Source organism: Pseudomonas sp. TE3899, assembly GCF_056279105.1.
The window spans coordinates 3,353,828-3,803,961 of the sequence record NZ_JBWBQR010000001.1 but is presented as its reverse complement, the minus strand read 5'-3'; the positions used below and the strand labels follow the sequence as shown (position 1 = coordinate 3,803,961).

The following is a 450,134-nucleotide window of genomic DNA, read 5'->3' as shown; positions in this document are numbered from 1 at the left end:
GGGTGAAGCCCAGGACTTGCGCCTGGATCGGCGTGCAATATGGAAAGCCCAGGTCCTGGATGGCGTGCATCAGTTCCGGGGCGAGCTTGAAATCGTGGAAACGGGTCTTGCCTTCCATGGGCTCGACGGCGAAGTCTTCGAGTTTCCAGGGAATGACCGGGGCTTTTGGCTTGGGTTCGCGACGCGGTTTTGCAGGTTTCGGGGTTTCGCTGAGCGGTTGTTCGGCAGCGATTGCCTCGACAGGTGGGGCGGCCGGTGTGGTCACGGGCTCTTGTTTCGGTGCCGCTGCGGCTGCGGTCCGGCCAGGCTGACGACCGTCGGTGCGGTGGCTGGTGGTGTGAGACGGAGCGCTGGCGACTGGCGCGAGCTGCTCAGTCTCGCTTTTACCGAACATTTTTTTGAGTGCTTTGAGCACGGTCATCTCATCAATTGGTTAAGGAATGTACGCCGGCCAGTGTAATGCAAGAAACGGGCGCGGCGTAGCGGGATGATCAAAGGAAGCTAAAGGACGTTCTGTTCATATAAAGAGTTAACGCAAGCGCTCGGCGAGCCAGACACCGATATCGCTAATTTCTTCGGGTAACACTTCGTGGCCCATTGGGTATTCCTGCCATGTCACGGTGACACCACGCTGCTTTAAATGCTCATAAGCGCTACGGCCCATGGCGTTTTGCACAACGTCATCGTACTGGCCGTGCAGGCTTAGCACCGGAATGCGTTGCTGGCTGGCGGACAGCTCCAGTTCATCGCTGAAGGTCGGTGCATAAGTCGACAGGGCAAGTACGCCGCCCAGCGGGCCCTGCCATTTCAGGAAAGCGCTGTGCAACACCACCGCGCCACCCTGGGAAAACCCGGCGAGAAAGATGCGCGAGGCGTCTATTCCGCTGGCTTTCTGCTCTTCGATCAACGCGATGACCATGTCCGCGGACTCATCCAGTTGCTCGCGGCTGATCGCGCGCGCCGGGTTCATGGCCAATATGTCGTACCAGCTCGGCATCTCGTAGCCACCATTAATGGTGACAGCCCGGGTCGGCGCCTGGGGCAGAACGAAACGGGTGGTCAGCAAGCTTTCTTGAAGCGTTTCGGCCACCGGGAGAAAGTCGTAGCGGTCGGCGCCCAGGCCGTGCAGCCAGATAACGCAGGCGTCTACTGGCTTGCCGGGCTGAAGAATCAAGGGCTGGGTCATGTCTGCTCCAATTTTGTGCGTGCGCTCTCATTGAGTGCGAGATGTGAGTGCGCGTCTGGTTGATCAGTTAAGAAGATGTCGCAAGGCTACAAGTTTTGCTATTGACCTGTCGCTGAATCGCTTGAGCGAGCGGTGTGGTACGGGCTTTGCTATGGGGAAACCTGTGCAACCAATCTCGCGCCTGGCGGTAACACTATCAGTGTACTGCCGAGGACGGGATAGCAAAGAATCCGGTGATGGATGTTCGCCAGCGGCCGTTACGGGCTTAGCGAACGTGAAAGGGCTACAGCCCGTTCGGCCGATTGGTGAGAAGCGAGTGATCCATGATGTGGATTTTCTCCTAATAGACTCATAGCGACGGTCCTGACGTCGGTTGACCCCAAAAAAAGCCAACACGGGTCAACAACGCCTCAAAAGGGTGCGACGGGACTCAGCTCCGACACAACAAGAGCAAAACTGGAGGTTTGAATGAAAATGTTGAAATCCACCCTGGCTATCGTGACTGCAGCCGCAGTGCTCGGTGTCAGCGGGTTCGCTCAGGCGGGTGCAACCCTGGATGCAGTGCAGAAGAAAGGTTTTGTACAGTGCGGCGTGAGTGACGGCCTGCCGGGTTTCTCGGTTCCGGACTCCACCGGCAAGATCCTCGGGATCGACGCTGACGTCTGCCGTGCTGTGGCCGCTGCCGTATTCGGCGACGCCAACAAGGTCAAGTTCAGCCAGTTGAACGCCAAGGAGCGCTTCACCGCGTTGCAGTCCGGCGAGATCGACATTCTCTCCCGTAACACCACCATGACCAGTTCCCGCGATGCGGGCATGGGCCTGAAATTCCCTGGCTTCATCACTTATTACGACGGCGTGGGCTTCCTGGCCAACAGCAAGCTGGGCGTGAAAAGTGCCAAGGAACTGGACGGTGCAACCATCTGCATCCAGGCCGGTACCACCACCGAGCTGAACGTTTCCGACTACTTCCGTGCCAACAACCTGAAGTACACCCCGATCACCTTCGATACCTCCGATGAAAGCGCCAAGTCGCTGGAATCCGGTCGTTGCGACGTGCTGACCTCCGACAAGTCGCAGCTCTACGCACAGCGCAGCAAACTGGCTTCGCCAAAAGACTACGTGGTACTGCCGGAAACCATCTCCAAAGAACCACTGGGTCCAGTCGTGCGTAACGGCGACGACGAGTGGCTGGCGATCGTTCGCTGGGTTGGCTACGCGCTGTTGAACACCGAAGAAGCCGGTGTTACCTCGAAAAACGTACTGGAACAAGCCAAGTCCACCAAGAACCCTGACGTTGCCCGTATGTTGGGTGCCGACGGTGAATACGGTAAGGACCTGAAACTGCCGAAGGACTGGGTCGTCAAGATCGTTTCCCAAGTCGGTAACTACGGCGAAATCTTTGAGAAAAACCTCGGCAAGAGCACCCCGCTGGAAATCGACCGTGGCCTGAACGCCCTGTGGACCAACGGCGGCATTCAATACGCACCACCAGTGCGCTGATGGTTCTATCACCCGGTGGGCCAACCACCGGGTGATGTTCTGTTCCATTATTTCCGGGGCACTCCATGCAAAAATCAATCGGCGCACCAAAGCAGAGGCTCAGCCTCAGCGATCCAAAAGTGCGTGCGTGGCTATTTCAGATCATCACCATCGTCGCGGTTGTCGCGATGGGCTGGTATCTGTTCGACAATACGCAAACCAACCTGCAACACCGGGGCATTACCTCCGGCTTCAGTTTTCTGGATCGCAGTGCCGGGTTCGGCATCGCTCAACACCTGATCGACTACACCGAATCGGACACGTATGCCCGGGTGTTTGTCATCGGCCTGCTCAACACCTTGCTGGTGACGGTCATCGGCGTGGTCCTGGCGACCCTGCTCGGTTTCATCGTCGGCGTGGCACGGCTGTCGCCGAACTGGATCATCAGCAAACTGGCGACGGTTTACGTGGAAGTCTTCCGTAACATTCCGCCGTTGCTGCAAATCCTGTTCTGGTACTTCGCGGTGTTCCTGACCATGCCGGGCCCGCGGGCCAGTCATAACTTCGGCGACACCTTCTTCGTCAGCAGCCGTGGCCTGAACATGCCGGCCGCGCAAATGGCGGACGGGTTCTGGGCGTTCTTCGTCAGTGTCGTTATCGCTATCGTCGCCATCGTGCTGATGTGCCGTTGGGCCAACAAGCGCTTTGAAGCCACCGGCGTACCGTTCCACAAGTTCTGGGTCGGCCTGGCGCTGTTCCTGGTGATCCCGGCGCTGTGCGCGCTGATCTTCGGCGCCCCGTTGCACTGGGAACTGCCGAAGCTGCAAGGCTTCAACTTTGTCGGTGGCTGGGTCCTGATCCCGGAACTGCTGGCCTTGACCCTGGCCCTGACCGTGTACACCGCGGCGTTTATCGCCGAGATCGTGCGTTCGGGCATCAAGTCGGTCAGCCACGGCCAGACCGAAGCCGCGCGTTCCCTGGGGCTGCGCAACGGTCCGACCCTGCGCAAGGTGATCATCCCGCAAGCCCTGCGCGTGATCATCCCGCCGCTGACCAGCCAATACCTGAACCTGGCGAAGAACTCCTCGCTGGCGGCCGGTATCGGTTATCCGGAGATGGTGTCGTTGTTTGCCGGTACGGTGCTGAACCAGACCGGACAGGCGATCGAGGTGATTGCGATCACCATGAGCGTGTACCTGGCGATCAGTATCAGCATTTCCCTGCTGATGAACTGGTACAACAAGCGCATTGCGCTGATCGAGCGGTAAGGAAAAGCGCATGAGTACTCATACTTTCAAGCCTGACATGCCACCACCGAGCAGCAGCATCGGCGTGGTGGCGTGGATGCGCGCCAACATGTTCTCCAGCTGGATCAACACCCTGCTGACCCTGTTCGCGTTCTACCTGATCTACCTGATCGTCCCACCGATCCTGGACTGGGCCATCCTCGACGCCAACTGGGTCGGCACCACTCGCGCCGACTGCACCAAGGAAGGCGCCTGCTGGGTGTTCATCCAACAGCGTTTCGGCCAGTTCATGTACGGCTACTACCCGGTGGACCTGCGCTGGCGCGTGGACCTGACCGTGTGGCTGGCGGTCATCGGCGTGGCACCGTTGTTCATCTCGCGCTTTCACCGTAAAGCGGTGTACGGGCTGAGCTTCCTGGTGGCGTACCCGATCATTGCCTTCTTCCTGTTGCATGGCGGCCTGTTCGGCATGACCAACGTGGCGACCAGCCAGTGGGGCGGCCTGATGCTGACCCTGGTGATTGCTACCGTCGGTATCGCCGGTGCGTTGCCGCTGGGGATCGTCCTGGCGCTGGGTCGACGTTCGAACATGCCGGCGATTCGGGTGGTCTGCGTGACCTTCATCGAATTCTGGCGCGGCGTGCCGTTGATCACGGTGCTGTTCATGTCTTCGGTGATGCTGCCGCTGTTCCTGCCCGAAGGCATGAACTTCGACAAACTGCTGCGGGCCCTGATCGGCGTGATCCTGTTCCAGTCGGCCTACGTGGCCGAAGTGGTGCGCGGCGGTCTGCAAGCGATCCCCAAAGGTCAGTACGAAGCGGCCGCAGCGATGGGCCTCGGTTACTGGCGCAGCATGGGCCTGGTGATTCTGCCGCAAGCCTTGAAGCTGGTAATCCCTGGCATCGTCAACACCTTCATTGCGCTGTTCAAGGACACAAGCCTGGTGATCATCATTGGCCTGTTCGACCTGCTCAACAGCGTCAAGCAAGCCGCCGCCGACCCGAAATGGTTGGGCATGGCCACTGAAGGCTACGTGTTCGCGGCCCTGGTGTTCTGGATTTTCTGTTTTGGTATGTCCCGCTACTCCATGCATTTGGAACGTAAGCTGGACACTGGCCACAAGCGTTAGGAGTTTTGTCATGAGTGAAGCGATCAAACAGCCTGTGAGCCCTGAAGGCATTATTCAGATGCAGGGCGTGAACAAGTGGTACGGCCAGTTCCACGTGTTGAAAGACATCAACCTGAACGTCAAGCAGGGCGAGCGTATCGTCCTGTGCGGCCCGTCGGGTTCCGGCAAATCCACCACCATCCGTTGCCTCAATCGCCTGGAAGAACACCAGCAGGGCCGCATCGTGGTCGATGGCGTGGAACTGACCAACGACCTCAAGCAGATCGAAGCGATCCGCCGTGAAGTCGGCATGGTGTTCCAGCACTTCAACCTGTTCCCGCACCTGACCATCCTGCAGAACTGCACCCTGGCCCCGATGTGGGTGCGCAAGATGCCGAAACGCAAGGCCGAAGAAATCGCCATGCATTATCTGGAGCGCGTACGCATTCCAGAGCAGGCGCATAAATTCCCGGGTCAACTGTCCGGCGGTCAGCAACAGCGTGTGGCGATTGCCCGTGCCCTGTGCATGAAACCGAAAATCATGCTGTTCGATGAACCGACTTCGGCACTCGACCCCGAGATGGTGAAAGAGGTTCTGGACACCATGATCGGCCTGGCTGAAGACGGCATGACCATGCTCTGCGTAACCCACGAAATGGGCTTCGCCCGCACCGTGGCCAACCGCGTGATCTTCATGGACAAGGGCGAGATCGTTGAACAGGCGGCGCCGAATGACTTCTTCGATAATCCGCAGAATGATCGGACCAAGTTGTTCCTGAGTCAGATTCTGCATTGATCGATGTCAGGCATTGAAATAAACCCGGACCTGTTCCGGGTTTATTTTTGTCTGGCGTTCACGTTCAGGAAACGGTGATCGTCTCGTGCTCTTTGTGCACGATTTCTCTGAAGCCCCGTAAATCCGCGCCCTCACCCAAGGCATGCGCATCGGCGAGCAGATAGGGATACCGGTCCAGCAAGCGCATCAACAGTACCAACGCTTTTGGCGGAAGTACCTCGCCACGCTCATACCGGGAAAACGCGTTGTGCCCGCCACCGGACAACAGCAGCACCGCGTCTTTTTGTGAGAGGTGCAGCTTGCGGCGGATGCGCTTCATCTCCGCGCCGATCATTTGCCTGCCAGCAATGACCAGTTCGTCACCTGCGTTTGAATGACGCTCCGCGCAGTTGGGGTCAAATTCGACTTCGCCGCACATCTGGCATTCCCAACCGGATAAATCATCAATCCGGCGCTCCATGCCTTTGACACTCAAGGTTTCGCCGCGACCTTGGAAATGGGTCATTCCTTCAGGGGAGCCACAGCTGAAACACTGCTGGGTTTTCATAGGTTTTTCTCCTTGAAGGAGATTGCCGGAGGGCCACCGCCGGGGCGGTAAGTCACCTTGATGTAAATCTCCAGGTCATGTGAATTGATGTGGTAAACGTCTTGCCAGACTCGGTGGTTGGCATAGGTGGTCATCGATTTGTACAACATATTGCGCTGCAGCTTGAGGATGACCTCCTGCATCTCTGTAAAGCTCAAGCCCAACCTCCTGGCGCTTGTTTTTGCCGCGCTCGTAAAGGCAGATACCCTAAGCCGCAGCACGTCCGACTTGATCACCGCCAAGTCGTAATGGGGTGTGTTCTTCTCCATAAGAAACCGTAAACCCTATCCCTGAAATTACCCTTAAAGGGTAATTTTGACTAATCGAAAATCCCGCTCCATTTCCCTCCCTCTGACCGTAGGCGGTTGCCGTCCTACACGGAGCTGACTAACATGTCGGAAAATTCATCCTATGATTGGATGAAAGGGCGAATCTTATGTCAGACATTTCTCCACTCGTTAAGCGATCCCTGGTCGATCAGGCCCTGGATCAATTACGCCTGCGCATTACCCAAGGTATCTGGACCGTCGGCCAGCGTCTGCCCACTGAACCTGAGCTATCCGCCGAGCTGGGCATCAGCCGCAACACCGTGCGCGAAGCCATGCGCGTGTTGGCGTTTTCCGGGTTGATCGAGATCCGCCAGGGTGACGGCAGTTACCTGCGAGCGGTGATCGATCCGATGGACACCATGAAGGCGTTGTCGCAATGCACCCACGAACAGGCGCGGGAAACCCGGCACATTCTGGAAGTCGAGGCCATTGGCCTGGCGGCGTTGCGCCGCACTGACGAAGATCTGGCGGCACTGCACGAAGCATTGGGCGTCAGCGGCAGTCACTACCACGGCGATCTCGACAGCTACATCGCCTGCGACCTGGTGTTCCACCGCCGCTTGGTGGACGCCGCGCACAACCCCACCCTCAGCGAGTTGTATCGCTACTTCTCCAGCATCGTCGGCGACCAACTGCGCAAGACCCTGAACATTTCCCCGCGACGCCAAGAGGTGTTCGATCTGCATATCGAACTGCTGGAGGCCGTCGAACAACGTGACCCGGAGCGGGCCAAAGCCCTGTCGAGGCAGTTGATCAATGAACCTTGAAACCGAGAACCCCATGTCTGCCAATCACAGCAACATCCCGCAACCCAAGCGCACGGCGGAGCTCGAAGAGCTGTTGATCGATGCCGAGGCCGATGACGAGCAGGTCCAGCAAAGCCACCCGATCCTGCGACGGCCGTGGCTGTTGCTGCTGGGGCTGATCCTGGTGGCGCTGAACTTGCGTCCGGCGCTGTCGAGCATGGCGCCGATGCTCAGCGAGGTGTCGAAGACCCTCGGCTTATCCGCGGCCGAAGCCGGTTTGCTGACCACGTTGCCGGTGCTTTGCCTGGGCCTGTTCGCACCGCTGGCGCCGATCCTGGCCCGGCGTTTCGGTGCCGAGCGCGTGGTGCTGGGGATTCTGTTGGTGCTGGCTGGCGGGATCATCCTGCGCAGCTCCTTCGGTGAAATCGGCCTGTTCGCCGGCAGTGTGCTGGCCGGGGCCAGCATTGGCGTGATTGGCGTGTTGCTGCCGGGGATCGTCAAGCGCGACTTCCCGAAACAAGCCGGCACCATGACCGGCGTCTACACCATGGCCCTGTGCCTGGGCGCGGCGATGGCGGCGGGGGCGACCGTGCCGTTGAGCGAGCATTTCGACAAGAGCTGGGCCCTGGGCCTGGGCTTCTGGGTGGTGCCGGCGCTGGTGGCGGCGATTTTCTGGTTGCCGCAAGTGGGGCAGAAGCACGGTTCGCATAACGTCGCCTATCGCGTTCGCGGTCTGCTGCGCGACCCGTTGGCCTGGCAAGTGACGTTGTACATGGGGCTGCAATCGTCCCTGGCCTACATCGTGTTCGGCTGGTTGCCGTCGATCCTGATCGGCCGTGGGCTGACGCCGACCCAGGCCGGTCTCGTGCTTTCAGGGTCGGTGATTGTCCAATTGGCCAGCTCCCTGGCCGCGCCTTGGCTGGCCACGCGCGGCAAGGATCAGCGCCTGGCGATCGTCATCGTTATGCTGCTGACCCTCGGCGGCTTGTTCGGCTGCCTGTATGCGCCGATCGAAGGCCTGTGGGGCTGGGCGATCCTGCTCGGCCTGGGGCAGGGCGGGACGTTCAGCCTGGCGCTGACCCTGATCGTGCTGCGCTCGCGGGATTCCCACGTGGCTGCCAACCTGTCGAGCATGGCCCAAGGGATCGGTTACACCCTGGCGTCCATGGGGCCATTCGTGGTCGGCATCGTCCACGACTGGACCGGTGGCTGGAATGCGTTGGGCTGGATCTTCGGCATCATTGGCCTGGGCGCGATCATCGCCGGCCTCGGTGCCGGGCGTTCGCTGTACGTTCAGGTGAACAGCGAAAAAGTGTGAATCCCCGCACTACTGGCATTCGGCCCACGAATGCCGGTGGTCTTGCGGGCATTTGCAGACTATCGTGCTGGCAATCTTTCGACGGTTCGGAGCCAGCCCATGAGTGACGCCCATAACGCCCTGATCACCCGCTTCTACCAGGCCTTCCAGCGGCTGGATGCCGAAGCCATGGCGGCCTGCTACACCGACGACGTGGTGTTCAGCGATCCAGCGTTCGGCGAGTTGCGCGGCCGCGATGCCGGCGACATGTGGCGCATGCTCACGACCCGGGCCAAGGACTTTTCCCTGACCTTCGACAACGTGCGCAGCGACGAGCGCTCCGGCGGCGCCCATTGGGTCGCGACCTACCTGTTCAGCCAGACCGGCAACGTTGTGATCAACGACATCCAGGCGCGTTTCGTGTTTCGCGACGACAAGATCTGCGAACATCACGACAGCTTCGATCTGTGGCGTTGGTCCCGCCAGGCGCTGGGCACCAAAGGCCTGTTGCTGGGCTGGACGCCGCTGGTGCGCAACGCCGTGCGCGCCCAGGCGTTGAAGGGGCTGAAGGCATTCCAGGCCAGTCGCTGATAAGATCGCGGCTTGTTTCCCTGCAAGCCATGATCGCCACGTGAACACCCTCAGCGAATCCCCCGTCATTGCCGTCGAACCGGTGCCCGCCAGCAAGCCCTGGTTCGTTTACCTCGTGCGCGCGGCCAATGGTTCGTTGTATTGCGGGATCAGCGACGACCCGGTGCGCCGCTTTGCCAAGCACCAGAGCGGCAAGGGCGCGCGGTTCTTCCTGTCCAGCCCGGCCATGGCGTTGGTTTATACCGAAATCTGCCGCGACAAAAGCGAAGCGCTGCGTCAGGAACGGTTGATCAAAAAACTCAAGAAAAGCGCCAAGGAATGCCTGGTGCTGACTTATCAATCTGACTGATAAGTGCCCATCAGGCGGATCTGTAGGCCGCTTCCCGATTGCGCGCTAAGCTGCGAGCTCCTTATCCGAGCGGCGGAGCCGAGCATGTCAGAGTTGATCCTTCACAATTACCCGACGTCCCCCTTCGCCGAAAAGGCCCGTCTTCTGCTGGGCTTCAAAGGGTTGTCGTGGCGTTCGGTGAAGATCTCGCCGGTGATGCCAAAACCTGAATTGACCGCGCTGACGGGCGGCTACCGCAAGACCCCGGTGTTGCAGATCGGCGCCGATATTTATTGCGACACCGCTCTGATCGCCCGTCGCCTGGAGCAGGAAAAAGCCCTGCCGGCGTTTTTCCCGGAAGGTCAGGAAATGATCGTCGCGAGCTTCGCGGCCTGGGTCGATTCGGTGGTGTTCCAGCACGCGGTGAGCCTGGTGTTCCAGCCGGAATCGGTGGCGGTGCGCTTTGGCAAGTTGCCGCCGGAAGCGATCAAGGCGTTCCTGGCCGATCGCGCCGGGTTGTTCAGCGGCGGCAGCTCGACGAAATTGTCGGCGGAACAGGCGCGGCATCAGTGGCCGACGATTATGGGGCGTCTCGAATTGCAGCTTCAGCGCGAGGAGGGCGACTTCCTGTTCGGCGAGCCTTCGATCGCCGATTTTTCCCTGGCTCATTGCCTGTGGTTCCTCAAGGCAACGCCGGTCACTTCACCGTTGGTCGATGCTTATCCGGCGGTTTTGGCGTGGTTTGGTCGGGTGATGGGGTTCGGTCATGGTGCGTTCAGCGAGATGACGGCCGAGGAGGCGCTGGAGGTGTCGCGCAATGCCACGCCCGCTGCGTTGCCGGATGAGGCGTTCGAGGAGCCTAACGGCTTTGAGGCGGGCCAGCAGGTGGTGATTGCCGCCACGGACTACGGTTGTGATCCGGTGACGGGTGAGCTGGTGTTTGCGGGGCGTGAGGAATTGATTGTGCGTCGGGAAGACGAGCGGGCGGGTGTGGTGCATGTGCACTTTCCGCGGTTTGGCTTCCGCATCGAAAAACCCTGAACCCTGAACCCTGAACCCTGTAGGAGCGAGGCTTGCCCGCGAAGCTTTTAGCGTCAGTGAGGACGCCTTCGCGGGCAAGCCTCGCTCCTACACGGGTTTTGTGTGAGGCAATCGGTTATTTCAATGCAGCGAGGATCTCATCCGGGTCATACCCGCGAATCAACGTCCCGTTCACATCGATCAACGGTATCCCGCGCCCACCCAACGCTTCATACGCCTTGCGCGCCTCGGCGTCCTTCTCGATATCGAATTCCTTGTACGGAATGCCTTTCTGATCCAGAAAGCGTCGAGTCAGTTTGCAGTAGCCGCACCAGTCGGTGGCGTAGAGCACGACGTTGGCCTTGGCCTGGGTCTGCTCGGACACCACCTGCGCCGGGTGGATATAGCGCTCGATCTTGCCCCAGTTCTGGTAAACCACGACCACCAGCAGGATCAGCAGGAATTTCTTCAGGATGCCGTTGAGCATCAGTTGCGTCGCTTCAACTGATCAGTCAGCTGGGTCGGCAAGCCCTTGATGATCAGCGTGCCGGCTTCTTCGTCGTATTCGATCTTCGAGCCCAGCAGGTGTGCTTCGAAGCTGATGGACAAGCCTTCAGCGCGCCCGGTGAAGCGGCGGAACTGGTTCAGGGTACGTTTATCCGCCGGAATCTCCGGGGACAAACCGTAGTCCTTGTTGCGGATGTGATCGTAGAAGGCTTTCGGGCGTTCTTCGTCGATCAGCTCCGAGAGTTCTTCCAGGCCCATCGGCTCGCCGAGCTTGGCCTGGCTGCTGGCGTAATCCACCAGGGTTTTGGTTTTCTCGCGGGCGGATTCTTCCGGCAGATCTTCGCTTTCAACGAAGTCGCTGAAGGCTTTGAGCAGGGTACGGGTTTCGCCCGGGCCGTCGACGCCTTCCTGGCAGCCGATAAAGTCGCGGAAATACTCCGAAACCTTTTTCCCGTTCTTGCCTTTGATGAACGAAATGTATTGCTTGGACTGCTTGTTGTTCTGCCACTCGGAGATGTTGATTCGCGCCGCGAGGTGCAACTGGCCCAGGTCCAGGTGACGAGACGCGGTCACGTCCAGCTCTTCCGTCACCGCCACGCCTTCACTGTGGTGCAGCAGGGCGATGGCCAGGTAGTCGGTCATGCCTTGCTGGTAGTGCGCAAACAGCACGTGGCCGCCCACTGACAGGTTCGATTCTTCCATCAGCTTTTGCAGGTGTTCCACCGCCACCCGGCTGAACGCCGTGAAATCCTTGCCGCCGTCGAGGTATTCCTTCAGCCAGCCGCTGAACGGATGCGCCCCGGACTCGGCATGGAAGAAGCCCCAGGCCTTGCCTTGTTTGGCGTTGTAGCTCTCGTTGAGGTCGGCGAGCATGTTCTCGATGGCCGTGGACTCCGCCAGTTCGGAGTCGCGAGCGTGAAGAACTGCGGGGGTGCCGTCGGGTTTTTTGTCGATCAGGTGGACGATGCAATGGCGGATCGGCATGGGCTTCTCGGCTGATTGAAGAGAGGAGGGCGTGCTCCCCCAAAAAGTGCCAAGTGTACCGCAACCACTGGTTTTGGCGCGGCTCGAAGGGGAAATCCCGAACGTAGAGCGGCCCTTATGCGTTTTTTTAACGGTTTAGAGCAATAAAGCTGACCAAATGGGTAGCTAGAGGCGGATATTTCCCCGTCTCTGTGCTAGTTTTGCCCGGTCTTACGCGAAGTCACTGCGTTAAGCGTGCATTCAGCATTTGTCAGGTCGAACCAAACCCTGATTTCGGTATCTATTACCCCGACTCGTCGCGGTTATGGCCGAGGGTGCCAGATCCAGAAGATCGGGCTCGATGGCTGACACTGCACTCTGCAATCCATATGAATTTGATAGGGAAGGAACACTACATGGCTCTTACTAAAGACCAACTGATCGCCGACATCGCTGAAGCTATCGACGCGCCAAAAACCACCGCGCGTAACGCTCTGGACCAACTGGGCCAAATCGTTGCCGATCAGCTGGAAAACGGCGGCGAAATCACTCTGCCAGGTATCGGCAAACTGAAAGTGACCGAGCGTCCTGCCCGTACCGGCCGTAACCCTTCGACTGGCGCTGCCATCGAAATCGCTGCCAAGAAAGTTATCAAGCTGGTTGTGGCCAAAGGCCTGACCGACGCTGTTAACAAGTAAGACGCAGTAAAAAAAGCCGCGCTCCGGAGTGATCCGGGCGCGGCTTTTTTGTGCCTGCGATTCAGCGATTGACCCCAGGCCAATCGCTGTTTCAGGTGTTTACTTGCGGGCCCAGCGCTCGCGCCAGACCTGTTGCTCGGACTGGGTCTGGAAGGTCCAGGCCACAAAGCGGCTTTGCTTCTGGCCCTGGGACATTTCCACGACCTGGCTTTCCAGCACGCCAGCTTTTTTCAGAGCGGTCTGGATGGCGGGCAGGTTCGAGGCTTTCGATACCAGGGTGCTGAACCACAGCACTTTGTGCTGGAAGCTCGCGCTCTCGGCGATCAGTTGCGTCACAAAACGTGCCTCGCCCCCTTCACACCACAATTCCGCCGATTGCCCGCCGAAGTTCAGCACCGGCAGTTTGCGTTTCGGGTCGGCACGGCCCAGGGCGCGCCATTTGCGTTCGCTGCCCTTGGTCGCTTCGTCCATCGAGGCGTGGAACGGCGGGTTGCACATGGTCAGGTCAAAACGTTCGCCCGGCTCCAGCAAGCCGAGCAGGATGTGCTTGGGATTGCTTTGCAAACGCAGTTGAATGGCTTTGTTCAGCCCGTTGGACTGGACGATGGCTTTGGCGGCGGCCACGGCAGTCGGGTCGATTTCGGAGCCGAGGAAGTGCCAGCGGTAGTCGCTGTAGCCGATCAGCGGGTAGACGCAGTTGGCACCCATGCCGATATCGAGCACTTTGACCGGCGCGCCGCGCGGGATTTCACCGTCGTTGACGCTGGCCAGCAGGTCGGCCAGGAAGTGCACGTAGTCGGCACGCCCCGGAACCGGCGGGCACAGGTAATCGGCCGGGATGTCCCAGTGGGCCACGCCGTAGAACGACTTGAGCAGTGCCCGGTTGAACACCCGCACCGCGTCGGGGCTGGCGAAGTCGATGCTTTCCTTGCCGTACGGGTTGAGGATCACGAACTTCGCCAGTTCCGGCGTGCTCTTGATCAGCTCCGGGAAGTCATAGCGACCCTGGTGGCGATTGCGCGGGTGCAGGCTGGCCTTCGGACGGGGTTCCACGGCGTTGGCCGGGGTGGCGGAGTCAGGCTTTTTGCGCGCAGGGCGGGGTGTGCGGGGGGCGTTCATGGGTGTGATCGATTCGGGTATGGCTGAAAGTGGGGGGCATTGTCCCACAGACGATGGTCGCGCGGGGATCCTGTAGGAGCAAGGCTTGCCCGCGATGGCCGCGACACGGTTTAACAGGCACACCGCGTTACCGTTCCTGTAGGAGCGAGGCTTGCCCGCGAAGAGGCCGTCACATCCGACATCAATGGCGACAGGCAGATCGCTTTCGCGGGCAAGCCTCGCTCCTACAGATAGCAAAAAAGTCGGGAGCACAAAAAAGGGAGGCCGTTGCGGGCCTCCCTCTTTCATTGCGAGTTGCCGTTACAGGCTGGCAATCCGCGCATGTTGCTCGGCCAATTTGCCCAAAGCCTGTTCAGCTTCGGCCAGTTTGGCCCGTTCTTTCTCGATGACTTCGGCCGGGGCCTTGTCAACGAAACCGGCGTTGGACAGTTTGCCACCGACGCGCTGGACTTCGCCCTGCAAACGCAGGATTTCTTTATCCAGGCGTGCCAGTTCGGCGTCCTTGTCGATCAGGCCGGCCATCGGCACCAGCACTTCCATCTCGCCCACCAGTGCGGTGGCGGACAGCGGTGCTTCTTCGCCGGCAGCCAACACCGTGATCGATTCGAGGCGGGCCAGCTTCTTCAGCAAGGCTTCGTTCTCGGTGAGACGACGCTGGTCTTCGGCGCTGACGTTCTTCAGGAACAGGTTCAGCGGCTTGCCCGGCCCGATGTTCATCTCGGCGCGAATGTTGCGCGTGCCGAGCATCAGCGTTTTCAGCCACTCGATATCGTCTTCGGCGCCCTGATCGATGCGCGCTTCATTGGCCACGGGCCAAGGTTGCAGCATGATCGTCTTGCCTTCGATACCGGCCAGCGGCGCAATGCGCTGCCAGATTTCTTCGGTGATGAACGGCATGAACGGGTGCGCCAGGCGCAACGCGACTTCCAGCACCCGAACCAGGGTGCGACGGGTGCCGCGCTGGCGTTCAATCGGAGCGTTTTCGTCCCACAGCACAGGCTTGGACAGTTCCAGGTACCAGTCGCAATACTGGTTCCAGATGAACTCGTACAAGGCTTGTGCCGCCAGGTCGAAGCGGAACTGGTCGAGTTGACGGGTCACTTCGGCTTCGGTGCGTTGCAGCTGCGAGATGATCCAGCGATCCGCCAGGGACAGTTCGTAGGCCTCGCCGTTCTGGCCGCAGTCTTCGCCCTTGTCCAGAACATAACGCGCGGCGTTCCAGATCTTGTTGCAGAAGTTGCGATAGCCTTCGACGCGGCCCATGTCGAACTTGATGTCGCGACCGGTGGACGCCAGCGAGCAGAAGGTAAAGCGCAGGGCGTCGGTGCCGTAGCTGGCGATGCCATCGGCGAACTCGTCGCGGGTCTGCTTCTCGATCTTCTTCGCCAGTTTCGGCTGCATCATGCCGGAGGTGCGTTTCTGCACCAGCTCTTCCAGCTCGATACCGTCGATGATGTCCAGCGGGTCCAGGACGTTGCCCTTGGACTTGGACATTTTCTGTCCCTGGCCATCGCGCACCAGGCCGTGCACGTACACGGTCTTGAACGGTACTTGCGGCGTGCCGTCTTCGTTCTTCACCAAATGCATGGTGAGCATGATCATCCGGGCAACCCAGAAGAAAATGATGTCGAAACCGGTGACCAGCACGTCGGTGGAGTGGAATTTCTTCAGGAATTCGGTCTGCTCAGGCCAGCCCAGCGTGGAGAAGGTCCACAGGCCGGAACTGAACCAGGTGTCCAGAACATCGTTGTCCTGTTGCAGCGCAACGTCCGGGCCGAGGTTGTGCTTGGCACGCACTTCGGCTTCGTCGCGACCGACGTAGACTTTGCCCGACTCGTCGTACCAGGCCGGAATCCGGTGACCCCACCACAGCTGACGGCTGATGCACCAATCCTGGATGTCGCGCATCCACGAGAAGTACATGTTTTCGTATTGCTTGGGCACGAACTGGATGCGACCGTCTTCAACGGCAGCAATCGCAGGCTCGGCCAATGGTTTGGTCGACACGTACCACTGGTCGGTCAGCCACGGCTCGATGATGGTGCCGGAGCGGTCTCCTTTCGGCACTTTCAGGCCGTGGTCGTCAACGCTGACCAGCAGGCCGGCGGCGTTGAAGGCGGCAACGATCTGCTTACGGGCTTCGAAACGGTCGAGACCGGCGTATTCGGCCGGGATCTTGCCGTCGATGCTTTCGTTCAGCGTGCCGTCGAGGTTGAACACCTGGCAGGCCGGCAGGACGGCGGCGTTCTTGTCGAAGATGTTCAGCAGCGGCAGGTTGTGGCGCTTGCCGACTTCGTAGTCGTTGAAATCGTGGGCCGGGGTGATTTTCACGCAACCGGTGCCGAATTCAGGGTCGCAGTAATCGTCGGCGATGATCGGGATGCGGCGGCCGACCAGCGGCAGCTCGACAAATTTGCCGATCAGGGCTTTGTAGCGTTCATCGTTCGGGTTCACCGCGACGGCGGCGTCGCCGAGCATGGTTTCCGGGCGAGTGGTCGCGACGATCAGGTAATCATTGCCTTCAGCGGTCTTGGCGCCATCGGCCAGCGGGTATTTCAGGTTCCACAGGAAACCTTTCTCGTCGTGGTTTTCCACTTCAAGGTCGGAAATCGCCGTGTGCAACTTGGTGTCCCAGTTGACCAGACGCTTGCCGCGATAGATCAGGCCGTCTTCATGCAGGCGCACGAAGGCTTCTTTTACGGACTCGGAGAGACCGTCGTCCATCGTGAAGCGCTCGCGGCTCCAGTCCACGGACGAACCGAGACGGCGGATCTGACGGCTGATGTTGCCGCCGGACTGATCCTTCCATTCCCAGATCTTCTCGAGGAATTTCTCGCGACCGAGGTCGTGACGGCTCTGGCCCTGGGCTTCGAGTTGGCGTTCCACCAGCATTTGCGTGGCGATACCGGCGTGGTCGGTGCCCGGCTGCCACAGGGTGTTGCGACCCTGCATGCGACGGAAACGGATCAGGGCGTCCATGATCGCGTTGTTGAAGCCGTGACCCATGTGCAGGCTGCCGGTGACGTTCGGCGGCGGGATCATGATGGTGTAGGACTCGCCCGCGCCTTGCGGGGCGAAGTAGTTCTCGGACTCCCAGGTGTTGTACCAGGAAGTTTCAATGGCGTGCGGCTGGTAGGTCTTATCCATGCGCGGCGGGACCCTATTGGCATCAATTCAGGAAAAGCCGACGAGTATAGCCTCGGGGACAGCGGCAAGCTACAAGCCACAAGCTGCAAGAAGGGTGTGCCGGCTTGGCTTTTGCTTTGCTTGCAGCTTAAAGCTTGCCGCTTGTAGCTGCGGCGAGCAGCCGCTCCATCCGCGCATCCAGCCGACGCTTGATCTCGGTTTCGATATGCGGGGCGAAGTCGTCGATCACGTCTTGCATGATCAATTGCGCGGCGGCGCGCAGTTCGCTGTCCAGGTGCAGCAGGGCGTCAGGGCCTTTGCTCGCAGCGGCTGCCGGTTGGACGGCAGCGGGGGGCGGTTCGACGGCTTCAGGCGTGGCGCCTACGGCCTCGAACAGCATCGGAATCTGTTCCTGTTCGTCTTCATTGACCGTGTCGGTCAGCAAGGGCGGTTGCAGGTTGTCATCGCCGAGCAGTTGGCGGATCGACTCAAGGTCATCCAGCAGGTGCACGGACTTTTGCTGCGGTTTTGGAGTGTCCATCGGAATGCTCAGAGTCGCTGTAAACGGTGATCTTGCAGAGGATAGCCCTGTTCGCGGTAGAAACGGAAACTCTCCCGCGCAGCCGCGCGAATCGTCGGATCTTCCACCACCACTTCCGCCACCCGGGCGAATTTTTTGGCGAAGGCCGGGACTTTCAGGTCGAGATTGACCAGCAAATCCTGATGCGCACCGCAGTCATCACCAAGGCCGAGGACAATCAAACTGTCCGGTTCGCTTTCGGCGGGGCCGTGGGGCACGAAGGCTTCACCTTTGAACGCCCACAGACGCGCATCGAGATCTTCACGTTGGGCGGCATCGCTGCAATGCAGGTAGATGCGGTGACCCATGCGCCAGGCTTTTTCGGTGAGCTTGCAGGCAAAGTCCAGCCGCGCTGAAGGATCGGCGCTGGGCAGGATATAGAAGTCGACTTTGGTCATTGCGGTTCCTGAGCCATGAGCGGCGTTGTCCGAAAACAACGCCGCCCAGGGTCATCGGTTTCAGGCTTTGGCGCGGTCCAGCAGGTATTGGGTCAGCAATGGAACCGGACGGCCAGTGGCGCCCTTGTCCTTGCCGCCGCTGGTCCATGCGGTGCCGGCGATGTCCAGGTGCGCCCAGTTCAGATTCTTGGTGAAGCGCGACAGGAAGCAGGCAGCGGTGATGGTGCCGGCTTTCGGACCACCGATGTTGGCGATGTCGGCGAAAGGGCTGTCCAGCTGTTCTTGGTACTCATCGAACAACGGCAGTTGCCAGGCGCGATCATCAGCAGTCTTGCCCGCGCTCAGCAATTGGCCGATCAGCTCGTCGTTGTTGCCCAGCAGGCCCGAAGTGTGGGCGCCCAGTGCAACCACGCAAGCGCCGGTCAGGGTCGCGATGTCGATCACGGCCTGCGGCTTGAAGCGCTCGGAGTAGGTCAGGGCATCGCACAGCACCAGACGGCCTTCGGCGTCGGTGTTGAGGATTTCCACGGTCTGGCCGCTCATGGTGGTGACGATGTCGCCCGGGCGCGAAGCATTGCCGCTTGGCATGTTCTCGGCGCACGCCAGGATGCACACCAGGTTGATAGGCAGTTTCAGTTCGAGCACGGCACGCAGGGTGCCGAACACGCTGGCCGCGCCGCCCATGTCGTATTTCATCTCATCCATGCCCAAGCCAGGCTTGAGGCTGATGCCGCCGGTGTCGAACGTGATGCCTTTGCCGACCAGGGCGTACGGCTTCTCGGATTTCTTGCCGCCGTTGTATTGCATCACGATCAGGCGCGGCGGCTGGGCGCTGCCCTGGCCGACGGCGTAGAACGAGCCCATGCCCAGGTCCTTGATCTTCTTCTCATCGAGGACTTCGACTTTCAGGCTCTTGAATTCTTTGCCCAGGTTCTTGGCTTGTTCGCCGAGGAACGTCGGGTGGCAGATGTTCGGCGGCAAGTTGCCCAGGGTGCGGGTGAACGCCATGCCGTTGGCGATCGCGGTGGCGTGGGCCACGGCGCGCTCGACTTCAGCCTGGGCGGCCTTGATGGTCACCAGGGTGATTTTTTTCAGGGCGCGGGGTTCGGCTTTCTGGCTCTTGAACTGGTCGAAGGTGTATTCGCCGTCCACCAGGGTTTCCGCCAGCAGGCGCGTCTTGCCGTAGCTGTCGCGGCCCTTGACCACGACTTCGTCCAGTGCCAGCACGGCATCGCTGCCGCCCAGGCCTTTGAGGGTGTTGAGGATGTCGGCGATGGTTTTGCGGAACGGGCGATCGCCCAGTTCTTCGTCCTTGCCTACGCCCACCAGCAAAACACGCTCGGCCTTGAGGTTCGGCAGGCTGTGCAGCAACAGGCTCTGGCCGACTTTACCGGCCAGGTCGCCGCGCTTGAGTACGGCGCTGATGGCGCCACCGCTCAGTTCGTCGAGCTGCTTGGCGACGGCACCGAGTTTACGGCCTTCGCCGACGGCGACCACCAGAGTGGCGGTTTTCAACGTTTCTGGGCTAACGCTTTTTACAACCAGTTCCATGTCCGGGTCCCTGAATTAATGGTCAACACGCAGCGTTCGACGGTGTGCGCAAACGCCTGCTTATATAAATAGAAAGACGCAGGTCACGGCCCGCGACAAAGGCCGCAGTTTGAACCTCGCTACCGGCGCCTGACAACCCTCGGTTGTACGATCTTCGGTGCTTTGCGCACGTGCTTGAGTATGCGCAGTGACAGGCGCACCCAATCACAGGATAATGCGCCATCTTTTTTCGGCGGCTCTGCCCTGCGGGCCGTCTGATACGTTTGCTTGTTTGGCCGCCTTAGCCTGACAACCCTGGAGTGTCTGGTTTGATCGTCTTCCGTTATCTATCCCGCGAAGTCCTGTTGACCTTGAGCGCCGTCAGCGCTGTGCTGCTGGTCATCATCATGAGCGGTCGCTTCATCAAATACCTCGCGCAGGCGGCTTCGGGCCAACTGGACCCGGGTTCACTGTTCCTGATCATGGGCTTTCGTCTGCCGGGCTTCCTGCAGCTGATCCTGCCATTGGGGCTGTTCCTCGGGATCCTGTTGTCGTATGGCCGGCTGTATCTGGAAAGCGAAATGACCGTGCTGTCGGCCACCGGCATGAGTCAGCAGCGCTTGTTTCGTATCACCCTGTTTCCGGCGACCCTGGTGGCACTGGTGGTTGCATGGCTGAGCCTGAGCCTGGCGCCGCAAGGGGCCAACCAGTTCCAGTTGCTGCTGAACAAGCAGGACGCGCTGACCGAGTTCGATACGCTGGAACCGGGTCGCTTCCAGGCGCTGCGTGACGGTACGCGGGTGACCTACACCGAAACGCTGACCGACGATCGTATCCACCTGGGAGGCGTATTCATTTCCCAGAAGAACGTTTCTTCGGATCAGAAAGATCGCGGGATTTCCGTACTGGTGGCCGAAAAGGGCCGTCAGGAAATCCGCCCTGACGGCAACCGCTACCTGATTCTCGACAACGGCTACCGCTACGACGGTAACCCGGGGCAGGCCGACTACCGCAAGATCAAGTACGACGAGTACGGTGTTTTGCTGCCCAAGCCGGACGTCAGCGACGAGGTGACCGACCGTGACGCCATGACCACCAGTTCCTTGCTGGGCAGCGAAGACATTCGCTCTCGCACCGAACTTCAATGGCGCCTGTCCCTGCCGTTGCTGGTCTTCATCGTGACCCTGATGGCGGTGCCGCTGTCGCGCGTCAACCCGCGCCAGGGCCGTTTCCTCAAGCTGCTGCCGGCGATTCTTCTTTATATGGCTTACCTGACCATCCTGATTGCCGCTCGCGGCGCCCTTGAAAAGGGCAAAATTGCGCCGGCGCTGGGCTTGTGGTGGGTGCACGGGATCTTCCTGACCATCGGCCTGGTCTTGCTCTACTGGGAGCCGATGCGCTTGAAACTGGCGAGTCGCCGCGATGCGCTGGAGGTGGCTCGTGGTTAAGCTCGATCGCTACATTGGTAGCAGCGTTTTCGTGGCGATCCTGGCCGTGCTGGGGATCATTCTCGGCCTGGCGACCCTGTTCGCCTTCATCGATGAAATGAGCGACGCCACCGACACCTACACCTTGTTGGACGTCCTGAGCTACGTGCTGCTTACCGCGCCGCGACGTCTGTACGACATGTTGCCGATGGCGGCGCTGATCGGTTGCCTGATCGGCCTCGGCAGTCTGGCCAGCAACAGCGAACTGACCATTATGCGCGCCGCTGGCGTGTCGATCGGGCGGATCGTGTGGGCGGTCATGAAGCCGATGCTGGTCCTGATGGTGGTGGGCGTGTTGATTGGCGAATACGTCGCGCCGGCCACCGAGGTCACCGCCCAGGCCAACCGTTCCCTGGCCCAGGGCAGTGGTGATGCGCAAAGCGCCAAGCACGGCCTGTGGCATCGCCAGGGTGACGAGTTCATTCATGTCAACTCCGTGCAGCCCAATGGCCTGCTGTATGGCGTGACCCGTTATCACTTCGACAAAGAGCGCCACATGTTGTCGGCGAGCTTCGCCAAGCGTGCGGAGTTCGACAAGGACCATTGGCAACTGAGCGAAGTGACGACCACGCTGTTCCATGAAAAGAATACTGAAGTGGTCAGCACGCCGGTCGAGCGCTGGGAAGTGGCCCTGAGCCCGCAATTGCTCAGCACCGTGGTCATGGCGCCCGAGTCGCTGTCGATCAGCGGTTTGTGGGGTTACATCCACTACCTGGCTGACCAGGGCCTGGCCAACGGTCGTTACTGGCTGGCATTTTGGGTCAAGGTGTTGCAGCCGCTGGTCACCGCCGCGCTGGTGCTGATGGCGATTTCCTTCATCTTCGGTCCGCTGCGTTCGGTGACCCTCGGCCAGCGGGTGTTTACCGGTGTGCTGGTGGGCTTCACCTTCCGTATCGTCCAGGACCTGCTCGGGCCGTCGAGCCTGGTGTTCGGTTTCTCGCCGCTGTTTGCGGTGCTGGTGCCGGCCGGAGTCTGTGGTTTGGCCGGGGTCTGGTTGTTGCGTCGGGCCGGTTGATTCAGGGGGTTTCCTGATTTTGCCGTTCACTGAAAACGCCCCTGTCGCAAGACCGGGGCGTTTTTGTATTCGCCGTCTGACCTGCGAACGTGACGCTTGCGCCGTGGATCAGGTACAATTCCCGGCTATTTTTCGGCGGGCTATGCCTGCAGCCTTTTTGAGTGTTGATCCGTGAGTGATTTGAGTCATATCCGCAATTTCTCCATCATCGCCCACATTGACCATGGCAAGTCGACGCTGGCCGACCGCTTCATCCAGATGTGCGGCGGCCTTGCCGAGCGCGAAATGGAAGCCCAGGTCCTGGACTCCATGGACCTGGAACGTGAACGCGGGATCACCATCAAGGCCCATAGCGTCACCCTGTATTACACCGCCAAAGATGGTATCAAGTACCAGCTGAACTTCATTGACACCCCGGGCCACGTCGACTTCACCTATGAAGTCAGCCGGTCGCTGGCGGCCTGTGAAGGTGCGTTGCTGGTGGTCGATGCCGGTCAGGGCGTTGAAGCGCAGTCGGTTGCCAACTGCTACACGGCGATCGAGCAGGGCCTGGAGGTGATGCCGGTCCTGAACAAGATCGACCTGCCACAGGCTGATCCGGACCGCGTCAAAGAAGAAATCGAAAAAATCATCGGCATCGATGCTACCGATGCAGTCGAGTGCAGCGCCAAGACTGGCCTGGGCGTCGACGAGGTGCTCGAGCGTCTGGTCAAGACCATTCCTGCGCCGACCGGCAACTACGAAGATCCGCTGCAAGCGTTGATCATCGATTCCTGGTTCGACAACTACCTGGGCGTTGTTTCCCTGGTTCGCGTGCGCCACGGTCGTGTGAAGAAGGGCGACAAGATCCTGGTCAAGTCCACCGGCAAGATCCACCTGGTGGACAGCGTCGGTGTCTTCAACCCGAAACACACCGCCACCGTTGACCTTAAGGCCGGCGAAGTGGGCTTCATCATCGCCGGTATCAAGGACATTCACGGTGCACCGGTCGGTGACACCCTGACCTTGAGTTCGACCCCCGACGTTGACGTGCTGCCCGGCTTCAAGCGCATTCAGCCGCAGGTTTACGCCGGCCTGTTCCCGGTCAGCTCCGACGACTTTGAAGATTTCCGTGAAGCCCTGCAAAAGCTCACGCTCAACGACTCGTCCCTGCAGTACACCCCGGAAAGTTCCGACGCCCTGGGCTTCGGCTTCCGTTGCGGGTTCCTCGGCATGCTGCACATGGAAATCATCCAGGAGCGCCTCGAGCGCGAGTACGACCTGGACCTGATCACCACGGCGCCGACGGTAATTTTCGAGCTGTTGCTGAAAACCGGTGAAACGATTTACGTCGACAACCCGTCCAAGCTTCCAGACCTGTCCTCGATCGAAGACATGCGTGAGCCGATCGTGCGGGCCAATATTCTTGTGCCGCAAGAGCACCTGGGCAACGTCATTACCCTGTGTATCGAAAAGCGTGGCGTCCAGCACGACATGCTGTTCCTCGGCACCCAGGTCCAGGTGACCTACGATTTGCCGATGAACGAAGTGGTCCTGGACTTCTTCGACCGTCTGAAATCCACCAGTCGCGGCTATGCTTCGCTGGATTACCATTTCGATCGTTATCAATCAGCTAATCTGGTGAAACTGGATGTGCTGATCAACGGTGACAAGGTCGACGCCCTGGCGCTGATCGTGCACAAGGATAACGCGCACTACAAAGGTCGCCAGTTGACCGAGAAGATGAAAGAACTGATTCCGCGCCAGATGTTCGACGTCGCGATCCAGGCCGCCATTGGCGGGCAGATCATTGCGCGGACTTCCGTCAAGGCACTCAGAAAGAACGTATTGGCCAAATGCTACGGCGGTGACGTTAGCCGTAAGAAAAAACTGCTTGAAAAGCAAAAGGCCGGTAAGAAACGCATGAAGCAAGTAGGCAACGTGGAAATTCCACAAGAAGCCTTCCTTGCAGTGCTCAGGTTGGATAGTTAGGTCCTATGTCACTAAATTTCCCGCTGTTGCTGGTCATCGCCGTGTTCGTCTGCGGCCTGTTGGCGTTGCTCGATCTGGTTTTCCTGGCACCGCGTCGGCGTGCTGCCATCACCTCCTACCAGGGCAGCGTCAGCCAGCCTGACGGGGTGGTGATCGAGAAGCTGAACAAAGAGCCGCTGCTGGTCGAATACGGCAAGTCGTTCTTCCCGGTGTTGTTCATCGTGCTGGTGCTGCGTTCGTTCCTGGTGGAACCGTTCCAGATTCCTTCCGGCTCGATGAAACCGACCCTGGACGTGGGTGACTTCATCCTGGTGAGCAAGTTTTCCTACGGGATCCGCTTGCCGGTGGTCGACCAGAAAGTCATCGATGTCGGTGATCCACAGCGTGGCGATGTGATGGTGTTCCGCTATCCGAGCGATCCGAACGTCAACTACATCAAGCGTGTAGTCGGCCTGCCGGGCGACCAGATTCGGTACACCGCCGACAAGCGCTTGTTCGTCAACGGTGAGTCGATCGCCGAGCAACTGGTCGGCTCCGAGCCGGGCACGCTGGGCAGTGCCGAGCTCTATAAGGAAAAACTCGGCGAAGCCGAGCACCTGATCCGCAAGGAAATGAGCCGCTACCGCGCAACGCCGGACCATACCTGGACCGTGCCTGCCGGGCACTACTTCATGATGGGCGACAACCGCGACAACTCCAACGACAGTCGCTACTGGGATGATCCGAACATTCCCAAGGATCTGCTGGGCATGGTTCCCGACAAGAATATCGTCGGCAAGGCCTTCGCAGTCTGGATGAGCTGGCCGGAACCCAAACTCAGTCACCTGCCGAATTTCTCGCGGGTTGGCCTGATCAAGTAATCACACACGGCGCTGTTGAACACAGCGCCGAATGCATTTCTGGAACCGCCACAATCGGCGCCAGAAGCATGAAAACAATGATATTCAGGACGTAATTTTTGAACACAGCGTTAAGTGTCCCAAGCCTGCGCCGCATCATGGCGATGGCGGTGGAATCCAACCACGAACTCAGCGTGGGTAAACCGTGAGCGTCTCCTTAAGCCGTCTAGAGCGTCAGCTCGGCTATACCTTCAAGGATCAGGAACTGATGGTCCTGGCCCTGACTCACCGCAGTTTTGCCGGGCGTAACAACGAACGCCTGGAATTCCTCGGTGATGCCATCCTCAACTTCGTCGCTGGCGAGGCGCTGTTCGATCGCTTCCCGCTGGCCCGCGAAGGCCAGTTGTCGCGTTTGCGCGCACGCCTGGTGAAAGGTGAGACCCTGGCCGTACTGGCCCGTGGTTTCGATCTGGGCGATTACCTGCGCCTGGGCTCCGGTGAGTTGAAGAGCGGCGGTTTCCGTCGCGAGTCGATTCTGGCCGATGCCCTGGAAGCGCTGATTGGTGCGATCTACCTGGACGCCGGCATGGACATGGCGCGCGAACGCGTGCTGGCCTGGCTGACCGGTGAGTTCGAGGGCTTGACCCTGGTCGACACCAACAAGGATCCGAAAACCCGCCTGCAGGAATTCCTGCAATCGCGGGGCTGTGAGCTGCCACGTTACGAAGTGGTGGATATCCAGGGTGAGCCGCATTGCCGAGTCTTCTTCGTCGAATGCGAAATCACCTTACTGAATGAAAAAAGCCGAGGTCAGGGTGTGAGTCGTCGTATTGCCGAACAGGTAGCGGCCGCCGCAGCACTGATTGCCCTGGGTGTGGAGAATGGCAATGACTGATACAACCGCAACACGCTGTGGCTATGTTGCCATCGTCGGCCGTCCCAACGTGGGCAAGTCCACGCTGCTGAACCACATCCTGGGTCAGAAACTGGCGATCACCTCGCGCAAGCCGCAGACCACCCGTCATAACATGCTGGGCATCAAGACCGAAGGCGCGATCCAGGCTGTCTACGTCGACACCCCGGGCATGCACAAGGGCGGCGAAAAGGCCCTGAACCGCTACATGAACAAGACCGCTTCGGCGGCGTTGAAAGACGTCGACGTGGTGATCTTCGTGGTTGACCGCACCAAGTGGACCGACGAAGACCAGATGGTCCTCGAGCGCGTCCAATACGTGACCGGCCCGCTGATCGTGGCGCTGAACAAGACTGACCGCATCGAAGACAAAGCCGAGCTGATGCCGCACCTGAGCTGGTTGCAGGAACAGCTGCCGAACGCGCAGATCATGCCGATCTCGGCCCAGCACGGGCACAACCTCGAAGCGCTGGAGCGTGTGATCGCCGGCTACCTGCCGGAAAACGAGCACTTCTTCCCGGAAGACCAGATCACCGACCGCAGCAGCCGCTTCCTCGCTGCCGAACTGGTACGCGAAAAAATCATGCGCCAGATGGGCGCCGAACTGCCGTACCAGATCACCGTCGAAATCGAAGAGTTCAAGCAGCAGGGCAAGACCCTGCACATCCATGCCTTGATCCTCGTTGAACGTGACGGCCAGAAGAAGATCATCATTGGCGACAAGGGCGAGCGCATCAAACGCATCGGCACCGAGGCGCGCAAGGACATGGAGCTGCTGTTCGACTCCAAGATCATGCTCAACCTCTGGGTGAAAGTGAAAGGTGGCTGGTCCGACGACGAGCGCGCCTTGCGTTCGCTGGGTTACGGCGACCTGTAACACGCTTCAACGATCAAAAGATCGCAGCCTTCGGCAACTCCTTGTAGGAGCTGCCGAAGTCTGCGATCTTTTTTTGCAATCCCTGACCGGGACACAAGACCACCATGTCGACCACCGCGCCCATCGGCCAACTCGCCTACGTGCTCCACAGCCGCGCCTACCGCGAAAGCAGTGCGCTGGTGGACTTCCTCACGCCGCAAGGTCGGCTGAGGGCGGTGTTGCGCAGTGCGCGGGGCAAGGCCGGGACGTTGGCGCGGCCGTTTGTACCGCTCGAAGTCGAGTTCCGTGGTCGGGGCGAGCTGAAGAATGTCGGGCGCATGGAAAGTGCGGGGACTTCGACCTGGCTCATCGGCGAGGCGCTGTTCAGTGGCCTCTACCTGAATGAACTGCTGATTCGCCTGCTGCCGGCCGAAGACCCGCATCCCGGTGTGTTCGATCACTACGCTGCGACGTTGCTTGCTCTGGCCGAAGGTCGACCGCTGGAACCGTTGCTGCGTTCGTTTGAATGGCGATTGCTGGATGATCTTGGCTACGGTTTTGCGCTGAATACCGACATCCACGGTGATCCCGTCGCGGCGGATGGTCTCTATCGTTTGCAGGTGGATGCAGGGTTGGAGCGGGTGTACCTGTTGCAACCCGGTCTGTTCAACGGCACCGAGCTGCTGGCCATGGCCGAAGCCGACTGGACCGCGCCCGGTGCGTTGTCCGCCGCCAAGCGTCTGATGCGTCAGGCGCTGGCTGTTCACTTGGGCGGTCGTCCGCTGGTCAGTCGCGAACTGTTTCGCAAGCCCTGATCACCCCGTATGCTGTGCGCCGAATCTTTCAATTCAGGAGCGCTTCCGTGACCACCAGCAATCGCATTCTTCTTGGCGTGAACATCGACCACGTTGCCACTTTGCGTCAGGCCCGGGGCACGCGCTACCCGGATCCGGTCAAGGCCGCACTGGACGCGGAAGAGGCGGGCGCCGATGGCATCACCGTGCACTTGCGCGAAGACCGCCGGCACATCCAGGAGCGCGACGTGCTGCTGCTCAAGGACGTGCTGCAAACCCGCATGAACTTTGAAATGGGCGTCACCGAAGAAATGATGGCGTTCGCCGAACGCATCCGCCCGGCGCACATTTGCCTGGTGCCGGAAACCCGCCAGGAACTGACCACCGAAGGTGGCCTGGACGTGGCCGGGCAGGAAGCGCGGATCAAGGCTGCGGTGGATCGCTTGTCGAAGATCGGTTGCGAAGTGTCGTTGTTCATCGACGCTGATGAGCGGCAGATCGCGGCGTCCAAGCGTGTTGGCGCCCCCGCCATCGAGCTGCATACCGGCCGTTATGCCGATGCCGAGACGCCGACTGATGTGGCACAAGAACTCAAGCGTGTGGCCGATGGCGTGGCGTTTGGTTTGACCCAGGGTTTGATCGTGAATGCCGGCCATGGCCTGCACTATCACAACGTTGAAGCGGTGGCGGCGATCAAGGGCATCAACGAACTGAACATCGGTCACGCGTTGGTGGCCCATGCGCTGTTTGTCGGGTTCAAGTCGGCGGTTTCGGAGATGAAGGCGCTGATTCTGGCAGCTGCGCTCAAGGGTTGAGACAGGCGGCGCTACCTTCGCGGGCAAGCCTCGCTCCTACAGGTCGGTGAGCCTGATCGTTCCCACGCTCCGCGTTCCGCTTCACCAACTGACGCAGAGCGTCAGGAGATGCATTCCCACGCTCCGCGTGGGAACGATCAAAGATCTAAAGCGGCGGCGTTTCCTGATTCGGCTTGGACTTGTCGATCCCCGGCACGTGCAGGTTGCCCTCAGCCACTTGATCACCTTCAAGCTGTGGCTGCGTGACCCAGGTCAGGATGTCGTAGTAGCGACGGATGTTCGCCACGAAGTGCACCGGCTCGCCGCCCCGGGCGTAGCCGTAACGGGTTTTGCTGAACCATTTCTTCTCTGAAAGCCGCGGCAGGATCTTCTTCACATCCAGCCACTTGTCCGGGTTCAACCCTTCCTTGGCCGCCAGTTTGCGCGCGTCATCCAGGTGACCGCTGCCGACGTTGTAGGCCGCCAATGCAAACCAGGTGCGATCCGGCTCCTGGATCGACTCGTCCAGCTGATCCTTCATGTAGGCCAGGTACTTGGCGCCGCCCATGATGCTCTGCTTGGGGTCGAGGCGATTGGACACGCCCATGGCCTGTGCGGTGTTCTGGGTCAACATCATCAGGCCGCGCACGCCGGTTTTGGACGTGACCGCCGGTTGCCACAGCGATTCCTGATAGCCCACGGCCGCCAGCAGGCGCCAGTCGACTTTCTCTTTCTTCGCGTAATTCTTGAAGTGCTGTTCGTACTTGGGCAGGCGCTGCTGCAAGTGCTGGGCGAAGGTGGTGGCGCCCATGTAGCCGAGGACATCGACGTGGCCGTAATAACGGTCTTTCAGGCGTTGCAGCGTGCCGTTCTTCTTCACCTTGTCGAGGTAGGCGTTGATCTCGTTGAGCAGGCTGTTGTCTTCGCCGGCGGCCACCGCCCAGCTCTGGTTGCTGGCATCGCCAAGGTCGAAGGCGACCTGGATGTTGGGGAAGTAGACCTGGTTCATCGCCACTTCATTGGAGTCGACCAGGGTCAGGTCGATTTGCCCCTCATCCACCATCCGCAACAGGTCGACGACTTCAACCGCGTCGGACTCTTCGTATTCAATGCCGGGGTATTTCTTTTTTAGCTCCGCCAGTTGCTCGGCGTGGGTGCTGCCCTTGAGCACCATGATCTTCTTGCCGACCAGGTCGCCAGCGTCGGTAGGCCGGGACTGGCCATTGCGGTAGATGATCTGTGGGGTGACTTCCAGGTAGGAATGGGAAAACCGTACCTGCTTCTTGCGTTGCTCGCTGCTGACCAGACCGGCAGCAGCCAGCACCGGGCCGTTAGGCTTGCCCACCTGGTTGAACAGGTCGTCGAGGTTGTCAGCCGTCTCGATTTTGAGCTCGACCCCCAGATCTTCGGCAAAGCGCTTCACCAGCTCGTATTCGAAGCCGGTCTCGCCGTTACGATCCTGAAAGTAGGTGGCGGGGCTGTTCCGGGTGATCACCCGCAGCACACCATCCTCCTTTACGCGCTCCAGCGTGTTGGGTTTATCAACACAGCCACTGAGCATCAGGAAGAGTCCGGTTGCGATCAGCCATTTGGCGTACCGCGGACGCAAAGCCGTTGGGGAAAACATCTGCGCAGTATACGCAAAGGACCACGACCGCCATATCTCGACAGCGAAGGCCTTGTCTGCTAGGCAGCGAAAAACTGCCCGGGAGCCCGCAGGAATGGGCCCGAACAGCAATTTGTGACAGAAAAAATAACCCGCCAAATGCAACGATTTTCGGTACGGATGCCCGGCCCGACGTTCGGGTACGGCCGCGCGCACCGTTTCGGGTGATGTCGCGGGCGGTTTAGGCTAGAATGCACGGCCTCAAAGCACACCCCTTCCCGAGGCTGTCCCGAAGATGTTGATCCTGCGCGGCGCTCCTGCCCTTTCTGCCTTTCGCCACAGCAAACTCCTTGAGCAACTGAGCCAGAAGGTCCCGGCTGTCAGCGGCTTGTATGCTGAATTCGCTCACTTCGCCGAAGTTACCGGCGTCCTGACCGGCGACGAACAGCAGGTGCTCGCGCGCCTTCTGAAGTACGGCCCAAGTGTCCCGGTGCAAGAACCGACCGGTCGTCTGTTCCTGGTGTTGCCGCGTTTCGGCACCATTTCGCCGTGGTCCAGTAAAGCCAGCGACATCGCTCGCAACTGCGGCCTGAGCAAAATCCAGCGCCTGGAACGCGGTATCGCGTTCTACGTGGCCGGCCAGTTCAGCGACGCCGAAGCGCAGCTGATTGCTGACGTACTGCACGACCGCATGACGCAAATCGTGTTGGGCAACCTCGAACAGGCCGCCGGCCTGTTCAGCCACGCCGAACCCAAGCCCCTGACCGCGATCGACGTGTTGGGTGGCGGCCGCGCCGCGCTGGAAAAAGCCAACACCGAGCTGGGCCTGGCCCTGGCCGAAGACGAGATCGACTATCTGGTCAACGCCTTCATCGGCTTGAAGCGCAACCCGCACGACATCGAACTGATGATGTTCGCCCAGGCGAACTCCGAGCACTGCCGTCACAAGATCTTCAACGCCAGTTGGGACATCGACGGCCAGAGCCAGGAAAAAAGCCTGTTCGGCATGATCAAGAACACCTACGTGATGCACAGCGAAGGCGTTCTGTCGGCTTATAAGGACAACGCTTCGGTGATCGTCGGCAACGTCGCCGGTCGTTTCTTCCCGGACCCTGAAACCCGCCAGTACGGCGCGGTGCAGGAGCCGGTGCACATCCTGATGAAAGTCGAGACCCACAACCACCCGACCGCGATTGCCCCGTTCCCGGGCGCGTCCACCGGTAGCGGCGGCGAGATTCGCGACGAAGGCGCCACCGGTCGTGGTGCCAAGCCCAAGGCTGGCCTGACCGGTTTCACCGTGTCCAACCTGCAAATCCCGGGCTTCGAACAGCCGTGGGAAGTGCCGTACGGCAAGCCTGAGCGCATTGTTACCGCGCTGGACATCATGATCGAAGGCCCACTGGGTGGCGCCGCGTTCAACAACGAATTCGGCCGTCCAGCCCTGACCGGTTACTTCCGTACCTTCGAACAGTCGATCACCACCCCCCGTGGCGACGAAGTTCGCGGTTACCACAAGCCGATCATGCTGGCCGGCGGCATGGGTAACATCCGTGCCGAACACGTACAGAAAGCCGAAATCACCGTCGGCTCCAAGCTGATCGTCCTCGGCGGCCCGGCGATGCTGATCGGTCTGGGTGGCGGCGCGGCTTCCTCCATGGCCACCGGCACCAGCTCGGCGGACCTGGACTTCGCTTCGGTACAGCGCGAAAACCCTGAGATGGAACGCCGCTGCCAGGAAGTCATCGACCGTTGCTGGCAACTGGGCGACAAAAACCCGATCAGCTTCATCCACGACGTGGGCGCGGGCGGCCTGTCCAACGCCTTCCCGGAACTGGTCAACGACGGCAACCGCGGTGGCCGCTTCGAACTGCGCAACATTCCAAACGACGAGCCGGGCATGGCCCCGCACGAAATCTGGAGTAACGAATCCCAGGAACGCTACGTTCTGGCGGTCGGCCCGGCGGACTTCGAACGCTTCCAGGCGATTTGCGAACGTGAGCGCTGCCCGTTTGCCGTGGTCGGCGAAGCCACTGCCGAGCCGCAACTGACGGTCACCGACAGCCACTTCGGCAACAGCCCGGTGGACATGCCACTCGAAGTGCTGCTGGGCAAAGCCCCACGCATGCACCGTTCGGCCGTGCGTGAAAACGAGCTGGGCGACGACTTCGATCCGTCGACGCTCGAGATTGCCGACTGCGTCGAACGCGTTCTGCATCACCCGGCCGTCGCGAGCAAAAGCTTCCTGATCACCATCGGCGACCGCACCATCACCGGCCTCGTGGCCCGTGACCAAATGGTCGGCCCGTGGCAGGTTCCGGTGGCCGACGTTGCCGTCACCGCCACCAGCTTCGACGTCTACACCGGTGAAGCCATGGCCATGGGCGAGCGTACTCCGCTGGCACTGCTGGACGCTCCGGCGTCGGGCCGCATGGCCATCGGCGAAACCCTGACCAACATCGCGGCTTCGCGCATCAACAAGATCTCCGACATCAAGTTGTCGGCGAACTGGATGTCCGCCGCCGGTCACCCGGGTGAAGACGCGCGTCTGTACGACACCGTGAAAGCAGTCGGCATGGAATTGTGCCCGGACCTGGGCATTACCATTCCGGTGGGCAAGGACTCCATGTCCATGGCCACGCGCTGGAACGACGAAGGCGTCGACAAGACCGTCACTTCGCCAATGTCCCTGATCGTGACCGGTTTCGCGCCAGTGGCTGACATCCGTCAGACCCTGACGCCGGAGCTGCGCATGGACAAGGGCACCACCGACCTGATCCTGATCGATCTGGGCCGTGGCCAGAACCGCATGGGCGCCTCGATCCTGGCCCAGGTGCACGGCAAGCTCGGCTCGCAAGCGCCGGACGTCGATGATGCCGAAGACCTCAAAGCCTTCTTCGCCGTGATCCAGGGCCTCAACGCCGACGGGCACCTGCTGGCGTACCACGACCGTTCCGACGGTGGTCTGCTGACCAGCGTCGTGGAAATGGCCTTCGCCGGTCACTGCGGTTTGAGCCTGAACCTCGACGGTCTGGCGGAAACGTCCGCCGACATCGCCGCGATCCTGTTCAACGAAGAACTGGGCGCTGTGATCCAGGTTCGCCAGGACGCGACGCCAGACATCCTCGCGCAGTTCAGCGCTGCTGGCCTGGGTGACTGCGTGTCGGTAATCGGTCAGCCGATGAACAACGGCCAGATCAACATCACCTTCAACGGCGAAACCGTGTTCGAAGGCCAGCGTCGTCTGCTGCAACGTACCTGGGCTGAAACCAGCTACCAGATCCAGCGTCTGCGTGACAACGCCGACTGCGCCGAGCAAGAGTTCGACGTGTTGCTGGAGGAAGACAATCCGGGCCTGAGCGTCAAGCTGAGCTACGACGTCAACCAGGACGTCGCCGCGCCTTACATCAAGAAAAACATTCGCCCACAAGTTGCCGTACTGCGTGAGCAGGGCGTCAACGGTCAGGTGGAAATGGCCGCAGCCTTCGACCGCGCCGGTTTCAACGCGATCGACGTGCACATGAGCGATATCCTGGCTGGCCGTGTTGACCTGAACGAGTTCAAAGGTCTGGTCGCTTGCGGCGGTTTCTCCTACGGCGACGTATTGGGTGCCGGCGAAGGCTGGGCCAAGTCCGCGCTGTTCAACAGCCGTGCTCGCGATGCGTTCCAGGGTTTCTTCGAACGTAACGACAGCTTCACCCTCGGCGTGTGCAACGGTTGCCAGATGATGTCCAACCTGCACGAACTGATCCCGGGCAGCGAGTTCTGGCCGCACTTTGTGCGTAACCGTTCCGAGCAGTTCGAAGCCCGCGTGGCGATGGTCCAGGTCCAGGAGTCGAACTCGATCTTCCTGCAAGGCATGGCCGGTTCGCGCATGCCGATCGCCATCGCTCACGGTGAAGGTCATGCCGAATTCGAAAACGAAGAAGCCCTGCTGGAAGCCGATCTGTCCGGTTGCGTGGCGATGCGTTTCGTCGACAACCACGGCAAGGTCACCGAGAAATACCCGGCCAACCCGAACGGCTCGCCGCGCGGGATCACCGGGCTGACCAGCCGCGACGGTCGCGTCACGATCATGATGCCGCACCCGGAACGCGTGTTCCGCGCCGTGCAGAACTCGTGGCGTTCGGAAGACTGGAACGAAGACGCACCTTGGATGCGTATGTTCCGTAATGCGCGCGTCTGGGTGAACTAAGAGCGGGTGAACCAAGCGCTGTGTACAAGCTCAGTTTTTTTGTTCCAACCAGTCACGTCGAAGACGTGAAAAGCGCCGTATTCGCCGCCGGTGGCGGGCGGATCGGTGCTTATGATCACTGCGCGTGGCAGGTGCTCGGTCTGGGCCAGTTTCGTCCACTGGACGGCAGTCAGCCGTTTATTGGCGAAGCGGGGCAGGTCGAACAGGTTGAGGAATGGAAAGTAGAGCTGGTGGTGGCGGATGAGTTGATCGTGGCCGTGGTGGCCGCGTTGAAACTCAGCCATCCCTACGAGACGCCAGCTTACGAAGTGTGGCGGCTGGAAGATTTCTGATCTTCCGGGGTGCTGAAATGAGAAACCCGCTGATGCAAATCAGCGGGTTTTTTTATTGGGTGGGATCTTTACGACGTGTTCACTGCTTCATGGCGCAGGTGTCAGGTGCACCTCTTGCCGGAGCATGTTGAGCAGTTCGAGCAGGGATTTGAAACGTCGCGTCTGCTTGACCCAGCGATTGATAAAAAACAGCCCGTTATCGTCGATCTGGATCGGGGTGGAAACGATGTCCCCGTTGCCGGATTTGTGCAGCAAATTGATCTCTGCCGTGGACGGGCGTTCGATCAGGTAGTGCCCGGCCACGGTCAATCTTGATCGGTCGACAGGAACGATGGCCGCCGGTCTTGGCATGCCGGCAATGCCGACGTCCAGTATGAAGTCGCTGCGCAAGGCCCGCGTCGTCAGTGACGTGGGGTCGGTTTCCCAGAAACCACGGTGGATGCTCCTGGCCCGCGCCGGTGCGGTATCCCTGACATGCAGGCTGACGGCGCCGAGCATTTCCGCCAGCCCCGGCACCCCAAGGTTATTGTTGGTGTGGGCGCTGCCGACGAAGGCGATCCATTTGTGCGGGCCCTGTGTCGCCTGATCGGCGCGGATGACCTGGGCGGCGAAGTAGCTGAACATCTGGTTTCGCGTAAGGTCCCCGTCCTCCATTCCTTTGATGTGATAGCTGGCGGTGCAGTCGATGGCCCTGACGCGGATGCCGTACTTGCCAGCAGCCTGGATCACTTCCGAGTAGGTATCGGCGCCGGTGTAGAAGGGCCCCATGTGGCCGACGTCCTGGTTTCTGAGGTAGGTCTTGAGGCGGTTGGGCATTCGCTGGGTCAAGTGGAAGGCATCCAGGTGGGCCTGGTGCAGGTCGGTCAGCAGGTGCTCGACGTAGAGGGTCTTGAATCCCAGCTTCTTGATGTTTTTCATCTGCTTTCTGAGCAACGCCTTGCTCGACTCGTGGGTATGGCCCTCACCGATCACCAGCCCCGCCAGTGGGCTGTCGGCCACCTGTTTCAGAAACGATTCCGGCGTCGTGCTTGCGGTGATCTCAGGCAGTGACCGGCCTGCCGGGGGGCACGTAGTCGGCAAAAAACTGCTTGGCGGTGGTGTTCAGGCTGGAGCGCCGTTCGAGAAAGGCCATGAACGGGCCTTGCCTGCTCTGACTCGCTGGTGCGTAGCGGCTGTCCAGACCATGGGGCTGACGGGATAGGCGGGCAACGTCCTCGCGCAAGGCCGGGGCGATGTCGAAAGCGCTGAAATGCTGAGCGCCGGGTTCGGGGGCAATCGCTGCCGCCGGTGTGCTCGGCGCGGGTGCCTTGTAGGCAGTGGGCACTGCCATTCGGTAGTCGGCTTTGGCCAGTGCATCCCCGGGCATGGCGCCTGCGGTATCGGCCCAGATGCCCGCCGGTTGATCCAGCCCGACGTCTTCGACGCGCAGCGCCACGGCATTTTGCAGGTCCGCCAGGCCGGGGGTGTCGTTGAATGTCCGCAGGCGTGACTGTTCGACCAGGGCGATCCAGCGCTCGTGCGGGGCGTCGGCGACATCGCCGGCAATGACTTTGTGGGAATAGAAATTCCTCACGGCGTTATCCCGTGGCGTGGTCGGCGAGGTCTCGCCCATGAGCAGGGCATCCTCCAGTTGATAACAGGTCGAGGCATCCAGGGCGCGTATTTGCAGACCCTTGTCCCTGGCTTTGCGCACCAGGGCGAGGTAGCAATACTCCGCGTCCGGCGCGTGACCGAGGGCTGTGTCCATGGCCTTGAGGTGCTTCTCGATGTGCCGCCAGGATTTGCCCGTGTTGAGCTTTTCCAGTTTGATCGGGAAGACGTCACCCGGCAGGTATTCCACGTACAGGCGCTTGAAGCCTTTTTCAATCAGCTCATCCATATGAGCGATCAACAGTTGTTTGCTGGCGAGGGAGCCCGGTACGGCACCGATGATCAGGCTCTTGTTTGCGGCAAAGGTATCGCTGGCGAGCCACTGCGCCATGGACAGGTCGGTCTGGACCGGAAGGATCCGGGGCGCGGCGGGCAGCGGGCCCAGCTCCCTGAAAAAGGCCTGCGCGTCCGTGGTCAGCCGCCCGACCTGTTGCAGGTAGGCGGTGCGCGCATTGCCCAACTGCTTGACGGCTTTGTCCAGCACCGGCTGCGCGGAGTTGAACATCAATTCGCCCATGTTGACCATTTCGGTCCTGCATTGCGGGTCCAGGATGCCTTCGAGCCGATCCCGGTGTTTCGCCGGTATCCCGTAGTCTTTGTGCGGCCCGGGGGTTTCCTGCACCGGTTGATATTTTGGTCCGCCGCCGGACACACCGCTGCGTACCAGGACGCCGTCGGCATCTGGCGTGACCAGGCGTCCGGTCGAGGCCCATTGGCCGTGCGGGTCCAGGCGATACAGCAAGTAGCGGCCGATCGCATCCGGGGTGTTCGTCGTCCAAAGGGTCCGCCCTTCGAACACCACCGCGCGCATGTCCGTCGGGGGCAGCGCGGCGGGTTCCAGTTGCCGGATCAGTTGCATCGCGCGGCTTTGCTCGGCACCGGCGCTGCTCAGGCGCAACGAACGCCCCACGGGTTTGAGTGCGCGCAGGGCGGGGCGCAAGTCGGTGAACAAGGCGCCGGCACTGTTGAGCAGGTAACCGGCGAAATGCTCAAGCGCCGCCGTGGTATCGCCCTGGTTGTAGGCGTGCAGCGCGAGCATGGCGTCCTTGAACGCCAGCAGCAGGCCGGCGCTCAGGCTCAGGATCGGGTACGGCGCGGTGGCGATCGCGGCCACCCATTCGACGCAGGTCCAGACGAGGTCGCTGATCATCCGGGTGCGGTTGACCGTGGTGGCGTTGACGTCGTCGATCTTGCGCTGCAACTGCATGTTGTACAGGGCATGGCGCACGTCGGACGTGGCCGCCACGGAACGGGTCGCGTCGTAGCGCGCCGGGCTGACGCTGGTGGTGTCCAGTTGATCGGGCAGTTGTTGCCTGACCTCTTCGAGGAAGGCGCGGACGCGGGTGCGGGATGGAACGCCGACCCGTTGGGTCAGGTAAGCGATCATGCCGGGCTGTTTTTTCAGCAGGTAATTGAACAACCGCGCTTCGCGAAAGCTGATGCCGTCGGGGGCTTGCGGGGTGTAGAGCAGAACCGGGCGGTCGCCGTGGCTGAACAGCCAGGCGCCGATCACCCAGTCGCCGTCGATCATCAAAGGGTGCAAGGCGTATTGGCTGCGCGTCGACGCCGAGCTGTCGCCCAGGCTGGCAATGCTCGCTTCCAGCCATTGCAGATCGACGCCGGTGAGGTGCCCTTGCAGGTGGCACTCAAGCGCGGCGCATTGCATCTGCCGCTGGGTGATGGCCAGGGTGGTGTTGCGCCGCAGCGCATAGCCGAGGCTCTCGGGGCTTTGCAGTTCGGTCCTGACCTTGTCGATGTAACGCTGGCCGATCCACACCCCGGTGACCGAGCGTGCGACGTTTTGCGCCGTCAGGCGGCTCAGGTCCACACCTTGCGGGCCTTTGAAGCGCGCCGAATGGGAGAACTTTTCATCGAGAAAACCCACGCCGTCGGCATAGCCGTCGCGGTACAGCTGGGTATAGCTCAGCGGTGGCGGTGTGGTGCCGGCAAGGACAGGGGGCGAATACGCCCAGACGGTGTCCGGATCGACGTCGTTGGCGCTGCGGCCCAGCAGTTCGTTCAAGCGTGCCTGGGCCTGCTCATGCAGGTAGGTATCGAAGTCCGGAAACCGGCTTTCCGAGGCCGGATGATCGTTGAAAGTGCGCAAGGCGCCTTCGGCGTCTTCGGCCAGGGACGAGAGCTTTTGCCTGTCTTGGGCGCTGGCTGAGCGATACCAGCCCGGCGTGGTGAACTCATAGTCGTCGACCCGCGTGGCCAGCACATGCTCGGCCATCGACCTCAGGCAATCGCGATGGCTAACGGCGACCGTGAACCGGACTTCCTGGTATTCCCGGTCCTGGGGTTTGAAGCTCAGGCCGGCCAGCACCTGGCGCAGGCTGGGGCGAAAACGCAGGGGCGCCCGGCTGATCAAGTACTCGGTCATGCGGGCGGCAGCGGCGTCACCGTTGTTCAGGGCCCAGCCGAGGATGTGTTGTTGGCAAGCGGCCTCGCTGTCGAACGCCTGGAATTGCTGGTCTCGCGGCGCTTCGGGGGTGCAGAGCAGCAAGCGTTTGATCGTTCCGTGGTCGTCCGCCTGGCGCAGCACCCACACATCCTGCAGTTGCGCACCATGCAACGACAGGGTGCCGGCCCCCAGGGTTGCGGCGCTCAGTCGCGTATCGCTGCCGGCGCGCAGGCGCTGGATCAATTGCAGGTCGTCGTCGCGCAGATGACCTTGCAGATACGCGGTGTAGGCCAGTGCGTCGATCCGCTGATCGAGCATCTGCTCGATGGCCCGCCTGATTTCGGGGCGGGCATGCATCCAGGTTTGCACCTCGGCAAAATCGACACGCGGGTGCAGGGTGTCCAGTTGCTGAATCAGCCACGCTGGGGTCAGGTCCATGTGCGATTCGTGCAGGGGCGCGCCGTGGTAGGTGAGGGTGGTTTTTTCCAGGAAGTCCGAGCCGGGCAACGCGTCCCCGGTATGGGCGCCGCGCAAGGCCAGCTCGATCAGGTCTCGCGAATGTTCATAGACACCAAAACCGGCGACGTAACGGCGGGTGCGCAGGTGCAGGTGTTGTGGTTCCAGGTCATGGATTTCCAGCTCATCGCCGAGCCGTTCAAGCCAGGCGTCACGGGCCAGGGCTTGCGGACTGGCGGCGGGGCCCAGCAGGTCCAGCAAACGTTGCCGCGCCTGGTTGTAATGACGCAGACGCAACGCCAGTTCTGCCCGGTGGTCTTCACTGGCGCTGCGATACCAGTCCGGTGCGCTGTAACGCAGGCTGCGTTCAAGCAGGGCTTGGGCGTGAAGTTCGAGGCGGGAGGTGAGGGCCGGCAGGGCGGCGTCGATGGCGCGGTCGAGGGCGCGGAGCAATTGGCCGCTGTCGTGCTCGGGGTTGTCGGCAAAACTCAAGGCCCGCTCGATATCTCGGGTGCGTTTGTCGATCAGCGCGTCGTAGAGGTGTTCAAACAAGGGGGTGCTGTCGATGGGCGACAACTGCAATGGCCAGATGCCGGATTCGCTCAAGGCGTGATAGCGCGTCGGCAGCATCTGCATGAAGTCACTGCGCCCGGCGACGTGCTGCATGTGCTGCGACAAATGACTATTGAGCGCGGCCAGCGAGTCGAAGGACTCGACCCCTCGCGAGGGCGTGAACAGCAGGACCTGGCCGACGTTTTGCGGCGTCAGTAAATCGTTGGCCACGGGGCTGTTTTTTTCCGTGGCGACAAAAGCCCCGGCCAGTTCGACAGTGTGTTCCTGATAGCTGAACTGCAAGGCATACAGGCCCGGACGCAGGGCCGGCCCCAGCGCCAGGCTTTCCAGCATCTTGCCGGCCTGCGGATGCAGCAAGCGATTCTGGACCGCCCACCGGGCTTCGTGCTCGATGGCGGTGAACCCGGCCTCAAAGGTCATGAAGGACTTGGCAGGCTTGCCGTCGATCAAGTCCCGCAGGTCCATGTCCGCCAAATGCGCGATGAGCGTGGCCCTGAGTGTCGCGAGCAGCGTCTGCCCGGCCTGGCTGTGCAAATCACTGTCCGCCAGCGCCTGGTAGTGCGTACGGCAGCGGCGCAGAAACGGCTCGCGGTAGTTTTTCAGAAGGCCGTTCAGGCGTGTCAGGTAGACCTGTTCGGCCGAGGGTTTTTGTTCGGGTAGCAAAGGGGTTTGGGTCTTGAACAGATGATGACCGATCTGGTTGAGATAGCCTTTGATCTCTTCAAAGGACGGCGCGGCGTTGGGTGTGCTCATCGGCACGGTCTCCAGGCTGATGGGAATAACCTTCAGCTTGGAGTGGGGCGCGTGGGCGTTGGCGGTACATAGTTAACACCCTTCGCCGCGTGGGATGTGCGTGTCAGGCGTTTAAACACGGCTTGTTTAAAACCACTTCTGAGTTACTTCCCGAGACCTACAAAATCTTGCGCCGTTGCCTACGGCTACGCCAGAATCCGCCGGCTTGTGTGCCCTTGGGGCTGCTCGGTAACTTGATTCCCGTCACTGCCCATCAGTGATCGGGTTTAGCAGCCCGGGAGATTTATCTAACAAGTTGCACAAGCTCTGTCAGTCAGGCCCCCCCCGCCGGTACTCGATGGTGGCTGTGCGCAGGGCGCCTTCGGGCGCGCCGGCTTTGTTAGATTCCCCGGTCTGCTAACCTGCGCACAGCTGCCTCCCTCTCGTTAGCAGCAGGAGGGTTGGCACCCAATCCGAGAATCTGACCTATGTCCAACGTTACGCCCGATCCGCCAGAAACCGATCCAACCGCCCCGCAACAACCCGAATCAACACCACGCGACATCCCCTCATTCGCCGACATCAAAGCCACACCGCGTACACCGAGTACCCTGTTTGCCGTAAGCCCCGAGGCCAGCAGCGAAACCCTGATGACATACCTGGTCGAGACCCTGGCCTCGGTCGACGTGCTGGTCCACAACCTGGTGGACCTGCTGGACGGCAGCTCACGCAACGCCCTGCTGGGCATCTCCAACAGCGTGATGCTGGCGGAAATCACAGCGAACCGGGTGCTGGATCAGATCGACCCGCGTGAATAGACCCGGCCCCTTCGCGGGCAAGCCTCGCTCCTACAGGGGAATGCAATCAACCTGTAGGAGCGTGGCTTGCCCGCGAAGACGGAAGGTCAGGCGCCAAAGATCTAAACCTTGGCACTCACCTCACTGCGATTAACCAACGCCTCCAACGCCCCACTCAAACTCGGCGCCTTGTCGCCAATCAGCAGGTGCCAAATGCCACCTTCAAGTTGGCTGACACCCTGGCAGCCCAATTCCTTCAACTGACACTCCGACAACGCCTTGCCATCCGCCAGTTGCAGGCGAATCCGGGTCATGGCGATGCAGTCCATTTGCAGCACATTGTCGCCACCGCCCAAGGCATTCAGCCACTGCTGCGCTTCCGGTGTCGCTACGGGTTTCACCACGTCGACCACAGGGGCAGGGGCAGCGATAACCCCACGACCCAGAGCGGGCATCGCCAGGCGAATCTCATCGGCGATGCTGTCGGCCATCGGCCCGACCACCACCTGCAAACTCCCGCCCTTGCCCGGACGCACCACCGCCATCGCGCCCAGGGCTTTGAGCTCGACATCGTTGGCCTTGTTGCGATCCACCATGTCCAGTCGCAGGCGCGTGGTGCAGGCGCCGACGGTGATCAGGTTGTCCGCGCCGCCCAACGCCTTGATATAGGCCCCGGCACGCTCGTTCGCCGCGACCACCACTTTCTCGCCTGAAAAAACATCTTCACGCCCCGGCGTCTTCAGGTTGAAGCGGCGAATGCAGAAATCAAACACCAGGTAGTAGATCGCCGCGTAGGCCAAACCGACCGGGATCACCAGCCAGCCGTTGGTGGATTTGCCCCAGCCCAGGACCATGTCGATGAAGCCGCCGGAGAAGGTAAACCCGAGGTGGATGTTCAGCATGTTGGTGATGGCCATCGACAGGCCCGTCAGCACGGCGTGCACCAGATACAGCATCGGCGCGAGGAACATGAAGGCGAATTCGATCGGTTCGGTCACGCCGGTCAAAAACGACGTCAGCGCCATCGACAGGAAGATCCCGCCCATGACCTTGCGCCGCTCCGGCAAGGCGTTGCGGTACATCGCCAGGCACGCGGCGGGCAGGCCGAAGATCATCATCGGGAACATGCCGGTCATGAACTGGCCGCCCTTCGGGTCGCCAGCGAAGTAGCGCGACAGATCGCCGGTGATGATGGCGCCGGTGGTCGGGTCGGTGAAGTTGCCGAACACAAACCACGCCATGTTGTTGAGGATGTGGTGCAGGCCCGTGACGATCAGCAAGCGGTTGAACACGCCGAAAACGAACGCGCCGAAGCTGCCGCTTTCCATCATCAACGCGCCGAAACTGTTGATGCCTTGCTGGATCGGCGGCCAGACCAGGCCGAAGATCAACCCCAGGCCGACGGCGGCGAAACCGGTGACGATGGGCACGAAACGCCGGCCGCCGAAGAACGCCAGGTACTCCGGCAACTTGATGTCCTTGAAGCGGTTGTACAGCGCGCCGGCCATCAAGCCACTGACGATCCCGGCGAGCATGCCCATGTTGATGCTGGCGTCGAGCACCTTGAGGGTCGACACCATCACCAGGTACCCAATGACCCCGGCCAGCCCGGCAGTACCGTTGTTGTCCTTGGCGAAACCGACCGCGATGCCGATGGCGAAGATCATCGCCAGGTTGGCGAAGATCACCTGGCCCGCATCGTGGATGATCGCGATGTTCAGCAGATCGGTGTCGCCCAGGCGCAGCAACAGGCCGGCGATGGGCAGGATCGCGATCGGCAGCATCAGCGCGCGGCCGAGGCGCTGCAAGCCTTCGATGAAGTATTGGTACATGGCGTATCTCCCTGGATTCTTGTTTTAGTTGTTCAGCTCAGAGGCCAATGTTGGTGACAGGCGTGACGCACCGCGCCGGCGCTGCTCAACTTGAGCAAGCCCTGGCTGAGGCGCCGGCATTCGCTGGCGTCGAGATGGCGGATGCGATCCTTGATTTCACCGATCTGCACCGGGCTCACCGACAACTCGCTGACCCCCAGGCCAATCAGGACTGGCGTGGCCAACGGATCCGACGCGAGCGCCCCACAAACCCCGACCCAACGGTTATGCACCGCCGCACCGGCGCAGGTTTGCGCGATCAAACGCAGCAGCGCCGGGTGCAACGCATCGACCCGGGAGGCGAGGCCGGCATGGTCGCGGTCCATGGCCAGGGTGTATTGGGACAAGTCGTTGGTGCCGATGGACAGGAAGTCCGCGTGCTCGGCCAGTTGCTCGGCCAACAGCGCGGCGGCCGGGACTTCGATCATCACGCCAAGCTCCGGGCGTTGAGTCAGCTCCAGCTCGGTGCACAAGGCGTCGAGGCGCTGGCGGATGTGCAGCAGCTCGTCGACTTCAGTGACCATCGGCAACAGGATCCGGCAGCGCGATAACGGGCTGACGTGCAGCAGCGCGCGCAGTTGTTGATCGAGCAGTTCCGGGCGCACCTGAGCCAGGCGAATCCCGCGCAGGCCGAGCACCGGGTTGGCTTCGGCGGGCAGTGGCAGGTAGTCGAGTTGTTTGTCGCCGCCGACATCGATGGTGCGGATGATCACCGACTTGTCGCCCATGGCATCGAGCACGGCTTGGTAGGCGAGGCGTTGTTCCTGTTCGTCCGGCGCGGTGTTGCGATCGACGAACAGAAACTCGGTACGCAGCAGGCCGACGCCGTCGGCGCCATTGGCCAAGGCATCCGCCGCTTCGGCACTGGACGCGACATTGGCCGCGACTTCAATGTGCGAGCCATCGAGGGTCAACGCCGGGGTGTGCGCTTGCGCCTGTTGCTGGGCGCGACGTTGCTGATGATCGATTTGCGCCTGACGCACCTCGGCCAGGCGTTCGGCGCTCGGCGTCAATTCGAGGCGACCGCCATCGGCATCCAGTACCACCGCTTGGCCTTGCGCCTGATCCAGCAATGTCGAACCCAACGCCACCAGGCACGGCAGGCCTTTGCCCCGGGCGAGAATCGCCACATGTGAGGTCGCACCACCCGCCGCCATGCACAGGCCCGCAACGCCATGCTGACTCAGTTGCAGCAGATCGGACGGCGTCAGTTCATGGGCCGCCACGATGGCGCCAGCGGGAATGTCGTAATGCCAGGTTTCCCCCAGCAGGGCGCGCAGCACCCGTTGCTTGAGGTCACGCAAATCATTGGCGCGTTCGGCCAGCAACGGGCTGCCGAGTTGCTGCAGGACCTCGCACTGCACGTCGATGGCCTGGCTCCAGGCGTGAGTCGCGGCGCTGCCGTTGTCGATGGAGTGCGCCGCTGCGTCCAGCAACGCCGGGTCTTCCAGCAGCGCGAGGTGCGCGGCGAAGATCGCTTCCTCGTCGGTGTGCTTGTGCTTGCGGGCCTGGGTCAGCGTGTGATCGATTTCGCTGCGCACCACGAGCAACGCGGCATCGAGGGCTTGCCGTTGTTGCTCGGGATCGTGGCTGCCGGCGTCCACTGGCAGGCTGATTGCGTTCAAGCGAAACAACGGCCCTGCTACCAGACCGGGCGCGGCGCAAACGCCATGCAACACACCCGCTTCGGCCGGGCGATTGCGTTGAGCAATCGGCGCTGGCGCAGCGGTGTGACTGTCTTGCGCCAACGCGGTGGATAACGCAGTCAACAACGCCTGCAACGCCGCTTCAGCGTCCGGGCCCTGACTGCTGACCTGAACGTCTTCCTGCTCGCCGATGGCCAGGCTCATCAGCCCGATCAAGCTGTCACAGGGCGCCGATTTGCCGGCGAAATGCAGCCGCGACTGGCTCTTGAAGCCTTGCGCCGTCTGCCGAATCAGCGCCGCCGGCCGAGCGTGCAAACCACCGCGATGGGCGATGCGGACATGACCGTGAACTTCGATGCCGCAAAGGTCGACTTCGACCGGCACGCCATTGGCCAACCGCCGCACGATATGCAGCAGCGGATCGCCGACCTTCACCGGTTTCAGGGTGATCGGGCGCGCTTGAAAGTCCTGGCTGTTGGTCAGGATCATCAGGCTGACCAGGCTTTTGCACTGCTGCGCGACCTTGTCCAGGTCATAGCGCAACAGCGGCTGGCCGTTCGCGACGCGTGCGCCTTCCTTGACCAGCATCGAAAAGCCTTCGCCCTGCAACTCGACCGTGTCGAGGCCCAGGTGCAGCAGCAACTCGGCACCGTTGTCGGCGCGCAAGGTCACGGCGTGGCCGGTACGGGCGACATGCACCACCACGCCGGCGCAAGGCGCGTGAAGGGTGTCGTTCAATGGATCGATAGCAATCCCGTCCCCCATGGCGCCACTGGCGAACACCGGGTCCGGGACTCTGGCGAGCGTGAGCACCGGGCCGCTGAGCGGGGCGCTGAGGGTCAGCTCTTTATTATTGTTGTGCATGGCTCGGTACTCATCAGTAAACAATTCGGTTCGGGTCGATCGCGCCCTTCGACTCAATGGGTGCGCGTTACTTTGCTCAAGTGCCGTGGCTGGTCCGGGTCCATGCCGCGGGCGACGGCCAAACCAGCCGCCATCACATAGAAACTCTGGATCGCCAGAATCGGATCAAGGGCCGGGTGTTCGGCGCGGGTCAGGGTCAGGTCGCGTTCACTGACGTCATCCGGTGCGGCCAGCAATACACGGGCGCCGCGCTGGCGCATGTCGGCGGCCAGGCTCAGCAAACCGGCCTGCTCGGCACCGCGCGGAGCGAACACCAGCAACGGGTATTGCTCGCCGATCAAGGCCATCGGGCCGTGCCGGACTTCGGCACTGCTGAAGGCTTCGGCCTGGATCGCCGAGGTTTCCTTGAACTTCAGTGCGGCTTCCTGGGCGATGGCGAAACCGGCGCCACGGCCGATCACCATCAGGCGTTCGCAATCGCGCAGGGCGTCAATGGCCAGGCTCCAGTCCTGTTGCGCCGCCTCGCGCAGGCCTTCCGGCAGCGCGTTGCCGGCCTCCAGCAATTCCACATCTTCTTTCCAGTGGGCGATCAAGCGTGCGCTGGCGCTGAGGGTGGCGATAAAACTCTTGGTGGCCGCGACGCTGCTTTCGGTGCCGGCCAACAGTGGCAGGCTGAATTCACACGCGGCTTCCAGTGGCGAGTCCGCCGCGTTGACCATCGAAATGCTCAGAGCGCCACGCTTGCGCAACAGACGCAGGCTGTTCACCAAATCCGGACTTTGCCCCGATTGCGAGAAGGCGAACGCCACCTGGCCGCTGACCTTCAATGGCGCTTGCTGCATGGTCACCACCGACATTGGCAACGACGCCACCGGAATCCCCAGTTGCTGCATGGTCAGGTAGGCGAAGTAACTGGCGGCATGGTCGGAGCTGCCCCGAGCGACGGTCATCGCCACTTGCGGCGGCTGACGGCGCAGGCGCCCGGCGATCTCGATCATCTGCGGGTCCAGTTGCTGCAATTGGGCTTGCACGGCCTCGAACGAGGACAGCGCCTCTTCAAGCATTTTTGAAGTCAATGTCTTCTCCTTCGACCATGACGGCGGTCAGTGTGAGTGAGCGATCCAGCCGCACGCAGTCGGCCCAGGCACCGGGTTCGAGGCGTCCGCGTTCGGTGATTCCGAGGTAGTCGGCGGGGAATTGCGAAAGGCGTTGCGAGGCTTCGGCAATCGGCAAACCGATCTTCACCAGGTTGCGCAGGGCCTGATCCATGGTCAGGGTGCTGCCTGCCAAAGTGCCGTCGGCCAGGCGCACGCCGCCCAGGCACTTGGTCACGGTGTGGCTGCCGAGCTTGTATTCACCGTCGGGCATGCCGGCGGCGGCGGTCGAATCGGTGACGCAATACAGGCACGGGATCGAGCGCAGGGCCACGCGCATGGCGCCGGGGTGTACGTGCAGCAGATCCGGAATCAGCTCGGCGTATTTGGCGTGTGCCAGGGCTGCGCCGACGATGCCGGGCTCGCGGTGATGCAGCGGGCTCATGGCGTTATAGAGGTGGGTGAAACTGCTGGCGCCAGCCTCCAGCGCCGCCACGCCTTCCTCGTAACTGCCCAGGGTGTGGCCGATTTGCATGCGCACGCCACGGGCGCTGAGGGCGCGGATCAAGGCGTCGTGGCCGGCGATTTCCGGGGCGATGGTGATGACGCGGATCGGCGCCAGGGCCAGGTACGCCTCGACTTCGGCCATCAACGCGGTGTGGGCGAAATTCGGTTGGGCCCCGAGTTTGCCGGGGTTGATGTACGGGCCTTCGAGGTGTACGCCGAGGACCCGGGCGCTGCCAGTCGGCCGCTGCTCGCAGAACTCGCCGACAGCTTTGAGCACGCTGGAAATCTCTTCGCTCGGCGCGGTCATGGTGGTGGCCAGCAGCGAGGTGGTGCCGAAACGCACGTGGGTTTTGGTGATGGTTTCGAAGGCGCTCGCGCCTTCCATGATGTCTTTGCCACCGCCGCCGTGAACGTGCAGGTCGATGAAACCCGGCAGCAGGTAAGGCAGGTCGTTGTCGGCCGGGTCGCAAGGCACGCCTTCGATGGACACGACTTTGCCGTGTTGGTGAATCAGCCGGCCGCGAACCCAGCCGTGGGCGGTGAGGATGTTGTCTTCGGACATTTCGGTTCTCGCTGTTTGGCGACTTCGCCCGGTTTAACGGCGAAGCTCTGCGACAAAGTCGTAGTAGTCGTTGCGGCAATAGGTGTCGGTGACTTCGATGGGCGTGTTGTCTTCCAGGTAGCCAACCCGGGTCATCAGCAACATGGCGGTGCCGGGGGCGATGCCCACCAGCGCGGCGAATTCGTCCGAGGCGTTGATCGCCTGGATGTGTTGCAAGGCGCGGACAATCGGTTTGCCGATACCGTCGAGGTATTCGTAGAGGGAATCGCCCACCGCTTGCGGCTTGGGGATGATCGAAGCGGGCAGGGTGCTCATCTCGATGGCCATCACCGTGTCGTCGGCTTTGCGCAGGCGTTTGAGCCGCGCGACCTTGTCGTTGGGCGAGAGGCCGAGGCGGATCAGTTCTTCGTGGGTCGGCGGAGTTATTTCACGCTCCAGCCATTGCGACCCGGGGACGAAGCCTTTGAGGCGGAGCATTTCGCTGAAACCGGAGAGACGCGACAGCGGTTGTTCCAGGCGCGGGGTGATGAAGGTGCCGGAACCCTGATTGCGCCGGATCAGGCCTTGTTCGAACAACACCTCCAGTGCCTTGCGTGCGGTGACGCGGGAAATGCCCAGCAATTCGCTGAGACTGCGCTCCGACGGCATGGCCTGCTCGGCTTTCCACTGGCCGGCGTGGATCGCCGCTTCCAGATTGCGCGCCAGTTGCAGGTACAGCGGCGTCGGCTGGGTGTCGTCAGGACGTAGGGCCTGGATGTCATTCATGTAGGTCTTTTCCGATGCGGATATTGGATTGTTGTCGCCCGGTTGTAGGACGGAAGCTAATACCACTTAAATACCATGTCAATCAGACCACTTTGCTTGAGACGCAGCAAAACCGGGGATTATGGGCTTGTTTGGAGGGGGATGGTTTGAAGTGGTATTAGCGGTGGGGGTTTTGGAAGCAAAGATCGCAGCCTTCGGCAGCGCCTACAAAGAGAATTGGTATCAACCCTGTAGGCGCTGCCGCAGGCTGCGATCTTTTGATTTATTTTTTCGATGGGCGACGGAAGGTAGCGGGCAGACCACGATTTAACTGGCGCCGCAGCCCACTGTGGCGAGGGTGCTCGCCCCCGTTCGGCTGCGCAGCAGCCGTAAAATCAGCAGACGCGGTATGCCAGTTGAAACCCGGTAGCAGGTTCTGGCACTGCTTCGCAGCGCAACGGGGGCAAGCCCCCTCGCCACAAAAGCCCCGCGCAGTTGCACAAACCTTACGGCCGAATCTCAATCATCGTGCCATCCGGCACCAAACCCCACACCTCGCGCATGTCCATGTTGCGCATGGCGATGCAGCCGTCGGTCCAGTCCAGGGTGTGGAACAGGTTTTCCGGGTAGTCATAGGTGTCGGGGGTGCCGTGGATCATGATCATGCCGCCCGGGTTGACCCCTTCGCGCCGGGAGCGGTCGGCATCGTCACGGTTGGGATAAGAGATGTGCATCGCCAGGTTGAAACGGTCGCTGACCTTGCGCCAGTCCACCCAGTAAAAACCCTCGGGTGTGCGCTTGTCGCCTTCCATCAGCTTCGTGCCCCGTGGGTTTTTGCCCAGGGAGATGCGGTAGGTGCGCAGCGGTTTGCCGTCGGCGATCAATTGCAGTTGATGGGCGGATTTGAGCACCAGCACTTTTTCGATGGGTTTGCCGTCCAGAGTGACCACGGTGGAGGCCTGGGACACCACGACGAACGACAGGCAAAACAAGGCAAGCAACCAGCGCATTGAAACGATATCCCTAGAGGTGTCGCGACTATTTATAAGTTGGAATTCAGTAAGAGCTTAGATGATGGCGGGTTGCGCAAGCGGTGGAATCGACTCGGAACGCACCGGGTAGACCTCCGTCTGCCGGTCAGCGAAGAAGCATTCTAAGGTACGGCCCACCGTGCGGAAAGCCAGCTCTGACCAAGGGATGTCGGCTTCATCGAACAGCATGACTTCCAGGCTCTCGGGGCCGGCAGCAAAGTCCAGGTCCACCAGTTCGGCGCGGAAGAATACGTGCACCTGACTGATGTGCGGCACGTCGATCAGCGTATAGATGCTCAGGTTACGCACTCGGGCGCAGGCTTCTTCGGCGGTCTCGCGCACGGCCGCCTGCTCGATGGTCTCGCCGTTTTCCATGAAACCGGCGGGCAGGGTCCAGTAACCGAGGCGCGGCTCGATGGCGCGGCGGCACAACAACACCTTCGAGCCCCAGGTCGCCACGCAACCGGCGACGATATTGGGGTTCTGGTAGTGAATGGTCTGACAGCTGTCACAGACAAAACGCAGGCGCGAATCGCCTTCGGGAATGCGCTGGGTGACCGGGTTACCGCACTGACTGCAAAATTTCATGCTTGGGTTCCTGGAGGCTGCGCCTATCTTGGCGTGCGGCGGTGTCAGTCGGCAAGTTGTCGTTTCGCGACATGGCGCAGTTCGGGGGTTGGGCGGTCGGTTCTATTGGTGCATGATGCGAGGTAGCCAACAGATCGAGAGCACTCATGCTGGACGAGCTACTTCACCGGGTAAGCAACCACACGCCGAAAACGCTGGAAACCGATAAACGTTTCCCCGAAGCCGCGGTACTGGTGCCGATCACTCGCAGCGATGAACCGGAACTGGTGCTGACCCTGCGCGCCAGCGGGCTCTCGACCCATGGCGGCGAAGTCGCCTTTCCCGGCGGGCGGCGCGACCCCGAAGACCCCGACCTGATCTTCACCGCCCTGCGCGAAGCCGAAGAAGAAATCGGCCTGCCGCCGGGCCTGGTCGAAGTGATCGGCCCGCTCAGTCCACTGATTTCCCTGCACGGCATCAAGGTCACGCCTTATGTCGGTGTCATTCCTGATTACGTCGAATACCTGGCCAACGATGCCGAAATCGCGGCGGTGTTCAGCGTGCCCCTGGAGTTCTTCCGCAAGGACCCGCGGGAACACACGCACCGCATCGATTACCAGGGCCGCAGTTGGTACGTGCCGAGCTATCGCTATGGCGAGTACAAGATCTGGGGTTTGACGGCGATCATGATCGTCGAGTTGATCAACCTGCTGTATGACGCCGACATCAGCCTGCACCGCCCCCCGAAAAGCTTTATCAATACCTGAATCCGAACCCGCGGCTGCCTGAGCCTTGAGGACAACACGATGAAATATCGCCTGGGCGATGCCCGCGTCGAAACCCATCCGCAGAGTTGGGTCGCCCCCAACGCCGTGCTGGTGGGCAAGGTCAAACTGGAAGAGGGCGCCAACGTCTGGTTCAACGCCGTGCTGCGCGGCGACAACGAACTGATCCTGATCGGCAAGAACAGCAACGTCCAGGACGGCACCGTGATGCACACCGACATGGGCTACCCACTGACCATCGGCACCGGCGTGACCATCGGCCACAACGCCATGCTCCATGGCTGCACCGTCGGTGACTACAGCCTGATTGGTATCAACGCCGTGATCCTCAACGGCGCGAAAATCGGCAAGAACTGCATCATCGGCGCCAACTCGCTGATCGGCGAAGGCAAGGAGATCCCGGACGGTTCGCTGGTCATGGGCTCGCCGGGCAAGGTGGTGCGCGAACTCACCGAGCCGCAGAAGAAAATGCTCGAAGCCAGCGCCGCCCACTACGTGCACAACTCGCAGCGCTATGCCCGCGACCTGGCCGAGCAGGAAGAATGAACGCCCCCGAACGACCGGTGCTATCGCCCTGCGTGAACATCTGCGCACTGGACGACGACGATATCTGCACCGGATGCCAGCGCACGGTGGAAGAGATCACCCGTTGGAGCCGGATGGACAACGAAGAGCGGCGCAAGGTGTTGGGGTTGTGTCATGAACGGGCCAAATCCAGTGGGCTGCTTTGGATGATCGGGGCCAAATCGGATAAATGAGGTGCGGCCTTCGCGGGCAAGCCTCGCTCCTGCAGAACCGGGGCGTTCCGCAAGTGACCGCCACAATACCGTAGGAGCGAGGCTTGCCCGCGAAAAGGCCCTCACGACCACCCCATCTCTTGGCCCAACCTCATTCCCTGAAGTACCCTGTGCGCCAAACTGACAGGTATTCCCAAGCCCCCATGCTCTTCCTGATTTCTTACATCAGCAGCGTCGTGCTGATCAACTACGCCTTTTCCACCGCCCCGCACCTGGACATCATCTGGTCGGCCTGGGGCGGGTTGGTGTTTGTGCTGCGTGACATGGTGCAAACCCGCTTCGGCCATGGCGCCATCGCCGCGATGCTGGCGGCGCTGGTGCTGTCCTACGTCACCTCCGATCCGTCCATCGCCCTGGCCAGCGCCACGGCGTTCGCGGTGTCCGAGTGCATCGACTGGCTGGTGTTCAGCATCACCAAGCGCCCGTTGCACGATCGCCTGTGGATAAGTTCGGCCCTGAGCATTCCCCTCGACACCTTCATCTTCTTCGGCATGATCGACGCCTTCACCCCGGCCGTGATCCTCACCGCCATGGGCTCGAAGTTCGCCGGTGTGACGGTCGTGTGGCTGATCATGGCCTGGCGCTTGCGCAAACAGGCCGTCGCCGGCTGAAGCCAAACCTCGCAGTTCATGTAAAATGCCGCGCTTTCTCCCCATGGGAAGCGCGCCTGGCGCTGCGACCCTCGATGATCCGCTTCTTTGAGGACCTTCAGATGACCCGTATCGGAACTCCATTGTCGCCAACCGCGACCCGCGTATTGCTGTGTGGCTGTGGCGAGTTGGGCAAGGAAGTGGTGATCGAGCTGCAACGCCTGGGTGTTGAAGTGATTGCCGTGGACCGCTACGCCAACGCGCCGGCCATGCAAGTCGCCCATCGCAGCCATGTGATCAACATGCTCGATGGCGCCGCCCTGCGGGCCGTGATCGAAGCCGAGAAGCCGCACTTCATCGTGCCGGAAATCGAAGCCATCGCCACCGCGACCCTGGTCGAACTGGAAGCCGAAGGTTTCACCGTGATCCCGACCGCGCGCGCCGCGCAGTTGACCATGAACCGCGAAGGCATCCGTCGCCTGGCCGCCGAAGAGCTGGACCTGCCGACTTCGCCGTACCACTTCGCCGACACTTTCGAGGACTACAGCAAGGCCGTTGAAGACCTGGGCTTCCCCTGCGTCGTCAAACCCGTGATGAGTTCGTCGGGCAAAGGCCAGAGCCTGCTGCGCAGCACCGCAGACGTGAAAACCGCCTGGGATTACGCCCAGGAAGGCGGCCGCGCCGGCAAAGGTCGGGTAATCGTCGAGGGCTTTATCGATTTTGACTACGAAATCACCCTGCTGACCGTGCGTCACATCGGTGGCACCACGTTCTGCGCACCGGTCGGCCACCGTCAGGAGAAGGGCGACTACCAGGAATCCTGGCAGCCACAAGCCATGAGCCCGATTGCCCTGGCCGAATCCGAGCGCGTCGCCAAAGCCGTGACCGAGGCCTTGGGTGGCCGTGGTCTGTTTGGCGTCGAGCTGTTCATCAAAGGTGATCAGGTGTGGTTCAGTGAAGTGTCGCCGCGCCCGCATGACACTGGGCTGGTGACCCTGATTTCCCAGGACCTGTCGCAATTTGCGCTGCACGCACGGGCGATTCTGGGCCTGCCGATCCCATTGATCCGGCAGTTCGGTCCATCGGCGTCGGCGGTGATCCTGGTGGAAGGGCAGTCGACCCAGACCGCTTTCTCCAATCTGGGTGCTGCCCTGAGCGAGCCGGATACGGCGTTGCGTCTGTTCGGCAAGCCTGAAGTGAACGGCCAGCGTCGCATGGGCGTGGCGTTGGCGCGGGATGAGTCGATTGAAGCGGCGCGCGCCAAGGCAACTCGTGCTTCGCAGGCTGTTGTAGTCGAGTTGTAAGGCTACAAAGATCGTTCCCACGTTCTGCGTGGGAATGCCTCAACGGACGCTCCGAGTCCGCTTTTGGGACGCAGAGCGTCCCTGGCTGCATTCCCACGCGGAGCGTGGGGAACGATCCTTATGAGACCCGATTCAAATCGTTATGCCGCGTTTCTTTCAGGCACAACACCGCGATCAAACTCAGCACCGCCGCCCCCGATACATACCCGCCGACATAACTCAAACCGCCCATCGCCACCAGTTTCTGCGCAAAGAACGGCGCCGCCGAGGCCCCGACAATGCCGCCCAGGTTGTACGCCGCTGACGCTCCGGTGTATCGCACGTGGGTCGGAAACAGCTCCGGCAACAACGCGCCCATCGGCGCAAATGTCACGCCCATCAAAAACAGCTCAATGCACAGGAACAGTGCCACGCCCCAGGTCGTGCCGTGGGTCAGCAGCGGTTCCATCAGAAAACCGGACAAAATCGCCAGCACGCCACCAATGATCAGCACCGGTTTGCGCCCGTAACGGTCACTGGCCCAGGCGGACAATGGCGTCGCGGCGGCCATGAACAGCACCGCAAAACACAGCAGCGCGAGGAAGGTTTCCCGGGTGTAGCCGAGGGTCGACACCCCGTAGCTCAGGGAAAACACGGTCGAGATGTAGAACAGCGCGTAGCAGACCACCATCGACCCGGCACCCAGCAACATCGGCGCCCAGTACTGGCTGAACAGCTCGACCAGCGGAATCTTCACCCGCTCCTGGCGCGCCATCGCGTTGGCGAACACTGGGGTTTCGTGGAGTTTGAGGCGCACATACAGGCCGACCATCACCAGCACCGCGCTCAACAGAAACGGAATCCGCCAGCCCCACGAGCGGAACTGATCGTCGCTCAGCGTCATCGCAAGCGTCAGGAACAGACCATTAGCCGCGAGGAAACCGATCGAAGGGCCCAACTGCGGGAACATGCCGAACCAGGCGCGTTTGCCCTTGGGGGCGTTCTCCGTCGCCAGCAGCGCCGCGCCGCCCCATTCGCCACCCAACCCCAGCCCTTGGCCGAAGCGCAACACGCACAGCATAATCGGCGCCCAGGCTCCGATGCTGTCGTAGCCCGGCAGCACGCCGATCAACGTCGTGCAGACACCCATCAACAGCAGGGAAGCGACCAACGTCGACTTACGCCCGATACGGTCACCGAAGTGGCCAAACAGCGCCGAACCCAGTGGCCGCGCCAGGAACGCGATGCCAAAGGTGAGAAACGCCGAAAGCATCTGCGCGGTGCCGGAGGTCTGCGGAAAGAACACCGGCCCGATCACCAGCGCGGCGGCGGTGGCATAGACGTAGAAATCGTAGAACTCGATGGCGGTGCCGATGAAACTCGCCGTGGCCACGCGGGTGGCGGAGTTCGTCGGCTGGGCAGGCGTGGTATCGCTATAAGCGGTGCTGGTCGTCATGCGGTGATCCCTGACAGTCATGCTCCAGTGGAGCGAATTATTATGGTCGAACACCCAGGGATGTGGGTTTAACGCGGCGTGCGGGTAGCACGGGGGTAGGGCGGCGCTTGGGTAAGCGGCTCGATTATAGGAAGGCGGCTAACGATCAAACAAGGGGGCAAGGGGTGGTGGTGGCTTTTGTGGCGAGGGGTTTTGCCCCCATTAGGCTGCGAAGCAGTCGTAAAGTCGACGGACGCGGTGCATCAGATTAAACACGGTTGCAGGTTTTGGTACTGCTTCGCAGCGCAACGGGGGTAAACCCCCTCGCCACAAAAGCTCCTTTCCACAAGGGGCCGTGTCAGGTTTTGGAGAGCACCGGCACCGAACTGGTATGCCAGACCAACACCCGTGTCACCCGATTATCCTCAGTCTCGAGAATCTCCAGTCGATAGCGCCCGATCTTCAGGCACACCGCGCTCTCCGGGATAGTCTCCAGCGCCTCGGTGACCAAGCCGTTAAGGGTTTTCGGGCCATCGCTGGGCAGGTGCCAGCCCAGGCTCTTGTTCAGTTCGCGAATCGATGCCGCGCCCTCGATCACCAGTCGGCCATCGGCCTGTGGATGAATATGCGGGTTGTCCAGGCTGTGCTCGCTTTCGAACTCGCCGACGATTTCTTCGAGGATGTCTTCCAGGGTCACGATGCCGAGCACTTCGCCGTACTCGTCCACCACCATGCCCAGACGCCGCTGTTGCTTGTGGAAGTTCAGCAACTGCAACTGCAGCGGCGTGCTTTCCGGCACGAAGTAGGGTTCGTGGCAGGCCGCGAGCAGCGCTTCCAGGGTCAAGGTGGCGTCCGGCAACAGATGACGGATCTGTCGGGTGTTGAGCACCGCTTCGACCTGGTTGATGTCGCTGTGGAACACCGGCAGGCGTGTGCGCCGGTTGTTGCGCAACTGCTCGATGATCTCTTCGAGCGAATCGTCGAGGTTGATCCCGTCGACGTCACTGCGTGGCACCAGGATGTCATTGACCGTGATGTTGTCCAGCGCGTGGATGCCCGACAGCGCATGGGGGCGGATGGGCGCGTGTTCGTGTTCGTCGTGGCGATCCACCGGCGCCTCGTCTTCGCTCTGTTGCACCACTTTGACCTTGCGGGCGAAGGGGCGCGTCAGCAACTGGCTGATGCCATTGAGCAGCCAGGCGGCGGGGTAGATGATTTTCAGCGGCACGCCGAGCAGGGTGTTGCCCAGGCTCAGGATCGTGTCCGGATAGCGCACGGCGAGGGTGCGCGGCAGGTAGTCGGCGAACACCAGCAGGATCACACCGGCGCCGATGCCAGCGACCCACGGACCGTTCTCTGCCCAGGTGAAAATCGCCAGCAAGGTGCTGATGACCATCGCCAGCGCACGGCACAGGGTGTTGCAGAGAATCAGGCTGTTGAGCGGGAAGCTCAGCTTCGCCACCGGCTTATCGCTGGAGCGCGACGCGGTGCGTTGGGCCAACAAATGTTGTTGCGCGACTTCGATGGCGGTAAACAGCCCCGACCACAAAATCAGCAGGGCGATCACTGCAAGCATCGGCCCTATGGGCAAGTCGTCCATTTTTGCCGCCCGTCAGATGTGCAGAATGTATTCACGAACCAGCTTGCTGCCGAAATAGGCCAGCATTAGCAGGCAGAAACCGGCGAGGGTCCAGCGGATCGCCTTGTGCCCACGCCAGCCGAGGCGATTACGGCCCCACAGCAACACGCTGAACACGATCCAGGCCAGGCAGGCCAGCAGGGTCTTGTGCACCAGGTGCTGGGCAAACAGGTTCTCGACGAACAGCCAGCCAGAAATCAGCGACAGCGACAGCAGGGTCCAGCCGGCCCAGAGAAAGCCGAACAGCAGGCTTTCCATGGTTTGCAGCGGCGGGAAGTTCTTGATCAGCCCGGACGGGTGCTTGTGCTTGAGCTGGTGATCCTGCACCAACAGCAGCAACGCCTGGAACACCGCAATGGTGAACATGCCGTAGGCCAGGATCGACAAGAGAATGTGGGCGAGAATGCCCGGTTCTTCGTCGATGATCTGCACGGTGCCGGCGGGAGCGAACTGCGCCAGCAGCACCGTTGCCAGCCCCAGCGGGAACAGCAGGATCAGCAGGTTCTCCACCGGGATCCGAGAGCAGGCGATCAGGGTCAGGGCGATGACCGCCGCAGCAATCAGACTGGCAGCACTGAAGAAGTCCAGGCCCAGGCCGATCGGCGTCAGCAAGTGGGTAAACAGGCTGGCGCTGTGAGCCAGCACGGCCAGTACGCCGAGCGTGACCAGCAGGCGTTTGTTCGCCTTGGCACCGGAAGCCAGGCGAGTGCCCTGATAGAGAGTCGCAGCGGCATATAAGCAGGCGGCGGCGAGAGTGGTAAGCAAACTGGGTGACAAGGGGAGCATAAATCCTGTTAGGCAAGCCCGAAAGGCGCTGAGTTTGGCATAGAACCCACATCACACGAAAGTGCGAGGTGTCCGCCAGACGCAGTCTTCGCTATAATCCGCGACCTGCCCACGCCGCAGGCTCGCCGAGCACATGTTTATTCCGGTCTGGGCCGCCATTATCCCGGTCTACACAGGGCCTGAAAGGATCGCGCAATGTTTGAAAACTTAACCGACCGTCTCTCGCAGACGCTGCGCCATGTCACCGGCAAGGCCAAGCTGACCGAAGACAACATCAAAGACACCCTGCGCGAAGTGCGCATGGCGTTGCTCGAAGCCGACGTCGCCCTGCCGGTGGTCAAGGACTTCGTCAATTCGGTCAAGGAACGCGCCGTCGGCACCGAGGTGTCGCGCAGCCTGACGCCGGGCCAGGCCTTCGTGAAGATCGTCCAGGCCGAACTCGAAAGCCTGATGGGCGCGGCCAACGAAGACTTGAACCTGAGCGCCGTTCCGCCAGCCGTCGTACTGATGGCCGGTTTGCAGGGCGCTGGTAAAACCACCACCGCCGGTAAACTTGCGCGCTTCCTTAAAGAGCGCAAGAAGAAGACCGTCATGGTCGTGTCTGCGGACGTATACCGTCCGGCGGCGATCAAGCAGCTGGAAATGCTCGCCGGTGAAGTGGGCGTTACTTTCTTCCCGTCCGACCTGAGCCAGAAGCCGGTCGACATCGCGCAAGCCGCTATTAAAGAAGCGCGGCTGTAAATTCATCGACGTGGTCATCGTCGATACCGCCGGTCGTCTGCACATCGACGAAGAGATGATGGGCGAGATCAAGGCGCTGCATGCCGCGATCAACCCGGTCGAAACCCTGTTCGTGGTCGATGCCATGACCGGTCAGGATGCCGCCAACACGGCCAAGGCCTTCGGCGACGCTCTGCCGCTGACCGGCGTGATCCTGACCAAGGTCGACGGCGACGCCCGTGGCGGTGCCGCGCTGTCGGTGCGTGCCATCACCGGCAAGCCGATCAAGTTCATCGGTATGGGCGAGAAGAGCGAAGCGCTCGAACCGTTCCACCCTGAGCGTATTGCTTCGCGCATCCTCGGCATGGGCGACGTACTCAGCCTGATCGAACAGGCCGAGCAGACCCTCGACAAGGACAAGGCCGACAAACTGGCCAAGAAGCTGAAGAAGGGCAAGGGCTTCGACCTCGAAGACTTCCGCGATCAGCTGCAACAGATGAAGAACATGGGCGGCCTCGGCGGCCTCATGGACAAACTGCCGAACATCGGCGGTGTGAACCTGGCGCAAATGGGCAATGCCCAGGGCGCGGCAGAGAAACAATTCAAGCAGATGGAAGCCATCATCAATTCCATGACCCCGGCCGAGCGCCGCGACCCTGAGCTGATCAGCGGTTCGCGCAAACGTCGGATCGCCATGGGGTCCGGCACCCAGGTGCAGGACATCGGTCGCTTGATCAAGCAGCACAAGCAGATGCAGAAGATGATGAAGAAATTCTCCGCAAAAGGCGGAATGGCCAAAATGATGCGCGGCATGGGCGGTATGTTGCCCGGCGGCGGCATGCCCAAGATGTAAAGATTCCGCGCCGGCAGTCATGTCGGCGCAGACCCGCAGCGATGCGGGAACTCCAGCAAACCCGCACTTGGCGGGAGCTGACTGGCCGTTTTCAACGACGGCTCTATAGCAAATCTTGATGGCGACCGGAAGGCCGCCGGAAAAAGACATTTGCAAAAGTCCGGATATTCCTTAGAATATGCGGCCTTTCGGGCACCTATGCCCGCTGTGCCTTTAGATTTGCAGCACCGACTACAGGAACGATGTTCACATGCTAACAATCCGTCTTGCCCTTGGCGGCTCCAAAAAGCGCCCGTTTTACCACTTGACCGTAACCGACAGCCGCAACCCGCGCGACGGTTCGCACAAGGAACAGGTTGGTTTCTTCAACCCTGTTGCTCGTGGTCAAGAAGTCCGTCTGTCCGTGAACCAAGAGCGCGTAGCCTACTGGCTGAGCGTTGGTGCACAACCTTCTGAGCGTGTTGCTCAGTTGTTGAAGGACGCTGCTAAGGCTGCGGCCTGAGCAATATGAACGCGACGCCTGCTGTTGCTGATGATTTGATCGTTATCGGCAAAATCTATTCTGTTCATGGCGTTCGCGGCGAAGTGAAGGTGTATTCCTTTACTGATCCAACAGAAAACCTCTTGCAATACAAAACCTGGACGCTCAAGCGCGAAGGCAGCGTAAAGCAGGTTGAGCTGGTCAGCGGACGCGGGAACGACAAGTTCCTGGTCGCAAAGCTCAAGGGTCTCGATGATCGTGAAGAAGCTCGTCTTCTGGCCGGTTATGAGATCTGCGTGCCGCGCAACCTGTTCCCTGATTTGACCGACGGCGAGTACTACTGGTACCAGCTGGAAGGTCTGAAGGTCATTGACCAACTCGGGCAATTGCTCGGGAAGATCGATCATCTTCTGGAAACCGGCGCCAATGATGTAATGGTGGTCAAGCCTTGCGCTGGCAGCCTGGACGATCGAGAACGCCTGTTGCCCTATACGGAGCAATGCGTGTTGGTAGTCGACCTTGCCGCAGGCGAGATGAAGGTGGAATGGGATGCGGACTTCTAAGCGTGGCTAACTTGCGCGTAGAAGTGATCAGTTTGTTTCCCGAGATGTTCTCCGCCATCAGCGAGTACGGCATCACCAGTCGTGCGGTGAAACAGGGGCTGTTGCAGCTCACCTGTTGGAATCCGCGAGACTACACGACGGATCGACATCACACTGTGGACGATCGCCCATTTGGCGGTGGCCCGGGCATGGTGATGAAGATCAAGCCCCTGGAAGATGCTCTGGTTCAGGCCAAGGCAGCAGCCGGGGAGGCGGCGAAGGTTATTTACCTGTCCCCCCAAGGCCGTCAACTGACTCAGTCGGCGGTGCGCGAGTTGGCGAATCTGGATGCATTGATCCTGATTGCCGGCCGCTATGAAGGCATTGACGAGCGTTTTATTGAAGCTCATGTCGATGAAGAGTGGTCGATTGGCGACTATGTACTGTCTGGCGGCGAGCTGCCGGCGATGGTCCTGATCGATGCGGTTACACGACTGCTGCCTGGAGCTTTAGGGCATGCGGACTCCGCCGAGGAAGATTCCTTTACGGATGGTCTGCTGGATTGCCCGCACTACACCCGACCGGAGGTGTATGCGGATCAGCGTGTTCCCGACGTGTTGCTTAGTGGCAATCACGCGCATATCCGGCGTTGGCGTTTACAGCAGTCCCTTGGTAGGACCTTTGAACGACGCGCCGATCTTCTGGAAAGCCGCTCGCTTTCTGGAGAAGAGAAGAAGCTGCTCGAGGAATACATCCGCGAGCGGGACGATAGTTAACAACGTATCGATGGTAAATCCGACGATTTACCTTAGGAGCACAGCATGACTAACAAAATCATTCTTGCACTCGAAGCAGAGCAGATGACCAAAGAGATCCCTACCTTTGCCCCGGGCGACACTGTTGTCGTTCAGGTGAAAGTAAAGGAAGGCGACCGTTCGCGTCTGCAAGCGTTCGAAGGTGTTGTTATCGCCAAGCGTAACCGCGGCGTAAACAGTGCATTCACCGTTCGCAAAATCTCCAACGGTGTTGGCGTAGAGCGTACTTTCCAGACCTACAGCCCGCAAATCGACAGCATGGCCGTTAAACGTCGCGGTGACGTACGTAAAGCCAAGCTGTACTACCTGCGTGACCTGTCCGGTAAAGCAGCTCGCATCAAGGAAAAACTGGCTTAAGTCCAGCTTCCGATGCAGAAAAAAGCAGCCTTCGGGCTGCTTTTTTGTTGCCTGCGATTTACCCGATACAACCCTTACCCGTAGGAGCGAGGCTTGCCCGCGAAGGCGTCATATCAGCCAACATCAATGTTGAATGTAAGTCCGTCTTCGCGGGCAAGCCTCGCTCCTACAGGTGATCATGCCGTCACCGCAATTGCATCTGGCACTGTGAAGGCCTGTCCGGCTATGAAAGACTTGCCCCCAGTTTTCCCGTGACCTGAGCCTCTATGCCCGCCATCGACCACCCCCTGATAGACCAATTCCTCGACGCCCTGTGGCTGGAAAAAGGCCTCTCCGATAACACTCGTGATGCCTATCGCAGCGACCTGGCCCTGTTCAACGGCTGGCTACAGGAAAAGAATCTGGAGCTGATCAACGCCGGACGCGAATTGATCCTCGATCACCTGGCCTGGCGCCTCGAGCAAAACTACAAACCCCGCTCCACCGCCCGATTTCTCTCCGGCGTGCGTGGCTTTTATCGCTATTTGCTGCGGGAAAAGCTGATCGCCGTCGATCCGACGTTGCGCGTCGATATGCCGCAACTCGGCAGGCCGTTGCCCAAATCCCTGTCGGAAGCTGACGTCGAGGCCTTGTTGAATGCCCCGGACCTGAGCGAAGCCATCGGCCAGCGTGACCGCGCCATGCTGGAAGTGCTTTACGCCTGCGGCTTGCGGGTCACCGAGCTGATCAGCCTGACCCTGGAACAGGTCAACCTGCGCCAAGGCGTGTTGCGCGTGATGGGCAAGGGCAGCAAGGAACGGCTGGTGCCGATGGGCGAGGAGGCGATTGTCTGGGTCGAGCGCTACCTGCGTGACGGCCGTGGCGAACTGCTCGGCGGGCGGCCCAGTGACGTGATGTTCCCGAGCCAGCGCGGCGAGCAAATGACTCGTCAGACCTTCTGGCACCGCATCAAGCACCAGGCCAAGGTCGCCGGGATCGGCAAGTCACTGTCGCCGCACACCCTGCGCCACGCCTTCGCCACGCACCTGCTCAACCACGGCGCCGACCTGCGGGTGGTGCAAATGCTGCTCGGCCACAGCGACCTGTCGACCACCCAGATCTACACCCACGTCGCCCGAGCCCGTTTGCAGGATTTGCACGCCAAACACCACCCGCGCGGCTAGCGGATCCTTTTTTGATCGACTGTGGCTCCCTCGCCACAATGAATGTTGCCAGCCGTATGTTGCCTGGTATCAGGTGCATTCGGCCCCACCAGCCTTATGTGGTAGGCTTTGCCGGTTTGCACGATGGGCGATTGTGACCCGGTGTTTCGGCACGGGCGTTCTGATCGTCCCATTTGTCCGCCTTCAGGAGTTCTCATGCGTCTGACCCCTATTTTCGCCGCCGCAGCCATTGCGTTGGTCAGCACCTTTGCCGTCGCCGATGATGCGGCCGACAAAGCCATTCGTAAAAGCCTGGAAAGCCTCCAGCTGGAAACCCCGATCGACAGCATCAGCGCCAGCCCGCTGGCCGGCCTGTACGAAGTCAAACTCAAGGGCAGTCGCGTGCTCTACGCCAGCGCCGACGGTCAGTACGTGATGCAGGGCTACATGTTCCAGCTCAAGGACGGCAAGCCAGTCAACCTGACCGAGAAAACCGAGCGCCTGGGCGTTTCCAAACTGGTCAACGACATCCCGGTCGCAGAAACCGTGGTCTACCCGGCGATCGGCGAAACCAAGTCGCACATCACCGTGTTCACCGACACCACCTGCCCGTACTGCCACAAGCTGCACGCCGAAGTGCCGGAGCTGAACAAGCGCGGCATCGAAGTGCGTTACGTCGCGTTCCCGCGCCAGGGCCTGGGTTCGCCGGGTGACGAACAGCTGCAAGCGGTCTGGTGCTCCAAGGACAAGAAAGCGGCCATGGACAAGATGGTCGATGGCAAGGAAATCAAGGCCGCCAAGTGCGATAACCCGGTTTCCAAGCAGTTCGCCCTCGGTCAGTCGATCGGCGTGAACGGCACGCCGGCCATCGTTTTGGCCGACGGCCAGGTCATTCCGGGCTACCAGCCTGCGCCACAAGTCGCCAAACTGGCGCTGGGCGCGAAATAATTCGCATCGTCACGGTCAGCCTTTGACGATCATGGTCTGGCGGCACTGTCTGCCGGGCCATTAATAGAGAACCGCGAGCATGCGGTTGTTTTCACGGCCGGCCTTGCGTCGGCCGTTTTATGGGGAGTTCACAGTGAAACCGGTCAAAGTAGGCATCTGTGGGTTAGGGACCGTCGGTGGCGGTACCTTCAACGTACTTCAGCGCAACGCCGAGGAAATTGCTCGTCGTGCCGGGCGTGGAATCGAAGTGGCACAAATTGCCACGCGCACGCCAAAGCCTCAGTTCCAGACGACCGGTATTGCGATTACCAACGATGTGTTCGAAGTGGCCACGAACCCTGAGATCGACATCGTTATAGAGCTGGTGGGCGGCTACACCGTTGCCCGTGAGCTGGTACTCAAGGCCATCGAGAATGGCAAGCATGTGGTCACCGCGAACAAGGCACTGATCGCCGTTCACGGTAATGAGATTTTCGCCAAGGCTCGCGAGAAGGGCGTGATCGTGGCGTTCGAAGCGGCCGTGGCCGGTGGCATTCCGGTGATCAAGGCGATCCGTGAAGGCTTGTCCGCCAACCGTATCAACTGGGTCGCCGGCATCATCAACGGCACCGGCAACTTCATCCTCACCGAAATGCGTGAGAAGGGGCGCACCTTCGAAGACGTACTCGCCGAGGCGCAAGCCCTGGGTTACGCCGAAGCCGATCCGACCTTCGACGTCGAAGGCATCGACGCCGCCCACAAGCTGACGATCCTGGCGTCCATCGCGTTCGGCATCCCGCTGCAATTCGACAAGGCCTACACCGAAGGCATCACTAAGCTGACTACCGCTGACGTGAACTACGCCGAAGCGCTGGGCTACCGCATCAAGCACCTGGGCGTGGCACGCAGCACCGCCGCCGGTATTGAATTGCGCGTACACCCGACGCTGATTCCGGCCGATCGTCTGATCGCCAACGTCAACGGCGTGATGAACGCGGTGATGGTCAACGGTGATGCGGCCGGTTCGACCCTGTTCTACGGCGCTGGCGCCGGCATGGAGCCGACCGCTTCGTCGGTGATCGCCGACCTGGTCGACGTGGTTCGCGCCATGACCTCCGACCCGGAAAACCGCGTACCGCACCTGGCCTTCCAGCCGGATTCGCTGTCGGCCCACCCGATCCTGCCGATCGAAGCCTGCGAAAGCGCGTACTACCTGCGGATCCAGGCCAAGGACCATCCAGGCGTGCTGGCCCAGGTGGCGAGCATCCTGTCGGAGCGCGGCATCAACATCGAATCGATCATGCAGAAGGAAGTCGAAGAACACGACGGCCTGGTGCCGATGATCCTGCTGACCCACCGTGTGCTGGAACAGCACATGAACGATGCGATCACCGCCCTGGAAGCCCTGGCGGGTGTCGTCGGTCCGGTTGTACGGATCCGTGTCGAACACCTGAATTGAATTGAAGCAGCGGCAAGTGGCAAGCTTCAAGCTGTAAGTAAAAGCCAATCTGCTTTTGTCTTGCCGCTTGTAGCTTGCAACTTGTCGCTCAAACCGAAGGTTTGCCCCTATGCGCTATATCAGTACCCGCGGCCAGGCACCGGCCCTGAATTTCGAAGACGTTCTGCTGGCCGGTCTGGCCACGGACGGCGGCCTGTATGTGCCGGAATGCCTGCCACGTTTCACCCAGGAAGAAATCGCCTCCTGGGCCGGCCTGCCGTATCACGAACTGGCCTTCCGGGTGATGCGCCCGTTCGTGGCCGGCAGCATTCCCGATGCCGATTTCAAAAAGATCCTTGAAGAGACTTACGGCGTGTTCGCCCACAGCGCCGTGGCCCCGTTGCGTCAGTTGAACGGCAACGAATGGGTGCTGGAGCTGTTCCACGGCCCGACCCTGGCGTTCAAGGACTTCGCTCTGCAGCTGCTCGGTCGCCTGCTCGACTACACGCTGGAAAAACGCGGCGAGCGCGTGGTGATCGTTGGCGCAACGTCCGGTGATACCGGTTCGGCCGCCATCGAAGGCTGCAAGCACTGCGAAAACGTCGACATCTTCATCCTGCACCCGCACAACCGCGTGTCCGAAGTGCAGCGTCGCCAGATGACCACCATCTTCGGCGAGAACATCCACAACATCGCCATCGAAGGCAACTTCGATGACTGCCAGGAAATGGTCAAGAACAGCTTCGCCGACCAGAGCTTCCTCAAGGGCACGCGCCTGGTGGCGGTGAACTCGATCAACTGGGCGCGGATCATGGCCCAGATCGTTTACTACTTCCACGCCGCGCTGCAACTGGGTGGCCCGGCGCGTTCGGTGTCGTTCTCGGTGCCCACCGGCAACTTCGGCGACATCTTCGCCGGTTACCTGGCGCGCAACATGGGCCTGCCGATCAACCAGTTGATCGTCGCCACCAACCGCAACGACATCCTGCACCGCTTCATGAGCGGCAATCAGTACGTCAAGGAAACCCTGCACGCCACGCTGTCGCCGTCGATGGACATCATGGTGTCGTCGAACTTCGAACGCCTGCTGTTCGACCTGCACGGTCGCAACGGCGCGGCGATTGCCGGCCTGATGGACAACTTCAAGCAGGGCGGTGGCTTCAGCGTCGAGCAAGAACGCTGGACCGAAGCGCGCAAGCTGTTCGATTCCCTGGCCGTGGATGACGCACAAACCTGCGAAACCATCGCCGAGGTCTACGAGCAGACCGGCGAGGTGCTGGACCCGCACACCGCCATCGGCGTCAAGGCTGCCCGCGAATGCCGTCGTAGCCTGGACATCCCGATGGTGATCCTCGGCACGGCCCATCCGGTCAAATTCCCGGACGCCGTGGAAAAAGCCGGTGTAGGAAAAGCTCTCGAACTACCTGCACATCTTTCTGATTTGTTTGAGAGAGATGAGCGTTGCACCGTATTGCCAAATGACCTGAAGGCCGTGCAAGCCTTTGTCAGTCAGCATGGCAACCGCGGCAAGCCGCTTTAAGCCCGCAAAACTGTCACATTTTGAAGCCCGTCTCCTGACGGGCTTTTTTGTTTCTGCGTGCACACTTGTCGTGTTTTCGCCCCCGAAGGACGGGCGAGTTGATCACGAAGGAAGTGGCAATGTTGTTTTCAATAGGGTTGAAACCAGCCGCGTGCTGGGTTTTTTTGTTGAGCGTTATGGGCTTTGGCTCGTGCACGCTGGCCGCACAGTTGGTGGCCTATGAGGCCACCGAGTCAGTGAGTGTCAACGCCATTGAGCTGGATGCCCAGGAGCGACAATGGCTACGCGCGCATCCAAAGGTCATCGTCGCGTCGACGCAGTACCCGCTGTACCTGTTCAAGGACGAACACGGTCATTGGAGCGGCCTGAACAATGACGTGCTTAACCGCATCAGTGCGATGACGGGGCTGCATTTTGTCCATGAAGAATCGTTTTCCACCGATCAGTTGCTCGGGCGTCTGGAGAGCGGTGCGGCGGACATGAGCACGACGCTGGCGTTCAATGACGAGCGCAAGCAGTTCCTGGATTTCAGCCATGCCTTCGGCGGGTCCGCCTGGGTGTTGGTCGGGCGGGCCGGGGCGCCGTTGTTGCAGTCGCTGGAACAGCTGTCGAAAAGGGTCTTGGTGCTGCCGGCCAGGCACGCCATGGAGGAAACCATTCGGCGTGACTATCCGGCCATCGAGCTGCGCACGGTCAAGACCTACGCCGAGGCTCGGGCGCTGGTGGAAAGCGGGGAGGCCTACGCCACCATCGAGAACGAAACCGGCGCGCAGCTCTATCCGATCGGACAGTTGAAGGTAGGCCATACCGTGGAAGGGTCGTGGGAAGCGGACCACTTGGCTGTACGCAAAGGGCAGCCGCAGTTGCTGAGTATTCTCAACAAGGCCCTTGAAGCCTTTCCACCGGCCGAGCTACGGGCCATTCGCCTGAAGTGGCTGGACGGCATTGCCCCCAAACCGGCGCTCACCTTCTGGCAGCGCGTGGCTCAGTTGGGCTGCTGGGGCATGTTTTTCGTCGGCCTGTTCGGTTTGCTTTCCTTGCTCTGGAACCGGCGACTGGCCGCGCTGGTCAAGCAACGCCGGGACGCCGAAAAAGACCTCAGTGATCAACTCGCCTTCCAGCATGCGTTGATCGACGCGATGCCCGACCCGGTGTTCGTGCGTGATCTGCAGGGGCGGCTGATCATGTGCAACAAAAGTTATGAGGAAGGTTTATCGACCCGCTTCGACCAGGTTCAGGGGCGACAGCTGATCGACGTCGACATCCTGCCCCCGGAGACTGCGCAGATGTTGCATGCCGAGTTCATGGCCCAGCTCAATACGCATAAAACCCGGTTCAGTCAGCGCCAGTTACGGTTCAACAACGGTGTGAGGGATGTCTACCAGTGGACGGTGCCGTTTTACAGTGCCGACGGGCAGCTGCGGGGGCTGGTGGGAGGGTGGACTGATATCGATCAGCGCAGGGGGTCGTGTCACTGCCGGGGGGCTTCGCAAGTTTAGGAATTGTCCTATGGGGCGCGACTCCTTTTCCGATGGGACGCTGAAGGAAGCTCTTCTAGAGTGTTCGACAACTGCGGTGAGAGTCCGCGAGTGTCGTTCCAGAGGTCGCCCATGCGCACGCTCAAAATCCTGATTCTTGAACACAATCCTTTCCAGATGATGGCGCTGCACCAAATGCTCAACGCCATCGGGGTCTATGACGTGCTCACGGCGCCGTCCATGTCGGCGGCGCTGCGTTCCCTGGGGCGCCGGGGCGCGGTGGACATCGCGTTCTGCGACCCGCAACTCAAGGGGGGCGACGGGCTGGCACTGGTGCAGCATCTGGCGCAGCACCGCGAGGCGCGGGCGCTGATCCTGCTCGGCAACGTGGCGTCGAGCGTCATGTCGGACGTGACGGCCATGCTGGCGGACAACGAGGTGAAACTCCTGGGGCAGCTGCACACCCCCGTGTCCGCGGTGTTGATGCGCAGGCTGCTGGATGTCTATCTCCTGGAGTCGATGCTGCAAGCCAGGGCCTGAAACCGGCTGTTTTTTCCTTGTCATCTTTGCGGTGCATGCTCAATTTCCCCAGAGACGCAGGTACCGCTGCCATGCGGTATTCAGAACTTTCTTCTCGGGCCAGGGGTCATTAACTGTAGACACGCCCTCCCAGGCACTTTGTTTTCGGACTATTGAGTGGTGATCGCGAGATGGAAAGTATCAGCCTATTGCTCGGTGAGGCTCTGAGCCCGTATCAAGTTTCGTTGACCCCATCGGGCGCCCATGGCGAATGCCTGGTGACCTTGAAGAATGCGGCCGGCGCCATTGTCGTGGAACGTGCGTTCAACCAGGCGCAGTTGCGCGACAAGTGGCAACTGACGGATGTCGTCGACGGATTGCACCGCGATGTGCTGATTGCCGAAGGTCGTCTGGAGCCCTGTGTCATCGCGGCGTTGCGCAATGCGGCACAGGACAAGATCCTGGCCAATCGAAATTGAATTGCCTTGGCGTGGGAACCTTCCTGCGCCAAGGTCGTCAGACCATGTAACAGCAGGATCAAGCATTGTGCTCCGGTGCTTGTAGCTTGCTGCCACTGGTCTTTATGTAGGCCACGTTTAACCCCGAGTCGTCTCCCCACTTCTCGGGGTTTCTTTTTGCCCGGAATTTGTCATTGGCCGGCCTGCTGTTCGAAAAAGACCTTGGCTTGCTCCAGGTAATCGCGGCGCCGTTCCGGGTCGAGCCAGTCGGCATAAGCCTGGGCCAGGCGCTCGTGGGGCAGGGTGCGCAACAGCTGATTGATCTCGCTGATAGCCTGTCGGCCCTGGGGCGTATTCGAGCAGCCGATGTAGGTGGAAAGGTACCTGCCGGTGCCCTTGACCGGATAAAACACCAGCTCCTTGTCAGCAATATGTTCTTGCCGGGCCAGGTAACGGATCTCCGGCCAGTAACCCAACACGCCCAGCAAACGCCCCAGGCGCTGCATCTGCAACAGGCTGCCGAGTGCGTCGTTTCCATAATGGAATGTCAGGGTATTGGTCGGCGCCTGCTTCAACTGAGCATCGAGGAGTTGACCGTAGCTACGCTCGGCCACGGCTCCGAGTTTCTTGCTGCCGTCGGCCAGCAGCGCCGCCAGATCGATTTCGCCGTTCACCAGGAACGGCTCCAGCTCCGATTGATCTTCCTGGCGCACGGCAAGGCCATTGCTCACGACCCGGAACACAGGAATGGAAAACGCGATCCACTGTTCCCGCTCCTTGCTCCAGATCAGCGAGGGATCGCAGGTGAACGATTCTTCACGCAGCATCTGCATGCCACGGGCGCGATTGACCCGCATCAGTGTGTGATCGTATTGCGGCATCCCGGCGATTAGCAGCGGCATCAGTTGATCGACCACCCCCTGGCCTTTTTCCGGGCCTTCGAAGATCGTCAGTGGCGGCAAGTCGCGCAGCAGCCAGATCAACGTGTCTTTCGGTTGTGCCCAGGCAGATGAGCTCAAACCGAGCAACAACACCAACGTAATCCGGCCGCTGGCGCGATGGATGAAGACTGAAAGCAGGCGCTTCAGCTTAGATGGCTCCGTCTTCACGCAGCTTTGCGATCCGTTCCTTGTCATAGCCAAGATCGTGAAGTACCTGCGCATTGTGTTCACCCAGCTGCGGTCCGACCCATTCGGATGTGCCGGGTGTCTCAGAGAGTTTCGGCACGATCCCCGGCATCTTGAAGTCCTTGCCGTCCGGCAGCTTGGCGTGCAGGAACATTTCCCGGGCCAGGTACTGCGGATCGCTGAACATGTCTTCGGCGCTGAAGATCCGGCTGGCCGGGACGTCGGCCTGGTTCAATTGCGCAATCACGCTGTCGAGCGGCAGCGAGTTGACCCAGCGATCGATCACCCCGTAAATCTCGTCGCGACGGCTGTCGCGGCCATCGTTGCTAGCGAGCACCGGGTCGTTGGCCAGGTCTTCGCGACCGATGATCAGCATGAAACGCTTGAAGATCGCATCGCCGTTAGCGCCGATCTGCACGTGCTTGCCGTCGGCGCTGGTGTGGATGGAGGAGGGCGTGATGCCGGGCATGATGTTGCCGGTGCGTTCGCGGATAAAACCGAACACATCGAACTCCGGGACCATGCTTTCCATCATCGCGAAGATTGCTTCGTACAGCGCCACGTCCACCACTTGGCCCAGGCCGCCGTTGACTTCGCGATGACGCAGGGCCATCAATGCGCCGATCACGCCCCACAGCGCGGCAATCGAGTCACCGATGGAAATCCCGGTGCGCACCGGTGGCCGATCCTCGAAACCCGTGATGTAACGCAGGCCGCCCATGGATTCACCGACGGCGCCAAACCCCGGCTGATCTTTCATCGGCCCGGTCTGGCCGAAGCCCGAGAGCCGCACCATCACCAGTTTCGGGTTGAGCGCATGTAAAACGTCCCACCCCAGGCCGAGCTTTTCCAACACACCAGGGCGAAAATTCTCGATCAGGATGTCGGCTTCGCTGAGCAGTTTTTTCAGGATCTCCAGGCCATCCGGGTGCTTGAGGTTCAGGGTCAGGGACTTTTTGTTGCGCGCCTGGACGAACCACCACAGGGAGGTGCCTTCATACAACTTGCGCCATTTGCGCAACGGGTCCCCGCCGTCCGGGGATTCGATCTTGATCACTTCAGCGCCGAACTCGCCGCAAATGCGCGAGGCAAACGGCCCGGCAATCAACGTACCCAATTCGATGACTTTCAGACCTGAGAGCGGTTTTCCGGTGAATGGCATGCGCGATCCTGTAGGACAAAGTCGTGTGAGTAGTGCGTTTTAACATAGCCGCGTGTCAGTCGCCCAAAGTTGATGGCCGTCAATTGGTTGATTGCCTACCGCATCGGTTAGACTTGCCGCCTTTCCTCGTATCAAGAAGCCCGTTCATGGCCCAGCCGTCCACGACCTACAAGTTTGAACTGAACCTCACCGACCTCGACCGCAGCGTGTACGAGAGCGTGAAGCAGACCATCGCCCGTCACCCTTCGGAAACCGAAGAGCGCATGACCGTGCGACTGCTGGCCTACGCCTTCTGGTACAACGAGCAGCTGTCGTTCGGTCGCGGTCTGTCAGACGTGGATGAACCGGCCCTGTGGGAAAAGAGCCTGGATGATCGGGTCCTGCACTGGATTGAAGTCGGCCAGCCGGATGCCGATCGCCTGACCTGGTGCTCGCGCCGTACCGAGCGCACCAGCCTGCTGGCCTATGGCAGCCTGCGTGTCTGGGAAACCAAAGTGATCCCGGCAATCAAGAACCTGAAAAACGTGCACATCGCCGCCGTACCTCAGGACATTCTGGAAACCCTCGCCAAAGACATGCCCCGCGTTATCAAGTGGGACGTGATGATCAGCGAAGGGACGATTTTCGTCACCGACGACCGTGGTCAGCATGAAGTGCAGTTGCAGTGGCTGAGCGGCGAACGCGGCTGATTTTTCGCCGCTTTCCCGTTTCACCCGGTTTTATCCTACGTATTCAAGAGAAGCACCTGTCACCCCATGCGCATCGAACCTCGCCTGTTGCCCGACACCCTGCCATTCCTCGGTGATCTGCCGCCGCTGTTGACCCGTCTGTACGCGGCGCGGGGCGTGCTGAACGAGGCTGAACTGGATAAGAGCCTCAAACGCTTGATTCCATTCGAGCAGCTCAAGGGCATCGATGCGGCGGTGGACCTGCTGGTGACGGCGCTGGAGCAGCGCCAGCGGATCCTGATCGTCGGCGACTTCGATGCCGATGGCGCGACCGCCAGCACCGTCGGTGTGCTCGGGTTGCGCTTGCTGGGCGCGGCCCACGTCGATTATCTGGTGCCGAACCGTTTCGAGTATGGCTACGGCCTGACCCCGGAAATCGTCGAAGTCGCGCTGACCCGCACCCCGCAACTGCTGATCACCGTGGACAACGGCATCTCCAGCGTTGAAGGCGTGGCGGCGGCGAAAAAGGCCGGGCTCAAGGTGTTGGTCACCGACCACCACTTGCCCGGTGATGAACTGCCGCTGGCCGACGCCATCGTCAATCCAAACCAGCCAGGGTGCGAGTTCCCGAGCAAGGCGCTGGCCGGCGTCGGCGTAATCTTCTATGTGCTGATGGCCCTGCGCGCTCGCCTGCGCAGCCTCGGTTGGTATGAAAGCAAGCCGCAGCCGAACATCGGCGAATTGCTGGATCTGGTGGCGCTCGGCAGCGTGGCCGACGTGGTGCCGCTGGATGCCAACAACCGCATCCTCGTGCACCAGGGCCTGGAACGGATTCGCGCCGGTCGCGCCCGGCCGGGTATCAAGGCCATCCTTGAAGTCGCCAAGCGCGAGCCGGCGCGCATCACCTCGACCGACCTGGGTTTTATCGTCGGCCCACGCCTGAACGCGGCGGGGCGCCTGGATGACATGAGCCTGGGCATCGAATGCCTGCTGACTGAAGATGCCGGGCTCGCCCGGGAAATGGCCGGCCAGCTCGACGGCATGAACCAGGACCGCAAATCCATCGAACAGGGCATGCAGCGTGAAGCGCTGGCCCAGCTCAAGGATCTGCCGGTGGAATCGATGCCGTTCGGCTTGTGTCTGTTCGATCCCGAGTGGCACCAGGGCGTGATCGGCATTCTCGCCTCGCGGATGAAAGAGCGCTACTTCCGCCCGACCATTGCCTTTGCCGACGCCGGCGATGGCATGCTCAAGGGCTCGGGACGTTCGGTGCAAGGCTTCCACATTCGTGATGCCCTGAGCGTGGTGGCGGCGCAGCATACGAACCTGATCAGCAAGTACGGCGGCCACGCCATGGCGGCCGGCTTGACCTTGCCGGAAGCGAATTTTCCGCTGTTTGCCGAAGCCTTTGACGCCGAAGTGCGTCGGCAATTGCGCGAAGAAGACCTGACCGGGCGCCTGCTGTCGGACGGCACGTTGGCGGTCGAGGAATTTCACCTGGAACTGGCCCGCGCCCTGCGCCACGCCGGGCCTTGGGGCCAGCACTTCCCGGAGCCGCTGTTCCACGGGGTGTTCCAGTTGGTCGAGCAGCGGGTGGTCGGCGAGCGGCACCTGAAAGTGGTGCTGAAAAGTGAGTGCGGTTCGGTGAAACTCGATGGCATCGCGTTCGGGATTGACCGCGATATCTGGCCGAATCCAACCATCAAATGGGTGGAATTGGCCTACAAACTCGACCTCAACGAGTTTCGCGGGAATGAGACGGTGCAGTTGATGATTGCCCACATCGAACCGCGTTGACCCCTTCGCGGGCAAGCCTCGCTCCTACAGGACTTGTGGCGTCGCCAATCATTCGGACGCCGCCAAACCCGAGCGAGGCTTGCCCGCGAAAGCGATCTTTCTGACACCGAATCCCTCTGAACCCTCCCTCATCCGCCGTTGTCGACTAGGCTCTAAGCACTGCTTGATTGGCCTTGTGACGTCTTGTCGAATTTTTTACCCGCGGGGGCGGGTGTTGCGCCTTTTTCCTGTCACTCGTCGACTTTTCAAACAGAACCCTGGAGCCTGCCCACTGATTCGAGAGGTGCCCCATGAGTCTGCTGCTTGAACCCTATACCCTTCGCCAATTGACCCTGCTCAACCGCATTGCCGTATCGCCCATGTGCCAATACTCCAGCGTCGATGGGCTGGCCAATGACTGGCACCTGGTCCACCTCGGCAGCCGCGCGGTCGGCGGGGCCGGTCTGATTTTTACTGAAGCCACGGCGGTCACCGCCGATGGCCGCATCACCGCCGAAGACCTCGGCCTGTGGAATGACGAACAGATTGAACCGCTGCAACGCATCACCCGGTTTATCGCCGCCCAAGGCGCGGTGGCCGGTATTCAACTGGCCCACGCCGGGCGCAAGGCCAGCACCCATCGGCCGTGGATCGGCAAGCACGGCAGCGTCAAACCCGAAGACGGCGGCTGGACCCCGGTCGGGCCTTCGCCGATTGCTTTCGATCCACAGCACACGCCGCCCAAGCAACTCGATGACGGGCAGATTGCCGAAGTGATCCAGGCCTTTGTCGAGTCGGCCAAACGCGCGCTGACCGCCGGTTTCAAAGTGGTTGAGATTCACGCTGCTCACGGTTATCTGCTGCACCAGTTCCTGTCGCCCCTGAGCAATCAGCGGCGCGACCAATATGGTGGCTCGTTCGAAAATCGCATTCGTCTGGTGTTGCAAGTCACCGAAGCGGTGCGGGCGGTCTGGCCTGAAGAGTTGCCGCTGTTCGTGCGGGTATCGGCGACGGACTGGGTGGAAGATGGCTGGAACCCGGATGAAACCGTGGAACTGGCGCGCCGTCTCAAGGACCTGGGCGTGGATTTGATCGACGTCTCGTCGGGCGGCACGGCGGCCAATGCGGAAATTCCTACAGGACCGGGTTATCAAACCCGCTTCGCTGAGCGCGTGCGTAAGGAGTCCGGCATTGCCACGGGCACCGTGGGCATGATTACCGAGCCGGCGCAGGCTGAGCACATTCTGCGGACCTGCCAGGCGGACATCATCTTCCTGGCCCGGGAGTTGTTGCGCGATCCGTACTGGCCGTTGCATGCCGATGATGACCTGGGCGGGCGCAAAGCGGTGTGGCCGGCGCAGTATCAGCGGGCGACCCATCGGGACCAGCCGATTCATGAGTCTGATTTGCGGGATTGAATAACGCTGTAAAACAAAAAGCCCCGGCCGGGTTGGTCGGGGCTTTTGCGTTTCTGTGCCGGGGTTTTTTGTTGTCTGTCAGGCCGTCTTCGCGGGCAAGCCTTGCTCCTACAGGGATTGCATTGCCACCTGTAGGAGCAAGGCTTGCCCGCGAAGGGGCCCGCGCAAACAACCACCTGATATCAGGTGTACTTACGCTTCTCCGGCGCCGGCGGGAAATACTGGTACAACCAGGTTTCACTCAGCGTCCGGTCATTGGTGCGGATAAACAATCGCAGCTCCACCGGGGCCACGCTGTCATTGGTCGGGAACCAGTCAAACGTAATCCGGTAACCCTTGATGTCATCCAGCACCAGCACGTTGAAGTCCTTCACCTCGCCATTCGAGCAGGTGACCACCGGCTCGATCGCCGCGCCTGGCGGTAAACGGTCCAGACCACCGCCGGTGAAGTCCACCGCAAAGCGTCGCGCCCAGACCTCCGGGTAATGCTCACCCGGCGCCCAGCCTTCGATAAAGCCGCCCATGCCCGAACGGGTCGCATTGACCCGCGCCAGCGGCGTGCTGACCGGCGGCAATGCGCTCCAGTACAGCTTGTAGCCGTAGTTCAGCGAATCACCGGCGGCCACCGGTTTTTTCGGCGTCCAGAACGCGACGATGTTATCCAGGGTTTCGCCGGTCGTAGGAATTTCCAACAGATCGATAGAGCCTTCGCCCCACGCGGTTGTCGGTTCTACCCACAGGCTCGGGCGCTTGCTGTACCAGTCGACGGTGTCCTGATAACTGGCGAATTCGTGATCGGTCTGCACCAGGCCGAAACCTTTCGGGTCGGTGTCGGCGAAGGCGTTGAATTGCAACGTCGCCGGGTTGTTCAGCGGCCGGCAGATCCACTCGCCATTGCCGCGCCACATGGCCAGGCGATCGGAGTCGTGGATTTGCGGGTGAATGGTGTCGCACATGCGCCGCTCGTGGGTGCCGCAGCTGAACATGCTGGTCATCGGCGAAATGCCCAGTTGTTCAATGGCGGTGCGCGCATTGATGTGGGCGTCGATGGCCATCACCACCTGGCTGGCCTGGCAGTCGATGTCGAAGCGGTAGGCACCGGTGGCGCTCGGCGAATCGAGCAGGGCGTAGACCACGAAACGGGTGCTGTCCTTGTCCGGCGTCTCGAACCAGAACTTGGTGAAGTCCGGGAATTCCTCACGCTTCTTGGCGTAAGTGTCGATCGCCAGCCCTCGGGCGGACAGGCCATATTGGCCAGAGGCATCGACTGCGCGGAAGTAACTCGCGCCGAGGAAAGACAGCACATCGTGCTTGTCCAGTTCCGGGGCCTTGAACAACTTGAACCCGGAAAACCCCAGGTCGCCGGTGAGCTGCTTGGTGTCGACCGTGGTTTTTTCGTAGTTGAACAGCGACGGGCGGAAATGCACTTCCCGGGCCTGACGGGTCTTGGGATCGACGCTGTACATGCGCACGGGCTGCTTGAAACCCATGCCGACGTGGAAAAACTGCACGTCCAGCTGACCGTTCAAGTCGTTCCACAGCGAGTGCTTGCCGTCGTACTGGATCGCGTTGAAGTTCTGCGGCGTCATCGTCCCGAGGGTGGGTGGCAACACCTGCTTGGTGTCCTGATAGCGGCTGGCGGCAAGCTGCTTGGCCTGGATCTTCAGCGCTTCGAAGTCGAAGGCCTGGGCGTCACCATCAGCGGCGCCATTCCCGGCCCAGGCCCGTGTGGCCAACAGGCCAGTGGCGGACAGACCGGTGTAGGCGGCGATAGCCATGGACGCTTTGAGCAAATTCCTGCGGTGCATAAGTACAACCTGTCGTGAACAATCCCGCGCCGTTCCTGGCACTGCTGGGATCAAAAATAGAGGTTCGGACATGCCTTCGGCCAAACGCAACGGACTCTAAACAGATGCCAAATAGCTTAAACCGTTCGGTCATCGAGAAAAAATGATTGATAGCACAACGATGTTGCGGCAATGAAACAAGACATGTCCGGTAACGTTTCCCACAGTACTTTCTGTTTTATAGGGCATTTGTGCCTTTCTCGACTAATTACTCTAAAAACCACTTTTCAGCGCCGATTTAATTCCTATCCTATGGGCATAGCCGGTTTCGGCCCTTCAGGCCGGCGGGTTCAGTGCGCACCCAGCGACTGCTGAAAAAAGGAGTAGGGCGATGCGGTTTTCTGAAGTTTTCTTTGACGTATTAAAAGGACATCGTCCATGTCGAAAGTACAAGGCATCACCGAACTGTTAGGAATATTTCCGTGCCTGTCGACCGGAAGGCGTAGGCGTCGGCTCAATTCAGAGGAGATGAAGTTGGTGGAGAGGTACAGGGAACTGTCCGAGAGTGATCGGATTGCGATGCGGTATCTGGTGGATGCGATGAGGAGTGTTTCGAGGTTTTGAGGAGGAGGGGATTGGCCGTGACGCTGGTGTTGCGGTCATATCCTACGAAGCAGTGGGAAGGAGCCTACGATGAGCGGCGGTTGCAGGTTCACACGCTTAGTATTACGTTTCTCTTCAGAGTAATACTTCAGGAGAACAACATGACGACAACTATGACCAGTAAAGGGCAGGTCACTATTCCCAAGCCTATTCGTGACGCGCTGCATCTGATGCCGGGTTCGGCCATCGAATTCAGCGTCAATGCGCAAGGTGAGGTCGTGCTACACGGCCATAAGGCAAAAACCAAAAAAACAGCCACACCAGATCGGTTCGAAGCTGCGCGTGGTAAAGCGGATATCAAGTGGCGCACTGATGATTTGATGGCGTTGCTGCGAGGTGAGGACTGATGATATTGGTCGACACGAACGTGTTGATTGATGTTCTGGAGGACGATCCCGTCTGGGCCGATTGGTCCATACAACAGCTTCGTGCTCAATCCCAGATTCATGAGTTGGCCATTAATCCGATCATCTACGCCGAGCTTTCTCATACATTTACCACCTTTGAAGCGCTGGATGATGCGGTCATTCAGCTCGGTTTGGAGATGCGGGAACTCCCGCGTCCCGCTTTGTTTTTGGCCGGCAAGGCTTTTGTTCGCTACCGGAAAGTAGGGGGCGGAAAAAGCAACGTATTGGCGGATTTTTTCATCGGCGCGCATGCCGCTGTGAAAAAGCTGCCGTTGCTGACTCGGGATGCCAAGCGTTATCGCAGCTATTTTCCGTCGGTTGAATTGATAGTGCCGACGTGAGCTCCTCGTCCTGCTACGGATAGACTTCCCAAAAGGCAATTCATGGAGGTTTTAAGGAGATGACTAACAAAAGGGGCAGACTGAGAAGTCTGCCCCTTTTGTATTTCTTCACCCTGTCTTCAACTGCAAGTACCCATGATCTTGAACGGCCTCTGTACCTGCATCAGCTCAGGCATGTCCCGCCACTTGATCCAGGCCTGATGCTGCCAGTGCAGCAGCGGTACCGAGATGCCGGCCCATTGCAACGAACTCAGGCTCGGAATGTTATCCACAGATGCCGCGCTCGACTCGCGCAGCATCGGGATGACTTCGTTGCTCAGCCATTGGCGCAGGTTGCGGTTTTCCGGGATGAAATGGTGGATCAGGAGGGCGTACATCCCTGATTCGCTGACCATCAGAGATTCGACGGTATTACCGCTTTTCAGCAGCCGGACGTTTCGGCGCTGATCGGGATCGAGTTTAAGGGTGAGGCGTTCGTCCATGGGGCGGCCCATCAGACGACCGAGGTCGTGGACGCAGAACCAGGCTTGGTTGTCTTGCATGAGCGTGTGGAGGAAGCGGTTGTGGCGGGTGAAGACGGTTGGGGTGAAGTACGGATGGATTTCACGCTGATGTAATTTGGGATCAATCATTTTGCGACTCCATGTTGAGAAAGGAGCCGCCACTAATCCTTCGACAGATTTGGGTGGCGGACCGTGCGGCGTTCGAAGTCGGAACATTCTCGATCAACATGTAAGCCGAGAGGCCCGCGCCACACGGCCCACCATATAAGCGAAGCTGAAAGGCAAAAATTGCCTCAGTTCGTATGGGGGCGTGAATGCGCCATGTTGATAGTGCTCCGGCTTCGACCCCGGGTCGCTGATTTGGCAGCGACGAGGTAAAGCCTATCGTCCAGGCGCTCGCGGTGCCAAGTCTACTCTGGCGTCACGTGTTGTAGGAATTGGAGCTTTTAGCGGAAGGCTCGGTCTGTAGGAATTTCCTGTTTTTGCATGAGGCTCAGCGCCAATCGATGGTCGTCTGGTATCTCTGTTTTTCATTGCCTAGGGTCAGAGAGCGCCAATGAATTTTGGTGCTTAACGGACAGGCTTCAAAAATGGAGAATGCCTTGAAAGTATGTTTGAAACAGATAAACGGCCCTTGGGACCAGGGATGGGTGCTGGACAAGCACATGATAAGTAGTACCTTTCTAGGAGATGACGAGCGAGGAAACCCGCGATTCGATAATCTCCGTACAGAGGTAGGACAAGCGACCTACCAGCTCAAATATCAGAAGGATTGGAGTCAGGTGAGCCCTCTTGCCCAAGCTGTAGCGACCAATGTCTTGCCTAAGCTTGCTCAGGTGGGATTCGTTGTTCCTATGCCGGCCTCAAACGTTCGTGCTAGGCAACCAGTCACTGAGGTGGCCGTGGAGTTAGGGCGAATAATAGGACTGCCTGTGTTCTCGGATTTACTCCGGAAGTCTGGTATGGGGCAATCGCTTAAAGATTTGCATACCAAAGCTGAAAAGGTTGCTGCTATTGGAGCAAGCTTTAGCGTCAATGATGAAATTACTAGTACTGGCTGTTGGAATGTTTTGGTCGTTGATGATTTGTTTGACAGTGGGGCATCAATGGATGCTGCTTGCGCTGCTCTGCGTAAGTATCCAAAAGTTGGAAAAATCTACGTTGCCGCATTAACTTGGAAGTGAAATAGATGACAACTGTATTTATTGCGGGCTCTATTAATATCAAACACCTTGATCCGAAGGTTAAAGAGCGTATCAATAATATCGTTGATTCTGAGTTTGATGTCGTGGTTGGCGATGCAGGCGGAGCCGATACATCTATTCAAGAATATCTGTTAAGCCTGGTTCGATCTAAAACGACCATTTATTGCAGCGGTGCTACCCCGAGAAACAATCTTGGAGAGTGGCCGGCGAGGACAGTGGAAACCAAGCATTCTAAAGGGTCACGAGCATTTTTCACCGCGAAGGACGTTGTCATGGCTGAGGCCGCTGATTACGGCTTGATGATATGGGATGCAAAAAGCACCGGGACGCTCAGTAACGTAATAGAACTGTTGTCTCGAAAGAAGAAGTCGCTCGTTTTTGTCAATAAAGAGAAAGCTTTTAAAGTGGTAGGGAGTGTAAAGCAGCTCGAGGAGCTGATTACATTTATGTCTGATTTTGCTAAGAAAAAAGCGGATGAAAAAATAAAGCTTTTCGATCGCATATCCTTACTGAAGCACGATCAAACTGAGCTGCTGCTTTGATGGGTTTCTTTCCAGTCGATATCGTTATTAACTCCCCTTTTCTCAACGCGTGAGAGAAAAGGGGAGTATTTCATCTCGGCACTTTCAACGGGGTCGGAGGCAAAATTCTTACCGACTAACCCTCCAAGCATCCCCCGCAGGCGCAGTCCCGTGGTCATACGGCTTCGCAATCCACATGTAGATCAACCCCAGCCCAATCACAATGGCCGTACTCAACACCATCGCATAGTTGATGTACCAAGCCGCATCCGGCGTACGCGGCCACGCCATGTTGATGATCGCGCCAACGCCATAAACCAGCGCCCCGATGTTTACCGGCAAACCCCATGCGCCGAGGGTGAATTTGCCGCTCGGTTTCCAGCCTTTCATCCGTGCATACAACGCGGCCAACACGATCATCTGAAACGCCAGGTAAATCCCGATGGCTGCGAAGCTGACGATGGTCGCCACCGCGTCTTGCAGGAAAAATCCGAGCACGATGATCAACGCCGGCAGGACACTGGACACAAACAACGCCGCCACCGGCACTTGAGTGGTAGGCGAAATCTTCTTCAACAGCTTACTGCCGATGACCATTTCATCCCGGGCGTAGGAGTACAGCAGACGACTCGCCGCCGCTTGCAGGCTGATGACGCAGGAGATGAAGGAAATCATGACCACGCCCATCACCACTTTCGAGCCCACTGGGCCGAAGGCGTTGTTGAGGATGGTGGTGACCGGGTCTTTGTCGGTGCCGTTGATCACGGCTTGCATGTCCGGTACGGCGAGGATCAGGGCCAGGCAGGCGAACATGGCGGAGATGCCGCCGATGTAGATGGTCATGCGCATCGCAATCGGGATTTGCTTGCTCGGGTTCGGGGTTTCTTCGGCGACGTCGCCGCAGGCTTCGAAGCCGTAGTAGAGGAACATCCCGGCCAGGGAGGCGGTGAGGAAGGCCGGCAGGTAGGAGCCGTCGATGCGGATGTCGAAGGTGTTGAACAGCACGCTGATCGGTTGGTGGCGTTCGAAGATCAGCAGGTACACGCCAACGATGACGGCGCCAATCAGCTCGCAAAGGAAGCCGAACATGGCGATCCGCGCCAGCACTTTGGTGCCGCTGAGGTTGACCAGGGTGGCGAACAGCGTCAGGAACAGGGCAATGACGATGTTGGTGTTGTTGCTCGGCTCAAAACCCATCATCGCGGCGAGGTACGGGCCGGCGCCGACGGCCACGGCGGCGATGGTCACGCACAGGGCGATGGAGTAGATCCAGCCGACCATCCACGCCCATTTTTTGCCCACCAGGCGCCGGGCCCATGGGTAGACGCCGCCGGAAATCGGGAATTGCGACACCACTTCACCGAAGATCAGGCACACCAGCAACTGGCCGCAACCGACCAGCAAATAGGCCCAGAACATCGGTGGCCCGCCGGCGGCGAGGCACAGGCCGAACAGGGTATAAACCCCGACGACCGGCGAGAGGTAAGTGAAGCCCAGGGCGAAGTTTTCCCACAGGCTCATGCTGCGATTGAAGTTCGAGGTGTAGCCCAGTTTGCGCAGTTGCTCGGCATCGCTGTCGGCTGCGGCGGGGGAGAGTTCGGGTAGTGCACTCATGGTCTGTCAGCTCCGGAAAATCGGCAGATTTCGGATGTCCGAAACCGTGGCGGGGCCGTTAAGGCGCTGCCCGGGTCGGTGGTTATTGTTTTGGTTTGTCTGGGGTGGAACCTGGTGGTGCAGGGTGCCGGTTTCTTCCTTGGGATTTGCGGTGAGGCCGCTCCTACAGGTTTTGTGTCGTTCGCCAAACATGTGAACGACATCAACCCTGTTGGAGCAAGGCTTGCCCGCGAAGCTTTTAATGCTTGAACATCACATGCCGAACAACGGTGTAGTCCTCCAGCCCATACATCGACATGTCCTTCCCGTAACCGGACGATTTCTGACCGCCATGGGGCATTTCGCTGACGAGCATGAAGTGGGTATTCACCCAGGTGCAGCCGTACTGCAAACGCGCGGCCAGGCGATGGGCGCGGCCGACGTCCGAGGTCCAGACCGATGACGCCAGGCCATAATCCGAATCATTGGCCCAGCCCAGCACCTGCGCTTCATCGTTGAACTGGGTCACCGACACCACCGGCCCGAACACTTCGCGGCGAACGATCTCGTCGTCCTGCTGCGCGTCGGCCAACACCGTCGGTTCGAAGAAGAAACCATTGCCTTCCACAGCCTTGCCACCGGTGATCAGTCGAATGTGCGATTGCGCCACAGCGCGCTCGACAAACCCGGCCACGCGGTCGCGGTGCTGCGCGGTAATCAGCGGCCCCAGCTCGGTCGCCGGGTCATCCTGCAAACCGTACTTGATGCTGCTGACCGCCGCGCCGAGCTTCTCGACGAACTTTTCGTAGATGCCTGCTTGCGCATAGATGCGGCACGCAGCGGTGCAGTCTTGCCCGGCGTTGTAGAAACCAAAGGTACGAATACCTTCCACGGCGGCGTCGATGTCAGCGTCGTCGAAGATGATCACCGGGGCCTTGCCGCCCAGTTCCATGTGCATGCGTTTGACGCTGTCGGCGGTGCTGGAAATGATGTTCGCGCCAGTGGCGATGGAACCTGTCAGCGACACCATGCGCACTTTCGGGTGCGTGACCAATGGACTGCCAACCGTAGGACCACGGCCGAATACCAGATTGAGTACACCCGCCGGGAAGATTTCCGACGCCAGCTCCACCAGACGCAACGCGGTCAGCGGGGTTTGTTCCGACGGCTTGAGCACCACGGTATTACCGGCGGCCAGGGCCGGGGCGATTTTCCAGGCGACCATCATCAGCGGGTAGTTCCATGGAGCAATGGAGGCGATCACACCCACCGGGTCGCGGCGAATCATCGAGGTGTGACCGGCCAGGTATTCACCACCGGCCGAACCGCTCATGCAGCGGCTGGCGCCGGCGAAGAAACGGAACACGTCGGCAATCGCCGGGATCTCGTCGTTCAGCGCGGCGCTGTAGGGTTTGCCGCAGTTGTCCGACTCCAGTTTCGCCAGTTCTTCGCCGTGGGCTTCGATGGCATCGGCGAGTTTGAGCAGCAGCAGCGAGCGTTCCTTGGGCGGGGTTTGCGACCAGGCTTCGAAGGCGTTGTCGGCGGCCCGCACGGCGGCATCGACCTGTGCTTCGCTGGCTTCGTTGATTTCCACCAGCACACGGCCGAGCGCCGGGTTGAACACCGGTTGGGCGGGGCCTTCGCCGTCGATCAGTTGGCCGTTGATCAAGAGTTTGGTTTGCATGGTTCTGTCCTCATCGAAACTATTATTTTTCTGTCGGAACCGGATCTCTTGTAGGAGCGAGGCTTGCCCGCGAAGAGGCCATCACATTCAACATTGATGTTGGCTGACACACCGCCTTCGCGGGCCAGCCTCGCTCCTACAGGATTCGGTTTGCACATTGGGTTATTTCCCGCCACTACCCGCCACGCTTTCACCACCCCGTGTCAGGTAATACGCCCCCAGGATCGGCAACATGGTCACCATCATCACCAGCATCGCGACGACGTTAGTTACCGGCACGTCCCGAGGGCGGCTGAGCTGGTTGAGCAGCCATAACGGCAAGGTGCGTTCATGCCCGGCGGTGAAGGTGGTGACGATGATCTCGTCGAACGACAGGGCAAAGGCGAGCATGCCGCCGGCCAGCAACGCCGAGCCGAGGTTCGGCAGGAGGATGTAGCGGAAGGTCTGCCAGCCGTCGGCGCCGAGGTCCATCGACGCCTCGATCAAACTGTGGGAAGTGCGGCGCAAACGGGCGATGACGTTGTTGTAGACGATCACCACGCAGAAGGTCGCGTGGCCGACGATGATGGTGAACATCCCCGGTTCGATGCCAAACGTCTTGAAGGTCGCCAGCAGCGCGATCCCGGTGATGATCCCCGGCAGCGCAATCGGCAGGATCAGCATCAGCGAGATGCCCTGTTTGCCGAAGAACTCCCGCCGGTACAACGCCGCCGACGCGAGGGTGCCGAGGACCATGGCGATCAAGGTGGCGATGGCGGCAATTTCCGCCGAGAGCTTGATTGCTTCCAGCACGTCGGGCCGCGAAAACGCCACGCTGAACCACTTCAGGGTGAAGCCCTTGGGCGGAAAGCTGAACGCCGCGTCTTCGGTGTTGAAGGCGTACAAAAAGATGATCAGGATCGGGAAGTGCAAAAACACCAACCCGCCCCAGGCTGCGATGCGCAGACCTATAGAAGCTTTCTCAGAGTGCATCGAAGGCCCCCAGTCGTTTGACGATGGTCAGGTAAATGGCGATCAACACAATCGGCACCAGGGTGAACGCGGCGGCCATCGGCATATTGCCGATCGCGCCTTGTTGGGCGTACACCATGCTGCCCACGAAGTACCCCGGCGGGCCCACCAATTGCGGCACGATGAAGTCGCCCAGGGTCAGGGAAAACGTAAAGATCGAACCCGCCGCAATGCCCGGAATCGACAGCGGCAGAATCACTTGCATAAAGGTCTGGCGCGGCTTGGCTCCAAGGTCCGCCGAGGCTTGCAGCAATGAGGGCGGCAGGCGTTCCAGTGAAGCCTGGATCGGCAGGATCATGAACGGCAGCCAGATGTAGACGAATACCATGAACCGTCCCAAATGCGAGGTCGACAAGGTGCTGCCACCCACTCCGGGAATGCCAAGGATGAATTGCAAAACCGGCTCCAGCCCCAAGTGCTGAACAAACCACTGCGCCACGCCACCCTTGGCCAGCAGCAACGTCCAGGCGTAGGCCTTGACGATGTAACTGGCCCACATCGGCAGCATCACCGCGATGTAGAAAAACGCCTTGGTCTTGCCGGTGGTGTAGCGCGCCATGTAGTAGGCGATCGGGAACGCGACGATGGCGCTGGCGATCGACACCACAATCGCCATGCTCAGGGTGCGCAGGATGATGTCGAAGTTCGATGGCTGGAACAGTGCGGCGAAGTTGGCCAGGGTCAGGTCAGGCGTGACCGCCATGGTGAAGTCGTCGAAGGTGTAGAAGCCTTGCCACAACAGCACCAGTAGCGAGCCGAGGTAGATCGCGCCAAACCACAGCAGCGGCGGCACCAGCAGCAGCGCCAGGTAAAAATTCGGCCGTCGATACAGCAGGTTGGAAAACCGCCGCAACGGCGAACCGTTGGCCGGGGTGTGCGAGATTGCCAAGGTGTTCATCTCACACCCCGCCAGCAACGTTGTCGTGCAGCGGGATCATGGCCTCGCGAGCCCAACGGGCGCTGATGCGTTGCCCGGTCTGGTGCTGGGCGCTGGTGTCCAGCCATTGCACGTTGGCCTGGCTGATGTTCAGGACCTGGCCGTTTTCCAGCTTCACTTCATAGCGGGTGGCGCTGCCCTGGTACTGGATGTCGTGGAGCAAACCGCTGACTTCGATTTCATGGCTGGCCAGAGGACCTTCGGCGAAGCGCACGTGCTCTGGGCGGATCGAGAATGGCTGCGGATTGCCGCTCAACTGTCGGGCCAGATCGCCGCGAATCACGTTGGAGGTGCCGACGAATTCCGCGACGAAGGTGGTCGCCGGTTTCATGTACAGATTGCGCGGGGTATCGACCTGTTCGATGCGTCCCTTGTTGAACACCGCCACGCGATCCGACATCGACAGCGCTTCAGTCTGGTCGTGGGTGACGAAGATAAACGTGATGCCGAGCTGGCGTTGCAGCTTCTTCAATTCGCCCTGCATTTGTTCGCGCAGCTTGAGATCGAGAGCGCCCAGCGGCTCATCCAGTAACAGGACGCGAGGGCGATTGACCAACGCGCGGGCCAACGCCACACGCTGGCGCTGGCCGCCGGACAGTTGCACCGGTTTGCGCTCGCCGTAGCCGCCGAGGGCGACCATGTCGAGGGCTTCTTCGGCGCGCTTCAGGCGTTCGGCCTTGCCGACACCTTTGACCTTCAAACCGTAGGCGACGTTGTCGCGAACGTTCATGTGCGGGAACAGCGCGTAATCCTGGAACACGGTGTTGACGTCACGCTGATACGGCGGCAGCCCGGCGGCTTCCTCGCCGTGAATGCGGATCGAGCCGGTGCTCGGTTGTTCGAACCCGGCGATCAGGCGCAGGCACGTGGTTTTGCCCGAGCCGGAAGGGCCGAGCATGGAAAAGAACTCGCCGTCCTGGATATCGATGGAAACCCGGTCAACGGCCTTCACTTCGCCGAACTGCCGGGAAACGTTGGTGAACTGGACTGCAAGCGTCATGGTGCGGTGCTCCAAAAAGGCGAGGGTCGTCGCAGCGGCCCTGCCTGACTTTCTGAGTTCTTCAGTGATGATCGTTCCCACGCTCTGCGTGGGAATGCAGCCGGTGACGCTCTGCGTCACGACTGCGCGAATGGACGCGGAGCGTCCAGTGATGCATTCCCACGCGGAGCGTGGGAACGATCAGTTGGTGTTACCTGCCGCCCATAATCGCGATGTAGTCCTGAGTCCAGCGGCTGTACGGCACGAACTTGCCGCCTTCAGCCTGTGGGGTTTTCCAGAAGGCCAGGTTGGCGAATTGGGCGTAACCATTGGCCGCACACCCTTCGGCACCGAGCAGCTCACTGGCCTTGCAGCCTTCAGGGACTGCCGGCAGTGCGCCGAACCACGCCGATACGTCGCCTTGCACTTTCGGTTGCAGCGACCAGTCCATCCACTTGTAGGCGCAGTTGGGGTGCTTGGCATCGACATGCATCATCGTGGTGTCGACCCAGCCTGTGGCCCCTTCTTTGGGAATCACCGAGGCCACCGGCTGCTTGTCGGCCACCAGGCCATTGACCATGTAACCCCAGGTGCTGGATGCCACTACGCCTTCGTTCTTGACGTCGCTCATCTGCACGGTCGCGTCATGCCAGTAACGGTGGATCAACGGTTGTTGCTTGCGCAGCAGGTCGAGCGCGGCTTTGTACTGCGTTTCGTTGAGTTCGTAGGGGTTCTTGATCCCCAGTTCCGGACGGGTCGATTTGAGGTACAGCGCTGCATCGGCGATGTAGATCGGGCCGTCGTACGCCTGGACCCGGCCCTTGTTGGACTTGCCGTCCGGCAAGGTCTGTTCTTCGAACACCACGCTCCAGCTGTCCGGCGCGGTCTTGAATACATTGGTGTTGTACATCAGCACGTTGGGGCCCCATTGGTAGGGCGTGCCGTAGGTTTGTTTATTAACGACGTACCAGGGACCGTCCTTGAGGCGCGGGTCAATGTTCTTCCAGTTCGGAATCAACGCCGTGTTGATCGGCTGCACCCGCTTGCCGACGATCAAGCGCAACGAGGCATCGCCCGACGCGGTGACCAGGTCGTATCCGCCCTTGGCCATCAGGCTGACCATTTCATCGGAAGTGGCGGCGGTTTTCACACTGACCTTGCAGCCGGTTTCCTTCTCGAAACCGGTCACCCAGTCGTAGGCCTTGTCGCTCTCGCCACGTTCGATGTAGCCCGGCCAGGCCACGATATCCAGTTGACCTTCGCCGGCACCGACGGCTTTCAGCGGTTCGGCGGCCTGGATACTGGCACTGGCGAGCAATGCAGTGGTGATTGCACTAAGCAGTGCGGTCTTGTGCGCGAACATGGGACACACCTCTTTGTTTTTTAGGTTTTTGTTAAGAGTAAAGAGTAGCTGCAAGGGGCAAGCGTCAAGCTGCAAGAAACAGCGATCTGCTTTGACTTGTAGCTTGTAGCTTGCCGCTTAAAGCTCCCGGCCATGCCGGGCCATGATGTGCCGCACCACGCTGTAGTCCTGCAGCGAATCGCTGGATAAGTCTTTGCCGTAGCCCGAACGCTTCAGGCCGCCGTGGGGCATTTCGCTGACCAGCATGAAATGGCTGTTGATCCAGGTGCAGCCGTACTGCAAGCGCGCCGCCACCTGCATGGCTTTGTCGAGGTTCTGGGTCCAGATCGATGAGGCGAGGCCGTATTCCGAATCGTTGGCCCAGTCCACCGCTTGCGCGAGTTCATCGAAACGGGTGACGGTGACCACCGGTCCGAACACTTCGCGCTGCACGATTTCATCGCTCTGTTTGCAGCCGGCGAGCAAGGTCGGCTGGTAATAGAAGCCGGCACCGGAATGCACCGCCGCGCCAGTGACCCGCTCGATGTGCGGCTGGCCGAGGGCGCGTTCGACGAAACTGGCCACGCGGTCACGCTGACGGGTGCTGATCAGCGGACCGATTTCATTGTCGGCATCCCGCTTACCGGCGAAGCGCAGGCTGCTGACCGCCGCGCCCAATTCGGCCACCAAACGGTCATGAATCCCGGCCTGTGCATAAATCCGGCACGCCGCCGTGCAGTCCTGGCCGGCGTTGTAATAGCCGTAGGTGCGCACGCCTTCGACCACCGCTTGAATGTCCGCGTCGTTACACACGATCACCGGGGCTTTGCCGCCGAGTTCGAGGTGCGTGCGCTTGAGGGTTTTTGCGGCGGCTTGCAGGATTTTTTGCCCGGTGACGATATCGCCGGTCAGCGAGACCATGCGCACCTTCGGGTGGCTGACCAAATGGCTGCCAACCCCTTCACCGCCGCCGCAGATGATGTTGATCACCCCGCGCGGCAGGATCTCGGCCAGGGCTGGCGCCAGGGCCAGGATCGACAGCGGCGTATGTTCGGAAGGCTTGAACACCAGGGTGTTGCCGGCGGCCAGGGCCGGGGCGATTTTCCAGGCGGCCATCATGATCGGGTAGTTCCACGGCGCAATGGACGCGACGACGCCAATCGGATCGCGCCGCACCATGCTGGTGTAGCCCGGCAGGTATTCGCCGCTGAGCTGGCCGGTCTGGCAGCGCACGGCCCCGGCGAAGAAGCGGAATACATCCACCGTCGCGCTCAAGTCGTCCTGGCGGGCCAGGTGCAACGGCTTGCCACAGTTCAGGGATTCGAGGCGGGCGAGGAGGTCGGCGTTTTTTTCGATGGCGTTGGCGATGTCCAGCAACAGGTTCGAACGTTGCTGCGGGGTGGTGCGGGACCAACTGGCGAAGGCGTGGTGGGCGGCGAGGATCGCGGCTTCGACTTGCTCGGTGCTGGCTTCGGCAATGTGCGTCAGTACTTCGCCGGTGGCGGGGTTGAGGATCGGCTCGACAAAGCCCTGGCCCGCGACCAACTCGCCATCGATCAACAACGCGGTGAACAACGGGGTCTGCGCGCCAGCCATTTTTCGGGTTCTCTTTTCTTGTGTGGCCATGGTGCTCCCAGTGACTGGGGCCCGGCCGTCTTATAAAGATGTAACAAGACTAGTGCGCGAGCCCGAGGTCGACAAATTCTAAATACTGAAGGTGGCGTTCGATTAAATAGATGGCTTGCGCCCGCCATGGGGCTGCTCGCGGGCGACGGTCAGGAACGGATCGACCAGCGCCGGCCGCGCAGTGCCACGGCGCCACGCCAGGCCAACGTCGAGGGTCTGGCTGAGGTCGGCGATGGGTCGGGCTTCGATGATGTCGCCCTCAAGAGACCACGGGCGATAGGTCATGTCGGGCTGAATCGACACGCCCAGACCGGCCGCCACCAGACTTCGTACGGCTTCCGTGGAGGCGGTTCGCAAGGTGATGCGCGGTTGCAGCGACGCCGCCGACCACATGCGCTGGGCGTTGCGGTCCATTTCGTCGACATTGAGCTGGATCAGCGGCTCGCGCGTGACATCGGCGAGGTTGATGCTGTCGTGTTCCAGCAACGGGTGCTGGGCCGGCAGCCACAGGCGGTGGGGCGAATGGGTCAGGACCTCGGTTTGCAAGGCGTGGCGGTCTTCGAGGTTGGAAAGGATCAACACCCCGACATCGATCTCGCCGCTGACCAGCAAATGCTCGATGTAGGGGCGTTCGTCCTCCATCACGCGAATTTCGACGTTGGGGTAGGCGCGCTGGAATCGCGTGAGCAGATCCGCGAGGTAGTAACCGGCGACCAGGCTGGTCACGCCGACGATCAACTGCCCGGCGACCTGATCGGTGCTCTGTTGCAGGCTGCGTTTGGCGTTATCGACGGTCGCCAGAATCAAGTGCGCCTGGCGTAGGAATTGATGCCCTTGGTGCGTCAGGGTCATGCCCTTCGCGTGTCGGTTGAACAGGATGACGCCGATTTCCTGCTCCAGTTGCTGGATCGCCAGGGTCAGGGTGGATTGGGAAATGAACGCGGTTTGCGCGGCGGCGGAGATTGAGCCGGTCTCGGCCACGGCGATGAAATGTCGGATCTGACGCAGGGTCATCATCGGAAAGGTACCCGGTGGGCGGCTTTTATAGATTTGTTCGAGTGTATATCTATTTTTTTGAGGTGCTGGCGCAAGTGGTGAGCTTCAAGCGGCAAGTTGAAAAGCGCGGGCAACATCTGGAAGCACTCTCGTCGCCGGTCGCTGGGCACTTTCGATCTAGGCTGATGGCCTTATTGATCCAGTTACCCCGAATTCGTGGAGGCAGCAAATGAACACCCGTGGATTGCTCGATCAGTTACTCAAATCCGGCCAGGACCTGTTGCAGAAAAAGTCTGGCGGTCATCAAAACAAGCCTTCTGCCGGCGGCCTGGGCGGCTTGCTAGGCGGCAGCGGTGGCTCGGGCGGCCTCGGTGGCTTGCTCTCGGGGGCGGGTGGTGGTGCGTTGGCGGCGGGGGCGATGGGGCTGCTGATGGGGAACAAGAAGGTGCGCAAGGTGGGCGGCAAAGTCGCCATCTACGGCGGTCTCGCCGCGCTGGGCGTGATTGCCTACAAGGCCTACGGTAATTGGCAGGCCCAGCAGGGCACGGCACCGAAGACCGAGCCGCAAACGGTCGACCGCTTGCCGCCAGCGCAGGTCGAGTTGCACAGCCAGGCGATTCTCAAGGCCCTGGTCGCAGCGGCCAAGGCGGACGGTCATGTCGATGAACGTGAACGGGCGCTGATTGAAGGTGAATTCACCAAGCTCGATAACGACCAGGAACTGCAACACTGGCTGCACGCCGAACTCAACAAACCCCTCGACCCGAGCGACGTCGCCCGCGCCGCCAGCACCCCGGAAATGGCCGCCGAGATGTACATCGCCAGCGTGATGCTGGTGGATGAGGAGAACTTCATGGAGAAGTCCTACCTCGATGAACTGGCGCGGCAATTGAAGCTTGAACCGGGTTTGAAGGCGGAGCTGGAGAAACAGGTGCGCCAGGCTGCAATGTAAGCGATGCCCGTAACGCCTATGATCTGATCGTTCCCACGCTCCCGCGTGTGAATGCCTCTTTGAACGCTCCGCGTCCATTTGGGACGCAGAGCGTCCCTGGCTGCATTCCCACGCGGAGCGTGGGAACGATCAATTTCGCGCCTTTCAGCTAAGCCCATCCCCCCCCATGACCATTCCACGGCCCCTTTCTGCCAAATCACCACTGGCAACCTTCCCCCCATCTAGCGGAAAGTCCCATTCCAGAGCCCGTCCCGGCTATTTACCCCCGGGGCGGAGGGCGACGCGCATCCGTCTTATAAATGAAACACCGCCCTCAGCTATACTCCGCAGCATTTGAAAATGGCCCCGAGGACATACTGTGAAGAACTGGACGTTGCGCCAACGCATCTTGGCGAGCTTTGCGGTCATTATTGCCATCATGCTGTTGATGGTCGTCGTCTCGTATTCCCGGTTGCTGAAGATCGAGGCCAGTGAAGAAAGCGTGCGTGAAGACGCAGTGCCCGGGGTGTATTACAGCTCGACCATCCGTGGCGCCTGGGTCGACAGTTTTCTCCAGACCCAGGAAATGCTCGGCTTGAAGGAAGGGCAGGGCATCAGTGCCGAAGACGCCGCCGACTTCAAAAGCTTCGAAGCACGCGTGGTCGATGCGATGGACAGCTATCGCAAAACCGTCACCACGGCGGAAGACAAGGTCGAATTCGCCGCCTTCGAAAAACTCCATGAGGAGTACAACAAGACCCTCGTCGCAGTACTTGATTTGCATAAGCGCAATCAGGAAGCCGAGGCCATCAAGATGTTCAACGAGCAACTGACCCCGACCTGGACGGCCGGGCGCATGAAGCTCAACGATATCCTGCGTGAAAACAAAGCCGTGGCCGACCAGGACATGGCCAACATCGATGACGCCGTGCTCACTGCGAAGATCATCATGGGCGTGTCCCTGCTGATCGCGGTGCTGGCCGCCGGCCTCTGCGGCCTGCTGCTGATGCGCGCCATCATGGCGCCGATGAACCGCATCGTGCAGATCCTCGAAATCATGCGCACTGGCGACCTCAGCAGTCGTCTGAACCTGGAGCGTAAAGACGAATTCAACGCGGTGGAAACCGGCTTCAACGACATGATGACCGAGCTTACGGCCCTGGTGTCCCAGGCCCAGCGCTCGTCGGTGCAGGTCACCACGTCGGTGACGGAAATCGCCGCCACCTCCAAGCAACAACAAGCCACCGCCACCGAAACCGCCGCCACCACCACTGAAATCGGCGCGACGTCCCGAGAAATTGCTGCCACGTCCCGTGACCTGGTGCGCACCATGACCGAAGTCTCCACCGCCGCCGATCAGGCCTCGGTGCTGGCCGGTTCCGGGCAGCAAGGCCTGGCGCGCATGGAAGACACCATGCATTCGGTGATGGGCGCGGCGGATCTGGTCAACGCCAAACTGGCGATCCTCAACGAGAAGGCCGGCAACATCAATCAAGTGGTGGTGACCATCGTCAAAGTCGCCGACCAGACCAACCTGTTGTCGCTCAACGCCGCCATCGAGGCCGAGAAGGCCGGTGAATATGGTCGCGGTTTTGCCGTGGTTGCCACCGAAGTGCGACGTCTGGCGGACCAGACCGCCGTGGCCACTTACGACATCGAACAAATGGTGCGTGAGATCCAGTCGGCGGTGTCCGCCGGGGTGATGGGCATGGACAAGTTCTCCGAGGAAGTGCGCCGCGGCATGTCCGAAGTGCAGCAGGTCGGCGAGCAGCTGTCGCAGATCATCCACCAAGTCCAGGCGCTGGCGCCGCGGGTGTTGATGGTCAACGAAGGCATGCAGGCCCAGGCCACCGGCGCCGAACAGATCAACCACGCGCTGGTGCAGTTGGGCGATGCCAGCAGCCAGACCGTCGAGTCCTTGCGCCAGGCCAGTTTCGCCATCGACGAACTGAGTCAGGTGGCGGTCGGGCTGCGCAGCGGCGTCTCGCGATTTAAAGTCTGATGAGCGAACTCGCGGCCAAACGCCCTGCCGTGGTGTCGGCGAAGCAGGCGTTGTTCCTGGTGTTCCGCGTCGGTAACGAGCGCTACGCCCTGCAAGCCATCGAGGTGGCGGAAGTGCTGCCGCGCCTGCCGTTGAAGCCGATTGCCCGGGCCCCCGATTGGGTCGCCGGGGTGTTCGCCTATCGCGGTGCGGTGGTGCCGGTGATTGACCTCAGCGCCCTGACGTTCGGCCAACCGGCCCAGGCCCGCACCAGTACGCGCCTGGTGCTGGTGCACTATCGGCCGGACGAGTCGACGCCGGCGCAATTGCTCGGGCTGATCCTCGAACAGGCCACCGACACCCTGCGCTGCAACCCGGCGGATTTTCAGCCCTATGGCCTGGACAATCCCCAGGCGCCGTACCTCGGCCCGGTGCGCAAGGATGCCCAGGGTTTACTGCAATGGGTGCGGGTTGCCGACCTGCTGGACGATCAGGTGCGCGGGTTGCTGTTTCCATCGCCGCCGCTTGACCTGGCATCGCTTGGGGAGCAGCCATGAGCAGCGACCAGCGCTTTTTCGATTTCCTCAAGGATCGCATCGGCCTCGACGTCGCGTCGGTCGGCCCGGCGATCATCGAGCGCGCCGTGCGCCAGCGCACCACGGCGTCCCAGGCGCTGACCGCCGACGAGTACTGGCACACCTTGCAGGGCTCGCGGGATGAGCAGCAGGCGTTGATCGAAGCCGTGATCGTCCCGGAAACCTGGTTTTTCCGTTACCCGGAATCCTTCGCCACCCTGGCGAAACTGGCAATCAAACGCCTGGCCGACATCAACAACATGCGCGCCCTGCGGATTCTCAGCCTGCCGTGTTCCACCGGCGAAGAGCCGTACTCCATCGCCATGGCCTTGCTCGATGCCGGGCTCAAGCCCCATCAGTTCAAGGTCGAAGGCATGGATGTGAGCCCGCTTTCGGTAGAGAAAGCCAAGCGCGCGCTGTACACCAAAAACTCCTTTCGCGGGCAGGACATCGCCTTTCGCGAGCGGCATTTCAGCGCCGAAGAGGACGGTTATCGACTCAGCGAACGGGTGCTGGAACAGGTGCGTTTGCAGGTCGGCAACCTGCTGGATCCGGCCTTGCTGGCGAGTGAGCCGCCCTATGACTTCGTGTTCTGTCGCAACTTGCTGATCTATTTCGACCAGCCGACCCAGCAACGAGTGTTCGAAGTGCTCAAACGCCTGACCCACGTCGATGGCGTGCTGTTTATCGGCCCGGCGGAGGGCAGTTTGCTCGGGCGTCTGGGCATGCGTTCGATTGGTATCCCGCAATCCTTCGCGTTCAGTCGCCAAAGTGCGCCGGAGCCCGAGCCTTATCCGTCTTCATTCGTGCCGACGCCGCTGCCGGTGCGCCAACCGGTGCGCAGCGTGACCCCGCCGCCAGTGCGCAGCCGTCCGTTCGCAACGGTGGTGCCGCTGCCCGCGACGGTGAAAACCGCTAACCCCGACGCCGCCTCACTGCTGGCGAACATTGCCGCGCTGGCCAACGAAGGCAAAAGTGCCGATGCCCGCGCCGCCTGCGAAAGTTACCTGCGCAGCCACGAACCGGTGGCTCAGGTGTTTTATTGGCTGGGATTGCTCAGCGATGTTGCCGGCCGCGCACTCGAAGCCCAAGGGTTTTATCGCAAGGCGTTGTACCTCGAACCACAGCACCCCGACGCGTTGATGCACCTGGCGGCCTTGCTGCAATCCCAGGGCGACACGGCGGGCGCCAAACGATTGCAGGACCGCGCCGCCCGCAGTGAGCGCGCCGCTGACAGTGAGCGTAAACGATGAGCATCTCCGACACCTTGAGCGTCACCCATGAAGATGCCCAGGCCATCGACGACTGCTGGAACCGCATCGGCATCCACGGCGACAAGTCCTGCCCGTTGCTGACCGAGCACATTCATTGCCGCAATTGTGCGGTGTACTCCGCCGCCGCCACCCGCTTGCTCGACCGCTACGCCTTGCAGCAGGAAGATCACGAGCAAGTGGCGACCGCGGTCGAAACCGACGTCAAAACCCGCTCGCTGCTGATGTTCCGCCTCGGCGAAGAATGGCTGGGCCTGGCCACGCGCAGCCTGGTGGAAGTGGCACCGCTGCAAACCATTCACTCCTTACCGCACCAGCGTTCTCGGGCCTTGCTCGGTGTGGCGAATGTGCGCGGTGCGTTGGTCGCGTGTTTGTCTTTGGTGGAGTTGCTCGGTCTCGATGCAACCAACAACGCACCGGCCGGTGGGCGGGTGATGCCGCGCATGCTGATCATCGCCGCTCGCGGTGGCCCGGTGGTGGTGCCGGTGGATGAAGTGGACGGGATTCACGCCATCGACGAACGCATCCTCGATGCCGCGTCCCAGTCCGGCGTCCAGGCCAGTGCGAAATACACCCGTGGCGTGTTGCAATTCAAAGGTCGCAGCCTGCGTTGGCTGGATGAAGAACAGTTGCTGTCCGCCGTGACCCGGAGCCTCACATGACCCCCGAGCAAATGCGCGACGCCTCTTTGCTGGAACTGTTCAGCCTTGAAGCCGAGGCCCAGACCCAGGTGCTGAGCGCCGGGTTGTTGGCCCTGGAGCGCGATCCGACCCAGGCCGATCACCTGGAATCGTGCATGCGCGCGGCGCACTCGCTCAAGGGCGCGGCGCGGATTGTCGGTGTGGATGCCGGGGTCAGCGTGGCCCATGTGATGGAGGATTGCCTGGTCAGCGCCCAGGAAGGGCGGCTGTATCTGCGGCCCGAGCACATCGATGCGTTGCTGCAGGGCACCGACCTGTTGATGCGCATCGCCACCCCACACAACGCGCCGTCGGCGGTGGAAATCGACGCCTATGTGGCGCTGATGGGACGCTTGCTCGACCCGATGGCGCTGGCGCCGCCGATCAGCACACCGATTGCACCGTTCATGGACGAGCAACAGGTGCAGCCGCCCGTGGTCGAAGTGCCGATTCCGGTGGTCGAGTCGCTGCCGGTCGCCCCCGCCGAGCCGCCGCGCAAGACCAAACGCACCACCGAAAACGGTGAGCGGGTGTTGCGGGTCACCGCCGAACGCCTGAACAGCCTGCTCGACCTGTCGAGCAAATCCCTGGTGGAAACCCTGCGCCTCAAACCGCACCTCGCCACCATGCAGCGCCTCAAACGCACGCAAAGCAACGGCTTGCGGGCGCTGGAAAACCTCAACGTCCACCTCAAGGACCAGAACCTGAGCCTGGAAGCCCAGGAAGCGCTGGACGATGCCCGTCGCTTATTGGCCGAATCCCAGCAGTTGCTGGTGGAAAAGAACGCTGAACTGGATGAATTCGCCTGGCACGCCAGTCAGCGTGCCCAGGTGTTGTACGACACGGCGCTGGCCTGTCGCATGCGCCCGTTTGCCGACGTGCTGACCGGGCAGGTGCGGATGGTCCGTGACCTCGGTCGCGATCTGGGCAAACAGGTGCGGCTGGAAATCGAAGGCGAAAAGACCCAGGTCGACCGCGATGTGCTGGAAAAACTCGAAGCACCGCTGACCCATCTGCTGCGCAACGCCGTGGACCACGGCATCGAAACCCCGGAACAACGGTTATTGGCCGGCAAGCCGGCTGAAGGTTTGATCCGTCTGCGCGCCTCGCACCAGGCCGGTCTGCTGTTGCTGGAACTGAGCGATGACGGCAATGGCGTTGATCTGGAAAAGGTCCGCCGCAGCATCATCGAGCGGCAACTGTCCCCGGCGGAAACCGCCGCGCAGTTGAGCGAAGAAGAGCTGCTGACCTTCCTGTTCCTGCCGGGTTTCAGCCTGCGGGACAAAGTCACCGAAGTTTCCGGGCGCGGCGTCGGTCTGGATGCGGTTCAGCACATGGTCCGGCAGTTGCGCGGGGCGGTGGTGCTGGAGCAGACGGCGGGCGAGGGCAGTCGTTTCCACCTGGAAGTGCCGCTGACCCTGTCGGTGGTGCGCAGTCTGGTGGTGGAAGTCGGCGACGAGGCCTACGCCTTTCCGCTGGCGCACATCGAACGCATGTGCGACCTGGAGCCGGAAGACATCGTCCAGCTCGAAGGCCGCCAGCACTTCTGGTACGAAGGCCGGCACGTCGGATTAGTGGCGGCCAGTCAGTTGTTGCAGCGCCCGGCGAGCCAGAACAGCCAGCAAACCCTCAAGGTCGTGGTGATTCGCGAGCGCGATGCGATCTACGGCGTGGCGGTTGAACGCTTTATTGGCGAGCGGACCTTGGTCGTGTTGCCGCTGGATGAGCGTCTGGGCAAGATTCAGGATATTTCCGCCGGGGCCTTGCTCGACGACGGTTCGGTGGTGTTGATCGTCGATGTCGAAGACATGCTGCGGTCGGTGGACAAACTGCTCAACACCGGGCGTCTGGAGCGCATTGCCCGCCACAGTAACCAGGCGGCGGAAGCGGCGCGCAAGCGGATTCTGGTGGTGGACGACTCCCTGACCGTGCGCGAGTTGCAGCGCAAGTTGCTGCTCAATCGCGGTTACGACGTGGCTGTGGCCGTGGACGGTATGGATGGCTGGAACGCCCTGCGTTCGGAGGATTTTGATCTGCTGATCACTGACATTGACATGCCGCGCATGGACGGCATCGAACTGGTGTCTTTATTGCGCCGGGACAACCGCCTGCAATCGCTGCCGGTGATGGTGGTGTCCTATAAAGATCGCGAAGAAGACCGTCGTCGTGGACTGGACGCCGGAGCCGACTATTATCTAGCCAAAGCCAGTTTTCATGACGACGCCCTGCTCGATGCAGTGGTCGAGCTCATCGGAGGAGCGCGGGCATGAAAATCGCTATCGTCAACGACATGCCCATGGCGGTAGAGGCCCTGCGCCGCGCCTTGGCATTCGAACCGGCGCACCAGGTGATCTGGGTGGCCAGCAATGGCGCCGAGGCCGTACAACGCTGTGCCGAACAGACGCCGGACCTGATCCTGATGGACTTGATCATGCCGGTGATGGACGGCGTGGAAGCGACCCGACGCATCATGGCCGATACGCCCTGCGCCATTGTGATTGTCACGGTGGACCGCCAGCAGAACGTGCACCGGGTGTTCGAAGCCATGGGCCACGGTGCGCTGGATGTGGTCGACACGCCGGCCATCGGCGCCGGCAACCCGGCGGAAGCGGCGGCGCCGTTGCTGCGCAAGATCATGAACATCGGCTGGCTGATCGGCGACAAGGGCAATCGGGTTCGCTCGGCGCCGAGTCCGCTGCGCAGTTCGGGCTCCCGGCAAAAACTGGTGGCCATCGGCTCTTCTGCGGGCGGACCGGCGGCACTGGAATTATTGCTCAAGGGCCTGCCACGGGATTTTTCGGCAGCCATCGTGCTGGTGCAGCACGTGGACCAGGTATTCGCCGCCGGCATGGCCGAGTGGCTCAGCAGCGCCAGCGGCCTCAACGTGCGCCTGGCCCTGGAAGGCGAACCGCCCCAGGCCGGCACGGTGTTACTGGCCGGCACCAACCACCATATTCGCTTGTTGAAAAACGGGATGCTGGCCTACACCGCCGAACCGGTCAACGAGATTTACCGGCCCTCGATCGATGTGTTTTTCGAGAGCGTGGCCAGTTACTGGAACGGCGACGCCGTGGGCGTTTTGCTGACCGGCATGGGTCGCGATGGTGCGCAGGGGCTTAAACTCATGCGCCAACAGGGCTACCTGACCATCGCTCAGGACCAGAACAGCAGTGCGGTGTACGGCATGCCGAAAGCGGCTGCGGCCATCGACGCCGCCGTGGAAATTCGCCCACTGGACAAGATAGCGCCACGATTGCTGGAGATTTTCCCCAAATGAAGACTTTTCACAGCAATCCTGGCCCAAGTAGTACTCAGGTGACCGCACATGAATGACTTACAGCTCGACGACTTCAAGACCGATGAAAACGCCGCCATGGTGTTGTTGGTGGACGATCAGGCGATGATCGGCGAGGCGGTTCGGCGCGGTCTGGCGAATCAAGAGAACATCGACTTCCACTTCTGCGCCGATCCGCACCAGGCCATTGCCCAGGCGATCCGGATCAAGCCGACGGTGATCCTGCAGGACCTGGTGATGCCCGGTCTCGACGGTTTGAGCCTGGTGCGTGAATACCGCAACCACCCGGCGACCAAGGACATCCCGATCATCGTGCTCTCGACCAAGGAGGACCCGCTGATCAAAAGCGCGGCGTTCGCCGCCGGGGCCAACGATTACCTGGTCAAACTGCCGGACAACATCGAACTGGTGGCGCGCATCCGCTACCACTCGCGCTCCTACATGACCTTGCTCCAGCGTGACGCCGCTTACCGGGCGTTGCGGGTCAGCCAGCAGCAGTTGCTCGACACCAACCTCGTTCTGCAACGCCTGATGAACTCCGACGGCCTGACCGGCCTGTCGAACCGCCGGCACTTCGACGAATACCTGGAACTGGAGTGGCGACGTTCATTGCGGGACCAGACTCAACTGTCACTGCTGATGATCGACGTGGACTACTTCAAGTCCTACAACGACAGCTTCGGCCACCTGGAAGGTGACGAAGCCCTGCGCAAGGTCGCCACGGCCATCCGCGACGCCAGCGCCCGACCGTCGGACCTGCCGGCGCGGTACGGCGGTGAAGAGTTTGCGCTGGTCTTGCCCAACACTTCGCCGGGCGGCGCGCGGCTGGTGGCGGAGAAACTGCGCCAGACCGTGGCGGCGTTGAAGATTCCCCATGTGTTCCCGGCGGAGGGGGCGAATTTGACGATCAGTATTGGCCTGTCGACGATTACCCCGCAGGCGGGCAGTGATTGCCGGCAGTTGATCTCGGCGGCGGATAAGGGGCTGTATCTGGCGAAGAACAATGGGCGCAATCAGGTGGGGATTGAGTAGCGGGTCGGCCGGTGTAGAAGTTCTCCAGGCTCGCGCGCACCCTGTGGCGAGGGGGCTTGCCCCCGTTGGGTCGCGAAGCGGCCCCCTGCATTCACACAGTCATACCCGGCAAGCAGGTTTCACGACTGCTTCGCAGCCGAACGAGGTGGTGCGGCATTCCGACAAACTCCCTCGCCACTGTTCATTCATCGTTCGCCGATGTAGCGACCGTCCGCAGCAATTCAGCGTGGAGTTTTTCGCCACCTCGATGACGAAAGGCTCGATGCTCAATAGTCGCTAACTGCTCCTTCCTCGCCTCGATAGCCTTGTGTTTCGCCTGTGCCTCCCCGAACGTTGCCACGTTGAATGACCGGGACAGTTTTTTGCCTTGGCGAGTCGTCGTTTGCGCAATCCAATAGGTGTTCTTGCCGTTCGTTTGTCGTGAAACACCCGCCAGGCCACTGGTGTTAGTGACACGCAACTTTTGCCGGACCATGCAGCTCAGTGGTGGTGGGAAACGCAGCATCTGCTCATTGCGAAACCGCTCGGCAGCGCAACGCGCCTCACGCTCACCGCCATGGCGGATGAACGTAAATTCCTTGTGTACCTTCAAGACGCCATCCCGGTACAACGACACCCGCCAAGCCATGGCGCCCGACTTTTTGTGGCGGACTTTGATGATGGCGTAGTCGTTGGTGCTTTCGGGTGCATCCGGGTTATCTGTGAGCGGAAGGGCCCCGTTATCGGGTGGTGTCTTATCAGTCGACATAGGTCACATACCTGGCCATCAAGTTCGGCCGTTGAAACGTGTTGATGCTGGCGACGCGTTGATGCATCTCCTTGACCACTTGCTTGAACGTCGCATCATCCATGTCGATCCAGAAACGCGGGTTACGGCCGGTGAGGCGGTCGTATTCGGCGGTGGTGGGGTCGAGGTGGCGGTATTCCTCGTATTGCGGCAGGTCCGGCAAGGGACGGCTGACGTCCATGTAGTTCTGGATGAAATCCCACAGGGCGCACGCGGGTTGCACCTCGGGGCCGGGGCAGAGCAGTGCGCCGAAGTTGATCATGATGTTGCGGTAGCGATGGGCGAGGTAAAGCACATTCATCGGCATGCCCTGACTGTCCGGGGACGTGGCGATGTAGGCGTCGAACTCGTAGAACGGCGCGGTGAGTTCACCGATGGTGCCGTTCTTTTTATATTCACCGTTGTTTTTATAGTCGAAGACAGTGACCAGACCGGTGCGGCGGTTGAGTTCCCAGATGGGGCCTCGGGAGGGTTTTATCCAGAGGCGGGGGAAGTGTTTTATGACGATTGAGCCGATGGCCCAGGATAGGAGTGGTAGGCCGAGAAGCCAGGAAAATAGTTGGATAAAGATAGTTTTGGTTGACTCCAAAATAGGCTCGTGCCCTGCGCTAACAACTGCGAAATAGGAAGGTATGCTGACAATGAAAAGTAGAAAAAACATGAATCGTCCCCCTCCTGACATATACATCCAGAAGTGAGAGCTTGCGGGAAGAAGAGCATATCTGAACCGTTCGTTATCATCCCTTATATGAAAATCAATATGTCCGTATGGGGTCGGATCATAGATGTTTTCGGCTATTTGCTTTTCACGCTCTTTCTTGAAGCCTTCATGGAGACGAAGTTCTTTTGGTGGGAATTTTTCGAAAAGATTTGTAGCCGTGACTTCATCCGTATTGCCCCACGGCAGTCTGACCTTGGCGAAGCGCATAATCCATGGGCGTTCAGCCGAGCGTTCTTGTTGGGGTACCTCATTCCATCCATAGGCAGTCTGGGCGTACCACGATTCGTCAGTCATCAGTTACTGTTCCGGGATTTGTTTGTAAATTCGTCAGCCCAATAAAGTTCGCCTACGCTGTCGAAGTTCGGTTTTTTGTGGGGGGCATCAAATGGCGTTGCATCCTTTGGCGGTGGCGCAGGAAAGTGCCAGCGCTGATTTTTTTGCTCCAGTACACATTGCGCTCTAACTTGCCATTGCTGCTCAATGCCAGGTGAGCGTGTCGCTAAGTCAAAGGCATAGCTCGGTGGGGTTGCGAAAAAAAGTTCCAAGCCCTGCGGAAGCAGTCTTTGTGCTTTAGGCGGAGCAAGTTGACTGTTAATCAGTTTTTTGAACGTTACGGTTTCACTTTTGATGCGTCCACCTCTGACTTCGAATGTATTGAGTCGGCAGTGAGCATTGACATTGAGCGTGCCCAAATTTGAAACCAGGCCCGCTAAGTTGCTTTCAATGCGAATGCAAGTGTTGGACGAGATAACCTGAAAAGGCGTCTTTGCGTGAATGTCGTGTTTAGCATTGGGGACGAATTCGGGGTTGGGCCCCACATTGATGCGAATGTCGGCAAACAAACTGATCAGGTAGTAAAAGCTACTCTGCGGATCTAGCAGATGCACATTGTCTGAATGAACTTGCGTGCCGAAAGGGCCATTAACCAACCATTCTTCAATAGGCTTGTCGCTTAGCCACCAAGCCATTCCGGCGCCAATTACAATCAATATCAGCGCTACCCAACCTGCCGGACCAAGACCAAGAAAGGTGACTGTGGGAACAATCAGGCTACTAATAGCACTAACTGCTCCACCCACGGCCATCATCAGATATCCCCATCCGGCATCATCGCCCCATGTCCACGCATACCAGGCGTCTGCAAGGCAAATAGCTGAAAGAATTAACCCAGAGCCAATTTGGGCAAGTATCCGGCCGGTGAACTCCTTTGCTAAATACGTTGCTGCTCGAGTTCCTAAAGTTTTTTTCACAGCCTCCTCTGAAAAAGTAAAAAGAACCTTACGGCCAACCGCCCAAACAGACTTGGTACCGGCAATTTTTACCGTCAACATCTCTAGCGCAATAACCAGATCAATGCTGGCCCCCGCGAAAGATAAACCTACGCGTAATGAACCTTTCTCTCGTTTTAACTGCTCCCTACCTTCCCACTCCGTCCTAACATTCCAAACCTCCAACATCAAAACCCCCGCCGCAAACGGCAACGAGTTCAACACCCGATAAACCCGGCTATTCGCCAAATCCGCATGCCCATCCACACCCTGCTGCAACGCGCCTTTCACTTTCGCGTTGTCCATCCCCCGAACCTCCACATCCTCTTTATGCACCGCATTAATCCGCTGATTCAGCGCACTCAGGCTGCGCACTGTCGGGTGATCCACCGGCATCACCACCAGCTTGTAATGACCCATGCGTTGAGCGCTCGGTGTCTCGAAAGCATCAGCGGCACTCCCGACCTTCAAAGGTCGCCCCTGAGCATCCAGATACTCCCACATCACCCGCCGAGGCCGCTGATCCCCAGTCGGTACATCGGACAAACCAAAGAGGTGATAGCGCTGCGGATCCGCATCCCGGCGATTGATGAAGTGCATTTCACCAAAGGTCTTGGGCATCAAACTGCGTAACAGTCCCACGCCCAGTCCATGCAGGTAAGCGCTGGTGGGGGCGTGTGCGACCTGTGCCATCACCGCGCTGCTGGCGGCTTCTAAAGAGCCAGCGAGGTTTTCGTAGATGCTGACCAACGTGCTGGCCGCCGCTTTCGATTGCCCGGTGAGGGTGCTGTTCAGGCTGCCGCTGGCCAGTAACCCTTCCAGCAAATGCCCGTCGAGGTGTTCGACTTGCGGGTAGTAAGGGCCGGGCTCGCTTTCGAATACGGCGAGGTGTTGGGCGCGTAGACATCCGTCGCCCTCGTTGACCGTTTTCTCGGTGGGCGGCACATAAGGTGTAGCCAACGCGGCTTCATCAACGGCCGGCCAAAGCATCCGGTGCAGTGGGTGCGCCGAGTCGTGGGCGATGGCATTGAGCAGCGTCTGGCCGACACTGGCCTGCGGGCTGTAGAGGCTCAAACCGGTCAGCGCATTGGTGACATCGCCATTGCGGGCCAGTGGATCAAGTTGCGCGGGCACGGTGGCGAGGCTGGCGAACACCTGACTCACGGCAAACAACGCCGCCAGGTAATCAAAGCCCTCAAGGCTCAAATGATCGGCGAGGGTTTGCTGGGTCACCGGTTGTTGCAGGCACTCGGCAAGCAGGGCCTGCGCCATGTTCAGTTGCTGCCAGAGCAAGGCGCGTTCGGCGGTGGCGGTGAAACGATTGATGTCGCGACGGCCGGCCTCTTTCACTTTGTCGAAACAGGCATGCAACGGGTTTTTCTGCCCGCTGATCGTCGCCGGCACGATCAGTTGCTGGACCATGACCGCGCTGGCGTGATGCGGGTGCAGGCTGGCGCGCTCGGCATACAACGTCAGCAATTGTTGTTGCTGCTGGACCTGTGAAACGAGATGGCGCACGCGGTAGCGCGGGTCTTCCAGCAACACGCCGCACACGCGCCGTTGGCGAGCGGTTTCCAGCACATCGGTGACGGTGGGTTGAGGTTGCCAGAGGTCGGCTTCATCGGTGGCGGGCGTTTCTCCTCGCAATTGAGCCAGCAACGTGGCGAGGCCATCCGCCCAGGCGCTGCTTTCAAACGTTGCAGGTAACGCGGGTGTGGCGCCTTGTTCCCACTGATCAAGACAGGCCCTGGCTTCGGTTTTGCGTTGCGCCGCGAATTGCCCCGAGAGGTCGCAGACGTAACGCCCCGGATGCTCCAGCACGTATTCGAAACCGCTTTGGCGTGCCCGTTGCGGGGCGATCAGGCTGACCGGAAAGGCTCGCGAAGCCAGGTTGCGCCAGGTAACGCCGGCTTTCGTCGCGGCATCGGACGCTTGTGCATCCCATAGGTTGAAACCACTGAATGCTTCCAGCATCGCCGGCCCATCGGGCTGCTGGTGGAAAAGCCGTTCTAGCGTCCGGCGCTCGCATTTCAACGCCGGGCTCTGACAGCGCTGGGCGCGCAACGCCGGGTCTTCCTCAAGTCGTTTAATGCGTGCGGCGCTGAGCTGGATTTCGCTGAAGCACAGTTGCACGGCTTCGGCGGGTTGGTTGTTCCAGGTCGCGGGCAGCCAGATGTCGCTGAGATCGACACCGTTGGCCTGTCGGTAGTCGAGGCTGAGTGCCGGGTCTTGGCGATACGCCTGCAGATCGATGTCGCGGTAAGTCGTCAATTCGCCGTCCTGCCGCACCTCGAGCTCACGCCAGAGACGATCGCGGTAAAACACATAGACATAGCCACTGCGGCACAGGACCGGCGTGCCGAGGTCATGGCGGCTGCGAGTCCCGGGCAGCGCGACGAAAGGCAGGATCGGTACGATCTGGTTCCACTGGGTTTCCAGTTGCCGCGGGGTGACACGCACGTCCTCCAGCAACGGCAGGCGAATCGGCGGTCCTTGGGTGGTAGCAATTTCGAGCCACAACTGATGCTTGAACTGCGCCGACCAATCCCACACAAAAAGCTCGCTGTGGACGCTGGTCGAACGCTCTGTTTCACACACGGCCTCATCGGTCAGGGCCTGAAGCGGTTCGACGCCGGACTGATCGACGATCAGCAGTCGCTGGTTTTTTGAATGCCCGGTGCCAATGACCTGGACAATCAGTTTGTCGCGCTCGCAGATGGGGCCATTGGTCATCTTCCCGAGGCGCGTCATAACTGAACCTGCGCGCAGTGGGTGCTCAGGTAATCGCTGATGGCGTCGCTGTCGTCGATGCCTTGAGTCAGGGCTTGCTCCAGCAGTTCATGGGCATGCGCGAATGAATGCCGGGGATGCTGCTGCCACCAGTGGAAAAGAAACTGCTCGTTGCGCTGGCGCGTCAAGGCTTCTTCCTGGGCGACGCTCAGCACCATTACCCGGTGTGTCCGTTCAATGCGCCAGTCGTTCGCATGGAGGTTGTTCAACTGCTGCCAGCCAGCTTCGCCTGTCGCTTGAGTGGCCCACGTCGCACCGAACCAGCGCAGACTCTTGATCGGGCCGAGCCACAGGCTGAGGTCTTGCGCGGTACATGCGGCAAAAAAATAACTGGCGACGGTCGGGTTGCTGTAGCGCAGCACGCCTTTGCGTTGCTGGTCGAAGTTGACGAACAGCATCTGGCGCAAGTGCGCGAGTACCGAGGGCGTGTCACAGGTGCTTTCGATCAGCAGGCCGGGCCACTGCGCCGGGGTTTGCTCGATGGCCTGAGTGAGCGTCGGTTGGTTGTTCAGCCTGACCAGCAGCGGGCTGTGTTCGGCGAAACCGCCGAGTGACGTGCCGGTGAACAGCTTTTGGGTGTCGGCATGTGTCGCCAGACGATAGAGCGTTTCGAGCTGCGCGGCGGGGCGCTCCAGCAAAATCCATGTATTCATGAGCGATTTCCATAGCCCAGGGCCTTGCGGCATTGGCAGTCGCTCAGCGGGCAGTCCATCGGCGTACCGCCGCTGGGCATCTGGCAGAGTTCAATCAATGCTTCGTTGCCGAGTAGTTGTTTGAGTAGAGCGGTTGAAACCGTTTCGGGGAGGGGCGGTTCGCTTGGCTCGAGTACCACCGGGGCCGCTGCCATGAGCGGCATTGGTGCACCGCCCACCTGAATGGGCACACTGCTGAAAACCCCTGTGGAATTGATCGTGATCCACGCGCCCCCCACCTGGATCGTGGCGCTGGCGCCGCCATCGATGACGATGTTTTGATCGGCGCTGAGGTGGACCTGCTGTTGAGCACTCAGCCGATGGCTGGTGGCGTGAACATGGCGCTCGCCATGCACCGTGAGGCGATCGTCCTGGCGGATTTCCGTGCGCCGGTCACCGTGAGCGATGTGCTGTTCTTCGTCGCGCAGCTCATGTCGAGCGTTTCCCCCGACCACGATGCTGCGCTGGTTGTCGACTTGAATCCGCTCATCGTTCAACACGTGTTGCCGGTAATCACGCTGGGCGCGGACGGAAATTTCCTCGGCTCCCTTGCGATCTTCGATGCGCAGTTCGTTGAACCCTTCGCCGCCCGGGCTGCTTTGGGTCTTGAAGGTGCTGCGGGTGTTCTCGGCGGGGAGGTCGAGCGGGGGGCGATTGGCGCCGTTGGACAGACAGGCAACGACCAACGGCTGGTCCGGGTCGCCCTGATAGAAACCGATGATCACTTCCATGCCCACGCGCGGGATCAGCACGCTGCCATAACGGTCGTGGGCCCAGTTGCTGGCCACGCGCACCCAGCAACTGGAATGGTCATCGTGGTCACCGTCGCGATCCCAGGGAAACTGAATGCGCACTCGACCGTATTCGTCGCAGTGGATTTCTTCGCCGGGCGGGCCGCAGACCACGGCGTGCTGATAGCCGTTGATCGTGGTTTTGGGGTGGACAAGCGCAGGCCTGAACGGCGTGTGACACGGTATGGCGAGAAAGGTGTTGCGGTAGCCTTGAGCAAAGTCGCCGCTTGGGGGGCTGGTGCCTGACTCTTCAAGCACTTGCGGTTGTTGGCCGACATGGATGACTTCGGTCAGCAGCCACAAGTCATTCCATTCCTGGCGCGGGTGGCCGGTCAGGGGGAGGAAGTGGCCACTGAGCAACATGGGCTGATCGCTACGCCCGGTGGCTTGCCGATAATCGCTGCGATGCCGTTCAAGGGCTCGCCTTGCACGGTGTTTGCCCTGTTCACGGTCGGTGAAGCGGCCGGGAAAGCCGTAGTCTTCGAGGTGTGGCGGCGAAGGATCTTTCGCCGCGCTCTCCAGTTGCAGCAAGGGCTTTTCGAAGTCGTAGTCGCGACGGGTCACTGCAGTGGGGCGGGTTTCCATCGCCAGGGTGAAGGCCTTGATCACCGGGTCATCGGCGACCAGTCCGCTGTCCTGCAGGTATGAGGTAGGGCGATGCAGCCTGGGGAATACCGTTTGATCATCCCCGAACACCAGCACATGCCCCTCGCGACTGTGCTCGAAGTGGTAATGCAGGCCTTCTTCTTCGCAGAGTCGCTGGATGAAATGCAGGCAACTCTCGCCGTACTGGACGCAATAATCCCTTGGGCGGTAATCCGTGCCGAGGGCAAAGCGGTAGGCATCGCCGAGGATGCCCTGGGCCTCCAGGACTTGGGCGATGATCTGCGGCACGCTGCGTTTCTGGAATATTTTCTGGTCGAAACGGTGGCCCAGGTAGGCGAGGCTGGGCATCAAGGAGATTTGGTATTGAGTCAGACGCTTGCCAGCGTCGCCCTGGCCGATGCTGTACACGTGACCATGAATGCCGGCGCCATGGCGATCAAAACCCAGGAATGCCGGGCGATGCAGGAGGCTTTCCAGATCCAGGCCGGGGTGTTCGCTAACCAGTTTCAGATCAAAGCGAAAGGGTTGGCTGATGGCTTCCTTGCCGTTGAACTCAAGGACGTGCAGGTCGTGGGTAAAACCCTCGATGTCCAGGAGGAAAGAGGCTTGATGGGCAGGGCCGAACATCACACATCCCTTGTGCTGATTTAGAAGGGCGGGACTGTGAATGAGTGAATGCGGGGTTGATGCAGGGGGATTCTGTTACTGGTGTGGGAAGAATTTTTTTATCGGGTAGGATTTTTCCTCAGGATTTTTTGCTTGGCAGGAAGTCGTCAAAAAGAACCGGCGCGTATTCAGTCCGTCAGGCGGGCTGCCGTGACAGCTTGATTACGTTATACTCGCCGGCTTTCAAAAGTTCGCCAATGAGTGCTGCCCGCCATGGAAATCAACCCGATCCTTAACAGTATCAAGGACCTGTCCGAGCGCTCCGAAACTATTCGGGGGTATCTTTGACTACGATCAAAAGCATGAGCGTCTGACTGAAGTCAATCGCGAGCTTGAAGATCCGGCAGTCTGGAACAACCCGTCGTACGCCCAGGAACTGGGGCGCGAGCGTTCGCTGCTGGCGCAGATCGTCGAAACCCTCGACGAAATGCACACCGGCCTGGCCGATGCCAAAGAACTGCTGCTGATGTCCGCCGAAGAAGAAGACCAGGGCGCCGTCGATGACGTCGCGACCGAAGTCGAGCGTCTGCGCGAAGCCCTGGAAAAACTCGAATTCCGTCGCATGTTCAGCGGTGAGATGGACGCCAACAATGCCTACCTGGATATCCAGGCCGGCTCTGGCGGTACCGAAGCCCAGGACTGGGCCAACATCCTGCTGCGCATGTACCTGCGCTGGGCTGACAAACGCGGTTTCGACGCGACCATCATGGAACTGTCCGCCGGTGAAGTCGCCGGGATCAAGGGCGCCACGGTCCACATCAAGGGCGAGTACGCCTTTGGCTGGTTGCGTACCGAGATCGGCGTGCACCGTTTGGTGCGCAAGAGCCCGTACGACTCCGGCAACCGCCGCCACACCTCGTTCTCGGCCGTGTTCGTGTCGCCGGAAATCGATGACAACATCGAAATCGACATCAACCCGTCGGACCTGCGCATCGACACCTACCGCTCCTCCGGTGCCGGTGGCCAGCACGTTAACACCACCGACTCGGCCGTACGGATCACCCACGTACCGTCCAACACCGTGGTCAGCTGCCAGAACGAACGCTCCCAGCACGCCAACAAAGACACCGCGATGAAAATGTTGCGGGCGCGCTTGTACGAGCAGGAAGTGCAGAAACGCAACGCCGCCTCCCAGGCCCTGGAAGACACCAAGTCGGACATCGGCTGGGGTCACCAGATTCGCTCCTACGTGCTCGATGCGTCGCGGATCAAGGATTTGCGCACTAACATCGAACGCAGTGACTGCGACAAGGTGCTCGACGGCGATATCGACGAATACCTGGTAGCCAGCTTGAAACAAGGGCTTTAAGGCACGCTCTGCAGGATCATCCTGCAGGCGCGAGGCTTGCCCGCGAACCCCGGCGAACGCCGGGGGCAACGAACCTGATGGAATATCTAAAGACATGAGCGACCTAGAACTCGACCCGCAAGCCCTGCAACAGGAAGAAAACTCCCTGATCGCCCTGCGCAAGGAAAAGCTGGCTGCCGAGCGCGCCAAGGGCAATGCCTTCCCGAACGACTTCCGCCGCGAAAACTACTGCGAAGAACTGCAGAAGAAATACGCGGACAAGACCAAGGAAGAGCTGGCAGAGGCTGCAATCCCGGTCAAGGTTGCCGGTCGCATCATGCTCAACCGTGGCTCGTTCATGGTGATCCAGGACATGACCGGTCGCATCCAGGTTTACGTCAACCGTAAAACCCTGTCTGAAGAAACCCTGGCCTCGGTGAAAACCTGGGACATGGGCGACATCATTGCAGCCGTTGGCACCCTGGCGCGTTCCGGCAAGGGCGACCTGTACGTCGAAATGACCGAAGTGCGCCTGCTGACCAAGTCCCTGCGTCCGCTGCCGGACAAGCACCATGGCCTGACCGACACCGAACAGCGCTATCGCCAGCGTTACGTTGACCTGATCGTCAACGAAGAAGTACGCAATACCTTCCGCGTGCGTTCGCAAGTGATTGCGCACATCCGCAGCTTCCTGATGCAACGTGACTTCCTGGAAGTCGAAACGCCGATGCTGCAAACCATCCCCGGTGGTGCAGCGGCCAAGCCGTTCGAAACGCACCACAACGCGCTGGACCTGGAAATGTTCCTGCGCATCGCGCCTGAGCTTTACCTCAAGCGTCTGGTGGTGGGGTGGTTTCGAGAAAGTCTTCGAGATCAACCGCAACTTCCGTAACGAAGGCGTCTCGACCCGTCACAACCCTGAATTCACCATGTTGGAGTTCTACCAGGCGTACGCCGACTACGAAGACAACATGGACCTGACCGAAGAACTGTTCCGCGAACTGGCGCAGCTGGTCCTGGGCAGCACCGACGTGCCTTACGGCGACAAAGTGTTCCACTTCGGCGAGCCGTTCGTGCGTCTGTCGGTGTTCGACTCGATCCTCAAGTACAACCCTGAGCTGACCGCCGACGACCTGACCGACATCGACAAGGCCCGCGCCATCGCCAAGAAGGCCGGCGCCAAGGTGCTGGGCTTCGAAGGCCTGGGCAAGTTGCAGGTGATGATTTTCGAAGAGCTGGTCGAGCACAAGCTGGAACAGCCGCACTTCATTACCCAGTACCCGTTCGAAGTGTCGCCGCTGGCCCGTCGCAACGATGACAACCCGAACGTCACCGACCGTTTTGAACTGTTCATCGGTGGCCGCGAAATCGCCAACGCCTACTCCGAGTTGAACGACGCGGAAGACCAGGCCGAGCGCTTCATGGCCCAGGTGGCCGACAAGGACGCTGGCGACGACGAAGCCATGCACTACGACGCCGACTTCGTTCGCGCGCTGGAGTACGGCATGCCGCCAACGGCTGGTGAAGGGATCGGCATCGACCGACTGGTGATGTTGCTGACCAACTCACCGTCGATCCGCGACGTGATCCTGTTCCCGCACATGCGGCCGCAAGCGTAAACGTTTCAGTTAAAAAGCCGCCTAAAACAGGCGGCTTTTTATTGCCTGTCTGGTACAAACGTATCAATTGGTTACTTTTGGCGTGAGAGAGGAAGACCTGTCGTGAATCGTGCAATGGCTCAAGAAGGTGCAGCGGGTATCGCCACTGCGGTCGCTGAAAGTGTTCAGTACCAGGGCCGCAAGGCCAGCCGACAGGGCAGCGAACAGCGTCGACAGGACATTCTCGATGCGGCCATGCGCATTGTCGTGCGCGATGGCGTACGGGCGGTGCGCCACCGCGCCGTGGCGGCCGAAGCCGGTGTGCCGTTGTCGGCCACCACTTACTACTTCAAGGATATCGATGACCTGCTCACCGATACCTTCGCCCAATACGTGGAACGCAGCGCGGCTTACATGGGCAAGCTGTGGGCCAGCAACGAAGGCCTGTTGCGCGAAATGGTGGTCAGCGGCGACGGTACGCCGGAGTCGCGCTCACAGTTGGCGGACGATATTGCGCGGTTGATGGCGGACTATGTTCATCGGCAATTGATCAACCGTCGTGAGCATTTGATGGCCGAACAGGCGTTCCGCCAGGAGGCGCTGCTGAACCCGCGACTGGCGGTGTTGGTGCGTTCCCATCAACAGATTCTGTTGCAGGGCACCTGCCAGCTTTTCGAGGTATTGGGTTCGCGCGAGCCACAACAGGATGCCAAAGTGTTGACGGCGATTATCGGACGGATGGAATATCAGGGCCTGCTCAACGACACCGAGCCTGCGGCCGAAGCCGAAATGCTCGGCATCCTCACGCGCTACATGCATTTGGTCTTGGCGTCGGTGTAACCCCTGATCGTTCCCACGCTCTGCGTGGGAATGCATCCTGTGACGCTCTGCGTCACGCCGGTAAGGGACGCAGAGCGTCCCGGGCGGCATTCCCACGCGGGAGCGTGGGAACGATCATCGTGCTGTATCGATAGGGAGTGTTGAATGAAAGCCTGGCGCGTCGTTGTGATCGCCTTGTCGTTCCTGCTGCTCAGTGGCTGTCTGGTGACCTTCAAGGACCCGCTGCCTTCGAGCGAACCCGCGCCCAAAGGCTTGCTTGGCAAATGGACCAGCACCAACGCCTGGGGAGAGCCGATGAACCTGGAACTGACGCGCCTCGGCGACAACCGCTATCAGGCTGTCAGCTACTTCAAGGCCAAGCCCCGCGAGCGCGAGGCCTATCCCTTCACGGTGTCGCGCCACGGCAGTCGCTGGTACTTGTCGGCGCCAGTACCGGCCAGGTTTGGCGGCCACTTCACAATCGCCGGGTTCGAACTCAACGAAAAGCACGAGCTGGTGGTCTACAACCTCGACCTCGAACAGATCAACCAGGCCCTGGGGCAAAAAGTCCTCAGTGGCGAAGGCTTCCAGACTGACGACGGCGATGGCGTGCTGATCAACACCGACATGAACCAAGTCTTCGCTTACCTCGACGACCCGGCCAATTCCGATGTGTTCGTCGAAGCCGTGCGCTACCAGCGCCTGGCCAAAGCCAAAGCCAAATAAATCCAGCACCTCACGGTTTTTCTACAGGAGTTTCGGGTGGACGATTACCAGCAGACGATACGCATTTTGTCCGATCGCATAGTGCTGGCGCAGACGCCGATTCGCGTCCTCGATGCGGTCAAGTGGGACGACAACATCCGCAAGGGCTTCCTCAAGGCCAAGGGCAAGGAAATGCCCGCCGTGGACCGCGACTATTACTTGAACCGGCCGCTGGCCTTTGACTCGAGCAAGGTGAAACTGGAATTCCAGAACATCGAGCGCGACATCACCCGCCAGCTCGGCCAGTTCAACCCGGTCGGCCAGATCATGCGCCGCATGTGCAAGGAATACCGGATGGTGGTGCGCATGCTCGAAGCGCGCGGCACCGAGGATTTCGGGCTGATTTCCCAGGAACTGTACGGCGCCGCGTCCGACGCGTTCCACGCCGGCGACCCGACCCTGGCCGACCTCGGCCTGATGATGTCCGACTACCTGAACAATATCGACGGTCGTGGCGATCTGAAGGATGAACCGAAAATCCTCACCGCCAAGGACGCTGTCAGCCTGCTGCAACATCGACTCAACAAAGTGTTCGGTGAAGCCGAGGAAACCATCCGGGTGTTCGAGTCTGACGGGATCGTCGCCGATGCGGCGGCGGGTGCCGACTACATCAAGATCCGCGCCGACGCGATGTTCAACGACCGTGACGTGCGCGCCCTGGAAGTCCATGAAGGCCTGGTGCACGTGGGCACCACGCTGAACGGCTTGAACCAGCCGATCTGCACCTTCCTGTCCAAAGGCCCGCCATCGTCGACCGTGACCCAGGAAGGCCTGGCGATTCTGATGGAAATCATCACCTTCGCCTCCTACCCGAGTCGCCTGCGCAAACTGACCAACCGTACTCGCGCCATTCATATGGTGGAGGAGGGCGCGGACTTTTTGCAGGTGTTCGAGTTCTTCCGCGAGCAGGGCTTCGAAATGGCCGAAAGCTACGGCAACGCCAGTCGGGTTTTCCGTGGTTCAGTACCGAATGGTCTGCCATTTACCAAAGACTTGTCCTACCTCAAGGGCTTTATCATGGTTTACAACTACATTCAGTTGGCCGTGCGTAAAGGCAAGCTGGAGCAGATACCGCTGCTGTTTTGCGGCAAGACCACGCTGGAAGACATGCGGACCTTGCGCCAATTGGTGGACGAAGGCCTGGTAGTGCCGCCCAAGTATTTGCCGGACCAGTTCCGCGACTTGAACGCACTGTCGGCGTGGATGTGCTTCTCCAACTTCCTCAATCACCTGAGCCTGGACCGGATCGAAGCCGACTACTCCAACATTTTGTGAGAACCACGCTGATCGTTCCTACGCTCTGCGTGGGAATGCATCCCGTGACGCTCTGCGTCACAGAGGACGCGGAGCGTCCAAAGCGGCATTCCCACGCGGAGCGTAGGAACGATCAGACTTACCAACCATCACTGCGAGGTTTCAACGGATGAGAATCCTCGGCATCCTCTGCCTTCTTCTGACCTTGAGCGGCTGCAGCTCGCTGCTGTTCTACCCCGAACCCGGCCAGCCGTTCACCCCGGACAAGGCCAAACTCGAATTCCGCGACCTCACCCTGACCACCGCCGACGGCCTGAAACTGCACGGTTGGTGGTTGCCGGTACCCAAAGGCGTAGAGGTCAAAGGCACGGTGCTGCACCTGCACGGCAATGGCGGCAACTTGTCTTATCACCTCGGTGGGAGCTGGTGGTTGCCGAAAGAGGGTTACCAGGTGTTGCTGGTGGATTACCGCGGTTATGGCTTGTCCGAAGGCAAACCGAGCCTGCCGGCGATCTACCAGGACATCGACGCCGCGTTCAAATGGCTCGACCAGGCGCCCGAGGTCAAAGGCAAACCGTTGGTCATTCTCGGCCAAAGCCTCGGCGGCTCGATGGCCGTGCATTACCTAGTCCAGCACCCGGAACGCCAGCCTCAGATCAAGGCGCTGGTCCTCGACGGCGCCCCCGCCAGCTACCGCGATGTCGGCCGATTTGCCCTGACCACTTCGTGGCTGACCTGGCCATTCCAGGTGCCGTTGTCGTGGCTGGTGCCGGACGGCGACAGCGCGATCAACTCCATGGCGCAGCTCAAAGGCGTGCCGAAACTGATCTACCACAGCATCGACGACAACCTCGTGCCCCTTTCCAACGGCATCCGTCTGTATCAAGCTGCGCCGCCGCCGCGGGTGCTGCAACTGACCCGTGGCGGTCACGTGCAGACCTTTGCCGACCCGGTCTGGCGCCAGGTGATGCTGCGCTATCTCGAAGACCCGCAGCATTTCAACGGTCTGCGCCGCCTGGGCGAAATCCCGAATTACCCGGTGCCCCTGAATTCAAAAGATGAACCACCAGAGAGTCCGCAATGAGTGAAGAACGTAACGCCATCCCGCTGATCATCACCGGTATCTGTACCATCCTCGGCACCGTCGGGGTGCTGTGGTACTACGGCTACCTGCACTTCGCCAAACCCGAGGATGCGTTGCTGCTCAACGAATTCACCATGCTCAAGACCGTGCCCGGCGAAGACTACAAAGTCGCCCTGGAACCGGCCCCGCAAGTCGCCCAGTGCATCGACGGTGTACTGGTGCTGTTCGACACCGAGCAAAAAGGCCTGACCGGCGTGTTGATCAACGGCCAGAAAAAAGCCGTGCGCTGCATGGGCCAGGAAACCCCGCAGAAGCTCGAACAATGATGATTTTGTAGGAGCAAGGCTTGCCCGCGAAGGCGGTTCAACATTCAACAAATGGGTTGACCGACACAACGCCTTCGCGGGCAAGCCTCGCTCCTACAGAAAGCCAAACAAAAAGCCCCGCCTGATCAGATCAGGCGGGGCTTTTGTGTTTCAGCGTGACGCTTAGTTCGAGCTAACCGCCGAACGTGGAATCACTGGCTGGTTGTCGTTGGAAATGGTCACTTCCACCCGACGGTTCATGGCACGGCCCGAAACGCTGGTGTTTTCAGCAACCGGGTATTCCTTGCCATAACCCTGGGCAACGATGCGTGCTGGATCAACACCCATCTTCACCAGCGCCATGCGCACGGAACCAGCGCGACGCTCGGACAGCGACTGGTTATGACCCGCGCTACCGGTGCTGTCGGTATAGCCTTCGACAATCACTTTACGGTCCGGGTTTTCCTGAAGGAACTGCGCCAGTTTGTTGATGTTCACCAGACCGCTGGATTTCAGGTCGGCACGGTCGGTGGCGAACAGCACGTCACCGAAGGTCACCAGCGTACCGCGATCGGTCTGCTTGGCGTTCAGGCTGTCTTGCAGCTGTTTGATCTGCTGGTCGCGAGCGTCCAGACGGGCCTGGGCACGTTGGGCGGCAGCGTTTTTCAGATTGGCTTCAGCGGTGCGCAGGGCGATGGTCTGCTTGGCCACTTCCACACGCTGGTTGGTCAGGTAAGCCAGTTGATCGACCTTGGCCTGGTCCTGTTTGTCCTGGTAAGCCTTGTCGGCCTTGTCCAGGTAATCACTGGCGTCTTTGGTCTCAAGGGCCGCGACTTTGCTGGCTTGCGGGTTGGCTTGCAGGCCGGAGTAGTTCACGCGGGCCTGTTCCAGGTTCGCGTTCGGCTGGGTGGAGCAGGCAGCCAGGGCGACGCTTGCGGCCAGGAGAGCGGGGATCATCAATTGTTTACGCATAATGGTTCGTCCTTTCTATCGATAAGAGCTTCAGGCGTGTGGTCCGGATGCGCGCTTACTGCACAGTGCGCTGGCTTTCCTGACGCAGTTCCTGAACACCTTTCTGGGAATCCTTCACAGCTTGTTCGGCTTTGATCGCCTGGGCCTTGCGTTCAGCGACGCGAGCGTCCCATTCGGCTTGTTCGGCCAGGGTGCGGGCTTCGTCATACTTCTTGTCGTGCATGGCGATTTCAGCTTGTTTGAGCTTGTCCTGGGCGGACTTCATTTCCACGGCTGCGAATTCAGTACCACCGGCGCTGACGGCGCTGTTCACGGCGGATTGGGTCACGGCGTATTGCTCGCTCGGCGGGTTGCCAGCGCAACCGGCGAGGACGAAAGTGCTGCCGATCGCCAGTGCAGCCAGTTTCAGACCGCGCAGGTGGGTGAACGAGGATTTGGCAGTGCTGGTCTTCATGGTCTTCAACTCCATTGGGTATCTCCTGAAAAACATCTAAATCCCTCCTGGTGTGAGGAGCCGTAACCGAATGTTCAAAACGTTTAATGAAACGGCCGTACCAGGTGTGGTTACTGGGTACGACCCGAGCTGTTTTTCAAAAGTTCAGAGAAGATGGCTCATTGCCTAAAAAAACTTTGACCGGGCGGACAAGGCTCTAGGACGGGAACTTTCGCGATGCGCAGGGGTATCGACGGGTTTGGGCGGGGTTGGAAACAGGCATGTTTGGGGAGGCGAGAGGAGGGAGCGGTATTGAGATTTTTGTTGTTTTGACTGACGCCTTCGCGGGCAAGCCTCGCTCCTACAGGTCGGTGTGATCCGTAGGAGCGAGGCTTGCCCGCGAAGGCGTTTGACCTGATTCGCCTCAATGTTTTTGCTTGTCGCCATCCGCCGACAAATCATGCAAATGCCGCCGGGACAACGCGAGAAAGCGTGGGGTCGGGCCGACGTCTTCGTACAGCGGATCGCCTTCTTCATCGGTGGCAACCACGGTCTGTCCTTTCACATACGGGAAGCTCGCTTCGAGTTCTTCCAGCGCGGCGCCGATCAGTTCGCCCAGCAGTTCTTCGGGATGCCGTTTGGGGTACATCTCGGTGATCGCTGCCAGCCGGGCGGCGGCTTCCACGTCCAGGTGAATGGTGTAGCCAGTGTCGGTCAGGCGACCCTTGGCGTTTTCTTCCCAATGCTGGGCTAGCTCACGGATTTTCATAGTGACCTCATGACGCTCCTGCTCTTGGCAGGCGGTGTGAGTGTCCGGCGGTGTTCGCCGGTAAGCCGTTGTGCGGCTTACTGTTGAGACTAGCTTTAAGCCACAAGGTTTAAAGTCCCTTTGTCGTGTGGCTTGTAAGAACCGGTCTGGAGCGGCACTCTTGAAGTTCGTAGCCGCCCGGATTTTTTGCTGGAGAACTGCTGATGACCGATATTGATGCACGCTTGCGCGAGGACGTTCACCTGTTGGGTGAGCTGTTGGGCAACACCATTCGTGAACAGTACGGGGACGGTTTTCTCGACAAGATCGAGCAGATCCGCAAAGGCGCCAAGGCTGACCGTCGCGGTTCGATGGACGCCGAGCTGAGCGCCAGCCTCAACCAGTTGAGCGAAGACGAGTTGCTGCCGGTGGCGCGGGCGTTCAATCAGTTTCTCAACCTGGCCAATATCGCCGAGCAATATCAGCTGATTCACCGCCGCGAAGAGTCGCAACCGGCACCGTTCGAGTCTCGCGTTCTACCCGAAATACTGGCCCGCCTGCGCGCCGAAGGCCACAGCGCCGAATCCCTGGCCAGGCAACTCGGACGCCTGGAAATCGAACTGGTGCTGACTGCGCACCCCACCGAAGTCGCGCGCCGTACTCTGATCCAGAAATACGACGCCATCGCCGCGCAACTGGCGGCCCAGGATCACCGCGACCTGACCAGCGCCGAGCGCGAGCAGATCCAGGCCAAATTGCAGCGCCTGATCGCCGAAGCCTGGCACACCGAAGAAATCCGCCGCACCCGCCCCACGCCCGTGGACGAAGCCAAATGGGGTTTTGCGGTGATCGAGCATTCCCTGTGGCAAGCCATCCCCAACTACCTGCGCAAGGCCGATCAAGCGCTACACGCCGCCACCGGTTTGCGTTTACCGCTGGAGGCCGCACCGATCCGCTTCGCCTCATGGATGGGCGGCGACCGCGATGGCAACCCGAATGTCACGGCGGCGGTCACCCGCGAAGTGCTGTTGCTGGCGCGCTGGATGGCAGCGGATTTGTACCTGCGCGATGTCGATCACCTGGCTGCCGAGTTGTCGATGCAGCAGGCCAGCGAAGCCTTGAAAGCCAAGGCCGGCGACAGCGCCGAGCCGTATCGCGCGGTGCTCAAGCAATTGCGTGAACGCCTGCGGGCAACGCGTAACTGGGCGCAAGCCTCGTTGACGAAGACCACGCCGGCCCCGGCCGATGTGCTGCAAAACAATCGAGACCTGCTCGATCCGCTGGAGCTGTGCTTCAACTCGCTGCACGAGTGCGGCATGGGCGTGATCGCTGACGGCCCGCTGCTCGATTGCCTGCGTCGGGCGGTGACCTTCGGGCTGTTTTTGGTGCGCCTCGATGTGCGTCAGGATTCGTCCCGGCACACCGCGGCCATGACCGAAATCACTGAATACCTGGGCTTGGGTCGCTACGAAGACTGGAGCGAGGAAGAGCGCATCGCCTTCCTGATGCGCGAACAGAACAACCGTCGGCCGCTGCTGCCGGCGTACTTCAAGCCGTCCGCCGATACCGCCGAAGTGCTGGCGACCTGTCGGGAAATCGCCGCCGCACCCGGCGCGTCCCTCGGCTCTTATGTGATTTCCATGGCCGGCGCCGCTTCCGACGTGCTTGCCGTGCAACTGCTGCTCAAAGAGGCTGGCGTATTGCGGCCGATGCGTGTGGTGCCGCTGTTTGAAACCCTCGCCGACCTCGACAACGCCGGCCCGGTGATTGAAAAACTGTTGCTGCTGCCGGGCTATCGCGCGCGCCTGCAAGGGCCGCAGGAAGTGATGATCGGCTATTCCGACTCGGCCAAGGACGCCGGCACCACGGCAGCGGCCTGGGCGCAGTATCGGGCGCAGGAACGCTTGGTGGATATCTGCCGCGAGCAACAAGTGGAACTGCTGTTGTTCCACGGTCGCGGCGGCACTGTGGGCCGTGGCGGCGGTCCGGCGCACGCGGCGATTCTGTCGCAGCCGCCGGGGTCGGTGGCGGGGCGTTTCCGTACCACTGAGCAGGGGGAAATGATTCGTTTCAAATTCGGCCTGCCGGACATCGCCGAACAGAATCTCAATCTGTACCTGGCCGCCGTGCTCGAAGCGACGCTGCTGCCGCCGCCACCGCCGGAGCCGGCGTGGCGCCACTTGATGGACGAATTGGCCGCCGACGGCGTCAAGGCTTACCGCGCCGTGGTGCGGGAAAATCCGCAGTTCGTCGAGTACTTCCGCCAGTCGACCCCGGAACAGGAACTCGGCCGTTTACCGTTGGGCAGCCGCCCAGCCAAGCGCCGCGCGGGCGGGATAGAAAGCCTGCGCGCGATTCCATGGATCTTCGGTTGGACTCAGACGCGCCTGATGCTACCGGCCTGGCTCGGTTGGGAAGCAGCCCTGAGCAAGGCATTGGAGCGTGGTGAAGGTGAACTGCTGGGGCAGATGCGCGAGCAGTGGCCGTTCTTCCGCACCCGCATCGATATGCTGGAAATGGTGCTGGCCAAGGCCGACGCAGACATCGCCCTGTCTTACGATCAGCGCCTGGTCGAGCCCGATCTGCTTCCTTTGGGTGCGCATTTACGCGACCTATTGTCGCAGGCTTGCGCGGTGGTCCTTGGGCTGACCGGGCAGTCTCAGCTACTGGCACATAGCCCAGACACCCTGGAATTCATTCGCCTGCGTAACACCTACCTCGACCCGCTTCATCTATTGCAGGCCGAGCTGTTGGCCCGTTCGCGACAACAGGAAGTGGCGCAGGGCAGCCCGGTAGAGCAAGCGCTGCTGGTGTCTGTGGCGGGGATTGCCGCCGGTTTGCGAAATACCGGCTAAGGTTTTCCTCTTGGGGCCGGGCACTTTGCGCTCGGGCCCGTTGCCTCTGGGCGAAGGGCGCAAAAGGTCTGGCAGGCGACAGTTAATGACGGGGTTGCGACTAGGGATACCTCGTCCAAAGGTCACGACAGGCGCGGGTTTCTCCGACTTTCGGCGGCTTGTGTGGTCAGGGCCTGCTGTGTATCTTGATCAGCCTTTGGCCGTTTGGGCGGCCACGACCCTATTTTTGAGATTGGCCCCACGAGGCGAATCTGACGTTATCTATATAAAAAATTGAGGAGCACATCGATGCGCGTCATTCTGCTGGGAGCTCCCGGGGCCGGTAAAGGTACTCAGGCTAAGTTCATCACCGAGAAATTCGGCATTCCGCAAATCTCCACTGGCGACATGCTGCGTGCAGCGGTCAAGGCCGGCACCGAGCTGGGCCTGGTCGCCAAGAGCGTCATGGACAGCGGTGGTCTGGTCTCCGATGACCTGATCATCAATCTGGTCAAGGAACGTATCAGCCAGGCCGATTGTGCCAACGGTTTCCTGTTCGACGGTTTCCCGCGCACCATTCCCCAGGCTGAAGCCCTGGTGAAAGCCGGCGTCGAGCTGGACCACGTGGTCGAAATCGACGTCAAGGACGAAGACATCGTCCAGCGTATCGCCGGTCGTCGTGTCCACGAGGCCAGCGGCCGCGTGTACCACATCGTCTACAACCCGCCGAAAATTGCCGGTAAAGACGACATCACCGGTGAAGAGCTGGTGCAGCGCAAGGACGACACCGAAGAAACCGTGCGTCATCGCCTGTCGGTCTACCATGCCCAGACCGAGCCACTGGTGAAGTTCTACCAGGAGCTGTCCACTGCTCAAGGCAAGCCGAAGTACAGCCACATCGAAGGTGTTGGCTCGGTTGAAGCGATCACCGGCAAGGTGCTTGAAGCGCTGAACTGAAAAGTCTGAATCGCTTCATCTTCTACGGCCCGCTTGCGGGCCGTAGTTGTTTATACTGGCGCACTTTTACTGACCTCTCTTACGGAAACATCGATGAGCACCTTGCTGGCCCTGGACACCGCGACTGAAGCTTGCTCCGTTGCCTTGCTGCATGACGGCAAGGTGACGAGCCATTACGAGGTGATCCCGCGCCTTCATGCGCAAAAATTGTTGCCGATGATCCAGCAGTTGTTGGCCGACGCCGGCACGACCCTGCAAGCGGTGGACGCCATCGCCTTCGGCCGTGGGCCGGGCGCGTTCACGGGCGTGCGGATCGCCATCGGCGTGGTTCAAGGTTTGGCCTTTGCCCTGGAGCGCCCGGTGTTGCCGGTGTCGAACCTGGCCGTGCTGGCCCAGCGCGCTTATCGCGAACACGGTGTGAGCCAGGTCGCGGCGGCCATCGATGCGCGGATGGATGAAGTGTATTGGGGCTGCTACCGCGAAACGGCGGGGGAGATGCGGCTGGTGGGCAACGAAGCCGTACTGCCGCCGGAAGTGGCGGCGTTGCCGGCGGATGCCAGCGGCGAATGGTTCGGCGCAGGCACCGGTTGGGGTTATGCCGAGCGCATCGGCGTCAGCCTGACCGGGCAGGACGCGGGCATGTTGCCCCATGCCGAAGACCTGCTGACCCTGGCGCGGTTTGCCTGGGAGCGCGGTGAGGCGATTGTGGCGGATTTGGCGCAGCCGGTTTATTTGCGCGACAAAGTCGCCACCCCGAAAGCGCGGTGACGTACACGCTTTTGTGGCGAGGGGGCTTGCCCCCGTTGGGCTGCGAAGCGGCCCCAAATCCAGCACCCGGTTATGCCTGATGCACCACATTGACTGGTTCTACGACTGCTGCGCAGCCGAACGGGGGCAAGCCCCCTCGCCACAATGAGTATTCCAGATGCGGCCAATCGTCAGTTTCTAACCCCGGGCTTTAAACCTTTTTCCTTTTATGTGTTCTAGTTATCACTCGACAGTTTGCGAAGTGGCTTGCGCGCCACTAAACTGCCATCACTGATACCGAGCATGCACTTATGCGTATAGACGGCTTTTCTTCTCAGTCCTACCCCATCAAGCGCAAGCCTCGCAAAGGCAATGTCGCGCTGGATGAATCCGTCGATGATATCGACGGCGAGCTGGAAATCCCGTCCGAAGAACAAATGGCCGCCCGCGCCGCCAAAGCTTCCGCGCAACGCTTGAGCAATCTCCCCGCCCGTCAGCAAGACATGATCTACCACCGCGCCATGAGCAAGAGCGTCGCGATGGCCCTGGCCAGCTACTTGAGCACCGCCGGTTTTGTCGATTGGGACGCTGATGTGCTGGGCCTCGATCTCTACATCTGATGTTGCTGCCTTACTACCTCGGTTGCCCGTCCTGGAGTGAAAACGCCTGGCGCGACTATCTCTACCCGCAAGACGCCAAACCCGCCGAATTCCTCAATCTGTATTCCCAAGTGTTCAACGCCGTTGAAGGCAATACCACCTTCTACGCGAGCCCGGCTGCCTCCACTGTGCAGCGCTGGGCCGACACCATGCCCGAACACTTTCGCTTCACCGCCAAATTCCCCGGCGACATCAGCCACAGTGGCGACCTGCGTGAACAACTGACCGCCGTCGATACCTTCCTGCAATTGCTCAGCCCGCTGGGCGAACGTGTGTCGCCGCTCTGGTTGCAACTCTCCAAAAGCTTCACCCCGCAACGACTGTCGGAACTGGCCGGTTTTATCGATGCGGTGGACCGACCGCTGGCGGTGGAAGTGCGGCATGACGAATTCTTCGCCAAGGGCGATGCCGAGCGCATGCTCAATCGCCTGTTGCTGGATCGCGGCGTCGAGCGGATCTGCCTCGATCCGCGGGCGCTGTTCAGTTGCATCTCGACCGATCCGTCGGTGCTCCACGCCCAATCGAAAAAGCCCAAGGTGCCGCCGCGCCCCGCAGCGTTCACCCAATTTCCCCAGGTGCGATTCATCGGCCATCCGCAATTGGAAGCCAACGATCCGTTCCTCGTGCCCTGGGTCGAGAAAATCGCCACGTGGATCGAAGAGGGCCGCACGCCCTATATCTTCCTGCACACCGCCGACAACCTGCTGGCGGCGAAACTGGCGCAACGTTTCCACGGGCAACTGATGCTGCGTTTGCCTGGCTTGCCGCCGCTGCCTGAGCTATACAGAGAGCCCGCCGCCGAGCAACTTGGTTTGCTCTGAGGCGGATTTCTTCCTCTTCTCAGGAGCCTGCCAATGGATGCGCAAACCCTTCGAGCCCAGGCGTTCAAAGCGCTGCATGAACGCGCGGGGGCTTTTGTCATTCCCAATCCGTGGGACGCCGGCTCGGCGAAGATGCTCGCCAGCCTGGGTTTCGAGGCGCTGGCGACCACCAGCGCCGGTTACGCTTTTTCCAATGCGCGCCCCGATGGCGGCTTGTCGCTGGACGACACCCTGGCCAATGTTCGGGCGATTGTCGCGGCGACGGATCTGCCGGTGGCGGTGGATCTGGAAAACGGCTTCGCCGACGACCCGGCCGAATGCGCCCAGAGCATCTTGCGCGCAGCCGAGGCGGGGGCGGTCGGCGGTTCGATTGAAGACGCGACTGGTCGTGAAGACGCGCCGATCTACTGCTTCGAACATGCCGTGGCACGAGTCGAAGCGGCGGTAAAAGCGGCGCGCAGCCTGCCGTTCCCTTTCATGTTGACGGCCCGCGCCGAGAACTTCCTGCACGGCAATCCTGATCTGGATGACACCATTCGCCGCTTGCAGGCATTCGCCGAGGCGGGCGCCGACGTGTTGTATGCGCCGGGCCTGCGCAGCGCCGAAGACGTGTTGGCGGTGGTCCGTGCCGTGGCGCCGAAACCGGTGAATGTGTTGATGTCCGGTGGCCTCAAATTGACGGTCGAGCAGTTGAGCGAGATGGGCGTCAAACGCATCAGCGTCGGTTCGGCCCTGGCCCTGGCGGCGTATGGCGAATTCTTCCGCGCGGCGCAAGAGATCAAAACCTCGGGCACCTTCAGTTTTACCTCGCGCTCCATGCCGTACGCGAAGGCCAATCAGTTCTTCAAGGACTGACGATGCGGTTTGCCAAGGGATTGCTGCTGGTGTTGTTGGTGATGGGGGCGGCGGGGATCAGTGTCTGGCGTGGCTGGATTCCCGTGCCCGCGCCTTGGAATCCCTGGGCGCCGCTGGACGTGAACGCCGCGCCGAATTTTCTGACCCGCTACAAACTGATGCGCCTGCGCAACGACCCGCAATTGTGCGACCAGGCGTTGAGCAGTTCCGGTTTGCGCGTTTCGCGCCAGGCCGACAGCCCGGACGCGACATGCCCGTTGACCAATACCTTGCGCGTTCAGGGCGGCGAGGTGGCCCTGAGCAGCAGTTTCCTCGCCAGTTGTCCGTTGGCGGTGGCGTTCGCCCTGTTCGAGCGCCACGCCTTGCAGCCGGCGTCACAGGCGGTTTACGGCCAGGCGGTGACGCGGGTCGATCACCTCGGCAGTTTCGCCTGCCGCAACATGTACAACCGCGAGAATGGTGCCCGCAGCCAGCATGCCGGCGCCAACGCGTTGGACATCGCCGGTTTCCGCCTGGCCGATGGCCGAACCATCAGCGTGCTCAAGGATTGGCCAAAAGATAACCGCGACGCACAATTTCTACGCCAGGTGCGCGACGGCGCCTGCGACATGTTCAGTGTGGTGTTGAGCCCGGACTACAACGCCGCCCATCGCAATCACTTTCATGTGGATGTGGGGCCGTGGTGGGTGTGTCGCTGAAGGGATGCTGAGGGATCAGGCGGCGATGCGCAGGTTTTGCAGGACGATTGGGCGAGCCCAGCCGTTATCGAAATCGAGTTGTTTCTGCTGTTCAACCAGTTCTTCTGGCGAGAACGGCGGGAACGGTTTGTCCAGCAGGTGCAGTTCGAATTCGGCAATCGGCAGATGCAGCGGACGCGGCTGCGGTGCCGGGCCTGCGGCTGGCACCGGTTGGCCGGCGGTGAGGACGATTGGGCGGACCCAGCCACTTTCAAAGTTCTGCTGTTGCTGCTGGGCGACGATTTCTTCCGGCGGGAACGGCGGGAAAGGTTTGTCGGCCAGGTCCATTTCGAACTCGGCAATCGGCAGGAACAGCGGCTCTGGCGGCTTGACCTGGGTTTCTGTCACATCGCATTCGCGCTGGGAAATGATGTGCGCGTAGAGCTCGCTGCCAACGGTCGGCTCCACCGGGCTTTCCAGATCCACCGGTGGAAACGTCCCGCACGCCGGCGCCACATCGCTCGACTGTTCGGCCAGGGCCTGGGCAAAAAAATCTTGCCACAGGTGACTGACGCCGCTCAGTGCTTGGGAGTTTCGCAGGCCATAATCGCCATGACGCGATAAGTAGCCTACGGATGTGGTTTGAATGTCTGACATTTTTCTCGGTCGACGCTCAGCTCTGGCAAAATGCTCGATAGTTTTGTTATCGGACGTTTTTGGCCGATCATTAATTTTTTGAGCACCTTTTCCCATGATTGAACAACCCGCGGCCTGCCGCATCCATGTCGAGGCCTCGGCCCCGGCGTTTCAGCCACAGGCCGAGCAATGGGCCGAGCGCCTGGGCTTGCCCCTGCAGGTGGATGACGGCGAGTTTGCCTTGCAGGTGGGCGAGCAGGGTTTGCAGCTGCAACAGCTGGGCCCCGATGCGCCGGGGCCGGTGCGGGTGGACTTCGTCGAGGGTGGCGCGGCCCATCGCCGGTTGTTCGGCGGCGGCACCGGGCAGATGATCGCCAAAGCGGTCGGCATCGCCCAAGGCGTGCGCCCACGGGTGCTGGATGCCACGGCGGGGCTGGGCAAGGATGCGTTCGTGCTGGCGAGCCTGGGTTGCGAGATGAGCCTGATCGAACGTCAGCCGCTGATCGGCGCGTTGCTCGAAGATGGCCTGGCCCGTGGCGCGGAAGATTTCGACGTGGCGCCCATCGTGGCGCGGATGCGCTTGCTCAAGGGCAATTCGATTGAAGTGATGCGCAATTGGGAAGGCGAGCCGCCGCAGGTGATTTACCTCGACCCGATGTTCCCGCACCGTGAGAAAACCGCGCTGGTGAAGAAGGAAATGCGCCTGTTCCGCCCGCTGGTAGGGGATGACCCGGATGCGCCGGCGTTGCTTGAAGCGGCGTTGGCCCTGGCCAGCCATCGGGTGGTGGTCAAGCGCCCGCGCAAGGCGCCATGTATTGAAGGGCCGAAGCCGAGTCATGCGCTGGACGGGAAATCCAGCCGGTATGACATTTATCCGAAGAAGGCGTTGAAGCCCTGATACCGAGTCGCTCCATTCGCGGGCAAGCCTCGCTCCTACAGGATCTGCGCGAACCCTGTAGGAGCGAGGCTTGCCCGCGAAGGCGCCCGACTAGGCGCCAACAATCTCAGGCCTGTAAGCCCGCATAAACAACCCCACCACTTCCCGCACATGACTTTCCGCCGCGTCGCCAATCAACGGCTCACCGCAGCCATACAACAACCGGAAATTCCCCGCCCCCTTGAGCAGGCAAAAGAAATGCTCGGCGGCATTGCGCGGTTTATCGATGCTCAGCGCACCCGTCTGATCGATCCGGCTCAGCAAGCGCTCCATGCCATTCAACATGCGCTCCGGCCCGGCTTCGAAGAAGATCAGCGACAGTTTCGGGTCCTGGCTGCCCAGGCTGATCATCAAGCGATGCAAGTTCACGGATTCATCACTGTTGATCAGCTGATGAAAGCCCCGGGCGATGTTCAGCAGCACCGATTCCACCGAAATGCCTTCCGGCAATTCGAAGAACAGCGGTGGCAATTGCTCTTCGCACTTGGCCACCACGGCGGCGGAGAACAGGGTCTCCTTGTCGTTGAAATGGCTGTAGACCGTCAGCTTTGACACCCCGGCCTCGGCCGCCACGGCGTCCATGCTGGTGCTGGCATAACCATTACTCAGGAACAGAATTTTCGCCGCATCGAGGATGGCCTGGCGCTTGGCCAGATCCTTGGGGCGGCCCGGACCACTGGATGCTGAAGGATTGTTCGACATTCTTCGCTTTTAATACTGGACTGGTGAGTTTGCTATTAATAACATACCGGCCAGTATAATTATTCCAAGCACCATTAGCGAAAGGTCCTTCACCATGTTCCGCTATGCCTTGCCCCTCGCGTTGCCAGTCAGTCTGGCTTTTTTATTGTCGGCGTGTGGTCACGACGAGGCACCGCAAGTCAGCGTGCGACCGGCCATGGTGGTGCAGCCCGAGCCTTCGGCCCAGGCGATGGAAAGCTTTCCCGGTGAAGTGCGCGCCCGTTATGAGCCGGACCTCGCATTCCGCATTGGCGGCAAAGTCAGCCGACGACTGGTCGAGGAAGGCCAGCGGGTCAAGGCTGATCAGCCTCTCGCCGAGCTCGATCCCCAGGACGTGCGCCTGCAACTGGAAGCCACCCGCGCCCAGGTCACTGCCGCCGAAGCCAATCTGAACCTGGTCCGCGCCGAGCGGGATCGCTACAAGACCCTGATGGACCGTCAGATGGTCAGCAAATCCGCGTACGACAATTCCGAAAACCTTTACCGATCCGGTGAAGCGCGCCTCAAGCAAATCAAAGCCGAATTCAACGTCTCGACCAATCAGGCCAGCTACGCCGTGCTGCGTGCGCCCCAGGACGGGGTGGTGGCCAAGCGTGCGGTGGAAGTCGGCCAAGTGGTCGCCGCCGGACAAACCGTGTTCACCCTCGCCACCGATGGTGAGCGCGAAGTGTTGATCAGCCTGCCGGAACAAAGCTTCGGCCGTTTCAAGGTTGATCAACCGGTGTCGGTGGAGCTTTGGACTCAGCCCGGTCAACGTTTTACCGGACGCATCCGCGAGCTGTCGCCGGCAGCCGATCCCAAGTCCCGAACCTTCGCCGCGCGCATTGCCTTCAACTCCGGCAAAGTCCCGGCCGAACTCGGCCAGAGTGCCCGGGTGTTTATCCAGACCGCTGCCGTAGTCTCACTGGCCGTGCCGCTGTCGGCGGTCACCGCGGAAAACGGTGCGACCTACGTGTGGGTGGTCGGCGCCAACAATAGGTTGAAGAAAGTCCCGGTGCGGGTCGGTGCCTTCGGTGAGAAAACCGTGCCGGTACTGGAAGGCTTGAACGCCAGCGACTGGGTGGTGGCCGCCGGTGTCCATGTGCTTCTCGACGGGCAGCAAGTGCGCCCGGTGGATCGCTCCAACCGCGTGGTCAATCTGGCGGACAAGGAGTAATTCCCGATGGGTTTCAATCTTTCTGAATGGGCGCTGCGTAACCGCCAGATCGTACTGTTCCTGATGCTTTTGCTGGCGATCGTCGGCGCACTTTCCTACACCAAGCTCGGCCAGAGTGAAGACCCGCCGTTCACTTTCAAGGCCATGGTGATTCGCACCAATTGGCCGGGGGCCACGGCCCAGGAAGTCTCGCGCCAGGTTACCGAGCGTATTGAAAAGAAGCTGATGGAAACCGGCGAGTACGAGCGCATCGTCTCGTTCTCCCGTCCGGGTGAGTCTCAGGTGACGTTTATCGCCCGGGATTCGATGCACTCGGCGCAGATTCCGGACCTGTGGTATCAGGTCCGCAAGAAAGATCAGCGATATCCGCCAGACCCTGCCGCCGGGCATTCAAGGCCCGTTTTTCAACGATGAGTTCGGCACCACCTTCGGCAATATCTACGCCCTGACCGGCGACGGTTTTGACTACGCGGTGCTCAAGGACTACGCCGACCGCATCCAGATTCAGCTGCAACGGGTCAAGGATGTGGGCAAGGTCGACTTGCTCGGCTTGCAGGACGAGAAGATCTGGATCGAACTGTCCAACGTCAAACTGGCGACCCTTGGGCTGCCATTGGCGGCGGTGCAGCAGGCCCTTGAGGAACAGAACGCGGTGTCTACTGCCGGGTTCTTCGAAACCAGCAGCGAGCGATTGCAGCTACGGGTCACGGGGAGTTTTCAGACGGTCGATCAGATAAAAAGCTTCCCGATCCGGGTCGGTGATCGCACGTTCCGCATCGCCGATGTCGCCGACGTGCGTCGCGGTTTCAACGATCCACCGGCGCCGCGCATGCGTTTCATGGCCGAAGACGCTATAGGCCTGGCCGTGGCGATGAAGGACGGCGGCGACATTCTGGTGCTGGGCAAGGCCCTGGAAGTCGAGTTCGACCGTATCCAGAAAAACCTCCCGGCCGGCATGCAACTGCGCAAAGTGTCGGACCAGCCTGCTGCGGTGAAAACCGGGGTCGGCGAGTTCGTCCAGGTGCTGGTGGAAGCCTTGGCCATCGTGTTGCTGGTGAGCTTCTTCTCCCTCGGTGTGCGCACCGGCATGGTCGTCGCGTTGGCCATTCCGCTGGTATTGGCGATGACCTTCGCCTGCATGTATTACCTGGGCATCGGCCTGCACAAGATTTCTCTCGGTGCACTGGTACTGGCCCTGGGGTTGCTGGTGGACGACGCGATCATCGCCGTGGAAATGATGGCGATCAAAATGGAGCAGGGCTTCGACCGCATCAAGGCCGCCAGCTATGCCTGGACCAGCACCGCGTTCCCGATGCTCACCGGCACCTTGATCACGGCCGCCGGGTTTCTGCCGATTGCCACCGCGCAATCGGGCACCGGCGAATACACTCGCTCGATTTTCCAGGTGGTGACCATCGCGCTGCTGGCCTCGTGGATTGCCGCCGTGGTGTTTGTGCCGTACCTGGGGGAAAAACTCCTGCCGGACCTGGCGAAAATTCACGCCGCCAAACACGGCACGGCTGACGGCCAAGCCGACCCTTACGGCACACCGTTCTATCAACGGGTCCGGCGCCTGGTGGAGTGGTGCGTGCGCTGGCGCAAGACCGTGATCACGCTGACGGTCATCTTGTTCATCGCTTCCATTGTGCTGTTTCGCTACGTGCCGCAGCAGTTCTTCCCGGCCTCGGGGCGTCTGGAACTGATGATTGATCTGAAACTGGCCGAAGGCGCGTCCCTGAGCAACACTGCCGACGAGGTTAAACGCCTTGAAGGCCTGTTGAAGGATCACGCCGGCATCGACAATTACGTGGCCTACGTCGGCACCGGCTCGCCGCGCTTTTACCTGCCACTGGATCAGCAGTTGCCTGCGGCGAGCTTCGCCCAGTTTGTCGTCCTGGCCAAGACCATCGAGGAGCGCGAAATCCTGCGCACCTGGCTGATCGAAACCCTCAACGAACAATTCCCGGCCCTGCGTTCACGGGTCACGCGCCTGGAAAATGGCCCGCCGGTTGGCTATCCAGTGCAGTTCCGCGTCACCGGCGAGCACATCGAAGAAGTCCGCGCCCTGGCCCGTAAAGTGGCGGAGAAGGTTCGCGAGAATCCCCATGTGGTCAACGTCCATCTGGACTGGGAAGAACCGAGCAAAGTCGTGTACCTGAACGTCGATCAGGACCGCGCCCGGGCCCTTGGCGTGAGCACCGCCAACCTGTCGAAGTTCTTGCAAAGCTCCCTGACCGGTTCCAGCGTCAGCCAGTACCGCGAAGACAACGAGTTGATCGAAATCCTGCTGCGCGGCACCGTGCATGAGCGTACCGAACTGTCGTTGCTGCCGAGCCTGGCGGTGCCCACCGACAACGGCAAAAGCGTCGCGCTGTCGCAGATCGCGACCCTGGAATACGGCTTCGAAGAAGGCATCATCTGGCACCGCAATCGCCTGCCCAACGTGACCATTCGTGCCGACATCTACGGTAAGGAGCAACCGGCGACCCTGGTGCAACAGATCATGCCGACCCTCGACCCGATCCGCGCGGAATTGCCTGACGGCTACCTGCTGGAAGTCGGCGGCACCGTCGAGGACTCGGCCCGCGGGCAGAACTCGGTGAAGGCGGGTGTGCCACTTTTCATCGTGGTCGTGCTGACATTGCTGATGCTGCAACTGCGCAGTTTCTCACGCACCGCGATGGTGTTTTTGACAGCGCCATTGGGACTGATCGGCGTGACCCTGTTCCTGATGGTGTTCCGTCAACCGTTCGGCTTCGTCGCCATGCTCGGGACCATCGCGCTGTCCGGGATGATCATGCGCAACTCGGTGATCCTGGTGGACCAGATCGAACAGGACATCGCCGCCGGGCTCAAACCGTGGCAAGCGATCATCGAGGCGACGGTGCGCCGGTTCCGGCCGATTGTGCTGACGGCACTCGCCGCGGTCCTGGCGATGATTCCGCTGTCGCGCAGCGTGTTCTTCGGGCCGATGGCAGTGGCGATCATGGGCGGGTTGATCGTCGCGACGGCACTGACGTTGCTGTTCCTGCCGGCGCTGTATGCGGCGTGGTTCAGAATCAAGAAAGACCCGGCCTGATTCCCCACGCAGGAGCAGCCTTCGGCAGTTCCTACAGGTATTGATCGTTCCCATGCTCTGCGTGGGAATGCCGCCATTGACGCTCCGCGTCAGCCTTTGATGTGAAGCGGAGCGTCACGGGATGCATTCCTTTGCTGCGCGTGGGAACGATCAAGATCGCGGCCTGCGGTAGCTCCTACAGGAATTTCAGAAGTCTCTGATATTGAGTCGCAGAGGGCTCAATGCTGTACTCCAGGCTCGGTTTGACGAGTTCTTGAGACAGTCGCAATGAAAAAGCCCCCCGCGCTGAAGGGCCGGACCGACCCGGTGTTCGACCTGTTGGCGCAATCACCTCACAAGGAACGCCTGTCGGATTACCTGGCGTTGCTAAAACCCCTGGATGACCAAGGGCGCTACTTGCCGTTTGATGATCTACGCTACCGCTGGGCACCAGGACTGGATAGCCATCTCTGTTGGGCACTGGTCAAGAAGGCCCGAACCGCCCAGTACGCCAGCCTGTTGCCATTGGGTGAACCGATCCAGTGGGGCAGTTTCGTGCTGACACCCGTCGCGCAGAAAGCCATTTCGGCGGTCGATCGGCAAGCCACCACTGCGGCGCTGGCGTACATGAGCAGCCAGATCGGCGAGCACGCGCATTTCAGTTATCTGCTCAATGATCTGATCGAAGACGAGGCCATCAGCAGCAGCCAACTGGAAGGTGCGGCCACCACCACGCGGGTGGCCAAGGACATGCTCAAGCGCAAACGCCTGCCGCGCACGCCGGACGAGCGAATGGTCATTGGTAATTACAAAATGATGAATTTCGCCTGGGACAAGCGTTACGAACCCCTGAGCGTCGAGCTGATCGCAGCGATTCATCGGGTGGGTGTCGAAGGTATCGATGACCCGCAATATGCGCCGGGGACCTTCAGGCTCAACGACAACGTCGTGGTGCAGGACGGTGAGGGCAACACCGTCCACACACCGCCTCCCGCAGCGGGGCTTGAGTCACGCTTGCAGGCACTGTCGACGTGGATCAACCAGTCCCACGACGCCTCTGATCAGGTTGATTACCTTCATCCGTTGATCAAGGCCATCGCGCTGCATTTTGCCCTGGGCTATGAGCATCCTTTTCGCGATGGCAACGGCCGTGTCGCACGGGCGCTGTTCTATTGGTTTATGTTCAAGAATGACTTTTCGGCCTTTCGCTACATAGCCATCAGCGTTTTGCTGCGTAACGCGCCGGTGAAGTACGGGCACTCGTATTTGCATACCGAGTCCGATGAGCTGGACCTGACTTACTTCATCGATTTCCAGTGTTCGGTCATCTTGCGGGCCGTCACCGGTTTTACAGAGGTCTATCGCAAAAGCCTGGCATACACCGAGCATTTTGACCGATGGCTGATGGCCTCCGGATTTTTTGACCAGCTCACCGAAAAACAGCGGGCTATTTATCAAGTGGCCAAGAGTGGGGTGGCGAAGGAGTTTACGGCGGCCAATGTGATGGACAATCTGAATTGCTCGTACAAAACAGCAGCGGCCACCCTGAACGGGTTGGTCGATCTGCAGGTGTTCGAGAAACGCAAGATGGGGCAGGAGTGGGTCTTCTTCTTGCGAACAGACCCGTAGGAACTGCCGAAGGCTGCGATCTTGATCGTTCCCACGCTCTGCGTGGGAATGCCGCCATGGACGCTCTGCGTCCGCTTAAAAAGTGACGCGGAGCGTCACGAGATGCATTCCTTTGCTGCGCGAGGGAACGATCAAACGACCTGCAGCGGGTTTACAGCGTACCAAACACTTTCTTGGCCAAACTGGTCGCCGCAGCAGCCGGGTTCTGGCGAATGGTTTCTTCCTGTTTGCCGATCATCTCGAACAAGCCGTTCAACGCCTGCTCCGTCACGTAGCTTTCGATGTTGGCGCTCTTCGCATCCACCACGCCCAACGTCGCCGCCTGGCCGGCGAACGAGTTGTATTGTTTGGCCAGGCCGACCTGGTCGGTGGCTTGCTTGACGATCGGCAGGAACTTGGCGCGGATCTGTTCGCGGCTGGATTTGTCCAGGTACTGGGTGGCGGAGTCTTTGCCGCCGCTGAGGATGCCCTTGGCGTCGGACACACTCATTTTTTTCACCGCATCGATGAGGATAGGCTGGGCCTGGGTCACGGCGGTTTCGGCCGCTTTGTTCATGCTGGTTTCCAGTTGATCAACCTGAGCGCCCATGCCGAAGGCTTTCATCTTGCTGGCGACTTTGCCCAGTTTGCCCGGCAGTTCGATCTTCACGTCCGGGTTGTTGCTGAAACCGCCCGGCGTGCCGAGTTGTTTGACGGCCAGTTGCGCGCCTTGGGTCAGGGCGTCTTTCAAACCACCCGTGGCGTCGTTTTGCGACAGGTCATTGAGGGACAGCGCCAGGGCGCTGGCGGAAATCATCAAGCCTGCGCACAGGCCGGCGAAGCGAAGGGTAGGGCGGAGCATGGCGGCTTCCTTGTACGAATAAGGGAAATTAGCGGACGGCGTCGACGCGGATTTTCAGTGGTTGCGGATCGTTGCCGTCGAGTTGCACGGCATGGTGCTCGGTGGTGATGAACATCAGTTCACCGTTCACCTCAATGCGCGCACTGACCGAATAACGATGACCGGGTTTGACCTGCGCCGGGTCGTAGCTCAGGTGAAACGGCAGCGGGACCTGGCCTTTGACCGGGCCTTTCTGCTCATCGAGCACCACGGCGGGGGCGTCGGCCAGGGACACGTCCTGCAGGCTGACGCTCAAGGTGGCGCTCGGCGGCAAGGCGATGCGTTGCAGATAGAACACTTCGCCATCGAGGCTGGTTTTGGCGCCAGGGTGCAGGGTTTGGCAGGCACCGAGCAGAGTGGTCAGGCAAACAAGCATCAGTTTTTTCATCGAGGGCCTCTAAGACATTGGCGCCAGCAGGAACCTGGCGCCCGGGGAATTTAGCGGATTTTGCGGTGCACGTCGAAATTCAAACAATCGGCTGGCCGATAAATGCAGATCAGCGGGCCGAAACTTCTTTAAATCCAAACGGCACGAGTACGGCGAGATCGGGGTAGACAGAGATATCCTGGCCAAATCGGTTTTCCATGCCTTTCAATGTGTAACGTTTGCCGGGGACTACTTGTGCCGGATCGTAATTCAGATAAAACGCCGTGGCTGTTTCTTCATCGCACTGTATACGCACCAGTTCCGCGCCCGGTTCATTATGTTCATGGGCGCGGATGGTAATCGCTTGATCGCGCTCGACAAGTTTTGGCTGTTGCGCCTCAACATAAAGTTGCCCGATCGGACTCAGGTGAAGTGTCTGGTAATGGGGCGCCTTGTCGACAGTAATAAAGTAGTCAAGGTCCAGTAACAAGGGCTGGCGATTATGGCTGAGTTGAACATTGACCTGATATTTGACGCTCACATCTTCATAGTTGTGCGGGAATGAAAAATTCCACTGCCCGTCCGCGATGTCGGGATGAATCCGGTTCATGACAGTGATGGGGCGGGAGGCATTAATGATTTGAATGTTGATGCGTGTCTCACGCTCGCCCTCCGTCGGCACGGAATAAAAAGGCGGGAGCTTGAATGTCAGGGTGATAGTCGAGTTGTTATTCATCGCGATGTCCTTATCGTGATAATGAAAAAACTCAATTTATCCGTTAATTAACTAATAAGGAAACGTCCGTGTTTCCTTGTTAGTTGTCGGGAAGTTACAACGGGCTGGCGTCCGCCGCATCTTCACTGCGATGCAACGCCACCTGACGGATCGACAAGCGAATCTCCGCCGGCAATACGCGCTTGGCCGCGCCTTCTGCCAACTCGCCGAGCAACTCGTGATAGCTCAGCTTGCCAGCCTCATCGCGCTTGAGTACGTCGAGGTCAAGCAGGGTCTGGATAAAGTGACGGAACAGGCTCTTATCGAAGAACTCCGGGGCATTCAGGCCATGCAGGATCGACAGGCGCTGGGCCATGACTGTGCACAGGTCTTCCAGCTCTTCGGCGCTGATGCTGTTCTGGCCGCTGTTGAGCAGCAGGGACACCGTCATGTAGAAGCGTTGCAGGGTCTGGGCGATGCTTTTCGACAGCAGGGTCAGCAGCACGAAATGCCGCGAGCTAGGCGCCGGACGCAGGAACACATCGTTCTCGAACCGCAGCAGGCCTTGCTCGACAAAGGCTTCAAGCCATTGATCGACCACCGCCTCCAGTTCATCCATGGACCAGCGAATGAACAGTTCCGATTGCAGGTACGGATACAGCGCGCGGGTGTAGCGCAGGATCTGTTCGCGGCTCATGCGCGACGCGCTCTGGAAGAAGCTCGCCAGCAACGCCGGCAGCGCGAAGATGTGCAACACGTTGTTGCGGTAGTAGGTCATCAGGACGGCGTTCTGCTCGTCCAGGTACAGAATCTTGCCCAAGGCATCGCTCTGCTCGGACAGCAGATCCATGTCCTTCACGTGCTCGATCAGCGCGCGACCGTCACCTTCCGGCAACGTGGTGTGCGGCGAGTATGGGACCTTGCGCAACAGCGCCAGATACAAATCAAGCACCCGCGCCATCGCACGATCATCCAGTGCCAGACGGCTGGTGGACAGCAGCGCCAGCGCCACCAGGTTCACCGGGTTGATCGCCGCTGCTTCGTTCAGATGCTGTGCGACTTTCTCGCCGAGGCGGTTAGTGGTTTCGTTGAGCCAGGCCGGTTTGTACTGCAGGCCCAGTTCCTGTTGGCGCCAGTCCGGCTGTTCGCTGTCGAGGAATTCCGCGAGTTTGATCGGCTCACCGAAGTTCACCGCCACCTGGCCGAAGCGCTGCTTGAGGGCGCCGATGACTTTGAAGATGTCGAAGATCGACTCTTTCTTCTTGCTCGCGCCACGCAGTTCGCCGAGGTAGGTCCGGCCTTCCAGGACACGCTCATAACCGATGTACACCGGGATGAACACGATGGGCATGCGCGACGAACGCAGGAAACTGCGCAGGGTGATCGCCAGCATCCCGGTTTTGGGTTGCAGCATGCGCCCGGTGCGCGAACGACCGCCCTCGACGAAGTACTCGACCGGGAAGCCCTTGGTGAACAGGGTGTGCAGGTATTCGTTGAACACCGAGGTGTAGAGCGGGTTGCCCTTGAAGGTGCGGCGCATGAAGAACGCGCCGCCGCGACGCAGCAGGCTGCCGATCACCGGCATGTTCAGGTTGATGCCCGCCGCAATGTGCGGCGGGGTCAGGCCGTTGCGGAACAGCAAGTAGGACAGCAGCAGATAGTCGATGTGGCTGCGATGGCAGGGCACATAAATGACTTCGTGACCCTGGGCGACTTTCTGCACGCCTTCGATGTGGTTGACCTTGACCCCGTCGTAGATCTTGTTCCAGAACCAGCTCAGCACCACTTCCAGGAAACGGATGGCGGTGTAGGTGTAGTCCGAGGCGATCTCGTTGCCGTAGCGCAGGGCCTGGGCCTTGGCTTTCTCCGGGGAGATGTTCTCGCGCTCGGCTTCGTCGAGGATCGCTTGCTTGACCAAAGGCTGGTTGAGCAGGCCTTTGACCAGGTTGCGGCGGTGGGAAATGTCCGGGCCGATCACCGCAGCCTTCAGGTTGCGGAAGTGCACCCGCAGGATGCGCTGGGCCATGCGCACGGTGCGCTCGTGGCCCTTGTTGTGCTCGATCAGCTCGCGCAGATGGATCGGCGCCGAGAACTGCACCCGAGTCTTGCGCCCCAGCACGATGATGCTGAGCAAGCGGCGCAAACGCCCGGTGACCGCCCAGCTGTCGGCGAACAACAGCTTCCACGGGCTCGACTCGCTGTCCGGTGACTGGCCCCAGAACACGCTGACCGGAATGATCTGCGCATCTTCGGCAGCGTTCTGGCTCAGGGCGCTGACCAGGCGGGTCAGGGTCGGCGGCGCGCCGCGTTTGTCCTGGCGGCCGAGCCAGTCGGGCTCCGGCGTCAGGTAGAAGAACGCGGCAGGTTCCAGCAGATTACCCACCGACACCGGCAGCACCGGGCGCGGCAAGCCGGCCTTGGTGCACTCGGCGTCGACCACGGCCAGGTCGGTCAGCGAAGGGTTTTGCAGGACGTAGAACACCGGACGGCTGCGGTCGAGGTTGAGGGTAAGGGACGACTGGTTGATCGTCTCCGAGCGAACCCAGAGGTACAACAGTCGGCGCAGGGTGCCAAACACAAGACGACGGAACGGGGAGCGGGTCATACGGCTTCTGCGTGAGTGAATAAAACCGAGCAGTTGCTCGGGGGGCGGACAGTGTGCCGTATTCGCCGAAAATCGGCAAAAAAGCACTCATCCAATCTGTAGTTGAGAGTTTTCGCGCCTGTCATATACTCGACCGCTCAAAATAAAAAGAAGAGGGACTGATACATGGCAACGCGCGAAACCGGCAATGTGAAGTGGTTCAACGACGCCAAGGGCTACGGCTTTATTCAACGCGAGGACGGGGTGGACGTGTTCGTGCACTACCGCGCGATCCGTGGCGAAGGCCACCGTTCGTTGGCTGAAGGACAGCAGGTTGAATACGCCGTGGTGACGGGGGAGAAGGGGTTGCAGGCTGAGGATGTGGTGGGGTTGTAGACCCGATTCCCGGATTACGCATGACCTGACCGATCGTTCCCACGCTCTGCGTGGGAATGCATCCCGGGACGCTCCGGGTCCCTTCAACGGCCGAACGCGGAGCGTGGGAACGATCAAAATCACCTGTAGGAGCGAGGCTTGCCCGCGAAGCTTTTAGCGCCAGTGATGACGCCTTCGCGGGCAAGCCTCGCTCCTGCAGGTTTGTGGTGATGCTGCTTTTACGCGGTTTTCCAGGTGATCTCTTCTTCACCATCAACGCTGATACGCATCCAGCGATCCGCCGCTTCTTCACCTTCTTCCTCGACCCACGTACCCGGCGCGCAACGCACTTCGACGTTCAACGCGGCAAAGGCTGCACGGGCGCAGGCGATGTCGTCGTCCCACGGGGTCTGGTCGCTTTCCAGGTACAGGCTGTTCCATTTGCCCACGGCTTTCGGCAGCCAGGTCACGGGTACGTCGCCGGCCTTGCACTTGTAGGTCTGGCCTTTCTTTACCCACTCGGTGCAGGTGCCGAGCGCGGTGTTCAGCCACTCTGCGACGGCTTTGTAGTCGACGTCGGCGTCTTTCAGGTAAATCTCGATATCGGGTTGGCGCATGGATGTCCTCACTGCGGTCTTGAAAAATCCATTCGCGGATTTAGCCGGCCTCAAGCTGTTGCTCAAGACCAAAAATTATTGAAGTACGAAGTAATCGTAACGCATCGACACGGTGACCTCGAACGGCTCGACCTGCTCGATGACGGCGGCGCGGCGTTCGGCACTGGCGCGCCAGCCGTGGGGCGTCATGGCTAACAGGTTGGCACGATCCTGACCACTTTCCAGTATCAGTTTGAATTCCAGGGTTTCGCTGTGCGCCAAAGCCATGCCTTCCGGCACCAGGGCCAGGTGCTTGTCGTCGGTGTACTCGCGCACTTCGTCGTACAGGCTTTCGCGCAATTCCATCAGGTGGCCGCTGGTCGGGCCGACTTTCATCAAACCGCCGCCGGGGCTGAGCAAGCGCTTGGCTTCTTCCCAGTCCAACGGGCTGAAGACACTGGCGAGAAACTGGCAACTGCCGGACGCCAACGGCACCCGCGCCATGCTGGCGATCAACCAGGTCAGCTCGGGGTTACGTTTGCAGGCACGTTTGACCGCTTCCTTGGAGATGTCGAGGGCGTAGCCGTCAGCATTCGGCAAGGCCTCGGCGATTTGCGCGGTGTAGTAACCCTCGCCACAACCGATGTCGAGCCAGCGCTGGGGCGCGTATTGCGCCGCCAGTTCCGCCAGGCGCTTGGCCACCGGCGCGTAATGCCCGGCGTTCAAGAAATCGCGGCGGGCCTCGACCATCGCCAGGTTATCCCCAGGGTCGCGGCTGTTCTTGTGCTGCACCGGCAACAGGTTCAGGTAACCCTGGCGCGCGCGGTCGAATCGATGCCCGGCGGGGCAGGCCACGCCGTTGTCCACCGCGTTCAGCGGTTCGCTGCAGATCGGGCAGGCAAGCATCAGGCGAGCAACTTGATCAGGGTCTGGTAGTAGATTTCGGTCAGCACGTCGAGGTCAGCGGCCAACACCCGCTCGTTGACCTGATGGATCGTCGCGTTGACCGGCCCCAGCTCAACCACTTGGGTGCCCATGGTCGCGATAAAGCGCCCGTCAGAGGTGCCGCCGCTGGTGGACGCCTTGGTTTCGCGACCGGTGATGTCCTTGATGCTCGACGCCACGGCATCCAGCAACGCGCCCGGTTCGGTGAGGAACGGCAGGCCCGACAGCGCCCAATCCACGTGCCAGTCCAGGCCATGCTTGTCGAGGATGTCAGCGACGCGCTTTTGCAGGCCTTCGACGGTGGATTCGGTGGAGAAGCGGAAGTTGAACACCGCCACCAGGTCACCCGGAATCACGTTGGTCGCGCCGGTGCCGGAGTTGACGTTGGAAATCTGGAAGCTGGTCGGCGGGAAGAAATCGTTGCCGTGGTCCCAATGCTCGGCGGCCAGCTCGGCCAGGGCCGGGGCAGCGAGGTGGATCGGGTTCTTTGCCAGGTGCGGATAGGCCACGTGGCCCTGAATCCCGCGCACGGTCAGCTTGGCGCCGAGGGAGCCGCGACGGCCGTTCTTGACCACATCACCGACCAGCGTCGTGCTCGACGGCTCGCCGACGATGCACCAGTCCAGACGTTCCTTGCGCGCGGCGAGGCGTTCGATCACGGCTTTGGTGCCGTGGTGCGCCGGGCCTTCTTCATCGCTGGTGATCAGGAACGCGACCTTGCCCTTGTGGTCCGGGTAGTCGGCGACGAAACGCTCGGCGGCCACGGTCATGGAGGCCAGGCTGCCTTTCATGTCCGCCGCGCCACGCCCGCAGAGCATGCCGTGTTCGTCGATCAGCGCGTTGAACGGATCGATCTGCCAGGCCGTCACCGGACCGGTCGGGACCACGTCGGTGTGACCGGCGAAGCACAGCACCGGACCGTCGTGTTTGCCGTGGGTGGCCCAGAAGTTATCCACATCTTCGATGCGCATTGGCTCAAGCATGAAACCGGCATCGCCCAGGCGCTGCATCATCTGCTTCTGGCAATCGGCGTCGACCGGCGTCACGGACGGACGGCGGATCAGGTCGATGGCGAGTTGAAGGGTCGGCGAAAGGTCGGCGTGGGCCGTCATGGAAAACTCCGGAAGCTCGATTTGTAGGAGCGAGGCTTGCCCGCGAAGAACGATAATGCGGTGTATCTGTTACACCGAGTCGCTTCATTCGCGGGCAAGCCTCGCTCCTACGGGGGTTAGGCTGGGCGCGCAAAATGGCGGTTATCTTAAAGCAAAACGGCGGCCATTGGCCGCCGTTTAGTGCATCTGGACTGATTTAGACGGCTGGTAGCGGCTCAGCCTCGGCGGCCGGTTTCGGCAGCGAAGACAGGAACGCCATGATCAGCGCCGCCAGGTACGGCAGCGACTGCACCAGCAACATGATCACCCAGAAGCGGATGTCGTTGCTCGGCAGGCCCTGCACCAGGAAGATCCCCAGCGCAGCGCCCCACAACAGCAGCATGATGAACACCTCTTCCCGCGCCTCCGAAATCGCCACCCAGAAGCCGTGGTTGTCGGCGTTTTTCGGCGTACGGAAGAACGGAATGCTGCTGGTGAAGAAGCCGTACAGCACCGCTTTGGCGATGGTGTGCGACAACGCCAGCCCGGCCAATGCCGCGCAGAACGCATCTTTCAGGTTGACCCCAACTGCACGGCGGTACAGGAAGATGATCTTGGCCACCTTGAACACGAACAGCGCCAACGGCGGGATCGCGAAGATCAGCAGCGGTGGATCGACCCGTTGCGGCACGATAATCATCGCCGCCGACCACAACAGCGCGCCGACGGTGAAGAAGATGTTCATGCCATCCGCGACCCACGGCAACCAGCCCGCGAGGAAGTGGTAACGCTGGCCACGGGTCAGCTCGGTGTCCTTGCCGCGCAGCAGGCTGGCGGTGTGACGCTTGATGATCTGAATCGCGCCATAGGCCCAGCGGAAACGCTGTTTCTTGAAGTCGATAAAGGTATCCGGCATCAGGCCCTTGCCGTAGCTGGTGTGGTAATACGCCGCCGACAAGCCTTTCTCGAACACGCGCAGACCCAACTCGGCGTCCTCACAGATGCACCAGTCAGCCCAGCCAAGCTCCTCGAGCACCGAACGCCGGGTCATGGTCATGGTGCCGTGCTGGATGATCGCGTCACGGTCGTTACGGGTGACCATGCCGATGTGGAAGAAACCTTTGTATTCCGCGTAGCACAGCTTTTTGAAGGTGCTTTCGTTCTGGTCGCGATAATCCTGTGGCGATTGCACCACGGCGATTTTCGGATCGGCGAAGTGCGGCACCATGTGCTTGAGCCAGTTCGGGTCGACGCAGTAGTCCGAGTCGATCACCGCAATCACTTCGGCATCCTTGGCGGTGTGCGGGATCAGGTAATTCAGCGCGCCACCCTTGAAACCGGCCAACGGGGCGACGTGGAAGAACTTGAAACGCGGACCGAGGGTTTCGCAGTAATCGCGCACCGGTTCCCAGACCGCCGGGTCCTTGGTGTTGTTGTCGATGATCAGGACTTCGAAGTCTGGATAATCGAGGTTGGCCAGGGCGTTGAGGGTCTGTTTGACCATCTCCGGCGGTTCGTTGTAGCACGGTACGTGAATCGAGACTTTCGGTCGGTAGTCCGAATCCCCCACGACCGGCAGGAATTCTCGCCGGCGCTTGTGGGTCCAGACCGCTTCGGCCAGTTCATGGGCTTCGGTCAGCAATACGATAAACACCCCGAGCGCACCGAGGGCGAGCAAGAAGCCCACCGTCAGGCTGAACCAGGTGCTGTATTGCTGGCTGTAGTCGTAGCCGATCCACACCAGAACCGAACCGCACAAAAACGCGATAAAGGTCAGGAAGGTGCGGCCCCGTTGACGCAGGGCCGAGCCGTCGATCATCAGCAAGGTCAGGGACAACAGCGCCAACACGGCCGAGCCGATCGCCAGTACCCGCCACTGCGGGATCGCCACGACCGGGCCTTCGAAGTTGAATTTCTGCTGACGCGCGGCGTTGAACACGCCCCAGTAAGCGCCCACCGAACCTTCGTCCGTGGCCTTCCACGGCTGGTCAAACGCTTCGATCACGAAGTAGTTGAAGCCTTGGCGATTGAGCTTGTTAACCAGTGTGCGCAGGTAGATCGCCTGATCCGCCGGGCTCGAATCGGTGCCGCCACGCATGCGGCCGTTGCTCGGCCAGCCAACCTCCGACAGCAGCAGCGGTTTTTTCGGGAACATCTTTTTCAGGTCCCGGGCGCGGTCGAGGACGAACTGGCCGGCCTTGTCCACCGGAACGAATTCCCAGTAAGGCAGAACGTGCGCGGCGATCAGGTCGACGTGCTTGGCCAGTTCCGGGTGTTCTTCCCAGACGTGCCATTGCTCGGACGTGGTCACCGGCACTTTCACGGCGGCGCGCACGCGGTCGAGGATGACGCTGAGTTCCGCTGCGGTAATTTCCTTACGGAAGATCGCCTCGTTACCAACCACCACGCGAACCACGCTGCGGGAAGTGTTGGCCAGTTCGATGGCGCGCAGGATCTCGCGTTCGTTGCGTTCCTGGTCCGGGCTGATCCAGATCCCCAGGGTCACCCGCAGGCCGAACTCTTCCGCCAGTTTGGGGATGTCCTGCAGCGTGCCATCGACCGAGTAGGTGCGGATGTTGTCCGTCAGCTTGCTCATGATCTCCAGGTCGCGACGCATTTCATCGTCGGACGGGTATTGGTCTTTCTGCGGGTACTGGCCTTGTTGGAACGGCGAGTAGGAAAAACCGGAGATCTGTTCAGGCCAATTGGGGGCGGTGACCGGGCGGTTGATCAACGCCCAGAAGCCGGTAAACAAGGCTGCGATGGCAAGCACCACGACCAGGTTGAGTCCAAATTTACGCGATGACATAGCTTTTTCGGGTTCCAGAGGCTGTGGAACGAAGGAACGGTCGGCATGCTGCCAAGGGGCGCGCATCCTACACCGTGCTTCCGCTTACCGTACAGGCGGCAGCGAAAAGTCTGACGTTGGGCAATCCGCTTTCACATAAGTTCTTACACTTGTCGCTTGTAGCTTAGAACTTGTCGCTGCGTGGCCCTATAATGCGCGCCGGTTTTTGGGGTAATGGTCATGAGTACAGAAGATCCGCGGTTTGCCGGCATCGCTCGGTTGTATGGCATTGAAGGCCTGGAGCGCTTGCGCGCGGCCCATGTGGCGATTGTCGGCGTCGGTGGCGTCGGTTCCTGGGCGGCGGAAGCCGTGGCCCGCTGTGGTGTGGGCGAGATTTCGCTGTTCGACCTGGACGACGTCTGCGTCAGCAACGCCAACCGTCAGTTGCACGCGCTGGACAGCACTGTCGGCAAACCCAAGGTCGAGGTGATGGCCGAGCGCCTGCGAGGGATCAACCCGGATTGCACGGTGCACGCGGTGGCGGATTTCGTGACCCGCGAGACCATGGCCGAGTACATCACGCCGAACATCGATTGCGTGATCGACTGCATCGACAGCGTGAATGCCAAGGCTGCGCTGATCGCCTGGTGCAAGCGGCGCAAGATCCAGATCATCACCACCGGTGGCGCGGGCGGGCAGATTGACCCGACGCTGATCCAAGTCTGCGACTTGAACCGCACTTTCAACGACCCGTTGGCCTCGAAAGTGCGCTCAACCCTGCGCCGGGACTACAACTTCTCCCGCACCGTGACCCGCCATTACAGCGTGCCGTGCGTGTTCTCCACCGAGCAACTGCGCTACCCGAAACCGGATGGCAGCATTTGCTTGCAGAAGAGTTTTGTCGGCGATGGCGTGAAACTGGACTGCGCCGGTGGGTTCGGCGCGGTGATGATGGTGACAGCGACGTTCGGCATGGTCGCGGCGACCAAGGCTGTGGATAAGATTGTGGCGGGTGTGCGGCGCCCGGCGGATCGCATCAAACCTGCCTGACCTCCATGACCTGACAAAACCTGTAGGAGCGAGGCTTGCCCGCGAAGGCGTCGTACCTGACACACCGCTTTCGCGGGCAAGCCTCGCTCCTACAAGGGCGCAGCCAACTCATTCATCCGCTGTAACACGGCATTGAGGCCGTTACTGCGCGAAGGCGACAACTGCCGGCTCAATCCAAGCTGATTGAACCAATCCGGCAAATCCACCTGCTGCAACTCAACCGCCGACAACCCATTGACCCGGGCCAGCAGCAACGCCACCAACCCGCGAATCAACCGCGCATCGCTGCTCGCAGCGAACTGCCAATGTCCATCCTGCAATGCCCCAACCAGCCACACCTGGCTTTCACAGCCATGCACCCGGTTAGCCTCGACTTTATCCACATCGCTCAACGCCGGCAGGCGCTCGCCCCATTGCATCAGCAGGCGCGCCCGTTGTTCCCAGCTCCCGGCCTGCTGAAAGGCTTCCAGTGCCGTAACGGCATCGGCCGGCATACTCATCGCAACAGCTCCAGCGCCTGATCCAGCGCTTCAAAGAACCGCTCCAGATCCTCGGAATCGTTGTACAACGCCAACGACACCCGAATCGCCCCGGCCAATTCGAAGCTTTTAAGCAACGGCATGGCGCAGTGGTGACCGGCGCGCACGGCGATCCCTTGTTCGGTCAGCAGATGCGCCAGATCCGAGTTATGCACACCTTCGACGACAAAGCTGGCCAGTGCCAATTGCGGTTTGCCCAGCAGGCGAATGCCGTTGCGCGCCTCTAGGCCTTTCAACAGATAGTCGTGCAGCGCCGCTTCGTGGGCAGACACAGCGTCTTGATCCAAGCCGGAGAGGTAATCCAGGGTCGCCCCAAGGCCGATCACGCTGGCAATCGGCGGCGTACCGGCCTCGAAACCCAACGGCGCCGGGCGGAAGCGGGCGTCGTGGTAGTTGGCGTCCAGCACCATTTCGCCGCCGAATTGCCACGGTCGCAGCTGTTCAAGGGCTGTATTGCGCCCGAACAGCACGCCCAGGCCATCGGGGCCGTAGAGCTTGTGGCTGGAAAATACATAGAAGTCGCAACCCAACGCCTGCACGTCATGACGACCATGGACCACGCCTTGGGCGCCATCGATCACGGTCAGGGCGTTGTGCGACTTGGCCATTGCCAGCAACTCAGGCAATGGCTGCCAGACGCCGAGCACGTTGGACAGCTGACTGACCGCCAGCAAACGGGTGCGCGGGCCGATCAGTTGCGCGGCGGCTGCGAGGTCGATCACGCCGTTGGCATCCAGCGGCAATACCACCAGTTTCAAGTCGCGACGCAGGGCCAGTTGCTGCCAGGGCAGCAGGTTGGCGTGATGCTCCAGAGCGCTGATGACAATTTCATCGCCCGGGTTGAATAGGTGTTCCAGGCCATACGCCAGGAGGTTCAGCGCGGAGGTCGCGCCGTGAGTAAAAATGATCTGCCCGCAATCGCCCGCGTTGAGCCATTGCGCGACTTTGTTGCGGCTGTCCTCGAACGCCTGGGTGGCGTGGGCGCCGGGCAAGTGTTGCGCCCGATGCACGTTGGCTGCGCCATTGGCGTAGTAATGCGCCAGGGCATCCAGAAGGGCTTGAGGCTTTTGTGTGGTGGCGGCGTTGTCCAGGTAGGTCTGGTCTTGCCGTTGCAGAGCGGCGATGGCCGGAAAATCGGCGCGCCAGGGAGAAGGAATCATCATGCTATCGGGCCCTGGTAAACATGGGCGGGGGGAACGCCTGACCTTGCCCTTGACCTTGATGTTGATCTTGATCTTGATCTTGATCTTGTAGGAGCGAGGCTTGCCCGCGAAGCTTTTGGCGGCCTCAAAGGCCCCTTCGCGGGCAAGCCTTGCTCCTACAAGGGCAGGGCGCAGGTATCGTCGAACGCTCTGCTTAGTTGTGAGCGTGCAGCGCTTCGTTCAGTTCGATGGCCGATTTGTGGGTTTTGCATTCCACGGCACCGGTTTCCGAATTGCGACGGAACAGCAGGTCAGGTTGACCGGCCAGTTCACGGGCCTTCACCACCTTGACCAGTTTGTTGTGCTCGTCCAGCAGCGCAACCTTGGTGCCGGCGGTCACGTACAGGCCCGACTCAACGGTGTTGCGGTCGCCCAACGGGATACCGATACCGGCGTTGGCGCCGATCAGGCAGCCTTCGCCCACCTTGATCACGATGTTGCCGCCGCCCGACAGGGTGCCCATGGTCGAGCAACCGCCGCCCAGGTCCGAACCCTTGCCGACGAACACGCCAGCCGAGACGCGACCTTCAATCATGCCCGGGCCTTCGGTGCCGGCGTTGAAGTTGACGAAACCTTCGTGCATCACGGTGGTGCCTTCGCCCACGTAGGCGCCCAGGCGGATACGCGCCGCGTCAGCGATACGCACGCCGGCCGGGACCACGTAGTCGGTCATTTTCGGGAACTTGTCCACCGAGAACACTTCCAGCAACTCGCCACGCAGGCGGGCTTCGAGTTGATGCTCGGCCAGTTCGGCCAGATCGATGGCGCCCTGGCTGGTCCAGGCGACGTTCGGCAGCAGCGGGAACACACCGGCCAGGTTCAGGCCGTGGGGCTTGACCAGACGGTGGGACAGCAGGTGCAGCTTGAGGTAAGCCTCAGGCGTGGAGGTCAGTTGAGCGTCGTCGGCCAGAATGGTCGCGACCAGCGGCTTGTGGCTTTCGGCCAGACGGGTCAGCAATGCAGCCTGGCCGGCATCGACGCTTTTCAGTGCTTCAGCCAGTTGCGAAGCCTGGGCGGTGGTGAACGCGATGGCCTGGTTGCCTTCGGTGTAACCCAGCACTGGCGCGATGGCCGCGACCAAATCGGCCGACGGGTTGAGCAGTGGCTGTGCGTAAAACACTTCCAGCCAGGCGCCTTGACGGTTTTGAGTGCCGACGCCGAAGGCCAGGCTGAACAGGGAATTGGACATGTTGAGACCTCTAACAAAAAGGAACGGGCTGCCTTACTTGAGTGCGGCCGCGTAGATATCTGGCTTGAAGCCAATCAGGGTTCGGTCACCGAGATCAAGCACCGGGCGCTTGATCATCGAGGGTTGTGCCAGCATCAGTTCGATGGCTTTCGCTTGGTCGAGATCGGCTTTGCGTTCGTCGTCGAGTTTGCGAAAGGTCGTGCCTGCACGGTTCAACACCACTTGCCAGCCGTGCTCGTCGCACCATTGGCTCAGGTGTTCACGGTCGATTCCGGCCGTCTTGTAATCATGAAAGTCATAGCTGACAGCGTGTTCATCGAGCCAGGTGCGCGCCTTTTTCATGGTGTCGCAGGCTTTGATGCCGAAAAGGTGCAACGTTTTACTTGAAACGGTCAAGGAATTGCCCCCTTTACAGGTGCTGGAAAAAAATGGTGACGGATTATGCCATGGCCTTCCGGTTAAAGCGCAAAACCTGATGTGGGGTTGCGGGCTGCACGGGCCTGCCAGCAGTCTAGGCGGCAAATATGGCACTTCAAGGATACCTGTCTGATCCCGCTGATGCGGGTCGGCGGGTCACGCCCGATCGGAGGAGAGCCCGTGCCATTGGTGCAAACCGGCGCGGGCGTATTGTGCGAGGTGTTGGGTGAGGTGGAGCTGAGTGAAGCCAGGCCAGGACAGTTCAAGTAGCAACTTAATTAGGCTCGTAGGGGTACATGGAACTGATCAATTCTTTATCCAGTTCGCTGAGCGTTGTGTTCTGGACAATTTCAAACTCACCGTCGGTAAATTCCTTTTGGACCATGTAGTGCATGATTGACGTGGTGTCGTAAGGCGTTCGACGTACGGACGCTGGAGGATATGTCGCAAAGAAATTCTGATGGATTTCATCTCTCGATACATTGAGTGCCCGGCCGTAATCTTCGTAAACCTTTTCTTTATTCCAAGGGATCTTTGATTCTGGATGTAAATGTTCATGCAGCAGTCCCAAGGCATGTCCGAATTCATGCAGCACCATGGCCTCAAACCCCTCGTCCGCAGGTTTGACGGCGATGTACATGGTCGGCTTGGACATCGTTCTGAAAAGCAGCGCATCAGTGCCGATGCTTGAAGCGTTTCGAGAGGTGTTGGTGGAGATTCTGATGTCCCCGTCATTCACGGGGCTGAACTCGATAAGCAGGTTGACGTATTGATCCCATTGCCAAATTACATGTTCGATGGCATTGCGCAGTTCGGCGGTTGGGTTGTCGGTAAAAGATATTCTCAATAACCGGTGCGACGCCCAGTGTTTGTGAAAAGTGGCGGTCGCACGTCTGCCGCGTTCCCCGGATGACTTTTTTCCGGCATTGTCCGGGTTTTCAGCAATGGCAGTGTCGTAGGCTTCTTGTTTGTCGACGTGTCGTATCACTGTACAGAGGAGAGGCAGGGTCATATTAACCTCCATGTTTCGTTGGTTGTTGTCTCAATGGGCGAGATTGAAATCAAATCCTCTCCATATAAGAGGACTTGATTGTGGGTCGGGCCAGCCTGGGCAGGTCAAGTAAGTCCAGGTTCGATGATAAAACCTGTGTTCTTTGCGTCCGGGCAAGGATAAGCCTCGGCCATGAACGCCTTGTCCTTTTCACTGAGCATCAGATTCAGGTCAATCTGAAGTGTCGTGGTCCTGGATTAAATCTTGATTGTCTGGACTGCGTATCAAAGCGTTTTAGTCGGGTGCGGGTGAAGTTTGTTATTAATCGATCGGCTGTTCGGCTTTTGGGTAAGCCTTGCGCATGTTTCGCCTGTCAAGTTTGCTGATGCGAGTGTTGTAGCCTACTTCCCAATCTCCCAGCGTGATTTCGTTGGGAATTGAATAGTGCATGATCGACTCCTTGTCGTAGGCACCGCTAAGAAGTCCGTTAGTGGGCAGAGTGCGGAACAAGTTGAAATCGACGTCATCCTCGGTCCATTTATCGAGTGTTTTATAAAACTCGTAAACCTTGGGTTTGTCCCAAGGGATATTCGCCTTGGGGTGCTGATGCTCGTGTTCGAGTCCCAAGGCATGTCCGAACTCGTGCAGCACGGTGGCTTCGAAATCGGTGCCGTCTGAAGGCGTGGCCAGGGTCAGGGTAGGCTGGTCTATCGGAATGCCTAAAGCATCGCTTCCAACAGCAGACGAGTTGTGCTCGGTGCCTGTCTGAATGCGGATGTCGCCGGGCAGGCTCGCGTCAAATGTGAATGTCAGGTTTGTGCTGGGCTGCCATTGCCGAATGATGCTTTCAATAGAATCTTGCAGGCATTGGGGCACCTCATTGAGAAAAGTGATGTTCAGGGTCCGGTAGTTTCCCCAGAACTTGCTCCAAGCACCAACGGAACGTTTACGTCTCCCGCCCGGGGCGGACTTTTTCTCGTTGGCCGGGTTTTCTGTAATAGCGGCCAGATAAGATGCTTCATCACTGATCGGCTTTATTACTTTGCAAGGGTTACGGTTCATGACTAACTTCCATGTGAGTTAAAAAGAATGCCTGAGTTGTTTTGGGTGTTCAGGTCCACGGAAGATTAAGCGAGAAAGACTGACTTGTTAAGTTTGAATAAGGTTGGAGCTGTTACTTGATGTTGGCAAGTTCCCGCACGGCATTGCACCGTGCAGGAAATCAATAACTTGTTACTTGCGGGTAATGAACGCGCGAATGCGTTCCGCCGCTTCAACGCACTCTGCCAGCGGTGCAACCAGGGCCATGCGGATGCGCCCGGCACCGGGGTTGAAACCCTCGACATCGCGGGACAAGTACGAACCCGGCACCACCGTCACATGCTCTTTGACAAACAAGTCACGGCAAAACGCTTCGTCATCGCCTTCAATATTCGGCCACAAGTAGAAACCGCCGTCGGGACGTTGCACGTCCATCACCGGGCTGAGGATTTCCAGCACCGCATCGTACTTTTCGCGGTACAGCGCACGGTTGGCGCGCACGTGCACTTCGTCATTCCAGGCGGCGACGCTGGCCAGTTGCGTCTGAACCGGCATCGCGCAGCCGTGATAGGTGCGATACAGCAGGAAGCCTTTCAGGATGTCGGCATCGCCAGCGACGAAGCCCGAGCGCAGCCCCGGCAGGTTGGAACGCTTGGACAGGCTGTGGAACACGACGCAACGCTTGAAGTCCTTGCGACCCAGTTCTACACAAGCGCTGAGCAGGCCTGGCGGCGGGGTTTGTTCGTCGAAATACAGTTCGCTGTAGCACTCGTCGGCGGCGATCACGAAGTCGTGTTCGTCGGCCAGGGCGATCAGCTTTTTCAGGGTTTCAACCGGGATCAACGCGCCGGTCGGGTTACCTGGGGAGCACAGGAACAGGATCTGGCAGCGTTTCCAGATGTCGGGCGAAACGGCGTCGAAATCCGGGTTAAAACCGTTTTCGTCCAGGCAGGGCAGGTAATGCGGCTTGGCCCCGGCGAGGAACGCGGCGCCTTCGTAGATTTGATAGAACGGGTTCGGGCTGACCACCAGCGCATCTTCGCCACGGTTGACCACGGTCTGGGTGAAGGCGAACAGCGCTTCTCGGGTGCCGTTGACCGGCAGCACATTGCGCGCCGGGTCGAGCCAGCCGTTCGGCACGTTGAAACGACGTTCACACCAGGCCGCAATTGCCTCACGCAGGGCCGGGATGCCGAGGGTGGTCGGGTACACGGCCATCTGATCCAGATTACTGGCCAGGGCTTCGGCGACAAAACTTGGCGAGCGGTGCTTCGGCTCGCCGATGGACAGCGCGATCGGGCGCTTGTCCGGGTTGGGCGTGACGCTGCCGAGCAGGGCTCGGAGCTTCTCGAACGGGTAAGGCTGCAACTGGTTCAGAGCGTTGTTCATGCGGGGCCTCTTCTAATGTGGGAGCGGGCTTGTGTGGCGAGGGGGCTTGCCCCCGTTCGGCTGCGCAGCAGTCGCAAAGCCATTGCATGCGGTGTGTCTGAGACACTACGGATGCAGGTTTTGGGGCCGCTTCGCGACCCAACGGGGGCAAGCCCCCTCGCCGCAGTAAAACCACCCCCACAGGGGAAATATGTTGGTTCAGATGCTGATGCGCGACAGTTTGATCTCGGGTTCGTGGCTGACGCTAAGCTGCTCGACGATCGCATCCTGCAAACGGCTGCACAGCAACGGGTCGGACAAAGGCTGGTTGTTGGCGTCGGTGATGAAGAACACGTCTTCCACGCGCTCGCCCAGCGTGGCGATCTTGGCGTTCTGCAGCGACAGGTCGAACTCCAGGAAAATCGTGCCGATCCTCGCCAGCAGGCCCGGGCGATCGGGGGCGCTGAGTTCCAGCACGGTCACCGGACGCTGGGCGTCGTTGTGGATCGTCACCTGGGGCGCAAAGGCGAAATGCTTGAGCTGGCGCGGCACCCGGCGCTGGATGATCGTCGGGTAGTCGTCCGGATTGCGCAGGGCCTCGGTCAGGCCGTCGCGGATCTGCTTGACCCGCGCCGGGTTGTCGCCGATCGAGTCGCCGTCGGTGTCGAGCACGATGTAGGTGTCGAGGGTGAACTGGCTGCTGGAGGTGATGACCCGGGCGTCGTGAATGTTCAGGTTGAGCTGGTCCATTGCGGCCACGGTCACGGCGAAGAAATCGTGCTGGTCCGGCGCATAGATGAAGATCTGCGTGCCGCCCTCGAATTCGCGCTGGGTGGTCTCCTTGATCAGCACCAGCGGCCCGCCATCGGCCGGCTGTTGCAGGATCGCGTCGCTGTGCCAGGCCACGTCGCCGGCGGTGTGGCGCAGGAAATAGTCATCACCCAGCTGCGCCCACAATTGCTCGACATCGTCCGGATCGGTGCCGCCGCGCACCAGGATATCCAGGGCGGCGCTCTGGGTCTGGCGGATCTGTTCTTCGCGGTCCACCGGATTTTCCAGACCGCGGCGCAAGGCACGCTTGGTCTCGGTGTAGAGCTGGCGCAACAGGCTGGCGCGCCAGGAATTCCACAGCGTCGGGTTGGTGGCGTTGATGTCGGCGACGGTCAGCACGTACAGGTAGTCGAGATGGGTTTCATCGCCGACGATCTGTGCGAAATCGTGGATCACCTGCGGGTCGGACAAGTCCTTGCGCTGGGCGGTGGTCGACATCACGAGGTGGTTTTGCACCAGCCAGACAATCAGGCGGCTGTCCCATGTCGGCAATTGATGGCGTTGGCAGAAGGCTTCGGCATCCACGGCGCCGATGTCCGAATGGTCGCCGTGGCGGCCCTTGCCGATGTCGTGGTACAGGCCGGCGAGGTAGATCAACTCGGGCTTGGGCAACTTGGCCATGAGCTTGCTGGCCAGCGGGAATTTTTCCGATACCTGGGTGTACTGCAACTTACGCAGATGCTTGATCAGGTTCAGGGTGTGGGCATCGACCGTATAGATGTGGAACAGGTCGTGCTGCATTTGCCCGACGATAAAGCCGAACTCCGGCAAATAGCGCCCGAGGATGCCGTAACGGTTCATCCGTCGCAGGTTGCGGTGGATGCCGATCTTGCATTTGAACAGTTCGATGAACAGGCTGGTGTTGCGGATATCGTTGCGGAAATCGTCGTCGATCAGGTGCCGGTTTTCCCGCAGCAGACGAATGGTATCGGCGCGCACGCCCTTGATTTCCGGCTGTTGGGCCATCAGCACGAAGATTTCGAGCATGGCGAACGGCGTGCGGCGGAACACGTTGTTGTTGCGTGCCTCGATGTAACCATCGTGCAGTTGGAACCGCGAATTGATCGGCTGCGGCGGCGCTTCATCTTCCGGCGCGAGGATGACTTCCTCGAAGTGCTGGATGATCAGGTCGCTGAGCTGGGCAATGCTCATGACCACCCGGTAATACTGCTGCATGAAGTTTTCGATGGCTTGCTTGGCGTCATCGCCTTCGAAACCCAGCAGCCCGGCAATGGAGCGCTGGTGGTCGAACAGCAAGCGGTCCTCGGAACGCCCGGCGAGCATGTGCAGGGCGTAGCGGACCTTCCACAGGAATTCCTGGGACGAGGCCAGCAGGGCGTTTTCGCTCTCCACCAGGAAACCTTCGCCGGCCAGGGCCCGCAGGTTCAGGGTGCCGTACTCACGGCGGGCGACCCAGAGAATCGTCTGGATATCCCGCAGGCCGCCGGGCGAGCCTTTGACGTTGGGTTCCAGGTTGTACTCGGTGTCGTTGTACTTGTGGTGACGGGCCTTCTGCTCGGCGCGCTTGGCCAGGAAGAAGTCCTTGCTCGGCCACATGTGCGCGGTGCTGGTGACGTCGAGCATGCGCTGGCGCAGGCGCTCGGGGCCGCAGATGGTGCGGCTCTCCATCAGGTTGGTGACGACAGTAAGGTCGGCGCGGGCCTCGACGGCGCATTCGTCCACCGAACGAACGCTCTGACCGACCTCGAGGCCGATGTCCCACAACAACGTGAGAAAACGTTCGATGGAATCGCGGAAAACTTCGTGGTCGGCGCTGTCCAGCAGGATCAGCAAATCAATGTCGGAGTAGGGGTGCAACTCGCCGCGACCGTAGCCGCCGACCGCGACCAGCGCGATGTCGGCGTCTTCGCTCCAGTTGAACTGCTCCCAGGCCTTTTGCAGGATGTTATCGACGAACCAGGCGCGATCCTCGATCAGCCGGCGAATGTCCCGGCCGCTGCGAAAGCGCCCGTCGAGCACCTCGCGGGCCTGGCGAATCGCCTTCTTGAAGGCCGCGATCGGGCTGGCCTTCAGGGCCAGTTCAGCCTGGAACTGGCCACGGTCGAAGAGTTCGGGATCCACCTGCGGCATCGATTGGCTTTCCTTTCTATAAGGCTAGGGGCAGAACGGGTCGATCAGGCCGAAACGCGCGGGATGGTGTCATCGGCGCGCAGGGTGAAGATCTCGTAGCCGGTGTCGGTCACCAGCAGGGTGTGTTCCCACTGGGCGGACAATTTGCGGTCCTTGGTGATCGCGGTCCAGCCGTCGCCCAGGACCTTGGTGTCGGCCTTGCCCTGGTTGATCATCGGCTCGATGGTGAACGTCATGCCCGCTTTCAGCTCCATGCCGGTGCCGGCGCGGCCGTAGTGCAGGATCTGCGGCTCTTCGTGGAACACCTTGCCGATGCCGTGGCCGCAGAACTCGCGAACCACCGAGAAACCGTTCTTTTCCGCGTGCTTCTGGATCACTTCACCGATGTCGCCCAGGCGGCAGCCGGGTTTAACGATTTCGATGGCCTTGTACATGCATTCCTGGGTGACCTGGGACAGGCGCTCGGCCCAGACCGGCACGGTGCCGACGTGGAACATGCGGCTGGTGTCGCCGTGGTAGCCGTCCTTGATCACGGTCACGTCGATGTTCACGGTGTCGCCATTCTTCAGCGGCTTCTCGTTCGGAATGCCGTGGCAGACCACGTGGTTGATCGAGGTGCAGATCGACTTCGGGAAGCCCTTATAGTTGAGCGGGGCGGGGATGGCTTGCTGCTCGTTGACGATGTAGTCGTGGCAGATGCGGTCCAGCTCTTCGGTGGTGACGCCCGGTTTGACATGTTCGGCAATCATTTCCAGCACATCGGCGGCCAGTTTGCCGGCGATCCGCATTTTTGCGATGTCCTCGGGGGTTTTGAGGGTGACGGTCATACAGGCTCTCTCTGCGCTCAACGGCGCTTACTAATTCGAAATGGGCATTGTGCGATCAAGCTTCGCGGCCCTGAAAAACGCGATTCTAACAGACGATCAGCGCAAATCTGAGCCTCTGTGCATCGCTTCTCTCTATAGATAGGCGCATTCTTGAGCGATTCCAAGGGCGTTTATAAAGGCGCGCGCCAGGAATCGAGAATCCGGGTTCCGTTTTTTGCAGCCCTGTGATATAAAATGCGCCGCTTTCCGGGGATACCCCGAGAAGCTTAAATCCACACACGTGTCGACACGATGACCTGGGTGCCTTCAGCTGATGCTGCTGGTTGGTCATTGGGATACGTGGAGGCCAAACCCGACTTATTAAGGAACTATCATGTCCCAAGTCAACATGCGCGATATGCTGAAGGCCGGTGTGCACTTCGGTCACCAAACCCGTTACTGGAACCCGAAAATGGGTAAATACATTTTCGGCGCGCGTAACAAGATCCACATCATCAACCTTGAAAAAACCCTGCCAATGTTCAACGAAGCTCTGACTTTCGTAGAGCGCCTGGCCCAGGGCAAAAACAAGATTCTGTTCGTCGGCACCAAGCGTTCCGCTGGCAAGATCGTTGCTGAAGAAGCAGCACGTTGCGGTTCGCCGTACGTCGATCACCGCTGGTTGGGCGGCATGCTGACCAACTTCAAAACCATCCGTGCTTCCATCAAGCGTCTGCGTGACCTTGAAGTGCAAGCCGAAGACGGTACTTTCGCCAAGCTGACCAAGAAAGAAGCGCTGATGCGCACTCGCGATCTTGAGAAGCTCGATCGTTCCCTGGGTGGTATCAAGGACATGGGCGGTCTGCCAGACGCACTGTTCGTTATCGACGTTGATCACGAGCGCATCGCGATCACCGAAGCCAACAAGCTGGGCATCCCGGTTATCGGCGTAGTCGATACCAACAGCAGCCCGGAAGGCGTTGACTACATCATCCCAGGCAACGATGACGCAATCCGCGCTATCCAGTTGTACATGGGTTCGATGGCTGACGCTGTAATCCGCGGTCGCAACCACGTTGCTGGCGGCACCGAGCAGTTCGTTGAAGAAGCTCCGGTAGCAGCAGCTGAGTAATTGACGCCTTGGCGTTGACTCAGTAAGCAAAAAGGGGGCTTGGCCCCCTTTTTGCCACCTCGAAAACCATTTGTCGGCAGCGCAGCTACAAGTTCTGTAACGTGCAGCGGCCTACAAGGGTGATTCGGGAAGAATTGAACGCCCGTTCGATCGGGTGGAATGGTTGATAACCTATCCAAGAGGATTTTTGAAATGGCAGAGATTACTGCAGCGTTGGTTAAAGAACTGCGTGAGCGTACTGGCGAAGGCATGATGGATTGCAAAAAGGCCTTGACCAAGGCCGGCGGCGACATCGAAAAAGCCATTGATGACATGCGTGCTTCGGGCGCCATCAAGGCTGCCAAGAAAGCTGGCAACGTTGCCGCTGAAGGCGCGATCGCTCTGAAAGAAGACGGTAAAACCGCCGTTCTGCTGGAAGTGAACTCGCAGACCGACTTCCTGGCTTTGCAGGATGACTTCAAGGCATTCGTTGCTTCCAGCGTTGAAAAAGCATTCGCTGACAAGCTGACTGATGTGGCTCCGCTGATCGAAGTTCAAGAAGCTGATCGCCTGGTTCTGGTCGGCAAGGTTGGCGAAAACGTCAACATCCGTCGCCTGGCACGCGTTGAAGGTGACGTTGTTGGTGGTTACCTGCACGGCAACAAGATCGGCGTAGCCGTTGTCCTGAAAGGCGGCACTGTTGAGCTGGCCAAGGACATCGCCATGCACGTAGCGGCGACCAACCCTGAATTCCTGCTGCCATCGGAAGTTTCCGCTGAAGCGGTTGAGCGTGAGAAGGGCGTGTTCCTGACCCTCAACGCCGACAAGATCGCTGGCAAGCCAGAAAACATCGTTGAAAACATGGTCAAAGGCCGTATCAGCAAGTTCCTGGCTGAGGCTTCCCTGGTTGAGCAGGCGTTCGTCAAGAACCCTGAAATCAAGGTTGGCGAACTGGCCAAGAAAGCCGGTGCTGAAATCGTTTCCTTCACCTACTTCAAAGTAGGCGACGGCATCGAGAAGCCGGTCGACAACTTCGCTGAAGAAGTTGCTGCCCAGCTGGCTGCCGCCAAGCAATAAGACGGTTTTTTAACTGTCGCCCTGAAGAGGCTGCCCGCTTACGCGCGCAGCCTCTTTTCAGATGGGCTACCAATTTTTATTGGTTTCCCTTTGGAACTGGCTTACAAAGCCATGTTCCGATGGCGCTGAAGCAGCGCCAAGCTAGAGTGAACGCCAGCTGTAAACAGCTCGCAAAGAATTTTTTAAAATACGCCGCAGGAGAGATTCGCAATGGCTCAGCAGGGCAGTGGTTATCAGGCTCGCTATAAACGCATTCTACTCAAGCTTAGCGGCGAGGCCCTGATGGGCTCGGAAGAGTTCGGGATCGATCCGAAAGTTCTGGATCGCATGGCGCTGGAAGTCGGCCAACTGGTCGGCATCGGTGTACAGGTCGGTCTGGTGATCGGTGGCGGCAACCTGTTCCGTGGGGCAGCGCTGAGCGCGGCCGGCATGGATCGGGTCACCGGCGACCACATGGGCATGCTGGCCACTGTGATGAACGCCCTGGCCATGCGCGACGCGCTGGAACGTGCCAATATCTCGGCCATCGTGATGTCGGCCATTTCCATGGTTGGCGTGACCGATCACTACGATCGCCGCAAGGCCATGCGTCACCTGAACGCCAAGGAAGTCGTGATTTTCGCGGCCGGTACGGGCAATCCGTTTTTCACCACGGATTCGGCAGCTTGCCTGCGTGCAATCGAAATCGATGCCGATGTCGTGCTCAAGGCGACCAAGGTCGATGGCGTCTACACCGCTGACCCATTCAAAGACCCGCATGCCGAGAAGTTCGATCATCTGACTTACGATGAAGTGCTGGATCGCAAGCTGGGCGTGATGGATCTGACGGCCATTTGCCTGTGCCGCGACCACAAGATGCCATTGCGCGTATTTAACATGAACAAGCCCGGCGCCCTGCTGAACATCGTACATGGCGGCGCTGAAGGGACCCTGATCGAGGAAGGCCAACAATGATCAACGAAATCAAGAAAGACGCTCAAGAGCGCATGCAGAAATCCCTGGACTCTCTGAACCATGCATTTGGTCAGATTCGTACCGGCAAGGCTCACCCAAGCATTCTGGGCAGCGTGATGGTGCCGTACTACGGCACAGACACGTCCATCACCCAAGTGGCCAACATCACCGTAAAAGACTCCCGGACCCTTCAGGTCGTGGCGTTTGAGCGCAACATGCTCGCGGCAGTCGACAAAGCGATCCAAAGTGCCGGTTTGAACCTCAACCCGACCAACCTGGGCGAGTTGCTGCTGATCTCCATGCCTGCCCTGACTGAAGAAACCCGCAAGGGCTTCACCAAGCAGGCGCGTAGCGCAGCTGAAGATGCCCGTGTTGCCGTGCGCAATATTCGTCGTGATGCACTTGGCGACCTGAAGAAACTGGTCAAGGACAAGGAAATCAGCGAAGACGAAGAGCGTCGTGCCGCTGCTGATATCCAGAAGCTGACCGACAAGGCTGAGGCCGATATCGACGCAGCGACCAAGCAAAAAGAAGCGGACCTGATGGCCGTATAAGGGTCGCGTTTTCATGGATAAGACCAAGCAGACTGCGCCGTCCGCGGTGCCGCGCCATGTCGCGATCATCATGGATGGTAACAATCGCTGGGCGAAAAAACGCTTTATGCCGGGTGTCGCCGGGCATAAAGCGGGTGTGGATGCGGTTCGTGCGGTTATCGAGGTGTGCGCCGAGGCCAAGGTCGAGGTGCTGACCCTGTTCGCCTTCTCCAGTGAAAACTGGCAGCGCCCGGCCGATGAGGTCAGCGCCTTGATGGACCTGTTCTTCAAGGCGTTGCGTCGCGAGGCCAAGCGCCTCAACGACAACAACATCAGCCTGCGCATCATTGGCGACCGTTCGCGTTTTCACCCCGAGCTTCAGGCAGCGATGCGCGAAGCCGAGGCGATTACCGCCGGCACCAATCGCTTTATCCTGCAGATCGCCGCCAACTACGGCGGTCAGTGGGATATCGCGCAAGCTGCGCAGCGTCTGGCCCGGGAAGTCCAGGCCGGGCATTTGCGCCCGGAAGACATCACCCCGGAACTGCTGCAAACCTGTCTGGTCACCGGCGATCTGCCGTTGCCGGACTTGTGCATCCGTACCGGCGGTGAGCACCGCATCAGCAATTTCCTGCTGTGGCAGCTGGCGTACACCGAGCTGTACTTCTCCGACCTGTTCTGGCCGGACTTCAAACACGAAGCCATGCGCACCGCGCTGGCCGATTTCGCTTCTCGTCAGCGCCGCTTCGGTAAAACGAGCGAGCAGATCGAGTCTGGAGCCCGGGTTTAATGCTTAAACAACGAATCATTACTGCGCTGATCCTGCTGCCGATCGCCTTGTGCGGGTTTTTCCTGCTCGAAGGCTCCGGTTTTGCGCTGTTCATCGGGCTGGTCGTGACCCTGGGTGCATGGGAGTGGGCTCGCCTGGCAGGTTTCACTGCCCAGCCGATTCGCGTTGCCTATGCGGCTGTGGTCGCGCTGATGCTGTTTGTCATGCATGTCCTTCCCGGGCTCGCGCCTTGGGTGTTGGGCGCCTCGGTGCTCTGGTGGGCAGTGGCGACGTACCTGGTGCTGACCTATCCACGCTCCAGCGAACACTGGGCCAGCGCCGCCTGCAAACTGGTGATCGGTCTGTTGATCCTGCTGCCCGCGTGGCAAGGTCTGGTCCAGATCAAGCAAGAGCCCTTGGGCAACTGGCTGATCATGGCGGTCATGGTGCTGGTTTGGGGTGCTGACATCGGTGCGTACTTCTCCGGGCGCAAGTTCGGCAAGCGCAAGTTGGCGCCGCAAGTCAGTCCGGGCAAGAGCTGGGAAGGCGTGTATGGCGGTCTGGCGCTTAGCCTGGTGATCACGCTGGTGGTCGGCCTGGTTCGCGACTGGACGGTGGCGGAGTTGCTTAAAGGTCTGGTCGGCGCCGCATTGATCGTGTTCATTTCGGTGGTGGGCGACCTCACCGAAAGCATGTTCAAGCGTCAGTCCGGGATCAAGGACAGCAGTAATCTGCTGCCCGGTCACGGCGGTGTGCTGGACCGTATCGACAGCCTGACCGCCGCGATACCGGTGTTCGCGGTGTTGTTGTGGATGGCTGCACCGTGAGCCGTCCACAGCAGATTACCGTCCTGGGGGCGACAGGCTCGATTGGCCTGAGCACCCTGGATGTCATTGCGCGTCATCCCGAGCGCTATCAGGTGTTCGCATTGAGCGGCTTTACTCGATTGAGTGAGCTGCTGGCCTTGTGCGTGCGGCATGTACCGCGCTTTGCGGTCGTGCCTGAAGCGGGTGTTGCCCGGGTCCTGCAGGACGACTTGCGCGCTGCCGGCCTGTCGACGCGCGTTCTGGTGGGGGAGGAGGGCCTGTGTCAGGTCGCTGCCGACCCTGAAGTCGATGCGGTCATGGCGGCCATCGTTGGTGCTGCGGGCTTGCGTCCGACCCTGGCGGCGGTCGAGGCGGGCAAGAAGATCTTGCTGGCCAACAAGGAAGCGCTGGTGATGTCCGGCGCCTTGTTCATGCAGGCCGTGCGCCAAAGCGGTTCGGTGCTGCTGCCGATCGACAGCGAACACAATGCGATTTTCCAGTGCATGCCCAACGATTTCGCCCGCGGTCTGGGTGCGGTTGGTGTGCGTCGGATTTTACTGACGGCCTCTGGCGGTCCGTTCCGGCAGACGCCGATGGCGGAATTGGCGCACGTGACCCCCGATCAAGCCTGCGCTCACCCGAACTGGTCGATGGGGCGCAAGATATCGGTCGATTCGGCCAGCATGATGAACAAAGGCCTTGAGTTGATCGAAGCCTGCTGGCTGTTCGATGCCAAGCCATCCCAGGTTGAAGTGGTGATTCATCCCCAGAGCGTTATCCATTCGCTGGTCGACTATATCGATGGTTCGGTATTGGCGCAGTTGGGTAACCCGGATATGCGTACGCCGATTGCCAACGCCCTGGCCTGGCCAGAGCGGATCGACTCGGGTGTCGCCCCGCTGGATCTGTTTGCCATTGCGCGCCTGGATTTCCAGGCGCCCGATGAACAGCGTTTCCCGTGCCTGCGCCTGGCGCGGCAAGCGGCAGAGGCGGGCAACAGCGCGCCGGCCATGCTTAATGCGGCAAATGAAGTGGCGGTCGCGGCCTTTCTCGACGGGCGGGTTCGTTACCCGGAAATCGCGAGTATCATCGAGGAAGTCTTGAATCTCGAGCCTGTGGTTGCGGTGAATGATCTCGAGGCGGTGTTCACCGCAGACGCCAAGGCGCGTGTGCTGGCCGAACAGTGGTTGAGTCGTCACGGGCGATAAGTGCTGCAGTACGTTTGCCCCCATGCAGCACTGGATAGGAATGCGGAGAAAGTAGATGAGCGCGCTCTATATGATTGTCGGCACCCTGGTAGCCCTGGGCGTGCTGGTCACCTTCCACGAATTCGGCCATTTCTGGGTCGCACGTCGCTGTGGGGTCAAAGTGCTGCGTTTCTCCGTGGGCTTCGGCATGCCGTTGCTGCGCTGGCACGACAAGCAAGGCACTGAATTCGTGCTGGCCGCCATTCCGTTGGGTGGCTACGTGAAGATGCTCGACGAGCGCGAAGGCGAAGTGCCGGTCGATCAGCTCGATCAATCCTTCAATCGCAAGTCCGTGCGCCAGCGCATTGCCATCGTTGCGGCGGGCCCGATCGCCAATTTTCTGCTGGCGATGGTGTTTTTCTGGGTGTTGGCCATGCTCGGCAGCGAGCAAGTGCGCCCGGTTATCGGCGCAGTCGAGTCCGGCAGTATCGCCGCCAAGGCGGGTTTGAGCGCGAATCAGGAAATTGTGGCCATTGATGGCGAGCCGACTTCCGGGTGGGCGGCCGTGAACTTGCAACTGGTCCGTCGCCTTGGCGAGAGCGGTACGTTGCAATTGTTGGTGCGTGAGCAGGGCTCGACGGCCGATTCGCCGCGTGAGCTGGCGCTGGATCACTGGCTCAAGGGCGCCGATGAGCCGGATCCTATTCGCTCGCTGGGTATTCGCCCGTGGCGTCCAGCCTTGCCGCCAATCCTGGCGGAACTCGATTCAAAAGGGCCGGCGCAAGCCGCGGGCCTGAAGACCGGTGACCGGTTGTTGGCGCTTGATGGCAAGTCTCTGGATGACTGGCAGCAAGTGGTCGATACCGTGCGTATGCATCCAGATACCAAAATCATGCTGCGCGTCGAGCGCGATGGTGCTCAAATCGACGTCCCTGTGACGCTGGCAGCCCGCGGCGGGAGCAAAGCGCCTACGGGTTACCTGGGCGCCGGGGTTAAAGCAGTCGATTGGCCACCGGAGATGATTCGCGAGGTCAGCTACGGTCCGATAGCCGCAATTGGGGAGGGTGCCCGACGCACCTGGACCATGAGTGTACTGACCCTCGATTCGCTCAAGAAAATGTTGTTCGGCGAGCTCTCGGTAAAAAACTTGAGTGGACCGATAACCATTGCTAAAGTGGCGGGCGCTTCTGCCCAGTCGGGTGTCGCTGATTTCCTGAATTTCCTTGCTTATCTGAGTATTAGCTTGGGTGTTCTGAATTTGTTGCCCATTCCAGTACTGGATGGGGGGCATTTGTTGTTTTATCTGATCGAGTGGGTGCGTGGTCGCCCCTTGTCAGATCGGGTGCAGGGTTGGGGGATACAGATCGGTATCAGTTTGGTGGTCGGGGTGATGTTGCTTGCTCTGGTCAATGATCTGGGTCGACTGTAACGCTTCGCTGAATTGCGAATCTGCCGCATTTTGCGGCAGTTTGTTTATTGCCAGTTGGAATAAGAAAGGACTTCATGAAACGTCTGCTGCTAACTGCGGTTCTCACCGTATTGATGATCGCCGAAGTTCACGCCGAGTCCTTCACTATCTCTGATATTCGCGTCAATGGCCTCCAGCGGGTCTCCGCGGGTAGTGTCTTTGGTGCCTTGCCGTTGAACGTCGGTGAACAGGCGGATGATCGTCGCCTGGTGGAATCCACTCGTGCGTTGTTCAAAACCGGTTTCTTTCAAGATATCCAGCTGGGTCGCGAAGGCAATGTCCTCGTTATCACGGTAGTCGAGCGTCCGTCGGTCGCGAGTATCGAGATCGAGGGTAACAAGGCTATCTCCACTGAAGACCTGATGAAGGGCCTCAAGCAATCCGGCCTGTCCGAAGGCGAGATCTTCCAGCGTGCCACCCTCGAAGGTGTGCGTAACGAACTGCAGCGCCAGTATGTCGCGCAGGGTCGTTACTCGGCGACCGTCGACACCGAAGTGGTGGCGCAACCGCGTAACCGCGTGGCGTTGAAGGTCAATATCAACGAAGGCACCGTTGCCGCTATCCAGCACATCAACGTGGTGGGTAACACGGTCTTCCCCGATGACGACCTGATCGACCTGTTCGAACTCAAGACCACCAACTGGTTGTCGTTCTTCAAGAACGATGACAAGTACGCTCGCGAGAAACTCTCCGGTGACCTGGAGCGTCTGCGCTCCTACTACCTGGACCGCGGCTATATCAACATGGATATCGCTTCGACCCAGGTCTCCATCACCCCGGACAAAAAACACGTCTACATCACGGTCAACGTCAACGAAGGCGAGAAATACACCGTTCGTGACGTGAAACTCAGTGGTGACCTGAAAGTGCCTGAAGACCAGGTCAAGTCCCTGCTGCTGGTCCAGAAAGGCCAGGTGTTCTCGCGCAAGCTGATGACCACGACTTCGGAACTGATCACCCGTCGTCTGGGTAACGAGGGTTACACCTTCGCCAACGTCAACGGCGTGCCTCAGCCTCACGATGACGATCACACGGTAGACATCACGTTCGCTGTTGATCCGGGCAAGCGTGCCTACGTGAACCGCATCAACTTCCGTGGCAACACCAAGTCCGAAGACGAAGTACTGCGTCGTGAAATGCGCCAGATGGAAGGTGGCTGGGCTTCGACCTACCTGATCGACCAATCCAAGACCCGTCTTGAGCGTCTGGGCTTCTTCAAGGAAGTGAACGTCGAAACCCCGGCCGTGCCGGGCGTGGACGATCAGGTGGACGTGAACTACAGCGTTGAAGAACAGGCTTCCGGTTCGATTACCGCCAGTGTCGGTTTCGCCCAGAGCGCCGGTCTGATCCTTGGTGGTTCGATCACCCAGAACAACTTCCTGGGTACGGGTAACAAGGTCAGCATCGGACTGACCCGAAGCCAATACCAGAGCCGCTATAACTTCGGTTATGTCGACCCGTACTGGACCGCTGACGGTGTGAGCCTGGGCTACAACGCGTTCTATCGCACCACTGACTACAAAGACCTCGATGTCGATGTTGCAAGCTATGCGGTAGACAGCCTGGGTGCTGGCGTCAGCGTCGGTTACCCGATCAGCGAGACTTCGCGTCTGACCTTTGGCCTGACTGCACAGCAGGACAAGATCAAGACCGGTCAATACACCGTCGACGAGATTTTCGACTTCGTAAACCGTGAAGGCGACAGCTACCTGAACTTCAAGGCGTCCGCCGGTTGGTCCGAGTCCACGTTGAACAAAGGCGTACTGGCGACCCGTGGCCATTCCCAGAGCCTGACTCTGGAAACCACGACCCCTGGCAGCGACCTGTCGTTCTTCAAACTCGATTACCGTGGTCAGTTGTTCCAGCCAATCACCGAGAACTACACCGTACGCCTGCACACCGAACTCGGTTACGGCGACGGCTACGGTTCAACCGACGGCTTGCCGTTCTATGAAAACTACTATGCTGGTGGTTTCAACTCGGTTCGTGGCTTCAAGGACAGTACCCTTGGTCCGCGCAGTACGCCGAGCCGTGGTCAGGGTGTAACGGGTAACGCCGGTACGCTAGCCGACCCGGACCAGGATCCGCTGCCGTTCGGTGGTAACGTCCTGATCCAGGGTGGCGTCGAAGTGTTGTTCCCGCTGCCATTCGTCAAGGATCAGCGTTCCCTGCGTACTTCGGTATTCTGGGATGTGGGTAACGTATTCGACTCCAAGTGCGACAAGACGACGAACGCCAATGTCGGTTCGACCTCTCAAACAGAGTGCAACGACATCAGCCTGAGCAACGTAGCCAGTTCCGTCGGTGTCGGCGTGACATGGGTTACCGCACTGGGTCCTCTGAGCTTCGCGTTGGCCATGCCGGTCAAGAAACCGGATAACGCTGAAACCCAAGTGTTCCAATTCTCCCTCGGCCAGACGTTCTAAGCGTCTGACCCATAACGACAATGGATTTTGTAGGAGTGCATCGTGCGTAAGTTGACTCAATTGGTTCTCCTGGCGACCGTACTGGTAGCAGGTCCGGCTTTTGCCGACATGAAAATCGCCGTCCTGAACTATCAGATGGCCCTGCTTGAATCCGACGCGGCGAAAAAATACGCCGTGGACGCGGAGAAGAAGTTCGGCCCGCAGCTGAGCAAACTCAAGACGCTGGAAAGCAGTGCCAAAGGTATCCAGGATCGTCTGGTAGCCGGTGGTGACAAGATGCAGCAAGGCGAACGCGAACGCCTGGAGCTTGAGTTCAAGCAAAAGGCCCGTGACTTCCAGTTCCAGTCCAAGGAATTGAACGAAGCCAAAGCCGTTGCCGACCGTGAAATGCTGAAGCAGCTCAAGCCGAAACTGGACAGCGCTGTGGAAGAAGTCATCAAGAAAGGTGCTTTTGACCTGGTCTTCGAGCGTGGCGCAGTGATTGATGTCAAACCTCAGTACGACATCACTCGCCAGGTTATCGAGCGCATGAATCAGCTGAAGTAATCCATGACAGCGACTATAAAGCTCGGCCAATTGGCCGAGTTCCTCGGCGCCACCCTACGTGGCGACCCGGAGAAAGAAATTACTGGGCTAGCCACTTTGCAAGAGGCTGGCCCAGCTCAGTTGAGCTTTCTGGCAAACCCGCAATACCGCAAATACCTGCCGGACAGTAAAGCCGCAGCCCTGTTGCTCAAGGCCGCCGACGCTGAAGGTTTTGCCGGTAATGCGCTGGTCGTGCCTGATCCTTACCTGGCTTACGCCCGCATTTCCCATCTGTTCGATCCCAAGCCGAAAGCGGCTGCCGGTATTCATCCGACAGCGGTCGTGGCGCCGGACGCGGTGGTCGATCCGGCGGCAAGCATCGGAGCCTTTGCGGTGATCGAAAGCGCCGCGCGTATTGCCGCGGGTGTGACCGTCGGGGCGCATTGCTTCATCGGTGCGCGATGCGAGATTGGTGAGGGCGGCTGGCTGGCTCCGCGGGTCACGCTGTACCACGACGTGCGCATTGGCAAACGCGTGGTGATTCAGTCGGGTGCTGTGCTCGGTGGTGAAGGTTTCGGTTTTGCCAATGAAAAAGGTGTCTGGCAGAAGATCGCCCAGATTGGTGGCGTGCTGGTCGGCGACGATGTGGAGATTGGCGTGAACACCGCCATCGACCGTGGTGCGTTGGCCGATACCATTCTTGGTAACGGTGTGAAGCTCGACAATCAGATCCAGATCGCCCACAACGTCCAGGTCGGTGATCACACTGCCATGGCCGCGTGCGTGGGGATCTCCGGCAGCACCAAGATCGGCAAGCACTGCATGCTCGCCGGCGGTGTAGGGCTGGTGGGGCATATCGAGATTTGCGACAACGTTTTCCTGACCGGGATGACCATGGTGACCCACTCGATTACCGAGCCGGGTTCCTACTCTTCCGGTACAGCCATGCAACCGGCTGCCGAGTGGCGCAAAAGCGCGGCACGCATCCGTCAGCTCGATGACATCGCGCGGCGTCTGCGACAGCTGGAAAAGCGAGTAGGGGAAGTGACCCCTGGCGGTAATGCTTCATCAGATGGCTGATACCATTTCCATATCAAGTGTGCACAGCCGCTAGACTGCCTCCTTGATTTGCTAGAGGGGTGCGCGTCAGTCGCGCTCTCCCAATCTTTACATAGGCTTCCCCCCGAAATGATGGACATCAACGAGATTCGCGAATACCTGCCTCACCGTTACCCGTTCCTGCTGGTGGACCGGGTCGTGGAACTGGATGTGGAAGGCAAGCGCATTCGCGCCTACAAGAATGTCAGCATCAACGAACCGTTCTTCAATGGTCACTTCCCTGCGCATCCAATCATGCCGGGCGTACTGATCATCGAAGCAATGGCTCAGGCTGCCGGTATCCTTGGTTTCAAAATGCTCGACGTGAAGCCTGCTGACGGCACGCTTTACTACTTCGTCGGCTCCGACAAGCTGCGTTTTCGCCAGCCTGTCACCCCAGGCGATCAGTTGATCCTCGAAGCCCGCTTCATCAGCTGCAAGCGCCAGATCTGGAAGTTCGAATGCCAGGCTTCGGTCGACGGCAAGCCAGTCTGCTCCGCTGAAATCATCTGCGCGGAACGCAAACTATGAGTTTGGTTGACCCTCGCGCAATCATCGATCCGACAGCCATCCTGGCTGACGACGTCGAGGTCGGCCCATGGTCGATCATCGGCGCTGGTGTGGAAATCGGCGAGGGGACAGTGATCGGGCCGCATGTGATTCTCAAGGGCCCGACCCGTATCGGTAAGCACAACCGCATCTACCAGTTTTCCTCGGTAGGTGAGGACACGCCCGATCTGAAATACAAAGGCGAAGAAACCCGCCTGGTCATCGGTGACCACAACGTTATCCGCGAAGGCGTAACGATTCACCGTGGCACCGTGCAGGACCGTTCGGAAACCACGCTGGGTGATCACAACCTGATCATGGCGTATGCCCATATCGGTCACGATAGCGTGATCGGCAACCACTGCATTCTGGTCAACAACACCGCGTTGGCCGGCCATGTGCACGTTGAAGATTGGGCGATCCTGTCCGGCTTTACCCTGGTTCACCAGTATTGCCACATCGGCGCCCATAGTTTCTCCGGCATGGGCACCGCTATTGGCAAGGACGTGCCCGCGTACGTCACGGTATTCGGCAATCCGGCCGAAGCCCGCAGCATGAACTTCGAAGGCATGCGCCGTCGTGGTTTCAGCGAAGACGCGATCCACGCGCTGCGTCGTGCCTACAAGGTGGTTTACCGCCAGGGCCTGACGGTCGAACAGGCGCTCGCCGAACTGGCCGAACCTTCGGCACAGTTTCCGGAAGTCGCGGTGTTCCGTGATTCCATCCAGTCTTCGACCCGCGGCATCACTCGCTAATCATGGCTAATCTGCGTATTGCGCTGGTAGCGGGTGAGGCTTCCGGTGACATTCTGGGCGCCGGTCTGATGCGCGCGCTCAAGGCCCGGCATCCGGCGGTGGAATTCATCGGTGTCGGTGGTCCGCTGATGCAGGCCGAAGGCCTGACGTCGTACTTCCCGATGGAACGTCTTTCGGTCATGGGCCTGGTGGAAGTGCTGGGCCGCTTGCGCGAACTGCTGGCCCGACGCAAGAAGCTGATTGCGGACCTGATCGCCGAAAAGCCGGACGTGTTCATCGGCATCGATGCCCCGGATTTCACCCTCAATATCGAACTCAAGCTGCGTCAGGCCGGGATCAAGACCGTGCATTACGTCAGCCCGTCGGTCTGGGCCTGGCGGCAAAAGCGGGTGTTGAAGATTCGCGAAGGCTGCGACCTGATGCTGACGCTGTTCCCGTTCGAAGCGAAGTTCTACGAAGAGAAAGGCGTGCCGGTGCGGTTTGTCGGGCACTCCCTGGCCGATGCGATTCCGCTGCAAGCCGATCGCGCAGCAGCGCGGGCTGAGCTGGGCTTGCCCGACGGTCCCTTGGTGGCGTTGATGCCCGGTAGCCGTGGCGGTGAAGTCGGCCGTCTCGGCGCGTTGTTCCTCGACACCGCCCAGCGCCTGCGCGCCCTGCGCCCCGGCGTGCGCTTCGTCATGCCGTGCGCCAGCCCGCAGCGCCGGGCCCAGCTCGAAGAGCTGCTGGCCGGTCGCGATCTGCCGCTGACCTTGCTCGATGGTAAATCCCATCTGGCCCTGGCCGCCTGCGACGCAGTGTTGATCGCCTCTGGTACGGCGACGCTCGAAGCGTTGTTGTACAAACGGCCGATGGTGGTTGCCTATCGCCTGGCACCGCTGACGTTCTGGATTCTCAAGCGCATGGTGAAAAGTCCCTACGTTTCGTTGCCGAACTTGCTGGCCCAGCGCCTGCTGGTGCCCGAGTTGCTGCAGGACGATGCGACGGTCGAAGCCCTGGCCCAGACCCTGTCCCCGCTGATCGACGGCGGCGAAGAACAGACCCGCGGCTTTGATGAAATCCACCGCACCTTGCGTCTGGACGCCTCCAACCAGGCGGCAGACGCCGTGCTGAATCTGATCGGCCACGTACAATGAGTAAGACAAGCATGCAAATGGGGCTGGATTTCACCTTGGTCGCTGAAGTGGAAGATTTGGTTGCCGGTGTCGACGAAGTCGGTCGCGGTCCGCTCTGCGGCGCGGTGGTCACGGCTGCGGTGATTCTCGACCCGAATCGGCCGATCCTCGGCCTGAACGATTCGAAAAAACTCACCGAAGCCCGCCGCGAAAAGCTCTACGACGAAATCTGCGAGAAGGCCCTGAGCTGGCACATCGCCCGGGCCGAAGTCGAAGAAATCGACGAGCTGAACATTCTGCACGCCACCATGCTGGCCATGCAGCGCGCCATCGAAGGCCTGCACATCCAGCCGAAACTGGCGATGATCGACGGCAACCGTTGCCCGAAATTGTCCATGCGCGCCGAAGCGGTGGTGCAGGGCGACGGCAAGGTGCCGGCCATCGCCGCCGCATCGATTCTCGCCAAGGTCAGTCGCGACCGTGAAATGGCTGCTTTCGAATTGATTTACCCGGGTTACGGCATTGGCGGCCACAAAGGCTACCCGACGCCCGTTCATCTGGAAGCCCTGGCCCGTTTGGGGCCGACCCCCATCCATCGCCGTTCGTTCGCCCCGGTCCGCCTGGCTTACGAGGCGCGGGAAAACCTGATCGAGAGTTAGTCGCAAGGCTGATGTTTTTCCCAAGGCCCGGTACAATCCGGGCCTTGTTGTCTTCACGTTTACAGACAGGATCACTATGCCGGCTTCATTCGTTCACCTACGCCTGCACACTGAATATTCCCTGGTCGACGGTCTGGTGCGGATCAAACCGCTGGTCAAGACCCTGGTCGGCATGAACATGCCTGCCGTGGCGGTCACTGACCAGAACAACATGTGTTCCCTGGTCAAATTCTATAAAGCCTCGATGGGCGCGGGCATCAAGCCAATCTGCGGCGCCGACCTGTGGCTGTCGAACAAGGATCCGGATAACGCCCTGAGCCGGATCAGCCTGCTGGCGATGAACGCCGTCGGCTATCGCAACCTCACCGAACTGATCTCCCGTGGCTTCATCGACGGCCAGCGTAATGGCTCGATCATCATCGAGCGCGAATGGGTGGCCGAAGCCAGCGAAGGCTTGATCATGCTGTCGGCGGCGAAAGAGGGCGAAATCGGCCTGGCCCTGCTCGGCGGCAACCCCGCCGAAGCCGAAACCCTGGCGCGTGAATGGATGACGGTGTTCCCGGATCGTTTCTATCTGGAGATCCAGCGCACCAACCGTCCCAACGACGAAGAACAACTGCACGGTGCCGTGGCCCTGGCCGAGAAGATCGGCGCGCCGCTGGTGGCGACCAACGACGTGCGCTTCATCAAGCAGGAAGACTTCGAAGCTCACGAAACCCGCGTTTGCATCGGTGAGGGCCGCGCCCTCGACGATCCGCGGCGTTCGAAAAACTACAGCGACCAGCAATACCTCAAAAGCGCCGAGGAAATGGCCGAGCTGTTCAGCGACATTCCCGAAGCGCTGGAAAACACCGTCGAGATCGCCAAGCGCTGCAACATCGAAGTGAAGCTGGGCAAGCACTTCCTGCCCAACTTCCCGATTCCCGATGGCATGACCATCGACGAGTATTTCCGCAAGGTGTCCTTCGACGGCCTGGAGGAGCGCCTGACCGTCCTGCTGCCCAAGGACACCACCGAAGACTACGAAGCCAAGCGCCAGGTCTACGTCGACCGGTTGAATTTTGAGCTGGATATCATCATCCAGATGGGGTTCCCCGGTTACTTCCTGATCGTGATGGACTTTATCCAGTGGGCCAAGAGCAACGGTGTGCCGGTAGGTCCGGGCCGGGGGTCGGGTGCCGGGTCGCTGGTGGCCTATGTGCAGAAGATCACCGACCTCGACCCGCTGGAATATGACCTGCTGTTCGAACGTTTCCTTAACCCGGAACGGGTATCGATGCCCGACTTCGACGTCGACTTCTGCATGGATGGCCGCGACCGGGTAATCGAATACGTGGCCGAGAAATACGGCCGTAACGCGGTCAGCCAGATCATCACCTTTGGTTCCATGGCCGCCAAGGCTGTGGTCCGCGACGTGGCGCGGGTGCAGGGCAAGTCCTACGGGCTGGCGGATCGTCTGTCTAAGATGATTCCGTTCGAAGTCGGCATGACCCTGGAAAAAGCCTACGAACAGGAAGAAATCCTGCGCGACTTCATCAAGGTCGATGAAGAAGCCGCGGAAATCTGGGAAATGGCGCGCAAGCTCGAAGGCGTAGTGCGTAACGTCGGCAAGCACGCCGGTGGTGTGGTTATCGCCCCGACCAAGTTGACTGACTTCTCGCCGATCTATTGCGATGAGGCCGGTGATGGTCTGGTCACCCAGTTCGACAAGGACGACGTCGAGGCTGCCGGTCTGGTGAAGTTCGACTTCCTCGGCCTGCGGACCCTGACCGTTATCGACTGGGCGCTGAAAACCATCAACCGCGACCGCGCCAAGGTCGATCAGCCGCCGCTGGACATCGCCTTCATCCCGCTGGATGACAAGCCGACGTACCAGTTGCTGCAAAAAGCTGAAACCACCGCGGTGTTCCAGCTTGAATCCCGCGGCATGAAAGAGCTGATCAAAAAGCTCAAGCCCGACTGCCTGGAAGACTTGATCGCACTGGTGGCCCTGTTCCGTCCGGGTCCGTTGCAGTCAGGCATGGTTGACGACTTTATCAACCGTAAGCACGGTCGCGCCGAACTGGCGTACCCGCACTCGGACTACCAGTACGAAGGCCTCAAGCCGGTATTGGCGCCGACGTACGGCATCATCCTGTACCAGGAACAGGTGATGCAGATCGCCCAGGTCATGGCCGGTTACACCCTCGGTGGTGCGGACATGCTGCGTCGGGCCATGGGTAAGAAAAAACCCGAAGAAATGGCCAAGCAACGCGGCGGTTTCATTGAGGGATGCGCCACCAACAATATCGACGCCGACCTGGCCGGTAACATTTTCGACCTGGTAGAGAAATTCGCCGGTTACGGCTTCAACAAGTCTCACTCGGCCGCCTACGGTCTGGTGTCGTACCAGACGGCGTGGCTGAAAACCCATTACCCGGCGCCGTTCATGGCCGCGGTACTGTCGGCGGATATGCACAACACCGACAAGGTCGTGACCTTGATCGAAGAAATTCGCACCATGAAGCTGCGTCTCGACGCGCCGGATGTGAATACGTCGGAGTTCAAGTTCACGGTGAACGAGGAAGGCCGGATCATCTACGGTCTCGGCGCGATCAAGGGTGTGGGCGAAGGTCCGGTGGAAGCGATCACCGAGGCGCGTCAGGCCGGTCCGTTCAAGGATTTGTTCGACTTCTGCGCCCGGGTTGACCTCAAGCGCATCAACAAGCGGACCCTCGACGGTCTGATCCGCAGCGGTGCGCTGGATCGTCTCGGTCCTTACTTTCATGACGAGCAGAAAGCCTACCAGGCCAATATCGACCGTAACCGGGCGGTGTTGCTCAATGCCATGGAGGGAGCGATCAAGGCCGCGGAACAAACCCTGCGTACCAAAGACAGCGGTCACGTTGACCTGTTTGGCGGCCTGTTCGTTGAAGAAGACGCCGACGTCTACGCCAATAACCGCAAGGCCAAGGAACTGACCCTCAAGGAACGCCTGAAAGGGGAGAAAGACACCCTGGGCCTGTACCTGACCGGTCACCCGATTGATGAATACGAAGGCGAGATCCGCCGTTTCGCTCGCCAGCGCATCATCGACCTGAAACCGGCGCGCGATACCCAAACCGTCGCCGGCATGATCATCGCCCTGCGGGTGATGAAGAACAAAAAGGGCGACAAGATGGGGTTCATCACCCTTGACGACCGCTCGGGCCGGATCGAAGCGTCGCTGTTTGCCGAGGCGTTCCACTCCGCGCAGTCGCTGTTGCAGACCGACGCGATGGTGGTGGTCGAAGGCGAAGTCAGTAACGACGACTTCTCCGGTGGCTTGCGCCTGCGAGTCAAGCGGGTGATGAGCATGGAAGATGCGCGCACCAACCTGGCCGAAAGCCTGCGCCTGAAGCTGCACACCCAGGATTTGAAAGGCGATCAGCTACGCTGGCTGGGTGAGCTGTTCAAGCGTCACCGCGGTGCGTGCCCGATCACCATGGAGTACACCAGTCCTGATGCGAAGGCCTTGCTGCAGTTCGGCGAGACCTGGCGGATCGACCCGGCGGATGCCTTGATTCAAGCCCTGCGTGACCAGTTCGGGCGAGACAACGTCTTCCTCCAATACCGTTGACGGTCAGGCTCTATTGATAGGGCCTGATCTCGACCTGAATTTTTAATCTCGACCTGAACGCGCCTCTCCCTTAAGGTAGGGCGCGAATAGACAACCGGCCGGCCCAAGCTCCCTTGGAAGTCGACCCAAGACGGACGCCTATGAACCCGAATTTTCTAGATTTCGAACAGCCGATCGCCGACCTGCAAGCCAAGATCGAAGAGTTGCGCTTGGTCGGTAATGACAATTCGCTGAATATCGGCGATGAGATCTCCCGCCTGCAGGACAAAAGCAGCACGCTGACCGAAGACATCTTCGGCAAGCTGACCAGCTGGCAGATCGCGCGTCTGGCGCGTCACCCGAAACGTCCATACACCCTGGACTACATCGAACATATCTTCACCGAGTTCGACGAACTGCACGGCGACCGTCACTTCTCCGACGACGCAGCCATCGTTGGCGGCATTGCCCGTCTGGACGACCAGCCGGTGATGATCATCGGTCACCAGAAAGGCCGTGAAGTGCGCGAGAAGGTTCGCCGCAACTTCGGCATGCCGCGTCCGGAGGGCTACCGCAAGGCGTGCCGCCTGATGGAAATGGCCGAACGCTTCAAGATGCCAATCCTGACCTTCATCGACACCCCGGGTGCTTACCCTGGCATCGACGCTGAAGAGCGCAACCAGAGCGAAGCGATTGCCTGGAACCTGCGTGTCATGGCGCGCCTGAAAACCCCGATCATCGCCACCGTCATCGGTGAAGGTGGTTCCGGCGGTGCGTTGGCGATTGGTGTTTGTGACCAACTGAACATGCTGCAGTACTCGACCTACGCGGTAATTTCGCCGGAAGGTTGCGCCTCGATCCTGTGGAAAACCGCCGAGAAAGCCCCGGATGCCGCTGAAGCCATGGGCATCACCGCCGAGCGCCTGAAAGGCCTGGGCATCGTGGACAAGGTGATCGGCGAGCCGTTGGGCGGCGCCCACCGCGACCCGGCTGCCGCCGCTGCCTCGATCCGTGCCGAGCTGAGCTCGCAACTGGCGATGCTGAAGAAGTTTGATAATGAAGCGCTGCTCAAGCGTCGTTACGAACGTCTGATGAGCTACGGTCTCTGATCGAACGCTCCTGCATCACCCTGTACGAGCGGGGCTTGCTGTGGCGAGGGGCTTGCCCCCGTTGGACGACGAAGTAGTCCCAAATGAAGTCGATGCGTTCGGTTGGAATGCATCGACTTTTTGCGACGGCTTTGCCGTCGAACGGGGCAAGCCCCCTCGCCACAAGTCATCGCGGGCAAGCTTTGCTCCTACACGGTTTTGGTGCGTCCATGTCACTTCACGCGCAATTGCTCAAGCAACTTGATCCTTGGCGCAATGCCAATACCTGGCGCATCGCCTTCTCCGGCGGCCTCGACTCCACCGTCCTGCTGCACCTTCTAGCCCACCTCGCCAAAATCCAATACCTGCCGGCGCTCAGCGCGATCCATGTCCATCACGGCCTCCAGGCTGCCGCGGATGCGTGGCCGGAACATTGCCAATCAGTCTGTGATGCCCTCGGTGTGCCGCTAGAGGTTGTTCGCGTGCAGGTTCAACCCGGCGCCAGCCTGGAGCGTGCCGCCCGGGATGCGCGCTATGGCGCCTTCATCGCGGCGACACACATCAACGATGTACTGCTGACCGCCCAGCACCGCGACGATCAGGCCGAAACCCTGTTGTTTCGACTGTTGCGCGGGGCCGGGGTAAGGGGGCTGTCGGGAATGCCGGTCGAACGTGGCTTGGGTCAGGGGCATTTGCTTCGGCCGTTGCTGGAGGTCACTCGGGCGGAACTCGAGGCTTATGCCGTCGAGCATCAATTGAGCTGGATCGAAGATCCTTCGAATGAGGATCGGCAGTTCTCGCGCAATTACCTGCGTCATCAAGTGTTCCCGGTGCTGACCCAGCGTTGGCCGCAAGCGCAGGCGACCATGGCCCGCAGTGCGGCGCATCTGCGCGAAGCCCAAGGGTTACTGGATGAGTTGGCGGTGATCGATTTGGCCGAGGCAGGCAGTCGCAGTGATTTCGATTGGCTGGGATTGCCGTCTCTGGCACTGGCTTCATTGGAAAAACTGTCCGGTGCACGTCAACGCAATGCCTTGAGTTGCTGGTTAAAGACGCGGACACGCCTGCCGGACAGTGACCATTGGTCGGGTTGGCAGGATCTGCGCGATGCCACCGGTGATGCTCGTCCGATCTGGCGTCTGGCGGACGGTGAATTGCACCGGGCGAGCGGGCGTATCTGGTGGCTGTCCGGTGCCTGGCTACGTACGCCACCGGAGGCCGGACGCTGGGCCGATCCTACATTGCCGCTGGCGTTGCCGGACAATGGCTTGCTCACGCTGAGCGGGCAAATCCCCGCTGGCCCGCTGCAGATCCGCTATCGTGAAGGAGGCGAGATCATGAATTTGCCCGACCGCGGTCACCGCGACCTTAAGCGTTTGCTTAACGAAAGGGCTGTCCCGGCATTCGCCCGTGGCAGATTGCCGCTGCTCTATCGCGGCGAGCAACTGCTGGCTGTAGCGGGGTTGCAGGGGGTGAATGGCTGCACAGCGGACGGCTGGAATTTACAGTGGCAGCCGCCAACCGAAGATCAAGGTTTGAGCTGAAAGGGGCTTTCCGGTAGACTACGCTCCCTTCTTGATACAACTTCTGTGGATTCGCCTGAATTGCAGGAGTTGCCGATTACCAAGCAGTCTTTGCTGGGCGATTCCAAAAAATGTGTAGCGAGCAACGCACCGGTGTTTCATCTCCCGGTCTGTCCCAACGCGGCGGTTTTTTTGAAAGATGCACTGTGATTAATGCAGGTGATCGGGGGCTTCGGCCTTCCTTCGCTTTCCCCGGCGGCTCGGACCGCTTTAACGCAGACTTCTAGGGTTTTTCATGACGCGCTACATATTCGTCACGGGCGGTGTTGTTTCTTCATTGGGGAAAGGCATTGCCTCGGCTTCATTGGCGGCCATCCTGGAGGCGCGGGGACTTAAGGTCACCATGCTGAAGCTGGACCCGTACATCAACGTTGACCCGGGCACCATGAGCCCGTTCCAGCACGGTGAAGTGTTCGTCACCCACGACGGCGCCGAGACCGACCTGGACCTGGGCCACTACGAGCGGTTCATCCGCACGACCATGACCCAGAACAACAACTTCACCACTGGCCGTGTCTACGAACACGTGCTGCGCAAAGAGCGCCGTGGTGATTACCTGGGCGCCACCATCCAGGTGATCCCGCACATCACCGACGAAATCAAGCGCCGGATCATCAAGGGCGCCGGCGATGCCGACGTGGCCATGGTCGAGATCGGTGGCACCGTGGGTGACATCGAGTCGCAACCGTTCCTCGAAGCGATCCGTCAATTGCGTTTTGAAGTCGGCGCCAAGCGCGCGATGCTGATGCACCTGACACTGGTGCCGTACATCGCCACTGCCGGCGAAACCAAAACCAAGCCAACCCAGCACTCGGTCAAGGAACTGCGTTCCATCGGCCTGCAACCTGACGTGCTGGTGTGCCGCTCCGATCACCCGATCGACATCTCGTCCCGTCGCAAGATCGCGCAATTCACCAACGTTGAAGAACGTGCGGTGATCGCCCTGGAAGACGCCGACACCATCTACAAGATCCCGGGCATCCTGCATTCCCAGGGCCTGGATGATTTCGTTGTCGAGCGTTTCGGCCTGCAATGTGGCGGCGCCGATCTGTCCGAGTGGGAAGCCGTGGTCGACGCCAAGCTCAACCCTGAGCACGAAGTCACCATCGCCATGGTCGGCAAGTACATGGAGCTGCTGGATGCGTACAAGTCGCTGATCGAAGCGATGAGTCACGCCGGCATCAGCAACCGCACCAAGGTCAACCTGCGCTACATCGATTCCGAAGACATCGAAAACCAGGGCACTGCGCTGCTCGAAGGTGTCGACGCGATCCTCGTACCGGGCGGCTTCGGTCTGCGTGGCGTGGAAGGCAAGATCACTGCCGTTCAATTCGCTCGCGAAAACAAGGTTCCGTATCTGGGCATCTGCCTGGGCATGCAAGTGGCCGTGATCGAGTTCGCTCGTAACGTGCTGGGCTGGAAAGACGCCAACTCCACCGAGTTCGATCGCACCAGCGGTCACCCGGTCGTGGGCCTGATCACCGAATGGGAAGATGCCACCGGCGCGGTCGAAACCCGTACCGAATCGTCCGACCTGGGCGGCACCATGCGCCTCGGCGCACAGGATTGCCTGCTGGAGCCGGGTTCGCTGGTTCACGATTGCTATGCCAAGGACGTGATTGTCGAGCGTCACCGCCATCGCTACGAAGTGAACAACAACCTGCTGCCGCAAATCATGGAAGCCGGGCTGAAAATCTCCGGTCGCTCCGGTGATGGCGCGCTGGTTGAAGTGGTTGAAGCACCGGATCATCCTTGGTTCGTCGCTTGCCAGTTCCACCCTGAGTTCACCTCGACCCCGCGTGACGGCCACCCGCTGTTCACTGGCTTCGTCAAAGCAGCGTTGACTCAACACCAGAAGAAGGCATAAATCCGATGGCGCAGAAGATCATCCGTGTAGGCGATATCGAGATTGCCAACGACAAGCCAATGGTGCTTTTCGGTGGCATGAACGTGCTGGAAAGCCGCGACATGGCGATGCAGGTCTGCGAAGAATACGTAAAGGTCACCGGGAAACTCGGTATCCCTTACGTGTTCAAGGCCAGTTTCGACAAGGCTAACCGTTCCTCCGTGACCTCTTACCGTGGCCCCGGCCTGGAAGAGGGCATGCGGATCTTCCAGGACATCAAGCAAGCCTTCGGCGTGCCGATCATCACCGACGTCCACGAGCCTGAACAGGCCGCGGTCGTCGCTGAAGTCTGCGACATCATCCAGTTGCCGGCCTTCCTGTCGCGCCAGACCGACCTCGTGGTCGCGATGGCCAAGACCGGCGCGGTGATCAACATCAAGAAAGCCCAGTTCCTCGCTCCGCATGAGATGAAACACATCCTGAGCAAGTGCGTGGAAGCGGGTAACGATCAGTTGATCCTCTGCGAGCGCGGTTCGAGCTTCGGCTACAACAACCTGGTCGTCGACATGCTCGGCTTCGGCATCATGAAGCAGTTCGAATACCCGGTGTTCTTCGACGTAACCCACTCGCTGCAAATGCCTGGCGGTCGTTCCGATTCCGCTGGCGGTCGCCGCGCCCAGGTCACCGATCTGGCCAAGGCCGGCATCAGCCAGTCCCTGGCGGGCCTGTTCCTCGAAGCCCACCCGGATCCGGACAACGCCAAATGCGACGGCCCTTGCGCCTTGCCCCTGGACAAACTGGAGCCATTCCTGGCCCAGCTCAAAGCGTTGGACGAACTGGTGAAGAGTTTTCCGACGGTAGAAACCGCGTAAACCTCTTTTCTCCGTGTAGGAGCTGAGCTTGCTCGCGAAGGCGCCCGAGAGAGCGCCGCTAGCCAACCAGTCTTATGTAACAATGCGACCCACAAGTTATAAATCGATCAGTACGAGCGTTTCGTCAACTTTGGAGTGTTTACAACAATGGCAAAAATCGTCGACATCAAAGGTCGTGAAGTTCTCGACTCCCGTGGCAATCCCACCGTCGAAGCGGACGTGCTTCTCGATAACGGCATCATCGGTAGCGCCTGCGCGCCGTCCGGTGCTTCCACTGGCTCGCGTGAAGCACTCGAGCTGCGTGATGGCGACAAGAGCCGTTACCTGGGCAAGGGCGTACTCAAAGCCGTAGGCAACATCAACGGTCCGATTCGCGACCTGCTGTTGGGTAAAGACCCAAGCGACCAGAAAGCCCTCGATCACGCGATGATCAAGCTCGACGGTACTGAAAACAAAGGTTCCCTGGGCGCCAACGCGATCCTCGCCGTTTCCCTGGCTGCCGCCAAGGCCGCAGCACAGGACCAGGACCTGCCGCTGTACGCTCACATTGCCAACTTGAACGGCACCCCGGGTGTCTACTCGATGCCGGTTCCGATGATGAACATCATCAACGGTGGCGAGCACGCCGATAACAACGTCGACATCCAGGAATTCATGGTTCAGCCGGTTGGCGCCAAGTCTTTCTCGGAAGGCCTGCGCATGGGCACCGAGATTTTCCATCACCTCAAAGCTGTGCTGAAGGCCCGTGGCCTGAGCACTGCCGTCGGTGACGAAGGTGGTTTTGCGCCGAACCTGGCGTCCAACGAAGATGCGTTGAAAGTGATCTCCGAAGCCGTGGCCAACGCCGGTTACAAGCTGGGCACCGACGTGACCCTGGCTCTGGACTGCGCGGCCAGCGAATTCTACGAAGACGGTAAATACAACCTGGCCGGCGAAGGCCATGTCTTCACCTCCGAAGGTTTCGCTGATTACCTCAAAGGCCTGACCGAGCGCTACCCGATCATCTCCATCGAAGATGGCCTGGATGAGTCCGACTGGGCTGGCTGGAAAGTCCTCACCGACAAGATCGGCGAGAAAATCCAGCTGGTGGGCGACGATCTGTTCGTGACCAACACCAAGATCCTGAAAGAAGGCATCGACAAAAAGATCGCCAACTCGATCCTGATCAAGTTCAACCAGATCGGCACCCTGACCGAAACCCTGGCAGCCATCCAGATGGCCAAGGCCGCAGGTTACACTGCCGTGATCTCGCACCGCTCCGGCGAAACCGAAGATTCGACCATTGCCGATCTGGCCGTGGGCACGTCGGCTGGCCAGATCAAGACCGGCTCCCTGTGCCGTTCCGATCGCGTTTCCAAGTACAACCAACTGCTGCGTATCGAAGAGCAGTTGAATGGCAAAGCCAAGTACAACGGCCGCAGCGAGTTCCGCGGCTAAGCTGTACGTGGTAAAAAAAGACACCGGATTGTGTCGGAAAAATCGCGACAGCGACGTTTTTGCCACTAATCTGATGCCTTAAGAGCACAAGCCTGGGTCTTCCAGGCTTCGTGCTATCAGAAGCTTCATAGTTTTGGCATGGCTGTCTTTTTTCACTGGATACCTGATATTCGATGCGCAGTCCCAATTGGTTGTTCCTCGTCTTGCTCCTGCTGCTGGCTGGCCTGCAGTACCGCCTGTGGGTGGGAAATGGCAGTCTGGCGCAAGTGGCCGAGCTGACTCAGCAGATCGCGGATCAACATGCTGAGAATGAAGGCTTGCTGGAACGCAATCGGGTGATGGACGCCGAAGTCAGCGAGTTGAAAAAGGGCATGGAGACCGTTGAAGAGCGGGCTCGTCATGAGCTGGGCATGGTCAAGGACGGTGAAACCCTTTACCAGTTGGCTCAATGATCCAGACGTTACCGGCCTTCTGGGCCGTGATTCCTGCCGCGGGCGTCGGTGCCCGTATGGCCGCGGACCGTCCCAAGCAATATTTGCAACTGGGCGGGCGCACTATTCTCGAACACAGCCTCGGCTGTTTCCTTGATCATCCGTCCCTGAAGGGGTTGGTGGTCAGTCTTGCTATCGATGATCCTTATTGGCCGAACCTGGCCTGCGCTTCCGATGCTCGCATTCAGCGAGTCGAGGGCGGCGCGGAGCGGTCCGGGTCGGTGCTCAATGCGTTGCTGCATTTGCATGCGTTGGGGGCTGGCGATGAGGATTGGGTGCTGGTGCACGATGCCGCACGGCCGAACCTGGCCCGGGACGATCTCGACAAGTTGTTGAGTGAACTGGCGGACGATCCGGTCGGTGGGTTGTTGGCGGTGCCTGCGCGGGACACCCTCAAGCGCGTCGACAAAAACGGGCGTGTGCTGGAAACCGTGGATCGCAGCGTGATCTGGCAGGCTTACACGCCGCAGATGTTTCGCCTCGGTGCGCTGCATCGGGCGTTGGCGGACAGTCTGGTCGCGGATGTTGTCATCACCGATGAAGCGTCGGCGATGGAATGGTCGGGGCTCGCGCCGCGCTTGATCGAGGGGCGCTCCGACAATATCAAGGTCACTCGGCCTGAAGATCTTGAATGGTTGCGCCAGCGTTGGGCTAACCGCCGCTAAAAGATCGCAGCCTGCGGCCGCTCCTGCAGGGTGTACACAAGTCCCGCGGAGCTGCCGAAGGCTGCGATCTTTAGATCTTCAAACCCTCAATTCCGATACTCCGGCCGCTCAGCCAACCCTTCCTTCAAATAATCCACCAACTTGCGCACCTTCGGCGACAAGTGCCGTTGCTGTGGATACAGCGCCCACACCGCTGTGTTCGGCGGTTGATGCGCCTCCAGTAATGAAATCAACGCGCCGCTGTGCAGATGCTCCAGCACGTAATAATCCGGCAACTGACACAGCCCGACCCCCTGCAGCGCCGCATCCAACACCGCTTGCCCACTGTTGCAGCGCCAGTTTCCCTGCACCCGTTGCGAAAATTCCCGCCCGTTCTGCTCCAGTTGCCACAGGTCCGAACTGCCGATGAGGCAATTGTGCCGGTTCAATTCCGACAAGCTGTGTGGGCGACCGTACCGTTCCAGGTAGGACGGGGACGCGCACAAATACATGCGTCGCGGTGCCAGGCGTGTCGCGACCAGTCGTGAGTCTTGCAGGCGACCGAGGCGGATCGCCAGATCCAGGCCTTCGTGCACCAGATCGAGCTGACGGTTGCTCAGTTCAATGTCGATACGCAATTGTGGATAGAGGCCCATGAATCGGGTCACCAGCGGCACAATGAAGCGTTCGCCATACGCCACGGCGCAGGTCATGCGCAGCATGCCCTTGGGTTCGCTGGTCAGGTCACCGACCGCACGCAACGCTTCTTCTCGTCCGTCCTGCAAACGCTGGCAATGTTGCAGGAAGGTTTGCCCGGCCTCGGTCAGGGTGACTCGACGGGTGCTGCGATACAGCAGTCGCGTCTGAAGGCGTTCTTCCAGGCGTACGATTTGTCGACTGACATGGGAGGACGAAACCCCAAGACGCTCCGCCGCCGCGGTGAATTGGCTGCACTCGGCGACGGCGACGAACTCGTCGATCCCTTCCCAGCGGTTTTCGGACATTTAGGATTATCCCTGTACGGCAATAATATTTTGCATTTGCCCCGATTATTCATCGTACGGCGGTGTATTACACTCCTTGTCTCGTTTTTATTCACTGGAGAGTCAGCATGATCAAGTCGCGCGCCGCCGTTGCCTTCGAGGCCAAGAAACCCCTCGAGATCGTTGAAGTCGATGTCGCCATGCCGAAGGCCGGTGAAGTCCTGCTGCGCGTCGTCGCTTCCGGTGTTTGCCACACCGATGCCTATACCTTGTCCGGTGCTGACCCGGAAGGCATCTTCCCGTCGATCCTCGGCCATGAAGGCGGTGCCGTGGTTGAAGCCATTGGCGAAGGCGTGACCTCGGTCGCCGTCGGCGATCACGTGATTCCGCTGTACACCCCGGAATGCCGCCAGTGCAAATTCTGCCTGTCGGGCAAAACCAACCTCTGCCAGGCGATTCGCGCCACCCAGGGCAAAGGCCTGATGCCAGATGGCACTTCGCGCTTTTCCTACAAGGGCCAGCCGATTTTCCACTACATGGGCACCTCGACGTTTTCCGAGTACACCGTGTTGCCGGAAATCTCCGTGGCCAAGATCGCCAAAGAAGCGCCCCTGGAAAAAGTCTGCCTGCTGGGCTGCGGTGTCACCACCGGCATCGGCGCGGTGCTCAATACTGCCAAGGTAAAACCGGGCGATACCGTGGCCATTTTCGGCCTCGGCGGCATCGGTCTGTCGGCGGTGATCGGTGCGGTCAAAGCCAAGGCTGCACGCATCATCGCCATCGACATCAATCCTGCCAAATTCGAGATCGCCAAGCAGTTGGGTGCAACCGATTGCGTGAACCCGAAAGACTTCGACCGTCCGATCCAGGAAGTGATCGTCGACATGACCGATGGCGGTGTCGACTTTTCCTTCGAGTGCATCGGCAACGTGCAATTGATGCGTGCGGCCCTTGAGTGCTGCCACAAGGGTTGGGGCGAGTCGGTGATTATCGGCGTGGCCGGTGCCGGCCAGGAGATTTCCACCCGTCCGTTCCAACTGGTCACCGGTCGCGTCTGGCGCGGTTCGGCGTTCGGCGGCGTGCGCGGTCGTACCGAGTTGCCAAGCTACGTCGAAATGGCCGAAACCGGCGAGATCCCGCTGGATACCTTCATCACCCACACCATGGGCCTGGAAGATATCAACAAGGCGTTTGACTTGATGCATGAAGGCAAGAGCATCCGTTCCGTCATTCATTTTTAAGAGCAGCGCCAAGTTGGAAGTTTCAAGCTGCAAGAGCGTGGGCCTCTGCCTCCTCTAGCAGCTTGAAGCTTGGGGCTTGAAGCTGGGAGCATTCCCATGACTTTGGAAAACATCTCGTGCCAGAAAAGCTTCGGCGGCTGGCACAAACGCTACCGTCACCGTTCCGATGTGCTCGGCTGCGACATGGTGTTCGCCGTGTACCTGCCGCCGCAAGCGGAGCAGGGTGGCAAGCTGCCGGTGCTGTATTGGTTGTCCGGCCTGACCTGCACCGACGAGAACTTTATGCACAAGGCCGGCGCCCTGCGCATGGCCGCCGAGCTTGGGCTGATCATCGTTGCGCCGGACACCAGTCCGCGTGGTGCCGATGTGCCGGGTGATCCGGACGGCGCCTGGGACTTCGGTCTCGGCGCCGGCTTCTATCTGAATGCCACGCAGGAACCGTGGTCCCGGCACTATCGGATGCATGACTATGTCGTGCAGGAATTGCCGGCATTGGTCGAGGCGCATTTCCCGGCGTCGGACAAGCGCGGCATCAGCGGCCACTCCATGGGCGGTCATGGGGCCTTGGTCTGCGCGCTGCGCAATCCGGGGCGTTATCAGTCGGTGTCGGCATTTTCGCCGATCAACAACCCGATGGATTGCCCGTGGGGACAGAAGGCGTTCTCCCGTTATCTCGGGGAGGACCGCTCGAAGTGGCGCGAATGGGATGCCTGCGCCCTGATCGCCGAGGCCGATGAGCAACTGCCGCTGCTGATCGATCAAGGCGATCGCGACGATTTCCTCGCCACCCAGCTCAAGCCTGAAGCCCTGCAACAAGCGGCCAAACTGGCTGGTCATCCGCTGACGTTGCGCCTGCAACCGGGCTACGACCACAGCTATTTCTTCATCGCCAGCTTCATTGACGACCACTTGCAGCATCACGCACGCGCCCTAGGCGCCTAATGCAGGTAGAATCACGCCCTGACAAAAATCGGGGCGTTTTTTTATGCGTATTGGCCACGGCTATGATGTGCACCGTTTCGCTGAAGGCGATTTCATTACTCTGGGCGGCGTGCGCATTGCACACGGCTTCGGGCTGCTCGCTCACTCCGACGGTGACGTCCTGCTGCACGCCTTGAGCGATGCCTTGCTCGGCGCCGCGGCGCTGGGTGATATAGGCAAGCACTTCCCGGACACCGACCCGACATTCAAGGGCGCCGACAGCCGTGTGCTGTTGCGTCACGTCGTCGCACTGATCCATGCCAAGGGCTGGAAAATCGGCAACGTCGATAACACCATCGTCGCCCAGGCGCCGAAAATGGCCCCGCATATCGAATCGATGCGCGCGCTGATTGCCGCGGATCTTCAAGTTGAGTTGGATCAAGTGAACGTGAAAGCTACCACCACCGAGAAGCTTGGCTTTGTCGGTCGCGAAGAAGGCATTGCCGTGCATTCCGTTGCCTTGTTGCTGCGCGCATGAACGAACTGCAACTGCTCGGCCCGCGCGCCTATGGCGACGCGCTCGGCACCGCGATACTGAAAGCCACGGCGGAAGATTTTCAGGTCGACGAAGTCCTCAACATTCCCTTGAGTGGCGACGGCGAACACCTGTGGATCTGGGTGGAAAAACGCGGTCTGAATACCGAAGAAGCCGCACGCCGGATTGCAAAAGCGGCCGGCGTGCCGTTGCGCACCGTCAGTTACGCGGGCCTCAAGGACCGTCAGGCGCTGACCCGCCAGTGGTTCAGCGTACAACTGCCGGGCAAGGCCGATCCTGATCTGTCGGCGGCGGAAAACGACACACTGAAAATCCTCAAGACCGGCCGACACAAACGCAAGCTGCAACGCGGTGCCCATTCGGCCAACGGCTTCACCTTGCGCCTGACCCAATTTGCCGGTGACAAGGCGGCAATCGAAGAGCGTCTGCAACTGATCGCCCAAAAAGGTATTCCGAATTATTTCGGTGCCCAGCGTTTCGGGTTTGATGGCGGCAACGTGGTCGATGCCCGGGCCTGGGCGGCGCGCAAGGCGTTGCCGGAACAGCGCAACGTGCGTTCGCGCCTGCTCTCTACCGCCCGCAGTTTTCTGTTCAACCAGGTGCTGGCGGCGCGTGTCGCCGATGGCAGTTGGCAGCGCGCCCAGGTTGGCGATCTGTTGGCTTTCACCGACAGTCGCAGTTTCTTTCCGGCCGGTGAGGCTGAGTGCAGCGATCCGCGCCTGGCGATTCTTGACCTGCATCCGACCGGCCCGCAGTGGGGCGAAGGTGACTCGCCGACCACGGGCGCTGTCCATGAACTGGAGCAGGCAATCGCCAGCCGCGAAGCAGACTTGCGCGATTGGTTGATTAACGCCGGTATGAGCCACGAACGTCGCATCCTGCGGCTGCCCATTGGTGGGTTGACGTGGCATTATCCCGAGCCTGACATTCTGCAACTGGAATTCGTCCTCCCGGCCGGATGCTTCGCCACCGTATTGGTGCGTGAACTTGTCGATCTGGTGCCGGTGGGGCAGACGGACAGCCCATGCGTATTCTGATTTCTAACGACGATGGGGTAACCGCACCCGGTCTCGCCGCGCTTTATGCTGCGCTGGCGGATTTCACCGAGTGCGTGGTTATCGCCCCGGACCAGGACAAAAGCGGCGCCAGCAGTTCGCTGACGCTCGACCGTCCGTTGCACCCGCAAACCCTGGCCAACGGCTTTATCAGCCTCAACGGCACACCCACTGATTGCGTGCACCTGGGCCTCAACGGCTTGCTGGAGCGCGAACCGGACATGGTGGTTTCCGGGATCAACCTGGGCGCTAACCTGGGGGACGACGTGCTGTATTCCGGTACCGTGGCGGCGGCCCTTGAAGGGCGCTTCCTGGAGCGACCTTCGTTTGCCTTTTCGTTGGTCTCACGGCAAATAGAGAACCTTCCCACAGCCGCCTACTTTGCGCGCAAACTGGTCGAAGCCCATGCTGACCTCCAGCTGCCACCGCGCACGGTGCTGAACGTGAATATTCCGAACCTGCCGCTGGACCACATCCGCGGTATTCAGTTGACCCGCCTCGGGCATCGCGCCCGCGCGGCGGCGCCAATAAAAGTCGTCGATCCACGGGGCAAGTCCGGCTACTGGATTGCCGCCTCAGGGGATGCGGAAGACGGCGGTCCGGGTACCGATTTTCATGCGGTGATGCAGGGCTATGTCTCAATCACTCCACTACAACTGGATCGCACCTTCAATGATGCCTTCAGAAGTCTCGATGGCTGGCTGGAGGGGCTGCGTTAATGTCTCGTGAACAAGACGATATGCTGCGTCGCGGCATCGGGATGACCTCCCAACGGACCCGCGAGCGCCTGATTCAGCGGCTGTATGAAGAGGGGATCTCCAACGCCAAGGTGCTGGAAGTCATCCGCCGTACACCGCGTCACCTGTTCGTCGACGAGGCGCTGGCGCACCGCGCCTATGAAGACACCGCGCTGCCGATCGGCAACAACCAGACCATCTCCCAGCCTTATATGGTGGCGCGCATGAGCGAGCTGCTGCTGGAAGCCGGTCCACTGGACAAGGTGATGGAAATCGGCACCGGTTCGGGTTACCAGACCGCCGTGCTGTCGCAACTGGTGGAGCGGGTGTTTTCCGTGGAGCGCATCAAGGTGTTGCAAGATCGGGCCAAGGAACGCCTGGTCGAGCTGAACCTGCGCAACGTGGTGTTTCGTTGGGGCGATGGCTGGGAAGGCTGGCCGGCACTGGCACCGTATAACGGCATTATTGTGACGGCCGTTGCCACCGATGTGCCCCAGGCGCTGCTCGATCAGTTGGCACCGGGCGGACGCCTGGTGATCCCGGTTGGCTCCGGTGAGGTCCAGCAATTGATGCTGATCATCCGTGAAGAACAGGGCTTTTCCAGGCGCGTCCTGGGGGCAGTGCGCTTCGTGCCGTTGCTCAATGGGCCGCTGGCCTGAGCATTTGTTTTCATGCGCTGAATTCTCTTCGATCGGCCGTGTCTTACAGCGGCATCGATCTGTTAAACGGATTTCATCGTCAGACAGCAAACGTGTGCGCGAAGCGAATTCGCTTCATTAAAGGTAAAGCCTGTACAGCCCGTTATACTTGCGACATTTCGTGCCGGAACACGGCAATCCACATTTTCAGCCACCACAAAGGGAGCGGCGGGTGAGTCTCACAGTCATTGCGCAGCGTATGGGTACAACAAGCTTTCAGCGCCTGGTGACTGGCCTTGTCCTGAGCACGTTGCTGGTCGGTTGCTCCAGCACCAAGTCGAGCACCGTCGGCGTAGTGGATCGCAACAACAGCGTCGCCCAGCGTCCGGCAGTGACCACGGGTCAGTATGTCGTTCGACCTAAAGACACCCTGTTCTCCATCGCTTTTCGCTACGGTTGGGACTACAAAGCCCTCGCCGCCCGGAACAATATTCCTACGCCCTACACGATCCATCCGGGTCAGACGATTCGCTTCGATGGTCGTACCGGTTCAACGCCGACGGCGGTCGTCAGTTCGGCAAATTCAACGCCTTCATCGTCGCTGAAAACCACGGTAATCCGGCGCCAGCCGAATGGCGTAACGACCAGTACAGCGGTGGTTGCACCGTCCGTCGCGAACAAGCCGGCACCCGCACCACTGCCTCCTGCAGGCCCGGCCCCGACCGGCTGGGGGTGGCCTTCTAATGGCATATTAATTGGAAAATTCTCTTCAAACGGTAGTTTGAATAAAGGAATTGATATCGCCGGGGATTTGGGACAGCCTGTTTTAGCTGCGTCTGATGGGACGGTGGTATACGCCGGGAGTGGCTTAAGGGGCTACGGCGAATTAGTCATCATCAAACACAGCGACACCTACGTCAGTGCCTACGGACATAACCGCAGGCTGTTGGTTCGGGAGGGGCAGCAGGTCAAAGTCGGACAGACAATTGCCGAAATGGGGTCAACGGGAACAGACCGGGTGAAACTGCATTTTGAGATTCGCCGACAAGGTAAACCTGTAGATCCGCTGCAATTCCTGCCACGTCGTTGATTTGTTGTCAGCCTGTTCCGTCACGTAGAGGGGACAGGCTCCAGCGTTGCCAAGGATAAAGGCGCCGCTTGAGCTTGGGGTCGAACTCACCAAAGGACTATAACAATGGCTCTCAGTAAAGAAGTGCCGGAGTTTGACATCGACGATGAGGTTCTCCTTATGGAGACCGGCATCGCTACGGATTCGATGTCGAATGATGAAGGGGCTGCTCCACCTTCCGTTCGTGCCAAATCCAAACACTCCGCTTCGCTAAAGCAACACAAGTACATCGACTACACGCGGGCACTCGATGCCACGCAGCTGTACCTCAATGAAATCGGCTTTTCACCACTGCTCTCTCCGGAAGAAGAAGTTCATTTTGCGCGCTTGTCGCAAAGTGGCGATCCGGCCGGGCGCAAGCGCATGATCGAAAGTAACCTGCGGCTGGTGGTGAAAATCGCCCGACGTTACGTCAATCGTGGCTTGTCGCTGCTGGACCTGATCGAAGAGGGCAACCTCGGGCTGATCCGGGCCGTGGAAAAGTTCGACCCCGAGCGCGGCTTTCGCTTTTCGACCTACGCAACCTGGTGGATTCGTCAGACCATCGAGCGCGCGATCATGAATCAGACCCGGACCATCCGGTTGCCGATCCATGTGGTCAAAGAGCTCAACGTGTACCTGCGGGCTGCACGGGAACTGACGCAAAAGCTCGATCACGAACCCTCACCCGAAGAAATCGCCAACCTGCTGGAAAAACCGGTAGGCGAGGTCAAGCGCATGCTGGGCCTGAACGAGCGGGTTTCTTCGGTCGACGTCTCGCTGGGTCCGGATTCGGATAAAACCCTGCTGGACACCCTAACCGACGATCGTCCAACCGATCCATGCGAACTGCTGCAGGACGATGACCTGTCCCAGAGCATCGATCAGTGGCTCTCGGAGTTGACCGACAAGCAACGCGAGGTGGTCATACGCCGCTTCGGCCTGCGCGGTCACGAGAGCAGTACGCTCGAAGATGTAGGCCTGGAGATCGGTTTGACCCGGGAGCGGGTCAGGCAAATCCAGGTGGAAGGCCTTAAGCGACTTCGAGAGATTCTCGAGAAGAACGGCCTGTCGAGTGAGTCGCTGTTTCAATAAGGCATTCACTCAACGGCACCCAAAAGCCCCGACTGGTTCGGGGCTTTTTGCTGTCTGGTAGAAATCTCGGGTTCGTAGACTCGCGCTGTAAGACTTTGCTTACTCTTTCGTAAGTGTTCGTTATTTTTACAGGTTGGCAGTTGTCTATTTTGTCTGCGGCACGAATTTAAATTACTGTTTTATAAGGTTATTTTGTTTTGTTTCGAGCATATGACAAGCCGTTTCAGCCGTGAAGGGCGGTTGCTCATGCCGGGGAATTCTCTAGTATCTGGGGTGTGTCGACGGATAGACACGCCCTTCAAGGATGAGGGGAAAGGACATCGCAGGACGCGATTCATCAGGACGATGAAAAGGAATACAGGGAATAGGGAAATATGTGGGCGGGTCAAACCGCCCTTTTTTTTGCCTGCAGAAAAACAAAAAGGCCCGCGAGGGGCCTTTTCAAGAACGCGGGGTCAATCAGCGTTCGAGGTCTTTGATCTTGCCTTTGACGCCATCCCACTCTTCGGCATCGGGCATCGATTCTTTCTTCTCGGTGATGTTCGGCCAGATTTCGGCGAGCTCAACGTTCAGCTGAATGAATTCCTGCATCTCTTCCGGGACTTCATCTTCGGAGAAGATAGCCACGGCCGGGCATTCTGGTTCGCACAGTGCGCAGTCGATGCACTCATCCGGGTGAATCACCAGGAAGTTCGGGCCTTCGTAAAAGCAGTCCACCGGACAGACTTCTACGCAGTCGGTGTACTTGCACTTGATGCAGTTGTCGGTGACGACGAAGGTCATTTCTAATTTTCTCCTCAGGCGGCGGCAGCGGAGCCCCTTCACGTTGGGGTCGCCAGGTTCGGGAGCGATAGTCTGCTGGCCAGGCTATGAACCAGCAGCATCCCAAACCGCGCGAGATTCTAACAGCTTGCAGGCAAGTGCGTTAGATCCGTGTCTTTAGTGTATAGAGCATTTCGAGTGCGCGACGCGGACTCATATCGTCCAGGTCCAGTTTGGCCAGTTCGTCCAGCACCGGATGCGGCAGGCTGGCGAACATGTCGCTCTGCTGCGGCGCGGCCGGTTTGCCTTTGACGGGCTTCGGAACTTCGTGGGGCAGGGCGGTGGCTTCCAGGCGACCCAGGTGCTCGCGAGCACGCACGATCACTTCGCTCGGCACACCGGCCAACTGCGCAACGGCCAGGCCGTAGCTTTGGCTGGCGGGTCCCGGCAGCACGTGGTGCAGGAACACGATGCGTTCGTTGTGCTCGGTGGCGTTCAGATGCACGTTGGCCACCAGTGGCTGGGCTTCCGGCAACACGGTCAGTTCGAAGTAGTGGGTCGCGAACAACGTGTAGGCGCGCAGGTGCGCCAGACGCTCGGCGGCGGCCCAGGCCAGGGACAGACCGTCGAAGGTGCTCGTACCGCGTCCGACTTCGTCCATCAGCACCAGGCTGCGTTCGGTGGCGTTGTGCAGGATGTTCGCGGTCTCGCTCATCTCGACCATGAACGTCGAGCGACCGCCCGCCAAATCGTCGCTGGAACCGATCCGGGTGAAGATGCGATCCACCAGCGACAATTCGCAACTGGCCGCCGGCACGAAACTGCCGATGTGCGCCAGCAACACGATCAATGCGGTCTGACGCATGTAGGTGGATTTACCGCCCATGTTCGGACCGGTGATCACCAGCATGCGGGTGTTGTCGTCGAGGCTCAGGTCGTTGGCCACGAACGGCGTGCTCAGCACTTGCTCGACCACAGGGTGACGACCCTGGCTGATGCGCATGCACGGCTCGTCGACGAAGCGCGGGCAGTTCAGGTCGAGGTTCAGTGCGCGTTCGGCGAGGTTGCTCAGCACGTCCAGCTCAGCCAGGGCGGCGGCGGTGTCCTGCAACGGCGGCAATTGTGAAATCAGGTCTTCGAGCAGCGCTTCGTAGAGCATCTTCTCGCGGGCCAGGGCACGGCTCTTGGCTGACAGCGCCTTGTCTTCAAACGCCTTCAGTTCCGGCGTGATAAAGCGCTCGGCGCCCTTGAGCGTCTGGCGACGGATGTAGTCCGCCGGCGCCGACTCGGCCTGTTTGCTCGGCAACTCGATGAAGTAACCGTGAATGCGGTTGTAGCCGACTTTCAGATGCGACAGGCCAGTGCGAGCCTTTTCGCGTGCTTCGAGGTCGATCAGGAACTGCCCGGCGTTTTCGCTGAGCGATTGCAGGTCGTCGAGCTCGGCGTCGTAGCCGGTTTTCAACACACCGCCGTCACGGATGACCGCCGGCGGGTTGTCAATAATGGCTTTTTCCAGCAACGCCGCCAGTTCCGGGTAGGTGCTGGTGGTCGCGGCCAGTTGGATGATGTGCGGGGCTTCGAGCTCGGTCATCGCCACTTGCAGCTCGGGCAGTGCGCCGAGCGCATCGCGCAGACGCGCCAAGTCGCGAGGACGGGCGTTACGCAAACCGATCCGCGCCAGAATCCGCTCGATGTCGCCGATTTCCTTGAGCTGTGGTTGCAGCTTTTCGAAACGGTAGCCGTCGAGCAGGCAAGTGATCGACGTCTGACGCGCCAGCAGCACGGTCAAGTCCCGCAACGGACGGTTCAACCAACGGGTCAGCAAGCGGCTGCCCATGGCGGTCTGGCAGCGATCGACCACCGATTGCAAGGTGTTCTCGCGCCCACCGGCCAGGTTGGTGTCCAGTTCCAGGTTGCGACGGCTCGCGCCGTCCAGCACCACGGTGTCGTCCAGGCGTTCATGACGCAAACTGCGCAAGTGCGGCAGGGCGGTGCGCTGGGTTTCCTTGGCGTAGCTGAGCAAGCAACCGGCGGCGCCGATGGCCAGGGTCAGGTTCTCGCAGCCAAAGCCTTTAAGGTCTTGGGTCGAGAATTGTTGGCAGAGACTTTTCAGCGCCGTATCGCGCTCAAAATCCCACGGCGCCCGACGACGAACCCCACGGCGTTTTTCCGCCGGCAGATCCTTCGGCCAGTCATCCGGGATCATCAGCTCTACCGGGTTGACCCGCTCCAGCTCCGCCAGCAGGTTTTCCCAGCCCTTGATTTCCAGCACGGTGAAGTTGCCGCTGGTGATGTCCAGCACGGCCAGACCGAACAGACGCTCGTCACCCAGCACCGCCGCAATCAGGTTGTCCCGACGCTCATCCAGTAACGCCTCATCACTGACCGTACCCGGGGTGATGATCCGCACCACCTGACGATCCACCGGCCCCTTGCTGGTGGCCGGATCGCCGACCTGCTCACAGATCACCACCGACTCGCCGAGCTTGACCAGTTTCGCCAGGTAACCTTCGGCGGCGTGGTAAGGAATCCCACACATCGGAATCGCCTGGCCCGCCGACTGCCCACGGGCCGTCAGGGTGATGTCCAGCAACTTGGCGGCCTTCTTCGCGTCTTCATAGAAGATCTCGTAGAAGTCACCCATGCGGTAGAACATCAGCTGGTCGGGGTGCTGATTCTTCAGGCGCCAGTATTGCTGCATCATCGGCGTGTGTGAGGACAGATCGGAGATAGCTTTATTCATCGGAAATCAGGAAAACTCGTTGAAAGGTGTAGGGCAAAGGAGGGGCATCGGCCCGGCTTTTCCGCGATGGGCGCAAGGTTAACATGAGCGGTCTGCCGGACGCAGGCATGAAAGGCCCAAGACCCATTGCGCTTTTATTGACGTTTTATGCGCTATTTATGCAATTATGCATTTGTTTTCCGGGAAAAGTTCAAGCACTATTCGCGTTATGCAAAAACGCAATGTTTCTTCAGTCTTAAGAGCGCTGCTCGATCAGCACGGGATCTCCCCTACGGAGCTTCACCGTCGCACCGGCGTGCCTCAATCCACACTCTCGCGCATTCTCAGCGGGAAGATCGTCGATCCTTCGGATAAGCACATCTCGAAAATCGCCGAGTACTTCGCCGTGAGCACCGATCAATTGCGCGGGCGCGCGGATGTCGCGCCGGCCGCCGGTGCGGGGCGCGAGTCCATACATTCCGAACTCAAGGACATAAGCTTGTGGGACGACGATACCCCCGTCGATGACGACGAGGTGTCGGTCCCCTTTCTTCGCGAGGTTGAATTGGCTGCTGGATCAGGAAGATTCGTCATCGAAGAAAGCGAGCGCTCCAGCTTGCGCTTCGGCAAGCGCAGTCTGCGTCACAACGGCGTGCAGTTCGACCAGGCCAAGTGCGTGACGGTACGGGGCAACAGCATGTTGCCTGTCCTGCGCGATGGCGCCACCGTCGGCGTGAATGCCGGTAAATGCGGGATTGGCGACATCGTCGATGGCGACCTGTACGCCATCAACCATAACGGCCAACTGCGGGTGAAACAGCTTTATCGCCTGCCCACCGGTATCCGCCTGCGCAGCTTCAATCGCGACGAGCATCCGGACGAGGACTACACCTTCCAGGAAATCCAGGAAGAGCAGATCGTCATCCTCGGTCACGTATTCTGGTGGGGCATGTACGCCCGCTAACCCAACCGCTGTCAGATAAAACCCGCCACCCGGCGGGTTTTTTTTCGCCTGTCGAAAACGGCCAACGCCTTGGCTGGCGGGGCTTCCATGCGCTTGTGCATTTGTTGCGCATAAATAAATGCATTTATGCATTGACTGTATATGCATCCATGCATATTCTTGTCTCAAGCCGCTCAACAAAGCAGCTCGAAACGAAGCTCTTTAGTTCCACCACAAAGGCAGCGATGAACCGGCCTCAACGGTTCAGAGGGTTGGCAACTGACCCGGGTGTGCAGCGTAAAGCACCAGAAGCAGTTATCCGGCGGGCAGGGACCGCGGTCGGAAAAACAATTTGAATGGACTCGTACCGCGCCAGTAGCGCCGAAAAGTCAGCTTCCTTTTTTGCACACAGGATTAAAGGGAAGGCGAAGGACCGCATTACTGAAAAGCCCGGTTAATCGCCGGGCTTTTTGGAATGCCTACCTGACACAGGCAGATCACGTCTGCCGTTTACCGGCAACCCATAAGGATATGCAAATGAAAAAGTACGCACGCATTGTTGATGACCTGGTCGACAACATCTATGAAACCAACAATCCCATCACCGAAGAGTTTCCGGCTGATCAGTTCTGGGTCGAAGTGATCGGCGATACCCTGGTTGATTACTCCTATAAGGCCGTCAACACCAATGGCGTCTGGAGTTTCGACGGTTCCCCTTACTGGCAGTCCGAACTGGGCAACCAACTGCGCCGTGAGCGAGCTGCGCGGCTCGACAAAGTTATCAACAGCGTTACTACCACTGCATTGCTTGCCAAGGTCGACCTGGGGCTCGCCACTGAGGCCGATCAGGCGTACTTGCTGGCTTACACGCGGTACTGCGTTGCTTTCAGCGAGGTCAATAAACAGTCGGGTTATCCGCTAACCATCGTGTGGCCTGAACGCCCTTAAGAAAGGCACCGCAGACGAAAGCAGGGGTGCATTATTGAAAAGCCCGGCTAATGACCGGGCTTTTTGGAATGCCTACCGACCGTCAGGCATTTCAAGTCTCGGCGTCGCCCGGGCAAGAGGAAGGATCCGGCAAAAATCAAAAGGCATTGAAGATGTTGAGAGATTGCAGGTGTGGACATTGCAAACGACTACTCGCCCGAGTGGGTGAGTACACCGAACTCCAGATCAAGTGTTCCCGCTGTGGGACGTTGAATCATGAGAAGGCTGCGAGCCTCGAGCGATCGCCTATGAGCGACATGAAAGCGGAATCCTCCGCAAAAAATCATTCGACTTTATAGGTGATCAAATGGCAGGACGTACACGTACTCCGTTTCAAGGTAGCGGCACTTCGATTCTCCCCGCTTACCAGACAATGACGGCTGGTCAATTTCTCCTCTCGCCGAACGGCCGATTCAAGCTGTTGCTTCAGGCTGATGGCAATCTGGTCCTGCAGGATAATGGCGTAGTTGTATGGGTGGCTAATGAGGCACAGCCTTACAGTTCAACCGTTCCACTGCGTTACAACGTGGCGCCACAGTTCTACATCCAATATGGCGCGTTTCTGGATGATCCGGTTCGCAAGCGCACTTGGTTGTCCAACAACTCCACCTTTACCAGTGAGGACCAGTGGAACCGGACTCACCTTGTATTGCAGGATGACGGGAATATTGTACTTCTTGACTCTCAGGCCATCTGGAACGGCACCCCGTCTATCCCGCTCATTGCTGGCGCCAACTCTTCGGTGGTGATCGGTGGGCCGAATGAGATTGCCAGGGGTATTCCCTATTTTTCCGGTGACAGCGCCCTGATTTTCCAGGGTGACGGGAACGTTGTTGTGTACGGTCCGAACTGGAGCATTCGTTGGGCCAGTTACACGCAGAACAAAGGAGCGGTTCAGGCTGTCGTTCAGGCGGATGGCAACTTCGTTGTTTATGCCGCTAACAATGTCCCTTTGTGGAATTCCGGCACAGCGGGTCAACCAGGCACCGTTCTGCGTCTGCAACCCAACGGTGGATTCTCCATCGTTAAAGAGACGCCAGTCTGGGCCCGATTCGGGTATCAGCCGACCTACCGTCCAATCCGCCTGATCGACGGTTCTTCCTTCAAAACCTTTGATATCTGGACCTGGAAAATCTGAGCGGCTTGTTGAACTCGTTTTGAACCCTTGCCTCGACGAGTCATTGCCCTACTTGAATCAACCAATCGTACAACTCGCTCACTCAGTGTGAGCGGGTTGTATTGCTGTGGAAAAGGGACGTGCAACACGCATTCAGTGCGTTCTTTAAGGGTTGGCAACAAGAGGACAGATGTTGAGACATCGGGTTACTGATTTAACCGCTTCATTACTGAACCCCTCATTGATTTATCAAGCCCCCCCAGGAGGCGTGACATGACAAACGAGCAACAAGCGTTGCTGGACATGCCGATCTGGCTTGTCATCGTCCTCGCCCTGGTGGGCGGGGTGTCCGGCGAAATGTGGCGCGCCGACAAGGAAGGCGCCAAAGGCTGGGCGCTGCTGCGGCGCCTGGCGCTGCGCTCCGGAGCCTGCGTGATCTGCGGGGTGTCCGCGATCATGTTGCTGTACGCCGCCGGTGTGTCGATCTGGACCGCGTGTGCGTTTGGCTGCCTGACGGCGATGGCCGGGGCGGACGTGGCTATTGGGCTTTATGAGCGCTGGGCGGCGAAGCGGATTGGTGTTTGTGACGTGCCATCCAACAACAAGAATGCTGAGTAAAGGGATAACACGGGATATTTGAAAAGGAGATCAAGCATGTTGAGCGACTTTTGTTGTGGCAAATACGACCGGCGACTTGCAAAAGTACAGGTGCGTCTGAGCGTCCTCTCAGGACGTTTAATTAATTACTGCTGATCTTTGCCCTGCGTGATAGCGGGGCTACTTTTTTCAAACCCGCCCCGCCAATTGGCGGTTTTTTATTGCCCGGTGAATACCCATGAAAATCACCCCCCTGGTCGCACAACTACGCGATCAATGCCCAACCCTGGCCAATCGCATCGCGGCCGGCATCGACCTCGCCTCCCTGCAAGCCAACACCCCCCTCACCACCCCCTGCGCCTACATCGTCCCCCTCGCCGATGTCGCCAGCAAAAGCCTCGCGCAAAACCTGATGCTGCAACCGATCCGCGACCGCTTCGAAGTGACCCTGGTGCTCGACACCACGGACGCTACAAAAGCGCTGGATCTGTTGCACGACCTGCGCGCCGAGCTGTGGCGGGCGCTGGTGGGTTTCAAGCCTGGCACGGACTACGACGCCATCGAATACGACGGCGGTGAATTGCTTTCCATCAACGCCAGCCGCGCGTTGTATCGCCTGCGCTTTTTTGCCGAATTCCAGCTCGGCCGCAACCTGCCAAACCAACCGGCAGAGAGTTGGCACGAGCGTGAACTGGACGGTTTGTCGTCCTTTACCGGGGTCACGGTGCGGGTCGATGCGATCGATCCGGCCGACCCCAATCTGAAACGCCCAGGCCCCGACGGGCGCCTGGAAATGACTTTCTCTGGAGATGTAACCCCATGAGCAAACGCATCACCGTGCTGCCGGCCCCAGGCCGTGTCGTGCCGGACCCGGAAGCGGGCGATCTGTTGCCCCTAGAGGGCCGTGAAGTGCCGGACAACGCCTGGTGGCGTCGACGTCTGGCCGATGGCGATATCACTACCAAAGCCGTGAAAGCGGCCAAACCACAGGGAGCCAAATAATGGCGATCGGATTCAGCAACATCCCCGCGGACATTCGTGTTCCGCTGTTCTATGCCGAGATGGACAATTCGGCGGCCAATAGCGCGTCGTCGGCCATGCGCCGGTTGATCGTCGCTCAGGTCAACGACAACATCGCCCCGGCCGACGTCGGCAAACTGGTGCTGGTGTCCAGCGTTGCGCTGGCCAAAAGCATTGGCGGCCAAGGCTCGATGCTGGCCTCGATGTACGAAACCTGGCGCAAGACCGACCCGATCGGCGAGATCTGGTGCCTGCCGCTGCACAACACCACGGGCAGCATTGCCAAAGGTGTGGTGACCCTGACCGGTGCCGCGACCCAGAGCGGTGTGCTCAACCTGTACGTCGGCGGTGTTCGCGTTCAAGCGGCCATCGTCAGCGGTTTCACGGCGGCCCAGGCGGCCAGCGCACTGGCGCTGAAAATCAACGCCTCTGCCGACCTGCCGGTGTCCGCTGTTGCGGCCGACGGCATCGTGACCCTGAGCGCCAAATGGACCGGCGACAGCGGCAACGACATCAGCCTGCAATTCAATCGCCTGGGCAAGAGCAACGGCGAAGAAACCCCGGCCGGCCTGACCTCGGCTGTGACCGCCATGACCGGCGGTGTCGGTGTACCGGATCAAGTGGCTGCCGTTGCGGCACTGGGCGATGAACCGTTCGAGTTCATCTGCATGCCGTTCTCGGACCTGAACACCCTCAACACCTGGCAAGCCGTCATGGATGACAGCACCGGTCGTTGGTCCTGGGCCAAGCAATTGTTCGGTCACGTCTACAGCGCCAAGCGCGGCACCATCGGTACGTTGGTGGCTGCGGGCCAGGCGCGTAACGACCAGCACATGACCATCCAGGCGCTGGAACCGGGTGTGCCGCAACCGTTCTGGGTCCAGGCTGCTGCATTGGCCGCGCGCACGTCGGTATTCATCTCGGCTGACGCCAGCCGTCCGACCCAAAGCGGCAGCCTGCCAGGTCTCGACCCGGCGCCGGCCAGCGAGCGCTTCACGCTGACTGAGCGTCAGTCGTTGCTCAACTACGGCATCGCCACCGCCTACTACGAAGGCGGCTACGTGCGCATCCAGCGCTCGATCACCACCTACCAGAAGAACGCTTACGGCCAGGCCGATAACTCCTACCTGGACAGCGAAACCATGCACCAGTCGGCGTTCATCGTGCGTCGTCTGCAAAGCGTGATCACCAGCAAATACGGGCGCCACAAATTGGCCTCCGACGGCACCCGTTTCGGCGCCGGCCAGCCAATCGTCACCCCGAGCACCATTCGCGGTGAGCTGATTGCCCAGTACGCCAAGCTCGAACTGGAAGGCCACGTGGAAAACGCCGAGCTGTTCGCCGAGCACCTGATTGTCGAGCGCGACGTGCAGGACCCGAGCCGGGTCAACGTGCTGTTCCCGCCGGATTACATCAACGGCCTGCGGGTGTTCGCACTGCTCAACCAATTCCGTCTGCAGTACGACGACGCCGCTTAACAACAGCGTTTGAACGTGCGATTTCAGCCCACCTCGCGTGGGCTTTTTATTTGAAGGGAGAAACACCATGGGTCAACTGATTGCGGGCACCTGCTACGTCAAAGTGGACGGCGCTCAACTGACCATCAATGGCGGCTGCGAAGCGCCACTGATGTCCACCAAACGCGAAACCGTCGTACCGGGTTTCTACAAGGAAACCGACATCGCACCCTCGTTCAAAGTGACGGCGCTGCACACCCCGGACTTCCCGCTCAAGCAACTGGTGGCGGGCGTGGACATGACCGTCACTTGCGAATTCAGCAACGGCAAAGTCTACGTGCTGGCCGGCGCTTACCTGGTCGATGAGCCGGCGTCCAAGGGCGACGACGCCTCGATCTCGCTGGTCTTCAACGGTGTGAAGGGGACCTGGCAATGAGTGGCGCCGTGAAGCTTCAGGTTGCGATCGAAGCCCACGGCGAGCCTCTGACCGAACTCAACCTGCGCCGTCCGACGGTGCAGGAAGTGCGGGCGATCAAGGCGCTGCCGTACAAGATCGACAAGAGCGAAGAAGTCAGCCTGGACATGGACGTCGCGGCCAAATACATCGCGGTCTGCGCCGGCATTCCACCGTCGTCGGTCAACCAGTTGGACCTGGCTGACCTCAACGCGCTGAGCTGGGCCGTCGCGAGTTTTTTCATGAGTGCGGCGTCGGAGCCATCACCGACCTGATCGCAGTCGCCTATGACCTGGCCTGGTTCTGGAAGGTTGACCCCGAACAGATGATGGCCAGGCCACTGGATGTGCTCCGCGAATCCCTGGAGCACGCGCAACGGATCAATGCGATGCAGCAGGTGCAGTGATGGCAGACGAAGACACGATAAAAAAATCGGTGCTGTTGACCGGCATTGATGAACTGTCCCCCAAGCTGGCCGGCCTTGTTTCAAAGGTCGACAGCTTCAAGAAAAATCTGGAACAGGCCGGCCTCGGCAAACTGGATATCAGCGGCTTGTTCAAGGGCGGTAGCGTGATCACGCCGTTCGTGGACGGGATCAAGGCGTCCGATGCGTTCAAGGGCAAATTGGCCGAGGTCGGTGAAGCGACCAAGGCGGTGGACCTGCCGGGCTCGCCCGAAAGTGCTGCGCAAAGCATGAATATTTTCAGCGCATCGATGGCCAAGGTCTCGACCTCCATCGACGCCGCGCTGGCACCGGCGGTCGCGACCCTGGTGGTCGGTCTTGAGCCCTTGTTGACCGGGATCGGCAGTTTGCTCAACGACAATCCGAAACTGGTCGAAAGCCTGGCGATTGGCGCGATGGCGTTCTCGGCCATGCAAACCGCCGTGACCGGTGCGACCCAGGTGTTCGACCTGATGAACATGGTGCTCAAGACCAATCCAATCATGCTGATTGCCATGGGCGTCGCGCTGGCGGCCGGTTTGATCATTGCCAACTGGACGCCGATTTCAGCGTTCTTCTCCGGCCTTTGGGACGGCGTAAAAAACGTCGCCACGCAGGCCATGGCGGTGTTGAGCACGGTGTTCAGCTGGACGCCGCTGGGCATGGTGATCGCCAATTGGTCGCCGATTACCGGATTCTTTTCCGGGATCTGGGACGGCATCAAAGCGGTGACCGCGTCGGTGGTGGGCTTCCTCAAAACGGCGTTTTCCTGGACACCCCTCGGGATGATCATCGACAACTGGGCCGGGTTGACCGGTCTGTTCTCGGCGATCTGGGAATTGCTCAAGGCCCTGACGGTGCCGGTGATTGATTTCCTCAAGGGCCTGTTCGACTGGACGCCGCTGGGCATGATCATCAACAACTGGGGCGCGATCACCGGTTTCTTCGGTTCGATCTGGACGGCCCTGCAACCGGCGGCCCAGGTGATCAAGGATTTCTTCGGCACGTTGTTCGACTATTCGCCGCTGGGCATGATCGTCAACAACTGGGGCGCCATCAGCGCGTTCTTTGATCCGCTGTGGGCCGCGCTGCAAGCCTCGGCGCAGGTGGTTAAAGACTTCTTCACCAGTGTGTTCGAGTGGTCGCCGATGACCCAGATTGCGGCCAACTGGCAACCGATCAGCGAGGTGTTTTCGGCGTTGTGGGGCGTGGTGCAAGCGTTGGCCGCGCCGGCGCTGGAGTTCCTGCACGGGATGTTCGAGTGGTCGCCGCTGGGGCAAATCATCAAGAACTGGGAACCGATCACCGAGTGGTTCAGCGGTCTGTGGAAAAAGCTCCAGGAGGTCATCGCACCGATCAAGGAATTGTTCGACGGCGGCTTCGCGGGGGTGATCGCCAAAGTTACCGGCAAGGTTGAAGGTTTGGCCGAGGCCCAGAAGCAAACCAATGCCGAAGGCAAGGGTGAACTGGCGCCGGCGTTTTTTGGAGCCGGCACCGAGCCGGCGTCGACGACAGGACTGGCCCCCGGAAACCTGGCGCAAAAACCGTCGATGCTGACGGGCTCGCTGACACAAAACTCCAGCGCGCTGATCCAGCAAACCGCCGCCAACAACCGCACGCAACTTGAAGGCGGCCTGACCGTGCGCTTCGAAAACGCGCCGGCCGGCCTGCGCACCGATCAGCCGCAAACCAATCAACCGGCGCTGGCGCTCAATTCGCGCATCGGCTACCGCTCACTTTCCCTGGGAGGCTCCAATGAGCTGGCGTGACCGTTTATTGCCGGCGTCCTTTCGAGGTGTCGGTTTCTGGGTCGATCAGGCGAAAACCCCGGTCGGCAAAAAGGGTCAGTTGCATGAGTATCCGCAGCGCGACCTGCCGTTTTTCGAGAAACTCGGCCAGCAGGCGAAGGTCCACGATCTGACGGCATTCATCGTCGGCCCCGATTGCCTGGAGCAGCGCGACAAGCTGCTCAAGGCGCTGGAGCAGGGCAATGGTGAACTGGTCCATCCGTGGCTGGGACGCTTGCAGGTCAAGGTCGGCGAATGCGACATGACCCACACCCGCCAGGACGGCGGGCTGGTGACCTTTGCGCTGAAGTTTTACCCCGATGAACCACTGCCGTTTCCGACGGCGACGGTCAGCACTCAGCAAGTATTGTTGGTGTCGGCGGACAGTTTTTTAGGTTCGGCGGTGGCGCGTTTCGAAGACGCGATGACCGTGATCAAGGCTGCGCGGATCGGCATTGCCGACCTGCGCAACAGCATCAAGGACATCTATGCGGTGGTTCAACAGCAGTTGCAGCCGTTGATCGATCAGTACAAGCAGATCAGCGATCTGGTCAAAGCAGTCAAGGAATTGCCCAAGGAAGTGGCGGCCGAATTCAAGGGATTGGTCGGCGACATCAAGGAGCTGAAAGACTTCGCCCGTGACGGTTATCGTGGCGTGATTGCCAACGTCTCCCAACAGGTCGAAGCCATCCGCAAGGCCGATGCGCCGAAGATCACCACCGGCAAGGACACCACCGCCGCAGCCCAGGCTTTGGCCAATCTGGTGCAGGACACCTTGCTGGTGCAGGCTGCCCAATGGGTCGCCGCGATGCCGGTGGCTTCGAAGGTGGTCAAGCTCGGGTCCACGCCGTCGCTGGAGCAACAAGCCGCGCAACCGGTGCAGCGCCAAGCCGTGCCGGTGGCCGACGATGTTCTGGCCTTGCGCAAGGCCCTCGATGAGGCGATCCAGCAAGCGTCGAACAAGGCGGATCCGGCGCATTATCAGGCCATGACGGATCTGCGGCATAAGCTCAATGCGCATCTGACGGCGGTGGCGTCGTCGGGTGTCCGGCTGGTCAGCAAGTCGTTCCAGGAGAGTTTTCCGGCCCTGGTCATCGCCTATAAGCAACTGGGCGACGCCACGCGGGTCGAGGAAGTGATCCAGCGCAACGGCATTGTTCATCCGGTGTTCTCTCCACCCAATGACCTGAAACTCTCGGGGGAGTAAGCCATGAGTGAAGTGGACAATAAAGTCACCCTGACCGTTGACGGGCTGGAATATGGCGGCTGGAAAAGCGTGCAGATCACGGCCGATCTGGAGCGTCAGTTCCGCACCTTCAAACTCGACATCACCTGGCAATGGCCAGGGCAGACCCTGGTGCGACGGATTCAACCCGGTGCGCCGTGCGAGGTGCGGATCGGCAACGACCTGGTGCTGACCGGGTATGTGTTCAAGGCGCCGATCAGCTATGACGGGCGGCAAATCAGCCTGAGCGTCGAGGGCAGTTCGAAAACCCAGGACCTGGTGGATTGTGCGGCGACCAATCGTCCCAACCAATGGCATCAGCAATCGTTGCTGAGCATCGTCGAGGCGCTGGCGTCGTCGTATTCGATCTACGTGGCCAGTGAAATTGCGGAAACCGCCCGGCTCGGCAGTCACACCATCGTGCCGGGGGAGACGGTGTTCCAGTCCATCGACCGCTTGCTCACGTTGTTCCGGGTGTTTTCCACCGACGATGCCCAGGGCCGGGTGGTCCTGGCCCGGCCGGGCAGCGGTGGGCGCGCCAGCGATGTGCTGGAACTGGGCAAGAACATTCTTTCGGCCAACGCGCCGATGGATTACAGCCAGGTGTTCTCCGAATACCGGGTCATTGGCCAGCAGAAAGGTAATGACCAGAAGAGCGGGGCGGCGGTCAGCGAGGTCGAGGCGGTGTCTGCCGACCTGGGCTTCAAGCGCAAGCGGGTTACGGTAATCAATGAAGGCGCGCAGATTACCTCCGAGCTGGCGCTGCAAAGGGCCAACTGGGAAGCCGCCACCCGCGTCGGCAAAGCCTTGACCACCACCTACCAAGTGCAAGGCTGGCGCCAGACCAATGGCGATTTGTGGCGCCATAACACGCTGGTCAAGGTCAAGGACCCGGTGCTGGAAGTGGACGGTGACAGGCTGATTTCCAAAGTTACTTACTCGCTCTCGGCGCAGGGTTGCGTCACCACTCTGCAAGTCGCGCCACCCCATACCTTCGACGCCAATCCGACGCCACCCAAGAAGAACTGAGGCGGCGCGTTCTTACGCCCGATCTTGAAGGAAAACCCATGAGCCTACTGACTCGCCTCCTGGCGCGCGGCACTGTCGTGCTCGCCAATTCGGCCACCAAGCTGCAATCGCTGCAAATGCGCCTCACCGCCGGTGAAGTGAACGACGACATGGAACACTTCGAACCCTACGGTTTCACCAGCAATCCGCTGGCCGGCGCCGAGGGCATCGCCACTTTCCTGGGCGGTGATCGTTCCCACGCCATCGTTCTGGTGGTCGCCGACCGCCGCTATCGTCTCAAGGCCCTGGCCCAGGGCGAAGTGGCGATCTACACCGACGAAGGCGACAAGATCCACTTCAAGCGTGGGCGGGTCATCGACATCCAGACCGCGACCCTGAACATCCGCGCCAGCAGCGCCGTGAACATCGACACCCCGACCCTGACCCAGACCGGCAAGATCGTCTCCCAAGGCGACCAGGTCGCGGGCGGCATCAGCCAGATCAAACACGTGCACGTCGGCGTGCAGGCGGGCAATGGCCAGACCGGCGTGCCGGCAGGAGGTCAGTGATGTTTATCAGCCAGAACCTCCACGCCGCACTGACCCGTTCGGTGCTGATCAGCCTGTTCACCTGGCGCCGCGCCGCCGATGACGATGCCCTCGATGACGAGGAGCGCTTCGGCTGGTGGGGCGACACGTTTCCCACCGTCGCCGATGACCGCATCGGCTCGCGGCTGTGGCTGTTGCGTCGGGTCAAGCTGACCCGGCAAACGCAAATGGACGCTGAGTTCTATGCCCGCGAAGCCCTGCAATGGCTGATCGACGACGGGCATTGCAGCGCCATCGACATCATCAGCGAACGCCTCGACGCCCAGCGCCTGAACCTGCGCACGGTCCTGACCCTGGCCGACGGCGAGCGCCTGGACATCAACCCTGATAACAGTTGGCAGGTGATCTATGCCGTTTGAAACCCCTTCGCTGCCGGTGCTGATCAAACGCACCCAAAGCGACCTGGCCAGCGATTCGCTGCGCCAGTCCGATGCGCAAGTGCTGGCCCGCACCCTCGGTGGCGCCGCCTATGGTTTGTATGGCTACCTCGACTGGATCGCCGAGCAGATCCTCCCGGACAAGGCCGACGAATCGACCCTGGAACGCATCGCCGCCCTGCGTCTGAACCAGCCGCGCAAAGCCGCGCAAGCCGCCAGCGGCAGCGTCAGCTTTACCGCCAGCGCCGGTGCCGTGCTGGATGTCGATACGCTGCTGCAATCGAACGACGGTCGCACCTACAAAGTGACCGCGTCGCGCACCACCAGCAATGGCCTCAACAGCACCACCATCGCCGCGCTCGACGCAGGCAGCCTGGGCAATGCCGATGCCGGCATGACGCTGATCCCGGTCCAACCGATCCTGGGGATTGTCGGCAACAGCTTCACGGTGCTGGCGCCGGGGCTGATCGGCGGGGTTGCCCGGGAAAGCCTGGAATCCCTGCGCTCCCGGGTGATCAGTTCCTACCGCATCATCCCCCACGGCGGCTCGACGCAAGACTATGAAACCTGGGCGCTCGAATGCCCTGGCGTGACCCGGGCCTGGTGTCGCAGCGGCCTCTTGGGACCTGGCACGGTCAGCCTGTACATCATGCGCGATGACGATCCGCAACCGGTGCCGAATGCCGCGCAATTGGCGGAGGTACAGGCTTACATCGAGCCGCTGCGACCGGTCACGGCTGAGCTGCATGTGCTGCCACCCATGCAAGTGCCGGTCACTTACACCTTGAGTCTGACCCCCGATACCAGCGCCGTGCGTGCCGCTGTCGAAGCGCAACTGCGTGACTTGCATAACCGCGAATCCGGCTTGGGCGACACCTTGTTGCTGAGCCACATTCGCGAAGCCATCAGCAGTGCAACCGGCGAAAACGACCACAAGCTGAAGGCGCCGACAGCCAATGTGACTGCCGAAAAATATCAGCTGCTGGCCTTTGGAGGCTGCGTATGGGAGGCATAAGAACTCCGGCGCAGTACGAGGCCCAATTGCGCAGCCTGTTGCCGAGTGGTCCGGCATGGGATCCGGAGCGCGTGCCGGAACTGGAAAAAGTGCTTGAGGGTATTTCTCAAGAGCTATCGCGCCTGGATGCGCGTGCCGTTGACCTGCAAAACGAGATGGATCCGGCCGGGGTCAGTGAGTTAGTACCGGACTGGGAGCGGGTAATGAATTTGCCCGATCCGTGCCTGGGAGAGGCGCCCCTGTTTGACGACCGTCGCCTAGCCGTTCGCCGGCGCCTGCTCGCGGTTGGCAGTCAGACCATCGGTTACTTCGTCGACATCGCGCGAAGCCAAGGGTATCCCCACGCGACTGTCACTGAATTCGAAGCCCCCCGAATGGGCCGCTCGCGTTTTGGTAGTGCGCGTTTCGGCAGTTGGCAAGCTCAGTTCATGTGGACCCTCAATACCGGGGGCCGGCAGCTCATCGGTCGTCGATTTGGCGCCAGTTATTGGGGCGAGCATTTCGGCATGAATCCGGGTAGTGCCCTGGAGTGCCTTATCCATCGAAGCGCGCCGGCTCATACCCGCGTGTACATCAATTATGACTAGAGGTTAGAAGTATGGATTACCCAAAAAACACACCCAGTGTCGGGCTAGTGAATGGACAGTTTGTGGATGAAAACCCGGTTGCAGGAACGCCGGGTTCTTTGATTCCGGCAACGTGGGGCAACGCCGTCACTCAGGAGATCCTGAATGTGATCAAGGCGGCTGGCATCGTGCCCAAGGAAGAGGTGTCGACTCAATTACTCGAAGCGATCCAGAGTTTTGCGGCCCATGATTTCAAGAACTCGGTGCGTGCCGCGACCACGGGGACGATTGCACTCAGTGGTTTGCAGAACATCGACGGCGTGCAACTGGCGGTGGCCGACCGGGTCCTGGTGAAAGACCAGGCCAATGCCGCGCAAAACGGTGTCTATGTGGCGGCGACCGGTTCATGGTCGCGAGCGGTGGATGCGGCTCAAGACTATCAAGTGACCACCAGTTTTATTGTGGCTACCGACGAAGGCGTGGTGAACAAGTCTCGCCTCTGGCAACTGACAACACCTGGCCCGATCAAGGTGGGTGCCACCGGCCTGACCTTCGAAATGCTGGCGGGCTACACCGGCGTGGCGCCTGGTGAATACCGCAAGGTCATGGTCAATGCGCGAGGTCAGGTAACGTCCGGCACCAATCCGGTCACGCTGGACGGCTACGGTATTGCCGATGCCTATACCAAAGTGGCGGCCAATAATGCCTTCGTCAAACAGGGCGGCGGAACCGGACAACTCGGCAATGCGGTATCGATTGGCTGGGATGGCAAGAACATCCTTATCCAGGTGGATGCCACCAGTTTTGGTGCCTTGTGGTGTGCCGCAAACTTCGATCCTGGCTCCAAGGCTAACGTGGCGGACGTTTACAGCAAGACGGCAGTGAATGGCTTGCTCGACGGCAAAATCACGTCGGATAGCTGTTCGGTCGCCGGTTTTGCCGGGGGCAGTTCCGCCGTGCCCTACATGAGGAACAAGAACACCAACGAAGTCATCACACTGGCCAAAACAGCGACGACCCTTGGTGGTTATGGCATCACGGATGCCCCCACCACGGCACAAGTCAACTCGCAGGTGGACGCCCGGGTTTTGCGTGATTCCATCACCTACGCAGGGTTTGCCGGTGACAACGCAGGGCTGCCTTACTTTCGACGAGCTAGCGACGGCATCGTGTACTACTTGCAACCACGCCTGGGGTTTCCACCGGTCCGGCAGGGTGGAGGGAATTTCCAGTCGACCAATACGGTAATGATCGGCTGGGCGGCTGATGGTTCGTCGCTAAGGGCACAAGTGGATGCGACCGATCTGGGCAGTATCTGGACTGATGGTATCGCCAATGCCAAGGCGGTCTTCGCGCAATCGACGACGGGGGCGGGGGCGGTTGGCTCCTATGCGCTGCTGGTGGTCGGCGGAGGCGGTGGTGTGGGGGCAAGTGAGCTTGCCGCCGGAGTCAATTGCCGGTTTACAGCCACTGACGGTTCCGCTTGGGGCGGCGCTCCTGCCGGAACATGGCGACTGATGGGCGCTATTCGAAATGCGGACGGCCAAAGCCCCGACTCCACCACTCTATGCCTGAGGGTTTCTTGAAATGATGACAATACTCAATGCACGTCAGCCACGCTGGAATGACGTTGAACACACCTCGTTGAACCTGTTCGTAACGTTTGAGGAAACCAAGGACACGCTGGGGGAGGTGCCCTTTACGGCCTCGCCGAAAGACCCGGAACCCCACGGGCGTGAAGTGTTTGAACGTGCCGTTGCGCTGGAGTACGGCGATATTGCCGAACCCGCTGAAGAAACCCTGAGGCGCGCTCAGCAGATGAAGTGTTCTGGATTCTCGGCGTTGGCGACTTCGATGATCGCCAAGTTGCAGGGTGATCTCAATACGCTCCAGGACTCCGTGGCGCTGGATATGGCCACGGAGACGGAGGTGGCATTACTGCCAACGACCCAGGCACAACTGGACCTCTGGAGAAAATACAGAGTGTTGCTTTCAAGGGTCGAAACCCAGGCAACCTTTCCTCATACGGTCGACTGGCCCAAACAGCCTGATTAATTATTTTTAGTCGGTAGGGGACCGATTGCGCTTGCCTCTGATATCCCCTCAATACTTCTTTTTTTGTTGCTGGTTTAAAAGTCTCCAGGCGTCATTTACGTCAGGCGCTGGTCGGTGCACAGGGGGTTGGCGCAATTCGGTATCGCTGAATAAAAGTTGGAGACAATTAGATGGATTATCCAAAGGATGCTTCCGGCGCAGGGCTGGTCGATGGGAAACAATTCGTCTTTCTCAAACGGATTATTTAATGGAAGGGTAGTTTCAATGAAGTGTTTTACCGCTGAACGGCTTTCCTGGGGGGGGGTATGACGGTTACGCAGCAGCAACTCCAAAACATCATGCCCAACGCCCACTCCCAAGCGGGCGTTTTCATTTCCGCCCTCAACACCGCCATCACCCACCGCAACATCAACACCCCGAAACGCATTGCCGCTTTCCTCGCGCAGGTCGGCCACGAATCGGGGCAGTTGCAGTACGTGCGGGAACTGGGCAACAACCAGTATCTGAGCAAGTACGACACCGGCACCCTGGCCTTGCGTTTGGGCAACACTCCAGAGGCTGATGGTGATGGCCAGAAATACCGCGGTCGTGGCCTGATCCAGATTACCGGTCGGAGCAATTACCGAGAGTGCAGCCTCGGCCTGTTTGGCGACGAGCGTCTGCTGGCGCTGCCGGAACTGTTGGAGCAGCCGCAGTGGGCCGCCGAGTCCGCCGCCTGGTTCTGGGAGCTGAACGGCCTCAACGAACTGGCCGACCGCGACCAGTTCAACAGCATCACGCGCCGGATCAACGGCGGGTTGAATGGGCTCGAGGATCGCCTGCAACTCTGGGCGCGGGCGAGGGCGGTGCTATGCCAGCCTTCGGCCTGATCTCCTGGCGAGTGATGGGCGTCGTCGTGTTGGCCGGGTTCTCGGCGACGCTGGTCTGGCAGGTTCAGGATTGGCGTTATGGCGGGCAACTGGCGGAACGAGCCAGGTTGCAGACCGAGACGCTGAATCAGCTGACCCAGGCCGCCGCTACGCAACAACAGGCCGAGCAGGACAAGCGTCTGGCCCTGGAGCAACAGTTGTCGGCCAGTGAACAAACCCATTATCGAGCGCTTAGCGATGCCCAACGTGATCAAGGTCGCCTGCGTGATCGTCTTGCCACTGCTGATGTGCGCCTGTCAGTCCTCCTCGATGCCCATGACGTTGCCGCTAGCTGTGCAATGCCAACCGCCGCCGGCACCGGCGGCGTGGATCATGGCGCCCCAAGAGCCCGACTTGACCCGGCGCATGCTCAACGAATTATCGCCATCACCGACGCCGGCGATCGCGGATTGATTGCCTTGCAGGCTTGTCAGGCCTATATCAAGGCCATCGCTCGCTAACATTTTGATCGGTTCTGTATCTTGCAAGCGCGATGTGCTCGTGTACGGTGGTTCCATTCAGCCCGATCAGGAGAGGACCGTGAAAGAAATCACCCAACTGGCCGCTGAACTTGGCAGGCGCCTGCAAGTTCTCAATGCCCACGTCACCACGGCCGAGTCCTGCACTGGCGGCGGAATCGCCGAGGCGATCACCCGCATTCCCGGGAGTTCTGCGTGGTTTGAGGCCGGCTATGTGACGTATTCCAATCGCCAGAAAACCTTGCAGCTGAATGTGCCCGAGGGGTTGTTCGAGACGGTGGGGGCGGTCAGTCGCGAGGTGGTCGAGGCCATGGTCCGTGGCGCGCAGGACAAAAGTCACGCGCGGTTTGCCGTCGCGGTCAGCGGTGTGGCGGGGCCGGACGGTGGTTCTGCGAGCAAGCCAGTAGGGACGGTCTGGTTGGCCTGGGGCGTTGGGGAGGTCGTGTTCAGTGAGGTCCAGCACTTCCCTGGTAACCGCGACGAGGTCCGCCGACAAACGGTCAAGGCCGCGCTAGAGGGGCTGCTGCGCCATGCCACTGGAGAAATCTCAAATCAGGGGTAGGCGATCCTGAAACGCTGTGGAATAATACTGGCTACTTATACAGGTGTTGGCCGTCAGGCCTTATTGATTACGTGAGGACTTTAATGGACGACAACAAGAAGAAAGCCTTGGCTGCGGCCCTGGGTCAGATCGAACGTCAATTCGGCAAGGGTGCCGTAATGCGTATGGGCGATCAGGACCGTCAGGCGATCCCGGCTATCTCCACTGGCTCTCTGGGTCTGGACATCGCGCTCGGCATTGGCGGCCTGCCAAAAGGCCGTATCGTTGAAATCTACGGTCCTGAATCCTCCGGTAAAACCACGCTGACACTGTCGGTGATCGCCCAGGCTCAAAAAGCCGGCGCGACCTGCGCATTCGTCGACGCCGAACACGCCCTCGACCCTGAGTACGCCGGCAAGCTGGGCGTCAACGTCGACGACCTGCTGGTTTCCCAGCCGGACACCGGCGAGCAGGCCCTGGAAATCACCGACATGCTGGTGCGTTCCAACGCGGTTGACGTGATCATCGTCGACTCCGTCGCCGCTCTGGTGCCGAAGGCCGAGATCGAAGGCGAAATGGGTGACATGCACGTGGGCCTGCAAGCCCGTCTGATGTCCCAGGCGCTGCGCAAGATCACCGGTAACATCAAGAACGCCAACTGCCTGGTTATCTTCATCAACCAGATCCGTATGAAAATCGGCGTGATGTTCGGCAGCCCGGAAACCACCACCGGTGGTAACGCGCTGAAGTTCTACGCTTCGGTTCGTCTGGATATCCGTCGTACTGGTGCGGTGAAGGAAGGTGACGAGGTTGTCGGTAGCGAAACCCGCGTCAAGGTTGTGAAGAACAAGGTCGCTTCGCCGTTCCGTCAGGCCGAGTTCCAGATTCTTTACGGCAAGGGCATCTACCTCAACGGTGAGATGATCGACCTGGGTGTGTTGCACGGTTTCGTCGAGAAGTCCGGTGCCTGGTACGCCTATGAAGGCACCAAGATCGGTCAGGGCAAGGCCAACTCGGCCAAGTTCCTGGCAGACAATCCGGAAATTGCCGCGAAGCTCGAGAAGCAGCTGCGTGACAAGCTGCTGACTCCAGCACCGGACGTCAAAGCATCGCCAGTCAAAGAGACGGCTGGTGACTTGGCCGACGCTGATATCTGATTGATCCGATGACCGCCGTACTCGATACACTCGTCGCAGTGCGGCGAACCGCCATGGACCTGCTCGCACGACGCGAGCACGGTCGGGTCGAGCTGACGCGTAAACTGCGTCAGCGCGGCGCCCTCCCGGAAATGATCGACACAGCACTCGACCGGTTGACGGAAGAGGGTTTGCTGTCCGAATCCCGTTACCTCGAAAGTTTCGTTTCCTACCGTGCCCGTTCCGGTTATGGCCCTTTGCGCATTCGCGAAGAGCTGGGCCAGCGCGGCCTGCAACGTCCCGATATCGAGCTTGCCTTGCGCGAAAGCGGTATCAACTGGCAGGAACAACTGGAAGACACCTGGCGGCGCAAGTTTGCCGGGCATCTACCGATAGACATGCGCGAGCGCGCCAAGCAAGGGCGCTTCCTGGCTTATCGGGGGTTTTCCATGGAGATGATCAACCGCTTGTTCAGCGGTCGAGGGATGGACGACTAAATAAAAACGGCCCGCTATTTCGATAGCGGGCCGTTTTTTTTTGCCTGTTGTTTACGTCACCTTGGACGGTTCCCGGGTGCGCTGTTGCGCCTGGGGTTTGGGCTGCGCCCAGTTTTCCGGCAGGTTGATGAAGTCCACCAACTCCCGCAAGCGCCCATGATCACGGGCATTGAAGGTAAAGGCCAGTCGTGCCAGATGGCTGAACTGCGGCTCATCGTGTTCCTCGCCGCTATACACATGCTGATGGAAGTGGTCGCTCAGGCACAGGTCGGCGAACGCCGTCTGCATGTGTTCAAGCGCGCCATCGCTGAGCTGATGATGCATTCGAATCACGAATTGATGCTTGAGCCAGCGGCTGGAGTGGAAGTTGCTATAGAACTGGTTGATCTCCTCCACCGCTTCTTCGGCGCTGTAGACCAGGCTGACCAGCTTCATGTCGGTGGGCAGGATGTAGCGGTTTTCCTCCAGTTGATGGTGGATGAAGTCCAGCGCGCCCTGCCAGAACGTGCCGCCCGGCGTATCCAGCAACACCACAGGCACCAATGGGCTTTTGCCGGTCTGGATCAACGTCAGCACTTCCAGCGCTTCGTCCAGCGTACCGAAACCGCCCGGGCACAGGACCAGCGCGTCGGCTTCCTTGACGAAGAACAGCTTGCGGGTAAAGAAGAAGTGGAAGGACAGCAGGTTGCTGGTGCCCTGGACGGTCGGGTTGGCATGCTGCTCGAAGGGCAGGGTGATATTGAACCCCAGGCTATGTTCCAGGCCCGCGCCTTCATGGGCGGCGGCCATGATGCCGCCACCGGCTCCGGTGATGACCATCAGGTCCGAGCGCGCCAACGCAGCGCCGAGTTCCCGGGCCATGCCATACAGCGGATGTTCGATCGGCGTACGGGCCGAGCCGAACACAGTGACTTTGCGCCGCCCCTTGAACTGCTCCAGCACACGGAACGCGTGCTCCAGTTCGCGCAGGGCCTGCAGGGTGATCTTGGCGTTCCAGCGGTTGTGATCTTCCTGGGCCATGCGCAGCACGGTCAGGATCATGTCGCGGTAAATCGGGATGTTGGGGCTATTGGGTGAAACCAGGTTGAGTTGCTCTTCGACCTTGCTGGTGAGGTCGTGGCCGCTTTCTTCAAAATGACGGCTGAGGAGGTCATTCGGTTGGTAAGGCATTCAACTTCTCCTTGCATGCAGGCTGTGTTTTTTCCAGCGAGTGAAAAAAACCTTCGCAACAACAAACGCATAGCGGGCCGCTCCTTTTCGGCCTGGCAGTCAATGTGAATACGCTAAATCTAGTTCCTCTGGAGCAATTACGCTGCCTTGATCATTGCGCCGCAAAGTCTTTCCTGGCAACCGCTTATTGACGATTTGCAAGGTGGTTTCACCGCTCGTCTGAACGCCGGCCCGCTGGCTGTGGCTCTGATTTACTAAATTACAGGCGTGACGCGACAACTTTGCGTCAAAGGCAGTACGCGAAGTTCATGCGGTTCAGGGATTTGAGTGGGCAGGGAGGCGGGAAATCATGGCCAGATTGATTCTGGAGATCGATGCGCAACTGTATCGATTATTGAAATCGTCAGCCGAGACCAATCATTTGAGTCTTGAAGAGGAGTGCTGCCGGCGTCTGGGCGGTGGCGAGCGCCGTTCCCGTTATTTGCAGGCCTTGCTGGCAGAACTGCGCGCCGAGGATGAACAGCGGCGCGCCAATTCTCGATGATTACTTCTTCTTGGCCGGGGTTGCTTTTGGGCAATCCGATTCCTGATAACTGGCGGAACCGACCGAGCGGTTAGTCTTCACCTCAGTGAAGTCGTAACGCATGACCGCGCCCTTGGCCATCAGTTTGCGGAACGATGGATTGTTGCAGACAGAGGCGCCCAGCTGGAAATACACGGCTTTCGGATCGGCGCGCATCTTGTCGGCGTGGCTGCTTTGTACGCTCAAGTGGTTGATCAGCGTATTGCCTTCGACGGTGTAGCCTTGATCAAGAATGTCCTCGTTGATCGCCCGCGGTGTGCCGACGCTGCTCTGGACGGCGACGTTGCGCAGCTCTCTGTTGAGGTTCTGCTCACTCAAGGAAGCAGCCTGAGCGCTGAAGGACGACGCCAATAGAACGGCAGCGGTGGGAACGATAAGGCGCAGCATGAAACTCTCCTGGTTCAGTGACTGGTTGGTTCGACCCGTCACGTGACTGTGCGTTCAGTGGCGGCGGATTATAGGGGAGCGGGCCCGGACGGTACAGGCTTGCGCCGGCCGCTCTGATAAACTGCCGGCACTTTCCACCCTGCCGAGTGTTTCTTGTGTCGATTTTCCTTACCTGTCGGCGTCGCCTGCGATGAACCTTCAACTCCCAGGCTTTGCCGCAAACGCCGTGGCCCGCTTGCGCGATGAGCGCGAAGAGGAGGGTATCAAGCCGATTCAGGCGCGCGGCTGGCGCGCAACCCGTTGCCGTGCCTGCCGAGTGATCGAGAGCCATTGCTTGTGCGCCTGGCGTCCGCAGGTCGAGACCCGTTCCGGCGTGTGCCTGATCATGACCAACAAGGAAGTGTTCAAGCCGAGCAATACCGGTTGGCTGATTGCTGACGTCGTGCGTGACAACCATGCCTTCATTTGGTCGCGCACGGAAACCGATCAAAAGCTGCTGGACCTGCTGGCCGACCCGCAATGGCAGCCCTACCTGGTGTTTCCGGGCGAGTACGTCGAGCCTGAGCGCGTGACCAACACCGTCGACCTTGAGAGCAGCAAGCGGCCATTGTTCATTCTGCTGGACGCGACCTGGACCGAAGCCCGGAAAATCTTTCGCAAAAGCCCCTATTTCGACCGGTTACCGATCCTCAGCCTGCTCCCCGAAAAACTCTCCCGCTACCGCTTGCGCCGCTCGACCCGCAGCGAGCACCTGTGCACCGCCGAAGTGGCGGCGCTGTGCCTGGACCTGGCGGGCGATACCGACGCGGCCTCGGCGCTGGACGCTTACTTCGACGTGTTCAGCCAGCATTACCTGGACGCCAAGCACCAGTTGGATATGAACGTTGCAACACCGGCCCACGCCGAACTGATGCCCTTCGTGCAGAAAACGGTTCCGGTCATCGGCTGATTGTCGCCCATACTGCAAAGAACTGTACCGGCCAAGCACCTTGACCACCCCGTCTTCGCTGGGCATGCTTGGCGCCGATTAGGGCGCGGCCAGAGTTTGAAACGCCGTGTGATCACGTAATTGGCGTTGAACGTGCCCTGTTGGTCCAGCTCCGTGGCTGTACCTTGAGTTGCTTGAAAAACAGGATCATTTGAAAAATGGCCACATACGAAATCCTGATTGCCGATGACCACCCTCTTTTTCGAAGTGCATTACACCAAGCGTTGACCCTGGGCCTGGGCCCGGATGTCCGTCTGGTGGAAGTGGCGAGCATTGCCGAACTTGAAACCCGCCTGGACGAAAAATCCGACTGGGACCTGGTGCTGCTGGACCTGAACATGCCGGGAGCCTACGGTTTTTCCGGGCTGGTGTTGTTGCGCGGTCAGTACCCGCAGATTCCGGTGGTGATGGTCTCGGCCCAGGAAGAAGCCTCGATCATGGTCAAGTCCCGTGAATTCGGGGCCAGCGGTTTCATTCCCAAGTCGAGCGACCTGAGTGTCATTCAGAAAGCCGTGCGTGCGGTGCTCGATGGCGACGTCTTCTGGCCGCCCCAGGCGTTCGAAGCGGTTAGCGTGTCTGCCGAAGCCAAAGCGGCCAGTGAGGGGCTTGCGAGCTTGACGCCCCAGCAGTTCCGGGTGCTGACTATGGTCTGTGAAGGGTTGCTGAACAAGCAGATCGCCTATGAGTTGAGCGTGTCAGAAGCGACGATCAAGGCGCATGTGACGGCGATCTTCCGCAAGCTCAATGTGCGGACCCGGACCCAGGCGGCGTTGCTCTTGCAACAACTTGAGTCAATTGCCAGCCATTAAAGCGCTACGTATTCACGCTTTTTTGACCTTATTTACTCTAGCTTTCCCACTCCCTTTTGGTCAGTTGCCTACCCTATGTCACCTTTCAAAGGCCAGACCGGCCTAAAACGCATCCTCAACGCCTCTGGCTACTCCGTGGATGGCCTGCGCGCAGCCTTTACCGGTGAAGCGGCGTTTCGGCAACTGGTGTTGCTCAACGTCATCCTGATTCCGATTTCGTTCTTCCTGAACGTCAGCCGGGTCGAGCAGGCGCTGCTGATCGCCGTGTGCCTGCTGGCCTTGATCGTCGAGTTGCTCAATTCGGCGGTAGAAGCGGCCATCGACCGCATTTCCCTTGAGTTGCACCCACTGTCCAAGAACGCCAAGGACATGGGCAGCGCTGCGCAGTTCGTAGCGTTGACCATGATTGCGCTGGTGTGGGCGGTGATTCTGCTTTAAGCGATGGTGGGGAGTACGATCTCGTCGCTGCGCTGCACCCCGGCGGTGAAGGCGCGGCACAGGTCGAGGAATTCGCGCATCGCCGGCGTCTGAAATTTCTGTTTGTGCCAGATGAAATAGAACTGCCGGGCCAGGTCCAGGTCCGGTGTCTCCAGCGCCACCAGGCTGCCGCGGCGGAAAGCATCACGCAGCGCCAGCCGCGAAATGCAGCCAATCCCCAGGCCGGATTCCACCGCGCGTTTGATCGCTTCGGTGTGTTCCAGCTCCAGGCGAATATTTAACGAGCTGCGATGGTGACGCATGGCCTGGTCAAAGGTCAGCCGCGTGCCAGAGCCTTGCTCGCGCAGGATCCAGGCCTCGTGGCTCAGTTCTTCCATGGTCGCGATGCCGCGTTTGGCCAGCGGATGCTGGGGGGCGCAGAACACCACCAGCTCATCCTCGACCCAGCTTTGTACTTCGATGTCCGGGTGGCTGCAGTCGCCTTCGATTAGACCCAGATCAATTTCATAGTGGGCGACTTGTTGCACGATGTTGGCCGTGTTCTGTACGTGCAGCTTCACCTGGCTTTCCGGGTGACGCTGCATGAAGCTGCCGATCAGCAGCGTCGCCAGGTAATTGCCGATGGTCAGGGTTGCGCCGACCGCCAAGGAGCCGAAACCGGACTTGCCGTTGAGCAGGTCTTCGATTTCCTTGGATTGGTCGAGCAGCGCCACGGCCTGAGGCAACAGCTGTTTACCGAGGGCGTTGAGGCTCAGCCGTTTGCCGGCGCGGTCGAACAGCTGACAACTGGACTGACGCTCCAGCTCGGTGATCGAGGTGCTGGCCGCCGATTGCGAGAGGTTGAGCAGACCCGCAGCACGGGATACGCTTTCCTGCTGAGCGACGGCGACGAAGACTTGAAGTTGACGTAGAGTAAATCGCATATCTATATAACCGATAACCCTTATCTTAATAATCCAGTTAACAGATATTGTGGCTGCCATTAGAATGCGATGCAATTGCGCGCGGCTGGTTCTCTTTCTTTAGAAGAGCAGCGCAGACCCAATCTCCAGGAGTCCCACGTACATGAGCAACATGAACCACGAGCGTGTCCTCAGTGTTCATCACTGGAACGACACTCTGTTCAGCTTCAAGTGCACCCGCGATCCGGGCCTGCGCTTCGAGAACGGTCAGTTCGTGATGATCGGCCTGCAACAGCCCAATGGCCGCCCGCTTATGCGCGCTTACTCGATTGCCAGCCCGAACTGGGAAGAGCATCTCGAGTTCTTCAGCATCAAAGTGCCTGATGGCCCGCTGACTTCCCAGTTGCAGCATCTGAAGGAAGGCGACGAGATCATCATCAGCAAGAAGCCTACCGGCACGCTGGTGCTGGATGACTTGAAGCCTGGCAAGCATTTGTACCTGCTCAGCACCGGTACCGGTCTGGCGCCGTTCATGAGCGTCATCCAGGACCCGGAAACCTACGAGCGTTTCGAAAAAGTGATCCTGTGCCACGGCGTACGCTACGTCAACGAAGTCGCCTACCGCGAATTCATCACCGAGCACCTGCCGCAGAACGAGTTCTTCGGCGAGGCCCTGCGTGACAAGTTGATCTACTACCCGACCGTTACCCGCGAGCCGTTCGAGAACGAAGGCCGCCTGACCGACCTGATGCGCAGCGGCAAGCTGTTCAGTGACATCGGCCTGCCACCGATCAACCCGCAGGACGACCGCGCCATGCTGTGCGGCAGCCCGAGCATGCTCGACGAGACCAGCGAAGTGCTGAACAGCTTCGGCCTGAAAGTTTCGCCGCGGATGCGCGAGCCGGGTGATTACCTGATCGAGCGGGCGTTCGTCGAGAAGTAAGCTGTTGTCCGGGTGACGCAGAGCGTCACTGGATGCATTCCCACGCAGCGCGAGGGAACGATCAGCCCCCGTTGCCAGTCAGGCAATGGTGGCTTTTTTATGCCCGGACGCAAAGCCCGCAGGAGCAAGGCTTGCCCGCGATGGCGTCCGTGAGAGCGCCATCGCGAGCAAGCTTTGCGCCTACGGGTGAGAGATGGGGATGACTTCGAGGACGCGAATCACCCCGGCCTCCGGGTAATGCCAGCGCACATCCAGATCCCAGAACTGCGCGCCATATTCCCGTTCCGGCGTGGGAATCTGGTACGCCGGACGTGGGTCTTGTGCCAGGCATTGCTCGATCAACTCAACCAGCGGCTCTTCAAGACGCTGAGCATGCCCGTGAGCCTGTTGCAGTGCTCCATCCGTCCACTGCACGGGAATCAGCTGCGGCGCGGCGCTGGCGATGCTGTTGGAGGCGCTGTCGATGATATCGGCGTAAGGCACGTAGGGTTTGATGTCGAGGATCGGTGTGCCGTCCAGCAAGTCGATGCCGGAGATAAACAGTCGATTGGCCTCAACCTTGTCCAGTTTGACCACGGACTGACCAATGCCGTTAGGCCGATGGGTCGCACGAGTGGCAAATACACCCATGGATTTGTTACCGCCGAGACGAGGAGGGCGGACCTTCAGCCGTGGCTTTTCTTCCAGGGCCTGGTGGAACAGGAACAGCAGCCAGACGTGGCTGACCTGCTCCAGCCCTTGCACCGCGTCGCCCTGATCGAACGGCGCCACCAACTCCAGCACACCGCGAGCGGCCGGGGCCAGTTGCGGTTGGCGCGGGATGGCGAATTTCTCCTTGAAGCAGGAGCGCACGAAGCCGATGGGGGAAACGCTGTAGGTCATGGTTGGGGGATCGAAGCGGGGGAAGAGGCGGGCATGATAACCCACCCCACCTCTGTGGCGAGGGAGCTTGCTCCCGTTCGACTGCGCAGCAGTCGCAAGCGATACACCCGGAATGATCTGAAGAAGCCTGCCTGTTTTTGGGGGGCGCTTCGCACCCCAGCGGGAGCAAGCTCCCTCGCCACAGATCGAGTCAGAGGCTGAACCCACCATCCAGCGGGATGATATTCCCGGTCATATAAGCCCCGGCCGTGCTCGCCAAACTGATCGCCAATGCCGCCATCTCTTCCTCCCGGCCCCAGCGCTTCATCGGGATCAGCGCCGTATCCTGCGCCAGCGCCTGCTCATCATTGCCGATGTGCGCCGTCATCTTGCTCGGAAAGCGCCCCGGCGCGATCACATTGACGTTGATGTGCTGGCTGACCAGCTCCCGCGCCAGGATCCGCGACAATTGATGCAGGGCCGCCTTGCTCGGCCCGTAGGCATACGCCTGCTCACCAAAGGAAGAAATCCCCGCCACCGAGCCGATGTTGATGATTCGCGCGGGATTGGCTTCGGAACCTGCTTTGCGCAACAGCGGCAAAAATTGCTGGATGCAGTTGAACACCGAGGTCACGTTCAACTGCATGACCTTTTCCCAACCCTTGATCGGGTAGCTTTCCAGCGGCGCGCCCCAGGTGGTGCCGGCATTGTTGACCAGAATATCCAGGTGATCGATCTGCTCGCCCAGGCGCGTGGCCAGTTGCAGCACGCCTTCCTCGGTCGCCAGATTCGCCGCGATACCGTGGCAGAGGCCGAACGCACTCAACTCTTCGGCAGTTTGCAGGCAGGCCTCGGCATCCCGGGCGCAGACGTACACGGTCGCGCCAGCCTCGACATAAGCCTTGGCGATCATTTTGCCGATACCACGGGTGCCGCCGGTCACCAGAGCGGTGCGGCCTTGCAGGGAAAAGTAGGGGTGCATGGCGAGTCCTGAAAACTGAAGGGTCAATACACCCTAGTCATCAGCCGCCGGAAGCGGAGCCACTATTTTTGCGAGGAATGGGAGGCCATTCGGCCCAGCTGCAAGCTACAAGCTACAAGCTACAAGCTACAAGCTACAAGCCAGACACGATCCGCTTGCAGCTTGTAGCTTGTAGCTGCTTTACGCTCTCACTCGAAGAGTGAGCCCCTTGAGGAAGTTACGCAGCAACTGGTCGCCACAGGTGCGGTAGTTGGTGTGGCCGAACTTGCGGAACAGCGCGCTCAGCTCAGGCTTGGACACCGGGAACTCCGAAGCCTTGAGGATCGCGTGCATGTCGTCTTCCTTCAGTTCGAAGGCCACGCGCAGTTTCTTCAGGATGATGTTGTTGGTCACCGGGGTTTCGATCGGCTGCGGCGGACGGCTTTCGTCCTTGCCGCGCTTGAAGATCACCAGGCCATCAAGGAAGTGCGCCATGACTTCGTCCGGGCAGCGCACGAAGCCTTCTTCGTCTTCCTCTTTCTTGTCGAGGTAGGTCAGCAGGTCTTCCATGGACACGTCCATGCCGCCGGTCTTGATGATCTCGATGACTTTCTTGTCGCTGATGTCGAGCATGTAGCGCACGCTGCGCAGTACGTCGTTATGAATCATGGTGTGCAATCCTGATATCGGCAGTGGGCGCCGCATAAGCAGCGGCGCCGAAAGGTAGGGCGGCGTGAAAAGTCTTAGAACTTCTCTTTGCCGGACAGGTAGCGCCATTGCCCCAGCGGCACTTTGCCGATGGACACGCCGCCGATGCGAATGCGGCGGATAGCGACGACCTTCAGGCCCACGGCCTGGCAGAACAGGGCAATCACGCCCGGTTGTGGGTTCTTCATCGCAAAGCGCAGACGGTTTTCGTTCTGCCAGCTGGCCTTCACCGCCGGCAGTTCCTTACCCTTGTAAGTCAGGCCGTGGTTCAGGCGGTTGAGGCCGTGAGCCACCATGTCGCCTTCAACCTCGACCACATACTCCTGCTCGATTTTGGCGGAGTCGGCGGTCAGCTTGCGCAGGATCTTCCAGTCCTGGGTGAACACCAGCAGACCGCTGGCATTGGCCTGCAAGTCGGTGCTGGCGGTCAGGCGCAGGAAGTGGCCTTTGAGCGGGCGTTTGCTGAAGCGGTGTTCTTCGCTCAGGGTCTCGGCGCTGATGGAGGCCATGGCCGTTTCCGCGTCCATGCCCACGGGCACGTTGAACAGAATGGTCACCGACTCTGGCGCGGTGGCCTTGGCCTCGGGGTCGAGCTCGACTTTCTGGTTCTCGACCTTGAACTGCGGCTCGTCGATGACTTCGCCGTCCACGGTGACCCAGCCGCCCTCGATGAACAGCTCAGCCTCCCGACGGGAACAGCCGACGAGTTCGATGAGGCGTTTGGAGAGACGAATCGGGTCAGTCATGACAGGGCCGTAACAAAAAAGGGGTGGGCATTGTACCTGCTGGGCGCCGGTTAATCGCGGGTCCATTTGCGCCATGTGGCTTTTAGCCGCGTTGAACCCGCTGATTCGCCTGTTTCATGCGCATGTGCAGCAACGGATAAGGCTGGCCCATGCCGTCATGCTCGGAACGACCGATCACCTCGAACCCCTGTTTGAAGTAAAAGCCCAGCGCCTGCGGGTTCTGTTCGTTGACGTCCAGCTCATCGGCGTGCAGGTGTTCCAGGGCATAGCGCAGCAACTGTTTGCCCAGGCCCTGGCCGCGATGGCCCGGGTCGATAAAGAGCATTTCAATCTTGCCCGCCGCCACGCCGGCGAACCCGGTAATGCGCTGGCGCGGGTCTTTGGTGCAGATCAGCATCACCGCGTCGAGGTAGCGGGTCAGCACCAGGTTCTTCAGCAGCTCGATGTAGCTGTCCGGCAGAAAGTCATGGGTGGCGCGCACCGAGGCCTCCCACACTTGGGTGAGTTCTTCGTAGTCGCTGTGTTTCGGTGTGTGGATGGCCGAATGGTGGCGCATGCCCGCCTGCCTCTCATTGTGTGAATGAAGCGAATCCGTTCTCCACAAAACGATAGACGTAAAAAAGCCCCGCATCTCGTCAAGAGAGCGGGGCTTTTCGTATTTTTTGCGTTTAGATCTGTTCAGCCCACAGGTCGTATTCGTCGGCGTCGGTCACTTTGCACCAGACTTTGTCGCCTGGCTTCAGGTTGCTGCCGTTGTCGATAAACACGTTGCCGTCGATTTCCGGGGCATCGAAGAAGCAGCGGCCAACGGCGCCTTGCTCGTCGACTTCATCGACCAGCACTTCGATTTCACGGCCGACGCGCAGTTGCAGGCGTGCCGAGCTGATGGCCTGTTGGTGCGCCATGAAGCGGTCCCAACGGTCTTGCTTGACGTCGTCCGGCACGATGGCCGCGTCCAGCAGGTTGGCCGGGGCGCCTTCAACCGGCGAGTACTGGAAGCAGCCGACGCGGTCGAGCTGCGCTTCGGTCAGCCAGTTCAGCAGGTACTGGAAGTCTTCTTCGGTCTCGCCCGGGAAGCCGACGATGAAGGTCGAACGGATGATCAGGTCCGGGCAGATTTCGCGCCAGTTCTTGATCCGCGCCAGGGTCTTGTCTTCGAAGGCCGGGCGTTTCATGGCTTTCAGGACTTTCGGGCTGGCGTGCTGGAACGGGATATCGAGGTACGGCAGGATCTTGCCGGCGGCCATCAGCGGGATCAGCTCGTCGACGTGCGGGTACGGGTAAACGTAGTGCAGACGGACCCAGACACCGAGGCTGCTCAAAGCTTCGCAGAGTTCGGTCATGCGGGTTTTCACCGGCGCGCCGTTCCAGAAACCGGTGCGGTATTTCACGTCGACGCCATAGGCACTGGTGTCCTGGGAGATCACCAACAGCTCTTTGACGCCGGCCTTGACCAGCCGCTGGGCTTCGTCGAGCACGTCACCGACCGGACGGCTGACCAGTTTGCCGCGCATCGACGGGATGATGCAGAAGCTGCAGCTGTGGTTGCAGCCTTCGGAAATCTTCAGGTACGCGTAGTGGCGCGGGGTCAACTTGATGCCTTGCGGCGGCACCAGGTCGATCAGCGGGTTGTGATCCTGGCGCGGCGGCACGGCGTCGTGCACGGCGTTGACCACTTGCTCGTACTGCTGCGGACCGGTCACGGCCAGCACGCTTGGGTGCACCTTGCGGATGTTGCCTTCTTCGACGCCCATGCAGCCGGTCACGATGACCTTGCCGTTTTCCTTGATGGCTTCGCCGATCACTTCCAAAGACTCGGCCTTGGCCGAATCGATGAAACCGCAGGTGTTGACCACCACGACATCGGCGTCCTCGTAAGTGGACACGACGTCATAGCCTTCCATGCGCAGCTGGGTGAGGATGCGCTCGGAGTCGACCAGTGCTTTGGGGCAACCCAGGGATACGAAGCCAACCTTTGGATTGGCCGTGGCGGGAGTGGTGGACATGTCTAACCTCGGTATTTGTGACGCCTCCAGCCGTGATCGGCAAGGCGACAAACGGGCGCTTTGTTGCGCCTCTGATCAAAAAGTGCGCAATTCTAGCGATGAGAGGCGCACTTGACCAGCTTTATGCAGGGAAATACGACGAGTGCTGCGCTATGCTTCGCGCCGGTACGCTTTACCGAATTTTTACAGTCAACAAATCGTCTGTAACCTTAAGTAAAACAGCGCATGCTGCACGGCAAAGCATAGTGCTTCTTATAAAAAGTCCGAGTCTGGGTAGTAGGAGTTGTGGATGGGTCAGGCAAGTAGTCAGGCGGCGGGCGCCGAGCATTCGGTGGCGAAGCCGATCGGCATGCTGGTCGCGGCGGTCGGGGTGGTTTACGGCGATATCGGCACAAGCCCCCTGTACACCCTTAAAGAAGTGTTCTCCGGCGGCTATGGCGTACCGGTCAACCATGACGGCGTGTTGGGCATCCTGGCGCTGATCTTCTGGTCGCTGATCTGGGTCGTGTCGTTCAAATACATGATGTTCGTGCTGCGCGCCGACAACCAGGGCGAAGGCGGGATCATGGCCTTGACCGCGCTGGCCAGGCGGGCGGCGGCGGGGCATCCGAAGTTGCGCACCTTGCTGGTGGTCTGCGGGCTGATCGGTGCGGCGCTGTTCTATGGCGACAGCATGATCACCCCGGCGATTTCCGTGCTCTCGGCGATTGAGGGCCTGGGGCTGGCATTCGATGGCATCGACCATTGGGTGGTGCCGCTGTCGCTGGTGGTGCTGGTGGCGTTGTTCCTGATCCAGAGCCACGGTACCGCGCGCATCGGCATTCTGTTCGGGCCGATCATGGTCACCTGGTTTCTGGTGCTCGGTGCGTTGGGCGTCTACGGCATCGTGCAGCACCCGGAAGTGTTGAACGCGATGAACCCGGTGTGGGGCGTGCGTTTCTTCATCGTCCACCCGGGCATGGGCGTGGCGATTCTCGGCGCGGTGGTGTTGGCACTGACCGGTGCCGAAGCGCTGTATGCCGACATGGGCCACTTCGGCCGCAAGCCGATTGCCCGTGCCTGGTTCATCCTGGTGCTGCCGGCCCTGGTGCTGAACTACTTCGGCCAGGGCGCCTTGCTGCTCGGCGACCCGGAAGCCGCGCGCAACCCGTTCTACCTGCTGGCACCGAGCTGGGCGTTGATCCCGCTGGTCGGCCTGTCGACTATGGCCACGGTGATTGCCTCGCAAGCGGTGATTTCCGGCGCGTTCTCCCTGACCCGTCAGGCGATCCAGCTCGGCTACATTCCGCGCATGCACATTCGCCACACCTCCAGCGCCGAACAGGGCCAGATCTACATCGGCGCGGTGAATTGGGCGCTGATGGTCGGCGTGATCCTGTTGGTGTTGGGTTTCGAATCCTCGGGCGCCCTGGCCTCGGCTTACGGCGTCGCCGTGACCGGGACCATGCTGATGACCACCGTGCTGGTGTCGGCTGTGATGTTGCTGCTGTGGAAATGGCCGCCGATTTTCGCCGTGCCGCTGTCGATTGGTTTCCTGCTGGTCGACGGCCTGTACTTCGCCGCCAACGTGCCGAAAATCGTCCAGGGCGGCGCCTTCCCGGTGATCGCCGGGATCGTTCTGTTTGTGCTGATGACCACCTGGAAGCGAGGTAAGCAACTGCTGGTCGAGCGCCTTGACGAAGGTGGTTTACCGCTGCCGATTTTCATCAGCAGCATCGCCGTGCAACCACCGCACCGCGTCCAGGGCACCGCCGTCTTCCTCACCGCACGCCCGGACGCCGTGCCCCACGCGCTGTTGCACAACCTGCTGCATAACCAGGTGCTGCACGAACAAGTGGTGCTGCTGACCGTGGTCTACGAAGACATCCCGCGCGTCCCGGCCTCCCGGCGTTTCGAGGTGGACTCCTACGGCGAAGGCTTCTTCCGCGTCATCCTGCACTTCGGCTTCGTCGACGAACCGGACGTGCCGCAAGCGCTGAAACTGTGTCACCTGGATGACCTGGACTTCAGCCCGATGCGCACCACTTACTTCCTCAGTCGCGAAACCGTCATCGCTTCCAAACTCGAAGGCATGGCCCGCTGGCGCGAGGCGTTGTTTGCGTTCATGTTGCAGAACGCAAACGGCAATTTGCGGTTCTTCAATCTGCCGCTGAATCGGGTGATTGAGTTGGGGACGCAGGTGGAGATGTAAACCGGCGCTAGCAAAAAGCCCCCGTCAGCCTTGTGGCTGGCGGGGGCTTTTTTGTGTCTTTAATTTTTTTCAGGCCGCTCTACTTCCGATTCGGTCTTGGTCCGCGCAGGTCGCGGCGTCAGCACCTTCACCACATCATCGATCACGGCCTTGCCCATTGCCGTCAGGTAATGCGCGGCCCAGGCATGGCGGTCAGTGTCTTTGGCGTAGGCGGCCTCCTTGGCGAAGGATTTGGCGAGGAATAACAGGTCGCAGGCTTGTGACAAGGCATCAACGACGGGGACGCCGGCGCGGACGTTGAATAACGCCTGGTTCGAGCAGTAGATGACGGGGGTGAAGCCGATGGTTTTTAGTTCTGAAATCGCGGTCGAATCAACTTTAGTCATATGTAATTCCTAATTTGAAGGGCTGTCACATTCGTTTCCAAGCGAATGGGTGACAGCTATGCGCGGGTTGGAAAACCGGGAAATTAGGAAACCGGCACGTCCGAAGACGTCCCGCGCACAGCCGCCATAACTCAAGAGCGCAAAATAAAAAGCCTTTGCGATCGTGAAGGGCACGCTGTTGCGACTAATTTCGACGGGTTTCCAAGCCCGATCGCTGAATGGTCAGCGACGTCCGGAGAGTATCCCGTCGAAGAAAAGCGCAACAAGGCATCAAAGTGCCCAAAAACCACGATTCGGAGTTTGCCTACAAGGTCTGTCGGCGTCATCTGATATTGCGACACCGTTCAGTAAATGAAAGTAGCGTGGCAAGTGATTTTACAAGTCGTAGTTTTTTTCGTTGTAGCAGGCGAATGAGAAAAATCGAAAGTACTTGACTATTCAATATTTGCAATGAGACAAGTGTCCACGTTTTATGGAATGTGGACACTTGAGGTTTCTAGCTCCATGAAGAGTCAAGATATTTTGCTTTTGTTCAAGATGGCGAGCCTACACGCTCAGGAAGAAAACCTCTTTGGGAGGATGGAGTCTGAGTCGAATTCGAACACGGTTGAGGAATTACTGAAGCCCCTGCAGTTAAGCCGAATGACAGCAGGTGGGCGAGTGGGGCAACCGCTAGTCTCCTACCCCGCTGACAGTGAAGAAACTGTATTCCACCGTCGGGAATACCATTCATCCACGGATGACGAAGAGGGGTGGGAGGGGTGGTCGGAGCCTGTCCCTTCTGCGCCACTGGCGAGCTGGAGTGAAGGCTACTCGTTGCGGGCGTTGTCTGCGTCACTTGGACTCAGCAAAAGCGAGGTTTCCAATTCAATAGCCAGGTGTCGTGAGTCAGGATTGCTCACCAATGACTACGACACCGGACTTGCAAAAGTTAATCGGCGAGAGCTGCTTAAAATCACCGAGCACGCTCTGAAATACTTTTTCCCTGTGAAGCCGGGCGCAATGGTTCGCGGCATTCCAACAGGCTTCGCCGCACCAGCGCTGTCCAAAAGCATCAAGAGCGCTGGCGGGTTGATTCCGGTTTGGCCGGATGCACTTGGAACTGAGCGAGGTCAAGCGATAGAGCCGCTCTACAAGACGGTGCCGGAAGCGGTGAAGCGCGACAGAACCCTTTATCACTATCTTGCGCTGGCTGATGCGATCCGCCTTGGTGGCCCGCGAGAGTGTGGCGTGGCGATTAACATTCTGAAGGCAGGGATGGGGCTGAAATAACATGTCATCAAACGCTGATCACAACTACGAGCTCATAGAATTTGTTGCAGACGGCTTGGGGGAGGCGTTTCTGACTGAGGTGGCTTTTGTCGGCGGTTGCACAACAGCCATGCTGGTCACGGATGCGGCTGTGCTGGACGACATTCGTTTCACTGATGATGTTGACTTGGTGATCGAGCTGGCAGGCATTAGCGCTTGGCAACACCTCATAGAACGTCTGGCGGCCAAGAACTTCAAGATCACTGGTGAAGACGAAGTCAACTGTCGTTTCCGCTTCAACGACGTCGTTGTTGACGTGATGCCTTCTGATCCCGCTGTTCTGGGATATTCCAACCGTTGGTTCGTGGAGGGGCTGGCGAGGGCCGATAAATTTACATTGCCTAGTGGGGTAGTCATCCAGATATTCAAACCGACCTACTTTCTTGCCACGAAACTAGAGGCTTTCAGCGGTCGCGGTGGGGGCGATCCTTACCACAAGGACGTCGAAGATATCCTTATCTTGATTGATGGTCGTACAGAACTTTTGGAAGAGGTCCGCCAAGCCGAGCCTGAGCTCAAGGCATTCATCACGTCTGCAATTCGAGAGCTCGTGATGCTCAGGGATATCGACTACGTAATTGAAAGTTCGGGCTCGGTGCAGGCTAATCCGAATAGAGGGCGAATCATTTACAGGCGTATGAAAGATCTGGGCAACGCATGAGATACAACACCAGGTCAGTAATCGGACGGGCCAGGCAAGCCAATCATGATTCTGCTGGCGCTATCTGTGATGGTGACAGAGGGCTGTTCGTCGTCACGGATGGTACGTCGCTGCCCGGCAGCGGCCAGTTAGCGGAATGCTTCGTAAAAGGTGTTTTAGCGGCCTACCCGAAACACATGGATCAGGGAGGCGATATCACTAAGCACGGAGCTGTTGAGCTGTTACTTGGTTCAGTGCTGGCCGAGCTTCACTCCACGTTGTTTGCGGGCCAGACGGGGAGCGTGTGTTACCTGATCGGTTTCGCTGCTCGTGGGAAGCTCACGCTTGCGTATGAGGGTGACTGTTCGTGCGGTGTAGTGACTCCGACAGGCTCAATCGAATGGATTACACCGCCCCACTGTAAAGCTAATTGGAGGCGCGACCGTTCGCACCGGGAGCTGGCGCAAGATCCTGCTCGAAACCGAGTAACTCGATGCATGAAGGTTAATCGTGCCCCGGACCCTGACTTTGTATCTCTCCCATTGGCCGTCGGTGAGCGACTTGTGTTCGTAACCGATGGCTTCTGGGCCGAGTTAACGGAGTCGCAGCAAAGCAGGTTGTTGTCAGCACCGGATAGCGACTTTATCGCTGTTGAAGATGACGTAACGTGGATAGATGTTCAGCTTTAGCCTTGGAAATACAGATGATCTGCATAAAGTCCGGCTAGCTGGAGTTGCTTCAAATCAGTACATGTAAAAAAGCCCCCGCAACCATCAAGCTGCGGGGGCTTTTTATTCGGCGGGGGCTCAGATCACTCCTGTGCCGTCGCCTCTTCCTTGGCCTGACGCTTGACGATGATGTCCACCAAGCGCTGTGCCAGCGCCGGGTAGTTCTCGTCGAAGTGATGGCCGCCAGGTAGTTTTATGGCTTCGCCGACAGCGGTCTTGTCTGTGCAGCCGCTCTCGTCGACTTCTTCTTCGCCGTAGATACACACCACTTTGTCGGCAGGCAGCTTGGCCATTTCCGGGCCGGTGGCGGCTTCTTTGCCGGCGTTGCCGAGCCAGCCTTCGACTTCGATTTCGAAGCTGCCGGTGCGGGCGAAGGCGAGCAGGATGATGGCGTCGACCCGTTGCTGTTCCGATTCCGCCAGACGGTTGTAGATCGCTGGCAGGACGTCGGCGCCGAACGAGTAGCCGGTGAGGATGAAGCGTTTGGTGCCCCATTTCTGGCGGTAGTGCTGCATCAGCTCGGCGAGGTCCAGGGCGCTTTGTTCCGGGCTCTTGTGCTGCCAGTAGTAGCGCAGGGTGTCGATGCCGACCACCGGGTAGCCGATCTTGGCCATCTCGCCCGCCACGTCGCGGTCGAGGTCGCGCCAGCCGCCGTCACCGGACAGGAACAGGGTCACGGTGTCCTTGGCCTGGCCAGCCGGGACTTCGACGACCGGAATCTGCAGGCCGCCCGCGGCTTTGTCGCCACCAACGAGGATCTTGCGCAGTTCGTTGTTCAGCACTTGTGGCAGGTTGATGTCGTAGTCGCTGATGCTGGTTTCGGCGTTCGGTTGATCGCGCACGAAGCCCGCGCTGGCGTCGTCCGGGTTGTCGTTCCAGGCCACCAGCCAATGGCCGTGGGCGGCGCTTTTTGGCAGCAGGTGGGTGCAACCGGGTTTTTCCAGGGCCAGGTCCACCGAAACGGCCTGGGCCTTGTCGTTTTTCTGCTCGGACAACCAGCGCCAGGCCAGCACGGCGCCAGGGCCGATGCCGCTGACCAGGGTCGCCGGGCCTTCCAGTTCCCGCAGGCCGGATTGCAGGGCGCGGCTTTGCAGCAGGCAGTCTTTGGGCAGGATGACCTGGACAATCTGCGCCGATGCGCTGCGGCTCAGGGTTTTCAGTTGTTGATCACTGAGCTTTTGTTCAGCCGTGACCGCCACCAGCACCTGGGCTTTTGGCGTGGTCCCCGGAATAACCCGGGTCATGGCGGCGCCATCAGCCGGCGTCAGCTGTTCGAGGGTCGGTTCGGGTGCCGGGCGTTTCATGTACCAGTAGCCGCCACCGACAATCAGGGCCAGCACTACCAGTGTGGCCAGTACGTACCGCAAGGAGCGTTGAATCATCAGCGTTTCACCAATCCAGTCAAGCCGCCCGCAATCAGGGCGGCAGTATCGGCCAGGGCAACCAGCGGATCGAGTCCGGCGGGCACGGCCATATAACGGGGTTCCCAGTCAGGCTGGAATTTGTCTTTGAAGCGGCGCAAGCCTTGGAAGTTGTAGAGCTGCTCACCACGGCGGAAGACCATCGAGCCCAGGCGCTGGGTCAGTGGTGCGCCGCGACGGGGTTGTAGACCCGACAGCGGCACCATGCCCAGGCTGAACTTGGCGTATCCATGATTTTTATAATGTTGAATCAGGCCGACCATCATGAACTCCATGGTCAGCTTCGGGGCGTCCGGGTGCGCGCGCATCAGGTCGAGGCTGGCCAAGTCATGGCCGTAGGTCTCGAGCAGGTTGGCGAACGCCACCGGGCGTCCTTCGAAACGAATCACCGCGACGCGGAAATGCTTGAGGTAGTCATCGCTGAAACGACCGAGGGAGAAGCCTTTCTCGCGCACGTTCTTGCCGGTCAGCCAGGCATCGGAAATCACCTTCAGCTCATCCATCGGCGCGTGGCCCCGGCTCATGGATCTCCAGCGACAGGCCGTCACGGGTGCCACGGTTCCAGGTGTAGCGCAGGTCTTTCATCTCTTTGCCCTTGGCTTCGAGATCAAAGCGAAGCAGATCGACCCGGGCTTCTTCGCCAAGCTTGATCGCGGTCAGGCCGATGTCCATGTAGTACGGCAGGTTCTCGGCGCGCACTTGATAGAAGACCGGACGGGCATGATGGATGTCGCAGAGGTCGCGGAACTGCCAGATCATCTCCGCCCGTTGCTGGGTCGGGCCGATCGGGTCGTACAAGGCCACGAGGCTGCGGCCACGGCGGGCGTACATCAGGAACGCCTCATCATTGGGGTGAAACAGCAACGCCTTGTCGCCGGTCAGGGCGAGACCACCGTCGGGTTGCGACGAAGCCATGAGGATCTTTACCGCGCGATCCAGTTCGTCCTGCGTTGGCAGATGAATGATCGGACGTGCGGTGCGCAGCAGCCAGGTCAGGGACACCACCACCAGCAACACCGCAGCGCCCAACAGCGAACGCAAACCACGGGGCGCGTCGGCGTCGAGGGTGAACTGCCACCAGAGTTGATGGCTATACGGAACGTCCTGATAGGCAAACAGCAGCAGCCAGATCGACGCGCCGAGCACGCACAGGCTGGCAACCAGATACAGCGGTGAGAACGGCAGTTCGGTCAGACGACTGGCGCGATAGAACGAGCGGCGGAACACCCCGAGCAGGCTCGCCGTCAGAGTCATCAGGCAAGCTTCTTCCCAGTCGAAACCCTTGAGCAGCGAGAGCAGGGCGCCGACCAGCAACAGAATGGTGGTCAGCATCCACGCGGCCGACAGGCGACGACGCAGACCCTGGGCCAGCAACAGGCACAGCACGCCGATCAGGCTGGCGCCGAAGTGCGAGGCATCCACCAGGCGATGCGGAATCAGGAAGCCGATGTGCTCCAGGCGCGTGTCGATTTCCGGGGTCGCGCCGGAGAACAGCAGCACCACGCCGGACAGGAACACCAGCAGCGCCAGAATCGGTGCCGCCAAACCTGAGGCCGCCCGCAGTGACTGCCGGGACTGGAACAACCGTTGGCCTTCGTTGATCAGCAGGAACACGCAGGCCACCAGCAGCGGCAGCACCACATAAATCAGGCGATACAGTAGAAGCGCAGCGGCCAGTGGTGCGGCGCCGAGGGTGTCAGCGAACGCGGCCAGCAGAATGGCTTCGAACACCCCGACACCGCCGGGCACATGGCTGAGCACGCCAGCGGCCAGGGCCAGCAGATAGATCAGCAGGAAGGCGCCGAAAGGTGGGGCTTCCGGCAGCAACAGATAAAGCACGGTCGCGGCGGCGGCCACGTCCAGGGCAGTAATCACCAGTTGCAGAAGCGTCAAACGACGGCCCGGCAGGCGCAGGGTGCGGCGTCCAGCCTTGACCAGCAGATTATCCGGGTAAGGCTGCTCTGGCAGGCGACGGCGATAGATGCCGACAACCAGTGCGGTCGTGAGCAGCAACACCGCGGCGGCAATCACGCCCAGCAAGGTCTCCGAGAGGCCCAGTGCGGCGGAGGCGGCGGGCAGGTTGCTCAGGGTCGCCAGTGCCGCCAGCGGGGGCAGGGCGCAGCCCAAGGAGAGGCTGGCGAACAGCGTCATGTGCGCAACGTCCGCAGCCCCGAGGCCATGACGTGCATATAGACGGTAGCGAACCGAACCGCCCGACAGCATCGACAGGCCAATGGCATTGCCGATGGCAAACGCGGTGAAGCCGCCCAGGGCCAGGGTGCGTGGCGCCAGGGTCACGCCGGCGTAGCGGCTGGCGGACCATTCGTAGCCCAGCAGAATAATGAAGCCGACGATGGTCGCGCCCAGTGCGCCAATCAATGCCGGTTTTGGCACGTCCAGGATCGAATCGTGGAGCGCATACAGATCGAGTTCGCTTAATAAATGGCGACAGGCAATCAGCGCGATAGCGAACAACAGCAAGGTGACCGCAAGACCGATGGGTTGGCGGTATTTGCTGACCAGATCAAGCAGGCGCAAACGCTCGGCCTTGATAGGTTGTGTCGCTGTGACGGTGTCTTGTGGATCAGACGAGTTGGCGCGCATCAATCACCTCTTGGATTGTGCGCGACAGGATGGAGGTATCGAGCCAAGTTACCAATCCCTGTAGAAAAAAATAATCACAAATATTAACGCTTCTCGCCGGTTCGAGGCGATGGCGCGTCATCGGTCGTAGAGGGCCTGCCTGGCACAGAGCATAGTCTGAACTCAGAGCCTCGGTGATCCTGAACGGTTCACTGCACAGTGACAGATCATTGTTGCGAAAGGACTTTTTCAACAGATACAAAAAAGGCCACTCTTTCGAGCAGCCTTTTTTGATGTTTGGTTGCGGGAGCCGGATTTGAACCGACGACCTTCGGGTTATGAGCCCGACGAGCTACCAGACTGCTCCATCCCGCGTCTGTGTGGCGGCATTCTACAGGCGAACGACGGAGTGTCAACCGTTAATCCTGAATAGGGTCAAATAAGCGTAAGTGGGCGGCGAACGGTCGCGGGGGAGACCTAAGTTTCGGAATAGGAACGATTTCTTGTTCCTGCGTCGCCAGCTGTTACTTGCTCGTTTCTATTCAAATTTATAAAAGAGGCGCGCACAAAAAAGGCCACTCTTTCGAGTAGCCTTTCTTGATGTTTGGTTGCGGGAGCCGGATTTGAACCGACGACCTTCGGGTTATGAGCCCGACGAGCTACCAGACTGCTCCATCCCGCGTCTGTGTGGCGGCATTCTACAGGCGAACGCCTGAGTGTCCACCGTTAATCCTGAATAGGGTCAAATAAATGTAAATTGAGCGGCGAACGGACGCTAGGGAGACTTAAGTTGCGGAATCGGAACGATTTCTCGTTTCTGCACCGTCAGCCGTTACCTGCTCTTTCCTATCCAGGATTTACAAAAGCGACGCGCACAAAAAAGGCCACTCTTTCGAGTAGCCTTTCTTGATATTTGGTTGCGGGAGCCGGATTTGAACCGACGACCTTCGGGTTATGAGCCCGACGAGCTACCAGACTGCTCCATCCCGCGTCTGTGTGTCGGCATTCTACAGAGGATCGGCGATCTGTCAACCTTCAACTCAGAGAAAACCTCTTCCCGTTCAATCGCTTAGCTTGAAATTAGAGCTGGGTGATTGGCTGCAAGGTCGGTGTGGCAAGGCTTTAAGCTCTATCGGGTGAGGCTTGACGATTGAAAAAATAAATTCAACTGGTACTTTTCCTACGGGGGAAAAGAACATTCAGAGTACTGGTGCTATATACAGGTGCCAGTGAGATACTGCCGATCCGGCTCGTCATTACGTCATTTCCTTGCCATGAACACCGCTTTTATATGACCCAACGCAAAATCATCCACGTCGACTGTGACTGTTTCTACGCCGCCATCGAGATGCGTGATGACCCGCGCCTGGCCGGTAAGCCATTGGCGGTGGGCGGGTCGGCGGACCGGCGTGGGGTGATTGCCACCTGTAATTATGAAGCGCGGGCCTACGGCGTGCGTTCGGCGATGTCGTCCGGGCATGCCTTGAAGCTGTGCCCGGACCTGACCATCGTCAAGCCGCGAATGGATGCTTATAGAGAAGCGTCGAAGGAAATTCAGACGATCTTCAGCGATTACACCGACCTGATCGAGCCGCTTTCCCTCGATGAGGCCTACCTGGACGTGTCGGACAGCGCGCATTTCGGCGGCAGCGCCACGCGGATTGCTCAGGATATCCGCCGTCGGGTCTCCAATCAGTTGCACATCACCGTCTCGGCGGGCGTGGCACCGAACAAGTTCCTGGCCAAGATCGCCAGTGACTGGAAGAAGCCCAACGGCTTGTTCGTCATCACCCCGGATCAGGTGGAAGACTTCGTCAGCGGATTGCCGGTGAGCAAGCTGCACGGCGTGGGCAAGGTCACCGCCGACAAACTCGGCAGGCTCGGCATCGTTGATTGTTCGCAGCTGCGTGAGTGGAACAAGTTGGCGCTGGTGCGCGAATTCGGCAGTTTCGGTGAGCGACTATGGAGTCTGGCCCGTGGGATCGATGAGCGGCTGGTGCACAACGACAACCGTCGGCAATCCATCAGCGTCGAAAATACCTACGACGTGGATCTACCGGACCTGGTGAGTTGCCTGGATAAACTGCCTGAGCTACTGGAAACCCTCGCCGGGCGCATGGCGCGGATCGATAGCAGCTATCGGCCGGGCAAGCCGTTCGTCAAAGTGAAATTCCACGATTTCACCCAAACCACGCTGGAGCAGGCCGGGGCGGGGCGGGATCTGGGCAGCTATCAGTTGTTGTTGACCCAGGCGTTCAATCGCGGCGGTAAACCGGTGCGGTTGTTGGGGGTCGGGGTGCGGTTGGAGGATTTGCGGGGCGGGTTTGAGCAGATGGAGTTGTTTGAGCGGTAGTTTTTGTAGCGAATGTCAGGCCCTCTTCGCGGGCAAGCCTCGCTCCTACAGGTATCAGGTTGAACGCGATTTCGCGTACGACATAAATCCTGTAGGAGCGAGGCTTGCCCGCGAAGCTTTTGTTTTTAATTAGGGTTCGGATCCGCCACCAGTCGCCCGGCATCCCGGGTCAACGACTTGAGGAATTCGGTCTGCAGCTCAGGATCGTTGCGCGTCAGTTCGATCAGGCTCTGTTCCAGCTCGCTGGCTTCTTCTTCAAGACCCAGTTCCGACAGGCGTTTGACCCGGTGTACCCACTGGCTCACTTCGTCGTCTTCAAGGTCGTCGTAAATCAGCCCGTGGGCTTCGAGCAACTTGCCACGCAAGCCACTGCTGACCGCCAGGGACGAGTCGGTGTGCACGTCGTCCTGGGCATCTTCGACCGTGATCAACAGCCGGCTCAGATGATTGATGTCATGTTCGGCGAACGGGCTGTCCAACAGGTTCAGGCGCAAGACGCCGTTTTTGTCGGTGGTCAGCTCGAAGGTTTCCTTGCCAGCCTTGACCTGCACCGGGCGCTCGCTCCAGGGCAGGCTCGAGTATTCCGTGCGTTTGTCGCGCTGGACTTCATCGATGCCGGCCAGGTTTTGCTGGGCACGACCGTGAGATTGCACGTTCATGAACGGGTTGATCCCGGCCACACCGTAGCTCAGCCAATCCTTCGTCACGCTGTCCGGCAAGTTGCCGAGGGCAAACACGTTGACCACGTTCGCGCCGATACCGGCCACCACGGCCACCATGCCCAGCGGGATCTCGTAGACCTCCCGCCAGGGTTGGTAAGGCGTGTAGCGGTCGTAGTGACGCGTGACTTCGAATTCAGTGACTTCGAAGGTCTTTTGCTCGTGGATTTTCACCCGACGTTGCGGCAGCTCAAGGACCTTGGGCTCACCGACATCGATCTGCAGGCTGTGATCGAGCAATTTGCGCTCGACCCGTTCCTCGTGCTCGCTGCGTTGTGACATCTGATTGGCACAGCCGCTGACCAGCAGGGTGCCGCACAGGGCGGCACCACCGAGGCCTAAGGTGTTTCGCTTGAACATGACTTCTCTATCTGGTGTCAGCGGCGGATTCGGGCCTGGAGGAAGGACAGCACGTCAGCGACCGGCAGGGCTTGCGCCTCGGCCTCGGTGCGGCTCTTGTATTCCAGATTGCCATCGGCGAGGCCGCGGTCACTGACCACGATCCGGTGCGGAATGCCGATCAGCTCCATGTCCGCGAACTTGATGCCCGGGCTGGTTTTCTTGTCGCGGTCGTCCAGCAGCACTTCGAAGCCGGCCGCGGTCAATTGCGCGTACAGCGTGTCGGTGGCTTCGCGAACCTGCTCGTTGTCGTAGCGCAGCGGTACCAGGGCAATCTGGAAGGGAGCCAGAGTGTCGCTCCAGATGATCCCGTTGGCGTCGTTGTTCTGCTCGATGGCCGCAGCCACCACGCGGGACACGCCAATGCCGTAGCAGCCCATTTCCAGGGTCACCGGCTTGCCGTTCTCGCCCAGCACTTCGCACTTCATCGCTTTGCTGTACTTGTTGCCCAGCTGGAAGATGTGCCCGACTTCAATGCCGCGCTTGATTTCCAGGGTGCCCTTGCCATCCGGGCTTGGGTCGCCGGCCACGACGTTACGCAGGTCGGCCACGGTCGGAACCGGCAGGTCACGCTCCCAGTTCACGCCGAAGTAGTGCTTGTCGTCGATGTTGGCGCCAATGCCGAAGTCGCTCATCAACTCGACCGAACGGTCGATGATGATCGGCAGCGGCAGGTTCAACGGGCCGAGGGAGCCGGCACCGGCGCCAATCGCGTCACGCAATTCGCTTTCCGAGGCCATGACCAGCGGGCTGGCAACGCCTGGCTGTTGGGCAGCCTTGATTTCGTTCAGCTCGTGGTCGCCACGGATGATCAGGGCAATCAGCTTGCCTTTCTCTTCTGCGTGAACCACGAGGGTCTTGATGGTTTTTTCGATCGGCAGATTGAAGCCTTCGACCAGTTGCGCAATGGTCTTGGCGTTCGGGGTGTCGACCAGGCGCAGCTCTTCGGCCGGAGCGGCGCGGGAGGTTTCGCGCGGTACGGCTTCGGCTTTCTCGATGTTCGCGGCGTAGTCGGAACCGTTGCTGAAGGCGATATCGTCTTCGCCGGACTCGGCCAGTACGTGGAACTCGTGGGAGCCGGCACCGCCGATGGAGCCGTTGTCGGCTTCAACAGGGCGGAATTTCAGGCCCAGACGGGTGAACACGTTGCAGTAAGCCTGGTGCATGCGATCGTAGGTGATCTGCAGCGACGGCTGGTCTGCGTGGAAGGAGTAGGCGTCCTTCATGATGAATTCGCGACCGCGCATCAAACCGAAGCGTGGACGGATTTCGTCACGGAATTTGGTCTGGATCTGATACACGTTGATTGGCAGCTGTTTGTAGCTGCTCAACTCGTTGCGCATCAGGTCGGTGATCACTTCTTCGTGGGTCGGGCCGGCGCAGAAGTCGCGACCGTGGCGATCCTTGAAGCGCAGCAATTCCGGGCCGTATTCTTCCCAGCGCCCGGATTCCTGCCACAGCTCAGCCGGTTGAGTGCTCGGCATCAACACTTCAAGCGAGCCGGCGGCGTTCATTTCTTCACGAACGACGGCTTCGACCTTGCGCATCACTCGCAAACCCATGGGCAGCCAGGTGTACAGGCCCGAGGCGAGTTTGCGGATCATGCCGGCGCGCAGCATCAGCTGATGGCTGATTACGACGGCATCGGAAGGCGTTTCTTTCTGTGTGGCGAGCAAAAATTGACTGGTGCGCATGGTTGGCCGTTGTCGGTTGCTGATGACGAGAAATGACGGAGCATTGTACGGGCGAGATCTGCTGACGTACAGAAGTGCGGCCGGCGGTGTGGCTCGATGGCGGGAAACCTCCCGCCATTCGGGACGTTTCCTATGACTCTTCCACGGCCGGTGTCTGGAGCGGTTCGGGCGTCGGCGTCGGGCCGACCTTGCGACTCTCCTGGAACCAGTGCAGCGCGATCAGCAGCAGGGTCGGCACGCCGAGCAGGGCCGTGATCAGGAAGAAGTTGTGATAGCCGAATTTCTCCACCATGACCCCGGAGTAGCCGCCGATCAGGCGCGGCAGCAAGAGCATGATCGAGCTGAGCAGGGCGTATTGGGTGGCGGAGAACTTGAGGTTGGTCAGGCTCGACAGGTACGCGACGAACGCCGACGTCGCCAGACCCGAGCTGAAGTTGTCCAGGGAAATGGTCAGGATCAGCATGTTCAGGTTGGCGCCCATGTCGGCGAGCATCAGGAACAGCAGGTTGGTGCCGGCCGAGGCGATACCGCCGATCAGCAGGATCGGCAGGATACCGAAGCGCACGATCAGCAGGCCGCCCATGCCGGCGCCCACCAGGGTCATGATCAGGCCGAAAATCTTGCTGACGCTGGCAATCTGATCCTTGGTGAAGCCCTGGTCGATGTAGAACACGTTGGCCATCACGCCCATGACCGTGTCGGACATCCGGTAGGTGGCGATCAAGCCGAGCAGCAGGAACGCTTGCCAGCGGTAGCGCAGAATGAAGTCGTTGACCGGCGTCAGCACCGGCGCCAGGCCGCGACGGCCCATGGCCGACAGGCACAGGGCCGTCAGAGTGATATAGAGGATGGCCCGCAGGAACGCGCGGTCTTCGAGCAGCAGGTCGAGCAGGCTCTCGCCCTGGAACAGCACGGCGGCGAAATCCGTGTTGTAGAGCTGGGTGAACATGGCCGGCACCGACACCAGCAGCACGATCAGCACAAACACCGAGGCCAATTGATGCGCAAAGCTGTAGCGCCCCGCCTGCAACTGAGTACGCAACGGCACCGGCGGCTCGCGCATGAACAGGCTGGTCAGCAGTGCGGGGATCATCAGCGCACCGAACAGCACATACGTGCCGGCCCAGGCCGAGTGTTGGTAGTTGAAACCCGTGGAGCCGAAGCCTTCGGCGAAGAACAGCGCGCCGGCGGTGGCCAGCAGCGCGGCGATACGATAACCGGACATGTAGCTGGCGGCCAGCGCAGCCTGGCGACTGTCTTCGGCGATTTCCAGGCGATAGGCGTCGACGGCAATGTCCTGGGTCGCCGACGCGAAAGCCACGATCACCGCGATGGCGATCAACCAGGACAAATGCTTTTGCGGGTCGCAGAAACCCATGCCGATCAGGCCGAGGATCACCAGCGATTGGGAAAGCACCAGCCAGGAGCGGCGTCGACCGAGCTTGCCGAGTAATGGCAGGCGCCATTGATCCAGCAGCGGGGACCACACCCATTTAAAGGCGTAGGCCAGGCCTATCAGGCTTGCATAGCCAATGGTTTCGCGGGCCACACCGGCCTCGCGCAACCAGACCGACAGCGTCGAAAACACCAGCATGTAGGGCAGGCCGGCGGCGAAACCAAGCAACAACAGCACAAGCGTTGATGGGCTGGCATAGGCGGCGAGCGCGGCGCGCCAGGTTTTACGGGGCATGGGCTGGAGTCTGCCTCAAGATTACGGAAACAAAGCGCGCACTCTAACCGCTGTGCTCTACCGGGCGCCAGCCATGACGCTGAATATCAACACGATTGTTCAGGATACTAATGCCTTCGGTGCGCAAACGCGCCCGTTGTTCATCCCCCGATGGGCTTCCCGCCGGCAGACTGATCCGACCACCGGCACCGAGCACGCGGTGCCAAGGCAACCTGGTGTCGCCGGGCAACTGGCTCAGCGTGCGCCCGACCCAGCGTGCCGCGCGCCCCAACCCTGCCAGCTCGGCCAATTGTCCATAACTCACCACTTTGCCCTCGGGCACTTGGGCCAGGGTCAGGTACAGCGCCGTGCGTCGGATTTGCGCCGGGCTTTCGTTTTCCGTCGTTTCGTCTGTCACGTCCGCAGTTCCTGAGGAAATTCGATTTTGCGCCCACAGATTAAGTCCAGAAGTAGCAATTGAGAAATGAACTCAATAGAAATAGTCGGGTCAGTCCTTGCTAGCGCCTTGTTCCTTGGGATAATGCCGACTTTTTTTCGCAAACCAGAGCCTTCGATCTGCTTATGTTGTCCAGAACCTTGTTGTGCCTCGCTGTCTTCAGTGCTTCCACGCCTTTGCTCGCCGACACCGTATGGTTGAAAAACGGTGACAAATTGAGCGGCAAGATCACCGTGTTCGATGGCGGCAAACTGCTGATCCAGACCGAATACGCCGGTGCGGTTCCAATCGACTGGAAGCAGGTCAAGACCCTGGAAAGTGATCAGGAATTGTTGGTCAAGCAGGATGCCTACAACGGCGAGAAGGCCAAATCCTTGAAGGCTGCCGAAGATGGCAAGGTGACCTTGGCCAATGGCGAGGCGCCGAAAACCGTCGAGTTGGCGAGTATCCAGCAGATTCTCAAGCCTAAACCGGTGGTCGAAGACCTGGTCTGGAAGGGTAATGTCGACATGGCCCTGGATTACCAGCGCGCCGAGAAGGACACCGACGACTACGATATCGGCTTCAAGACCACGGCCCGTCATGGCCGCTGGCGGCATACGGCCGAGGGCGAGTACAACCGAGAATTCCAGGATGACGTGGTGACCACCGACAACTGGCGTGCCGAGTACTCCCTTGACCGATTCCTCACCGAGCACTGGTACTGGGATGGTCGCGTGAACTACAAGCGCGACAAGGTCGAAGAATTGTCCCGTCAGCGTGTGGTCGGTACCGGTCCGGGGTATCAGTTCTGGGACAACGAGCTGGGCGCGTTCTCGCTGGGTTCGCTGCTCAACCGCACCGATTACGAATACCGCGATGGCGGCAAGGACAACTTCTATTCCGTGGCCATGAAGTGGGACTACAACCGCTATCTGGTGGGCAAGAAGGTCGAGTTCTTCACTAATGGCGAAGTGGGCAAGCCGCTGTCCGGCGTGGCCGATTACGCGCTCGATGCCGAATTGGGTTTGCGCTACAAAGTCACCGACTGGGCTTCGCTTAACCTCAAGGCCGAGCGCGACATCATCAGCGGCACCAATGATGCTGATTTGAACAAGACGCGCTATACCGCAGGGTTTGGCGTGGCTTGGTAAAACGCTCAAAGATCAAAAGATCGCAGCCTTCGGCAATGCCTACGATGAATCAACGTTCATCCTGCAGGCACTGCCAAAGGCTGCGATCTTTTTTTTGATGTGATTGCGTCAGGTGCATTCACCTTGACGGACACCGGCCTCGTATCGGCATTCGCCGTTCGGGCTGCCATCCTGTTTCCACAGGCGCATCACGCCTTGCTCACGCCCCTCGACGTAATCGACGGACGTATTCATCTGGCCGTTTTCATACCAGGTGATGGTCGGGCCTTCCAGTTTGCCGTCCTTGTAGGATTTTTGTTCCTTGAGCTGGCCGTTGGCGTACCACTCCTTGAAGTCGCCCTGTTCGCGGTGCTGCTCATCCCACTGCCATTGCACGGTTTGTACGCCCTGGTCGTTCCAGCTGGCATGGCTGCGCTGCACGGAATGCTCGTCGACAAAGACTTTCTGTTTCACCGTGGCGTTGGGGTGATACTCGATTTGCCAGCCTCGCGGCGCATTGTCGACGTAGTCCGTGCTGCTTTGCAGCGAACCGTCCGGGAAGTAGGAAAGGTTGGGGCCGACCATTTTGCCGTTGACGTATTGACCACGTGACTTGATCTTGCCATCGGGGTAATAGCCGAGGATCGGGCCGTCCAGCACGTCATTGTGATAAGTGAGGCGGCCGATGATCGCGCCGTTTTCGTCGTACTCCAGGTACTCGCCATCCACATGCTTGCCGGCGTGCCAGTTGTAGGCCTCGGCCTTCTTGCCGTTCTCGTGGTAGGTGGTTTCCCAGTCTTCCAGGTCATCGTTCAAGTAGTTCGCGCGCTTGATGACAACCCCGCTTTCGGAATAGGTGATTGCCTCGCCCTGGCGTTGGCCCTTGGCATCGTTCTGATAGCTTTGTCCGAGCTTTCCGCTCGAGTAGTAGGTTTTCGAGGCGAGGACGGGCCTGCCTGAGACAAAGTCTTTGGCGTTGACGTAATAGTCGCGGCGCAGTTTGCCTGATTCGACGTAAAAGATTTTGGCGTGCCAGGCCTTGCGTTTGCTGTCGTAGGCCATCGGCATTTTCAGGAAGTAAGCCGCCTGACCTTTGCTGGTTGGTGCGTAGTCTTCGTCCAGATACAGCTTTCCGTCCACCAGGGAGGCGGTCAGGTTGCCGCACTCTTCGGGCGTACACGGACGGACCTTTTCAAAAAAAGCCCGTTTGCCGTCACATTCCGAGAGCGTAATCAACAGTGGTGTTTCGTCGTCGATCAGTTGCTGGACTTCATTGAGCAGTCGACCAAACGATTCGTTGGGTACGCCCACCGATTCCGGTGTGAGGTAGACCTCGTTGCTGCCGCAAGCGTGTGGCGTAGAGAGCTCCAGCAAAGCCGCCGCGCGCAGTTCTGGCTGGGGAATGCCCTGGATGGCAGGGCCTTGGCCGATATAGGTGGCGTGGGTATCCATGCCGACGATGATGGTCGGATGGTCGGGGCGGGGATTGGCGTGAATCGAGAAGGGGAGTGCGAGCGTGATCAGCGCTGCGCCCAGGGTTTTCCATTGGTTGAACGGCATCCTGCTGCTTCCATGTGATTTTCCAGGTGGCGAATCATATAGAAGGACGAGAAGATGGCCCAACGCAAAAACAGGCGCCCACAAAAAAGCCCCGCTTTTAAGGGCGGGGCTTTTTACTAAAGCAAGTACAAGTTAGATAACTTGAACTTCTTCAGCTTGCATGCCTTTCTGACCGCGGGTAGCGATGAAAGAAACCTGTTGGCCTTCTTTCAGGCTTTTGAAGCCGTCGGATTGGATTGCTTTGAAGTGAACGAACAGGTCGTCACCGGATTGTGGAGTGATGAAGCCGAAGCCTTTTTCATCGTTGAACCACTTAACGGTACCAGTTTGGCGATTAGACATGGTGTAACTCCTTGAACAAAGATAACTGCGACGCAGGAAGAACCCTGGCCGAGACTGAGTGCAAAGAGCAGGAAAAATTCTTGTAGATGGTTGGATCGAAATTCAACATATCGTGTAGAGATTCTCAGTGACACAAGCAGCACAGTGGCGCCACCTTAACCCTTTTTCCGGAACGTGCCAATGCTTCCTGCGAAGGTTTCTCTGTTTTCGTGACTGACGGTGCATCGTTTTGGCGGGAAGACCCGGCAATCAGGGGGGATCGGCGAGAATTAATAGCTGCGCTTTGAACCCGGAGCGCGCGCCTAGTAAGATGCCGGACAGAATTTTTCCACCTCGCTATTCAGGACACCCCGCCATGAGCATCAAATCGGACAAGTGGATTCGCCGCATGGCGCAAGAGCACGGCATGATCGAACCGTTCGTCGAGCGCCAGATGCGCGGCGAAGGTGCCGAGCGCCTGATTTCCTATGGTGTGTCGAGCTACGGCTACGACGTACGTTGCGCTGGTGAGTTCAAGGTGTTCACCAACATCAACTCGGCCATCGTCGACCCGAAGAACTTCGACGAGAAGAGCTTTGTCGACGTGACCAGCGACGTCTGCATCATCCCGCCGAACTCCTTCGCCCTGGCCCGCACCGTGGAATTCTTCCGCATTCCGCGCAACGTGCTGACCATCTGCCTGGGTAAAAGCACCTACGCCCGTTGCGGCATTATCGTCAACGTGACGCCGCTCGAGCCTGAGTGGGAAGGCCACGTGACCCTGGAATTCTCCAACACCACCACCTTGCCGGCGAAAATCTACGCCAACGAAGGCGTCGCACAGATGCTGTTCTTCGAATCCGACGAAGAGTGCGAAGTCTCCTACAAGGACCGTGGCGGCAAGTACCAGGGCCAGCGCGGCGTCACCCTGCCACGCACCTGATCCGTCCATCTGACAGTTCCCGGGAATTCTTCGGCGGGTAGACACTCTATTGGGTGTACTGCCCGTTTTGCGCACAGCGAACCGGGCCATTGCTCAGGAGTGCTCCATGAAGATCGATCCGCAAATCAGCGCCGAACTGGCAAGGCTTGAGCCCAATCAGATTGGCGTTTTGGCCTGGTCCTTGCTGGCGCATCCGCCTATCAGCATGGCAGGCGGCATCCCCGGCCAGCCTGATCCCGATACCCCCAACGAACAACCCACCGAGCCCGGTGAGCCAACCCTGCCGGACGAGCCACCACCCGCGCCGGTTGCTTGATGCCGGTCCTGCGCTCGTCGCACGATGCGTCGTCCTGTAGGAGCGAAGCTTGCTCGCGAAGGCTGCTGTACATCCAACAATGATGTTGGCTGATACGAGGTCATCGCGAGCAAGCTTTGCTCCTATAGGGTAAGCGTCAGCTGACTGGCCATATTTCGTTGTCGCCGATGACAAAAATCCTGCAGCTATCATCCCGCTCGACTTGATACCCGCCGGTAAATGCGCCGAACGCGGGCAACAGGCTGACTTGCTCCCCTAACCTGAAACACGCCAGGCGCAAGCTTTGACGGCCCCGGCCGTTGAGCCGGTAGACCGGATGCACATGCCCCGCGAGCACGTGACGGCTCGGGTGTGGGTCAGGCTCGTGTTGCAGGGCAAACGGCCCCAGCAGCAGAGGTTCCGGCACCACCCGAATGTTCAGCGACAACGGCGGATCGCCCGCGCGTTTGTCGTGATTGCCGCGAATCAGTGTCATCGGCAAGTCGCAATGGCGTTCCCGCCACGCGGCCAGGGCCTGCAACGTATCCGCAGCATGGGAGCCGGGGCCGTGGAGAAAGTCGCCAAGGAAAATCAACTGGCGACAGGGCAGGGCAGCCAGCAAGCCATCCAGCACCGCGATGTTTTGCGCCGTCGTGCCCCTCGGTACCGGTTGACCGAGGCTGCGATAGGCCGCGGCCTTGCCAAAGTGCACATCGGCAACCAACAGCGCTTGCTGGGCCGGCCAGTAGATGGCTTTCTCGGGCAACAACCAGAGTTCTTCGCCAGCCAGGCGCACAGGGTAGGGCGCGCTCATCAGGCTTTCCCGGTTTCAGCGGTTTTTTCCAGATCGCCGACCATTCGCCTAATGCGATCCGCCAGTTTCTCGGAACTCATGCTTTCGCGCATCCTTTCCACCAGCAGCGGGAAGCCCAGCGGCGTAGGACGCTTGATCAGATGCAAGTCGAATCTCAAGCGATTGATGCGAGCCAAGGTCTGCTCCAGTCGACGAATATCCAATTCTTCCCGTAGGACTTCTTCCCCGGCCTGGGCCAGCAACAGGTTGTCGGCGTCGTATTGCTTGAACACTTCAAAGAACAAACCGCTCGATGCCTGAACCTGTCGCGTGCTCTTGGGCGCGCCGGGGTAGCCGGCGAACACCAGCCCGGCAATGCGTGCGATTTCCCGAAAGCGTCGCAGCGCCAGTTCGCCGGCGTTCAGGCTGGCGAGAACGTCGGGCAGCAGGTGCTCGGCGCTGAACAGTTCGGGATTCAGGTGTTGGGACCAATCGACAGGTGTTGCGCTCAGCAATTCGAGGCCGTAATCGTTCACCGCAATCGAAAACGTCACTGCCTGCCGCTGGCTTACCCGCCAAGCCAGCAGACTCGCCAGCCCCAGATGCACCTGGCGCCCCGCAAACGGATAAAGAAACAAGTGCCAGCCTTCACGGGACTTGAGCGATTCCGCCAGCAGGGAATCCACGGTCGGCAATCCGGACCAGCGTTGCTGCACGTCCAGCAGTGGACGCACCGCCGCCATTTCCGGGCCAGCAAAGTCACCGCAAGCCGCCGCACTGAACCGCGCGACCACCGCCTGAGCCAACTCGCTGGACAGTGGCATCCTCCCGCCATTCCAACGGGGCACCGTTGCTCTTTTCGCGGTGCTGCGCCGCACGTAGGCCGTCATGTTTTCCACCCGTACCAATTCCAGCAAACGCCCCGCGAACAGAAATCCATCGCCAGGTTTCAGGCGAGCGATAAACCCTTCCTCAACACTGCCCAATTGCTTGCCACCGCCGCCCTTGCTCCAGAACTTCAACTGAATGCTCGCATCGCTGACGATGGTGCCGATGCTCATGCGATGCCGCCGAGCCAGCCGCGCATCCGGCACACGCCACACGCCGTGTTCATCAGGTTCGACCCGGCGATAATCCGGATAGGCTGTCAGGGAAAGTCCGCCGTGGCGTACGAAAGCCAGCGCCCAAGCCCAATCCGCCAGTGTGAGATCCCGATATGCCCAGGCAGCGCGGACTTCTTCGTACAGCTCATCGGGCACAAACCCACCACCCAACGCCATGCTGACCAGATGCTGAACCAGCACGTCCAGCGGCTTGTAGGGCGATTCGCGCGGTTCGATCCGCCGTTGCGCCACGGCGTCCTGCGCGGCGGCCGCTTCGATCAGCTCCAGGCTGTGGGTCGGCACCAACGTCACCCGTGATACGCGTCCTGGGGCATGCCCGGAGCGTCCGGCCCGCTGCATCAGCCGCGCCACGCCTTTGGCCGAGCCGATTTGCAATACGCGCTCCACCGGCAGGAAATCCACGCCCAGGTCGAGGCTGGAGGTGCAGACCACCGCTTTGAGTTGCCCGTCCTTGAGCGCGCGCTCGACCCAGTCGCGGGTGTCCCGTGACAGCGAGCTGTGATGTAAGGCGATCAACCCGGCCCAATCCGGGCGGGCGTCCAGTAACGCCTGATACCAGATCTCCGATTGCGCGCGGGTGTTGGTGAACACCAGAGTGCTGGGGCTGGAGTCGAGTTCGGCGACCACCTGCGGCAACATCTTCAACCCGATGTGCCCGGCCCAAGGGAAACGCTCGATGGCGGGTGGCAACAACGTGTCGACCCGCAGCTCCTTGCCGTTTTGGCCCTGGACGCTGATGCCGCCCCCTTGTGGGATCAATACCTGTTCGGCGTGGGCCTGATTACCCAGCGTCGCGGAAACGCCCCACACGATCAATCCGGGATGCCAACGACGCAAGCGCGCGAGGGCCAACTGCAATTGCACGCCGCGCTTGTTGCCGAGCAATTCGTGCCATTCGTCGACCACCACCATGCGCAAGGTCGATATCGCGGTTTGCGCATCGGCCCGGGCGAGCATCAGGGTCAGGCTTTCCGGGGTGGTGATCAGTGTGGTGGGCAAGCGCCGGCTCTGACGGGCGCGTTCGCTGCTGCTGGTGTCGCCGGTGCGCAGGCCGACGCTCCACGGTATCTGCAAATCAGCCAGCGGCGCTTCCAGCGCACGGGCGGTGTCGGCGGCCAACGCACGCATCGGGGTTATCCACAGCACCGTCAGCGGTGGCGCAACCGGTTTGCGTTTGCGCGGCGTTTCTACAGGCGTGGCAGACGCGGCGAAGCGATTGAGCGCACCGAACCACACCGCGTAGGTTTTACCGGCACCGGTGCTGGCATGCAGCAACCCGGATTCGCCGCGCTTGACCGCCGTCCACACTTGTTTCTGAAAGGCGAACGGCTTCCAGCCGCGGGCGGCGAACCAGTGTTTTGCGTAGTCGGGGGAGGTGCCCATGCCCGCAGTGTGCGCTCTGAAAGTCCTCTTTCAGTGACCGCAGCGGGAGGCGAAAGGTTTAATGACGTAACGCAGGCTTGTAGGAGCAAGGCTTGCCCGCGATGGCGATCTCATGGGCGCCATCGCGAGCAAGCTTTGCTCCTACAGGGGTACGGTGGCGGGTTACTTGAGGTTGCCGCTGAGGAATTGCTTCAACCGCTCACTCTTCGGACTGCCCAACACCTCCTCCGGCGCGCCTTCTTCCTCCACCAGCCCCTGGTGCAGAAACAACACCTGGCTCGACACTTTGCGAGCGAAGCTCATTTCGTGGGTCACCATGATCATGGTCCGGCCTTCTTCAGCCAAACCCTGGATCACGCGCAGTACTTCACCCACCAGTTCCGGGTCGAGGGCCGAGGTCGGTTCGTCGAACAGCATCACTTCCGGTTCCATCGCCAAGGCGCGGGCAATCGCTACACGCTGCTGCTGGCCACCCGAGAGAAACGCCGGGTACTGATCCGCAACACGCGCCGCCAGGCCCACTTTGTCGAGGTAGCGCCGGGCGCGGTCCTCGGCTTCCTCCTTGCTGCAACCCAGCACCCGGCGCGGGGCCATGGTGATGTTTTCCAGCACGGTCATGTGGCTCCACAGGTTGAAATGCTGGAACACCATGGCCAGGCGCGTGCGGATGCGTTGCAGTTCAGCGGGATCGGCCACGTGCATGCCGTGACGATCCTTGACCATGCGGATGTCCTTGCCATCCAGGCTCATGGCGCCGTCATTCGGTTGTTCGAGGAAGTTGATGCAGCGCAGGAAGGTACTTTTACCCGAGCCGCTGGCGCCGATCAGGCTGATGACGTCGCCGGTGTTGGCCTTGAGCGAAACACCTTTGAGCACATGATGGTCGCCATAGCTTTTATGCAGGCCGTCGATGGTCAATTTATACATGGGGCATGCATCCTCAAGGCGAAAGTAGGTAGCCGCTGCGATAGGCTTCGGTGCCCGCGACGTGGGCGATCACCATGCCTGCAGTGGCCATGCGGCGCAGCGAACGGGCGTACATCAACCCGGCGGCGGTGCAATGGATGGGGGTGACGCGGTCAAGGATCGGGTCGATGACTTCGGCAATCTGCTGCCCGGCTTCCAGGTATTGCCCAGGCCGCGCGGTGAACACCAGCAACCCGCCGACCGGCGTGGCCACCGGTTCGACACCGGCCAACGGCGTGGCCGGGTAGGGCAGTTCGGGCAGAGGTGCCGCTTCGCCGGCGATGGCGCCGAAGTGAATCAGGTAATCGATCAACGCCTGGCAATCGGCGCTGGCCAACGGGTGATACACATCGCCCTGGCCGCGTAATTCGACGGTGACCGAGAAACTGCCCAGCGGAATATCGAAGTGCTCGCCGAAGCGCTCCTTCAACTGCCACCAGAGCAGGGTGAAGCATTCATCGAACGACTGGCCGCCGGAATCGGTGGCCAGCAAACTGGCCTCGGCACCGATGTAGCGCGCCAGCGGCTCGACCTGCGGCCAAGCCTCCGGTGTGGTGTAAAGGTGGGCGACGGCTTCGAAATCACAATGCAGGTCCAGCACCATGTCCGCGTCGCAGGCCAGGCGTTGCAAGGTCAGGCGCTGGGATTGCAGTTGGGTGCCGGCCGTCTGGCGGGCAAGGGCGTTGCGCAGGCTGGTGCGGATCAGTTCGAGGTTGTGCTGCGGATCGTCGCCGAGCAGGCCTTCGATCTCGTTGCCCACCTCTTCGCTCAAATCGACGAACCAGCGGTTGAAGTTCTGCCCGCTCTCCAGTTCGTAGCGGCCCAAGGGCACGTCCATCAACACCTGTTCCAGGCCGACCGGGTTGGCCACGGGCACCAACACGATTTCGCTGCGCAGGCGGCCGGCGGCTTCCAGCTGCGCCAAGCGCTGCTTGAGGTGCCAGGCCACCAGCATGCCGGGCATTTCATCGGCGTGCAGGGACGACTGGATGTAGATCTTGCCCGCTCCATTGGCCGGGCCGAAATGGAAGCTGTGGATCTGTCGTGCGGTCCCCGGCAGCGGGGCCAGCAAGTCATGTTTCTGGTGGCGCATTTACGATAGGTCCTAGTGAGTCGGCCCGAGGAAGGCCAGCCATCGGCGTTCGGCGAGACGGAACAGGCCGACCAGCGCAAAGGTCACGGTCAAGTAGATCAGCGCAGCGATGCCGAACGACTGGAAGGTCAGGAAGGTCGCCGAGTTGGCGTCCCGTGCGACTTTCAGGATATCCGGGATGGTCGCGGTGAACGCCACGGTGGTCGAGTGCAGCATCAGGATCACTTCGTTGCTGTAATAAGGCAACGAACGGCGCAAGGCCGACGGCATGATCACGTAGGCATACAGCTTCCAGCCTGTCAGACCATAGGCCTTGGCCGCTTCGACTTCACCGTGGTTCATGCTGCGGATCGCCCCGGCGAAAATCTCCGTGGTGTAGGCGCAAGTATTCAGGGCGAAGGCGAGAATGGTGCAGTTCATCGCATCGCGAAAGAACGCATCCAGTACCGGTTGCGCACGGACGGCCGCCAGGCTGTAGATCCCGGTGTAGCAGATCAGCAGTTGGATATAGAGCGGCGTGCCACGGAACAGGTACGTGTAGAACTGCACTGGCAGACGAATGTAGAAGTGCGGCGAGACCCGGGCGATGGACAGCGGGATCGACACCAGGAAACCGATGAAGATCGAGGCGCTGAGCAGCCACAGGGTCATGGCCAGGCCGGTGATGTGGTAACCGTCGCTATAGAGGAAGGGTTTCCAGTATTCCTGCAAGAGTTCGATCATCGTACGGCCTCCCGGGAGCCGGCGGCGTAGCGGCGTTCAAGCTTGCGCAGGACGAAGTTGGAGACGCTGGTGATCAGCAGGTAAATCAGTGCTGCCAGGACCAGGAAGTAGAACAGTTGATAGGTGCTTTTACCCGCGTCCTGGGCAGCCTTGACCAGGTCGGCAAGGCCGATGATCGACACCAGGGCAGTGGCCTTGAGCATCACCATCCAGTTGTTGCCGATGCCCGGCAGGGCGAAACGCATCATCTGCGGGAACACCACGATCCAGAAGCGCTGGCCGCGTTTGAGGCCGTAGGCGGTGGCGGCTTCGACCTGACCCCGCGGCACGGCAAGGATCGCCCCGCGGAAGGTTTCAGTGAAGTACGCGCCATAAATGAAGCCCAGGGTGATGACCCCGGCGCTGAACGGGTTGATCTCGATGTATTCCCATTCCATGTATTCGGTGAACGTCGTCAACCAGGTTTGCAGGCTGTAGAAGATCAGCAGCATCAGCACCAGGTCCGGCACGCCGCGAATCAGCGTGGTGTAGAGCTGGGCCGGCAAGCGCAACAATTTGGATTTCGACAGTTTGGCACTGGCGCCCAGCAAACCGAGTAAAACGGCCACCAGCAGCGACAACGCCGATAATTTGATGGTCATCCAGGTGCCTTCCAACAGCAAAGGACCGAAGCCCTTGAGGCTGAAGGCTGAGAGCCCCAGGTTTTGTAAGAGGTTTTCGAACATAAATCAGCAACCTGATCGAGTAAAAAAAGCGCCCATCGTGAGATGGGCGCCGGGCATTATTTGCCGCTGTACAGATTCAGATCGCCAAAGTGTTTCTTCTGAATGGTGGCGTAAGTGCCATCGTCGTGTAACGCTTTGATACCTTTATCCAAAAGTGCCTTGAGGTCTTTGTTACCTTTAGAGATACCGATAGCTGTTTTGGCAGGCAGCAGCGGAGCATCAATCGGCTTGCTGACTTCGTAATCAGCCCCTTGTGGCGACTTCAAAAAGCCCAGTTCGGCTTGCAGCATGTCCTGGACCCCGGCGTCGAGACGACCGGAAGTCAGGTCCGAATACACCTGATCCTGATTCTGATAGGCCTGGGTTTTCACGCCAGCCTTGTCCAGCACGGCTTTGGCGTAGGCTTCCTGGATGGTGCCTTGTTCGTAGCCGACGGTTTTGCCCTTGAGCGAAGCCACGTCGGTGGTAATGCCAGAACCTTTTTTCGACACGTAAGCGGTTGGGCCGGAGAACAGCTCGCTGGAGAAGTCGATGACTTTTTCGCGGGCTTCGGTGACGGTCATCGAAGAGATCACACCGTCGAATTTATTGGCCTTGAGGCCCGGAATCATGCCGTCGAAATCGCTTTCGACCCATTTGCACTTGACCTTCAACTCGGCACAGATCGCATTGCCCAGGTCGATATCGAAGCCCACCAGGCTGCCATCCGCTGCTTTCGACTCGAACGGTGCATAGGAAGGGTCAACGCCAAAACGCAGTTCTTTGTATTCCTTGGCCAGCGCGGAGCCGGCAGCCATGCACAACGCCAGTGCAGAAAGGGTCAGCAATGCTTTTTTCATTATTCAATCCCTAAGAACCAATATGAGCGCTTGTGGCGCAGAATTATTGTTACTGGAAAGCGTAAGACCTAATGAAAGTAGCAATTTCCGAACCAGAGTCCCGAACAAGCGTTTTAAAAGGTGATTAAAGAGAAGGTTGTGACGCATTTGTGCACGAAAATGGGCGACGTGAATTTCCTGCACCAAGTTGGTTCGCTCGATGATCGTTCCCACGCTCCTGCGTGGGAATGCAGCCCGGGACGCTCCGCGTCCCAAGAGCGGACGCGGAGCGTCCGATGAGGCATTCCCACGCGGAGCGTGGGAACGATCAGGTGTCAGCTCAACAAATCCTGCAGTGTGGCCAAGCTATCGGCTTCTTCCACCGACTTGTCCTGCCGCCAGCGCAGCATTCTGGGAAACCGCACCGCAATCCCGCTCTTGTGCCGGCGGGACAGGGCGATGCCTTCAAACCCCAGTTCGAACACCAGGCTTGGTTTCACGCTGCTCACCGGCCCGAACTTTTCCACCGTGGTCTTGCGCACGATGCCGTCGACCTTGCGCATTTCTTCATCGGTCAGCCCGGAATACGCCTTGGCGAACGGCACCAGCGTGCGTTCGCTCGCCTCGGGCGGACCGTCCCACACGGCGAACGTGTAGTCGCTGTAGAGACTGGCCCGGCGACCATGGCCCCGTTGCGCATAGATCAGCACCGCATCGACGCTGAACGGGTCGACTTTCCATTTCCACCACACGCCCATGTCCTTGGTGCGGCCCACGCCATACAGCGCATCCCGGGCCTTGAGCATCATGCCTTCGACGCCGAGCCGCCGAGAGGCTTCCCGTTGCCGGGCGAGGTCGAACCAGTCTTCGCCGGTCAGCACGGGGGAGGCCAGCAGCACCGGGCTGTTACAGGTGGCGATGACCTGCTCCAGTTGGGTGCGGCGTTCAACCTGGGTGTGGTTGCGCCAGTCTTCGCCCTGCCATTCCAGCAAATCGTAGGCGAGCACCACCACCGGCACCTCGTCGAGGATTTTCTTGCCCAGGGTTTTGCGGCCGATCCGCTGTTGCAGCAGGGCAAAGGGTTGCACCGCCGGTGGCGCCGTGGAGTGCGGGTCGAAGGCCTCTTCGGTGGTGGGTTGCGCCGCTTTCCAGGCAACGATTTCACCGTCGATCACCGTGCCATCGGGTAAGCCGTGGGTCAGCGTTTCCAGTTCGGGAAAACGTTCGCTGACCAGTTCCTCGCCCCGGGACCAGATCCACAGCCGGCCCTCACGCTTGACCACTTGGGCGCGGATGCCGTCCCACTTCCATTCCACTTGCCACTGGCTGGCCGGGCCGATCAAGGCTTCGAACTGCTCAACGGGTTGTTGCAGGGCATGGGCAAGGAAAAACGGATACGGTTGGCCCCCGCGCTGGGCATGTTCGTCGTCGGACTGTGGGGCGATGAGTTTCAGGTAACTGGCGGCGCTCGGGCGATTGGACAGGTCGGTGTAACCCACAAGGCGCTGCGCCACGCGTTTGCTGTCGAGCCCGGCCATGGCGGCCAGTGCGCGGGTCACCAGCAGTTTAGAGACGCCCACGCGGAAACTGCCGGTGATCAGCTTGATGCACAGCATCAGGCTCGGGCGGTCCAGTTGCGCCCAGAGGGCGGGCAGTTGCCGGGCCAGGAACTCCGGGGTTTCACCGCGCAGGGGCAGCAGTTTGTCTTCGATCCAGGTCGCCAGCCCCTCGGTAGAACTGTGGGGCGTTTCCGGTAGCACCAGCGAGATGGTTTCCGCCAGGTCGCCGACAGCCTGATAACTCTCTTCGAACAGCCACGGCGAGAGCCCGGAAACCTCCACCGCCAGTTCCCGCAGCGCGCGCACCGGCACCAATTGTCGCGGACGGCCACCGGACAGAAAGTACACCGCCCACGCGGCATCTTCCGGCTCGGCGTGGGCGAAGTAAGCCTGCATCGCCGCCAGTTTGGCGTTGCTTGAGGTGGTGGCGTCGAGTTCGGCGTACAACTCGGCAAAGGCCTTCATGGCAGCACCTCGGCGGGTTCCGGCGTGGCGGCGTGATCTTCCTCATCATCGCCGTACTCGGTGCTGAAACCCTGGGCATCCAGCCCTTGTTCGCGCAAATGCCGCACCAGCACGCCGACCGAACCGTGGGTCACCATCACCCGCTCGGCCCCGGTCTGTTCGATGGCCCACAACAGACCGGGCCAGTCGGCGTGATCCGACAGGACGAAACCCCGATCCACCCCGCGCCGCCGCCGCGTGCCGCGCAATCGCATCCAGCCGCTGGCGAAGCCGTCGCTGTAATCGCCGAACCGACGCATCCACGTGCTGCCACCGGCCGAGGGCGGGGCGAGCACCAGGGCCTGGCGCATCGTCGGATCGGTCTTTTTGACCTCGCCGGCGTAAATCGTGGGCGGCAGGTAAATTCCCGCTTCGCGATACACCCGGTTGAGCGGTTCCACGGCGCCATGCACCAGAATGGGGCCGATGCTGGCGTCAATGCCGTGCAGAATGCGCTGGGCTTTGCCGAAGGAATAGCAGAACAGCACACTGGCTTTTTCCGCGTCGATGTTGGCCCGCCACCACTGATTGATCTCAGCAAACACCTGCGCCTGGGGTTGCCAGCGGTAGATCGGCAGGCCGAAGGTCGATTCGGTGATGAACGTGTGGCAACGCACCGGTTCGAAAGGGGCGCAGGTGCCGTCGGGCTCGATTTTGTAGTCCCCGGAAGCGACCCAGACTTCGCCGCCGTATTCCAAACGCACCTGGGCCGAACCGAGCACATGGCCGGCCGGGTGAAAACTCAAGATGACGCCGTGGTGCAGCAAGCGCTCGCCATAGGGCAGGGTTTGCAGGTTGATGTCCTGGCCCAGGCGCGTGCGCAGAATCCCTTCGCCGGGCGCGGCCGCCAGGTAGTGTTGATTACCGGTGCGGGCGTGATCGCCGTGGGCATGGGTGATCACCGCCCGTTCCACGGGGCGCCACGGGTCAATGTAGAAATCTCCGGCGGGGCAGTACAAACCTTCGGGGCGCGCGATAACAAGATCCATGTTGTGACCAAAATGGAGTGATTTGTTAGCTATGAGGTTTGCGCGAGGCTGGAAGTTCTATCGGGTTTAAGCGAGTGATCGTTCCTACGCTCCGCGTGGGAACGCCTCCAGGGACGCTCCGCGTTCCAATGGGACGCGGAGCGTCCCGGGCTGCATTCCCACGCGGAGCGTGGGAACGATCATCATCGCGGGTTATTTACCCGGTGTGAGGGTCAATCGCGCCTTGCCATACGCCTTGTCAAAGTTCTGCGGCTGCATCGGCAGGCTCATGTACTGGCCCTTGAGCCACGGATCAATGCTGTCGAGGTAGTTCGGGCTCGCCGGGTTGCCGGACTGGCCGCTGCCGTTCTGGCCCATCAACGGCTCGGACTGGCCGAAGTCGACGATGAAACGCATGGACGGCGCCAGGGTGGTGTTGAAATCCTGGCCCCAGGCGAACGCCGCGGTGTTGAGCGTGGTGTGATCGCCACCGGCCGCGAGCGGGCCACGGACGGTCTGGCCGCTGGCGTTTTTCCACTCGTAGCGATGCAGTTTGCCCCACTGCCAAGCCTTGTGATCGCCACCCAACTGACTGTCGCCGGCACTGATGGCCGCCGCTAGGCTGCGGGCGAGGATCGCCGGTTTGTCTTCTTTCTGCGGCGTGCGCGCATCATCCCAGAATGGGCTGTCTTCGCGCCCCAGCAGGTGATCGGCCTGGGCCGCGTAGGACAACTTGCCGTTGGCGACAAAGGCTTTCCACGCCGGGCTGCTGTCCGGGCCGAGTTCGTCGAGGAAAATCTGCTTGGCGCTTTCCTGCAGGAACAGCTCATAGATCGCGGCATCGTTGGACGTCGGGCTGAGCTTGCCGTCGAACGCCATCAAGCGCGCCAACGCCTCGCGGGCCTTGCTGCGATCAGTTTCAGGCAAGGTGTCGATCGCCTGCTTCAGTGGTTGGGCCATCCCCGGTGCGGCAAACATTTTTTTCAGTTTGGCGGCGAAGGTGGTGGTCTGGTCGTATTGCATGGCGATCAGGCTGCGGGTGTCGTGCTTGCCCGTGCCCGCCAGTTCGGCCAGGCGTTCGCCACGTTCCGGGGCGGACCAGGAATTGGACAACTGCATGCCGTAGCCGTGGGGGATGACCCGCTGGTTGGCGGTGCCGAGCCAGCCTTGGGCCGGGTCCTGGTCGTAGGGGTGCAGCATCGGGTCGGCGTAACCGTCCCAATCGTAGCGACCTTCCCAGCCCGGCGACGGCAGCAAACCTTCGCCTTCGCGACGGTTCGGGTAGCGACCGGTGACTTGCCAACCAATGTTGCTGGCGTCGGCGAAGACCAGATTCAGGGAGATAGCGCGGATTTCGCGGCTGGCGTCCGAGGCTTTCTCCACGGTCTGCGCCCGGGACAAGTCGAAGAACGCATCCAGGGTTTTGTCGTCGGTGAAGCTCGGGGTTTGCAGGGCCAGGCCGAAACCGTTGGCCATGCTCAAACCCTGGGCACTGTTGAGCAGCGGTCCGTGGCGGGTTTCATACACCGCTTCGCGCAGCGGCCGCTGGCCTTTGACGAAGTAGGTTTCGTTGCGCACCACCACCGGTTGCCATTTGCCGTTGGCTTCGTAAGTCAGGCCATTGCCCTGGCGTTTGATTTTTTCCAGGAACAGGTCCTGGTTATCGCCCATGACCGTGGTCATGCTCCACGCCACTTTGCCGTTGAAACCGCCGAGCACCATCGGCAGACCGGCAATGCTCACGCCCGCCGCCTGATATTTCGGCGCACGGATCTGCACGTAACTGAACAACGACGGCACGCCCAGCGGCCCGTGGCTGTCGCTGGCCAGCAGGCTTTTGCCACTGCGGCTGCGTTGCGGGCCGATGGCCCAGTTGTTCGACGAGGTGGCGCCGAGCAGATTCAGATCGGAGAGTTGCCCGGTGGCCTTGGTGATTTCCGCCAGGCCCGGGATCGCGCCGTTGAGCTTGATGCCTTGCAGCTTGTCGGCTTCGCCCAGTGGCAGTTTTTCGTCCGGTGCGGACGGCGACAGCCATGGCAGCTTGTCGGTGGTGACGGTTTGCGCCAGCACCAGCGAGGAGATTTCTTCTGGCAGGTTGGCCGACTGGCTGAAATTCAACAGGCAGAAAATCAGCGCCGAGTCTTCCGGCTTCCAGTATTCCGGCTTGTAGCCGGTGGCCGCGAGGTCCGCCGGCAGTTTGTCGCGGTAGCGGAACAGGTAGGCGTTGACACCCCGGGCATAGACTTCGAAGAAGCGCTTGAGTCGCGGCGACGAGGCTTTGTACAGCTCACCGGCGCTCTTCTTCAGGTTGACCGCACGCATGTAGCGGTCAGCGTCGAGCAGATCCGCGCCGGACATTTCTGACAGACGGCCCTCGGCCAACAGGCGCATGGTCACCATTTGCGTGAGGCGATCGCTGGCGTGGACGTAGCCCAGGGCGAACAGTGCGTCGTGGAAGCTGTTGCTTTCGATCAACGGCATGCCCATGGCATTGCGTCGCACCGACACGTTCTGCGCCAGGCCCTTGAGCGGCTGCACGCCGGAGGTGGGCGGGAGGGTGTCCTGGGTGTTCCAGGTCTGACAACCGGTCAGGCTCAAAACACCGGCCACTGCTGCGGCAACGCCGAACCGGGGAAGAAAATGTGTGAGGGCTGGCGAGGCCATGGCAAAGCTCCTGCGGGGGTAGTAACGCAATAAAGGCGCTACGTTAGTGAGCAGGAGGTGGCCGCGCAAGCGGGGCGCAGGTTATTTCTTCAGTGATCGTTCCCATGCTCTGCGTGGGAATGCAGCCCGGGACGCTCCGCGTCCCATCCAAAGCCGAACGCGGAGCGTCCGTTGAGGCATTCCCACGCAGAGCGTGGGAACGATCAGTCGCATCGATCTCAGGCCTTCGGTGGATTGACCTTCGCCGCCAGCGCATACGCCTTCACCGTCGCCGGGCGGTTCTGGATGTGGGTGAACCAGCGCAGCACATTCGGGAAGTCTTCGAGGTTCTGGCTCTGCCACTTGTGGGACACGATCCACGGGTAGATCGCCATGTCGGCAATGCTGTACTCGTTGCCGGCCACAAATTCATTGCTCGCCAGTTGTTTGTCCAGAACCCCATACAGGCGGGCGGTTTCGTCGATGTAGCGTTTGATCGCGTAAGGGATTTTTTCCGGGGCAAACTGGCTGAAGTGGTGATTCTGCCCGGCCATCGGCCCCAGACCGCCCATTTGCCAGAACAGCCATTGCAACGCCTGCTGGCGCCCGCGCAGGTCCTTGGGCAGGAACTTCCCGGTCTTTTCCGCGAGGTACAGCAGAATCGCCCCGGACTCGAACAACGGCAGCGGCTCGCCGCCATCGGCCGGTTCGTGATCGACGATGGCCGGGATTTTGTTGTTCGGGGAAATTTTCAGGAATTCAGGCTTGAACTGGTCGTTCTGGCTGATGTTGATCGGGTGCACGTCGTACTTGAGGCCGGCCTCTTCGAGGAAAATCGAGATTTTGTGGCCGTTGGGGGTGGTCCAGTAATACAGGTCGATCATGGAGTACTCCAGAAATGGACGTCATTAGGTACGGACAGCAACCGCTCGCATCAGGTCGTCCTGTGTGCACCGCAGACTTGCCTGTAGGAAGAAGTGATGCTCAAGTGCGTGAAATTCAATGACCCGGCATGAGAAAAGTCAGCATGGCGCTAAAGTCGAACGCGGCACTGATCATCATCGATCAACAGAAAGGCATCCTGGAGCCCAGGTTGGGGCGGCGAAACAATCCCCAGGCGGAGGAACGAATCGTCGAGTTGCTGGCGCATTGGCGATGCACCGGGCGCCCGGTGATTCACGTGCAGCACCTGTCCCACTCGCCGGACTCAGTGTTCTGGCCGGAGCAATCGGGGGTGGAGTTCCAGGAACGGTTCCAGCCATCGGCCGGGGAACGACTGATCCAGAAACGCGTGCCGGATGCGTTTTGTGCGACGGGACTGGAGGCGGGTTTGCGTGAGGCGGGGATCGGGCAATTGATCATCGTTGGCGTGGCCACCAACAACTCGGTGGAATCCACGGCGCGAACGGCGGGCAATCTGGGGTTTGATGCGTGGGTGGTGGAGGATGCGTGTTTTACCTTCGACAAGGCGGATTTTTTCGGCAACCCCCATTCAGCCGAGGAGGTTCACGCCATGTCACTGGGGAATCTGCATGGCGAGTACGCCACCGTCATCAACACCGCAGAGATCTTGAACGATGACTGAAAACCTGTAGGAGCAAGGCTTGCCCGCCGAAGAACGATGATGCGGTTTGCCTGAAAGACCGAGGCGTCCCATTCGCGGGCAAGCCTCGCTCCTACAGGTACCGACGTTTTACGCGCCGTGGCACTTCTTGAATTTCTTGCCGTTGCCGCACGGGCAAGGGTCGTTGCGGCCGACATCTTTCAGGGCGTTGCGCACCGGTTCCTGGTGGGCGTGGCCGCAGTTCGGGCCGTGGACATGGCCATGGTCGTGATCATGGTGGTCATGGGCATGATCGTCGTGATCGTGGTTGCAGTCAGGTCCATGGACATGAGGTTGCTGGGTCATCGGGGTTACTCCGGAATTAAATCGGCGGGGATTATCACGCCATTACGCGCCAGGTGCACGTAGTGCGCGATGAATAGGCCGGTTTCCAGTTCACCTTCCAGGCGATAGGGGATGGGTTGCTTCGGACTTTTCAGCATTTTCACCAGATCCCGCACCTTGGGCCACAGGTTGGTACGGATCGGCACCCTGAAATAGGCGCTGCGTTTGGGGCCGACGGTGAACCAGTGCTCATGCTCGCCTTCGGTCAGCAGCATGTCGCCCAAATGAATGCGGTATTCCAGACCGCGCACGGTCAGGTCACTGTCATTGGGGTTGTCGACGCGAAAGTGCAGGATGAATTTCTGCTCCAGCAGTTTGGCCCGCACGACCTCGACCTTGACCAGGTGCACCTGAGGCTCCGGTTCATCGTCGCTGAACCAGGACGCGCAGCCGCCGAGGCTCAGGATTGCGAGCAGGGTGAGCAGATGTAAGGTGCGGCGTTGACCGGTCATCGTGATGGTTCTCCTTGAACCCCAGTCTAGCCCTTGTAGGAGCAAGCGATGCGGCGACCCGACTTGCCCGCGAAGAACGATAACGCGGACTTTCAGAAAGACCGAGGCGTCCCTTTCGCGGGCAAGCCTTGCTCCTACAGAAGAGCCCTACGCGCCGAAATACCCCGCACAACACTTCTTGTATTTCTGCCCGCTCGCACACGGGCAGGCGTCGTTGCGCCCGGCTTTGAGCTGCACGGTCGGGTCGATGAAGTACCAGTGGCCGCTGTTCTGCACAAACGAAGAGCGCTCGCGGTGGCTGTGTTCGCCGGCGCCATCGTGCCAGCGCGCGGTGAAGGTCACGAAGGCGTGTTCCGGTTGCCCGCCAAACACCTCGGAGCTTTCCACTTCAAGGCCCAGCCAGGTGCTTTGCGCACTCCAGTCGCTGATGGACTGGCGATCCAGGCTGGCCTGTTGGGCGGGCAGGGTGGTTGCCACCAGATAGTCGACAAGCCCCAGCACATAAGCGCTGTAGCGCGAGCGCATCAAGGCTTCGGCACAAGGCGCCGGGTGGCCGGCATGGTAATGGCCGCAGCAGGCGTCGAGCAGGGTGCCGCTGCCGCAAGGGCAAATGGATGTACTCATTGCGTTACCACCAATATTTCCCGAAGTTTTCCGGATTGGCCCAGAACCGCGCGTTGAGCCAGTCAGGCACCTGTTTATAGTCAAGCAGATCGTAGGTGAACAGCGTCAGCACCTGATCGTCGCGCTGGAAGCGTTCGCTCGCTTGCAGGGCCAGGGAAAAAAAGTCGGTTTCCTGCCAGCCGCTGGCCGGCAAGTCAGCCAGTACCGCGATGCGACTGGCGTTGAGATTGCGGATCCCGCCCAGTAAATTCAGGCCGTCGCGCTTGGGCAGGTGCTCCAGGCAATCGACCACCAGCGCCAGGTCAAAACGCCGTGCGGCCAGTTCCGCCGGCAAAGGCCCGGGCGCCGTATGGGCGACGCAACTGTCCGGGTGCGCGAGCTTGAAAGCCTCCAGCGCCGGGAACTGGCTGGCGCCAATCAGCAACAGGCGCGCGGGGGCGTAGCGGTCAAGCAAAGCGGCCAACGCCTGCTGGGGCGTGCGCGAAGAAATACCTGCAATCATCGAAGATCCTCAATCAGAGCTGCCAAGACTAGCCTGCCCCAACGATCGGGCCTAGAGCCATTGTGCGGCAAAAGTGCCGATCTGCCGTGAACACGGGGCGAAACGGCAGTGGCCTATTGCTGGCGGAGATTAAAACTCGGGTCTTTACTCCCTGAATCGGTTTTAAGCCGATCCCTCAGGAGAACACTAGATGAGCATAGTTCGGACAGCATTACCCTTGGTTCTGCTAACCAGTGTGTTGACTGGTTGCGCAGGTTTGCAGAAAACCGATTGGCCGACCTGTGCGGCAGTCGGTGGTGTCGTCGGTGCGGGGCTGGGTGCGACGGAAAGCGCATCCTGGGCGGGCGGCGGTGCGCTGTTCGTCGGCGGCATGGCGGCGGCTTATTGCTGGGTGCACGGTGATGGCGACGAAGACGGCGATGGCGTGCCGGACAGCCGCGACAAGTGCCCGGGTACGCCTAAAGGCGTGCAGGTCGATGCTGACGGCTGCCCACCTCCCGTCCCTGCGCCTGTGGTCGAGGAAGTCGTCGTGGTCAAGGAAGAAACCATCGTGATCCGCGATGTGCACTTCCAGTTCGACAAAGCCACGCTCACGCCTTCCGATAAAGAAGTGCTCGATAAAGTCGCCACCCGCCTGAAACAGGAAGCGTCCACCGCACGCCTGACCGTGACTGGCCACACCGACAGCGTTGGCAGCGATGCCTACAACCAGAAACTGTCGGATAAACGTGCGCACTCGGTGGTGGAATACCTGATTCACGACGGCGTACCGCGCAGCAGCTTCGTGTCGGTAACCGGTGCCGGCGAAAGCCGGCCAGTGGCCGATAACAAAACCGCTGACGGTCGCGCGCTGAACCGTCGCACCGAAATCAAAATCGAGCGTTAAAGCGCCTTCCGCTCCGCGGCTTGTGCAGTCGCGGATGCGGGTCTTTACTCCTGTGTAACCGGTATGGGCCGGTAACACAGGAGCATTCACAAATGAGCGTTCTCACAAGGACCGTCTTGCCGGTTCTGCTGCTTGGCAGCCTGTTGACCGGTTGCGCTACTCACAGCGATGGCACTGCCCCCCTGAATCAACGTACCTGGCCGATCTGCAGCGTCATTGGCGGCCTGGTCGGCGGTGGCCTGGGTGCCCTCGAAAGTGGCGGTTGGGCGGCCGGTGGTGCGGCGCTCGGTATCGTGACCGGCGGCTTGATCTGCTTTGCCCAGGATGGCGATGAAGACAGCGACGGGGTCTTCGACCGCCGCGATCGTTGCCCCGATACACCGGAAAATACCCCAGTCGATCATCGTGGCTGCCCGTTGCCGCAATACCCGGTCGGTGTGAAACCCGTCGAACCGGCACCGGTCTCTGAAGTCATCACCCTGAGCGATGCCGGCAATGTGCTGTTTGCTTTCGACAAGTCTGATCTGACACCCGCCGCACGCAGCCAACTCGACGCGCTGATGGCCAAGCTGCAAAACGCCGATGTGGTCAGCATCAAGGTGGTGGGCCATACCGACAGCAAAGGGTCGGATGCCTATAACCAGGCCTTGTCGGAACGTCGCGCCAGCAGCGTGGCGGCTTATCTGTTGAGCCAGGGCCTGGCGCCCAACAAACTCACCAGCGAGGGCAAGGGCGAAAGCGAGCCAGTGGCCGATAACGAAACCGAAGAAGGGCGGGCGAAAAACCGTCGTGTGGAACTGCACATCAACCGCTGACGCGTGACGTAGAGCCTCGATCTAGAGCCGCCGGGCGACCAACGTCGCGAATCCGGCGGCCATCTGGATGAATTTTCTCTTGCCCACTGGCGCATCCCTTGTGGAAGCCGTTACTGTGCGCTCAAAGAATAATTCTCAACGGGGGAGCGTATGAAGGTGTTTTGGGGGCTGGGGAAGCTGTTGACCCTGCTGTTCTGGTTGGTGGTGCTGGTCAATCTGCTGATCCCGTTTATCAATCCGCTGCACCTGCTGGTCAACATGGCCGGGGCGCTGCTGGCGGTTATCCATTTTCTGGAAGCGCTGCTGTGTTTTCGCAGCCTCAAAGGTCGCGCCCACCCATGGCGTGATCGCCTGAAGATTCTGTTCTTTGGCGTTTTCCACCTGCAAACCATTCCGGCCCCGGCCGTACCAGGGGCTTCCCATGCGTAAACTCTGTCTGCTCGCTGCATTTATCAGCCCACTTGCCTGTGCCCAGGTGGTGAGCGTCGAAACCAACTCGCTAATGCGTTTGCCCAACACGGCCAGCACCTTGCAGTTGGAAAAACTCGAAGTCGCCGATTACGGCACCTTGTTGATTCCCTCGAATGTGACCGAAGTGACGGTCGGCGAACTGCATCTGGGGCGTGACGCGCGAATCGCCATCGTGCCCGGCGAACAGGCGCTGGAATTGAAAGTCAGCCGTGCCGAGTTGTCCGAAGGCAGCCTGATCACCGCGCGCGGTGCACCGGGGACTTACCTGAAGGCTGCGCGCTCTGGGCGCAACCTGAACTTGCAGATCAAAGCGCTGAACGCACCGACCTTAACCGTGGACGCGCGCGGCGGTGCGGGTGCGCCGGGGTTTGTCGGCCTGGATGGCGCCAACGGCGAAGAGCCGGGCTGCACCTGGGGCCAGGCCGGTCGCGGATTTGACGGCAGCAATGGCAGCGACGGTCAGCCAGGGGCGGCTGGTGCGCTGGTGCGCCTGGAAGTGCCGCGGGATTATCCGGCGGAACAAATCAAGGTCCTGGTCGCTGGCGGTGCCGGTGGTCTGGCCGGCCCTGGTGGTAAACCGGGGGCGGGCGGCAAGGCCAAAGGTTGCCTCGTGTACAAGGCCGATGGCGGCAAGAGCGGGCGTCCTGGCGTTGATGGCCAGCCAGGGCCTGCGGGCGCGGCGGGGGTGGTGACGGTTCAGCGGTTGTAATTTCTACACGGATTGTTCCCACGCTGTGGCGAGGGAGCTTGCTCCCGCTGGGTCGCGAAGCGGCCCCAAACCCATTCAACGCGTTTTTTCAGAATGACTGCGTTGAATGGGTTTACGACTGCTGCGCAGCCGAGCGGGAGCAAGCTCCCTCGCCACAGGTGCTCGATTCGCCTCAGAACATAGGCCGAGCCGCCGCAATCGCCACCAACACCAACCCGACTATCAGATTAATCCCCACCAACTTGCGAATCTTCCCCAGCGCAGCCGCACCCGCCGGCCAATCCTGCGCGTCCACCGCTGTGCGCAACTCCGGCAGCAACAACGCCTGAATCCGGATAAACAGCGCGGTCATCACCACGTACAAGCCCATCATCACCTGCACATAGCGCGGCGCCAGCTCAAACCCGGCGTACTGCAAATGAATCATGCCCACACCGCTGATCGGCAACAGCACCACGGCCACCCAGACCCAGCGGAAAAAACCTTGAAACACTTCTACCCACAGCTTCAACCGGCCGGGGCCTTCCAGGGCCTTCATCGCCGCCGGGCGCAGGACCATCCAGGCGAAAAACATTCCGCCCACCCAGACCAGGGCGGACAGGACATGCAGGGTATAAACGAGGCTAAAAGCGGTCATTGGGGTACTCCGTTCTGCGCGGGATTAATTAGCGCGGTATGATAGCCGCCATCCGAAACCACTGAAAATTTATCCAGCGTTTTTTGCGCCCGACAATTCATGATCAGCACCGAACTCAAAACCACGATCCAGGGCGCCTACACGCGTTTTCTTGAAGCCAAGAGCCTCAAGCCGCGTTATGGCCAACGCCTGATGATCGCCGAAATTGCCAAAGTCCTCGGTGACATCGACACCGACGACGAAGGCCGGCGCAGTGGCGACCCCGCGATTGTCGCGGTGGAAGCCGGCACCGGTACCGGCAAAACCGTGGCCTATAGCCTGGCGGCGATCCCGACGGCCAAGGCGGCGGGCAAACGCCTGGTGATTGCCACGGCCACCATCGCCCTGCAAGAGCAGATCGTCTTCAAGGATTTGCCCGACCTGATGCGCAACAGCGGGCTGAATTTCACGTTCGCCCTGGCCAAGGGCCGTGGGCGCTACATGTGCCTGTCCAAGCTCGACATGTTGCTCCAGGAAGGCCACGCACAAACCGCCACCGCGCAGTTGTTCGAAGAAGAAGGCTTCAAGATCGAGGTGGATGAGGCCAGCCAGAAGCTGTTCACCAGCATGATCGAAAAACTGGCCGGCAATAAGTGGGACGGCGACCGCGACAGTTGGTCCACCGCCCTGGAAGACGCCGATTGGGCGCGCCTGACCACCGATCACAGCCAGTGCACCAACCGTCATTGCCCGAACTTCGGCCAGTGCGCCTTCTACAAGGCCCGCGAAGGCATGGGCAAGGTTGACGTGATCGTCACCAACCACGACATGGTCCTGGCCGACCTGGCATTGGGCGGCGGCGCCGTGCTGCCGGACCCGCGCGACACCATCTACGTGTTCGACGAAGGCCACCACCTGCCGGACAAGGCGATCGGTCACTTCGCTCACTACACGCGCCTGCGTTCCACCGCCGACTGGCTGGAAACAACGGCGAAGAACCTCACCAAATTGCTGGCCCAGCACCCGTTGCCGGGGGATTTGGGCAAGTTGATCGAACAAGTGCCGGAGCTGGCGCGGGAGATCAAGACCCAGCAGCAGTTCATGTTCACCGCCTGCGAGCAGGTCGCCGACTTCAAACCCGGCGAAGACGTCGAAGGCCGGGAGCGGCCGCGTCATCGCTTCGTGGCCGGGGTCATTCCCGAGCACATGCGCGAGATGGGCATCGAGCTGAAGAAAGCCTTCGCCCGCCTGACCGACCTGTTCACCCGCCTCACCGAACTGCTCAAGGAAGGCATGGACGGCGAGGTCAACATCGGCATCGCCAGCAACCAGGCCGAAGAGTGGTATCCGCTGTTCGGCAGCCTGTTGTCCCGTTCTTCCGGTAACTGGGAGTTGTGGACCGCGTTCACCGCCGAAGACCCGGAAGACAACCCGCCAATGGCCCGTTGGCTGACCCTGGCCGAAAGCGGTTCGCTGTTCGACATCGAGGTCAATGCCAGCCCGATCCTGGCGGCGGAAATGCTGCGTCGCAATCTGTGGAACGTGGCCTACGGCGCGCTGGTGACCTCGGCGACCCTGACTGCGCTTGGCACTTTCGACCGCTTCCGCATGCGCGCCGGGCTGCCGAAAAAAGCCGTGACCGCCGTGGTCCCAAGCCCGTTCCATCACGCCGATGCCGGCGTGCTGCGGGTGCCGGACCTGAAGGCCGATCCCCGTGACGCACCGGCCCACACCGCCGCGATCATTCGTGACCTGCCGTCGCTGGTGGAAGGCTCGCGCGGCACGTTGGTGCTGTTCTCCTCGCGCAAACAGATGCAGGACGTGTTCGACGGCCTGGATCGCGACTGGCGCAAGCAAGTGTTCATTCAAGGCAACCTGTCGAAACAGGAAACCCTGAACAAGCACAAGGCGCGGGTCGATGGCGGGGATTCCAGCGTGCTGTTCGGCCTGGCGAGTTTCGCCGAAGGCGTCGACTTGCCCGGTGCCTATTGCGAACACGTGGTGATTGCGAAGATTCCGTTCTCGGTGCCCGACGATCCGGTGGAAGCCGCGTTGGCCGAATGGATCGAAGCCCGGGGCGGCAATCCGTTCATGGAAATCTCCGTGCCCGATGCCTCGCTGAAACTGGTCCAGGCTTGCGGTCGCTTGCTGCGTACTGAAGAAGATCGCGGCACCATCACGTTGCTCGATCGACGCCTGGTGACCCAGCGTTATGGCAAAGCGATCCTCAATGCGTTGCCACCCTTCCGACGTGAAATTTCCTGATACACGCGTGGGCAGTTTTGCCCACGGCGTTGTCTATCTCTCTGTCATCGCTTTTCCATTGGCCATTGTGGGTCGTTAGGGAGAATTTCGTTCTCATGATTCGTCGTTCGTTGCCTGCTGTATTTGCCCTGTTGTTCGCAACGCCGTTGCTGGCCGCCCCTGCGGGCCAGCAGACGCTGTTCAACTTTGTGCGCCCCGCCGATGTGGTCACGGTGGCGACCCAGGACGCCAGCCTGCCGCAATCCAACGCCGAGCAAACGGCCGAAGGCGAAGTGCTGCGCCGGGTGACTTTTAATCCGACGGCCCAGCCGACCTTGCGTCTGACCCCGCAAACCGGCGCCTGGGACTGGTCGCAGTCGGGCGTCATGACCTTGCGGGTCCAGAGCGCCATGGACTGGGCCGTGACCCTTTACGTGAAAATCCAGAGCAACGACGGCAAGACTCTGATCAGCCGCGTCGACCTGCCGGCCGGCCCGGCGCAAACCCTGCTGGTGCCTTTGGTCGCCAGTTCGCCATTGAGCCAGGGCATGAAGGCCGGCCCGCCGATGCCGATGACCGTCGACGGTCAGCGCGTGTTGCTGTCCAGCAGCAGCGGTGAGCTGGATCGCAGCCAGGTGGTGTCGGTGAGTTTGTCGATGGACCAGCCGAAAGTCGCCCAAAGTATCCTGCTGGAGCGCTTTGGCGTGCAGGCCGGCGAGGACGTGAGCAAAGCGGTTTACGGCAGCCTTGTCGATGCTTACGGTCAATCGACCCGGGCCAAATGGCCGGAAAAAGTCAGCAGCGACGAGCAACTGAAATCCGCCGCCGCCAAAGAACAGCAACAACTGAAAACCTGGCTGGCCGAGCGCCAGAAGTCGTCCCTGGACAAATTCGGCGGCTGGAACAAAGGCCCGGCCTTCAAGGCCAGCGGCTTTTTCCGCACCGAAAAGCGTGACGGTCGCTGGTATCTGGTGACGCCGGAAGGGCATCCGTTCTATTCCCTGGGCGTGAACACCGTGGCGCCGGACGTCGATCAAACCTACGTCGCCGGTCGCGAGTGGATGTTCGAAAACCTGCCCAAACCCGACGAACCGCTGGCCAGCCACTTTGGCGAAGGCGACAACCGGGGCGGCAACGGCGCCGATCAGGGCCGGGCCTTCAATAACGGGCGCTGGTACGACTTTTACGGCGCCAACCTGCAACGCCTCTACGGCCAGCCGTGCGCGGTGACCAGCGAAGCGAAGGCGGGCGTCGCCGAAGCCGCCAAAGCTGATGCGGTGGCGCAGACCGCGGAAAAAGCCGCTGAGCAACCTGTCGCACCGACCTCCGCCGAATCCGGTATCGCCGAAGCCGCGAAGACCGGCGCCACCGAAGCCACCATCGCCAAAGCCGTCGAACCCTGCAAAGCGGTGGTGGATGAACAACGCTGGACCACGCACACCCTTGATCGCCTGCAAGCCTGGGGCTTCAACACCGTCGGCAACTGGAGCGCCCCGACGCTGGCCAACGCGGACCGCGTGCCGTACACCTTGCCGCTGTCGATCGTCGGCGATTACGCCAGCATCAGCACCGGCAAGGACTGGTGGGGCGGCATGCCCGACCCGTTCGACCCGCGTTTCGCCATGGCCACCGAGCGCGCCGTGGCCATCGCCGCCCGGGATCACCGCGACGATCCGTGGCTGATCGGCTACTTCGCCGACAACGAACTGGCCTGGGCCGGTCCCGGCGACGACCCGAAAGCTCGATACGCATTGGCTTATGGCACGCTGAAAATGACCACCGACGTGCCGGCCAAACGCGCGTTCCTCAAGCAATTGCGCGACAAGTACCGCAACCAGGCGGGCCTGTCGAAAGCCTGGGGCATTGACCTGCCGGCGTGGGAATTGATGGAAGATCCGGGCTTCGAAGCGCCGTTGCCGAGCGCCGATCACCCGGAAATCGAAGCTGACTTCAAATACTTCCAGAAGGTCTTCGCCGACACTTACTTCAAGACCATTTCCGATTCGCTGAAATGGCACGCGCCGAACCAGTTGTTGCTGGGCGGCCGTTTCGCCATCAGCACCCCGGAAGCGGTCGAGTCCTGCGCGCAGTATTGCGATGTGTTGAGCTTCAACATGTACACCCTGCAACCCCAGGACGGTTACGACTTTGCCAAGTTGCGCAGCCTGGATAAACCGGTGCTGATCACCGAATTCAACTTCGGCTCGGCGGATCGCGGCCCGTTCTGGGGCGGCGTGACCCAACTGGCGAAAGAAGAAGACCGTGGTCCGGCTTACGCCAACTTCCTCAAACAGGCGATGAGTGAACCGTCGATTGTCGGCGTGCATTGGTTCCAGTACCTCGATCAACCGGTGACCGGGCGTCTGCTGGATGGGGAGAACGGGCACTTCGGCCTGGTGGGGATTACCGATCTGCCGTTCCAGGGCTTTGTCGACAGCGTGCGCAAAAGCAATTTGCAGACCGTTGATCAACTGGGCAAAGAGGCCGAGAAGGCCAAGGCTGAGGCGGATAAAGCCAGTCACGAAGCCGAGGGCGGCCGCAAAGGTGACGCCGGTAAAGGCCCGGGGCAGGGCGCCGGGCATGCGGGTGGGCATTCGGGCAATGGTCATTAATAGTTGAGACCCCTGTGGCGAGGGGGCTTGCCCCCGTTCGGCTGCGAAGCAGTCGTAAACCAATGCATGCGGTGTATCTGATACACCTCGGTTGCAGGTTTTGGGGCCGCTTCGCAGCCCAACGGGGGCAAGCCCCCTCGCCACAGGTGCTGTGTTTTCCCTTAAATATCGACACGTGTTTTCTGAACAAATCTATAGGCGGCTACACCGCCCAGCCCGCCCTTGTTCCCAAAACCCTTCGGGGCTGGAACAATGCGGACCACTTTGTAGAGCGTTTATCCGGGGGAGTTGCGTTTGCAGATTCAGGGTCATTACGAGCTTAAGTTCGAAGCGGTGCGCGAAGCCTTCGCTGCACTGTTCGACGATCCCCAGGAACGTGGCGCGGCGTTGTGCATCCAGGTCGGCGGTGAAACCGTTCTCGACCTCTGGGCCGGTACCGCCGACAAGGATGGCCTTGAGGCCTGGCACAGCGATACCATCGCCAACCTGTTCTCCTGCACCAAGACCTTCACCGCCGTCACCGCGCTGCAACTGGTGGCCGAAGGCAAACTGCAACTCGACGCCCCGGTGGCCCGCTACTGGCCCGAATTTGCCGCCGCCGGCAAAGCATCCGTGACCCTGCGCCAATTGCTCTGCCACCAGGCCGGCCTGCCGGCCCTGCGCGAGTTGCTGGCGCCCGAAGCCTTGTATGACTGGCAAACCATGGTCGACGCGCTGGCCGCCGAAGAACCTTGGTGGACACCGGGCCAAGGCCACGGCTACGCGGCGATCACCTACGGCTGGCTGGTGGGCGAATTGCTGCGCCGTGTCGACGGTCGTGGCCCCGGCGAATCCATCGTCGCCCGGGTCGCCAAGCCGTTGGGCCTGGACTTCCATGTCGGCCTGGCGGATGAAGAATTCCACCGCGTGGCGCACATCGCCCGGGGCAAGGGCAACGTCGGCGATGCCGCGGCCCAGCGCCTGCTGCAAGTCACGATGCGCGAACCGACGGCCATGACCACCCGGGCCTTTACCAACCCGCCGTCGATCATGACCAGCACCAACAAACCGGAATGGCGGCGCATGCAGCAACCTGCCGCCAACGGCCACGGCAATGCCCGCAGCCTGGCCGGGTTCTACGCCGGCCTGCTGGACGGCAGCCTGCTGGAAAGCGAAATGCTCGACGAGCTGACCCGCGAACACAGCCTCGGCGACGACAAGACTTTACTGACCCGGACCCGTTTCGGCCTGGGTTGCATGCTCGATCAACCGGACGTGCCCAACGCGACCTACGGCCTTGGCCCACGGGCGTTCGGTCATCCGGGCGCAGGCGGCTCCATCGGTTTTGCTGACCCAGAGCACGATGTGGCCTTCGGCTTTGTGACAAATACCTTGGGACCGTACGTCTTGATGGATCCACGCGCGCAGAAGCTCGTACGGGTACTTGCCACTTGTCTGTAAAGCTCTGCTGAAATTTCCTACACAGGAACCTCGTAACCTTTTTCGATTCAAAGCGTCTGTTTATGCGGTCCGATTGGGGCCTGTGTTTATTACTTCATTTTGTGGATATCCAATGTCATCCAATAAAACTCTCGCTTTGGCACTGTGCTTCGCCATCACCGGTTGCGCGCAAACTCCGCAAAATGACGCCGACGGCGCCAGCCACTGGTGGCAGTTCGGTTCTTCCGACAAAGTCGCCGCCAAAGCGCCGGCCCCCGCCGCCGATCCACTGAAAGCGGCGATCACCGCGCCGGTGGTCAAGGCTGAAAGCAGCAGCCATTGGTACTGGCCGTTTGGTTCTGATGACAGCGCCGACAAGCCTGTGGCCAAGGCCGACGTGAAACCTGAAGCCAAACCTGCCGACGTCGCCAAAGCTGACGCCGAGGCGAGTGGCAAGTGGTGGTGGCCGTTCGGTGGCAAAGATCAAAGCACCGCCAAAGCCGTGCCGATGCCCGATCCGAAGGTGACCCAGGCCTGGCTCGACGATTACGAACCGCGCTTGCGTGAAGCGATCAAGGACAGCAACCTGCAACTCGAACGCCGGGACAACGTGCTGGTGGTAACGGCGCCCGTGGACGGCTCGTTCAACCCGGATCGCCCGGCCATGTTGCTACCGATCACCCTTGGCCCGTTCAGCCGCGTCGCGAAAATCCTTGAAGTCGATCCGAAGACCGCTGTGCTGGTCCTCGGTCACAGCGATACCTCCGGCGCAGCGCCGGCCAACGTCAAATTGAGTCAGGAACGTGCGCAGGCTGTGGCCGCGATCTTCCGTCTCAGCGGTTTGCAGCGCGATCGCCTGATGCTTCGCGGCATGGGCGGCGAAGCGCCGCGCGCGGCCAACGACAGCAATGAAGGCCGCGCCTTGAACCGTCGCGTGGAACTGCTGGTGACCCCGCAAAACACCATGGTGGCGTTGCTGAGCAAGTACAACATGCCAGCGCCGGCACCGGTCAGGATGGTGGCCGCCCAGGACGTCAAGCCTGTGGCCAAACCGGTGACTCCGGCGCCAGCGGCCAAGAAAGCCGCCGTACCGGCCGCGAAAAAGGCTCCAGCGAAAAAAGCCGCTGCCAAGGCTCCGGCCAAGAAAGCACCCGCCAAGGCCGCGACCCCGGCGAAAAAGCCTGCGTCGGCCAAGGCCGCTGCTGACTCGAAGAAAACCGTCGCCGCGGATGCTGCGAAGAACTGATCGTTGAGAACTGTTCGTTAACCAGAAGGAATGTGCCATGACCCAGGCCCTGGCTGATATGCGTCGCGATTACACCCGTGACGGCCTGACCGAGGCGCAAGCCCCGGCCGAGCCGTTCGCGCTGTTTCATCAGTGGTTCGCCGACGCGGTGAAAACCGAACAGGTGCCGGTCGAGGCCAATGCAATGACCCTGGCCACCGTCGATCTGGACGGTCGGCCCCATTGCCGCATTCTGCTACTCAAGGGCCTGGATGCTCAGGGCTTCACATTCTTCACCAACTACGACAGCGCCAAGGGTCAGCACCTGGCAGTGAACCCGTTCGCCGCCATGACGTTTTTCTGGCCGACCCTGGAGCGCCAGGTGCGCATCGAAGGGCGGGTGGTGAAGGTTTCGCCTGAAGAGTCCGACGCTTACTTTCAGGTGCGTCCCCTGGGCAGCCGTCTAGGTGCCTGGGCTTCGCCTCAGAGCCGGGTGATTGCCGATCGTGGTGAACTGGAAGAGTTGCTCAAGATCACCGAGCAGCGCTTCAGCGATACCCAGCCACACTGCCCGGAGCACTGGGGCGGTTACCGCTTGCTCCCCGAGCGCATCGAGTTCTGGCAAGGCCGTCCGAGCCGCCTGCACGATCGCCTCAACTACCGCCTGCAAGGCGCCGACTGGATTCTTGAACGTCTGGCACCCTAGGCAGTCTACCGACCGGGATAGCCTGCCGCCGCGGCCTCAAGCCACTGCGGCAGGTCCCGACGCTTGATCTTCTGCGCCTGAGCGTTCGCCAGTTGCTGGAGCATGAAGGCTTTCTTCTGCTCGTCTTTGCCAGCCAGGGCTAACGCCAGATCGCGGTCCATCCAGCGTTTGATCCGGACGTACAACCACCCATGGAAGTACAGACCGGCCACAGTCGTGACGACAATGATGAAGTAATCCATGAAAATTCCTTGGGTCAACGGCGCAGTTTTTGTGATTTGACGCTACTGTGTTGGGAGTTCCGAGGCGCCTGTACCGGGCCTGAATGAAACCAATTTTATCCGGGCGACGCCGTGACACGCGTCAAGCCGCGGAGTTTAATGATTACCTGTCCTTTGGAGTTGATGCTATGCGTAAGTCTGTTCTGCTGGTTGCTTCCTTTTCCACGATGGCGATGTTGCTCACCGGCTGCCAGTCCAGCCTGACCGGTGACTCCTATTCCCGTGACGAAGCGCGTCGTGTGCAGACGATTCGCATGGGCACCATCGAATCCCTGCGCCCGGTGAAAATCGAAGGCACCAAAACCCCAATCGGCGGCATCGCCGGTGCAGCCGTGGGCGGTGTCGGCGGCAGCGCCATCGGCGGCGGTCGCGGCAGTATCGTTGCCGCCGTCATCGGTGCCGTTGCGGGTGGTTTGATTGGTTCGGCCACTGAAGAAGGCCTGACACGTGCTCAGGGCGTTGAAATTACCGTGCGCGAAGACGACGGCAGCATGCGTGCCTATGTGCAGCAGGTTCAGGAGAATGAAGTGTTCCGTGTGGGTGAGCGGGTGCGGATTTCTACTGTTGGCGGGACTAGTCGCGTTTCGCATTAAGCGGAAGCGGGTTACAACATGAAAAGCCCGATCAGGTGACTGGTCGGGTTTCTTTTTGTCTGTGGTTTCCGTTTAGCTTTTATTCGTTAGGCGTTGGCAAAGTCCTAGGTAATAAACCAGATCGTTTCTGAACGTACTACCAACGATTGCCATAATCGCAAGAGCTTGAGCATGGGATAACTCGTGCTCGCCTTCAGGTATATCCCACAAAGCCGACCAGCCCATTGTCTTAAGCACCGCTCCTTCCAGAGTTTGCGGCACATCCTTTTCGTACTGTATTGAATCGTCTGTATTGGATTCAACGAAGAATCCAGAGAGTGAAATAAAGATGTTCATCAGGTCTTCCTATACCTAAACGATATTTGGTAATCGAAGGTGACTGGTTCAATTCTGTGAGTAAAAAAAGGCTGAAGTTTCTGAATCCAGTTGGCTTCTACATCGAATCCACCGTCATAAATATTGCCGGCATCCATCAAGCCTAACGCATCAATTATTGAGCCATCGTCGCCTAAATCTGCGGAGTATTCTTTCCCTTCCGCGATTTCTGTTTTTTTATCGTACCAATCCAAAATGACTTTCAAGCCCATACAATCCTCATAAGTACTTTTTAATGCTTCGTTTCTTCTTGGGTGCGTCTATTTGCTCACCCGTGGTGTGATCGAATGAGCCTAGATGACTGCCATCGCTAGCAAGGTATGCCTCTAACTCACCGTGCAGCGAGTCCCATTCGTAAATCGTCCGTCCTTTAGCATCCATCCACCGAGACCTGAGCCCACCGCCCCTTTGTTTGGGCGTTTTCTTTTTAACCTCCTTCAATCCTGAAAAGCCTGTGATCTCATCTGTGTCAGGTGGGGAGTGATAGTCGTGATCGGGGCTTGGAAGCTTTCTTCCCGATACGTTAACCACGATGTAAACCGGCCTAACCCCCGACCCCACCGGAAACACAAGAATGAAATCCTTGTACTCAGGCGGATAAACCGGGTTCACGATGATGCTGTCCGCCGCTTTCGTCGGTGGATAAACCCAGATATGCGGGGCTTGTGGCGCGGCTTCCAGAGCGGGAATACCGAGGATGTCGGAACCGTCCACCGCCGGGGTCCAGATCAACTCAACGCCGTCCCCGAGATCAGCCACTTGCCTGTTATCGCGCAAATCGAATTGCGCGACATCTACCATTTCCCAATCGCGGTTCTTGCCGGTGTAGAAGGCGTAACCCTTGAGACTGCCATCAGCCTGTTGCTCGATTCTCAACCGAACACGGGTGCGCGCTTGCTTGAGTGCGCGCAATTGTTCTTCGGTGTAGAGCGCGCTATCGCCCAGGCTCGGCGTCCAGAACAGCGCGGCCAAACCGGCCAACGCGGTAGCACCCGCCACACCGATTGCCGGTATGGCCGGAAAGCGTAACGCGAGTCGCCCGATGTCGAGCGGCTGTGTGTTACCGCTGATCGTCTCCAGGTTCAGCAGCCCGGCATCATCCACCTCGCGAGCACCCAGCCAGGCGATTTCCCCGTAGTCCTTGAGGCTGTCGGTGGGCACCATGCCCGAAGGGTTGGCGTAATCGATGATGGCGTCCGGCAGCTTGCAGGACTTGGCGAAGACGCAGCCCGCGCGAGGGGTTTCATCTTTAGGGGAAGAGGGCGCAAGACTGCGTTCGAAGGCGTCTTGCCGGGCAAGCATGGCGTCGTAGGCGTTCTGTCGGGCGTCCCGCTCAGCCAGTTCGGTGGCGGTCATGAAGCGGTGGGTGACGCGATGCCCGTCACCTGACGGCGGGTTTTTAACCCGTGGGATGTCCTTGTTGCCAGCCACTGATCGTCCTTTCATTCGTCCATCGGCAGCCCCTATAAAGGGGCTGTGCGACGTTAACGAATGCGGCTAATCGTGGCTGTAGGACGAGTCTCTGAAGTAACTAGGAGTGTTCTCTGTTTCTCAGGATTGCAGCACAGCACGCTTGCGACTCGCCAGCGCCGTCACCGCATAACCAATCAACGCGGCCAGAATCGAACCGGTCAAGATCCCCATCCGGTCCATCCCGGCGTAGTCGCTGGCGCCCGGCACAAACGCGAGGGAACCGACAAACAGGCTCATGGTGAAACCGATGCCGCAGAGGATTGCCACGCCCAGCACCTGGCCCCAATTGGCGCCTTGGGGCAGGGCGGCGATGCCGATTTTCACGGCTAGCCAGGTCAGGCCGAACACGCCCAGGGTCTTGCCCAGCAGCAGGCCGATGGCGATGCCCATCGGCACGTGGTGGGTGAAGCTTTCCAGGGTCACGCCGCTCAGGGACAGGCCGGCATTGGCGAAGGCGAACAGCGGCAAAATGCCGTAGGCCACCCACGGGTGCAGGGCGTGTTCCAGGGTCATCAGCGGCGAAGGTTCGGCATTTTTCGTGCGCAGCGGAATGCAGAACGCCAGGGTCACGCCGGCCAGTGTCGCGTGGACACCGCTCTTGAGTACGCAGACCCAGAGGATCAAACCGATGATCATGTAGGGCCCGAGCTTGACCACGCCGAGCCGGTTCATGGCAATCAACGCGACGATGCACGCCCCGGCCAGGGCCAGAGACAACGTCGACAAGGTGCCGGAGTAGAAAATCGCGATGACAATAATGGCACCGAGGTCGTCGATGATCGCCAGGGTCATCAGGAACAGCTTCAGCGACACCGGTACGCGTTTGCCGAGCAAGGCCAGCACGCCGAGGGCGAAGGCGATGTCGGTGGCCATCGGGATCGCCCAGCCACCCAGCGCCGACGGATCGTCCCGGTTGATGAACCAGTAGATCAGCGCCGGCACCACCATGCCGCCAATCGCCGCCGCGCCGGGCAGGACGATTTGCGAGGGTTTCGACAGCTGGCCGTCGAGGACTTCGCGCTTCACTTCCAGGCCGATCAGCAGGAAGAACATCGCCATCAGGCCGTCGTTGATCCACAGCAGCAGGGGCTTGGCGATTTTCAGCGCGCCGATCTGGGCCACCACGGGGGTGTCCAGCAAGCCGTTATAGAGCCACGACAGTGACGAATTGTTGATGATCAGAGCCAGGGCTGCGGCGGCGATCAATAAAAGACCGCTGGCCGCTTCCAACTGAAAGAAACGCGTGAACGTGCTACGCAGAGGCAAGGTCGCTCTCCATCGATGAATTCAAAAGGTGGCACACCCTAACCCGTACCGTTAGTTGTTAAAACAAAAGTTATATTCTTTTTTGTTATATGCCGTTACGAAGCAAGCGGGCGCAAGGCCCAACGAGCACTGAGCCTAGCAGTTGCCGGACGTATTGGACCTCAGCTGTATCTGTGCGTGATGTAGGTTTTTTCCTAAGCTTGGGGGCTGAGCCTTGCAACAAGGCCGCCCTTACAACGAGATCATCATCATGAGCGACACCCGACAGTGGGCCCGCGAAGCCATCCGGATCATCGAAGCCGACTTCCAGCGCAGCGCCGACACCCACCTGATCCCCTTGCCGCTGCCGGGTCTGCCGGGCATCGAGTTGTACTTCAAGGATGAGTCCAGCCACCCCACCGGCAGCCTGAAACATCGTCTGGCCCGTTCGCTGTTCCTCTATGCGTTGTGTAACGGCTGGCTCAAGCCCGGCGCGCCGGTGATCGAGGCGTCCAGCGGTTCGACGGCGATTTCCGAGGCGTACTTCGCCCGTTTACTGGGCTTGCCGTTTATTGCGGTGATGCCGGCGACCACTTCCAAAGAGAAAATCGCGCAAATCGCGTTCTACGGCGGCAAGAGCCACCTGGTGGATGATCCGACCCAGATCTACGCCGAGTCCGAGCGCCTGGCCCGGGAACACGATGGTCACTTTATCGACCAGTTCACCTACGCCGAGCGCGCCACCGACTGGCGGGCGAACAACAACATCGCTGAATCGATCTTCCAGCAGATGCGCTTCGAACAGCACCCGGAGCCGAGCTGGCTGATCTCCAGCCCCGGCACCGGCGGCACCACCGCGACCCTCGGCCGTTACGTGCGTTATCGCCAGCATTGCACCCGCGTACTGTGTGCCGATGCCGAGCGTTCGGTGTTTTTCGATTACTACCAGACCGGCGATGCCAGTCTGCGCCTGGATTGCGGTTCGCGGATTGAAGGGATTGGCCGGCCACGGGTGGAAGCGTCGTTCCTGCCCAAGGTGATCGATGCGATGGTCAAGGTGCCGGATGCGCTGTCGCTGGCAGCCATGCATTACCTGGCGCAACGCTTGGGCCGGCGCGTGGGCGGATCGAGCGGGACCAACCTGATCGGCGCCTTGATCGCGGCGCAGCAGATGGTGGCGGCGGGGGAGTCGGGGTCGATCGTGGCGATTTTGTGCGACGGCGGCGAACGCTATGCCACCACCTATTACGACCAGGATTGGCTCAAGGGCCAGGGGTATGCGTTGAGTGGCTTGATCGATGCGGTGGCGGCGAGTGTCGAGCGCGGCGAACCGCTGCCGGCCACCGTGCTGCGCGCCAATATCTGACGTGACGATCGTTCCCATGCTCTGTGTGGGAACGATCGTCAACACTGCCCCTGTAGGAGCGAGGCTTGCCCGCGAAGAACGATAACGCGGTCTTTCAGATAGACCGGGGTGCATTCTTCGCGGGCAAGCCTCGCTCCTACAGGGCGGTGTTGTTTTCAGGTTTCGGGGTCAGGCTTCGAGGCCGAGAATGTCGCGAGCAACCGCTTCGGCAATCCGAATCCCATCGACACCCGCTGACAGAATCCCGCCCGCATAACCCGCGCCTTCACCGGCCGGGAACAAGCCTTTGACGTTCAAGCTCTGCATCGATTCGTTACGGGTAATCCGCAACGGCGACGAGGTCCGCGTTTCGATCCCGGTCAACACCGCGTCGTGCAGCGAGTAGCCCCGAATCTGCTTCTCGAACGCCGGCAAGGCTTCGCGAATCGCTTCGATGGCAAACGCCGGCAAGGCCAGGGCCAAATCACCGAAAGAAACACCCGGCTTATAGGACGGTTCGACGCTGCCCACCTCGGTGGACGGCTTGCCCGCGATAAAGTCGCCGACCAGTTGCGCCGGCGCTTCGTAGTTGCTGCCGCCGAGCACAAAGGCGTGGGATTCCAGGCGTTCCTGCAACTCGATACCGGCCAGCGGTCCGCCCGGGTAATCGACTTCCGGGGTGATGCCGACGACGATCCCGGAGTTGGCATTGCGCTCGTTACGCGAGTACTGGCTCATGCCGTTAGTGACCACGCGCCCCGGCTCGGAGGTCGCCGCCACCACGGTGCCGCCCGGGCACATGCAGAAGCTGTAGACCGAACGGCCGTTCTTGGCGTGGTGCACCAGTTTGTAGTCGGCGGCGCCGAGTTTCGGGTGGCCGGCGTATTTGCCCAGGCGCGCGCGGTCGATCAGCGACTGCGGGTGTTCGATGCGGAACCCCACCGAAAACGGCTTGGCTTCCATGAACACGCCGCGGCCGTGGAGCATGCGGAAGGTGTCGCGGGCGCTGTGGCCGAGGGCCAGGATCACGTGTTTGGAATGGATCTGCTCGCCGCCGTTCAACTCGACGCCGACCAGTTGCCCGTCTTCGATCAACACGTCAGTGACCCGCTGCTGGAAGCGCACTTCGCCGCCCAGCGCACGAATCTGCTCGCGCATGTTTTCCACCACGCCGGTCAGACGGAACGTACCGATGTGCGGTTTGCTGACGTAGAGGATTTCTTCTGGCGCGCCGGCCTTCACGAACTCATGCAGGACCTTGCGGCCGATGAATTTCGGGTCCTTGATCTGGCTGTAGAGCTTGCCGTCGGAGAACGTCCCCGCGCCGCCTTCACCGAACTGCACGTTGGATTCGGGGTTGAGCACGCTTTTGCGCCACAGGCCCCAGGTGTCCTTGGTGCGCTGGCGCACTTCGGTACCGCGTTCGAGGATGATCGGCTTGAAGCCCATTTGCGCCAGCAGCAACCCGGCGAAGATCCCGCACGGGCCGAAACCGACGACGATTGGGCGCTGGGCCAGATCGGCCGGCGCATGGCCTACCACTTTGTAGCTGACATCCGGCGCGACGTTGACGTTACGGTCATCGGCGAACGTGTGCAGCAACGCCGCCTCATTCTTGGCGGTGAGGTCGATGGTGTAGATGAAGCACAGTTCGGAGGATTTTTTGCGCGCATCGTAGCTGCGCTTGAACAAGGTGAAGTCGAGCAGGTCATCACTGGCGATGCCCAGGCGCTGCACGATGGCAGGGCGCAGGTCTTCTTCGGGATGGTCGATCGGCAACTTGAGTTCGGTGATTCGTAACATGACGGGATCCGTTTCGCGGGGCGCACAACTGCGCCAAGGCGTTTGAAGGCGGCGATTATAAGCCCCAAACGCCGGCCCCGTGAGGCAAAAACGATCAGTCGTTACGCGAGCCGCCGAAATACCCGCAGCCGCGTTGCACCTGGCCGTCGATCCGCAGTTCGGCGCTCATGTGCTGGATGCTGCCGGTGCTGCTGTCGACGCAACGATTGGGCGCGACCCACAGTTCGATGTGCTTGCCGTTGGCTTCGCTGCTGAGGTTGAAGCGACCGTCGCCCAGTTGCTCTTCAACATAGGGCACCGCCAAGGGCGGTTCGCCGGCGCGATCAATCGCCATGCCTTTGCCGCTGACCTTGACGTTCCACTGCGGCCCATGACCGGCGGCCCGCAGAATCAACAGTTTGAAATTGGGATCGTCGCACGCCGTGCCCGAGCGCTCGACGCGGTACAACTGCGCAAGATCGAGGCGGCTGCCATCGATGCGGCCACGCACATCGGCGAACAATTTGCCCTGATCATCGGCCAGGCTCGCGGCTTCTTGCAGGACGCTGGTGCCGCCAGTGTCGTTGACCTCCAGGCTGCGCTGTTCATTGCACGGCTGGAACATCAGCTTGCCGTCCGCCGCGGTCAATTGCCCCTGCATGCGGGTCTGGCCGACATGGGAGGCGCTCTGCCGCGGGCCATCGAACAACTGGCACGCGGCGAATAACGGAAGCAGGGCAACGAGGACAAGGGAACGGGCAACACGCATCTTTGGTTCTCCAGACAAGTGCCGCCACGTTACGCAGCCTGACCGTTCATCACAACCCCGCCTTGTGACGATCCGTGTAGGAGCAAGGCTTGCCCGCGATGGCGTCCTCAAACACACCACCTGTAGGAGCAAAGCTTGCTCGCGATAGCGATCTCCAGGACGCCATCGCGGGCAAGCTTTGCTCCTACACGGATCGCGCCGCTCTTAACCTACGTGAAAGGTCTGACCGGTCTGCAGGCCTTCCACACTTTTGGCGTAGGCCAACGCCACATCCGCTGCAGGAACCGGCTTGTAGCCGCGGAAGTACGGTGCGTAGCTGCCCATGGCTTCCAGCAGCACGGTCGGGCTGATCGAGTTCACGCGCAGACCGCGGGGCAGTTCAATAGCGGCCGCACGGACGAAGCTGTCCAGCGCGCCGTTGACCAACGCAGCCGAGGCGCCGCTGCGAATCGGATCGTGGCTGAGCACGCCGGTGGTGAAGGTAAACGAGGCGCCGTCATTGGCGAATTCACGACCGATCAGCAGCAGGTTGACCTGGCCCATCAGCTTGTCTTTGAGGCCCAGGGCAAAACTGTCCGAGGTCATTTCGTCCAGCGGGGCGAAGGTCACGTTACCGGCGGCACAGACCAGCGCATCGAACTTGCCGGTTTGTTCGAACAGCATGCGGATCGAGGCGCTGTCGCTGATATCCACATGGAAATCGCCGCTGTTACGGCCAATGCGGATGACTTCATGACGTTGCGACAACTCTTTGTCGACCGCCGAACCGATGGTGCCGCCTGCGCCTATCAAAAGAATCTTCATCGTGCCGTTCCTCGAATGAGTAAAAAGAGAGCTCAGTCTAGAGTGGATTTTCCTGTTGATAAGCGCGCTAATAGGCAACCTTTGGTTTTCTAATGGAAACAATCCATGAGCGAAATGGATGACCTGGCGGCGTTCGCCGTGTTGATCGAAGCCGGGAGTTTTACCCTGGCCGCCCAGCAATTGGGTTGCAGCAAGGGCCAACTGTCCAAACGCATCAGCCTGCTGGAGACGCGGTTTTCCGTGGTCCTGCTGCAACGCACCACCCGCCGCCTGAGTCTGACGGCAGCAGGCGCGGCGCTATTGCCGCAAGCCCAGGCGCTTGTCGTCCAGGTGGAGAAAGCGCGTCAGGCCCTGGCGCGGTTGAAGGACGACATGGCCGGCCCGGTGCGGATGACGGTGCCGGTCTCGCTGGGGGAAACCTTCTTCGACGGCTTGCTTCTGGAGTTTTCCGGCAAGTACCCCGAGGTGCAGATCGAGCTGGACCTGAGCAACAGCTATCGCGATCTGTCCCGCGACGGCTTTGACTTGGCGGTGCGCTCCGAGGTGGGCAATGACGAACGTCTGGTGGCCCGTCCGTTGCTGGCCTGGCATGAAATGACCTGCGCCAGCCCGGCCTACCTTGAGCAATACGGCGAACCGTCGACACCGCAAGCACTCGTCGAACACCGGTGCCTGCTCAACAGCCACTACAGCGGCCGCGAAGAATGGCTCTATCACCAGCAACACGAGCTGTTGCGGGTGCGCGTCTCGGGGCCGTTCGCCAGCAACCATTACAGCTTGCTGAAGAAAGCCGCGTTGGCCGGTGCCGGTATTGCGCGATTGCCGTCGTACCTGTTGCAAGCGGAATTGGCTGACGGCCGATTGCGCTGGCTCCTGCGGGATTATCAGACCCGTCGTATGCCGATGTACCTGGTGCATCCGTATCAGGGCGGTTTGCCCAAGCGCACCCAAGTGTTGGCGGATTATCTGATGAGCTGGTTCAAGCGCAGCGGCGAGGCACTGGATCGGCTATAGCCGCCAGTGCCTGCCGTGATCCTGTCGTCTGTAAGCCTGGCCATCCTGGGTTGAGCTCAGGCTCCCAGGCGGAGGCTGTCAGGTTTGCTCGGTCCCGGCTTCGACTATCGCGTTACTTGCCACCCCTTGTGATACCGGTGCCAGGTAGGACACTTCTCTGAAAAACTCGTCCCGCACGGGCTCGCTGTTTCCGCCCGAGCCCGCGAGCCCCCATGTGACGACTCGATCGTCAGCGGTCAACGCGACGAACGCCTCGGCATTGGCATAAATCGCCCTCACATCGACCAATTGTCTGGCCACCAGTGCGTTATTGCCTCCCCACGCTGCATTGCCCCACGTCACCACGCTGCCGTCGGCACACAGGGCCGCAAACGCGCCGTTGGTGGCGGCGAGTTGCACAATGTTGCGAAGTGCGGAGATCGCCGGTGGCACGCTGCCGCCCTGAGCCGGGTCACCCCATGCCACGACTTGTTGGTTGTCCAGCAGCGCCACAAAGGCGTAACCCGCCCCCACGATATCAACGATATTGGAAAGATTGAGGATGGCGGCCGGCGGGTTGCCACCCCAGCCTGTTCTGCCCCAGGCCACCACCTGGCCGGTAGCTCTAAGGGCCGCAAATGCATAGCCGCAGCTCGAAATCCTGACGATATCTGTGAGCCTGGTTATCTCGGCGGGCGCAGTACCGCCTGAGCCTGCGAGCCCCCAGGTCACTACCGTGCGATCAAGGGTCAGCGCGGCAAACGCATCGTGGTTGTTGATCACTTCGGTGATAGTGGTGAGCCCTGCAATATCGGCGGGGACGCTGCCACCGTAGGCCGGGTTTCCCCAGGCTGAAACACCGCCGGTGGAGCGCAATGCGGCAAATGCAGAACCGGAGCAGGCAATATCACGAATGTCTTTGAGCCTGCTGATATCGGCGGGAACGACGGCGCCATAATCCTTGGCCCCCCAGGCAAGCACTGAGCCATCGTTACGCAGCAGCGCAAACGCCTGGCCCCCACTGAACAGTTTGTTCACATCGCGCAGGCTGGCTACTTCGGTGGGAAGTGCGCCGCCGACCGCGGGATCGCCCCATGCCCTCACGGAACCGTCATCGAGCAATACGGCAAATGCCCTGGAGGACCAGGCTACATCTTTGATGGTGCCAAGGGGGATGGGGGCCGGCGGCAAATGGCCGCCATTCGACGAGACTCCCCACGCGATCATGTCGCCCCTGTCGCGCAACGCCACGAACGCAGAGTGAGGGGTACCGGGCGCAGTGAGGTCGCACAGGCCATTACCATAGAAATTGGCTGGATTGAGCCTGAACTGCCGGGCCCCATGCCTTACGAGCAACGGGCGTCTGGGCTGAGTGTCATCGAAGCGCGCACCCACCGTTTCCACGGCGTCGCCCTCGTAGCGCCAACGCGCCCTGAGCAGGCCTCCGGTCTGGGCATCGAGAGCCGTCACATAACGTGAGCTACCTTTATTCATCCAATAAGACACTGAGGCAACGCGGGCGCCCATGACCAGTAACTGGCCGTCCACCGGATCGACCTCGGCAAGGATTTTCTTCGACCAGCGCCGGCGGTCGGTGGTGTTCAACAATGTGTCGGTGACGGTGTAGTTGATTGAAAGTGTCGAGGGTTTTTGCAGGTTGAGGTACATCTCCATTGTCAGCAGAACGGTATAGGGCTGACCCTCTTGACCGGGCTGCACCGTGTAATAGAACGGTACATTGTTGATTTCCAGTTTGATTCTGTCGTACGCCCGACAGAACGGGTATTGGAGTGTCAACGGCACGCCATTGGTCAACTCCTCGTAACCGATCAGCGCTGGATCGCCCAGTTCCGCCGGCAAACGAATATTCAGCGCCGGATGATCACCCGTCCCGGGCACCTCGTTACCGCCAGGCAGGTTACGGTGGTATTGCACCCCCAGCTCCTGCGAGTCATCGAAGTTGCTGCTGCCACGTTGGTAGCGCAACCGGATGATGTTCAGGCCCTCGTTGAGCTCTGCCTGAGGAAGGTCTAGCTCGACAGGATCATTCTGGGCACTCGGCGGGATCACCCAGGAACCTATTTGCTCGCCATTGACGAACAGTCTGAGGCTCTCATAAGGCGGCGGCGGAATCGGGTCGGCAATCAGCAATGCCGCGTTTTGCCGGGTGGCGTCCAGCGTCACAATCCTGTCGAACGCAGCCTGCCGAAGACCGACATAGGGGATTCCCGGCTGCGGGGAAGGATAGGGAATGATCGGCTCTGTACCGTTTGGAACTCGCGGAGGATAAATAGTGAGCACTTCGGAATCGGATTCATCGGTGGCCATGGACGTGACTCCGTCAATCATTGGATAGGGAGTCTCCAGTGAATACTCGTACCGGCAGTGTGGCTACTGTCAGAACTAACAGGTAGAGAGGGGCATTCGACCGACGGTCAGCTATCGGGCATTGCTGCAGGGTGCTCGACCCCATGTAAGACAGAAGTGTTCGGAATAAACAGAGGTCGCTTATCGTTATTTGTTATCCAGACCTGTTATTTCTGACAGTAGAAAACTGCCTGTGCGGGCAATACAGTGATGTCGGGCGAAAACGTCAGGTTGGAGTGCGGATCATCGGCTGAACAGGGAGTCAGAAAATGGAAAGCGTGGAAGAGCGTGTAAAAGAAATTACGCGTGAGTTGCTGGGGATAGCACCGGAAGATCTCAAAAATGACTCCAGTTTTGTTAAAGACCTGGGGGCTGATTCCCTGGACGCCGTTGAACTGGTCTTGGAATTTGAAGAGGAATTCGACATAGAAATTCCGGATGAAGAGGCCGAAAAAATGACAACCGTCCAGGACGTAATCGACTACATAAACCATCAGTTGATCCTGTAGCTGCTACAAGTTCCAGCGCACAAAAAAAACGGCCCGAAGGCCGTTTTTTGTTTACCGCAAAACCTCAACCACCCAAGTACGCTTCGCGCACTTTCGGATCAGTCAGCAGTGCCTCACCCGTGCCTTGCATCACCACCCGGCCGTTCTCCAGAACGTACGCGCGGTCAGCGATTTTCAGCGCCTGGTTGGCGTTCTGCTCGACCAGGAACACCGTCACACCGTCCTTGCGCAGCTGTTCGATGATGTCGAAGATCTGCTGGATGATGATCGGCGCCAGGCCCAGGGAAGGCTCGTCGAGCAGCAACAGCTTGGGCTTGCTCATCAGCGCGCGGCCGATGGCGAGCATTTGTTGTTCGCCGCCGGACATGGTGCCGCCGCGTTGGGCAAAACGCTCTTTCAGGCGTGGGAAAAGTCCGAGAACCTTGTCCATCTGTTCCTGATAGTCGCCCTTGTCGGTGAAGAAGCCGCCCATGGCGAGGTTTTCTTCCACGGTCAGTCGGGCAAACACCCGACGGCCTTCCGGCACCACGGCAATGCTCTTGCGCATGATCTGCGCCGAGGTCTGCCCCACGAGTTCTTCACCCATGTATTTGATGCTGCCGCTGTGGGCCTGCGGCGAACCGCACAGCGTCATCAGCAGGGTGGATTTGCCGGCGCCGTTGGCCCCGATCAGGGTGACGATTTCGCCCTGGCGGATTTCCACGTTGACGCTGTGCAGGGCCTGGATCTTGCCGTAGAAGGTGGAAACGTTTTCGAATTGCAGCATTTACGCTTCCCCCAGGTAGGCTTTGATCACTTCAGGATTGTCGCGGATCTGTTCCGGCGTGCCGTCGGCCAGGGGCGTGCCCTGGTTGATCACGACGATGTGGTCGGAAATGCTCATGACCAGTTTCATGTCGTGTTCGATCAGCAGCACGGTCACATCATGCTCGTTGCGGAGCACGCTGATCAGCGCCTTGAGGTCTTCGGTTTCCTTCGGGTTCAGGCCAGCGGCCGGTTCGTCGAGCATGAGGATCCGCGGGCGGGTCATCATGCAGCGTGCGATTTCCAGGCGACGTTGCTGACCGTAGGCCAGGGTGCCGGCCGGACGGTTGGCGAAGGCCGTGAGGTTGACCTTGTCCAGCCAGTACTCGGCGAACTCCATGGCCTCGCGTTCGCTCTTGCGGAATGCCGGGGTCTTGAACAGGCCTGCCAGGAAGTTGGTGTTCAGGTGACGGTGCTGGGCGATCAAGAGGTTCTCGACCGCGGTCATGTCCTTGAACAACCGCACGTTCTGGAAGGTACGCACCACGCCTTTGCGGGCGATCTCGTGGCCGGGCAGGCCTTCAATGGCCTGGCCGTCGAGCAGGATGCTGCCGCCGCTCGGCTTGTAGAAACCGGTCAGGCAGTTAAACACCGTGGTCTTGCCGGCGCCGTTAGGGCCGATCAGCGCCACGACCTGTTTTTCGTACACGGTCAGGGCCACGCCGTTGACCGCCAGCAAGCCACCGAAGCGCATGCTCAGATTTTCGACTTTAAGGATCTCGCGGCTCATTTGCGCAGCTCCATGTGAGGACGTTGCATGGGCAGCAGGCCTTGAGGACGCCAGATCATCATCAGCACCATCAAGGCGCCGAACATCAACATGCGGTATTCACTGAACTCACGCATCATTTCCGGCAACAGGATCATCACCGTGGCCGCCAGTACGACGCCCAGTTGCGAGCCCATGCCGCCCAGCACCACGATGGCGAGGATGGTCGCCGACTCGATGAAAGTGAAGGACTCCGGGGTCACCAGGCCTTGGCGCGCGGCGAAGAAGCTGCCGGCGAAACCGGCGAAGCAGGCACCCAGGGTGAACGCGGACAGCTTGATGATGGTCGGGTTCAGGCCCAACGCACGGCAGGCGATTTCGTCTTCACGCAACGCTTCCCAGGCACGGCCCAGGGGCATTCGCAGCAAGCGGTTGATCACGAACAACGCGAACAGGGCGAGCAACAGTGCGATCAGGTAAAGGAAGATCACCTTGTTGATCGAGTTGTATTCCAGGCCGAAATACTCGTGGAACGTCTGCATGCCTTCCGCCGCTTTACGCTCGAAGGTCAGGCCGAAGAACGTGGGCTTTTCGATGTTACTGATGCCGTTCGGGCCGCCGGTAATGTCGGTCAGGTTACGCAGGAACAGACGGATGATTTCACCGAAGCCCAGGGTCACGATCGCCAGGTAGTCACCCCGCAGGCGCAAGACCGGGAAGCCGAGCAGGAAACCGAACGTCGCCGCCATCAGGCCGGCAATCGGCAGGCAGATCCAGAAGCTCAGACCGTAGTAGTGCGACAGCAGCGCATAACTGTAGGCGCCGACGGCGTAGAAGCCGACGTAACCCAGGTCGAGCAGGCCGGCCAGGCCGACCACGATGTTCAGGCCCAGGCCGAGCATCACGTAGATCAGCACCAGCGTCGCGATGTCCACCGCGCCACGAGAGCCGAAGAACGGCCACACCAGGGCACCAATGATCAACGCAATGATGATCCAGCGCTGGGTGGTTGGCAGGGTCAGGAAGCTGCTGGCCTTGGCCGGCATCACCGGCATGTTCGGCGAGGATTTCCACGCCGCGCTGATCTGCTGGTCGAACAGCACCCGCAGGAACATCAGCACCGAACACACGGCGATGGTGATCAGGGTGCTGGTGCTGGTGCCATGCACTTCGAGGTTGATGCCGACGATAGTCAGCTTCAGACCGAGTACCGGGTAGGCCACGGCCCACACCAGCAAGGCGCTGAACAACGCCTGTTTAAGATTCCTAGTCATACTTTTTCAACCTCCGGACGGCCCAACAGGCCGGTAGGCCGGAACAACAACACCAGAACCAATAGGCCGAACGCCACAACGTCCTTGTACTGGTCGCCGAAGATATCGGCACCGAAGGCTTCCGCCACCCCGAGCACAATCCCGCCGAGCATGGCTCCGGGGATGCTGCCGATACCGCCCAGTACCGCGGCGGTGAAGGCCTTGAGGCCGACGAGGAAACCGGCGTTGGGGTTGATCACGCCGTATTGCATGCTCAGCAGCACGGCTGCGACGGCCGCCAGCGCAGCACCGATGACGAAGGTCAGGGCGATGATGTTGTTGGTGTTGATACCCAGCAGGTTGGCCATCTTGATGTCTTCGGCACAGGCACGGCAGGCGCGACCCAGGCGAGAGCGGGAGATGAACAGCGTCAGGCCGAGCATGGCGACGAAGGTCACCACGAACACCACGATTTGCATGTAGGAAATCAGCACTTCATGTGCGCCACCTGGCCCGATGGTGAAGTTGCCGGGGATCAGGTTGGGGATGGATTTGTCCTTGGAATCTTGCGCCAGCAGAACCGTGTTCTGCAGGAAAATCGACATGCCGATGGCGGAAATCAGCGGAATCAGACGGTTGCTGCCGCGCAAGGGGCGGTAGGCGATCCGTTCGATGCTGTAGCCGTAGGCACTGGTCACGACGATGGTCGCCAGGAAAGCGGCGGTCATCAACAGCGGCACACTGTCGAGTCCCATCATGGACAGGCCCGCGATGGCGATGAACGCCACGTAGGAACCAATCATGTACACCTCGCCGTGGGCGAAGTTGATCATTCCAATGATGCCGTAAACCATCGTATAGCCGATGGCGATCAGGGCATACGTGCTGCCAATGGTCAGACCATTAACCAGCTGTTGGAAAAAGTGATAGATGTCAGGCATTACAGCGCTCCTAAAAACCTGATACGCATTTCACTGGTGGAGTCATTTTCCCGCTCGAGCCCCGTGGATCTGCATCCACTTCGAATTCGAGGTTTGCCAGCGAACCGCTGATGACGGTTTTGAGATTTTCAGGTGGGGAGACTGGCGGATCACGCCAGCGCGGCCCTATACGTTCGTAAAACAAAGCCCACGGCACGCCGTGGGCTTTATTGGCAGTCAGTCAGGCAACGCCTTACTGAGGCGAAACTTCAGTTTTAGGTTTGCCGAAGTGCCACTCGTAAACCACGAATTTGAAGTCTTTCAAGTCGCCCTTGGCGTCGAAGCTCAGGTCGCCAGTCGGGGTCTTGAAGGTGCCAGCGTGGATGGCCGCGGCCACTTTGGCAGAGTCTTCGCTCTTGGCGGCAGTGATACCACCGGCGATGACTTCAACAGCCGAGTAGGCCGGGAACACGAACGGACCGCTCGGATCTTCTTTCTTGGCTTTGAACGCGTCAGCCAGGGCGACGTTGGCCGGATCCTGGTCGAAGGATTTCGGCAGGGTCACCAACAGGCCTTCGGAAGCGTCTTTGGCGATCTGCGAAATGGAGTCGTTACCCACGCCTTCCGGGCCCATGAACTTGGCTTTCAGGCCTTTTTCCGATGCTTGACGCAGGATCAGACCCAGCTCCGGGTGGTAGCCGCCGTAGTAGACGAAGTCGACGTTGGCTTGCTTGAGCTTGGCGATGATCGAGGAGAAGTCCTTGTCGCCGGCGTTGATGCCTTCGAACACGGCAACTTTTACGTTCTTGCCTTCGAGGGTTTTCTTCACGGCGGTGGCGATGCCTTCACCGTATTGCTGCTTGTCGTGCAGTACAGCAACGATTTTCGGTTTGACGTGATCGGCGATGTAGTTACCGGCGGCAGGGCCCTGGGCGCTGTCGAGGCCGATGGTACGGAAGATCATTTTGTAACCACGGGCGGTGATGTCCGGGCTGGTGGCAGCCGGGGTGATCATGATCACGCCTTCGTCTTCGTAAATGTCCGAAGCGGGTTGAGTGGAGCTGGAGCACAGGTGACCGACCACGAACTTGACGCCGTCGTTGACGACTTTGTTCGCTACAGCAACCGCTTGTTTCGGATCACAGGCATCGTCGTATTCAACGGCTTCGAGCTTCTTGCCGTCGACGCCGCCCTTGGCGTTGATCTGTTCAATGGCCATTTTGGCGCCACTGAACTGCATGTCGCCGTATTGGGCTACCGGGCCGGTCTTGGGGCCGGCGATACCGATCTTGATGGTGTCAGCTGCGAACGAATGGCTGGCAACCCCGGCCAGAACCATAGCGGCAAACAGTTTGGAAATCTGCTTAGTAGCCTTAGTCATAGTGCTCCACTCTTACTGTTGTAGTTTTTATAGTCCTGGCGCCGTAGCAGCAGAACCGGGTCAGATATCTTGGATATCCTCCGGAAAATGCCCCCGGCAACTGTACCGGTACAGTGTAGAGCGCCGATTGTTAGCCTGGGAAGGCAGCGCCGGGGGGCAAAACCTGAGGGTGTCGCTTTTTTGAAAGAAAAATACAGAATTGCGGCGGGGGTTCAGGCTGTATTCACAGCAATCCTTGGCTTTCCTGCGCTTTTCATTCGATGACTCATTTGCATCCGGGTTTTTCTGCCGGACCACCGACGTTATCATTCGCGTCGATTTCTTTTCCGGACAGGACCCATGACTCAAGAACCTAGCACCCTCTATGCCAAGCTGCTTGGTGAGACCGCATCTATTACCTGGAAGGAACTGGAACCTTTCTTCGCCAAGGGTGCCCTATTGTGGGTCGACCCAAGCCTGGATTTGATCGCGGCCGCCGAGGCCGTGGCCACGGACGAAGGCGAGAAAGTGGCTGCCTGGCTGGCCGCCGACAGCCTCGCCAAGCTCTCTGAAACGCGGGCGCTGGATCTTTTCGAGCGCGATCCCGAGCTGTGGGCCGTGGTGGTTTCGCCTTGGATTCTGATCCAGGAAAGGGCGACGAGCTGATAGCCGGCACCAAAAGAGTGCGCGGCTTGGCCGGGTGAAAGTGTGTAGGTGAGTAGCGTGATGGCATGTTGCCGTAGAGAAAGGCCACAGAAGGGTCTTGGCGAGGGTGACGTAAACGTAACGGGAACAGTTTAGTGAGCAGCCTGAGGGCTGCTTAATTGTTTCTGAATGTTGGGATATGCGCAGGTTTGAGGCCGCCATCGCGAGCAAGCTTTGCTCCTACAGGTTTGGTGGCGTGTGATCGTTCCCACCCGCAGCAAAGGAATGCAGCCCGGGACGCTTCGCGTCCCATCAGAAGCCGAACGCGGAGCGTCCGTGGATGCATTCCCACGCAGAGCGTGGGAACGATCTACTGTGTCGCGACCTACTGTGTCGCGACACGGTGCCAAATGAACCGCAGCCCAATGAGCTGCCGAAGGCTGCGATCTTTTCGGGCATTCCCCGTTAAGCGGTTTTACCGGTGTGGTTATTCAGGGAAATAACCTTGGTCTTGCCAATCCGGTGGCGATAAATCTCGCGCAGGTACTTGATCGCTTTCTTCACGCAATCACGGGACAAACGAATGTCGTTGATCGACACAAACTTGTCCTTGTCGCTGATCAGCTCGCGGTACTTCTTCTCGTACATCGGCTTGATCGCATACCAGTTGGTATCGAGGATCTTCGCCGGGTTTTCGAACTCGTTGAGCAGGTCGTCGATCAAGTCTTCGTCGAAGTCTTCATGAATGATGAAGTCGAGGATCGAGTTGTCCAGGGTCTCGTCGAAGCGGTATGGGTTCTTCGCGAAGCAGCGCTTGATGAAGGCCACGATCAGGGTCAGGAAGTCGTCCGACAGGCACGGGCTCTTGGCGATCAGGGTGGTCAGCGACAGGTTGGCCGAGGCGCCGATCACCAGCGCGTAACGCTTGAGCGTGGTGTTCGGGAACAGGCTGTTGAGGTGGGTCTTCAAGCGGTTGAGGTCCATGTAGGACAGCTTGTAGTCCTTGGGCAGCGACACGATCGACACCACCGACGAGCAGTTCTTGAAGAAGTGCAGGTCGTGCAACGCGGCCGCGTCGTAGCCGGAATTCTTGTACTGCTCCAGCGACGCGCGATAGCGCTTGGACTCGATCGGCAACAGGCTGATGCCTTCGATGGCCTGGGTGACTTTGTTGAAGTGCGGCAGGTCGATGGAGCGGAAGAACAGGTCGTCGATGTTCAGGCGCTGCGGCTCTTTGTCGAACACCTTGAATTTGTCGCTGCTCGGCGCCGGGGTTTCCGGGACCACGGACTCGGCGTAGGCAATCGCCACCGGGCCGGCCAGGCTCATGAACAGGTCGTTGGCGTCCAGGCGAATGGTTTCGCCGATGTCGATGCCGGCACGTCGGAAATAGTTCTGGTCGTAGTCAGTCGTGACCGCCTGCGCCGTCAGAATGTTGAAGATCTGCTGCGAGATGTATTGGTTGGCGTGCTTTTCCATCGCATTGACATCAATGTTCTGGATGTTGCCGTCATCGCTTTCTTCGGCGTAACGCATGATGTCGTTGGAGATCAGCATCATCGCGTTCCAGGGGCGGATCCGGCCCATGACGCTGGCTTCGCTGCTGTCTTCATTGTCGAAGTTGTACGAAAAGTCCCATTCCTCCGACAGGTATTTGCACAGCAGGCGCCCGGCGTTGATGTGCAGCGCCTCGGACATTTCGCTGCGGTGGTCGGAAATGTTCGGCAGCACGCAGATGCCGCTGGTGAAGATCGGCTCGAAAACGAAAGCGTGGCCGCTTTTGCTGTCGTGCTCGTCCATCGGCTTGGTGTCGAACGTCTTGTTCATGTACGAGTGTTGCTGGGCCAGGCCGAATTCCGAGGCCATGCCCGAACCGGTACCGCCGCCGGCGCTGAAGATCGAGAAGTACAGGCGCGACTGGTTGGCCTTGATCCCGCAGCTGTCGATCAGGTACGAGTGGATCATCTTCCAGTCAGGGCTGGAGAAACGCTGGGTGTCCTTGTTCAGGATGATCTTGGCCAGGTACTGGCCCAGGATCGGCGCGTTACCGGCGCCACCGGCGTGGACTTCGGACAAGTCCATGATTTTCATTTTGCTGTAGTCGCGCAGGAAGCCGCTTTTTTCGCCCTTGCGCGAGAAGCGGATGCGTCCGGCGATGTCCTTGTCCAGGTCGCCGAGCATCACCAGCGGCTCGACCAGGAACACCGGTTTGGTGGCCTTGTTCGGCCCCAGGCGCAGATTGTTCCGAATCCATTGGGCCGGGCTGTAGCCTTTTTCGGCGTAGCGTTTGTCCGGCGACAGGCGATCTTCGTTGTTGAATTCGTTGAGGTAGAACTTGCGCGCGTTGTACACCAGTTCGGCGACGTCCAGCGCGATGTTCGAACCGCAGCGGCCGAGGCCGATCAGGCACACCGACGGGAATTCCTGTTCGCTGTGCTGTTCGCTGTCGCCTTCCAGGTGCGGTGGGCGCGGGAATACCATGTCGCGCAGGCCATCGAGGTTATCGAGGATGCGGTCGGTATTGGTTTCGGTGAAGTACAGGTACTGCTGGGTCGCCAGCGGGCGCGACGGGATCAATGGCTTCGACGCTGAAGGGCTGTTGGCCGCAGGGCTCAACGTCAAGTCGGATACCGCAGTGGCCGGATTGTTTTTAGAGGTCATTGTGCGCCATGTACTTGGACTGGTTGGCTCGACGACAAGGCGTCATCGAACGTCACGGAATGGGATCTCGCGTCTTTTTTGCGCGCGTGTTTTGCCCGAGCGACAAGGGTGTTGGCGGTGCGCCGCTCGGGGGAGTCCTTTCCTGATTTATGATGGATCGGCCAGCATTCGGCGATCTTTAATCAAAAGGAGGCAAAATGATGCCATCGTTACCTGCACTCGGATTCGCCGGGATCGGCCTGATGGGCTTGCCGATGTGCCAGCGTCTGTTGGCCGCGGGCTACCCGCTGATCGTGTGGAATCGCAATCCGCACAAGTGCGCGCCGCTGGTGGAAGCCGGTGCGCGGCAAGTGGCGACGCCGGCTGAATTGTGCGAGCACGCAGACGTGGTGATGCTGTGCCTGGCGGACACCGCCGTGGTGCGCGAGGTGGTGTTCGGCGCTAACGGCGTTGCCGAAGGTGGGAAAAGTACTCAGCTGCTGGTGGATTTTTCCAGCCTGGAGCCCACCGCTACCCGGGAAATGGCGGCAGCACTCGCCAGCAAAACCGGCATGACTTGGCTGGATGCGCCGGTGTCGGGCGGGGTGGTCGGCGCGGAGGCGGGCAGCCTGGCGATCATGGTCGGTGGCGAAGCGGCGGACCTTGAACGCGTGCGGCCGGTGTTGCTGAGCCTGGGCCAACGCGTGACGCACATGGGCGCCGTCGGTGCCGGCCAGGTGACCAAGGCCTGCAATCAGATGATCGTCGCCTGCAATGCCCTGGTGATCGCCGAAGTGGTGGCGCTGGCCGAACGCTCCGGTGTCGATGCCAGCCTGATCGCCGAAGCGCTGGCCGGTGGTTTCGCCGACTCAAAACCCTTGCAGATCCTCGCCCCGCAAATGGCCGAAAGCCGTTTCGAGCCGGTGAAATGGCACGTGCGCACGCTGCTCAAGGATCTGGACACGGCGGTGAAGTTTTCTCGCGAACAAGGCTCGGCCACGCCGATCAGCGGATTGGCCGCACAATTGATGCGCCTGCATGGGGGCCAGGGCTTTTTGGAAAAGGATCCGTCAACGTTAGTGCAGTTATACCGCGCGCCAGGCTCAGTGGACTGACCGTGTGCGAGTGCTTGCGCTGGTTGATTTCGTCCAGCACCGGACGCAGTTCTTCCAGCGGCACCGGGCGGCTGAGCAGGTAACCCTGGACAAAATCGCAGCCCAGCCGTTCAAGAAACTCGTATTGCTCGACGGTTTCGACGCCTTCGGTGACCACCTGCAAATGCAGGGTGTGCGCCATGACGATGATTGCCTGGACGATCTCCATGTCCTGGGTCGCCTTGGGGATGTCCTGAATGAATGAGCGATCGATTTTCAGCGTGTTCAGCGGCAGGCGCTTGAGGTAGGCCAGGGATGAATAACCGGTGCCGAAGTCATCGATCGACAGCGACACCCCGAGGGCGCGAATCTGCCGCAGCAGCACGAGGGTGTTGGCGATATTGCCCATCAGTGCGTTTTCCGTGACCTCCAGCTCCAGGCGCTGGGGTTCGACGCCGGTCACGTGCAGGGCGTTTTCGATTTCGTCGGCCAGCTCCTCGCGCGCCAGGTTCAGGGGCGAGCAGTTCACGGCAATCTTCAGGGCTTCACAGCCATGGCGGGACAGCTCGCCCAAGTCTTCACAGGCTTTGCGAAGCACCCAGTTGTCCAGTTCAGCGATCAGCCCGTTGGCTTCGGCGATGGCGATGAAACGGTCGGGGGTGAGCAGGCCGTGAATCGGGTGTTGCCAGCGAATCAGGGCCTCGAGCTTGGTGACCTGGCCGGTTTTGAGCTCATAGATCGGTTGGTAATACAGCTTCAGCCCCGTGTCTTCGCGCAGGGCGTGACGCAGTTCTTCTTCCAGTTGCAGTTCCAGGGTGGCCCGGGTCCTGAGGTTCGAGCTGAAGAAGTTCAGGCTATTGCGGCCGCAGCCCTTGGACTGATACAGCGCCAGGTCGGCGTTTTTCAGCAGTTCCTCGCAGGTCTTGCCGTCTTCGGGGAACAGGCTGATGCCGATGCTGGTGGTCATGACCATGCGTCGGCCGGACAGTTCGGTGGGCTCCTTCATTTTCAGCATGATGCGCTGGGCCATGTGCCGGGCTTCCTCGCGGTCATGCAGGCCGATGAGAATGCAGAACTCATCGCCACCAAAGCGCGCCACGACGTCGTCGTGGCTGCGGACCGAACTCTTGATGTGCCCGGCCAGCACCTTGAGCAATTCGTCGCCGGCGTCATGGCCGAGGCTGTCATTGATGCGTTTGAAATGGTCGATGTCGAGGAACATCACCGCCAGCATGCCGCCCTCGTTGGTCTTCTCGATCAGTTTTTCGGCAAAGATCTGATTGAAGCCGCGACGGTTGATCAGGTTGGTCAGGGCATCGTAGTGCGCCACCTGTTGCAGCGACATGCGCGCCTGGTCCAGTTGAGTGAGCAGAGTGTTGACCCGGCGCAGGTCGTGTTCCTTGATTTGCAATTTCTTGTCGGCCAGTGCCGCGCTGATGCAACTGCCGATGATCAGCAGGGTCATGATCGCCACCGTCAGCCCCAGCTGCAGATGATTGTTTTCACCGGGCAACATCGGCAGGGTGCCAACGGGCACCACCAGTGTCAGCGCCGCCATGCCGGTGAAATGCATGCTGACGATGCCGGCGCCGAGCACCAGGCTGGCGGTGAATTTGCGCAGTTGATGATACAAACCGGTGCCATCGCGCAGGTGACTGGAAATCAACAGGGCGGCGAGACTGGCGCCTATCGCGATGAAGACGGACAGCGCGAACAGCCAGGGATCGTAAAAAGCCGTGGCGACCGAACGCATGGCGGCCATGCCCACATAGTGCATGGTCGCGATGCCCAGGCCGATCCACACGGCCGCGCGCAGGTATTGCCAGACATTCACGTGAGGGTGGCTGAGGGTGTGCATCGCCAGCCACGAAGCCGTCAGGGCAAAGATCAGCGAGAGCAGGGTGATGGGCAGTTGGTAGTGAATGTCCACCGGCGCCTGGAAGGCCAGCATGCTGATGAAGTGCATGGCCCAGATGCCGCCCGCCAGGCACAAGGCACCGACCCAACGCCAGAGCCGTTGGGTGCCGGATTTTTCCACATGACCGACCCGTTCGGTCATGTCCAGCGTGGCGAAGCCGGCCACACAGGCGACCACATACGCCAGCGCGACCAGAAAAGGGTTGTGTGTACAGTTGAGGATGACCTGCCCGCCTTCTGGCAGCTCGGTAAGGAACTGCAAACCAAGCCACTCCATAGCACGTCCCGTCTCAAGTCATTGTGGCCGGCAGCCTGAATGCCGGCGAATGCTTTGGAGTATAGAGGCCATGTACAGAGCGCAAGACGTAGTGGCAAGTTGACGCTAATGATTTCGATATTGGCGTTATAACGATTGGCGATAAATTTCAGGCGCTCTGCTCATAAGGTATTTCAACGTCGGGTTGCAGGGCTGGCAGGCCGAACGCCGCCCGTGCCGCATCGCAATCCACGTTGGCTTCGCCATTGGCCCAGGAGGCGTCGAACTCCCGGCACGTGCTCGAACGCTGATCGTAAATCGAGCACTGCACGGTGCTGCCCACCTCGCCGACCAGGGCGGTGCAGCGGGTGGGTTTGCAGTCTGTCCCGAGCATCGCGACTCGACTGGGGCTGATCGGCGCGACCAGTTCGTCGGGCACCGTCCCACCGGCCGAGGTGCATTCACCCCAGAAAAAAGACACGCGAAAATGAGAACAGCAGGCACCGCAATTCAGACACGGACTGGCTTCGGACATGGGCGATAGTCAAAGAGGGATGGGGGCAACGGTGGGGGAGAACAGGTCGCTATTCTAGGCTTCGGCCCGGACTTGGGAAGGGGGGTGTGCAGGTATATTTTTCAGCGGATTGGCTTGAAATTCCCCGGCACCTGTAGGAGCGATGTTTGCTCGCGAAAGCGGCCTGTCTGCCAACGAACATGTTGACTGAACGACTGCTTTCGCGAGCAAGCTTCGCTCCTACAGGGGGCGTGTGTGGCATTGGCTGATATCAGGCTGGCGAATGATCACAGACAGGCCGCGCGCGCCTGACTAGATTGCAGTTTCCGGGGGCAGCGACGCCTTCATAACAATAAAAGAGACGGACCCCATGCAGAACTCGACCCAAGCGGCGAATGCCTGGCGCATTCTGTTCCTGCTGTTCCTGGCCAACCTGTTCAACTTCTTCGACCGCACCATCCCCGCCATCATCATCGAGCCCATTCGCATGGAATGGCACCTCAGCGACTTTCAACTGGGGATCATCGGCACGGCCTTCACCATTGTTTACGCCATTGCCGGCCTGCCGCTGGGGCGGATGGCCGATACCGGTTCCCGGGCCAAATTGATGGGCTGGGGGCTGGCGGTATGGAGCGGGCTGACCGCCGTCAACGGGCTGGTGGGCAATTTCTGGACGTTCCTGCTGGTGCGCATGGGCATCGGCATCGGCGAAGCCAGTTACGCACCGGCCGCCAATTCGCTGATTGGTGACCTGTTCCCGGCGCACCGCCGCGCGCGGGCCATGGGGATTTTCATGCTCGGGCTGCCGCTGGGCTTGCTGCTGGCGTTCTTCACCATCGGCTGGATGGTCAAAACCTTCGACAGTTGGCGCGCCCCGTTCTTTATCGCGGCGGTGCCGGGGCTGGTCCTGGCGATCTTCATGTTCTTCATCAAGGAGCCGAAACGCGGCGCGGCGGAAAGCGTGCAAGTGTCCCAGGAGCGCGTGGACCGGCCGATCCGCCGCGTGCTGGCGGTGCCGACGTTCCTGTGGCTGGTGCTGGCCGGGCTGTGTTTCAACTTTGCGACCTATGCCTGCAACTCGTTCCTGGTGCCGATGTTGCAGCGCTATTTCCTGATGCCGTTGCATGAAGCCGCCGTCGCAACCGGGGTCATCGTCGGCGTGACCGGATTGTTCGGCCTGACGTTGGGCGGCTTGATTGCCGACAAGATCCACCAACGCGTCGCCAACGGTCGACTATTGTTTGCCGCGTTCAGTTTGATCGTCTCCACGGTGTGCACCGCTTGGGCGCTGCATGCCGGGCGCATCGAGATTGGCGTGTTTGTCGCGGTGTTCAGCCTGGGTTGGCTGTTCGCCTACAACTTCTACACCTGCGTTTACACGGCGATCCAGGACGTGGTCGAACCGCGTCTGCGGGCCACGGCGATGGCGTTGTTCTTTGCCGGGCTGTATTTGCTGGGCGGGGGCTTGGGGCCGGTGGTGGTCGGTGGTTTGTCCGATCACTTCGCCAACACGGCGATGCTGGCGGCAGGCGCAGTGGAGATGACCGAGGCGTTCAAGGCAGTCGGGCTGCACGACGCGATGTACCTGATCCCGGTAGCGCTGTTTCTCACCATGGTGTTTCTATTTATGGCATCGCGGTGTTTTGTGCGCGATGCGAAGCGGATGAAGGAGGGGTTGGTGACGGTGGTCGAGCCGCAAATCCCTGCCGTCACCGCGTAACCGGAGCGAACACAACACCTGTGGCGAGGGAGCTTGCTCCCGCTGGGGCGCGAAGCGGCCCTGAAATCTCACAGCGACGACTGCTTCGCAGCCGAGCGGGAGCAAGCTCCCTCGCCACAATGGTGTGTGCTGACGCACAAAAAAGGCCCGCATCACGGCGGGCCTTTTTTGTTTCAGCGGTGGAGCAGGGGACTTAACCCGCTACCAACACCCGAATCGCTTCCAGTCGCAACGCAGCCTTGTCGAGCATGGCCAAACCTTGCTCGCGCTGTTTGCGCAGGGCCACCAGTTCGCTGTCGCGCACGGTCGGGTTGACCGCTTGCAACGCGGTCAGGCGCGCCAGTTCTTCGTCGGTGTCGGCGGCCAGGCGACGCTGCGCCTCAGCCACACGCTCGGCGTGACGCGGGGTGATTTTTTCTTCGCCGGCGTTGATCCGTGGCGTCAGCTGATCGCGCTGGGCCTGGATGAACTTGTTGGCGCTGGCGCGGGGCACGCTTTCCAGTTGGTCGTTCAGGGTTTCGAACGACACCCGGCCGGACAGGTCGTTGCCATTGGCATCCAGCAGGCAGCGCAGGGCGGCCGGCGGCAGATAGCGACCCAGTTGCAGCGAGCGCGGGGCAACCACTTCGCTGACGTAGAGCAGTTCCAGCAACACGGTGCCGGGTTTCAGCGCCTTGTTCTTGATCAGCGCCACGGCGGTGTTCCCCATCGAGCCGGACAACACCAGGTCCATGCCGCCCTGCACCATCGGGTGTTCCCAGGTGATGAACTGCATGTCTTCGCGAGACAGCGCCTGGTTACGGTCGTAAGTGATGGTCACGCCTTCGTCGTCGCCCAGCGGGAAGCTGGCGTCGAGCATTTTTTCGCTCGGTTTGAGGATCAGCGCGTTTTCCGAATGGTCTTCGCTGTCGATACCGAAGGCATCGAACAGGGTTTCCATGTAGATCGGCAGGGCGAACTGATCGTCTTGCTCAAGAATGTCCTCAACCAACTGATCGCCTTCACCCGAACCGCCGGAGTTGAGTTCCAGCAAGCGGTCGCGACCGGTGTGCAGTTCGGCTTCCAGACGCTCACGCTCGCCGCGAGCCTCGTCGATCAGCGCTTGCCACTCGCCGTCGTCGGCGTTTTCCAGCAGCGGCAGCAGGCGCGAACCGAACTGATGCTGCAAGGCGTTGCCGGTCGGGCAGGTGTTGAGGAAGGCGTTCAGCGCTTCGTGGTACCACTGGAACAGGCGCTCTTGCGGGCTGGTTTCCAGGTACGGCACGTGCAGCTCGATGATGTGCTTCTGGCCGATCCGGTCCAGACGACCGATCCGCTGCTCCAGCAGGTCCGGGTGCGACGGCAGATCGAACAGCACCAGGTGGTGCGAGAACTGGAAGTTGCGACCTTCACTGCCTATTTCCGAACAGATCAGCACTTGCGCGCCAAATTCTTCGTCGGCGAAGTAGGCGGCGGCGCGGTCACGTTCGAGGATGTTCATGCCCTCGTGGAACACCGTGGCCGGGATGCCGGAACGCACGCGCAGGGCGTCTTCCAGGTCCATGGCGGTTTCGGCGTGGGCGCAGATCACCAGCACTTTGGTGCGCTTGAGCATCTTCAGGGTGTCGATCAGCCACTCGACGCGGGGGTCGAATTTCCACCAGCGTTCTTCTTCGTTGGCGTCCGGCTGGGCCTGGAAGCTGACTTCCGGGTACAGCTCGGCGTGATCGCCCAACGGCAGTTCGAGGTACTCGTCCGGGCACGGCAACGGGTACGGATGCAGTTTGCGCTCCGGGAACCCTTGGACGGCGGCGCGGGTGTTGCGGAACAGCACGCGGCCGGTGCCGTGGCGGTCGAGCAGCTCGCGCACCAGGCGGGCGCTGGCTTCTACGTCGCCATCGTTGACGGCGGTGAGCAGGGCTTCGCCTTCGTTGCCGAGGAAACCGTGGATGGTCTTGTGCGCTTCAGGCGACAGGCGCCCTTTATCCAGCAACTCCTGAACGGCTTCGGCCACCGGGCGATAGTTTTCGCTCTCGGCGCGGAAGGCGTGCAGGTCATGAAAACGGTTCGGATCGAGCAGGCGCAGACGTGCGAAGTGGCTGTCCTGGCCCAGTTGTTCCGGGGTCGCGGTGAGCAGCAACACGCCGGGAATGACTTCGGCCAGTTGCTCGACCAGCGAGTATTCCGCGCTGGCCTTTTCTTCGTGCCACACCAGGTGGTGAGCTTCGTCGACCACCATCAAGTCCCAACCGGCGGCGAACAGCGCGTCCTGGGCCTTCTCGTCGTCCACCAGCCACTCCAGCGCCACGAGGGCGAGCTGGGTGTCTTCGAACGGGTTGGCGGCATCGCTTTCGATGAAGCGTTCTTCGTCGAACAGCGCGACTTGCAGGTTGAAGCGGCGGCGCATTTCTACCAGCCACTGGTGTTGCAGGTTTTCCGGCACCAGGATCAGCACGCGGTTGGCGCGACCCGACAGCAGTTGGCGATGGATCACCAGACCGGCTTCGATGGTCTTGCCCAGGCCCACTTCGTCCGCCAGCAGGACGCGCGGGGCGATCCGGTCGGCGACTTCACGGGCGATGTGCAATTGGTGCGCGATCGGCTGCGCACGCACGCCGCCCAGGCCCCAAAGGGACGACTGCAACTGACGGCTGGTGTGTTCCAGGGTGTGGTAACGCAGGGAGAACCAGGCCAGCGGGTCGATCTGCCCGGCGAACAGACGGTCGCTGGCCAGACGGAACTGAATGAAGTTCGACAGTTGGGTTTCCGGCAGGGTCACCACTTCGTTCTGCGCGTTGAGGCCGTGGTAGACCAGCAGGCCATCGACATCGTCGACTTCCTGTACGGTCAGTTTCCAGCCTTCGAAGTGAGTGATCGAGTCACCCGGGGAAAACCGCACACGTGTGAGGGGCGCATTCCGTAGCGCGTACTGACGAGTGTCGCCAGTGGCCGGATAGAGCACGGTCAACAAGCGGCCGTCCTGTGCCAGAACGGTGCCCAAACCCAGCTCGGCTTCGCTGTCACTAATCCAGCGTTGCCCCGGTTGATACTGCTGCGCCATGCTGCCTGACTCCCACCTTGAAAAAGCGGGCTATCTTAACGGAATGAGCCTTCAGGGCCAAAGGATAACTCGCGTCGGCGCCGGTGAAGGCCCTGAATTTTCGATGTTCGGGAACACCTGGGTTCTGTGTGGTCGGATAAAACATCATTGCGTGTGCGTGCGCTGGTTCACAACTTTGCGACCGATGGCTCAAGTCGCCCCCCGCGCAGCCGACAGCCTGAAGACAGGAGACTAATAATTATGCTGCAACCGATGCTGCCCTTGAGTGCCGTGCCGATCACCTCACAGCACGATCCGATCCGCCAGCGCCCGGACATTGCGCCGGTCGTGCCCGTGCAGGAAAGCTCCAGCGAAACCACGATCGACCTGAAAAGACGCGACCCGGAAGAGGCCGCCCTGCAACTGCGCGAAGAACAGCGCCGTCGGCAGGAGCAGGATCGCCGTCGCCAGGAAGCTGACTCAGATCCCGAAGTGCACCTGGCGATCCCCGGCGACGAGCTCAACGCCGACAACACCGTGCCGGTCGCACCGCTGATCGAAGACGAGCCGCGCCAGGGCCTGTGGGTTGATATCCAGATCTAGCCTGGCGCAACGCGCCTGCTAAAAACTCGCAATCCCCCAAGGCGCTGCCGAAGGCTGCGATCTTTTTCAGCCGTCGCGTTCTTCGGCCAATTCCCGCAAACACCCCTGCAACCGTTCAATCTCCTCCTCGGTGTTCAAGTAACTCACGGCAATCCGCGCAATGCTCTCCAGGCCTCGGGCCTGCATGTCCAGCGGCGTATAAGCCACGCCATTGGCGCCTATGTTGATCCCGTGCCGTGCCAGCCTTAGCTTCAATTCGACACTGTCCCAACCTTCCAGCGTAAACGCGATCAGTCCGGATTGATGGTCGGTGGGGCCGAGGTTGTGCAGTGTCAGGCCGGGGATCGTTGTGAGGTTTTTGCGCAAACCCCGGCTGAGCGAATCGATCCGCCGACGAATGTTGGCCGGGCCCAGGCCATTGCATTCCTCCAGCGCATTGGCCAGCCCGGCCAGCAACGCCACCGACACTTCGCTGGTTTCGAAGCGCCGGGCGTCGTTGCGCAGCGTAAAGCCCTGGCCATCCCACGGCGCCGACAGCACATCCAGTTGCGTGGGTTTGAGCCGTTCCATGAATCCCGGCCGGATATACAGCAGCGCTGTACCGCGCGGCCCGCGCAGGAATTTGCGCCCGGCGCCCTTGAGCACATCGCAATTCAACGCCTGTACATCGCAGGGCAGTTGCCCCAGCGCCTGACCGGCGTCGATGAAATAGGGGATGCCATGTTGGCGCGCCACCGCGCCGATCGCCTCGGCGGGGTTGATCAGGCCACTGTTGGCGGGCAACCAGGTCAGGGCGATCAGCTTCACCTTGTGGTCGATCATTTGCTCAAGGGCGGTCACGCAGACCGCGCCGGTCTCGTCACAAGGGATCACCTCCAATCGCGCCCCGGCTTTTACGGCCTGGGCGATGCAGGCCAGATTGCCGCCCCATTCGTGACGACCGACCAGAATCCGTTCGCCGGGTTGCCACGGCCCCAGCGCATTGAACGCCATGCCCCAGGCCGCCGAGCCGCTGCTGGCGAAGGCGATGGCTTCGGGCACGCTGTTGAGCAGGGTGGCCGCCGCTGCCCGGGCGCGAGCCTGAATGCCTTGATCGGCGGCCTCCATCGGACCGCCGAGGGCTTCGCGTTGCAGTTGCCCGAGGATGGCGTCGAGGGTGGCCTGGCTCGGCAGCGAAGCGCCGCCGTGGTTGAAGTGAATCACGCTGGCGCAACCGGGTGTGGCCGCCCGCAAACGCGCCACTTCAGCGGGTGTCATGGCTTAAGCTCGAAAATCGCATCGATTTCCACCGCCACGCCGCCGGGCAGGCTGGAAACGCCGACCGCCGTGCGCACGTGTCTGCCTTTCTCGCCGAGGGCGTTGACCAGCAGGTTGGAGGCGCCGTTGGCCACCAAGCCCTGGCTCTTGAAATCACCGGCGCTGGCGATGAATACGCCGAGGCGGATGAGGCGCACCAGTTTATTCAAGTCATCACCAAGGGCGTTGCTCAGCTGGGCAAGCAAGCCCAGTGCGGCCAGTTCGGCGGCGTTAGCGCCTTCTTCCTCGGAGATCGCCTCCCCCAGTCGACCGATAAAGGTTGGTTTGCCATCGAGCAATGGAATCTGCCCGGAAATGAACAGCTGATTCTGGCTGACCACGTGATTGACGTAGTTGGCGATTGGTTGGCTCGGGGTCGGCAACGTCAAGCCGAGTTGCTGGACCCGTTGGGCGAGTGAATCAGTCATGGTGAATCCTCCTGAATGAAGGGTTCAGCATGTTGGCCTCGCGCGGGCGCGACAAACGGATAGATTTAATCCGACGTATTCAAATAACTCATGTGTCTGAGGTTTCATCCAGCCATTGTGCGAAGCATTCGGCGGCAGGGCTGGGCGGGCGCTCGGGGGTGACCAGCCAATAGCCGATCTCGTTGGTGAACGGCGGGGTATCAAAGGCTTCGACCAGCACGCCTTCCTTCAGCCGACGTTCGATCAAGTGCCGGCGGCCCATGGCGATGCCCTGGCCGGCCACGGCGGCTTCAACGACGATGTTGTAGTCGTGGAGCATCACGCTGGGGTAGTGGGTGATGTCGATGCCGTTGTGGGCGCTCCAGTCGATCCACTCGAATGGCTGGTAGGACTTGGCCATCAGCAGCGGGCCTTGGCCGACGCCCTGGGCCTTGAATGCCGGGCTGCACACCGGGGTGATTGTTTCCCCCATGAAACGTCGGGCTTGAACCTTGGGCCAGCCACCCTTGCCGTAACGGATCGCCAGGTCCACTTCGCCGCCATTGACGTCGGCCAGTTGCACCGACGGCAGCAGTTCCACATGAATGTGCGGGTAACGCGTATTGAAACTGGCCAGGCGCGGTGCCAGCCACAGGGTGGCGAACGAAGCGAGCAGGCCGATGCGCAGGGTGGTTTCCTGTTGTTCGTCACCGCGCAGTTCGCGGGTGGCCGAGGCAATGGATTCCAGGGCAGGCTGAATCTGGCGGTAGTAGGTTTCGCCGGCTGGCGTCAGATCAATCGCACGGGTGCGTCGGATAAACAGCCGCTGGTTGAGGAACTGCTCAAGTTTCTGCACCTGATGGCTGATCGCACTTTGGGTCACCGACAGCTCATCGGCCGCCTTGTTAAAACTCAAATGCCGCGCCACGGCCTCGAAGGCGCGCAGAGCCATCAAGGGCGGCAGATCCTGGTGCAATTCCACGGTTGGGTCCTTTGGGTTCATCGCAACGGGCCGATTGTGCGGTGAAAATCCGCGCGAGCACATATTTTGTTAAGGCCATGTTCAGCGGGGTGACTGGTCAGCGCGGGCGACACACCGCATTATTGACGCAATCCCGACTGAACGTCCTTTTCCAGCGATGCACTGAACGCCATGAGCCAAGACGACAAACTGATCGACCTTAATGCCGAACGCGCCAAGCGGGTTCATGACCTCAACGACAAGCGCCTGAACGAAGTGCGCCAGGCTTTCGAGCAGGCCATGCCGTTGGGTAAAGCGAAGAAAAAGCCGAAAAACAAACCGAAAAAGCGTTGATACCCCCTGCATCGATTGATGCAGGTCAGTTATTTCCCCTCCTTTACGCCCCGTCGCGGGCGACATTGATCCCGGTCAATTTTCTCTCCTGCCCGATTGGTTAACTTAGCTCCATCGCAACAGGGCAAGTGCAGGAGGCCAGTCATGTTTTTCGACAACGTGGTGATCGCCGGAGTGCTGACAGTCGGCCTCATGGTTCTGTTTTTTGCAGGGTTTGGATATTTCATCTGGAAGGATTCGCATAAGCGCAAACCGTAGTTCTTTCCAGAGCAATGAGCACGCAAGGCATTTTGGGCAACTTCGGTTGCCCTTTTTTTCGTCCACGAAAATCTATCGGTACATGATCGTTCCCACGCTCTGCGTGGGAATGAATCCCGTGACGCTCCGCGTCACAGGTGGACGCGGAGCGTCCATGGCGGCATTCCCACGCAGAGCGTGGGAACGATCATTGGGGTGTTTGGGAGAAATCAGCAGGCATGAAAAAGGCGCGAACCTTACGGAACGCGCCTTTTTCGTTGCAGCGATGTATCAGCTACCCAGTGCCTTCGACGCCAGCCAGAACAGGCCGGCCGACAGGGCCACGGTGGCGGGCAGGGTCAGGACCCAGGCCAGCAGGATGGTCTTGACGGTGCCACCTTGCAGGCCGCTTTTGTTGGCGACCATGGTGCCGGCCACGCCCGAAGACAGGACGTGGGTGGTGGACACCGGCAGGCTGAAGATGTTGGCCAGGCCGATCATGCAGGCGGTGGTGATCTGAGCCGACATGCCCTGAGCGTAGGTCATGCCTTGCTTGCCGATCTTCTCGCCGATGGTCAGCACCACGCGCTTCCAGCCAACCATGGTGCCCAGGCCCAAGGCCAGTGCAACCGCCAGAATCACCCAGAACGGCGCGTATTCGGTGGTGGTGGTCAGGTCTTTGCGCAGTTTGTCCAGGTCAGCTTTTTCACGGGCTTGCAGGCCTGGCAGCTTGGCAACCTTGCGTGCCGTGTCATCCAGGCAGAGCAGGTAGCGACGCACTTCGATGCGGCTTTCCGACGTCAGCGAGTGGTAATCGGCTACACCCTTGAGGGTGTCGAGCAGCGCGCTGATGGTCGGTTCGGTCTGTTGCGGGTTGCAACGGAATTTCTCCGGCAGATCACCTTCCACGCTTTTGCCCAGCGCCAGGAATTCACCCAAGGTGTCGGCATTGCGCTTGTAGAACTGGCTCAAGTGCAGGGTCGCATCGCGAGTCCGTTCGATCTGGTAAGTGGTGCTGCTCAGGTCGAGAACGAACTGCGCCGGCACGATACCGATCAACACCAGCATGATCAGGCCGATGCCTTTCTGGCCATCGTTGGAACCGTGGACGAAGCTCACGGCCATGGCCGATATCACCAGGACCAGGCGGTTCCAGAACGGCGGGTGCTTCTTGTCGTCGAGCTTGCGGCGCTGGTCCGGGGTCTTGTGCATCTTCGACAGCGGGCGCCACCATTTAAGGCCGATCAACACCAGCGCGGCGACAATAAAGCCGGCCATTGGCGAGAACACCAGGGACGCGCCGATATCGATCGCCTTCTGCCAGTTCACGCCATCGGCCAACGGAATGTCGTTGATCAGGGCGTTGGCCAGGCCGACACCGAGGATCGAACCGATCAGCGTGTGGGAGCTGGAGGCCGGGATACCGAAGTACCAGGTGCCCAGGTTCCAGGTGATGGCGGCGGCGAGCAACGAGAACACCATGGCCAGTCCGTGTCCGGTGTTCACATTGATCAGCAGCTCTACCGGCAGCAGATGGACGATGGCATACGCCACGCCAACACCGCCCAGCAAAACGCCGAGAAAGTTGAACACACCGGAAAAGAACACCGCCAGATGAGGCGGCATGGCTTTGGTGTAGATAACAGTGGCCACCGCGTTTGCAGTGTCATGAAAGCCGTTGATGAACTCGAAGGCGAGGACAAAGGCCAGGGCGAGCAAGAGGCTCACAAGCACCCAAGCATCCAGTCCGCTGAATAAATCGATCATGAAGGTTTTCTGACCCGGTCGTAAGGGGGCGCGATTATGCCAGAAAAGACTAGGAATCGATGCACTAGCTGCTCATCGGTAACATTCTTCAACGAATTAGTTTGTCGCAAAGCCCTAAGCCCGAGGTTTTTACCGGGTTTTGCAACTCATTGATTTTCTTTGAAAAGCCAACAAGCACGCGGGTTTCTCTCGTCGGTGCGAGAGGCGCAGAAGGTTGTATGAAATTTCTGAGAAGAGGGTCGGACATGCGCCATTTGCCTCATCCAGAGGGTGAGGTGGCCGCTGCCCGCTGGTAGCGGGCGCGAAAGGCAACGTCGAAACACCGCGCTTTTAGCGGATGCAAACGCAGGCCCTTGAAGGATTCAGGCCGAGGCGGTCAAGGCTCTTCGGCTTTGAGTTCCTTTTCCATCTTCTGCAGTTCCTGGGTGAATGCCTGATCTTGAACGGTGGCGCGTTTACGCCAGGGCTTGCGTTCCGGTTCGGGCTGGGCGGCGTAGGTGGTGACTTCCCCGCCGTAAACATCCTTGTAACGTTGTTCCTGGCGCTCAAGTTCCGCGCGCAGTTCGTCTTTCGTCACAGTGCTACCTGATTGAGTTGAGATAAATTCTGGTGAAACGCGCTGCTTCAAGTTTATTGACCACGTTCGTCGAAAGGACAATACCTGAAGGGGTATCGGCTTTTTAACGACCTAATGATCAACACTTCCATGTTGCAGGCGGCCACGGCACCAGATAAATACAGCTGACGTAGCTTCAGTATCCTGTTTCAGCCAGCGCGTTGGCGGTGCATATCAAATGAGCGTCAGGCGCTTGCTGCGGGCGGCGGCGATGGGACATCGCGCTCCGGGTGGCGTAATCGGCAAGTAAGAAACCGGCGGGCCACTGAGGTGCATTATAGCCGTCGATTCGAAGAACACTATCACCAGGGAGTTAAAAGTGCTTCCTGGCATGTGATGATTTTGTTACTCGTAACTTTATGGGTATTTAGAGTATGCAGGATGCGACTTTTCAGTGACCTGTTTCTGGCGCCAACAAGTCGGAAAAGTTCGCTTCATTACTTTGCCCTTTAACAGTCGGCAACCGTTCAATAGTGACAACATCTAACATTGCCGTCCGCGCTTGACGGTAAGGGTGTGTCGATTGCGATTATCGGTCGATGGTTCGATAATCGCCCAATCTTGTCGCTCGTGGCTTGTGTACGGGGCTTGAGCCGCTTGTAATAGCCACTGAGCCGTGTAGGAAAAGGACCTGATATGAACGATCAAATGCGCAATTCCTTCGCGTCAGTGGCGCCGCCGATCGTCGCCTCGCCAGCCAAGCGAATCCAGGCCCTGACTGGCGACCCGGACTTCATGACGTCCCTGGCCCGTGGCCTGGCGGTGGTGCAGGCGTTCCAGGAGCGCAAGCGCCACCTGACCATCGCCCAGATCAGCCACCGCACGGAAATTCCCCGCGCCGCTGTCCGACGTTGCCTGCACACCTTGATCAAACTCGGCTACGCCACCACGGACGGTCGGACCTATTCGCTGCTGCCCAAAGTCCTGACACTCGGCCATGCCTATTTATCCTCGACGCCGCTCGCGGTTTCCGCACAACCGTACCTGGACCGCATGAGCGAACAACTCCATGAGGCCTGCAATATGGCGACCCTGGAAGGTGATGACATTCTGTACATCGCCCGTTCGGCCACCACTCAGCGCCTGATTTCCGTGGACTTGTCGGTGGGCGGGCGGCTGCCGGCCTATTGCACGTCCATGGGCCGGATCCTGTTGGCCGCGCTGGATGACACGAGCCTGGGCGAATACCTCGATCACGCAGAATTCCAGGCTAAGACCAGCCGCACCCTGCACACCCCCGAAGCGTTGCTCGAATGCCTGCAAGAAGTTCGGCAGCAAGGCTGGTGCATCGTCGATCAAGAACTGGAACAGGGCCTGCGCTCAATTGCGGTGCCGGTGTATGACGCGTCCGGCCAGGTAGTGGCGGCACTCAACGTCAGCACCCACGCCGGACGCGTCAGCCGCAATGAACTGGAACAACGCTTCCTCCCCGGTTTGTTGAGTGCCAGCCGCGATCTCAGCGCGCAGCTCTTTGCCTAAGCTGTTCGATAAACGCACAGAGTTGCGTTTATCGAATTGACGCTCTTTCCCTCGGATCATTAATGTCGCGGCAGCGTCATCCGGCACGGTCGACCCACGGTCACGCCGGACGATGACCCCCATAATAATGAGAAGAGGCCACGCGTCCCTGGCGTGGAATAAAAACAATGAATCAGCCTCAGTCTGCTGTAGGAAACTGCCTCGACGTGCAGTCCTTCATCAATGCCCAACCCATCTCGCGCTACCAATGGCGAGTGGTGATCCTGTGTTTCCTGATTGTTTTCCTCGATGGCCTCGACACCGCGGCCATGGGCTTCATTGCGCCAGCCCTGTCCCAGGACTGGGGCATCGACCGCGCCAGCCTCGGCCCGGTGATGAGTGCCGCGCTGATCGGCATGGTCTTCGGCGCACTCGGTTCCGGCCCATTGGCTGACCGCTTCGGGCGAAAAATCGTACTGGTCGGCGCGGTATTTCTGTTCGGCATCTTCAGCCTGGCCTCGGCCTACAGCAGCAACGTCGATCAATTGCTGGTGCTGCGTTTCCTCACCGGCCTGGGCCTGGGCGCCGGCATGCCGAACGCCACCACGCTGCTGTCGGAATACACCCCGGAGCGCAAGAAATCCCTGCTGGTGACCAGCATGTTCTGCGGCTTCAACCTCGGCATGGCCGGCGGCGGGTTTATCTCGGCCAAATTGATCCCGGCGTTCGGCTGGCACAGCCTGCTGTTGATCGGTGGGATTTTGCCGCTGATCCTGGCGGTAGTTTTGCTGTTCTGGCTGCCGGAATCGGCGCGTTACCTTGTCGTCCGTAACCGCGGCACCGACAAAGTGCGCAAAACCCTGGCCCCGATCGACCCGGTGGCGGTGGCCCAGGCCTCCAGCTTCAGCGTGCCGGAACAGAAAACCGTGAAGGCGCGCAATGTGTTCGCGGTGATTTTCTCCGGCACCTACAGCACCGGCACCTTGCTGCTGTGGCTGACCTACTTCATGGGGCTGGTGATCGTTTACTTACTGACCAGCTGGTTGCCGACGCTGATGCGTGACAGCGGCGCGAGCATGGAGCAGGCGGCGTTTATCGGCGCGCTGTTCCAGTTCGGCGGGGTGCTGAGCGCCGTCGGTGTGGGCTGGGCGATGGACCGGTTCAATCCCCACAAGGTCATCGGCACTTTCTACTTGCTGGCCGGGGTGTTTGCCTACGCCGTCGGGCAGAGCCTGGGGCATATCACGGTGTTGGCGACCTTGGTGTTGGTGGCCGGAATGTGTGTCAACGGCGCGCAATCGGCGATGCCTTCCCTGGCGGCGCGGTTTTACCCGACCCAGGGCCGGGCGACCGGCGTGTCGTGGATGCTCGGGATTGGCCGTTTCGGCGCGATCCTCGGGGCGTGGATGGGCGCGACATTGTTGGGCCTGGGCTGGAATTTCGAACAGGTGCTGACGGCGCTGGTAATTCCGGCGGCATTGGCGACCACGGCGGTGGTGATCAAGGGCATGGTCAGTCATGCGGATGCGACCTGAGGACAGGCTCGGGAATCTCTATTGGCTTTGAGGGCCTCTTCGCGGGCAAGCCTCGCTCCTACAGGTTTAGATGTGCGTACGACATGCGCCAATTCTGCAGGAGCGGGCTTGCCCGCGAAGCTTTTAAGGATCGATAGCCAAACAACAATCTGTTCGATAAACGAACACTCAGTCGATTATCGGATTGTTTGACGATTTTCTCAGGCTTACTCTTCAGTGACTCCGGCGCTGAACCTCGCGCCCTTTTCTTCCACTGTCGGTTCACACAAAACGGGAGCCTGCCCCATGGCTGAAATCCTTTCGCTGCACGACGCGGTGAAGCAATTCGTCAACGACGGCGACACCGTCGCGCTCGAAGGCTTCACTCACCTGATTCCGACGGCGGCGGGTCATGAAATCATTCGCCAGGGCAAGAAAGATCTGACGCTGGTGCGGATGACGCCTGACCTGATCTACGACCAGTTGATCGGTGCCGGTTGTGCTCGCAAGCTGATTTTCTCCTGGGGCGGCAACCCCGGCGTGGGTTCGCTGCACCGACTGCGTGACGCCGTCGAAAAGCAGTGGCCGCACCCACTGGAAATCGAAGAACACAGCCACGCCGACCTGGCTAATGCCTACGTCGCTGGCGCTTCCGGCCTACCGTTCGCAGTGTTGCGGGCCTACGCCGGTTCCGACCTGCCGAAGGTCAACCCGCTGATCAAGACCGTGACCTGCCCATTTACCGGCGAAGTGCTGGCCGCCGTGCCTTCGGTGCGCCCGGACATCACCGTGATTCACGCGCAAAAGGCCGACCGCAAAGGCAACGTGCTGCTGTGGGGCATTCTCGGCGTACAGAAAGAAGCCGCGCTGGCGGCCAAGCGCTGCATCGTCACCGTTGAAGAAATCGTCGACGATCTCAATGCACCGATGAACTCGTGTGTGCTGCCAACCTGGGCCCTGAGCGCGGTTTGCCATGTGCCGGGCGGCGCGCATCCGTCCTACGCCCACGGTTACAACGAGCGTGACAACCGCTTCTATCAGGCCTGGGACCCGATTGCCCGGGACCGCGACACCTTCACCGCGTGGATCAACGAGTACATCCACGGCTGCGCTGACTTCAGTGAGTTCCAGGCCAAGCTGGCCGCTGCTTCGGAGGCCAAGTAATGACCTACACCACCAATGAAATGATGACCGTCGCCGCCGCCCGCCGTTTGAAGAACGGTTCGGTGTGCTTCGTCGGCATCGGCCTGCCGTCGAAAGCGGCCAACCTGGCGCGGCTGACGTCTTCGCCGGATGTCGTCCTGATCTACGAATCGGGTCCGATCGGTGCCAAGCCAAGCGTACTGCCGCTGTCGATCGGTGACGGTGAGCTGGCGGAAACCGCCGACACGGTCGTGCCGACCGGTGAGATTTTTCGCTATTGGTTGCAGGGCGGGCGCATTGACGTCGGTTTTCTCGGCGCGGCGCAGGTTGATCGCTTCGGCAATATCAACACCACGGTCGTGGGCGATTATCACCAGCCGAAAGTCCGCCTGCCGGGTGCCGGTGGCGCGCCGGAAATTGCCGGCTCGGCCAAGAGCGTGTTGATCATCCTTAAACAGTCGGCGCGTTCGTTTGTCGACAAACTGGACTTCATCACCTCGGTCGGCCATGGCGAGGGCGGCGATTCGCGTAAGCGTCTGGGGCTGCCGGGCGCCGGACCGGTCGGCATCATCACCGACCTGTGCATCATGGAGCCCGAGGCGCAAACCCATGAATTCGTGGTCACCGCGCTGCACCCCGGCGTGACCCGCGAGCAAGTCACGGCGGCGACCGGTTGGGCGATTCGTTTTGCCGAGCATGTTGAAAACACCGCCGAGCCGACCGAGATTGAACTCAAAGCCTTAAGGGATCTGGAAGCTCGCACTGCCGCCGCCCACGGCCAAGCCCCCGGAGAAGCCTGATGCGTGACGTTTATATCTGCGACGCGATTCGCACCCCCATTGGCCGTTTCGGTGGTGGCTTGTCGGCGGTGCGCGCCGACGACCTGGCTGCCGTACCGATCAAGGCGCTGATGGAACGCAACCCCTCGGTGGACTGGAGCGCGGTGGACGAGGTGTTCCTCGGCTGTGCCAACCAGGCCGGCGAAGACAACCGTAACGTCGCGCGTATGGCGCTGTTGTTGGCGGGGCTGCCGGAAAGCATTCCCGGCGTCACGCTCAATCGCCTCTGCGCCTCGGGCATGGACGCCATCGGCACCGCGTTCCGCGCCATCGCCAGCGGCGAGATGGAGCTGGCGATTGCCGGCGGCGTCGAGTCGATGTCCCGCGCGCCGTTCGTGATGGGCAAGGCCGAGGCGGCGTTCTCACGCAACATGAAGCTCGAAGACACCACCATCGGCTGGCGTTTTATCAACCCGTTGATGAAAGCCCAGTACGGCGTCGATGCGATGCCGCAAACCGCCGACAACGTGGCTGACGACTATGAAGTGTCCCGCGAGGATCAGGACGCTTTCGCCCTGCGCAGTCAGCAGCGGACGGCCGCCGCGCAAGCCGCAGGATTTTTCGCTGAAGAAATCGTTGAAGTGCGGATTGCCCACAAGAAAGGGGAAACCGTCGTCACCCAGGACGAACATCCGCGTGCCGATACCACCCTGGAAACCCTGGGCAAACTCAAGCCCGTCAACGGCCCGGACAAAACTGTCACCGCCGGCAATGCCTCGGGCGTGAACGACGGCGCTGCGGCGCTGATCCTCGCGTCCGCCGAAGCCGTGAAGAAACACGGCCTGACCGCCCGGGCCAAAGTGCTTGGCATGGCGAGTGCCGGGGTTGCCCCGCGCATCATGGGCATCGGCCCGGTCCCCGCCGTGCGCAAACTCACCGAACGTCTCGGCCTGGCCGTCAGCGATTTCGACGTGATCGAACTCAACGAAGCCTTCGCCAGCCAGGGTTTGGCGGTGTTGCGGGAACTGGGCATTGCGGACGATGCGGCTCAGGTCAATCCAAACGGCGGCGCGATTGCCTTGGGCCATCCATTAGGCATGAGCGGCGCGCGGCTAGTACTGACGGCATTGCATCAACTGGAAAAGACCGGTGGCAAGAAAGGTCTGGCAACCATGTGCGTCGGCGTTGGCCAGGGTCTGGCCCTGGCGATCGAACGCGTCTAATAGCCGCCGACTCATAAGAACAGAGGAAAAGCGAAATGACTGACAAGCCTGGTTACCGTCGTCCGAAGGAAGGCACTCAGCCGCAATACCTGCACCCGACCTATCAATCCACCAACCGTCGCGCCCCGTCCAAGCCGTTGGTGTTTTTGCCCCATTCGCTGTCGGAAATCACCGGTCCGACCATCGGCGCCGAACGCATCAACGAGCGCGATAACGACCTGACCGGCCAACACACCGGCGAGCCCTTGGGCGAGCGCATCATCATCCACGGCCGCGTGCTCGATGAAGACGGCTTGCCGGTACCGGGGATTCTGGTGGAGATCTGGCAGGCCAACGCCGCCGGGCGCTACAACCATGCCCGCGACCTGCACGACGCGCCGCTGGACCCGAACTTCACCGGCACCGGCCGCACCGTGACCGACGCCGATGGCTGGTATCAGTTCCAGACGATCAAGCCCGGCGCTTATCCGTGGGGCAATCACCACAACGCCTGGCGCCCGGCGCACATCCATTTCTCGTTGTTCGGGCCGAGCATCCTCACGCGGCTGGTGACTCAGATGTATTTCCCGGGCGATCCGCTGCTGGCCTACGACCCGATCTACAACTGCGTGCCCGATACCCGCGCCAAAGAGCGCTTGATCGCCAGTTTCGATCTGGAAAAAACCATCCCTTCCTATGCCCTCGGTTATCGCTGGGACATCGTCTTGCGCGGCCGCGAAGCCACGCCGATGGAGAAATAAGATGACGCTGAACGCGACCACGTCCCACACCGTCGGGCCGTATTACCACATCGGCCTGACCTGGCTGAACCGCGAAGACCTGACCGTCGAGCAAACCCTGGGCCAGCGCGTGGCGATCACCGGGCAAGTGATCGACGGCAATGGCGATGTGGTGAACGACGCCATGCTGGAAGTCTGGCAAGCCAACGCCGCCGGCAAGTACGACCACCCGGAAGACGAACAGGACAAACCCCTGGACCCGAACTTCGAAGGCTTCGGCCGAGTGCCGGTGGACGGGGAAGGGCGGTTTCGCTTTACCACGATCAAGCCCGGTACGGTGCAAGGCCTCAACGGCACGACCCAGGCGCCGCATCTGGTGGTGCTGGTGTTTGCCCGTGGGTTGGTGAAGCACCTGCTGACGCGGATTTACTTTGATGGCGAGCCGACGAACGTGGCGGATCCGTTGTTGGAGTGCGTGCCGGCCGAGCGTCGTGGCACGTTGCTGGCGAAGGCGGATGCGGCGGGTGTTTATCAGTGGAACGTGATTTTGCAGGGGACCGATGCGGAGACGGTGTTCTTCGATTACTGAGTGATCGTTGCTTTTGTGGCGAGGGAGCTTGCTCCCGCTGGCTTGCGAAGCAAGCCCTGTCCCGGTTGGCGCGGTGTATCAGGCTGACCGCGTTGGCCGTTTTTGCGACTGCTGCGCAGTCGAGCGGGAGCAAGCTACCTCGCCACAGGGACGGTGTTGCGCTCAAGTAATGCATCTGTGGAACAGGACTGTTGCGAAGTGTGTCTAGACTCTCACTGTCCCCATTGAGTGAAAAACAATGACAACGACTACCGCTGCTACCGAACACTACACCGGGGAAGAGCGCAGCAAGCGCATCTTCGCCATTGTCGGCGCCTCGTCCGGCAACCTGGTCGAGTGGTTCGATTTTTACGTGTATGCCTTCTGCGCCATCTATTTCGCCCCGGCGTTTTTCCCGTCCGACAACCCCACGGTACAGCTGGTCAACACCGCTGGTGTGTTCGCCGCCGGGTTCCTGATGCGGCCCATTGGTGGCTGGATTTTCGGTCGCGTGGCGGACAAGCACGGGCGCAAGAATTCGATGCTGATCTCGATTCTGATGATGTGCTTCGGCTCGCTGCTCATCGCCTGCCTGCCGACCTACAAGGACATCGGCGTCTGGGCACCGATCATGCTGCTGTTCGCGCGCCTGCTCCAGGGCCTGTCGGTGGGTGGCGAGTACGGCACCACCGCGACCTACATGAGCGAAGTGGCGCTCAAGGGCCAGCGCGGTTTCTTCGCCTCGTTCCAGTACGTGACGCTGATTGGCGGGCAATTGCTCGCGGTGTCGCTGGTGGTGATCCTGCAGCAGTTCCTCACCGAAGATGATTTGCGCGCCTACGGCTGGCGGATCCCGTTTGTGGTGGGTGCCGTGGCGGCGCTTATCTCGCTGTTCCTGCGTCGTTCGCTCAAAGAAACCACCAGCAAGGAAATGCGTGAAAACAAAGACGCCGGCAGCATCATGGCGCTGTTCCGCGACCATAAGGCCGCGTTCATCACCGTGCTTGGCTACACGGCCGGCGGTTCGCTGATTTTCTACACCTTCACCACGTACATGCAGAAATACCTGGTGAACACCGCCGGCATGCACGCCAAGACCGCCAGCTACATCATGACCGGCGCGCTCTTCCTTTATATGTGCATGCAGCCGCTGTTCGGCATGCTCGCAGACAAGATCGGCCGGCGTAACTCGATGCTCTGGTTTGGCGCCCTCGGCACGCTGTTCACTGTGCCGATCCTGCTCAGCCTGAAAAGCGTCAGCAGCCCATTCCTGGCCTTTGTGCTGATTACCGTGGCGCTGGCGATCGTCAGTTTCTACACCTCGATCAGCGGCCTGGTCAAAGCCGAGATGTTCCCGCCGGAAGTGCGTGCCCTGGGTGTCGGTCTGGCCTACGCCGTGGCGAATGCAATCTTCGGCGGTTCGGCGGAATACGTGGCCCTGAGCCTGAAAGCCGTGGGCATGGAAAACTCCTTCTACTGGTACGTCACGGTGATGATGGCGGTGGCGTTCCTGTTCAGCCTGCGCCTGCCCAAACAGGCAAAGTATTTACACCACGACCTTTGATCCCTACGCGTGGGCCCGCTCGGCCCACGCTTCCAAGGACTTTTTATGAACCAGCGACCGAACAATCAATTGTTCGATGCCTATTTCACTGCCCGCGATATGCGTGAGGTGTTCTGCGATCAGGGCCGGGTCCAGACCATGCTTGATTTCGAAGCGGCGCTGGCCCGGGCCGAAGCGCGGGTCGGGCTGATCCCGCACACCGCAGTCGCGGCTATCGAAGCCGCGTGCCAGGCCGGGCATTACGATTTCGCCGCCCTCGGTGAAGCGATAGCCACGGCGGGGAATTCGGCGATTCCGTTGGTCAAGGCCTTGGGTAAACAGATTGCGGCGAACGATGCCGAAGCCGAGCGTTACGTACACTTGGGCGCGACCAGTCAGGACGTGATGGATTCAGGCCTGGTGCTGCAACTGCGCCAAGCCCTGGCGTTGATCGAAAGCGATCTGGCACAACTCGGGGAAATCCTCGCGACCCAGGCCCGGCGCTACGTTGCCACGCCGTTGGCCGGGCGCACCTGGTTGCAACACGCGACGCCGGTCACGCTCGGCATGAAGATCGCCGGGTGGCTCGGCGCCGTGACCCGCAGTCGCCAGCGCTTGCGCGAACTCAAGCCACGGCTGTTGGTGCTGCAATTCGGTGGTGCTTCCGGGACCCTCGCGGCCCTCGGCGAGCAGGCCATGCCGACTGCCAACGCCCTGGCCGAAGAGATGCAGTTGAGCTTGCCGGAACAACCCTGGCACACCCAGCGTGATCGCCTGGTGGAGTTCGGTTCTGTGCTCGGTCTGATCGCCGGCAGCCTCGGCAAATTCGGTCGCGACATCAGCCTGTTGATGCAGACCGAAGCCGGCGAAGTGTTCGAACCGGCGGCGCCGGGCAAGGGCGGTTCCTCGACCATGCCGCACAAGCGCAACCCCGTCGGCGCGGCGGTGTTGATCGGCGCGGCGACCCGGGTGCCGGGCTTGCTCTCGACCTTGTTCAGCGCCATGCCGCAAGAGCACGAACGCAGCCTGGGCCTGTGGCATGCCGAGTGGGAAACCCTGCCGGAGATTTGCTGCCTGGTGTCCGGCAGTCTGAAACAGGCGCTACTGGTGGCTGATGGGCTGGAAGTGGATGCTGAGCGCATGGCGCGCAACCTCGACCTGACCCAGGGCCTGGTGCTGGCCGAAGCGGTGAGCATCGTCCTCGCGCAACGGGTCGGTCGCGAGACAGCGCATCATCTGCTGGAACACTGCTGCAAACGCGCGGTGGCCGAGCAACGCCATTTGCGCGCCGTCCTCGGCGATGAACCGCAAGTGACGGCGCAACTGTCGGACGCTGAACTGGACCAACTGCTGGACCCTGCCCACTACCTCGGCCAGGCCCGTACCTGGGTCGAGCGCGCGGTGGCTGAACATTTTGCGTTGACTGCCTGAAGGAGGCTGCCGTGGCATTCGTACAACTCGCCGAGGGCGAACTGCATTACAAGCTAGATGGCCCGGAAGATGCGCCGGTGCTGGTGTTGTCCAACTCTTTGGGCACCGACCTGCACATGTGGGACTCACAGATTGCGGCGTTCACCGAGCAGTTCCGGGTGCTGCGTTTCGACACCCGTGGCCATGGCCAGTCGCTGGTCACGCCGGGGCCTTACAGCATTGAGCAACTGGGCCACGACGTGTTGGCGCTGCTGGATGCCTTGCACATCGAGCGCGCGCATTTCTGTGGCCTGTCCATGGGCGGCTTGATCGGCCAATGGCTGGGAATCAACGCGGGCGAGCGTCTGAACAAGCTGATCGTGTGCAACACCGCGGCGAAAATCGGCGATCCATCGGTGTGGAACCCACGGATCGAAACCGTGTTGCGTGACGGTTCGGCGGCCATGGTTGCGTTGCGTGATGCCTCGATTGCGCGCTGGTTCACCCCGGATTTTGCCGAAGCCAATCCGGCAGCGGCGAAGAAGATCACAGACATGCTCGCTGCCACCTCGCCTGAAGGTTACGCGGCCAATTGCGCCGCCGTGCGCGATGCGGATTTCCGTGATCAGCTGTCGTTGATCAAGGTGCCGCTGCTGGTGATCGCTGGCACCGAGGACGCCGTCACGCCGCCGTCCGGTGGGCACTTTATCCAGGCCCACGTGCCGGGCGCCGAGTACGCCGAGTTCTACGCCGCGCACCTGTCCAACGTTCAGGCCGGCGCCGCGTTCAGCGAGCGGGTGCTGGCGTTTTTGTCGAAGTCTTGAGGGGAAATGTGTGGACGAGAAACAACGTTACGACGAGGGTCTGGCAGTGCGCCGCGCAGTACTGGGCGACGCCCATGTCGATCGCAGCCTGAACGCCCTGACCGAGTTCAACTCGGAGTTCCAGGAAATGATCACCCGCCACGCCTGGGGCGACATCTGGACCCGCCCGGGCCTGGAACGCCACACCCGCAGCCTGATCACCATCGCCATGCTGATCGGCATGAACCGCAACGAAGAACTCAAACTGCACCTGCGCGCCGCCGCCAATAACGGCGTGACCCGTGGCGAGATCAAGGAAGTGATCATGCAGAGCGCGATCTACTGCGGGATCCCGGCGGCGAATGCCACGTTCCACCTGGCGGAGTCGGTGTGGGATGAGTTGGGGGTTGAGTCGCGGGGCTAGCGTGAAGGCCGCAAAAAAGATCGCAGCCTTCGGCAGCGCCCACAAACACGTAGGCGCTGCCGAAGGCTGCGATCTTTTGATGTTTACACCGTCGCCACAATGAAAATCCGCTTGAACGGAAACAACGTGCGCCCGTCGTTCTCCGGCGGGTAATGCTTATGCACGCGCATCAGGTAGTGATAGATGAATCGCGCCTGTTCCTCAGCCTTCAATCCCAGCAGCACCGGTCGCAAGGCCGAGACCTTGACCCAGTCGTAGATCGGCGATTTGCCGTCCACCACCTGCAACTGTTCGGTTTCCCAGATATCAAGGGATCGGGTGATCGGTGCGAGCAGGCGGTAATAGCCTTCCAGGGACAATAACGTTCGGTGAGCCATCGTCTGGCGCAACTCCGGCGTTCCCAGCGGCACACCACCAGGCCCCGCATCGTCCAGGGTGTCGAGCATCAGTTGGTACCACAAGGCATCCCGCCAGTCGGGCATGTGCGCGGCGAGGCAGCCTCCGGGGTTGAGTTGTCGCAGCAGGCGCGGCAGCAACTGTTGGTGGTCGTCGATAAAGTGCAGCACGGCGGCAGCGAACAGCAGATCCGCTGGCACCTCCGGTTGCCAGGTCAACAGATCGCAGTGTTTCCACCGGGCTTTGATGGGCAGGGCGCGGGCCTCGGCGAGCATGTGCTCGGAGCTGTCCACACCCATTAATCGGGCTCGGGGCCAGCGCTTGGCCAGCAGTTGCGTGGCAATGCCGGTGCCGCAGCCCAAGTCATAGATGTGTGTGGGGTGTTCGAGGTCGATGCGGTCGAGCAATTCGTTGACTGGTCGTTGCCTGAGGCGGGAAAACTGCTGGTAGGCCTTGGCGTCCCAAGCGGTGTCGCCGGGTGGTAGTCGGGTGATCATGAGGTGGTCCTCCGTTGATCAGCGGTGTCTTCCGATGACAGCCTGGCTCAAGTCCTGGGGACCAACATCAACAGATAACGGAAGTAGGGTGTATGGAAAATGCCTGAGTCCTGTCAGGTTTTTTCACTGTAATAGAAGGGCCGCGAAGTGCCACCCGGGCTGACGGGTGGCAAGGGGACCGCGTTATCGTTCTTCGCGGGCAAGCCTCGCTCCTACAGGGACGGTGTAGGCGCGAGACTTGCCCGCGAAGGCGTCATCGAGTCTTACAACAAGCTGATCGGATAGCTCACGATCAAGCGGTTCTCATCAAACTCGTTGTTGCTGAAATCCCGGCGCATGGTCGAGTTGCGCCATTTGAAGTTCAGGTCCTTGAGCGTGCCGCTTTGCACGGTGTAGCCCAGTTCGCTCTCGCGGCCCCATTCCTTGCCGTTGGTGATGGTGCCGGTGTGCACGTTGTCGCCGCTGATGTAACGGTTCATCAGGGTCAGGCCGGGGATGCCGAGGGCGACGAAGTTGTAGTCATGGCGCAACTGCCAGGAGCGTTCCTGGGCATTGTCGTAGCTGTTGTTGTAACTGTCGTTGGCCAACGTGCCGCCGCTGGTGCCGTTGACGCGCATCCAGGCGCTGTCGCCGGTGAGCTTTTGCAGGCCGACGTAGAAGGTGTTGCCGCCGTATTTGGCCGAGAACATGCCCGACCAGGTCTTGTTGTCCAGTTCCCCGGCCCGGGCGCTGCCGTCGTCCTTGCCATAGAAGTAGCCGATATTGGCGCCGAGGGTCCAGTCACCGAGGGGCTGGGTGTGGATCAGGTTGATGAACTGCTGGCTGTAGATGTCCTTGAGTTCTGCGTTCCACAGGCCGATCTGGGTGTGTTTGTCGTTGAACACATATTCGCCACCCTGAAAGTTGAAGCGGTCGGAGGTGAATGCCGCTTTGCCGACCATCGACATGTCGCTCATGCTGCTGTCGTCCCGTGGGCTGTTGGCGCGGAACTGACCGCCGTAGAGCGTCAGGCCATCGATTTCCTTCGAGGTGATCTGCCCGCCACGGAAGGTTTGCGGCAGGGAGCGGCCGTCGTCCGAGCGCAGGATCGGCAGCACCGGCATCCATTCGCCGACCTTCACTTCGGTCTGGGACAGCTTGGCCTTGAACGCGACGTTGGTGCGGCCAAAGTTGTCCGCCGGGCGCCCGTCATGGTCCAGCGGCAGCAACTGTGTACCGCCCGTGCCTTTACCGCCGTCGAGTTTCACCGAGTACAACCCCAGCACATCCATGCCGAAACCGACCGTGCCCTGGGTGAAGCCGGACTTGGCGTCAAGGATGAAGCTTTGCGTCCATTCCTCAGCCTTGCCCTGGGCCTTGGTCGGGTTGGTGAAGTTGCGGTTGATGTAGAAATTGCGCAGGTTCAGGTTGACCTTGGCTCCTTCGACAAAACCCGATTCTTCGGCGGCGGCGGGCAGGGCGTTGCCGGCCAGCGCGGCGGCGATGAGGCTGGGAAACAGGTACTGCGCGGTGGAAGGCTTCATGTGCACGGGTCTCTCTAATTGTTAGGGGTGAAACGGGGCGCTGCCGCAACCTGGGGGTGCAGACACAAGATTCGAAATCGGGGGATGAATCGGGAGCGATCAGCCGGACAGGGCAGGGCGTGGGGGCATGGTGGTGAACCTGTTGTTATTGGTTTTGTGGAGCGAATGGTGCGGGGGATCGGCGGCGGGATTCAATTGGCGGGAGCGGGTTTTGGGCGATTATCGAACGACAAAGATCTTCGCTTTTTCCCAAGGCAACAAAAAGCCCACCAATCGGTGGGCTTCTTGTATTTCAAAGCGCTATCAGAACAACTTCAACTTCGGCGCTTCTTCTTTCAGCGGCTCGTTCTTCGCCGTTTGTTCGTTCCAGCCACCACCCAGCGCCTTGTACAGATTGACGGCGCTGTTCAACTGCGCCAGACGGTCGGTGATCAGCGCCTGTTGGGCACTGAACAACTGGCGCTGGGCGTCGAGGAAGGTCAGGTTGCTGTCGACACCAATGCGGTAGCGACGCTCGGCCAGACGGTAGTAGTCCTGGTTGGCGGCGACGAAATCACGCTGGGCCTGCAACTGCTCGGTGTAGGTCTGGCGGGCGGCCAGGCCGTCGGCGACTTCCTGGAAGGCCGTTTGAATGGACTTCTCGTAGTTCGCCACGCCGATGTCTTTCTGGATCTTCGAGTAATCCAGGCTGGCGCGCAGGCTGCCGGCGTTGAAGATCGGCAGGTTGATCTGCGGCGAGAACAGCCAGGTCCCCGAACCACCCTTGAACAGACCGGACAGGTCCGGGCTCAGGGTCCCGGCATTGGCGGTCAGGCTGATGCTCGGGAAGAACGCAGCCCGCGCCGCGCCGATGTTGGCGTTGGCGGCCTTCAGGTTGTATTCGGCCTGAAGGATGTCCGGACGACGTTGCAGCAGGTCCGACGGCAGGCCCGGCGGTACATCGCTCAGCAGGTCGTCAGACAGTGGCTTGGCGGCTTGCAGATTGGCCGGGACACCGGTGCCGAGCAGGAGCACCAGGCTGTTTTCGTCCTGGGCGACCTGACGGGTGTACTTGGCCAGTTGCGCCCGGGCGTTTTCCACCGAGGTACGTGACTGGGCCAGGTCCAGGGCCGAGGCGACCCCGACTTCGTTGCTGCGCGAGGTGAGCTTGTAGCTCTCCTCGAAGGCGCCGAGGGTGTCCTGAGTCAGTTTCAGCAGTTCCTTGTCGGCCTGCCAGGTCATGTAGGCGTTGGCCACACTGGCCACCAGGCTGATCTGCGTGCTGCGCCGTGCTTCTTCGGTGGCGAAGTACTTCTGCAGGGCTTCTTCGCTCAGGCTGCGAACCCGACCGAACAGGTCGAGTTCATAGGCGCTGATACCGACCGTGGCCGAGTAGGAACTGGTGATCCCCGCTTCGCCGGTTTGCGAGGCCCGGGCCGGGACCCGCTGGCGGCTGCCGGTGCCATTGGCCGAAACGGCCGGGTACAAATCGGCACGCTGGATGCGGTACTGCGCCGCGAAGGCGTCGATATTCAGGGCCGCGACACGCAGGTCACGGTTGTTTTCCAGGGCGACCTGGATCATCTGTTGCAGCGCCGGGTCATGGAAAAACTGCTTCCAGCCCTGTTCGGCGGCGGCCTGGCTCGGCGCCTGGGCCGGCGAATACGCTGGCCCCTGCGGGAATTGACCTGCCACCGGTGCTGCCGGCTGCTGATAGTCAGGAATCAGCGAGCAGCCACCGAGCACGAAGGCGGCAACAGCTAGGGAGAGTAGCGACTTGCTCATTGGCCAGCCTCTTTAGGATTTTCAATAGCGTCATCCTGATCAGCTTTTTTGCGCTGGCCGATGGACGACACGGTGACGAAGAACAGTGGGACCCAGAAGATCGCCAGGACCGTGGCGGTGATCATACCGCCAATTACCCCGGTACCGATCGCGTGCTGACTGCCCGAACCGGCGCCGGTGGAGATGGCCAGTGGCACCACACCAAGGACGAAGGCCAGCGACGTCATGATGATCGGTCGCAGACGCATGCGGCAGGCCTCGATGGCCGCCTCGCGCAGGCTGCGTCCTTGCTCGTGCAAGTCCTTGGCGAACTCGACGATCAGAATGGCGTTTTTCGATGCCAGACCGATGGTTGTCAACAGCCCCACCTGGAAGTACACGTCGTTGGACAGCCCTCGCAGGCTGGTAGCCATCAACGCACCGATGATCCCCAGCGGTACCACGAGCATGACCGCGATCGGAATCGACCAGCTTTCATACAGGGCCGCCAGACACAGGAACACCATCAGCAGCGACAGGGCGTACAACGCCGGCGCCTGGGAACCGGACAAGCGTTCCTCGTACGACAGACCGGTCCAGGAAATCCCCACGCCCGCCGGCAGTTTCTTGGCAAGGGCTTCGACTTCGGCCATGGCTTCACCGGTGGAGTAGCCCGGCGCCGGAGCCCCGAGGATTTCCATCGCTTCCACGCCGTTGTAACGGGCCAGTTTCGGCGAACCGTAGACCCACTCGCCCTTGGCGAAGGCGGAGAACGGCACCATGGTCCCCGCGCTGTTGCGCACATACCACTTCTTCAAGTCTTCCGGGCTCATCCGCGAGCCTGGCTTGCCTTGAACGTAAACCTTCTTCACCCGACCACGGTCGATAAAGTCGTTCACGTAGCTACTACCAAAGGAGATCGACAGCGTGCTGTTGATGTCGGAGAGGGTCAGGCCCAGGGCGCTGGCTTTCTCGTCGTCGATTTCCAGCTGGTATTGCGGCTCGTCGTTCAGGCCGTTCGGACGCACCTGATACAGCACCTTGCTCTGCGCCGCCATGCCGAGGAACTGGTTACGCGCCGCCATCAGCTTGTCGTGACCGATACCGGCACGGTCTTGCAGGAACACGTCGAAACCGGTGGCGTTACCCAACTCCAGGACCGCCGGCGGTGCGAAGGCAAATACCATCGCGTCGCGGAAGCTGAAGAAGTGTTGCTGGGCGCGACCTGCCAGGGCAAACACGCTGTTGTCAGCGTTACGCTCGCCCCACGGCTTGAGCATGATGAACGCCAGGCCCGAGCTCTGGCCACGACCGGCGAAGTTGAAGCCGTTCACGGTGAACACCGAAGCCACCGCGCCGGATTCTTTCTCCAGCAGGTAGGAACGCATCTCGTCGATCACCACTTGCGTGCGTTCAGCACTGGAACCGGCCGGGGTTTGCACCTGGGCGAACAGTACGCCCTGGTCTTCTTCCGGCAGGAACGCGGTCGGAATGCGGGTGAACAGCCAGATCATGCCGACGATGATCAACAGGTAAGCCAGCAAGTACGGGATCTTGTGCTTGAGCATGTTGCCGACACCGCGCTCGTAGCTTCTGAGGCCACGGTCGAAGTTACGGTTGAACCAGCCGAAGAAGCCGCGTTTAGGAGTGCCGTGCTCGCCTTTTGGTATCGCCTTGAGCATGGTGGCGCAGAGTGCCGGGGTGAAGATCAGGGCAACCAATACCGACAGGGCCATGGCCGAGACGATGGTGATCGAGAACTGCTTGTAGATCACACCGGTGGAGCCGCTGAAGAACGCCATCGGCAGCAGTACCGCCGACAGGACTAACGCGATACCGACCAGCGCGCCCTGGATCTGCCCCATGGATTTCTTGGTGGCCTCCTTGGGTGACAGGCCTTCCTCGCTCATCACCCGCTCGACGTTTTCCACCACGACGATGGCATCGTCCACCAGCAAGCCGATGGCCAGCACCATACCGAACATGGTCAGGGTGTTGATGCTGAAACCGAACGCCGCGAGGATCCCGAACGTACCCAGCAATACCACCGGCACGGTCATCGTGGTGATGATGGTGGCGCGGAAGTTTTGCAGGAACAGGAACATCACCAGGAACACCAGTACGATCGCTTCGACCAGGGTTTCAACCACACCCTTGATCGACTCGGTCACCACTGGCGTGGTGTCATACGGGAATACCACTTCCATCCCTTCCGGGAAGAATGGTTTCAGGCTGTCGATGGTTTTGCGCAGAGCCTTGGCCGTGTCGAGAGCGTTGGCGCCGTTGGCCAGTTTTACCGCCAGACCGGAAGCCGGCTTGCCGTTGAACTGCGCCGCGATGCTGGAGTTCTCACCACCGAGGCCGACATCGGCGACATCACCGACACGAACTTGCGAACCATCCTTGTTGACCTTCAGCAGGATCGCCTTGAACTGCTCGGCAGTTTGCAGGCGGGTCTTGCCGATGATCGTGGCGTTCAATTGCTGGCCAGGCAACGCAGGCAGGCCGCCCAGTTGACCGGAGGAGATTTGAACGTTCTGTGCCGAGATCGCGGCACTGACGTCGGCCGGGGTCAGGTTGTAGTTGTTCAACTTGGCCGGGTCGAGCCAGATCCGCATCGCGTACTGGGCACCGAAGACCTGGAAGTCACCGACACCGGCGGTCCGGGAGATCGGGTCCTGCATGTTCGACACGATGTAGTTGGACAAGTCGTCCTTGGACATGCTGCCGTCTTGCGACACCACGCCGATTACCAGCAGGAAGTTTTTCACTGCCTTGGTCACGCGGATCCCCTGTTGCTGCACTTCTTGCGGCAGCAGTGGGGTGGCCAGGTTCAGTTTGTTCTGGACCTGAACCTGCGCGGTGTCGGAGTTGGTGCCCTGCTCGAAGGTGGCGGTAATGGTCATGCTGCCGTCGGAGTTACTTTCCGACGACACATAACGCAGGTTATCGATACCGTTGAGCTGTTGCTCGATGACCTGGACCACGGTGTCCTGCACGGTTTGTGCGGACGCGCCTGGGTAGGTGACCTGGATCGCAATGGCCGGAGGCGCAATGCTCGGGTATTGGTTGATCGGCAGTTTGAGGATCGATAGAGCCCCGACCAGCATGATCACCAGGGCAATTACCCAGGCGAAAATCGGACGGTCGATAAAAAATTTCGACATGGTTTACTCCCCTTTGCCGCTGTAAGCCTTGTCAGCTGTTTGAGCGGGGGCCGGGTTCTTGCCAACGTTGGTTGCTTCCGTGGCCTTGACTTCAACGCCAGGCTTGACGAATTGCAGCCCTTCGGTGATCAGGCGATCGCCCGCCTTGAGACCGTCTTCGATCAGCCATTGGCTACCGACGGTGCGGCTGGCCTTCAACTGACGCAGCTCGACCTTGTTGTCCGGACCGACGACCAGTGCGGTCGGGGTGCCTTTGAGGTCGCGGGTCACACCTTGTTGCGGCGCGAGGATCGCTGCGCTGTTCACGCCGGATTGCAGTTGGGCGTGCACGAACATGCCCGGCAGCAGGGTGTGATCAGGGTTGGGGAACACGGCGCGCAAGGTGACGGAACCGGTGGTCTGGTCAACCGAGACTTCGGAGAACTCCAGTTTGCCGTCCTGCTTGTACTGGCTGCCGTCTTCCAGGGTCAGCTTGACCGCGGCCGAGTTGTCGCCAGCCTTTTGCAGGCGACCGCTTTCCAGTTCACGGCGCAGCTCAAGGAGCTCGACCGAAGACTGGGTCACGTCGACGTAGATTGGGTCCAGTTGCTGGATGACGGCCATGGCGTCGGTCTGGCCGCTGGTGACCAGCGCGCCTTCGGTTACCGAAGAGCGGCCGATACGACCGGTGATCGGTGCGTAGACCTTGGTGTAGCGCACGTTGATCTGGGCCGATTGCAAGGTCGCTTCCGACTGCAAACGATTGGCCAGGGCCGTGTCGTATTCCTGGCGGCTGACCGCTTGCTCCTTGACCAGTTGCTGGTAACGATCGGAGATCGACTTGGTCTGTTGCAGGTTGGCTTGGGCGCTTTTCAGGGTGGCCTCATAGACCGACGGATCGATCTGATAGAGCTGCTGGCCAGCCTTGACGTCGCCGCCTTCCTTGAACAGGCGCTTGAGAATGATGCCGTTGACCTGCGGGCGAACTTCGGCGATGCGGTACGCACTGGTACGACCCGGCAGTTCGGATGTCAGGGTAAAGGCTTGAGGTTGCAGGGTGACGACGCCGACCTGAGGGGCGGGAGCGGCAGGAGGTGCCTCTTCCTTTTTACATCCGCTGAGCAGCGATGCCAGGGCGACGGCAGTGACCAGGGCGGTAACAGCTGGCTTGAATTGCATGAAAATCCTCGGGTCAGGCGCGCAAAATGCGCACTAGAAAGGTGGAAGGGTAAAAAAGGTGTGCTGAGTGGATAAGTAGCTTGCTAAGGAATATACTTACGTTCATGGTTGTTTGTAAATACCTTGGCTGCTTACCCACTTCGTTACAAAAGCCGTCAAAGGTTTGAATTGTAGGCCGGGGACGATGCCCAAGAGCGCTTGCCCCACTTTTATTCAGCGGCTGTTCAGACATCGCTGAAGCATCCTGATTGAGGTTGTACTGCCATGGTCCGTCGTACCAAAGAGGAAGCTCAAGAAACCCGTAGCCAGATTCTCGAAGCGGCAGAGAAAGCCTTTTATGAAAGGGGCGTGGCGCGCACGACACTGGCGGACATCGCCACCCTGGCCGGCGTAACTCGCGGGGCCATCTACTGGCATTTCAGCAATAAGGCGGATCTGGTGCAGGCCATGCTCGATACCTTGCATGAGCCGCTGGATGAAATGGCCAAGGCCAGCGAGAGTGAGGATGAACTCGATCCGCTGGGCTGCATGCGCAAGCTGCTGACTCATTTGTTTCATCAAGTTGCCTTGGACCCGAAGACCCGTCGCATCAATGAGATTCTGTTTCATAAGTGCGAATTCACCGATGAAATGTGTGACCTGCGCCAGCAGCGCCGTGCGGTCAGCCTCGACTGCAACGTGCGAATCGCCCTGGCCTTGAGTAATGCGGTGAATCGCGGACAGTTGCCCGAAGATCTCGACACGGCCCGCGCGGCGATCAGCCTGCACGCCTACATCGACGGCATCCTGTATCAGTGGCTGCTGGCCCCGGACAGCTTTGAGCTGCACGCCGAAGCCGAGCGCTGGGTCGATACAGGGTTGGACATGCTGCGCCTGAGCCCCAGCCTGCGCAAATGAAACAAAATGCGTATTTGGGACAGGGTGTGTCAACACCCCAGTGGGTAGAAGGCGCTGATTTCTTCACCCCAAGGCATGGTGTGCTTTTATATACGGACTAGTAGCAGGTTGATAGGTAGCGAGCTACGTATTTCGTAGGGAATTTGTTTCGTGCGTGTGAACGACTGTAAATAAACCCGAAAAAGCGACCTTAGCCTGCAATCTTTGAACGCTCTATGCAAAAAGCCCCGGCTCTTTCGAGTCGGGGCTTTTGCGTTTGCGCAGGAGCAGCGTTTGCTCCTGTAAGCACCCTTACAGCGTTGGATAGTCGATATAACCGACCGGACCCTTGGCGTAGAACAGTTCTGGGCGCGCTTCATTAAGCGGCGCATCCGCCTTCAAGCGCGCGGGCAAATCCGGGTTGGCGATGAACGGCACGCCAAACGCGACCGCATCAGCCTTGCCGGAGGCCAGCCAGGCATTGGCGCTGTCCTTGGTGAAGCGCTCGTTGGCGATGTACGGGCCGCCGAAGGCTTCTTTCAGTTGTGGGCCGAGGCTGTCGCCGGCTTCTTTCTCGCGGGAGCAAATGAACGCGATGCCACGCTTGCCCAGTTCGCGAGCGACGTAGGTGAAGGTCTCGGACAGGTTGTCGTCGCCCATGTCATGGGAGTCGGCGCGCGGTGCCAGGTGCACACCGACACGGCCAGCGCCCCAGACTTCGATGGCGGCGTCGGTCACTTCCAACAGCAGGCGTGCACGGTTTTCCAGGGAGCCGCCGTAGTGGTCGGTGCGCTGGTTGGTGCTGCTTTGCAGGAACTGGTCGAGCAGGTAACCGTTGGCGCCGTGGATTTCCACGCCGTCGAAACCGGCAGCCTTGGCGTTTTCGGCGCCGACGCGGTAGGCGTCGACGACATCAGCGATTTCTTCGATTTCCAGAGCCCGTGGCGTTGGATAGTCGGCCAGTGGACGCACCAGGCTGACATGGCCTTTAGGCTGGATGGCGCTCGGTGCGACTGGAGCTTCGCCGTTCAGGTACGACGGGTGGGAGACCCGGCCGACGTGCCACAGTTGCAGGACGATCTTGCCGCCGGCCGCATGGACCGCTTTGGTCACGTTGGCCCAGCCACGCACCTGGTCGTTGGACCAGATACCCGGGGTGTCCGGGTAGCCGACGCCCATTGGCGTGACCGAGGTGGCCTCGCTGAGGATCAGGCCGGCCGAGGCCCGTTGGACGTAGTACTCGGCCATCAGCGCGTTCGGCACACGGCCTTCGTCGGCGCGGCAGCGGGTCAGCGGCGCCATGATGATGCGGTTGGCCAACTCGAGGTCGCCCAGTTTGATTGGATCGAAAATAGTCGTCATGAAATAGCTCTCTTTTGAAGATCAATGAGTAGTGGCAGGGGCCAGTTCGGGATCGCCGCTCTGACGGAAAGTAATCAGGGTCACCAGCAGGGCGAGCACCGCCAGTGCGGCCGCCGCGAGGGGCACGCTGGTCAGGCCGAAGCCGTGGGCGATGACGCTGCCGCCGACCCAGGCACCGAGTGCGTTGCCGACGTTGAAGGCGCCGATGTTCAGGGTCGAGACCAGGTTCGGTGCCGCCTTGCCGAAGGTCACCACGTTGATTTGCAGCGCAGGGACGGCGGCAAATGAAGCGGTGGCCCAGAGGAACAGGGTGATTTCGGTCGGGATCAGCGCGACGCTGGTCCAGGTCAGGACTGTCGAAACCACGGCCATCGAGATGAAGACGCCGATCAGCGTGGCGGCCAGGCGTTTGTCCGCCAGCTTGCCGCCGATGATGTTGCCGACCGTCAGGCCGAGGCCGATCAGCAGCAGGGTCCAAGTCACGCCTTTGGGCGAGACGCCGGTCACATCGCCAAGCAACGGGGCGACGTAGGTGAAGAGGGTGAACATCGACGCGGCAAACAACGCCGTCATGGTCAGCGACAGCCAGATCCCGGCGCCTTTGAGGGCTCGCAATTCAGCGCGCATATCGAGTTTTTCTTCATCGCGCTTGGCCGGCAGGAAGCGGATCAGGCCGATCAATGCAATCACACCGATCACGGTCACCGCCCAGAAGGTCGAGCGCCAGCCGGCTTCCTGACCGAGCGCGGTGCCCAGCGGTACGCCAAGGACGTTGGCCAGGGTCAAACCGGTGAACATCAGCGCCACGGCCGAAGCGCGCTTGTTGGCCGGCACCAGGCCTGCCGCCACCACCGAACCGATACCGAAGAACGCGCCGTGGCACAGGGCAGTGACCACGCGTGCAAACATCAACACGTTGTAGTCACTGGCCATGGCGCACAGCAGGTTGCCGACGATAAAAATCCCCATCAACGCTACCAGGGCGGCCTTGCGCGGCAGGCGGGCGGTGGCCAGTGCCATGAACGGTGCACCGATGGCCACGCCCAGGGCGTAACCGGTCACCAGCCAGCCGGCGCCGGGGATTGAAACACCCAGGTCAGCCGCCACATCGGGCAGCAGGCCCATGATGACGAACTCGGTGGTGCCGATGGCAAAGGCGCTCAGGGCCAGAATGAGTAGCGAGAGGGGCATTGGTTAATTCCTGGTCGGAGCACTGAGCTCTTTGACGATGGCGTCGAGGGCCGCCTGGATCACGTCCTCGTTGCGTTTGAAGAAGTGCCATTGACCGGCTTTCTGGCTGCTGATCAGACCCGCACGTTGCAATGTGGCCAAATGGGCGGACACGGTCGACTGCGACAAGCCACAGCGTTGATCGATCTGCCCGGCGCAAATGCCGTATTCGTGGTTGTGGATCTGTTCCGGAAACTGGACCTTGGGGTCTTTCAGCCAGATGAGGATGTCTCGGCGTACTGGGTGTGCCAGCGCTTTTATTATTTCGTCGAGGTCAAGGGTCATGGTGTGGGCTCGTAATGAGTAAAACGCTATATCGCGATGGGGCGAACTTTAAATCGTTGAATCGCGATATACCAATATGATTTCGATCTGTCGACCGTGTAAATCGGTATATCGGGTTATAACGATACGTACTTGTAACAACAGGAGGCGGCAGTGCTAAGCTGCGCGACATGAACTATCTCGCACATCTTCATCTCGGTGGCCAGCGCCCCGGTCAATGGCTCGGCAGCCTGTATGGCGATTTCGTCAAAGGGCGCCTGCAAGGGCAGTACACCCCGGACATCGAAGCCGCCATCCAGCTGCATCGCAGCATCGACGTCTTTACCGACCGCCATCCGTTGGTGGACATCGCGTTGTCGCGGTTTACCGTCACGCGTCGGCGCTATGCCGGGATCGTCCTCGATGTGTTTTTCGACCATTGCCTGGCGCGGGACTGGACGCTTTATGCCGATCAGCCGCTGGCGCAGTTCACGTCGGACGTTTACCGGGTGCTGTCCAGCGAACCGCAGTTGCCCGAGCGCCTGGCGCAAATCGCGCCGCACATGGTGGCCAATGACTGGTTGGGGTCTTACGAGGATTTCGAGGTGCTGGCGCAGGTGCTGCGGGGGATTTCCCGGCGCTTGACCAAGCCTGAAGAACTGGCCGGGGCGATGCAGGAGTTGCGGGTGTTGTATGAGCCGTTGAGTGATGACTTTCGGTTGTTCTATCCGCAGCTTCAGGATTTCGTCAAAAACCGCTGACACGTATTACCTGTAGGAGCGAGGCTTGCTCGCGAAGGGGCCTTTGAAAGCGCTAAAAGCTTCGCGGGCAAGCCTCGCTCCTACAGAAGCAGAGTTGGCGCGGCGTTCAGTTCGGTTTGATGCGGCATTACGCGGCGATCAGTTCGCCGACTCGCCGCGGTTCGGCAGGTTTCGCCACTTCACCAAACAACGCCCGCTGCACCGCCTGCTGCGCTTCGAACGCCAGCGCCGCACGTTCGCGACCTTCGCAGGCAATCGGCTTAAGCAAGTGAATCTCCACCTCGCCCCGGTCATTGGCAAACAAGCGCATCAGGTGCGAGAGCAAATCATCGTCACCAATAAACGGCGCCAGCGAATCGATTTCACCATCGCGCAGATAACGGATCGCCACCGGCTGCATCGCGACTTCGGCATCAATCGCCGCTGACAGCAAGCGACCGTGGAAGGTACGCAGCGAACGGCCATCGGTGGTGGTGCCTTCCGGGAACATCAGCAGCGGGTGCTGTTGCTCCAGGTGACGGGTCATCTGCTTGCGGATCAACTGGCTGTCGCCCGAACCGCGACGGATAAACAGGCTGCCCGCCTTGGCCGCCAACCAGCCGGCCACCGGCCAGGTACGCACTTCGGCCTTGGACAGGAACGACAGCGGCGTGATCATCCCCAGCAACGGAATGTCGGTCCAGGACACATGATTACTGACCCAGAGCATCGGCGCCTTCGGCAGCTCGCCATGCACCGTCACGCGAAAGGGCAGGGCGTTGCTTAGCCGCGCCATGAAAAACCGCGACCAGCGCTGACGACGGACCATCGAATGGGCAATCCCGGCGCGTTCGAACACGCCGAACACACTGGCCATGGTCAGGCCCAGCGCCACCACAAACAGCACTCGCGCAATTCGCGCGTACACCCGAAGGCGGCTCATTACATGGCCGCCTTGAAGTGTTTGGCGTAACGCGGGCAGAGTTCGTCGCGCTTGAGCAGGATGAATACGTCGGCGACCTGGAAGTCTTCGTCCCAGCACGGCTCGCCGCAGATTTTCGCGCCCAGGCGCATGTAGGCCTTGAGCAGCGGCGGCATTTCGGCGATGACGTTGGACGGCAGGTCTAACACAGGCAGCGGTTTTTTCGGCTCGGCCCGCAGGTGTTCGGTGCACAGGTAGCGTTCGCGCAGGCGCTGCATGATGGCGTGGGCCTGGATCCCGCCGTCCTGCATCGGGATGCTCGCGCAACCCATCAAATAGCTGTAGCCGCCCTGGTTCAGGACTTCGGCCAGTTCACCCCAGAGCACGGCGATGGTGCCGCCGTTGCGGTAGGCCGGGTCGACGCAGGTGCGGCCGATTTCGAGGATCGGGCCTTTCAAGTGGACCAGGCCGTGCAAGCTGAATTCTTCTTCGCTGTAGAACTTGCCCAGGCTGCTGGCGGCGGTGTGGTCGAGCAAACGGGTGGTGGCCACCAGACGACCGGTGTTCAAGTCACGCACGCCGATGTGGGCGCAGTGAACATCATAGTCATCCATGTCCAGACCGCGTTCTGCGCCTTTCAGCTTGGCGTTGAATTCGCCGCTGAATACGTTGAAGCGCAAGGCCTGGGCTTCCTGCAAGGCCTCACTGCCGATCAGGCGTTCGGCTTGCAGGCGGCGTTCATTGCCGGTGTCGCTGATGCGGGCGATCTGAGTCATTGTGAATCTCCGTACGGGCCGTGCACCCGTCGTGGGTTGCAGCCGATCGACTTTCTTTATGCAGCCGTGTTGTGCAAAGTCAGGCTATGTAGCCCCGGTGTCATCGCCGTTAAGCTTTGGTGATGCTTATATGACAGCCCACAAGGAGACTCTTATGCCCTGGCAAACCTTGCTCAATCGCCGCGAACGCCTGCCGGCCAATGCCGACCTGGCCGAAGGCTTTGCGACGCTGTTGCATCAGTTGGGCGCGGTCACGCCGTTCGAACTGGCGGTGGCTGGCGCGCGCCTGATGACGACGCCGGGGTTGGCGTTTCTGGTGGGTTATCAAGCGGCGTTGCGCGTGTTGTGGCCGAGCGCGCCACAGAGCCTCGGCGCCTTGTGTGCGACCGAACAACGCAGCCTGCGCCCGGCCGACACGCAGACCCGCCTCAAGGATCTGCGTCTGAACGGGCGCAAGGATTTCGTCACCGCCGGCGACGCCGCCGATTGGCTGCTGATCGCTGCTCGCAGCGAAGAACCCGGCGAAGTCCCGCGCCTGAACCTGGCGGTGGTCTATCCCGGCGAGCCAGGCGTGCGCCTGGAAAAACTCCCGGCCATCGCCTTGATGCCGGACATCAGCCACGGTCGGGTATTTCTCGACAACGCCTTCTGCGAGTTGCTGGCCGGCGATGGCTGGGACGCTTACGTCAAACCGTTCCGCACCCTGGAAGACATCTATGTGCTGAGTGCCATGAGCGCGTGGCTGTATGGCGTGGGGCAGGACAGCGACTGGCCGCAAACCCTGCAACTGCGGTTGCTGGCGCTAATGGCCGGGTGTGCTGAGGCCAGTCGGCAAGCGCCGAGTAACCCGGCGGGGCATGTGTTGCTCGGCGGGTTGTTTGCGCAGTTCGATGGGCTCAAGGCCGAGGTGAATCAGGCGCTGGCTGAAGGGCCGCCGCTTTGGGCGCAGATGTGGCAGCGCGATCAAGCGGTGATGGATCTGGCGGCGGGCGCGCGGGGGAAGCGGTTGGCCAAGGCGTTGGCGTCATCATGACCGACGCACATTCCAAAACTGTCATCAACCTCAACTAGGCTCAGCAGGTCCATCCTCCCGAGCCCCCACCATGTTCAAAGGCTTGTCGCTGTTCATCATGCTGCTGCTCAGCCAAACGGCCCACGCCGAAAACTGGCCCGCCGAACAATGGTCGCAAGGCCCGACCATCACCGGCCCGGCCCTGGAAGCCCTGGAAACCTACGCCTTTGCGACCCGCGATGAATCCACCCGAACCGGCATCCGCACCGACGCCTTGCTGGTGATCCGCGACGGTCAACTGATCTACGAACGCTACGCCGGCCCGACCACCGCCGACACCCCGCACCTGACCTGGTCGATCAGCAAAAGCCTGATGGCCACGGTCCTCGGCGTGGCCTATGGCGAAGGCTTGTTCAGGTTGCAGGACCCGGCGGTGAAGTTTTATCCGGCGCTGGAAAACCACCCGGCGATTACCCTGGCCGACCTGTTGCATTGGGCCTCCGGCCTGGACTGGCAGGAAGACTACGAATACGCGCCGCTGAAATCCTCGGTGGTGGCCATGCTCTACACCCGCGGTCACGCGAACATGGCCACGTTCACCGCCGCCCACGACGAATACGCGGCCCCTGGCCAGGCGTTTCGCTATTCCAGCGGCGACAGCAACCTCCTGTCGGCAGCACTGAAAACCATCGTTGGCCCGAACCGTTATCCCGACTATCCATGGACGGCATTGTTCGAGCCCCTGGGGATTCGGCATGCCGTGTGGGAAACCGACGCCACCGGCACGTTTGTCGCCTCGTCCTATGCCTACCTCACCGCCCGGGACCTGGCGCGGATCGGTCTGTTGATGGCGCGCGATGGTCGTTGGGGCGAGCGGCAATTGCTGCCCAAGGACTGGGTCGCCTTCAACCGTGAACCCTTCGCCGGTTATCGCGCCCATCAGGACGAAGCCGTGCCCGGCGGCCAGTGGTGGCTCAACCGCGCAGTGGACGGCGCGGCACCACCTTGGCCGGACGCCCCGGCCGACACCTTCGCCGCGCTGGGGCATTGGGGCCAGGCGTTGTACGTGATCCCCAGCGAAAACCTAGTGATCGTGCGTTATGGCGATGATCGCGACGGGACGTATCGGCACAACGAATTGCTCAACCTCGCGCTCAAGGCGTTTGCCGGGAAGGTGCAGCCATGAGCCGGTTTGTTCGGCGCCGTCCGTTCTCCAGCATTCTTCTTTTGCTGCTGGTTTTACTGCTCGGCTGGATCTGGCAGGAGCGTGTCGCACTGTGGGCGTTTCCGGACATCATCAGCGGCTACACCGCCAAGGAATATTGTTCGTGCCGCTACGTGATGAACAACGACGCCCAGTATTGCCGGGGCTATGTGAAGCAGTGGTTGCCCTTCAGCGGATTTGACGATGACGAAGCGAGCAAGCGCGTGACGGTCAGCGGCCTGGGGCGCAGCAACAGCGCGCAGTGGATCGGCGAACGCCAGGGCTGTCGCCTGCAACCCTGAACCAGATCGCATTCTGTAGGAGCATGGCTTGCCCGCGTTGGCGTCCCTGAGATCGCCATCGCAGGCAAGCCTTGCTCCTACAGGTTTCGGTTTGCAACACGCCCACGCCCGGTTAAGGTTCGCTCAGGTTTTCTTGCCCCACGGGTCTTTATGTTCAACCGCTCCTTTTGCAAAACCCTCGCCTTCCTGCTGCTGACCGGCTCCACGCTGTCGGCCCACGCCGATTGGTACCTCGATGGCGAGTCGTCGCGGCTGTCGTTCATCAGCACCAAAAACGCCAATATTTCCGAAGTGCAGCGCTTTCTCGTGCTGCACGGCAAGGTCGATCCCACGGGCCTGGCCCAGGTGGAAGTCGAGATGGATTCAGTGAACAGCGGAATCCCGTTGCGTGACGAGCGGATGCGCAAGGACCTGTTCGAGATCCAGACCTTCCCCGACGCCGTGATCACCGCGCAGATCGACCTGCGCCCGATCAACGACCTGGCCCCCGGCGCCCAGCTGGAATTGCGCTTGCCGCTGACCGTCAGCCTCCACGGCAAGCAACACCAATACACCACTGAACTGTTGGCGACCCGCCTCGATGACCGGCGCTTTCAAGTGGTCACGCTGGAGCCGCTGGTGATCAACGCTGAAGATTTCGACCTGGCCCCAGGGCTGGACAGTTTGCGCAAGGTCGCCGGTTTGTCGGCCATCAGTCTGTCGGTGCCGGTGAGTGCGGTACTGATTTTCACGGCGCGCTGACATGGCCGGTGCCGTATTTCCGTGGCGTGAAGGCAATCACTTTGAATTGCTGATCGACGGTCCGCAGTTCTTTCCGCGCATGTTGGTGGCGATTGCCCGTGCCGAAGAACAGGTCGAACTGGAGCTGTATCTGGTGGAGGCGGGGGCCTGCGCCGAGGCGATGGTCCAGGCGTTGGTGCAAGCCGCCGAGCGCGGTGTGCGGGTGCGTTGCCTGTTCGATGACTATGGCAGCCTCGCCTTCACCCTGAACCTGCGCCAACGCTTGATGGCGGCGGGGGTGGAACTGCGTTTCTACAATCGCTTGAGCTGGCGGCGTTGGGTCGGCAATTTCTATCGCGATCACCGCAAGTTGTTGCTGGTCGATCAACGTCTGGCGGTGGTCGGCGGCACAGGCGTGACCGACGAATTCTGGACCCCGGGCGAAGACACCAGCGAATGGCACGAAGTGATGGTGGAAATGACCGGCCCGCTGGTGCTCGACTGGCAATTGCTGTTCGACCGTCAATGGATCGCCAACCGCCACCGCCGTGCCTGGAAACCCGCCTCGCATTTCGGCCTGCCGCGTTTGCCGCGCGTGCCGTCCATGGGCGAAGGCATGGGCCGCGTGGCCTATGCCGACGCCCGCCAGCACCGGGACATCCTGCAGTCGTTGTTCCGTGCCTTGAACAGCGGCCAGCAGCGCATCTGGCTGGCCACGCCGTATTTCCTGCCGACCTGGAAAGTCCGTCGCTCGTTGCGCAAAGCCGCCGCGCGCGGTATCGACGTGCGCCTGCTGCTGACCGGGCCGCGCACCGATCACCCGTCGGTGCGCTACGCCGGGCATCGCTACTACCCGCGCCTGCTCAAGGCCGGGGTGAAAATCTTCGAGTACCAGCCGTGTTTCCTGCACCTGAAAATGGTGCTGGTGGACGACTGGGTGAGCATTGGTTCGTGCAATTTCGATCACTGGAATTTGCGCTTCAACCTCGAAGCCAACCTTGAAGCGCTGGACCCCGGATTGACGGCGGCAGTGGCGGCGAGTTTCGAGAAGGACTTTGCCCTGAGCCAGGAAGTCAGCCTGGAGGAATGGCAACGCCGGCCATTGTGGCGGCGGATCAAGCAGAGGGTGTGGGGCTGGGTGGATCGGGTGGTGGTGAATCTGCTGGATCGGCGGGGCTAACCACCCACACCGACGACCTCCTGTAGGAGCGAGGCTTGCCCGCGAAGACGGCATCACATTCGACGAAGATGTTGAATGTGATGCCGTCTTCGCGGGCAAGCCTCGCTCCTACAAGGGCGGGTTGATCGTTCCCACGGTGTTACAGCAATTCAAAGCTCTGCTGCGTCACGTCCTGGGAGTCCAGGCCGATCTGCACGTTGAACTTGCCCGGTTCGGCGCCGTACTTGAGCTGGGCGTTGAAGAACTTCAGGTCGTCTTCGGTAATGGTGAAGTGCACGACTTTCTGTTCGCCGGCCTTGAGCATTATTTTCTGGAAGTTCTTCAGTTCCTTGACCGGGCGGATCATCGAGCCGGTCACGTCCTGGATGTACAACTGCACCACGGTTTCGCCGTCACGCTGGCCAGTGTTTTTCACCATGACGCTGGCGTCGAGCTTGCCGGTCTTGTTCAGGGTGGTCGACGACAGGGCCATGTCTTCCACGCTGAACGTGGTGTAGCTCAGGCCGAAACCGAACGGAAACAGCGGCCCGGTGGTGTCATCGAAATACTGCGAGGTGTAGTTGCCCGGTTTGCCCGGCGTGAACGGCCGGCCGATGCTCAGGTGGTTGTAGTAGGTCGGAATCTGACCCACCGAACGCGGGAAGGTGATCGGCAATTTGCCCGACGGGTTGTAGTCGCCGAACAGCACGTCGGCGATGGCGTTGCCACCTTCGGTGCCGCTGAACCAGGTTTCCAGGATCGCGTCGGCCTGGTCTTTCTCTTCGAGAATCGACAGCGGACGGCCGTTCATCAACACCAGCACCAGCGGTTTGCCGGTGGCTTTCAACGCCTTGATCAACTCGCGCTGGTTGGCCGGGATGTTCAGGTCGGTGCGGCTCGACGACTCGTGGGACATGCCACGGGATTCGCCAACAGCGGCAACCACAACGTCAGCATCCTTGGCCGCTTTCACCGCTTCGTCGATCAGGTCCTTGGCCGAACGCGGATCATCCACCACTTCCGGAGCATCGAAGTTCAGGAAGTTAAGGTAATCGAGGACTTTCTTGTCGCTGGTGATGTTGGCGCCACGCGCATAGATCAGCGTGGCTTTGTCGGCCACGGCGGCGTTCATGCCGTCGAACAGGGTGACCGATTGCGCCGGCTTACCGGCGGCGGCCCAACTGCCCATCATGTCGATCGGTGCCTTGGCCAACGGACCGACCAGGGCGATCTTCGCGGTTTTCTTCAGGGGCAGGGTGTCGTTCTGGTTTTTCAGCAACACCAGGCTGCGGCGTGCAACATCGCGGGCCTCGGGGCGGTGCAGACGGCTTTCGGCGTAGGTGTCGGCCGGGTCGTCTTCAGCCTTGCCGATGCGCAGGTACGGGTCCTTGAACAGGCCCATGTCGTACTTGGCGGCCAGCACTTCGCGCACGGCGTTGTCGATGTCTTTCTGTTCGATCTCGCCAGCCTTCAACAGCCCCGGCAGCTCTTTGCCGTAGAGGGTGTCGTTCATGCTCATGTCGATGCCGGCCTTGATCGCCAGCTTCGCCGCTTCACGACCGTCCGCCGCGACACCGTGCTTGATCAGCTCGAAAATAGCCCCGTGGTCACTGACCGCCAGGCCCTTGAAGCCCCATTCCTTGCGCAGCAGGTCGTTCATCAGCCAGGTGTTGGCCGTGGCCGGCACGCCGTTGATCGAGTTCAGGGCAACCATCACCCCGCCAGCGCCGGCATCAATCGCGGCGCGGTACGGCGGCAGGTAGTCCTGGTACATCTTGACCGGGCTCATGTCGACTACGTTGTAGTCGCGACCCCCTTCGACCGCGCCATACAAGGCGAAGTGCTTGACGCTGGCCATGATGCTGTCGGCGGCGTTGGCGCCCTGGCCCTGGAAGGCCCTGACCATCACGCCGGCAATGCGCGACACCAGATACGTGTCTTCACCGAAGCCTTCGGAAGTCCGGCCCCAGCGCGGGTCGCGGGAGACATCGACCATCGGCGCGAAGGTGATGTCGAGGCTGTCGGCCGCGGCTTCCTTGGCGGCAACGCGCCCGGAGCGGCCGATGGCGTCCATGTCCCAGCTCGATGCCAGGGCAATGGGGATCGGGAAAATCGTGCGGTGGCCGTGGATCACGTCATAGGCGAAGAACATCGGGATCTTCAACCGGCTGCGCATGGCCGCGTCCTGCATCGGACGGTTTTCCGGGCGGGTAATGGAGTTGAACGTGCCACCGATGTTGCCGGCGGCGATTTCCTTGCGGATCAGCTCCCGAGGCATTTCCGGGCCGATGCTGATCAGGCGCAACTGGCCGATTTTTTCATCGAGGGTCATCTGCTTCATCAGGTTGCTGATGAAAGCGTCCTTGTTCTCTAGAGGTGCAGGGGTCGTGGCGGCCAATACGTGATGACTGGCCAGGCTGACGAACAGGCCCAGCAAACACAGCTTCTTCATGAATAGTTTTCTCAAAGGCCTAAACGGCAGTGAATACGCGCCGATCAGCCAAAATTTAGGGAGCGACTATTGTTGTTCAGGTAAATGCAGCACACTTCTGACGCGTTTCTTGTACTGGGGGCATCTTTTAGCCCATTGCTCCGCTGCAATCCAGTGGCGGCGGCAGATTATGCCCCAAGAGCCTGGTTCAAAGGTTACGGGCAGTTTTTCAACGGATTGTGCACGGGAGCATCACCTACATGAATGTACGACTCAACTATCGCTCAAGCCTGCACGTCGCGGCGCTGATGCTGCTGACCACGCTGCTGACCGGTTGCGGCATCAACAACATCCCGACCCTCGACGAACAGGCCAAGGCCGCTTGGGGCCAGGTGCAGAACCAGTACCAGCGCCGTGCCGACCTGATCCCCAACCTGGTGGAAACCGTCAAGGGCTACGCCAAGCACGAAGAAGACACCCTGACCGCGGTGATCGAAGCCCGGGCCAAGGCGACGTCGATCCAGGTCGATGCCAATACCCTGGACAACCCGGAAAAGCTCAAGCAATTCCAGCAGGCCCAGGATCAACTGACCGGTGCCTTGAGCCGTTTGATGGTGGTGTCCGAACGCTACCCGGACCTCAAGGCCAACCAAAACTTCCTGGCCCTGCAATCGCAACTTGAAGGCACCGAAAACCGCATCGCCGTGGCCCGCCGCGACTTCATCCTCGCGGTGCAGAAATACAACACCGAAATCCGCACCTTCCCCGGTCGGCTGTGGCACAGCGTGATGTACAGCGATTTGCCGATCCGCGAAACCTTCGAAGCCACCAGCCCGGATGCCGATAAAGCGCCGCAAGTTAAATTCTGATGGGCGGCGTACAGCGCGTGCTGCGAGGCACGCTGCTGTCGCTCTGGCTGGTAACCAGTTGCGCCGTGATGGCGCAACAACAGGCTCCAACACCCACGGACGGGTTAGCGTTGCGTCAATCGCAGCCCGTTTCGCAGGTCGAGCCCAAACCGGCCCCCGCGACGGCAATCCCCCTGGAAAGTCTGTTTCCCAAACTGACCGGACGCGTTGTCGACACGGCGCAGTTATTGACACCTTCAGCGGTGGTTTACCTTGAGCAGATGCTCAAGCAACTGGAACAGGCCACGACCGATCAAGTGGTGGTGGTCACGGTCCCGAGCCTGGGTGGCTACAGCATCGAGGAATTCGGTGTGCAACTGGGCCGGCATTGGGGCATCGGGCAGCAGGACAAAAACAATGGCGTCCTGCTGTTGGTGGCGCGCGATGACCGTAAGGTGCGGATTGAAGTAGGGTACGGGCTTGAGGCGCAGATCAATGACATGTGGGCCGGCTTTATCATCAATGAATCGATCGTTCCCTATTTCAAGGATGATCTGTACTCATCGGGGATCATTGCCGGGACTACATCGATCGTAAGAATGCTTGTGCCAACCGACCTGCCGAGGGTGGTCAATCGTTCCGTGGAAAGGAGCTGGCTGGATTCGATTGACTGGAGTTGGTGGGTAAAGCTCGTGTTCTTTTTTGTTTTTCTGGGGATTCCAATCGTGGGGTTTCTCAGATCGTGGCAAGAGGAAGAATATTTTCCGTCCGAGTCTGACAAATACACGCCGGTCGATGATGACGACAGTCCGCCACGACGGGAACCGAAGGCTGACCAGGAATCAAGTTGGAGCTGGATCAGCAGCTCGAGTACCTCCGACGATTCCAGCAGCAGTTCAAGTTCCGATTCGGACTCGGACCGTTTCTCGGGCGGCGGTGGCAGCTTTGGCGGTGGCGGGGCTTCCGGCAGTTGGTAGTGCGCCGGGGTGAACAATTAAGGAAGAGGTGCTGATGGGAATCTTCAAATCCGGCCTGGTGCTGTTGCTCTGGGTTGTTGCGATCACGGCCCAGGCCGAGTTGAAATTCCCGCCGCTGACCGGGCGGGTGGTGGACAACGCGCAGATGATCGAACCGGCGGTGCGCGAGCAGTTGACCCAGCAGCTTCAGGCTCACGAAACCGCCACCGGCGAGCAATTGGTGGTGGTGACGTTGCCGGATTTGCAGGGCACCGACATCGCGGACTTCGGCTATCAACTCGGCCGCGCCTGGGGCATCGGCCAGAAGGACAAGAACAACGGCGCGCTGCTGATCGTGGCCCGTGACGAGCGCAAGCTGCGGATCGAAGTCGGTTATGGCCTGGAAGATCGCCTGACCGATGCCCAGAGTTCGGTGATCATCAACCAGGTGATCACCCCGGCGTTCAAGACCGGCAACTTCAGCAAGGGCATCAGCGACGGGGTTGCGGCGATGCTGGTGGTGTTGGGCGGTAGTTCGCTGGACGAACCCTCCACGGTGTATGAGCCGCGCGGTGATGAGGACAGCGATTTCATCTCGCGGCACCCCGGCGTGTTCATCTTTTTGGTGATGCTGTTCATCCTGACGATTTTCATCTGCCAGATGCTCGGTATCCTGCCGGCCGGTCGCGGCGGCTCCGGTGGTTCGGGAGGCGGTTTCGGCGGTGGTGGGTTTGGTGGCGGCGGTGGAGGTGGCGGGGGCTTCAGCGGTGGCGGAGGCAGTTTCGGGGGCGGCGGTTCGTCGGGCGGCTGGTGACAATAATAATGAGCGAGCGTTTATAACCATGGCATTACTGACTGAACACGAACAACGCAAAGTCGCCGAGGCGATTGCCCGGGTCGAGCGCGAAACCGACGCCGAACTGGTGACGGTGCTCGCGGCCCGCGCCGACGACTACGTGTACATCCCGCTGCTGTGGGCGAGTTTGCTGGCGTTGGTGGTGCCGGGTGTCGTGCATTACCTGACCGGCGTGCTGACCCTGCACAGCCTGTTGCTGGTGCAATGGGCGAGTTTTATCGTGCTGTGCCTGGTGTTCCGGATTCCGAAAATCACCACGCATCTGATCCCGCGCCGGGTTCGTCACTGGCGCGCCTCGAACCTGGCCCGGCGGCAGTTCCTGGAGCAGAACCTGCACCACACCGTGGGCAGCACCGGGATGTTGATCTTTGTCTGCGAAGCCGAGCGTTATGTGGAAATCCTGGTGGATGAAGGGATCTCCAGACGCCTGGACAACAAGACCTGGGAAGGGATTGTCGCGGCGTTTACCCAACAGGTGAAACAGGGCCAGACGTTGCAGGGGTTTGTGACCTGCATCGAGGCGTGCGGCGAGTTGCTCAAGGTGCATGTGCCGGTGACGCAGGTGCGCAATGAATTGCCGAATCGGTTGGTGGTGTTGGGCTGATTTCCCCCTGGAGTTGACCCACATTATTGTGGCGAGGGGGCTTGTCCCCGTTGGAGTGCGAAGCGCTCCCAGCATTCTTTCAGTCATACCAAGTCGGCGGGTTTACGACTGCTTCGCAGCCGAACGGGGGCAAGCCCCCTCGCCACAGAAGCTCACCTAGCCTCAGAAATCACGCCGTTGAGCAAATAACCGCGTGTTCCCGAACCCCATCCCCCCTAAAATACCCGCCATTCCCGATTCGCACCGCCCGAGGCCGTTTTCCCCATGTCTGCTACCGCCACTCCCGCCAGCCTCGCGCCGGATCATCACGCCCAGTTCATCGACCTGTTGCAAACCAGCCTCGACGCCAATGCCTTCATCAAACTGGTGCTGGCCAAGTACGTCGGCAGCGAAGTGGATTTGCAGCGGCTGATCATCAAGCAACTCACGGTCAAGGATCAGCCTTGCCTGTCCTTCGTCTACCGCTACAAGACCCGCGACATCACCAAGAACTTCCCGCTGGCCGAAGGCGTGGCGACCATCGCCGGGCTGTTGCCGGAGGCGTTCAAAAATGCGCATTTACTCTCCCTGACCGACGAAGCCCAGCTCGAATACAGCAAAAAGGGCAAGTCTTCGCTGTTCAAGAGCAAACCCCAGCAATTGCGTGAAGTGCCGTCCGCCGAGCATAACCGCGAGAAAAACCGCTTCCTCGACCTGAACCGGCCGTTCCTCGCCGACCTGGGCGTGACCAACAGCAAGCACGAGCTGATCCCGGCGATGTCGCGCAAGTGGAAGCAGATCAACAAGTTCATCGAAGTGTTCAGCCATGCCCTGACCACTTCGCCACTGGCCCTGGACAAACCGGTGCGCGTGGCGGATTTCGGGTCGGGCAAGGGTTACCTGACGTTCGCGATCCACGACTATTTGCGCAACACCCTGAATGCCGAAGGCGAAGTCACCGGCGTCGAGCTGCGCGAAGAGATGGTCAACCTGTGCAACGCTGCCGCCGCGAAGCTGGAGCATCCGGGGCTGGTGTTCAAGTGCGGCGACGTACGCAGCGTCGCGCCGAGCGAGCTGGACGTGATGATCGCCCTGCATGCCTGCGACATCGCCACCGACTACGCGATCCACACCGGCATCCGCTCCGGCGCCTCGATCATCATGTGCTCGCCGTGCTGCCACAAACAGATCCGCCTGCAAATTCAGAGCCCGGCGCTGCTCAAGCCGATGCTGCAATACGGTTTGCACCTGGGCCAGCAGGCGGAAATGGTCACTGACAGTTTGCGCGCGTTGTTCCTTGAGGCCTGCGGCTACGAGACCAAGGTGTTCGAGTTCATCTCGCTGGACCACACCAACAAGAACAAGATGATCCTGGCGGTCAAACGCGCCGAACCGGTGGACCCGGCGCAGCTGTTGGTGAAGATTCAGGAGTTGAAAGATTTCTATCAGATCACCGAGCATTGTCTGGAAACATTGCTGCGTTCCGACGGCTACCTCTGATCGCCACACCCCTGTAGGAGCAAAGCTTGCTCGCGATAGCGATCTTGAGCGCCATCGCGAGCAAGCTTTGCTCCTACAGGCGAAGGCGATTTTGAAGACGCCTTCGCCGGCAAGCCTGGCTCCTACAAGAGCTATGCTGTGGCCACCTGCGCCGGTTTAACCGCCGTCTTGCGCCCGAGCATCACCGTCACAATCACCCCACCCGCAAACAGCCAGGTAATCGGCTCGATGTGTTCGCCAAAAAACAACGCCGAAAACGCAATCGTGAAGAAGATCTGCAACAACTGGATCTGACTGACCCGCGCAATCCCGCCCATCGCCAACCCGGCGTACCAGGCAAAGAAACCGATGAACTGCGAGAACAGCGAGACGTAGCCAAACGCCCACCAGGTCTTGGCCGAGATCTCGCCCTGATGTTGCAGCGCCAGGTACGTCACCGGCCCGATCAACAGCGGCGTCGACAGCACCAGCGCCCAGCAGATCACCTGCCAGCCGCCCATTTCCTTGGCCAACCGGCCGCCCTCGGCATAGCCCAGACCGCCCACGGCAATCGCCCCGAGCATCAACAAATCACCGGCCTGAATGCTGCCGGCGCCGCTGATCAGCGCATAACCGAGCACCAACGCGCTGCCCAGTGCGGCGCAGGCCCAGAACGCTTTGGACGGGCGCTCATGGGACAGCCACGCGGCATACAGCGCCACGCACAGCGGTTGCAGGCCGTTGACCAGCGCACCGTGGGACGCTGGCAAGGTTTGCATGGCCCAGGCTGACAACACCGGGAAACCGAGAATCACCCCGGCGATCACCAGGGTCAGGCCTTTGACCTGTTTCCAGGTCGGCCACTTCTCACGCCGCCACAGCAACAGCATCGCCGCCGGCACCGCCGCAAACAACGCACGGCCCAGGCCGTTGAGCAGCGGGTGGATTTCCTGCACCACGATGCGGGTGAAGGGCAGGGTGAGGCTGAAGATGACGACGCCGAGCAGGCCGAGGGCCATGCCGGTGTTTTCGCGCGAGGACATGATGGGCAACCAGGATTCAGGGTGATTGGACGTGACTTCATCTAGCCACAAACCGCGGCGATTGCTCTGTTACAGCTAGGTGCGGAAATATCCGTACAGTTTGCCGCGATCCCTGTGGCGAGGGGGCTTGCTCCCGTTGGACTGCGCAGCAGTCCTCTTCTTTTTTAAGGTCAAGAGAGGGGCCGCTTCGCAGCCCAGCGGGAGCAAGCTCCCTCGCCACAAAAGCTCATTGGCGGTAGTAACCGGTTATTACCCGCCCCCTCAGATTAGGACTACCGTGAAGACTCCTGCACGCCCACGTATTCCCAGAGGAGTCCTTCCCATGGCTGCCAAGAAAATCCTGATGCTGGTCGGCGATTACGTCGAAGACTACGAAGTGATGGTGCCGTTCCAGGCGCTGCTGATGGTCGGCCACACCGTGCACGCCGTGTGCCCGGACAAGACCGCCGGTCAGACCGTGCGCACCGCGATCCATGACTTCGAAGGCGACCAGACCTACAGCGAAAAACCCGGTCACCTGTTTGCCCTGAACTTTGACTTCGCCAAGGTCAAGGCGGCCGATTACGACGCACTGCTGGTGCCGGGCGGTCGTGCGCCGGAGTACCTGCGCCTGAACGAAAAAGTCCTGGAACTGGTGCGCGATTTCGACAAGGCCGGCAAGCCGATCGCCGCCGTGTGCCATGGCGCGCAACTGCTCGCCGCGGCGGGGATCCTCGAAGGACGCGAATGCAGCGCCTACCCGGCGTGCGCCCCGGAAGTGCGGCTGGCGGGCGGTACGTTCATCGATATCCCGGTGACGGAAGGCCACGTACAAGGCAATCTGGCCACTGCGCCCGCCTGGCCGGCCCACCCGAACTGGCTCGCCGGTTTCCTCGGCTTGCTGGGCACTAAAATCACGCTGTAACGAGGGACTTTTGCATGTGCGAGCTCTACGTCAAGGCCGATCCGATCCTCTACGAATCGCGCTCCCGCTCGCTGCGCATCTGCGGGGTGGTCACCACCCTGCGCCTGGAGAATCAGTTCTGGGACATCCTCAGCGAAATCGCCGAAGTCGACGGCATGACCACCAACCAGTTGATCGCCAAGCTGTATGAAGAGGTGATGGACTATCGCGGCGAGGTGGTGAATTTTGCTTCGTTCTTGCGGGTGAGTTGCATGCGGTATTTGAGTCAGCGGCGGGGGATGGCGCCGGGGTTGTCGGTGGTGCGTTCGGCGGCCAAATAGTTTATTGACCTTGCGGGCCTCTTCGCGGGCAAGCCTCGCTCCTACAGGTTTGGTGGTGTTCGATCATTTCGCGGACACCACAAAACCCTGTAGGAGCGAGGCTTGCCCGCGAAGACGTCAGCCCAGGCGCCACAAACCCCTGATCAGAAGAACCGCGTCACACTCACTTTGGCATTGCGCCCCTGGCTATACGCCCGATCCCCACTCAACGCAGACCCGAGGAAGACGCGGCAGGCAAAAACACCTCACATGCGACTGCAAGATATTCTCATGTGAGGTGTTTCAGCGTGCTTCGATGCGTAGTTGGCCATCGGCGAGGGTGACGGTTTTCACCGGAATCAGCGCCGGCAGCGCGTTGAGCAAGGCATCGGGATCATTGACGTCGAGGTCGCCGGAGACCTTGAAGCGCCCCAGTTTCCCATCGGCCAACAGCACCGGGTGGGCGCGATACAGGTTCAACTCATCCACCAGGCTGGCCAGTTCGCGATTGCGAAATGACAAGTGCCCGCTGCGCCAGTCCGCCACTTGCCCGTCGGTCAGCGTCTGCTGCTGCAGGGTGCCACTGGCCAGGTCAAACGCGGCCTGCTGTTGCGCGCCGAGCTGGGTTTGGGTCTTGCTGTCCGGGGCAAACGCGACCTGGCCGTGGGCGACGCTGACCACCACGTGCCTGGGCGTGCGCCGCACATCGAAAGCGGTGCCGACCACCCGCACCGTCGATTCACCGGTATGCACCCACAGCGGTCGCTCTTTATCCGGCGCCACTTCCAGATAAATCTGGCCCTGGTCGAGATAAACCTGGCGCTGCTGACTGTCGAAATCGATGCGCAAACGCGTATTGGCGTTGACCGACAAGGTGCTGCCATCCGGCAGATTGAACGTGCGCGAGCCTTTGGCCTGGGCCGCGATTTGTTGCTGATAGACGCCATGGGGCGTGCCGAGGTTGAACGCCAGAACGGCGCAGACCAACGCCGCCGCAATCGCCAGGGCTGGGCGCCAGACATTCGGTTTACGCCGCAGGCTGATCGGCGCCGGTTTGTTCTGTTGCTTGAGTTCGGCCAGGTCGGCCCACAGTTCTTCGAAGGCGCGGTAGGCCTTGGTGTGTTCCGGTACGCACATCCACAGCTCGAAAGCTTCGCGGTCGGCGCTGCCGTGCTCCTGGCGATTGCGCACAAACCAGCTGGCGGCCTGGGCGTCGATGCCGTCATCCGGCAGATCAATATCACGATTCATTCTGGCTGCTCCGTGCCTTTTTCGTGGTCCAGGCGTTGCTTGCAATGCAGCAGGGCGAAGGCGATGTGTTTTTCCAGCATGCTCAGGGAAATACCCATGCGTTGCGCGAACTGTGCCTGACTCAGGCCTTCAAAGCTTTGCAGCATAAGGGCTTCGCGGCGGCGCGGCGAGGGTTCTACGAGCACACCTTTGAGTTGCTTCAGGCGTTGCGCGCCGGTCATGTACGCCGCGTCACTGGGGTTATCCGTGCGTTTGCGCAGGTAATTCAGGATGTCCCCGTAGAACCGGCGAAAGGAATCAGCCGACAGCGGGTCGGGCGTGAGGCGAGACATGGAGATCCTGCTTGAGGCGCGGGTGCAGAAAGGTTGCGGGTGGCTGCCGCGTGAGGTCTGTTCTCAAACAGTGGATAAACCCCATGGAAGGTCTTTACTGTCAGGCAACTTTGGTTGGATCAATCGACAGGAGTGGCACCATGTCTGGATGGTATGAGTTGAGCAAAACCAGCACCGGTCAGTTTCGCTTTGTGCTCAAAGCAGCCAATGCCGAAACCATTCTGAACAGCGAGCACTACACCACCCGCGCCGCTGCCGATGGCGGCATCGCCTCGGTGCAGAAAAACAGCCCGCTGGATGAACGCTACGAGAAAAAGACCACCAAGGATGGCCATCCTTACTTCAACCTCAAGGCCGGTAATCACGAGATCATCGGCAGCAGCGAGGCGTACTCCAACGATGCCGCGCGGGAGAAGGGGATTGCCAGTGTGAAGGCCAACGGGCCGACGACGGTGATCAAGGACAAGACATTGCCGGTGCTTTGACGCGAGATCGTTCCCACGCGCAGCAAAGGAATGCCTCCAGGGACGCTCCGCGTTCCAATGGGACACAGAGCGTCCCGTGCTGCATTCCTTTGCTGCGCGTGGGAACGATCCTTAAAGAATGAGGAGTGCTTTTGTGGCGAGGGGGCTTGCCCCCGTTCGGCTGCGAAGCAGTCGTAAACCTGCTGGCACCTTTTAACTGAAAGACCGCTGAGGGCCGCTTCGCGACCCAACGGGGGCAAGCCCCCTCGCCACAAGTTTGGTGTTCTCTTCAGACTTCGACTGGAACCGTCAGCTTCGAACTCCCCAGCGCATGTGTCTTGGAATCAAAAAACCTCAACTCAACCCCCGTCCCCTCAAACACTTTCGCGTAATGCCGCTTCTGATGCTGAACAAACGCCTTGCTGCGCGGCTTGATCGACACTGCCACCACCTTCGGTTTCGCCTGGCGCAGCGCATGGATGATGTGGCTGTCCTGCTCGCCCAGCGCATGCCCGAAGATGCACAACCCCTCGCCATGCCCCAATAACTGGTCATAACAGAACGACAAATAATCCGAACTGCGGATGGTCTTGAGCTTGTCCTGCGCCGGGCCTTCGTTGACGAACAGCGGCACGTCGTCCAGGGTCTTGATGGTGTTGTTGATCGCAAAACTGCCGAGCAACGTGCCCTCGGTCGACTTCAATTTGCGCGCCGTGCCGTCCTGGTTGCGCACCAGGTGCAGGCCACCGTGCAGGTACAGCAAACGGGTTTTATCGGTGGCGCTGGCGCTCAAGTCGAAGCTCGGTTCATTGCCGTGAAACAGGTCAGTGATGGCTTCCGGCTGGTGCTGGAGCGCCCAGTTGCCGAGCAGATCGTAGTTGGTGGTGAACACCGTCCGATAGCGGCCCATCTCTTGATTGATCGTCGCCAACGTCGAAGGCACCACCAGCCGCCACGGGATGTGCACCGCGTGCACGGTGTTGATCAGCGCTTCCTTGATCGCGTAGTAGCGATTGCGCGGTGCGGCGGAGCTGACGGCCAGGGCCTTGTTGACGCGGCTGGTGATTTTCAGCGCGCTCAGCACTTGTTCGAAACTGCGGGTTTGCAGCGCATCGAACACGCTCAGCTCGGACTGGCTCAGGGGTTTTTCTTCGACGGTGCGGGCGTTTTCGAACAGCGAGTCGTAACCGAAGTCATCCCACACCGCACGGCTGGCGCCGTTGCCCAGCAGCAGGCCGCTGAACGAAGCGCTGGTGCGCAAGGCGTTCCAGTCTTCAAGTTGGGCATCGACATCCTGGAAATCGGTCATTGCGTTGGTCGTCTCAAAAAGCGAAGGGTCTGATGGGCGGCGACTTTATCACGACCCGCACTTGAGCCAGATCAACATACGCCGTGACTGATCGGTCGATCCTGTGCACATCCGCTGAATCGGAGCTGTCGATTCGGCCCCTCGCAGGAGATTCGCCATGAGCAGCACGTTTTTCATCCCCGCCGTGAACATCATGGGCAGCGGTTGCCTCGACGAAGCCATGGACGCCATCCGCAAGTACGGTTTTCGCAAAGCGCTGATCGTCACTGACGTCGGGCTGGCCAAGGCTGGCGTGGCGGCGATGATCGCCGAGAAGCTGGCGATGCAGGACATCGATTCGGTGATCTTCGACGGCGCCAAGCCCAATCCGAGCATCGCCAACGTCGAACGCGGCCTGGGCCTGCTCAAGGAAAGTAACTGCGATTTCGTGGTGTCCCTGGGCGGCGGTTCGCCCCACGACTGCGCCAAAGGCATCGCCCTGTGCGCGACCAACGGCGGGCAGATCCGCGACTACGAAGGCGTCGATCAGTCCGAGAAGCCGCAACTGCCGCTGATCGCGATCAACACCACCGCCGGCACCGCCAGCGAGATGACCCGTTTCTGCATCATCACCGACGAATCGCGCCACGTGAAAATGGCCATCGTCGACCGCAACGTCACGCCGCTGCTGTCGGTCAACGACCCGGCGCTGATGGTCGCGATGCCCAAGAGCCTGACCGCCGCCACCGGCATGGACGCGCTGACCCACGCCATCGAAGCCTACGTCTCCACCGCCGCCAACCCGATCACCGACGCCTGTGCGCTGAAGGCCATCACCCTGATCAGTAACAACCTGCGCCTGGCCGTGCGCGACGGCAGCGACCTGGCCGCCCGGGAGAATATGGCGTACGCGCAGTTTCTCGCGGGCATGGCCTTCAACAACGCCTCCCTCGGCTACGTGCACGCGATGGCCCACCAGTTGGGCGGTTTCTACGACTTGCCCCACGGCGTGTGCAACGCGGTGTTGTTGCCGCATGTGCAAAGCTTCAACGCACTGGTCTGCGCCGATCGCCTGAGCGATGTGGCCCTCGCCATGGGCGCCGAGATACGCGGGCTCAGCCCGGAAGAAGGCGCGCAAGCGGCCATCGCGGCGATCCGCAGTCTGGCCCGGGACGTGGAAATCCCCGGCGGTTTGCGTGACCTCGGCGCCAAGCTCAACGACATCCCGATCCTCGCCACCAACGCCCTGAAAGACGCTTGCGGCCTGACCAACCCGCGAGCAGCGGATCAGCGGCAGATCGAGGAGATTTTTCGCAGCGCGTTCTAAGCCTTTTTGCCACCCGGCGCGAACCTCACGCAGAGCATCGCGCCCAGGGCCAGCACAACGCACAGCAATGACAACGGCCAGGCCTGCTGACTGGCGATCAGGCTGGCGATGCCGCCAATCACGGCGGCCATCAGTTGATGGATGAAACCGCTCAACGCCATCGCATAAGCCCCGCTGACCGGCGAGCCCTCATTGGCCAGCGACAGGCTGATCGGATAATTCAGCGACTGGCCAAGCACCGCAAAGCAGTACGGCAACCAGAACAGCAGCGCCACCGACGTCCCCGCCACACTCCCCAGCCACATCACCCCGCTGCCGGCCAAAACCAGGCCCACGCCCAGCGTCATCAGCCAATGCTGACCGGTGCGCACGACGAAACGATTGACCCCCAGCGCTCCGAGAAAATACGCCGCGCTGATCGGCCATCCCAACAACCCGTATTCCACGGCGGTCCAGTTGAACGGTCCTTGCAGGATCAATGGTGCGGCGGTGTTGAACGCGATGATCACACCGTAACCCAGGCCACCGGCGAGGGCCGGCAGCAGAAACGCTCGATGACGCAAGATGCGCCAGTAGCTTGGCCAACTGGAGGCCGGGCGGGGTTCGTCCGTCAGTACCGGGAACGCGACCCGCGCCACGATCCCGGCCATCAGCAGACTCACCCCACCCAACAGATAAAAAATCGCGGGCCAACCCAGCGCCACCTGGATGATCGACCCCAGGTACTGCCCGATCCCCAGCGCCACTACAAAGGAAATCGAAATCCACGACAGCGCCTTGGCCAGCAAGTCGCCGCGAAAACTGTCGCGGATCAGCACCCGGGCCATCACCGAAATCCCGCTGGCGCCAACGCCCTGGAGCAAGCGAAGGAACAGGAACGACTCCAGCGTCTGGCCCAGGGGCAGGGCCAGGTTGCCGACCCCATAGATGCCAAGCGCCGCGAGCAATACCGGTTTACGCCCGATGCGCTGGCCCAGGCTGCCCCAGAACAACATCGGCAGCGCCATGCCGATCAGGTACACCGCCAACCCCCACGACACTTGCGACGCATCGGCGGACAAATGCCGGGCGATCTCCGGCAATGCAGGCAGGTAAATGCTCATGCCCAATTGCGCGAGGAAAACCGTGCTGCAGGTGACGAGGAGGGTGGTGCTGCTCTTCATGGCATCTTCCCTGGGTTTCAGTGGCCGACATCCTGGCCGTGGGTGCGCAACAGTTCGCTGATGAGTTCACAAAAGTGGCGGATCAACCCGGGCTCCATGTCGGCCCGCAGGGTAATCCGGATGGCCGCCTGACCTTGCGCCACCACCGGGAAAAACACCGCCGAAGTGAAGAAGCCGAGGTTGGCCAACTCGGTCGCCAGGCGGTTGGCCAGCGCCGCTTCACCACAGCGGATCAAGCGAATCGCCATGTTGCTGCGGTGCTGCTCGGTGCGGATCAGGCTGTCAAAGAGCCGGATATTAACCTGAAGTTTTTCCTGCAATGCGGTGAATTCCGCCGTGCGATGCAGTTTGATCGAGGCCCGGCCGGCACCGATTGCCGCACTGTTCAGGCTTTGCGACCAATTGCTCGGGCCGCCGTAACGTTGAATCAGTTTCCTCTGCCGTTCGTTGCCGAACATCACCAGGCCACCGCTGGCGCCGAACGATTTGGCCAGTGACGCGACGATCAGGCAGTCATCGTCAAGGGCTTGCAGCCTCGGACGGACCAGGCCGGCGCCGGACGTGCCGACGGCGGAGAGGGCGTGGGAATCATCCAGGTAGAGAAACAGCCCGTAGCGATCCTTCAGGTACAACAGACTGTCCAGGTCCGCCACCCCGCCCATGCTGTAGGCGCCGTCGGCGACATACGCGACCGTGCCGTGCTGCTGGCACTGCTTTTCCAGGAAGTCCATGTCGTTATGCGGGCTGGTCACCACCCGGGTTTCGTCGGCACACGCGGCCTTGAGGTGGTTCATCGAGTAATGCGCCAAGCGATCGAACACCATCACCGGCGGGCGGTTTTCAGTGAACACGCCGCTGGCCAGCAGCGGCAGGATCCCGGCACTCGCCGCGCTGCACGACAAGGTGCTCAGGCATCGGGCACCGAACAGGTCGGACAGTTCGCTTTCGTACTGGTCCAGGATTGCCAGTTTGCAGCGGTTTTTCGAATTGGCGACGCGCAGGGTGCCGGTTTCCCACAAGGTGCTCATGGCGCCTTTGAGCAAGTCGGGGTGGTGATCCAGGCCCAGGTAGGACGTGGTGCAGAAGTGATGAAACGCCCGTCCGTACTGGTCGACCATGCGGTTGGCGCTGCGGATGTCGACGTTGAGCCCCGCGACTTTTCCGGCTTCGGCGGTTTCCCAGTCGTAATCGGCCAGGGCGATCAGTTTTCGATAATTGGTGAAGGTGTTGGCTGTCTGGTCCATAGAGAGTGTTGCTCCTTGTGTGATACAGCGTGTTTGTGTGTTTCCAGACTTTACGGAATGCGGCGGGAGCGTTGAATCGGCCGATTCCTGCATGTTTGAGTGTTACAAGAGATTTACGTGTAGGACGGTGGCGTGTGAGGCTGTGGGCTAAAACCGGGCTATCCTGCCGACTCAGCCGAACCCACGCCATCGAGCCCACCCATGCTGCAAAAAAGCCTGATCCGCCGCCTCGACCTGATCACCCTGCAGTTATTCGTCGCCGTCCACGAAGAGGGCACGCTGACCCGTGCTGCCACGCGAGAAGCGATCGCAGTGTCGGCGGCCAGCAAGCGTTTGATGGAGTTGGAGGAGGCGTTCGGCATCAGTCTGTTCGTGCGTCAGGCCAAGGGCATGACCCTGACGCCGGCCGGGGAAACCCTGTTGCACCATGCCCGGCAGATGTTGTTCAACGTCGAGAAAATGGGCCTGGAATTGGGCGAGCACAGCCACGGGATTCGCGGGTATGTGCGGATGCTGGCGAACCTGTCGGCGATCATTCAGTTCTTGCCCGAAGACTTGCGGGACTTCTCCGAGCGGCATCCGCAAGTGAAGACCGACCTTGAGGAGCGTCCCAGCAGCGGGGTGATTCAAGGCGTGCTGGATGGTGTGGCGGACCTGGGGATCTGCTCCAGTGACAGCGATGTCAAAGGCCTGCACAGCGTGCTGTATCGCCAGGACAAACTGGTGGTGTTGATGCCGCCGGATCATCCCTTGGCCAGCCGTGAAACCCTGGCCTTCGCCGATACCCTGGACAGCGATTACGTCGGCCTGCATGCCGCCAGCTCGATCAACATGCGCACCCACGCGGCGGCGCGCAAGGCGGGCAAGGTGCTGCGGTTGCGGATTCATGTGCCGGGGTTTGATGCGATGTGCCGGATGGTCCAGGCCAACATGGGCATCGGCATCCTGCCGCAAAAGGCCTATGAATTGTTTGGCCGGGCGCTGGGGTTGCACGCGGTGCCGTTGACCGATGACTGGTCGGATCGGGCGTTGATTCTGGTGGTGCGCGATGAAGCGGGGTTGTCGCCGGTGAGTCGGATGTTGTTTGAGCAGTTGCGCGGGCATACCTGATAGATCGTTGTTGGATGGGCCGGCCTCTTCGCGGGCAAGCCTCGCTCCTACAAGGGCAGCGCCCGGCGTGAAACACCACCAAACCTGTAGGAGCGAGGCTTGCCCGCGAAGGCGGACCTGAGGTCGCGGTAATGTCGGCCGAGCGTTCGCGTTTCACGAACGCCCATTGCCAACTGAAGGTTGGATTCCTTACCCCCCGGTCCTCTAGCCTTGGCACATAGTCCAAGAATAAGAGGTACCCCGCGATGACTGCCCCCCTGAGTGCAATCAAGGTGATCGAGATCGGCACGCTGATCGCTGCACCGTTTGCTGCGCGCATGCTCGCCGAGTTTGGCGCCGAGGTGATCAAGATCGAAGCCATGGGCCAGGGTGATCCCCTGCGCAAATGGCGAAAACTGCACGAGGGCACCTCGCTGTGGTGGTACCTGCAATCGCGCAACAAGAAGTCTCTTGCGCTCAATCTCAAATCCCCTGAAGGCATCGAACTGGTCAAGCAATTGGCGACCAGCGCCGACGTGCTGATCGAGAACCTGCGCCCCGGCGCCCTGGAAAAACTCGGCCTGGGCTGGGACGTGCTGCACGCCCTCAACCCCAACCTGACCCTGGTGCGCATTTCCGGCTACGGCCAGACCGGCCCGTACCGCGACCGTCCGGGCTTCGGCGCCATCGGCGAGGCCATGGGCGGGATTCGCTACACCACCGGTACCCCCGGTTCACCGCCGGCCCGGGTCGGTGTCAGCCTCGGCGATTCCCTGGCGTCGTTGCATGCGGTGATCGGCGCGCTGATGTCGCTGCTGCGGGTCAAGACCGGGCAGGGCGGTGGGCAAGTGGTGGACGTGTCGTTGGCCGAAAGCGTGTTCAACGTCATGGAAAGCCTGGTGCCGGAATACGACATGCAGGGCCACATTCGCGAACGCAGCGGCGGGGCGTTGCCGGGCATTGCGCCGTCGAATACCTACCTGACCGCCGATGGTGCTTATGTGGTGATTGCCGGCAACAGCGATCCGATCTACAAGCGCTTGATGAACGTGATCGGTCGCAGCGATCTGGCCGACGCCCCGGAATTCGCCCACAACGACGGCCGCGCCTTGAAAAGCAATGTGCTCGACGCCGCCATCACCCACTGGACCAGCAGCCTGCCCATCGATGACGTGCTGGCCGCGCTCGAAGCCGCCGAAGTCCCGGCCGGGCGCATCTATTCGGTGGCCGATATCGTCGCCGATCCGCACTACCAGGCGCGGGACATGCTGCTCAACGCCGACCTGCCCGGCGGCGCCACGGTGAAGATGCCGGGCATCGTGCCCAAACTCTCCGAAACCCCCGGCGGGGTGAACTGGTCCGGGCCGCAACTGGGTCAGCACACCGACGGCATCCTTGCCGGGCTGGGCCTGACCGGCTCCGACATCGAACGGCTGAAAGCCGCAGGAGTGGTGCAATGATCACTGACTTTTCCCAGACGCTGATCGTGCAGGAAGTCTCGCCGCGCGACGGTTTGCAGATCGAGCCGACCTGGGTTGAAACCGCTGACAAAATTGCGCTGATCGATCAGCTGTCGCTGGCTGGGTTCAGCCGGATCGAGGCGGGATCGTTCGTCTCGCCCAAGGCCATTGCGGCGTTGCGCGATGGCGAGTTGGTGTTCAAGGGCATCACCCGGCAACCGGGGGTGATCTACGTCGCATTGATCCCCAATTTGAAAGGCGCGCAACGGGCGTTGGCGACAAGGGCGGATGAACTGAATCTGGTGATGTCCGCCAGCCAGACCCACAACCTGGCCAACATGCGCATGCGCTGTGAAGACTCATTGGCGGCGTTCGGCGAGATCGTGCAGTACGTCGACGGCACACAGGTGCGCCTCAACGGCAGCATCGCCACCACGTTTGGCTGCCCGTTCGAAGGCAAGATCGATGAGGATCGCGTGCTGCAAATCGTCGAGGCCTATCAGGAACTCGGCATTCAAGGCATCACCCTGGCCGACACCACCGGCATGGCCAATCCGCGGCAAGTGGATCGACTGGTGCGGCGGGTGTTGCAGCGGGTGTCGCCGGCGGACCTGACCCTGCATTTCCACAACACCCGCGGTCTCGGTTTGTGCAACGTGCTGGCCGCCTACGAGGCCGGCGCCCGCCGCTTCGACGCCGCGCTCGGCGGCCTCGGCGGTTGCCCGTTTGCCCCGGGCGCCTCGGGCAATATCTGCACCGAAGACCTGGTCAACCTGTGCGATGAAATCGGCATCCACACCGGCATCGACCTGCCGCTGCTGCTGAAACTGTCCCGAGGCTTGCCAGCGCTGGTGGGCCACGAAGTGCCCGGCCAACTGGCCAAGGCCGGACGCAACTGCGACCTGCACCCAAGCCCATCCTGACACCACCGAATACTCCCTGTAGGAGCGAGGCTTGCCCGCGAAGAGGCCCTCACATTCAACATCATCGTTGACTGACACACCGCCTTCGCGGGCAAGCCTCGCTCCTACAGAAAAACGATTACAAACCAGACAACAAAAACAATCGGACACCCACGGGCAGTCCGCCTGGAGAAACCCCATGAGCCTCAACGTACTGGAGGCGGGCGCGAGCCCGTCCGTTAGCCACGATGTCGAAAAAGCCCTGGTCAGCAAAGTCGCCTGGCGCCTGATGCCGCTGATCATGGTCTGCTACCTGTTCGCATTTTTCGACCGCATCAACATCAGCTTCGCCAAGTTCCAGTTGCAGACCGACCTGAGCCTGAGCGACACCGCCTACGGCCTCGGCGCCGGGTTGTTCGTGGTCGGTTACGTGCTGTTCGAGGTGCCGAGCAACATGATGCTGTACAAGGTCGGCGCCCGGCGCTGGATCGCCCGGATCATGATGTCCTGGGGCGTCGCCACCGCCGCCATGGTCTTCGTCAACAGCGAATGGCAGTTCTACGCGCTGCGCTTTGTGATCGGCGCGATGGAGGCCGGTTTTGCCCCCGGCGTGCTGTATTACCTGACGCTGTGGTTCCCGCAGCACTATCGCGGGCGCATCACTTCGATGCTGTTTTTGTCCTCGGCATTTGCCGGTCTGGTCGGCGCACCGTTCTCCGGTCTGGTGCTGCAACACCTCGACGGCTTCATGGACATGCGCGGCTGGCACTGGCTGTTCCTGCTCGGCGGCGTGCCCTGCATCGTTCTCGGTTTGCTGGTGCTGAAATTGCTCAAGGACCGCATCGAAGACGCCCATTGGCTGACCGCTGCGGAGAAAACCCTGCTGGCCAGCCGCATCGCTCACCATGAACCGCACAAGGGCGGCGGCTCGCTGCTCGCGGCGTTGAAGATTCCGGGGTTCCTGACCTTGGGGCTGATCTACTTTCTGATCCAGGTCGCGTCCTACGGCTTGAATTTCTGGGCACCGCAATTGATCCGCAGCGCGGGTACCGAAAGCCCGGTGAAGATCGGTTTGCTGACCGCCATTCCCTACATCTGCGGGGCGATCAGCATGGTGGTGATCGGGCGCTTGTCTGACGCCACCGGCGAACGCCGCAAGTTTGTCGCCGGCCTGGTGACGCTGGGGGCGGTCGGGTTCTTCTGTGCCGGGATCTTCGCCAACCACACGACGTTCCTGATTGTCGCGCTGGGCTTGCTCGGTGCCGGGATCATTGCCTGCATCCCGAGCTTCTGGACCCTGCCGCCGAAACTGCTGGCCGGCGCGGGTGCCGGTGCAGCAGGTGGGATCGCCGTGATCAACACCCTCGGCCAGTTTGGCGGCATCGTCAGCCCGGTGATGGTGGGGCGGATCAAGGACCTGACAGGCAGCACCACCCCGGCGCTGTACGTGATTGGCGTTGCGGCGCTGATTGCGGCTGCACTGCTGATGTGGGGCTTGCCGCAGAAGCTGCGCACCCTCGACAAGTTTTAAAAGATCGCAGGCTGCCCCAGCGCCGACAGGGACCACGCATCCCCGTAGGCGCTGGCGCAGCCTGCGATCTTTTGATTTTCAAGAAGTCGCAATCAACGCTTTACCCGATGCTCCACTGAACTGAATCAACACCACCCCCGCCACCAGCAACACCGCGCCCAACACCCGGGGCAAGGTCAACTGCCGCTCCACCAGCCCGAACAGCCCGAAATGATCGAGCAGCATCGAGGCAATCACTTGCCCGGTCAGCGCCAGCACCACAAAGCCCGACGCACCGAGTTTCGGCAGCAACATCACCGCCAGCGCGACAAAGCACACGCCGAACACGCCACCGGCCCACATCCACAACGGCGCCTTGCTGATAAACGCCAACGACGGCAGCGGCAAACGCAGGGCGAGGATGATCGGCAGCAACACCAGCAAACTCACCAGCAACGAGGCCAGCGTCGCCCATAACGGATGCCCGAGGCCGCGACTCAGGTTGGCATTGATCGCACTTTGAAACGGCACCACCGCCCCGGCAATCACCGCCAGCAGCAACAGGCCGGCCCACTGCAACGTACTCATGTTCATGACTCCAACAGGTTTTGCTGGACTCTAGGGTATTCGCCGCGCAAATTTAAATTCCGATTCGCTATGCAGAACATGCAGCAGATGAATGATCTACGACGCATCGACCTCAACCTGCTGGTGATCCTCGACGCCTTGCTCAGCGAGCAGCATGTGACCCGCGCCGCCGAGCGTCTGCACCTGAGTCAACCGGCGGTCAGCCATGCGTTGGGACGCTTGCGCGATCTGCTCGGCGATCCATTGCTGGTGCGCGCCGGCGCCACGCTCGTGCCGACCCCAAGAGCGCTGGAGTTGATCGCACCCTTGGCCGAAGCCCTGGCCCAGGTGCAATCGCTGCTGGCGCCGAACACCTTCGATCCGGCCACCGCCAAACGCACCTTTCGCCTGGCGATGTCCGACTACGGCGCGGCCATCGTCCTGCCGGGGCTGATCCGCACCTTGCGCCGGGAAGCGCCGGGCATCGACCTGCAAATCAGCCACGCCAGCCGCGAAGGCATGCTTGATGGCGTGCTCAACGGTGACATCGACGTCGTGGCGGGGGTGTTCCCGGAATTGCCCAACGAACTGCGCAGCACGCCGCTGTTCGACGAGCACTACGCCTGCCTGGTCGACCGCCACAGCCTGCCCGCCCACGGCACACTCGACTTGCCAACCTACCTGGCCCGGCCCCACGTCCTGCTGGAAATGCGCGGCAGCGGCACCCCGGAAATCGAACGGGCACTAACGGCGTTAAGGGAGCGCCGACGCGTGGCAATCAGCCTGCCGCACTGGAGTGTTGCGCCGGAATTTATCGCCGGGACGGATTTGATCCTGACGGTGGCCTCGCGTGGGTTGCGCGACGTTGATGAAAAGACATTGATCGTCGTGGCGCCGCCGTTTCATATTCCGTCGTTTACCTTTGTGCTGGTCTGGCATAAACGGCGGGGCGGGGATCAGGCGTTGAATTGGTTGAATGGGCGGATTGGGCAGGGGATAAACCCAGTCAGTTAAGCCGATGAGTCACTTGTGGCGAGGGAGCTTGCTCGCGCTGGACTGCATAGCAGTCCCCTTCTTTTTAGGTAAAGAGAGGGCCGCTTCGCAGCCCGGCGGGAGCAAGCTCCCTCGCCACAGGTTCGGTGTCAGGCCTGAATGATCGGTATTGGGCACTGGGCGCCATTTTTCGGCGATTGCATTCAACTCCTCGGTTGTAGCGAAGTCACCTGCATCGGCTTCTTTGATCGCCGCCCGAATGTCCTCCATTTCCCAGGAATGGTTGGTGGAAGTATCGGCGGTGTTAAGTGGCAGATGCTCTGAAAAGTTAGGCATGGAGGTCTCGATTTCACGGCTTGTAACTCGAACATACAATGTGGCCGCGTCGAGTGGCGGTCCGGTCCGTTCTTCTTGTCGTAACAATTTGTTGAGCGGAAGCCGCGCACCGAGGATAGTGCGCGGCAGCATTTGACTGGTTTGAAACACACAAGGAACAGGGAATGACATTGAAGTCTGGCTGGATGGGTTTTGCAGCGCTGTGCGGTCTGGTGATGACGGGGCAGGCGTTTGCCGCGTGTGAGAAGCCGCCGTTTTATGGGGATTTCGGCTATTCGGTCTGTAAGGACTGGCCCGCTTACCCGGGGCTGGCGATTACGGCGATCTCGCAATTCGAGTCGGGTTTTTCGGCCAGCGGTTCCGGTCCCGAGGGCAAATATGATCTCGACCTTGCCGTTGTCTCGGCGGGTGATTCGAAACCGCTGGCGACTTATCACCAGTCGTCCGCGTTCGAGTCGGATGCCATTACCTTTGAAGACCTGCAACTCGATACGGCGCGCTACACGCTTACCCCCAACCTGCGAGCCTTCGGCGTGCGCGCCACGTTCAAGGGCTCGTCACGGGTCAATCCAATGGATGAAACGCTGCTCTCGCTCTACGTCAAAGAGGGCAACACGCTGCGTCCGGTCATGGATCGACTCATCACCTATCAGTACGGCGGTGAATGGGATGGCAATTGTGCCGGCGAGCGTTATGAAATCACTCGAACCCTCGAAATCGGCAAGACCAGCTCCCATGGCTACGCGGACCTGATCGTCAAAACAGTGTCCATGAGCACGGTCGGGAAGGGTGAGGGCGAGGCGTGTGTATCCAACTCCGTGACCGCCAAACCGATACAGACGACGCTTCGGTACGACGGTAAAAACTATGTGTTGCCAGGTGACTTCACGAGCGTTCAATGACTGCGCATCCATCAGGGAAGAACATGATGAGCACACGCAAACTGCTGACCTCTCTCACTGTCCTCGGCCTCATCGCGGCGGCCAACCAGGCACAAGCGGGTTGCGAAGAAGCACCCGCAGACACGCCGTCTGTCACCCTTTGCAAAGTCTGGCCGGCGTATGAGGACCAGACCATTGTCGCCACGACGACGTTCAAGCCGGATTCTCCCGACGGCAACGGCGATGTCGGAAACGTCGATCTGGAGTTGGCGCTCATCCGTTCGTCCAGTGCGAAACCGCTGGCCAGCTACCGTAAAAAAGATGCCTATTCTTCGGACGCCGTGGCGTTTCAAGGCCTGAGCATTGATACGGCACGCTACAAGTTGACGCCGGACGCTCGCGCGTTCGGCATCCGCTCGCGTTTTGAAACACGATCAAGCATCAATTCTTACTACACGAATGAACTGGCGTTGTATTTGCGCGATGGCGCCACCTTGCGCCCCGTGTTGGAAGGGTTGGTGATGTCGACGGGGCGGGGCGAGTGGGACGGCAACTGTGCGGGAGAGGGCGAGCGAACCGAAAGAACCGTCGATATCGGCAACACGCTTCACAACGGCTTTGCGGATCTGGTTGTCAGCTCCACCGTGACGGAGACTCAACGCTTTCTGATGGGTGAAGAGTGCCAGGACAAGGCCAAAAAGTTGAAAACCACTCGAGTCATCCTGAATTACGACGGCAAGCAATACGTCATACCAGAAGCGCTCAGAGGTTAATCACCCATGCTCACCGGCCTCAACCACCTTACCCTCGCGGTCACCGATCTCAATCGCAGCGTCGCGTTCTATCAAGGCCTGCTGCACCTGCGCCTCGACGCGATCTGGGATGCCGGCGCCTATCTCTCGCTGCCGGGCCTGTGGTTGTGCCTTTCCTTCGATCCACTGCGCAAGTCCGAACCTGCCGCCGACTACACCCATTACGCGTTCACCGTCAGCGCTGCGGATTTCACCGTGTTCGTTGAACACTTGCGATCTACCGGGGTGCAGGAATGGCGCGATAACCGCAGCGAGGGCGCGTCGTTCTACTTCCTCGACCCGGATGATCACAAGCTCGAAGTCCATGTCGGGGATCTGGCGTCACGGCTGCAAGCCTGTCGGCAACGGCCGTACGCTGGCATGAAGTTCTTCGACGATCAGTCAGACGCACACCAAGTCCTGAGATAGACTGGCCAGCATTCGCTTAAACAGGAGTTCCCCATGACCCCATCGCTACTAATGGCCGTGCTCGCCTCAGGCTTCATCTACGGCATCACCCCCGGCCCGGGTGTGTTGGCGGTGTTCGGGATTGGCGCGGCGCGGGGGCGACGGGCGGGGGCGGGGTTCCTGTGCGGGCATTTGCTTGGGGATGTGGTCTGGTGCAGCACGGCGCTGATCGCGATTGTCGGCGCCCGGGAAATCGGCAGCACGGCGTTTGATGTATTGGGCGTGCTCAGCGGGCTGTATCTGTTCTGGCTCGGTGTGCGCGCGATTCGCGCTCGCCGCAGCAGCGCTGAAACCCCGCAAGGGCCGGCGCGGCAGCCGTTCTGGCACGGCATTCTGTTCGGCCTGACCAACCCGAAAGCCTACCCGGTGGCCGTGGCGACGTTCACCGCGTTGCTGTCCAGCCGCGCCGAATTGCTCCATTGGTCGATGCTGCCCTGGCTGATTGCCCTGAGCTTCGTGGGCGGATTGCTGGCGTACGCTATTCTCATTGGCATCGTCGGTGCGCGGCAGGTGCGCACCGTGTATCAACGGCATGAGCTGTTGATCACCCGGTTGTGTGGGGTGATGTTCATCGGTTTCGCGATCAACGCCTTGGTGCATGCATTGCCAGGCTTGGTCACGAACAAGGCTTGAGGCTGATCGCAGGGACGCGTCAGCGGCACCGGTCACGGATGGTTTTTCAGCGCTACATGGCCCGGACACGCACCCTGCACCATGACCACTAGAAATTCCGCGCCTTTGGCGAGCTATATCGACCTCTTGCTGGACGCCGTCTGTGCGGTGGATAGGCAAGGTCGCTTTGTATTTGTCAGCGCGGCCTGCGAGCGTATTTTCGGTTACACCCCGGATGAATTGATCGGTCAGCCGATGATCGAGCTGGTACACCCCGCCGATCGCCAGCGCACCCTCGATGCCGCGCGAGAAATCATCGGCGGCGAACCCAAGCTCAACTTCGAAAACCGCTACCTGCGCAAGGACGGCCGGGTGGTTCACATCCTTTGGTCGGCGCGCTGGTCGGAAGTCGATCAACTGCGCATCGCCGTGGCCCGGGACATCACCGAACGCAAACAGGCCGAGTCGCGACAAGCGGCGTTGTATGCGATCTCCGAAGCGGCCCATGCGGCGGAAGATTTGCTGGCGCTGTTCAAACGCATCCACACCATCATCGGCGAATGGCTGCCCGCGCTGAATTTTTCCGTGGCGCTGTATGACGAACACTGTGCGCAGCTGAATTTCCCCTATCACGTCGACGACCGTGAACATCAGCCCGAACTGCCCGGCACCGTCACCGGGCGTTTGTGTGCGGAGGTCATTCGCAACGGCCAGTCGATCCTGCTGACCTCGGAACAAGATCAACTCCCCGAAGGCTTCAAGGCGCTGGTGGCGGGGCAGGATTCCCCGTGCTGGCTCGGCGTGCCGCTGAACTCGCAGAACGGCACCATCGGTGCGCTGATCGTCAAAAGCGAGGCCGGCGGCGAGCGCTACACCGAGCAGGACAAGGAGTTGCTGCAATACGTCTGCGCCCAGGTGGCGACCGCCATCGAGCGCAAGCAGCTGCACGCGCGGCTGCAACACATGGCCCAATACGATCAACTCACCCAACTGCCCAATCGCGAATTGCTCCGCGAGCGGCTCAAATCGTCGCTGGCGCAGGCCCGCTCCGAGGGCGGGCGGATGGCGCTGTTGTACGTTGATCTCGACCGTTTCAAACTGGTCAACGACACCCACGGTCATGCGGTCGGCGATATGTTGCTGCAAGCGGTGGCCAATCGGCTCAAGGGCTGCGTGCGGGAAAGCGATACCGTGGCGCGCATCGGCGGCGATGAATTCGTGGTGCTGCTGCACAGCATCCATGCCGCCAAAGACGCCGACAGCGTCGCCGGAAAAATCCGACAAGTATTGCTGCAACCCCTGCGCCTGGATGGCCACAGCCTGAACATCGAACCGAGTATCGGCGCGGCGATTTATCCTGAGCATGGCCTGGAAGAAAAGCAGCTGTTCCGCTACGCCGACGAGGCGATGTACGCGGTCAAGCGCCTGCGTCACCGGCCGCTCGAAGCCTGAGTTTTCACCACCGTTCGTCGCAATATCCCCGATTTTTTCTAAACCTTTGGCCAGATCGGAATTCTGATCCTATGCGGGCCTGTGCTCGCCGCGATCAACACCAAGAGGTAGAGAATCATGCCTAACTCAAGAAACTCGAACGCGGATAACCATGCCAACGATCGAACGAAGGCGTCTGAAGCCGGTCGCAAAGGTGGGAAAACTACCACCACGACTGTCGACAAAGACCCTGCGAAACCCGATATGGGCCGCAAAGGTGGTCAGAAATCCAAGTAGTGGATAAGGTAGTTTTGATCGAGAGGCGGGAGCGAAAGCTCCCGTTTGAATTTTTTCGAATGGAGGGCGCGACCATGAGCCGGATGGCCACCCGTATACGCAATGCCAGTTTTGCCACGTTGCTGGGCCTGTGCGCCAGCAGCGCTTTTGCCCAGTCGCCTGCCGACTTCATCAACGATGCCTCCGCCAAAGGCATGGCCGACATCGAAGCCAGTCGCCTGGCGCACCAGAAAACCGAATCCAAGGAGGTCAAGGACTACACCGTCGTGGTTATCAACGACCTGACCACCGCCAACCAGCATCTGGCGAAAATCGCCAAGAAGCTCGACCTGCCGGTCGCGCCTCGGGAAGAAGTGATCGATAAGTCCAAAACGATGATCCCCGAAGTGAAGGATGGTCCGACGTTCGACCAGGCCTACGCGGCCAGTCAGGTGCAAAACACCCAGGCTGCTATCGACCAGATCCAGCAGGAAGCGCAGACCACCGACGTTCCGGAAATCAAGGCATTCGCCGAAGAAACCTTGCCCAAACTGCAAAACCATCTGCAGATGGCCAAGGCCCTGCAAGCCAGCCGCTAGCCCCTATGCAGTGCGGGTGACCGAGGTCACCCGCCGAGGATTTCAGCATTGATCCAGGTTCGACTTCGGCTTGTCGCCGCTGGGGGCGACATTCATGGAAATCGTCTCGCCTTCGCCAATCTTGCGGTACTGCTTACGCAACTCTTCCAACTGCTTCAAATCCAGCGACTCCAGCCCCAACATCGCGTTCTGCGCCTCCTTCGTCACCCGCAGCAACTCATCGATCTTCAAATGCAAGATGTCCGTATCGCGGTTCTGGGTGTTCTGGATCAGGAACACCATGAGGAAGGTGATGATGGTGGTCGAGGTGTTGATGATCAGCTGCCAGGTGTCGTTGTAACCAAAAATCGGCCCGGTTAACCCCCACACAGCAATCAGAATGATCGCGATCAAAAACGTCGTGGGACTGCCGGCCCACAGCGCGAGTTTCTGCGAGACTTTTGCGAATTTCATTGCCGTGTTCCTTCTAGGGATGCGCCTGAAATTCAGACAGCGACGGCGTGTTGGAATTTCTTTTTTAACGAGGGTTGCGGGGGGGGCAAAAGATCGTAGCCTTCGGTGGAATACGCTCGGCGGAGCTGCCGAAGGCTGCGATCTTTTGGCGATGTTGAAGCCGAATACACTCAAGCAGAAAACTTCACCTCAACCGCCCAACTGAAATACCCCACCGCTTCGCACTGTTGGTTAACCAACATAAAGCTCAATTCGCAGGCGGCGACGCCCGGGGTCAGTTGCGCGCACTCCCAGTAGTGATCATCGGCCAGGTGGCTGGCCGGTTGGGTCGGGTTTATCGGGTCGGGGGCCGGAACGGTGAGGCCTGCGTGTACCACCAGTTTCGGAGCGGAGAGGACTTGGGTATCGCTCACGGCCATGTCGTAGAACACCACGCTGTTTTCAGCGAGCAGACTCACGGTGCGGCCGCGAATGTGGAAGGTTTTTCCATTGCAGGTGGCTAGCGTCAAATAGCTGTCACTAATCGCTATTTGATTGGCGTCTTTCCCGCCGACGGCAAAGATGAATCCTTCGCTGATGGTCGTCGGATCTTGTGCCTCAAGACTGGGTGTCGGGTACTTTGTCAGCAGCGATTCGGCATCAACAATCAGCAGCACATTGTTGGCCGTCGCAACGCTGGATGAAGGCGATTTGATCGGTTCGGAAGTCATCATGGATTCCTTTCATGATGGTGGCACTGCACGGCAGCCGCTTCGGTTCATGCAAGACATCCTGTTCCTGCCGAAACGGCAACGAATGGGGTTGGCCCCTTGTCGCCAAGGGGCCAGCCTTCGTCAGTTACGGATGGTAATGAACGGGTCCCATGAGCAGCAGCCGACGATTTTGCAATCGCGATCGACGATCAGGAAATGGAAGTGATAGGTCACGCTACCGCAGTCCAGTGTTTCCGAAGACCAATAATGGTTATCGACTTTCTGGCAGCTCGGCACCGATGGGTTGCTGGTGTTAGGGACGGCGACGCAGGCCGTAGCCTTGCGCGGCGTAGGGGTGGAGATCAACTCGCTGCCTTTGTTGCCAATGAACTTGTAGAAAATAACCGCGGTTTCGAAGCTCTGCGACAGGCTGGTTTCACGCCAGCGAATCAAGTCGCCCACCTGTGCTTTCAGGTTGAGTTCGCCCCCGGCCTGACCATTTATCACGTTGTCCCGGTTGGTCACCATGTACACATGATTAACGTCGATCATCGTTGGCGAAGCAGGGTTTTTGCTGATGTTCGGGTAGTTTTTCAGAATGGTTTCGGTGTCGATAGAGACCAGCACATCCGTGACTCGAGACATAGTAAAGCTCCTTGTTCATAGTGAGTGCCTGATAACCCTCAGGCATGACAACGTTTGCTTGCCTTACGGCCGTTGCTGAAACACTACGGGCGGAACCCTGCTTGCACGAGGCACGAGTTGGCCTTGCTCCTTGCGTGCAAATTGACAGGTCGGGTTCCTTCCGACTGGCCGCGATAAGGACTATAGGTGTGATATTCAGGCTGTCAAAATCGCTTGACTGTTCCCTCGACGAACGGTCGATTGGGTTATGTCTTGCAATGAATCAGCGATAAAAACCGCGCGGCATATCCTCTGCGATCGCCATAAGTCGGATTGGGCTGGCGCACAGGGCGGAGTATCGTAGCGAACCGGTTGTCGGCCCAGGCCAGGACACCCCTTCGACAGGAGAACGCAATGAGTTGGTCCGCCAAGCAATACGTCGCTTTTGAAGATGAACGCACCCGCCCCGGCGCGGGATCTGCTCGCAGCCATCCCGCCCGTGGATGCGCGCTCGGCCATTGATATCGGCTGCGGCCCCGGCAACTCCACGGAATTGCTGGTAGAGCGTTTCGACAATGCCTGGGTGCGCGGCGTGGACAGTTCGCCCGACATGATCGAAGCCGCCCGCAAGCGCCTGCCACAAGTGAAGTTCGACACCGTTGACATCGGAACCTGGAACGATAGCGGCCCGTTCGACGTGATATTCGCCAACGCCGTATTGCAGTGGCTGCCCGATCACGGGACGTTGCTGCCGTCGCTCGCCTCTCGACTGACCAAGGGGGGTAGCCTGGCAATCCAGATGCCCGACAACCTCAACGAACCGTCCCATCGCCTGATGCGCGAAATCGCCGCCAATGGCCCGTGGGCCAGCAAACTGGCGGACGCCGCCGGGCAACGGACGGAAATGGCCAGTGCCAGCGATTACTACTCGATGCTGCGGCCGCACTGTAAGCGGGTTGATGTGTGGCGCACGACTTACCATCATCCACTGGCGGGTGGTGCCTCGGGCGTGGTGGAGTGGTTCAAGGGCAGTGGCCTGCGGCCGTTTCTCGATCCGCTGGATGAGGGCGAGCGGGCGGAGTATTTGAAGCGGTATCTGGCGGCGGTCGAGCAGGCTTATCCGGCGCTGGAGGATGGGACGGTGCTGTTGCCGTTTCCACGGTTGTTCATCGTCGCGACGCGGTAAAAGCGGATGTCACACTGAACCTGTGGCGAGGGAGCTTGCTCCCGCTGGACTGCGCAGCAGTCCCCTTCTTTTTGGGGCCGCTTCGCAGCCCAACGGGAGCAAGCTCCCTCGCCACAAAGTCATCAGTGTTCGTTCTATTTAAGTGTCAACGTTCCACCGCCACCAACATCATCATCGGCCGCTCTCGCTCCTCCGCCAGAGCCGGCTGCGCCGCCACCTCGGCATCGCTCGGCCCCCATTCATTGACGTGCTGAATCGCGAATCCCGCCGCGATCAAGGTATTCAACAAAGTACCCACCGTGCGGTGCTGCTTGATCACACCTTCCGCCAGCCAATTCGTCACCCGCTCACCTTCCAGCTGATAACTGTCCAGCGGCCAACGCTTGCGACCTTCGCCATCGATCAGCCAACCCGGATTACGCGGCGCCATGAAAATCGGGTGCTCGATGGAAAACACAAAGCGTGAACCGGGTTTCAGGGCTGCGTAAATGTTGGCGAACAGGCCGGGTAGATCTTTGATGTAGTGCAACGCCAGAGAGCTGTAGGCCAGGTCGAAACTTTCTTTGCTCAAGTCGAGATGTTCCAAATCGGCGCGAACGTACTGGATGTTGTCCGCAGCAGTCGTCTTGCGCGCCTGCTCCAGCATCTTCTCCGACACATCGAGGCCAAGCACGCTGTGGGCGCCTTGCTCACTGGCCCAACGGCTGAACCAGCCATAGCCGCAGCCCAGGTCCACCACTTTCAAACCTTTCATCGGTGGCAACAGGGATTGAAGTGCAGGCCATTCCGGTGCGGCATCCAAGCCACCGATGGAACGGCCCATCTGGCTGTAACCCTGGAAAAATTCCGGATCGTCGTAAATGTTTTGCGTCATGTTCGAATTGCTCTATTGAGTTCGTCACGGGCGGCACCGGTGGTGCGGCCGATTGGTTTCCCTCGAAGAGTTGTGGCGCGTATTCGTTGATGGCCGCGCAGGGGGAGGGTGGTTGTAGATGTGGGAATGCTAGCGGGTTGGGAGAAGAGGGGAAATGGGCGGTGCGTTATGGATGTGTAAGTAAGGTACGAAAAGGGCGCCCCAAAAGGCACCCAATCTAACCGTCAGGTCTATTCCGCATCCATGCGTCGAGCGATCACGTCCAGCACATCGCAACCATCGCGCAAGGGCACGCAGCAGAGCAATGCAAAGTCGCTGAGGATCACCGAATCAGAGGTAATGTCGCCTCGCATCGCGAGGTTTTCCAGAAGCTGCGTCACGGCCCGGATTCTGTAACTGGCCGTGCTGAGCAGGGAGTGCAGCGGTTGGGTGGTGTTGACGAACAGGGACGGTAGATCGTCGGCGTTGCTGGTTAAAGCCATGTATTCGTTCATAAATAATCACCATGTAATTGAAAGACTGCTACCACTCAAGTTGTCGCCAAACAAATGGGTGGCAGCTGTACGCGGGTTGGCGAACCGGACATGGTGAAACCGGCAGATCCTAGGATCTCCCACGCACAGCTACCAAAAAGCAGGCAGCTAAGTGCGTCCAGAAGCGCTCCGAAATTGCCCGGAAGCTTCTGCACCATGTCGCCGAGTCGCCAAACCCGACACGCCATTTTGGCGTTGGGTGACTATAGGCTTCATGGTGAAAACGCAGCAATCCGCAAGTCTACGGACAATTCCTAGAGTAGTGTAGGACGTTGCTTTTTCGACATTTGGCCTAATTCAGCGTCTAGGAAAAGTTCGAGGACTTCAGGTCAAGTGAGATTCGCTACACACGTCGCCACACAAAGATTTTCCAGTTGTCGCGGCGACGTTCTACCCTCTTGGCAATGAACGGGGCGTCGTTGCTTCCACAAAAGAAAAACAAGGGTCGAGTCAGGTATGACGCCACAAGAAATCGCGATAGAACACGCTGCCTTTGAGTTCGCCAGAGCGAACCGAGCATTATTGGCTCGGCAGGTCGCGGACACCTCTGTGTATCTCAGTGAGGAGACACCGTTCACCGTGTTCATGGCTGGATCACCCGGAGCGGGCAAGACAGAAATATCCAAGGCGATGGTTGAGGCACTGGACACGGGAATTTCCAGCCTTCAAGCCAAGCGCGTTCTTCGTATTGACCCTGACGATTTTAGAAGCCTGATCCCAGGCTATAACGGAAGTAATTCATATCTGTTCCAGCGCGCGGTTACGAAAATTTTGGAAAAGGTATTGGATCTAGCATTTCAAAAACGTCTCTCGTTCATTTTGGACGGGACTATGGCTAACCTCGGTGTGGCAAAGCGCAATATAGACCGAGTTTTGGGTAATCATCGAAACGCTCAGGTCATGTACGTATATCAGCGTCCGGAACTCGCTTGGCAGTTTGTTCAGGCCAGGGAGCTGACGGAAGGCAGAAATATTCCATTGCAGGAGTTCGCCAGACAGTTTGTTGCTGCTCGCAGTAATGTCATTGAACTCAAGCGGTTATACGTTGACCAGATCCATGTTGATTTATTGATTAAAAATTTTGACGGCGGAAGTCAGTGGGTAGAACTCGATGCGAGCAGCGATACGATTGACGCTCTGATTTCCCCAGAACTATGATCAAGCCCAGCTCGTTGAGCTGTTAACAGAGGCATGAAATTGATGAGTACAGCCAAGCTTGAGAAGACCAGTGCTTTGACAGAGTTTTTCTCTAAAACCTCCCCTGAGACCCGGCGTGACATTTTGATGGACGTCATCAGCAAGGCTAACGCCTCTCAACGCGAAGTCGTACAGAAAGCTGAGGCAATTAAAGCCGCAAGGAATGAATCTCCGGCGATTTAATTTTTCGTATTGCCTAAACTCCAGACACAAAAAAACCGGCCATCTGGACCGGTTTTTTTCTATCTCTACATCCCCCGTCAAAAACCTTCAACGCGAGACAAAAATTCGATTGGAGCGGGTGAAGGGAATCGAACCCTCGTTATCAGCTTGGGAAGCTGGAGTAATGCCATTATACGACACCCGCTCAGAGCGGCTGACTTTGTACCAGATGTGCGCGCGGATTTGAAGTTTTTCTTTATGTGCGCTGCATTTAGCGTGGGGGACACGCAGGCATGGACCGAGTAACGGCCAATCGCGGGCAAGCCTTGCTCCTACAGAGGTGGTGGCGTCTATGGGCGCAAGGTTGCTCGCGATGACTCTATTTCAGATTGCCAGTGCATGGTGTTCCTGGACGTAGTGGTAACGCGGTCGGCTGGTGTGTTGCGCCGGTTTCAGGAAGCCCAGCAGTGCGTTCTGGCTGTCTCGGCAGGCGGCTTTGTGTTCCATGTCGAGGAAGTGCCCGGTGGCTTGCAGGGTGCTGAAGGTGGCGTGTTGCACGTGGTTGGCGAATAGCCGGGCGCCGTCGGCGGCGGTGTATTCGTCCCATTCGCCGTTCATGAACAGCACCGGCACGTTGATTTTCTCGGCAGCCTTGAGGAAGCACTGGCGATCGCTGTGCAACAGGTCGCTGATGTGGAAGTGCATCTGCCCGTATTCGTGCTCGGCCAGGTTGCTCACGTGACGATAGTTGAAGCGCTTGAACAGCGACGGCAGGTGTTTGCCGATGGTGCTGTTCACCAGGTTGCCGACCCGGTCGCCATCCCGGCTGCCGAGGTAGTCGACGCCGCGTTCGAGGTAGTCGCGCATGTGCTCGTTGATCTCCGGGGAGAACGAGCTGATCACAGCTTTTTCGATGCGCCGTGGCCGGTGGGCGAGGGCGACCAGGGTCGCGGCGCCGCCCCAGGAAAACGACAGCACGTGTTCGGCGGCGAAGTGGTCGATCAGCTCCAGCAGGATCTGTCCTTCGACTTCCTTTGTGAGCAATTTCTCATGCCGGTTGTGGGCTTTTGACTTGCCCGCGTAGGGCTGGTCGTAGCACACCACATTGAACTGCGGATGAAGGTTTTTCACGGTCTGAGCAAACGACGCAGTCGTGGCCATCGAGCCGTTGACCAGAATAATGGTCTTCTCTGCGGCGTCTGCGCGATAGAACTCCGTGTAAACCCGATACTGACCCTGTATATCCAGCACAGCGATTTCTGGCCTCATGTCATAAGACTCCTGAGCAAGCGGGTATGCGCGCAAATGAGATTGCACGAGCTTTGTGACAGGTAGGCATTCGCCTGGAATTTGGAGCCCATGTCGATCCATTGAAGGCCGGTCGACGGGTTTTATTATTGGCGGGCAGTCTGCCGGTGGAAGGCGGAACCTGAGGGTCCCCGACCGGCAAAAAGTTTCTTAGAAGTATGTTGTGACTCATCGGTCACAATCTGGCCGACGTCCTGATTCAAGCAGGGGTGACGGCATCGCGCAAGTGTCATTGGTAAATTGTTCGACAACTTCTGCTGAGCGGTCGCCTGCTTAGATCAATTGAATCTCTTCGGTGCGCAAGGCGCGGTACTCGCCCGGTTTTAGCGCGTTATCGAGCAGCAACGGGCCCATGCTTTCGCGGTGCAGGCGCAGCACCTTGTTGTCGAAATGGCCGAACATGCGCTTCACCTGGTGATACCGGCCTTCGACAATGCTCAGCCGCGCCGACTTCGCCCCGAGCAGCACCAGCTCGGCGGGCTGCGTCGTCAGGTCTTCGAAAGCGAAGTACAGCCCTTCGTTGAAGGTGACTGCATACTCCGGGCCGATGTCCTGTTCGGTCTCGACGTAATACACCTTGGGCAGTTTGGTCTGCGGCTGGGTCAGGCGTCGTGACCAGCTGCCATCGTTGGTGATGATCATCAGGCCGGTGGTGTTGAAATCCAGGCGCCCGGCGATGTGCAGGTCATCCTTGTCCGGCTCGTGGATCAGGTCGAGCACGGTCGGGTGTTGCGGGTCGCGGGTGGCGCTGACACAGCCGGGCGGCTTGTTGAGCATGAAGTAGCGCGCGGGCTTGCCGACTTGCAGCACCTCGTCGTCGACCGCGACGCGGCTGAATTCCAGTACTTCGCTGTGAGGATCGCTGACGACTTTTCCGTCGATGCGCACGCGTTTTTCCACCAGCAACAGACGAACCTGCTTACGGTTGAAGCGCGGCAGGTTGCTGAGGAAACGGTCTACACGCATCGGTTAAAAATCGGATGGGGAAGGGCCGCGCATCTTACGTGATCGGCCGGGCGGCTGCTTGCAGCTGCGCTTCGACCTGGGCGCAGCGCGGGCATAGGCAGGAGAGGTCACGCAGTTCCGCCGGCAGCGCTTCGAGCACCGCCGGGTCGATGCTGACGCCAAAGCACCAGCAGGCGCGGTCGGCGGTTCGAGGGTCGGCCAGGCTGCAGTCGTTGGGGGCGCCGCAGGCCGGGCAGGTTTCAGGCTTGGTCATCAACGTCATTCATAAACGGAGTGGGGCAATTCCACGCAGGTGCGATTGCGGCCGGCCTGTTTGGCCCGGTACATCGCATGATCGGCCCGGGACAGCAACGTATGCAAGGTTTCATCTGCTTGCAGGGTGGTCAGGCCAATGCTCACGGTCAGCTGCAGCTCCTTGCCGTTGTAGGCATAACGCTGTTTTTCCACATGCTGGCGAATTTTCTCGGCGATTTTCTGACCGGTCTCACCGTCGGTGTCCTTGAGCAGCACGATAAATTCTTCGCCGCCCCAACGGCAGACGATGTCGGAATGGCGCAGGCAACTTTCCAGGTCCCGAGCGAAACCGATCAGCACTTGATCGCCGGCGAGGTGGCCGTAGGTGTCGTTCAACACCTTGAAGTGGTCGAGGTCCAGCAGCAGCGCGGTCAGCGGTTTCGGCTCGCGTTGGGCTTCGTGCATGGCTTGCGCCGCCAACAGGTCGAAGCCACGGCGGTTGGGCAACTCGGTCAGGCTGTCGAGCGTGGCCTGGGCCTGGATTTTGCTCTGATAGCGTTTGATTACGCGGTTGAGCAGGGCCAGCACAATCAGCGTGACCAGCAGGCAGATCAGCAGGTTGAGGTACAGCGACTGGCGGATTTCACTGAGAGCGCCGTCTTCGCGTTTGTCGACGAACAGGTACCAGTTCAGCTCCGGAATGAACCGCACGTTGAGGAAATGTCCCTGGCCGTGGACGGAATATTCGTAGCTGCCGCTGTGGGGTTTGGGCAACTGGCTGACCAGGCCCTTCATGCTGCTGAGTTCACCCAGGCTCTGACCGGCCCGCGCACCTTCAGGGCCGCCCTCGGCACCGGTAAGCACCAAGCGACCGAAGGTGTCGACGAAGTACACGCTGCGTTGATAGCGCTGTTGATACTTGTCGATCAGCTTGATCACCGCATCCACCGTCAGGCCCACGCCGGCCGCGCCGATGAAGCGTTTGTTGTAGTCATAGACTTTGTAATTGATGAAAAACGTCAGGTTGTCCTTGTTGGCCAGGTCCGGGTCGACGTTGATCTCGTAAGGCTCTTTCATGTCGCGAACGCGGAAGTACCAGGCGTCCCGTGGCTCGTCGACCTTGATCTGCTTGAGCACGCCTTTGGCGTGGTAGTAGGTGAGGCTGCTGTTGGAGACGAAGAACGCGGTGTAGGCGCCGTAGTGGGTCATGACCTCGTTGAGGTAGCGGGTCATCTGGTCGGGGTCGTGCTCGCCGTTGACCACCCAGTCGCGCATGAAGGTGTCGCGGGACATCATCGAGGAAATCAGGATCGGTCTGACCAGGTCTTTCTGGATTTCCGAATAAACCGTGTCGGACGTCAGCGGCAATTCGGTGTTGACGATGTTGTCGCGGATCGACGCTCGCGAGGCGTAGTAGCTGAGAAAGGACGTGGCGAGGAAACCTGCACCGAGCAATGCGATCAGCGTGAGCACCAACGAACGTTGGGAATACAGCGGCGAGCGAAGCGGCATGGTGGTTCCGTTGGCAGTGACCCGATGGCATGCATTCTAGTGGCCCGGAGCGGAAATAACCGCTCTATGTGCGTGAGATGATCGTTCCCACGCTCCGCGTGGGAATGCCGCCCGGGACGCTCCGCGTCCCTTCGCAAGCGTGACGCAGAGCGTCACCGGATGCATTCCCACGCGGAGCGTGGGAACGATCAGCGTGGGAACGATCATTTGCCGAGGTAAGCACGCCAGCCGCCTAGATGGCTGATATTAACCGCCCCCTCCAGCCCATAACCCTCACAAATAAACCCGCTCTCCCAGCGCCCATCCGCCAGTTGCACCTTGCCCAACCCCAACGGCGCCGGAATCGCGGTCAAAAACGAGCCCAATTCGCTGCTCGGCAATTCCCAAACCTCCACCGCAATCGCCACGCCACCGTCCTTCACCCGCACCATTCCCGGACGAAACGGCGGGCCACCGGCCAACGCATAGAGCTGATAATCCGGCGAACTGAACGTCGTCTCGACCAACCGCGCGCCACGCTGCTTCAGTTGCCAATTCAACGCCAACCCCTCCAGATGCGCGCCACACACCACCAGTCGTGCGCGATCATTGCGGGCCACCGTCGCGGGCGCAGGCGAGCCTGATTGACGTTGAAGCGCATCCGCCACGCTCAACAAATACTGATCGGTAAACGCTCGCCCAAACAGCGTCACGCCCCACGGCAAACCGTTGCCCATGAAACCGCTGGGCACGGCGACGGCGGCGTAGTCGAGCAGGTTCATGAAGTTGGTGTAGTAGCCCAGTTCCGAGTTGCGCAGCACGGGTTCGGCGGCCAGTTCCGCCAAGGTCACGGGGCGGCCGATGGTTGGCGTGAGCACGCAGTCGAGGCCTTCCAGCGCCCGGTCGCACAGCGCCTTCAGTTCTTGCAGTCGATACTGCGCGCGGAAGGTCTGCACGCCAGTCACCGCCGGGGCCTTGGCCAGCACCGCGCGGATCACCGGCAGCACCGCTGGCGGGTTTTGCTCCATCAACTCGCCGGCCACGCTATAGCGCTCGGCGACCCACGGGCCTGCATACAGCAACTGTGCGGCTTCGAGGAACGGCGACAGGTCCAGCTCAACCGCTTCACCGCCCAAGGCTTTGAGCTGATCGATGGCATCGCCAAACAACAACGGGCCTTCAGGGCAGCCGAAAAACTCCAGGTCTTGCGCACGTGGCACGCCGAATCGAAACGGGCGCGGCGCACCGAATGCCAAGCCGTCATTCCACAACGGATTGCTGCGGCTGTAGGCATCCCGTGGATCGAGACGCGCCGTCAGCGCCAGCAACTGACTGGCTTCCCGCGCGGTGGCGGTGAACGTGGTGACGCAATCGAGCGTGCGACAGGCCGGCACCACACCGCCCGTGGAGATCAACCCTTTGGTGGCTTTCAATCCCACCAGATTATTCAACGCCGCCGGCACCCGACCGGAACCTGCCGTGTCCGTCCCCAGGGAAAAACTCGCCACCCCCAACGCCACCGCCAGCGACGATCCAGCGCTGGAACCACCCGACGGATATTCCGGCAACACGCTGTTCGGGCACGCGCCATATGGCGAACGGCTGCCATTGAGCCCGGTGGCGAACTGATCAAGATTGGTCTTGCCCAACGGAATCGCCCCCAGCGCCAGCAACTGCTCGACGATGGTCGCCGAACGCGCCGGCACATAGGCAAAGGCGGGGCAAGCCGCCGTGGTCGGAATGCCTGCCAGGTCGATGTTGTCCTTGATTGCGAACGGCACGCCATACAGCGGCAGACTGTCGAGGTCGCGACCGTCGAGGGCGGCGAGGTACGGTTCCAGCTCCTCGACACTGAGCAAATGAATGAACAGGTGATAGTCCGGGTTCAGCGCCGCCGCTTTATCCCGCAGGCTGAGCAGCAATTGCCGAGGCGTGGTCTGGCCGTCGCGATAGGCGTTGCGCAGGGCGTCGAGTTGCAGATTGAAATTCATGACTTGATCCTTTTCAAAATGAGTTCAGTCGAGGTCCAGCACCACGACCCGCTGTCCGGCGCGCACCGCCGAACCCGGTTGCACGCGAATCTCCCGTACCACCCCGGCCATCGGCGCCAGCAGCGGGATTTCCATCTTCATCGACTCCAGAATCACTAGCACATCCCCGGCCTCAACCCGGGTGCCGGTTTCAACCTGAACCTGCCAGAGGTTGCCGGCGATGTGGCTGTCGACGCTCTGTTGACCGCTGGCCAGCGGCGCGTCTTCGGTCGCTTCGGGGATCAGTTCTTCACTGTCGAAATGCGCCTGACCGCTGGCGATCCAGCGTTCGCGTTCGGCATTGAACGCGCCTTTTTGCTGGTCGCGGAACGCCGCAATGCTCTCGGCTTCTTGCGCCAGAAACCCTTGGTAATCCGCCAGGTTCAACTGACTGTGCTCGATGTTCAGTTCGAAGCGCCCGAGGGGGAAATCCCGGCGAATGCGCAGCAACTCATCAGCGCTCACCGGGTAGAAACGGATCTGATCAAAGAACCTCAGCAGCCACGGTTTGCCGTCGAACGCCGCCACTTCGCGGTAGCGATTCCACATCTGCAAGGTACGCCCGACAAACTGATAACCGCCGGGGCCTTCCATGCCGTACACGCACATATACGCGCCGCCGATGCCCACCGAGTTCTCGGCGGTCCAGGTGCGGGCCGGGTTGTATTTGGTGGTCACCAGCCGATGGCGCGGGTCGAGCGGGGTGGCGACCGGGGCGCCGAGGTAGACATCGCCCAGGCCCATCACCAGATAGCTCGCATCGAACACCGTACGCTGCACTTCGTCGAGGTTCGGCAGGTCGTTGATGCGGCGGATGAACTCCAGATTGCTCGGGCACCACGGCGCGTCCTTGCGCACGGTGGTCATGTATTTTTCGATTGCCAATTGGCAGGCCGGGTCGTCCCAGGACAGCGGCAGATGGACGATGCGCGACGGGACTTGTAGGTCCTTGGCGGCGCACACGGCGTCCCATTCACCGGCGATGATGCCGAGCAGATCGGCCAGCGGCAGTTGCTCGGGTTGGTAGTGCACTTGCAGCGAGCGGATGCCGGGAGTGAGGTCGATGACGCCGTGCAGGTGTTTGCTTTCGAGCGCCTGCATGAGGGCGTGAGCGCGGAAGCGCAGGACCAGGTCCAGTTCCGGGGCGCCGATCTCAAGGAGCAGATGTGTGTCGCCCGATAATCTGGCCACCAGTCTCGTGTCGTCCTGTCCAAGATCCAGTACAACGGGTGACATCAATTTATGTAGAGACCCATTACTTGTGGCGAGGGGGCTTGCCCCCGTTGGGGTGCGAAGCGCCCCCAAATTTTCCCGCCACGGCACATCAGGTGTTTGGAGTTGGCCGATTGGCGACTGCTGCGCAGCCGAACGGGACGGTGCGGCGATCCGACAAGCTCCCTCGCCACAGAGGGCTCGTGTGGCCAGTGATCGAGCGGTCTGCAGGTCCACCGGCAAAAACTGCACCTTATCCCCGGCCTTGAGCTGCCCCAACTGCCAAAGATCCGCCTCGATCACCGTCACCGGGCACACAAACCCGCCCAGGCTAGGGCCGTCCGGGCCGAGTATCACGGGCATGTCGCCGGTGAAATCCACGGCCCCGATCGCATACGGATTGTCGTGGATGTTCGACGGATGCAGCCCCGCTTCACCACCATCGGCCCGCACCCATTCCGGCTTCGGCCCGATCAGTCGCACGCCGGTACGACTGGAGTTGAAATGCACTTCCCACTGAGTGGCGAAGAAGGTGCCGATGTAATGTTCGGTGAAGTATTCCGGTGCACCGTGCGGGCCGTAGATCACTCGAATCTGTCGCACGGCAGGCAGATCAGCAATGTTCGGAAGCTGCGCACCGGCACTGCGGTCAATCAACAAAGGCACATGCAACACATCCCCGGCCCGCAACGCCCGCCCGCCATGTCCGCCAAACTGGCCGAGGGTGAAGGTGCTTTTACTGCCCAAGTAATCCGGCACTTGCAGCCCACCGCGCAGGCACAGGTAGCTGCGGGCGCCGGCCCCGGCCATCGTGCCGAGGCTCAATGTGGCCCCGGCCGGAATCAGCAACGCGGTGTTCATCGGCACCGCGCCACCGTTCAACGTCAGCGGAATCACCGCCCCGGTCACCGCCACCACAGCATCACAGTTGAAGCGCAGCAACGGCCCGCTCATGGTGATTTCCAGTGCCGCAAAACCTTCGTCATTGCCCAGCAATCGGTTGCCCAGACGCAACGCCCGACTGTCCATCGGCCCCGACGGCGGTACGCCCACCGCCCAGTAACCGAGGCGACCGGGATAATCCTGAACACTGGTTTGCGTCCCGGCGCTGAGTACTTCAAAGGTGTTGGCTTGGTACACCAGACCTTCCAGGCACCGCGTCCACGGCTGGCCGCTGGCGAACGGTGCGTCGAGCAGAATCTGCCGCAGGTAATCGCGGTTGGTTTCCACGCCGTAGAGCAGGCTGTCGCCCAAGGCCTGATGCAGAGCCTTGAGCGCTTGCTCGCGCGTCGGCGCCCAACTGATGAGCTTGGCGATCATCGGGTCGAAGTACGGCGGGATCTCGCAACCGGCCTCGACCCAGGTGTCGATGCGCAATTTTCTGCCATCGGCAGCAGGGAAATTCACCGCCGTCAGCAGGCCCGGACTCGGCTGGAAATCCCGGCCCGGATCTTCCGCGTAAAGCCGTGCCTGAATCGCATGGCCCTCAGGTTTCAATCCACGACTTAGCTCGGACAAGGGCGGCAAATCACCGGCCGCCAGTTCGACCATCCAGCGCACCAGGTCCACGCCCCACACCTGTTCGGTGACGCCGTGCTCAACCTGCAATCGCGTATTCACTTCCAGAAAATAGAAGCGTTGGTCTTCACTGTCGAAGACAAATTCCACTGTCCCGGCGCTGCGGTAATTCACTGCTTTCGCCAGTTTGATCGCCGCCGCGCACAGCTCATCCGCCATGCCCTCGGGCAGGTTCGGCGCCGGGGTTTCTTCGAGGACTTTCTGGTTGCGCCGCTGTACCGAGCAATCGCGCACGCCGAGGGCAATCACTTCGCCGCGACCGTCGCCAAACACCTGCACTTCCAGATGCCGGGCGCGCTGGATGTACTTCTCGATGAACACCCCGGCATCGCTGAAGTTGTTCTGACCGAGGCGTTTTACGGCTTCGAAGGACTCGCTCAACTCGGCCGCGCTACGGCACACGCGCATGCCGATGCCGCCACCGCCGGCGGTGCTTTTGAGCATCACCGGATAGCCGACCTGTTCGCCGGCGATCAATGCTGCGTCGAGGCTGTCGAGCAGTTCAGTACCTTCAAGCATCGGTACCCCATGCTGTTTGGCCAACGCGCGAGCCGTGTGCTTGAGGCCGAACACTCGCAACTGCTGTGGCGTTGGGCCGATGAAGGCGATGTTGGCGGCTTCGCAGGCTTCGGCGAAGGCAGCGTTTTCTGAAAGAAATCCGTAGCCGGGATGGATCGCCGTGGCGCCAGAGGTTTGGGCGATGGCGAGGATTTTATCCACCGCCAGATAGGTGCCGGCGGCGGCGCCTTCGCCGAGGCTGTGGGCTTCATCGGCCTGCAAAATATGCAGGCTCGCGGCATCGGCTTCGGAGTAAACGGCGACGCTCTTGACCTGCAATTCACCCAAGGTGCGCAGGATGCGGCAGGCAATGGCACCACGGTTGGCAATCAGGACTTTTTCGAACATGGCAAAACCCCCGGAGGCGATAACGCATCAGCCTCGACCTGGGATGCGGGCCGTCCCGCAGTTTTTCGAAAGGCACCCGGGCCGTCCCGGATGAACGAATTTCGCGCTTTTTGTGGCGAGGGAGCTTGCTCCCTCGCCACAAGGTTTAGCGGTGCTCTCGCTGTTGCAGGCACTGGCCTGAACGGGCCTGGCACAGGGCAAACAACCATTTACGCAACCGCGCCAATTTCAGTTCCATACCAATAACTCCGCAGGTGTCGGGTTGTACGCATTGCACGGGTTGTTCAACTGCGGGCAGTTGGAGATCAACACGATCACGTCCATCTCCGCCCGCAAATCCACGTACTTGCCCGGCGCCGAAATCCCGTCTTCAAACGTCAGCCCGCCATCCGCTGTGACGGGCACATTCATGAAGAAGTTGATGTTCGGCCCGATGTCACCCTTGCCCAGTCGCCCGTCGTGGACACAGGCCCGCAGGTAGTTGTCGCGGCAGCTGTGCATGTAGCGTTTCTCCAACGCATAACGCACGGTGTTGCTCTCCTGGGCACAGGCGCCGCCGAGGGTGTCGTGACGGCCGCAGGTGTCGGCGACGATGGTCAACATCGGTTTGCCGAGGTTGGAATAGAGCACGCTGCCGGTGCTCAGGTAGACGCTGTTCTGCCGACGCAAGGTGCGTTGCACGTCGTAGCGTTCCTTCGGGTTGGCGACGCTGTAGAACAAGGTATCGACCGCCTGGTTGCCTTCCAGGTCGAGGATGCGCAACGTCTGGCCGGCCTTGACCTCCATCAGCCAGGGTTCCCCGGCGGGGATGGTGGCGCGGTACATGGCGTTCTCAGGCTGCTGGTGTGAAGTAGCGATGGCGAGTGACATGGCAGCGATCCTCAGGCGAACAAACGGTCGGTGTTGATGAAGCCGCGCTCGTTTTCCGGGCGCGAAGTACGGCAGTGTTCGGCGACGCTTGGGTCGGCGTTCATCCAGCTCAGCTTCAAGGGTTTTGGTGCGTATTCGGGCGACGGATCCATCGGGTGTTGCAGGGCCGTGAGCACCACCAGCGTGTCCATCGGCGCGTACAACTCGATGTAGTCGCCGGCCTTGGAGTTGCCCTCGACGAAGTGGAAGCGTCCGGCCTCGTCGACATTCACCCGGCTGAACAAATTGAGGGTCATCAACAAATCCGACAGGCCCAGCCCCCACTTGCCCAGTTCCACCAACAGGTTGTCGGTGCCGTTGCGGAAGAAGCCGTTGCGCAGTTCCTGATAGCGGCCGGCGCCGTATTTTTCTGCGACTTCTTCAGCGCAGAGCACACCACCGAGGCTGTCGCTCCAGCCGCAAGTGTCGGCGGTGATCGCCGCTAATACACGACCCATGTCCGAGTACAAACAATGGCCGGCAGTGAGCTTGGCGGTGTGTTGGCATTTGAGGCTGTCGGGCAGGTTCAGGCGTTCGGTTTTTTCGTTGGCGTTGAGCAGCGTCAGGCTGACATTGGCGCCACCGCGCAGGTCGGTCAGACGCAGCAGTTGGCCGCGTTTCAATACGAAGGAGCGATGGCCGCCGCCGGGAAGCATTTCTTCGGCGAAGGGCGGGAACAGTTGGGTTGAATCAGTCATTTTTGAAAGTCCTCTTAAGCGGTGCGAAGCGTGCCTGCCAACTCAGTCGGCAAGGCATCGACGGCGGCGCGAGTGGCGCGGCGGTCGCTGTTCAAAGGGATGTCGTAAGTGATGCGCGCGCCATAAGCGCCGGGGGCATGCGGATCGAGGCGAACCTTGTCGAACACCAGCAAACGGGTGCCGAGGCTGAACCCTTCGGACAGGTCATGGGTGACCATGAACACTGTCAGTCGGGTCTCGCGCCACAACTCCAGCAGCAGAACGTGCATGTCTTTGCGGATGCCCGGATCGAGGGCACCGAAGGGTTCGTCGAGCAGCAACACGCGCGGCTTCATGATCAATGCCTGGGCGATGGCCAACCGTTGTTGCATGCCGCCGGAGAGCTGCGCCGGGTACTTGTCCAGCGAGTGGCCGAGGCCGACTTTGTGCAGCAGCACCGAGGCTTGTTCCCGGGCATCCTTTTTCGCACTGCCGAACAGACGCCCGAGCAGCGGCGAGCGGGGCAGTTCGAGGCCGAGGGCGACGTTGTCCAGCACCGTCAGGTGCGGAAACACCGAGTAGCGCTGGAACACCACGCCACGGCTGGCATCCGGCTCGCCGGCCAGGGCCTGGCCGTCGAGCAGGATCTCGCCGCGACTGGCTTTTTCCTGGCCCAGCAACAGGCGCAGGAAGGTCGATTTGCCGCAACCCGACGCGCCGACCAAGGTGCAAAACTCACCTTCGTTGACGCTCAGGTTCAGACCTTCAAGAACAACCTGATCGGCGTATTGCTGCCAGACGTTTTTCACCGTGATGAAGCTCATGCCCGCGCTCCTTCATACCAAGGGAAGGCCCGTTGGGTCAGGCGCTTGAGGCCCCAATCCATCAGCCAGGCGAGGAGGGTGATCCACACCACGTAGGGCAAGATCACATCCATCGCCAGGTAGCGGCGAACCAGGAAAATCCGGTAACCGAGGCCGTCCGTGGAGGCGATGGCTTCGGCGGCGATCAGGAACAGCCACGCCGAACCGAGCATCAGCCGCAACGAGATCAGCAGGCGCGGCAACAATTGCGGCAGCACCACCCGCAGCATTAAGGTCCAGGTCGAAGCGCCCAAGGTCTGGGCCTTGATCAGCAACTCGACGGGGATTTCCCGCGCCCGTTGTTCCAGATCCCGGGCCAGCGCCGGGGTGATACCGATCACGATCAGCATCACTTTCGACAACTCGCCCAGGCCGAAGACGATGAACAGAATCGGCAGGATCGCCAGCGGCGGCACCATCGACAGCACCGTCAGCAGCGGCGACAACGGCGCGCCGAACAACGGCAAGGTGCCGGCCGCCATGCCCAGGCACAACCCGGCCAAGGCGCTGATGCCGAGGCCGATCGCCAGCCGTCGCAGGCTGGACGCGCTGTCTTGCCAGAGCAGGTAGTCGCCGGTGCGGCTGTCGGCGACGAAGGCCAGGCGTTTCACCGCATCGGTCATTTGCACGGCGCTGGGCAGCAGCTTGTCGTTGGGGTTGTCCGTCAGCCGCTCGGCCGAGCCCAGGAAGTAGGCGAGCAGCACCAGGGCGAACGGCAGGATCACCAACAGCAAGCGACTCGGGCGATCCGGGTGGCGATTGATCAGGCGCATGGCCAGGTCCTCCAGTCTTACAACTTGGCGTCGGCAGCCATCTGCACGTAGCTCGGGTCGAAGCGCAGCTTGAGGTTGGCCTTGTCGCCGCTGGTCACGCCGTTGGCGAACGCCATGCCCACGGCGCTGGTGTCCTTGGCGCCTTCACCCAGCAAGCCGTGCTGGAAGGAAAACTCGGCGACCTTGCGCATGGTTTCCGGCAGTTGCTTGCTGGTGGAAAACGCCAGGGCTTCCTGCGGGGTGGAGAACAATTTGGTGGTGTCGAGTTGCGATTGGAAACCCGCCAGATCGGTGCCCGAGGCTTTGGCCATGTGCTCGAGAGCGGCTTTGCTCGCGGCGTTCTTGGCGTTCATCAACTCGACCACTTCAAACCAGGCGCCGGTCAGGGCTTTGCCCAGGGCCGGGTTGTCTTTGAGGGTGGCGCTGTTGACCACCATCATGTCCATGATTTCGCCGGGGATCTGGCTGGAGTTGAAGACTTCGGTCACACCGGGCTTGGCTTTGATGTCCGAGAGCATCGGGTTCCAGGTGGTAACGGCGTTGACCTGGTCGGTGTTGAAGGCGGCCGAGATGTCGGCGTCGGAGGTGTTGACCACTTTCAGGTCTTTCTCGGTGAGATCGACCGAATCCAGGGCTCGGGCCAGCAGGTAGTGCGAGACCGACAGTTCCACCAGATTGACGTCCATGCCCTTGAGGTCGGTAACTTTCTTGCCTTCGCCCTTGAGCACGACGCCGTCGTTGCCGTTGGAGAAATCGCTGACGATCAGCGCGGTGCTGTCCACGCCACCGGCCGCCGGAATGGTCAGCGCGTCCATGTTGGTCATGGTGCAGCCGTCGAACTGACCGGCGGTGTACTGGTTGATGGATTCGACGTAATCGTTGAGCTGCACCACATCGATCTTGATCCCGTACTTCTTCGCCCATTTGTCGACGATGCCTTGGCTGCCGGCGTATTCCCAGGGCATCCAGCCGGCGTAGATGGTCCAGCAGACACTGAAGTGATCTTTCTGGGCGGCGTGGGACGAGACGCTGACGAGGGCGGCAAACGCGGCGGCGAGCAGGGCGGGTAAACGAAGTCGGGTCATGGGATGGTTCTCCAGTTGATCAAGGGCGGGCAGGAGTCAACGCGGCACCGCGAACGGTGGCTTGTCTCCCGGGCTTTTGTCCCGCCGTGTAACCTCAACTGGAGGTCGCCAACTCTCGGACCAGCCACTCGCTTAAGCGAGCCGGAACCCTAGTCAGCCATTGCAAATTGTGGTGCCGCGAACCTGTGATGACTCCTGCACGCTTTTACTAAAGCGAGAGCCGTGCCAAGTCGGCGCAAAGCGTCTGGGCTGGGGCATGACGGCGAATGACGGGCGGGAGAGGGCGTGTGATTGCTTTGTCATGGTGCAGCGGCGCACCGCAATGGGCCGCTGATCAGAAGGTTTTGGCCGGCGCGCACTCGGTGTCGGTTTCACAGTCAAAACAGGTGCGAGTCGGGCCTGTGCCGACTGCTGTCGCGGGTCTTTCAGGAGGCCGCCATGGTTTATCAAAAACTGCTTCGTCGATTGTTGCTGGGCGCGGTGTTGGGCTTGTCCGGTTGCTATTACTACGCTGGCACTGCGGACGTGTACGCCACACCGTATTACTACCCCGGCTATTATTACTCGCCTTATTACTACGGCTATTCCTACCCTCGGTACTACGGTCGCTATCGCTACTATTACTACGGCAACCACGGGTATTACGGCGGTCACGGGCCGGGCTATTACCACGGCGGTGGTGGTCGCTACGGTCGCCATTGATCAGCACGGCGCCGCCATTGAGGGCGGCGCCGTTTTTTCAGGGCAAAGATGAAAAACCTTTCATCGGCGAGTTGTTTCAATGTGTTTCATGAACGCACCAGATTCCGAAATCGATGTCTGATCTTTCGACAGTCGCCAACAATTGACTGTCGCCTGCCAGCGTCGCTGGTGTGGCTCACCCGCGGTCCAGGAGGCCGCCATGTATCGTCGAATTCTTATGCTGGTCGTGTTGAGTTTGTCCCTTGGTGCATGCGTTCCCTATTCCTACGGAGATGGAGGCAGCTACTACAGTTCTGAGGTCTACTCGTCCCCTGCGCCGGCTTATTACTCGGGCGGTGGCAGCTACTACTCGGCACCACGCTATTACCAACCTGCACCGCGTTACTACCAGCCGGCTCCCCGTTATTACTCGGCGCCGCGTTATTACCAGCCGCAGCCGCGCTATTACCAGTCCCACAACCGTGGCTGGCAAGGGCATGATCGGGGCGGCTGGGATGGCCGCAACCGGGGCAACTGGGACAATGACCGCGGTGGTCGTGGTGGTCGAGGCGACCACCGAGGCGGGCGTGGCGATCATGACGGTCGCGATGGCCGGGGCAACCACCGTTAATCAGCAGCGATAAAAAAAGCGGCGCATCAAGCGCCGCTTTTTTTGTGCCCGGATTTCAGTAATCCGACAAATCCGCCAACGGATGCCGACCTTCCCACACCTTATGGAAATGCGCCTCGACCACCGCATCCGGCACGTTATTGATGTCCGGCCAGTGCCAGCGCGGCTTCTGGTCCTTGTCGATCAACCGCGCCCGCACCCCTTCGCTGAATTCGGGGTGACGGCAGCAGTTGAGGCTCAGGGTGTATTCCATCTGAAAGACTTCAGCCAGCGACAGATGCCGGGCCCGGACGATTTGTTCCCAGACCAGATGAGCGGTCACGGGTGAACCTTCGGTCATGGTCTTCGCCGCGCGGCTGAGCTGCGGATCGGTGGAGTAGCGCAGATGGCTGATGGCTTTCCAGGCGCAGCGCACGTCGCTGACATCCAGCAGTTCGTCGATCTGCTGGCGGCGCGGCAGCCATTGCGCTTCGGGCATCTGTGCGACGGCTTCCTGCTGCAACGCCTTGAGCAGGCTGTTGAGCTGCATCGAGGTCTGTTCCTGCCAGTTCAATTGCAGCAGGCCTTCGACCAGTTCTTCTTGCTGTTCTTCGAGCAGGAAGCGGTCCGCCAGATCCAGGTCGATCGCATCCCGCGCGTTCATATGCGCGCCGGTCAGGCCGAGGAACAACCCGAGCTTGCCCGGCAACCGCGACAGGAACCAACTGGCGCCGACGTCCGGGTACAAACCGATGCTGATTTCCGGCATCGCCAAGCGGCTGCTCGGCGTGACAATCCGGATACTCGCGCCTTGCAGCAGGCCCATGCCGCCGCCGAGGACGTAGCCGTGGCCCCAGCAGATCAGCGGTTTAGGGTAGGTGTGCAGCTTGAAGTCCAGGCGATATTCCGCGGCAAAGAATTGCGCGGCCAGGGGCGGTACTTCCCCGGGATGATTGCGACAGGCTTCGACCAGGCTGCGCACTTCGCCGCCGGCGCAGAAGGCCTTGGCGCCGTTGCCGCGCAGCAGGACGCAGACGATTTGCGGATCCTTGGCCCAGGCGTCCATCTGATCGCGCAGGGCGTTGATCATTGGCAGGGAGAGGGCATTCAACGACTGTTCGGCATCCAGGCTGGCGATGCCGATGCGCGCGCCGTCGGTGCCGGTGAGTTCTTCGAAGTGCAGATTCATCGTGACCTCGATCGGGAATTTGAGCGTTCAGTATGATCGCATTGCAGGAAAGTGCCGGTTCTGTGTCAGATCAATTGACAAGCCTGCTCAGCTTTCCTAGGGTTCGCCCCATTGTTTTTGCCGGGTATGACCATGACTGCTGACGACCGTATCAAACTCGAACCGAGCTGGAAGGAGGCACTGCGTGCTGAGTTCGACCAGCCCTACATGGCAGAGTTGCGCTCATTTCTGCAACAGGAGCGCGCGGCGGGCAAGGAAATCTATCCCCCTGGCCCGATGATCTTCAACGCGCTCAACTCGACGCCGCTGGACAAGGTCAAAGTCGTCATCCTCGGCCAGGACCCGTATCACGGCCCGGGCCAGGCCCATGGCTTGTGCTTTTCGGTGCAACCGGGCGTGCCGGCGCCGCCGTCGCTGGTGAACATCTATAAAGAGTTGAAGCGCGACCTGAACATCGACATCCCGAGCCATGGCTGTCTGCAAAGCTGGGCCGACCAGGGCGTGCTGATGATCAACACCACCATGACCGTCGAGCGCGCTAACGCCAATGCACACAAGGACAAGGGCTGGCAGTACTTCACCGATCGGATCATTGAAGTGGTCAGCGAACATCAGCCGCATCTGGTGTTCATGCTGTGGGGCGCCCATGCCCAGAGCAAGCAGAAACTCATCGATGCCACCAAGCACCTGGTGCTGACCTCGGTGCATCCGTCACCGTTGTCCGCTTATCGTGGTTTTCTGGGGTGTGGGCACTTCAGCCGGACCAACAAGTTTCTGGAACAGAATGGCGAGACGCCGATTGAATGGCGGTTGCCGCCGGTCGCGTAATGATCGTTCCCACGCTCCGCGTGGGAACGCCTCATTGGACGCTCCGCGTCCGCTTTGGGACGTGGAACGTCCCGGGCTGCATTCCCACGCAGAGCGTGGGAACGATCAGGGTAGGGGGGGATCCGGCACTCGATTCCAATACTTGAACAACGGCTCCGCCAGAAACAATACGAACAACAGCCGCATCACCTGCATTGCCGTCACCAGCGGCACCGACAATTGCAGCGTCTCCGCCGTCAAACTCATCTCCGCAATCCCGCCGGGCATCATGCCCAGGGTCAGTGAGCGCAAATCCAGATGGGTCAGCGCACTCAACCCCAAGGCCGCCGCCGTGGCGATCAACATGGTCAACACCGTGCCGATCAACGTCCGGCCCATAAAGGACGGCGCCCGGCGGAAGAACTGCCGATTGAAGTGACACCCCAACCCGCTGCCAATCAGCCACTGGCCAATCTGGCTGCCGCCGTTGGGCAACCCAATGTGCAGGTCCCAACCAATACTCACCGCGGCACTGACCAGTAATGGCCCGAACAGCCACGGATTGGGTTGACGCAAGCGCTGCCAGCCCCAGGCGAGCAGGGCTCCCGCCGGGAACAGCATCGCCAGCCAGCGCCAATCAACCACCGTGGCATGCCCGATCGGCGTACCGTCCCCCAACAAATACTTGAACGCCGCCGGCACACACAGCACCACCACCAATACCCGCAAACTCTGCCCCGCCGCGACCCGGCTGAGTACCGCGCCATTGCGCGCGCCGAGGTTGACCATCTCCCCGGAGCCCCCCGGCATGCTGGAAAAGAATGCAGTGGCGCGATCCTCCCCGGTACGCCGCATCAACCAGACCCCGACCACACTGGACAGGCTGGTGACCAGCGCACCGAAGAAGATCAAGCCGAAGTGGCTCAGCACCTGCTCCATCACCACCGGGGTGAAGTGCAGGCCGATGCCGATGCCGACGATCCACTGCCCGCACTTGCGTCCGCCCGGGATTTCCGCCAATTGCCAGGGCGTGAGGCAGCGCACCAGGATGATCGCCAGCAACGAGCCGACCATCCACGGCAGCGGCCAGCCGACCTGGCTGGCGAGGTAACCGCCGAGCAGGCCGACCAGCGGTGTTCCCCACCAGGTTTTGAACGGACGATCAGACATCGGCGATAGCGCGCCGGGAGGCCGAACGTTTGCGCCAGATCCGGATGATTGGCATCAGCAGCATGATTGCGGTCAGCACCCAGACACCAAACGTGATCGGGCTGGACCAGAGAATCTCCAGCGCACCGTTGGAAATTGACAGCGCACGACGCAGGTTTTGCTCCATCAAGCCGCCGAGGATGAACCCCAGCAGGACCGGCGACAACGGGAAGTCCAGCTTGCGCAGGAGGTAACCGAAGATGCCGATGCCGACCATCAGGAACAGGTCGAACGTGGTGGCGTGCACCGCGTAGACGCCGATCCCGGTAATGATCGCGATCACCGGCACCAGCGCCCAGTTGGGTACGGCGAGGATGCGGGTGAAGATGCGGATCATCGGGATGTTAAGGATCACCAGCATGATGTTGGCGACGAACAACGATGCGATCAGGCCCCAGACGATGTCCGGTTGTTGCTGGAACAGCAGCGGTCCCGGGGTGATGTTGTACAGCGACAGTGCGCCGATCATCACCGCGGTGGTGCCCGAGCCTGGAACGCCAAGGGTCAGCATCGGCACCAGTGCACCACACGCTGCGCCGCCGATGGCGGTTTCCGGCGCTGCGAGGCCGCGCATGTCGCCCTGGCCGAAGGTGCCTTTGGCGCCGGCAATGCGTTTCTCGGTCATGTAGGCCACGGCGCTGGCCAGCGTCGCGCCGGCACCGGGCAACACGCCCATGATAAAGCCCAGCACGCCGCAACGAATGTTCACCACGAACACCGCCGAGGCTTCCTTGAAGTTGAACATCATGCGGCCGGTGGCTTTCACCGCTTCCTGGCCGTGGTGGGTTTTTTCCAGCAGCAGGAGGATTTCGCTGATGGAGAACAGGCCCAGTACCAACACGACGAACTGGATGCCGTCGGTCAGGTGGATGTTGTCCCCGGTGAAGCGGTACACACCACTGTTGGCGTCGATGCCGACCGTCGACAGAAACAGACCGATCAGCGCCGCAATAAACGTTTTCAGCGGACGATCACCCGCCATACCGCCCAGGCAGACAATCGCAAACACCATCAACACGAAGTATTCCGCCGGTCCAAAGGCAATCGCCCATTTCGCCAGCAACGGGGCGAACAGCACCATGCCGCAGGTGGCGATAAACGCGCCGATGAACGAACTCCATGCCGACAACGACAGCGCTACACCGGCCAGGCCTTTGCGGGCCATCGGGTAACCGTCGAGGGTGGTCATCACGGTGGACGCTTCACCGGGTATGTTCAGCAGGATCGAGCTGATCCGGCCGCCATATTCGCAACCCAGGTACACCGCCGCCAGCAGGATCAGTGCTGATTCCGGTGGCAGGCCGAGGGCGAATGCGATCGGGATCAACAACGCCACGCCGTTGATCGGGCCCAGGCCCGGCAGCAGGCCGACCACGGTGCCAATGAGCGTGCCGCACAGTGCGGTCACCAGGTTGTACGGGGTCAGTGCGACGCCAAATCCGTGCCCCAAATAGCCAAGAGTATCCATATCAGTTCTCCAGAACGTCGAGCACGCCTAAGGGCAGCGGCACGTCCATCACCTTGTCGAACAGCAAATAAAGACCGATCGCCATCAGGCTGATGATCACCACGCTGGGCAGCCAGCGGCCGCCGTACAGGCGGGCCATCGGAATCCCGATCAGGATGCTTGCGACAATGAAACCAAGGGGTTCGAAGGTCCCCGCGAACACTAGCAGCAGCACCACGCAGATACCGATTTTGGTCAGGGTCTCGCGGTCCATCGGTGGTTCGTCAGGGTTGTGTTTGATCGGTGCGGGACGAAACACCATGTACAACAGCGCCACGCCCATCAGGGCCAGCATCAACAAAGGGAAGGCCCGTGGCCCCACCGGTTCGTAGGAAAAAGCCGCTTGGTATGGCCACGCCATCAGCGCCAGGCCGACACAGGCCGCCAGCAACACCGAAGCAAAAATGCGTTGTAAGAGCATGAGGAACTCCTGTGCCGCGACCCCGCGAATACGGGGTCGCAGCCGCTAGACAGAGACGATCACTGGATCAGGCCGAACTCTTTGGCCAGCACTTTGTAGTCCGCGACTTGCTTCTTCACGTAGGTGTCCAGCTCCGGGCCGGTCATGGCGAACGGGAACAGCTCACGCTGATCGCGCAGCTTGGCGAAGTCCTCGGAAGCCAGCAGTTTGTCGAAAGCGTCTTTCCACCAGGCGTAGTCTTCGTCGCTGACCTTCGGCCCGAGGTAGAAGCCGCGAACCACTGGCCAGACGATGTCGTAGCCTTGCTCCTTGGCGGTCGGGATGTCCTTCATTTCCGGCTCGTCCAGACGCTTGTCGGAGAACACCGCCAGCAGGCGCATGTCGCCGCTCTGGATGTGCGGCATGGAGTCGGAAATGTCGGTGCTGCCGACCTGGATGTGGCCGCCCAGCAGGGCGGTGGCGATTTCACCGCCGCCTTCGAGGGCGACATAACGCAGGTCGCGCGGGTTGATCCCGGCGGCCTTGGCGATCAGTGCGGTTTGCATCCAGTCCTGGCTGCCGACAGTGCCGCCGGAACCGATCACCACTTTGCTCGGATCTTTCTTCAGCGCTTGAACGAGATCGTCGAGGGTCTTGTAAGGCGAATCGCTTTTCACCGCGATGGCGCCGTAGCTGGTGCCGACCGCGGCCAGCCAACGCACGTTGGTTTCATCGAAACGCCCGAACTTGCCTTGGGCCAGGTTCAGCAGCGAACCGCTGGACCACGCCACCAGCGTGCCGGCATCCGCCGGGCGCTGGGCGACCACCGCGTTGTACGCCACCGCGCCGACACCGCCGGGCATGTAGGTCACGCGCATCGGTTTGGTCAGCAGTTTTTCATTCACCAGCGCGCTTTGCGCCAGTTTGCAGGTCAGGTCGAAACCGCCGCCGGGGGAGGCCGGGGCGATGCATTCCGGGCGCTTGGGCTCGGCCATCAGTTGGCCGGCGAACAGCAGGGCGCTGGCGGTCAGAGCAACTTTACGCAGTGATAAGTTCATTCAAGTCTCCTTGGGAGTTGTTGTTATGGATGTACTGAATTACCAAAGTGCAACGCTATAGCTCACCAGCAGACGCACTTCATCGGCATCGCGAGCGGAGTAGTTGGAACGGTAGGTGGCATTACGCAGGCGCACGGCGACGTCCTTGAGCGCGCCGCTTTGTACAACATATTTGATCTCGGTGTTGCGCTCCCACTCTTTGCCTTCGTCACCGTTCTTGAGCTTGATGTTGTCACCGCTCAGGTAACGGCTCATGAAACTCAGGCCGGGGATGCCGAGTTTGGCGAAGTCGAAGTCGTAGCGTGCCTGCCAGGAATGTTCTTCGGCACCGGCAAAGTCGTTGATCTGTACAAAGTTGACCAGGTACGGGTCGGCGCCATCGACATACGGGAACGCACTGTCGCCGGACATGTGCTGATAACCGGCGCTGAATTTATGCCCGCTCAAGGCATAGCTCACCAGGCCGTTGAGGGATTTGTTGTCGATCTTGCCGCCACGGGCCGCGCCCTGGTCATCACTGATCGCCAGTCGCAGGTCGGTGCCGAAAGTGCCCGGGCCGAACGGTTGCGAGGCGACCACGCCGAGGAAGTGCTGGTTATAGACTTCATCGAGTTGCGCGAAGTGGTAGCTGCCGGTGATCTTGTCGGTGAACTTGTAGTCCACGCCGCCAAAATCGAAGTGCTTGCCGGCGGCCGTGCCGGCGAAACGGCTGTTCTTGTTGTTGAGGGCAATGTCTTCGAAATCGGTGCTGTCGCGGTCCTTGGCTTTCTCCAGTCGGCCACCGGTGAACGTCAGGTTCTTGATCTCTTTAGAGGTCAGCAGGCCGCCTTCAAAGGTCTGCGGCAGGATGCGTCCGTCGTTGGGCTTGAGGATCGGCAGTTCCGGAATCAGGCTGCCGATTTTCAGTTCGGTGGCGGAGATTTTTACTTTGCCGGTCAGGCCCAGCTTGGAGTACTCGTCGGCGGCGCGGCCGTCATCATGGGTCGGCAACAAGCCGGTGCCGGTGCGGTCGGGACTCGAATCGAGCTTGACCCCCAGCATGCCCAGCGCATCGACACCGAACCCCACGGTGCCGTCGGTGTAACCCGATTGCAGATTGAGCAGAAAGCCCTGGGCCCATTCGTCACGCTTGGATTGCTGGGCGCTGGTGCCGTCGCGAAAGTCGCGGTTGAAATACATGTTGCGGGTTTCAAGGGTTGCCGTACTGTCTTCGAAGAAGGCAGCCTGGCTCAACGGCGAAAAGCCGGCGAAGGCGGCGGCACTGGCAAGGGCGGTCTGGCTGAGGCGGGAAAAACGAACAGGCGGGCGAGCCTGAAGCTGCATGGACAGCATCGTGAAGTACTCCGTTATTGTTCTTATTGGCGAAAACGCATCGAGGCGTTTTTCGTGTTCACTAGTGCGCTAGCGACGGCCAGTTAAAACTGTCCGTGGCTGGACTCTAACCGGCCAACCTTTCGCTAACCTTTCAGCTGACTTTCACGGTTTTCGGGCTTCACAGCGGCGGATGCGGCTGTAAACTCCGCGGCAAAGAATGGCGTCGACCATCCCTGAATGAGGTAAAAAGCCATGCGTGTCCTGCTCGTCGAAGACCATCTGCAGCTCGCCGAAAGTGTCGCCCAGGCGCTCAAGAGCACGGGTCTGACCGTGGATGTGCTGCACGACGGCGTGGCGGCCGACCTGGCCTTGAGCAGCGAGGAATACGCCATGGCGATCCTCGACGTCGGCCTGCCACGAATGGATGGTTTCGAAGTGCTGGCGCGTTTGCGAGCCCGAGGCAAGAACCTGCCGGTGTTGATGCTGACCGCGCGCAGCGACGTCAAGGATCGGGTTCACGGCCTTAATCTGGGCGCCGACGATTACCTGGCCAAGCCGTTCGAATTGACCGAACTCGAGGCCCGGGTCAAAGCCTTGCTGCGCCGTAGCGTGCTCGGCGGCGAGCGTCAACAGCGCTGCGGCGTGCTGGCCTATGACCTCGACACCCGGCGCTTCACCCTCGGCGAAGAATTGCTGACCCTGACTTCTCGCGAGCAGGCAGTGCTTGAAGCTTTGATCGCTCGTCCCGGTCGGGTGATGAGTAAGGAGCAATTGGCTTCTCAAGTGTTTGGCCTGGACGAAGAGGCCAGCCCCGACGCCATCGAAATCTACGTCCACCGTTTGCGCAAGAAACTCGACGGCCAACCCGTGGCGATCGTGACCTTCCGCGGCCTCGGCTATTTGCTGGAAAGCCGCGATGCATAAGCCGAGCAGCCTGCGCTGGCGGTTGCTGTGGAATCTGGCGTTGCTGCTGGTGGTGTTGATGCTGGCCAGTGGTTTGAGCGCTTATTGGAACGGTCGCGAAGCCGCCGACACGGCGTATGACCGGACCTTGCTGGCCTCGGCGCGGACCATCGCCGCCGGGGTCTCCCAGCGCGACGGCACCCTCAGCGCCGACGTGCCTTACGTGGCGCTCGATACGTTCGCCTACGACAGCGCCGGGCGAATCTTTTATCTGGTCAACGACATCCACCAGAACCTGATCTCCGGCTACGAAAACCTGCCGCCACCACCACCGGGTACGCCGCGCACCGATGACTATCCGGCGCTGGCGCGTTTCTACAACGCCGTTTATCGCGGGCAGAACGTGCGCGTGGTGAGCCTGCTCAAACCCGTCAGTGAACCGAACATGAACGGCATGGCGGAAATCCGTGTTGCGGAAACCGACGAGGCGCGGGTCAGCATGGCCCGCAGTCTGGCGGCGGATACGCTGCTGCGCCTGGGGATGTTGGCGATTGGCGCGTTGCTGCTGGTGTGGTTTGCGGTGAGTGCCGCTTTACGGCCGCTGGAGCGCCTGCGCACGGCGGTGGAAGAGCGCCAGTCCGACGATTTGCGTCCCTTGCCGTTGGTAGAAGTGCAGCATGAACTGTGGCCATTGGTGCGGGCGCTCAATCACTTTACCGAACGTCTGCGCGGGCAGTTCGAGCGTCAGGCGCAATTTATCGCCGATGCCGCCCACGAACTGCGCACGCCGTTGGCGGCGCTCAAGGCGCGTCTTGAACTGGGCTTGCGCGCCAGCGAACCGCAAACCTGGCGCAGTACGTTGGAGACGGCCGCCCAGAGCACGGATCGCCTGACCCATCTGGCTAACCAGTTGCTGTCCCTGGCGCGGGTCGAAAATGGCGCGCGGGCGATTGCCGAGGGGGGCGCACAGCTGCTGGACCTGAGCCAGTTGGCTCGGGAACTGGGCATGGCCATGGCACCACTGGCCCACGCGCGCGGCGTGGCGCTGGCGCTGGAAGCGGACGAACCGGTGTGGTTGCGCGGTGAACCGACGTTGTTAAACGAATTGCTGAGCAATCTGGTGGACAACGCCCTGGCCCACACACCGCCGGGCGGCAATGTGATCCTGCGCGTAACGGCACCCGCCGTGTTGGAGGTTGAGGACGACGGGCCGGGCATTCCCCTGGAAGAGCGCGATCGGGTATTCGAGCGCTTTTACCGGCGTAATCAGCAGGTCGCGGGGTCCGGGTTGGGGTTGGCGATTGTGGGGGAGATTTGTCGTGCGCATTTGGCGCAGATCAGTCTTCACGACGGGGAGCGTGCGGGGTTGAAGGTGAGGGTGAGTTTTATTGCCGGGGAGTGAGGGTGTTTGTGCCGGCCTCTTCGCGGGCAAGCCTCGCTCCTGCAGAGGGCTCGTTGCGTCTGTAGGAGCAAGGCTTGCCCGCGAAGGCCGCAACTCGGTCTCGATTAATAAAACATCGACCTGGATTCTTCCAGCTCCAGGCACATCGCCTCGTTCTCGGGATCAATCCCCAGCTTCTTGAAGGCCGGCACACTGAGCGCATCGATGCGCGCCAGCGGGTGGTCGGTGCCTTTGTGGCAATACAGGCTGGCGACCTGCACCAGGTCGACATAATCCACCTTTGCGGACTCACGCTTGAAGTCCAGATACTGGCCCGGCAATTTCACCAGCATTTCCGGAAATTCCCAGACGCTGAGCAGTTTATCGCCCAGCAGCGGATGAATGCGGTCGATCACATGATTGAGGCTGACCGGGTCCGAGAGCAGTTCGTAGTGATCTTCGGCGTACGTCAGGATCGGCAGCACCCCAATCTGATGCACCAGACCGCCCAAGGCTGCCTGATCCGGTTTGAGCTGGGTGTAACGGCGGCACAGGGCATAACTGATCCCGGCGATTTCAAGGCTTTTGCGCCAGACATCGCGCATTTTCTGCTCTACCACCTCGGAACTGGCGTGGAAGATTTGCTCCATCACCAGGCCAATGGCCAGGTTGCTGCTGTAATTCACGCCCAGCCGGGTGATGGCGGTGTGCAGGTCGGTGACTTCCTGGGTCGCCCGCAGCAACGGGCTGTTGACCACTTTGATCAGGCGCGCCGACAGTGCGGTATCGCGGCCAATCACCTTACTCAAGGTGCTAACGCTGATTTCCGGATCTTCAGCGGCCTTGCGAATCCGCAGGGCCACTTCCGGTAATGTTGGCAGAACCAGGTCATCGTTATCGATGGCCTCAACCAAATCCTGTTGGACCTTATCCGCCAGCTCACTCATTTCTGTTCTCTAGGGTCTTGCAAAAAAATACTGCTCTCAGCGCTGGATTTCTTTATCGCGATCCAGCGTGTAGGGCAGGTCGAGCAGGTGCAGGGCAGGGCCTTCGAGCGCTGCCAGATGGATATCACCCGACTCTGCAGCTTCGGCTTGCAGCACCGCCAGGAGTTCAATGTTTAGTTCGCCGCGTGCGGCAATCACCACTTCGCCGATGGCGCTGCCGTGGCTTGGGGCAAACAGCTGGGTGCCGGGCTCAGGCAATTCATTGCCATCCAGCTTCAGGCGATACAAGCGACGCTTGAGTTTGCCCAGGTATTGCATGCGCGCGACGATTTCCTGGCCGGTGTAGCAGCCTTTCTTGAAACTCACGCCGCCGACGGCTTGCAGGTTGAGCATCTGCGGGATGAACAGCTCGCGGGTGCTCGGCATGACCTGGCCGATCCCTGCGCGTATCTGGCCCAGCAGCCATTGATTCAGCTCGCCTTCGGTCAGCAGGGTAGCGAGTTTGCCTTTGATCGCATCGGCTTGATCGGCAGCGACCCACAGTTCCGCCCGCTCAGGCGATACACGAATGGCGATCAAACCATCGTTACGCACAACACTGTCAGTGTCGGCCGGCAACTCAAGACCCAGGCTGCGCAATGCGGCATCGCCATGGTCGAGGCCCAGGCGCACCCAGGCGGCGCTTTCGTCGGTCAGTTTGGATTTGGAGAACACCGCGTATTTTTTCAGGTCCGCCAGTTGCGGCTCCAGCAGTTCGCTGGCCATGGCCAGGAGCACGCCATCGCCATCCAGCAGAATGCGGAAACTCGACTGCATCCGGCCTTTCTGGGTGCAGCGGGCACCGAGGCTGGCCTGGGTGTCACTCAGGTAATTGAGGTTGCAGGTCAGTTGGCCCTGCAGGAACTTGCCGGCATCCGCGCCGCGGACCGCGAGAACGCCTTCGTGTGACAGGGTGCAGAAAAAAGCAGAATCGGCCATGGGTCATCGCAGGGTAAAGAGTCTGGGGGACATCATAAGGGGGCGCCCATGAAATGGGTAGTTCACAAAAGGTCGGGAGGGCCGACCAAAGCCGACTGTTCGACCGTGCGCGGGGCTGTATACTTGCCGCCTATTTGAGGAGCGCTCCATGGTCGAAGATGTTGAACTGAATCGCCTCTACTGGCACAGCCGCCGCGGCATGCTTGAGCTTGACGTGTTGCTGGTGCCGTTCGTGAAAGAGGTCTACCCGCACCTCAATGATGTCGACCGCGATTGCTACCGCAAGCTGCTTGAGTGCGAAGATCAGGACATGTTCGGCTGGTTCATGGAACGCGCCGAATCGGAAGATCCGGAGCTTCAGCGCATGGTTCGCATGATCCTGGACCGTGTCCAGCCCAAGTAATGGGTTCGAATGCCGCTGGCATGCCTCACGGCAGTTGCTGGCGGTTTACGTTGTGGCCCAGCTGTTCGCGTTGGGTTCTTTGTTTCTTCTTTCTATACCTGCCTGGGCTAGCGTGCTCGGCATCTTGCTGTGCGCGGTTCATGGCTTTTGGGCGTTGCCGCGACAGATTTTACTGACGCACCCGCAGGCGTTTCGCGGGTTGCGTCGTGATGCGGACGGCTGGCAATTGTGGAATCAGGCGGGAGGTTGGCAACCGGTGCAACTGCGGCCGGACAGCCTGGCGCTACCGTTGGTCGTGGTGCTGCGGTTTCGTCTGCGGGGCGAGCGGCGGGTCAGGACGATCTGTGTGCCCCAGGATGCGCAGGCAGCGGATCTGCACCGTCGCCTGCGGGTTCGGCTGAAATTCAGTCGGCGTAGGTGGGCGGCACCAGAATAGTGTCCAGAGCCACCGGCAGCAGGTTTGGGTAGTCGAGGGTGTAATGCAGGCCGCGGCTTTCCTTGCGTTCCATGGCTGAGCGGATCATCAATTCGGCCACCTGGGCCAGGTTACGCAACTCGATCAAATCCCGGCTGACTTTATAGTTGCTGTAGAACTCGTCGATTTCGTCCAGCAACAACCGCACCCGATGCTGGGCTCGTTGCAGACGCTTGTTGGTGCGCACGATGCCGACGTAGTCCCACATGAAGCGCCGCAGCTCATCCCAGTTGTGCGCGATGATCACGTCTTCGTCGGAGTCAGTCACCTGGCTGGCATCCCAGACGGGCAGGGCGATGGGGATCGACACCTGCGGCAACTGTTCAAGAATGTCCGCCGCCGCCGAACGCGCATAGACGAAACATTCCAGCAGCGAGTTGCTGGCCATGCGGTTGGCGCCGTGCAGGCCGGTGAAACTGGTTTCGCCAATGGCGTACAACCCCGGCACATCGGTGCGGCCCTGCTGATCGACCATCACGCCACCGCAGGTGTAATGCGCCGCCGGCACTACCGGAATCGGTTGCTTGGTGATGTCGATGGAAAATTCGAGGCAGCGCTCGTAGACCGTCGGGAAGTGGGTCTTGATGAACGCTTCGGGCTTGTGGCTGATGTCCAGGTAGACGCAGTCGACGCCCAGGCGCTTCATTTCATGGTCGATGGCCCGGGCGACGATGTCCCGGGGCGCCAGTTCGGCCCGAGGGTCAAAGCGCTGCATGAAGCGTTCGCCGTTTGGCAGCTTCAGGTGCGCACCTTCGCCGCGCAAGGCTTCGGTGATCAGGAAGCTTTTGGCCTGGGGGTGATACAGGCAGGTGGGGTGAAACTGGTTGAATTCCAGGTTCGCCACCCGGCAGCCCGAACGCCAGGCCATGGCGATGCCATCACCGCAGGCGCCGTCGGGGTTGCTGGTATAGAGGTAGACCTTGGCGGCGCCGCCGGACGCGAGGATCACGAAGCGCGCGCCGTAGGTGTCGACTTCGCCGCTGGCGCGGTTGAGCACGTAGGCGCCGAGGCAGCGGTCGCCTTCCAGGCCGAGGCGCTTTTCGGTGATCAGGTCGACCGCGACCCGCTGTTCCAGCAATTCGATGTTCGGGCGTTTTTTCGCCTGATCGAGCAGCGTCCTGAAGATCGCCGCACCGGTGGCATCGGCGGCGTGGATGATGCGCCGATGACTGTGGCCGCCTTCGCGGGTCAAGTGAAACTCGAAACCGCCGTCTTCGGTGCCGGATTGTTCATCGCGAGTAAAGGGCACGCCTTGGTCGATCAGCCACTGGATGGCTTCCTTGCTGTGCTCGACGGTAAAGCGCACGGCATCTTCATGGCACAGGCCACCGCCGGCATTGAGCGTGTCATCGACGTGGGATTCAACGGTGTCGGTGTCATCCAGGACGGCGGCGACCCCGCCCTGGGCCCAGAATGTCGAGCCGTTGGCGAGGTCGCCTTTGCTCAAGACGGCGATGCGCAGGTGACCGGGCAAGGTCAGCGCAAGGCTCAGACCGGCAGCGCCGCTGCCAATCACCAGAACATCGTGTTGAAACTGTTGGCTCATTTCAGGATTCCGCTCAAAGCGACCCGGGTCGGGGTTGGCGCAAGACACCTGGATCGGCGAGTCAGGCAGCCATACAGCCCACTAGTATATAGAGGGGGGGAGCGGCACAATAGCCGGGCCACCATGGCATTGTGAAACTACAGTGACGGAAAAGACTGGACGCTTCGTCGGATGTTTTTTTCGCCGGTTCGGCGACAAGACGACTGTATCGAGGATTTAACACTCTTTTTCACTTCACGGTTGCACAATGTTGGTTGCACCCGGCTATAAATATTTGGAACTTTTGCCAAGGGCCCAAGATCAATAGCGGGTTGCCTGAATCAAGGGACAGTGTCGGCTTCAGTGCGGGACCTGCGGTTTGGTCCTCGCCGGCGAACCGATGACAAGATTATTCGCGCAGCCGGGTTGTCCCGAGCTGCGCTTTTCGTGCGTGCCAAATCAGAGAGCCCGCAGGAAACTTGCTTGGAGGGGGAGAACTTTTGCGAAAAGCCCGAGTCTATGTTTGCAAGTCTGGTCGTTTAGTTATGCAAGCCTCCTTCGAGCTTATCGAGGAGTGTTCATGCTAACCCAGGAAGAGGATCAGCAGCTGGTTGAGCGCGTCCAACGCGGCGACAAGCGAGCTTTCGATCTGCTAGTGCTGAAATACCAGCACAAAATTCTCGGGTTGATCGTGCGTTTCGTGCACGACACCCATGAAGCCCAGGATGTGGCACAGGAAGCCTTTATCAAGGCTTACCGTGCACTTGGTAATTTCCGCGGAGACAGTGCGTTTTATACGTGGCTTTACCGCATCGCCATCAACACGGCGAAAAACTATCTGGTTTCACGCGGCCGTCGGCCGCCGGATAGTGATGTCAGTTCCGAAGATGCAGAGTTCTACGACGGCGATCATGGCCTCAAGGATCTCGAGTCGCCAGAACGCGCATTGCTGCGGGATGAGATCGAAGGCACTGTCCATCGAACCATCCAGCAACTTCCAGAAGATTTGCGTACGGCCTTAACTTTACGTGAATTCGATGGTCTGAGTTACGAGGATATTGCGGCAGTCATGCAATGTCCGGTGGGTACCGTGCGTTCCCGGATTTTCCGGGCTCGGGAAGCCATCGATAAAGCCCTGCAGCCGTTGTTGCAGGAAAACTGAGACAGCGGCGACAGCCAAGAGAGGAACGCCATGAGTCGTGAAGCCCTGCAGGAATCGCTGTCCGCAGTGATGGATAACGAAGCGGACGAGCTGGAATTGCGTCGGGTACTGAATGCCTTTGACGATGTTGAAACCCGCGAAACCTGGGCTCGTTACCAGATCGCTCGGGCAGTCATGCACAAGGATCTGCTGCTTCCACGTCTGGACATCGCTGCGGCAGTCTCTGCTGCGTTGGAAGACGAAGCCGTCCCGGCCAAGGCAACTCGCGGTCCATGGCGTAGCCTGGGTCGTCTGGCCGTCGCTGCTTCGGTCACCGTTGCTGTATTGGCGGGTGTTCGTCTGTACAACCAGGACGAAATTGCTGGCGTCGAATTGGCGCAGCAATCCACTCAGTCCACCCTTGTTGCTCCACAAGTCAAGGGTCCGGCTGTATTGGCAGGCTATAGTGAGAGTTCGGAAGCCACTGGCCCTATGGCCAACGGCGTATTGCAAGGTCAGCCGGGTTGGCACGATCAGCGTCTGCCAAGCTACTTGCGCCAACATGCTCAACAGGCTGCACTGAAAGGCACTGAAAGCGCTCTGCCTTACGCTCGTGCAGCAAGCCTGGAAAACCGTTAAGGAGGATCATGCGCGCCATACCTCTACTTTCGCTTCTGCTTAGTGGCTGGTTCGTTGTTCCAGCCCACGCCGATGACGCCCAGGACTGGTTGACACGTCTGGGCCAGGCCGAGCAAACGCAAAGCTTTCACGGTACTTTTGTTTACGAGCGTAACGGTAGTTTTTCTACCCATAACATCTGGCATCGCGTCCAGGATGGCAAGGTCCGCGAGCGTTTACTCCAGCTCGACGGCTCGGCACAGGAAGTCGTGCGCATTGATGGGCATACTCAATGCGTCAGCGGCACCCTGATCGCAGGGCTGGGGGACTCTCCCAACTCTGCCGCTCGTGCACTCGATCCACAAAAGCTCAAGAATTGGTACGACCTTGCCGTCATCGGCAAGTCGCGTGTGGCTGGGCGTGCGGCGGTGATTGTTTCACTGACGCCGCGCGATCAGCATCGTTACGGTTTCGAGTTACACCTGGATAAAGAAACCGGCTTGCCCCTCAAGTCATTGCTATTGAATGACAAAGGGCAATTGCTGGAGCGTTTCCAGTTCACTCAACTGGATACCGCCGACGCGCCGTCGGACAGCGATTTGCAGGCAGGCTCTGACTGCAAGGCGCTTGTCCTCGACACTGACAAGGCGACGGCGATCAAAACCGCCGAGGTCTGGCATTCGGATTGGTTGCCGCCGGGTTTCGAACTCAGCAGCAGCTCCTCGCGCAAAGATCCCGAGACAAAAAACCAAGTCAGCAGTCTGATGTACGACGATGGCCTGGCCCGCTTCTCGGTATTCCTTGAACCGTTGAATGGCGGCACCGTCACCGACACCCGTACTCAACTGGGCCCAACCGTCGCGGTTTCCCGACGCTTGACCACGCCTCAGGGCGAGATGATGGTGACCGTTGTTGGTGAGATCCCGATCGGTACCGCCGAACGGATTGCGCTTTCCATGCGCTCCAGCGCTACAACAGCCAAACAGTGAGCTGAACCAAAATGCTCATGGATCGACGATTTGATAGTGCGAGAGGTCAGCGATGCCCATCCCACCATTGAGATGTCGAAATGTTTAGTGAGCATTTCAATTTGCAAATCCCCCCGAATTTTCCTATAGGTCAGAGCCTCTCGGCTCTGGCCTTGTTTGTTGTTCCCGGAACAAAAATACCGGCGTATCGTTCCCGGTGTTCCTTGCTCCATATCGCTTAACCATGCTCGTCGTAACGGGAGCCGTATGTCGATACCACGCTTGAAGTCTTACCTTTCCATTTTCGCTACCGTGCTCGTGCTCGGTCAGGCGGTTTCTGCCCAAGCGGCGGAATTGCCTGACTTCACGCAACTGGTCGAACAGGCCTCGCCTGCGGTGGTGAACATCAGTACCACGCAAAAACTGCCTGATCGTAAAGTGTCAGGCCAGATGCCCGATCTCGAAGGCCTGCCGCCAGCGCTGCGCGAGTTCTTCGAGCGTGGCATGCCGCAACAGCGTTCGCCGCGTGGCGATCGTCAACGCGAAGCCACGTCCCTGGGTTCGGGTTTCATCATCTCGCCTGACGGCTACATCCTGACCAATAACCACGTGATTGCCGATGCCGACGAAATTCTCGTCCGCCTGGCTGATCGCAGTGAGTTGAAAGCCAAGCTGATCGGCACCGACCCGCGTTCCGACGTGGCGCTGCTGAAAATCGAAGGCAAGGACCTGCCGGTGCTCAAGCTCGGCAAATCCCAGGACCTTAAGGCCGGTCAATGGGTTGTCGCCATCGGTTCGCCGTTCGGCTTTGACCACACCGTGACCCAGGGCATCGTCAGTGCCATCGGTCGCAGTCTGCCGAACGAAAACTATGTGCCGTTCATCCAGACCGACGTGCCGATCAACCCGGGCAACTCCGGTGGCCCGCTGTTTAACCTGAACGGTGAAGTGGTCGGGATCAACTCGCAGATCTACACCCGTTCCGGCGGCTTCATGGGCGTGTCGTTCGCCATCCCGATCGACGTTGCGATGGACGTGTCCAATCAGCTGAAAAGCGGCGGCAAAGTCAGCCGCGGCTGGCTGGGTGTGGTGATCCAGGAAGTGAACAAGGATCTGGCTGAATCGTTCGGCCTGGAGAAACCGGCCGGTGCACTGGTCGCTCAGATCCAGGATGACGGCCCGGCTGCCAAGGGTGGCCTGCAAGTGGGCGACGTGATCCTGAGCATGAACGGTCAGCCAATCATCATGTCTGCCGACCTGCCGCATCTGGTTGGCGCGCTGAAGGCAGGTGCCAAGGCCAATCTTGAAGTTGTCCGCGAGGGCAAGCGCAAGAATGTCGAACTGGTCGTCGGCACGATCCCGGAGGAAGGTAAAGAGTCGGATGGCCTGCCGAAATCCGGTGTCGAGAGCAGCAGCAACCGCTTGGGTGTTTCTGTCATCGAGCTGACCGATGAGCAGAAGAAAACCTACGACCTCAAGGGCGGTGTGGTGATCAAGGACGTCGAGGACGGTCCTGCTTCGCTGATCGGCTTGCAGCCTGGCGACGTCATTACGCACCTGAATAACCAGGCGATCGGCTCCACCAAGGAGTTCACCGAAATCGCCAAGGCGCTGCCGAAGAACCGTTCGGTGTCGATGCGGGTTCTGCGTCAAGGTCGTGCCAGCTTCATCACCTTCAAACTGGCTGAATAAACCGGTTGTCGGCTGAATAAAAAACCGCCTCGAAAGAGGCGGTTTTTTTATGCCTGCTTTTTGTTGAAGAGGCTGGTTTAACCCATCATGTCCTTGATCATCCGCTCCTGCTCCATCAGTTCCCGTTGCCGGGCGTCGATGCGCGATGACAGCGGGAAGTTGCCGCTCGCCTTGCGCTTGGCGAAGTCGAGCTGCTGAATGGCCTGGCGGTAATCGCCGACCAGCGCGAAGTATTCGGCGCGCGCCTGATGCAAGCCGATGATATTGCCCGACAGGCCGCGAGTCTCCGCCACCATGTACCAGACATCCGGATCGTCCGGCCGGGACTTGAGCAGGTTTTCCAGGGCTTTTTCCGCATCGGCGGTGCGGTTCTGTTTGAGCAGCAGGTCGACTCGCACCTGATTCAGCGGGTAGTTGCCCGGGAACTGGGTGAGCAACCGGTCAACCCGAGACTGTGCATCCGGCAAGCGATTATTGGTGATGTCCAGATCGACCTGGGCCAGGTTGTAGATGATCTCGTTCGGCGCCGTGGCCAGCAGTTGCTTGAGATTCTCCCGGGCTTCATTCAACTGGCCGCCCTTGATCTGGGCGATGGCCAGGCCGTAGCGAGCGACATCGTTTTTCGGGTTTTCATCGAGCTGGGCGCGAAAGCGTTTGGCGCCCAGACCGGGGGTTTCTTCGTAGACCAACTGCACCCGCGCGCGAATCAGCTGATAACGCATGCTGTCTTCGATGCCGCCCGCCTTGGCCTGTTCGGCACGGTTGCGGGTGTCGGCAATCCGCGATTCGGTCACCGGGTGAGTCAACAGGAACTCCGGTGGCTTGGCGTCGAAGCGATACTGGCGCATCAAGCGCTCGAACATGTTCGGCATCGAGCGTGGATCGTAACCGGCCTTTTCCAGATTGAGGATGCCAATCCGGTCGGCTTCCTGCTCGTTCTGGCGTGAGAAACGGCGTTGCTCCTGAATCGCGGCCGCCTGGGTGCCGGCAATGGTCGCGATCCCGGCATCACCGGCGCCAGCGGCGGCAATCACGATCCCGGCCAGCAGGGCGGCCATCATCGGCACTTGCATGCGTTGCGAGGCTTCAACGCCACGGGCGAAGTGGCGTTGCGACAAGTGAGCCAATTCGTGAGCCAGTACCGACGCGTATTCGCCTTCGGTCTGGGCATTGAGGAACAAACCGCCGTTGACCCCGATGATCCCGCCCGGCGCGGCAAAGGCGTTGAGCTGCGGGCTGTTGATCAGGATGAATTCCAGGCGCCGGTCAGTGACCTGGCTGGTCTCCACCAGCTTATAGACGCTGGATTCGACGTAATCCTTGAGCTGCGGGTCATTGAGCTGCGAGACCTGGCTGCGCAACATTGCCAGCCACGCGCGGCCCAACTGGTATTCCTGTTGCGGCGAGACAATGGCAGAACTGGCATCACCGAGTGACGGCAGGTCGTCGGCGAAGCCTGGTGAGGCGAGCAGGCAAGCGAGCGTCAGCAGGGTAGGGCGCAAAAAAGTCATGCACAAAGCCTTAGTCGACAAAGACCTTACTGTAGCCGGACACCGGGCTTCGGACCAGATATTCTAAGCCGCTCAACCACCTGACCCGGAGTGATGCAATGATTGACGCGGTAGCCCATGACGTTGAACTGGACGCCAGTGGCCTGAATTGTCCGTTGCCATTGCTCAAGGCCAAGCTGGAGCTCAATCGGATGGCCAGCGGCGCGGTTCTCAAGGTGATCGCCACGGATGCGGGTTCCCAGCGCGACTTCCGCACCTTTGCCCGGTTGGCCGGTCATACGCTGCTGCGTGAAGAAGACGAGGCGGGCGTGTACCGCTATTGGTTGAAAAAAGCCTGAAACCGGCTGCGTTTGTGACTAAGGATTATTGATGTTCAAAGTGTTACGCGACTGGATTCAGCGCTACTTCTCCGATGAAGAAGCCGTGGTGCTGGCGGTGCTGCTGATCCTGGGCTTTACCGCCGTGCTCACCTTGGGCGGCATGCTCGCGCCGGTGCTGGCCGGGATGGTGCTGGCGTATCTGATGCAAGGACTGGTCGTCACCCTTGAGCGTCTGCGTGTGCCCGGTGGCGCGGCCGTGGGGCTGGTGTTCGCGTTGTTCATGGGGCTGTTGCTGGTGTTTATCGTGGTCGTCGTGCCGTTGCTCTGGCATCAACTGATCACGCTGTTCAACGAATTGCCCGGCATGCTCGCCAAGTGGCAGTCGCTGCTGTTGCTGCTACCTGAGCGTTACCCGCACCTGGTGTCCGACGAGCAGGTGCTGCAAGCCATCGAAGTGGCCCGGGGCGAGATTGGCAAGTTTGGCCAGTGGGCGCTGACGTTCTCGTTGTCGAGCCTGCCGCTGCTGGTCAACATCATGATCTACCTGGTGCTGGTGCCGATTCTGGTGTTCTTCTTCCTGAAGGATCGGGAAATGATCGGGCAGTGGGTTCGCGGCTACCTGCCGCGTGAGCGGGCGCTGATAACCCGCGTTGCCCATGAGATGAACCGGCAGATCGCCAATTACATTCGCGGCAAGGTCATTGAGATCTTCATCTGCGGTGGCGTGACCTACGTCGGTTTCGTCGTGCTGGGGCTCAACTATGCGGCGCTGTTGGCATTGTTGGTGGGCGTTTCTGTGGTGGTGCCGTATGTCGGCGCCGTAGTGGTTACCGTGCCGGTCATGCTGATTGCGTTGTTCCAGTGGGGCTGGAGCGATCAGTTCATCTACCTGATGGCGGTCTACGGGATCATTCAGACCCTGGACGGCAACGTGCTGGTGCCGCTGCTGTTCTCGGAGGCGGTCAACCTGCATCCGGTGGCGATCATCTGCGCTGTGTTGTTGTTTGGCGGGTTGTGGGGTTTCTGGGGGGTGTTCTTTGCGATTCCCCTGGCGACGCTGTTCAAGGCTGTGCTCGATGCGTGGCCGCGCAAGGAGCCGGTGGTGGCGCCGTTGCTTTAGATTTCAATCTTGAGGACCTCTTCGCGGGCAAGCCTCGCGCCTGCAGACTTGCGTCGTTCCCGATCTGGCGAACGGCGCAAACCCTGTAGGCGCGAGGCTTGCCCGCGAAGGCGCCGGAACAGGCGTCAATAAAATCAGGCCTTGTTCAGTGCCTGAGCCGCCGCCAAAACCGCATCCACATGCCCCGGCACCTTCACGCCGCGCCATTCCTGACGCAGCACACCGTTCTTGTCGATCAGGAACGTGCTGCGATCAACGCCCATGTATTCCTTGCCGTAGAGCTTTTTCAGCTTGATCACATCGAACAGCTGGCAGAGCGCTTCTTCCTTGTCGCTGATCAGCTCGAAGGTGAACGCCTGCTTGGCCTTGAAGTTCTCGTGGGATTTCAGGCTGTCGCGGGACACGCCGAAAACTTCAGTGTTGGCGGCTTTAAAGGCCTCCAGCTGATCGCGAAAACCCTGGCCCTGGGTCGTGCAGCCCGGGGTGCTGTCCTTCGGATAGAAGTAAATCACCACCTGCTTGCCTTTGAGGCTCGCGAGGCTGACGGTCTGCCCGCTGGTGGCGGGTGCTTCGAAGTCGGTAACCGGTTGGTCGATAGCAACGGCCATTAAAGCTTCCTTACATTGGGTTTTGTGGGCGCCACGGTTCGATCAGGGCGTCCAGGTTCAGCGCGTCGGCGAAATCCAGGAACTGATCGCGCAGCCAGCTGATTTGCACGCCGGCCGGCAGCGTCACGGTAAATGTGGCGTTAAGCATGGTGCCGCCGGTTTGCGGTGCCTGATACGTGTCGCAGGTCAGGTTTTCCAGCTCGACGTTGTGGTCCATGAAGAACTGGCACAACTCATTGATGATGTCCGAGCGGTAGGCCGAGCTGACATAGGCAACGTAAGGCAGGGCCTGTGGACGGTTCTCCAGGGCCGCGCTACGCACCACGTTGACCGTGAAGGCGTGCTTCTTGGCGAGGATCGGCAGGCTGCCTTCCAGGCGGGCCAGGGCGTCCCAGCTGCCGGAGATCTCGAGGATCAGGGCACTGCACTCGCCATGACGGGTCAGGCGAGAAGTGACCACGGCGCAGCGGTTTTCATGGCTGGCGCGGCACAGGACGTTAGTCAGCTCCATGGGGTTGGCGCCGAGGGCACTGATGACAAGGAATTGTTCGCGAACTGTGGGGGTGGACATGCAGCATTCCTAAAGCGATGAGCGGTCGATACTTCTACGGGCTTTTTTTTACCGGGGGCGACCCTGCGCAGACGAATTCAGAAAACCCGAGCCGAAGGTTGCAACGTGCTCCACAGTGGCGGGAGCGAGGGGTGGCAACGCTGGATCGGGGCTTGTGATGCCGAAAATGGAGGCTGGAACCCGGCGTACGAGCTTATCAGTACCGATCAAAGTCTGAAGGGTAGCGAAAAGCAGCGCCAAGGGGAATGGCAGCAGCGCAGTACTTCGCTTGTACAAGCATCTTGGCGCCAGTACCATTACGGCTCTCTTTTTCCGGCAGGAGCGGTTGCATGATTGCGGGCAGTATGGTGGCACTGGTCACACCCATGGATGCACAAGGTCGTCTCGACTGGGACAGCCTGAGCAAACTGGTGGACTTTCACCTGCAAAACGGCACCCACGCGATCGTGGCGGTCGGCACTACAGGTGAATCGGCCACGCTAGACGTGAACGAGCACATCGAAGTGATTCGTTACGTGGTCAAGCAGGTTGCAGGGCGCATCCCGGTCATCGCCGGTACGGGTGCGAACTCGACGCGCGAAGCCATCGAGCTGACCACCAACGCCAAGAGCGCCGGCGCGGACGCCTGCCTGCTGGTCACGCCGTATTACAACAAGCCGACCCAGGAAGGCTTGTACCAGCACTTCAAGGCCATCGCAGAAGCCGTCGATATCCCGCAGATCCTCTATAACGTGCCTGGCCGCACTGCGTGCGACATGCAGGCCGAGACCGTGATCCGCCTGTCGACCGTGAAAAACATCATCGGTATCAAGGAAGCCACCGGCGACCTGGGCCGTGCCAAGGCGATCATCGACGGTGTCAGCAAAGACTTCCTGGTGATCTCCGGTGACGACGCCACGGCGGTCGAGCTGATCCTGCTGGGCGGCAAAGGCAACATCTCGGTGACCGCCAACGTCGCCCCGCGTGACATGGCCGACCTGTGCAACGCCGCGCTCAAGGGCGACGCCGTGACTGCGCGGGCCATCCACGAAAAGCTGATGCCGCTCAACAAGACCCTGTTTATCGAATCCAACCCTATCCCCGTGAAATGGGCACTGCATGAAATGGGCTTGATGCCGGACGGTATCCGTCTGCCGCTCACCTGGCTCAGTGCTGCCTGTCACGAACCGCTGCGGCAGGCCATGCGCCAGTCCGGCGTCCTGGTTTAATTGAGGAAGTACAACGCATGAAGCGAATGGCCGGACTTTCCGCACTTGCCTTGATTATCTCCAGCACCAGTGGCTGTGGATGGATCTGGGGCCCGGAAGGTTACTTCCGTGACCGTGGTAGCGATTACCTGGAAGCGCAACAGACTGCACCGATGCAACTTCCACCGGATGTCCAGACCGCCAAACGTCTGGATCCGCTGTTGCCGATCCCGCGTAACGTGGCCGATGACACCGCCAAGGGCGAATACATCGTGCCGCGTCCGCAGCCGCTGTCGGCGGTGGCTGACGCCAGCGACTACACCCTGCAGAAAAGCGGTGACTCGAGCTGGGTCATGGGTCAACACCCACCGGCCGAAGCCTGGCCTGTGGCCGTGCAATTCTTCCAGGACAACGGTTTCCGCCTGGATGAACAACGTCCGCAAACCGGCGAATTCACCACCACCTGGCAGCATTCCGACGAACTGTCCGCCGCGATGGCCAAGCGCCTGAGCGCGGCCGGCGTCAGCGCCGACAGCGAAACCCGCGTGCGGGTCCGCATCGAGCCAGGCGTGCAGCGCAACACCAGTGAAATCTACGTGGTCAGCGCCCAGCGCCCGGCCGGCAGCACCGCCGACGTCGACTTCACCAACCGCTCGGTCAACACCGGCCTCGACGCTGCACTGGTCGACGACATGCTCGCGAGCATGAGCCGCACGGCCGAGAAGGGCGGTTCGGTTTCGATGCTGGCTTCCCAGGACTCCGACAAGCCAAGTCGCGTCAGCCTGAGCGAAGATGGCAGCGGCAACCCGATCCTGAACGTCGGTCCGGACCTGGACCGTGCCTGGTCGAGCGTCGGTCGCGCGCTGGAACAGGGCGAGTGGCGCGTTGAAGACATCAACCGCAGCCTGGGCCTGTACTACATCAACCTGTCCGAAAAAGCCGAGAAGAAAGACGAGAAGCCTGGCTTCTTCAGCAGCCTGTTCGGCAGTGCGCCGACCAAGGAAGAAGTTGAAGCCCGTGCCGAGCGTTATCAGGTTCGCCTGAGCAAGGTTGGCGAGAACGTCCAGGTCACCGTCGAGAAAAACATCAATACCGTGGCGCCGGCAGAAGTGGCGCGCAAAGTGTTGAGCGTGATTCAGGACAACCTGGGCTGATATCACATGCGTTTTGCCGTTCTCGGCAGCGGTAGCCAAGGGAACGGCACGCTGATAGCCAGCGCTGACACGTATGTGCTGGTGGATTGTGGTTTCTCCCTGCGGGAAACCGAAAAACGCCTGCTGCGCCTGGGTGTAAACCCGGCGCAGTTGAGCGCGATACTCGTGACCCACGAACATGCCGACCACGTGCATGGCGTGGGTTTGCTGTCTCGGCGCTACAATCTGCCTGTCTACCTCAGTCGCGGCACCCTGCGCGGGATGCGCAAACCGATCGAACCCGCAGGCTTCCTGGCCGGCGGCGAGCAATTGCAAATCGGCGCCCTGAACATCGAAGTCATTGCTGTGGCCCACGATGCACAAGAGCCGACGCAATACGTGTTCAATGACGGTGAGCGACGCTTCGGCCTGCTGACCGACCTGGGCTCGTATTGCAACAAGGTGCTGGACGGCTATCGGGACCTCGATGCGTTGATGATCGAGTCCAACCATTGCCGTGACATGCTGGCTCGCGGTCACTACCCCTACTTCCTGAAGCAGCGGGTGGGCGGTGAACTGGGACATTTGAACAACCACCAGGCGGCATTCCTGGTGTCCGAGTTGGGCTGGCAAGGCCTGCAACACCTGGTCCTGGCCCATCTGAGCAGCAAGAACAACCTGCCGCAGCTGGCCCGGCAATGTTTTGTCGACACCCTCGGGTGCGACCCGGACTGGCTGCAACTGGCCGATCAAGATTCAGGGCTCGACTGGCGACACATCGCCTAGCCCACCTACTTAGCAAGCGGAGCCCATCATGGAAAAACGTGAAGAACTCTACCGCGGCAAAGCCAAATCGGTTTTCAAGACCGATGACGCTGACCGCTTGATCCTGCTGTTTCGCAACGACACCTCGGCGTTCGACGGCAAGCGAATCGAGCAGCTCGACCGCAAAGGCATGGTGAACAACAAGTTCAACGCCTTCATCATGCAGAAACTCGAAGCAGCCGGCGTGCCGACTCAATTCGACAAACTGCTGGGCGACAACGAATGCCTGGTTAAAAAACTCGACATGATCCCGGTCGAATGCGTCGTGCGTAACTACGCCGCCGGCAGCCTGGTCAAGCGTCTGGGCGTCGAAGAGGGCCTGAAGCTCAACCCTTACACCTTCGAACTGTTCCTGAAGGACGACGCCAAGGGCGACCCGTTCATCAACGAATCCCACGTCGTGGCGTTCGGTTGGGGCACCGCCGAGCAACTGGTTCGCATGAAAGAACTGTCGCTCAAGGTCAACGAAGTCCTGAGCAAACTGTTCGACGACGCCGGCCTGCTGCTGGTCGACTTCAAACTCGAATTCGGCGTGTTCTCCGACGGCTCCATCGTCCTGGGCGACGAATTCAGCCCGGACGGCTGCCGCCTGTGGGACAAGGCCACCGGCAAGAAAATGGACAAAGACCGCTTCCGCCAGGGCCTCGGTGACGTCATCGAAGCCTACGAAGAAGTCGCCAATCGTCTGGGCGTACCGCTTTAATCGACGCAAGCATCTGATAGCACGGAAAAAAATTGCTTAAGGGGGTTCGCTTCCGGCAAAAGTGTTGTTATGATGCGCGCCGTTGGAGAGATGCCAGAGTGGCCGAATGGGACGGATTCGAAATCCGTTGTACCTTCACCGGTACCTAGGGTTCGAATCCCTATCTCTCCGCCATTATTGAAAAACGAAAACCCCTGATAACTTCAACGTTGTCGGGGGTTTTTCGTTTAGGGCAAAAACAAAATGACTAATTCTGGTACGGTCTTCGTTAATTGGCGATCTGGATATCAGTCATGAACCTGGAAAAACCGCTGACACTCTTGCAGGCGCAACTTCCTGATCTGTTGGCTGTGTACGTATTCGGCAGTCAGATGACCGGTGATGCTGGCGCTGAGAGTGATCTGGATGTAGCGGTGCTTTCTGCAGGGGCGGTCGAGCCGCTGGTACTTTGGCGGTTGTCTGGAGAGCTTGCTGATATCGTAGGTGTTCCTGTCGATTTGCTCGATCTGCGTGCTGCATCAACAGTGATGCAATACCAGATACTGACTACAGGGCGTCGACTTTGGTCCAAAGACAGCCAGGCAGGTCTTTTCGAAAGCTTTATCTTGAGCGAAAAAACTGCATTGGATGCTGCAAGAGCGGAGTTGCTGGCAGATATCCAGAAGGAAGGGAAAGTGTATGGTCGATGATGTTCTCATCAATAAGGCTGCGAGCATTGAGCGTTGTGTAGCGCGAGCTCGTCAGGAATATGAGAAGGATCCCGTCAGTTTTGCCACTGATTTCACTCGTCAGGACGCCGCGATACTGAATATTCAGCGTGCCTGCGAAGCCGCGTTGGATATGGGGCAGCATCTAATTCGTCGTGAGCGTCTAGGGGTGCCACAGAGTGCGCGTGACGTGTTTGAGCTGCTATCCACGGGTGGATGGGTAAGCGCTTCGCTGCTCAGCAGTCTTAAGAATATGGTGGGGTTCCGCAATATTGCCGTACACGAGTATCAAATCCTCCAATTGCCGATTACTGTCGCGATAATCACCAATCATCTCGATGACTTTCTGCAATTCAGCTCCCATATTTTGATCAGGGATGCGAGTTTGGGAAGTCAACAGGGCTGACAACTCCCTCTTTCCGAGCGGATATATACGCTGCAACGTCTCCAACGATAAGCTGCGCAAAGTTCTACCCCCTGATCTCTCCGCCATTATTGAACAAGACGAAGCCCCCGTAATCATTGCTGATGACGGGGGCTTTTTCGTTTCTGGGGTTTTGTTTAGGGCAATTTAAAGTCCATACGAACAAGGGCGCTAAAAAGGCGCCCTTGTGGCGTAAGGACGTGCAAGGCTAGCCCGCTTTCGGCCACCCCCAATGCCCGGAATCCGGCTCGACCAGCCGTTCAAAATGCCCACCAATCCCCTCAATCAACCCTGCATCCTTGACCGGATCCAGCCCCGGATACGGTTTGCCGTTGTAACTCCCCGTATACGTCAACATTGCCTCGACACTCCCGCTCTCTTCATAAAGCGTGCGCATCAACTGACTTTCCTGATCCTTGGCGTCCGTCGAACGCAGCGCGTAATGCAGGGCTAGCGCTGTGCCGAACTCGAGGCCGGTAGAATCGATCCCGTGTTTGCGGGCCAGGTCGATGCTGCGCAAGATGCGTTCGTTGCGTTGCAGTTTACGCAGCGGGTCACGGCCGACTCGGGCACACGGGTCTTTGAAGGAAGTGTTGCAGCGTTCGAGGAAGGTTTTGGCGAAACCGGCGACGGCTTCGCTCATTTGCGGGTTTTCCGCCACCAGGGCCGGACCGACTTCCTGGCGGATCAGGCGTTCAGCCAATGCACTGACGCGCGGGTCGCCCATGCCCTGGCCCAGCCACGAATAGCCCAACAGGCTGGCGTACCAGGCAATGATCGCGTGGGGACCGTTCCACAAGAGGTTCTTGATGACCTGGGTCTGGGTGATGTCTTCCACGGTTTTCACCTGGCGCAGTCGCTCTAGCAAGTTGCTGCCGCGCTCGACGTAGAGAGGCATGTCCGGTTCGCTGTTGAACAGGATCAGGTGCATCTGGCTCAGGGCGTTGCTCGACTGGGCGAAGGGCCGGAAACGGCCGATCAGTCGTTCATATTCGGGCGCCTTTGTGGTCGTCAGTGCCTGGGGGGCGCTCGGTTCGTCGCTCAGGCTGTTCTGGAAGATCTTCGATTTGATCCGCAGTTGTCTGAGCAAGGCCTCGTTGGAAATCTTCGAGACGATGCGGCTGACGACTGTTTCGGCAAAGTGGGTCTTGTCCAGGATCTGCTGGCAAGTTTCAGGCGAAACCAGCAGTAACAGCTGCGCTTCGACATGGCGGCGGACGAAGGCGGCGCCACCGACCTTGTTCAGCACGATCAGGATGGTCAGTTCGCGTCTACGGCGTTCGTAACGGCGGATCAAACCCTTGGCGATGACATCGGCCTGTTTGCGGATGGCGGGCTCGGGCAGGCTCAGGCCGACGATTTCTGCGACGTCGTACATATCGATCACCGCTTCGGCGTCGTCCATGTCGATCATCCGCAGGTTTTCGATGGTCTGGTCGAAGGACGTGGCGCCGTAGCGCACGCTGAACCGGCCGAAGGCGTCGACCGTTTCACGCAGCATGCGCGAACGGGTGGCGCCGATGATTTCACAGGGCCGGGTGTAGCCATCCCAGTGGGAGAAAATCTGTGTCAGGTAACCGCCGCCCATGGCGCCGAAGCCGTGGATGCCGACGCGAAACTGATTGAGGGCCTGGGGGAAGGTCTCGGTCAGTTCGGGGGTGCCGAGGTCGGGCATGCATTGGGTCAGGTCGCCGAGAAATTGCTGCATGTTGCTATAGGCCTTGAGCGCACCGGCCTTGACCTCAGGCGCGGGTGGCTTGATGTCTTCGATCAGGATCGGCTGCCCCTCGGCACGGATCGCCGAGAGCAGGCCGTTTTCCGAATCTTCGACCATGAAGCAGTGACCCGGCTCGCAATTGAGCGCGCTGGCTGCCCGCAGGAAAATCTCGGGATGGGGCTTGCCCTGGGTGACTTCGTCGCCACACACGGTGATGTCGAAATACTTGAGCACGTTGGCATTGATCAAATACTCCTCGGCAATCGCCCGACGGCTTGAGGTCGCGACCGCCATGGTCAGGCCGTACTTGCGCAAGCGCTCCAGCACTTCCAGCAATCCGGCCTTGATCGGCACGCCTTCATTGCGCACATACGCCAACTCAAGTTCATCGGCGCGCTGGCGAATCTCGGCGTAGGGAAAGTCTTCCCCGTTGTGCGCTTTCGCCAGGGCCTCGGCCTTCTTGGCGCTCAGGCCCAGCGAGCCGATCAGGGTTTCCTCGCTCAACGGCTTGCCGAAAATCTCGCTGGACGCCTGCTTGAGGGTTTTGAAGCGCAGGCGTTCGGTGTCAAACATGGTGCCATCCATGTCGAAGATGGCGCTGAATATTCTTTTTCCCTGGAAAAAAATCATTGATTGATACTCCTTGTACCGTGGGGTGGCGCGACGCAAAGCCGCCTGAAAAGGGGCACTGCATCTGCGAAATGAGATGGCCTGGAGCCGACGGGCACGGTTCGAGGCGCGAAGGCCGACCGGGCGATGTCTCGCTCAGGAAGTGATGGGTTCAGATGGAAAAGCCAGACGAGCACGAACTCCGCGAAAAAACGGAAGAAGGGCGCACCGGTTCAGTGGCTGATGATCAGGAACAGACAGGCGGAGGGACGGAGCAATGGCGCCGATGGGCGCACCAGTCCGACAATCGAAGTCGCAGGCGGTGTACAGCGAGGAGTGCAAAGAGGCGAGGAACAAGCCCTGTGGCTGCTTCAGCGAAGCGTTTGACGTGAGGCCCACAGTGCGCAATCAGGGATGCGGAAAGTGGGCCGACAAGGCGATCGATACGTGTGATTCCGAGCATAAGACGCTGTGATTTCCTGCGGCGTGGCTTAGGGTCTTTTTAGGTATACAGCATGGGAAGCGTCTATATCAAGGTTGGGGCGCGGTAGAGCTCGAGCGGGAATGAGGTGGTATGGCCCCATGCGCAAGCACATCACTCGCCCATGAAAAAATCTCCTGACGCCATGTTGAGAGGTTTTTTTGATGGCTGGGATGTGCCCGTGCTCGTTCACGGGCGGATGAAGGTGCGGCCTCTTTTTACTAGTAGAAATCGTAGTAAATGGCCCATGTCCCGTTGATCCTGTTCTTCCAGAACATCAGGCTCCCGCTGTCCACGACATTCAAATTGATTTTCGAGTCGGACGAAATCTGGAACACGAATTCAAAATCATCGCCGGGGTCCACGCCTGACTGACAGAACGAGGGATAGCCGCCGATTTTGTGTTCGTAGGTGTGAGTGATCACGTCGTAATAGGATTCGATTTGCCCAGATCGCTCAAGTTCGAGTATTTCAAGCTCGAGATCTCTGGGGACACCGCCGCCGTCCCAGAGTGGAAAGTCCTCTTCAACCAATTCGGCCTTCAGCGCAAAGGGCTTGAGGAAGGTATTGGCTACCGGCAGTTCTTTGCGTACCAGCTCATCATCAAAGGTGTATTCCCGGATGACCCAGTTGTTGCCCATGGGTTCAAAGGGCTCGGGAAACGGGTAAGAGACAAAGACTGTCAGTACGCGAATCCCCTTGAGGGCCAGGCTGGCAAACGGCAGGCAGGGTAGAAAAAACTGAGCATAGGGATGCAGTTCCTCGCCTGCATCGTTTTTGGGGATCGCTTCATCCGGGCGGAAAAGGAATACGTTGCCCAGCCAGCTTTCCTCATCCTTGAGCGTAGGCCGGAACCCGCCCGCGACGAACTTGATGGCGGGTACCGCGAGGCGGCGCCTGATTTCTTGTATCTCCATTACAACCAAACTCCTGATCAGGGTGTTGCAGTCAACTATGTCTTGTCTGCAGTGTCGAGTTCGGGATCCAGGAGCTGCCCATCAAGCATGAGCAGCCGGCTTAATCCTTTAGATTTCCTTGACTGGAGTCTCCCCCTGCACCCCCTTGATCAACTCGATCACATGCAAACAGTCCGCCTTGTTCACATATGACTCCCCACTGGCAACCGTCTCATGATTCCCCGCCCGTAGCCTCCAGCGCCACTGTCCTTTTCCTGTGCTCGGGGTGCCTTTCGATTGCCTGTAAATCTCAAAATACATTCAGCTCGCTCCATGCGATGGGTCAATTGCGACAACCTGTGTGTCGCATGTCAGCAAGCCTAGCGGAGCTGGTTTTTTTGGCCATCGGGCATTTGTTTCCAATGATTTGAGGGCTTTTCCTACAGCTGGCCGGGCTCTGAAAGAATGGCCAAAACCGCCGCAGTTTCGCCCTTGCATCACCCTGCATGCTCCTGCTTAATACGACTCGGCTCATGGCGCTGGAAAACACCCCGGCGACCGAAGATTGTTGAAAAATCACTATAAAAAAAGAGCAATCCATTGACTCATCAGCACGGAACGCAACTCGCCGGGCATGTGGCGCTTTCGCTCGTCATCCCGGTGTTCAATGAAGCGGCGACCATTGATCTGTTCATCGCGCGGATTTCTGACGTCTTCAAGGATGAGGCGCTGGTCAGTCTGGAAATGGTGTTCGTCAATGACGGCAGCACCGATGCGACTTTGGACATTCTTCTGGAACGCCAGGCGTCTGACCCGCGCGTGCGGATCGTCGATCTGAGCCGTAATTTCGGTAAGGAAGCGGCGTTGACCGCAGGCTTGCAAACAGCCACCGGCCAGGTGGTGGTGCCGATCGACGTCGATTTGCAGGACCCGCCGGAAGTGATCCTGCAGATGATTGCCCTGTGGCGCCAAGGCTATGAAGTGGTGCTGGGCCATCGTGTGAGTCGCAAGACCGACTCCTGGGCCAAGAAAACCTCGGCCAACTGGTTCTATCGCCTGCACAACAAAATCGCGGATCAACCGCTGCCCAAGGATGTCGGCGATTTCCGGCTGATGGACCGCTGTGTGGTCGATGCCTTGCAGACCCTGCCCGAGTCCCGGCGCTTCATGAAAGGCTTGTTTGCCTGGGTCGGGTTTCGCACCACGCATGTCGATTATGAGCGCCCGGAAAGGGTCGCCGGTGAAACCAAGTTCAACGGTTGGCGCCTGTGGAATTTCGCGCTGGAAGGCATCACCAGTTTCAGTACCGACCCGCTCAAGGTCTGGACCTATCTGGGAGCGTTCGTGTCCGTGGTGTCTTTCTCATTTGCCATTTTCATCATTTTGCGCACGTTGATTTCTGGCATCGATTTGCCAGGTTATGCCTCGCTGATGGTGGCCGTGACCTTTCTCGGTGGCCTGCAACTGATCGGCATCGGGGTGCTCGGCGAGTACCTGGGCCGCACCTATATCGAATCAAAACGCCGGCCGGTTTATCTGGTACGCCGTGTCTATAACGCCAAGGACTGAACCATGGATCTCAAGGAAACCGACATCCTCGGTTCAAGCATTGATCAGCACTGGTATTACGCGTCCAAAGCGGCGGCGACCAAGCGTTTGCTGGGCGATACCCCGATCAAGAAGATTCTCGATGTCGGTGCCGGTTCCGGGTTTTTTACCCATCACCTGCTGACCCACACCGCCGCGAATGAAGCCTGGTGCGTGGATATCAGCTACGACGCTGACTCCGACGCCAGCACCTCTGGAAAACCTGTGCATTACCGTCGCGGCATCGAGGCGGTGGACGCCGATCTGGTGCTGCTGATGGACGTGCTGGAGCATGTCGATGACGACGTCGGGCTGCTCAAGGCTTACGTCGATAAAGTCCCGTCCGGCAGCCGTTTCCTGATGACGGTGCCGGCGTTCCAGTTTCTCTGGAGCGGGCACGATGATTTTCTGGAACACAAACGCCGTTACACCCTGGCGCAGTTTGAAACCGTGGCCCGGGACGCCGGTTTGACGGTGAAGCAGGGCGCTTACTACTTCGGCGCGGTGTTTCCGATTGCGGCCACCCTGCGGCTGTTGCCCAAGGGCACACAACCGTCGCCGCCGCGTTCGCAACTCAAGCAGCATCATCCGGTGGTGAATTCAATTCTGAAGACCCTGTGCAGCATCGAGCTGCCGTTCATGGGGGCCAATCGCCTGGCCGGCCTCACGGTGTTTGTGCTGGCGCAGAAGCCGTGACCTCAGCCGAAAAGTCAGCGTTGATCAAAAGAGCGTTGAGGTTTGCCGTGACCGGGTTGTTTGTCACGGCGCTTCACGCGGTCGTGGCTGTGCTGTTCATCAATTTCGTGATGCCGATGCCGCCCCTGGCCAATGGTGTGGCATTTGCCGTGGCGACGGTGGCGTCTTACCTGATCAACACGACCTGGAGTTTTTCCGCCCGGTTGCATGGCCGCACGCTGCTGCGTTTCATGATGGTCTCGGCGGCGGGGTTCTTGCTGGCGATGTTCGTGGCCTGGGCGGCGCAAATCGCCGGGCTCAATTATTTGCTGGGGATTGGCGCGGTGGCGCTGACAATCCCGGCGTTTACCTTCGTATTGCATAATTTCTGGACGTATCGATGAAGGATTCGGGAAAGCGCTGGGCTGTCACGCTGCTGCCATTGCTGATGGGGGTATTGGCTTTTTTCATCGTGATTGGGCCGCGGGCGCTCAATCCGCAGAACATTGCCTGGCTGGGCACGGGCGACCCGGCTACGCATTATCTGGGTTGGGTCTTTTTCAGGCAGTCGCCATGGACCTTTCCGATCGGCCTGAATCCCACCTACGGCCTGGAGTTGGGCAATGGCATCATTTTCTCTGACTCCAATCCGCTGCTGGCTTTTTTGTTCAAGCCGTTTGCTGCGCTATTGCCTGAGCCTTTCCAGTATTTCGGCATATGGTTCCTGGCCTGTTTTGTCTTGCAGGCGTGGTTCGCCTGGAAACTGGTAGGACTGATTACGCCCAGCGTCGCCATGCGTGCCGCCAGTACCGTGTTGTTTTTGTTTGTACCGCCAATGATCATGCGCATGCCGGTGCATCTGTCATTGGGTGGGCATTTCCTGATTCTCGCCGCGTTGTACCTGAGCCTGCATCCGCAATTGAACAGACGGCGTCTGGCCTGGGGCGCTTTGTTGGCAGCGGCGGCGTTGATCCATGCGTATTTTCTGGCCATGGTTGCGCTGATCTGGATCGCCGATCTCGCCGCAAAATACATCAAGCAAAAACTGACCTTGCGAGCGGTGCTCATCGAGTTTGCGCTGTTGTTTTCACTGGTCAGTTTCTGTTGCTGGCAAGCGGCGTATTTCTCCGTCGGGGGCGACGGCGCGATTTCCGATGGCTTTGGCCTGTATCGCGCCAATCTGTTGTCGTTGTTCGCCCCTGTCACCTGGTCCTACTTGTTGAAGGACATTCCCGGCGCACCGGGTGACGGCGAAGGTTATGGTTTCCTCGGCCTGGGGCTGCTGTTTCTGGCGATCTGTGCCTTGCTCGGTGGGCTGCGGGGCAACACCGGGTTTGGCGCGGCAGTACGCAAACGGCCATTTTTGTTACTGGCGTTGATTGGGCTGGGGATTTTTTCCGTTTCAAACCACATCGCTTTCGGATCGCTGGAGTTTGCCTATCCGCTGCCTTCGGCGGTTATCTCCATCGCGAATATTTTCCGTGCTTCAGGACGGATGTTCTGGCCGGTGTACTACGCGGTCATCCTGGCCATCATTTTCCTGGTGATCCGTTCCAATCGGCCACGAGCGGCGACGTGCCTGCTCATGATCGCGGTGTTGATCCAGGTGCTCGATACCCACAGCGGCTGGTCGATGATTCGCAAAAGACTGATGGCGCCCCCGGCGTCCGAGTGGGCCAGCCCCTTTGTCGACCCGTTCTGGAACAGCGCGGCTTCCCATTACCGCAAAGTACGCTGGATCGTGCCGCAAAACCTGTCGCCGCAATGGATGAACGTTGCGGCGTTCGCAGGTAAACATGGTTTGCCGACCGATGCCGTGTACCTGGGGCGCATGGATCTCAATCAATGGCGCCAGGCCAACCAGAAGGCGAGCAAGGCGTTCGCGACGGGGCAATATGAGGCGGACTCGTTGTACCTGCTCGACGACCGCGCATTGCTTCAGGCGGTGGCGACGGTCAATACCAAAACCGATCTGTTCGCCCGGATCGATGGCTTCACCGTGTTGGCGCCCGGTTGGAAGCAATGCGCCGATTGCCCGCAGACGATTGCGCAGATTCCGCCCGCCGACTTGCTTCCCGTTGTCCAACCCGGACATAAAAAGCTGTTCAATGTCGGGGGCGAAGGCAAGCCGTTGCTGGCCAATGGCTGGTCGGAGTCTGAACTCTGGGGCACCTGGTCTGAAGAGACCAGCGCTGAGATAGTGTTTCGGGTCCCCCCATCCGCACGCACGCTGCGCCTTGAAACCACGGCGTTTCTACCTCCGGGCCATGCCAGGCAGGGTGCGGTCATCAGCATTAACGGCCTGTCGGCAGTGACAACCGTGCTGGATAAGGCTGATGGCAACGTGATCGATGTGAACCTGACCGAGGCGATGAAGCAACGTGTGTTCAGCGAAGGGATGTTGCGTCTGCAGTTCCAGTTCGCCGATGCGGTCAGCCCATCAGCGTCCGGCTTGAGTCGCGACCCACGCAAACTGGCGATGGGCCTTAAAGCCCTGACGGTCAATTGAACGTTTGTGCACGTAGACGCACTTGCCGCGCCTTTCTACACTGCCCGGAGTCTTGGGGACCGGGGTGCAGTGGATGAATCGCAATGAACTACGCAAGGCCGACATCAACCTGATGGTGGTGTTCGAGACCTTGATGCTGGAACGCAACGTGACGCGGGTGGCGGAGAAACTGTTTCTCGGTCAGCCGACCATCAGTGCCGCGCTCAACCGTTTGCGCACGATGTTCAACGATCCGCTGTTCATTCGTGTCGGCCATCGCATGGAACCCACGGCCCGGGCCGAAGAAATCATCCTGCACCTGTCGCCGGCGCTGGACTCGTTGTCAGTGGCCCTGAGCCTGACCCACGATTTCGACCCGGCCAGCAGCACCATGACCTTTCGGATCGGCCTGTCGGACGATGTCGAGTTCGGCCTGTTGCCGCCGCTGCTGCGCGCCCTGCGCCATGAAGCGCCTAAGGTGGTGTTCGTGGTCCAGCATGTCGATTACTGGCGCATTCCCGACCTGTTGGCCTCCGGCGATATCACCGTCGGCATCAGCCAGACCCGCGGTTTGCCGGCCAATGCCAAGCGCAAACTGCTGCGACACATCCTGCCCAGCATCTTGCGTGCCGATGCGTCCGACACGCCGCTGACGCTGGATGAATATTGCTCACGCCCGCACGTGCTGGTGTCCCACACCGCCAACGTCAGTGGCTATGCCGATGAGTGGCTGGCGGAGATCGGGCGCAAGCGCCACGTCGTGCTTTCCGTTCCGCAATACAGCTCGTTGCCGGCCTTGCTGGCGGGGACTGACCTGATTGCGAGCTTGCCGGACTACACCGCCACCGCCATGGCGGCGTCCGGTCAATTGTTCCAGGAACCCTTTCCGTTCAAGACCCCGACTTTGGATCTGTCCATGGTCTGGCTCAGTCATGTCGACACCGATCCGGCCGAACGCTGGTTGCGTTCGCGCCTGGAAGCGTTCATGAGTGAGCGTGGCCTGGCCGATATGCACAGCACCGGTTCACTCTGATAATCGAGTCCAAAGAAGCCGCCGGAGCGTAGCCCGGCTCTGTGATATATGTAGGCCCTTTCTTCCCATCCACAGGAGCACCGTCATGCCTCACCTGCACATGGAATACACCGCCAACCTGCCCGAGCTGAACGCCGACGTGGCGTTGATCCGTCTCAACAATACGTTGGTGGGGTCCGGTCAGTTTGCGGCGGAGTTCGATATCAAGAGCCGTGCCGTGAAGGTCGAGACCTTCAAGGTCGGCACCGCGTTGGGTGAGCGGGCGTTTGTGCATGTGAAACTGGCGTTGCTCAGTGGTCGCCCGCCGCAGGTCAAGAAGCAGCTGTCCGAAAGCCTGTTGGCCGTTGTGCAGGATTTGTGTGAGTGGCCGACGGGGGTTGAAGTCCAGTTGTGTGTGGAAATCCTCGACATCGACCGCGAGTCCTACACCAAGACGGCCATCGGCCTCTGAGTGTTCAGGCGGCTTGCTGCTCCGCGCAGGCCAGGGCCACTTGTTCGCGCAGCCAGGTGTTGGCGCTGTCCTGGTCGACGCTTTGGCTCCACTGCATGTCGAGGGTGAAACCCGGCAAGCCGTTGGGTGCCTCGCAATGTTTGAATACCGCCTCGTTGGCCAGCAAGCGCTGGATGCGCCGGGGCAGGGTCAGGATGAAATCCGTGCCGGTAATCATCTTCAGCGCCGCGCTGTAGCTGTTGGATCGCGCCACAATCTGGCGCTTTTGCGCCTGCCGCGCCAGCCAGCCGTCGACCATGTTGGTGGTCGAGGTCCAGGGCGTCGGGAACACGTGACGGCGTTCGGTAAAGGCTTGCAGGCTTAAACGCGGTTCCAGCGGCGTGGCGCGCTTGTCGAAGACACACACCAGATCGTCTTCGAGCAGCTTGCGGGACTTGAGGTCGGTGTGGCTGCAATGAAAGTTCGGCCCGAAACAGATCACCAGGTCGAGGCTGCCATCGCGCAGTTCGTCGGCCGGGATATCGGTTTCGAACTTATGCATGTTGACCAGCACCGGCAGGTCCGCGAAATCGAACCGCTTCAACAGGCGCGGCAGGATCAATTGCTCGAAGTATTCCGGTGCGCAGATATTGAAGGTGACGGGCTGGGCGGTCGGGTCGAACACTTGGGCGCCGGCGTGACACAAGTTGATGCTTTCAAGGATCTTCAGCACGTGGGAATACATGGTGCTGGCTTTGTAGGTGGGGCGCATGCCGGTGCGGGTGTTGATGAACAACTCGTCTTCGAAACTGGTCCGTAGTTTCTTCAGGCAGTAACTCACGGTGGATTGACTGACGAAGAGGGCCTCCGACACACCGGTGACGCTGCTTTGCTCATACACGGCGACAAACACCATGAGGTCCTGCATATCGAGCTTTCTAAGCAAGTTACTGTTCAGCATCCGTTCTGTCTCGCTGTGCTCCTTGCGCTGACAGTGCGCAAACGTGTGCGAACGATCCTAACGGAACGATGGTGCCAGGAGAATGGCCTGTAGGAAGTTTCACGTTCAGGTGTGGGACAGAAAATGTTGTGAACACGACCTACGATTTTAATCTCCGCAAACATGGCCAGAGGCCTCTAGCCTCAGGCCCCCGCGTTGGCGGGTCAGTGAATGTGTTTGGCATAGTGCCGTGGATCGAAGCGCAGGACCATCACTATCATCAGCGCCATGACCCCGGTCAGTGACCACCAGGCCCATTCGAAACTGCCCAACTGATCGCGAATCAGCCCGGCGATCAGCGGCGAGAGGCCGGCGATCAGGTAGCCGATGCCTTGCACGAAGGCCGTCAGTCTGCCAGCGCGCTGAGGGTTGTCCAGGTGATCGAGCGACACGATCAGGCTCATCGGAAACAGCCCGCCGATACCCAGGCCCAGCAGGCACGGCCACAGCAGGCTCAGGTGTTGCGGGCTGAGAATCAGGCCGCAGAAACCGGCCATGATCAGCCCCAGCAACACCACCAGCACCAGGCGCCGGTCGCGGCTGCGGTTGGCGATGGCCGGGGTCAGCAGGCCGGATATCACCTCCATGGCCGTCAGAAAGCCCAGCAACAATCCGGCGTTCTGTTCGCTCCAGCCTTTCTCCACGTAATACGGCGCCAGCCAGGCGAGCACACAGGTGTAGGACGCCGTGCCGAGGCCGAAGAAGATCGCCAGTAACCAGGCGCGGGAATTGGCGAAGAAGGATTCGCCGCGCCGTGCCTGCGCCGGTAGCGTCAGGGTCGTCTTGCGCTGGGCGGTCCAGAACAGCAACGCCAGCACGGCCAGAGCCGCCCAGATCGCCAGGCCGGTGCGCCAACTGCCGGTTTGGGTCATCACCAATGGCGCAAACGACGCCGCAATCGCCGCGCCGCCCATGATCGAGGTGACATACAGCCCCATGCACACGGCGACGTTGTCGCTGAAGCGGGATTTGATCAGCGCCGGCATCAATGCCTGGATCAACGCGATGCCGACGCCGGCGGCGATGGCGCTGACGATCAGTTCGGCGGCGGAGCCGAGGAAGAGTCGCGACGCTGTGGCCAGGCCGATAATCAGCAGCGACAGCACCACGGTGCGCTGCTCGCCCAGGCGTTGGCTGATGCCGATCCCGAAAAACATCGCCAGCCCCATGGCCATCACCGGCAGCATCGTCAGCAGCGAAGCGAGGCTGAAACTCAACGGGATATCCCCGCGTATCGCCGACAACAACGGGCCAACGGCGGCCATGGAAGGCCGCAGGTTCAAGGCGACCAGAATGATGCTGACCATCAACCACAGGGCAGGGCGGGCTGTTGCGCGAACGTTTTCCATGAGCGGACCTTACAAAACAAGGCCCCGATTAGGCGGGAGGGGCAGGGCGGCGGCAAATCAGAAAGTCGGCAGTGGTATTTAAAAATTAAATAAGTGTGCCTGTTGGCAGACAGAGAAAGACCAAACGATGAGAACCCTGTGGCGAGGGAGCTTGCTCCCGCTGGGTTGCGAAGCAACCCCGACCCTGCCACCTCGGTTATCCAATGACACCACGGGTCATGATTTACGACTGCTTCGCAGCCGAGCGGGAGCAAGCTCCCTCGCCACAGGTTGGGTGGCGAATGTTTAGCCAACCCGCAACCAAAGTTCGTCAATTCCCGATTTAACCCACCCTCCACCCGTGTGACGCTGCGGCTCATCTGTTTTCTGCGGTTTTTTCTATGGACGGTTGGCCAGTCGCACTCCACCACCCGGCATCCAGCGGCGCTTGTGCGTCCAGCCGTGGTCGTCGGTTCCGGCCTGCCACCGCGCCAAACCTCTCTGCACTTCCTTCCGAACTGGCCTTCTGGGCGCTGTGGCATTGCCGTCATGCGCGCCCGCCGGATTCCTGCGTTTCCCGTTGATTGTTCCTACAGGTCCCTGCGCCACACGCCGGGATCAAATCGCTGACGCCTGTGCGTTTGCCTGACACGGAAAAACGAGAATTCCCATGAGTTGTGCCACGACCTCCTTTGCCACGCAGCAAGAAGCCCTGACCTTTCTGGAACAGAACCCGGATATCGAGATGTTCGAGTTGTTCATCCTCGACAACAACGGCGTACCCCGGGGCAAGTTGCTGCATCGCGATGAACTGCTGGCGGTGTACGAAAGCGGCCGGCCATTGCCGAGCACCATCCTCGGCCTGACGATCAACGGCGACGATGTGGAAAACTCCGGCCTGGTGTGGGACGTCGGCGACATCGATTGCCGCGCCTATCCGGTCAGCGGCAGTTTGCAGCGCATGCCCTGGCGGCTGATTCCGACGGCGGCGGTCCAAGTGAGCATGCACCCCACCGAAGGGATGCCGGCCACGATTGCCGACCCACGGCACTTGCTGGCCAAGGTCATCGAAGGCTTGCAGGCCGACGGCTATTACCCGGTGATGGCGGCGGAGCTGGAGTTCTACTTGCTGGATCAAAAGCGCGACAGCAACGGCCGACCCCAACCGGCGCGGGACGTCGATGGCGGCCGGCCGCGGGCCACCCAGGTCTACGGCTTGCGCGAGCTGGAGCAAATCGAGCCATTCCTCGCCGACCTCTACAGCGCCTGCAAACTCCAGGGCATCCCGGCACGCACGGCGATTTCCGAATACGCGCCGGGCCAGGTGGAAATTACCCTCGAACACCGCACCGACGCCTTGCAGGCGATAGACGAAGCGGTGCGTTACAAGCGGCTGGTCAAAGGCGTAGCGCACAAGCACGGGATGGCCGCGTGCTTTATGGCCAAACCTTTTGATGACCTGGCCGGCACCGGCATGCACATGCACGTCAGCCTGGCGGACAAGGACGGCAACAACCTGTTCGCCAGCGAAGCGCCCGACGGCACGCCGCTGCTGCAACATGCGGTGGGTGGCATGCTCGACACCTTGCTCGATTCGTTGCTGCTGTTCTGCCCCAACGCCAACTCCTATCGGCGCTTCCAGACCAACAGCTACGCGCCCCTGGCCGCCACCTGGGGCGTGGACAACCGCACCGTGAGCCTGCGCATCCCCGGCGGGCCGGCGTTCTCCCGGCACATCGAACACCGCATCTGCGGCGCCGATGCCAACCCGTACCTGGCCGCGGCGGCGATCCTGGCGGGCATTCACCGTGGCATCCGCGAGCAACTCGACCCCGGCGCCCCGGTGGAAGGCAACGGCTACGCCCAGGCCACGGAGCTACTGCCGACCGACTGGCTGACCACCCTGCGCGCACTGGAAGGTTCGGATTGGGCGCGGGAAGCGTTCGGCGCCGAGTTTCTGGGGGTGTACCTGGCGGTGAAGCGTGCCGAGTATCGGCAGTTCATGGGCGAGGTCGGCGAGCAGGACTGGCGCTGGTACCTGAACCAGGCCTGACCGCTTCTCAATGACTTTAAACGTTTCATGGTTATATCCGGAGCCAACTAATCGTTGGCTTCTTTTTCACGAAAAATTGATGGTTCGCTGCTTAAAGTTTGTGCTGTCGCGGAAAATGAAATTTTCACATTTCCGGCGGCACTTCTTTTCAGGAACAGTCGATCCGCATGTTGAAATTCAAAGCCGTGCGCCCCGAGTGGGTGACACTGATTGCCAGTGCGTTCTTATTGGCCGGGTTTAACCTGGTGCTCTGGCAGCATCTTTTCGAAATCACTGCCTCGGACGCCCAGGGCATTGCCATGCGCGTGGCGTTTGGCGTGATGGTGCTCGGCGCGTTCAATATTGTCCTGACCTTGTTGGCCTTCCGGCCGCTGCTCAAGCCGCTGCTGATGTTGATCTTTATGGTCAGTGCGGGCGTGGCGTATTTCATGAGCCAATATGGCGTATTGATCGACGCCGGCATGTTTCGCAACTTCGCCGAAACCAATGCCACGGAAGTGCGCGATTTACTCTCGATAAAGTTGTTTGTCTACATTGTTTTGTTGGGTGTTTTGCCCGCGTGGTTAGTGTGGAAAACACCGATCAATTATCGCGCCTGGCATCGTGATCTATTAAGTAAGGCATTGGTGAGTGTCGCCTCCGTAGTGGTGGTCGGTGGCGTCGCATTGGTGAATTACCAGGGCCTGTCATCGCTGTTTCGCAATCACCATGAACTGCACCTGATGGTGGTGCCGAGCAACTACATCGGGGCTTCGGCCGGTTATTTGCGTGAACAGGTCGCATCGGCACAACAACCCTTCGTCAAAATCGGCGAGGACGCCCGCAAGGACCTGACCTGGCAGACCCACGGCCGTAAATCCCTGACAGTGCTGGTGGTCGGCGAAAGTGCCCGGGCCGAGAACTTCGGCATCCTGGGTTATGACCGAAACACCACCCCCAAGTTGAGTAAAGAAGCGGGTCTGATCGCCTTCACTGACGTGCATTCCTGCGGCACGGAAACCGCAGTATCGGTGCCATGCATGTTCTCCAACATGGGGCGCAAAGACTACAGCGCCAGCAAGGCCAAGAATGAAGAAGGCTTGCTGGATGTGCTCAAGCGCGCCGGGCTGGATGTGATCTGGCGCGATAATCAGTCGGGCTGCAAAGGCACGTGCGATCGGGTGACGATCGATGATGTCAGCAACTTGAAAGACCCGGTGCTGTGCTCCAGCAGCGAATGCCGTGATGAAATTCTCCTGCAAGGTTTGCAGCACTTTATCGACACCCTGGACAAAGACACCGTGCTGGTCCTGCACCAGATGGGCAGCCACGGCCCGGAATACTTCAAGCGTTACCCGAAAGAGTACGAACACTTCACGCCGGTGTGTGAAAGCAATGCGCTGAACAATTGCAGTCGCGAAAGCATCGTCAATGGCTACGACAACACCCTGGTGTACACCGACCACGTGCTCTCGACCCTGATCGATCTGTTGCGCAGCAACCAGGACAAGGTCGATACCGCGATGCTGTACCTGTCCGACCACGGCGAGTCTTTGGGTGAGTACAACCTGTTCCTCCACGGCACGCCGTACATGATGGCGCCCGAGCAACAGAAACATGTGGCGATGCTGGCGTGGTTCTCCGACAGCTATCAACGCTCGTTCTCGGTGGACACTCATTGCCTGCAGATGAGTCGGGAAAAACCCCTGAGCCAGGACAATCTGTTCCATTCGATGATTGGTCTGCTGGAGGTCGACAGCAAGGTCTACAACCCGGACCTGGACATGTTCGCCGGCTGCCGCGCGCCTGTGATCGATGGCGTGCTGGCCAGAAAATGAGGGTTTCGACTTATTTTTCACAGGCTGGTCGCTAACCTGCGGCCGTTAGATCTTCCAATAAGAGCCCCTGTATATGTCCGCGCTGCCCCCATCTGTTGTCGAGCTTGAGTTCGCCCGGCGCTACGATCAGGAACACGCACGCGTCTGCCTGCAGCCGCAACCCCGTGGCCTGGCCGGGCGCCTGGCGTTCTGGCGCGTCGAGCAGTTGGTGCGCAATGCGCTCAAGGTCGCTGGTGAACCGGGTTTGTTGCTGGACGTGGCCTGTGGTGTCGGGCGTTTCTGGCCGGTGCTGGCCGAGCACGGCAACCGCGTGATCCTGGCGTCGGACCCGTCCCAGGACATGCTCGATCACGCACGCACCCATCATCCGGCGCATTTGCTTGAGCGGATCAAGACCTTCCAGAGCTCGGCGTTCACCATCGGTTTGTCGGCGAACGCGGTCGACAGCATGATTTGCATGCAACTGTTTCAACATATCGCCAGCCCTGAACACCGGTTGGCCATGTTGGGGGAGTTTCACCGCGTCAGTCGTGACACGGTGATTGTCGCGGTGCGCCTCGCCAGCCGCTTCCAGCGTCGGCCCAGCGCTGCGCAGGGCGCCATGCCCACGCCGCTGGAGAGCAAGGCCGTGGTGGAAGCCGAGTTCAGGCAAGCGGGTTTCAGCCTGCTCAGTCATCAGGACTTCTTTCCCGCTTGCGCGCGGATGCGGGTCTACGTACTGCGTAAGACCGGATAACCTCCCTTCGTCAGACGCTTCTTGCCCTTTTGTAGGGTTTTTCGCTAAAGCTCTTGTGCAGTGGATGCGCGGAAATCGCCGGGGGCGATATATACTGCGCGCCATTCTTCAAGGGAGAGCCGTGTGGCCATCGATATTCACTGGATTCGCGACAACGATAGCCTCGGTCAGTTTTGCGCCGAGTGGCAAAAGCTGCCATTCGTTGCCCTCGACACCGAATTCATGCGGGTCGACACCTTTTATCCGATTGCCGGCCTGTTGCAGATCGGCGATGGCGTACGCGCTTACCTGATTGATCCGCTGACCATCGACAATTGGCAACCCTTGGCCGCGCTGCTGGAAAACCCGGCCGTGGTCAAAGTCGTGCACGCGTGCAGCGAAGACCTCGAAGTCCTGTTGCGCCTGACCGGCAGCCTGCCGGCGCCGTTGTTCGATACGCAACTGGCCGCGGCTTACCTGAACCTCGGTTTCTCCATGGGTTACTCGCGGTTGGTCCAGGAAGTGCTCGGCATCGACCTGCCCAAGGGCGAGACCCGCTCCGACTGGCTGCAACGTCCGCTGTCCGACACCCAGATCAGCTACGCCGCCGAAGATGCCCTGCATCTGGCGGAAGTCTACGTACGCCTGCAACCGAAGCTGTCCGAAGACAAATACAGCTGGGTGCTGGAGGACGGCGCCGAACTGGTGGCCAACCTGCGCCGCGAGGTCGACCCGTACGAGGTCTACCGCGAAGCCAAACTGGCCTGGAAGCTGTCCCGCGCCCAACTCGCCGTATTGCGTGAACTCTGCGCCTGGCGCGAGCATGAGGCCCGCGCCCGGGATCTGCCGCGCAACCGCATCGTGCGTGAGCATTCCTTGTGGCCGCTGGCCCGGACTCAGCCGGACAACCTCGGCGCGCTGGCGAAAATCGAAGACATGCACCCGCGTACCGTGCGTCAGGACGGCGAATTCCTGCTTGATCTGATCAAGCGTTCTGCCACTGTGTCGCCGGATCAATGGCCGCCGGCGGTGCCGGAGCCGTTGCCGGTGGACGCCGCCACGCTGGTCAAGCAACTGCGGGCCATCGGCCAGGCCGAAGCCGAGCGCCTGAACATCGCGCCAGAACTGATGCTGCGCAAGAAAACCCTGGAAGCGCTGCTCAAGAGCGGCTACCCCAACGGTCCTTACCAATTGCCTGATTCGCTGCGTGGCTGGCGCCGCGAATTGATGGGCCAGGCGCTGCTCGACAGCCTGGCCACCGCCGGAGAACAGCCTTGAAACGTATTTGCTCCATCTACCGCAGCCTGAAGAAAAACGAGATGTACCTCTATGTGCTCAAAAGCGATGCACTGGAGCGCGTCCCGGAATCGCTGATGGCGGCGTTCGGCAAGCCCCATCACGCCTTCGACCTGGTGCTGAGCCCCGAGCGCAAACTGTCGCGCGAGGACATCACCGTGGTCCTGGAAAACCTTGAAAAGCAGGGTTACCACTTGCAGATGCCGCCGGCCGAGGACGAGTACATCGAACACTTGCCCGAAGAGTTGCTGCGTCGCAACGACCCGATGTGAGCGGCAGACAGGTTCCGTTCAGAGCCTGTATGAAACACTGGAATGATTTTGGCGATGGCCGCCGCGACAGCGCGGTGGCCGTTTGCACTGTTTTCGAAAGGTTTGAACCATGCGCGTTCTGATTGCTGAACACGACCACCCTGTGTACGCCCAACTGCTGCGTCAGGCAGCGCCCGAGCTGGAAGTGCTGACCAGCGGCGACTCCGCCGAACTCGCTCGCCAGGCCGCCGATTGCCCGATCTGGCTCGGCCAGCCGGACTTGCTGGCCAACCTGCTGCGTCAGAGCCACCAGCCACAGTGGCTGCAATCGACCTGGGCCGGCATCACGCCGCTGCTGGCCGACGGCCTGCCACGCCACTATCGCCTGACCCGGGCGGTGGGGATTTTCGGCCAGGTCATGGCTGAATACGTTTTGACTTATATGCTCGGCCACGAGCGCGAAGTACTGGCGCGATTGGTCAGCCAGGTCGAGCGCAAATGGGACAGTCGTCAGGGGCAAAGCCTGGCGGGGCGCAAGGCGTTGATCGTCGGTACCGGCGACATCGGCCAGACCGTGGCGCAGTTCCTCGTGCCGTTTGGCGTCGAGTTGTACGGCATCGCCAGCGAAGCCCGGGAACAGGCGCCATTCGTTGAAGTCGGCGCGCTGGCTGACTTGCCGCGCCTGGTTGGCGAAGTGGATTACGTGATCAACCTGCTGCCCAACACACCCAATACCCACGACCTGTACGACGCGGCACTGTTCAAGCAATTCAAGCCGACGGCTGTGTTCATCAACGTCGGGCGCGGCGTGGCGGTGGTGGATGCGGATTTGGTCGAAGCCTTGAAAGAAGGGCATCTGGCCGGCGCGGTGATCGACGTCTGCCGTCAGGAGCCCTTGCCGCAACGGCATCCGTTCTGGACTGCCTGGGGCTTGCTCCTGACCGGCCACAGCTCGGCACCGACCTCGCCATCGATGATGGTGAACCTGTTTGTCGAGAACCTGCGGGCGTACCAGGCGGGTGAAGCGCTGCGCGGGGAAGTGGATTTCAATCGCGGGTATTGAACCCACCCCAATCAACTTGGCGAGGGGGCTTGCCCCCGTGATCGTTCCCACGCTCTGCGTGGGAATGCAGCCAGGGACGTTCCGCGTCCCAGAAGCAATGGGATGGACTCCTCCTCACTTCGGCATCTTGAGTGCCAGACTGAAAGTGCGAACCACAGTCAACGGTGAGAAGGAGTCCACACATGAAGCTTATGCGAATTGGGGTCGACCTGGCCAAGAACGTGTTTCAGATCCACGGCGTGGATTGTCATGAGCTACCCGTCTGGCGGCAGCGTTTATCGCGCGATCGCTGGCTGCAAACGGTGCTGGAAAAGATCGAACCCGGCTGTGAGATCGGCATGGAAAGTTGCGGTGGTGCGCACCATTGGGCGCGGCAACTACAAGCACGCGGATTTCGGGTGAAGCTGATCGCGCCGCAGTTCGTCAAACCGTACGTCAAGAGCAACAAGAACGACGCCAACGATGCCGAGGCGATCTGCGAAGCCATGAGCCGCCCCAGCATGCGCTTCGTCGCCGTCAAGACCATCGAACAACAGGATATTCAGGCGACGCATCGCATCCGGGCCGGCTTAATCGAACAGCGCACGGCCAAAGCCAATCAGATTCGTGGGCTGATCGCCGAGTACGGCCTCGTTGCGCCGAAGGAATTACTGATGCTGCGTCGCGCAATACCTTGCTGGCTGGAAGATGCAGATAACGGTTTGACGGCACGCTTTCGTCGTCTGCTGAATGGCTTGTGGGACGACCTACGCGCACTTGACGAGCGCGTGAGCGAACTCAATGGCGAGATATCTGCAATCGCGGCAAGTGAACCAACGGCCGTCCGCTTGCAGCAGTTACGCGGTGTAGGCCCAATGATCGCTACCGCGCTCATCGCCGCTATCGGTGATGCCCGCCAGTTTGCCAATGGCCGACAATTGGCGGCCTCACTAGGGCTGACACCCAGACAACACAGTTCTGGCGGAAAGGACCGATTACTTGGCATAAGCAAACGAGGAGATGCCTATTTGCGAACGTTGATGGTCCATGGTGCTCGATCAGCACTGCGCACGGCCAAATCCAAAGACGACCGGCTCAGCCAGTGGGCCGTCCGTTTGGCCGAGCGATCACATCCCAATGTGGCCGCTATCGCGCTGGCCAACAAAACTGCACGCATGGCTTGGGCAATGCTGCGCAATGACACTGATTACCAACCGGACAGGGCCGCAGCCTGACCCACAGACTTAAACGCCAACGAGTAAAAACTGCCTACCACGATTGCGAAGCAACCCTAACGATGGCAAACCGGTCGAACCGGCGTCGGCAAACCCCTCAAGCGTCCAAGTGCGCGAAGCACGTAGAAGCGATTGGGAGCCGGCGCGCGAATAGCCCATCATGGCCCTGCATCGAAACGATGCTGTATCCAGAGGCCGAATATACGTGTGCAGTCGGCACGGGCGCCAAAGCGAAGGAAGCTTCCCAACGAGGAGGAGTCCATATACGGAACGCGGAGCGTCCCTGGCGGCATTCCCACGCAGAGCGTGGGAACGATCAGGCGATCAAGCGATCGGGCGATCAGGCGATCGGGGTAGTGGGTTAGAGGGTGAAGCTGCCTTCTGCCGCGAGTTCACTCAACGGCCGACGCGGGGCTCGGTTCTTCCCGGGCTTGCAGATATTCCGCCAACGTCGCTTTATCCCCCAGTTTGCCAACGGCCACCGCAGCGTGCAGTGCATAACCCTCGGGAATGTTCAGCTCTTTGCGGGTCAGTTCCTGGTCGAACCCGGCCATGCCGTGGGTGTGCCAGCCGCTGATGCTCGCTTGCAGCGCCAGGTGGCCCCAGGCCGAGCCGGTGTCGAAGGTGTGCCACAGCGCCGGGGTTTCTTCGGTGGCGCCCGGTGCGGTGAAGGTGGTTTTCGAGATCACGATCACCAGCGCCGAGGCGTGTTGCGCCCAGCCACGGTTGAATTCGTTCAACAGGCCGAGGAAACGCTCCCAGTTTGGCGTATCGCGACGCGCATACAGAAACCGCCAAGGCTGCGAGTTATAAGCCGACGGCGCCCAGCGCGCGGCTTCGAAGAAGCTCAGCAGGGTTTCTTCCGGGATGGCTTCGCCGGTAAACGCCCGTGGCGACCAGCGATCGGTGAACTGTGGGTGAATGGCGTAATCGGCGACGCGTGGGTTGGCACTCATGCAGAGGTTCCTTGCTACGTTTGAGTAAGACTGTCGAAGTAAAAACCTGCGGCCGCAGTTGAGCTGAGCGATGAGGTTTTCATGAGCCGTGGCAGTTCACCGGAATGCAACGCGGTTGCGCGTTAATGGCCTTCGGGTTTGGCTCGTTGCGACTGGCAAAGCTACGCGGCGGCGCAAAAACTGACAAGAGCGTTCTACCGACAGTCGCCAGCGCTTGGCCCGCAAGGCCTGGGGCACTAGACTGGCGGCCTTTTCACCACCTGATGTTGATGCTTGAACCATGGTCGCCAAAATCGAACCGTTCTGGATGCGCAAAACCCTCGATCAACTCGATCCCCAGGAATGGGAATCGCTGTGCGACGGCTGTGGCTTGTGCTGCCTGCAAAAGCTCGAAGATGAAGAAGACAACAGCGTCTACTACACGCGCATCGCCTGCAAACTGCTGGACCTGAACACCTGCCAGTGCACGGACTACCCGAACCGTCGCGAATTCGTGCCGGACTGCATCCAGCTCACGCCGGGCAAGGCGGAAGAGTTCCAGTGGCTGCCGCCGACCTGCGGCTATCGGCTGGTCAGCGAAGGCAAGGACCTGCCGCTGTGGCATCACCTGGTGTGCGGCGATCGCGAGGCGGTGCACCACGAACGTATCTCCCAGTCCGGGCGCATGCTCGCCGAAGGCAGCGTGCCGGAAGACGATTGGGAAGATCACCTGATTTTCCGCGCGGGTTAATTTGTGGCGAGGGAGCTTGCTGTGGCGAGGGAGCTTGCTCCCGCTTAAGTGCACAGCACTCACAAAACCATCAGTGATTACTAAAATTTGGGGCCGCTACGCAGCCCGGCGCGAGCAAGCTCGCTCGCCACATAAGGAGTGTGTATGGCTGTGGGATTGCGGCTCGCGTTGGCCGTCGGGGCGTTGGCCCTGAGTTCGTCGGTGTGGGCGGCGAAGAAGGTCGATCTGGATTATCACGTGCGCCTGTTGCCCCAAAGCGATCAGGCCGAAGTGCGCCTGACTCTCGCCCAAGGCTCGGCAGTACGCAGCCTCGACTTTGACCTGGGCGACGGCAGCCACTACAGCGACTTCAAGGCTGACGGCCAATGGCAGCTGACGCCGGGGAAAACCGCTCGCGGTGTCTGGCACCCGGCCGCCGACAAAGCCAGCCTGACCTACCGCGTGCGCATCAGCCACGGGCGCAAGAACGGCAGCTTCGACACGCGCATGACCCCGACTTGGGCGTTGATGCGTGGTGACGATCTGGTGCCGGCGGCCAAGCTCGATCAGCAGGACGGCGTCGAGTTGGTGTCACGCCTGGAATTCGAATTGCCCAACGGCTGGAAAAGCGTCGAAACCGCCTGGCCGCGGATCGGCAAGAACAAATTCCGTATCAACAACGTGTCCCGGTTGTTCGACCGCCCGACCGGCTGGATGCTCGCCGGCCACCTCGGCAGCCGTCGCACCCGGTTGGGCGAAACCGAAGTCACCGTTGCCTCGCCGTTGGGGCAGGGCATGCGCCGCATGGACGTGCTGACGTTGCTGACCTTCGTCTGGCCGCAAGCCCAGGCCGTGTTCCCCCGTCACCCGAGCAAACTGCTGATCGTCGGCGCCAACGACCCGATGTGGCGCGGCAGCCTGGCGGCGCGGGAGTCGATCTACCTCAACAGCCGCTTACCGCTGGTCAGCGAAAACGGCACCAGCCCGTTGGTGCGTGAATTGGCGCAAGTCTTCGGGCGGGTCAATGACCGCCAGCACAGCGACTGGATCAGTGAAGGCCTGGCCGAGTTTTACGCCATCGAACTGGTGCGCCGCGGGGGTGGCATGAGTGATGAGCGCTATGAGGCTTTGCAGAAGAAGTTGGCCAAGGACAGCCAGAAGGTGACAACTTTGCGCGGCTCGCAGATCAGCCCGGCGCAGATGGCCAAGGCTGTGTTGCTGCTACAGGAACTGGACCGCGAGATTCGCCTGAAGACCCGCAACAAACGCTCGCTGGATGATGTACAGCGTGGGGCGATGCACCTGGAAAGCGTCGATACCAAGGAATTTGTTCAGCTCGCCGAAAGCGTGATTGGCGAACCTTCCAAAGTCCTCGATACCGAGTTGCTTCAGTAACGCAGCCTTCGCGGGCAAGCCTCGCTCCTACCGATGTGCGTCGTTCGCCAATTATGTGAACGACCTCAACCCGTAGGAGCGAGGCTTGCCCGCGAAGAGGCCATCAACCTCACCGCGATATCCGGATTGATCGTTCCCACGCTCTGCGTGGGAATGCCTCCGGGGACGCTCTGCGTTCCATCGCTGGGAAGGGACGCGGAGCGCGTCCCGGGCTGCATTCCCACGCAGAGCGTGGGAACGATCAGGACGGGGGGTTAAACCCCGGCTTTCGGCGATTTCAACGAATCATTGCCGGTCACCGTAGCGGTATGGGTCGCCGCCTCGGCATTGGCCTTCAACTGGCTCAATTCTTCCCCCGCCCGCTGAATCTTCGCCCGCACGTTGTTCATGTCCTGACGACTTTTCTCCAGCAGGCTTTTCACCGAGCTGTGCCCGGTAATGCCACGTGCCAGGGCTACGCCGCCGATCGCCACTTGAATCAAGCCAAACACACCGCCGCGACGCAGGCCCTTGCCGACCATCACCACGCCGCCGGCCAGGGAACCGATGCGCTCCCAGCCCTCGACGTTCTGTTCGTGGCGAGTCTGGAACGGGGTGGATTCGATGCGTTCTACGCGTTTGAGTTCGCTCATGATCTGTCTCCAGGCAGGGAAGGATAATTAAGCTGACTGCCGAGGCGCGCCGCTTGTTCCATCGGATGTGCGGTGAGTCAGCGGAATTTCGCCCCCGAGCGAGTGTTCAGCCCTTTGGCCATGCGGTCGTAGAGCACGACATTGACCGTGGCCGCCAGGTTCATGCAACCGGTGGTCGGGATGTAGACCACGTCTTCGCACCAATCACGGATCTCTTTATCCAGCGAGCCGTCTTCCGGGCCGAAGATGTAGAGGGCGCGATCCGGGTGGGTGTATTCCGGCAGCGAGCGCGCGCCTTCGACCAATTCCACGGCGACCGGCACACAGCCGAGCGGCAGGATCTTTTTCAGGTCGTCGATGCCGATCAGCGGGATGTCGTAGTGCACGCGCTTGGTGTCGGTGACGAAGTCGGCGGCGCGCTCATAGCGCTTGCCGGTGTAGAACACCGACGCCACGCCATAACAGCCCGCGGCGCGCATCACCGAACCGACGTTCTCCGGTGACTTGGGGTTATACAAACCAATGCAGCTGTACCGTTTGTCTGCCACGAGCGGGGTGCCTTCGGGAAAAAGAGGGCGATTATACGGGGATTGGCCGGGAGCGGGCAGTTTCGGGATTGGCGGCGTTCGGGCGACTGTCATCGCGGGCAAGCCTTGCTCCTTGGGGTTTGTGTCGAACCCCAAATGAGTGAACGCCCCAATCCCGTAGGAGCAAGGCTTGCCCGCGAAGAGGCCAGCACATCCAGCCTCAATTTTCGGCGCTGTTCCAACCCCCACCCAACGCCACCACCAACCCGACACTCGCCTGCAACTGCCGTGTCAGTAACGTCTGCAACCGCCGCTGCGCTTGCAGCGCCGAGGTCTGCGCGGTCACCACATCCAGATAATTCACCGCCCCGGCCTCATAGCTATTCATCGCCAATGTCTGCGTGCGTTGCGCAGCCTCGACCGCCGCTTGCTCATCCTCTGCCTCCCGTTGCAGGTCGCGCAGTTGCCCGAGGTTGTCTTCGACTTCGCGCACCGCCCGCAGCACCTGGCTACGGTAATGCGCGGCCGCTTCTTCGAACTCGGCCTTGGCCTGGCGTTCGTTGGCGTCGAGGCGACCGCCGTCGAAGATCGGCAGGTTAACCAACGGCCCCAACGCCCAATAACGATTGCCGGCGGCCAGCAGATTACCGCTGCCCGCCGTTTGCCCACCGAGCAACCCGGTCAAGCTGAAATCCGGGTACCACGCGGCGCGGGCCACGCCGATATTGGCGTTGGCGGCATACACCCGGCGTTCGGCGGCCGAGATGTCCGGGCGGCGTTGCAGCAGGGTGCTCGGCAGCGCGTCGGGGACTGAAGGAAGCCCCAATGCCTGATCGCTCGCACTCAATCGGAAAACACTCGCCGGCTCACCCACCAACTCCCCAATCGCATGCTCGGCCAGATCCCGCTGCGCCCGCACATCGTCCAGTTGTGCCCGGGCCTCGGCCAGTTGGCTTTGCGCCCGGGTCAGGTCCAGTTCCGAGGCGATGGCGCCTTCGTAGCGGTCGCGGGTCAGTTGCAGCGCCTGGGTGTAATCGTCGAGGGAGCTGGCGAGAATTTTGCGCTGGGCATCCAGGCCATTGAGCTGGATATACAGCGTGGCCAGTTGCTGTTGCAGGCTCAGCCGCGCCGCCGCCAAGTCGTCCGCCGACGCCTGAGCCTGGGCATCACCCGCCGCCACCTGATTGCGAATCCGCCCCCACAAATCGAGATCAAAGTTCAGCGCCAACCCGGCGGTATTGCTGTTGTACACCGACGGCTGATTGCTGCCGCGCAACGGCTTGCCGTCCGACTGACGCTGGCGCAACGGCTGGGCGCTGGCGTTGATTTGCGGGAACAACCCGGCATGCAATTGCCCGGCATACGCCTGCGCCGCCTCAAAGTGCGCGAGGGCCGCCGCCAGGTCCGGGTTGGCCTTGAGCAATTGCTGTTGCAGGTGGTTCAGGCGCGGGTCCTGATAGAGCTGCCACCAGTTCGACGCCAAGGGCGGCGCTTTTGCCAAGTGCCACGGACCGTCGCTGGTCTGCTCGCGATACTGCGCCGGCAAATCGATGGCCGGCACCTGGTAGGTCGGCGCCATCGAACAGCCTTGCAACAGCAACGCCATCACCAGCAGCTCAAGCCTTGGGCGCATGCACACCTCCAGCGTCGGCCAGTTGCACGGCATCGCCTTCACGCAGGGCATCCGGCGGGTTATCCACCACTCGATCCGCAGGTTTCAAGCCCTGATCAATCACCAGCCGCTCCCCCAGATCCAGACCGATATGAATGTCGCGCAAGTGCACATGGTTATCCGGATCCAGCACCGCCACCTGGGTGCCCTGGGCACGGAAGATCAGCGAACTCGCCGGAATGCTCACGCCATGGGTATCGGCGGGAATCTGCAACGTCGCCTCGGCATAGTCACCGGGCAACAACGCGCCATCCGGGTTATCCGCGACAAACTGCGCGAGCAAGGTGCCGGAGCGCCGATCCACCGCCGTCGAATCCCCGAGCAACCGCGCGGTGAAGTGCTGGCCGGGATGCTCCGGCACGATCAATTCAGCCGACATGCCGGGTCGGATCACGCTGGTGTAGTTCTGCGGCACCGGCACGTAGAGGCGCAGTTGATGGGTGTCGGCGATGTCGAACAGCTGCGGATCGCTGTCATTGTCGGCCTTGATCAACTGGCCGATGTCGGTGTTGCGCGCGGTGATGGTGCCGGCGAATGGCGCACGAATAGTCTTGTAGTCTTCCAGCGCCGACAGCCGCGCGTAATCAGCCGCAGCGGCATCAGCGTTGGCCTTGGCGGCGGCCGCGTTGGAGCGTTTTTCATCGGCTTCCTGACGCGACACCGAATGCGTCGCCAACAGGTTTTGCCAACGGCTGGCGGTGGTTTCGGCCAGGCGCGCATTGGCCTGTTCCTGAATCAACCGGGCACGGGTTTGCGCCACTTGTTGATCGAGGTCCGGGCTGTCGATCTCGGCCAGGATCTGCCCGGCCTTCACATGGGCGCCGATGTCGGTTTTCCAGTCCTTGAGGTAGCCGCTGACCCGCGCATGGATTGGCGCCTTGCTCCACGCCTCCAGATGCGCCGGCAAGCGCAGGCTGTCGCCGTGCACGTTCTGTTGCGGCTGGAACACGCTGACCAGCGGCATCGCTGCGGTTTCGGTCCAGGCCGCTACGGCTTTCTCGTGGCGAGTGCGGGCGGCCAGAACCGTTGGCCACCAGCAGCGCGGCCAGGGTCAGGCCGCCGACCCCGACCCACATCAGGCGTTTGCGCGACGGTTTTTGATCAGACATGAGTGCTTTCCCCAGAAAGGTTTTCTTCAGCAACAGCGCGAGAGGATTGACGTCCGTGGACCAGGCTGAACACCACCGGTACGAACAGCAGCGTGGCGGTGGTGGCGAGGATCAGGCCGCCGATCACAGCGCGGCCCAACGGCGCGTTCTGTTCCTCGGACAGGGCCAGCGGCAGCATGCCGATGATCATCGCCAGGGCGGTCATGCACACCGGGCGAAACCGGGTGTAGCCGCCTTCGAGCGCAGCCTTGAGCGCGTCGCCGTGTTCGGCCAGGCGTTCACGGCAGAAACTCACCACCAGAATCGAGTTGGCCGTGGCCACGCCCATGCACAGGATCGCCCCGGTCAGGGCCGGCACCGACAGCGAGGTGCCGCTGAGAAACAGCATCCACACAATCCCGGCCAGCGCGGCGGGCAGGGCGGTGATGATCACGAACGGATCGACCCAGGACTGGAAGTTGACCACGATCAGCAAGTAGATCAGCACCACCGCGCCGAGCAGGCCGAAGCTCAAACCGCTGAACGCTTCGTGCAGCGCATCGATCTGCCCGTGCAGGCTGATCACCGCGCCTTTGGGCCGCATCGAAGCGGTGTCATCCAGCACTTTTTGAATGTCCTTGGCCACGCCGCCGAGGTCGCGGCCCTGCACATTCGCGTACAGGTCGAGGGTCGGCATGATGTTGTAGTGGCTGACCACCGCCGGGCTCTGCACCCGGGAAATGCTCGCCAGACCACCAAGGATCTGCGATTGCCCGTCACTGCCGGTCACCGGCAAGGCTTCCAGCGACGGCAGGCTGTCGAGGCGATATTGCGGCGTCGCGGCGACCACGCCGTAGGACACGCCGTTGGCCGGGTTGAGCCAGAAGGTCGGCGCGGTCTGCGAACTGCCGGCCAGGGACGCGACCATGCTGTTGGTCACGTCACGCTCGGTGATGCCCAGGCCATTGGCCCGCAGTCGATCAACATTGACCTGCAACGACGGATAACCGGTGGACTGCTGGATGCGCAAATCGGCGACCCCGGCCACATGCTGCAAGCGTCGCTCAAGCTCCACGGCATAGGCGCGGTTCGCCACGTCATTGGGCCCGGAGATTTTCACGTCCAGCGGTGCCGGGGCACCGAAGTTGAGGATCTGGCTGCTGATGTCCGCCGGCAGGAACGCAAAGTGACTGCCGGGAAAGCTTTCCGGCAAGGCTTCGCGCAGGCGTTTCACGTAATCGGCGGTGGGGCGGTGCTCGGCCTTGAGGCTGACCTGGATGTCACCGTCCTGGGGGCCGATGGTGCCGCTGTTGCTGTAGGCCATGTCGATGCCGCTCAGCGGGATGCCGATGTTGTCGACGATGGTGTCCAGTTGCTCGGCGGGGATGATCTCGCGGATCCGCGCTTCGATGCGGTCGAACGCCGCCGCGCTTTCCTCGATCCGCGTGCCCAATGGCAGGCGCACATGCAGCGACAACGCGCCAGCGTCGGTGGCGGGAAAGAAGTCCTCGCCCAGGCTCGGCAACAACGCAAACGAAGCCAGCACACAGGCCAGGAACCCGAGCAGGAACCGCTTGCGGTATTCCAGCGCCAGTTCCAGCAGACCGAAGTAAGTGTCCCGCAGGTTGGAGAAATGCCGCTCGAAACCCTGCTGGAAATTCAGCACCCGTTGCAGCAACGGATGATGGGTTTTTCGGTGCTGCTCACCCTCGTGATGGTTGATGAATTCATCTTCCGGGTGATGCCCCGGACCTTGCTCGGGCACATGAGGTTTGAGCAAAAACATCGCCAGGGTCGGCACCAAGGTGCGCGACAGAATGAAGGAGCTGGCCATGGCAAACATCACCGCCAGCGCCATCGGCCGGAACAGGTAACCGGCGATGCCCTGCAACAGGAACATCGGCACAAACACGATGCAAATGCACAGCAACGACACGAACGCCGGGCCGACAATCTGTTTCGCGCCGTCGAGGATCGCGGTCTTCACTGCTTTGCCCTGTTCCAGGTGCCAATTGATGTTCTCGATGGTCACCGTGGCATCGTCCACCAGAATCCCCACCGCCAACGCCAGCCCGCCGAGGGTCATGACGTTGAGGGTCTGGCCGCTGGCGGCGAGCAGGGCGATGGCCGACAACACCGCGAGCGGAATCGAGGCGGCGATGATCAGGGTTGAACGCCAACTGCCAAGAAACAGCAGGATCATCGCGCTGGTCAGCAACGCGGCGATGATGCCTTCCTTGGCCACGCTGCCCACCGACTGTTTGACGAACACCGAGGCATCGCCCAGCAGGGAAGTCTTGAGCGACGGCGGCACGGTTTCGTTGATGCGCGGCAGCATCTGGCGAATGCCGTCGATGATCGACAGCGTGGAAATATTGCCGTTCTTCAACGCCGGCATCAGCACCGCACGACGGCCATCGACCCGCACGATATTGGTCTGCGGCGGTGAGCCATCGCGCACGTGGGCCACCTGGCCGATGGTAATCAGCGCGCCGTCGACGGTTTTGATCGGCAGGTCGTTGAGTTCGTCGATGGCTTTCGGGCTGTTGTTCAGCAGCACCGTGTATTCATTGGGACCGAGTTTGGCAGTGCCCACCGGGATGATCTGGTTCTGGGCAGCCAGCGCATTGCCGACGTCCTGGGCGGACAAGCCTTCGGCGGCCAGCGCCTGCGGGTCGAGGTCGAGGGTGATCTGCCGTTGTTTGCCGCCCATCGGCGTCGGAATCGCCAGGCCCGGCACCGAGGTCAGGGGCAGGCGAATGTTGTTCTGCACCAGGTCGCGGATCTTCGCTTCCGACAGCGTGGGGCTTGAGAACGCCATCTGCAAAATCGGCACGGTCGAGGCGCTGTAGTTGAGGATCAGCGGCGGCGTAATGCCCGGTGGCATCTGTTTGAGCACGGTCTGCGACACCGCCGTGACCTGGGCGTTGGCGGTGCGGATATCGACGCCGGGCTGGAAGAAAATCTTGACGATGCCCATGCCCGGCAGGGATTGCGACTCGATGTGCTCGATGTCGTTGACCGTGGTGCTCAGGGAGCGCTCATAGGTGTAGATCACCCGCCCGGCCATGTCCTGCGGCGCCAGGCCGTTGTACTGCCACACCACGGCGATGACCGGAATGCCGATGTCGGGAAACACATCGGTGGGCGTTCGCAGGGCCGCCATCGGCCCGATGATGCAGATGAAAATTGCCAGCACGATAAACGTGTAGGGCTTGAGCAGTGCGGTCTTTACCAGCCCGAGCATGCCGTAAACCTCCGAGGTCTTGAATGCAATTGCCCGGCAGTCTTGCGTGTGCAACTTAAAGATTTGCCTTCACGGGGATGAAGAAATCTTTAACGTTTTCCTGAAAAACCTTTCATGGGTCTTCATTTGTCCGCGCCGCTCTAGCGCGCCACTCTTCACCTCAAGCCGATGGCCCGTCGTCACACCTGACGGCGGCATCGACGCTCAACTTTCGAGGTGTTTTGCCATGACGCTCAAACCCCTGTTACTGGTCCCCGGCCTGAGCCTGATCTGCCTGTTATCGGCGTGTGCCGGCCCGGAACCCAAGTCGGACCCGAGCGAAGCCTGGATCGATCTGCAACAACCGGGAAACACCAACGTGCTGGCGGAAAAGATCGATGGCCAGCGCGTTGAAGACGGACGTTATTTCGAGGTCAAGCCCGGCGTTCATCGGCTGGACGTGACGCTGATCCGCGGCACCGATGGCAACTCGGCGGAACCTATTTGCACGGGGCGCCTGGACTACAGCCACTTTCAGGCGGGTGAGCGCTACCAGATGAATGCGTCCAGCGCAGGCTTGTCGGCCAGCGCCAGCCTGGTGGACTCCCATGGCAAACAGGTGGCGCAGAGCGATCGTTTTCAGTGCTCGTAGGCCCGGCGTTTCAAGGTTTTTTTCATGAAGGAAGGTCATTGCAATGACACTTAAACCACTGCTGTTGATTCCGGGCCTGAGCCTGGTTTGTCTGTTGTCCGCTTGCGCCGGGCCGATGCCCAAACCCGATCCAGGCATGGCCTGGATCGGGTTGCAGGAAGAGGCGCCCAATGACATGCTGGCCGAACGGGTGGATGGCCAGCGTATCGATGACGGCCGCTTCTTCGAAGTGGCCCCCGGCGCCCATGACCTGGAGGTGACGTTGTTCGAGATGCCGAGTGGCGATTCGAACCAGGAGGATTGTGAGGGCAAGGTCAGTTACCCGCAGTTCAAGGCTGGCGAGCATTACCGGTTGGTAGAGTCGAGTCTGGGCGAGGAGGTGAGCGCGCGGCTTGAGGATTCGCACGGCAAGCAACTGGCGCAGACTGGCGATTTCCAGTGCATGCCGGGATAAGCCGTTGCGCAACGGCGGTGTGCCGAACATCGCCCCTGTAGGAGCAAAGCTTGCTCGCGATAGCGTCCTCGAGACCGCCATCGCGAGCAAGCTCCTACAGGTCGTCATCGCTGGCCTTTAAAGCGGTTCTGCAATCACATACCCCGACCCACGCATGGTGCGGATCAACGGCGGCATACCCGGCGGGTCGATCTTCTTGCGCAGCCGACCGATGTGCACATCGATCAGGTTGGTGCCCGGATCAAAGTGATAGCCCCAGACCTCTTCGAAAATCATCATCCGCGACAAAATCTGCCCCGGGTTGCGCATCATGAATTCCAGCAGTTTGTACTCGGTGGGCAGCAGGCTCAGCGGCTGGTTGGCGCGGTGGGCTTCGTGGCTGATCAGGTCCAGTTCCAGGTCGGCGATGCGCAGGGTGGTGTCGAAGGTTTTGGCCGGGCTTTTACGTCGCAGCAACACTTCGACCCGCGCGGCCATTTCGTCAGTGGCGAACGGTTTGGCCAAATAATCATCGCCCCCGGCACGCAAGCCGCGTACGCGTTCATCGACGTCGGAGAGGGCGCTGATCATCAGGATTGGCGTCGCCACGCCAATGGCGCGCAGGGTGGTGACGATGGCCAGGCCATCCAGCTCGGGGAGCATGCGGTCGAGGGTGATCAGGTCGTAATTGCCACTGACCGCGCTCACCAGGCCTTCGCGGCCATTGCTCACCCAATCCACTTCAAAACCGTGGCTTTGCAACTCGGTGACGATTTCCGTGGCGGTCACGGCATCGTCTTCGATGGTCAAGATTCGGGACATGTCGGTTACCTGTTAAGAGTTCCGTATGTCGCGATTTTGCCAATAAACGATTGCCGACTTTCTGATGAAAGTTTCATGTGCGATACAAAGGAAATGCGCTAGGCCTGATGCGGTTTCATTTTGCAGGAGCAAGGCTTGCCTGCGATGGCGAACTGAAGATCGCTATCGCGGGCAAGCCTTGCTCCTACAGACAATGCGCCCGATTCATTGCGCCTTGGGCAACATCGCTTTGAGCTTGGCCATCATGGAGGCCGGTGCATTGGCGATCTGGTTGCTTGCCGGGTCCTTGCTCCCCGTACCGTTGGTATCAACGCCCGCGAGGATTTCCGCCAGATTGTTGAAGTGCCCGTCTTTTTTCTTGCCCCCGGCGACGGCATCGTCCTTGCCGTACTGGGTCAACGCGTCCTGCAAGGTCTGGTGCTGGGACAGCCATTCGGGCTTGGTCTTTTCCT

The 450,134-nt window shown here is 60.3% G+C and carries 415 protein-coding genes, 5 tRNA genes, 7 pseudogenes and 1 riboswitch (2 of these 428 running past the window's edge); of the genes and pseudogenes, 240 read left to right on the top strand and 187 right to left on the bottom strand.

Annotated elements, in window-relative coordinates:
* On the bottom strand, positions 1 to 421 hold the start of the coding sequence (gene rhlB, locus ACZ89E_RS17465) for an ATP-dependent RNA helicase RhlB (protein WP_149657485.1). 1,067 nt of this gene lie to the left of the window's left edge; the window shows 421 of its 1,488 coding nt (coding positions 1-421); it begins with the start codon at positions 419 to 421; its stop codon lies beyond the left edge, outside the window.
* Positions 422 to 529: 108 nt separating this feature from the next.
* Complete coding sequence (locus ACZ89E_RS17460; protein WP_476256131.1) at positions 530 to 1,186, bottom strand: alpha/beta hydrolase; 657 nt, start codon at positions 1,184 to 1,186, stop codon at positions 530 to 532.
* A gap of 468 nt (positions 1,187 to 1,654) precedes the next feature.
* Here ACZ89E_RS17460 and ACZ89E_RS17455 point away from each other — a divergent pair, with 468 nt between their 5' ends.
* The 4 genes from ACZ89E_RS17455 (at position 1,655) to ACZ89E_RS17440 (ending at position 5,816) form a co-directional block, all read left to right on the top strand.
* Positions 1,655 to 2,686, top strand: coding sequence for an amino acid ABC transporter substrate-binding protein (locus tag ACZ89E_RS17455; protein WP_149657483.1), 1,032 nt, complete (start codon positions 1,655 to 1,657; stop codon positions 2,684 to 2,686).
* Between the two features lie 65 nt (positions 2,687 to 2,751).
* Positions 2,752 to 3,933 carry an amino acid ABC transporter permease gene (locus tag ACZ89E_RS17450; RefSeq protein WP_149657482.1) on the top strand — a complete coding sequence of 394 codons (1,182 nt, stop codon included), beginning with the start codon at positions 2,752 to 2,754 and terminating at the stop codon, positions 3,931 to 3,933.
* A gap of 10 nt (positions 3,934 to 3,943) precedes the next feature.
* A complete protein-coding gene (locus ACZ89E_RS17445; protein WP_149657481.1) occupies positions 3,944 to 5,041 on the top strand; it encodes an amino acid ABC transporter permease in 1,098 nt (365 codons plus the stop codon).
* Between the two features lie 10 nt (positions 5,042 to 5,051).
* Entirely contained in the window at positions 5,052 to 5,816 is a 765-nt protein-coding gene (locus ACZ89E_RS17440; protein WP_003171943.1) for an amino acid ABC transporter ATP-binding protein, read from the top strand.
* Positions 5,817 to 5,880: 64 nt separating this feature from the next.
* On the opposite strand, the gene ACZ89E_RS17435 is transcribed toward ACZ89E_RS17440, so the two are convergent.
* On the bottom strand, positions 5,881 to 6,363 hold the full coding sequence (locus ACZ89E_RS17435; protein WP_476256130.1) for a type II toxin-antitoxin system MqsA family antitoxin: 483 nt from the start codon (positions 6,361 to 6,363) through the stop codon (positions 5,881 to 5,883).
* Positions 6,360 to 6,671 (bottom strand): type II toxin-antitoxin system MqsR family toxin, encoded by a 312-nt coding sequence (locus tag ACZ89E_RS17430; RefSeq protein ID WP_476256129.1) that lies wholly within the window; start codon positions 6,669 to 6,671, stop codon positions 6,360 to 6,362. Before ACZ89E_RS17430 ends, ACZ89E_RS17435 begins: the two co-directional genes overlap by 4 nt.
* A 167-nt stretch (positions 6,672 to 6,838) precedes the next feature.
* Here ACZ89E_RS17430 and ACZ89E_RS17425 point away from each other — a divergent pair, with 167 nt between their 5' ends.
* The 5 genes from ACZ89E_RS17425 (at position 6,839) to ACZ89E_RS17405 (ending at position 10,734) form a co-directional block, all read left to right on the top strand.
* Positions 6,839 to 7,498 (top strand): FadR/GntR family transcriptional regulator, encoded by a 660-nt coding sequence (locus ACZ89E_RS17425; protein ID WP_463259464.1) that lies wholly within the window; start codon positions 6,839 to 6,841, stop codon positions 7,496 to 7,498.
* Complete coding sequence (locus tag ACZ89E_RS17420; protein WP_476256128.1) at positions 7,488 to 8,795, top strand: CynX/NimT family MFS transporter; 1,308 nt, start codon at positions 7,488 to 7,490, stop codon at positions 8,793 to 8,795. Before ACZ89E_RS17425 ends, ACZ89E_RS17420 begins: the two co-directional genes overlap by 11 nt.
* Before the next feature lie 99 nt (positions 8,796 to 8,894).
* Positions 8,895 to 9,365, top strand: a complete 471-nt coding sequence (locus tag ACZ89E_RS17415; protein ID WP_476256127.1) for a nuclear transport factor 2 family protein — start codon at positions 8,895 to 8,897, stop codon at positions 9,363 to 9,365.
* A gap of 40 nt (positions 9,366 to 9,405) precedes the next feature.
* The gene (locus ACZ89E_RS17410) at positions 9,406 to 9,714 is read left to right on the top strand and encodes a GIY-YIG nuclease family protein (protein WP_149657476.1); all 309 of its coding nucleotides are present in this window, start codon (positions 9,406 to 9,408) and stop codon (positions 9,712 to 9,714) included.
* Between the two features lie 84 nt (positions 9,715 to 9,798).
* Positions 9,799 to 10,734 carry a glutathione S-transferase family protein gene (locus ACZ89E_RS17405; protein WP_149657475.1) on the top strand — a complete coding sequence of 312 codons (936 nt, stop codon included), beginning with the start codon at positions 9,799 to 9,801 and terminating at the stop codon, positions 10,732 to 10,734.
* A gap of 115 nt (positions 10,735 to 10,849) precedes the next feature.
* Here ACZ89E_RS17405 and ACZ89E_RS17400 read toward each other — a convergent pair whose 3' ends face one another.
* Both ACZ89E_RS17400 and yejK read right to left on the bottom strand, forming a co-directional pair.
* On the bottom strand, positions 10,850 to 11,200 hold the full coding sequence (locus ACZ89E_RS17400; RefSeq protein ID WP_149657474.1) for a glutaredoxin family protein: 351 nt from the start codon (positions 11,198 to 11,200) through the stop codon (positions 10,850 to 10,852).
* Positions 11,200 to 12,204 carry a nucleoid-associated protein YejK gene (gene yejK / locus ACZ89E_RS17395; protein ID WP_149657473.1) on the bottom strand — a complete coding sequence of 335 codons (1,005 nt, stop codon included), beginning with the start codon at positions 12,202 to 12,204 and terminating at the stop codon, positions 11,200 to 11,202. Before yejK ends, ACZ89E_RS17400 begins: the two co-directional genes overlap by 1 nt.
* Positions 12,205 to 12,599: 395 nt before the next feature.
* On the opposite strand from yejK, the gene ACZ89E_RS17390 reads away from it, so the two are divergent.
* A complete protein-coding gene (locus ACZ89E_RS17390; RefSeq protein WP_007905514.1) occupies positions 12,600 to 12,881 on the top strand; it encodes an HU family DNA-binding protein in 282 nt (93 codons plus the stop codon).
* Between the two features lie 99 nt (positions 12,882 to 12,980).
* Here ACZ89E_RS17390 and rlmF read toward each other — a convergent pair whose 3' ends face one another.
* The 5 genes from rlmF to ACZ89E_RS17365 form a co-directional block, all read right to left on the bottom strand.
* Positions 12,981 to 14,000, bottom strand: a complete 1,020-nt coding sequence (rlmF, locus tag ACZ89E_RS17385) for a 23S rRNA (adenine(1618)-N(6))-methyltransferase RlmF (RefSeq protein WP_149657472.1) — start codon at positions 13,998 to 14,000, stop codon at positions 12,981 to 12,983.
* Positions 14,001 to 14,300: 300 nt separating this feature from the next.
* A complete protein-coding gene (locus ACZ89E_RS17380; protein ID WP_476256126.1) occupies positions 14,301 to 17,147 on the bottom strand; it encodes a valine--tRNA ligase in 2,847 nt (948 codons plus the stop codon).
* Positions 17,148 to 17,274: 127 nt separating this feature from the next.
* Positions 17,275 to 17,667 carry a DNA polymerase III subunit chi gene (locus ACZ89E_RS17375; RefSeq protein WP_476256125.1) on the bottom strand — a complete coding sequence of 131 codons (393 nt, stop codon included), beginning with the start codon at positions 17,665 to 17,667 and terminating at the stop codon, positions 17,275 to 17,277.
* An 8-nt stretch (positions 17,668 to 17,675) separates the two neighbouring features.
* Positions 17,676 to 18,104 carry a DNA polymerase III subunit chi gene (locus ACZ89E_RS17370; protein WP_476256124.1) on the bottom strand — a complete coding sequence of 143 codons (429 nt, stop codon included), beginning with the start codon at positions 18,102 to 18,104 and terminating at the stop codon, positions 17,676 to 17,678.
* A 60-nt stretch (positions 18,105 to 18,164) separates the two neighbouring features.
* Positions 18,165 to 19,655 (bottom strand): leucyl aminopeptidase, encoded by a 1,491-nt coding sequence (locus ACZ89E_RS17365; protein WP_476256123.1) that lies wholly within the window; start codon positions 19,653 to 19,655, stop codon positions 18,165 to 18,167.
* 308 nt (positions 19,656 to 19,963) lie between these two features.
* Here ACZ89E_RS17365 and lptF (ACZ89E_RS17360) point away from each other — a divergent pair, with 308 nt between their 5' ends.
* The 8 genes from lptF (ACZ89E_RS17360) to pdxJ all read left to right on the top strand — a co-directional run bounded on the left by lptF (ACZ89E_RS17360) (position 19,964) and on the right by pdxJ (position 28,324).
* Positions 19,964 to 21,082, top strand: a complete 1,119-nt coding sequence (lptF, locus tag ACZ89E_RS17360; RefSeq protein ID WP_476256122.1) for an LPS export ABC transporter permease LptF — start codon at positions 19,964 to 19,966, stop codon at positions 21,080 to 21,082.
* On the top strand, positions 21,075 to 22,136 hold the full coding sequence (lptG, locus tag ACZ89E_RS17355; protein ID WP_149657466.1) for an LPS export ABC transporter permease LptG: 1,062 nt from the start codon (positions 21,075 to 21,077) through the stop codon (positions 22,134 to 22,136). Before lptF (ACZ89E_RS17360) ends, lptG begins: the two co-directional genes overlap by 8 nt.
* Before the next feature lie 171 nt (positions 22,137 to 22,307).
* Positions 22,308 to 24,107 (top strand): translation elongation factor 4, encoded by a 1,800-nt coding sequence (gene lepA, locus ACZ89E_RS17350; protein ID WP_059403403.1) that lies wholly within the window; start codon positions 22,308 to 22,310, stop codon positions 24,105 to 24,107.
* Between the two features lie 5 nt (positions 24,108 to 24,112).
* Positions 24,113 to 24,967 (top strand): signal peptidase I, encoded by an 855-nt coding sequence (gene lepB, locus ACZ89E_RS17345; RefSeq protein WP_149657465.1) that lies wholly within the window; start codon positions 24,113 to 24,115, stop codon positions 24,965 to 24,967.
* A gap of 184 nt (positions 24,968 to 25,151) precedes the next feature.
* Positions 25,152 to 25,841, top strand: coding sequence for a ribonuclease III (gene rnc, locus ACZ89E_RS17340; RefSeq protein ID WP_054054779.1), 690 nt, complete (start codon positions 25,152 to 25,154; stop codon positions 25,839 to 25,841).
* Positions 25,834 to 26,736 (top strand): GTPase Era, encoded by a 903-nt coding sequence (gene era, locus ACZ89E_RS17335; RefSeq protein WP_054054777.1) that lies wholly within the window; start codon positions 25,834 to 25,836, stop codon positions 26,734 to 26,736. Before rnc ends, era begins: the two co-directional genes overlap by 8 nt.
* A 104-nt stretch (positions 26,737 to 26,840) precedes the next feature.
* Positions 26,841 to 27,530, top strand: a complete 690-nt coding sequence (gene recO / locus ACZ89E_RS17330; RefSeq protein WP_476256121.1) for a DNA repair protein RecO — start codon at positions 26,841 to 26,843, stop codon at positions 27,528 to 27,530.
* 47 nt (positions 27,531 to 27,577) lie between these two features.
* Complete coding sequence (gene pdxJ / locus ACZ89E_RS17325) at positions 27,578 to 28,324, top strand: pyridoxine 5'-phosphate synthase (RefSeq protein ID WP_149657463.1); 747 nt, start codon at positions 27,578 to 27,580, stop codon at positions 28,322 to 28,324.
* A 145-nt stretch (positions 28,325 to 28,469) separates the two neighbouring features.
* Here the strand turns inward: pdxJ and mltF are convergent, their stop codons facing one another.
* Positions 28,470 to 29,930, bottom strand: a complete 1,461-nt coding sequence (gene mltF / locus ACZ89E_RS17320; RefSeq protein WP_463259474.1) for a membrane-bound lytic murein transglycosylase MltF — start codon at positions 29,928 to 29,930, stop codon at positions 28,470 to 28,472.
* A 274-nt stretch (positions 29,931 to 30,204) separates the two neighbouring features.
* Between mltF and purL the strand changes: the two genes are divergently transcribed.
* Together purL and ACZ89E_RS17310 are read left to right on the top strand one after the other, a co-directional pair.
* A complete protein-coding gene (gene purL / locus ACZ89E_RS17315) occupies positions 30,205 to 34,101 on the top strand; it encodes a phosphoribosylformylglycinamidine synthase (RefSeq protein ID WP_463259475.1) in 3,897 nt (1,298 codons plus the stop codon).
* Positions 34,102 to 34,121: 20 nt separating this feature from the next.
* Positions 34,122 to 34,433, top strand: a complete 312-nt coding sequence (locus tag ACZ89E_RS17310; protein WP_463259476.1) for a YqfO family protein — start codon at positions 34,122 to 34,124, stop codon at positions 34,431 to 34,433.
* A gap of 87 nt (positions 34,434 to 34,520) precedes the next feature.
* Here the strand turns inward: ACZ89E_RS17310 and ACZ89E_RS17305 are convergent, their stop codons facing one another.
* Both ACZ89E_RS17305 and ACZ89E_RS17300 read right to left on the bottom strand, forming a co-directional pair.
* Positions 34,521 to 35,432 carry a membrane-targeted effector domain-containing toxin gene (locus ACZ89E_RS17305; protein ID WP_476256120.1) on the bottom strand — a complete coding sequence of 304 codons (912 nt, stop codon included), beginning with the start codon at positions 35,430 to 35,432 and terminating at the stop codon, positions 34,521 to 34,523.
* Positions 35,433 to 35,472: 40 nt separating this feature from the next.
* Positions 35,473 to 40,269, bottom strand: a complete 4,797-nt coding sequence (locus tag ACZ89E_RS17300) for a membrane-targeted effector domain-containing toxin (protein WP_476256119.1) — start codon at positions 40,267 to 40,269, stop codon at positions 35,473 to 35,475.
* A gap of 467 nt (positions 40,270 to 40,736) precedes the next feature.
* Here ACZ89E_RS17300 and ACZ89E_RS17295 point away from each other — a divergent pair, with 467 nt between their 5' ends.
* The gene (locus tag ACZ89E_RS17295) at positions 40,737 to 41,066 is read left to right on the top strand and encodes a DUF6124 family protein (RefSeq protein WP_476256118.1); all 330 of its coding nucleotides are present in this window, start codon (positions 40,737 to 40,739) and stop codon (positions 41,064 to 41,066) included.
* Between the two features lie 101 nt (positions 41,067 to 41,167).
* Here the strand turns inward: ACZ89E_RS17295 and nagE are convergent, their stop codons facing one another.
* The 7 genes from nagE to ACZ89E_RS17260 all read right to left on the bottom strand — a co-directional run bounded on the left by nagE (position 41,168) and on the right by ACZ89E_RS17260 (position 49,952).
* A complete protein-coding gene (gene nagE / locus ACZ89E_RS17290) occupies positions 41,168 to 42,877 on the bottom strand; it encodes an N-acetylglucosamine-specific PTS transporter subunit IIBC (RefSeq protein ID WP_476256117.1) in 1,710 nt (569 codons plus the stop codon).
* Positions 42,878 to 42,909: 32 nt separating this feature from the next.
* Entirely contained in the window at positions 42,910 to 45,426 is a 2,517-nt protein-coding gene (gene ptsP / locus ACZ89E_RS17285; RefSeq protein ID WP_476256116.1) for a phosphoenolpyruvate--protein phosphotransferase, read from the bottom strand.
* Positions 45,427 to 45,479: 53 nt separating this feature from the next.
* A complete protein-coding gene (locus ACZ89E_RS17280) occupies positions 45,480 to 46,502 on the bottom strand; it encodes an SIS domain-containing protein (RefSeq protein WP_149657455.1) in 1,023 nt (340 codons plus the stop codon).
* Positions 46,483 to 47,589, bottom strand: a complete 1,107-nt coding sequence (gene nagA / locus ACZ89E_RS17275; protein WP_476256115.1) for an N-acetylglucosamine-6-phosphate deacetylase — start codon at positions 47,587 to 47,589, stop codon at positions 46,483 to 46,485. The genes ACZ89E_RS17280 and nagA overlap by 20 nt, the downstream gene beginning before the upstream one ends.
* A gap of 33 nt (positions 47,590 to 47,622) precedes the next feature.
* The gene (locus tag ACZ89E_RS17270) at positions 47,623 to 48,354 is read right to left on the bottom strand and encodes a GntR family transcriptional regulator (RefSeq protein ID WP_123597016.1); all 732 of its coding nucleotides are present in this window, start codon (positions 48,352 to 48,354) and stop codon (positions 47,623 to 47,625) included.
* Between the two features lie 485 nt (positions 48,355 to 48,839).
* Positions 48,840 to 49,343 carry a L,D-transpeptidase family protein gene (locus ACZ89E_RS17265; protein WP_133837164.1) on the bottom strand — a complete coding sequence of 168 codons (504 nt, stop codon included), beginning with the start codon at positions 49,341 to 49,343 and terminating at the stop codon, positions 48,840 to 48,842.
* Positions 49,344 to 49,400: 57 nt separating this feature from the next.
* Positions 49,401 to 49,952: an NUDIX hydrolase gene (locus ACZ89E_RS17260; protein ID WP_149657453.1), complete on the bottom strand. Its 552-nt coding sequence runs from the start codon at positions 49,950 to 49,952 to the stop codon at positions 49,401 to 49,403.
* A gap of 146 nt (positions 49,953 to 50,098) precedes the next feature.
* On the opposite strand from ACZ89E_RS17260, the gene ACZ89E_RS17255 reads away from it, so the two are divergent.
* From ACZ89E_RS17255 to purT, 5 genes are all read left to right on the top strand, one after another.
* Entirely contained in the window at positions 50,099 to 50,698 is a 600-nt protein-coding gene (locus ACZ89E_RS17255) for a CoA pyrophosphatase (RefSeq protein ID WP_149657452.1), read from the top strand.
* A 39-nt stretch (positions 50,699 to 50,737) separates the two neighbouring features.
* Complete coding sequence (locus ACZ89E_RS17250; RefSeq protein ID WP_027924900.1) at positions 50,738 to 51,262, top strand: gamma carbonic anhydrase family protein; 525 nt, start codon at positions 50,738 to 50,740, stop codon at positions 51,260 to 51,262.
* Positions 51,259 to 51,474: a DUF1289 domain-containing protein gene (locus ACZ89E_RS17245; protein WP_149657451.1), complete on the top strand. Its 216-nt coding sequence runs from the start codon at positions 51,259 to 51,261 to the stop codon at positions 51,472 to 51,474. Before ACZ89E_RS17250 ends, ACZ89E_RS17245 begins: the two co-directional genes overlap by 4 nt.
* A gap of 182 nt (positions 51,475 to 51,656) precedes the next feature.
* A complete protein-coding gene (locus tag ACZ89E_RS17240) occupies positions 51,657 to 52,124 on the top strand; it encodes a 7-cyano-7-deazaguanine/7-aminomethyl-7-deazaguanine transporter (protein WP_133837168.1) in 468 nt (155 codons plus the stop codon).
* Between the two features lie 101 nt (positions 52,125 to 52,225).
* Positions 52,226 to 53,407, top strand: coding sequence for a formate-dependent phosphoribosylglycinamide formyltransferase (gene purT, locus ACZ89E_RS17235; RefSeq protein WP_149657450.1), 1,182 nt, complete (start codon positions 52,226 to 52,228; stop codon positions 53,405 to 53,407).
* A 118-nt stretch (positions 53,408 to 53,525) separates the two neighbouring features.
* Here the strand turns inward: purT and ACZ89E_RS17230 are convergent, their stop codons facing one another.
* From ACZ89E_RS17230 to ACZ89E_RS17220, 3 genes are all read right to left on the bottom strand, one after another.
* On the bottom strand, positions 53,526 to 54,842 hold the full coding sequence (locus ACZ89E_RS17230) for an MFS transporter (protein ID WP_476256114.1): 1,317 nt from the start codon (positions 54,840 to 54,842) through the stop codon (positions 53,526 to 53,528).
* A gap of 337 nt (positions 54,843 to 55,179) precedes the next feature.
* On the bottom strand, positions 55,180 to 56,421 hold the full coding sequence (locus tag ACZ89E_RS17225; RefSeq protein WP_149657448.1) for an HlyC/CorC family transporter: 1,242 nt from the start codon (positions 56,419 to 56,421) through the stop codon (positions 55,180 to 55,182).
* 12 nt (positions 56,422 to 56,433) lie between these two features.
* The gene (locus tag ACZ89E_RS17220; RefSeq protein WP_133837172.1) at positions 56,434 to 57,246 is read right to left on the bottom strand and encodes a cytochrome C assembly family protein; all 813 of its coding nucleotides are present in this window, start codon (positions 57,244 to 57,246) and stop codon (positions 56,434 to 56,436) included.
* A gap of 195 nt (positions 57,247 to 57,441) precedes the next feature.
* On the opposite strand from ACZ89E_RS17220, the pseudogene ffh reads away from it, so the two are divergent.
* From ffh to ACZ89E_RS17160, 12 genes and pseudogenes are all read left to right on the top strand, one after another.
* Positions 57,442 to 58,819: pseudogene (gene ffh, locus ACZ89E_RS17215) on the top strand (signal recognition particle protein).
* A gap of 250 nt (positions 58,820 to 59,069) precedes the next feature.
* Positions 59,070 to 59,321 (top strand): 30S ribosomal protein S16, encoded by a 252-nt coding sequence (gene rpsP / locus ACZ89E_RS17210; protein WP_007944872.1) that lies wholly within the window; start codon positions 59,070 to 59,072, stop codon positions 59,319 to 59,321.
* A gap of 5 nt (positions 59,322 to 59,326) precedes the next feature.
* The gene (gene rimM, locus ACZ89E_RS17205) at positions 59,327 to 59,863 is read left to right on the top strand and encodes a ribosome maturation factor RimM (RefSeq protein ID WP_149657446.1); all 537 of its coding nucleotides are present in this window, start codon (positions 59,327 to 59,329) and stop codon (positions 59,861 to 59,863) included.
* Positions 59,845 to 60,618 (top strand): tRNA (guanosine(37)-N1)-methyltransferase TrmD, encoded by a 774-nt coding sequence (gene trmD, locus ACZ89E_RS17200; RefSeq protein WP_154503229.1) that lies wholly within the window; start codon positions 59,845 to 59,847, stop codon positions 60,616 to 60,618. The genes rimM and trmD overlap by 19 nt, the downstream gene beginning before the upstream one ends.
* Positions 60,619 to 60,663: 45 nt before the next feature.
* The gene (gene rplS / locus ACZ89E_RS17195; RefSeq protein ID WP_063322826.1) at positions 60,664 to 61,014 is read left to right on the top strand and encodes a 50S ribosomal protein L19; all 351 of its coding nucleotides are present in this window, start codon (positions 60,664 to 60,666) and stop codon (positions 61,012 to 61,014) included.
* A 266-nt stretch (positions 61,015 to 61,280) separates the two neighbouring features.
* Positions 61,281 to 62,177, top strand: a complete 897-nt coding sequence (gene xerD, locus ACZ89E_RS17190) for a site-specific tyrosine recombinase XerD (RefSeq protein WP_123405600.1) — start codon at positions 61,281 to 61,283, stop codon at positions 62,175 to 62,177.
* Between the two features lie 195 nt (positions 62,178 to 62,372).
* Entirely contained in the window at positions 62,373 to 63,104 is a 732-nt protein-coding gene (gene dsbC / locus ACZ89E_RS17185) for a bifunctional protein-disulfide isomerase/oxidoreductase DsbC (protein ID WP_133837175.1), read from the top strand.
* A 133-nt stretch (positions 63,105 to 63,237) separates the two neighbouring features.
* Positions 63,238 to 64,542 (top strand): homoserine dehydrogenase, encoded by a 1,305-nt coding sequence (locus tag ACZ89E_RS17180; protein WP_133837176.1) that lies wholly within the window; start codon positions 63,238 to 63,240, stop codon positions 64,540 to 64,542.
* 109 nt (positions 64,543 to 64,651) lie between these two features.
* Positions 64,652 to 66,061 carry a threonine synthase gene (gene thrC, locus ACZ89E_RS17175; RefSeq protein ID WP_123405607.1) on the top strand — a complete coding sequence of 470 codons (1,410 nt, stop codon included), beginning with the start codon at positions 64,652 to 64,654 and terminating at the stop codon, positions 66,059 to 66,061.
* A gap of 119 nt (positions 66,062 to 66,180) precedes the next feature.
* Positions 66,181 to 67,560: a transporter substrate-binding domain-containing protein gene (locus ACZ89E_RS17170; RefSeq protein ID WP_149657444.1), complete on the top strand. Its 1,380-nt coding sequence runs from the start codon at positions 66,181 to 66,183 to the stop codon at positions 67,558 to 67,560.
* 111 nt (positions 67,561 to 67,671) lie between these two features.
* Positions 67,672 to 68,079: a response regulator gene (locus tag ACZ89E_RS17165; protein ID WP_149657443.1), complete on the top strand. Its 408-nt coding sequence runs from the start codon at positions 67,672 to 67,674 to the stop codon at positions 68,077 to 68,079.
* Between the two features lie 170 nt (positions 68,080 to 68,249).
* The gene (locus ACZ89E_RS17160; protein WP_149657442.1) at positions 68,250 to 68,537 is read left to right on the top strand and encodes a DUF3509 domain-containing protein; all 288 of its coding nucleotides are present in this window, start codon (positions 68,250 to 68,252) and stop codon (positions 68,535 to 68,537) included.
* A 170-nt stretch (positions 68,538 to 68,707) separates the two neighbouring features.
* Here the strand turns inward: ACZ89E_RS17160 and ACZ89E_RS17155 are convergent, their stop codons facing one another.
* Positions 68,708 to 69,625, bottom strand: coding sequence for a TIGR02285 family protein (locus tag ACZ89E_RS17155; protein ID WP_476256113.1), 918 nt, complete (start codon positions 69,623 to 69,625; stop codon positions 68,708 to 68,710).
* Positions 69,606 to 70,805 carry a CaiB/BaiF CoA transferase family protein gene (locus ACZ89E_RS17150; RefSeq protein WP_149657440.1) on the bottom strand — a complete coding sequence of 400 codons (1,200 nt, stop codon included), beginning with the start codon at positions 70,803 to 70,805 and terminating at the stop codon, positions 69,606 to 69,608. The genes ACZ89E_RS17155 and ACZ89E_RS17150 overlap by 20 nt, the downstream gene beginning before the upstream one ends.
* Positions 70,806 to 70,951: 146 nt before the next feature.
* On the opposite strand from ACZ89E_RS17150, the gene ACZ89E_RS17145 reads away from it, so the two are divergent.
* The 3 genes from ACZ89E_RS17145 to ACZ89E_RS17135 all read left to right on the top strand — a co-directional run bounded on the left by ACZ89E_RS17145 (position 70,952) and on the right by ACZ89E_RS17135 (position 74,667).
* The gene (locus tag ACZ89E_RS17145; protein WP_010462971.1) at positions 70,952 to 71,494 is read left to right on the top strand and encodes a YaeQ family protein; all 543 of its coding nucleotides are present in this window, start codon (positions 70,952 to 70,954) and stop codon (positions 71,492 to 71,494) included.
* Between the two features lie 66 nt (positions 71,495 to 71,560).
* Positions 71,561 to 73,270 carry a single-stranded-DNA-specific exonuclease RecJ gene (gene recJ / locus ACZ89E_RS17140; RefSeq protein ID WP_476256112.1) on the top strand — a complete coding sequence of 570 codons (1,710 nt, stop codon included), beginning with the start codon at positions 71,561 to 71,563 and terminating at the stop codon, positions 73,268 to 73,270.
* A gap of 290 nt (positions 73,271 to 73,560) precedes the next feature.
* Positions 73,561 to 74,667, top strand: a complete 1,107-nt coding sequence (locus ACZ89E_RS17135; RefSeq protein ID WP_476256111.1) for an NADH:flavin oxidoreductase/NADH oxidase — start codon at positions 73,561 to 73,563, stop codon at positions 74,665 to 74,667.
* Between the two features lie 182 nt (positions 74,668 to 74,849).
* Here the strand turns inward: ACZ89E_RS17135 and ACZ89E_RS17130 are convergent, their stop codons facing one another.
* Positions 74,850 to 76,475, bottom strand: a complete 1,626-nt coding sequence (locus ACZ89E_RS17130; RefSeq protein ID WP_149657437.1) for a glucan biosynthesis protein D — start codon at positions 76,473 to 76,475, stop codon at positions 74,850 to 74,852.
* 417 nt (positions 76,476 to 76,892) lie between these two features.
* Here ACZ89E_RS17130 and ACZ89E_RS17125 point away from each other — a divergent pair, with 417 nt between their 5' ends.
* The 3 genes from ACZ89E_RS17125 (at position 76,893) to ACZ89E_RS17115 (ending at position 77,865) form a co-directional block, all read left to right on the top strand.
* Entirely contained in the window at positions 76,893 to 77,078 is a 186-nt protein-coding gene (locus ACZ89E_RS17125) for a hypothetical protein (protein ID WP_213939850.1), read from the top strand.
* 140 nt (positions 77,079 to 77,218) lie between these two features.
* Positions 77,219 to 77,464, top strand: coding sequence for an AbrB/MazE/SpoVT family DNA-binding domain-containing protein (locus ACZ89E_RS17120; protein ID WP_463259485.1), 246 nt, complete (start codon positions 77,219 to 77,221; stop codon positions 77,462 to 77,464).
* Entirely contained in the window at positions 77,464 to 77,865 is a 402-nt protein-coding gene (locus ACZ89E_RS17115; protein ID WP_463259486.1) for a type II toxin-antitoxin system VapC family toxin, read from the top strand. The genes ACZ89E_RS17120 and ACZ89E_RS17115 overlap by 1 nt, the downstream gene beginning before the upstream one ends.
* Positions 77,866 to 77,984: 119 nt before the next feature.
* On the opposite strand, the gene ACZ89E_RS17110 is transcribed toward ACZ89E_RS17115, so the two are convergent.
* Entirely contained in the window at positions 77,985 to 78,497 is a 513-nt protein-coding gene (locus tag ACZ89E_RS17110; protein WP_476256110.1) for a BRO-N domain-containing protein, read from the bottom strand.
* Positions 78,498 to 78,958: 461 nt separating this feature from the next.
* On the opposite strand from ACZ89E_RS17110, the gene ACZ89E_RS17105 reads away from it, so the two are divergent.
* Complete coding sequence (locus tag ACZ89E_RS17105) at positions 78,959 to 79,552, top strand: ComF family protein (RefSeq protein WP_256672220.1); 594 nt, start codon at positions 78,959 to 78,961, stop codon at positions 79,550 to 79,552.
* A 5-nt stretch (positions 79,553 to 79,557) separates the two neighbouring features.
* Entirely contained in the window at positions 79,558 to 80,115 is a 558-nt protein-coding gene (locus ACZ89E_RS17100; RefSeq protein WP_463259489.1) for a hypothetical protein, read from the top strand.
* 108 nt (positions 80,116 to 80,223) lie between these two features.
* Here ACZ89E_RS17100 and ACZ89E_RS17095 read toward each other — a convergent pair whose 3' ends face one another.
* The 8 genes from ACZ89E_RS17095 to ACZ89E_RS17060 all read right to left on the bottom strand — a co-directional run bounded on the left by ACZ89E_RS17095 (position 80,224) and on the right by ACZ89E_RS17060 (position 90,283).
* Positions 80,224 to 81,708 carry an APC family permease gene (locus ACZ89E_RS17095; RefSeq protein WP_476256109.1) on the bottom strand — a complete coding sequence of 495 codons (1,485 nt, stop codon included), beginning with the start codon at positions 81,706 to 81,708 and terminating at the stop codon, positions 80,224 to 80,226.
* Positions 81,709 to 81,946: 238 nt separating this feature from the next.
* Positions 81,947 to 83,371: a gamma-aminobutyraldehyde dehydrogenase gene (locus ACZ89E_RS17090; protein ID WP_476256108.1), complete on the bottom strand. Its 1,425-nt coding sequence runs from the start codon at positions 83,369 to 83,371 to the stop codon at positions 81,947 to 81,949.
* Positions 83,372 to 83,533: 162 nt separating this feature from the next.
* The gene (locus ACZ89E_RS17085; RefSeq protein WP_476256107.1) at positions 83,534 to 84,343 is read right to left on the bottom strand and encodes an ABC transporter permease; all 810 of its coding nucleotides are present in this window, start codon (positions 84,341 to 84,343) and stop codon (positions 83,534 to 83,536) included.
* Entirely contained in the window at positions 84,333 to 85,280 is a 948-nt protein-coding gene (locus ACZ89E_RS17080) for an ABC transporter permease (RefSeq protein WP_476256106.1), read from the bottom strand. The genes ACZ89E_RS17085 and ACZ89E_RS17080 overlap by 11 nt, the downstream gene beginning before the upstream one ends.
* A 1-nt stretch (position 85,281) precedes the next feature.
* Positions 85,282 to 86,319, bottom strand: a complete 1,038-nt coding sequence (locus ACZ89E_RS17075; protein ID WP_463259491.1) for an ABC transporter ATP-binding protein — start codon at positions 86,317 to 86,319, stop codon at positions 85,282 to 85,284.
* 190 nt (positions 86,320 to 86,509) lie between these two features.
* Entirely contained in the window at positions 86,510 to 87,661 is a 1,152-nt protein-coding gene (gene ydcS / locus ACZ89E_RS17070; protein ID WP_463259492.1) for a putative ABC transporter substrate-binding protein YdcS, read from the bottom strand.
* Between the two features lie 117 nt (positions 87,662 to 87,778).
* Positions 87,779 to 89,266: a gamma-aminobutyraldehyde dehydrogenase gene (locus tag ACZ89E_RS17065; RefSeq protein ID WP_149657429.1), complete on the bottom strand. Its 1,488-nt coding sequence runs from the start codon at positions 89,264 to 89,266 to the stop codon at positions 87,779 to 87,781.
* A gap of 102 nt (positions 89,267 to 89,368) precedes the next feature.
* The gene (locus tag ACZ89E_RS17060; RefSeq protein ID WP_149657428.1) at positions 89,369 to 90,283 is read right to left on the bottom strand and encodes a LysR family transcriptional regulator; all 915 of its coding nucleotides are present in this window, start codon (positions 90,281 to 90,283) and stop codon (positions 89,369 to 89,371) included.
* Between the two features lie 208 nt (positions 90,284 to 90,491).
* On the opposite strand from ACZ89E_RS17060, the gene ACZ89E_RS17055 reads away from it, so the two are divergent.
* The 8 genes from ACZ89E_RS17055 (at position 90,492) to ACZ89E_RS17020 (ending at position 100,027) form a co-directional block, all read left to right on the top strand.
* Positions 90,492 to 91,214, top strand: coding sequence for a tellurite resistance TerB family protein (locus tag ACZ89E_RS17055; RefSeq protein ID WP_149657427.1), 723 nt, complete (start codon positions 90,492 to 90,494; stop codon positions 91,212 to 91,214).
* 358 nt (positions 91,215 to 91,572) lie between these two features.
* Positions 91,573 to 93,195: a methyl-accepting chemotaxis protein gene (locus ACZ89E_RS17050; RefSeq protein ID WP_476256105.1), complete on the top strand. Its 1,623-nt coding sequence runs from the start codon at positions 91,573 to 91,575 to the stop codon at positions 93,193 to 93,195.
* A complete protein-coding gene (locus tag ACZ89E_RS17045) occupies positions 93,195 to 93,731 on the top strand; it encodes a chemotaxis protein CheW (protein WP_476256104.1) in 537 nt (178 codons plus the stop codon). The genes ACZ89E_RS17050 and ACZ89E_RS17045 overlap by 1 nt, the downstream gene beginning before the upstream one ends.
* Positions 93,728 to 95,002, top strand: coding sequence for a CheR family methyltransferase (locus ACZ89E_RS17040; RefSeq protein ID WP_476256103.1), 1,275 nt, complete (start codon positions 93,728 to 93,730; stop codon positions 95,000 to 95,002). The genes ACZ89E_RS17045 and ACZ89E_RS17040 overlap by 4 nt, the downstream gene beginning before the upstream one ends.
* Positions 94,999 to 95,682, top strand: a complete 684-nt coding sequence (locus tag ACZ89E_RS17035; RefSeq protein WP_463259497.1) for a chemotaxis protein CheW — start codon at positions 94,999 to 95,001, stop codon at positions 95,680 to 95,682. The genes ACZ89E_RS17040 and ACZ89E_RS17035 overlap by 4 nt, the downstream gene beginning before the upstream one ends.
* On the top strand, positions 95,679 to 97,970 hold the full coding sequence (locus tag ACZ89E_RS17030; RefSeq protein ID WP_476256102.1) for a response regulator: 2,292 nt from the start codon (positions 95,679 to 95,681) through the stop codon (positions 97,968 to 97,970). Before ACZ89E_RS17035 ends, ACZ89E_RS17030 begins: the two co-directional genes overlap by 4 nt.
* A complete protein-coding gene (gene cheB, locus ACZ89E_RS17025) occupies positions 97,967 to 98,977 on the top strand; it encodes a chemotaxis-specific protein-glutamate methyltransferase CheB (RefSeq protein WP_476256101.1) in 1,011 nt (336 codons plus the stop codon). The genes ACZ89E_RS17030 and cheB overlap by 4 nt, the downstream gene beginning before the upstream one ends.
* Positions 98,978 to 99,025: 48 nt before the next feature.
* Positions 99,026 to 100,027: a response regulator gene (locus tag ACZ89E_RS17020; protein ID WP_149657420.1), complete on the top strand. Its 1,002-nt coding sequence runs from the start codon at positions 99,026 to 99,028 to the stop codon at positions 100,025 to 100,027.
* Positions 100,028 to 100,208: 181 nt separating this feature from the next.
* Here the strand turns inward: ACZ89E_RS17020 and ACZ89E_RS17015 are convergent, their stop codons facing one another.
* The 5 genes from ACZ89E_RS17015 to ACZ89E_RS16995 are packed head-to-tail and all read right to left on the bottom strand — an operon-like array spanning position 100,209 to position 108,309.
* Positions 100,209 to 100,775 carry an AP2/ERF family transcription factor gene (locus tag ACZ89E_RS17015; RefSeq protein ID WP_476256100.1) on the bottom strand — a complete coding sequence of 189 codons (567 nt, stop codon included), beginning with the start codon at positions 100,773 to 100,775 and terminating at the stop codon, positions 100,209 to 100,211.
* A complete protein-coding gene (locus ACZ89E_RS17010) occupies positions 100,765 to 101,829 on the bottom strand; it encodes a hypothetical protein (protein WP_476256099.1) in 1,065 nt (354 codons plus the stop codon). The genes ACZ89E_RS17015 and ACZ89E_RS17010 overlap by 11 nt, the downstream gene beginning before the upstream one ends.
* Entirely contained in the window at positions 101,829 to 105,554 is a 3,726-nt protein-coding gene (locus tag ACZ89E_RS17005) for a toxin VasX (protein ID WP_476256098.1), read from the bottom strand. Before ACZ89E_RS17005 ends, ACZ89E_RS17010 begins: the two co-directional genes overlap by 1 nt.
* Positions 105,551 to 106,246 (bottom strand): DUF4123 domain-containing protein, encoded by a 696-nt coding sequence (locus tag ACZ89E_RS17000; RefSeq protein ID WP_476256097.1) that lies wholly within the window; start codon positions 106,244 to 106,246, stop codon positions 105,551 to 105,553. Before ACZ89E_RS17000 ends, ACZ89E_RS17005 begins: the two co-directional genes overlap by 4 nt.
* On the bottom strand, positions 106,243 to 108,309 hold the full coding sequence (locus tag ACZ89E_RS16995; RefSeq protein WP_476256096.1) for a type VI secretion system Vgr family protein: 2,067 nt from the start codon (positions 108,307 to 108,309) through the stop codon (positions 106,243 to 106,245). The genes ACZ89E_RS17000 and ACZ89E_RS16995 overlap by 4 nt, the downstream gene beginning before the upstream one ends.
* Positions 108,310 to 108,561: 252 nt before the next feature.
* On the opposite strand from ACZ89E_RS16995, the gene prfB reads away from it, so the two are divergent.
* The 7 genes and pseudogenes from prfB to ACZ89E_RS16960 all read left to right on the top strand — a co-directional run bounded on the left by prfB (position 108,562) and on the right by ACZ89E_RS16960 (position 115,482).
* Positions 108,562 to 109,657 (top strand): peptide chain release factor 2 gene (gene prfB, locus ACZ89E_RS16990; RefSeq protein WP_149657415.1). Its coding sequence is split into 2 segments (ribosomal slippage): positions 108,562 to 108,633 and positions 108,635 to 109,657, totalling 1,095 coding nucleotides; the frame shifts between segments, so codons are not numbered across the junction.
* Between the two features lie 94 nt (positions 109,658 to 109,751).
* A pseudogene (gene lysS / locus ACZ89E_RS16985) lies at positions 109,752 to 111,255 on the top strand (lysine--tRNA ligase).
* Positions 111,256 to 111,357: 102 nt separating this feature from the next.
* A complete protein-coding gene (locus tag ACZ89E_RS16980; protein ID WP_476256095.1) occupies positions 111,358 to 112,074 on the top strand; it encodes a TetR/AcrR family transcriptional regulator in 717 nt (238 codons plus the stop codon).
* A gap of 144 nt (positions 112,075 to 112,218) precedes the next feature.
* Complete coding sequence (locus ACZ89E_RS16975) at positions 112,219 to 112,779, top strand: hypothetical protein (protein ID WP_149657413.1); 561 nt, start codon at positions 112,219 to 112,221, stop codon at positions 112,777 to 112,779.
* A gap of 36 nt (positions 112,780 to 112,815) precedes the next feature.
* Positions 112,816 to 114,093 (top strand): flavohemoglobin expression-modulating QEGLA motif protein, encoded by a 1,278-nt coding sequence (locus ACZ89E_RS16970; RefSeq protein WP_149657412.1) that lies wholly within the window; start codon positions 112,816 to 112,818, stop codon positions 114,091 to 114,093.
* A gap of 148 nt (positions 114,094 to 114,241) precedes the next feature.
* A complete protein-coding gene (locus ACZ89E_RS16965; protein WP_463259507.1) occupies positions 114,242 to 115,156 on the top strand; it encodes an alpha/beta hydrolase in 915 nt (304 codons plus the stop codon).
* Complete coding sequence (locus ACZ89E_RS16960; RefSeq protein WP_123405677.1) at positions 115,153 to 115,482, top strand: PA3694 family proteiin; 330 nt, start codon at positions 115,153 to 115,155, stop codon at positions 115,480 to 115,482. Before ACZ89E_RS16965 ends, ACZ89E_RS16960 begins: the two co-directional genes overlap by 4 nt.
* A gap of 162 nt (positions 115,483 to 115,644) precedes the next feature.
* Here the strand turns inward: ACZ89E_RS16960 and lptF (ACZ89E_RS16955) are convergent, their stop codons facing one another.
* The 3 genes from lptF (ACZ89E_RS16955) to ACZ89E_RS16945 form a co-directional block, all read right to left on the bottom strand.
* Complete coding sequence (gene lptF / locus ACZ89E_RS16955; RefSeq protein WP_149657410.1) at positions 115,645 to 116,433, bottom strand: lipotoxin F family OmpA-related lipoprotein LptF; 789 nt, start codon at positions 116,431 to 116,433, stop codon at positions 115,645 to 115,647.
* Positions 116,434 to 116,488: 55 nt separating this feature from the next.
* A complete protein-coding gene (locus ACZ89E_RS16950) occupies positions 116,489 to 116,902 on the bottom strand; it encodes a DUF4398 domain-containing protein (RefSeq protein ID WP_149657409.1) in 414 nt (137 codons plus the stop codon).
* 388 nt (positions 116,903 to 117,290) lie between these two features.
* Entirely contained in the window at positions 117,291 to 117,635 is a 345-nt protein-coding gene (locus ACZ89E_RS16945) for a pilin assembly protein (RefSeq protein ID WP_149657408.1), read from the bottom strand.
* A 203-nt stretch (positions 117,636 to 117,838) separates the two neighbouring features.
* Between ACZ89E_RS16945 and ppc the strand changes: the two genes are divergently transcribed.
* The 7 genes from ppc (at position 117,839) to ACZ89E_RS16910 (ending at position 125,185) form a co-directional block, all read left to right on the top strand.
* Positions 117,839 to 120,469 (top strand): phosphoenolpyruvate carboxylase, encoded by a 2,631-nt coding sequence (gene ppc, locus ACZ89E_RS16940; protein ID WP_476256094.1) that lies wholly within the window; start codon positions 117,839 to 117,841, stop codon positions 120,467 to 120,469.
* 288 nt (positions 120,470 to 120,757) lie between these two features.
* Positions 120,758 to 121,405 carry an adenylate kinase gene (gene adk / locus ACZ89E_RS16935; RefSeq protein ID WP_149657406.1) on the top strand — a complete coding sequence of 216 codons (648 nt, stop codon included), beginning with the start codon at positions 120,758 to 120,760 and terminating at the stop codon, positions 121,403 to 121,405.
* 93 nt (positions 121,406 to 121,498) lie between these two features.
* A complete protein-coding gene (gene tsaB, locus ACZ89E_RS16930) occupies positions 121,499 to 122,173 on the top strand; it encodes a tRNA (adenosine(37)-N6)-threonylcarbamoyltransferase complex dimerization subunit type 1 TsaB (protein WP_149657405.1) in 675 nt (224 codons plus the stop codon).
* Positions 122,174 to 122,463: 290 nt separating this feature from the next.
* Positions 122,464 to 122,772 carry a hypothetical protein gene (locus ACZ89E_RS16925; RefSeq protein WP_149657404.1) on the top strand — a complete coding sequence of 103 codons (309 nt, stop codon included), beginning with the start codon at positions 122,464 to 122,466 and terminating at the stop codon, positions 122,770 to 122,772.
* A complete protein-coding gene (locus ACZ89E_RS16920; protein ID WP_149657403.1) occupies positions 122,772 to 123,632 on the top strand; it encodes a DUF72 domain-containing protein in 861 nt (286 codons plus the stop codon). The genes ACZ89E_RS16925 and ACZ89E_RS16920 overlap by 1 nt, the downstream gene beginning before the upstream one ends.
* A 33-nt stretch (positions 123,633 to 123,665) precedes the next feature.
* Positions 123,666 to 124,487 (top strand): isocitrate lyase/PEP mutase family protein, encoded by an 822-nt coding sequence (locus ACZ89E_RS16915; RefSeq protein ID WP_476256093.1) that lies wholly within the window; start codon positions 123,666 to 123,668, stop codon positions 124,485 to 124,487.
* A gap of 2 nt (positions 124,488 to 124,489) precedes the next feature.
* Positions 124,490 to 125,185, top strand: a complete 696-nt coding sequence (locus tag ACZ89E_RS16910) for an extensin-like domain-containing protein (RefSeq protein WP_149657401.1) — start codon at positions 124,490 to 124,492, stop codon at positions 125,183 to 125,185.
* A 15-nt stretch (positions 125,186 to 125,200) separates the two neighbouring features.
* On the opposite strand, the gene ACZ89E_RS16905 is transcribed toward ACZ89E_RS16910, so the two are convergent.
* Positions 125,201 to 125,821: an energy transducer TonB gene (locus tag ACZ89E_RS16905; RefSeq protein ID WP_476256092.1), complete on the bottom strand. Its 621-nt coding sequence runs from the start codon at positions 125,819 to 125,821 to the stop codon at positions 125,201 to 125,203.
* A 94-nt stretch (positions 125,822 to 125,915) separates the two neighbouring features.
* On the opposite strand from ACZ89E_RS16905, the gene ACZ89E_RS16900 reads away from it, so the two are divergent.
* Positions 125,916 to 126,698 carry a class I SAM-dependent methyltransferase gene (locus ACZ89E_RS16900; protein WP_431978613.1) on the top strand — a complete coding sequence of 261 codons (783 nt, stop codon included), beginning with the start codon at positions 125,916 to 125,918 and terminating at the stop codon, positions 126,696 to 126,698.
* A gap of 90 nt (positions 126,699 to 126,788) precedes the next feature.
* Here the strand turns inward: ACZ89E_RS16900 and ACZ89E_RS16895 are convergent, their stop codons facing one another.
* Entirely contained in the window at positions 126,789 to 127,439 is a 651-nt protein-coding gene (locus ACZ89E_RS16895; protein ID WP_149657399.1) for a TetR/AcrR family transcriptional regulator, read from the bottom strand.
* 94 nt (positions 127,440 to 127,533) lie between these two features.
* Between ACZ89E_RS16895 and ACZ89E_RS16890 the strand changes: the two genes are divergently transcribed.
* The 3 genes and pseudogenes from ACZ89E_RS16890 to ACZ89E_RS16880 all read left to right on the top strand — a co-directional run bounded on the left by ACZ89E_RS16890 (position 127,534) and on the right by ACZ89E_RS16880 (position 133,321).
* A complete protein-coding gene (locus ACZ89E_RS16890) occupies positions 127,534 to 128,634 on the top strand; it encodes an efflux RND transporter periplasmic adaptor subunit (RefSeq protein ID WP_476256091.1) in 1,101 nt (366 codons plus the stop codon).
* Between the two features lie 6 nt (positions 128,635 to 128,640).
* Positions 128,641 to 131,713, top strand: a pseudogene (locus tag ACZ89E_RS16885) (efflux RND transporter permease subunit).
* Positions 131,714 to 131,980: 267 nt separating this feature from the next.
* The gene (locus ACZ89E_RS16880) at positions 131,981 to 133,321 is read left to right on the top strand and encodes a Fic family protein (RefSeq protein WP_476256090.1); all 1,341 of its coding nucleotides are present in this window, start codon (positions 131,981 to 131,983) and stop codon (positions 133,319 to 133,321) included.
* A gap of 151 nt (positions 133,322 to 133,472) precedes the next feature.
* Here ACZ89E_RS16880 and ACZ89E_RS16875 read toward each other — a convergent pair whose 3' ends face one another.
* The 4 genes from ACZ89E_RS16875 to plsB all read right to left on the bottom strand — a co-directional run bounded on the left by ACZ89E_RS16875 (position 133,473) and on the right by plsB (position 137,888).
* On the bottom strand, positions 133,473 to 134,162 hold the full coding sequence (locus tag ACZ89E_RS16875; protein ID WP_149657395.1) for a DUF4197 domain-containing protein: 690 nt from the start codon (positions 134,160 to 134,162) through the stop codon (positions 133,473 to 133,475).
* A 28-nt stretch (positions 134,163 to 134,190) separates the two neighbouring features.
* Positions 134,191 to 134,589, bottom strand: a complete 399-nt coding sequence (locus tag ACZ89E_RS16870; protein ID WP_149657394.1) for a YbaY family lipoprotein — start codon at positions 134,587 to 134,589, stop codon at positions 134,191 to 134,193.
* Between the two features lie 109 nt (positions 134,590 to 134,698).
* Complete coding sequence (locus ACZ89E_RS16865) at positions 134,699 to 135,304, bottom strand: hypothetical protein (protein WP_149657393.1); 606 nt, start codon at positions 135,302 to 135,304, stop codon at positions 134,699 to 134,701.
* 94 nt (positions 135,305 to 135,398) lie between these two features.
* Positions 135,399 to 137,888: a glycerol-3-phosphate 1-O-acyltransferase PlsB gene (gene plsB, locus ACZ89E_RS16860; protein ID WP_476256089.1), complete on the bottom strand. Its 2,490-nt coding sequence runs from the start codon at positions 137,886 to 137,888 to the stop codon at positions 135,399 to 135,401.
* A 165-nt stretch (positions 137,889 to 138,053) separates the two neighbouring features.
* Here plsB and ACZ89E_RS16855 point away from each other — a divergent pair, with 165 nt between their 5' ends.
* Positions 138,054 to 138,263: a cold-shock protein gene (locus tag ACZ89E_RS16855; protein ID WP_010462862.1), complete on the top strand. Its 210-nt coding sequence runs from the start codon at positions 138,054 to 138,056 to the stop codon at positions 138,261 to 138,263.
* 218 nt (positions 138,264 to 138,481) lie between these two features.
* Here ACZ89E_RS16855 and ACZ89E_RS16850 read toward each other — a convergent pair whose 3' ends face one another.
* The 4 genes from ACZ89E_RS16850 to ACZ89E_RS16835 all read right to left on the bottom strand — a co-directional run bounded on the left by ACZ89E_RS16850 (position 138,482) and on the right by ACZ89E_RS16835 (position 143,683).
* Positions 138,482 to 138,859, bottom strand: coding sequence for a hypothetical protein (locus ACZ89E_RS16850; protein WP_149657391.1), 378 nt, complete (start codon positions 138,857 to 138,859; stop codon positions 138,482 to 138,484).
* A gap of 75 nt (positions 138,860 to 138,934) precedes the next feature.
* Complete coding sequence (locus ACZ89E_RS16845) at positions 138,935 to 139,744, bottom strand: putative RNA methyltransferase (RefSeq protein ID WP_123405727.1); 810 nt, start codon at positions 139,742 to 139,744, stop codon at positions 138,935 to 138,937.
* Positions 139,744 to 140,895 carry a succinyl-diaminopimelate desuccinylase gene (gene dapE / locus ACZ89E_RS16840; protein WP_133837231.1) on the bottom strand — a complete coding sequence of 384 codons (1,152 nt, stop codon included), beginning with the start codon at positions 140,893 to 140,895 and terminating at the stop codon, positions 139,744 to 139,746. Before dapE ends, ACZ89E_RS16845 begins: the two co-directional genes overlap by 1 nt.
* Positions 140,896 to 141,091: 196 nt before the next feature.
* A complete protein-coding gene (locus ACZ89E_RS16835; RefSeq protein WP_463259519.1) occupies positions 141,092 to 143,683 on the bottom strand; it encodes a glycosyltransferase in 2,592 nt (863 codons plus the stop codon).
* Between the two features lie 219 nt (positions 143,684 to 143,902).
* On the opposite strand from ACZ89E_RS16835, the gene tcdA reads away from it, so the two are divergent.
* Positions 143,903 to 144,712 carry a tRNA cyclic N6-threonylcarbamoyladenosine(37) synthase TcdA gene (gene tcdA / locus ACZ89E_RS16830; protein ID WP_173860471.1) on the top strand — a complete coding sequence of 270 codons (810 nt, stop codon included), beginning with the start codon at positions 143,903 to 143,905 and terminating at the stop codon, positions 144,710 to 144,712.
* Between the two features lie 89 nt (positions 144,713 to 144,801).
* Here the strand turns inward: tcdA and ACZ89E_RS16825 are convergent, their stop codons facing one another.
* The 9 genes from ACZ89E_RS16825 to map all read right to left on the bottom strand — a co-directional run bounded on the left by ACZ89E_RS16825 (position 144,802) and on the right by map (position 155,208).
* Positions 144,802 to 145,212, bottom strand: coding sequence for a SufE family protein (locus ACZ89E_RS16825; RefSeq protein WP_149657388.1), 411 nt, complete (start codon positions 145,210 to 145,212; stop codon positions 144,802 to 144,804).
* Positions 145,209 to 146,414: an aminotransferase class V-fold PLP-dependent enzyme gene (locus ACZ89E_RS16820; protein WP_149657387.1), complete on the bottom strand. Its 1,206-nt coding sequence runs from the start codon at positions 146,412 to 146,414 to the stop codon at positions 145,209 to 145,211. Before ACZ89E_RS16820 ends, ACZ89E_RS16825 begins: the two co-directional genes overlap by 4 nt.
* 193 nt (positions 146,415 to 146,607) lie before the next feature.
* Positions 146,608 to 147,642, bottom strand: a complete 1,035-nt coding sequence (gene dapD, locus ACZ89E_RS16815; protein WP_149657386.1) for a 2,3,4,5-tetrahydropyridine-2,6-dicarboxylate N-succinyltransferase — start codon at positions 147,640 to 147,642, stop codon at positions 146,608 to 146,610.
* 33 nt (positions 147,643 to 147,675) lie between these two features.
* The gene (locus tag ACZ89E_RS16810; RefSeq protein ID WP_123597057.1) at positions 147,676 to 148,038 is read right to left on the bottom strand and encodes an ArsC family reductase; all 363 of its coding nucleotides are present in this window, start codon (positions 148,036 to 148,038) and stop codon (positions 147,676 to 147,678) included.
* 295 nt (positions 148,039 to 148,333) lie between these two features.
* Positions 148,334 to 149,071 (bottom strand): M12 family metallopeptidase, encoded by a 738-nt coding sequence (locus ACZ89E_RS16805; RefSeq protein ID WP_476256088.1) that lies wholly within the window; start codon positions 149,069 to 149,071, stop codon positions 148,334 to 148,336.
* 300 nt (positions 149,072 to 149,371) lie between these two features.
* A complete protein-coding gene (locus ACZ89E_RS16800) occupies positions 149,372 to 150,112 on the bottom strand; it encodes a M12 family metallopeptidase (RefSeq protein WP_476256087.1) in 741 nt (246 codons plus the stop codon).
* Between the two features lie 171 nt (positions 150,113 to 150,283).
* Positions 150,284 to 151,480: a succinyldiaminopimelate transaminase gene (gene dapC / locus ACZ89E_RS16795; protein WP_463259524.1), complete on the bottom strand. Its 1,197-nt coding sequence runs from the start codon at positions 151,478 to 151,480 to the stop codon at positions 150,284 to 150,286.
* A 198-nt stretch (positions 151,481 to 151,678) separates the two neighbouring features.
* On the bottom strand, positions 151,679 to 154,381 hold the full coding sequence (locus tag ACZ89E_RS16790) for a [protein-PII] uridylyltransferase (protein ID WP_476256086.1): 2,703 nt from the start codon (positions 154,379 to 154,381) through the stop codon (positions 151,679 to 151,681).
* A 44-nt stretch (positions 154,382 to 154,425) separates the two neighbouring features.
* Positions 154,426 to 155,208 carry a type I methionyl aminopeptidase gene (gene map / locus ACZ89E_RS16785; protein ID WP_123405751.1) on the bottom strand — a complete coding sequence of 261 codons (783 nt, stop codon included), beginning with the start codon at positions 155,206 to 155,208 and terminating at the stop codon, positions 154,426 to 154,428.
* A 373-nt stretch (positions 155,209 to 155,581) separates the two neighbouring features.
* On the opposite strand from map, the gene rpsB reads away from it, so the two are divergent.
* The 23 genes from rpsB to ispD all read left to right on the top strand — a co-directional run bounded on the left by rpsB (position 155,582) and on the right by ispD (position 181,775).
* Positions 155,582 to 156,319, top strand: a complete 738-nt coding sequence (gene rpsB / locus ACZ89E_RS16780; protein ID WP_003219330.1) for a 30S ribosomal protein S2 — start codon at positions 155,582 to 155,584, stop codon at positions 156,317 to 156,319.
* 192 nt (positions 156,320 to 156,511) lie between these two features.
* The gene (gene tsf / locus ACZ89E_RS16775; protein WP_476256085.1) at positions 156,512 to 157,375 is read left to right on the top strand and encodes a translation elongation factor Ts; all 864 of its coding nucleotides are present in this window, start codon (positions 156,512 to 156,514) and stop codon (positions 157,373 to 157,375) included.
* 210 nt (positions 157,376 to 157,585) lie between these two features.
* Complete coding sequence (gene pyrH / locus ACZ89E_RS16770; RefSeq protein WP_003172271.1) at positions 157,586 to 158,329, top strand: UMP kinase; 744 nt, start codon at positions 157,586 to 157,588, stop codon at positions 158,327 to 158,329.
* Positions 158,326 to 158,883, top strand: a complete 558-nt coding sequence (gene frr, locus ACZ89E_RS16765) for a ribosome recycling factor (RefSeq protein ID WP_007949335.1) — start codon at positions 158,326 to 158,328, stop codon at positions 158,881 to 158,883. The genes pyrH and frr overlap by 4 nt, the downstream gene beginning before the upstream one ends.
* 13 nt (positions 158,884 to 158,896) lie before the next feature.
* Positions 158,897 to 159,652 (top strand): polyprenyl diphosphate synthase, encoded by a 756-nt coding sequence (uppS, locus tag ACZ89E_RS16760; RefSeq protein WP_476256084.1) that lies wholly within the window; start codon positions 158,897 to 158,899, stop codon positions 159,650 to 159,652.
* The gene (locus ACZ89E_RS16755) at positions 159,652 to 160,458 is read left to right on the top strand and encodes a phosphatidate cytidylyltransferase (protein WP_476256083.1); all 807 of its coding nucleotides are present in this window, start codon (positions 159,652 to 159,654) and stop codon (positions 160,456 to 160,458) included. Before uppS ends, ACZ89E_RS16755 begins: the two co-directional genes overlap by 1 nt.
* The gene (ispC, locus tag ACZ89E_RS16750) at positions 160,455 to 161,645 is read left to right on the top strand and encodes a 1-deoxy-D-xylulose-5-phosphate reductoisomerase (RefSeq protein WP_463259527.1); all 1,191 of its coding nucleotides are present in this window, start codon (positions 160,455 to 160,457) and stop codon (positions 161,643 to 161,645) included. The genes ACZ89E_RS16755 and ispC overlap by 4 nt, the downstream gene beginning before the upstream one ends.
* A gap of 55 nt (positions 161,646 to 161,700) precedes the next feature.
* Positions 161,701 to 163,053, top strand: coding sequence for a sigma E protease regulator RseP (rseP, locus tag ACZ89E_RS16745; protein WP_149657378.1), 1,353 nt, complete (start codon positions 161,701 to 161,703; stop codon positions 163,051 to 163,053).
* Positions 163,054 to 163,127: 74 nt separating this feature from the next.
* Entirely contained in the window at positions 163,128 to 165,518 is a 2,391-nt protein-coding gene (gene bamA / locus ACZ89E_RS16740; RefSeq protein WP_463259528.1) for an outer membrane protein assembly factor BamA, read from the top strand.
* A gap of 42 nt (positions 165,519 to 165,560) precedes the next feature.
* On the top strand, positions 165,561 to 166,064 hold the full coding sequence (locus ACZ89E_RS16735) for an OmpH/Skp family outer membrane protein (protein ID WP_092272436.1): 504 nt from the start codon (positions 165,561 to 165,563) through the stop codon (positions 166,062 to 166,064).
* A 3-nt stretch (positions 166,065 to 166,067) separates the two neighbouring features.
* Complete coding sequence (lpxD, locus tag ACZ89E_RS16730; protein ID WP_149657376.1) at positions 166,068 to 167,123, top strand: UDP-3-O-(3-hydroxymyristoyl)glucosamine N-acyltransferase; 1,056 nt, start codon at positions 166,068 to 166,070, stop codon at positions 167,121 to 167,123.
* 108 nt (positions 167,124 to 167,231) lie between these two features.
* The gene (gene fabZ, locus ACZ89E_RS16725) at positions 167,232 to 167,672 is read left to right on the top strand and encodes a 3-hydroxyacyl-ACP dehydratase FabZ (protein WP_017336708.1); all 441 of its coding nucleotides are present in this window, start codon (positions 167,232 to 167,234) and stop codon (positions 167,670 to 167,672) included.
* On the top strand, positions 167,669 to 168,445 hold the full coding sequence (gene lpxA / locus ACZ89E_RS16720; RefSeq protein WP_149657375.1) for an acyl-ACP--UDP-N-acetylglucosamine O-acyltransferase: 777 nt from the start codon (positions 167,669 to 167,671) through the stop codon (positions 168,443 to 168,445). The genes fabZ and lpxA overlap by 4 nt, the downstream gene beginning before the upstream one ends.
* A 2-nt stretch (positions 168,446 to 168,447) precedes the next feature.
* The gene (gene lpxB / locus ACZ89E_RS16715) at positions 168,448 to 169,578 is read left to right on the top strand and encodes a lipid-A-disaccharide synthase (RefSeq protein WP_476256082.1); all 1,131 of its coding nucleotides are present in this window, start codon (positions 168,448 to 168,450) and stop codon (positions 169,576 to 169,578) included.
* Between the two features lie 11 nt (positions 169,579 to 169,589).
* On the top strand, positions 169,590 to 170,216 hold the full coding sequence (gene rnhB, locus ACZ89E_RS16710; protein WP_054047172.1) for a ribonuclease HII: 627 nt from the start codon (positions 169,590 to 169,592) through the stop codon (positions 170,214 to 170,216).
* Positions 170,217 to 170,292: 76 nt separating this feature from the next.
* Positions 170,293 to 173,814 (top strand): DNA polymerase III subunit alpha, encoded by a 3,522-nt coding sequence (gene dnaE / locus ACZ89E_RS16705; RefSeq protein ID WP_149657373.1) that lies wholly within the window; start codon positions 170,293 to 170,295, stop codon positions 173,812 to 173,814.
* Between the two features lie 140 nt (positions 173,815 to 173,954).
* Entirely contained in the window at positions 173,955 to 174,902 is a 948-nt protein-coding gene (locus ACZ89E_RS16700) for an acetyl-CoA carboxylase carboxyltransferase subunit alpha (RefSeq protein WP_149657372.1), read from the top strand.
* Positions 174,903 to 175,111: 209 nt separating this feature from the next.
* Complete coding sequence (gene tilS, locus ACZ89E_RS16695) at positions 175,112 to 176,425, top strand: tRNA lysidine(34) synthetase TilS (protein ID WP_476256081.1); 1,314 nt, start codon at positions 175,112 to 175,114, stop codon at positions 176,423 to 176,425.
* A gap of 274 nt (positions 176,426 to 176,699) precedes the next feature.
* Complete coding sequence (locus ACZ89E_RS16690) at positions 176,700 to 178,331, top strand: CTP synthase (RefSeq protein ID WP_149657370.1); 1,632 nt, start codon at positions 176,700 to 176,702, stop codon at positions 178,329 to 178,331.
* 5 nt (positions 178,332 to 178,336) lie between these two features.
* Positions 178,337 to 179,182 carry a 3-deoxy-8-phosphooctulonate synthase gene (kdsA, locus tag ACZ89E_RS16685; RefSeq protein WP_476256080.1) on the top strand — a complete coding sequence of 282 codons (846 nt, stop codon included), beginning with the start codon at positions 178,337 to 178,339 and terminating at the stop codon, positions 179,180 to 179,182.
* A 147-nt stretch (positions 179,183 to 179,329) separates the two neighbouring features.
* Positions 179,330 to 180,619: a phosphopyruvate hydratase gene (gene eno / locus ACZ89E_RS16680; RefSeq protein ID WP_476256079.1), complete on the top strand. Its 1,290-nt coding sequence runs from the start codon at positions 179,330 to 179,332 to the stop codon at positions 180,617 to 180,619.
* 173 nt (positions 180,620 to 180,792) lie between these two features.
* Entirely contained in the window at positions 180,793 to 181,071 is a 279-nt protein-coding gene (gene ftsB, locus ACZ89E_RS16675; RefSeq protein ID WP_008028992.1) for a cell division protein FtsB, read from the top strand.
* Positions 181,068 to 181,775, top strand: coding sequence for a 2-C-methyl-D-erythritol 4-phosphate cytidylyltransferase (gene ispD / locus ACZ89E_RS16670; RefSeq protein ID WP_149657368.1), 708 nt, complete (start codon positions 181,068 to 181,070; stop codon positions 181,773 to 181,775). Before ftsB ends, ispD begins: the two co-directional genes overlap by 4 nt.
* Positions 181,776 to 181,861: 86 nt before the next feature.
* On the opposite strand, the gene ACZ89E_RS16665 is transcribed toward ispD, so the two are convergent.
* Entirely contained in the window at positions 181,862 to 182,758 is an 897-nt protein-coding gene (locus tag ACZ89E_RS16665; RefSeq protein WP_149657367.1) for a LysR family transcriptional regulator, read from the bottom strand.
* Between the two features lie 107 nt (positions 182,759 to 182,865).
* On the opposite strand from ACZ89E_RS16665, the gene ACZ89E_RS16660 reads away from it, so the two are divergent.
* The 8 genes from ACZ89E_RS16660 to rpoS all read left to right on the top strand — a co-directional run bounded on the left by ACZ89E_RS16660 (position 182,866) and on the right by rpoS (position 190,088).
* A complete protein-coding gene (locus ACZ89E_RS16660) occupies positions 182,866 to 183,978 on the top strand; it encodes an S-(hydroxymethyl)glutathione dehydrogenase/class III alcohol dehydrogenase (protein ID WP_027924991.1) in 1,113 nt (370 codons plus the stop codon).
* Between the two features lie 96 nt (positions 183,979 to 184,074).
* Entirely contained in the window at positions 184,075 to 184,920 is an 846-nt protein-coding gene (gene fghA / locus ACZ89E_RS16655) for an S-formylglutathione hydrolase (protein WP_476256078.1), read from the top strand.
* A 43-nt stretch (positions 184,921 to 184,963) separates the two neighbouring features.
* Entirely contained in the window at positions 184,964 to 185,437 is a 474-nt protein-coding gene (gene ispF, locus ACZ89E_RS16650) for a 2-C-methyl-D-erythritol 2,4-cyclodiphosphate synthase (RefSeq protein ID WP_054047151.1), read from the top strand.
* The gene (truD, locus tag ACZ89E_RS16645; protein WP_476256077.1) at positions 185,434 to 186,492 is read left to right on the top strand and encodes a tRNA pseudouridine(13) synthase TruD; all 1,059 of its coding nucleotides are present in this window, start codon (positions 185,434 to 185,436) and stop codon (positions 186,490 to 186,492) included. Before ispF ends, truD begins: the two co-directional genes overlap by 4 nt.
* The gene (surE, locus tag ACZ89E_RS16640) at positions 186,480 to 187,229 is read left to right on the top strand and encodes a 5'/3'-nucleotidase SurE (protein WP_463259535.1); all 750 of its coding nucleotides are present in this window, start codon (positions 186,480 to 186,482) and stop codon (positions 187,227 to 187,229) included. The genes truD and surE overlap by 13 nt, the downstream gene beginning before the upstream one ends.
* A 41-nt stretch (positions 187,230 to 187,270) precedes the next feature.
* Positions 187,271 to 187,906: a protein-L-isoaspartate(D-aspartate) O-methyltransferase gene (locus ACZ89E_RS16635; protein ID WP_173860469.1), complete on the top strand. Its 636-nt coding sequence runs from the start codon at positions 187,271 to 187,273 to the stop codon at positions 187,904 to 187,906.
* A 211-nt stretch (positions 187,907 to 188,117) separates the two neighbouring features.
* Positions 188,118 to 188,975 carry a peptidoglycan DD-metalloendopeptidase family protein gene (locus tag ACZ89E_RS16630; protein ID WP_476256076.1) on the top strand — a complete coding sequence of 286 codons (858 nt, stop codon included), beginning with the start codon at positions 188,118 to 188,120 and terminating at the stop codon, positions 188,973 to 188,975.
* A 105-nt stretch (positions 188,976 to 189,080) separates the two neighbouring features.
* Entirely contained in the window at positions 189,081 to 190,088 is a 1,008-nt protein-coding gene (gene rpoS, locus ACZ89E_RS16625) for an RNA polymerase sigma factor RpoS (protein WP_054047143.1), read from the top strand.
* Positions 190,089 to 190,547: 459 nt separating this feature from the next.
* Here the strand turns inward: rpoS and fdxA are convergent, their stop codons facing one another.
* Positions 190,548 to 190,871 carry a ferredoxin FdxA gene (fdxA, locus tag ACZ89E_RS16620; RefSeq protein WP_054047139.1) on the bottom strand — a complete coding sequence of 108 codons (324 nt, stop codon included), beginning with the start codon at positions 190,869 to 190,871 and terminating at the stop codon, positions 190,548 to 190,550.
* 142 nt (positions 190,872 to 191,013) lie between these two features.
* Positions 191,014 to 193,581: a DNA mismatch repair protein MutS gene (mutS, locus tag ACZ89E_RS16615; RefSeq protein WP_178129017.1), complete on the bottom strand. Its 2,568-nt coding sequence runs from the start codon at positions 193,579 to 193,581 to the stop codon at positions 191,014 to 191,016.
* 220 nt (positions 193,582 to 193,801) lie between these two features.
* Between mutS and ACZ89E_RS16610 the strand changes: the two genes are divergently transcribed.
* The 24 genes from ACZ89E_RS16610 to recX all read left to right on the top strand — a co-directional run bounded on the left by ACZ89E_RS16610 (position 193,802) and on the right by recX (position 212,791).
* Positions 193,802 to 194,536, top strand: coding sequence for a LexA family transcriptional regulator (locus ACZ89E_RS16610; RefSeq protein WP_149657362.1), 735 nt, complete (start codon positions 193,802 to 193,804; stop codon positions 194,534 to 194,536).
* Positions 194,537 to 195,052: 516 nt separating this feature from the next.
* Positions 195,053 to 195,463, top strand: coding sequence for a tail fiber assembly protein (locus ACZ89E_RS16605; protein WP_476256075.1), 411 nt, complete (start codon positions 195,053 to 195,055; stop codon positions 195,461 to 195,463).
* A 152-nt stretch (positions 195,464 to 195,615) separates the two neighbouring features.
* A complete protein-coding gene (locus ACZ89E_RS16600; RefSeq protein WP_463260571.1) occupies positions 195,616 to 195,801 on the top strand; it encodes a Com family DNA-binding transcriptional regulator in 186 nt (61 codons plus the stop codon).
* 8 nt (positions 195,802 to 195,809) lie between these two features.
* The gene (locus ACZ89E_RS16595; protein WP_149657360.1) at positions 195,810 to 196,640 is read left to right on the top strand and encodes a putidacin L1 family lectin-like bacteriocin; all 831 of its coding nucleotides are present in this window, start codon (positions 195,810 to 195,812) and stop codon (positions 196,638 to 196,640) included.
* 252 nt (positions 196,641 to 196,892) lie between these two features.
* Complete coding sequence (locus ACZ89E_RS16590) at positions 196,893 to 197,237, top strand: phage holin family protein (protein WP_429513815.1); 345 nt, start codon at positions 196,893 to 196,895, stop codon at positions 197,235 to 197,237.
* Positions 197,238 to 197,454: 217 nt separating this feature from the next.
* Entirely contained in the window at positions 197,455 to 198,039 is a 585-nt protein-coding gene (locus ACZ89E_RS16585) for a phage tail terminator protein (protein WP_463259537.1), read from the top strand.
* Entirely contained in the window at positions 198,036 to 198,218 is a 183-nt protein-coding gene (locus ACZ89E_RS16580) for a DUF2635 domain-containing protein (RefSeq protein WP_007907211.1), read from the top strand. The genes ACZ89E_RS16585 and ACZ89E_RS16580 overlap by 4 nt, the downstream gene beginning before the upstream one ends.
* Positions 198,218 to 199,714, top strand: coding sequence for a phage tail sheath subtilisin-like domain-containing protein (locus ACZ89E_RS16575; protein ID WP_476256074.1), 1,497 nt, complete (start codon positions 198,218 to 198,220; stop codon positions 199,712 to 199,714). The genes ACZ89E_RS16580 and ACZ89E_RS16575 overlap by 1 nt, the downstream gene beginning before the upstream one ends.
* 67 nt (positions 199,715 to 199,781) lie before the next feature.
* Entirely contained in the window at positions 199,782 to 200,129 is a 348-nt protein-coding gene (locus tag ACZ89E_RS16570; protein ID WP_123511965.1) for a phage tail tube protein, read from the top strand.
* On the top strand, positions 200,126 to 200,422 hold the full coding sequence (locus tag ACZ89E_RS16565) for a phage tail assembly protein (protein WP_054047093.1): 297 nt from the start codon (positions 200,126 to 200,128) through the stop codon (positions 200,420 to 200,422). Before ACZ89E_RS16570 ends, ACZ89E_RS16565 begins: the two co-directional genes overlap by 4 nt.
* 130 nt (positions 200,423 to 200,552) lie before the next feature.
* Complete coding sequence (locus ACZ89E_RS16560) at positions 200,553 to 202,358, top strand: phage tail protein (RefSeq protein ID WP_476256073.1); 1,806 nt, start codon at positions 200,553 to 200,555, stop codon at positions 202,356 to 202,358.
* Complete coding sequence (locus ACZ89E_RS16555) at positions 202,345 to 203,583, top strand: DNA circularization protein (protein WP_476256072.1); 1,239 nt, start codon at positions 202,345 to 202,347, stop codon at positions 203,581 to 203,583. The genes ACZ89E_RS16560 and ACZ89E_RS16555 overlap by 14 nt, the downstream gene beginning before the upstream one ends.
* 3 nt (positions 203,584 to 203,586) lie before the next feature.
* Positions 203,587 to 204,630, top strand: coding sequence for a phage baseplate assembly protein (locus ACZ89E_RS16550; RefSeq protein WP_476256071.1), 1,044 nt, complete (start codon positions 203,587 to 203,589; stop codon positions 204,628 to 204,630).
* Positions 204,631 to 204,668: 38 nt separating this feature from the next.
* The gene (locus tag ACZ89E_RS16545; protein ID WP_476256070.1) at positions 204,669 to 205,178 is read left to right on the top strand and encodes a phage baseplate assembly protein V; all 510 of its coding nucleotides are present in this window, start codon (positions 204,669 to 204,671) and stop codon (positions 205,176 to 205,178) included.
* Positions 205,178 to 205,576 (top strand): phage GP46 family protein, encoded by a 399-nt coding sequence (locus ACZ89E_RS16540; protein ID WP_038979177.1) that lies wholly within the window; start codon positions 205,178 to 205,180, stop codon positions 205,574 to 205,576. Before ACZ89E_RS16545 ends, ACZ89E_RS16540 begins: the two co-directional genes overlap by 1 nt.
* Positions 205,566 to 206,609, top strand: coding sequence for a baseplate J/gp47 family protein (locus ACZ89E_RS16535; protein ID WP_476256069.1), 1,044 nt, complete (start codon positions 205,566 to 205,568; stop codon positions 206,607 to 206,609). The genes ACZ89E_RS16540 and ACZ89E_RS16535 overlap by 11 nt, the downstream gene beginning before the upstream one ends.
* Entirely contained in the window at positions 206,597 to 207,196 is a 600-nt protein-coding gene (locus ACZ89E_RS16530; protein WP_476256068.1) for a YmfQ family protein, read from the top strand. Before ACZ89E_RS16535 ends, ACZ89E_RS16530 begins: the two co-directional genes overlap by 13 nt.
* Before the next feature lie 11 nt (positions 207,197 to 207,207).
* Positions 207,208 to 208,761, top strand: a complete 1,554-nt coding sequence (locus ACZ89E_RS16525) for a phage tail protein (RefSeq protein WP_476256067.1) — start codon at positions 207,208 to 207,210, stop codon at positions 208,759 to 208,761.
* Between the two features lie 58 nt (positions 208,762 to 208,819).
* Positions 208,820 to 209,230: a tail fiber assembly protein gene (locus ACZ89E_RS16520; protein ID WP_476256066.1), complete on the top strand. Its 411-nt coding sequence runs from the start codon at positions 208,820 to 208,822 to the stop codon at positions 209,228 to 209,230.
* A 305-nt stretch (positions 209,231 to 209,535) separates the two neighbouring features.
* Positions 209,536 to 210,099, top strand: coding sequence for a glycoside hydrolase family 19 protein (locus ACZ89E_RS16515; RefSeq protein WP_476256065.1), 564 nt, complete (start codon positions 209,536 to 209,538; stop codon positions 210,097 to 210,099).
* On the top strand, positions 210,081 to 210,599 hold the full coding sequence (locus tag ACZ89E_RS16510; RefSeq protein WP_476256064.1) for a lysis system spanin subunit: 519 nt from the start codon (positions 210,081 to 210,083) through the stop codon (positions 210,597 to 210,599). The genes ACZ89E_RS16515 and ACZ89E_RS16510 overlap by 19 nt, the downstream gene beginning before the upstream one ends.
* A gap of 79 nt (positions 210,600 to 210,678) precedes the next feature.
* A complete protein-coding gene (locus ACZ89E_RS16505; protein ID WP_463259554.1) occupies positions 210,679 to 211,179 on the top strand; it encodes a CinA family protein in 501 nt (166 codons plus the stop codon).
* Positions 211,180 to 211,262: 83 nt separating this feature from the next.
* Complete coding sequence (gene recA, locus ACZ89E_RS16500; protein ID WP_149657340.1) at positions 211,263 to 212,315, top strand: recombinase RecA; 1,053 nt, start codon at positions 211,263 to 211,265, stop codon at positions 212,313 to 212,315.
* An 8-nt stretch (positions 212,316 to 212,323) separates the two neighbouring features.
* A complete protein-coding gene (gene recX, locus ACZ89E_RS16495) occupies positions 212,324 to 212,791 on the top strand; it encodes a recombination regulator RecX (protein ID WP_133837286.1) in 468 nt (155 codons plus the stop codon).
* Positions 212,792 to 212,842: 51 nt separating this feature from the next.
* Here the strand turns inward: recX and ACZ89E_RS16490 are convergent, their stop codons facing one another.
* Positions 212,843 to 213,961 (bottom strand): LOG family protein, encoded by a 1,119-nt coding sequence (locus tag ACZ89E_RS16490; RefSeq protein ID WP_149657339.1) that lies wholly within the window; start codon positions 213,959 to 213,961, stop codon positions 212,843 to 212,845.
* A 349-nt stretch (positions 213,962 to 214,310) separates the two neighbouring features.
* On the opposite strand from ACZ89E_RS16490, the gene ACZ89E_RS16485 reads away from it, so the two are divergent.
* Positions 214,311 to 214,505: a hypothetical protein gene (locus tag ACZ89E_RS16485; RefSeq protein WP_054047053.1), complete on the top strand. Its 195-nt coding sequence runs from the start codon at positions 214,311 to 214,313 to the stop codon at positions 214,503 to 214,505.
* Here ACZ89E_RS16485 and ACZ89E_RS16480 read toward each other — a convergent pair whose 3' ends face one another.
* Positions 214,506 to 214,931: a PA3611 family quorum-sensing-regulated virulence factor gene (locus ACZ89E_RS16480; protein WP_123405872.1), complete on the bottom strand. Its 426-nt coding sequence runs from the start codon at positions 214,929 to 214,931 to the stop codon at positions 214,506 to 214,508.
* Positions 214,932 to 215,121: 190 nt separating this feature from the next.
* Here ACZ89E_RS16480 and ACZ89E_RS16475 point away from each other — a divergent pair, with 190 nt between their 5' ends.
* The 3 genes from ACZ89E_RS16475 (at position 215,122) to ACZ89E_RS16465 (ending at position 217,166) form a co-directional block, all read left to right on the top strand.
* A complete protein-coding gene (locus tag ACZ89E_RS16475; RefSeq protein ID WP_463259555.1) occupies positions 215,122 to 215,880 on the top strand; it encodes a tRNA-uridine aminocarboxypropyltransferase in 759 nt (252 codons plus the stop codon).
* Between the two features lie 197 nt (positions 215,881 to 216,077).
* Positions 216,078 to 216,728, top strand: a complete 651-nt coding sequence (gene erdR / locus ACZ89E_RS16470) for a response regulator transcription factor ErdR (protein WP_149657337.1) — start codon at positions 216,078 to 216,080, stop codon at positions 216,726 to 216,728.
* Between the two features lie 75 nt (positions 216,729 to 216,803).
* Positions 216,804 to 217,166 (top strand): diacylglycerol kinase, encoded by a 363-nt coding sequence (locus tag ACZ89E_RS16465; protein WP_133837290.1) that lies wholly within the window; start codon positions 216,804 to 216,806, stop codon positions 217,164 to 217,166.
* Here ACZ89E_RS16465 and ACZ89E_RS16460 read toward each other — a convergent pair.
* A complete protein-coding gene (locus tag ACZ89E_RS16460; RefSeq protein WP_178128992.1) occupies positions 217,163 to 218,089 on the bottom strand; it encodes a LysR family transcriptional regulator in 927 nt (308 codons plus the stop codon). The two genes, ACZ89E_RS16465 and ACZ89E_RS16460, sit on opposite strands and share 4 nt — an antisense overlap.
* A 142-nt stretch (positions 218,090 to 218,231) precedes the next feature.
* Between ACZ89E_RS16460 and fpr the strand changes: the two genes are divergently transcribed.
* Positions 218,232 to 219,011, top strand: a complete 780-nt coding sequence (gene fpr / locus ACZ89E_RS16455) for a ferredoxin-NADP reductase (RefSeq protein ID WP_003443014.1) — start codon at positions 218,232 to 218,234, stop codon at positions 219,009 to 219,011.
* A gap of 180 nt (positions 219,012 to 219,191) precedes the next feature.
* Here the strand turns inward: fpr and tsaA are convergent, their stop codons facing one another.
* The 6 genes from tsaA to rimO all read right to left on the bottom strand — a co-directional run bounded on the left by tsaA (position 219,192) and on the right by rimO (position 224,293).
* A complete protein-coding gene (tsaA, locus tag ACZ89E_RS16450) occupies positions 219,192 to 219,893 on the bottom strand; it encodes a tRNA (N6-threonylcarbamoyladenosine(37)-N6)-methyltransferase TrmO (RefSeq protein WP_149657335.1) in 702 nt (233 codons plus the stop codon).
* Positions 219,894 to 220,083: 190 nt separating this feature from the next.
* On the bottom strand, positions 220,084 to 220,854 hold the full coding sequence (locus ACZ89E_RS16445) for an SDR family oxidoreductase (protein ID WP_463259558.1): 771 nt from the start codon (positions 220,852 to 220,854) through the stop codon (positions 220,084 to 220,086).
* Between the two features lie 180 nt (positions 220,855 to 221,034).
* Complete coding sequence (locus ACZ89E_RS16440; protein WP_463259559.1) at positions 221,035 to 221,502, bottom strand: YehS family protein; 468 nt, start codon at positions 221,500 to 221,502, stop codon at positions 221,035 to 221,037.
* Between the two features lie 74 nt (positions 221,503 to 221,576).
* The gene (locus ACZ89E_RS16435; protein WP_476256063.1) at positions 221,577 to 222,287 is read right to left on the bottom strand and encodes an rRNA pseudouridine synthase; all 711 of its coding nucleotides are present in this window, start codon (positions 222,285 to 222,287) and stop codon (positions 221,577 to 221,579) included.
* An 82-nt stretch (positions 222,288 to 222,369) separates the two neighbouring features.
* Positions 222,370 to 222,843: a GNAT family N-acetyltransferase gene (locus ACZ89E_RS16430; protein WP_476256062.1), complete on the bottom strand. Its 474-nt coding sequence runs from the start codon at positions 222,841 to 222,843 to the stop codon at positions 222,370 to 222,372.
* Between the two features lie 112 nt (positions 222,844 to 222,955).
* Positions 222,956 to 224,293, bottom strand: a complete 1,338-nt coding sequence (gene rimO / locus ACZ89E_RS16425) for a 30S ribosomal protein S12 methylthiotransferase RimO (protein ID WP_123512023.1) — start codon at positions 224,291 to 224,293, stop codon at positions 222,956 to 222,958.
* Positions 224,294 to 224,582: 289 nt separating this feature from the next.
* Between rimO and ACZ89E_RS16420 the strand changes: the two genes are divergently transcribed.
* The gene (locus ACZ89E_RS16420; protein WP_476256061.1) at positions 224,583 to 226,484 is read left to right on the top strand and encodes a potassium transporter Kup; all 1,902 of its coding nucleotides are present in this window, start codon (positions 224,583 to 224,585) and stop codon (positions 226,482 to 226,484) included.
* A 59-nt stretch (positions 226,485 to 226,543) separates the two neighbouring features.
* Here the strand turns inward: ACZ89E_RS16420 and ACZ89E_RS16415 are convergent, their stop codons facing one another.
* Complete coding sequence (locus ACZ89E_RS16415; protein ID WP_463259562.1) at positions 226,544 to 226,870, bottom strand: DUF3077 domain-containing protein; 327 nt, start codon at positions 226,868 to 226,870, stop codon at positions 226,544 to 226,546.
* 504 nt (positions 226,871 to 227,374) lie between these two features.
* On the opposite strand from ACZ89E_RS16415, the gene ACZ89E_RS16410 reads away from it, so the two are divergent.
* A complete protein-coding gene (locus tag ACZ89E_RS16410) occupies positions 227,375 to 228,142 on the top strand; it encodes a MarR family transcriptional regulator (protein WP_149657328.1) in 768 nt (255 codons plus the stop codon).
* 1 nt (position 228,143) lies between these two features.
* On the top strand, positions 228,144 to 228,842 hold the full coding sequence (locus ACZ89E_RS16405) for a hypothetical protein (RefSeq protein ID WP_476256060.1): 699 nt from the start codon (positions 228,144 to 228,146) through the stop codon (positions 228,840 to 228,842).
* Between the two features lie 790 nt (positions 228,843 to 229,632).
* Here ACZ89E_RS16405 and ACZ89E_RS16400 read toward each other — a convergent pair.
* The 5 genes and pseudogenes from ACZ89E_RS16400 to ACZ89E_RS16380 form a co-directional block, all read right to left on the bottom strand.
* The gene (locus tag ACZ89E_RS16400) at positions 229,633 to 230,931 is read right to left on the bottom strand and encodes a virulence factor family protein (protein ID WP_476256059.1); all 1,299 of its coding nucleotides are present in this window, start codon (positions 230,929 to 230,931) and stop codon (positions 229,633 to 229,635) included.
* Positions 230,931 to 233,574 (bottom strand): annotated as a pseudogene (mprF, locus tag ACZ89E_RS16395) (bifunctional lysylphosphatidylglycerol flippase/synthetase MprF). The gene ACZ89E_RS16400 and the pseudogene mprF overlap by 1 nt, the downstream one beginning before the upstream one ends.
* Before the next feature lie 277 nt (positions 233,575 to 233,851).
* Positions 233,852 to 233,928 (bottom strand) — tRNA-Met (locus ACZ89E_RS16390).
* Positions 233,929 to 234,158: 230 nt separating this feature from the next.
* Positions 234,159 to 234,235 (bottom strand) — tRNA-Met (locus ACZ89E_RS16385).
* 232 nt (positions 234,236 to 234,467) lie between these two features.
* Positions 234,468 to 234,544 (bottom strand) — tRNA-Met (locus ACZ89E_RS16380).
* 300 nt (positions 234,545 to 234,844) lie between these two features.
* On the opposite strand from ACZ89E_RS16380, the gene dinB reads away from it, so the two are divergent.
* The gene (gene dinB, locus ACZ89E_RS16375) at positions 234,845 to 235,906 is read left to right on the top strand and encodes a DNA polymerase IV (RefSeq protein WP_169371333.1); all 1,062 of its coding nucleotides are present in this window, start codon (positions 234,845 to 234,847) and stop codon (positions 235,904 to 235,906) included.
* A gap of 125 nt (positions 235,907 to 236,031) precedes the next feature.
* On the opposite strand, the gene ACZ89E_RS16370 is transcribed toward dinB, so the two are convergent.
* The 4 genes from ACZ89E_RS16370 to ACZ89E_RS16355 all read right to left on the bottom strand — a co-directional run bounded on the left by ACZ89E_RS16370 (position 236,032) and on the right by ACZ89E_RS16355 (position 240,805).
* Positions 236,032 to 236,985 (bottom strand): hypothetical protein, encoded by a 954-nt coding sequence (locus ACZ89E_RS16370; RefSeq protein ID WP_476256058.1) that lies wholly within the window; start codon positions 236,983 to 236,985, stop codon positions 236,032 to 236,034.
* Positions 236,986 to 237,002: 17 nt separating this feature from the next.
* A complete protein-coding gene (locus tag ACZ89E_RS16365; protein WP_149657321.1) occupies positions 237,003 to 238,718 on the bottom strand; it encodes a proline--tRNA ligase in 1,716 nt (571 codons plus the stop codon).
* A gap of 130 nt (positions 238,719 to 238,848) precedes the next feature.
* Positions 238,849 to 240,408 (bottom strand): AmpG family muropeptide MFS transporter, encoded by a 1,560-nt coding sequence (locus tag ACZ89E_RS16360; protein ID WP_476256057.1) that lies wholly within the window; start codon positions 240,406 to 240,408, stop codon positions 238,849 to 238,851.
* Between the two features lie 43 nt (positions 240,409 to 240,451).
* Entirely contained in the window at positions 240,452 to 240,805 is a 354-nt protein-coding gene (locus ACZ89E_RS16355) for an MGMT family protein (protein ID WP_149657319.1), read from the bottom strand.
* A 164-nt stretch (positions 240,806 to 240,969) separates the two neighbouring features.
* Here ACZ89E_RS16355 and ACZ89E_RS16350 point away from each other — a divergent pair, with 164 nt between their 5' ends.
* Positions 240,970 to 241,977, top strand: a complete 1,008-nt coding sequence (locus tag ACZ89E_RS16350) for a DUF481 domain-containing protein (RefSeq protein ID WP_149657318.1) — start codon at positions 240,970 to 240,972, stop codon at positions 241,975 to 241,977.
* Positions 241,978 to 242,085: 108 nt separating this feature from the next.
* Here the strand turns inward: ACZ89E_RS16350 and ACZ89E_RS16345 are convergent, their stop codons facing one another.
* Positions 242,086 to 243,516 (bottom strand): toxin-antitoxin system YwqK family antitoxin, encoded by a 1,431-nt coding sequence (locus ACZ89E_RS16345; RefSeq protein WP_476256056.1) that lies wholly within the window; start codon positions 243,514 to 243,516, stop codon positions 242,086 to 242,088.
* A 132-nt stretch (positions 243,517 to 243,648) separates the two neighbouring features.
* Positions 243,649 to 243,858, bottom strand: a complete 210-nt coding sequence (locus ACZ89E_RS16340; RefSeq protein ID WP_002554837.1) for a cold-shock protein — start codon at positions 243,856 to 243,858, stop codon at positions 243,649 to 243,651.
* Between the two features lie 355 nt (positions 243,859 to 244,213).
* On the opposite strand from ACZ89E_RS16340, the gene dcd reads away from it, so the two are divergent.
* Together dcd and ACZ89E_RS16330 are read left to right on the top strand one after the other, a co-directional pair.
* Entirely contained in the window at positions 244,214 to 244,780 is a 567-nt protein-coding gene (dcd, locus tag ACZ89E_RS16335; protein WP_054047011.1) for a dCTP deaminase, read from the top strand.
* Positions 244,781 to 244,886: 106 nt separating this feature from the next.
* Positions 244,887 to 245,096, top strand: a complete 210-nt coding sequence (locus ACZ89E_RS16330; RefSeq protein WP_109628267.1) for a hypothetical protein — start codon at positions 244,887 to 244,889, stop codon at positions 245,094 to 245,096.
* A gap of 136 nt (positions 245,097 to 245,232) precedes the next feature.
* On the opposite strand, the gene pdeM is transcribed toward ACZ89E_RS16330, so the two are convergent.
* From pdeM to ACZ89E_RS16275, 11 genes are all read right to left on the bottom strand, one after another.
* Positions 245,233 to 245,889, bottom strand: a complete 657-nt coding sequence (pdeM, locus tag ACZ89E_RS16325; protein ID WP_149657316.1) for a ligase-associated DNA damage response endonuclease PdeM — start codon at positions 245,887 to 245,889, stop codon at positions 245,233 to 245,235.
* Positions 245,889 to 248,375 (bottom strand): ligase-associated DNA damage response DEXH box helicase, encoded by a 2,487-nt coding sequence (locus ACZ89E_RS16320; RefSeq protein WP_476256055.1) that lies wholly within the window; start codon positions 248,373 to 248,375, stop codon positions 245,889 to 245,891. Before ACZ89E_RS16320 ends, pdeM begins: the two co-directional genes overlap by 1 nt.
* Positions 248,376 to 248,537: 162 nt before the next feature.
* A complete protein-coding gene (locus ACZ89E_RS16315) occupies positions 248,538 to 249,302 on the bottom strand; it encodes an ABC transporter ATP-binding protein (RefSeq protein ID WP_149657314.1) in 765 nt (254 codons plus the stop codon).
* A gap of 13 nt (positions 249,303 to 249,315) precedes the next feature.
* Positions 249,316 to 250,434 (bottom strand): succinylglutamate desuccinylase/aspartoacylase family protein, encoded by a 1,119-nt coding sequence (locus ACZ89E_RS16310; RefSeq protein ID WP_476256054.1) that lies wholly within the window; start codon positions 250,432 to 250,434, stop codon positions 249,316 to 249,318.
* 12 nt (positions 250,435 to 250,446) lie between these two features.
* A complete protein-coding gene (locus ACZ89E_RS16305; protein WP_149657312.1) occupies positions 250,447 to 251,157 on the bottom strand; it encodes an ABC transporter permease in 711 nt (236 codons plus the stop codon).
* A complete protein-coding gene (locus ACZ89E_RS16300) occupies positions 251,154 to 251,882 on the bottom strand; it encodes an ABC transporter permease (protein WP_123512059.1) in 729 nt (242 codons plus the stop codon). Before ACZ89E_RS16300 ends, ACZ89E_RS16305 begins: the two co-directional genes overlap by 4 nt.
* 56 nt (positions 251,883 to 251,938) lie before the next feature.
* Positions 251,939 to 252,721: a transporter substrate-binding domain-containing protein gene (locus ACZ89E_RS16295; protein WP_123405931.1), complete on the bottom strand. Its 783-nt coding sequence runs from the start codon at positions 252,719 to 252,721 to the stop codon at positions 251,939 to 251,941.
* Positions 252,722 to 253,035: 314 nt separating this feature from the next.
* Positions 253,036 to 254,724, bottom strand: coding sequence for an ATP-dependent DNA ligase (locus ACZ89E_RS16290; RefSeq protein WP_476256053.1), 1,689 nt, complete (start codon positions 254,722 to 254,724; stop codon positions 253,036 to 253,038).
* Positions 254,721 to 255,752: a ligase-associated DNA damage response exonuclease gene (locus ACZ89E_RS16285; RefSeq protein WP_476256052.1), complete on the bottom strand. Its 1,032-nt coding sequence runs from the start codon at positions 255,750 to 255,752 to the stop codon at positions 254,721 to 254,723. The genes ACZ89E_RS16290 and ACZ89E_RS16285 overlap by 4 nt, the downstream gene beginning before the upstream one ends.
* 192 nt (positions 255,753 to 255,944) lie before the next feature.
* Complete coding sequence (locus tag ACZ89E_RS16280; protein ID WP_476256051.1) at positions 255,945 to 258,395, bottom strand: penicillin acylase family protein; 2,451 nt, start codon at positions 258,393 to 258,395, stop codon at positions 255,945 to 255,947.
* 218 nt (positions 258,396 to 258,613) lie between these two features.
* On the bottom strand, positions 258,614 to 259,258 hold the full coding sequence (locus ACZ89E_RS16275) for a glutathione binding-like protein (protein WP_149657308.1): 645 nt from the start codon (positions 259,256 to 259,258) through the stop codon (positions 258,614 to 258,616).
* 143 nt (positions 259,259 to 259,401) lie between these two features.
* Between ACZ89E_RS16275 and ACZ89E_RS16270 the strand changes: the two genes are divergently transcribed.
* The gene (locus tag ACZ89E_RS16270; RefSeq protein WP_476257058.1) at positions 259,402 to 259,959 is read left to right on the top strand and encodes a cysteine hydrolase family protein; all 558 of its coding nucleotides are present in this window, start codon (positions 259,402 to 259,404) and stop codon (positions 259,957 to 259,959) included.
* Between the two features lie 108 nt (positions 259,960 to 260,067).
* On the opposite strand, the gene ACZ89E_RS16265 is transcribed toward ACZ89E_RS16270, so the two are convergent.
* The 4 genes from ACZ89E_RS16265 to ACZ89E_RS16250 all read right to left on the bottom strand — a co-directional run bounded on the left by ACZ89E_RS16265 (position 260,068) and on the right by ACZ89E_RS16250 (position 261,900).
* Positions 260,068 to 260,283: an SEC-C metal-binding domain-containing protein gene (locus ACZ89E_RS16265; RefSeq protein WP_054046981.1), complete on the bottom strand. Its 216-nt coding sequence runs from the start codon at positions 260,281 to 260,283 to the stop codon at positions 260,068 to 260,070.
* 5 nt (positions 260,284 to 260,288) lie between these two features.
* Positions 260,289 to 260,774, bottom strand: coding sequence for an LEA/WHy family protein (locus ACZ89E_RS16260; RefSeq protein WP_463259576.1), 486 nt, complete (start codon positions 260,772 to 260,774; stop codon positions 260,289 to 260,291).
* Between the two features lie 147 nt (positions 260,775 to 260,921).
* The gene (locus ACZ89E_RS16255) at positions 260,922 to 261,398 is read right to left on the bottom strand and encodes a YchJ family protein (RefSeq protein WP_149657306.1); all 477 of its coding nucleotides are present in this window, start codon (positions 261,396 to 261,398) and stop codon (positions 260,922 to 260,924) included.
* 4 nt (positions 261,399 to 261,402) lie between these two features.
* Positions 261,403 to 261,900 carry a DUF6231 family protein gene (locus ACZ89E_RS16250; protein WP_133837321.1) on the bottom strand — a complete coding sequence of 166 codons (498 nt, stop codon included), beginning with the start codon at positions 261,898 to 261,900 and terminating at the stop codon, positions 261,403 to 261,405.
* 190 nt (positions 261,901 to 262,090) lie between these two features.
* Here ACZ89E_RS16250 and ACZ89E_RS16245 point away from each other — a divergent pair, with 190 nt between their 5' ends.
* The 4 genes from ACZ89E_RS16245 (at position 262,091) to ACZ89E_RS16230 (ending at position 264,781) form a co-directional block, all read left to right on the top strand.
* A complete protein-coding gene (locus ACZ89E_RS16245; RefSeq protein WP_149657305.1) occupies positions 262,091 to 262,786 on the top strand; it encodes a PA1041 family peptidoglycan-binding anchor lipoprotein in 696 nt (231 codons plus the stop codon).
* Positions 262,787 to 262,878: 92 nt separating this feature from the next.
* Positions 262,879 to 263,601, top strand: a complete 723-nt coding sequence (locus ACZ89E_RS16240; RefSeq protein ID WP_476256050.1) for a PA1041 family peptidoglycan-binding anchor lipoprotein — start codon at positions 262,879 to 262,881, stop codon at positions 263,599 to 263,601.
* A 150-nt stretch (positions 263,602 to 263,751) separates the two neighbouring features.
* On the top strand, positions 263,752 to 264,030 hold the full coding sequence (locus ACZ89E_RS16235; RefSeq protein ID WP_123597126.1) for a DUF1145 domain-containing protein: 279 nt from the start codon (positions 263,752 to 263,754) through the stop codon (positions 264,028 to 264,030).
* Positions 264,023 to 264,781 carry a collagen-like protein gene (locus ACZ89E_RS16230; RefSeq protein WP_476256049.1) on the top strand — a complete coding sequence of 253 codons (759 nt, stop codon included), beginning with the start codon at positions 264,023 to 264,025 and terminating at the stop codon, positions 264,779 to 264,781. Before ACZ89E_RS16235 ends, ACZ89E_RS16230 begins: the two co-directional genes overlap by 8 nt.
* Positions 264,782 to 264,953: 172 nt before the next feature.
* Here ACZ89E_RS16230 and ACZ89E_RS16225 read toward each other — a convergent pair whose 3' ends face one another.
* The gene (locus ACZ89E_RS16225) at positions 264,954 to 265,418 is read right to left on the bottom strand and encodes a CopD family protein (protein ID WP_149657301.1); all 465 of its coding nucleotides are present in this window, start codon (positions 265,416 to 265,418) and stop codon (positions 264,954 to 264,956) included.
* Positions 265,419 to 265,517: 99 nt separating this feature from the next.
* On the opposite strand from ACZ89E_RS16225, the gene dinG reads away from it, so the two are divergent.
* The 5 genes from dinG (at position 265,518) to pdxH (ending at position 273,603) form a co-directional block, all read left to right on the top strand.
* Positions 265,518 to 267,662 (top strand): ATP-dependent DNA helicase DinG, encoded by a 2,145-nt coding sequence (dinG, locus tag ACZ89E_RS16220; protein WP_463259596.1) that lies wholly within the window; start codon positions 265,518 to 265,520, stop codon positions 267,660 to 267,662.
* A 95-nt stretch (positions 267,663 to 267,757) separates the two neighbouring features.
* On the top strand, positions 267,758 to 270,253 hold the full coding sequence (locus ACZ89E_RS16215; RefSeq protein WP_476256048.1) for a beta-agarase: 2,496 nt from the start codon (positions 267,758 to 267,760) through the stop codon (positions 270,251 to 270,253).
* A gap of 294 nt (positions 270,254 to 270,547) precedes the next feature.
* Positions 270,548 to 271,693: a serine hydrolase domain-containing protein gene (locus ACZ89E_RS16210; protein ID WP_149657298.1), complete on the top strand. Its 1,146-nt coding sequence runs from the start codon at positions 270,548 to 270,550 to the stop codon at positions 271,691 to 271,693.
* A gap of 112 nt (positions 271,694 to 271,805) precedes the next feature.
* Positions 271,806 to 272,918, top strand: coding sequence for an OmpA family protein (locus ACZ89E_RS16205; RefSeq protein WP_463259598.1), 1,113 nt, complete (start codon positions 271,806 to 271,808; stop codon positions 272,916 to 272,918).
* 37 nt (positions 272,919 to 272,955) lie between these two features.
* A complete protein-coding gene (pdxH, locus tag ACZ89E_RS16200; RefSeq protein WP_054046956.1) occupies positions 272,956 to 273,603 on the top strand; it encodes a pyridoxamine 5'-phosphate oxidase in 648 nt (215 codons plus the stop codon).
* 5 nt (positions 273,604 to 273,608) lie between these two features.
* Here the strand turns inward: pdxH and ACZ89E_RS16195 are convergent, their stop codons facing one another.
* Positions 273,609 to 273,845: a hypothetical protein gene (locus tag ACZ89E_RS16195; protein ID WP_149657296.1), complete on the bottom strand. Its 237-nt coding sequence runs from the start codon at positions 273,843 to 273,845 to the stop codon at positions 273,609 to 273,611.
* Between the two features lie 167 nt (positions 273,846 to 274,012).
* Here ACZ89E_RS16195 and ACZ89E_RS16190 point away from each other — a divergent pair, with 167 nt between their 5' ends.
* Complete coding sequence (locus tag ACZ89E_RS16190; RefSeq protein ID WP_149657295.1) at positions 274,013 to 274,477, top strand: outer membrane lipoprotein; 465 nt, start codon at positions 274,013 to 274,015, stop codon at positions 274,475 to 274,477.
* Between the two features lie 72 nt (positions 274,478 to 274,549).
* Here the strand turns inward: ACZ89E_RS16190 and ACZ89E_RS16185 are convergent, their stop codons facing one another.
* From ACZ89E_RS16185 to nhaA, 4 genes are all read right to left on the bottom strand, one after another.
* A complete protein-coding gene (locus ACZ89E_RS16185) occupies positions 274,550 to 274,813 on the bottom strand; it encodes a pyocin S6 family toxin immunity protein (protein ID WP_476256047.1) in 264 nt (87 codons plus the stop codon).
* Entirely contained in the window at positions 274,813 to 275,064 is a 252-nt protein-coding gene (locus tag ACZ89E_RS16180; RefSeq protein ID WP_476256046.1) for a colicin E3-like toxin immunity protein, read from the bottom strand. Before ACZ89E_RS16180 ends, ACZ89E_RS16185 begins: the two co-directional genes overlap by 1 nt.
* A gap of 7 nt (positions 275,065 to 275,071) precedes the next feature.
* On the bottom strand, positions 275,072 to 276,283 hold the full coding sequence (locus ACZ89E_RS16175) for a colicin E3/pyocin S6 family cytotoxin (RefSeq protein WP_476256045.1): 1,212 nt from the start codon (positions 276,281 to 276,283) through the stop codon (positions 275,072 to 275,074).
* Positions 276,284 to 276,403: 120 nt separating this feature from the next.
* Positions 276,404 to 277,591: a Na+/H+ antiporter NhaA gene (gene nhaA / locus ACZ89E_RS16170; protein WP_149657291.1), complete on the bottom strand. Its 1,188-nt coding sequence runs from the start codon at positions 277,589 to 277,591 to the stop codon at positions 276,404 to 276,406.
* Positions 277,592 to 277,838: 247 nt separating this feature from the next.
* Here nhaA and ACZ89E_RS16165 point away from each other — a divergent pair, with 247 nt between their 5' ends.
* Positions 277,839 to 278,936, top strand: a complete 1,098-nt coding sequence (locus tag ACZ89E_RS16165) for a PLP-dependent cysteine synthase family protein (protein ID WP_178129013.1) — start codon at positions 277,839 to 277,841, stop codon at positions 278,934 to 278,936.
* Between the two features lie 168 nt (positions 278,937 to 279,104).
* Here the strand turns inward: ACZ89E_RS16165 and ACZ89E_RS16160 are convergent, their stop codons facing one another.
* The 3 genes from ACZ89E_RS16160 to ACZ89E_RS16150 all read right to left on the bottom strand — a co-directional run bounded on the left by ACZ89E_RS16160 (position 279,105) and on the right by ACZ89E_RS16150 (position 282,270).
* The gene (locus ACZ89E_RS16160; protein WP_476256044.1) at positions 279,105 to 280,718 is read right to left on the bottom strand and encodes an NAD(P)/FAD-dependent oxidoreductase; all 1,614 of its coding nucleotides are present in this window, start codon (positions 280,716 to 280,718) and stop codon (positions 279,105 to 279,107) included.
* Positions 280,719 to 280,812: 94 nt separating this feature from the next.
* Entirely contained in the window at positions 280,813 to 281,466 is a 654-nt protein-coding gene (locus tag ACZ89E_RS16155) for a COG3650 family protein (protein ID WP_149657288.1), read from the bottom strand.
* Positions 281,467 to 281,670: 204 nt separating this feature from the next.
* A complete protein-coding gene (locus ACZ89E_RS16150; protein ID WP_149657287.1) occupies positions 281,671 to 282,270 on the bottom strand; it encodes a short chain dehydrogenase in 600 nt (199 codons plus the stop codon).
* Positions 282,271 to 282,375: 105 nt separating this feature from the next.
* Here ACZ89E_RS16150 and ACZ89E_RS16145 point away from each other — a divergent pair, with 105 nt between their 5' ends.
* Complete coding sequence (locus ACZ89E_RS16145) at positions 282,376 to 283,284, top strand: LysR family transcriptional regulator (RefSeq protein ID WP_149657286.1); 909 nt, start codon at positions 282,376 to 282,378, stop codon at positions 283,282 to 283,284.
* A gap of 78 nt (positions 283,285 to 283,362) precedes the next feature.
* Here the strand turns inward: ACZ89E_RS16145 and ACZ89E_RS16140 are convergent, their stop codons facing one another.
* Entirely contained in the window at positions 283,363 to 285,591 is a 2,229-nt protein-coding gene (locus tag ACZ89E_RS16140; protein ID WP_476256043.1) for an RCC1 domain-containing protein, read from the bottom strand.
* A 308-nt stretch (positions 285,592 to 285,899) separates the two neighbouring features.
* Between ACZ89E_RS16140 and acpP the strand changes: the two genes are divergently transcribed.
* On the top strand, positions 285,900 to 286,139 hold the full coding sequence (gene acpP / locus ACZ89E_RS16135; protein ID WP_476256042.1) for an acyl carrier protein: 240 nt from the start codon (positions 285,900 to 285,902) through the stop codon (positions 286,137 to 286,139).
* A gap of 64 nt (positions 286,140 to 286,203) precedes the next feature.
* Here acpP and ACZ89E_RS16130 read toward each other — a convergent pair whose 3' ends face one another.
* The 5 genes from ACZ89E_RS16130 to ACZ89E_RS16110 form a co-directional block, all read right to left on the bottom strand.
* Positions 286,204 to 286,905: an ABC transporter ATP-binding protein gene (locus tag ACZ89E_RS16130; RefSeq protein WP_059407957.1), complete on the bottom strand. Its 702-nt coding sequence runs from the start codon at positions 286,903 to 286,905 to the stop codon at positions 286,204 to 286,206.
* Positions 286,906 to 287,673 (bottom strand): high-affinity branched-chain amino acid ABC transporter ATP-binding protein LivG, encoded by a 768-nt coding sequence (gene livG, locus ACZ89E_RS16125; RefSeq protein WP_149657283.1) that lies wholly within the window; start codon positions 287,671 to 287,673, stop codon positions 286,906 to 286,908.
* Positions 287,670 to 288,926, bottom strand: a complete 1,257-nt coding sequence (locus ACZ89E_RS16120; protein ID WP_149657282.1) for a high-affinity branched-chain amino acid ABC transporter permease LivM — start codon at positions 288,924 to 288,926, stop codon at positions 287,670 to 287,672. Before ACZ89E_RS16120 ends, livG begins: the two co-directional genes overlap by 4 nt.
* Complete coding sequence (gene livH / locus ACZ89E_RS16115; protein ID WP_149657281.1) at positions 288,923 to 289,846, bottom strand: high-affinity branched-chain amino acid ABC transporter permease LivH; 924 nt, start codon at positions 289,844 to 289,846, stop codon at positions 288,923 to 288,925. Before livH ends, ACZ89E_RS16120 begins: the two co-directional genes overlap by 4 nt.
* A 232-nt stretch (positions 289,847 to 290,078) precedes the next feature.
* On the bottom strand, positions 290,079 to 291,206 hold the full coding sequence (locus ACZ89E_RS16110) for a branched-chain amino acid ABC transporter substrate-binding protein (RefSeq protein WP_149657280.1): 1,128 nt from the start codon (positions 291,204 to 291,206) through the stop codon (positions 290,079 to 290,081).
* A gap of 339 nt (positions 291,207 to 291,545) precedes the next feature.
* Between ACZ89E_RS16110 and ACZ89E_RS16105 the strand changes: the two genes are divergently transcribed.
* Positions 291,546 to 291,851: a DUF2288 domain-containing protein gene (locus tag ACZ89E_RS16105; RefSeq protein ID WP_123405996.1), complete on the top strand. Its 306-nt coding sequence runs from the start codon at positions 291,546 to 291,548 to the stop codon at positions 291,849 to 291,851.
* Positions 291,852 to 292,295: 444 nt separating this feature from the next.
* Here ACZ89E_RS16105 and ACZ89E_RS16100 read toward each other — a convergent pair whose 3' ends face one another.
* Positions 292,296 to 294,491, bottom strand: coding sequence for a hypothetical protein (locus ACZ89E_RS16100; protein ID WP_149657279.1), 2,196 nt, complete (start codon positions 294,489 to 294,491; stop codon positions 292,296 to 292,298).
* Positions 294,492 to 294,688: 197 nt separating this feature from the next.
* Here ACZ89E_RS16100 and ACZ89E_RS16095 point away from each other — a divergent pair, with 197 nt between their 5' ends.
* Entirely contained in the window at positions 294,689 to 295,585 is an 897-nt protein-coding gene (locus ACZ89E_RS16095; protein WP_476256041.1) for an NAD(P)-dependent oxidoreductase, read from the top strand.
* On the opposite strand, the gene ACZ89E_RS16090 is transcribed toward ACZ89E_RS16095, so the two are convergent.
* Together ACZ89E_RS16090 and ACZ89E_RS16085 are read right to left on the bottom strand one after the other, a co-directional pair.
* Positions 295,476 to 297,758 (bottom strand): putative bifunctional diguanylate cyclase/phosphodiesterase, encoded by a 2,283-nt coding sequence (locus tag ACZ89E_RS16090; RefSeq protein WP_476256040.1) that lies wholly within the window; start codon positions 297,756 to 297,758, stop codon positions 295,476 to 295,478. The two genes, ACZ89E_RS16095 and ACZ89E_RS16090, sit on opposite strands and share 110 nt — an antisense overlap.
* Before the next feature lie 148 nt (positions 297,759 to 297,906).
* Positions 297,907 to 298,272, bottom strand: coding sequence for a YkgJ family cysteine cluster protein (locus tag ACZ89E_RS16085; protein ID WP_149657276.1), 366 nt, complete (start codon positions 298,270 to 298,272; stop codon positions 297,907 to 297,909).
* Between the two features lie 349 nt (positions 298,273 to 298,621).
* On the opposite strand from ACZ89E_RS16085, the gene ACZ89E_RS16080 reads away from it, so the two are divergent.
* Complete coding sequence (locus ACZ89E_RS16080; RefSeq protein ID WP_476256039.1) at positions 298,622 to 299,971, top strand: spinster family MFS transporter; 1,350 nt, start codon at positions 298,622 to 298,624, stop codon at positions 299,969 to 299,971.
* A gap of 193 nt (positions 299,972 to 300,164) precedes the next feature.
* Here ACZ89E_RS16080 and rapA read toward each other — a convergent pair whose 3' ends face one another.
* A complete protein-coding gene (rapA, locus tag ACZ89E_RS16075; RefSeq protein WP_149657274.1) occupies positions 300,165 to 303,011 on the bottom strand; it encodes an RNA polymerase-associated protein RapA in 2,847 nt (948 codons plus the stop codon).
* A gap of 240 nt (positions 303,012 to 303,251) precedes the next feature.
* On the opposite strand from rapA, the gene ACZ89E_RS16070 reads away from it, so the two are divergent.
* Positions 303,252 to 303,593: an aspartate-semialdehyde dehydrogenase gene (locus ACZ89E_RS16070; protein WP_149657273.1), complete on the top strand. Its 342-nt coding sequence runs from the start codon at positions 303,252 to 303,254 to the stop codon at positions 303,591 to 303,593.
* A gap of 66 nt (positions 303,594 to 303,659) precedes the next feature.
* Here the strand turns inward: ACZ89E_RS16070 and ACZ89E_RS16065 are convergent, their stop codons facing one another.
* The 3 genes from ACZ89E_RS16065 to ACZ89E_RS16055 form a co-directional block, all read right to left on the bottom strand.
* Positions 303,660 to 304,850: an aminotransferase class V-fold PLP-dependent enzyme gene (locus ACZ89E_RS16065; RefSeq protein ID WP_476256038.1), complete on the bottom strand. Its 1,191-nt coding sequence runs from the start codon at positions 304,848 to 304,850 to the stop codon at positions 303,660 to 303,662.
* Positions 304,847 to 305,317 (bottom strand): RidA family protein, encoded by a 471-nt coding sequence (locus ACZ89E_RS16060; protein WP_149657271.1) that lies wholly within the window; start codon positions 305,315 to 305,317, stop codon positions 304,847 to 304,849. The genes ACZ89E_RS16065 and ACZ89E_RS16060 overlap by 4 nt, the downstream gene beginning before the upstream one ends.
* An 88-nt stretch (positions 305,318 to 305,405) precedes the next feature.
* Entirely contained in the window at positions 305,406 to 306,278 is an 873-nt protein-coding gene (locus ACZ89E_RS16055) for a LysR substrate-binding domain-containing protein (RefSeq protein ID WP_149657270.1), read from the bottom strand.
* 171 nt (positions 306,279 to 306,449) lie between these two features.
* Here ACZ89E_RS16055 and ACZ89E_RS16050 point away from each other — a divergent pair, with 171 nt between their 5' ends.
* Together ACZ89E_RS16050 and ccoM are read left to right on the top strand one after the other, a co-directional pair.
* The gene (locus ACZ89E_RS16050) at positions 306,450 to 306,611 is read left to right on the top strand and encodes a hypothetical protein (protein WP_008016476.1); all 162 of its coding nucleotides are present in this window, start codon (positions 306,450 to 306,452) and stop codon (positions 306,609 to 306,611) included.
* 144 nt (positions 306,612 to 306,755) lie between these two features.
* Positions 306,756 to 306,869 carry a cytochrome c oxidase subunit CcoM gene (gene ccoM, locus ACZ89E_RS16045; protein ID WP_054046898.1) on the top strand — a complete coding sequence of 38 codons (114 nt, stop codon included), beginning with the start codon at positions 306,756 to 306,758 and terminating at the stop codon, positions 306,867 to 306,869.
* A 270-nt stretch (positions 306,870 to 307,139) separates the two neighbouring features.
* Here ccoM and ACZ89E_RS16040 read toward each other — a convergent pair whose 3' ends face one another.
* Positions 307,140 to 308,615 carry an inorganic phosphate transporter gene (locus ACZ89E_RS16040; RefSeq protein ID WP_133837357.1) on the bottom strand — a complete coding sequence of 492 codons (1,476 nt, stop codon included), beginning with the start codon at positions 308,613 to 308,615 and terminating at the stop codon, positions 307,140 to 307,142.
* Between the two features lie 376 nt (positions 308,616 to 308,991).
* Positions 308,992 to 309,192, bottom strand: a complete 201-nt coding sequence (locus ACZ89E_RS16035; RefSeq protein ID WP_133837358.1) for a hypothetical protein — start codon at positions 309,190 to 309,192, stop codon at positions 308,992 to 308,994.
* Between the two features lie 675 nt (positions 309,193 to 309,867).
* Between ACZ89E_RS16035 and pcaR the strand changes: the two genes are divergently transcribed.
* The 11 genes from pcaR (at position 309,868) to pcaC (ending at position 320,815) form a co-directional block, all read left to right on the top strand.
* Entirely contained in the window at positions 309,868 to 310,710 is an 843-nt protein-coding gene (pcaR, locus tag ACZ89E_RS16030) for a pca regulon transcriptional regulator PcaR (RefSeq protein WP_149657268.1), read from the top strand.
* 167 nt (positions 310,711 to 310,877) lie between these two features.
* Positions 310,878 to 312,224, top strand: coding sequence for a 4-hydroxybenzoate transporter PcaK (gene pcaK / locus ACZ89E_RS16025; RefSeq protein WP_149657267.1), 1,347 nt, complete (start codon positions 310,878 to 310,880; stop codon positions 312,222 to 312,224).
* A gap of 285 nt (positions 312,225 to 312,509) precedes the next feature.
* A complete protein-coding gene (locus ACZ89E_RS16020; protein ID WP_054046891.1) occupies positions 312,510 to 313,367 on the top strand; it encodes a CoA transferase subunit A in 858 nt (285 codons plus the stop codon).
* Positions 313,367 to 314,146, top strand: a complete 780-nt coding sequence (locus tag ACZ89E_RS16015; protein WP_149657265.1) for a CoA-transferase subunit beta — start codon at positions 313,367 to 313,369, stop codon at positions 314,144 to 314,146. Before ACZ89E_RS16020 ends, ACZ89E_RS16015 begins: the two co-directional genes overlap by 1 nt.
* Entirely contained in the window at positions 314,143 to 315,348 is a 1,206-nt protein-coding gene (pcaF, locus tag ACZ89E_RS16010; protein WP_476257057.1) for a 3-oxoadipyl-CoA thiolase, read from the top strand. The genes ACZ89E_RS16015 and pcaF overlap by 4 nt, the downstream gene beginning before the upstream one ends.
* A 35-nt stretch (positions 315,349 to 315,383) precedes the next feature.
* Positions 315,384 to 316,088, top strand: a complete 705-nt coding sequence (gene pcaH, locus ACZ89E_RS16005; protein ID WP_476256037.1) for a protocatechuate 3,4-dioxygenase subunit beta — start codon at positions 315,384 to 315,386, stop codon at positions 316,086 to 316,088.
* 1 nt (position 316,089) lies between these two features.
* On the top strand, positions 316,090 to 316,656 hold the full coding sequence (gene pcaG / locus ACZ89E_RS16000) for a protocatechuate 3,4-dioxygenase subunit alpha (protein ID WP_149657262.1): 567 nt from the start codon (positions 316,090 to 316,092) through the stop codon (positions 316,654 to 316,656).
* A 238-nt stretch (positions 316,657 to 316,894) separates the two neighbouring features.
* Positions 316,895 to 318,199 (top strand): MFS family transporter, encoded by a 1,305-nt coding sequence (locus ACZ89E_RS15995; RefSeq protein ID WP_149657261.1) that lies wholly within the window; start codon positions 316,895 to 316,897, stop codon positions 318,197 to 318,199.
* 45 nt (positions 318,200 to 318,244) lie between these two features.
* The gene (locus ACZ89E_RS15990) at positions 318,245 to 319,609 is read left to right on the top strand and encodes a 3-carboxy-cis,cis-muconate cycloisomerase (protein WP_476256036.1); all 1,365 of its coding nucleotides are present in this window, start codon (positions 318,245 to 318,247) and stop codon (positions 319,607 to 319,609) included.
* An 11-nt stretch (positions 319,610 to 319,620) separates the two neighbouring features.
* Positions 319,621 to 320,412, top strand: a complete 792-nt coding sequence (gene pcaD / locus ACZ89E_RS15985; RefSeq protein WP_476256035.1) for a 3-oxoadipate enol-lactonase — start codon at positions 319,621 to 319,623, stop codon at positions 320,410 to 320,412.
* Positions 320,413 to 320,422: 10 nt separating this feature from the next.
* The gene (gene pcaC, locus ACZ89E_RS15980) at positions 320,423 to 320,815 is read left to right on the top strand and encodes a 4-carboxymuconolactone decarboxylase (protein WP_149657258.1); all 393 of its coding nucleotides are present in this window, start codon (positions 320,423 to 320,425) and stop codon (positions 320,813 to 320,815) included.
* 83 nt (positions 320,816 to 320,898) lie between these two features.
* Here the strand turns inward: pcaC and ACZ89E_RS15975 are convergent, their stop codons facing one another.
* From ACZ89E_RS15975 to emhA, 5 genes are all read right to left on the bottom strand, one after another.
* Entirely contained in the window at positions 320,899 to 321,708 is an 810-nt protein-coding gene (locus ACZ89E_RS15975) for a methyltransferase domain-containing protein (RefSeq protein WP_476256034.1), read from the bottom strand.
* Between the two features lie 263 nt (positions 321,709 to 321,971).
* A complete protein-coding gene (locus ACZ89E_RS15970) occupies positions 321,972 to 323,231 on the bottom strand; it encodes an OprD family porin (RefSeq protein ID WP_149657256.1) in 1,260 nt (419 codons plus the stop codon).
* 303 nt (positions 323,232 to 323,534) lie between these two features.
* On the bottom strand, positions 323,535 to 324,995 hold the full coding sequence (gene emhC / locus ACZ89E_RS15965; protein ID WP_476256033.1) for an efflux RND transporter outer membrane subunit EmhC: 1,461 nt from the start codon (positions 324,993 to 324,995) through the stop codon (positions 323,535 to 323,537).
* Positions 324,992 to 328,141 carry an efflux RND transporter permease subunit EmhB gene (gene emhB, locus ACZ89E_RS15960; protein WP_476256032.1) on the bottom strand — a complete coding sequence of 1,050 codons (3,150 nt, stop codon included), beginning with the start codon at positions 328,139 to 328,141 and terminating at the stop codon, positions 324,992 to 324,994. The genes emhC and emhB overlap by 4 nt, the downstream gene beginning before the upstream one ends.
* Before the next feature lie 3 nt (positions 328,142 to 328,144).
* Positions 328,145 to 329,299 (bottom strand): efflux RND transporter periplasmic adaptor subunit EmhA, encoded by a 1,155-nt coding sequence (gene emhA / locus ACZ89E_RS15955; protein ID WP_463259621.1) that lies wholly within the window; start codon positions 329,297 to 329,299, stop codon positions 328,145 to 328,147.
* A 264-nt stretch (positions 329,300 to 329,563) separates the two neighbouring features.
* Between emhA and emhR the strand changes: the two genes are divergently transcribed.
* The gene (emhR, locus tag ACZ89E_RS15950; protein ID WP_149657252.1) at positions 329,564 to 330,196 is read left to right on the top strand and encodes an efflux system transcriptional repressor EmhR; all 633 of its coding nucleotides are present in this window, start codon (positions 329,564 to 329,566) and stop codon (positions 330,194 to 330,196) included.
* Between the two features lie 291 nt (positions 330,197 to 330,487).
* Here the strand turns inward: emhR and ACZ89E_RS15945 are convergent, their stop codons facing one another.
* The 3 genes from ACZ89E_RS15945 to ACZ89E_RS15935 are packed head-to-tail and all read right to left on the bottom strand — an operon-like array spanning position 330,488 to position 333,052.
* Complete coding sequence (locus ACZ89E_RS15945) at positions 330,488 to 331,537, bottom strand: alkene reductase (RefSeq protein ID WP_149657251.1); 1,050 nt, start codon at positions 331,535 to 331,537, stop codon at positions 330,488 to 330,490.
* 21 nt (positions 331,538 to 331,558) lie between these two features.
* Positions 331,559 to 332,728, bottom strand: a complete 1,170-nt coding sequence (locus ACZ89E_RS15940; protein WP_463259622.1) for an MFS transporter — start codon at positions 332,726 to 332,728, stop codon at positions 331,559 to 331,561.
* 3 nt (positions 332,729 to 332,731) lie between these two features.
* A complete protein-coding gene (locus ACZ89E_RS15935) occupies positions 332,732 to 333,052 on the bottom strand; it encodes an ArsR/SmtB family transcription factor (RefSeq protein ID WP_054046859.1) in 321 nt (106 codons plus the stop codon).
* Between the two features lie 170 nt (positions 333,053 to 333,222).
* On the opposite strand from ACZ89E_RS15935, the gene ACZ89E_RS15930 reads away from it, so the two are divergent.
* The gene (locus tag ACZ89E_RS15930; protein WP_476256031.1) at positions 333,223 to 333,792 is read left to right on the top strand and encodes an acyl carrier protein phosphodiesterase; all 570 of its coding nucleotides are present in this window, start codon (positions 333,223 to 333,225) and stop codon (positions 333,790 to 333,792) included.
* A gap of 127 nt (positions 333,793 to 333,919) precedes the next feature.
* Here the strand turns inward: ACZ89E_RS15930 and ACZ89E_RS15925 are convergent, their stop codons facing one another.
* Together ACZ89E_RS15925 and olsB are read right to left on the bottom strand one after the other, a co-directional pair.
* The gene (locus ACZ89E_RS15925; RefSeq protein WP_476256030.1) at positions 333,920 to 334,714 is read right to left on the bottom strand and encodes a lysophospholipid acyltransferase family protein; all 795 of its coding nucleotides are present in this window, start codon (positions 334,712 to 334,714) and stop codon (positions 333,920 to 333,922) included.
* Positions 334,714 to 335,469 carry an L-ornithine N(alpha)-acyltransferase gene (gene olsB, locus ACZ89E_RS15920; RefSeq protein WP_149657247.1) on the bottom strand — a complete coding sequence of 252 codons (756 nt, stop codon included), beginning with the start codon at positions 335,467 to 335,469 and terminating at the stop codon, positions 334,714 to 334,716. Before olsB ends, ACZ89E_RS15925 begins: the two co-directional genes overlap by 1 nt.
* Positions 335,470 to 335,623: 154 nt before the next feature.
* Here olsB and ACZ89E_RS15915 point away from each other — a divergent pair, with 154 nt between their 5' ends.
* From ACZ89E_RS15915 to ACZ89E_RS15895, 5 genes are all read left to right on the top strand, one after another.
* Positions 335,624 to 336,502 (top strand): acyl-CoA dehydrogenase middle domain-containing protein, encoded by an 879-nt coding sequence (locus tag ACZ89E_RS15915; protein ID WP_476256029.1) that lies wholly within the window; start codon positions 335,624 to 335,626, stop codon positions 336,500 to 336,502.
* A 70-nt stretch (positions 336,503 to 336,572) separates the two neighbouring features.
* Positions 336,573 to 337,667 carry a serine hydrolase domain-containing protein gene (locus ACZ89E_RS15910; RefSeq protein WP_476256028.1) on the top strand — a complete coding sequence of 365 codons (1,095 nt, stop codon included), beginning with the start codon at positions 336,573 to 336,575 and terminating at the stop codon, positions 337,665 to 337,667.
* On the top strand, positions 337,664 to 337,987 hold the full coding sequence (locus ACZ89E_RS15905) for an amidase (protein WP_463259626.1): 324 nt from the start codon (positions 337,664 to 337,666) through the stop codon (positions 337,985 to 337,987). Before ACZ89E_RS15910 ends, ACZ89E_RS15905 begins: the two co-directional genes overlap by 4 nt.
* Before the next feature lie 150 nt (positions 337,988 to 338,137).
* Positions 338,138 to 338,728 carry a YceI family protein gene (locus ACZ89E_RS15900; protein ID WP_476256027.1) on the top strand — a complete coding sequence of 197 codons (591 nt, stop codon included), beginning with the start codon at positions 338,138 to 338,140 and terminating at the stop codon, positions 338,726 to 338,728.
* 1 nt (position 338,729) lies between these two features.
* Positions 338,730 to 339,887: a phospholipase D-like domain-containing protein gene (locus tag ACZ89E_RS15895; protein WP_149657242.1), complete on the top strand. Its 1,158-nt coding sequence runs from the start codon at positions 338,730 to 338,732 to the stop codon at positions 339,885 to 339,887.
* A gap of 139 nt (positions 339,888 to 340,026) precedes the next feature.
* On the opposite strand, the gene bglX is transcribed toward ACZ89E_RS15895, so the two are convergent.
* Positions 340,027 to 342,318, bottom strand: coding sequence for a beta-glucosidase BglX (gene bglX, locus ACZ89E_RS15890; RefSeq protein ID WP_149657241.1), 2,292 nt, complete (start codon positions 342,316 to 342,318; stop codon positions 340,027 to 340,029).
* A gap of 239 nt (positions 342,319 to 342,557) precedes the next feature.
* On the opposite strand from bglX, the gene ACZ89E_RS15885 reads away from it, so the two are divergent.
* The 5 genes from ACZ89E_RS15885 to ACZ89E_RS15865 all read left to right on the top strand — a co-directional run bounded on the left by ACZ89E_RS15885 (position 342,558) and on the right by ACZ89E_RS15865 (position 347,040).
* On the top strand, positions 342,558 to 343,166 hold the full coding sequence (locus tag ACZ89E_RS15885; protein WP_149657240.1) for a LemA family protein: 609 nt from the start codon (positions 342,558 to 342,560) through the stop codon (positions 343,164 to 343,166).
* A complete protein-coding gene (locus ACZ89E_RS15880; RefSeq protein ID WP_463259628.1) occupies positions 343,166 to 344,122 on the top strand; it encodes a TPM domain-containing protein in 957 nt (318 codons plus the stop codon). Before ACZ89E_RS15885 ends, ACZ89E_RS15880 begins: the two co-directional genes overlap by 1 nt.
* A 34-nt stretch (positions 344,123 to 344,156) precedes the next feature.
* Positions 344,157 to 344,915, top strand: coding sequence for a TPM domain-containing protein (locus ACZ89E_RS15875; protein ID WP_149657238.1), 759 nt, complete (start codon positions 344,157 to 344,159; stop codon positions 344,913 to 344,915).
* 28 nt (positions 344,916 to 344,943) lie between these two features.
* Positions 344,944 to 345,561 (top strand): TPM domain-containing protein, encoded by a 618-nt coding sequence (locus tag ACZ89E_RS15870; protein ID WP_149657237.1) that lies wholly within the window; start codon positions 344,944 to 344,946, stop codon positions 345,559 to 345,561.
* A gap of 264 nt (positions 345,562 to 345,825) precedes the next feature.
* The gene (locus ACZ89E_RS15865; RefSeq protein ID WP_149657236.1) at positions 345,826 to 347,040 is read left to right on the top strand and encodes a class I SAM-dependent methyltransferase; all 1,215 of its coding nucleotides are present in this window, start codon (positions 345,826 to 345,828) and stop codon (positions 347,038 to 347,040) included.
* A gap of 131 nt (positions 347,041 to 347,171) precedes the next feature.
* Here ACZ89E_RS15865 and ACZ89E_RS15860 read toward each other — a convergent pair whose 3' ends face one another.
* Complete coding sequence (locus ACZ89E_RS15860; protein ID WP_476256026.1) at positions 347,172 to 348,062, bottom strand: DMT family transporter; 891 nt, start codon at positions 348,060 to 348,062, stop codon at positions 347,172 to 347,174.
* A 322-nt stretch (positions 348,063 to 348,384) separates the two neighbouring features.
* On the opposite strand from ACZ89E_RS15860, the gene ACZ89E_RS15855 reads away from it, so the two are divergent.
* Positions 348,385 to 348,966: a DJ-1/PfpI family protein gene (locus tag ACZ89E_RS15855; protein ID WP_149657233.1), complete on the top strand. Its 582-nt coding sequence runs from the start codon at positions 348,385 to 348,387 to the stop codon at positions 348,964 to 348,966.
* A 14-nt stretch (positions 348,967 to 348,980) separates the two neighbouring features.
* Positions 348,981 to 349,286 carry a ribbon-helix-helix domain-containing protein gene (locus tag ACZ89E_RS15850; protein WP_149657232.1) on the top strand — a complete coding sequence of 102 codons (306 nt, stop codon included), beginning with the start codon at positions 348,981 to 348,983 and terminating at the stop codon, positions 349,284 to 349,286.
* A gap of 282 nt (positions 349,287 to 349,568) precedes the next feature.
* Here the strand turns inward: ACZ89E_RS15850 and ACZ89E_RS15845 are convergent, their stop codons facing one another.
* Complete coding sequence (locus ACZ89E_RS15845) at positions 349,569 to 350,516, bottom strand: FecR family protein (RefSeq protein WP_476256025.1); 948 nt, start codon at positions 350,514 to 350,516, stop codon at positions 349,569 to 349,571.
* Positions 350,513 to 350,848 (bottom strand): sigma factor-like helix-turn-helix DNA-binding protein, encoded by a 336-nt coding sequence (locus ACZ89E_RS15840; protein ID WP_476256024.1) that lies wholly within the window; start codon positions 350,846 to 350,848, stop codon positions 350,513 to 350,515. Before ACZ89E_RS15840 ends, ACZ89E_RS15845 begins: the two co-directional genes overlap by 4 nt.
* A gap of 140 nt (positions 350,849 to 350,988) precedes the next feature.
* Here ACZ89E_RS15840 and ACZ89E_RS15835 point away from each other — a divergent pair, with 140 nt between their 5' ends.
* Positions 350,989 to 351,333, top strand: a complete 345-nt coding sequence (locus tag ACZ89E_RS15835; protein WP_123597168.1) for a YegP family protein — start codon at positions 350,989 to 350,991, stop codon at positions 351,331 to 351,333.
* Between the two features lie 268 nt (positions 351,334 to 351,601).
* Here ACZ89E_RS15835 and ACZ89E_RS15830 read toward each other — a convergent pair whose 3' ends face one another.
* Entirely contained in the window at positions 351,602 to 352,621 is a 1,020-nt protein-coding gene (locus ACZ89E_RS15830) for a DUF4917 family protein (RefSeq protein WP_476256023.1), read from the bottom strand.
* Between the two features lie 157 nt (positions 352,622 to 352,778).
* Between ACZ89E_RS15830 and yiaY the strand changes: the two genes are divergently transcribed.
* A complete protein-coding gene (gene yiaY, locus ACZ89E_RS15825) occupies positions 352,779 to 353,927 on the top strand; it encodes an L-threonine dehydrogenase (protein WP_476256022.1) in 1,149 nt (382 codons plus the stop codon).
* Here the strand turns inward: yiaY and ACZ89E_RS15820 are convergent.
* Together ACZ89E_RS15820 and ACZ89E_RS15815 are read right to left on the bottom strand one after the other, a co-directional pair.
* Complete coding sequence (locus ACZ89E_RS15820; RefSeq protein ID WP_476256021.1) at positions 353,924 to 355,090, bottom strand: multidrug effflux MFS transporter; 1,167 nt, start codon at positions 355,088 to 355,090, stop codon at positions 353,924 to 353,926. The genes yiaY and ACZ89E_RS15820 overlap by 4 nt on opposite strands.
* A 17-nt stretch (positions 355,091 to 355,107) precedes the next feature.
* Complete coding sequence (locus ACZ89E_RS15815) at positions 355,108 to 356,334, bottom strand: aminotransferase class I/II-fold pyridoxal phosphate-dependent enzyme (protein WP_476256020.1); 1,227 nt, start codon at positions 356,332 to 356,334, stop codon at positions 355,108 to 355,110.
* A gap of 201 nt (positions 356,335 to 356,535) precedes the next feature.
* Between ACZ89E_RS15815 and ACZ89E_RS15810 the strand changes: the two genes are divergently transcribed.
* The 4 genes from ACZ89E_RS15810 (at position 356,536) to ACZ89E_RS15795 (ending at position 361,316) form a co-directional block, all read left to right on the top strand.
* Complete coding sequence (locus ACZ89E_RS15810) at positions 356,536 to 357,444, top strand: LysR family transcriptional regulator (RefSeq protein ID WP_476256019.1); 909 nt, start codon at positions 356,536 to 356,538, stop codon at positions 357,442 to 357,444.
* Positions 357,445 to 357,689: 245 nt separating this feature from the next.
* Positions 357,690 to 358,883, top strand: a complete 1,194-nt coding sequence (locus ACZ89E_RS15805; protein WP_123597175.1) for a CaiB/BaiF CoA transferase family protein — start codon at positions 357,690 to 357,692, stop codon at positions 358,881 to 358,883.
* Complete coding sequence (locus tag ACZ89E_RS15800) at positions 358,880 to 359,806, top strand: hydroxymethylglutaryl-CoA lyase (RefSeq protein ID WP_476256018.1); 927 nt, start codon at positions 358,880 to 358,882, stop codon at positions 359,804 to 359,806. The genes ACZ89E_RS15805 and ACZ89E_RS15800 overlap by 4 nt, the downstream gene beginning before the upstream one ends.
* 178 nt (positions 359,807 to 359,984) lie before the next feature.
* Positions 359,985 to 361,316, top strand: a complete 1,332-nt coding sequence (locus tag ACZ89E_RS15795) for an MFS transporter (RefSeq protein WP_476256017.1) — start codon at positions 359,985 to 359,987, stop codon at positions 361,314 to 361,316.
* Between the two features lie 78 nt (positions 361,317 to 361,394).
* Here ACZ89E_RS15795 and ACZ89E_RS15790 read toward each other — a convergent pair whose 3' ends face one another.
* The gene (locus ACZ89E_RS15790; RefSeq protein ID WP_149657222.1) at positions 361,395 to 361,883 is read right to left on the bottom strand and encodes a DMT family transporter; all 489 of its coding nucleotides are present in this window, start codon (positions 361,881 to 361,883) and stop codon (positions 361,395 to 361,397) included.
* A gap of 78 nt (positions 361,884 to 361,961) precedes the next feature.
* On the opposite strand from ACZ89E_RS15790, the gene ACZ89E_RS15785 reads away from it, so the two are divergent.
* Positions 361,962 to 362,876 carry a LysR substrate-binding domain-containing protein gene (locus ACZ89E_RS15785; RefSeq protein WP_476257056.1) on the top strand — a complete coding sequence of 305 codons (915 nt, stop codon included), beginning with the start codon at positions 361,962 to 361,964 and terminating at the stop codon, positions 362,874 to 362,876.
* Positions 362,877 to 362,885: 9 nt separating this feature from the next.
* On the opposite strand, the gene ACZ89E_RS15780 is transcribed toward ACZ89E_RS15785, so the two are convergent.
* Positions 362,886 to 363,191 carry a hypothetical protein gene (locus ACZ89E_RS15780; protein ID WP_178128989.1) on the bottom strand — a complete coding sequence of 102 codons (306 nt, stop codon included), beginning with the start codon at positions 363,189 to 363,191 and terminating at the stop codon, positions 362,886 to 362,888.
* Between the two features lie 164 nt (positions 363,192 to 363,355).
* Between ACZ89E_RS15780 and ACZ89E_RS15775 the strand changes: the two genes are divergently transcribed.
* From ACZ89E_RS15775 to ACZ89E_RS15745, 7 genes are all read left to right on the top strand, one after another.
* On the top strand, positions 363,356 to 364,093 hold the full coding sequence (locus tag ACZ89E_RS15775) for a PA3715 family protein (protein WP_149657220.1): 738 nt from the start codon (positions 363,356 to 363,358) through the stop codon (positions 364,091 to 364,093).
* 26 nt (positions 364,094 to 364,119) lie between these two features.
* Positions 364,120 to 364,845 (top strand): PA3715 family protein, encoded by a 726-nt coding sequence (locus ACZ89E_RS15770; protein WP_476256016.1) that lies wholly within the window; start codon positions 364,120 to 364,122, stop codon positions 364,843 to 364,845.
* Between the two features lie 6 nt (positions 364,846 to 364,851).
* Positions 364,852 to 365,292 (top strand): fosfomycin resistance glutathione transferase, encoded by a 441-nt coding sequence (fos, locus tag ACZ89E_RS15765; protein ID WP_476256015.1) that lies wholly within the window; start codon positions 364,852 to 364,854, stop codon positions 365,290 to 365,292.
* Positions 365,293 to 365,325: 33 nt separating this feature from the next.
* Positions 365,326 to 365,964, top strand: coding sequence for a LysE family translocator (locus tag ACZ89E_RS15760; protein ID WP_476256014.1), 639 nt, complete (start codon positions 365,326 to 365,328; stop codon positions 365,962 to 365,964).
* 81 nt (positions 365,965 to 366,045) lie between these two features.
* Complete coding sequence (locus tag ACZ89E_RS15755; RefSeq protein WP_476256013.1) at positions 366,046 to 367,395, top strand: sensor domain-containing protein; 1,350 nt, start codon at positions 366,046 to 366,048, stop codon at positions 367,393 to 367,395.
* A 117-nt stretch (positions 367,396 to 367,512) separates the two neighbouring features.
* Positions 367,513 to 367,671: a KGG domain-containing protein gene (locus ACZ89E_RS15750; RefSeq protein ID WP_133837415.1), complete on the top strand. Its 159-nt coding sequence runs from the start codon at positions 367,513 to 367,515 to the stop codon at positions 367,669 to 367,671.
* Positions 367,672 to 367,745: 74 nt separating this feature from the next.
* A complete protein-coding gene (locus ACZ89E_RS15745) occupies positions 367,746 to 368,249 on the top strand; it encodes a DUF4142 domain-containing protein (RefSeq protein WP_476256012.1) in 504 nt (167 codons plus the stop codon).
* A 42-nt stretch (positions 368,250 to 368,291) separates the two neighbouring features.
* Here ACZ89E_RS15745 and ACZ89E_RS15740 read toward each other — a convergent pair whose 3' ends face one another.
* The 3 genes from ACZ89E_RS15740 to ACZ89E_RS15730 all read right to left on the bottom strand — a co-directional run bounded on the left by ACZ89E_RS15740 (position 368,292) and on the right by ACZ89E_RS15730 (position 370,039).
* Positions 368,292 to 368,702, bottom strand: a complete 411-nt coding sequence (locus ACZ89E_RS15740; RefSeq protein ID WP_149657215.1) for a low affinity iron permease family protein — start codon at positions 368,700 to 368,702, stop codon at positions 368,292 to 368,294.
* 170 nt (positions 368,703 to 368,872) lie between these two features.
* Entirely contained in the window at positions 368,873 to 369,412 is a 540-nt protein-coding gene (locus tag ACZ89E_RS15735) for an AidA/PixA family protein (protein ID WP_476256011.1), read from the bottom strand.
* A 123-nt stretch (positions 369,413 to 369,535) separates the two neighbouring features.
* Positions 369,536 to 370,039 carry an inclusion body family protein gene (locus ACZ89E_RS15730; protein WP_476256010.1) on the bottom strand — a complete coding sequence of 168 codons (504 nt, stop codon included), beginning with the start codon at positions 370,037 to 370,039 and terminating at the stop codon, positions 369,536 to 369,538.
* 393 nt (positions 370,040 to 370,432) lie between these two features.
* Between ACZ89E_RS15730 and tam the strand changes: the two are divergent.
* Positions 370,433 to 371,204: pseudogene (tam, locus tag ACZ89E_RS15725) on the top strand (trans-aconitate 2-methyltransferase).
* Between the two features lie 145 nt (positions 371,205 to 371,349).
* On the opposite strand, the gene ACZ89E_RS15720 reads toward tam, so the two are convergent.
* Positions 371,350 to 372,078 (bottom strand): class I SAM-dependent methyltransferase, encoded by a 729-nt coding sequence (locus tag ACZ89E_RS15720; protein WP_476256009.1) that lies wholly within the window; start codon positions 372,076 to 372,078, stop codon positions 371,350 to 371,352.
* Positions 372,079 to 372,308: 230 nt separating this feature from the next.
* Entirely contained in the window at positions 372,309 to 372,572 is a 264-nt protein-coding gene (locus ACZ89E_RS15715) for a short-chain dehydrogenase (protein WP_149657209.1), read from the bottom strand.
* Between the two features lie 495 nt (positions 372,573 to 373,067).
* Here ACZ89E_RS15715 and ACZ89E_RS15710 point away from each other — a divergent pair, with 495 nt between their 5' ends.
* Together ACZ89E_RS15710 and ACZ89E_RS15705 are read left to right on the top strand one after the other, a co-directional pair.
* Positions 373,068 to 373,769 (top strand): zeta toxin family protein, encoded by a 702-nt coding sequence (locus ACZ89E_RS15710; protein WP_463259648.1) that lies wholly within the window; start codon positions 373,068 to 373,070, stop codon positions 373,767 to 373,769.
* 42 nt (positions 373,770 to 373,811) lie between these two features.
* Complete coding sequence (locus ACZ89E_RS15705) at positions 373,812 to 373,991, top strand: hypothetical protein (protein ID WP_123507547.1); 180 nt, start codon at positions 373,812 to 373,814, stop codon at positions 373,989 to 373,991.
* Between the two features lie 110 nt (positions 373,992 to 374,101).
* Here the strand turns inward: ACZ89E_RS15705 and ACZ89E_RS15700 are convergent.
* The 12 genes from ACZ89E_RS15700 to ACZ89E_RS15645 form a co-directional block, all read right to left on the bottom strand.
* Positions 374,102 to 374,175, bottom strand: a tRNA-Gly gene (locus tag ACZ89E_RS15700).
* Between the two features lie 179 nt (positions 374,176 to 374,354).
* Positions 374,355 to 375,239 carry an alpha/beta fold hydrolase gene (locus ACZ89E_RS15695; protein WP_149657208.1) on the bottom strand — a complete coding sequence of 295 codons (885 nt, stop codon included), beginning with the start codon at positions 375,237 to 375,239 and terminating at the stop codon, positions 374,355 to 374,357.
* Positions 375,240 to 375,551: 312 nt separating this feature from the next.
* Positions 375,552 to 376,244, bottom strand: a complete 693-nt coding sequence (locus tag ACZ89E_RS15690; RefSeq protein WP_476256008.1) for a pseudouridine synthase — start codon at positions 376,242 to 376,244, stop codon at positions 375,552 to 375,554.
* A gap of 34 nt (positions 376,245 to 376,278) precedes the next feature.
* Entirely contained in the window at positions 376,279 to 376,497 is a 219-nt protein-coding gene (locus ACZ89E_RS15685) for a cysteine-rich CWC family protein (RefSeq protein ID WP_123507553.1), read from the bottom strand.
* Between the two features lie 5 nt (positions 376,498 to 376,502).
* Positions 376,503 to 377,990: a sensor domain-containing diguanylate cyclase gene (locus ACZ89E_RS15680; protein WP_476256007.1), complete on the bottom strand. Its 1,488-nt coding sequence runs from the start codon at positions 377,988 to 377,990 to the stop codon at positions 376,503 to 376,505.
* Positions 377,991 to 378,193: 203 nt separating this feature from the next.
* Positions 378,194 to 379,960: an allophanate hydrolase gene (gene atzF / locus ACZ89E_RS15675; RefSeq protein WP_476256006.1), complete on the bottom strand. Its 1,767-nt coding sequence runs from the start codon at positions 379,958 to 379,960 to the stop codon at positions 378,194 to 378,196.
* Between the two features lie 24 nt (positions 379,961 to 379,984).
* Positions 379,985 to 383,695 (bottom strand): urea carboxylase, encoded by a 3,711-nt coding sequence (gene uca, locus ACZ89E_RS15670; protein ID WP_476256005.1) that lies wholly within the window; start codon positions 383,693 to 383,695, stop codon positions 379,985 to 379,987.
* Positions 383,696 to 383,923: 228 nt separating this feature from the next.
* On the bottom strand, positions 383,924 to 384,565 hold the full coding sequence (locus tag ACZ89E_RS15665) for an urea amidolyase associated protein UAAP2 (protein ID WP_476256004.1): 642 nt from the start codon (positions 384,563 to 384,565) through the stop codon (positions 383,924 to 383,926).
* Between the two features lie 11 nt (positions 384,566 to 384,576).
* Entirely contained in the window at positions 384,577 to 385,302 is a 726-nt protein-coding gene (locus ACZ89E_RS15660) for an urea amidolyase associated protein UAAP1 (RefSeq protein ID WP_476256003.1), read from the bottom strand.
* Between the two features lie 14 nt (positions 385,303 to 385,316).
* Positions 385,317 to 386,105, bottom strand: a complete 789-nt coding sequence (locus ACZ89E_RS15655; protein ID WP_463259655.1) for an ABC transporter ATP-binding protein — start codon at positions 386,103 to 386,105, stop codon at positions 385,317 to 385,319.
* On the bottom strand, positions 386,102 to 386,917 hold the full coding sequence (locus tag ACZ89E_RS15650) for an ABC transporter permease (RefSeq protein ID WP_054615877.1): 816 nt from the start codon (positions 386,915 to 386,917) through the stop codon (positions 386,102 to 386,104). The genes ACZ89E_RS15655 and ACZ89E_RS15650 overlap by 4 nt, the downstream gene beginning before the upstream one ends.
* Before the next feature lie 17 nt (positions 386,918 to 386,934).
* Positions 386,935 to 388,002 carry a putative urea ABC transporter substrate-binding protein gene (locus tag ACZ89E_RS15645; protein WP_476256002.1) on the bottom strand — a complete coding sequence of 356 codons (1,068 nt, stop codon included), beginning with the start codon at positions 388,000 to 388,002 and terminating at the stop codon, positions 386,935 to 386,937.
* 63 nt (positions 388,003 to 388,065) lie between these two features.
* A riboswitch (guanidine-I (ykkC/yxkD leader) is annotated at positions 388,066 to 388,166 on the bottom strand.
* A 274-nt stretch (positions 388,167 to 388,440) separates the two neighbouring features.
* Here ACZ89E_RS15645 and ACZ89E_RS15640 point away from each other — a divergent pair.
* Both ACZ89E_RS15640 and ACZ89E_RS15635 read left to right on the top strand, forming a co-directional pair.
* Entirely contained in the window at positions 388,441 to 388,704 is a 264-nt protein-coding gene (locus tag ACZ89E_RS15640; RefSeq protein ID WP_476256001.1) for a hypothetical protein, read from the top strand.
* Positions 388,705 to 388,903: 199 nt separating this feature from the next.
* Complete coding sequence (locus ACZ89E_RS15635) at positions 388,904 to 389,314, top strand: hypothetical protein (protein WP_348132217.1); 411 nt, start codon at positions 388,904 to 388,906, stop codon at positions 389,312 to 389,314.
* A 55-nt stretch (positions 389,315 to 389,369) separates the two neighbouring features.
* On the opposite strand, the gene ACZ89E_RS15630 is transcribed toward ACZ89E_RS15635, so the two are convergent.
* Positions 389,370 to 390,482, bottom strand: coding sequence for an enoyl-CoA hydratase/isomerase family protein (locus ACZ89E_RS15630; RefSeq protein ID WP_476256000.1), 1,113 nt, complete (start codon positions 390,480 to 390,482; stop codon positions 389,370 to 389,372).
* 132 nt (positions 390,483 to 390,614) lie between these two features.
* Here ACZ89E_RS15630 and ung point away from each other — a divergent pair, with 132 nt between their 5' ends.
* Positions 390,615 to 391,310, top strand: coding sequence for a uracil-DNA glycosylase (ung, locus tag ACZ89E_RS15625; protein WP_149657196.1), 696 nt, complete (start codon positions 390,615 to 390,617; stop codon positions 391,308 to 391,310).
* 105 nt (positions 391,311 to 391,415) lie between these two features.
* Here ung and ACZ89E_RS15620 read toward each other — a convergent pair whose 3' ends face one another.
* From ACZ89E_RS15620 to ACZ89E_RS15600, 5 genes are read right to left on the bottom strand one after another with little or no spacing between them, the layout of a single operon-like run.
* Positions 391,416 to 392,459 carry an AbrB family transcriptional regulator gene (locus ACZ89E_RS15620; RefSeq protein WP_476255999.1) on the bottom strand — a complete coding sequence of 348 codons (1,044 nt, stop codon included), beginning with the start codon at positions 392,457 to 392,459 and terminating at the stop codon, positions 391,416 to 391,418.
* A complete protein-coding gene (locus ACZ89E_RS15615; RefSeq protein ID WP_149657194.1) occupies positions 392,452 to 393,966 on the bottom strand; it encodes a tripartite tricarboxylate transporter permease in 1,515 nt (504 codons plus the stop codon). The genes ACZ89E_RS15620 and ACZ89E_RS15615 overlap by 8 nt, the downstream gene beginning before the upstream one ends.
* Before the next feature lies 1 nt (position 393,967).
* Positions 393,968 to 394,426 carry a tripartite tricarboxylate transporter TctB family protein gene (locus tag ACZ89E_RS15610; RefSeq protein ID WP_476255998.1) on the bottom strand — a complete coding sequence of 153 codons (459 nt, stop codon included), beginning with the start codon at positions 394,424 to 394,426 and terminating at the stop codon, positions 393,968 to 393,970.
* 59 nt (positions 394,427 to 394,485) lie between these two features.
* Positions 394,486 to 395,463, bottom strand: a complete 978-nt coding sequence (locus tag ACZ89E_RS15605) for a Bug family tripartite tricarboxylate transporter substrate binding protein (RefSeq protein ID WP_149657192.1) — start codon at positions 395,461 to 395,463, stop codon at positions 394,486 to 394,488.
* Positions 395,464 to 395,502: 39 nt separating this feature from the next.
* A complete protein-coding gene (locus ACZ89E_RS15600) occupies positions 395,503 to 396,795 on the bottom strand; it encodes an OprD family porin (RefSeq protein WP_149657191.1) in 1,293 nt (430 codons plus the stop codon).
* A 234-nt stretch (positions 396,796 to 397,029) separates the two neighbouring features.
* Here ACZ89E_RS15600 and ACZ89E_RS15595 point away from each other — a divergent pair, with 234 nt between their 5' ends.
* Both ACZ89E_RS15595 and ACZ89E_RS15590 read left to right on the top strand, forming a co-directional pair.
* On the top strand, positions 397,030 to 397,701 hold the full coding sequence (locus tag ACZ89E_RS15595; RefSeq protein WP_054046730.1) for a response regulator: 672 nt from the start codon (positions 397,030 to 397,032) through the stop codon (positions 397,699 to 397,701).
* Positions 397,694 to 399,082, top strand: coding sequence for a sensor histidine kinase (locus ACZ89E_RS15590; protein WP_149657190.1), 1,389 nt, complete (start codon positions 397,694 to 397,696; stop codon positions 399,080 to 399,082). The genes ACZ89E_RS15595 and ACZ89E_RS15590 overlap by 8 nt, the downstream gene beginning before the upstream one ends.
* A gap of 104 nt (positions 399,083 to 399,186) precedes the next feature.
* Here the strand turns inward: ACZ89E_RS15590 and ACZ89E_RS15585 are convergent, their stop codons facing one another.
* A complete protein-coding gene (locus ACZ89E_RS15585) occupies positions 399,187 to 400,008 on the bottom strand; it encodes an HDOD domain-containing protein (protein WP_476255997.1) in 822 nt (273 codons plus the stop codon).
* A 36-nt stretch (positions 400,009 to 400,044) separates the two neighbouring features.
* Entirely contained in the window at positions 400,045 to 400,986 is a 942-nt protein-coding gene (gene ygfZ / locus ACZ89E_RS15580; RefSeq protein WP_149657188.1) for a CAF17-like 4Fe-4S cluster assembly/insertion protein YgfZ, read from the bottom strand.
* Positions 400,987 to 401,134: 148 nt separating this feature from the next.
* Between ygfZ and ACZ89E_RS15575 the strand changes: the two genes are divergently transcribed.
* On the top strand, positions 401,135 to 401,389 hold the full coding sequence (locus ACZ89E_RS15575) for an FAD assembly factor SdhE (protein ID WP_007944081.1): 255 nt from the start codon (positions 401,135 to 401,137) through the stop codon (positions 401,387 to 401,389).
* Positions 401,373 to 401,825: a protein YgfX gene (locus ACZ89E_RS15570; RefSeq protein WP_476255996.1), complete on the top strand. Its 453-nt coding sequence runs from the start codon at positions 401,373 to 401,375 to the stop codon at positions 401,823 to 401,825. Before ACZ89E_RS15575 ends, ACZ89E_RS15570 begins: the two co-directional genes overlap by 17 nt.
* Here ACZ89E_RS15570 and nadB read toward each other — a convergent pair.
* Positions 401,794 to 403,410: an L-aspartate oxidase gene (gene nadB, locus ACZ89E_RS15565; RefSeq protein ID WP_149657186.1), complete on the bottom strand. Its 1,617-nt coding sequence runs from the start codon at positions 403,408 to 403,410 to the stop codon at positions 401,794 to 401,796. The genes ACZ89E_RS15570 and nadB overlap by 32 nt on opposite strands.
* Positions 403,411 to 403,969: 559 nt before the next feature.
* Between nadB and rpoE the strand changes: the two genes are divergently transcribed.
* The 4 genes from rpoE to ACZ89E_RS15545 all read left to right on the top strand — a co-directional run bounded on the left by rpoE (position 403,970) and on the right by ACZ89E_RS15545 (position 407,808).
* Positions 403,970 to 404,551, top strand: a complete 582-nt coding sequence (gene rpoE, locus ACZ89E_RS15560) for an RNA polymerase sigma factor RpoE/AlgU (protein ID WP_007944079.1) — start codon at positions 403,970 to 403,972, stop codon at positions 404,549 to 404,551.
* Positions 404,552 to 404,581: 30 nt separating this feature from the next.
* Positions 404,582 to 405,169, top strand: coding sequence for a sigma-E factor negative regulatory protein (locus ACZ89E_RS15555; RefSeq protein WP_476255995.1), 588 nt, complete (start codon positions 404,582 to 404,584; stop codon positions 405,167 to 405,169).
* A gap of 8 nt (positions 405,170 to 405,177) precedes the next feature.
* Positions 405,178 to 406,137 (top strand): MucB/RseB C-terminal domain-containing protein, encoded by a 960-nt coding sequence (locus tag ACZ89E_RS15550; RefSeq protein ID WP_476255994.1) that lies wholly within the window; start codon positions 405,178 to 405,180, stop codon positions 406,135 to 406,137.
* 246 nt (positions 406,138 to 406,383) lie between these two features.
* Complete coding sequence (locus ACZ89E_RS15545) at positions 406,384 to 407,808, top strand: DegQ family serine endoprotease (RefSeq protein WP_149657182.1); 1,425 nt, start codon at positions 406,384 to 406,386, stop codon at positions 407,806 to 407,808.
* 77 nt (positions 407,809 to 407,885) lie between these two features.
* Here ACZ89E_RS15545 and ACZ89E_RS15540 read toward each other — a convergent pair whose 3' ends face one another.
* Complete coding sequence (locus ACZ89E_RS15540; protein WP_149657181.1) at positions 407,886 to 409,319, bottom strand: M48 family metalloprotease; 1,434 nt, start codon at positions 409,317 to 409,319, stop codon at positions 407,886 to 407,888.
* A gap of 98 nt (positions 409,320 to 409,417) precedes the next feature.
* On the opposite strand from ACZ89E_RS15540, the gene ACZ89E_RS15535 reads away from it, so the two are divergent.
* Positions 409,418 to 409,657, top strand: coding sequence for a sulfurtransferase TusA family protein (locus ACZ89E_RS15535; RefSeq protein WP_169371182.1), 240 nt, complete (start codon positions 409,418 to 409,420; stop codon positions 409,655 to 409,657).
* A gap of 31 nt (positions 409,658 to 409,688) precedes the next feature.
* A complete protein-coding gene (locus ACZ89E_RS15530; protein WP_149657180.1) occupies positions 409,689 to 410,759 on the top strand; it encodes an AI-2E family transporter in 1,071 nt (356 codons plus the stop codon).
* A gap of 134 nt (positions 410,760 to 410,893) precedes the next feature.
* Here ACZ89E_RS15530 and ACZ89E_RS15525 read toward each other — a convergent pair whose 3' ends face one another.
* Together ACZ89E_RS15525 and ACZ89E_RS15520 are read right to left on the bottom strand one after the other, a co-directional pair.
* Positions 410,894 to 411,367, bottom strand: a complete 474-nt coding sequence (locus tag ACZ89E_RS15525) for a peroxiredoxin (protein ID WP_123597202.1) — start codon at positions 411,365 to 411,367, stop codon at positions 410,894 to 410,896.
* A 10-nt stretch (positions 411,368 to 411,377) separates the two neighbouring features.
* On the bottom strand, positions 411,378 to 411,938 hold the full coding sequence (locus tag ACZ89E_RS15520) for a glycine cleavage system transcriptional repressor (protein WP_054046705.1): 561 nt from the start codon (positions 411,936 to 411,938) through the stop codon (positions 411,378 to 411,380).
* 329 nt (positions 411,939 to 412,267) lie between these two features.
* Here ACZ89E_RS15520 and dapA point away from each other — a divergent pair, with 329 nt between their 5' ends.
* From dapA to hepT, 7 genes are all read left to right on the top strand, one after another.
* Entirely contained in the window at positions 412,268 to 413,146 is an 879-nt protein-coding gene (gene dapA / locus ACZ89E_RS15515; protein ID WP_169371180.1) for a 4-hydroxy-tetrahydrodipicolinate synthase, read from the top strand.
* Positions 413,147 to 413,163: 17 nt separating this feature from the next.
* Positions 413,164 to 414,279, top strand: coding sequence for an outer membrane protein assembly factor BamC (gene bamC / locus ACZ89E_RS15510; RefSeq protein ID WP_149657177.1), 1,116 nt, complete (start codon positions 413,164 to 413,166; stop codon positions 414,277 to 414,279).
* A 6-nt stretch (positions 414,280 to 414,285) separates the two neighbouring features.
* Positions 414,286 to 415,044, top strand: a complete 759-nt coding sequence (locus tag ACZ89E_RS15505) for an MBL fold metallo-hydrolase (protein ID WP_123406244.1) — start codon at positions 414,286 to 414,288, stop codon at positions 415,042 to 415,044.
* 28 nt (positions 415,045 to 415,072) lie between these two features.
* On the top strand, positions 415,073 to 415,786 hold the full coding sequence (gene purC / locus ACZ89E_RS15500; protein ID WP_123507616.1) for a phosphoribosylaminoimidazolesuccinocarboxamide synthase: 714 nt from the start codon (positions 415,073 to 415,075) through the stop codon (positions 415,784 to 415,786).
* A gap of 84 nt (positions 415,787 to 415,870) precedes the next feature.
* Positions 415,871 to 415,960 (top strand) — tRNA-Ser (locus ACZ89E_RS15495).
* Positions 415,961 to 416,079: 119 nt separating this feature from the next.
* Complete coding sequence (mntA, locus tag ACZ89E_RS15490) at positions 416,080 to 416,475, top strand: type VII toxin-antitoxin system MntA family adenylyltransferase antitoxin (protein WP_149657175.1); 396 nt, start codon at positions 416,080 to 416,082, stop codon at positions 416,473 to 416,475.
* The gene (gene hepT, locus ACZ89E_RS15485; protein ID WP_149657174.1) at positions 416,465 to 416,899 is read left to right on the top strand and encodes a type VII toxin-antitoxin system HepT family RNase toxin; all 435 of its coding nucleotides are present in this window, start codon (positions 416,465 to 416,467) and stop codon (positions 416,897 to 416,899) included. The genes mntA and hepT overlap by 11 nt, the downstream gene beginning before the upstream one ends.
* Before the next feature lie 226 nt (positions 416,900 to 417,125).
* Here hepT and mtlD read toward each other — a convergent pair whose 3' ends face one another.
* The 3 genes from mtlD to ACZ89E_RS15470 form a co-directional block, all read right to left on the bottom strand.
* On the bottom strand, positions 417,126 to 419,264 hold the full coding sequence (gene mtlD / locus ACZ89E_RS15480; RefSeq protein ID WP_476255993.1) for a bifunctional mannitol-1-phosphate dehydrogenase/phosphatase: 2,139 nt from the start codon (positions 419,262 to 419,264) through the stop codon (positions 417,126 to 417,128).
* Between the two features lie 681 nt (positions 419,265 to 419,945).
* A complete protein-coding gene (locus ACZ89E_RS15475; RefSeq protein WP_476255992.1) occupies positions 419,946 to 420,641 on the bottom strand; it encodes a DUF1963 domain-containing protein in 696 nt (231 codons plus the stop codon).
* Between the two features lie 108 nt (positions 420,642 to 420,749).
* Complete coding sequence (locus ACZ89E_RS15470) at positions 420,750 to 420,941, bottom strand: YegP family protein (RefSeq protein WP_007958030.1); 192 nt, start codon at positions 420,939 to 420,941, stop codon at positions 420,750 to 420,752.
* A gap of 279 nt (positions 420,942 to 421,220) precedes the next feature.
* Here ACZ89E_RS15470 and ACZ89E_RS15465 point away from each other — a divergent pair, with 279 nt between their 5' ends.
* From ACZ89E_RS15465 to ACZ89E_RS15440, 6 genes are all read left to right on the top strand, one after another.
* The gene (locus ACZ89E_RS15465) at positions 421,221 to 422,189 is read left to right on the top strand and encodes a glycosyltransferase family 2 protein (protein ID WP_463259672.1); all 969 of its coding nucleotides are present in this window, start codon (positions 421,221 to 421,223) and stop codon (positions 422,187 to 422,189) included.
* Between the two features lie 3 nt (positions 422,190 to 422,192).
* Positions 422,193 to 422,903, top strand: coding sequence for a class I SAM-dependent methyltransferase (locus tag ACZ89E_RS15460; RefSeq protein ID WP_476255991.1), 711 nt, complete (start codon positions 422,193 to 422,195; stop codon positions 422,901 to 422,903).
* Positions 422,900 to 423,286 carry a GtrA family protein gene (locus ACZ89E_RS15455; RefSeq protein ID WP_149657169.1) on the top strand — a complete coding sequence of 129 codons (387 nt, stop codon included), beginning with the start codon at positions 422,900 to 422,902 and terminating at the stop codon, positions 423,284 to 423,286. Before ACZ89E_RS15460 ends, ACZ89E_RS15455 begins: the two co-directional genes overlap by 4 nt.
* Entirely contained in the window at positions 423,283 to 425,391 is a 2,109-nt protein-coding gene (locus ACZ89E_RS15450) for a DUF6311 domain-containing protein (protein ID WP_476255990.1), read from the top strand. The genes ACZ89E_RS15455 and ACZ89E_RS15450 overlap by 4 nt, the downstream gene beginning before the upstream one ends.
* A gap of 73 nt (positions 425,392 to 425,464) precedes the next feature.
* Positions 425,465 to 426,403, top strand: a complete 939-nt coding sequence (locus ACZ89E_RS15445; protein ID WP_476255989.1) for a LysR substrate-binding domain-containing protein — start codon at positions 425,465 to 425,467, stop codon at positions 426,401 to 426,403.
* A gap of 85 nt (positions 426,404 to 426,488) precedes the next feature.
* Positions 426,489 to 426,854, top strand: coding sequence for a 5-carboxymethyl-2-hydroxymuconate Delta-isomerase (locus ACZ89E_RS15440; protein WP_149657166.1), 366 nt, complete (start codon positions 426,489 to 426,491; stop codon positions 426,852 to 426,854).
* A 4-nt stretch (positions 426,855 to 426,858) separates the two neighbouring features.
* On the opposite strand, the gene ACZ89E_RS15435 is transcribed toward ACZ89E_RS15440, so the two are convergent.
* Positions 426,859 to 427,794, bottom strand: coding sequence for a LysR family transcriptional regulator (locus tag ACZ89E_RS15435; RefSeq protein WP_149657165.1), 936 nt, complete (start codon positions 427,792 to 427,794; stop codon positions 426,859 to 426,861).
* A 203-nt stretch (positions 427,795 to 427,997) separates the two neighbouring features.
* Positions 427,998 to 429,182 carry a cyanate transporter gene (locus ACZ89E_RS15430; RefSeq protein WP_476255988.1) on the bottom strand — a complete coding sequence of 395 codons (1,185 nt, stop codon included), beginning with the start codon at positions 429,180 to 429,182 and terminating at the stop codon, positions 427,998 to 428,000.
* 649 nt (positions 429,183 to 429,831) lie between these two features.
* On the opposite strand from ACZ89E_RS15430, the gene ACZ89E_RS15425 reads away from it, so the two are divergent.
* From ACZ89E_RS15425 to ACZ89E_RS15395, 7 genes are all read left to right on the top strand, one after another.
* Positions 429,832 to 431,214, top strand: a complete 1,383-nt coding sequence (locus ACZ89E_RS15425) for a glutamine synthetase family protein (protein ID WP_476255987.1) — start codon at positions 429,832 to 429,834, stop codon at positions 431,212 to 431,214.
* 167 nt (positions 431,215 to 431,381) lie between these two features.
* Positions 431,382 to 433,031, top strand: a complete 1,650-nt coding sequence (locus ACZ89E_RS15420; protein ID WP_149657161.1) for a phosphoethanolamine transferase — start codon at positions 431,382 to 431,384, stop codon at positions 433,029 to 433,031.
* 73 nt (positions 433,032 to 433,104) lie between these two features.
* Positions 433,105 to 433,767, top strand: coding sequence for a class I SAM-dependent methyltransferase (locus ACZ89E_RS15415; RefSeq protein ID WP_149657160.1), 663 nt, complete (start codon positions 433,105 to 433,107; stop codon positions 433,765 to 433,767).
* Between the two features lie 123 nt (positions 433,768 to 433,890).
* Complete coding sequence (rnd, locus tag ACZ89E_RS15410; RefSeq protein ID WP_149657159.1) at positions 433,891 to 435,024, top strand: ribonuclease D; 1,134 nt, start codon at positions 433,891 to 433,893, stop codon at positions 435,022 to 435,024.
* Positions 435,021 to 435,314, top strand: coding sequence for a YcgL domain-containing protein (locus ACZ89E_RS15405; RefSeq protein ID WP_133837473.1), 294 nt, complete (start codon positions 435,021 to 435,023; stop codon positions 435,312 to 435,314). The genes rnd and ACZ89E_RS15405 overlap by 4 nt, the downstream gene beginning before the upstream one ends.
* A 109-nt stretch (positions 435,315 to 435,423) precedes the next feature.
* Entirely contained in the window at positions 435,424 to 436,356 is a 933-nt protein-coding gene (locus ACZ89E_RS15400; RefSeq protein ID WP_476255986.1) for a D-2-hydroxyacid dehydrogenase, read from the top strand.
* Positions 436,357 to 436,538: 182 nt separating this feature from the next.
* Positions 436,539 to 437,570, top strand: coding sequence for an IS110 family RNA-guided transposase (locus tag ACZ89E_RS15395; RefSeq protein ID WP_463259842.1), 1,032 nt, complete (start codon positions 436,539 to 436,541; stop codon positions 437,568 to 437,570).
* Between the two features lie 361 nt (positions 437,571 to 437,931).
* On the opposite strand, the pseudogene ACZ89E_RS15390 reads toward ACZ89E_RS15395, so the two are convergent.
* A pseudogene (locus tag ACZ89E_RS15390) lies at positions 437,932 to 438,526 on the bottom strand (nitroreductase family protein).
* 280 nt (positions 438,527 to 438,806) lie between these two features.
* Between ACZ89E_RS15390 and ACZ89E_RS15385 the strand changes: the two are divergent.
* Entirely contained in the window at positions 438,807 to 439,256 is a 450-nt protein-coding gene (locus ACZ89E_RS15385) for a YcgN family cysteine cluster protein (protein WP_149657156.1), read from the top strand.
* Between the two features lie 144 nt (positions 439,257 to 439,400).
* Positions 439,401 to 440,630 carry a hypothetical protein gene (locus ACZ89E_RS15380; RefSeq protein WP_149657155.1) on the top strand — a complete coding sequence of 410 codons (1,230 nt, stop codon included), beginning with the start codon at positions 439,401 to 439,403 and terminating at the stop codon, positions 440,628 to 440,630.
* A gap of 254 nt (positions 440,631 to 440,884) precedes the next feature.
* Here ACZ89E_RS15380 and ACZ89E_RS15375 read toward each other — a convergent pair whose 3' ends face one another.
* From ACZ89E_RS15375 to ACZ89E_RS15355, 5 genes and pseudogenes are all read right to left on the bottom strand, one after another.
* Positions 440,885 to 441,262, bottom strand: coding sequence for a YgaP family membrane protein (locus ACZ89E_RS15375; RefSeq protein ID WP_149657154.1), 378 nt, complete (start codon positions 441,260 to 441,262; stop codon positions 440,885 to 440,887).
* Between the two features lie 77 nt (positions 441,263 to 441,339).
* Complete coding sequence (locus tag ACZ89E_RS15370; RefSeq protein WP_010462134.1) at positions 441,340 to 441,810, bottom strand: RNA methyltransferase; 471 nt, start codon at positions 441,808 to 441,810, stop codon at positions 441,340 to 441,342.
* A gap of 199 nt (positions 441,811 to 442,009) precedes the next feature.
* Positions 442,010 to 443,422 carry an efflux transporter outer membrane subunit gene (locus ACZ89E_RS15365; RefSeq protein ID WP_476255985.1) on the bottom strand — a complete coding sequence of 471 codons (1,413 nt, stop codon included), beginning with the start codon at positions 443,420 to 443,422 and terminating at the stop codon, positions 442,010 to 442,012.
* Positions 443,406 to 444,570 (bottom strand): annotated as a pseudogene (locus ACZ89E_RS15360) (efflux RND transporter periplasmic adaptor subunit). Before ACZ89E_RS15360 ends, ACZ89E_RS15365 begins: the two are co-directional and overlap by 17 nt.
* Positions 444,563 to 447,796: an efflux RND transporter permease subunit gene (locus ACZ89E_RS15355; protein WP_476255984.1), complete on the bottom strand. Its 3,234-nt coding sequence runs from the start codon at positions 447,794 to 447,796 to the stop codon at positions 444,563 to 444,565. Before ACZ89E_RS15355 ends, ACZ89E_RS15360 begins: the two are co-directional and overlap by 8 nt.
* Before the next feature lie 226 nt (positions 447,797 to 448,022).
* Here ACZ89E_RS15355 and ACZ89E_RS15350 point away from each other — a divergent pair, with 226 nt between their 5' ends.
* Both ACZ89E_RS15350 and ACZ89E_RS15345 read left to right on the top strand, forming a co-directional pair.
* On the top strand, positions 448,023 to 448,427 hold the full coding sequence (locus ACZ89E_RS15350) for a PA0061/PA0062 family lipoprotein (RefSeq protein WP_149657151.1): 405 nt from the start codon (positions 448,023 to 448,025) through the stop codon (positions 448,425 to 448,427).
* A 43-nt stretch (positions 448,428 to 448,470) separates the two neighbouring features.
* Entirely contained in the window at positions 448,471 to 448,881 is a 411-nt protein-coding gene (locus ACZ89E_RS15345) for a PA0061/PA0062 family lipoprotein (RefSeq protein ID WP_149657150.1), read from the top strand.
* A gap of 117 nt (positions 448,882 to 448,998) precedes the next feature.
* On the opposite strand, the gene ACZ89E_RS15340 is transcribed toward ACZ89E_RS15345, so the two are convergent.
* The gene (locus ACZ89E_RS15340) at positions 448,999 to 449,682 is read right to left on the bottom strand and encodes a response regulator transcription factor (RefSeq protein WP_149657149.1); all 684 of its coding nucleotides are present in this window, start codon (positions 449,680 to 449,682) and stop codon (positions 448,999 to 449,001) included.
* 204 nt (positions 449,683 to 449,886) lie between these two features.
* Positions 449,887 to 450,134, bottom strand: partial view of a hypothetical protein gene (locus ACZ89E_RS15335; protein WP_149657148.1) — the 3' portion only. It continues 607 nt past the right edge of the window; 248 of the gene's 855 nt are visible here — the last part of the coding sequence; the start codon falls outside the window, past its right edge; the stop codon is at positions 449,887 to 449,889.

What these genes read in the sequence shown, in the direction of transcription:
- ACZ89E_RS16205 (WP_463259598.1), top strand. Translation starts at nt 271,806, where the DNA reads ATGTCATCCAATAAAACTCTCGCTTTGGCACTGTGCTTCGCCATCACC.
- ung (WP_149657196.1), top strand. Translation starts at nt 390,615, where the DNA reads ATGACTGCTGACGACCGTATCAAACTCGAACCGAGCTGGAAGGAGGCA.
- ACZ89E_RS16660 (WP_027924991.1), top strand. Translation starts at nt 182,866, where the DNA reads ATGATCAAGTCGCGCGCCGCCGTTGCCTTCGAGGCCAAGAAACCCCTC.
- ACZ89E_RS16400 (WP_476256059.1), bottom strand. Translation starts at nt 230,931, where the DNA reads ATGATTCAACGCTCCTTGCGGTACGTACTGGCCACACTGGTAGTGCTG.
- tsf (WP_476256085.1), top strand. Translation starts at nt 156,512, where the DNA reads ATGGCAGAGATTACTGCAGCGTTGGTTAAAGAACTGCGTGAGCGTACT.
- ACZ89E_RS16835 (WP_463259519.1), bottom strand. Translation starts at nt 143,683, where the DNA reads ATGTCATCGCGTAAATTTGGACTCAACCTGGTCGTGGTGCTTGCCATC.
- dapC (WP_463259524.1), bottom strand. Translation starts at nt 151,480, where the DNA reads ATGAACAACGCTCTGAACCAGTTGCAGCCTTACCCGTTCGAGAAGCTC.
- ACZ89E_RS17405 (WP_149657475.1), top strand. Translation starts at nt 9,799, where the DNA reads ATGTCAGAGTTGATCCTTCACAATTACCCGACGTCCCCCTTCGCCGAA.
- ACZ89E_RS16555 (WP_476256072.1), top strand. Translation starts at nt 202,345, where the DNA reads ATGAGCTGGCGTGACCGTTTATTGCCGGCGTCCTTTCGAGGTGTCGGT.
- ACZ89E_RS15610 (WP_476255998.1), bottom strand. Translation starts at nt 394,426, where the DNA reads ATGCTCTTACAACGCATTTTTGCTTCGGTGTTGCTGGCGGCCTGTGTC.
- rpsB (WP_003219330.1), top strand. Translation starts at nt 155,582, where the DNA reads ATGTCCCAAGTCAACATGCGCGATATGCTGAAGGCCGGTGTGCACTTC.
- ACZ89E_RS17450 (WP_149657482.1), top strand. Translation starts at nt 2,752, where the DNA reads ATGCAAAAATCAATCGGCGCACCAAAGCAGAGGCTCAGCCTCAGCGAT.
- ACZ89E_RS17170 (WP_149657444.1), top strand. Translation starts at nt 66,181, where the DNA reads ATGTTGTTTTCAATAGGGTTGAAACCAGCCGCGTGCTGGGTTTTTTTG.
- eno (WP_476256079.1), top strand. Translation starts at nt 179,330, where the DNA reads ATGGCAAAAATCGTCGACATCAAAGGTCGTGAAGTTCTCGACTCCCGT.
- cheB (WP_476256101.1), top strand. Translation starts at nt 97,967, where the DNA reads ATGAAAATCGCTATCGTCAACGACATGCCCATGGCGGTAGAGGCCCTG.
- ACZ89E_RS15595 (WP_054046730.1), top strand. Translation starts at nt 397,030, where the DNA reads ATGCGTGTCCTGCTCGTCGAAGACCATCTGCAGCTCGCCGAAAGTGTC.
- ACZ89E_RS17435 (WP_476256130.1), bottom strand. Translation starts at nt 6,363, where the DNA reads ATGAAAACCCAGCAGTGTTTCAGCTGTGGCTCCCCTGAAGGAATGACC.
- ACZ89E_RS15705 (WP_123507547.1), top strand. Translation starts at nt 373,812, where the DNA reads ATGAGTACAGCCAAGCTTGAGAAGACCAGTGCTTTGACAGAGTTTTTC.
- ACZ89E_RS15430 (WP_476255988.1), bottom strand. Translation starts at nt 429,182, where the DNA reads ATGGAAAACGTTCGCGCAACAGCCCGCCCTGCCCTGTGGTTGATGGTC.
- ACZ89E_RS16920 (WP_149657403.1), top strand. Translation starts at nt 122,772, where the DNA reads ATGTTGCTGCCTTACTACCTCGGTTGCCCGTCCTGGAGTGAAAACGCC.
- ACZ89E_RS15415 (WP_149657160.1), top strand. Translation starts at nt 433,105, where the DNA reads ATGTCCGCGCTGCCCCCATCTGTTGTCGAGCTTGAGTTCGCCCGGCGC.
- recX (WP_133837286.1), top strand. Translation starts at nt 212,324, where the DNA reads ATGACCGCCGTACTCGATACACTCGTCGCAGTGCGGCGAACCGCCATG.
- ACZ89E_RS15815 (WP_476256020.1), bottom strand. Translation starts at nt 356,334, where the DNA reads ATGGACCAGACAGCCAACACCTTCACCAATTATCGAAAACTGATCGCC.
- ACZ89E_RS15970 (WP_149657256.1), bottom strand. Translation starts at nt 323,231, where the DNA reads ATGAAGCCTTCCACCGCGCAGTACCTGTTTCCCAGCCTCATCGCCGCC.
- ccoM (WP_054046898.1), top strand. Translation starts at nt 306,756, where the DNA reads ATGTTTTTCGACAACGTGGTGATCGCCGGAGTGCTGACAGTCGGCCTC.
- ACZ89E_RS15840 (WP_476256024.1), bottom strand. Translation starts at nt 350,848, where the DNA reads ATGTCTCGCCTCACGCCCGACCCGCTGTCGGCTGATTCCTTTCGCCGG.
- ACZ89E_RS16145 (WP_149657286.1), top strand. Translation starts at nt 282,376, where the DNA reads ATGAGCGAAATGGATGACCTGGCGGCGTTCGCCGTGTTGATCGAAGCC.
- ACZ89E_RS15550 (WP_476255994.1), top strand. Translation starts at nt 405,178, where the DNA reads ATGCGCGCCATACCTCTACTTTCGCTTCTGCTTAGTGGCTGGTTCGTT.
- ACZ89E_RS17015 (WP_476256100.1), bottom strand. Translation starts at nt 100,775, where the DNA reads ATGTCGACTGATAAGACACCACCCGATAACGGGGCCCTTCCGCTCACA.
- era (WP_054054777.1), top strand. Translation starts at nt 25,834, where the DNA reads ATGACTGATACAACCGCAACACGCTGTGGCTATGTTGCCATCGTCGGC.
- ACZ89E_RS17065 (WP_149657429.1), bottom strand. Translation starts at nt 89,266, where the DNA reads ATGGCCACACAAGAAAAGAGAACCCGAAAAATGGCTGGCGCGCAGACC.
- purL (WP_463259475.1), top strand. Translation starts at nt 30,205, where the DNA reads ATGTTGATCCTGCGCGGCGCTCCTGCCCTTTCTGCCTTTCGCCACAGC.
- ACZ89E_RS16300 (WP_123512059.1), bottom strand. Translation starts at nt 251,882, where the DNA reads ATGTTCGAAAACCTCTTACAAAACCTGGGGCTCTCAGCCTTCAGCCTC.
- ACZ89E_RS16565 (WP_054047093.1), top strand. Translation starts at nt 200,126, where the DNA reads ATGAGTGGCGCCGTGAAGCTTCAGGTTGCGATCGAAGCCCACGGCGAG.
- ACZ89E_RS15425 (WP_476255987.1), top strand. Translation starts at nt 429,832, where the DNA reads ATGAGTTGTGCCACGACCTCCTTTGCCACGCAGCAAGAAGCCCTGACC.
- fdxA (WP_054047139.1), bottom strand. Translation starts at nt 190,871, where the DNA reads ATGACCTTCGTCGTCACCGACAACTGCATCAAGTGCAAGTACACCGAC.
- ACZ89E_RS15535 (WP_169371182.1), top strand. Translation starts at nt 409,418, where the DNA reads ATGATTGACGCGGTAGCCCATGACGTTGAACTGGACGCCAGTGGCCTG.
- acpP (WP_476256042.1), top strand. Translation starts at nt 285,900, where the DNA reads ATGGAAAGCGTGGAAGAGCGTGTAAAAGAAATTACGCGTGAGTTGCTG.
- ACZ89E_RS16260 (WP_463259576.1), bottom strand. Translation starts at nt 260,774, where the DNA reads ATGACCGGTCAACGCCGCACCTTACATCTGCTCACCCTGCTCGCAATC.
- ACZ89E_RS16235 (WP_123597126.1), top strand. Translation starts at nt 263,752, where the DNA reads ATGAAGGTGTTTTGGGGGCTGGGGAAGCTGTTGACCCTGCTGTTCTGG.
- ACZ89E_RS15505 (WP_123406244.1), top strand. Translation starts at nt 414,286, where the DNA reads ATGCGTTTTGCCGTTCTCGGCAGCGGTAGCCAAGGGAACGGCACGCTG.
- ACZ89E_RS15450 (WP_476255990.1), top strand. Translation starts at nt 423,283, where the DNA reads ATGAAGGATTCGGGAAAGCGCTGGGCTGTCACGCTGCTGCCATTGCTG.
- kdsA (WP_476256080.1), top strand. Translation starts at nt 178,337, where the DNA reads ATGGCGCAGAAGATCATCCGTGTAGGCGATATCGAGATTGCCAACGAC.
- ACZ89E_RS17455 (WP_149657483.1), top strand. Translation starts at nt 1,655, where the DNA reads ATGAAAATGTTGAAATCCACCCTGGCTATCGTGACTGCAGCCGCAGTG.
- ACZ89E_RS16975 (WP_149657413.1), top strand. Translation starts at nt 112,219, where the DNA reads ATGAAAGCCTGGCGCGTCGTTGTGATCGCCTTGTCGTTCCTGCTGCTC.
- ACZ89E_RS16855 (WP_010462862.1), top strand. Translation starts at nt 138,054, where the DNA reads ATGGCAACGCGCGAAACCGGCAATGTGAAGTGGTTCAACGACGCCAAG.
- ACZ89E_RS17240 (WP_133837168.1), top strand. Translation starts at nt 51,657, where the DNA reads ATGCTCTTCCTGATTTCTTACATCAGCAGCGTCGTGCTGATCAACTAC.
- ACZ89E_RS15680 (WP_476256007.1), bottom strand. Translation starts at nt 377,990, where the DNA reads ATGCCGCTTCGCTCGCCGCTGTATTCCCAACGTTCGTTGGTGCTCACG.
- rapA (WP_149657274.1), bottom strand. Translation starts at nt 303,011, where the DNA reads ATGGCGCAGCAGTATCAACCGGGGCAACGCTGGATTAGTGACAGCGAA.
- ACZ89E_RS15990 (WP_476256036.1), top strand. Translation starts at nt 318,245, where the DNA reads ATGAACCAGCGACCGAACAATCAATTGTTCGATGCCTATTTCACTGCC.
- ACZ89E_RS15850 (WP_149657232.1), top strand. Translation starts at nt 348,981, where the DNA reads ATGTGCGAGCTCTACGTCAAGGCCGATCCGATCCTCTACGAATCGCGC.
- plsB (WP_476256089.1), bottom strand. Translation starts at nt 137,888, where the DNA reads ATGACCCGCTCCCCGTTCCGTCGTCTTGTGTTTGGCACCCTGCGCCGA.
- ACZ89E_RS16150 (WP_149657287.1), bottom strand. Translation starts at nt 282,270, where the DNA reads ATGAAGATTCTTTTGATAGGCGCAGGCGGCACCATCGGTTCGGCGGTC.
- lepB (WP_149657465.1), top strand. Translation starts at nt 24,113, where the DNA reads ATGTCACTAAATTTCCCGCTGTTGCTGGTCATCGCCGTGTTCGTCTGC.
- ACZ89E_RS17105 (WP_256672220.1), top strand. Translation starts at nt 78,959, where the DNA reads ATGGAGAATGCCTTGAAAGTATGTTTGAAACAGATAAACGGCCCTTGG.
- ACZ89E_RS15460 (WP_476255991.1), top strand. Translation starts at nt 422,193, where the DNA reads ATGGATCTCAAGGAAACCGACATCCTCGGTTCAAGCATTGATCAGCAC.
- rseP (WP_149657378.1), top strand. Translation starts at nt 161,701, where the DNA reads ATGAGCGCGCTCTATATGATTGTCGGCACCCTGGTAGCCCTGGGCGTG.
- ACZ89E_RS16445 (WP_463259558.1), bottom strand. Translation starts at nt 220,854, where the DNA reads ATGCACCCCTACTTTTCCCTGCAAGGCCGCACCGCTCTGGTGACCGGC.
- ACZ89E_RS15440 (WP_149657166.1), top strand. Translation starts at nt 426,489, where the DNA reads ATGCCTCACCTGCACATGGAATACACCGCCAACCTGCCCGAGCTGAAC.
- ACZ89E_RS15530 (WP_149657180.1), top strand. Translation starts at nt 409,689, where the DNA reads ATGTTCAAAGTGTTACGCGACTGGATTCAGCGCTACTTCTCCGATGAA.
- ACZ89E_RS17075 (WP_463259491.1), bottom strand. Translation starts at nt 86,319, where the DNA reads ATGACGCTTGCAGTCCAGTTCACCAACGTTTCCCGGCAGTTCGGCGAA.
- ACZ89E_RS16360 (WP_476256057.1), bottom strand. Translation starts at nt 240,408, where the DNA reads ATGCCCCGTAAAACCTGGCGCGCCGCGCTCGCCGCCTATGCCAGCCCA.
- ygfZ (WP_149657188.1), bottom strand. Translation starts at nt 400,986, where the DNA reads ATGGCCGATTCTGCTTTTTTCTGCACCCTGTCACACGAAGGCGTTCTC.
- ACZ89E_RS17010 (WP_476256099.1), bottom strand. Translation starts at nt 101,829, where the DNA reads ATGACTGACGAATCGTGGTACGCCCAGACTGCCTATGGATGGAATGAG.
- ACZ89E_RS16190 (WP_149657295.1), top strand. Translation starts at nt 274,013, where the DNA reads ATGCGTAAGTCTGTTCTGCTGGTTGCTTCCTTTTCCACGATGGCGATG.
- ACZ89E_RS16085 (WP_149657276.1), bottom strand. Translation starts at nt 298,272, where the DNA reads ATGTCCGAAGCCAGTCCGTGTCTGAATTGCGGTGCCTGCTGTTCTCAT.
- ACZ89E_RS15695 (WP_149657208.1), bottom strand. Translation starts at nt 375,239, where the DNA reads ATGAGGCCAGAAATCGCTGTGCTGGATATACAGGGTCAGTATCGGGTT.
- ACZ89E_RS16540 (WP_038979177.1), top strand. Translation starts at nt 205,178, where the DNA reads ATGTTTATCAGCCAGAACCTCCACGCCGCACTGACCCGTTCGGTGCTG.
- ACZ89E_RS15585 (WP_476255997.1), bottom strand. Translation starts at nt 400,008, where the DNA reads ATGAGTGAGCTGGCGGATAAGGTCCAACAGGATTTGGTTGAGGCCATC.
- rplS (WP_063322826.1), top strand. Translation starts at nt 60,664, where the DNA reads ATGACTAACAAAATCATTCTTGCACTCGAAGCAGAGCAGATGACCAAA.
- ACZ89E_RS17260 (WP_149657453.1), bottom strand. Translation starts at nt 49,952, where the DNA reads ATGAAATTTTGCAGTCAGTGCGGTAACCCGGTCACCCAGCGCATTCCC.
- ACZ89E_RS16865 (WP_149657393.1), bottom strand. Translation starts at nt 135,304, where the DNA reads ATGAATAACAACTCGACTATCACCCTGACATTCAAGCTCCCGCCTTTT.
- ACZ89E_RS16050 (WP_008016476.1), top strand. Translation starts at nt 306,450, where the DNA reads ATGAGCCAAGACGACAAACTGATCGACCTTAATGCCGAACGCGCCAAG.
- ACZ89E_RS16070 (WP_149657273.1), top strand. Translation starts at nt 303,252, where the DNA reads ATGCTGCAACCGATGCTGCCCTTGAGTGCCGTGCCGATCACCTCACAG.
- ACZ89E_RS17020 (WP_149657420.1), top strand. Translation starts at nt 99,026, where the DNA reads ATGAATGACTTACAGCTCGACGACTTCAAGACCGATGAAAACGCCGCC.
- ACZ89E_RS15345 (WP_149657150.1), top strand. Translation starts at nt 448,471, where the DNA reads ATGACACTTAAACCACTGCTGTTGATTCCGGGCCTGAGCCTGGTTTGT.
- ACZ89E_RS16590 (WP_429513815.1), top strand. Translation starts at nt 196,893, where the DNA reads ATGACAAACGAGCAACAAGCGTTGCTGGACATGCCGATCTGGCTTGTC.
- dapE (WP_133837231.1), bottom strand. Translation starts at nt 140,895, where the DNA reads ATGACGGCCCACGCCGACCTTTCGCCGACCCTTCAACTCGCCATCGAC.
- ACZ89E_RS16345 (WP_476256056.1), bottom strand. Translation starts at nt 243,516, where the DNA reads ATGCCGTTCAACCAATGGAAAACCCTGGGCGCAGCGCTGATCACGCTC.
- lpxA (WP_149657375.1), top strand. Translation starts at nt 167,669, where the DNA reads ATGAGTTTGGTTGACCCTCGCGCAATCATCGATCCGACAGCCATCCTG.
- ACZ89E_RS15910 (WP_476256028.1), top strand. Translation starts at nt 336,573, where the DNA reads ATGTTCAAAGGCTTGTCGCTGTTCATCATGCTGCTGCTCAGCCAAACG.
- ACZ89E_RS15575 (WP_007944081.1), top strand. Translation starts at nt 401,135, where the DNA reads ATGGTCGAAGATGTTGAACTGAATCGCCTCTACTGGCACAGCCGCCGC.
- ACZ89E_RS17055 (WP_149657427.1), top strand. Translation starts at nt 90,492, where the DNA reads ATGAACACCCGTGGATTGCTCGATCAGTTACTCAAATCCGGCCAGGAC.
- ACZ89E_RS15735 (WP_476256011.1), bottom strand. Translation starts at nt 369,412, where the DNA reads ATGACTTCCGAACCGATCAAATCGCCTTCATCCAGCGTTGCGACGGCC.
- ACZ89E_RS15640 (WP_476256001.1), top strand. Translation starts at nt 388,441, where the DNA reads ATGGTTTATCAAAAACTGCTTCGTCGATTGTTGCTGGGCGCGGTGTTG.
- ACZ89E_RS15780 (WP_178128989.1), bottom strand. Translation starts at nt 363,191, where the DNA reads ATGCCTAACTTTTCAGAGCATCTGCCACTTAACACCGCCGATACTTCC.
- ACZ89E_RS17440 (WP_003171943.1), top strand. Translation starts at nt 5,052, where the DNA reads ATGAGTGAAGCGATCAAACAGCCTGTGAGCCCTGAAGGCATTATTCAG.
- frr (WP_007949335.1), top strand. Translation starts at nt 158,326, where the DNA reads ATGATCAACGAAATCAAGAAAGACGCTCAAGAGCGCATGCAGAAATCC.
- dcd (WP_054047011.1), top strand. Translation starts at nt 244,214, where the DNA reads ATGAGCATCAAATCGGACAAGTGGATTCGCCGCATGGCGCAAGAGCAC.
- lptF (WP_149657410.1), bottom strand. Translation starts at nt 116,433, where the DNA reads ATGCGTAAACAATTGATGATCCCCGCTCTCCTGGCCGCAAGCGTCGCC.
- ACZ89E_RS16110 (WP_149657280.1), bottom strand. Translation starts at nt 291,206, where the DNA reads ATGACTAAGGCTACTAAGCAGATTTCCAAACTGTTTGCCGCTATGGTT.
- ACZ89E_RS17430 (WP_476256129.1), bottom strand. Translation starts at nt 6,671, where the DNA reads ATGGAGAAGAACACACCCCATTACGACTTGGCGGTGATCAAGTCGGAC.
- rpoE (WP_007944079.1), top strand. Translation starts at nt 403,970, where the DNA reads ATGCTAACCCAGGAAGAGGATCAGCAGCTGGTTGAGCGCGTCCAACGC.
- ACZ89E_RS16305 (WP_149657312.1), bottom strand. Translation starts at nt 251,157, where the DNA reads ATGATCGAACTCTTGCAGGAATACTGGAAACCCTTCCTCTATAGCGAC.
- ACZ89E_RS15650 (WP_054615877.1), bottom strand. Translation starts at nt 386,917, where the DNA reads ATGCGCCTGATCAATCGCCACCCGGATCGCCCGAGTCGCTTGCTGTTG.
- ACZ89E_RS15880 (WP_463259628.1), top strand. Translation starts at nt 343,166, where the DNA reads ATGGGCGGCGTACAGCGCGTGCTGCGAGGCACGCTGCTGTCGCTCTGG.
- ACZ89E_RS15555 (WP_476255995.1), top strand. Translation starts at nt 404,582, where the DNA reads ATGAGTCGTGAAGCCCTGCAGGAATCGCTGTCCGCAGTGATGGATAAC.
- ACZ89E_RS16185 (WP_476256047.1), bottom strand. Translation starts at nt 274,813, where the DNA reads ATGAACATCTTTATTTCACTCTCTGGATTCTTCGTTGAATCCAATACA.
- ACZ89E_RS17255 (WP_149657452.1), top strand. Translation starts at nt 50,099, where the DNA reads ATGCTGGACGAGCTACTTCACCGGGTAAGCAACCACACGCCGAAAACG.
- ACZ89E_RS17120 (WP_463259485.1), top strand. Translation starts at nt 77,219, where the DNA reads ATGACGACAACTATGACCAGTAAAGGGCAGGTCACTATTCCCAAGCCT.
- ACZ89E_RS15540 (WP_149657181.1), bottom strand. Translation starts at nt 409,319, where the DNA reads ATGACTTTTTTGCGCCCTACCCTGCTGACGCTCGCTTGCCTGCTCGCC.
- ACZ89E_RS16490 (WP_149657339.1), bottom strand. Translation starts at nt 213,961, where the DNA reads ATGCCTTACCAACCGAATGACCTCCTCAGCCGTCATTTTGAAGAAAGC.
- ACZ89E_RS16820 (WP_149657387.1), bottom strand. Translation starts at nt 146,414, where the DNA reads ATGATGATTCCTTCTCCCTGGCGCGCCGATTTTCCGGCCATCGCCGCT.
- ACZ89E_RS16800 (WP_476256087.1), bottom strand. Translation starts at nt 150,112, where the DNA reads ATGAACCGTAACCCTTGCAAAGTAATAAAGCCGATCAGTGATGAAGCA.
- ACZ89E_RS16265 (WP_054046981.1), bottom strand. Translation starts at nt 260,283, where the DNA reads ATGACCCAGCAACCTCATGTCCATGGACCTGACTGCAACCACGATCAC.
- ispF (WP_054047151.1), top strand. Translation starts at nt 184,964, where the DNA reads ATGCGTATTGGCCACGGCTATGATGTGCACCGTTTCGCTGAAGGCGAT.
- ACZ89E_RS15790 (WP_149657222.1), bottom strand. Translation starts at nt 361,883, where the DNA reads ATGAGTACGTTGCAGTGGGCCGGCCTGTTGCTGCTGGCGGTGATTGCC.
- ACZ89E_RS15355 (WP_476255984.1), bottom strand. Translation starts at nt 447,796, where the DNA reads ATGCTCGGGCTGGTAAAGACCGCACTGCTCAAGCCCTACACGTTTATC.
- ptsP (WP_476256116.1), bottom strand. Translation starts at nt 45,426, where the DNA reads ATGCACAACAATAATAAAGAGCTGACCCTCAGCGCCCCGCTCAGCGGC.
- ACZ89E_RS16020 (WP_054046891.1), top strand. Translation starts at nt 312,510, where the DNA reads ATGGCTGAAATCCTTTCGCTGCACGACGCGGTGAAGCAATTCGTCAAC.
- ACZ89E_RS16160 (WP_476256044.1), bottom strand. Translation starts at nt 280,718, where the DNA reads ATGTTACGAATCACCGAACTCAAGTTGCCGATCGACCATCCCGAAGAA.
- ACZ89E_RS16065 (WP_476256038.1), bottom strand. Translation starts at nt 304,850, where the DNA reads ATGACACCCGCTGAAGTGGCGCGTTTGCGGGCGGCCACACCCGGTTGC.
- pcaG (WP_149657262.1), top strand. Translation starts at nt 316,090, where the DNA reads ATGACGCTGAACGCGACCACGTCCCACACCGTCGGGCCGTATTACCAC.
- tilS (WP_476256081.1), top strand. Translation starts at nt 175,112, where the DNA reads ATGTCACTTCACGCGCAATTGCTCAAGCAACTTGATCCTTGGCGCAAT.
- ACZ89E_RS16960 (WP_123405677.1), top strand. Translation starts at nt 115,153, where the DNA reads ATGAGTGAAGAACGTAACGCCATCCCGCTGATCATCACCGGTATCTGT.
- ACZ89E_RS15635 (WP_348132217.1), top strand. Translation starts at nt 388,904, where the DNA reads ATGTATCGTCGAATTCTTATGCTGGTCGTGTTGAGTTTGTCCCTTGGT.
- ACZ89E_RS16090 (WP_476256040.1), bottom strand. Translation starts at nt 297,758, where the DNA reads ATGGAGTGGCTTGGTTTGCAGTTCCTTACCGAGCTGCCAGAAGGCGGG.
- rlmF (WP_149657472.1), bottom strand. Translation starts at nt 14,000, where the DNA reads ATGAACGCCCCCCGCACACCCCGCCCTGCGCGCAAAAAGCCTGACTCC.
- ACZ89E_RS16290 (WP_476256053.1), bottom strand. Translation starts at nt 254,724, where the DNA reads ATGAAGGCCTTTGCCGAGTTGTACGCCGAACTCGACGCCACCACCTCA.
- ACZ89E_RS16890 (WP_476256091.1), top strand. Translation starts at nt 127,534, where the DNA reads ATGTTCCGCTATGCCTTGCCCCTCGCGTTGCCAGTCAGTCTGGCTTTT.
- ACZ89E_RS15930 (WP_476256031.1), top strand. Translation starts at nt 333,223, where the DNA reads ATGAACTATCTCGCACATCTTCATCTCGGTGGCCAGCGCCCCGGTCAA.
- ACZ89E_RS15475 (WP_476255992.1), bottom strand. Translation starts at nt 420,641, where the DNA reads ATGGAGATACAAGAAATCAGGCGCCGCCTCGCGGTACCCGCCATCAAG.
- ACZ89E_RS16120 (WP_149657282.1), bottom strand. Translation starts at nt 288,926, where the DNA reads ATGACTAGGAATCTTAAACAGGCGTTGTTCAGCGCCTTGCTGGTGTGG.
- ACZ89E_RS16480 (WP_123405872.1), bottom strand. Translation starts at nt 214,931, where the DNA reads ATGCTGCGCCTTATCGTTCCCACCGCTGCCGTTCTATTGGCGTCGTCC.
- dinG (WP_463259596.1), top strand. Translation starts at nt 265,518, where the DNA reads ATGATCAGCACCGAACTCAAAACCACGATCCAGGGCGCCTACACGCGT.
- ACZ89E_RS16280 (WP_476256051.1), bottom strand. Translation starts at nt 258,395, where the DNA reads ATGGCCTCGCCAGCCCTCACACATTTTCTTCCCCGGTTCGGCGTTGCC.
- ACZ89E_RS16965 (WP_463259507.1), top strand. Translation starts at nt 114,242, where the DNA reads ATGAGAATCCTCGGCATCCTCTGCCTTCTTCTGACCTTGAGCGGCTGC.
- ACZ89E_RS16550 (WP_476256071.1), top strand. Translation starts at nt 203,587, where the DNA reads ATGAGTGAAGTGGACAATAAAGTCACCCTGACCGTTGACGGGCTGGAA.
- map (WP_123405751.1), bottom strand. Translation starts at nt 155,208, where the DNA reads ATGACCGTCACCCTCAAAACCCCCGAGGACATCGCAAAAATGCGGATC.
- ACZ89E_RS16330 (WP_109628267.1), top strand. Translation starts at nt 244,887, where the DNA reads ATGAAGATCGATCCGCAAATCAGCGCCGAACTGGCAAGGCTTGAGCCC.
- ACZ89E_RS15885 (WP_149657240.1), top strand. Translation starts at nt 342,558, where the DNA reads ATGAATGTACGACTCAACTATCGCTCAAGCCTGCACGTCGCGGCGCTG.
- ACZ89E_RS15940 (WP_463259622.1), bottom strand. Translation starts at nt 332,728, where the DNA reads ATGCCCCTCTCGCTACTCATTCTGGCCCTGAGCGCCTTTGCCATCGGC.
- ACZ89E_RS17030 (WP_476256102.1), top strand. Translation starts at nt 95,679, where the DNA reads ATGACCCCCGAGCAAATGCGCGACGCCTCTTTGCTGGAACTGTTCAGC.
- ACZ89E_RS16475 (WP_463259555.1), top strand. Translation starts at nt 215,122, where the DNA reads ATGAACCTTCAACTCCCAGGCTTTGCCGCAAACGCCGTGGCCCGCTTG.
- ydcS (WP_463259492.1), bottom strand. Translation starts at nt 87,661, where the DNA reads ATGTTCGCGCACAAGACCGCACTGCTTAGTGCAATCACCACTGCATTG.
- ACZ89E_RS16690 (WP_149657370.1), top strand. Translation starts at nt 176,700, where the DNA reads ATGACGCGCTACATATTCGTCACGGGCGGTGTTGTTTCTTCATTGGGG.
- dnaE (WP_149657373.1), top strand. Translation starts at nt 170,293, where the DNA reads ATGCCGGCTTCATTCGTTCACCTACGCCTGCACACTGAATATTCCCTG.
- ACZ89E_RS15605 (WP_149657192.1), bottom strand. Translation starts at nt 395,463, where the DNA reads ATGAACTTATCACTGCGTAAAGTTGCTCTGACCGCCAGCGCCCTGCTG.
- surE (WP_463259535.1), top strand. Translation starts at nt 186,480, where the DNA reads ATGCGTATTCTGATTTCTAACGACGATGGGGTAACCGCACCCGGTCTC.
- ACZ89E_RS17000 (WP_476256097.1), bottom strand. Translation starts at nt 106,246, where the DNA reads ATGAATACATGGATTTTGCTGGAGCGCCCCGCCGCGCAGCTCGAAACG.
- ACZ89E_RS16405 (WP_476256060.1), top strand. Translation starts at nt 228,144, where the DNA reads ATGTCATCAAACGCTGATCACAACTACGAGCTCATAGAATTTGTTGCA.
- trmD (WP_154503229.1), top strand. Translation starts at nt 59,845, where the DNA reads ATGGGATGCGGACTTCTAAGCGTGGCTAACTTGCGCGTAGAAGTGATC.
- ACZ89E_RS17425 (WP_463259464.1), top strand. Translation starts at nt 6,839, where the DNA reads ATGTCAGACATTTCTCCACTCGTTAAGCGATCCCTGGTCGATCAGGCC.
- ACZ89E_RS15945 (WP_149657251.1), bottom strand. Translation starts at nt 331,537, where the DNA reads ATGACGACTATTTTCGATCCAATCAAACTGGGCGACCTCGAGTTGGCC.
- ACZ89E_RS15745 (WP_476256012.1), top strand. Translation starts at nt 367,746, where the DNA reads ATGAGCCGGATGGCCACCCGTATACGCAATGCCAGTTTTGCCACGTTG.
- ACZ89E_RS17445 (WP_149657481.1), top strand. Translation starts at nt 3,944, where the DNA reads ATGAGTACTCATACTTTCAAGCCTGACATGCCACCACCGAGCAGCAGC.
- ACZ89E_RS15900 (WP_476256027.1), top strand. Translation starts at nt 338,138, where the DNA reads ATGTTCAACCGCTCCTTTTGCAAAACCCTCGCCTTCCTGCTGCTGACC.
- ACZ89E_RS16995 (WP_476256096.1), bottom strand. Translation starts at nt 108,309, where the DNA reads ATGTTCGGCCCTGCCCATCAAGCCTCTTTCCTCCTGGACATCGAGGGT.
- ACZ89E_RS15520 (WP_054046705.1), bottom strand. Translation starts at nt 411,938, where the DNA reads ATGTCCACCCCCACAGTTCGCGAACAATTCCTTGTCATCAGTGCCCTC.
- bamC (WP_149657177.1), top strand. Translation starts at nt 413,164, where the DNA reads ATGAAGCGAATGGCCGGACTTTCCGCACTTGCCTTGATTATCTCCAGC.
- ACZ89E_RS16315 (WP_149657314.1), bottom strand. Translation starts at nt 249,302, where the DNA reads ATGTATAAATTGACCATCGACGGCCTGCATAAAAGCTATGGCGACCAT.
- hepT (WP_149657174.1), top strand. Translation starts at nt 416,465, where the DNA reads ATGGTCGATGATGTTCTCATCAATAAGGCTGCGAGCATTGAGCGTTGT.
- adk (WP_149657406.1), top strand. Translation starts at nt 120,758, where the DNA reads ATGCGCGTCATTCTGCTGGGAGCTCCCGGGGCCGGTAAAGGTACTCAG.
- fghA (WP_476256078.1), top strand. Translation starts at nt 184,075, where the DNA reads ATGACTTTGGAAAACATCTCGTGCCAGAAAAGCTTCGGCGGCTGGCAC.
- ACZ89E_RS16535 (WP_476256069.1), top strand. Translation starts at nt 205,566, where the DNA reads ATGCCGTTTGAAACCCCTTCGCTGCCGGTGCTGATCAAACGCACCCAA.
- fos (WP_476256015.1), top strand. Translation starts at nt 364,852, where the DNA reads ATGCTCACCGGCCTCAACCACCTTACCCTCGCGGTCACCGATCTCAAT.
- ACZ89E_RS16460 (WP_178128992.1), bottom strand. Translation starts at nt 218,089, where the DNA reads ATGCGATTTACTCTACGTCAACTTCAAGTCTTCGTCGCCGTCGCTCAG.
- ACZ89E_RS17005 (WP_476256098.1), bottom strand. Translation starts at nt 105,554, where the DNA reads ATGACGCGCCTCGGGAAGATGACCAATGGCCCCATCTGCGAGCGCGAC.
- ACZ89E_RS15525 (WP_123597202.1), bottom strand. Translation starts at nt 411,367, where the DNA reads ATGGCCGTTGCTATCGACCAACCGGTTACCGACTTCGAAGCACCCGCC.
- ACZ89E_RS16755 (WP_476256083.1), top strand. Translation starts at nt 159,652, where the DNA reads ATGCTTAAACAACGAATCATTACTGCGCTGATCCTGCTGCCGATCGCC.
- ACZ89E_RS16845 (WP_123405727.1), bottom strand. Translation starts at nt 139,744, where the DNA reads ATGCTTGCCTGCCCGATCTGCAGCGAACCGCTGAACGCGGTGGACAAC.
- ACZ89E_RS16790 (WP_476256086.1), bottom strand. Translation starts at nt 154,381, where the DNA reads ATGCCGCAGGTGGATCCCGAACTCTTCGACCGTGGCCAGTTCCAGGCT.
- ACZ89E_RS16415 (WP_463259562.1), bottom strand. Translation starts at nt 226,870, where the DNA reads ATGACTAAAGTTGATTCGACCGCGATTTCAGAACTAAAAACCATCGGC.
- mltF (WP_463259474.1), bottom strand. Translation starts at nt 29,930, where the DNA reads ATGTTTTCCCCAACGGCTTTGCGTCCGCGGTACGCCAAATGGCTGATC.
- ACZ89E_RS16700 (WP_149657372.1), top strand. Translation starts at nt 173,955, where the DNA reads ATGAACCCGAATTTTCTAGATTTCGAACAGCCGATCGCCGACCTGCAA.
- ispD (WP_149657368.1), top strand. Translation starts at nt 181,068, where the DNA reads ATGATCCAGACGTTACCGGCCTTCTGGGCCGTGATTCCTGCCGCGGGC.
- ACZ89E_RS16100 (WP_149657279.1), bottom strand. Translation starts at nt 294,491, where the DNA reads ATGACCTCTAAAAACAATCCGGCCACTGCGGTATCCGACTTGACGTTG.
- ACZ89E_RS16515 (WP_476256065.1), top strand. Translation starts at nt 209,536, where the DNA reads ATGACGGTTACGCAGCAGCAACTCCAAAACATCATGCCCAACGCCCAC.
- pcaH (WP_476256037.1), top strand. Translation starts at nt 315,384, where the DNA reads ATGACTGACAAGCCTGGTTACCGTCGTCCGAAGGAAGGCACTCAGCCG.
- ACZ89E_RS17045 (WP_476256104.1), top strand. Translation starts at nt 93,195, where the DNA reads ATGAGCGAACTCGCGGCCAAACGCCCTGCCGTGGTGTCGGCGAAGCAG.
- ACZ89E_RS15810 (WP_476256019.1), top strand. Translation starts at nt 356,536, where the DNA reads ATGCTGCAAAAAAGCCTGATCCGCCGCCTCGACCTGATCACCCTGCAG.
- ACZ89E_RS16215 (WP_476256048.1), top strand. Translation starts at nt 267,758, where the DNA reads ATGATTCGTCGTTCGTTGCCTGCTGTATTTGCCCTGTTGTTCGCAACG.
- ACZ89E_RS17460 (WP_476256131.1), bottom strand. Translation starts at nt 1,186, where the DNA reads ATGACCCAGCCCTTGATTCTTCAGCCCGGCAAGCCAGTAGACGCCTGC.
- ACZ89E_RS15925 (WP_476256030.1), bottom strand. Translation starts at nt 334,714, where the DNA reads ATGAGCCGCCTTCGGGTGTACGCGCGAATTGCGCGAGTGCTGTTTGTG.
- ACZ89E_RS15865 (WP_149657236.1), top strand. Translation starts at nt 345,826, where the DNA reads ATGTCTGCTACCGCCACTCCCGCCAGCCTCGCGCCGGATCATCACGCC.
- ACZ89E_RS15855 (WP_149657233.1), top strand. Translation starts at nt 348,385, where the DNA reads ATGGCTGCCAAGAAAATCCTGATGCTGGTCGGCGATTACGTCGAAGAC.
- ACZ89E_RS16040 (WP_133837357.1), bottom strand. Translation starts at nt 308,615, where the DNA reads ATGATCGATTTATTCAGCGGACTGGATGCTTGGGTGCTTGTGAGCCTC.
- ACZ89E_RS16255 (WP_149657306.1), bottom strand. Translation starts at nt 261,398, where the DNA reads ATGAGTACATCCATTTGCCCTTGCGGCAGCGGCACCCTGCTCGACGCC.
- ACZ89E_RS17415 (WP_476256127.1), top strand. Translation starts at nt 8,895, where the DNA reads ATGAGTGACGCCCATAACGCCCTGATCACCCGCTTCTACCAGGCCTTC.
- ACZ89E_RS16880 (WP_476256090.1), top strand. Translation starts at nt 131,981, where the DNA reads ATGAAAAAGCCCCCCGCGCTGAAGGGCCGGACCGACCCGGTGTTCGAC.
- ACZ89E_RS16600 (WP_463260571.1), top strand. Translation starts at nt 195,616, where the DNA reads ATGTTGAGAGATTGCAGGTGTGGACATTGCAAACGACTACTCGCCCGA.
- ACZ89E_RS16575 (WP_476256074.1), top strand. Translation starts at nt 198,218, where the DNA reads ATGGCGATCGGATTCAGCAACATCCCCGCGGACATTCGTGTTCCGCTG.
- ACZ89E_RS15795 (WP_476256017.1), top strand. Translation starts at nt 359,985, where the DNA reads ATGAGCCTCAACGTACTGGAGGCGGGCGCGAGCCCGTCCGTTAGCCAC.
- ACZ89E_RS17165 (WP_149657443.1), top strand. Translation starts at nt 67,672, where the DNA reads ATGCGCACGCTCAAAATCCTGATTCTTGAACACAATCCTTTCCAGATG.
- ACZ89E_RS16585 (WP_463259537.1), top strand. Translation starts at nt 197,455, where the DNA reads ATGAAAATCACCCCCCTGGTCGCACAACTACGCGATCAATGCCCAACC.
- ACZ89E_RS15915 (WP_476256029.1), top strand. Translation starts at nt 335,624, where the DNA reads ATGCCCTGGCAAACCTTGCTCAATCGCCGCGAACGCCTGCCGGCCAAT.
- pcaK (WP_149657267.1), top strand. Translation starts at nt 310,878, where the DNA reads ATGAATCAGCCTCAGTCTGCTGTAGGAAACTGCCTCGACGTGCAGTCC.
- ACZ89E_RS17245 (WP_149657451.1), top strand. Translation starts at nt 51,259, where the DNA reads ATGAACGCCCCCGAACGACCGGTGCTATCGCCCTGCGTGAACATCTGC.
- pyrH (WP_003172271.1), top strand. Translation starts at nt 157,586, where the DNA reads ATGGCTCAGCAGGGCAGTGGTTATCAGGCTCGCTATAAACGCATTCTA.
- ACZ89E_RS17270 (WP_123597016.1), bottom strand. Translation starts at nt 48,354, where the DNA reads ATGAATGACATCCAGGCCCTACGTCCTGACGACACCCAGCCGACGCCG.
- emhR (WP_149657252.1), top strand. Translation starts at nt 329,564, where the DNA reads ATGGTCCGTCGTACCAAAGAGGAAGCTCAAGAAACCCGTAGCCAGATT.
- ACZ89E_RS15935 (WP_054046859.1), bottom strand. Translation starts at nt 333,052, where the DNA reads ATGACCCTTGACCTCGACGAAATAATAAAAGCGCTGGCACACCCAGTA.
- ACZ89E_RS15720 (WP_476256009.1), bottom strand. Translation starts at nt 372,078, where the DNA reads ATGACGCAAAACATTTACGACGATCCGGAATTTTTCCAGGGTTACAGC.
- ACZ89E_RS15785 (WP_476257056.1), top strand. Translation starts at nt 361,962, where the DNA reads ATGCAGCAGATGAATGATCTACGACGCATCGACCTCAACCTGCTGGTG.
- ACZ89E_RS16240 (WP_476256050.1), top strand. Translation starts at nt 262,879, where the DNA reads ATGAGCGTTCTCACAAGGACCGTCTTGCCGGTTCTGCTGCTTGGCAGC.
- ACZ89E_RS17230 (WP_476256114.1), bottom strand. Translation starts at nt 54,842, where the DNA reads ATGACGACCAGCACCGCTTATAGCGATACCACGCCTGCCCAGCCGACG.
- ACZ89E_RS15445 (WP_476255989.1), top strand. Translation starts at nt 425,465, where the DNA reads ATGAATCGCAATGAACTACGCAAGGCCGACATCAACCTGATGGTGGTG.
- ACZ89E_RS17295 (WP_476256118.1), top strand. Translation starts at nt 40,737, where the DNA reads ATGTCCAACGTTACGCCCGATCCGCCAGAAACCGATCCAACCGCCCCG.
- ACZ89E_RS17380 (WP_476256126.1), bottom strand. Translation starts at nt 17,147, where the DNA reads ATGGATAAGACCTACCAGCCGCACGCCATTGAAACTTCCTGGTACAAC.
- yiaY (WP_476256022.1), top strand. Translation starts at nt 352,779, where the DNA reads ATGAGCAGCACGTTTTTCATCCCCGCCGTGAACATCATGGGCAGCGGT.
- ACZ89E_RS16910 (WP_149657401.1), top strand. Translation starts at nt 124,490, where the DNA reads ATGCGGTTTGCCAAGGGATTGCTGCTGGTGTTGTTGGTGATGGGGGCG.
- ACZ89E_RS15470 (WP_007958030.1), bottom strand. Translation starts at nt 420,941, where the DNA reads ATGTATTTTGAGATTTACAGGCAATCGAAAGGCACCCCGAGCACAGGA.
- ACZ89E_RS17220 (WP_133837172.1), bottom strand. Translation starts at nt 57,246, where the DNA reads ATGCTCCCCTTGTCACCCAGTTTGCTTACCACTCTCGCCGCCGCCTGC.
- ACZ89E_RS17080 (WP_476256106.1), bottom strand. Translation starts at nt 85,280, where the DNA reads ATGAACACCTTGGCAATCTCGCACACCCCGGCCAACGGTTCGCCGTTG.
- ACZ89E_RS15845 (WP_476256025.1), bottom strand. Translation starts at nt 350,516, where the DNA reads ATGAATCGTGATATTGATCTGCCGGATGACGGCATCGACGCCCAGGCC.
- ACZ89E_RS16570 (WP_123511965.1), top strand. Translation starts at nt 199,782, where the DNA reads ATGGGTCAACTGATTGCGGGCACCTGCTACGTCAAAGTGGACGGCGCT.
- ACZ89E_RS15760 (WP_476256014.1), top strand. Translation starts at nt 365,326, where the DNA reads ATGACCCCATCGCTACTAATGGCCGTGCTCGCCTCAGGCTTCATCTAC.
- mtlD (WP_476255993.1), bottom strand. Translation starts at nt 419,264, where the DNA reads ATGATTTTTTTCCAGGGAAAAAGAATATTCAGCGCCATCTTCGACATG.
- ACZ89E_RS17300 (WP_476256119.1), bottom strand. Translation starts at nt 40,269, where the DNA reads ATGAGCACACCCAACGCCGCGCCGTCCTTTGAAGAGATCAAAGGCTAT.
- ACZ89E_RS17090 (WP_476256108.1), bottom strand. Translation starts at nt 83,371, where the DNA reads ATGCAAACCAAACTCTTGATCAACGGCCAACTGATCGACGGCGAAGGC.
- ACZ89E_RS16140 (WP_476256043.1), bottom strand. Translation starts at nt 285,591, where the DNA reads ATGGCCACCGATGAATCCGATTCCGAAGTGCTCACTATTTATCCTCCG.
- ACZ89E_RS15615 (WP_149657194.1), bottom strand. Translation starts at nt 393,966, where the DNA reads ATGGATACTCTTGGCTATTTGGGGCACGGATTTGGCGTCGCACTGACC.
- nadB (WP_149657186.1), bottom strand. Translation starts at nt 403,410, where the DNA reads ATGAGCCAACAGTTTCAACACGATGTTCTGGTGATTGGCAGCGGCGCT.
- dsbC (WP_133837175.1), top strand. Translation starts at nt 62,373, where the DNA reads ATGCGTCTGACCCCTATTTTCGCCGCCGCAGCCATTGCGTTGGTCAGC.
- ACZ89E_RS17135 (WP_476256111.1), top strand. Translation starts at nt 73,561, where the DNA reads ATGAGTCTGCTGCTTGAACCCTATACCCTTCGCCAATTGACCCTGCTC.
- ACZ89E_RS17060 (WP_149657428.1), bottom strand. Translation starts at nt 90,283, where the DNA reads ATGATGACCCTGCGTCAGATCCGACATTTCATCGCCGTGGCCGAGACC.
- dapD (WP_149657386.1), bottom strand. Translation starts at nt 147,642, where the DNA reads ATGTCCAATTCCCTGTTCAGCCTGGCCTTCGGCGTCGGCACTCAAAAC.
- ACZ89E_RS15895 (WP_149657242.1), top strand. Translation starts at nt 338,730, where the DNA reads ATGGCCGGTGCCGTATTTCCGTGGCGTGAAGGCAATCACTTTGAATTG.
- ACZ89E_RS15805 (WP_123597175.1), top strand. Translation starts at nt 357,690, where the DNA reads ATGACTGCCCCCCTGAGTGCAATCAAGGTGATCGAGATCGGCACGCTG.
- xerD (WP_123405600.1), top strand. Translation starts at nt 61,281, where the DNA reads ATGCCCGCCATCGACCACCCCCTGATAGACCAATTCCTCGACGCCCTG.
- ACZ89E_RS17130 (WP_149657437.1), bottom strand. Translation starts at nt 76,475, where the DNA reads ATGCACCGCAGGAATTTGCTCAAAGCGTCCATGGCTATCGCCGCCTAC.
- rpsP (WP_007944872.1), top strand. Translation starts at nt 59,070, where the DNA reads ATGCTAACAATCCGTCTTGCCCTTGGCGGCTCCAAAAAGCGCCCGTTT.
- ACZ89E_RS16410 (WP_149657328.1), top strand. Translation starts at nt 227,375, where the DNA reads ATGAAGAGTCAAGATATTTTGCTTTTGTTCAAGATGGCGAGCCTACAC.
- ACZ89E_RS16905 (WP_476256092.1), bottom strand. Translation starts at nt 125,821, where the DNA reads ATGTCAGACATTCAAACCACATCCGTAGGCTACTTATCGCGTCATGGC.
- ACZ89E_RS17420 (WP_476256128.1), top strand. Translation starts at nt 7,488, where the DNA reads ATGAACCTTGAAACCGAGAACCCCATGTCTGCCAATCACAGCAACATC.
- emhC (WP_476256033.1), bottom strand. Translation starts at nt 324,995, where the DNA reads ATGAGCAAGTCGCTACTCTCCCTAGCTGTTGCCGCCTTCGTGCTCGGT.
- pcaR (WP_149657268.1), top strand. Translation starts at nt 309,868, where the DNA reads ATGAACGATCAAATGCGCAATTCCTTCGCGTCAGTGGCGCCGCCGATC.
- ACZ89E_RS16925 (WP_149657404.1), top strand. Translation starts at nt 122,464, where the DNA reads ATGCGTATAGACGGCTTTTCTTCTCAGTCCTACCCCATCAAGCGCAAG.
- fpr (WP_003443014.1), top strand. Translation starts at nt 218,232, where the DNA reads ATGAGCAACATGAACCACGAGCGTGTCCTCAGTGTTCATCACTGGAAC.
- ACZ89E_RS15385 (WP_149657156.1), top strand. Translation starts at nt 438,807, where the DNA reads ATGGTCGCCAAAATCGAACCGTTCTGGATGCGCAAAACCCTCGATCAA.
- ACZ89E_RS17085 (WP_476256107.1), bottom strand. Translation starts at nt 84,343, where the DNA reads ATGCACTCTGAGAAAGCTTCTATAGGTCTGCGCATCGCAGCCTGGGGC.
- lpxB (WP_476256082.1), top strand. Translation starts at nt 168,448, where the DNA reads ATGGCTAATCTGCGTATTGCGCTGGTAGCGGGTGAGGCTTCCGGTGAC.
- ACZ89E_RS17370 (WP_476256124.1), bottom strand. Translation starts at nt 18,104, where the DNA reads ATGACCAAAGTCGACTTCTATATCCTGCCCAGCGCCGATCCTTCAGCG.
- fabZ (WP_017336708.1), top strand. Translation starts at nt 167,232, where the DNA reads ATGATGGACATCAACGAGATTCGCGAATACCTGCCTCACCGTTACCCG.
- ACZ89E_RS15755 (WP_476256013.1), top strand. Translation starts at nt 366,046, where the DNA reads ATGACCACTAGAAATTCCGCGCCTTTGGCGAGCTATATCGACCTCTTG.
- ACZ89E_RS16635 (WP_173860469.1), top strand. Translation starts at nt 187,271, where the DNA reads ATGACCTCCCAACGGACCCGCGAGCGCCTGATTCAGCGGCTGTATGAA.
- ftsB (WP_008028992.1), top strand. Translation starts at nt 180,793, where the DNA reads ATGCGCAGTCCCAATTGGTTGTTCCTCGTCTTGCTCCTGCTGCTGGCT.
- ACZ89E_RS15645 (WP_476256002.1), bottom strand. Translation starts at nt 388,002, where the DNA reads ATGACCCGACTTCGTTTACCCGCCCTGCTCGCCGCCGCGTTTGCCGCC.
- dapA (WP_169371180.1), top strand. Translation starts at nt 412,268, where the DNA reads ATGATTGCGGGCAGTATGGTGGCACTGGTCACACCCATGGATGCACAA.
- ACZ89E_RS15860 (WP_476256026.1), bottom strand. Translation starts at nt 348,062, where the DNA reads ATGTCCTCGCGCGAAAACACCGGCATGGCCCTCGGCCTGCTCGGCGTC.
- ACZ89E_RS16945 (WP_149657408.1), bottom strand. Translation starts at nt 117,635, where the DNA reads ATGAAAATCCGTGAGCTAGCCCAGCATTGGGAAGAAAACGCCAAGGGT.
- rnhB (WP_054047172.1), top strand. Translation starts at nt 169,590, where the DNA reads ATGCAAATGGGGCTGGATTTCACCTTGGTCGCTGAAGTGGAAGATTTG.
- ACZ89E_RS15870 (WP_149657237.1), top strand. Translation starts at nt 344,944, where the DNA reads ATGGCATTACTGACTGAACACGAACAACGCAAAGTCGCCGAGGCGATT.
- ACZ89E_RS17160 (WP_149657442.1), top strand. Translation starts at nt 68,250, where the DNA reads ATGGAAAGTATCAGCCTATTGCTCGGTGAGGCTCTGAGCCCGTATCAA.
- ACZ89E_RS17115 (WP_463259486.1), top strand. Translation starts at nt 77,464, where the DNA reads ATGATATTGGTCGACACGAACGTGTTGATTGATGTTCTGGAGGACGAT.
- ACZ89E_RS15800 (WP_476256018.1), top strand. Translation starts at nt 358,880, where the DNA reads ATGATCACTGACTTTTCCCAGACGCTGATCGTGCAGGAAGTCTCGCCG.
- ACZ89E_RS15770 (WP_476256016.1), top strand. Translation starts at nt 364,120, where the DNA reads ATGAGCACACGCAAACTGCTGACCTCTCTCACTGTCCTCGGCCTCATC.
- ACZ89E_RS16340 (WP_002554837.1), bottom strand. Translation starts at nt 243,858, where the DNA reads ATGTCTAATCGCCAAACTGGTACCGTTAAGTGGTTCAACGATGAAAAA.
- ACZ89E_RS17225 (WP_149657448.1), bottom strand. Translation starts at nt 56,421, where the DNA reads ATGGACGACTTGCCCATAGGGCCGATGCTTGCAGTGATCGCCCTGCTG.
- ACZ89E_RS17035 (WP_463259497.1), top strand. Translation starts at nt 94,999, where the DNA reads ATGAGCATCTCCGACACCTTGAGCGTCACCCATGAAGATGCCCAGGCC.
- ACZ89E_RS15600 (WP_149657191.1), bottom strand. Translation starts at nt 396,795, where the DNA reads ATGCTGTCCATGCAGCTTCAGGCTCGCCCGCCTGTTCGTTTTTCCCGC.
- ACZ89E_RS17095 (WP_476256109.1), bottom strand. Translation starts at nt 81,708, where the DNA reads ATGAGTGCACTACCCGAACTCTCCCCCGCCGCAGCCGACAGCGATGCC.
- truD (WP_476256077.1), top strand. Translation starts at nt 185,434, where the DNA reads ATGAACGAACTGCAACTGCTCGGCCCGCGCGCCTATGGCGACGCGCTC.
- ACZ89E_RS17125 (WP_213939850.1), top strand. Translation starts at nt 76,893, where the DNA reads ATGTCGAAAGTACAAGGCATCACCGAACTGTTAGGAATATTTCCGTGC.
- ACZ89E_RS16525 (WP_476256067.1), top strand. Translation starts at nt 207,208, where the DNA reads ATGGATTACCCAAAAAACACACCCAGTGTCGGGCTAGTGAATGGACAG.
- atzF (WP_476256006.1), bottom strand. Translation starts at nt 379,960, where the DNA reads ATGAATTTCAATCTGCAACTCGACGCCCTGCGCAACGCCTATCGCGAC.
- dinB (WP_169371333.1), top strand. Translation starts at nt 234,845, where the DNA reads ATGACCCAACGCAAAATCATCCACGTCGACTGTGACTGTTTCTACGCC.
- ACZ89E_RS16875 (WP_149657395.1), bottom strand. Translation starts at nt 134,162, where the DNA reads ATGCTCCGCCCTACCCTTCGCTTCGCCGGCCTGTGCGCAGGCTTGATG.
- recO (WP_476256121.1), top strand. Translation starts at nt 26,841, where the DNA reads ATGTCGACCACCGCGCCCATCGGCCAACTCGCCTACGTGCTCCACAGC.
- ACZ89E_RS15710 (WP_463259648.1), top strand. Translation starts at nt 373,068, where the DNA reads ATGACGCCACAAGAAATCGCGATAGAACACGCTGCCTTTGAGTTCGCC.
- ACZ89E_RS17400 (WP_149657474.1), bottom strand. Translation starts at nt 11,200, where the DNA reads ATGCTCAACGGCATCCTGAAGAAATTCCTGCTGATCCTGCTGGTGGTC.
- ACZ89E_RS15690 (WP_476256008.1), bottom strand. Translation starts at nt 376,244, where the DNA reads ATGCGTGTAGACCGTTTCCTCAGCAACCTGCCGCGCTTCAACCGTAAG.
- ACZ89E_RS16605 (WP_476256075.1), top strand. Translation starts at nt 195,053, where the DNA reads ATGAAAAAGTACGCACGCATTGTTGATGACCTGGTCGACAACATCTAT.
- ACZ89E_RS17250 (WP_027924900.1), top strand. Translation starts at nt 50,738, where the DNA reads ATGAAATATCGCCTGGGCGATGCCCGCGTCGAAACCCATCCGCAGAGT.
- ACZ89E_RS17265 (WP_133837164.1), bottom strand. Translation starts at nt 49,343, where the DNA reads ATGCGCTGGTTGCTTGCCTTGTTTTGCCTGTCGTTCGTCGTGGTGTCC.
- erdR (WP_149657337.1), top strand. Translation starts at nt 216,078, where the DNA reads ATGGCCACATACGAAATCCTGATTGCCGATGACCACCCTCTTTTTCGA.
- ACZ89E_RS17390 (WP_007905514.1), top strand. Translation starts at nt 12,600, where the DNA reads ATGGCTCTTACTAAAGACCAACTGATCGCCGACATCGCTGAAGCTATC.
- ACZ89E_RS15590 (WP_149657190.1), top strand. Translation starts at nt 397,694, where the DNA reads ATGCATAAGCCGAGCAGCCTGCGCTGGCGGTTGCTGTGGAATCTGGCG.
- ACZ89E_RS17040 (WP_476256103.1), top strand. Translation starts at nt 93,728, where the DNA reads ATGAGCAGCGACCAGCGCTTTTTCGATTTCCTCAAGGATCGCATCGGC.
- ACZ89E_RS15545 (WP_149657182.1), top strand. Translation starts at nt 406,384, where the DNA reads ATGTCGATACCACGCTTGAAGTCTTACCTTTCCATTTTCGCTACCGTG.
- ACZ89E_RS17150 (WP_149657440.1), bottom strand. Translation starts at nt 70,805, where the DNA reads ATGCCATTCACCGGAAAACCGCTCTCAGGTCTGAAAGTCATCGAATTG.
- ACZ89E_RS16195 (WP_149657296.1), bottom strand. Translation starts at nt 273,845, where the DNA reads ATGGATTACTTCATCATTGTCGTCACGACTGTGGCCGGTCTGTACTTC.
- ACZ89E_RS16295 (WP_123405931.1), bottom strand. Translation starts at nt 252,721, where the DNA reads ATGAAAAAAGCATTGCTGACCCTTTCTGCACTGGCGTTGTGCATGGCT.
- ACZ89E_RS16595 (WP_149657360.1), top strand. Translation starts at nt 195,810, where the DNA reads ATGGCAGGACGTACACGTACTCCGTTTCAAGGTAGCGGCACTTCGATT.
- ACZ89E_RS16095 (WP_476256041.1), top strand. Translation starts at nt 294,689, where the DNA reads ATGATGCCATCGTTACCTGCACTCGGATTCGCCGGGATCGGCCTGATG.
- bglX (WP_149657241.1), bottom strand. Translation starts at nt 342,318, where the DNA reads ATGAAGAAGCTGTGTTTGCTGGGCCTGTTCGTCAGCCTGGCCAGTCAT.
- ACZ89E_RS16420 (WP_476256061.1), top strand. Translation starts at nt 224,583, where the DNA reads ATGGGTCAGGCAAGTAGTCAGGCGGCGGGCGCCGAGCATTCGGTGGCG.
- olsB (WP_149657247.1), bottom strand. Translation starts at nt 335,469, where the DNA reads ATGACTCAGATCGCCCGCATCAGCGACACCGGCAATGAACGCCGCCTG.
- ppc (WP_476256094.1), top strand. Translation starts at nt 117,839, where the DNA reads ATGACCGATATTGATGCACGCTTGCGCGAGGACGTTCACCTGTTGGGT.
- ACZ89E_RS16275 (WP_149657308.1), bottom strand. Translation starts at nt 259,258, where the DNA reads ATGATCGACCTGTATTACTGGACCACCCCCAACGGCCACAAAATCTCG.
- ACZ89E_RS16825 (WP_149657388.1), bottom strand. Translation starts at nt 145,212, where the DNA reads ATGAGTATGCCGGCCGATGCCGTTACGGCACTGGAAGCCTTTCAGCAG.
- ACZ89E_RS16365 (WP_149657321.1), bottom strand. Translation starts at nt 238,718, where the DNA reads ATGCGCACCAGTCAATTTTTGCTCGCCACACAGAAAGAAACGCCTTCC.
- ACZ89E_RS16805 (WP_476256088.1), bottom strand. Translation starts at nt 149,071, where the DNA reads ATGACCCTGCCTCTCCTCTGTACAGTGATACGACACGTCGACAAACAA.
- ACZ89E_RS16285 (WP_476256052.1), bottom strand. Translation starts at nt 255,752, where the DNA reads ATGGATCTTGTTATCGCGCGCCCCGAAGGTTTGTACTGCCCCGCCGGA.
- ACZ89E_RS16130 (WP_059407957.1), bottom strand. Translation starts at nt 286,905, where the DNA reads ATGCTGCAATTCGAAAACGTTTCCACCTTCTACGGCAAGATCCAGGCC.
- tsaB (WP_149657405.1), top strand. Translation starts at nt 121,499, where the DNA reads ATGAGCACCTTGCTGGCCCTGGACACCGCGACTGAAGCTTGCTCCGTT.
- uca (WP_476256005.1), bottom strand. Translation starts at nt 383,695, where the DNA reads ATGTTCGAAAAAGTCCTGATTGCCAACCGTGGTGCCATTGCCTGCCGC.
- ACZ89E_RS15380 (WP_149657155.1), top strand. Translation starts at nt 439,401, where the DNA reads ATGGCTGTGGGATTGCGGCTCGCGTTGGCCGTCGGGGCGTTGGCCCTG.
- ACZ89E_RS15905 (WP_463259626.1), top strand. Translation starts at nt 337,664, where the DNA reads ATGAGCCGGTTTGTTCGGCGCCGTCCGTTCTCCAGCATTCTTCTTTTG.
- recA (WP_149657340.1), top strand. Translation starts at nt 211,263, where the DNA reads ATGGACGACAACAAGAAGAAAGCCTTGGCTGCGGCCCTGGGTCAGATC.
- ACZ89E_RS17375 (WP_476256125.1), bottom strand. Translation starts at nt 17,667, where the DNA reads ATGGACACTCCAAAACCGCAGCAAAAGTCCGTGCACCTGCTGGATGAC.
- ACZ89E_RS15750 (WP_133837415.1), top strand. Translation starts at nt 367,513, where the DNA reads ATGCCTAACTCAAGAAACTCGAACGCGGATAACCATGCCAACGATCGA.
- ACZ89E_RS16430 (WP_476256062.1), bottom strand. Translation starts at nt 222,843, where the DNA reads ATGCGCCACCATTCGGCCATCCACACACCGAAACACAGCGACTACGAA.
- ACZ89E_RS16350 (WP_149657318.1), top strand. Translation starts at nt 240,970, where the DNA reads ATGTTGTCCAGAACCTTGTTGTGCCTCGCTGTCTTCAGTGCTTCCACG.
- ACZ89E_RS15820 (WP_476256021.1), bottom strand. Translation starts at nt 355,090, where the DNA reads ATGAAGAGCAGCACCACCCTCCTCGTCACCTGCAGCACGGTTTTCCTC.
- ACZ89E_RS15715 (WP_149657209.1), bottom strand. Translation starts at nt 372,572, where the DNA reads ATGAACGAATACATGGCTTTAACCAGCAACGCCGACGATCTACCGTCC.
- ACZ89E_RS16580 (WP_007907211.1), top strand. Translation starts at nt 198,036, where the DNA reads ATGAGCAAACGCATCACCGTGCTGCCGGCCCCAGGCCGTGTCGTGCCG.
- ACZ89E_RS16245 (WP_149657305.1), top strand. Translation starts at nt 262,091, where the DNA reads ATGAGCATAGTTCGGACAGCATTACCCTTGGTTCTGCTAACCAGTGTG.
- ACZ89E_RS16560 (WP_476256073.1), top strand. Translation starts at nt 200,553, where the DNA reads ATGGCAGACGAAGACACGATAAAAAAATCGGTGCTGTTGACCGGCATT.
- thrC (WP_123405607.1), top strand. Translation starts at nt 64,652, where the DNA reads ATGCGCTATATCAGTACCCGCGGCCAGGCACCGGCCCTGAATTTCGAA.
- ACZ89E_RS15655 (WP_463259655.1), bottom strand. Translation starts at nt 386,105, where the DNA reads ATGAGCTTCATCACGGTGAAAAACGTCTGGCAGCAATACGCCGATCAG.
- ACZ89E_RS15375 (WP_149657154.1), bottom strand. Translation starts at nt 441,262, where the DNA reads ATGAGCGAACTCAAACGCGTAGAACGCATCGAATCCACCCCGTTCCAG.
- ACZ89E_RS17365 (WP_476256123.1), bottom strand. Translation starts at nt 19,655, where the DNA reads ATGGAACTGGTTGTAAAAAGCGTTAGCCCAGAAACGTTGAAAACCGCC.
- ACZ89E_RS16320 (WP_476256055.1), bottom strand. Translation starts at nt 248,375, where the DNA reads ATGGGCACCTCCCCCGACTACGCAAAACACTGGTTCGCCGCCCGCGGC.
- ACZ89E_RS15435 (WP_149657165.1), bottom strand. Translation starts at nt 427,794, where the DNA reads ATGCTGAACAGTAACTTGCTTAGAAAGCTCGATATGCAGGACCTCATG.
- rimO (WP_123512023.1), bottom strand. Translation starts at nt 224,293, where the DNA reads ATGTCCACCACTCCCGCCACGGCCAATCCAAAGGTTGGCTTCGTATCC.
- ACZ89E_RS16465 (WP_133837290.1), top strand. Translation starts at nt 216,804, where the DNA reads ATGTCACCTTTCAAAGGCCAGACCGGCCTAAAACGCATCCTCAACGCC.
- ACZ89E_RS16015 (WP_149657265.1), top strand. Translation starts at nt 313,367, where the DNA reads ATGACCTACACCACCAATGAAATGATGACCGTCGCCGCCGCCCGCCGT.
- ACZ89E_RS17145 (WP_010462971.1), top strand. Translation starts at nt 70,952, where the DNA reads ATGGCCCAGCCGTCCACGACCTACAAGTTTGAACTGAACCTCACCGAC.
- ACZ89E_RS16270 (WP_476257058.1), top strand. Translation starts at nt 259,402, where the DNA reads ATGGCGCTAAAGTCGAACGCGGCACTGATCATCATCGATCAACAGAAA.
- ACZ89E_RS16230 (WP_476256049.1), top strand. Translation starts at nt 264,023, where the DNA reads ATGCGTAAACTCTGTCTGCTCGCTGCATTTATCAGCCCACTTGCCTGT.
- ACZ89E_RS15660 (WP_476256003.1), bottom strand. Translation starts at nt 385,302, where the DNA reads ATGACTGATTCAACCCAACTGTTCCCGCCCTTCGCCGAAGAAATGCTT.
- ACZ89E_RS16435 (WP_476256063.1), bottom strand. Translation starts at nt 222,287, where the DNA reads ATGACTGACCCGATTCGTCTCTCCAAACGCCTCATCGAACTCGTCGGC.
- ACZ89E_RS15665 (WP_476256004.1), bottom strand. Translation starts at nt 384,565, where the DNA reads ATGTCACTCGCCATCGCTACTTCACACCAGCAGCCTGAGAACGCCATG.
- ACZ89E_RS15350 (WP_149657151.1), top strand. Translation starts at nt 448,023, where the DNA reads ATGACGCTCAAACCCCTGTTACTGGTCCCCGGCCTGAGCCTGATCTGC.
- ACZ89E_RS16060 (WP_149657271.1), bottom strand. Translation starts at nt 305,317, where the DNA reads ATGACTGATTCACTCGCCCAACGGGTCCAGCAACTCGGCTTGACGTTG.
- ACZ89E_RS15835 (WP_123597168.1), top strand. Translation starts at nt 350,989, where the DNA reads ATGTCTGGATGGTATGAGTTGAGCAAAACCAGCACCGGTCAGTTTCGC.
- ACZ89E_RS15620 (WP_476255999.1), bottom strand. Translation starts at nt 392,459, where the DNA reads ATGTCTGATCGTCCGTTCAAAACCTGGTGGGGAACACCGCTGGTCGGC.
- rimM (WP_149657446.1), top strand. Translation starts at nt 59,327, where the DNA reads ATGAACGCGACGCCTGCTGTTGCTGATGATTTGATCGTTATCGGCAAA.
- rpoS (WP_054047143.1), top strand. Translation starts at nt 189,081, where the DNA reads ATGGCTCTCAGTAAAGAAGTGCCGGAGTTTGACATCGACGATGAGGTT.
- ACZ89E_RS16895 (WP_149657399.1), bottom strand. Translation starts at nt 127,439, where the DNA reads ATGTCGAACAATCCTTCAGCATCCAGTGGTCCGGGCCGCCCCAAGGAT.
- emhA (WP_463259621.1), bottom strand. Translation starts at nt 329,299, where the DNA reads ATGCAATTCAAGCCAGCTGTTACCGCCCTGGTCACTGCCGTCGCCCTG.
- emhB (WP_476256032.1), bottom strand. Translation starts at nt 328,141, where the DNA reads ATGTCGAAATTTTTTATCGACCGTCCGATTTTCGCCTGGGTAATTGCC.
- ACZ89E_RS15420 (WP_149657161.1), top strand. Translation starts at nt 431,382, where the DNA reads ATGTTGAAATTCAAAGCCGTGCGCCCCGAGTGGGTGACACTGATTGCC.
- ACZ89E_RS16250 (WP_133837321.1), bottom strand. Translation starts at nt 261,900, where the DNA reads ATGATTGCAGGTATTTCTTCGCGCACGCCCCAGCAGGCGTTGGCCGCT.
- bamA (WP_463259528.1), top strand. Translation starts at nt 163,128, where the DNA reads ATGAAACGTCTGCTGCTAACTGCGGTTCTCACCGTATTGATGATCGCC.
- ACZ89E_RS16870 (WP_149657394.1), bottom strand. Translation starts at nt 134,589, where the DNA reads ATGAAAAAACTGATGCTTGTTTGCCTGACCACTCTGCTCGGTGCCTGC.
- ACZ89E_RS16530 (WP_476256068.1), top strand. Translation starts at nt 206,597, where the DNA reads ATGGGAGGCATAAGAACTCCGGCGCAGTACGAGGCCCAATTGCGCAGC.
- ACZ89E_RS16545 (WP_476256070.1), top strand. Translation starts at nt 204,669, where the DNA reads ATGAGCCTACTGACTCGCCTCCTGGCGCGCGGCACTGTCGTGCTCGCC.
- ACZ89E_RS16950 (WP_149657409.1), bottom strand. Translation starts at nt 116,902, where the DNA reads ATGGAGTTGAAGACCATGAAGACCAGCACTGCCAAATCCTCGTTCACC.
- ACZ89E_RS17100 (WP_463259489.1), top strand. Translation starts at nt 79,558, where the DNA reads ATGACAACTGTATTTATTGCGGGCTCTATTAATATCAAACACCTTGAT.
- nagE (WP_476256117.1), bottom strand. Translation starts at nt 42,877, where the DNA reads ATGTACCAATACTTCATCGAAGGCTTGCAGCGCCTCGGCCGCGCGCTG.
- ACZ89E_RS16155 (WP_149657288.1), bottom strand. Translation starts at nt 281,466, where the DNA reads ATGCGTGTTGCCCGTTCCCTTGTCCTCGTTGCCCTGCTTCCGTTATTC.
- ACZ89E_RS15400 (WP_476255986.1), top strand. Translation starts at nt 435,424, where the DNA reads ATGCGCGTTCTGATTGCTGAACACGACCACCCTGTGTACGCCCAACTG.
- ACZ89E_RS16915 (WP_476256093.1), top strand. Translation starts at nt 123,666, where the DNA reads ATGGATGCGCAAACCCTTCGAGCCCAGGCGTTCAAAGCGCTGCATGAA.
- ACZ89E_RS16310 (WP_476256054.1), bottom strand. Translation starts at nt 250,434, where the DNA reads ATGCGCCACCAGAAACATGACTTGCTGGCCCCGCTGCCGGGGACCGCA.
- ACZ89E_RS15365 (WP_476255985.1), bottom strand. Translation starts at nt 443,422, where the DNA reads ATGCGCCCAAGGCTTGAGCTGCTGGTGATGGCGTTGCTGTTGCAAGGC.
- ACZ89E_RS16850 (WP_149657391.1), bottom strand. Translation starts at nt 138,859, where the DNA reads ATGCGCCAACCCGATATCGAGATTTACCTGAAAGACGCCGACGTCGAC.
- mntA (WP_149657175.1), top strand. Translation starts at nt 416,080, where the DNA reads ATGAACCTGGAAAAACCGCTGACACTCTTGCAGGCGCAACTTCCTGAT.
- nagA (WP_476256115.1), bottom strand. Translation starts at nt 47,589, where the DNA reads ATGTCCGAAGACAACATCCTCACCGCCCACGGCTGGGTTCGCGGCCGG.
- ACZ89E_RS15340 (WP_149657149.1), bottom strand. Translation starts at nt 449,682, where the DNA reads ATGTCCCGAATCTTGACCATCGAAGACGATGCCGTGACCGCCACGGAA.
- ACZ89E_RS16225 (WP_149657301.1), bottom strand. Translation starts at nt 265,418, where the DNA reads ATGACCGCTTTTAGCCTCGTTTATACCCTGCATGTCCTGTCCGCCCTG.
- ACZ89E_RS16180 (WP_476256046.1), bottom strand. Translation starts at nt 275,064, where the DNA reads ATGGGCTTGAAAGTCATTTTGGATTGGTACGATAAAAAAACAGAAATC.
- ACZ89E_RS15995 (WP_149657261.1), top strand. Translation starts at nt 316,895, where the DNA reads ATGACAACGACTACCGCTGCTACCGAACACTACACCGGGGAAGAGCGC.
- ACZ89E_RS16440 (WP_463259559.1), bottom strand. Translation starts at nt 221,502, where the DNA reads ATGATTCATAACGACGTACTGCGCAGCGTGCGCTACATGCTCGACATC.
- ACZ89E_RS16665 (WP_149657367.1), bottom strand. Translation starts at nt 182,758, where the DNA reads ATGTCCGAAAACCGCTGGGAAGGGATCGACGAGTTCGTCGCCGTCGCC.
- purT (WP_149657450.1), top strand. Translation starts at nt 52,226, where the DNA reads ATGACCCGTATCGGAACTCCATTGTCGCCAACCGCGACCCGCGTATTG.
- ACZ89E_RS16105 (WP_123405996.1), top strand. Translation starts at nt 291,546, where the DNA reads ATGACTCAAGAACCTAGCACCCTCTATGCCAAGCTGCTTGGTGAGACC.
- recJ (WP_476256112.1), top strand. Translation starts at nt 71,561, where the DNA reads ATGCGCATCGAACCTCGCCTGTTGCCCGACACCCTGCCATTCCTCGGT.
- ACZ89E_RS15775 (WP_149657220.1), top strand. Translation starts at nt 363,356, where the DNA reads ATGACATTGAAGTCTGGCTGGATGGGTTTTGCAGCGCTGTGCGGTCTG.
- ACZ89E_RS16485 (WP_054047053.1), top strand. Translation starts at nt 214,311, where the DNA reads ATGGCCAGATTGATTCTGGAGATCGATGCGCAACTGTATCGATTATTG.
- pdxH (WP_054046956.1), top strand. Translation starts at nt 272,956, where the DNA reads ATGACCCAGGCCCTGGCTGATATGCGTCGCGATTACACCCGTGACGGC.
- uppS (WP_476256084.1), top strand. Translation starts at nt 158,897, where the DNA reads ATGGATAAGACCAAGCAGACTGCGCCGTCCGCGGTGCCGCGCCATGTC.
- ACZ89E_RS15730 (WP_476256010.1), bottom strand. Translation starts at nt 370,039, where the DNA reads ATGTCTCGAGTCACGGATGTGCTGGTCTCTATCGACACCGAAACCATT.
- ACZ89E_RS15830 (WP_476256023.1), bottom strand. Translation starts at nt 352,621, where the DNA reads ATGACCGATTTCCAGGATGTCGATGCCCAACTTGAAGACTGGAACGCC.
- ACZ89E_RS16900 (WP_431978613.1), top strand. Translation starts at nt 125,916, where the DNA reads ATGATTGAACAACCCGCGGCCTGCCGCATCCATGTCGAGGCCTCGGCC.
- pdeM (WP_149657316.1), bottom strand. Translation starts at nt 245,889, where the DNA reads ATGAGCGCGCCCTACCCTGTGCGCCTGGCTGGCGAAGAACTCTGGTTG.
- livG (WP_149657283.1), bottom strand. Translation starts at nt 287,673, where the DNA reads ATGAGCCGCGAGATCCTTAAAGTCGAAAATCTGAGCATGCGCTTCGGT.
- purC (WP_123507616.1), top strand. Translation starts at nt 415,073, where the DNA reads ATGGAAAAACGTGAAGAACTCTACCGCGGCAAAGCCAAATCGGTTTTC.
- ACZ89E_RS15395 (WP_463259842.1), top strand. Translation starts at nt 436,539, where the DNA reads ATGAAGCTTATGCGAATTGGGGTCGACCTGGCCAAGAACGTGTTTCAG.
- yejK (WP_149657473.1), bottom strand. Translation starts at nt 12,204, where the DNA reads ATGCCGATCCGCCATTGCATCGTCCACCTGATCGACAAAAAACCCGAC.
- livH (WP_149657281.1), bottom strand. Translation starts at nt 289,846, where the DNA reads ATGCCTGACATCTATCACTTTTTCCAACAGCTGGTTAATGGTCTGACC.
- ACZ89E_RS16610 (WP_149657362.1), top strand. Translation starts at nt 193,802, where the DNA reads ATGCAAAAACGCAATGTTTCTTCAGTCTTAAGAGCGCTGCTCGATCAG.
- ACZ89E_RS15875 (WP_149657238.1), top strand. Translation starts at nt 344,157, where the DNA reads ATGGGAATCTTCAAATCCGGCCTGGTGCTGTTGCTCTGGGTTGTTGCG.
- lpxD (WP_149657376.1), top strand. Translation starts at nt 166,068, where the DNA reads ATGACAGCGACTATAAAGCTCGGCCAATTGGCCGAGTTCCTCGGCGCC.
- ACZ89E_RS16510 (WP_476256064.1), top strand. Translation starts at nt 210,081, where the DNA reads ATGCCAGCCTTCGGCCTGATCTCCTGGCGAGTGATGGGCGTCGTCGTG.
- ACZ89E_RS15740 (WP_149657215.1), bottom strand. Translation starts at nt 368,702, where the DNA reads ATGAAATTCGCAAAAGTCTCGCAGAAACTCGCGCTGTGGGCCGGCAGT.
- ACZ89E_RS15630 (WP_476256000.1), bottom strand. Translation starts at nt 390,482, where the DNA reads ATGAATCTGCACTTCGAAGAACTCACCGGCACCGACGGCGCGCGCATC.
- ACZ89E_RS15685 (WP_123507553.1), bottom strand. Translation starts at nt 376,497, where the DNA reads ATGACCAAGCCTGAAACCTGCCCGGCCTGCGGCGCCCCCAACGACTGC.
- ACZ89E_RS17110 (WP_476256110.1), bottom strand. Translation starts at nt 78,497, where the DNA reads ATGATTGATCCCAAATTACATCAGCGTGAAATCCATCCGTACTTCACC.
- ACZ89E_RS15975 (WP_476256034.1), bottom strand. Translation starts at nt 321,708, where the DNA reads ATGATCACCCGACTACCACCCGGCGACACCGCTTGGGACGCCAAGGCC.
- tcdA (WP_173860471.1), top strand. Translation starts at nt 143,903, where the DNA reads ATGAGTACAGAAGATCCGCGGTTTGCCGGCATCGCTCGGTTGTATGGC.
- ACZ89E_RS16080 (WP_476256039.1), top strand. Translation starts at nt 298,622, where the DNA reads ATGCAGAACTCGACCCAAGCGGCGAATGCCTGGCGCATTCTGTTCCTG.
- ACZ89E_RS16370 (WP_476256058.1), bottom strand. Translation starts at nt 236,985, where the DNA reads ATGTTCAAGCGAAACACCTTAGGCCTCGGTGGTGCCGCCCTGTGCGGC.
- tsaA (WP_149657335.1), bottom strand. Translation starts at nt 219,893, where the DNA reads ATGACCTACAGCGTTTCCCCCATCGGCTTCGTGCGCTCCTGCTTCAAG.